Consider the following 461,373-nt stretch of genomic DNA (forward strand, 5'->3'; position numbering starts at 1 on the left):
CGCAATTCCTCCTTCGACTCTTTTCACTCCATCATATGCAGGTAGCGCCCATTGGGTGAACATATATTTTTAGAGAATGAAATGGATCATTTAAAACTTTTCGATGAGAGGTCTATTATAGCAGCTGAATGCTTCAATAGAAGAAGACGTAAAAAAAGCTCGAATGACAGCATTCGAGCTTTGATTTCTATAATCTGTTAAGAGCAGCTACCTGGTTGAGTATTTTCTACGTATGAACCCGTTTCACCACGAAGAACATCGCCACCAGTTGAGCGAATAATTTCATTTGTAACATTATTTGCGATCGTATTTGAAACAAGTTGCAATAAATCATTCACATCGCCTTGTGATTCTTTAAATTGTTGCACAACTGGGATGGCATTAATTTCTTCCTCGATTTTAGCAATTTTATCTTCAATCATTTTTAATGCTTTTTCTTTCCCTAGGTGTTGGAAATTAACCGCTTGTTTTTGTAAGCTTTTTAAGCTTGCAATACGTTCACGTACTTGTTGATTTTCGTTAATTTGCGCTTCTGCTTTTTTGAAAAATTCAACCTCTGGCGTATTTGCAATCATATGTGCAATTTCATGTGATTTTTTAATTAAATCTTCTTTTGTATATAAGACTTGTGTCATTTATGCTTCCACCTTTTCATTTTTTACGACTTCCACAAATTCACCAGTAAGTGAATAGGATGTAGTCTCTGTTATTTTTACTTTCACTAATTGACCAATTACTTCTGCTGGTGCTTTGAAGTTAACTAAACGATTTTTCCTCGTATAGCCCGCTAACACATCGTCGCGTCGTTTACTTGTGCCTTCAACTAATACTTCGACAACCTGACCATTTAAACGCTCTAATGCTTTGCGAGAGTATTCACTCACCACTTCATTTAAACGTTGAAGACGCTCTTTTTTCACCTCTTCAGGTACATTGTCAATCATTTTTGCAGCTGGTGTACCTTCACGCGGCGAATAAATATACGTAAAGGCTGCGTCAAAGCCAACTTCACGGTATAAGGACAATGTTTCCTCAAACTGTTCCTCTGTTTCATTCGGATAGCCAACGATAATATCTGTTGTTAAGGTTACTTCAGGTATTGCCGCTTTAATTCTATCCACTAAACCAAGGAAATGCTCGCGTGTGTATTTACGCGCCATAATTTTTAGCACGTCATTCGAGCCCGATTGTACTGGTAAATGGATATGCTCCACTAAGTTGCCACGTTTTGCAAGAACTTCGATTAAATGATCATCAAAGTCACGTGGATGACTCGTTGTAAATCGAATCCGCGGAATATCGATCTTTCTTAATTCATCCATTAAATCGCCAAGACGATAATCAATATCCTCAAAATCTTTACCGTAAGCGTTGACATTTTGTCCCAATAACATAATTTCTTTGTAGCCCGCTGCCGCTAGCTCACGAACTTCAGCAATGATTTCCTCTGGTCGGCGACTGCGCTCTTTACCACGTGTATATGGAACGATACAATACGTACAGAATTTATCGCAACCATACATAATATTAACCCAAGCCTTAATGGAGCCAAGACGTTTCTTCGGCAGATTTTCAATGACATCGCCTTCTTTAGACCAAACCTCTATGACCATTTCTTTTGACATGTAGGCTTCTTTTAAAATGTTTGGCAGACGGTGAATATTGTGTGTACCAAACACCATATCAACATGTGGGTAGCTTCTTAAAATTTTATTTACCACAGATTCCTCTTGCGACATACAGCCACAAACCCCTATTAGCATCTCAGGGTTTTTTCGTTTATATTTCAGCAGGAAACCAAGTTCTCCAAATACTTTGTTTTCTGCATTTTCACGAATAGCACATGTATTTAGCAAGACAACGTCAGCCTCTTCAATCACCTCTGTTGGTGTGTAGCCTAGCTGCATAAAAATCCCGGCCATTACTTCTGTGTCATGCTCATTCATTTGGCAGCCATAAGTCATGATATGATAACTTTTTCCCTCGCCTATTCCACGGAAACCGTTTTCTAAAGCATATTGAATATGTTCAGCTACTGTTTTACGTTTTTTTCCATCAATCATTGATGGCCCTTGAAAATATGTTGAATAATCTTTTTCTGATTCTTTATTTTTATTTTTCGGTAATGTTTTTAGTTGTTCTTGCTCTAATTCAAAAACACTCTTACCTGTTCTCATTTCTTCACTCACTAAACGGACGCTCCTTCCTCACAAATGAATTATACAATTATTTTTATGTTTTATCATTAATAAGCAAAAAGTAATTGTTACAAAACTAAAACGTCACATTTCCTGTCCATACAAATAATTTTTACTAATCCTTTATAATAGATGAAACTTCACCTTTCTCAATAGTTATAACAATAATTAGAATAGTTTATAAATAATTCCAAACCTTTGTTATTATTGATTTATATAAAACAAAGGAGTTTAGGCGTTATAGGCTTTACTGTTGTAGCTGACAAATCAGTGGAATTACAAACGATCTTGAAGGAAAACCCGACATAAGTAATTTTGAGTACAAACCAGGGTATTTTTGAGTAGATAATGATATTACTTCAATTTATGACTTACATTCAACTGCAAAAGATGAATTGTTAGTTGTAAATGGAGGCACAGCTTTGGACAGATTGCATTATTATCAAAGGTTACAAGTGAAGAATTTAAACCTCTTTTAGCTAAAGAAGGTGGCGGTTCAAAATATATAATGGCTTTAGCTCAAACTGTTATTGTTGATGGTAAAACTGTGTCGAACAATTTGTTTTCAGATTATTTGTTCTACAATCAAAACAGGCTATACTAATATTATTTTGGAAGCAACACCCTCAAAGTTATAAAACTAAAGCTAATGAATACGAAAATGTACGAACATTGAAAGATTGAGATATTATTGATCAATAATAAATAACAAAAGACACCAGAGTAATGAACTGCTCCCTGTCAAGTAGACAGTGGAAATAATAAAAAATGTATTAAGCGGCTTGAGCCCTGAATTCTAAAGGACTCAAGCCGTTTAATCGTTTCTGATAACGATAGTAATTATAAAAATGAATATAATCATCAATCGCTAGTTTTAACCCTTCATATGAATCGAACTTATGCAAATAATACTTCTCACACTTCAATGTGCCCCAAAATGATTCAATTGGTCCGTTATCAATACATCGACCAACACGGGACATACTTTGTGTCATATTGGCTGTTTCCACAATTCGTTTAAATCCCTTCGATGTATATTGAAAACCTCGATCACTATGTATTAATGGCTGCTCGCCTGATTGTAATGATTGAATAGCTGATTTTATTGTTTTGAAAACAAGGGAATTATTATTCGAATGACCTAACACATAACTCATAATTGAACCATCATATAAATCGATAATTGCACTTAAATAAGGTTTTTTCCCGTTTCTATACTTAAACTCTGTGACATCTGTACACCATTTTTCATTTGGCTTTTCCGAGGTAAATGCCCGATTAATACGTTCTCCGCCACTGATGCGCTGGAGATTTACGATAAGGCTTTCTCTTTCGCCTAATAACGGACTTCAATCCACTCACCTGCATTAAACGATAAATACGCTTCTCGTTAACCGTCGCTTGATTATTCTTTATTCGCTGACGATTGATTGTCAATGTCATACGACAATAGCCGTAAATGCCATCTACTTGGTGGTAAAGGAGATCAATATCCTTTGAAATGGCTTCATTTTCAACTTCTCTGTTAGATGGCTTACGACTTAGCCACTTATAGTAAGCGGCGCGCGAAACACCCACGATTTCACATAATAAAAGAATCGAAAGTTTCTCCTCTTGGTGTAATTCTTGAATTGCTAAATAGCGTTGTTGTAAGCGAATTTGGCTTAGCGACGCCTCCTTTCGATTTACCTCTAACTTTTTTAAAAATAGATTTTCAGCACGTAAGCACTCATTTTCACGCTCGATTCGTTTGATTTCTAACCTTAAGTTTTTCTTCGGCTGTTAATTCAACTTCATTTTTTGTTCGACCGCGATGATCACGTAATCCCTCTTCATCAGTCGCTTCAAATTTCTTCACCCAATGGTATACCTGTTGATACGAAACATCATAGGCTTGTGCTGCTAATTGATAATTTTTCTGGCTCTTTAAACAGTAGTTGACAATTTGAATATGTTCCTCAAACGTTCTCTTTCTTCCTTATATAGAACTATTTACTTATGCAATATTTGCACAGATTTAATAAATTATTTAAATTTAAAATGTACAGATTTAATATTTCATAAATCGAATATTTAAATAAAGCACTACGTTAAATAAAGATTATGAAAAGCTATATAATTTTATCTTTGGTTAAAACCCTATTAATAATTCCACAATTGGATAATCATCATCAAAATTGTTAATATTTGTTTATTTTTGTAAATTATTATATTATTATATAAATAATCTACTAGAAGGAGGTTACTAAATGGAAATAATATAGTTTACTAGATATTGGTTGTCACACAGTGTTGAGAATCATATTATTAAAAGGATGGGATAAAAAATGAAAAAAATTATTACAGGAATCGTTGCAATAATTTTTATGTTTTCAATAACAACGCAGTTTCCCGCAACCGCAGCACAAATAGAAAATGAAACAATAGATAATTTATCGACTATTCTTACAAGTGTATTAGAATTAGATAAAGAATTTGATAAAACAATAGGTTTCGATGGAGACTATATTGCTATAGATACTAATTTAGCAAAAAAACAAGGTGCAACAGATTCTGATATCAAGCTTGCAATATCAAAAGTAAATGAACATAATCAAATAATAAACGATACATTGGCTATACAGCCATTTGTAACATATGATGAAAATGGTTTTTATTTTGATGAAGAGTCAGCTAGAAAAGAAAATGTATCTGAAGACTTAATTGAGTCTACTACAAAAGACTTTGAATTAATGAATTCTGTCCAGCCGTTAGCTGCATGTAACGGTAAAAGTAAGTATGAAAAGACTTCAGTTGGATTCTATACTTACTTTGATAGTTGTCAAGCTTCCAAGATAATAACTTATATTCAAATTGGAGCAGGAATAGCTACACTTGGAGCTGCTATCGCTGCCTTTATTGCTCCTCCTCTTGGATTAGCTACTATTATTGCAATAGGATTAATTGATATTGGGGCAACTGCCTTAAACTTATCAAGCGTTAAGGACTGTGGATTATGGATTAAATGGACAGGTACAGTAAATCCAGATCCTTTCTGGATAGGTTCTCAATGTTAATTATTAAAAAAGGGGGATAGTTGTGTTATCTATAGTTCCTATTATTCTTTTTGGTATTTCACTCACCCTTTGTATTGTACTATTTCTTAGAATGAATCGAATCAAAGAACGTAAAGAGAAATTACCTCTAATAATTCTATTTAGTTTCACTCTACTTAGTTTTTTAGTGCTATTGTATTCTGCACTATTTCATTAAATAACATTGTTATTTTTTTGAAGTGGGAATGAGCAGAACCTCTGAATCAGACTACTATTCAGAACGATGAAAGCTGAAAAAACACTCATTTGTTTTAGAGTTAAAAACAAATGAGTGTTCTTTTTTATGCTATTCTAGGTCACGTGCGCACACGCCTTTTCTTATACTACACTATATTTACAATGTCATAAAATTACCATAAAATACACACTCATTTTCACTTATATATTTTGTCATTTAAACATAAATTGATATGATAATAGTGGGGATTAAAGAATAACTTAAAATAACAAATATACCTTTTTAAGAGGTGATAAGAGATTGAGCTATAAGTATGATTTGTCGATTCGGCAAATATAAATCGGTAAAATTTAAATATTCTCATCAAAATATGTTTGAATATTCCGAAACCGTTATTGCAATAAATAACCAAAAGAAAAAGCACAGTCTGTAAAGATAAGATTCTATCATTTCATTTTTAAAAATTATTTCTTTAAAAGACCAATAATTCTACTAATTTTATAGGAAACTAAATAATTCTCACATTTCTCTCTATCTCCACTTCCTTCTAAAAGCGAATATATTTGAAGTAATTCAAAATAACCTTAGTGCCCCACTATTTTTATTTGATATCTAAGTGACTTTTTTTAAAAGCCGCAGCAACTATATAATGTATTGTATCAGATACATAATTGTTATATCTGTAATCTGAATAGCTACTTTCTCTTAGATAATCAATTAAGCGAATTAAGTCTCCATCAAGAACTAGTAATTTTTCAATAAGTACTTTAGTATTATTTGCATTAAAAATAAAGGGAGCTTTACCTTAGTTATCGAAAAATCTTTGAGATGTTTTCGTTGATATCATTTCAATATTAATAAGATTATTGGTTAAATCTTTTCCTACTGTTGGTTTAGTTTTTCTTCTAAAGTCAACAAATCAATCTTTATATCTTTAAATTCATTAGATAAACTTTAAATAATTTGATTTCTGATTTATACAATTTATGAAAATACTCTATAGCTTTTAATTGTTCGATATTATCCACAGCGCTCTCAAAAGAGTCTTTCCTAACCCTATTGTCATACACATGTGAACTCGCTATTAAAAGATTTTATAAGCATAATCAATATTATATTCACTAATTATTTTTAACAAATTGAAATACCCATCATTTTCAATTTTATTTTTGCGCAATTCATCCGTTATTTCCAATAAAGTACTACAATATTTTTTTACTATATTTGAAGGTACCAATTTTTATTTATCAGCTATTCGAAGCTTTCTAAAACAATTTCATCTAAAAGATAATCCTTTCTTTGATTCATTCTTATTAAAGCATTTTCTATACCTAAATTTAATGTCTCATAACGCTTTTCAATATCTAAATCACTTAACAAAATGAAATAATAAATACGAATCTTAAAGCCCTATCCTTCATTTCACATATGCTAACCATTGCTTTTGTTAAAATACTTGCTGTATTTTATCTGTAAATATGAATGATACAATTTCAGCTTTATCCAACGCTTGATATTCATATCTTCTTTATATAGTAATGCATCCGTGTATTGCCCTTCTTTCATTAATTGCTTTGCTTCTATTTTTAATTTTCCATTCTTCATGTATTTAAATAGTGTTTTTGAAGGAAGTAGTGACCATACATGCTTCGTCTGGACATATGTTCGTTCATGATTAACCTGGTATAAATAATCATCCACCACATATTGCATTAAATTATACCCGCTTGCGGTCACATAGTAGCTTGAAGCCCCTGCTCGCAAATTCATTTCAAATAGCTTGTATTTCCCGTCCCTTGCATCATATTTCATATCAAAATTAGCAAAGCCCGTATAGCCGATGTCCTCTAAAAAATGCCGAATGGATTCCATTAGCTGTTCATCATAATCGGTCATAACAGCTAAAGAAATACCTTTGTTTTGTGGAGATGGATCTTCGAGTAGCTTGTTGCTAAGACACATTAATTTTACTTTTCGATCTCTTCCTACATATACATCTAGAACACGGATATAGGAATCGTCGCCTGGAATAAATTCTTGAACGATTAAGGTGTCTTGATAGCTAGAACGATAAATACAGCCAATGATGTGCTGCATCTCATCTGCATCGTGCACTAGATATATTTTTTTCTTTTCAGGAAAGGAACAGTTCGTATAGGCCACGGTATTGGAGGGTTTAATAATAATGGGATACTGGATTGGAATTTCTCTATTTGAATGATGTTCCTTTGTTATAATGATGGTTTTGGGGTATTTTAACTGATATTTATCACAAAGCCTGTAGAACTTCTCCTTTGTTTGCACCCTATTTAGTAAAGCCTGATCAATGTAAGGTAAAATAAAGTACTTTTCAAGCTGCTCTTTATTTTCAATGATAAGCTCTGCATAGTAGCAGTCACAAACTAATAAAATCAATTTCTTTTGTTGGCACTGCATGGCCAATCCCACTAGCGCTTGTACAAAACGGGTAGGATCATCTAAATGTTCAACGTATTGAAAATCCAGAATACCGCTATTCTGCGTGGCAATTCCCTGTGAGCCTTTCAAAAGGAGTGAGCGCATCGTCCTCCCTTTTTTTACTGGCTCAATGACAAGACTTTTCATGCGGTAGGCTGCATAAAATGAGCGTGCTACCCCGTATGCATGCTGACCCGATTGTATAATAATAGGTAAAAAGGGTTGTTCTTTAATAGATGTCAATCTGAATCGCCTCACATTATAAAAATGAATTTAATCATTTGTATGCGAGTAAAATTGTACTTATGTAATACGAATAAAAGGCACTACATTGAAGCTTTAGTGCCCTTTACTCAACCTATAACGTCATCATTTTTTTCACTCTCTGTTCAAAGGAGGCAATAGCTTGAACGCCATAACCCTTTAGCAGCTCTGTATTGGCAAATGTATATTTACCTAAATCATCTGGGAAATGTGCATCAGAGGATACAGTAAAAGCAACTCCATGCTCAAGTAAGGTTTGTAAAAAACGAGGACCCGGGCACATTTCCTGTACAGGGTAACGATAATACAGCCCGGCATTGATTTCAGTGGCGGTTTCAGTAGACGTTAGTGCCTTTGCAATACGTTTATACCAAACTTCAAGAAACGCACGATCCTCCACCTGATAATTAAATACTTTAAAATTATCTAAATGGGCAACAAAATCAAATATATTGGAAAGAATCATTTTCTCTACTACTTTAAAAAAACGCTCATAATTTTGTTGTAAAGAGGGTTGATCCATTTGCTCAAAAAGATACTTTGTTTGTGGATTATCAAAGCCCCACCCATCAACAAAATGAACAGAACCAATTACATAATCCCAAGGATAACCTGCTAGCAAAGCAGTTAATTCCTCCTCACCACCAACAAAATAATCTGCCTCTATACCAAGTCTCAGTGTAATGCCATGTTGACGCCATTTTTCCTTTGCCTGCTGAATGGTCGTCACAAAAGCATCCATATTTTCTGTCATCACACGATCCAGCCAATAGCGCTGAATTTGTCCAATTTTACTTTCATCCAGCCTCATAAATCGCTCAAAATAGGCACGCGTTTCTTGAAAACGATATAAGTGATCGACAATCCCCACCTCACGTAAGCCAAGCTGCTTTGCCTGTTCGAGATATAAATCCAACCATTCCTCACTATAACAGCCATTTTTCACACGCCTTGCTAGCCGCTGTAAATGACAAGTTATTTGTTGTTTGGAGCCTTTTTCCGTTTCATCATTCGAATGAAAAAACTCCAGTGCCTGCGATGTACGCTCTAGCCAGCGAAATGAATAAGGTCCCTCTTCTAAATGTACATGATAATCAATTGTCATCCACTCTTCCCTCCATTACATATCGTCCATTTTTCCTCATACGCCTGCCATTCTAATGGACAAGTGCTTTCGCAAAGAATTTCTGTACATTCATCAAGATGACAGATTTGAAAAAATGATTTGCCATTAATTTTAGATGCATCGGCTAATAAATAACTCACTTTGCTATGCTTGAGCATTTTCTTTGAAATAAGAGATTCATCCAAATCGTAATCATAAACAATGCCCTCACTCATGCCACCACACGATAAAAAGGCCTTATCAAAATTCATATTATCTAGCATTTCTAACGTCATAGCACCTGCAACAGAAGATTGTTTTGGATTCGCCGTACCTCCTAGTAATATGACCTTGCCTGTCATGCGTCGTTCTTCTATGGCTAAATTAAATTGAATAGCTGCCGCAATTGAATTCGTTACAACCGTTATATCTTCCACAGCTAGTAAAAAATCGGCTATATGTACTGTTGTAGTACCTGTATCTACTGCAATAGTATCGCCGTCGCAAATGCGTTTTGCAGCAATACGAGCAATTTGTCTCTTTGCGTCCTTGTGCATTTGTAGCTTGCGTAAAAATACCGGTTCATTACGTACATTCGTATATTTAATAGCCCCGCCATGAACTCTTGATAATAAATGCTGTTGTTCTAATTCATCAAAGTCTCGGCGAATTGTTTCTGGTGCTACCTGAAGGGCATCGGCAATATTGGCAACAATAATTTTCCCTTCAGAATCTAATTGTTTTAAAATAAATTCAAATCTTTCCAGTTTAGCGTAAGTCATGATAGCGCAATCACATCTTCTTGTGCGACATAACACTTATAGGATTTTCCCATTTCAATCGAATACCCTTGTTGATGCAGTTGTTCCATTGTAAACGCCATTTCTCCTTCAAACGTAGTACGAATAATATTGCCGCTCATTAATGATTGTTTGGCAACCCCAAAGAGACATAAGTCCCCATCTCGTTGATCGAGATGTAACGCCTCAGGTCGTATAGCAAATTTCGTGGCTTGCTCTATTAAAGATGCTCCAAGCATTTTTTCTAAAGTTTGGCGTGGAAAAACATTATAATGACCGATAAAATTAGCAATAAATTCATTATTTGGTTTCGTATAGATTTCCGTTGGCGTACCATTTTGGGCAATGCTGCCATTATTCATGACAAATATTCTATCCGAAACAGCCATTGCCTCTTCCTGATCATGTGTAACTAGAATCATTGTCATATTTAATTTTCGCTGAATTGCTCGTAAATCTACTTGAAGTTTTTTGCGAATTTGAGCATCGAGCGCACTAAGCGGCTCATCTAATAACAGTACTTTAGGTCGGACAATTAATGCACGGGCTAGAGCAACACGCTGCTGTTGACCTCCCGATAATTCTTTCGGGTACGCATTAGCTTTCTCACTTAGATGAACAAGCGCTAGCATTTCATGAACACGCTGCTCTATATTTGCCTTATTAACTTTTTGCATACGCAAACCAAAAGCAACATTTTCGAGCACAGTCATATTAGGAAAAAGTGCATAGGATTGAAAGACCATACCCACTTGACGATCCTTCGGTTGTACGCCACTCATATTTTTTCCTTCAATCAAAATCTTACCTGCCGATGCATCTGTTAAGCCTGCAACAATACGCAAAATCGTACTCTTTCCACAGCCACTAGGACCTAATAGTGTGATAAATTCTCCTTTTTGAATTTCCATATGAATATTGGTTAAGACAGATACTTGTCCATATTTTTTATGCAGCCCTTCAATAACAAGATAACTCATAGATTTGTAGCACCTTTCGATCGTTTCGTTACGATAGCAATGACGAATGTTAAAAGACCCATTAGCACGAGATAGATGAAAACAACAGCACTAGCAATATGTCCACTTGTGCTAAGCTTTTTCATTAAATAAATTTGAACGGTTTCAAAGCGAGAACCTACAACAAGATTAATTAAGACAAACTCACCAAATAAGACAGAGAAGGATAACAATGCCCCTGCAAATAAGCCTGGATAAACGGTAGGCAGTAAAATTTTTGTGAATGCCTGCCTTTTGGATGCGCCTAGTAATTGAGCGGCATCAAGTAGCTGCCTCGCATCTATATTTCTTAAACTATTTCGTGTACCTTGATAGATATAAGGAAGAATTCCCACAACATAGGCACCTAAAACAACAAATATCATCGGTATACCTATTTGGCTATAAACGCGTATAAGCCCTACAGCTAAAATGATTCCTGGAAAAGAATACACCATCACCACTGCCATCTGTATCCATTTTTCATATCTTGGAAAGTATAGGACGATGACGAAAATGGCTGGCACAATGACAAGGAGTGCTATGCTAACTGCCCCCCCTGCTAAAAATACTGAACGACCAAATGCCTGAATAAAATCGGTATCCTGAAACAATGTGGAAAGCCATTTTAGTGTGAGTCCTTCTGGCAATATCGTTTTATTCCATTTTGTTGCAAACGCATAGAGCATTGTTGCTAACACAGGTAATAGTAAATATCCCACGAGCAGAAGGAAAAAGAAATCAGCCAAACCACGCTTTTTCATTTTACTTTCCTCCTTGTTTTAGAGATGCTCCACTCACTGATCAGCATGGCCGTCACCATTGTCACTGCTAATATAACTGCAATGGCACTGGCTAGCTCTGGCTGAGCAAAAATATCACCTTTTATTAAGGAGCCGATACGAATCGCCACTAAATTATAATTACTACTTGTTAATGCATAAGCAGAAGCATACGCACCCATAGCATTGGCGAACAATACACTAAAGGTTCCCACAATTCCTGGGAGCATAACAGGGAGACCAATTTTCATCCAAAACTGCCAGCTAGATGCACCAAGAAGAGCTGCCGCCTCCTTCCACTGTTGCTGAATTCCATCATAAATGGGATATAGCAGCATTAGTGATAATGGCAGCTGAAAGTAAATGTAAATAAGTAACAAACCGCTCCAACTGTATAATGAAAAGGATGTCAACGCCTCAATATCCCATTTGTCAAATAACAATGTAAATAAGCCACTATTGCCAAGTAAAACGATAAAAGCAAATGCTAGCGGAATACCTGAAAAATTGGAGGTTAAGTTCGTAAGTATTAAAATCTTCTCCCGTACTGGCTCTGAAAACTGCATCATGGCATAAACTGCAAACAAGGTGATAAGTAACGCAATCATAGCTGAGATAACAGATAAAGTAATACTATTTTTAAAACCTTGAAGAATGTAGTCGTTCGTAAAAATTGATTCATACTGCTTCAGAGTAAAGCCCTCACTATTTTGAAAGCTTGTAATGAGCATATATAGGAGCGGTACTAAGAAAAACAGTAATAGTAATACAAGAAAAGGCGAAAGCCAAGCAATGGATTGCCGCTTCGATATCAACACACTCACTTCTTTCTATAAATGACTTGCGGCTCATGGGGATAATAGCCGCTCCTTATAATAAGAGCGACTACTATTATTTAAACCTCTTTTGCTGTAAACACACCTTCTAACAGGAGTGGTACCATATCTTCAGCAGGCTTGATATTTAATAAATGACAGCACAGTGGTGCAACTTGTAATTGAGAAATAATGCCTTCTTTTATGCCAGCCTTTACAGCATCTGAAATGACAAATAGCGGGACATGACGATCCTCATGTGTGGTACCGCCATGATTACCATCTCTTGTCATGCCATGATCAGCCGTAACGATAACCTCATAGCCCAGCGCCATACACTTTGGAATAAACAAGGATAGTAAAGCATCCATCGCTAAAACTCGATTGCGATATTGAGCAGAATCTGCCGTAAATTTGTGACCATCATCATCAACATTCATTGGATGAATATACAGGAAATCAGGCTGCTTTTGAGCCATTAACCATGCTGCATCGGCAAATACATGACTATCTGGATAATGATCCTCAAAATAGAACATACCATTGTCAATTGGTAAATGTGTATCGAGTTGTAGCCTGTCCTCCATATGATTAAATGGCGCTCTATTATAAAGCTCACTCACCCAATAATAGGCGGAGGCTGCTGTAGTTAAACCATGCTCCTTTGCGATATGAAAGATACTTTGCCCTTTCGATAAACGCACTGTCATATTGCTGGTAACGCCATGTACAATAGGGGGTGTACCTGTTAAAATCGTCTCATACAATGGTCTTGATAAAGAAGGCACCTCTGAGCAAACCTTATAGCGAGCAGCTACCTGACGCTCGACTAAATGGTGCAAGAACCCCATATGTGTGCAGGCTGTGTCAAAGCGCAAGGCATCGATAACAATGAGAACCACTTTGTTATTTTGCATGGATTAACACCTGCTCTTGATAGAGTTGAGGGATTTGCTTTGTTGTATCTTCCCATTTCTTTTGGTCTTTAACAGGTTGTGCATTCGTATACATATCAGCAGGTAATAGTAAATCTTTTACATCCTGTGGTAATTTCACTCCGTCCCGAATTGGACGCGCATAGCCTTTTGCTAAATTTTCTTGACCTGCATCAGATAAAATATATTCACGTGCTAGCATGGCAGCATGTGGGTTTTTGGCATATTTATTAATTACCGTTGCATAACCAGAAGTGACAGATCCCTCCCTAGGTATCACTACATCAAAGCGGTCCTCATCAATTTGATGACGATAACCTAATGCATTAAAGTCCCATAAGATCGCAACATCTATTTCACCTTTTTCTAGGTTTGCTACTGATGGATCTCCCTGTAGACGTCCTTGCTTCGCTAATTCAGCAAAGAAATCTATACCTGGCTGGATGTTGGACTCATCTCCACCAAATGCCATAGCCGCTGCTAAGATGGCAAACTGTGCTTGGTTAGCTGTTAATGCATCCCCAATACTTACTGTGTAATCTCCATTTTTCAGGTCTTCCCATGATGTTGGAGCATTCTTCACATTATTTTTATCTGTCAAAAAAGAAATGGTTCCTGTATAGCCAACAATCCAATGTCCTTCATCATCTTTAGCCCAATCAGGTATTTCATCCCAATAAGACGTTTTGTATGGTAATGTTAAGCCCTTGTCCTTAGCGATTGGTCCAAAAGCAATCCCGACATCTCCAATATCTGCCGTAGCATCATCCTTCTCTGCTTCAAACTTCGCTAACTCCTCTGCACTCGACATGTCCGTATCCTTGTGTTTGATGCTATATTCGGTCCCGAGTTCCTCCCAGGTTTCTACCCAGTTCGCCCATGTATCTGGCATACCGACAGAATTAACAGTGCCCTCTTCCTTTGCTTTTTCTGTAATGTCCTCAAGCGATAAATCCTTGTTTACCTCATTTGCACTAGATGAACTGTCAGAACAAGCTGCCAACATGGAAATAGCTAATGCACCAATTAGACCTTTTTTCCACAGTTTTTGAATTGCCATGTGTTGGACCCTCCATTTGTTTTGCTTTATTTTTATTTGCTTACAAACGTTATGTTATAAAACAAACATTAAGCAAGTATGGAGGTGTTTAGAATATTTAGTAAAAATTATTGAGGAATTATAAATATCTATGAATTTAATGAATAAATGAAGTAGGCTTGTAAAGCTAGCGGGGGAAGATAAGAAAAATCTAAGTATGTGTACGTTTGCTTTACAGACGTACACATACTTAGATTATTTGGAGAGACCTAAAAAATCAGCATATGTATGCGGCTCATTTTCCTTGAGAATTGTTAAAAATGTAAATGCCAATTGCACAACTGACCACCATCTCATATTGTAGGACATTTCAAAACGAGAGGGCTCTAATGAAAAGACATCTTGAAAAATATCTAACGGTTCTATTTGCTCATCCTTTAAAATGGATAGAAAGCCAAGAAATAACGTATGATCTTTAACCTCAATCAATTTGTCCTCTACAAGAGCATCAATATTTTCAGGGTGTTGAAAATTACATTGTGTAGCTACATAACGTTCTAAATCTTGAGCACGCTTTCGGTCTTCACGTTCCTTTTTTTTTGCAATAAAATCAATGACGTTATTCACGTACATCGCCTCTTTTTTTCTTTTATTGTAGCATTTTTTTAAAGAATATTGCCTGCACCGCCCCCTACAATTTTTACATGAAACCTTTAATTGTGCTTTTACTTGCGGTTGATCGCTAAATACTAGCGAATCCAATAAAAAAAAGACATCTTATAATTAAGACGTCGCAATGGTGATTATCACTTTTCCTCCTCCCGTTATGGAATCATTAGCCAACGTTAGTGTTCCACCATGTTTTTGAATGATGGACTCGACAATATAAAGACCCATGCCATGATGATTTGCTGTATTTCTACTTGGATCTCCCCGATAAAATTGCTTTGTGGCTTCCTTTACATCTTGCGGTGAAAAACCAGCACCGCTATCTATCACAGTAAAATGAATAACATCTGCCTCTCCCTGAACAGATAATGTGACTTTGCTATTATATGGCGTGTGCTCTATAGCATTGACAATCAAATTTAATAAAGCCCGATAAAAAAGCTCCTCCTCTATCATAAAGACATCAGGCAGTTTATCCTTTTCTACACTAACTTCAATATTTTTTTCTAAAGCAAGTGCCTTCATTTGCTGTTCTAGCTGTTGAATAAATGAAGCCATCTCTACAGTTGTTTTTACACCACCAACACTTTGCTCCATATTGGAAATATCTAATAATTGCTTTGTGAATTTTTCAATTTCTAGTGTATTTTTTAATATATAAGTGTTGTATTCTTTTTGTACTTCATCTTGAACAGTATCCAATAAAAGTTCCGCATTTCCTCGAATAATCGTAAGAGGTGTTTTCAAATCATGGGCAAGGGCAGAAATTTGTTCTCTGCGCGCGCGCTCTGCCTGCCATTGTTGTGTCAATGAAGTATTTAATGCTTCCTTCATCTGCTCAAAGGAAAGTGCAATATCATCAATTTCTCGAATCCCAGATGGTTTTAAATGAAAATCTAAATTTTGATGTTGGATTTTTTCAATGGCTTCTTGTAAGCCCATCATTTTTCGTTTAAGTCTTCTGCCGAAATGCACAGCAAGCACCGTTGCCTGTATGATAACGCCCATAATAAACAATAGTAAAACCGTTAATTGAGGATTAGGTAAATATTTTCTCATAACAGGTGTGCGATACTCAGGGACTAAACCATAGCGTAAAATGCACACTTCCTGTTCTCGCTCAACGAACGCATAAAATCGAGCATTACTTTTCGTCTCTCCCTTCTGCTTTAAACGCCATGCATGGGAAGCCTCTTTTTCTGTTAAAGTACCAGAAAGAAATTCACCCTTATTAGAAATCACTGCGTAGTCTACAAGATCAGGGATCATCTCGTCCGTTACCGAGCTGCTTGTAGCAATTCTGTCTTTTGCTAAAGTGATTTGTGTCTCTGCATAATTTGCAGGTAAAATAATATTAGCTGAAAAGGCAAACATAAATAGACCTATTAATAGTGCAACTAAAATAATGATGCCAATGCAAAGAAAAAATAAATATCTCAAGAAAAATGTATGCAGACGTGTTCCTTTCCTCGGTTTTACGGTTTCCACTTATAGCCAATCCCCCAAACCGTATCAATGACCTCTATATCAAATGCATGTAGCTTTGAACGAATATTTTTAATATGCTCTGTTATTGCTGTACTGTCACTTTTGCCATCAAATCCAAAAATTGTTTCGTATATCTGCTCTTTTGAGAAAACCTGCCCACGATGCCGTGCTAAAAATTCACATATTTCATACTCACTTTTAGTTAGCAGGACGCGCTCATTCTGAACAAACAGTTCTTTACCAGAAAGATTAAAGTGAACTTTATCGCTATAAAGGATGCTCCGCTTTTCTCTGCTTTCCCGTCGGATATGCGCATTCACCCTTGCTCGTAGCTCTCCAATGCCAAATGGTTTAATCAAATAATCATCTGCGCCTAGGCCTAAACCATACATCACATCTTCTTCTAAGGATTTAGCTGTAAGAAAAAGAATAGGGCAATCTACAGCGTGCCTAATTTGCCCACACAATGTAAAGCCATCCATAATAGGCATCATCACATCAAGCAAAATTAAATCAAAGGAACCTAAATCCATCTTGCCTACTTCTGTCGGTTTAGACACAATGGTTACCAAGTGATTATCTTTATAAAGTGCATTTTTTATCAGCATTAAAATATCCACTTCATCATCCACTACTAATATATTTGCCATAATTCACCCTCTAATTTTCAGATGCTCTACCTTCCCATCTCCAAAACCATAAACAAGACAGCGTAAAAGTCAATAGGATACCCCCTAAGCACGCCATTATGCCCGTCTGGATACTTGTTTCGAGCAATGTTAAATTTGTTCCTGTCGATGATAAAATCCATAAAGAAACAAAATGACCGCTCCATCCATAAGGTAAAAAGGGCCAAATACGATCCCCTAAGCCTGTAAGCAATAGGGCGACCAGCAGAGCTTCTACAATACCTAAACCAATCGAAGCGCCTTTACCAAAATGGAAGCTTACAAATAAATGTAACATATAGAAAATCACATGACTGCCGAATAGAATACAAGCAGCCATACTATAAAATGAATAGCCCAAATCTACTTCATGTAATAGTTCTCTAAAGCCAAAACTAAAAATAGCTATAGATAGAAAGATGGCTCCAAAGCTAAACAATAATAATAAGATAAGCTTGCTCATATATGTCTTTATTTTTATGTTTGTTGTAGCTAGCATACCTTGGAAACGACCAGCGTTTGCTTCCTGCTCAGATGCCATAGCACATACTAATCCTATTATAATTGGTAGTCCACAAGCCAGCCCCTGAAAATAGGCAGTTACTTTTCCTTGAAAATTCCATGGCGAATAGGAGTAGTAGGCTAAAAATAGCCCAGAAATAGCAAGGGGGACAAGTATATGTGTCAGCAAAAAAGGTGTCCGTTTTGTTTTAAGGCATTCCACTCTTAATAATCGTAACATGTCCATCCGCTATTTCGCCTCCCTTTTTGTGAACCACTTCGCCGTAAGAAAGCTAATCATCATAAACCAAGCTAATGCTATCAGTAAGCCTGGAAGTATAACGCCTTTATCCAATAAAGGACTACCTTGTGGTACTAATAGACCATTTGGTAATATGCCAAGTGTCGAACATAACAAACGAGGACCAATCGCAAATGGATAGTAATACCACATTTCCCCATCTGCAAAGGCAACAATCCCTACGATATTGGCTACTACATTGAGTAAGATGGTCAAATAGGTACCTAGTTTAGCTGCTAAGAAAAGACATAAAGGTATTTGCCACAAAAACGTCAGGAAAATAACAAAAGTACTTAGTAAACTGCTGGCTATTGGTAAACTATGACCAAATAGCAAGCCTCCAGCCGTAATTCCTCCAAAGAAAATAATCGTAATCAGAAAAAGCCATATGCTTGATGTTACTATTTTTCCTAGCCAAATCCTTTTAAGATCAAGTGGTAAGGCAAGAATACTATGGTATTTTATTTTTTTATCCTTTTCGATCACTAAGGCACAGCAAATCGTCAGTGCACCTGGCAGAAGCATCGTATACCACCAGTTATAAGCTCCTGTTTGAAAATATTCACCTCCCATAAGTACAGCGCTTATAAGTAAGGTTATAAGTGGCGTAAGCCAAAGTAATTTGGGAATAAAAGTTCGCTTCCATTTGAATTGTTCCGCTTTCATAATGGCTATCATGCTAGTAACCCACCTTTCTATTGGTGGCAACAACCTGCATGAATAGTGATTCTAATTCCTGACCTTGCGGTGCTGGTCCCTGATAGCCAAGCTTGCCATCAGCAATAATGCCAATGTCATCCACAACCTGTTCCACCTCTGACAAAATATGACTAGATAAAATCACAGTGATGCCTTGCTCTGGAAATGAGCGAATAAGCTGACGAAGCTCCTGTATACCAATAGGATCAAGTCCATTTGTAGGTTCATCTAAAATTAACAGCTTTGGCTTGTTTAGCAGCGCAATCGCTATACCTAATCGTTGCTTCATTCCTAAGGAAAACTGCCCCGCCCGTTTTTTTCCTGTATTCGTTAAATCTACAATTTTTAATACTTCTTCAATACGACTTTGCGGTAGACCTAATGCTATCGTGCGAACTTGTAAATTTTCCGTTGCTGTTAAATTATCATACAGGGGAGGTGTTTCAATTAACACGCCGATGTCCTGTAAATCATTTCGTGTCCATGTATGTCCATTAAAAATGATATTCCCAGCATCTGGTCGTAACATACCTGTCATCATCTTTAATGTTGTGGATTTCCCCGCTCCGTTTGGTCCAAGTAAACCGTAGACCGTATTACGTTGGACTTCTAACGCTACATTATCCACAATTTTTTGCCCTTTAAACGACTTATTAAGATTTTCTGTCTTTAATATCAAATCTTTCATCATTAGTCATCCTCCTTTCGATGACCTTAGTGTAAGAAACAATTATAAGGATTTTATAAGGATTCAATATCAAAATACTCGCGGTAGCTATGCGTTTACCCGCGATAGATCACTAAATACTCGCGATTCTTTCATCAAGCATAAAAAAAGCATTTGGAATGACTTCATTCCAAATGCTTCGATCCTATCAATTTTACATAAATTCTTTTACTAAATCATTAAAATCATTTTCGCTCATTTTGATATCGATATCTGTTAATGGTAACTCAGAGTAGCCAGGTACTTTTTCTTGATACGACGTTGTTTCAGTATCATGATAAATAATGCCTGTTACTAAGCCCTCGTGTTCCATCACTGTACGCATTGCCATACCACGATCTGAGTGATCATAACCTTCAACATCTGCTAATTTTGTTAAATTTTCTTTAAACCAATCATATGTGTTCACTTTGTTATACGTTACACAAGGTGAAAAGACATTGATAAATGAGAAACCTTTATGGTTAATACCAGCTTCAATTAGTGCTGTTAATTCTTTAATATCTGTAGAGAAGCCCTGCGCCACAAATGTTGCACCACTTGTTAACGCTACCTCTAATGGTTTCAATGATGGCTCAATCGCTCCACCTGGTGTAGATTTTGTAATAAATCCAGCAGCTGAACGTGGAGATGTTTGACCTTTTGTTAAACCATAAATTTGGTTATCCATTACAATATAAGTTATATCAATATTACGGCGGATGGCATGAATTGTATGCCCCATACCAATAGCAAATCCATCACCATCACCACCAGAAGCGATAACATGTAAATCACGATTAGCCATTTTTAATCCCTGTGCAATCGGAAGTGCACGGCCATGAATACCATGGAATCCATAAGAATTGATATATCCTGAAATTCGACCTGAACAACCAATTCCTGAAATGACAGCAAGTTCATTTGGTTCAATGCCGACATTTGCAGCAGCACGTTGGATAGCTGCTTGTACTGAGAAGTCTCCACAGCCTGGGCACCAGTTTGGTTTCACTGTATTACGAAAATCCTTAAATGTTGCCATTAGCGAGTCAACTCCTTCACACGATTTTCTAATTCACCTGGCAAGAATGGTGTACCGTTATATTTAGTGATTGTCACGATTTTATCGTGACCACCAACATTCATTTTCATAATATTAGCTAATTGACCTGTATAGTTATTTTCTACAACGATCACCTTTTTCGCTTGTGCAACAAGAGGTGCTATTTCTGCAGATGGGAATGGGTGAATTAATCGAATATGTGCATGATTCACTTTCATTCCTTGCGCATTCAGTCGCTCTTGCACTTCTTCAATAGCACCTCTTGTTGAGTTAAAGCCTACTAATAAAATATCGGCTTCCTCATGTGGTGCATTGACAAAGACTGGGTTATCAAATTTCAAACTCTCTAATTTACGGAAGCGTTTATCCATTTGAGTTTGGCGATTACCTGTTGCCTCAGATGGCTTCCCTGTTTCATCATGTTCAACACCTGTAACGTGATGAATACCATGCAATGTACCTGGTAAGACACGAGGTGAAATGCCATCTTCTGTATCTTCGTAACGCTTGAAGTAGGCTTTATCTGCCGCTTCCTCAAGATCATCCATCACAATTTTACCGCGACGAATTTCAATTTTATTATAATCAAATGGCTCAACAGATTGTTTACCTAGAGATAATTGTAGATCTGTCATTAAGATTACTGGTAATTGTAATTCCTCTGCAATGTTAAATGCTTGGATCGTATCAAAGAAAGCTTCCTCCATTGTAGAAGGTGCAATGACTACTTTAGGAATTTCTCCATGAGTACCGTAAAGCATAGCCATCAAGTCAGATTGTTCTTGCTTAGTTGGTAACCCAGTTGAAGGGCCTCCACGTTGTGTATCAACTACTACTAAAGGTTGCTCTGTCATACCTGAAAGACCAATTGCTTCCATCATTAATGAAAGACCAGGACCAGCAGAAGCGGTAAAGGAACGTACACCGCCAAAATTAGCGCCAATAGCCATTGTTGCTGCTGCAATCTCATCTTCCGTTTGGATGACCGTTCCACCGAATTTCGGCAATTTTTTAATCAAGTATTCCATAATTTCAGACGCTGGTGTAATTGGGTATGCTGCCATAAAGCGTGTCCCAGCAGCTAATGCACCAAGTGCTATCGCATCGTTCCCAATCATAAACATACGACGTTTACCATCTGCAGGTGCAAGCTCCCATTCGCCTATACGATCAACTAACAGCTCATTCATAATTTGACGACCACGTGTAATGGCTTCCATATTTTTTTGTACGACTTCTTCGCCCTTTTTACCAAAAATATCATCGACAACATTTTGGAATACTGCGTCTTCTAGGTTTAGCAATGATGCAGTTGCGCCGATAGCCACCATGTTTTTCATTAACGAAGTACCAAGCTCTGCTGCTACTTCTGTAAACGGTACTGCAAATAATGGTGCTTTTGAATCCTCTGGTTTAACAGGATCAAATTTTGCATCGGCTAAAATAATACCCTTTTCTGTAAGCTCTTTATAATTGACATCAATTGTTTCTTGATCGAATGCCACTAAAATATCTAAATCATCCGCAATTGAACGTACTTCTGTTGGACGAACTGTAATTTTATTATTCGTATGGCCACCTTTAATTCGAGAAGAGAAGTGACGATAACCGTATAGGAAATAACCTAGACGATTCATTGCCATTGAGAAAATCTCACCTGTACTCTCAATCCCTTCACCCTGTTGCCCACCGACTTTCCATGAAAGCTGATGTAACATGTCAACAACTCCTTAAATCCAATGTGTACTATTATTTTTCCTTCATAAGTTTAACACGAAGAAACCGTCTGGACTATTGTTTCTCCACGATTTAGGCGAAAATCAGACCTTTGACTGAAAATCCTGTTCATAAAGTTGTAATTTTCAAATCTAAGCAAAATCACGCCCCTATTTCAAGTGACATCTATCATATGTAAAACAGGAAAACGAAAAAATGCTCCGCCACCATATTATGTGACAGAGCATTTTACTTCATTACTTTTTTATCGAATACGTTTTTCCACTAGCAGCTTTAATGCTGTTCGTTCTTCTCCAGCAATCAAAATATCGGCAAACGCCGGCGCGCAAATTAAATCTGTGCCACTTGGCGCTACAAATCCGCGTGCAATGGCCACTGCTTTCACGGCTTGGTTAAGTGCACCTGCCCCAACTGCTTGCATTTCTGCCTGCCCTTTTTCTCTGATTACCGCGACTAATGCACCTGCAACTGAATTTGGATTAGAGCGTGATGATACTTTTAATGAATCCACAATTATTCCTCCCCGTTTCGCGAATAGTGTTTACGCTCAACAACTCATGTCCCCCTTTTTGGACCTCAAGTTATTGTCCGTAGCACATTTTATGCTCCGCAAAACGGAAATAGACTAGTTTGACAAAGAAACCTATATCCCCGTAAAAGAAACGTAAAAAAACATTCTTCGACTTATCTACCCTTGAAATGGATAGTCTTCATTTATATAAATGCGTTCACAGGCAATAGCTTTTCCTGTTCGATCATCCATCTCGACAAAGAAACCACTCAAAACCTCTCGCCCTTTTTTCGGAACTTCAAAACGAGATGGCATGTTTGTTTGGAATTTATAGATGACACTTTCCTTCGTCATACCTAAAATTTCATCGTACGGCCCTGTCATACCAACATCCGTGATATAAGCCGTACCTTGTGGGTAGATTCTTGCATCTGCTGTTTGCACATGTGTATGTGTCCCAACAACCGCTGAAGCCTTTCCATCTAAATGCCAACCAAGAGCGATTTTTTCACTAGTCGCTTCAGCATGAAAATCCACGAAGACAAGTGGAGATATTTGTCGAGCCTCTGCAATCAATTGATCTGCCATTGCAAACGGATCCTCATGTGGCGGTAAAAATACACGACCATGTAAATTAATGACAGATAATGTCACGCCATTTTTAGAAATCTGAACCATACCTTTACCAGGTGCTTCACTTGAAAAGTTTGCCGGACGGATTAAGTAATCCGCATCATCAATAAAATCAAAAATATCTTTATTGTCCCATGTATGATTCCCCATCGTAATAACATCTACACCCATTTGTAGCAAGCTATTATAAATATTACGAGTAATCCCTCGTCCTGCCGCAGCATTTTCCCCATTTGCAATCACAACATCTGGATTATACTTCTTTTTTAAGCGAGGTAAATATTTTTCCACCGCATCTCGACCAATTGAACCAACAATATCACCAATAAATAGAACTTTCATTATGCAAGACCACACTTTCTCTAAATAACATCTTTTAGTTTACCATCTTTGCTTTGGCAATCGCAAAGTAAAACGCAAGCCTTACCACATTTACACGTTTAAATACCCGTTTATTTAGGATTTCTGGATGGGAAATTGTGCATCTTTTTTATTAGAGGAGTCCCCATTGGTATTGAGTTGCCCTATAAAAAAAGCACCTAATTTCCATTTACTCATTATATATGTTATACAAATGGAGCAACTGAGACTGACAATAAATGAAATGGCAATGACAGAAAATACACTTAATGTTTCGATAAAATTCGTTAAAAAAATTTTAAGTAGGCTATTAACTAGGGGATGTAATAAATATATACCGAAGGAATAACGACTAATAAAAATGATAAATTTCGGCATTTTTCTTCTGTTACTCGCGATGAAAAATAACAGAAAAGCTACACTGAATGTATAAAGGATAACGTCTATTCTCTTTGAATGAACTTCCGTAATAATACCTGATAATTGAGTGATTAGCAAAAGACTTACTGTGATTAGTAATACTGCTAGTAACAAATAACGAAAACGCTGTAACCACGATAGAAATTTATCATAATTTTTTCCACAGTAATAAGCTACTGCAAAATAAGCAATCCACGCAGGAAATGGCATCTTATTAAAAAAATCCCATTGTAAACTAGTATACGCTAAATCAGGAAAATACTTAAATGGATCCAAAAAATTAAAAAAGGCTAAGTAACCAAAATTAATGATAAAAGCAGTCATTATTACTTTATAGGCAGGGTATCTTGAGGCAATAAATTTCACAAAAAATGGATGAATGATATAAAACTGAAAAATGATCACGATAAAATAACCATGGAAATCACCTTCCAAATAATTTAGTAGTAGTTTTTTGGCAAATTCAATAGAAGGCGATTCAATTGATTTAAGAACGGCATCAAGTAGTCCAATAAAAAGAAATGGCGTTAACATATATTTATAACGTTTTACATAAAACTTTTTCGGCAAACGATCTGAATAGGAATAGGCAATGACAAACTCTGAGATAAATATAAAAAGAGGTGTCCCGAACATAAAGATCAGCTGAATAGATGTCAGGATTACGAATAGTGGACCTTCTTCTATGTCATACATGTTCAATGCCAACGTAACACTATGCATTAACACAATCCCTAAGCAAGCAACGTATCGTAGTAAATATATTTCTTTGACTTCTCGCTTCATCACCCTCACCTGCCATTTCAAAGGAATCAATTTGCCTTTCAATTATGCTACTTACCTTACTCAATGCAGGGATAAAATTATTTACTATTGGTAGTTGTTCTCTTTAATTGCACCAAAATATCTCGCATTGTTTGAGGCTCAATAATAAAATTACCTACTAATAAAATAAACATCGTCCACAAGGAAATACATATAGCGGCTACAAGCCATGAACCTGCAGATGTAATATGGAGCTCGATAAAAAATATAAATGGTATTGCTGCAGTAAGTGCAAAAATACTATTTTGCACAATTTTTTTGACAGTATCTTTAGGTGAATTTTGTAAAATCTTTTTAGAAGAATAAATGATTAAATCATAAGTACGATAGCCGTATGAACAAATTCCTCCCAGTAATATTCCTTCTGCGCCAAAAAACTGTACAAAAACAAGAGAAACTACAAGGTTGATTAATGCTTCCATAATGGCACGATTTTTCGTCTCTCTAAAATGGCCTGCAGCATTCACTAACGTATTGGCAGGAATCCGAATTGTATTCGCTACTCCTACAATGACAAACAATATTGCTAACCAGGGCCTTATGTAATTGGCATCTTCAATCCCTGCTGTATAAATCTTTATAAATGGCAATATTAAAATAGCTGTACATGTGTAGCTAAAAGCAATGATGCCATAAAAAATATATTCAAAGTGATTAAAATATTTCCGAAGAACGTCCTTATCCTCTTTGACAAGAATGTCTCCAAAAGCTGCTAATATCGCCCCTGAAAAAGTGGATATAAACAAAGTGACTGCATTAAACACCATACTATAAACTGTAAACACACTGACTTCTGTTAAGCCCAGAAAAATCGTTATTAAAATAAACGGCGTGTTAAACACCACTAACGAGGCAATTTGATGAATTAAAGCATCCCATTTATCTTTAATTGCTAACGTATTCGCTTGTTTTTTACTATTGAAATATGGATATTTCTTTTTAACATACAATCTTAAAAAAAGAACATCCAGTAGCAATATGGCACTTGAACTAGCAACAACAATGACGATGGAAAAACCAAATGCTATCAAAGTAACTGACAATAGTGCACTCGCAAAAAGCAACATTGTTTGAATGCGAAAAATAACATAGCTTTTTTGATCTGCCGACAGTAGAACTAAATATTTCCCTATAAAAAAATACTCCCACATGCCACTAATCCCCAAAATAAGTACCATGTAAAGAGCCGTTCGCGGATTCACTTCATCTCCTACTAATAACGGATAACAAATAGCCAAAATGGCGACTAATCCAACAAAGACATAACCCGAACGTCTATAAAAACGATTAGTCGCTGAAAGAATTCCATTTATTTGGTCTTTATCACCCTTGGCTAGTGGCTTATAAAGTGCCACTATAGATGCATTACCAACCCCAGCCTCTACTATTTTTAAATAACTTAAAAATTGCTTAATCGACGAAACAAGCCCGTTTGTAGCAGAGCCGTATGTTGTCATAAATAGTCGAGGTAAAATGAAATTAATAACCGCTGCAACAACTTGTAGTAATACATTAGACATTAAATTTAAAACTAGTCTCTTAGTTCTCATGCTGGTAAGCACCTTTTCTTTTAGTAAAAGTAGGAATTAAACCTTTGCAATCACTGATCCGCCGTTTAAACCTATTCAACATGAAAAGTAAAAGAATTTGTTTTTTCTTTAATAACCAAGTATAGATCTTTGATTTGAGCGGCATATTTGTCATCCGAATCGCATGCAACGATCCATGAAACGCTTCATGAATCAACATTTTCTTAATAAAGGTACGCTTTTCATGTAAACGCTTATGGTTGAATCTATTCAATTCATTATTCACCGCTGCCATCACTAAATAAGTAAAATAATACTGAAGTTGTTCAGCAAAATTAGGAACCTGGTCTGCTTTCCTGTACTTTAAAACTTTCAATTGTTCATACAACACAAGTATTTTTTTAAAAAACATCTGATCATATCTAGCCGTCATGGAAGAAGAATGCTGACGGTAATGGTAGAGATACTGATTTTCTAATATATAAATACTTTCTGCATCAAGTAAGCTAGGATATGTACAAGCAACATCGTCCCCCATGCAAATTTGATCATCCACATCAAAGAGATTTTTCTCTAATAGGTCTCTTTTAAATATTTTGTTAGATAAAGATGGATATAAGCCAAAACGGTAATACTCGCCCGAATATAGCATAATTGGATATACTTCTTTTTCCATTCTATCCTTCCTGTACAAACCAGGCGAGACAAGCTGTGGTCTCTTCACTTCTTGGAGTGGATAATTTTCTACAATGTCACAAATAACAATATCTACATCAAAAACACGGGCAGTATTACATAATGATTTATACATATCAACTTCAATCCAATCATCACTATCTACATAACCAATATACTGTCCTTTGGCGACCCTTAGCCCTGCTTTACGGGCACTGACAGCACCACTATTTGCTTGATGAATGACGGTAATTCTTGTATCAGATTCGGCATATTCATCGCAGATTACCGAGCAGCTATCAGTCGAGCCATCATTTACTAATATCAACTCAAAATCTACGAATTCCTGTCTCAGAATACTATCAAGACACATTTTTAAGTAAGGTTCCGTATTATAGACGGGGACAATAATGCTTAAATATGGCACTCACCTCACCTCTCATTCATAGTAGTTCCCTTACTTTTACTCATAGTCAGTGCAAACATAATTAATAAAATATGATATGGAAAATAATCCATGACAAATGAATCAAGTCCTATATTCGCTATTAACATGATATAGAGAGGAATAGCGTTGATTGAAAGGATTTGAAAGCCTGGTCTATTCATAATTCCGACATTCTCTCTAAGTACTTTATAGAGGCTTGAAATGTATAGTACTGACAAGACTATTCCGATTAAACCTATATAATAGGGAGTTGATAAGTACATTGTATGTGCCATCTTTACCTTCGCAAAGCTTGTGCCAAAGCCTGCACCCAAAACAAATACTTTCGTGTTTTGAAGGATTTCATTTACAAATAGGCTCCAACTACTCACTCGACCAGTGGTAATGGCATCTGTCGATATTCCTGACCCAAAAAACCGAATCCAATAAATTTCGAATAACTTCTCGTAAAAAAAATAGAGGGCACCCCCACAAATAATCACGATAAAAGACGAAAATTTAATAGCAGTCTTCACATTATTTCTAATGAATACAACAAATGTCATCATAATGAAAACGATTAATGTAATAATAAACATTTTGGAATATGTCAGTATGCCAAAAAATGCTAATATCACGAGTAATACAATTGACTTTTTCTCCTTTTTTCCATCCAGATTAAAAAGCACTAATAAACAAGCCATAGCTATTAATACTTGCAAACTAAAGTAATTTGGATCTAAATCTAAACCCGTAAATCTTGTACTAATCGAGTTCATTGTCTTCACTGTATTCACAATGGTCATTGACTCTATGAAATGATCAATTTCTGGGATAGAATAACTAATCAATCGAACGATTGAAGCAGCTAGTAAACCCGATGCATAGATATACGTATACCTTCTGAAATATGCCTTATCATCGAGGGTCAATATTGCACAAAAGAGCACACTATAATTCAACACAAAGCCTAAAACTGCAATAAGATTACCACCACTAACTATCGTTACGGCCACCGTATAAAGTGCAAATAAAAAATAGGTTAATAGGAGTCGTTTTGAAATACCTTGCTTTTGTAAAAAGAGCGTCAAAATACTTAACAAAATATAGAAAGAACTAAGTACAACAAGCAGTGAGTATCCTGATATATCGAATTTAATGACATACACCCACGAAATAAAAAACAATAAATAGTCAATTCGATGCTGCTGCTTATCTAGCAGCATCGCCAAACTAGTTAAAAGGAAGAAGAGCCAGAGAAATAGATTACTACCTGTATATATTTTGAATACGACAAAGATACTTGAAATTATACAAATGAGCACACTAAAATTCTTAGATTCTATCATGTACATCAAACTCCAATACAAGTTGCTCTTGAGCTTTTTTGTTTGTGTAGTGATTTTCCTCTATGTAATTTTTCATATTGTGTAGTAATTCTGTATTTTTCATAACACTAGAAATGACTTGAAAGATGTCTTGAATGTTAAAGCCTGTTATCAATCCGTTATGACCATTACAAATTTGTTCACCTGCTGCGGCAAAGTCCGTTGTAATAACAGGCGTTTGTACAATTAATGCCTCCCCAATGACCATTGGATAGCCTTCGTAGGCAGATGTTAAAACGAATACATCACTACATTTTATAAATGGATACGGATTTTTCATTTCTCCTACAAATTCAACTACATCCTCTACACCTAGTTGCAAAGCTAATTGCTGATTTGAAAGTAGGTCTGGTCCATCCCCTAAAATGCGCCAGCGAAAATTATTTATAGAAGCTTCCTTTAACAACTTACACAGATGTGGAATAAAGTCGAACCTTTTTGTACTATTTTCAATTCGCCCGACAGATATTAAATCCAACTCGCTTTTATGAAACGGTGTATATTGACATGCCAGTTCTTTAATCTCTTTGATTGGAAAAAAATTATAAACCACTTGAATTTTATGTTGATATTCTGGAAGAAAATTTATTAAATTTTCCTTACATGCTACTGAAACACATAACAATCGATCAAAATTTTTATAGGTTTTGACACAAGCCTCATAATTAAAATTCGCTTTAATGGGATCTGTATGAATCCATGCGAGCTTACGATTTGCTATCACAAACTGATCTACAAATAAATTGGTCCCCTTATTGAAGTATTGATTGGGTACATCATTAAAATAAGATATGGCGATATCATAATGACAATTATTGCGATGTTTTTTTAAAAGCATCGAATAGAAGTTATGGGAACCTATTAATCGAACAACTATCATACACACAATGCGTAAAATAATATGCCATACGTTATTTCTTTTTTTCACTTCAGCAAAAGGTGTAGCAATTAGTTGTAACAGTAAGTTCCCTGTAGTTACCTTCACATTGGAGGGAATATCGTTCATTAATTCCCCTCCACTAAATGTGAAAACATCTATCTCATATTTCTCGTAGAGGCTGATTTCTTTTAGCATATTAATTAACGCCTTTTGGATACCACCCATTTGAAAATTTTGTGCAACAAATAATATTTTCATATTAGCCCCCCTAAAAATACTACTGTAAATTTTCATATTGCTCTTACGTTTGTGGATAAAAATTGGATCGATAGCCGCTACGAGCTACTCCCTTTGCTGCTCACACTCCGCATAGCTTTTATAAATTACTGTATAAATCTGTTATCCGTTTCTCCATTTTCGCCCAGCTGTAACCTTCTTCGTACAGTGCCTTCATTTCACGAGAAATTTCTGGCCATTCTTTTCTACGCTTTACCAAATTCTCAATTCCGTTTTGTAAACTCTCTCTATTGTAATCAATAAGTTCTCCAAAATTATTTGTTGCAACTACTTCTGACATTCCCGTATTTTTCACCATAATCAAAGGCTTACCAAGCATTAATGCTTCATAGAATTTATTAGGTGCAGCATAATAATGGTTAGAGATGGTAGGATCATAAATAGCCGTCATAATGTCACAACTATTTTCTAACTCTATTGTTTTTTCATAGGGTAACTTACCATAAAAGTGTATATTGTCATGCATTTTCGAAGCTTGCAGCAATGTATCAGCTAACTTACCAAATCCACCAATATGCAGCTCATAACTTGGCGTATTTTTTACTACTTCAACCAATTCACTAATCAAACGATTTTCAGTAAGTATACCTACATAGACTATTTTTACTTTTTTCAGATTCAACTCTAAGCAATCATTGGAATCTATATAACGTGGAGTATTATATATGACCTCTATTTTTTTAGGTGAAGCTTTAGCAATCTGTTCTTTGCGCTTTTCTGTACATATAATGACTGCATCCACACTATTCATAAGGCGTATATCTAGACTAGCAATGACCTTTCCAATAATCTCCGGTCCATAAAATGGTGATGTATACGAATCAAATACGTCGTAGATTACTTTTTTACGAAGTAATTTCCCACATATTGTACCTATTAACGCTGTATCAAAATCACAAGCGTGAATCATATCATACGTATTTTTATGGCGAAGTAACCATTGAAAAAGTTTAAGTTGAAATTTTATAAGTGGGACTAAGTTCTTTTTCAAACCTCCTCCAAATGTTGCCGGAATACCAAACCTTGTAATACGAATTGCCTGTTCACCTTCTAACAGTTGGTTCTTTATTTTATATTTTTTATCTCTATCCCAAGCTAAAATGTGAACCTTCCAATTATTTTTCGCAAGGCAATGTGCTTCCTTTTCAACCCTTGGATCTGGAGATACAGGGTTACTCCTCATAAAAACAACTCGCATCTCATATGCCCCCCCTTAAACACTGAATGTCTCTAGTGCTTCAGCTACTTTTTGCTTCCTTTTATGTCCTTACAACTTAAAGGTGCTTTCCCATTTTAAAAAAACTTCCACCATTTTTTTGTGAAAGTATCATCTGGCTCATATACAATTAATGGAAGATTATTAATGATTCGTTCGTTATTTTCAAGCAAAAATTCTACCATATCCAAATCTTTTTGTTTTTCTAAAAATCTAAGTCCCTTTTCAAATAAGAAAGGACGTGTATTTAAGTTATGCACATCTGAACCGTATGTATGGACAAGATTCGAGCGCACTAAATTTAGCGAAAGTTTTTGGACGGTTTTGCCAAACAATCCTGCTAAACTCCCTGATGTAATTTGTGCAAGTGCTCCCTCGCGTATAATTTGTTCCAAATGACTTGGATTTTCTGAAATGACTCTATTTCGCTCTGGGTGCGCAATAATTGGTGTTATGCCTGCTGTTAATAACGAGTAAATGATATCCTTTGTATATTTGGGAATATGATTAGAGGGAAGTTCCAACAGCAAATAATTGGAATTTGCTAATGTATGTAATTGTTTTTTTTCATACAATTCTAGAATGTTACCTGCCAAGCGTACCTCTTGTCCCGTGTAAAGTTTTAACGGCATATTACGTTGGTCAATTGCCATTTGTAACTGTACAATTTGCTTATTCACGACATCAAAGGGGACATTATACAATGGATGTAAAGCATGCGAAGTGGAAACAATCGTTGAAATTCCCTCCAAAACTGCCTGCTCAAATAAACAAAGTGTCTCTTCAATCGTTTTCGGACCATCATCGACATCAAATAATATATGACTGTGCATATCAATCACTGTACTTCACTTCCCTGTCTAGATACTTGAATTAACGATAATATTGCTCATAATATTGATGGAGTGGCATCTTATAGTTATTTAATACTACGCCTAAAATATTTGCTTTTGAGGCTTCAAGGCTTGCCTTTGCTTTTAACACACTTTCATTTTCTGCAACTCCACTGTTCACAATTAATAATGTACCATCACATTTATTGGCCAAAATTTGAGCATCTGTTACAGATAATAGGGGTGGCGCATCAAAAATAATGATGTCAAACTCTTTCTTTAGTTCCTCAATTACACTCCCCATTAAGGTAGAAGCTAGTAACTCTGCTGGATTGGGAGGAATAGGCCCACTTGTCAAGACATATAGATTAGCAATATCTGTATTATTGACGACTTCGGAAATTGTAAAATGTCTTGTTAGTAAATTTGATAGACCTCTAGCATTTTGCAATAGAAACGTATAATGCATTGTTGGTTTTCGTAAATCTGCATCTACGATGACGACCCGTTTTCCTTCTTGTGCGAAAACAACACCTATATTGGCTGCATTGGTTGACTTTCCTTCACCTGGTGTTGCAGATGTTACTAATATTGTTTTAATTTCTCTATCAGGCATTGAAAAAGTAATATTTGTTCGGATTGTTCGAAATTGTTCAGAAATAAAAGAATGGCCATTTGCAATCGTCACAAGTTTTCGTGCCATTTTCACTAACTTCTTCTTTTTCTTTTTTTTCCAAAACATTATGATCCTCTCCTCGTTTTACGAGATTTTATCCTAGTGCTTTTATTGTGAGCATCACTAATTTGACTAATCAAGCCAATAATCGGTAGTCCTACTAGCTCTTCAATATCTTGCTCCGTCTTGATTGTAGTATCTAAGCTCTCTATTATGATTATGAGAGCAGCACTTAAAACAAAACCAATAAACGAGGCTGCTACTATATAAAGGGTTTTATTTGGCGCAATCGGTACAGGTTCCTTATCTAATTGTGCAACTGACAAAATATTAACATTATCAACCGTCATTAAAACCTGGATCTCCTCTTGAAACACATCTGCTATTGTATTGGCAATTTCGACAGCCAACCCTGCTTGCTTGTCTACAACATTAATATTGACAACTTGTGAGTTATTGGCACTAGATACAGTAATTTGATCCATTAAAACTTCAGGTGTGACATCCAAATCTAGCTTATTTATAACTTTAGATAAAATAGCAGAACTTGTTATGATAATGTTATACGTATTAATAAGTCGGAGATCTGTTTCAACCTGTTGTACACCTAAATGTGGTTGCTCTATATTTTTTTGATTAACTAAAATTTGCGTTTCTGCCTCATAGGTAGGTTTTAACACAAAGATGCTAATAAAGGCTGTAACCAACGCTGCAAAAAGTGTAAAACTTATGATAAAAAGAAAGTTTTCTCGGACTATTTTCAATATATCTTGTAATGTGATTGTTTCTTTCAATGCTCTTCACTCCTTGTCAAAACATAAACCAGTTGTAAAAATGGAGTATAACTAGGCTGTTAATTTTTAAAAGGTATTCATGTTGAGGCTAGTTCACTATGCTTTATTCCATACTATATTGTTGGAATCATCCATTTATTCTTACTGGGTAGATCACATCGAATTTATTCACATACAAAAAGGCACCCCCTGACCTTGGTCAAGGGATGCCTATTATTTTAATATTTATTTCGCGTATTCCACAGCACGTGTTTCGCGAATAACTGTTACTTTAATATGACCTGGATAATCGAGTTCTTCCTCAATACGTTTGCGAATATCACGCGCAAGACGATGAGACGCTAAATCATCAATTTTTTCAGGTTGTACAATAATACGAATTTCACGTCCAGCTTGAATCGCATAAGATTTTTCTACGCCATCATAGCTTTCTGAAATTTCCTCTAACTTTTCAAGTCTGCGGATATAGTTTTCAAGTGTTTCACTACGTGCACCTGGACGAGCAGCTGATAATGCATCAGCTGCAGCGACTAATACCGCAATAACAGATGTTGCTTCAGTATCACCATGATGCGAAGCAATACTATTAATGACAACTGGGTGTTCCTTATACTTTGTTGCTAATTCCACACCAATTTCAACGTGGCTTCCTTCAACTTCATGATCGATTGCTTTTCCAATATCATGTAATAAGCCTGCACGACGAGCCAATGCTACATCTTCACCAAGTTCAGCAGCAAGTAATCCTGCTAAATGTGCGACTTCAATTGAATGTTTTAGAACATTTTGTCCATAGCTTGTACGATATTTCATGCGGCCTAAAATTTTCATTAAATCTGGATGTAAGTTATGAATACCAATTTCAAATGTAGTTTGCTCACCTGTTTCGCGGATTTGTTCATCCACTTCACGTCGAGCTTTTTCCACCATTTCCTCAATACGAGCTGGGTGAATACGACCATCCTGTACAAGTTTTTCAAGTGCAAGTCGAGCTGTTTCACGGCGAATTGGATCAAAGCCTGATAATATAACCGCTTCTGGCGTATCATCAATAATTAAATCAATTCCTGTTAACGTTTCCAATGTACGGATATTACGGCCTTCGCGACCAATAATACGTCCCTTCATTTCATCATTTGGCAAGTTCACAACAGATACAGTTGTTTCTGCTACGTGATCTGCAGCAAAGCGTTGTAGTGCTAATGATAAAATTTCACGTGCTTTTTTATCTGAGTCTTCTTTCGCACGTGTTTCAGCTTCTTTCGTCATCACAGCAATATCAGTTGATAACTCTTTTTCTACTTCATTGAGGATAATTGATTTAGCTTCATCCCTAGTTAAAGCAGAAATACGTTCTAACTCTGTTTTTTGTGATGCCATGAGCTCGTCCACTTTGCTCTCCATCTGTTCAATATGCTGTTGTCTTTCAGCTAGAGCTTGTTCTTTGCGCTCTAAGCCAGCTTCTCTCTTATTTAGAGCATCATCTTTGCGATCAAGATTCTCTTCTCTTTGCAATAAACGGTTCTCTTGTTTTTGAAGTTCTAAACGACGTTCACGAATGTCATTTTCAGCTTCAGTACGAAATTTGTGAGTTTCATCTTTGGCTTCAAGTAGTGCTTCTTTCTTCATTGCCTCCGCTTCTCGTTTTCCTTCTTCAACGATTGTTTCAGCGACATGTTTAGCACCAGTGATTTTTGAGTCATTCACTTTTTTCATGTAGATATAGCTAACAGCGGCACCAACGATGAGTCCAAGCAAAGCGGAGATGATAGTAATTCCATCCATATGAACACCTCCTCTTGCTATTTGGGTATTACAGTTTCAGTCGGCGCATACATCTATGTCGCCTTAGCTAAAATGCACCAGATTTTGTTATAATTTATGCAAAACCCGTTTCATTGGCCAAAGGCATTATCTTCATCCAGTAGGCGTTTAGACATCCATTTTAAAGGATATTTCACTATAAAACATTTGCTAAATGAGGATAAAATGTACTGCCTATTTAAAGTCATAATTCAGAAATTATACATATTTAATTGTATAGCTAGCCTCATGCTCTGTCAAGGATAGTCAGGCGTATGTTCGCCACCTTAGCCAAAAAAAGTAACTCCTATCCATTCAGTGAATTTTTTCCCTATTACTATTTCACTAGAAAATTTTTCATGTTAAATACAATTAATAAAAAAACAGTACATAAGAAATAAACACATAGCCTCTCTCTTATTATGTGTAAAAATTTAAGAATATAGACAAAAAAATGCATTGCCCCCTCAATAAAGTGGGAACAATGCAATCATTAATTATTCTTCTTCCAGAAGTAACATTAATTCTTCATCCATCTCTTCTTCATCATCATGGGCAGCAATTGTATAAGAAGAAGCTGCAATACCATAAGAAGCTCGGATTTTATTTGCTATGTCTTCTAGGACAGCAGTATTTTCTTTTAAATACTGTTTAGCATTTTCTCGTCCTTGACCTAAGCGCTCATCGCCATATGCATACCAAGAACCACTTTTTTGTACAATGTCTAATTCTACGCCTAAATCGACTGTTTCGCCTTCTTTAGAAATTCCTTCTCCATACATAATATCTACTTCAGCTGTACGGAAAGGTGGTGCTACTTTATTTTTTACAATTTTAATTTTAGTACGGTTACCAACAATATCATTACCTTGCTTAATAGCTTCTGCACGTCGCACTTCTAAACGGACAGAGCTGTAGAATTTAAGCGCTCGTCCACCTGGTGTTGTTTCTGGATTACCGAACATGACACCTATTTTTTCACGAATTTGGTTAATGAAAATAGCAATCGTTTTTGATTTATTAATCGCACCTGAAAGTTTACGTAAAGCTTGAGACATTAGACGTGCTTGTAAGCCGACATGAGAGTCACCCATATCCCCTTCAATTTCAGCTTTTGGCACTAAGGCAGCAACAGAGTCAATAACGATAATATCAATAGCTCCACTACGCACTAATGCTTCTGCAATTTCAAGTGCTTGCTCACCTGTGTCGGGCTGTGATAATAATAGCTCATCAATATTCACACCTAATTTTTGTGCATAGATTGGATCTAATGCATGCTCCGCGTCGATAAATGCTGCTTGTCCACCTGATGCCTGTACTTCAGCAATGGCATGTAGAGCAACAGTTGTTTTACCAGATGATTCTGGACCGTATACTTCAATAATACGTCCACGTGGATATCCACCCACTCCTAATGCAGCATCAAGTGCAAGTGAACCACTTGAAGATGTCGCAATTTCTAAATCGGTTTTTTCACCGAGTTTCATGATGGAACCTTTACCAAAATTCTTTTCAATTTGTTTTAGAGCCTGTTCTAAGGCTGCTTTACGATCACTCATTCATTTTCCTCCTTCGAAAACTGTTCACTGTTTTTATCTATCTCTACTATACTTGTTTTTGAGAAAACACGCAAGAAAAAAGCGAACATTTATTCGATTTTTCTTCAAAATAAAAATTTGGATAGTTTTCCTCTACCCAAATTCCTATGTTCTACTCTATTTTAATATCGTTTTGTGTAGCCACGTTCTTCTAAAAGTTGCATTAAATAATGGCATGTAAATTTCACCGCACGGAGTCGATTCGTATTCCGCATGCCTGATAAATGAAGTAAATATGTAAGCGGCTCCTCGTCATTTATGGCAATACCAATCCAAACCGTACCTACTGGCTGATGATCATGTGCAGTGGGACCTGCTTCTCCTGTAAGACCAATCCCAATATTTGTAGCAAATTTCTCACGAACAGCACTTGCCATTGCCGCTGCACACTCAGCACTCACAACACCATGTGTATCAATTAATTCTTGTGAAATGCCTAGCTGTTTTACTTTCGCATCTGCTGCATAGGTAACAACGCCTCCTATAAGTGCATTGCCTACCCCTGGAATTTCCGCAAGTTCAGATTGAAATAAACCAGCAGTTAAACTTTCTGCAGCCGCAATTGTTAACTCATTATCCAGTAGCATTTCTACCGTTTTTGAGGCAAGGGAATCATCATCTACACCATATTGATAATCACCAACAAGTGCTTGTATTTCTGCAACCTTTGCCTTAATAAGCTGGCCAGCTTGTTGCTCTGTTGCGGCTTTAGCTGTTACGCGTAACGTTACCTCACCATCAGAAGCAAGTGGAGCAACTGTTGGATTGGTTTGCGCATCTAAAATATTTTGAACTTGTACTTCAAGCTCGGCCTCACCAATTCCATAAAATCGCATAACATGTGATGCAATGATCCCTCCATCATTAAGCATCGCAGCAAGTTTAGGTTTAGCCTCAAATTGAAACATTGGTTCTAACTCTTTTGGAGGTCCTGGTAATAAAATATAAGTGCGATCATTTTTTGTGAAGATCATACCTGGAGCCATTCCATGGTGATTAGCTAATACTTCACTCCCAGCTAAAATTAATGCCTGTTTACGATTATTTTCCGTCATTGGACGTCCTCGTTTAGCAAAAAATTGCTCAATATACGTCAATGCTACTTCATCAAACTCAAGAGAAACACCAAGATGACGTGCAATCGTTTCCTTCGTTAAATCATCTTTTGTTGGACCAAGTCCTCCCGAAAAAATAATGAGATCTGCACGAGACTCTGCCACTTCGATAGCTTGTTCTAAACGCTTTGCATTATCGCCTACTACGGTATGATAAAAAACGTTGATGCCAAGCTCGGATAGCTGGCTTGAGATAAATCTCGCATTTGTATTCGTAATTTGACCTAATAATAGTTCTGAGCCAACCGCAAGAATTTCAGCATTCATGATCCCAAGACCTTTCTTATTTAGACTCAAGTAATACACGTCGATTTAGATAGAAATAATCCCATCCTGACCAAAGTGTAAAGAACAATGCAACATAGAGCATGATTGTATCAAATGGAATACCAACCAATGTAAAGATTGTATTGTGTAAAAGAGCAGCAGCAATCGCTACAATTTGTGCCCAAGTTTTAATTTTACCAAGCTGATTGGCAGCTACGACTTCTCCTCCACCTGCCAAAATCAAACGTAAACCCGTTACAGCAAATTCACGACTAATAATAATGATAATTACCCAAGCAGGTGCCATCTTAAGCTCGACCATTAAAATAAAGGCTGCTGAGACAAGTAACTTGTCAGCTAAGGGATCTAAAAATTTCCCAAATGTCGTTACAAGATTATACTTACGTGCGTAATAACCATCCACCCAATCGGTTGTTGAAGCAAAGATAAAAATAAGTGCGCCTATAAAATGATGGATTGGCATCTCTGCACCAAAAAGTGATAATGTTCCCCAGCCAAAATCAAACATCATAACAATGACAAAGAATGGAATAAGTAAGATTCGAGAGATGGTAATTTTATTTGGAATGTTCATTTTTCTAACACCTTTCATGATGAAAGAAAGTAGTCATCATGTGATGACTACTGTTCTTTATTGAAATTGATGACGATATTTTGCGTTACAATTTGTTGTGCATACGTTAGAAGTTCGTCATTAATATAGATTTTAGCTTGCGTTGAATTACCGAGACGAATACGAACATAGTTTTGTGTTGAGGCGTCAAATTCAACTACTTCCCCGGCATTATAGACACGCGTATCTGTTAAGATTTCTTGTTGCTGTTGATTGCGAATACCAACAAATGTAGGGCCTGATATTTCGATTTTCAGTTTCATTGTATCCGTCCCTGTTAACGTATAAGAAGTTGTCGCTCCATCTGCTTCAACAGTACCCGCGGAAATTGTTTGCTTCATCTCTTCAGTTTGATCAGTGTCATCTTCATCAGTTGGTGTTTCTTCTGTAGCTTTTGTATCTTCTTTATCATTTTTCTGTGCATCTTTATTTTCTTGTTCTTTTTTATCCTTCTCACTATCAATTGGCTTGACATTTGTGTCATATTCAATCTCAGGAGTTGGATTTACTTCTTCGCTTGTCCCTGGACTGTTTTTTGATTGCCATAGCACCCATATAGCCACAATAATGACTACAATAAATAAAGCAACAATGATTTTTGGCATAGCCTCCATCATTTTATTCGAAGGGCCTTTCGTTACTTTTCTTCTGCTGGGGCTATTCGTCATCGATTGACTTACTTGATCGTTTGGAGTGCTCGGTAGTTCATTTTTATATGTCTCTAAGATTTCTTCCGCATCCAACCCAACAGCTTCTGCATATTGTTTGATAAAAGCTCGTACATAAAACGAACCAGGCATAATGGAATAATTGCCCTCTTCAATCCCTACTAAATAACGTTTTTGGATTTTCGTTATTTCTTGTAAATCGTCTAAGCTGTAGCCTTTAGACAGTCTCGCCTCTTTCAGTCGAGTCCCTAATTCTGCCACTAATAACACCTACTTTAACATCAAATTAAAAATTAAATCCTCCAAAAGAATCGGATTCGGACATATGATTTTTTTCCATTATTTCATAAGTAATTTCTTCATCAGTGTGATGACGTAGTTCAATAATATAATCAAAATCCTCTATTTTATATTCTGAATGCTGAACAAACATATCTGGATGCTCTACAACTTTGATACAAGGCATATTCATCATTTCACGCACTAATTGCAAATGTTTCTCATCAGATGAACGTCGAGTCACAATACCATCTAAAATAAAAATATTGTTACGACTAAATTCATCTCCCACAAGCTTATTACGAACTGTTTGCTTAATCATTGTAGATGATAAAAAGATCCATTTTTTATTGGCACAGACACTGGCGGCTACTATGGATTCAGTTTTTCCAACACGTGGCATGCCCCGAATACCAATCAGCTTATGTCCCTCTTTTTTAAAGAGTTCTGCCATAAAGTCGACTAAAATACCTAATTCATCTCTTACGAAATGGAATGTGTTTTTTTCATCTGCATCTCGAGGAATATAACGACCATGCCTAATGGCTAAACGGTCGCGAAGTTTTGGTTGTCGAAATTTGGTTACGTTAATATGTTCCATTGTCGAAACAATTGTACGAAAACGCTCAATTGCCTCATCATTGTCTGTATGCACTAACATACCACGTCGATCCTCATCTACACCATTTATTGATATAATATTGACACGAAGCATCCCTAAAAGTGAAGCAATATCTCCTAATAATCCAGGGCGATTCACCTGAATTTCATATTCAAAGTACCAATCGCTCAACACACTCGTTCCCTTCCTATTAGTTAACGTAAAAAATCCTTTATAAGTTCCATCATAGCTGATTTTTTATGTAATGGAAAGTTAGAATACATGGAATTACAGTGTTATTTACTAATTTTTTTTGATGACTGTTAAATAGGCTTACATACGTTCCCGTTTTCACAGATAAAAAGTTTATTGTATAGCAAAAAGAGGAGATTGGCTCTCCTCTTTTATTTACTGCACATGCTTATTTTGTACAAGCTTAATGACACAATTCGCTAATGCATGTTTTTCATCTTCAGAGGCAACGCCCCATAAATCCGACAGCACTCGCTCTTGTTCGTTTTTAGGATCGACATTAGTCGCCAAATATTCCCCAATTTGGACAGCAGCCGTTTGAATCATTTTCTTCGGCATACCACTTGATTCAGCTTGCATAACGTTTTGTCCTAAAAACGATGTCCATTTTTGCCAGTTTTCTAAAATGGTCATATTCTTCCTCCTCCTTTACACAAGTAGTATGTGCAAAAGAGATTATTATATGTACCAGCCTCCATTTAATCGTACGATTTGTCCTGTCACATAATCAGCTTTACCAGACAAATAAAAACGTACCATTTCAGCCACATCTTTTGTTTGTCCAATGGAACCCAGTGGGATATCGTCCAAAATGTATTGAAGCTCTTCTTGATTTAGATGGCTGTTCATTGAGGTATTTATAAAACCAGGAGCAATAGCATTCACTCTAATCCGAGATAATGCCGCTTCTTTTGCATAGGATTTAACAAAAGCATGTTGCGCACCCTTAACAGTTGCATAAAGTGCCTCCCCCGCTGAGCCAGCTTCTCCCCAAATGGAACCTATAAATAGTACATAGCTCACTTCATGCTTGCGAAGTTTTCCAGAAAGTAAAGCTGTTAGTCTCATAGGATTTTGAACATGAACACGCCATAAAGCATCCATATCCTCAACTGTCGTATCTTCGAGCAATGAATAATGGGCTTGTCCATTAGCAAAAACAATAGCCTGCACATTGAAAATTTGCGCGGCTACTAATTCTGCTCCTTTAACAATTGAAAAATCCCCCTGTACAAGCATAAATTCTTGTGCAGGGAAATTTTCCGTAAGCATTTCACATAATCTCTGTGCCGCATTTTGATTGTTTGAATAATGTACATAGATGGACCAGCCGTCCTCAGCTAAGCTTTGACAAATGGCATGACCGATATCACCTGATGCACCTAAAACAAGGGCAAATTTTTTCACTGTGCATCCTGCTTACTTGGCAGAATTTTAAAGACCGTTTGCTGTGTTTCACCTTGGATAGAAGCAAATGCTTTTTGTAAATCATCCACAGTTAATGTCTCAAGTACTGGTACTACATCAAATAAATTCATGTCATTAAAGGAATATCGTGTGAATTGGTTTGCGATAAACTCGATCGAATTTAGTGCACGTAGGAAGAACCCAATTTTTTTGCGTTTTATACGATCCAAACCAGCACGATCAAACTGGCTATTTCCTTCATATTTTGCTAATTCGTCCATAATCGTTTTTGCCAATTTATCAGGCTCTGCTGAATCTGATCCGATCATGGCAAACCCAAAACCATTTTCTAAGGTAAAATCAAAAGCATATGTCTCATCAATTAAACCTTCCTCGTAAACACGTTCATAAAAATCAGAGGTACGTCCAAAAATAAGCTCAAGTGCAATTTGAACCGACAACTCATGCTTTAACATGTCCTGACCTGATAAATTAGTGTCTTTCGCTTTTAAACCTACATAAATTTTTGGTTTTTGAACATCCATATTTAATGTACGTTCTTTAATAGCTACCTCTGTTGGTTCTATATCAAAGAAGCGTTGAATAGGCGTTGGTTCTGGGAACTCTTTTTTACCTTGATTCTCACGAATAAACGTCATCATTTCTTCTGGTTCAACAGCACCAATCACAAATAACAACATATTGGAAGGATGATAAAACGTATTGTAGCACGTATATAAGTGCTCGGCTGTAATGCCATCAATCGATTCAATTGTACCAGCGATATCAATCTTTACAGGATGATGATGATACATATTTTCGATTGTGCCAAAGTATAGACGCCAGTCTGGTTGATCATCATACATTGTAATTTCTTGCCCGATAATTCCTTTTTCTTTATTGACAGTAGCTTCTGTAAAGTATGGTTCTTGGACAAAATTCAATAATGTTTCTGTACTTTTATAAATATTGTCAGTAGATGAAAATAAATAAGCTGTACGCGTAAACGATGTAAATGCATTCGCAGAAGCACCATATTCGCTAAATTTTTGGAAAACGTCTCCATCCTCTTTTTCGAACATTTTATGCTCTAAAAAGTGTGCAATACCATCTGGTACAGTAATACTTTCTGTTTCACCAATTGGCACGAATGTACGATCGACAGAGCCGTACTTTGTTGTAAATGTAACAAATGTTTTGGAAAAGCCTTTTTTCGGCAATATATAAACATCTAAGCCATTGTCTAGTTTTTCATAATAAAGTATTTCATCTAATTGTTTAAATTCTATTGTTTTCATTGTGCGGCTTGCTCCTTTCCACATAAGAAATAGACCGCTTCAAGCTGCACTTGCTTTGCCATTGCAACAACATCTTCTTTTGTCACAGCTTTCCACTTATTTGCCCAGGCTTGAACTGAGAATTCTTCAGGTAAATCCTTATATTGATCAAAAATTTCAATTTGACCTCGTGCCGAATCTAAGGATTCTTTTAGCTGATTCGTCAGCATAGCCTTTGTTTGCTCCAGCTCTAAATCTGTAATGTCCCCAGCCTGCATGACGGCAAGTTGTTCTTTAATTAAAGATAGCGCTTTTTCTTCATTTTTAGCTTCAATCCCAGATACAACAAATACAAGTCCATAATGCGAAGCATAGGAACTAGAAGCATAATAAGCAAGACTCTCTTTTTCACGAACATTCATAAACAACTTAGCATGTGGATATCCACCAAAAATCCCATTAAAAATTTGCATCTTAGAGAAATCTGCATCACCAAATCTAACAGGTGTGCTAAAGCCAATATGAAGTTTACCTTGTTTCATTTCATGCTGTTCTCTTACATAATCATTGTCTGGATGTTGTTGGGGGAGTACTGCTGGAACCTCCTCAGGAGTACGATCCTTAAATGGTAGCGCTTTTTTTAATTTCGCAACAATTTCCTCTTCATTAATGTCTCCAGCTACATAAATATCGATTTTGTCGTTAGCTAGCATCGATTGATAAGCCTCAAATAATGAGGCAGGGGTAATCTTTTGAATTTCTTCGACACTACCATTCGCTGAAATTGATGCTGGCTCATTTGGTCTCAGGATTTGTTGTAGACGGAATTGAGCAAAGCGAGATTTATCGTCAAAAATAGATTCAATACGTTGAATAACTGTCTTTTTCTCACGCTCAACAACGGATTCCTTAAAGACACCATTTTCTAGATTAGGCTCAAAAATAGCTGTATGCAATAAACCAAGGACTTCGTTTAAGACACTTGTATTTGCTAGATAATGATCATTAACAGTCTCTACATTCATAAGAACCGTATGCTCATTTCCACGCTTCGATGTATCAAAATACAAAACTGTACCATACAAGTCATCTAAAAAGCTTCGAAAAGCAGCAGTTGTCTTATATTTAGCATTACTGTGCTGCAGTACATTTGTTAATACTGTACGCTCTGATGCACTTTTAGCCGTTAATGCTCTTCTCCATTTAATTGAAAAATTTACGGTTTTAAATTGGGTCGTTTGTCGGATATGCAAATTGACACCTTTTGCAAAAGGTATTGTTTTAAACATATGAAACCCTCCTATCCTTCTTAATATAACGATGTACTACACATACTATACATGTCTATTGTCTATAATTGCAAAAGGAATCCAAAGTATGTATGGGAAAAATTAAAAATTACGCCAATTATAATAAAAAAAGGACCGAGCATAGTGCCCAGTCCTTAAAATGCTTTTCTTAGCGTTTACCTTTAATATAAGGTTGTCCACTCGCTTTTGGAGCGTTTGCTTTACCAATAAAGCCTGCTAAAGCAAGAATTGTTAACACATACGGTAAAATTTGTAGATATACTGCTGGAACATTCTCGATTAGCGGAATTTGATTCCCTGCAATACTTAATGTTTGTGCTAAACCGAAGAATAAGGCTGCACCTAGTGCTCCAATTGGATGCCACTTCCCGAAAATCATTGCGGCAATAGCCATGAAACCTTGACCAGCAATTGTTGCATGTGAGAAGTCGTGTGTAATTGTTTGTGCATACACTGCACCACCAAGACCACCTAATGCCCCTGAAATCATCACGGCAATATAGCGCATTTTATTTACATTTATACCCATTGTATCTGCTGCCATTGGATGTTCACCCACGGCACGCAAACGCAAGCCGAATGGCGTTTTATAAATGATAAACCATGCCCCGAATGCTACAGCGAACGCTAAAATAGATGTGCTGTAAACATCATGGAACAGTAAACGACCGAAGAACGGAATATCCTCTAAGTAAGGGACACCGAAACGACGAATCGGTTGGTCTATCATATCTGTTTGACCTTTATCATAAATCATTTTTACTAAGAATACGGTTGCAGCTAAACCTAGTAAGTTAATAGCTACCCCTGATACCGTTTGATCGGCACGGAAAGAAATAGAAGCTACAGCATGGAAAAGTGAGAACACAGCACCAATCACAACAGCTGCTAGCATTGCCACCCAAACTGTTGCTGCCCCTAATGATGAAGCGAATTCTAAATTGACAAAAATACCAACAAACGCACCGACAATCATTAAGCCTTCTAGCCCGATGTTGACAACACCAGAGCGTTCAGAGAATACCCCACCGATGGCCGTAAAAATCAAAGGTGTTGCATAAAGAATCGCTGAAGGGATGATGAAATATAACATTTCTAAAAAGCTCATGTTATTGTCCCTCCTTTTTCTTGCTCAGCTTTTGTAAGCCTACTCGAATAATATAGCCTGATGCAACGAAGAAGATAATCAATGCAATAATAATGGATACGATTTCTTCTGGAATACCCGCAGCATTTGGCATATTTAATGCACCATATTTTAAAGAACCAAAAAGGGATGCCCCAAACACTACTCCAAGTGGTGTATTGGCTCCAAGAAGCGCAACGGCTATACCGTCAAACCCAATTCCCGTAAAGCCAGGTTTAATGGATGCGTTTTGGAATGTCCCTAAAGCTTCCATCGCACCACCAAGACCTGCAAACATACCAGAAATTGTCATAGCTAAAATGATATTTTTATTGACACTCATACCTGCATAGTCAGCAGCATTTTTGTTAAAACCTACTGCTTTTAGCTCGTAGCCACGTGTTGTTTTTTCTAAAATGAACCACATCACAACTACCATTAAAAGTGCAACAATGATCCCATAGTGAAGACTTGAATTGTCTGTAAGCTCTCTTAAAAACGGAGAACGTAAAGAAGCTGACTCATGGATACGTTCTGTTTTAAAGCTGCCATCGGACAATTTTTTAATCACTGCATTTGCAATATAAAGTGCAGTGTAGTTCAGCATAATTGTCGCAATAACTTCGTGAACTTTAAATTTCGCTTTTAAGAAACCTGCAATAAAGGCCCAAAATGCACCTGCAGCTGCTGCTGCAAGCAATGCTAATGGTAAGTGAATGATTTTAGGAAGTTCAAACGCATAACCTACCCAAGCAGCGGCTAGCCAACCTAAAATTAGCTGACCTTCAACACCGATATTGAAGAGCCCTGTACGGAATGCAAATGCTACCGCAAGACCTGCTAAAATATATGGTGTAATTTGACGAATTGTGTTCCCGATTGAATATGAATCTCCAAAAATACCTGTCCAAAGAGCGATATAACCTTGCACTGGGTCATAGCCACTGACTACCATAACGATAGCCCCTACAATTAAACCGATAATGATAGAGATGATAGGAACGAGGATATTAATGACACGATTTGACATTAGTCGTTCCCCTCCTTCGCATCACGCTTTATATTTTTTTTACTTTGTCCTGCCATTAGTAAGCCTAGCTCTTGTTCAGTCGTTTCTTTCGGATTTAACTCATCAACAATTTGTCCATCATAGATAACAGCAATTCGATCCGAAACATTCATCACCTCATCTAATTCAAATGAGATTAACAAAACGGCTTTCCCTTTATCACGTTGCTCAATTAGACGAGAATGAATGAATTCAATAGCTCCTACGTCAAGTCCACGTGTTGGTAGAGCAGCAATTAGTAAATCAGGGTTACGGTCAATTTCACGACCAATAATTGCTTTTTGTTGGTTACCACCAGATAATGCACGAGCTGGTGTCATCTCTCCATTACCAGTACGCACATCATACTCTTTAATGATTTGGCGAGCTTTCTCTGACACCTTTTTATAGTCCATCACAAAGCCCTTCGCTATTGGAGATTGGTAATATGTTTGCAATGCAATATTATGACCAATTGGGAAATCTAAAACTAATCCATGCTTATGACGGTCTTGTGGAATATGTCCTACGCCTTCCTCTGTAATTTTACGAGGCTTCATGTTAGTAATATCTTTACCATTCAGCTTGACTTTACCACTTTTAATTTTGCGTAGACCTGTAATGGCTTCAATTAACTCGGATTGACCATTACCATCAATACCAGCAATACCTACGATTTCACCTTTACGAACATTTAAATTAAGACCTTTCACTTTATCAATATTTCGATAGTCTGTAACAACCAAGTTCTCAATCGCAAGCACTTCGTCAGTCGGTGTCGCATCCGTTTTTTCCGTTTTGAATTCAACCTGACGGCCAACCATCATTTCAGCAAGCTGATCAGGATTTGTGGCAGCGGTTACAACTGTGCCAATCCCTTCTCCCTTACGGATAATCGTCACACGGTCTGAAACTTCCATAATTTCTTTTAGCTTATGCGTAATTAAAATAATGGATTTACCCTCTGCGATAAGACGGCGCATTATTTGAATTAATTCGGTAATTTCTTGCGGTGTTAATGATGCAGTTGGTTCATCAAAAATTAAAATTTCGGCACCACGATACAATGTTTTTAATATTTCTACACGCTGTTGCATACCAACCGTGATATCCTCGATTTTGGCGTTCGGATCAACATCTAATCCATACTTTTCAGAAAGTGCTTGTACTTTCTTAGCCGCATCTTTTATATTCACAATTCCCATTTTAGTAGGCTCAGTGCCTAAAATGATATTTTCTGTTACCGTAAAGTTTTCTACCAACATAAAATGTTGATGCACCATGCCAATCCCTAAATCATTGGCAATATTCGGGTTTGTAATTTTTACAGCCTTCCCACGTACACGAATTTCGCCACCCTCTGGTTGATACAAACCAAAAAGGACGTTCATCAAAGTCGATTTACCTGCACCATTTTCACCTAGCAATGCATGAATCTCGCCTTGTTTCAGTTGGAGGGTGATATTATTATTCGCCACGAAATTACCGAATTCTTTACGGATTCCTAGCATTTCAATCACATAATCCAAATTTGTCACTCCCTTAATAGGCACTATTATTAAGTATTTTCATCTTAGCGTATAGTATCTGCTGCTACATGATGGATGGTACAGATAAGCCATACGTCCAGTAATAAATTTTCTACTAGAGGCTATATTTTATTACCGATTTAATATCCCACCTATAGAGGTAGATGTTTTGCTAAATTAATACAGGAAAGGTCATCGTTAGAAACCTTTCTTCTATTAACTTGTTACCATCATTATTCAAATCATAATTACTACCTCTATAAGGTTTCTATAAATCTAGTTAAATAGAGTATTGCGAATAATCTAAATATAACGATAGATTGAAAAATCATCATAAGGTCCTTCTAAGAGTCCCTTATGATGATCAAAAGATGAATTATTTTTCCACTTTTTCTGGAACTTTGATTTCACCCTTAGCAATTTTTTCTTTATATTCGTCGATTACTTTTTGTACATCTTCTGGAATCGCACCGCGAGAATCCGCAAGTTTAACGCCGTCTTCAGCTAAACCGTAAACAAGTGTTTCTCCACCTGGGAAATCACCATTTTTCGCTCTATTTGAAATATCTACTACTGCTGTATTAACACCTTTTAACATAGAAGTTAATGTAACGTTTGTTTTATCGTCTACTTTACCTTCTTCGTATTGGTCAGCATCTACACCGATAACCCATACATCAGCATTTGGATCTTTCGCTTTACGCTCTTTTGCTTCAGAGAATACACCGTTACCAGTTGCACCAGCAGCGTGGAAGATTACATCTACACCTGAAGAATACATGCTGTTCGCTGTAATTTTACCAAGATCTGCTTTATCAAACGCACCAGTATATTTTACTTGAATATCGATATCTGGGTTTACTGCTTTAGCCCCTTCAACGAAACCAGCGTGGAAGCGGTTAATAACTGGAATATCAACGCCACCTACGAAGCCGATTTTACCTGTTTTAGATGTTTTCGCTGCAGCAACACCTGCTAAGAAAGCACCTTCTTGCTCTTTGAACAGTACGTTTACTACGTTGTCTGCTTCTACTTCAGCATCGATTAATGCAAAGTGGTTATCTGGATTTTCAGAAGCAACTGCATCAATTGCATCAGCCATCATGAATCCGATACCAAATACTAAGTTAAAGTCACGACGAACTAAGTTGTTTAAGTTTGTTTCATAGTCAGCATCTGAAGCTGATTGTAGGTAGTCAAAACCACCATCACCTTTTGATAAATCATGCTCTTTACCGTAAGCTTGTACACCTTCCCATGCAGATTGGTTGAATGATTTGTCATCAACGCCACCTACGTCAGTAACCATCGCTACTGAGAAAGCTTCTTCTGTGCTTTCGCCACCTGAAGCATTGTCATTTTCTTTCGCTGGCTTTTCGTCGTCTTTCGTACCACAAGCACCTAAAATAGCACTTGCCGCTAATACTGATGTTAATACTAAACCAAATTTACGTTTTTTCATTTAATTAACCCCCCAAAGGTATTGTAATTAGCAGGAAAAAATTTAGAAATGTTCTACACCCGTTTACGAACTACATGGAAGCTGAATTTATCAGCTCGGAAATAATTTTTTGAATAGAGCACTACTTGATCATGATCATCATAATGCAATTGCTTTAACACTAAAAGAGCTGTCTCACGTCCACAATTTAAAATCGGTGAGGCTTGTTCATGATACCCAACTGGATCAATATAGGTTACAGCATAAGCTACATGAATTTTGCCAGATTGCTCAAGTGCAGAGAACAGTGAAACTTCTTTTTTTTCGACAAAGTCAGTAGGCAGGAAGCTTGCAGGTAGCCTGTCTATGCAGTATACTACTGGCTCACCATCCGCTGTTCTGACACGTTCAATCGTGAGTATTTTATCGTCGCCATCACTTTGGAAGCGTTTTAAATCTTCCTCAGAAGGCACATGCTCAGTCGCTTTTAAAAATCGCGAACCTGGCTCCATACCTGCTGCCTCGATCATAGAAGAAATACTAGATAAATGCTCGATGCCTGATGTAAACAACGGCTTCGGGTTGACAAAAGTCCCAACCCCATGTCGGCGCACAATCACATTTTCCTCTTCCAACAGTCGAAGTGCTTCTCTAAGTGTTGCTCGACTGACTCCTAGTGATTTCGATAATTCAAATTCTGAAGGCAGCTTTTCATTTTCTTTAAAAATGCCAGCCTCGATGTCAGATTTTAAACGATCGATTACTTGAAGATAGAGATGACGATGATCTGCTTTAATAGTCACATATATCACCACCAAAATCAGAGATCAGACATCTGATGTACAACATTCCTACTAATCGTTCATAAATATAACATTTTTGCAGAATGAAATAAACAGTTTTGAGTAAAATCTGTTATAGAATTCATTCTTTCTTTATTTTATCTGCAAATTTTTGGACAAAAATACAAATGCTCTCGCCATTTTCGTCTTCATTTTTTGCTTAGTTATCGTATTGGTGAACAAGTACTTGACGAGGTTTACTACCCTCTGGAGGCCCAACAATACCGCGTTGCTCCATCTGATCAACAATACGTGCAGCTCTTGAATAACCAATACGGAAGCGACGTTGAAGCATAGAGACAGATGCTGTTTGCATATTGACAACTAATTGGACTGCTTCATCATACAAATCATCTGTTTCCTCTAAAATGGTCTCTTCTTCAGTAGGAATCATCTCCTCCTGATACTGAGCTTTTTGCTGTTCTATAACAAAATGAACGACTGCCTCCACTTCTTGATCTGATAAAAAGGCACCCTGCACCCTTTTTGGTTTAGAAGCTCCAGCAGGTAAAAATAACATATCGCCTCGTCCTAATAATCGTTCAGCTCCACCCATGTCTAAAATTGTTCTTGAGTCAATCGCGGAAGAAACTGCAAAAGCAATTCTGGATGGAATATTTGCTTTAATGACACCTGTTAAAACATCTACACTTGGTCGTTGTGTGGCAATAATCAAATGAATGCCAGCTGCCCTTGCCATTTGCGCTAAACGTGTAATCGAATCCTCTACATCACTTGATGCGACCATCATCAAATCCGCTAACTCATCTACAATAACCACAATATAAGGTAGCTTTGGATGCTTTTCCTCTGTTTGATCATTAACCTTTTGGACATGTGCATTATAGCCCTCAATATTTCTTGTACCTGTATGAGAAAACAAATCATAGCGGCGTTCCATTTCAGATACCACTTTTTTCAGTGCTTGCGAAGCTTTACGTGCATCCGTTACGACAGGCGCTAATAAATGTGGAATCCCATTATAAACGTTTAATTCAACCATTTTTGGGTCTATCATCATGAGCTTCACTTCATGCGGTTTTGTACGCATTAGTATGGATACAACAATGCCATTTATGCAAACACTTTTCCCACTACCTGTAGAACCAGCTACAAGTAAATGTGGCATTTTATTGAGCTCTGCTAATACAGCTTGTCCTGTAATATCTCGACCAAATGCTACTTGTAATAATGCTTCAGGCTTAGCACCATCTTTCGATTCTAATACCTCACGAAGTGTTACAATGGCTACCTCACTATTAGGTACTTCTATACCAATCGCAGATTTCCCAGGAATTGGCGCTTCCATACGAATATCTTTAGCTGCCAATGCTAATGCAAGATCATCTTGCAAATTGACAATTTTGCTTACTTTTACACCAATATCTGGTAAAATCTCGTACTTCGTAACAGCAGGACCTAAATGCACCTGTGTCACCTTTGCCTTTACGCCAAAGCTTTGTAACGTCTGCTCAAGCTTTTTGGCATTTGCCTGAATCACTGAATATTCACCACTTTGATCATGTTGTGGAGGTAATTGTAATAAATTATATGATGGGAGCTGATAATCTGCATTTTCTACTGCATCTGTGCCCTGAATCTGGACATCATCCGATGCTTCTTCAAGGTCATTTTCCACCATGTGAGTTGTATCAATCACTTCTCTTTCCTGTGAAACATTCTGTGTAAAAGCAGAAATAATTGGTTCATGTGGTATTTCTTCTTCTTGTTCAGGCATATCTATAGATTGATTAACAGCTGCTACTTCATCCCCACTCTCTATTCTTGAACGACGATTATTTGGTTTTTTCGGTGTATTTTTTTTCTTATCACGATGCTTTTTTTTCCATTTACCAAATATATCTGGCGTTTTTTCTGCTAAATAAGGCACTAATGCTTTACCAGTGACAAGAATTAAACCAATAAAGAAAATAACCCAAGCAACAACTTTTGCCCCCGAGGCTTCAAACAGCACATGAAGCCCACTAAATAGTAGGGCACCAATCATGCCACCCCCTAAAGCATTACTACGATGAATGATACCATCTGTATTAATCAAAATTCGCCATGATTCACGTAGCACAGAATCAGATAGTAGACCACCTGATTTGGATAGTTGTTCAAATAATATGCCATGACTAAAAATCGTTAAGCTCATAACAATGAGGAACATGCCAAGTATTAATCGATCCTTTATCCCAACTTTTTTACGACCAATCATCATTAACAATGCAACAAATATAAGCATAAATGGAACAGCAAAATGTAAATTACCAAAAAGGAACATGGCGATTGTTTGTAGAATCCGCCCGATCATGCCGTATTCAAAAATCATAATGACTGCTAATGCAATTAAGAGCAACCCTAATATTTCGTACATAAGCGGATGCATTTCTTTTTTTTCTGTTGTCGCTTTACTTTTAGTAACTTTTTTTCTCTTACTAACTGCCATCAAATTCACCTTCTTCTGCAATCCATTCTATATATGTAGCGAATCATCACATGTAGAACTTGAATATTTCAAAAAAAGGATTTTCCACCGCAATTGGGAGAAAATCCTTTATCATTTATTTTTTCCTCAAAGCATATACGATGAGCTTGTTCAATTAATATTCCATAATAATAGGAATAATCATTGGGCGACGTTTTGTTTTTTGGAATAAATACGTATTTAGCGTATCTCTAATTTCTTGTTTTATGTTCGTCCATTCAAAGGTTTCTTTCCCAACGTACTTTTCAATCACATTCCTCGCAATGTCAGAAGCCTCAATCATTAATTCCTCTGATTCTCGTACATAGACAAAGCCTCGTGATAAAATTTCTGGCCCAGAGGCAATTTTCTTTTGTGCTCGATTTAATGTTACCACCACAATGAAAATACCATCCTGCGATAATAATTTACGGTCACGAAGGACAATATTACCTACATCGCCTACACCAATACCGTCAATTAAGACATTACCAGCTTGTACACGACCACTCATGCGCATTTTATTATTTTTATATTCTACGATATCCCCTTTATCAGCGATAAAAATTTGGGATTTTTGCATACCTAGCTGTTGTGCTAATTTAGAATGCGCAATTAGCATACGGTATTCTCCTTGTACGGGAATAAAGTACTTTGGTTGCATCAAGTTTAGCATCAGCTTTAAATCTTCTTGGCTACCATGTCCTGAAACATGGACATTTTTGCTAGAAGTCAAAATTTCAGCGCCTGCTTTTGACATAGAGTTCATTGTATTCGCCATTTGAACTTCCATGCCAGGAGAAGGTGTAAAGGTAATTAGTACCGTGTCACCTTGTTTAATTTTAATGTCACGATGGTGCTTACGGACAATTTTTTCTAAAGCATCGAGAGGTTCTCCTCTGTTGCCTGTTGCAATAATGATAATTTCATCATCTTGATATTTTTGCATTTCCGAGATCGGAATAATTGTATCTTCTTCGACTGTTAAATAACCAAGCTGTACGCCTAAATCAACTGCCTTTTCCAATGGTTTGCCCACAATTACAACCTTACGGAATGATTTCTGTGCTTGAGCAAATACTTGTTGAATTCGAATAAAATTCGATGCGTAAACAGCTACTAAAATACGACCTGGTGCTGAGTGGAATGTTTTTGATAATTGTTCTTCAATGACAATCTCTGATGTCGTATATCCTGGTCGCTCAGCTTCGCAAGACTCAGATAGTAAAATGAAAACGCCGTCTTCTCCTAGCTGTGCCATTTTTGCTAAATCAGGTTTAAATTTACCTGTCGCTGACTGATCGAATTTAAACTCTCCTGTATGAACAATCGCGCCTTCAGATGTATGGAACACTACCCCTAACGAATCGGGAATACTATGTGTTGTGTGGAAGAATGTTACATACGTTGAGTTAAAATTCATACGACTACGGTTTGTTACTTCAAAAAACTTCACTTGATGTGGTGCAGGTAATTCTTTTAAATGTTCCTTTGCTAATGCAATAGTTAATTTCGATCCGTACACAGGTGCCTTTATTTTTTGTAATACATAGGCAATAGAGCCAATTGCATCTTCATGACCATGTGTTAAGAAAATACCTTTCACACGTTCTTTATTTTCTTCTAAGTAAGTAATGTCAGGAATCACGATATCTATACCTAGCATTTCATCTTCTGGGAACATTAAGCCGCTATCCACCACAAATAGCTCTTCATCAATTTCTACTACGTACATGGCTTTCCCAATTTCGCCTACACCACCAAGAGGGATGATGCGGATTAATTCATTTTTCTTTTTTGTCAATTTATTTCCTCCTAAAAAATATCCCGAACAGCAACCACTTAACATTTATTATACGGTTTGCAAAGCTTTTGCACAAATTAAAAATACATGTTTCACGTAGGAAATAGATTTTCCTGCTATTTGCTTATTACTAGCAGATGGAAAACAAATATTGGCTATCCTGTATAAATAGAGCTAAATAAGTATTTGTAAGGACGAGGAGTTACAAATTTTGTACATACTTTTTATTTAAAAAATATAAAAAACGAGGCTGAAATGCTATCAGCCTCGCTCCTATTTATCTAAAACTTTTCGCTTTTTCTTGATACGTATCCCAAATTCGGTCAAAATTAGCTTTCTCTTCATCTGTCATTTCCATCATCGGCAAACGAACATTGAGTGTATCAAATCCTAATTTTGTCATCGCATATTTAATCGGTGAAGGGTTGGGCTGAGCGAACAGCGCACGTACTAAAGGTAATAAGGCTCGGTGAATTTGGGCTGCTAGCTTATGATTTCCTTCTTCAAACGCTTTAATCATTAATTGCATATCATTGCCTACCACATGGGCAGCTACAGAAATAACACCTGCTCCGCCAATGGCCATTAGTGGGAGTGTTAAACCATCGTCCCCACTATACACTAAGAAATCATCAGCTGGATCAACATTCTCAATAACATCACCCATCTGATCTAAGTTACCGCTCGCTTCCTTAATCCAAGCAATATTAGGAATCTTGCTTAATGCAACAGAAGTTTCATAGGCAACATTGACCCCAGTACGCCCTGGAACATTATAAAGCATAACAGGGAGACTAGTTTGTTTAGCAATGGTTTCAAAGTGAGCATAAATCCCACGTTGATTTGGCTTATTATAGTAAGGAGCTACAAGCATAATGCCGTCTGCTCCATTTTCTTCTGCCTTATGTGTCATCGCGATAGAGTAAGCTGTTTCATTATCCCCAGTACCTGCAATAACTGGTACGCGACCTGCTACTTTCTCTACTGTAAAGCGTACAACTTCAATTTTCTCTTCTGTAGACATAGTTGGGTTTTCAGAAGTCGTACCACAAGCAACAATACAATCAGTACCATTGTCTATTAAATGATTAATAATACGTTCTAGTTCTGGATAATTAATCGTGCCATCATTTTTGAACGGCGTAATCATTGCCGTTCCAATTCGACCTAAATTCATCCTTACACCCCTCTTATAGTAAGTTATCCTCAAGCATTGCTTCTGCAATTTGGATAGAGTTTAATGCGGCGCCTTTTAATAAATTGTCAGAAACGATCCATAGATGGAACCCTTTGCTGTTGTCTAAATCTTGACGGATACGTCCTACAAAAGTAGCGTCTTCCCCTTCTGCATAAATAGGCATTGGGTAAGTTTGTGTTGCAATATCATCTTGTAATACCACACCTGGTGCGTTGCGTAATACTTCGAAAATCTCTTGGATTGACGCGTCTTTCTCTACCTCAATATAAACAGATTCAGAGTGACCTGAAACGACTGGCACACGAACACAAGTAGCAGCTACTTTTAGCTCTGGTGCATGCATGATTTTTTTCGTCTCATTAATCATTTTCATTTCTTCGTATGTAAATCCATTATCTGTGAATTTATCGATTTGTGGAATGACATTACGAGCAATTGGGTAATGACGTTTATCACTACCAGACGGTAAAATATTTGCTTCTACATCTTTACCTGCATCCCAGTTTTCGCTTTGTGCCTTTAATTCTTGGATCGCAGAAATCCCTGCACCTGATACTGCCTGATAAGTTGAAACAATTACTTTTGTTAAACCAAATGCATGACGAATTGGTTCAAGCGCAGCTACCATTTGAATTGTCGAGCAGTTTGGATTCGCAATAATTCCCTTATGCTTCGCTAAGTCGCCTCGATTCACTTCAGGCACGACAAGCGGTACCTCTGGATCCATACGAAAATGGCTCGTATTATCAATAACTACTGCACCACGCTTAGCTGCTTCTGGTGCAAGCACAGCTGATACTGAACCACCAGCTGAGAATAAAGCGACATTGACGCCTTCGAAAGCCTCAGGTGTCGCTTCTTCAATTGTATATGTTTCCCCATTAAATTCGATTGATTTTCCTGCTGAACGAGCAGAAGCTAGAAATTTAATATGTCCAATCGGAAATTTACGTTTAATCAACTGCTCCATCATTTTCGATCCTACTGCACCTGTTGCCCCAACAACCGCAACTGTTAACTGCTTTGTCATCTGTCATCTCTCCTTGAATACATGTTCCATAATGTGTGCTATTGTATCACAAAAATACTGAAAATTGTGTGTAATCTCTTATTTATTTGAAATATTGTATCAACAGCGGTTGTAATTGCTTTTTCTGCGTAATTGCTGCATGAACAGTATCCACCATTTGCTCAAAATCAGCAATTAAAGAATTTGGTTTGGAGTGAGGGGCATCCTGACCAAAGGGAATAAAATATATATTTTTGGCATTTAACAGTTTCATAATATTTATGCCATTTAAGCCTAGTGCATCGTTTGTGGAAATACCTAAAACTACAGGCGAACCATTACGCAAAGTAGCCTTTGCTGCCATTAACACAGGACTATCTGTTGCCGCATTAGCAAATTTACTTATGCTATTGCCTGTCATGGGGGCTATGACCATTGCATCTAATGGATTGGATGGGCCAAATGGCTCCGCCTCTTTTATAGAAGAAATAACTTTTTCTCCTGTCAAAGCTTCTATTTTGGCAATCCACTCTTCACCTGTACCAAAGCGTGTAGCTGCATGTAAAACGGAATGGGTAATGATTGGAATAACTGTTGCTCCGACATCAATAAAATTTTGGATTTTAGGTACTACATCTTCATACGTACAATGAGAAGCAGTAATACCTAAGCCAATTCGTTTCCCCGTTAACAATTTTCTTCCTCCTCTATTGCCTTGCACAATATTGTAGCAGCATCATGTGCAAAGTATTTCCCAGGCAATGATGGCAATAGTACATACGTTTGTAATTGATCAGAATCTATATCTAAACATCCTGGCTCTGAAGCCAAGTCATATAAAACAGTTGGAACATGCTCTATAAAAGACTCTGTAATCCATTTAGCAGGAATTGTATTAATAAAAATGCCATCTGTAATAGACCATTGGCGATCATCTAAATTCGTGGCTTTATAACCATAAGCTTTTGCTTCACTCACTTGTACAACTGAACGTGCAACAATATGAACATTTGCACCCATCTTAACTAGTAAAGAGGCGAGCATTTTTGCGATGCGACCAAAACCTGCGATTGTGAAATTTTGTCCGTAAATACATTTTTGCTCGAGTCCGTAAAACGTGGCGATAAATCCCTCCGCTGTTAATCGAGCATTTTGCCAAATAAATGATTCTTGTTGTAAATAGCAAATAGATTCATTTTTCTCTAGTAATTGCTTCCAATGCATTGTTAATCGACCTGTATAAAATTTCACTTGTGATATACCATAGAGCTGCTCAACTTCTATTTTTAATGGAAGAATAGGTAATACGATTTTATTAGGCTGGAATTCTAAAACAAGTTTATTTAACTCTTCGTTCCATACAGTTGTTCTTTTATAAAATACTGTTCTCAATGGACTTCTTAGCATTGTAGCTAGTTCCTTTAATCGGGAGTCCTCACCGATAACAAGCCATTTTTCGTTTTCCAAAAGCTCACCTCACTGTAAATATTCTGACTGTACTGTAGATGTCTTATTAAATAAAATACGATCTTCACCAATTAAAATAATTTCGTGCCAAGGTATCATTTCACTAACTTTCATTTTCTTTTTTTGGAATGGTAGTTTATCTTTCACAATTTCAAAACCATGTATTTTCCCTGTTTGCACATCTAATAGGCATTCTGTATGTGCCAGGATGCCAAAATGTACGCCACCCTCAATTTGAATTAACTCCTTATCCACCATCTCAGATAGTAGCATGCCTCATCTCCCTCCTTGAGCCGTTACCTCAATATATGCGGACTTTTTGCAAATCGTGACCCCTACCTAAAGTACGAATATGTTGCATTTTTATCGCTTTCTGTATATAGTGTGTATATACAGTTATAAGAGGTGATGATTTGTGCATATCCATTTAAGTAATGCGAGTGAAAAACCTATTTATGAGCAAATCACCATACAGCTCAAAGAGGCTATTTTAGCTAATAAATTACAGGCTGGTGATGCACTACCGTCTATCCGCGCTTTAGCAAAGGATTTAAAAATAAGTGTGATGACCACTAAACGTGCCTATGCTGATTTAGAGCGAGATGGTTTCATTGAAACAGTCGCTGGTAAAGGGAGCTTTGTCACAGAACGAAATCAAGACTTTCTACGTGAGGAGCTATTACGGCAAGTAGAGGGGCATTTGCAAAAGGCAGCAAAAATAGCGAAAACCGCTGGACTTTCTGGTGAAGAATTACAAGAACTACTATCTTTAATGTTAGAGGAGGATAAGTAATATGAATGCCATTGAAATTCATGATCTACATAAGGGCTTTGAAGGCTTTTTTCTTAAAGATATAAGTTTTTCCGTCCCTCAAGGCACGGTAATGGGTTTTGTTGGAGAAAACGGGGCTGGCAAATCAACAACGATAAAATGCATGCTGAATTTAATAAAAAAAGAATATGGCGAAATTTTGCTATTTGGCAAAGATCATGTCGAACACGAACTATCGATAAAAAACGACATCGGCGTTGTATTTGACGATTTACATGTACCAGAAACGCTAAATGCGACGCAACTCGACAAAATCATGAGAAAAGTATTTCAAACATGGGATTCAGACTATTATTTTGAAAGATTAGCTCAATTTAAGGTGCCAAAGAGGAAGAAGATAAAGGAACTATCACGAGGAATGAGGATGAAGCTATCAATTGCCTTAGCATTGGCACATCATCCAAAATTATTGATTTTAGATGAGCCAACAAGTGGATTAGACCCTATTATTCGGGATGAAATTCTGGATTTATTTTTAGCATTTATGCAGGATGAAACGCACAGCATTTTATTTTCATCGCATATTACAAGCGATTTAGAAAAAATTGCTGACTATATTACGTTAATTCATAATGGTGAGATTTTATTGAGCGAGAGTAAAGATGCTCTATTATATGAATATGGTATTTTCAAAGGTAACAGTGAGGAAGTAAACGACTTGCCAGAGCATGCTATTCTAAGAACCCGTCCTGGTGCGTTTGGAATAGAAGCATTAGTTCTGAAAAATGAAGTAAATGAGGCTTTCAGACTTGAAAGGCCTTCTATAGAAGATATCATGCTATTTTTCGTGAAAGGTAGTGTTTAAATATGGTAGGACTTATCCTAAAAGATTTAATGACCATTCAACGACAAATGAAAGCACAAGCATTTGTTCTTATATTTCTTTTTGTGATGGCGATTTTTATGCAGCAAAGCGCAATGCTTCTAGCTGTTATTGTTTTTATTGTTACGATACAAGCGATAACTGCGCTTAGCTACGATGAACAAAGTAAGTGGGATAAATACGCTAATACTTTACCAATTTCTAAAGCGGATATCGTTTTTAGTAAATATATACTCAGTGTGATGTTAATGATTTTCGGACTTGTTATGGCATTACCTATCCTATTTTTTATCAATTTTTTTACCAATAACGACATCACTTCAGAATTTTTCCTAACGTTTAATTTGATCATAACATCGGCGCTCTGTTTATTAGCCGTATTACTACCTATCTATATTAAATTTGGCTCTATTAAAGGAAGAATAGTCCTCATTGCGTTTTGTTTTATCCCTGGCTTCTTAACGGGGATGTTTAAAGAATATATCCCTGATATGACTCAAACGTTTCTATATTTAAAGCAATATGTCTATTTAGCACCTTTGGGCGGGCTATTACTGCTCTACCTCTCCTCTCTAGTTTCTACTGCTATTTATAAAAGAAAAGAGTTTTAGGAGGGATCTCATGCGAGCACTGTTGTTACAAAGAATTGTCGTACAAAAATGGACTATTCTTTTTACAATGACGATATGTTTACTTCTTCATTTTGTACATTTACCTTTTGTAGATAGTCCTTCTATCGGATTATTTGTTGTCGTTATTTCAGCCAACATCGTAGATAATTTATATAGAGGCGACCGTCAAGTAAAGTGGACAATGTATGTCAATACGCTACCTCTATCAAAGAAAACACAATTGCAATCCGATTTTTTATTTTGCTATGGCCTTATTGCATTGCTCTTTATTATCCTTGCGCCTATGTATTTCTCACAACCTGATGCATCTGAAAATTTTATCGAGCATCTTGCTATGTACTTTGCTTATATAAGTAGCGCCTCTTTCCTCATCTGTAGTCAATTTTATATTCAGCATCTTGATGAAACAGAGAGAATGCGAACGGTTAGAATGCTTACAGCTATTGTGCTTATCATTCTGCTAAATTTTGTTATTCATTATTATTTATCACTAGTAGCTGCAAATTTAATTATCTTATTCATACCAACACTGGTTAGTATCCTCATCACTTTTCTTGTGTTTCACAAATGTCTTTATTTATATTTGGCAAAGGAAATTTGCTAAACATTCATCTAAAAATAGGCTGCCTTATTTGGCAGCCTATTTTTAATCGTGTTGAATAGCAAAACAGTCAATTAAAAGGAAATGGATTTCATTGCAGGCTACTTGCTTTCCTATGAGCATGTGCAGAGCGGCTTCCTTCGCTACCTCTCCATTTAGAGAGGGTGACATGTCTCGCTATCCCCTTGAATCAAGTACCTTCCCTCGCCAGTTCATAAAGTGTTACCTTCTGGGTAAAGGTTTTCACTACTCATTTTATGGAGGGCTGTTGTCACTTATCCACATTGAAAATAAATGCCAATCTCCTATCTAATAATAGCTTGAACAAATACTATCTTATTAAAATATCTTTATTCGCTAGGACCTATGATTGAGATAGCTGGCTCTGCTTTTAAAATTTTAGCAATCAGCCGATCCACTGACTCCATCGATACGGCATCTATCGATTTAAGAACCTCGTCTACTGTTCGATGCTTGCGATGGACAAGTTCACTTGTTCCATTTCGATTCATACGAGCTCCCGTCCCTTCTAATCCAAGGACAAAGCTTCCTTTAAGCTGCTCTTTCGCATTATCAAGCTCCTCCTCTGTCACACCACCCGCTACAATATCTAATAAAGTGGCATCAATCGTGTGCTGAAGCTGTGCTAATTGCTGTCGACTAGTACTACCATAAATCGTAAAAGCACCTACATCTGCATAACACGATTGATAGGAGAAAATAGAATAGGCTAGCCCACGTTCTTCTCGTACTTCCTGAAACAATCGAGAACTCATATTGCCTCCAATTATATTGTTAAGCGCAATAAAGCTATACATATCTGGATCTTTTACACCAATTGCTGGATAGGAAATCGCGACATGTGCCTGCTCTGTATCGCGTATTTTTGTAATTTCCCCTGGATAAAATGAAGGATTTGTCAGGACAGGCGCAATAGCATGCGGTGAAGGTTGATAGTGACCAAATAAATCTTCAATCGTTTGCATAAGCTGAGATGAAATATTACCTGCAATAGAAATAACAACGGACTCTGGCCCATAATGTTTATCCATATATTTTCGTATAGCATCTACTGTAAATGTCTTTAATGTAGCAGCCGTACCTAGTATTGGACGACCGAGTGCATCATTCGGATACATGACACCCCACAGCTTCTCATGAACGTCATCATCAGGAGCATCTTCGCTCATTAAAATTTCTTCTAATACTACTTGTCGCTCTTTTTCTAATTCTTCTTCCGCAAAGGTAGAATTGAAAAACATATCTGCTAGTATTGTGACCGCAAGCTCCGCATGATGATCTAAAACTTTAGCATAGTAACATGTATTTTCTTTCGATGTGAAGGCATTTAGCTCTCCTCCGATTCGATCAAATTCTTCAGCAATTTGACGAGCTGAACGAGTTGTTGTGCCTTTAAACAACATATGCTCAATAAAATGTGTGATACCATTCTCTTCAGGTAGCTCATAGCGAGAGCCAGCATTCACAAAGATACCTAATGCCACTGATCTTACATGATCAATTTGCTCTGATACAATTCGAACACCATTCTGACATGTATGTACTTGAACCAAACTATCTCCCCCAATTATAAAAATCCTCTACTTTTCTTCTTGCTACTATCGAAAAAGGCTGCGCAATTTACGCAGCCTTTTAATCAATATTATTTTTCTTGTTCAGCGCGCTCTTTTTCCTCTTGAATTACTACTTTGCGAGATAAATTCACACGACCTTGCTTGTCGATTTCAATCACTTTCACAAGTAATTGATCGCCAAGTTTTAAGACGTCCTCCACTTGCTTTGTTCGTTCCTCTTGAATTTCAGAAATGTGAAGCAAGCCATCTTTCCCTGGGAAGATTTCGCAAAAGGCGCCGAATTTTTCAATACGTTTCACTGTTGATAAGTAGTATTCCCCTACTTTTGCTTCACGTACGATATCTTCAATAATTTGTTTTGCACGTGCATTCATTGCTTCATCAGCAGAAGAAATATAGATTGTACCATCTTGCTCTGTATCAATCTTAACGCCCGTTTCTTCAATAATTTTATTAATTTGTTTACCACCTGGTCCAATTACATCACGAATTTTATCAGGATTAATTTTTACAATAACAATTTTTGGTGCAAACGCAGATAATTGTTTACGTGGCTCTGGCAGTGTAGCAAGCATTGATTCTAGAATATGCATACGTCCAACTTTTGCTTGTGTCAGTGCTTCTTCTAAAATATTGCGAGATAAACCATCAATTTTAATGTCCATTTGTAGAGCTGTTACACCTTTAGCTGTACCAGCCACTTTAAAGTCCATATCGCCTAAATGGTCTTCCATTCCTTGAATATCCGTTAAAATAGAATAATGTTCACCTTTTTTAATAAGGCCCATTGCAATACCTGCAACTGGTGCTTTTAATGGGACACCTGCATCCATCATGGCTAATGTAGACGCACAAATAGAAGCTTGAGAAGTTGATCCGTTTGATTCAAGTACTTCTGATACACAACGAATTGTATAAGGGAAGACCGACTCATCAGGAATGACTGCTTCAAGTGCACGCTCACCTAACGCACCATGACCAATTTCACGACGACCTGGCCCACGGATTGGACCCGTTTCCCCTACAGAAAATTGTGGGAAGTTATAATGGTGCATAAAGCGTTTTGACTCTTCCACACCCAAACCGTCAATAATTTGTACATCACCAAGCGCACCTAATGTACAAATAGAAAGTGCTTGTGTTTGTCCACGTGTAAACAGACCTGAACCATGTGTACGTTGTAATAAGCCTGTTTCAGAAGAAAGTGGTCGGATTTCGTCAAGCTTACGACCATCTGGACGAATCTTATCTTCCGTGATTTGACGGCGTACTTCTTCTTTTACCATCTTGTCAAGAATTGTGTACACTTGTTTCATTGTTTCGTCATCTGCTTCTTGCTCTTCATAGGAAGCGATAACTCGCTCTTTAACAGCTTGAATTGCCTCATCACGAGCATGTTTCTCTGCCGTTTGAATTGCGTCATGCATATCAGTCTCACAAGCTGCTTTTATATCGGCTTGAATTGCTTCGTCAATTTCAAATAGTGTCACTGGTAACTTTTCTTTACCAACCTCTGCCACAATTTGCTCTTGGAAAGCAATGATTTTTTTGATTTCTTCATGACCGAACATAATCGCTTCTAACATGATTTCCTCTGGTACTTCAAGTGCTCCCGCTTCAACCATATTGATAGCATCTTTGTTCCCTGCTACAGACAAATGAATTGTTGAGCGATTCGATTGCTCTACTGTAGGGTTTACAATGAATTCTCCATCAATATAACCAACTTGTACACCTGCTATTGGCCCATCAAATGGAATATCAGAGATCGCTAATGCTAATGATGAACCAACCATTGCTGCCATTTCAGATGTACAGTCAGGATCATTTGACATAACCATAGAAATAACTTGTACTTCATTACGGAAACCATCCGGGAACATCGGACGAATCGGACGGTCGATTAAACGGCTTGCTAAAATCGCCTTTTCAGATGGACGTCCTTCACGCTTAATAAAGCCGCCAGGAATTTTACCTGCAGCATATAGACGCTCTTCATAGTTTACTGTTAATGGGAAGAAATCAAGTGGTTTAGGTGATTTTGACATTGTTGCTGTAGCAAGTACAGAAGTATCGCCATAGCGTACTAATGCGGCTCCGTTTGCTTGTTTTGCTAACTGTCCTACTTCAATTACAAGTGGACGGCCAGCCCATTCATAGGAATAGACTTTCTTTTCGTTCATTCAATGAACCCCTCTCTATTATAAAAACACTTACTTCGTCTGTATGTACTAATAGTAAGTGTACCAAAAATGCTTGTTCTATGCTAAATAATATTTCATGAAATAATCATACATTTAAATTCAGTTATTGCCAATTTATTTAAGATTTATTTCATTATTTTATTGAAAAAGCATTTTTGGTATATGGTTTTTTCTATATTGATTCCTTCTTGACGAAAAGTAATGTATGTAAATGGAAATAACTGCTTCGCTAACATTAGTTTTTCAAATACAAGTTTAAACAATAGACTTATTATAACATGGAGCTTATCATACAACATCCTATAAGGTAAAAGAAAGTTGGATCATCTAGGAAAGTTAGTAAGTCAGGCAAATAATAGTCGGGATTTACATAGTGTTGAAAAGTAAAACCATCAATAGAATTTTTGTGAAAGTTGCGTAAGTGAGTAAAACTGGATCATCGGACGCCCAGTGAAACGGAAGTCACCCCCTCACCTTGCAAAAAGGGCTTTTCTGCTAGTGACATTTCTTTTTTCAACAACTTAAATACCCCACCCATATAATGGGCGGGGTATATTCAGACTAATGAGTAGTCTCCTAATATAAGATATGTAAAAAGTTTATTATGTAATTTTAACAGGTTGAACAACTTCTTTTTTCTTATTTCTCGCCATCTTTTCACCTATGATTGGCATAATGAAGCGGTCAAGCCCGAATTTCCCAGCATTATAACCAGCAACGGCTATAAAGATTGCAAGTAAAATATCCCAAGGATTGCTAGATATAGTACCTGCCATTAGGAAGGCAAAATTCATGACCATACCAAAAAATGCAGCATATGTCGTTAAGCATCCCAGAATTAATCCTAGCCCTACTAAAAATTCTCCCCAAGGCACAAGAATATTAATTAGCTCAGCATTTGGCAAAGCAAATGATTCAATAAACTTTACATACAGTGGGTATGCGAGCTCTTCTCCACTTGTCACTGGATTTGCAATAGCATTGGCTAAAAAGCCAGATGCATCAAAGCCATTAAACAATTTTCCCCAACCTGCTGTAAGCCAATGCCAGCCTAAATAAACACGAATAACTGTTAAAATACCTGCAACAATATTATTCTCTCTTAATAATTGGTTAAACATCCTACTCACCCTTCTAAATGATTTAGTTTACATTTCACCAACTATTAACATAGAAAGTTTTCTAACCCATAGCCATCGTTTACTAGTATTCAATGATAGCATTTAGATTGTATGATTGACGCTTATGTACCAATTTTGAGCCTCTATCCTATAATTTGCTGGATTGTATTTCATGAAATATAATAGCAATCTAGCCTTCAATTTATCTACTTCAATTACACTTGCAAATGATGATCACAATGACTATAAATGGGCTGTGAAATGTGATTAGAATATATCACCCTTTTATCAAGTATCAAATCATTTTTATCTATCGTTCATCGTAGTGTAAAAAAGTTATGGCTTATTGTTGAACAAAATTAACAAGATTATCTCAAAAAAAGACTGTAGACAAACATCAGTTTGTCTACAGTCTAATATAGGATTACTTTTGCTATTAATTAGCGACGTAAGCCTAAACGGTTGATTAATTCACGGTAACGTTGTACGTCTGTTTCACGAAGGTATTTTAATAAGTGACGACGACGACCTACCATTTTAAGAAGACCACGCTCAGAGTGGAAATCTTTTTTGTGAGTACGTAAGTGAGTATTTAGAGCATTGATTTCCTCTGTTAATACTGCAACTTGTACTTCTGGTGAACCAGTGTCACTTTCGTGAGTACGGTACTCAGCGATAATTTCGTTTTTACGTTCTTTTGTAATAGCCATTTGTATGGACCTCCTAAATTATAATTAATCCCCATTAGCACAGTAAACGTTGGAGTCATCGATATACCGAGCTAAGGTTAAGCATTTATGCACTTATGAATATTACCATAAATCACATAGTCAAGCAAGTAAAACGTCGACTTGGCTAATGTGACTACAGTAATGAAGTACTTCTTATAGCTGGTTAAAGTAACGGATTGCTTCTTGTTTATCCTTTTCAATTTGTGTTTTCAAGGCCTCAATACCATCGAATTTCCGTTCACTTCGTATACGTTTATACCATGCCACATGTACTTCTTCACCGTAGATATTTTTATCAAAGTTTAAAATATGGACTTCAATCGATAATTGCTTATCATTTGGATCTTTGAAAGTTGGCTTATAGCCCACGTTGCAAACACCATCATACCAGTTATTTTGTACAAGCAGACGAACAGCATAAACACCACTAGCTGGAATAAACGTTCCTTCTAATGCTTGGACATTTGCAGTAGGGAAACCAATAGTACGACCACGTTTATCACCATGGACAACAATCCCATTGATTTCAAACGGTCTCCCTAATAAAACTGTTGCTTCTTCCATATCGCCTTCTTGTAATAGCTTGCGTATACGGGTAGAGCTGATTTTCTCAACATCATCTGTTTTCTTCTCAACAATTGTAACGCCATAATCACCATTACTTAATAAACGCATATCTTCCATTGTTCCCTTACCAAATGCTCCAAACGAATAATCGAAGCCAGCTGTCACATGCTGAATATTTAATCCACGGATAAATGTATCAATAAATGCCGCTGGTGAAAGTTTGGCAAAATCTGAAGTGAAGTGGACAACGAATACCGTATCCACACCCTGTTCTTCAAACAGCTGTAATTTCTGTTGTAAGAGTGTAATATAAAAAACCTTTTCGTTACGTCCACCAAGGACTAATGAAGGATGTGGATCGAATGTCATCACTGCAGTTGGAATTTGTCGCTTGTCGCCCTCTTCCTTAGCTGCCTTGATAACTGCTTGATGCCCTCTATGTACACCATCGAAAAAGCCAAGAGCTAATGAATACGGCTGCATGCTTTCTCGTTGCTGTAATTGATGTGGGTATTTTAAATGAATGACCTCCATTGAAAAATCCTCCTACTCTATCGTCGGAAACATCTTATGTGGCTTCATCAAACCATCCTTTGTTGGGTGAGCTTGATAAACCGCAACTGCCTTTCCATTGATTCCATACACAATTTTATCATGACTATTTAATAATGCATCTGCTGGAAGCACTTGTCCATTGAAAATTTCTTTTTCATTGGCATTCGTAATCTCAATATATGGATAGTCTGCTAATGCATACTCGACAGGTAAAATGCAGGAAGCTACTTGCTCAGTCTCCATTAGCTCAGCAACCTGTGCTAACGTAAAACAATTATCCTGTGTAAAAGTACCAGAAGCAGTACGTACAAGCTCCTTCATATGTGCTGGATAGCCAAGAGCCTCACCAATTTGCACAGCTAGTGTTCGAATATATGTCCCTTTACTACAAGCGATACGTACTGGAAATGTGATTTCTTGTCCCTCATAATGTGCTAGCTCATCAAGTAGCTCTAAATTATAAATTGTTACTTGGCGAATTGGTCTTTCAACACTTTCACCTTTTCGCGCATATTCATAGAGGCGCTTCCCATTAACTTTTACTGCTGAAAACATGGGTGGTGTTTGTTCAATAACTCCAGTCAATGAAGCTAAAACCTCTAACAACTGCTCACGAGAAAATTTTTTTATCGTAAGATCTTCTTCAACGGTTTCACCTTCTGCATCCTCGGTTGTCGTGGTACGACCGATTGAAATGATTGCTTCATAGGTTTTCCCTGCGTCAGTTAAATATTCTGCTATTCGTGTTGCTTGGCCAATACAAATTGGTAGTACGCCCTCAACACCTGGATCCAGTGTACCTGTATGCCCAACTTTTTTTGTCCGCAAAATTTTACGTAATTTAAAGACACAATCATGGCTTGTCATGCCTCTTTCTTTCCAAAGCGGTAAAATACCGTTCATATAGCTCCTCCCAAACTGCTTACTCTATCATTTATTTATTCATTGGCAATATAACTTTTTCCATGAAGCTAAAAAGTCTGCCTGCATAAACATGCATGTGGCAGACTTTTTTAGCTTATTCTTTGTGTAAATCTCTTAACAATGAATCAATACGGTTCCCATATTCAATCGATGAATCAAATTCAAAGATTAATTCTGGTGTACGTCGTAAACGAATGCGTGATCCGATTTCAGAGCGAATGAAGCCCGAAGCTTTTACTAAAGCTTTAAGCGTTTCCTCTCGTTCACGTTCGTTGCCTAAAGATGTAATATAGATTGTCGCTTGCTGTAAATCACCCGTTACTTCAACACCTGTAACAGTCACAAAACCAACACGCGGATCTTTTATTTTACGGCCAAGAATATCACCAAGCTCCTTTTTCATTTGCTCGGCAACACGGTTTGAACGTAGAGACATAATTTGTCACCTCTATTTCGATGTACAGATAGTTGTGTGTTCCATGCTTTCGTAAGCTAGACAACTATCTACTACTACTTATAAATAATCTCGCCACACATTAAGCTGTTCCCATGACGGATTTGACTCTAAATAGTGGAGCGCGTGATTAATTTCTCGTTCAGCTGCTTCTTTGGACGAAGAAACAGCAACAAGTGCTAATTTCGTACGCTGCCATACATTTTGATGGTCAATTTCCGCAATAGAAACGTTAAATTTCTGCTTTGTGCGGGTAATCATACGCTGTAAGACAGCACGCTTTTCCTTTAACGAATGGGCAGTTTGAATGATAAATTCAACCTCTGCATACACGATCATTAGGCGCGTTTAACCTCTTCCATAATATAGGCTTCAATAATGTCGCCTTCTTTAATATCGTTGAAGTTTGTAATCGTAATACCACATTCGTATCCTTTTGCCACTTCTTTTACTTCATCTTTGAAGCGTTTAAGCGTATCTAGCTCACCTTCAAAAATAACGACGTTATCACGGATCACACGTACACCTGAATCACGTGTTACCTTTCCTTCTGTTACATATGAACCAGCAATTGTACCAACTTTTGATACTTTAATTGTTTGACGAACTTCTGCTTGACCAATAATTTTTTCTTCAAATTCAGGATCAAGCATACCTTTCATTGCTTGTTCAATTTCTTCAATTACTTTATAGATAATGCGGTGTAAGCGAATATCTACACCCTCTTCTTCTGCTGCACGTTTTGCGTTAACATCCGGACGTACATTAAATCCAATAACGATGGCATTAGAAGCTGCTGCAAGAGAAATATCAGATTCGGTAATAGCTCCAGCACCTGTATGAATAATTTTCACATTTACGCCTTCCACATCAATTTTCATTAGGGAGGCTGCCATAGCTTCAACAGTACCTTGAACGTCAGCTTTCACAATTAAGTTGAGCTCTTTCATTTCGCCTTGGCTCATTTGTTCAAATAAGTTATCAAGCGTTACACGTTGTTTTTCTGAACGTTGTGCTTGAATCGCTGACATTGCTCTTGTTTCTCCAACTTGACGTGCTGTTTTCTCGTCTTCAAAGACAACGAAACGGTCACCTGCTTGAGGTACATCATTTAAACCTGTAATTTCAACTGGAGTTGATGGGCCAGCTTCTTTTACTCGACGACCTTTGTCATTTACCATCGCACGTACACGACCATACGTATGACCTACAACGATTGGGTCACCTACTTTTAATGTTCCATCTTGTACTAAAAGTGTAGCAACAGAGCCACGACCTTTATCAAGCTGAGCTTCGATTACTGTTCCAAGTGCTAAACGTTCTGGATTTGCTTTAAGCTCGCCTACTTCAGCTACAAGTAAAATCATCTCTAACAATGTATCAATGCCTTCACCTTTTAACGCTGAAATTGGAACGAAAATTGTATCTCCACCCCATGCTTCAGGAACTAAGCCATGTTCTGTTAATTCTTGCATCACACGATCTGGATTTGCCGATGGTTTATCCATTTTATTCACAGCCACAATTATTGGTACTTCAGCAGCCTTGGCATGATTGATCGCTTCTACTGTTTGTGGCATAACACCATCATCAGCAGCTACAACTAAAATTGTTAAATCCGTTACTTTTGCACCACGCGCACGCATTGTTGTGAAAGCTGCATGTCCTGGTGTATCAAGGAATGTAATTTTCTTGTCGCCTTCTGTAACTTGGTATGCACCAATATGTTGTGTGATACCACCAGCTTCTCCTGCTGTTACTTTTGTATGGCGAATAGAGTCTAATAAAGTTGTTTTACCATGGTCAACGTGACCCATAATTGTTACAACTGGCGGACGTTCTGATAAATCTGCCTCGTTTACTTCTTCTGTTTGCTCGAAGTGTGTTTCTAAATCCGTAATATCTACACGAATTTCTTCTTCCACTTCTACACCGTAGTCTGCGCAAATTAATTCAATTGCATCCTTATCTAATTCTTGGTTAATTGTTGCCATTACGCCAAGCATGAATAATTTTTTAATGATTTCAGATGGCTCACGGTGTAATTTTTTTGCTAATTCTGCAACTGATAATGATTCAACAAAAGTAATTTTTTCTGGAAGTTCCTTTTGTTTCACTGGAATTGATGGTTGATGCGTTTTTGGATGGCGACGTTTGCCTCCATGAATCCCTGGTTTTGGACGTTGGTTGTAACCACCGCCACCTCTACGATTATTATTGTTATTATTATTATTTTGTGTCATATTTCTATTTTGATTACCTTTTGTATTCTTAGATTTTTCGTTAGACGAATTTGAGTTTTGCTGTGCATGTTGCTGATTGTTTACTTTTGGCTTAGAAGTAGCAGATTGCTGCCTTTGTCCTTCTTGCTTTTTCACCGAATGCTGTGGTTTTTGCTGGCCATTTGATTGAGGTTTTTGTGCCATGTTTTGAGTTGATTGTTTTGCTACATTTTTCTCAGGTGTTGCTTTAAATGTTTGATTTAACTTTGCCACAGCGTCTTTTTCCAACATAGACATATGGTTTGTTACACTCACATTTAATTTACTTAGTGCTTCAATAACCTCTTTACTCGTTTTATTCACTTGCTTCGCATATTCATGAACTCTGATTTTGGTCATCTGCTCACCCCCGATTAGTTTTCGTTGAGTAGACTAGACAATTTACTTGCAAAACCTTTATCGGTAATAGCTAAAGCCACGCGGGCCTCCTTACCTGTAGCATGTCCTAGATCATATCGATCTCCAATTACATGATACTCAACGTTGTAGTACGTGCACTTATCTTGAATTTTTTTACTAGAGTTTTTAGAAGCATCGTTTGCAAGCAGTACTAGTTTAGCATTGCCATTGCGGACTTCCTTTACTACTAACTCTTCTCCTGAAATCACCTTACGTGCTCTTGCTGCGATTCCAAGCAAATTAAATATTGCTTGATTTATCATAAAATTGACTCCCTACGAATCAGCAAAATAAGTTCCTCGTATATTTCTTCAGGAATTTTCACATCAAGTTGGTGCCCTAATACATTTTTCTTACGCGCGAGGTCAACTGCCTGCTCTGATTTAGAGACATAGGCACCACGCCCAGGCTTTTTCCCGGAGACATCTACACTTACTTCGCCCTCTTTCGAACGAACAACACGTATCATCTCTTTCTTTGGTAGCATTTCTCCAGTTGCTACACATTTACGAAGAGGTACTTTTTTGTTTACAGCCATAAGAATCACCATTCCTCTCTGAAGCTTGTCGTAAGAGGTGGACAAGTCATGCTCTACTTGACGCTCTGACAGTATTCAGTCGGCGTAGGGGGCCCACTGAATACTGTCAGCTAACTTGTCACACGGGCTTTCTTACTTATTCTTCGTCGTCTTGATATAAGTCAACTGCTACATCATCAAAATCACTTTCTTCATCATGAGCAGGGATGAAAGTGCTTGTAGCCGAAGGATAAATACCTAATTCACGAGCATCAGTCTCACTCTTAATATCAATTTTCCAGCCAGTAAGCTTCGCTGCTAGACGAGCATTTTGCCCACGTTTACCGATAGCTAGAGATAATTGATAGTCTGGTACAACGACTGTTGTCGACTTTTCTTCTTCATTCACTTGTACATCTAATACTTTTGATGGGCTTAATGCATTAGCTACAAATACAACTGGGTCTTCAGACCATTCTACGATATCAATTTTTTCACCATTTAGTTCATTGACAATTGTTTGTACACGAGCTCCCTTTGCCCCAACACATGAACCAACTGGATCCACTTCCTCATTATGAGCGAAAACAGAAATTTTAGAGCGATCTCCAGCTTCACGTGCAATTGATTTAATCTCTACAATACCCTCATAAATTTCAGGTACTTCCATCTCAAATAATCGACGTAATAAACCAGGATGTGTACGAGACACAATCACTTGAGGTCCACGAGTTGTACGTTCCACTTTTGTAATATACACTTTAATACGATCATGTGGATGATAAGATTCACCTTGGATTTGTTCATTAACAGGCAATGCCGCTTCTACTTTCCCTAAACCTACATAGATATTACGAGCATCTAAACGTTCAACAACGCCAGTTACGATATCATCTTCACGGTCTACGTACTGCTCATAAATTAAACCTCGTTCCGCTTCACGTACGCGTTGTGTAACTACTTGCTTTGCTGTTTGTGCAGCAATGCGTCCAAAGTTACGTGGTGTTACTTCCTGCTCCACGATATCCTCTAGCTGATAGGCTGGATTAATGACTTTTGCATCTTCTAAAGAAATTTGCAAACGATCATCTTCTACCTCTTCCACAACATCTTTACGTGAAAATACACGAATTGAGCCCTTATCTAAATTTAAGTCTACTCGAACATTTTGTGCTTGGTTAAAGTTGCGTTTGTAAGCTGTAACTAATGCCGCTTCAATGGCTTCGATTAACACATCTCTTGAAATTCCTTTTTGTTCTTCTAGCGCATTCAGCGCATCTAACAAATCACTACTCATTTTGTTTTCACTCCTAAATATGCTTTATGCAGAAAAATCGATGGCAAGTCGTGCCAATGCGATTTTTTCTTGTTCAATTGTTACTGTTATTTTACGTGTTTTAATACGCACTTCCATCACTAATGTATGTTCATCGTATGACGTTAAGTAGCCTTGGAATTCCTTCATGTCCTTGATGGGCTCATAGGTTTTTACATAAATAAACTTGCCAACTGCTTTGACAAAATCCGTATCTTTTTTTAATGGACGTTCCGCTCCAGGCGAAGAAACTTCTAAATAATAGTTTTGTGTAATTGGATCTTTTTCATCCAATAACAAGCTTAGTCGTTCACTCACTTGAGCACATTGATCTATGTCAATTCCACCCTCAGGTGTATCAACATAGACACGTAAAAACCAGTTTCGTCCTTCTTTTACGAACTCAATATCCACTAGCTCAAGATTTAACTCATCCACAATTGGTTTAGCGAGCTCTTCAATTAAAGATGGTACTTTGCTCATTATTTCCTCCTGTATTTATCAAATTCTAGCGTATGAATTGTTCATCACTATCAGGTTAACGCAGTAATGAACCATAATAAAACAGAAATTCCACCAGTTGCTTTGGTGAAATTTTACGGTCTTACCTGCTGTTAGTCAAAATTTGTTTTGCTACGGTTAAACAACAGAAAAGAGCGGGTATGCCCCACTCTTTTGCTGGAAAAATATCAACAAATTATTACCATTAGAATAGCACAGTTCTCGACACAATGCAAATTTCCTTCATTATAGATAACCATATTGTGTCAGGAATTTGAATTTACATTGTGACCTTTCCATGCAAAACAATTGTAATACTAGAATAGCGATAACTGATTAGCATCAGGCATGCCTTCTAAACAACCAAGCTGGTCCATGTATTCGATAAGCGTTTTGGAAACACGACCACGTTGCTGTAAATCTTCCTTGGATAAAAACTCTCCCTCTTCACGAGCAGCTACGATCGTTTTCGCCACGTTGGTTCCAAGACCCGGAATTGCATCGAACGGAGGGATTAGTGAATTGCCATCAATAACAAACTCACTAGCTTGGGAACGATATAGGTCAACCTTTTGGAAACTCATACCTCGCTCACACATTTCCAATGCAAGCTCCAGCACCGTTAATAAGTTTTTCTCTTTAGTGGATGCATCTAAGCCTTTCATATTGATTTCATCAATCCGTGCTCGAATCATTTGCGATCCTTGCACCATTGCAATTAAATCAAAATCATCTGCTCGAACTGTGAAATACGCTGCATAATAAAGGATTGGAAAATGTACCTTGAACCAGGCAATTCGTACTGCCATTAGCACGTATGCTGCGGCATGGGCTTTCGGGAACATGTATTTTATCTTTTTACAAGATTCAATATACCAACCTGGTACTTTATTGGCGAGCATCTCGGCTTCAAATTCTTCTGATAATCCCTTCCCTTTACGAACAGATTCCATAATTTTGAAGGCTAGTGACGGCTCTAGACCTTGATAAATTAAATACACCATAATGTCATCACGACAACCAATTACTTCTTTTAGCACACATGTACCGTTTTGAATTAATTCTTGTGCATTCCCTAGCCATACGTCTGTTCCATGGGAAAGTCCAGAAATTTGTACAAGCTCCGAGAATGTCGAAGGCTTCGTATCTTCTAGCATTTGACGTACAAAACGCGTACCGAATTCTGGTATACCTAGTGTCCCTGTCTTACAGCCAATTTGCTTTTCTGTAACACCTAAAGATTCAGGAGAACTAAAAATTTTCATGACGACAGGATCATCGGTCGGAATTGTTTTAGGATCGATTCCCGATAAATCCTGTAACATTCTGATCACCGTTGGATCATCGTGTCCAAGTATATCTAGCTTTAAAATATTGTCATGAATAGAGTGGAAATCAAAATGGGTTGTACGCCATTCTGCATCCTGCGCATCTGCAGGGAATTGCACTGGAGAAAAATCATAAATGTCCATATAATCTGGAACAACAATAATTCCTCCAGGGTGTTGCCCAGTTGTACGTTTTACTCCTGTACAGCCTTGAACTAAACGATCAACTTCTGCTCCACGAAAATGTAAATTATGGTCATTTGCATAGCCTTTCACATAGCCATATGCTGTTTTCTCCGCAACTGTACCGATTGTTCCAGCACGGAATACATAATCCTCACCAAATAGCACCTTTGTATAGTTGTGCGCTTGAGGCTGATATTCACCCGAAAAATTTAAATCGATATCTGGTACCTTATCACCTTTGAATCCAAGGAAGGTTTCAAATGGTATGTCTTGTCCATCTTTTTTATAAGGTGTTCCACATTCCGTACAGTCTTTATTTGGTAAATCGAAGCCTGAGCTGACAGATCCATCATCGAAAAACTCGGAATGTTTACAACTAGGACAAATATAGTGAGGCGGTAATGGGTTAACCTCTGTGATTTCCATAAAAGTGGCTACTAATGAGGAACCCACCGAACCACGTGACCCTACTAAATAGCCATCAGCTAATGATTTTTTCACTAGCTTGGCAGAAATTAAATAAATAACACCAAAACCGTGTCCCAAAATCGATTTTAACTCTTTTTCAATTCGAGCTTTCACAATTTCCGGTAACTCCTCACCATAAATACGATGGGCCATTTCATAAGTTAAATTGGTTACTTCATCATCAGAGCCCTCAATTTTTGGTGTATATAGGTCATCCTTAATCGGTTTAACGTCCCCAATACTTGCTGCTACTTTTTGAGCATTCGTCACAACCACTTCTTTTGCAAGATCCGGTCCTAAAAAATCAAATTCTTTCAGCATTTCATCAGTTGTTCTAAAATGGACTTCTGGTAGCTTAGAACGATTTAAAATATTTGCTCCACCTTGTGAACCAATAAGTATTTGCCTAAACATCCCATCTGTCGGATCTAAATAATGAACATTTCCAGTTGCAACAACAGGTTTATCTAGCTTCTTCCCGAGTTTAACAAGTTTACGGATAATATCTTCTAATGTCCATTCATCACGTACAACATTGCGTTCGATTAATGGTGCATATACAGCCTTCGGTTGCACCTCAATATAATCATAAAAACGAGCGACTTTCTCTGCTTCCTCTGGAGACTTATTCATCATTGTTTCGAATACTTCACCATTACTGCAACCTGATCCAACTAATAAACCCTCACGATATTGTTCAAGCACAGCACGTGTCACCCGAGGAACACGATAGAATGTTTTTGTATGAGAGTGGGAGACGATTTTAAATAAGTTTTTTAAGCCTGCATTATCAACTGCTAAAATTGTACAATGCATAGGTCTACCTTTTTTATAGGCATCCCCACCACCAATATGTTTATTGAAGTCATCATGGTATTTAATAGCTAGCTCATCAGCATCCTTTAATAGCTGCAGGAGTAGAAATCCTGTCGCCTCTGTATCATAAATTGCTCGGTGATGCTGTGTTAATTCAATATTGAATTTTTTACACAGTGTATTCAAGCGATGGTTTTTCATTGTAGGATAAAGCAATCTTGCTAGCTCTAATGTATCAATGACAGGATGGACTGTGTCTTCAAGACCAAATTTTTTATAGCCTGTATATAGGAAGCCAATATCAAATGATGCGTTATGAGCGACAACGATTGCATCTCCAATAAAGGCATGAAATTCTTTAATGACCTGCTCTACCTCTGGTGCATTTCGAACCATATCATCCGTAATACCTGTTAATTCAATGGTAGTAGCCGAAAGTGGATGATGTGGATTTGCAAAACTTTCATATTTATCAATAACTTGTCCATCTTTAATTTTAACTGCAGCCAATTCAATAATGGTATCATATGCAGTTGATAGCCCTGTCGTTTCTACGTCAAAAACAACATACGTTGTGTCTGCCAATAAACGATGCTCTGGAGCATAGGCAATTGGTACACCATCATCAACTAAATTTGCTTCCAGACCATAAATAATCTTAATGCCATGTTTTTTGCCCGCTGCATATGCTTCAGGGAAAGATTGCACCACCGCATGATCTGTAATAGCTATTGCTGGATGCCCCCACTTTGCAGCTTGAGCAACAAGCCGATCAACAGGTGTAACAGCGTCCATTTGGCTCATTGGTGTATGCAAATGTAACTCAACACGCTTTTCACCCTCTGGTGCTAAATCTTGTCGTGTTTCTTTTTTGATTTCATTAATATCATTCGCCATAACGATTAAATCACGAATAAACGTATCAGTTTGCACAGAGCCTCGAACTTTAACCCACATGCCCTTTTTCAGATGTTGCATTAATTCAGCATCATCATTGTCACGAGAAAACATTTTAACAATGATGGAATCTGTATAGTCGGTAATTTTGATTTGTAATAAGGAGCGTCCACTTTTTAATTCTTTTATTTCCGTATCAAAGACAAATCCTTCAATAATAACACGGCGTTCTTCTTCAACAATCCGTTTAATTTCCATGATTTCATCATCTTTAATATGCATCCCAAGTTGGAATGGACGGTCGCCAAGGTTGGCCAGTGCCGGATTGTCTTTCTTCTCTTGCTCACGTTTTTGGAAATCTTGCATCGCTTGCTGTGCCAGAGCCACTTCTTCCAGACGTTTCTGCTCCATAAATGCTTCCTGTGCCGCTATCATTTCTTCCGTTTCTTCTTGTAGCACAAAGTCAATTGCCATACGAGGGAAACCAAATTGACCATAGCTTTCTGCTAGTTTGTCCGCATACTTCGTTTTGAGCATCATAAATTCCATTTCCTGCATACAGGATAAAGTCATTTTTTGGCCGTTCCATGTTGGTATTTGAGTGATGAGACAATTTTTAAGCGTTGGAGCCATCTCATCAATTTGTTCCACAACATTTAGCCAGTACGCTTGCACCAGTTCCTCTGTGACATTTTTTTCTAATGTTTCAAATGTCGTATTAACTTGTGCTATCGCTGAAAATTTCTCTGTCAAATGCGTACGGAAAAGCTGATATAACGGAAACGGTAATATATCCTTTAACTTAATTGTGAAATGCCAAAGTCTATCCTTTTTATGAACTGTCAGGCGTGATAGTTCACCTTCCTCAAAAAATGACATATATACATCATCTATTAACTCTAGTTGTTGCAAGAGCATTCGAAGTCTCATTCTTGCCTCTTGTTGCTGTTCCAATCTAATGACACCTACTTTCAGAAAGAGGCAATTTCTTTAGCCTCATGTTCTAATTCGTCTCAAACGCATAATGAATTCAAGAAAAAAATTCGCTCCCACACTGCGGGCGCTCTTCAAGTTTAACAGATATATTACCATCTGTTGTTGCTTGCTTGGCTCACTGTCCCGCAGAAGTGTCGCGAATTATTTATATCTATCTTATCAAAATTATACGAAAGCCTCTATTAAAAGCATCAAATTCTAATTATCACCAATTTTTAGCTCGTCATTAATTTTTACGGAAAAATTCATTCAGACGATCAATTACTTCTTCTTTTTTCCATTCAAATGTTTCACCCGTTTGACGGAATTTCACTTCTACAATACCTTCTGTTGCTTTTTTACCAACAGTTACTCGAACAGGTAAGCCAATTAAATCAGCATCAGCGAATTTTACACCCGCTCGTTCAGGACGATCATCTAGTAACACATCATAACGGTATGATTTTAATAAGCCATAAAGCTCCTCCGCTAATGTCACTTGTGCCTCATCTTTTGTGTTTACTGGCACAACATGAATATCATATGGCGCTAATTGTGTTGGCCATGTAAAGCCATTGTCATCTTGGAAGTGCTCCGCTACAGCAGCTAGAATACGAGAAACACCAATACCATAGCACCCCATAATAAATGGTTGAGCCTTACCTTGCTCATCTAAGAAAGTACCATTCATTTTAGCAGAGTATGTAGTACCTAATTTGAAAATATGACCAACCTCGATACCTTCTGCAAACTTAATGTTACCTTGTCCATCAGGAGAAGGATCTCCCTCTTGAATAAAACGAATATCTAAATAGTCGTTAACTGCAAAATCACGCTCAGGGTTAACATTGACTAAATGGAATCCATCTTCGTTGGCACCTGCAATACCATTACGAATAGATTTAATAGCATGGTCTGCTACTACTTTTACGTCTACCGGTAATTTCACTGGACCAATTGAGCCAACGCCACAACCTAATAATTCTTGAATCGCTGCTTCACTTGCAAGTTCCACAGATCCTGCATCAAGTGCATTTTTCAATTTGATATCATTAATTTCATGATCCCCACGTGAAAGCACTACTACAAGCTCTCCATCTACATCAAAAACTAGAGATTTGATGACATTAGCAGGTTCTACTTTTAAGAATGCTGAAACATCTTCAATTGTTTTTTGCTCTGGAGTTGCTACTTTTTCTACATCTTTTAAAGCTTCATCAGATGGTTGATAGTCAACAATTACTTCAGCCATTTCGATATTTGCTGCATAATCAGAAGTATCTGAGTACGCAATTGTATCTTCCCCAATTTCAGAAAGGACCATAAATTCATGTGTTCCTTTACCGCCAATCGAACCTGCATCTGCAATAACAGCACGGTAGTTTAAGCCGAGACGGGAGAAAATATTAGAATAAGCACGATACATATCTTCATATGTTTCATCTAAACTTTCACGTGACGCATGGAAAGAATAAGCATCTTTCATGATAAATTCTCTTCCTCGTAGTAAGCCAAAGCGAGGACGTTTTTCATCACGGAATTTGGTTTGAATTTGATACAATGTTAGCGGTAATTTTTTATATGATTTAATTTCATCACGGACTAAAGTTGTAATGACTTCTTCATGTGTTGGCCCTAATGCAAAATCACGGTCATGTCGGTCTTTTAAGCGCATTAATTCAGGTCCGTATTTTTCCCAGCGACCTGATTCCTGCCATAGCTCAGCAGATTGTAGAGATGGCATTAGTAGCTCAATGGAGTTGATAGCTTCCATTTCTTCTCGGATAATTGTTTCAATTTTTGTTAGCACACGTTTTGCAAGCGGTAAATACGAGTATACCCCACTTGTATTTTGACGAATAAACCCTGCACGTAGTAATTGCTTATGTGACTTTACCTCAGCATCAGCAGGTACTTCACGTAACGTTGGGATAAATGTTTTACTTTGCTTCATTCAGTGTTCCACCTTTTTCAATAGATAAGTTTATACTCTCAATAGCATAAACAAATTTAGCTTTGAGCGCAATGTTTCATCGAAATTGCGCTCAAAGCTAGGAAATCAAATTTCATTTAACTGTAAATGAATTAAAAGAAAAATCTTTGTATATCGTTCCATGTAACAACCACCATTAGAATCATGAGTAGGACGATTCCTACAAAATGTACAATACCTTCTTTTTGACGGTCAATTGGTTTACCACGTAAAGCTTCAAAGCCAAAGAATAATAAACGGCCTCCGTCAAGTGCTGGTAATGGAAGTAGGTTCATAATTCCTAAGTTAATACTTAGCATTGCTGCCCAATTCATTAGGTTCATAATACCATACTGGGCAACTTGCTCTGTTGCTTTATAAATACCTACAGGACCTGAAAGTGCGTCTATTGTGAACTTACCAGTAATTAGCATACCTAATAGTTCAAATATTTTCACTGTCATATTATAGGTTTCTTGAGCTCCATAAACAACTGCCTTTAATGGGTTAAATTCTCTGGGACTCTCATAGCGTACACCTATTTGACCATATTTCTCGCCATCCTGCTGGATTTCTTTAACAGTCATATTTAAGTTCACTGATTGTCCATTTCGTTCAACTGTCACAGCAATATCTTCGTTTGGATGATCTTGAACGATTGCAGCTAAATCTTGCCATTTTTCAACTGCTTGTCCGTTAATAGCTGTTACTCTATCTCCTGCCAGCATCCCTGCCTGTGCAGCTGGATCATTCTCTACTACTTCTGTGATAATTGGCTCGTATGTTGGTACACCATGGATCAATCCAATCACTAAATAAATCACAAACGCGAGAATAAAGTTAAACAAAGGGCCTGCAAAGATAGTCATTGCTCGTTGACCAACTGTCTTTGCATTAAATTGACGATCGTGTGGCGCAATGACAAGTTCACGACCATTTTCCACAAGCACACAGTCTCTAGCTACTTGATAACGAACTAGACGTTCTTCTTCATCATAACCCTCTACAAATAACTCCTTCTCTAAATCGGCGCGTTCAACTTCTAAAAATAATAAATCTGGTAACTGCTTATTATTTTGATTGAAAATAATTTTTTTAACAACATTATCTTCATTCACAATAAGCCCTATTCGGTAGCCTGGCTGTAATTCCGTGCCATCCATATCCTCGCCGGCCATACGTACGTATCCCCCGATTGGTAATAATCGAATAGTATACATTGTTTCACCATGCGTTTTTCCATAAATTTTGGGACCCATTCCGATCGCAAATTCACGTACTAAGATACCTGCACGTTTGGCGAATAAGAAATGTCCAAGTTCATGGAAGAAGACGAGCATACCAAATATTAATATAAATGCAATGGCTGTTTGCATAATACCCCACCTTTAATAGCGATTAGTTAACGATACAGTGCTTTCGTTATTTTACCATGTCTAACACTATTTTTCTTGTCTCACTATCCACATGTAATATGGTTTGTAAATCTGGTACTGCAATGTTTTGGTGTGCCTGCATCACACGTTCAATCGTCTCATCAATTTCAAGGAATGTGATTTTCCCTTGTAAAAAGGCTGCAACTGCCGCTTCGTTTGCTGCATTCATTGCTGTCAGAATCGTACCACCCATACGACCAGCCTCATACGCTAAACGCAAAGCAGGGTATCGCTCAAAGTCCATCTCTTGAAAATGTAGTTGACCAATTTGCGCTAAATTTAGTCGCTGACCATTTTGTAATGGTATACGGTCTGGGTAGCTTAAAGCATATTGGATTGGCACACGCATATCGGGTGTACCTAGCTGAGCAATAACACTAGTATCATGATACTCAACTAGAGAGTGAATAATACTTTCTCTATGCAAAAGTACATCTATTTTATCATAAGGCATATCAAATAAAACATGTGCTTCAATGACCTCTAATCCCTTATTCATCATTGTAGCGGAATCTATCGTAATCTTTGCACCCATAGACCAGTTTGGATGATTCAGTGCATCTGCGACCGTCACGTGTTTTAATTGTTCTCGTGTTTTATCACGGAAGCTACCACCAGAAGCGGTAATAATCAAACGTTCGATATTTTTTGGATTCTCACCATTCATCGATTGGAAGATGGCAGAGTGCTCACTATCTACAGGCAAGATGGCTACTTTGTATTTTTTGGCCTCTGCCATCACTAAATGACCAGCAGTTACAAGCGTTTCTTTATTAGCAATAGCAATCGTTTTGCCCATACGAATGGCTGCTAATGTTGATTCAAGGCCTACACTTCCAAGCACAGCATTGACAAGTACAGTCGAATCAGGATGTGTTGCGACCTCTACAAGTCCTTTTGCTCCAAACGTGAATTGGATATTTGGAAACTCTTTAGCTAGTGTTAGTGCGTCTTCTTCTAATTGCACAGAAACTAATTCGGGCTTTAATGTTTCAATCATTTCTCGCGTTTTCTCTAGGTTCTTTCCTGATGAAAAAGCTACTAATTGAAAAGCATCACGTTGTTCTTTTAAGATATCGTAGGTTTGCCAACCAATTGAACCAGTTGCACCTAATAAACTAATTTTTTTCACAACAAATTGTCCCCTTTTTCTATCTAAGCAAATGATTTAGCAAAATGTCTTTTCCTATACAATTAATTACCAAATAAATGTAAAAAATGAAGTAGAGGCACAACAAATAATAGACTATCAAAGCGATCTAAAATTCCTCCATGCCCTGGTAAAATATTGCCTGAATCTTTTACATCAAAGTGACGTTTAATAGCAGATTCTACCAAATCGCCCATTTGACCAATAATTGAGGCAAAAATCGTTACAAAAACAAGTGATATATAACCATTTGCGAATGGGTAAATGAGTTGCATACCTACTGCAAAAATAACAGCAATGACTATTCCACCTATAAAGCCTTCGATCGTTTTCTTAGGTGAAATTTCTGGCCATAACTTATTTTTCCCTAATTTTCTACCTACAAAATATGCACCTGAATCCGTTGTCCAAACAACTAATAAGCAATAGACAACATACTCTAATCCAACATTTCTAGTTTCAATTAGATAATGGAATCCTAATCCCACATAAAATGCGCCTAATAGAATAAAGCCAACTTCGTCAAAAGTAATTTTATTTTTTACTAAAACCACGTAAATAAGAAGTAGCATCATTAGACCATAGACTACCATTAGATTAGACGAATAGCCTATTAATTCTACAACCCTTTCACTCCAGTCTTTAGGGATAACCAGTAAAATTAAAGTGATCAGTCCTAAGAAGCCAGGCACAGATAAGATGGAAATCCCTTTCATCTTAAGTATTTCATAAAAACCGACAATAGCCATTGCTAGCACAAGTAAGGCAAATGGTACTTTTCCATAAATAACGAATGGGATAAAAAGTGCTGCTGCAATTATTGCGGTAATAATTCTTTGTTTCAAGTTGTTTCTTCTCCCTTCAACCCACCGTAACGGCGATTACGTTTCTGATAGTTTTCCACCGCTTCGAGTAAGTTTTCCTCACTAAAATCTGGCCACAATGTATCTGTAAACCAAAATTCTGTATAGGCGAGCTGCCATAGCATAAAGTTACTTAATCGCACTTCACCACTCGTACGAATTAAAAGATCTGGTTCAGGTAAATGGGCCGTCATTAAATGAGATGTTAAGCAATCTTCTGTTATGTCTTGCATCGTTAATTGACCGTCCTGCACTTTTTGAAGCATCATTTTCATGGCATTGACCATTTCAGAACGACTACCATAATTCAGCGCAAAATTTAAAATAAGCCCTGTATTATGCTTCGTTTCTTCCATTGCCTCATACAACGCTTTTTGTGTATGGGCAGGTAATAAAGATGGGTCTCCAATCATTTCGACACGTACATTACGCTCCATCATTTCTGGTAAAAAGGAACCTAAAAACTCAACAGGTAGCCGCATAAGAAAATCTACCTCAGGTTTTGGTCTCTTCCAATTTTCAGTGGAAAATGCATAGACAGTTAAGACTTTAATACCTAAGTCTGATGCAAATCTCGTCACCTTACGCACCGTCTTCATTCCTTCATGATGACCAGCCACACGTGGCATAGCTCTTTTCTTCGCCCAACGTCCATTTCCGTCCATAATAATCGCTACATGGGCAGGAATCGGCTCGCTTTTAGCTAGGGCCACACGCTCCTCCAATGATAGTGTATCCATATTTATTTGTTTACCTAATAGCTTTTTAAACATGCTAACTCCCCCACTACAACTAATCGGACGTATACTAACCTATCATAACAAACAAAAGCGCCTTTTGTCTTTTTTTTCCCTCTAAATTGACTATGTATGTACTAGCTTATTTTAGAACTATACACATATTAAAGAATGAGTTTGTTAAATAATGATGATTGTATCATTAATGACCTTTTCACATTCATACATGCTCTCTATTTGAGTAAGCAATTTGGCTATGAATAATAAAGAGAAAAGACGTCCTGTTAAGTATAGGACGCCTTCATCTCATCAAAAAGTTCCATCATAGACGTGTAAAAGGTTTATTTACACCTCTAAAATTTCTTTTTCTTTATCTTTCGCTACTTGATCTACTTTCACAATGAATTCATCTGTTAACTTTTGAATATCTTCTCCATAGCCACGTAGATCGTCTTCTGTGATTTCGCCAGCTTTTTCAAGTTTTTTCAAATCATCATTTGCATCACGACGAACATTACGTACAGCAATTTTTGCATCTTCCGCTTCTTTTTTCACTTGTTTTACTAGATCCTTACGACGCTCTTCTGTTAAAGCAGGAATCATAAGACGAATGACAGAACCATCATTTGTTGGTGTGATACCAATATCTGATTTCATAATTGCTTTTTCAATATCACCTAAAATAGATTTATCGTAAGGTGTAATTACTAATAAACGAGCTTCAGGTATAGAAACACCCGCAAGTTGGTTAATTGGTGTTGCTGCTCCATAGTAATCAACCGAAATACGATCTAATAGAGATGCGTTCGCACGACCTGCACGAATAGATGCTAGTTCGCGTGAGAAAGCTACGATTGTTTTGTTCATTTTTTCTTTAGCTTGTTCTAAAACTTGTTTAGCCATTATACATTCCTCCTAACAACTGTTCCGATTTTTTCGCCTTGTACAGCACGTTTAATGTTACCCGGCTCCGTAATTGAGAAAACAATTAGCGGGATATCGTTATCCATACATAAAGTTGAAGCCGTTGAATCCATTACTTGTAAGCCTTGTTGGATAACGTCTAAGTATGTGAGTGTATCATATTTAATGGCTGTCTCATCCACTTTAGGATCCGCTGAATAAACGCCATCGACATTGTTTTTAGCCATTAAAATTGCATCAGCATCAATTTCTGCTGCTCGTAATGCGGCAGTCGTATCAGTAGAGAAGAACGGATTACCTGTCCCTGCTGCAAAGATAACGACACGCTTTTTCTCAAGATGTCTAACTGCTTTACGACGAATGTATGGCTCCGCTACTTGAGTCATCACAATAGAAGATTGAACACGTGTTTCAATGCCTAATTTTTCAAGTGCATCTTGTAAAGCTAGGGAGTTCATTACGGTTGCCAGCATGCCCATGTAGTCCGCAGCAGCACGATCCATTCCCATTTCACTACCTATTTTCCCACGCCATATATTACCGCCACCTACAACAACAGCAACTTCTACATCAAGATCTACTACTTCTTTTACTTCTTCTGCAACAGACTTGATTATTTTTGGTGATAAACCGAAGCCCGCTTCTCCAGCTAACGCTTCACCACTTAGTTTAATAACTACTCGTTTATATTGCGGTACACTCATTGTAAACCTCCGTAAGACTTTATTTAAAACATCCCTATTCCCTTTTCCATTATAGTATATCTAACAATAATTGCTAGTTGTGAATAAGGCAGAATAGAAAATTATCTTCATTTTTTCATTCACTTCGGAAAAATAGGGAACACGCTATGTTGTGTTCCCCATTTTTTTGTCTAGATAATCTAGATATTATTTGATTAGAATCAAATGCAAGCTAAATTAGTTACCTTTAACTTGGCTCATTACTTCTTCTGCAAAGTTATCTTCACGTTTTTCGATACCTTCACCAACAGCGTAACGTACAAAGCCGTTTACAGAACCACCAGTTGAAGCTACAAAATCACGTACTTTTTGATCTGAGTTTTTAACGAAAGTTTGGTCAAGTAAGCAAACATCTTCGAAGTATTTACCAAGACGGCCTTCAACCATTTTTGCAACGATGTTTTCTGGTTTACCTTCGTTAAGAGCTTGTTCAGTTAATACTTTACGCTCACGTTCAACTTCTTCAGCAGAAACTTCATCACGAGAAACATAAGTTGGGTTGATTGCTGCAATGTGCATAGCAACATCTTTAGCAGCTGCTGCATCAGTAGAGCCTTCTAAAGTTACTAATACACCGATACGGCCACCCATGTGTAAGTATGAACCGAATGCATCTGCATCAGATTTTGTTTTAATTTCGAAACGACGAAGTGTAATTTTTTCTCCAATTGTTGCAATAGCAGTTGAGATTTGATCTACAATTTTTACGCCTTCAGTATTTGCAAGCTCTAAAGCAGCTTCAACTGATGCAGGTTTAGCAGCAAGTAATTGCTCAGCTAAAGATGCAACTAATACTTGGAATTTGTCGTTTTTCGCAACAAAGTCAGTTTCAGCATTTACTTCAAGGATGATTGCTTCGTTACCTTGTTCTAAAATATAAGTTGTACCTTCTGCAGCGATGCGGTCAGCTTTTTTAGCAGCTGAAGAAAGACCTTTTTCACGTAGGAAGTCGATAGCTGCTTCTAAGTCGCCATCAGTTTGTACTAACGCTTTTTTACAATCCATCATACCAGCGCCAGTTTTTTCACGTAATTCTTTTACTAATTGTGCAGTAATGTTTGCCATTTAGTGTTTCCTCCTCAAATTGGTTGAACATAATTTAATGATAGGTTCTAAAAAAGGTGATAAGGGTTTTGAGCCACTTATCACCTTTTTGTAAACGTGAATTACTCAGCAGCAGCTTCTACAGCTGGAGCTTCTTCTTCACCTTGTTTTGACTCGATTAAAGCGTCAGCCATTTTAGCAGTTAAAAGTTTAACAGCGCGAATAGCATCATCATTAGCAGGGATTACGTAGTCGATTTCATCTGGATCACAGTTAGTATCAACAATACCTACTAGAGGGATGTTTAATTTACGAGCTTCTGCAACCGCAATACGTTCTTTACGTGGGTCAACCACGAACATTACGTCTGGAAGATCGTGCATATCACGGATACCGCCTAAGAATTTGATTAGACGTTCGTGTTCTTTTTTAAGTTGGATTACTTCTTTTTTAGGAAGAACTTCGAAAGTTCCTTCTTCTTCCATTTTTTCGATTTGTTTCATACGTGCAACACGTTTTTGAATTGTACCGAAGTTTGTAAGAGTACCACCTAACCAACGTTGGTTGATGTAGTAGTTGCCTGAACGTTCAGCTTCATCTTTGATCGCTTCTTGTGCTTGTTTTTTCGTACCAACGAAAAGAACTTTACCACCGTCTTGACCAACTTGACGCATGAAGTCATAAGCTTCCTCTAATTTTTTTACAGTTTTTTGTAAGTCGATGATGTAGATCCCGTTACGTTCAACGAAGATATATTTCTTCATTTTTGGGTTCCAACGACGAGTTTGGTGACCGAAATGTACACCAGCTTCAAGTAATTGTTTCATAGAAATTACTGACATGTGAATTTCCTCCTAATATGTTTGGTTTTTATCCTCCGCATTTATCATCTACAACAAGCTACCCTAATCTTAGAGCACCACTTACTGCATCAAAATGCGTGTGTAGTAATAACACCATTTGCAACTATATCATAGCTTTGAACGATTCGCAACAATTTAGTGATGGAATTTCAGTAAAAGCTCGATTTCTGTTTTACCCTTTTGCAGTTGTTTAGCTATTTCCTCTGGTGATTTTCCCTGTTTTGCTAATTCTAGAGCCTGTTGTTCCACTGTCAGCAATTTTTCAGCTTCTTTTTGCTCCTCCACTTTTAGAGGTGAAGCTGTTTTCACCATTTTCGAGCTTGTATGTTGCTGACGTGAATAAGCATTTGCGACAATATTTTTAGGTACATAGATACGTGCATCTTTCTCTAAAGATAGAGAACTATCACTTTTCACCTCGTGTACTACAGGCAAAGTTGGCTGCTCCTGAGGTGTCATATATTGTTCCGTTTGCTGCAAGCTACTAGCAGCTATTTCCGACTGTGAGACACTTTGTAGCTCTTTAATAAGACGGTCATTTTCATCTTTCATTTCAGCTAAATACACACTAATGGTGTCGTCCATTTCTCTCATTAAACGTTCTTGCTTCTTTTCCAAATCTTTAAACTTTGCTAACTTTGTATTTAAAATGATAAGAAAGTAAAATGAAATTAGCTGTAAAAAGAATAGCACCGCTATTAGAATGGTTGTCATTGTAAACTCCTATCCACTAAAATCCACGAAATTCCCTTTAAACGGATGTTGTGCCTGTTTTTCTTGTTGATCCTTTTTTTTCTTTTTATGAATCCCTGTTAAATACTCACCACCTGCATCTTCATCCTCACTAATTTCATCCATACCTTCTGATGTGTTGACAATTTTTTGTTTGCGCTCTACTTCTTTTTTTAATGCTTCATTTGCATGTGCTTGTTGAGCCAATACTTGCTGCTGTGCCTGATCAACCATTTTTCCTGCTTCAAATGTTTTTGGAATAGCAATCTGTAACTCGACACCTTTTAAACTCATTGGAATCTCTCCCTCAAGGATATTTACGCATTAATCATTTCACTAGATAATAGCTTTCGTAGCTTTAATAGCGCTTTTGAATGAATTTGTGAAATACGAGAGGTTGATAGTTCAAGCATTTCACCAATTTCTGTCAAGGTTAACTCCTCCGTGTAAAATAAACTAAGGACAAGCTGTTCTTTTTCATTGAGTTTCTGAATATTTTCCGCAAGATCATCTAACAATTCTGATTTAATGATAGCTTGCTCAGGTGTTTTTGTTGTATCGTCTCGTATGACAAATGACTTGCCATCTGTTTCTTCTTGGTCCTGTTGTTCATTAATAGAAAGAACATTTGAAAAAAAATGCTCTTGCACAGTTTGATAAACATCTTCAACAGATACTTCCATATGCTCCGCAAGTTCCTCAGGTGTTACATGACGCATATATTTTTGTTCTAGTTGTTCAATTTGTGCATCTAATTTTTTGGCTTTTTCACGCGCTGACCGTGGTAACCAGTCTTCTTTTCGTAAACCATCGATGATGGCTCCTCTTACTCTAAACGAAGCATATGTATCAAATTTTAAATCTCTGTTAATGTCAAATTTATTTAATGCATCAAAAAGTCCTACCATCCCTAAGCTCGTTAAATCGTCTCGTGATACGCTTTTGGGCAGACCTGCACCAATACGTTGGACATGATAAGATACTAAAGAAATGTATTTTTTTATAAGTAAATCACCAGCATCGGGATCACGCTCATGTATCCAGCGATTCCACAGTTTTTGCTCATCGTTCAGAATTGGTTGTGTCATGAAATCCACCTCTCTAAAAAACGCTTTTTCACGCCTGTTTACTAACGACTACTTGCGCTCTTAAAATTTATCATTCAACAGGATTTCTTAGTTGTTTTTTATAAAAATCCACATTTAAGCTAATCTAGACGTGAGCCTGAATCGTTAAAGCCCGATAAGCAGTTGCCATCTTTCCTATATTATAACAAGAATCGACTATAATTTCATTTGTTTCTCTTAGTCTCTAATATATTCCTTTGTTTTTGAAAGACATAGAAAAACTGTATCCTAATTGTGTAATGACACTTGGATACAGTTGGATATGATTAAGCTTTTACTAAGAAGCTACTGAATTCTTTTGATTTAGTTTTAGCACTACTGTAGAGCAAAGAACAAATTAAACAAAAGAGCAATAATACCCAATAAAAAAAAACACTCTTTATAATAAATTATGCTTTAAATCGAACTAGAGACAAAGTTTCCATTGAATATAGTTGCCTTACGTAGAGATCTTCGAGCAATTGCTTCAGCAGAGCAAGAAGCCTCCACAAACACCATATTTGCACTATCTCCCACTTTTGGCCATGTTTGCTCACCTGATTGATTGAGTGGGGTTTTTCCCCCTGTAATAAATTGAAGGGTTTGGGCTAATGAGCGTTCATCTCCCCAACCTGAGCGTTTTGCCAAACGACCAGCTCGTTCTAATAAATCTCCGTTACCAAATGGGGACCAAACATCAAAGATATTGTCGCACCCAATTGCAACGGGTACTCCTTTACTGTGTAATAAACCAACAGGTGGAAACTTTCTACGCAGGGGGACACTCGTCACAATCGTAATACCTGCATCACGTAAGATGTCCGCCATTTCTTCTGCCTCAGAGTGTGAAACATCTCCTAGCCCAAAGGCATGGCTAATGGCTACTTTGCCTTGTAAACCAGCTTCCTTTGTTAATTTGGCTAATCTCTTCATTGTAAAAGTACCCAATTGATCTGGGTCATGCAGATGCAAGTCAATCCCTGCGTTTCCTTCAACAGCGAGTTCCACCATTTGTTGTAAGGAAGCCTCAATATCTCCATCCACAGTAGCTGGATCGACACCTCCTACAAATCCTGCCCCAAAACGTAGAGCCTCCCTTATTAAATTGGTTGCCTTTGTTCGTAATAGACCATGTTGAGGAAAGGCAACGATTTCATAAGACAACTTTCCTTCAAAATTTTGTAAAGCTTTTTGAACCTCTTCTAAATTTTTCAACCCTACCTCAGGATATAAATCCACATGCGTACGTACATGTGTAACTCCAAACTGGACATAACGACTAAGTAGTTTCTCAGCGCGTTGTTGCGTAGTTGTATGTAAGGTTGGAAGTACCTCTTTTTCAATTTCACAACGTTCAAAAATATTATTCACTGGTGTAACTGCCCGCCATTTGTCGCTCAACAGAGTTTTATCCAAATGACAATGTTTTTCTATAAATGAAGGTAGTGCTAATAGCTGTTTCATATCTTTTTTTGGATAATCATCATCTAATAGGCTATCAGCAGAAACTATTTCTGCAATTTTCCCATCTTTAATGAATAGATGAGAACAAGCCGAGTTCGTTTTAGTAATCGTGTCGTTTTCAAAGTGATAATCTGTTTCAAGACGTACATTTGTTAACCAAAAAGTAGAATTCATTTCAGATTTATCCTTTCTTCTTCAAAAATTAAAGCTCACCCGCAACTATTTTCCCTGTAAAGAGCACCGCCACTCTTCTTGCTCTTCTTGCAACTGCTTCTGCTGAGCAAGTTGCATCTACAAACACGACATTCGCCATATCTCCAATTTTCGGCCATTGGGGCTGTCCATCCTTGTTTAAAGGTGTTATGCCGCCAGCAATATACTTTAGACTTTGACTAAGTGAACGTTCATCACTTAAGCCAAAGCGTTCAGCTAGCGTGCCTAGTTTTTCTAGGCTGTCACCTATACCAAACGGGGACCAGTGATCTGTAATACTATCTTCACCCAAAGAGATTTGAACACCTTTTTGATCTAATAACGGAATAGGAATGGTATGATCCAATGGAACAGACGAAGTAATGTCAATACCGTGATGAGCTAGTAACGCTGCCACTTCACTTGCTTCATTAGTTGAAACATCGGCTAAGGCCATGGCATGACTAATTGTCACTCGGCCATGCCAACCCGCTTCCTCCGTTAATGCAGCTAATCGTTTAAAGGTAAAAATACCAAGATGACCAGGATCATGGATATGCAAGTCAACATTTGAATCAGCTTCAACCGCTAATTCCATCACCGTTTGTAAGGATTTTTCTATATTTTCATCAATCGATGCAGGGTCTACACCGCCTACTAGAGACGCTCCACTTCGCAAAGCTTCTCTTACTAAAGAAATGGATTTACTACGTAAGAGGCCATGTTGTGGGAAAGCGACAACCTCTATATCAACTTTATCTTTGTAAGCCTCTTTAGCTCTTAAGACTGCTTCTAAATTTTTCAACCCAATAAATGGATCAATATTACAATGCGTACGAATATGTGTTGATCCTGCATGTATGAGCAAATCTAATAACTTTTTTGCTCGTTCCTCTGCAACAGGCAATAACCCTGGCAGTAGAATCTCTTCTTCTTTTAATCTTGTAATAAGACCTTCTGTGGGAATCGAAGGAGCCTTCCATGGTCCACCAAAATAGGTTTTATCTATATGAATATGCATATCTCTAAAAGAAGGGAGCATTAAGTAACCATGTGCATCTCGCTTAGGCAAATCAGTTTTTAAAGGCTGATCTACGCTAAGAATTTGGTTTATTTCACCACTTTCTACTTGTACATTAAAAAGTGCAGTTTTTGTTCCTATAACGACCCCATTATCGTAATGATATCCTGTTTCTAATCGTACATTTGTTAGCCAATACGCTGTTGGTATCATTGATTGAACCTCCCGAAATTTATTAAAGATTGATAGCTAGATGAACCATTTGAATGGCCCTCTCCTGATGGGGTAAAGAAAGTTCATGATAGATATAATCTTGACTAGGATTACTAGCATTAAAATAATAAACTGTAGAAATTTTAGAATAGTAAATGGCACTCAAACACATAGGACAAGGTTCTGTACTTGCATACATTTCACAACCTTCTAAATTGGTCGTTTTCAGTGCGTGACAAGCTTGACGGATTGCTTGAATCTCTGCATGATTCGTCAAATCATTGGTGATTGCAACCTCATTTACACCAGAGCCAATAATCTGTCCATTTTTAACTACAATTGCACCAAAAGGAGCACCATGTTTTGTTCTTTCATTTTCTTTAGCTAACTCAAGTGCTTGTTTCATAAAGTCATGAGATTTCATGTCGTTCCCCTCCTAGAAAAAGCGAAATTCTCTTTTCTTTTTATATATTGAAATGGACCATTTATTGGAAATATGCTACTGCCAATACATCCTCCTGTGAAAAACTAAGCACTGCCGTCTGAGGTGTTTCTCTTACAAGACCAGTAAATGGTGCCATAATCAATATCTTTTCAGTTGATAAATTCCCCGGACAAGCTACATTTTTATATTTTGGAGTTTTTAGATTTAAAGCTATTTCCTTTGTATAAATATGCTAACATGAGGACTATATATATGAATAATATAAAAATAATTAATTTCACTTAAGTTTTTCGTATACTACAAACTCCAAAGCCAAAATAAAAAAGAGTCGTTAGTCACGACTCTTACTTTTACGCATTTACTTGTTGATCTTCTTCTCGATTCATCATCGTTCTTACTACTTGTGCAATTTCCTCGGAATTTTCATCTTGAAATTCAACCGTGGAATTAGCTATTGGCACTTCTTGTTTTACGCCTTCTATTGATTCAAGTTCCTTTTCTTCTATATCGACTTCAACTGCTTCCTCATCTTCCTCTGGTGTAAACAAGATGTAAGCAATTAAAAAACGTACAATAAACATTACAAAAAATGCGATGATTGCTACAATAAAAGAGCCAATCAGGATTCGCAGAGGCGTAAATGGTTTTTGAAATGTACTAAAAAAATAAATAGAAAAGGCAATTAATGCTCCCCATAGATTGTAAAATATAGAACCAAACATTAGATTTCACTCACTCCCTGGTTAACTGTTCGGATATGTAATATCGACGTTGCAGGATTAAATTCAATCGTTCTACCACTATTTCCACCAGTATCCTCGGCCACTAAAGGGATGCCCTGCCTCTTTAATTCATTTTTGACAGCTTCTACATTGCGGGGACCAATACGCATTGTATCTTTGTCGGAAGTAAATTGGAACATCTGCGCACCCCCTGCAATTTTTGCCTTGAGTTTAAATTTTTGAACGCCTTCTAACTTTAGTAAATCAATCATTGCAGCAATCCCTGAATCTGCAAATTTCGCGACATTGATTGACTCAGCTCTTCCTAAACTTGAATCTGGTAACATCACATGGATTAAACCAGCAATTTTTTTTGACTCATCATACAAAATAACACCAACACATGAACCAAGACCAGAAGTTCGAATCGTGTTAGGTAGCTTTACTACATCCATTTGTGCAATTCCCACTTTAATCACTTGTCCACTACTATTGGTTAACATATCACGAAACCCCTAATGCTTTAAAAATGGCATCAAACGAGTCAGGATCTGGTAGTAGGAAGAAATGGCCCCTCACCGTTTCATGGTCTTCCACACCTTCTTCAAAAATGGATGTATTTATCACAATAACATTATCACTGACATGAGATAATTCTATTAAACCAATGCTTATTATAGCTCCAAACATATCAACACTTAGACCTGGCACAGTTGGATAAATTTTTAAATTAGTAAAATCCGATAAGGCAGATAAATAGGAGCCCGATAAAATATTACCCATTTCTTGCATAGCTGATAAACCTAACTCTGAAACAGGTCGTTTTTTAAAGTCAAAAGAGTCATCGAAAATAAGCCGACGTATAAAGCGGTTTGCTTGTTCGATAGGTAAAATAAAGAACATACTTCCCTCTGCATCACCTTCAATACGAAGGTAAATGCCAACAACTACGTTTTCTGATCCGCCAGCCAACTCCATCATATCGTTAAAGGACACCATCTCTACCTTTGGAACACGCATATCAATTTTTTTCCCAAGTAAATTGGAAAGTGCTGTCGCGGCATGCGCAGCACCGATGTTTCCAATCTCCTTTAATACATCTAAATGTAGTGATGTAATTTTTTGATTAAATGTCATTATCGATCCCTACTTTAGTGGATTTAATACTTTTTCTAAATGTAATAAGATTAATAATCGCTTCTCTACTTTAGCAACGCCTGAAATAAATTCTTCTTCAAGTGAGCCAACGACTTCTGGTTGCGGTTCAATAGCACTTGCAGGAATATCGATAACGTCGTTAGCGGAATCCACTACAAAGCCTACTTCCATATCTTCTAATGAAATAATAATAATGCGTGTTGTTTCTTCATGTTCAGAAATAGGTAATTCAAAACGTTCACGTAAATCCACAATTGGTGTGACAACACCTCGTAGATTGATTACACCTTTTACGTATTTCGCTGTTTTCGGTACACGAGTAATATGCATTAATTTCTCAATTCCTTGAACATGGGACACTGGAATTGCATATTCTTTATCTGCTAACTGAAAAACTATTACTTTAATACTTTCTTGCTCCACTGCATTTGTCATACTTTACACCTCTCTTATTCATTCACCTTATTTAATTAGTGCGTTGCAATCTACAATTAAGGCTACTTTACCATTGCCTAAGATTGTTGCTCCTGAAATGGCAAAGATATTTGTTAAGTAATTTCCTAAAGACTTCAAGACAATTTCTTGTTGGCCAATGAATGAATCCACCACTAAACCAGCAAGTTTTTCACCTTTACGGACGATCACTACTGAGTGGAATTCTTCATCTTGATGCTCTTGACGAGGTACCTCAAAGATTTCCTCTAAGAATACCAACGGAACAACTTTGCCACGGAAGTCGATTACTTTTTGATTATGCGCATTCATAATCTCTGATGAACGGATAATAGATGTTTCAATAATAGAAGATAGTGGAATTGCATAAATTTCCTTTTCAATCTCCACAAGCATAACTGAAATAATTGATAATGTCAGTGGTAATTGAATCGAGAAGATGGATCCAACATCCTGTGTTGATTCAATTGAAATATTGCCACCTAGTGATTCAATCGTTGTTTTTACAACATCTAAACCTACTCCACGACCAGATACATCTGAAATAACATCTGCAGTGGAGAAGCCTGAAGCTAGAATAAGCTCATTAATTTGTTTATCAGACATTGAATAGGATTGTTCTTGTGTAACAATACCTTTTGAAATAGCTTTCGCTAATACTTTTTCTCGATTTATGCCCGCGCCATCGTCTTCAATTTCAATAAAGACGTAATTTCCGCTATGATAGGCACGCAATACGACCGTTCCTTCTTCAGGCTTGCCTTTTGCACGACGAGCAGTTGGATTCTCAATGCCATGATCCACAGAATTACGAATCAAGTGAACAAGCGGATCTCCAATTTCATCAATTACTGTACGATCTAGTTCGGTTTCAGCACCAATAATTTCAAGGTTGATTTTCTTATTTAAATCACGTGATAGTTGACGAATCATTTTCGGGAAACGATTGAAAACTGTTTCTACAGGTACCATTCGCATTGTTAAAATAATAGTTTGCAAATCACCCATCACACGACTCATACGCTCTACTGTTTCATTTAGTTCTCCATGATTTACTTCAGTAGAGATAGATTGCAATCGACCACGATCAATGACAAGCTCTTCAAACAAGTTCATTAAAATATCTAGACGTTCAATATTTACACGAATTGTTTTATTACCTACAGGTGCATGATTTTTGTCAGCCTTGGAAGGTGTAGCTTCTTTAGCAGGTTTTGCAACAGGCTCGGCTTTAGCAGCAGGCGTATTTGTTGGTATTGCGGCTACCTCAGCCACTGCTGTTGCAGTTGCTGCTACTTCTTGGTGCGCTTCAAATACTTTTTCACTAAATTTCCTTTGGTCAATTGTAGTCACAATAACCTCATCAACTTCAGAAACTTTCATTAGCTTTTTCTGCATATCCTCAGCTGTTGTTTTTGTGACAAAGGCTACATAAAATTGTTGATCAAACTGCTCATCTTCTAGCTTTTCAACAGATGGACTTGATTTAATGACATCCCCATCTTTTTCTAAAATCTCAAACACCATAAATACACGTGCTGCCTTAAGAAGGCAATCCTCACGTAATGTTACTGAAATTTCAAAAGCATTAAAGCCTTGTTCAGCCGATTGTGTAATGACTGTTTGTTCAAACGAATCATATTCTAATACACTTTCAACAACCGGTGCAGCAACCGTTGCTACCACCTCTGGTATTACTTCCTCACCTAGTTCTATACGCTTTAGTTGTGCGACAGTTGAGGAAACATCACGCTTACCATCTCCACCGTTAGCAATATCCATTACCATTTCTTCTAAATGATCAACAGATTCAAATACGACATCTAAAATTTCAGGTGTAACATGAATCTTCTCGTTACGGATGGCATCTAAAACATTCTCCATTTTATGGGTTAAATCTGCTAAATCTTCGAAGCCCATTGTGGCAGACATACCTTTTAATGTGTGTGCAGAGCGGAATATTTCCCCAACAATTGCCAAATCGTCTGGATTTTTTTCTAATTCTAATAAATGTTCACTACACGCTTGTAAATGCTCTTTACTTTCTTCAATAAACATCTCTAAATATTGATTGACTTCCATAAGAGGACACCCCTTTTAAGGCAAATATTTCATTATTGTTTGTGCAATATCATCTACATCTGCAACTTCATCAACAAGTTGCGTTTCTACTGCTGCTTTTGGCATACCATATACAATGCAAGTTTCAGCTGATTCTGCAATAGCAATGACATTGCCAGTATTTTTTAATGCTTTTAGACCATTAGAGCCATCATGACCCATACCTGTCATAATCACTGCTACTTTATCAAAATCTTTATATTGACTAACATCTTCGAACATTACATCTACAGAAGGTCGATGGCCAGATCTTGGTGCTTCTTGATTATCAAGAACAATGCCAAAAGTTGTCCCTACTTTTCTAAGTTTTAAATGATATCCACCTGGTGCAATATAAGCTACTCCATTTTGCAAAATATCGCCCTGTTCAGCTTCTTTAACAGAAATTTCACTTAGCTGATCAAGTCGGTTAGCAAGCGATTTAGTAAATCCAGCAGGCATATGCTGTACAATTAATATGGGAGCTTGAATAGACTTAGGAATTTTAGTAACAACCTCCTGAAGTGCGCGAGGTCCTCCTGTTGATGTGCCAATTAACACAATCTTCTTTCCTATTTTACTCCATTCTACCATTGGTTTAGTTACGGCTACCTTAGTAGAAACAACATTAATAGACGTATTTGTTCGTCCATGATGTTGTGGTTCCTTTATTACGGTACTCACCCTTGTCACTTGTTCTTGTTGTCGTTTACTACCAGAAGGTTTTTTCAATTTGGAAATTGGCACCGTTGCAGCTTGTTCCACTTTGTGCACAAGTTCATTTTGAATTTTATGTAAATCAAGGGAGATGGTCCCGCTCGGCTTGGCAACAAAATCTACTGCCCCGCCCTCAATTGCAGCAATTGCATTTTCTGTCCCACGTTGAGTGGTACTTGAGAGCATTACTACAGGAACTGGACATTGTATCATAATTTCTTTTAAAGCATCGAGCCCATTCATTTCAGGCATCTCAATATCCATTGTCACAACGTTTGGCTTCAACGATTGTATCTTTTTGATCGCATCTTTTCCATTTCGAGCTGTTCCAACTACTTCCACCTTCGAGTTGCCAACAAAAAAGTCACTAATTAGCTTTCTCATAAAAGCAGAATCATCCACAACTAAAAGCTTGCTTTTATGCAAAAAGTCCAATTAATCACGCCCTTTCGAGAAAATACTTCTAAGTTTCGTTAAAAATTTTTTCGTTGTTTGATCATGTGCATGTATTTCCCCCGCACGTTGCTCCATAAAACGAACGACTATAAGTTGCAATGTCTTTGATATTAATGCGTCTGGATAAGCAAGTGAGAATGGCACTTGCTCGCGCACTGCCTTACGCACAACAGGGTCTTCAGGTAATGAACCAAGAATGATCGTTTCTTTGTCTAAAAAACGTTTCATTGTTAACTGTAAACGTTCATTCGTTTCTATTCCTTCTTCTTTACTGAAAGCGCGGTTACAGAGAATATAAAACTGCTTATCTGGATCTCGAACATGAATATATTTCATCATGGAGTACGCATCTGTAATAGAAGTAGGTTCCGCTGTTGAAATGACGATAATTTCATCAATAGATGTGAGTAAATCTAATGACCAATTAGTAGCACCAGCGCCCATATCAAATAAAATATAATCATAGTTTTTTTGAAGTTCTTCAAATGCTTGAATAAGTCGTTCAAACATACTATGAGACCAATCAAGCACACTCGTCATACCTGACCCACCTGAAATATACCTTAAATCGTAAGGCCCTTCAAATATTACCTCATCTAGTAGCTTATTTCCTTCTAAGTAATCTTTTAAACTATAAGAAGCATTTTTCCCAATTAAGATATGGATATTCCCCATCCCAATATCCATGTCTACAATGACAACTCTTTTTCCCTTTTGGGCTAAAGTCATGGCAAAGTTCATTGTGAAGTTACTTTTACCTACTCCACCTTTGCCACTTACAACTGCAATCGCTCTACCTAGTTCGCCTTGCTGTTTCATCATTTTTAAGCGTAATGCTTCAGCTTGGTCTCTCATTTTTCTTCACCTTGAAAAAACAAATTAAGTACTGCTTCTAAATCAGCTTCTTCAATATCTTCTGGTACTTCTTGACCATTCGTATAGTAAGCAAGTCCTTTATTATATTTAATCATTAAATTGATCATTGTGCCAATAGAATTTGTTTCATCAATTTTTGTAAAAATAAATTTTTGAATTGGTAATTGCTTAAATTGATCTACAATATTCTCCATATCCCTTTCTTTCGTTGTCATTGCAAGCACTAAATAAGATTCTGCATGATCATCGAATTTTATGAGGCGTTGGAGATCATCAACATACTTGACTTCTTTATAATTTCGACCAGCTGTATCAATAAAAACCAAATCTAAATGTGATAATCTCTGGATTGCTTGTTCAAAATCTGTTGCATTGTAAGCAATTTCTACAGGAGCTTGTAAAAGACCAGCATATGTTTTAAGCTGCTCTATTGCCGCAATCCGATAAGTATCTGTCGTAATAAAGCCAATCTTTTTCTTTTTTTCTAACACAGCTCTAGCAGCCATTTTAGCAATAGTTGTAGTCTTACCAACCCCTGTTGGCCCTAAAATGTTTATATATTTTCTTTCGTAGGATAATCCTCCGACTGGAAGTACTTCTAGCTTCTTACGTAATAAATTTTTTGCTATCAATTTACATTGTGAAAAATTTATTTCGGATGCTTCTCTAAAATGCATAAAAAGCTCATCACCTATCGTTGTGATGAGCTCTTCACTTAGCTCTTGCTGTCTTAAGTATTCAATGAAGGGTAAGAGTTCATCGGGATATTGAGCTTGGGTAGTCTTTTTATGCATCGATTGCATTAATGATTTTAAATCAGCAATTTCTTTTCTCAATTCTTCTGACATGCTAGCGTCCTCATGTACTGCTGCTACATCAAGGGGTGGTTCCTGATGCATTTTTGCTTGAATAGCATTTGTAATCTCTTGTAACCTTGCATTCTCTTTTTTTACTACAGGCAGTACAGCTGGTGTTGGAACTGAAGCCACTTGCTGGGGCTCCATTGCATCAATACCCGCAACCACTTCAAAACTTTTCTTTTTTATCATGCCAAAAAATTTCTTTGTGATGACGACTTTTGAATTTAAAATGACTGCGTCCTCACCTAATTCTGCTCGCACTTGCTTCATCGCCTCTGGTATGGATGATGCATAATACTTTTTCATTTTCATTGAACATTCACCACCCCAACACTTTGAATTTCAACCGAAGCATCCAATTCATTATAAGATAGAACCGGAATTTGTGGGAAATAACGCTCCGTTAGTTGTCGTAAATACATCCGAACGGCTGGCGAGCATAATATAATAGCTGATTGCTCCATAAACGAAACACGCTCTACTTCCGCTGCAATAGTTTCTAATACTGTTTGAGAGTCTTGTGGGTCCATAGCTAAATAATTACCGTGATCCGTTTGTTGGATACTATCAGCAATCATTTTTTCTACTTTACCTGAAACCGTAATCACCTTTAATACTGAACTATCCCCAACATATTGCGCTGTAATTTGACGAGCTAATGCTTGACGCACATATTCAGCTAAGATATCTGTATCACTCGTTAATTTTGCATAGTCTGCAAGTGTCTCAAAAATAATAGGTAAGTTACGCACTGATACATTCTCCCGAAGAAGCTTACCCAGTACCTTTTGAATTTCTCCAGTAGATAAAGGTGCAGGTGTTAATTCTTCTACTAAAATTGGATGGGATTCGCGTAAGTGATCGATTAACTGCTTTGTCTCTTGACGGCCTAATAACTCATGAGCATTTGCTCGAATTATTTCAGTTAAATGTGTTGACACCACACTTGGTGGGTCCACAACTGTGTAACCATACATTTCCGCATCCTCTTTTACTTGCTCTGTAATCCATTTAGCTGGTAATCCAAAAGATGGCTCGACAGTATCAATACCCTCAATAGAATCATCGTCTCCAGGGCTCATCGCTAAATAATGATCTAGTAAAAGTTCGCCTCGTGCCATTTCGTTCCCCTTTATTTTAATTCGATATTCATTTGGTTGAAGCTGAATATTGTCTCGAATACGGACTACTGGGATCACGATACCTAACTCCAAGGCAAGCTGTCGACGAATCATGATCACACGGTCTAATAAATCCCCACCTTGAGCGGCATCTACTAAGGGAATTAATCCATAACCAAATTCGAATTCAATTGGGTCCACATTTAATAAATTCACAACATTCTCAGGGCTCTTCATGCCGTCAGTAGCCACTTCTTCTTCAATCTCCTGTAATTCTTCTTCATCCTCTGGCTTCTTACGTTCCATCATATAAGCTCCCGCAATTAATGAAAGACCTATTGGCAGCGTTACCCAGTTTGGTATTGGCGTAAAGAGCCCTAGTAATACAATGGTACCTCCTGCTACATAAAGCAGCTTAGCTTGAGCAAATAATTGGCCTGTAATGTCTTGACCAAGACTACCTTTAGAAGAGGCTCGTGTTACGACAATCCCTGTAGCAGTCGAAATAAGCAAGGCAGGAATTTGGGATACAATACCGTCCCCAACTGTTAGTTTCGAAAAATGTGTTGCTGCTTCTGCAAATGGAAGCCCCATTTGTACAACGCCAATGATGATACCAAATAATAGATTGATAATAACCATTACCATTGAAGCGATGGCATCCCCTTTTACAAATTTCGTGGCACCATCCATTGCACCGTAAAAGTCCGCTTCCCCTGCAACTTTTTCACGTCGCTCGCGCGCTTCTTTTTCGGAAATAATCCCCGCATTTAAGTCAGCATCAATACTCATTTGTTTACCTGGCATCGCATCAAGTGTGAAACGTGCCGCTACTTCTGCTACTCGTTCTGCACCTTTTGTAATTACAATAAACTGAATTAACACTAAAATTAAGAAGACGACTAAACCAACAAGTATATTTCCTCCAACTACGAAATCACCAAAAGTTTCAACGACCGAACCTGCATCTCCATTTGCTAAGATGGCACGAGTAGTGGAAACACTTAGTCCTAATCGGAACAAGGTTAATAGTAAAATCACCGAAGGAAAAATGGAAAAATCCAATGCTTCTTTCATACTCATTGCTGTGAGCAGTACAATTAATCCTAATGTAATATTAATGACAATTAAAAAACTTAACATCCACGGAGGAAGAGGGATGATGAGCATCGCAACGATTAAAATAACCGCACCTAAAACCCCAATATCGCGAACTTTCATTTGTGTCCCTCCTACAAAAAGCCTTAAATTTTTCGCTTAATACGGTAAACATAAGCGAGTATCTCTGCTACTGCTTTGAAAAATTCTTCTGGTACCTGATCGCCTATTTCTACCTGGTCATACATAGCTCGTGCTAAAGGTCGATTTTCAACCATTATTACATCATGTTCTTTGGCGATCAGTTTAATTTTTTGAGCAATAAAGTCTGTCCCCTTTGCAATAACACGAGGAGCATCCATACTGTCCTCATTATATTTGAGGGCAATTGCATAGTGAGTAGGGTTGGTAATAACTACATCCGCACTAGGAACCTCTGACATCATACGTCTCATCGCCATCTCACGTTGGCGTTGTTTGATTTTTGATTTGATTAGAGGGTCACCCTCACTATTTTTATATTCATCTTTAATATCTTGCTTAGACATTTTAAGATTTTTTTCATACTCATGTTTTTGATACATCCAGTCTAAAACGGATACACAAAGTAATACTAAAGAAGCTGCTATACCCATAATACCAACAAGCTTCCCTACCGTAATGAGAGTCATCCATGGACTTTTAAACGATAACGCCAAAACTTCTGGTAAGTTTGACCAAATAATAATTGTTGTAACACTTCCGATAAAACCAATCTTTAAAACAGACTTTATTAACTCCACAATGGCTTTGACAGAAAATATCTTTTTTAACCCTTTAATAGGGTCCATCTTTTTCAAATCAAACTTCATTGGCTCTAACGTAAAAAGAAAACCAAATTGCAAAAAGTTACCTGCAAGTGCTCCGACAAATGCAATTGCCATAATGGGCACAATGATAAAAGCCATTTGAATCAAAGTTTCTGTAAATAGGTGCATCACACTATCAATAGTCAGTGATTCGATGCGTATGTTATGAATAAAGGTTTGCCTGAAAAAAGCTAATAGCTCGTCACGCAAAGAGCCTGCAAAGAAAAACAAAAAGATAAATACCATTAACATTACAATGGCACTAGAAATATCTTGACTCTTGACAACTTGTCCTTTTTTCCGAGCATCCTGTCGTTTCTTAGGGGTTGCCTTTTCTGTTTTTTCACCCGCAAAAAATTGTAGCTCTAAATTCAGTAGTAGTCTCATATTATCCACCACCTAAAATGGCCATTAAATCACGCATCCCATAAATCATAATCGTAATAAGCTTTTGAATAACTTGAATCATAACGGCCATCATTGTAAATAATACTAAAAAACTAACACCAATTTTAATAGGAAAACCGACAACAAATATGTTTAATTGCGGTACTGTTTTTGCAGTGATCCCTAAAGCTAAATCGACCAAGAATAAGGTCGCTACAACAGGAGCAGCCATCTGGAATGCTATGGCAAAAACTGCTGTGAAAGTTGTGATAATAAATTGAGGAAAGTTTTCATTCATAAAACTAGGGAATTGATCCATCGGGAAAAATTGATAGCTGTAGTAGATTCCATTAAGAATCATATGATGGCCATCAATCGCTAACAATAAAAGCAGTGCTAGCATATTAAAAAACTGACCGATTAATGGACTTTGAGCACCTGTTTGCGGGTCAATTATATTAGCAATGGCAAAACCCATTTGAAAATCGATAAAGCTTCCTGCAATTTGAATTGCGGACATGATGATATAGCCCATTAGACCGAGTAATAGTCCAACTAGTGCTTCTTTCACCACTAATAATATGTAATCATCATTGAATGCAAATGGCTCAACATCAATTGTATAGTACATCATCCAAGCTAAAACCAGTGCGAGAGTAATTTTGACTTGAGGTGGAATGGTTCTATAGGAAAAAAAAGGAACCGTAGCAAAAAAGGCTGAGACACGTACAAGTACTAATAAGAAAACCGTTAAATGCGGAATTAATTCATTCATGTACTCACCCTATATAACGCGTTAAATTCTCGAATATGTCTCTCGCATAGCTTGTAACTTGAGATAGCATCCAAGGGCCAAAGAATACGATGGCCACTAAGACAGCAATAATTTTTGGTACAAATGCTAACGTTTGCTCTTGTATCGAAGTTGTAGCTTGAAAGATACTTACCGCTAAACCCGAGATTAAAGCAACTAATAGTAGCGGACCGCTTGTTAGAAGGATAATCATTATAGCACGCTCTGCAATGGAAATAACCAACTCACCTGTCATACTGTATCATCCCCTAAAAACTTTGTAGTAACGATTTCATAACGAGATACCAGCCATCAACCAGTACAAATAATAATATTTTAAATGGCAATGAAATCATTACTGGCGGTAACATCATCATCCCCATCGACATTAATGTACTTGCAACAATCATATCGATCACTAGGAATGGAATAAAAATCATAAAACCAATTTGAAATGCTGTTTTAATTTCGCTTAAAGCAAAGGCAGGTACAAGCATAGTCAGTGGGATTTCCTCCACTGATGCTGGTTTTTCTGCTTGATTATATGTTAAAAATAAATCAAGATCTTTTTGCCTAGTATGCTTACTCATAAACTCTTTAAATGGCACACTAGCACGGTCATAGGCTTCTTCTATACCAATTTCTTCAGCAAACAATGGTTGTAATGCCTCTTTATTGACCTCTTGAAAGGTTGGTGCCATGATAAAAAATGTTAAAAATAGTGCCAGCCCAATGATCACTTGATTTGGTGGCATTTGCTGTGTTGCCAATGCTGTACGCACAAATGATAAGACTATGACTATACGAGCAAAGGATGTCATTAAAATTAAAATACTTGGTGCAAGTGATAAAACTGTTAGTAACAGTAAGAGCTTTACAGATGTAGAGACATTCGTTGGATCGCTGTTGGAAAAAATATTGATTAAATCATTCATTTACCATCCTTCTCCTTCTGCTTCCATCTCTCTATCTCATCACTACGCTCCTGTTTTATTTCTGATAGCTTTTTTTCGAATAGATTGCCAAATGAATCCTGCTTTTGCTGCTCATTTTGCACCTTCGCGCTATCTTTTCTCTTAAACTTAGAAAATACTTCTGCAATATACGGTGATGTTGCTGCAAATTCTTGTCTTTCGTTATATAGGGCTAAAAGAGCTTCAACTTCTTCAGGATCTGTAATTTCTCGTAAAAGCTGAACGTCTTCTCCGACCCCAACTAAATACAATGTTTTACCTACCTGTAAAAGCTGAACTGACTTTTGTGCACCTAACGATAAACCGCCTAAATTTTGTACCATTTGATTACGTTGGAAGTTTAAATTTCGTTTATTTAAAAACTTCATCAATCCATAAAATAAAGCTACAACAAAAATAAGCGCCAAAACCATTTTTATGTATTCCCATGCAGATATATCTCCAGCTGCTGTTACAGTTGTTTCTTGTTTAGCAGCTGGATCAGTCGTATCTCCATTACAAGCTTCTGGGTCTTTAATGCAATCCGTGACACTATTTGTATCAGCGTCTGCATAGACAGAAGTCGGTGTCGGGTACAAAAACAGGAAGGATACAAGAAATGCGAAAATCATCGTTAAACGAAATGATTTTAACATTTTCATGCAATCATCCTAGCGCTTTTTGAATCGCTTCAATTACACGATCTGCTTGGAAAGGTTTTACGATAAAGTCTTTCGCACCAGCTTGAATCGCATCGATTACCATTGCTTGTTGCCCCATTGCTGAACACATGATTACAGTTGCACTTGGATCTGTTCCCTTAATTGCTTTAAGAGCTGCAATACCGTCCATCTCTGGCATTGTGATATCCATTGTTACTAAATCTGGTTTTAGTTCATTGTACTTTTCGACAGCTTGTAAACCATCTGCTGCCTCTCCAACAACTTCAAATCCATTTTTTGATAAAATATCCTTGATCATCATGCGCATAAATGCAGCGTCGTCTACAATCAAAATTCTTTTAGACATGGTTAACTCCTCCAATTGAAACTATCTTAAATTATTTAAACGCTCTGCTTGACTTAAAACATCTGTAATACGGACACCAAAGTTTTCGTCAATAACAACGACTTCCCCTTTAGCAATTAAACGACTATTGACTAAAATATCAACCGGTTCTCCCGCTAATTTATCCAGTTCAATAATTGACCCACTTGATAGTTCTAAAATCTCTTTAACAGAACGTTTCGTACGTCCTAACTCTACAGTAACTTGCAATGGAATATCAAGTAGCATATTTAAATTTCTAGCTTCAGATTGAGAGATTACATTTGTATCGAAGCTAGCAAACTGCGCTTGTTGCACATTTACAGGTTGTGCTGGTCTTGCTGGTTGTGCAAATTGTTGTGGCTCCTGATAAATCGGTTGCTGCATCGGTGCTGACTGCTGTTGATAAACTGGTTGTTCAGATGGTGGTGCTACAGGTATTTGCTGTTGAACAGGCGGTGGTGTAACTGGTGGAGCCTCAGGTGCAATTGTTGCTGCCACAGGTTCCTCAAACACTCCTGTTTCACCTAATAATGATTTTACAATATTTTGACTAAATTTAAGCGGTAATAATTGCATTAAATTCGAATCAATTAAATTACCAATTCTTAATCTAAATGAAACTTTCACCAGCAAATCGTCTTCTGGGATATTTTCTCGACCTTCATCTTGCGAGATGTTCATTAAATCAATTGTCGGTGGAGAAATATCTACTTTTTTGTTGAAGACCGTCGACATAGATGTAGCAGCTGAGCCCATCATTTGATTCATAGCCTCTTGAACAGCACTTAGCTGAATTTCACCTAAGTCTGGCTTCGGATTTAAACCATCGCCACCTAACATTAAATCTGCGATAATTGCTGCATCAGATTGTTTAATAACAAGTAAATTCATACCTGTCAAACCAATTGTATATTCAACTTGTACAGCTACATATGGATGAGGAAATTCCTCTTCTAATTTATTACGATTAATCATCGAAATACTTGGAGTTGTAATATCTACTTTTTGACCCAATAACGCTGAAAGAGCTGTGGCAGAGCTTCCAAAGGATATATTGCCTACCTCTCCTAATGCATCTTGTGCAAACGAATCAAGGTAATCCTCCACTCGTATCTCATTTATTTCTTCATTTGTTGAAGCATCAGTGTCGTTGTTTTTATCTCCCAACGTCTCGCCCCTTAATAGCGCTTCAATTTCTTCTTGGGAGAGCATTTCATCACTCATCTTCGTCTCCTCCTTTCAAAGGGTCGATAATCTGGATTGCTAATTTTTTGCCCTTTTTACCTGGTTGAACAGTGAACTTCGGCAATGTACCTACTTTTAGTACTAATGGCGCTTCAATTTTTTGATCTAACTGTATGACATCCCCAACTTGCATTGTTAGGAAATCTTCAATAGTGATGTCCGTTAATCCTAATTCAACTGAGAGTGGTAATTGGGCTTGTTTCACACGTGTTTCAAGCATTTTTGTTTGCTCTGGTGACATCTCTTTCGTATTGGTTTGCATCCAATAGCGAACCGAAAGATTTGGAACAATTGGCTCCAATACAACATGCGGAATACAAATATTAATCATACCGCTTGTCTCACCAATTATCGTATTTAATGAAATTACGACAACCGTTTCATTAGGTGAAATCATTTGTAAAAATTGTGGATTTACTTCAAGTTCCACTAATATAGGATCAATTTCCGCAACATTTTCCCATGCTTCGCGTAAATTGTCGAATGAGCGTTCAAAAAGGTTTGTCATAATTTTTGTTTCTATTTCCGTTAGGTTATCTACATTACTATGACTTGCCCCACTACCGCCCATTAGGCGATCTAACATCGAATAGGCAATATTCGGATTAATTTCCATCAAAATATTACCATCTAATGGTGGCACTTCAAATACATTAATGAGTGTCATATTTGGAATGGAACGAACAAACTCTTCAAATGGTATTTGGTCTACTGATGCAACCGTAATTTGTACATAGCTTCTAAGCTGTGCAGAGAAAAAGGTTGTCAATAGTCGTGCGAAATTTTCATGTATTCGGGTCAAACTTCGGATTTGATCTTTTGAGAATCGAAGTGCTCGTTTAAAATCATAAACTTTAACCTTACGTCCCTCGTCCTCTTTTTTTATGTCATCCGCTGACATTTCCCCTGTCGATATAGCGGAAAGCAGCGCATCTATCTCGGATTGAGATAACACATCTCCTGCCATTTGCCCACCTCCAATTCAAGCAGTTTCTGTTTTATTGAGTAATGAAGGAGGTAAAATATACTTCCTGGACTTCTCCCTCTTGCATCAACTCATTTAATCTTGTTTTTAATGATTTTTGGAATATTTGTTTCCCTTGCTTACCTTCTAAGTCCTTTTGCTCCATTTCAGAAAGCTCTTGAATGGCGATATTTTGCACTTGGAAAACGCGCTTTGTTAATTCAGCAGCAGCATCTTTGCTTGTCGTTTGAATTTTCAATGACAAGCGAACAACTCTTTTATCTGCAAGATTTGTCGTGATCTCTGGTATCTCCACTGTTGCCTCTACAATCTCATCAATGGACGGCTCAACAGCTCCTGTGGGTTTATTAAATTGCGTAAGCAATACAAACAAAATAACCCCAATCAGAATGACTGCTACTAGTAAAATAATAATCATTGTTAGCATTTTATTATTCTTCATCTTCTTCACCTCGTAGATGCGGGTTGGATAGTATTTGTATATTGTTATAAAAGGCAGTTACCTTTTGTCGCACCTCATCTTCACTCTCTAAAACAATTAATTTTGTTCCAGTTGTTAATGTAATAGTCGTATCTGGAAATGATTCGACTGTTTCTATGTATAAAGCATTTAATGTAAATGCTTTGCCATTTAGACGTGTTAGTTCAATCATGAATTAGGGCCGGGTCTAGCATGAGAGCCGGCCCGACCCTCCCTCATATGAAAATATGTTTGTTAAAACGTCCGTTTTGAAAGGACTATATTATTATCGTTTTAAGTTTACTAGTTCTTGTAATATTTCATCAGATGTTGTGATGATACGCGTATTTGCTTGGAAACCACGTTGTGCCACAATCATCTCAGTAAACTCTTCAGACAGGTCTACGTTGGACATTTCAAGTGAACCTGCTATCGGTTTACCTAAACCTGCTTGACCACCTGCTTGTAAATAGGGTTCTCCAGAGTTTGCTGAAACTGTATAGTAATTACCGCCAACTTTCTCAAGACCACCTGCGTTGGAGAATTTGGCCATTACCAATTGACCACCCCATTTCAAGTCTCCATTTGCATCAACAAAAGTTACTTGACCATCTGGTGCAATACTCATCGATTTTGCATCAGTTGGAATACGGATACGTCCCCATTCACCAGTGTTTGCTGTGGCTGCTGTTGGTAAGCCCCAAGTGCCATCAACATTTAAATTCTCACTTGTTACTTCGTCCAATTCCGCTGGTGCCTCGAAGTCAGTAGACATTAAATCTAAATCTTCAGAGCTAGCAGCCGCAGACCCCATTAGATATTTACCATCTGCATTAACTAGGAAACCTTGTTCATCCATATAAAAATTCCCTGCACGTGTATAGAGAGTATTTGTAAATGGCGTTTCACCAGTTCCTTCACCAGTTCCTGACACTAAATCACCTACTATGAAGAAACCTTCTCCCTCTATAGCTAAATCTAATCCGCGTCCAGTATATTGTCGTGATCCTGGATTGTGAATAGTATCGATAGATGCAAGTTCTGCCCCTAACCCAACTTGTCTTGGGTTAATACCTCCTATAGTACCTGAAGGAGCTGAAGCACCCGCTGATGTTTGAGACATTAAATCTTTGAAAATTACTCGCCCTTTTTTAAAGCCATAAGTGTTCACGTTGGCAATATTATTACCAATCACATCTAGCTTTGTTTGGAAGTTTTTAAGACCTGAAATACCTGAATACATAGAACGTAACATATGTTTTCGTTCTCCCTTCGTTTTATATAGGTGAGCTTCTATCAATCAGCATCACCAAGGCTTCCTTACGTAAGAAGGTCCAGCCTTTAAAGCACAATCGTGCCATCAATATTTGTAAATAACTGCTGTTTTGCTTCCGTGCGATCCATTGCTGTAATGACAGTAGCATTTTTAGCACTGACAATTAAAGCTGCTTGATCCATCAAGACTAATGGTTGTTTGACACCTTTTGAGTGTGCTTCAAATACCTTATCCGATACAACCTGCCATTCTTGTTCTGTGATATTAATTTTACGCTCAATAATACGTTCATTCGCATGCTTGCTCACCTTTAGCTCTTGTTTAGAAGCTTCCTGTAAATGAGCCTTAAACGATTGTTGTGTATTAATTGGCTTAGGCTGTGTTGAGCGAATAGATGGATGCAAGGGTACACGATGAATTGAAAATTTATCCATCACTTTTCTCCACCTTTATTCGCTAATCACTGTAAAATCTTTATCTGTTAGTCTTTTATCATTATCTAGTACATAATTAATGACCCCATCTTTATTGGAAACAGAGACGATTCGTCCTTTTAGTTCTTGGTCACCGTCTTTATACGTTACATTTTTACCAATCAATTGGCTAGCTTTCACTAATGGAGATTCAGGTACATTATTATTGCCATTGGAACTAGAATCGCTAGCTCCACCTAAAATACCAGATATATTACCTGGAGCAATCTCTTTCCCATCAGCTAATTTGAACACAACATTTCCATCTACAAATTTAAGTGATTCAATGACGCCTGTTCCTTCATTAACCACAGGATTACCTTTTTCATCTTTCTCCTCTGTAATCTCATGCCATTTGACTTCTTTGCCAATAAAAGTTGTATAACTCATCATCTGTGTTTGTTGCTGAGATGCTAGTAAAGATTCCATTGCCTTTGTCATATTTTGCATTTGCTCTAAAGAAGAGAACTGCGCCATTTGAGAAATAAATTCTCGATCATCCATTGGATTTGTTGGGTCCTGATGCTGTAATTGTGTAATTAACAATTGTAGAAAGGCATCCTTACCAAGCTCACTATTGCCTGTTTGCTTCACTGGCTTCTGATAATTTGAGTAATAAAAATCATCAGTTATAGCCGGATTTGTCACCTTCGTAGTAGTATCTGCCATTGTTACACCTCCTCACTTATTAAATAGTCACTAAAGGACATTCCTTCATCTTCATCATCACTTTTTTGATCCTGTTCTTCGTCCTGCTGTTGTTTAAAGAAATTATTGAAGAAGCTTTGATCACGTTGTTGACGATCGGCATCTTGCAGAGATTGTGCAATATCAAGACGATCTACTTGTATATTTTGCTGAGCAAAAGCCTGTTTTAGCTGGTGTGCTTGGTTATCAAGCAATTCACGTCCATGGGCTGTAGAAGCCAGTATACGGGCTGTAAGAACTCCATCATTTTGTACAAGTTCAATACGAACTGTCCCTAGATTTTCTGGATACAATTTTATGGTTAAGCGTGTAATACCTTGAGCATTCGAAATCTGCGCTCGATTGATAATGGCTTGCATTTCTTTTAGTAAAGCTTCGGATTGAACAGGCTTAGCCGTAGGTAACGTTACATGGAATGTGTCAGGTTTCGTTTGTACAGTTTGTGGCGTAACCATGTCATTTGTATTTGTTTCACTTTGTTTCGTCATTTGGACTTGCTGAACAACTTGCTGGAAGCCTTGTAATGGCAATGTAACAGTTGTTTTAGTTGTTGTTACCTGCAAAGTTTCTACCTGCGTTTGTAAAGTCGTTAATAGGCTTCTCACCGTTGTTAACAGGTCTTCTTGGGGTGCTGTTAAGTCTGTCTTTTGTCCTACCAATTGCGCTAATTTCAACACTTGAAGAAGTTGTGATGCCTCTTTTGGTGTCACTTGACCTTCGCCTTGTAAAGCAGTGCTTATATTCGCCTGTAGTACCGGCGCTTGGGCATCTACTAAAGTTAAGAGCTCCCAAACATCCCTTGCTTCCTTTTCTTCTCCTAGTAGCTGTTGGACGATTTTTTGAAGCTGCTCTTCATCAATCCCTAATGCATTTAATATATTTTCTAAATGAAGCATTTCATCCAGTGCCACTGCCTTACCGTCTTCTCCAAATTGAAGCAATAATAAACCATCATCGTGAGAAATCCCCAGTAAATCTAGTACTTCCTCCATTGAGTCAGCTTTTAATAACGCTTGTAAATCCCCGAGTTCATTTGTTGAAGTCGTCTGTGATGACTGGGTTGTTTGAGTTGAAGAAGTTAATACTTGCCCAAAAACAGAACCAAAATTTGATAAATTTTCTTTCTTCGGTGTGCTGCCTATTTTTCCTTCAGCGTTTCCAACTGTTGTTGATTTTGTTGCTGCAGTTTTAGTAGGTACTGTTTTATTAATCATTTGCATCATTGCTACATCCACTATTTTTCACCTCCTTTCAATTATCCTACTGTTTAGCCATAAGCTCCGTATATTTTGCTGCATCTTTTGCATCCATTTTTTCTAAAATAGCTGCTAATTTATCTGGCTTTAAATTCGTTAAAATCCGCAGTGCTTCTGTATCACTCATATTGATTAACACAGGTGCCGCAGCTTTCGGCGACATCTTATCAAATGTTGATAAAATATCGTTAAAGTCACGCTTCACATCATCTTGTTCACGATTTAGTTTTTCAATTTCAAATTGAAGCTGTTCCTTTTCTGTCAGCAGCTTCTCTTTTTCAGTTATTGTTGAATCTAATTTTTTTTGAAGCTGGGTAATCTCTGCTTCTTTTTCTTGTACCTCTGCCTGTAAACTCACTATTTTAGAGTCGTTATTAACGACAGCATCCTTTGCTTGTTGTTCTTCTGAGGGAATAAAAGGTAAACTACCAATTGCCTTTTTTCCTAAATCAAAGACATTTGTATTCATTAAAGTTGCCACAACAAGCAAAACCGCTACTACAAACATAATCGGCAGTACAATCCAAGTAAAAAACTTAAGAAAGCTCCCAGATTTTTTCTTTGGTTGCTCTTCTACTAACTCTGTTGCTAATCGATTGTCTTTCTTTGCCATGAAATCACCTGATTTCTTTCTTGTTATACGTTTGTAATGAAATTTCATCTAAAAAAAGGCTTTCTATACGATCTTGCTCTTGTTGGAAATGCTTAAAATCCTTTTCTCTCATTTTTTCAAATTTACGTACTTCCAAGTTTTTTTCTAATAGTTTTTCTTCGTGCCAATTCATCTTTGCACGAGCTTGTATCACTTTCTGTTGTACATCTGCAATTGTTTTTTCGAGACTATCAATGAAACGACTATAATGATGGATTTCATCTATGGAAGAACCAACCATTAAACGCTCCTGCTGAAATGCAATTAAATCTTCTTTCTTTTTTAGCAAGTCATATAATTTCGTTGCTATTTCTTCAAAAGAACGGACAGATTCCTTATAAGCCATTTCGGTTTCGTTTTTTTCTTGTTCGCGAATGGTTAACACTTTTTCAAAACGATACACATAACTGACCATCTATTTCGCACCACCGTTCGATAATGTTATTAACTCATTGACACTTTGTTCTAGTGTCACTTTATCTAAGTAACCCTGTTTAAGATAAGCAGTAATGAGCGGTTCATAATGAATTGCTTCATCAATTTCTTTAGAGGTTCCTCTTTTATAAGCACCAATATTGATCAAATCCTCTGATTTGTCGTAAGTATAATAGAGTTCTCTTAATCGTTCAGCAGCTTTCTTATGAGTTGGCTCTGCAACATGATTCATCAAACGACTCACACTTTTCAAGACATTTATGGCTGGATATTGCCCCTTGTTGGCAAGATTTCGATCCAATACAATATGACCATCTAATATCCCTCGCACAGTATCCGCAATGGGTTCATTCATATCGTCACCATCTACTAAAACAGTATAGAAAGCTGTTATAGAACCCTTTTCATTGGTGCCTGTACGTTCTAGTAATTTAGGCAATATCGCAAAAACAGAAGGCGTATAACCTTTTTGTGCTGGTGGTTCTCCTGTGGCAAGTCCAATTTCACGTTGTGCCATAGCCACACGTGTTACGGAATCCATCATCAGCATGACATTTAAGCCTCGATTTCTAAAATATTCGGCGATTGCTGTAGCTGTAAATGCCCCTTTAATCCGCATTAATGCTGGTTGATCAGATGTGGCTGCAACAACAATCGATCGACTTAAGCCCTCAGCACCCAAATCACGTTCGATGAATTCCCGAACCTCACGACCACGCTCACCTATTAGCGCAATGACATTCAAATCTGCTTGTGTATTTCTTGCGATCATACCAAGTAAAGTACTTTTACCTACCCCAGAACCAGCGAAAATACCAACACGTTGTCCATTTCCAACTGTTAGCATACCATCAATAGCCTTGACTCCCACTTCAAGCCTTTCATTAATTGGTGGACGAGTTAGTGGGTTTGGTGGATCTTGTTCTGTAGGGACTGTCATGAGACCTTTAGGTAATAGAGTGCCATCAATTGGATTCCCCATAGAATCCAATACTTTGCCGATTAACTCAGGACCCACTTTTACTTCCAGTGGAGCTCCTGTTCCTTCAACAAGGCAGCCAATAGATATTTCACGTAAGGAGGTAAAAGGCATCAAGACGACTATTTCATCTTTAAAACCAACGACCTCTGCTAAAATAATCTGGTGACCATGATTTACAGTTTCCACATGAATTTTACAGACATCACCTATAGAACTATCTGGACCTTGCGACTCAATCATTAAGCCAACAACTCTAGTAACCCTACCGAACTTTTTAAAAGTTGGGATATGCGGAATTTGTTCAATTAATTGAGCCGCTTTCATCAAGATCATTCCTTACTCTCTAATATTTCATGTAACTTTAATCTGAGTGCATTTAATTGCTCATCGATGCTAACCATAATTCTTCCATGATTTGTTTCAATATAGCAATCTGTCTCATTATCCAAATCTTCATTAACAAAAATCATTAATGGTACGTCTATTGGGAACATTTCTGCTAATTCATCTCGGTTGGTCGTAATTAAAGCATAATAAGCTGGCGAAACATAAATTTTAATTTCCTTCATTTCTCTAGCTTCTTTCAGCCCTCTACGCACAATCGATACAAATAGTTCGTTATCCTGTTCTAACGAAGTACCAATAATTCTTTCTGCAGCAGTTAAACCTAACTCTAAAATTACCGCTTCTTGATCTTCAATATATTTTTGAGCATTTTCTTTCGCTAACATCATTATTTCATTCGCTGTTTGAAGTGACTGAGCCATTGCTTCAGTGGCCTTATTCACGCCATCTTCATAGCCTTGTCCAAATCCCTCATCATAAGCTTCTTGAACACGATTGGGTCTCTCTTCCTCCCAATTTAGCTTTAAATATTCAATCTCTTGATAGTGCCTATGCTTTTCCTGTTCAAACATCTCTCGTTCAGCTTGCAAAGCAGTTCTTGCTTCAGTAAGTAAACGATCTCGCTCTGCCACGACTTCATCCAACGTTAATTGATGCTGAGGAGGTCCTTCTTCTTGGTATTCTTCCATCGCTTCAAACATATCACGGATTTGTATTTCTTTGACATTATCGCTATCAGACTTAGTGTAAATAGAACGGATGATTCTAGACAATGACGTCATCTCCTCCACCACGAGCAATAATAATCTCTCCAGCATCCTCTAGACGACGAATAACAGCAACAATTCGAGATTGTGCCTCCTCTACGTCACGTAAACGTACAGGTCCCATAATTTCCATTTCTTCTTTAAATGTTTCAGCCATACGTTGTGACATATTGCGGAATATAATATCTTTTACCTCTTCACTTGATACCTTCATTGAAAGCAGTAAGTCTTCGTTTTCACAATCACGAATAACACGCTGAATGGAACGATTGTCGAGTGTAACAATATCCTCGAACACAAACATACGTTTTTTGATTTCCTCTGCAAGTTCTGGGTCTTGTATTTCCAGTGCATCGAGTATTGTTTTTTCTGTTTGTCGATCTACTCCATTTAAAACTTCAACGACTGCATCAATACCACCAGTTTCTGTATAATCCTGCGTAACGGTTGATGATAATTTACGTTCTAACACAGATTCAATTTCGCTAATCACTTCTGGTGAAGTCGATTCCATGACCGCTATACGTTTAGCAATGTCAGCTTGTACTTCCTGTGGTAAAGAAGATAAAATAACCCCCGCTTGCCCTGCTTCTAAATAAGAGAGGATTAGGGCAATTGTTTGAGGATGTTCATTTTGGATAAAGTTAAAAATTTGCGCTGGGTCAGCTCTTCTAGCAAAATCAAACGGGCGTACTTGTAATGAAGATGTTAGTCGATTGATGATTGTTTGTGCTTGTTCTACGCCAAGTGCTTTTTCTAATACTGTTTTTGCATAGCCAATACCACCTTGTGTGATATAGTCCTGCGCGAGTGCAATATTGTGAAATTCTTCAATAATCTCTTCTTTTACATTTGATTCTACTTTTTTAACACTTGAAATTTCTAATGTTAAACGTTCAATTTCTTCCTCTGTTAAGTGCTTATAGACAGAAGCTGAAACTTCAGGCCCTAATGAAATTAACAAGAGAGCGGCCTTTTGTTTTCCGGTTAATTCTTTATCTTTCTTGGACACAGCCGAACCTCCTAGTTAGTCTTCAGCAATCCAACTACGCAGTAACTTTGCAAAATCGTCTGGCTTTTCTTTGGCCATTTTTTCTAGCTGCTTACGACGCATTGTAGCTTCCGTTTCAATTTCTTCATTAATATCATCAACCATTAATTCTTCTTGTTCTTCTAGGATACTTAACTCTTCTTCTTCCTTCGCACGTTTACGTGAACGGATAATGAAGAATGCTAGTAATAAGATAACAGCTAACAAGATACCTCCGATAACCCAAACCCACCATGGAATGATTGGTTTTTCATCAGCTACCTCTGTTGCCTTACCATATAATGGTTGTACAGATACCGCCACTTTTTCATCGATCTGCTCTTGAGTAAGTTCTGCTGCTACGTCTTTGGAAATTGTTGTACGTACAATTGTACTTAAAATTTTCTCAATATCTTCTCGAACACCGTCTGGTAATGACGCTGCGTCAGTTGCTGTCGGTGGTTCAACAATTACTTGAATACCAATATCCTGAATTTTATAAGGAGCTTCTTGAATATCCTTACGTATACGGTTCACATCATTATTAATCGTTTCTTCCGTACGTTCGTAATCACCATTTCCTGCTGTACCTTCATTATAAGTTGTGAAGTTATCAGTAGTTGTTTCAGCTTCAGGTGTTCCAGCAGCGGCAGCTGCTCCTGTACCAGAATATTGCTCTGTAATTCGCTGAGCACTTATGGCAATACCTTCCATATTTTCTTCATCAACAGGTGTCACAAGATTTTCTTCACGATTTTCTTTCTTGAAATCAATATCCGTTGTGACAGAAACCATTACTTTATCTTGTCCCATCAACGTTCCAAGCATATTTTGTACTTGACGTTGTAAATCTCGTTCTACCAATTTCTTCATTTGTAATTGGCCTTCAGCTGTTGTTGTGGAAGTACCATCAGCTGTTGCTGCATTCAGATCAAAGTACTCTGAAAATTGGTTAGAGATCACTATATTTTCAGTCTTTAAATTCGGAATACTTTTTGACACTAAATTGTACATTGTAGTTATTTGCTGTTCCGTAAATTTATAGCCAGGATCAGTATTTAAAACGATAGATGCTGTTGCCTCTCCTTGAACATCCGTTACGAATACACCTTCCTCAGGAACAGTAATCATAACTTTTGCATCTTTTACACCTTCCAGATTTTTGAAAAGTTTAGCAATTTCAGTTTCAGTAGCTGCTTTTTTTAATAGGTTAAATTCATTATCAGTCATACCAAATCCTGAACTATTAGCAAATGAGTAATCGATTGATCCTGTTTGTGGATATCCCTCTGAAGCTAATTGCACTAATAAGGAGTCAACTTGCTCTTCTGGCACTAAAATAGATGTTCCACCTGGAGCAATTTGATAGGTCACACCTTGGGAATCTAGCGCTTCCTTTACCTGTCCAATTTCCCGTGTTGATAAATCTTTATAAAGTGGAACATATGTAGTTTTGGAAGCAAAAAATGTCACAATTGCTGCTAGTGCGATTACAACTACCACGGAGCCAATCATAACTATTTTTTGCTTTTTACTTCGACTTGTCCAAAATTGACTGGTGTCGTTTTTTATTTTTGTCAATCGTTCATTCATTATGAATCCTCCGGTTATAGTGAATAACCTAGCCATCAATAATTTGCGAACATAATGAGCCACTCTGATTTGTGGTTGTTAATTTATATTGAAAAGAGGTTTCTTATCTTTACAATAAAATTAAACACTCATGCGCATTATTTCTTGGTAAGCTTCAATCACCTTATTGCGAACTTCAATTGTTGCGTTTAGGGTAATGCTTGCCTTTTGCGAAGCAATCATCACTTCATGCAACTCCACATCTTCACCTTTAATTAGCTTCTGAGTAAATTTATCAGAAGTTATTTGTTGATCATTTACTTTTGCAATTGCTTCTTTTAACGAGTTCGCGAAGCTTTGTTGCGCTTCATAAGGTGTAGCATTCAGTTTATTCGTGTTATTTACAACCTGAGTAGGTGTCATTAGCGAAATGGACGAAATGGCCATGTATGTATCTTCCTTTCTACTTAAATTTATTTACCAATCTCTAAAGCCTTTGTAAGCATGGATTTATTCGCATTAAATACAGTTATATTCGCCTCATAAGAACGAGTAGCCGACATTAAATCAACCATTTCTTTTAATGGATCGACGTTAGGCATGTTTACATAACCATCTGCATTCGCATCTGGATGAGTTGGGTCATATACAAGTTTGAAAGGTGTTTCTTGATCTTCTGAGATTCGAGTAATTTTCACACCATTACCAACACCACTTTTTGCATTTTTACCTAGTGCTATATTCAAAAAATTAGAAAATTGTCCTTCTTGAGCTGACAGCGTCACGGACTTACGTCGATATGGTTCCCATTCCCCATTCACTTGACGAGCGCGAGTTGTATCCATGTTAGCCATATTAGAAGAAATAACGTCCATACGTAAACGTTGCGCTGTTAATGCGGAGGCAGTGGTATTCATCCCATGAAAAATAGACATCTATTACTTACCTCCTTTAATAACAGTATTCAATGTGTTTAATTTCCCATTAACACGATCGATTAGAGCATTATAATAAATTTGATTCTCTGCTAATTTCGCTTGCTCAGCATCCATATCTACAGCATTGCCATTGTTTCTATATCGCAAGTTCTCAACAATATTGACACCTGGTGTAGATTGTCGAAACGTGAAATCATAATGTCTATTATCAGTGCGGTATGCAGAAATAGCTATGCTCTTCTGCTCTTCCAACATATCCTTAAAACTAACATTTTTCGCCTTATAATTAGGTGTATCGACATTCGCGATATTATTTGCGATTGTTTTATGATTTAAAGTGGCATAGGAAAGTCCATTTTCCAGGCTACTAATAGTTCCTCCAAATAAATTCAAAACTGTTCACCTCATTTTATTTAAATCTATGTACTTGTTAATTTATCCAATAATACAATTGTAATTAAGATGATACCTAGTGTCTATTGTCTTTTGTCACTTTTTAATAGTCTATACGCCCTATTTTTTCTCCCTCTCAACCATGACAAAACTTCCCCATCCTTTGCGTCTCTAGGCTTCAGTAAAGATTGATAATCATCTAGTTATTTTACACCATTTCGACAGTGTTTACGATTTTATTGTGAAAAATGCCTTTTTATGAGGTTTATCGCCTTTTTTAATCCTTTTAAATAAAGGTCCCTTTTTACTAGTTTAATCACTATGGGAGTATTTTTTATACAGTGACTATAAGTTTATTCACCATTATTCAAAAGTAACATATCAGCATTTTTTATATGCTAATTGTAGTGACAAATTATCGAACATTTTTAGGATAAAAGCAACGAAATCCATGTTTTTATATTAATTCTCTAAAAAAACAAATGCCCTAAAATTTCGAAAATACACAAAAAAGCGTCTATATTTACCATAGACACCATCATTGTTTTGAAAAACAATACATTTTATGAAAGATGAAAACGGCTTTCATTCCACACTACCTGCTTGCCACTATACTTCTCTCTCACTCAGTTTAAAGTACAAAACTACCGCTCTGTTTAAGGTCTCCCCTTTCTCACATGGGAATCAATTAGCCTTCTACTCCACCGTTCTACATTAAAAGCAAAAATTACAATCACTAGTCTGAAAAGTCACTTTTCCTCATGTTCGACTAACGGATTCATTGTACGCTCCTCTGGATTGGACGATGACGAAACCTAAAGCACCCCTCACCTTTCTAAAAGGTCTTTTTCAATATTGTCTTTTTCAACAACATAAAAAGCGTCTATGCTTACCATAGACGCTTTCATTAGCTTATTAAAAGAAGTATTTATTTCATTTTAATTTCTGCTAAAGCATTTAAGAATTTATCGTTTAGTACTTTAATATAAGTACCTTTCATACCTAAAGAGCGAGATTCAATGACACCTGCTGATTCAAGTTTACGTAATGCGTTTACGATCACCGAGCGTGTAATACCCACTCGATCAGCAATTTTAGAAGCAACTAGTAAGCCTTCATTACCATCAAGTTCTTCGAAAATGTGTTCAATTGCCTCTAACTCACTGTACGAAAGTGAATTAATAGCCATTTGCACGACAGCTTTGCTACGGGCTTCTTCTTCAATTTCTTCCGACTTTTCACGTAAAATTTCCATACCAACCACTGTTGCACCATACTCAGCTAAAATTAGATCATCATCTTCAAATTGTGAAGATAAACGAGCAAGGATTAATGTTCCTAAACGCTCACCACCACCAACGATTGGTACAATTGTTGTTAAAGCATTTTGGAATAAATCTTTATTTTCTACCGGGAAAGCAGTATGTTCATTATTAATATCTAAATTTGATGATGTTTCAGAGATCGTAAATAAGCTATGTGTGTATTCTTCTGGGAACTGTCTCTCTTCGAACATTTTTTTCATACGTTCATTTTCAATTTGTTGGTGAATTGAAATACCTAATAATTTACCTTTACGACTTAAAATATAGACATTACTATCGATAATATCGCCTAATGTATCGGCCATTTCCTTAAAGTTTACTGGCTTACCAGCAGAAGCTTGAAGCATCGAGTTAATTTTACGTGTTTTTTCTAATAAATTCATTATATGTTCCTCCTATAAATAATCCGAAGAGTATTTACTAAATATTCTAAAGGTTTTTATTATTGAATGATACTAATCAGCTTTATCTTACAGTATAAACTGTGACAAATCTTTGTTTTTTACTATTCCCGCAAGTTTTTGATCCACATACGCCGCATTGATTGGGATACTGGCAGGCGCAATTTCAGATGCCTCAAACGATAGTTCTTCCAGTAAACGTTCTAATATCGTGTGTAAACGACGAGCTCCGATATTGTCTGTTTCCTGATTCACTTCAGTTGCTATCTCAGCAATTCGTTCAATAGCATCTGTCGTGAAATGAATTTCTACGCCTTCTGTCTCTAAAAGTGCTTTATATTGCAAAATTAATGATTGATCTGGTTCTTGTAAAATACGGACAAAATCCTGTTTTGTTAATTTTTCTAGCTCTACTCGAATTGGGAAACGGCCTTGTAACTCGGGAATTAGGTCTGATGGTTTTGACATATGAAATGCCCCAGCAGCAACAAACAGCATATAATCCGTTTTCACTGCACCATACTTCGTAGTAACCGTAGAACCTTCTACAATTGGTAAAATGTCACGTTGAACTCCTTCACGGGAGACATTCGCCGAAGTATTTCCTTCTTTACTAGCAATTTTATCGATTTCGTCAATAAAAATGATACCCGTTTGCTCAGCTCTATTAATGGCTTCCTGTGCTACTTCATCAGCATCTATCAGCTTATTTGCTTCTTCTATTGTTAAAATACGACGCGCGTCTTTTACTTGCACACGGCGTTTTTTCTGTTTTTTAGGCATTAAACTAGAGAGCATATCCTGCATACCACTATTCGCAGACATATCCATCCCAGTTCCTTGTAACGCATCAAAAATGGATGGATTTTGTTCTGTTACCTCTACAGTAACCCACTCATTTTCTAACTTACCATTGCGTAAATCAATGGCAATTTGAGCACGCTTCGAGCGAACTTCTCCATCATCTGCTGATGAATCATCATTTGTTGGTTGTTCTTTCCCACCAAATAGCATTTCAAACGGATTTTGCATCGCCTGTTTTTTACGTAAAGAAGGCACCAAAAGTTTCACGATTGCTTCATTTGCTAATTCTTCTGCTTGTTCCTTGACTGACTCCATCATTTCTTCTTTAACTAGACGGTGAGAAGCTTCTACCAAGTCACGGACCATTGATTCAACATCTCTACCCACATAGCCTACTTCGGTAAACTTTGTCGCTTCAACTTTTACAAAAGGTGCATTGGTAAGCTTTGCAATCCTTCTGGCTATTTCTGTTTTGCCGACACCAGTTGGCCCAATCATCAAAATATTTTTCGGAATAACTTCAGCCTTCATATCTTCATTTAACAACGAACGACGATAGCGGTTTCGTAACGCAATAGCTACTGCTCGCTTAGCTTCATTCTGCCCAACAATGTAACGATCTAAATGCTCAGTAATTTGTCTTGGCGTTAAATTTTTTTGTGTCATTAGTTCAGCGCCTCCACGATAATATTATGATTTGTAAATACACAGATTTCAGCAGCTGTTTCTAATGCCGCTTCAGCTATTTCACGAGCAGTCATTGTTTCACCTGCATATTTTTTTAATGCTCTACCTGCAGACAATGCATAATTGCCTCCAGAGCCAATGGCCAAAATGCCATCATCAGGTTCAATCACTTCTCCTGTACCCGAAACGAGTAATAAAGTCGTTTTATCCATTACTAGTAGCATTGCTTCTAGCTGGCGCAGCATTTTATCACCACGCCATTGCTTCGCTACCTCAACGGCTGCCCGTTGCAAATTACCGTTATACTCATTTAATTTGCCTTCAAACATTTCAAAAAGTGTAAAGGCATCAGCAACTGAACCTGCAAAACCAGCGAGGACCTGCCCATTAAACAGACGTCTGACCTTCCTTGCTGTACCCTTCATCACAACTGCATTTCCCAATGTTACTTGACCATCACCAGCCATAGCACAGCCTCCGTTATGATGAACCGCAAATATCGTTGTTGCATGAATTTGTCCCATCTGCCTTCCTCCTTAGCTCTATTATGCCCTTGGATGAGCATTCATATATGTTTGACGAAGATGCTCTTTTGTTACATGTGTGTAAACTTGTGTAGAAGATAAATGTGAGTGACCTAATAACTCCTGCACCGTCCGTAAATCTGCGCCATTATTCAATAAATGAGTAGCAAAAGTATGGCGAAGCATGTGTGGGTAAATTTTCGTATGGAGTGAGGCCTTATCAATCATTTCGTTTAAAATATGACGTACCCCTCTAGGAGTAAGTTCCCCACCACGCATATTGACAAACAACTGCAGATGATTCGTTTTTTTCATCAATCGTGGACGAGCTTGCTCTATGTAGTCCTGCATTGCTAAACTCGCAAATTGACCAAATGGAATGATTCGTTCTTTTCGACCTTTGCCCATTACTCGTATAATCGAATAATGAAAATCTACATCCTCTACTTGAATTGAAGTCAGTTCACTCACACGAATACCTGTTGCATATAACAGCTCTAATATAGCTATATTTCTTAATGATTTCAAATCATCACCAGTATTCGCATCAAATAACTGTTTCAATTCCTCTTCGTAGAAAAAATTAGGTAAACGTGATTCTTTTTTCGGATGATAAAGCGAACGAAAGGCTCCGTCATCTAATCCGTACTGTCTATTTAGAAAGCGAAAAAAGGAGCGTATTGAGGAAATTTTCCTTGAAATAGAAGCCCTTGCCCTTTTCTCATCGTACAACTTTGTTACATAAAGACGTGCATGTATATATTCAACACTTGCTAAATCATCGATTCCCTCCGTTTGTAAAAAGGTTAAAAAATCTAGCAGGTCTGATTCATATTCTCGCACTGTATGAACAGAGAAGTTCTTTTCAACTTGGATGTAAAGCATGAACTGTTCGAGTGCATCTTGGGACGAAACTAACACAGAAAGATTCACCACCAATAATTTATTAATAATTTTCTTAAATGACTGACACTTGTAATATAACGGATATACAATCCTTTGTCATCTCTTACAAGTTTGTATCGTTTTCCTTATCATTAATAAACATACATATTGACACTAAACCTATCTTCATAATATAGCAAGTGTAAATAGTTATATTTTGAGAAAAACTCCATACAAAATAATAAAATACGTCTAATTAAGCATTTTGTCTACAAAAAGAAAAAGCCTCTAAGAGTATAACAACTTTTAGAGGCTTTTGGCAATTAAATTGTTTGTGAATTCACAAAATTTCGAATTGTGCTTATTGCGCGTGTTGCATGCATTTCCGCACGCTCTGGCTTAGAACGACGACCAGGTGGTAAGTCAGGGAAGATGCCGAAGTTTACATTCATAGGCTGGAAGTTTTTCGACTGTGCTTCTGTTATATAACGCGCCATGCTTCCTAATGCCGTTTCGAATGGGAAAATAATCGGCTCTTGTCCTAAGGCTAAACGAGCTGCATTTATTCCTGCAATTAATCCACTACCTGCTGATTCAACATAGCCTTCTACACCAGTCATCTGACCTGCAAAGAAAATATTCTTTTGCTCACGAAGTTGATATGTTTTTTCTAAAACTTTCGGTGAATTAATGAAGGTGTTTCTGTGCATGACGCCATAGCGAACAATTTCTACATTCTCTAACCCAGGAATGAGCTGTAGCACTTCCTTTTGTGGCCCCCATTTTAAATGCGTTTGGAAGCCTACAATGTTGTAAAGCGTGCCTGCTGCATCGTCTTGACGAAGTTGAACAACTGCATATGGACGTTTTCCTGTTTTAGGATCCTCAAGACCTACTGGCTTCATCGGACCAAATAACATAGTTTTCTCTCCACGAGCTGCCATGACTTCAATTGGCATACAACCTTCAAAGTAAATTTCTTTTTCAAATTCCTTCAATGGTACAACTTCAGCTTCGATTAATGCTTGGCGGAAACGATCGAATTCTTCCTTTGTCATAGGACAGTTTAAATAAGCCGCTTCCCCTTTATCATAACGAGATTTTAAATAAACTTTATTCATATTAATACTATCTTTTTCGATAATAGGAGCTGCTGCATCGTAAAAGTATAAATAATCTAAACCCGTTAAACCTTGAATTTTTTCAGCTAAAGCTTTTGAAGTTAATGGTCCTGTTGCAATAACTGTAATACCTTCTGGAATTTCTGTGACTTCTTCATGAATAACCTCCACAAGTGGATGGTTTTTCACAGTTTCAGTTACATACCCTGCAAATTCGTGACGATCTACTGCTAAGGCACCTCCAGCAGGTACTGAACATTGGTCTGCTGCCTTTAAGATAACAGAATCTAACATACGCATTTCTTCTTTTATAACGCCTACAGCATTTGTTAACCCGTTTGCCCGCAATGAGTTAGAACAAACAAGCTCAGCAAATTTATCAGTATGGTGCGCTGGTGTCTGCTTTACTGGACGCATTTCATAGAGTTTAACTTTTATACCCCGCTTAGCAATTTGCCAAGCTGCCTCACTACCTGCCAGCCCTGCTCCAATTACATTTACTACTTGTTCAGTCATGTTTCTTACCATCTTCCTATCATTGAGTTGGTGCTTCTTCATAGTCACACTTCGTACATTGAATTTGCACACCTTTTTTTATCTTTTTCTCTACTAATAATGCACTACATTTTGGACATGGTCTATTAATCGGCTTGTCCCATGAGACAAATTCACATTCAGGATACTGATTGCAACCATAGAATAGACGCTTTGTTTTACTTTTTCGCTCCACAATTTCGCCCGTTTCACAGGAAGGACATTTCACACCAATAGGCTTCATAATCGCTTTTGTATTTCTACAATCCGGGAAATTAGAACAAGCCATAAATTTGCCATATCGTCCAAGCTTAAAGACCATTGGAGATCCACAAAGCTCACAGTCTTCTCCTGCAGGCTCATCTTTAATGACAACCTTTTCCATAGCTTCATCCGCATGTTTTACATGGACTTCAAAGTCTTTGTAAAATTCCTCCACAACTTTTTTCCATTGTCGATTGCCTTCTTCAATATCATCTAAATCTTGTTCCATTTGTGCTGTGAATTCGATGTTTATGATATCTGGGAAAAATTCTAGTACGAGTTGGTGTACGATCTCTCCTAGCTCTGTTGGCATAAAGCGTTTAGCATCTAATACAACATAGCCACGGCGCTGAATTGTATCGAGGGTCGGTGCATATGTGGACGGGCGCCCAATTCCTAGTTCTTCCATTGTTTTAACAAGTCGCGCCTCAGAATAACGTGGTGGTGGCTGTGTAAAATGTTGTTTAGGCTCGATTTCAAGCGATTTTACTTGATCACCAATTTCCATCTCAGGTAAAAGTTTTGTCGTCTCTTCAGTTTGATCATCAGTACCTTCAATATATAGTTTCATAAAGCCTGCGAATTTAACTTGTGAGCCATTTGCACGGAATAAAACATCACCATTTTGAAGATCTACAGCTACAGTATCAAGTACTGCCGGTGCCATTTGACTCGCAATAAAGCGCTCCCAAATTAAGCGATATAAGCGTAACTGATCACGGCTAAGTACCGCCTTTAATTCATCTGGTGTCCGCATTGTACTTGTTGGACGTATTGCTTCGTGCGCATCCTGTGCATTTGAAGCTTTCTTTGTTTGTTTTATTTCTGTTGCAATGTATTCTTTTCCATATTTACCCTCAATGTACGTAACCGCTTCTGCTTTTGCCGTATCAGAAATACGTGTGGAATCGGTACGCATATAAGTAATTAACCCGACTGTCCCCTCTTTTTTTCCAATATCTATACCTTCGTATAATTGCTGAGCTAGCATCATGGTCTTCTTAGCACGGAAATTTAATTTTCGTGCAGCTTCTTGCTGTAAAGATGATGTTGTAAAGGCTGGTGCAGCATTACGCTTACGTTCCTTTTTCGTTACATTGACAACATCAAAGTTTGTTCCTTTAACATCTTTTAAGATTGCCTTTACTTGTGCTTCATTTGTTAATTTTATTTTGTCTTTACCATTTCCATAGTAAAGGGCATCAAATGATTTTTTTCCCTTTTCAAACGTTCCTTCAATTGTCCAATATTCTTCAGGTTGGAAGTTTTTAATTTCATTTTCACGATCAATGATCATGCGTAGTGCTACAGATTGTACCCGACCCGCTGATAAACCTTTTTTTACCTTTTTCCATAGAATTGGGCTAATGTTATAGCCAACAAGTCGATCCAATATACGTCTTGTTTGCTGCGCATCTACTAAATCCATGTTAATTGGACGTGGGTTTTTAAAAGACTCTATAATTGCATCTTTAGTAATTTCATTAAATACAACACGACAATCTGAGTGAATATCAATATTTAATGCAGTCGCAAGGTGCCAAGCAATTGCTTCTCCCTCGCGGTCTGGATCGGCCGCTAGATAAACTTTCTTTACTTTTTTAGCAGCAGACTTTAATTCCTGTAACACAGGTCCTTTACCACGTATCGTAATATATTTAGGCTCGAAATTATTTTCCGCGCTAACGCCCATCTGACTACGTGGAAGATCCCGTACGTGTCCAACCGACGCTTTCACTTTATATTTCTTTCCTAAATACCGTTCAATTGTTTTTGCTTTTGCTGGTGATTCTACAATCACTAAATAATCCGCCATCTATGTCTCCCCCTTAGCGAGGTCTATTACTAATTTTTTAAGTTACCTGTTGCAAAATGTATAACAGATTTTAAGATAATGCAACTTTTTTTCAATTTTTGTTAGAAAAGAGGTCTAATGTTTCAATGATTTGATGACCATTCACTATGGGAATTGCTCCTTCAAAAAGCAATTGATTTGTCCCTTTTGATTGCGTTGCGTCTATAGGTCCTGGCACCACAAACACATCTTTTCCTTGCTCTAATGCAAGCTCTGTTGTAATAAGCGTGCCACTTTTTAATGCCGCTTCTGTCACAACTAATGCTTGAGATAAACCACTTATGATTCGGTTACGCATTGGGAAATGCCATTTTTCAGGCTTCATATAAGGAGGATATTCTGTCATTAATAACTGGTGCTCTGCCATTTGCGTAGCAAGAATGCGGTTTTCTGATGGATAGAGATAATTAAAACCATGTCCAAGCACAGCTATTGTATGACCGCCCATATCGATAGTCGCCCTATGTGCCATTGTATCTGCACCTCTTGCAAGCCCACTAACAACCGTATAATCACGTTGAATAAGCGGCGGGACAATTAAGTCTATCGCTCTTTTTGAATACGCTGTCGCCTTCCTAGAGCCTATAATAGCTATCTGTTTTTTGTTTGTTAACAGGGAATATTGACCTTTCACATACAATACAGTAGGTGGACTTGATATTTCAAATAATTGCGCCGGGAAATAGGGATGATAAAACGGGATGGGGAAAATATTAGCCCGTGCATAGGCCTCTTCAAGTGGTGTTGTCATAATTTGTCGAAAGCGCTGAGAAAGTTGATGTGCTTTTTGTGCCGATATTTGTAAAACGTTTGCGAGGTCGTCATAATGAATGTCTTCAAAAGAGCTTAAAATATTCACAGGGGACAACAATTGCTGAAGTTTCTGTAGTGGTAATGGGTACACATAATGTAAGGCTAGTAATCTCTGCGTATCTACTGCGAGAATCATTCAATAAACCTCCTTTTATAATAGAAGAAATTAAATGACCGCATGATAATTTTCAACACAACATTGCATTATTATTTATAACATCTGCCACAAAATTGTTGATTTCTTCATAAGTAAGTAGGTAATTGTTGAATGAAGTATGATAAACAGTGTATAAATAATGAAAAAGATGTAGCCGTAATGGCTACATCTTCCATTTTAATGGGTTTTACACTTTTCGTATAGCCCTTTTTCTTTAATTACTTTAATCAATGTTTCACCAATTACAGAAGGTGTTTCTGCAACTTCAATACCAGCTTCGTTCATTGCTTTAATTTTCTCCGCTGCTGTTCCTTTACCACCAGAAATGATAGCACCAGCGTGACCCATACGTTTGCCAGGAGGTGCAGTTTGTCCACCAATAAAGCCTACAACAGGTTTTGTCATATTTGCCTTAATCCATGCCGCTGCTTCTTCCTCAGCTGTACCACCGATTTCACCAATCATAACAACTGCGTATGTTTCTGGATCATTATTAAAAGCTTCAAGCACATCAATGAAGTTTGTACCGTTGACAGGGTCTCCACCAATACCTACTGCAGTTGTTTGACCAATTCCAGCTTGTGTTAATTGGTGTACTGCTTCATATGTTAATGTACCAGAACGAGAAACAACTCCTACATGGCCTTTTGTATGAATATAACCAGGCATGATACCAATTTTACATTCATCAGCTGTAATAACACCTGGACAGTTTGGACCTACTAGGCGAGTGTTTTTGCCTTCCATATAACGTTTAACCTTAACCATATCAAGGACAGGAATATGCTCTGTGATACAGATTGTTAATTCTAATTCAGCATCAACAGCTTCTAAAATTGCATCTGCCGCAAATGGTGCAGGTACATAGATAACTGAAGTTGTAGCACCTGTTGCAGCTACAGCTTCTGCTACTGTATTGAAAACAGGAACTCCCTCGATTTCAAGTCCACCTTTACCTGGTGTTACACCTGCTACGATTTTAGTACCATACTCAAGCATTTGCTTCGTATGGAAAAGAGCTGTTTCGCCCGTAATCCCTTGTACAATTACCTTCGTATCTTTGTTAATAAATACAGCCATTGTTCTCCCTGCCTTCCTTAGCCTACTAGTCCCACAATTTTTTGTGCACCGTCAGCCATTGAATCCGCTGCAACGATGTTTAAACCAGATGCATTTAAAATTTCTTTTCCAAGTTCAACATTTGTACCTTCTAAGCGTACAACTAATGGCACAGCTAAACCAATCTCTTTAGCAGCCGTTACAACACCCTCAGCAATAATGTTACACTTCATAATTCCACCAAAGATGTTTACGAAAATGCCTTTTACGTTTGGATCAGAAAGGATAATTTTGAAAGCCTCTGTTACTTTTTCAGCTGTTGCACCGCCCCCTACATCTAGGAAGTTAGCAGGGCTTCCGCCGTAATAACTAATTGTATCCATCGTTGCCATTGCAAGACCAGCACCGTTAACCATACAGCCAATATTTCCATCTAATGAAATATAGCTTAGGTCATATTTTGAAGCTTCGATTTCTTTTGCATCTTCTTCGTCAAAATCGCGTAATTCGACAATATCCTTATGTCGATATAATGCATTGGCATCAAAATTGAATTTAGCATCTAATGCTACTACTTCGCCTTGTCCAGTTACAACAAGTGGATTAATTTCTACAATTGATGCATCTTTGTCGATAAATGCTTGATATAAGCCTAACATTAATTTAACAGCTTTCCCTACAAGGTTTGCTGGAATATTCATATTAAACGCCATACGACGTGCTTGGAAGCTTGTTAATCCAACTACAGGATCTACAACTTCTTTGAAGATTTTTTCCGGATTTGTTTCTGCTACTTCTTCAATATCCATACCGCCTTCTTCAGATCCCATCACTGTTACACGAGATGTGGCACGGTCTAATACTAGACTTAAATAGTATTCTTTTTGGATATCAGAACCCTCTTCAATATACAAACGTTTTACTTCTTTTCCTTCTGGACCTGTTTGATGAGTCACTAAAATTTTTCCTAATAACTCTTTTGCGTATGTGCGCACCTCGTCAAGGTTTTTAGCGATTTTGACACCGCCTGCTTTACCGCGTCCACCTGCATGGATTTGCGCCTTGACTACTGTTACGTTTGAGCCAAGTTCCTTCGCTACTTTTACAGCTTCATCAGGGGAAAAAGCAACTTTTCCGTTTGGTACAGCTACACCATATTTTCTCAGAATCTCTTTCCCTTGATATTCATGGATATTCATAATACATCCTCCCATCAAACATTTGCATAGAATTGTTTTACTAACATAGACTATTCTAACGAAAGATTCTGATAAAGTCTACACTTTGTCTTTAGTTCGAATTTTCTCTCTTATTATGACGCTTTTTTCTATTTTGTGTACTAAAACAGCTTGTAAAAATAATCAGAATAATTCATTTTTTCTATATTTTTGCGCATGTTGCTGATCCAAACGATAAATAAATGCGAAAACTTCTGCTACTGCCTGATATAATTCTTCAGGAATAGACTCATTTAAATCTAATTGACCAAGTAACTGCACAAGGTTAGGATCCTCATAAATCGGCACATTATGCTCATTTGCTCTTGCCAAAATGTTCTCGGCAATTTTCCCTTTTCCCTTTGCTACAACAGTGGGACTATCAAATTGACCAAGCTTATACGTAAGCGCAATTGCCTCTTTTCGAGTAAGTTTTTCTTCGCTCATACGCGGATATCCACCCCACTCTGCTCCTCTCGCTGTTCTACTACAGGATCTACTTTTTCCGTTTGCCCTTTGTCAAATTGTTTAATAAACACACCTGAAAGTTGATAATTTTTTTCAGCCAGGCCAATTTTTAAAGCAGCCTTTAACGGCTCAGCAAGTGATTGAATTTCCGAATTTTCATTAAAGACCGTTACTGTGACAACTCTATTTTGAACCTGCATATCAATCACTGTTTCTTGCATAGATGCCATTTGTAAATAAAATAATACGCGTGCATAGTTAGCATCAATTTTGCCATTATCTTTCATGCGACCATTCCATTGTAAGGTTGCATCCATCTTCTTGCCAAAAAATTCAAGTGGAACTTGCATGATGAGCTGATGTTGATGACCATTTTCTCCTGAAGATAGCTGCATTCCATTCATACGCGTCATAAGCATCTCTGCCGCTTCCTTCATTTGAGGTGGTATATTAGTTTCCTGCAATAATGTATGGAGCTGTGGCTTTAGCTGATGCGCAATCATGTGTAAATCAGCCGACTTGCTTCCGAGTGTAGCCTCGTAGCTAATTCCTAAATTTTTCAACACCGTTTTAAGTGCATGTTCCATCGCTTTACTATCCATTGAATTTTGTACTAGTGCTTCTGCTTGTGTCACAACTTGCTGTATAAATGGTTGCGAAGAATCAATACTATTTTTCACCAGATTGCGCATGAGTGCCTCAGTCTGTGAAGGAGAATTGGCCTCTTGTTTAAATAAGGATAACAAATGATCTTTCATCGAAAGTGTGTGGGCATCCTGTGTAAATAAACGATCAGCTGTATTTTGAGTAAAAGCTTTTAATAACTGATCCTGCATTTGTTTAGCAAAAACATCTAGCGTTTGTTTTGATACTGGTAGCTGATTGAAACGATCCACCAGCTGATTGATTTGCTGTTTTTGCTCATTCGTTAATAAATTTTGACTTTCGGTCCATGATTTAAGCTGTTCCACCAGTTGTCTAGCATTTTCTGGCTTTGTAGCAAGAATGGTTTGAATAACTTGACCAGCTTGCTGTATTGGCTGAAAGGCTTTTGCTTCATTCATTTTTGACCAGTTTTGCAATGTAGCCTGCTGGGGGAGAATCCCCGACTCTTTTAGCATTGATAAAGCTTGCATTTTTTCATTCATTGTCGCAGAACTATTCGTTAAACTTTGTAAAAGCCTTGCAAGCACTGCACTACCTGTTTCTACTTCAAAGGGCTTGGCAATCGCTTGTACTTGTTGCATTAAATTTTGCCTCAATGACTCAGATAGGGTTGTATCCTTCGCTAAAAGCTGAGCAAAGTTATCCATGATAGCGGTCATACCAGATGTCTTTTGACCACTCATCAATGCTTGAAACACATCGTTTATCATAGGCATTTTAAGCTCTATCATTTTTTGAATGGTTTGTAGAGCATCTACTTTTGATATACCCTCTGGCAATGCCTTTAACCACATTTCAGCTTGCAGCATTTGTTCTTTAGAAATGGGTAGCTGCGCTTTCATAAAATGCCCTAATAATTGCTGCATCTCTGCAGATTTGGGCAAATTCATGGATTCTAATAACTGATTAATTTGCTGACTTGGTGTAGATGCCTGCGCCATCGGTCCAGTCACTATTTTCAATTCCGTTTGTGGATTTGTCCCTGTTACCTGAAAGAAATGGGCATCCCCAGCTTTTAACGGCACTTCTAATTTAGCTATAAATTTTTGATTACCTACTTGTATTTCTGCCATTTGATCTGGATATAATTGCTTAATTGTTCCATGAAATACTTGTCCTTGTTTTAAAGCAAGTGGTTGATTTGTCGAAGTCATTGCATTTTGCTGCATCTGAATTGGATTAAATGATGTGGCTGTCATATACATACTCCTTTCATCAATTACTCCTTCGTGTAATTGTCTACCGTTTTTTAGCTTTATGAAAACATAGATTTTATTGGTTCAAATGATTTACGATGGTGAATAGTCGGTCCAAATTCTTCTAACGCTTTTAAATGTTGCTTAGTCCCATACCCTGCATGTTGCGCAAAGCCATACATTGGAAATTCCTCGTCTAATTGCTCCATATACTCATCCCGTGCCGTTTTAGCTAAAATGGATGCAGCTGCTATCGCTAAGCTCTTAGCATCTCCTTTTATAATCGAATCTTGAGGAATTGTAATAGGTAATGTCATAGCATCTACTAAAACAACATTCGGCTTCGTTGACAATGATTCAACACTTACCTTCATAGATTGTTTTGTTGCCTCATATATATTCAGTTCATCAATTTGTTGGGCAGATTGAAAATGAATAAAATAGCTTATGGCATGCTCTTTAATTAATGTAGCAAAGCCGTTTCGTTTATCCTTCGATAATTGCTTTGAGTCATTCAGACCAACAAGTGCCTCACAATTTGTCGGTAAAATTACTGCTGCCGTTACGACTGGTCCTGCTAGTGGTCCTCTTCCTGCTTCATCTACACCCGCAATAAATGTATCTGTTCCCCCATAGCTTAAATCGAATGTAACTTTTTTTTGATGATCTTGCAGTAATTGATGTTTTTTATCTTGTCTCTTTTGCCAAGTTAGCCATGCCTTTTGTACACCTGCTCTTTCATCGGCTGCAACTTCTTTCATCCAATCTTGCCATTCCTCAGCAGCTTTCAATGCAGTTGTAATTTCCTTAATCGTTTTCATTGTGTACTCCTTCTTGCTTCTATTCATTCAAACTATATCATGTTCAGTTATTATGTAGTCTCTTTAACTTGAAAACTATTTTCCTCTCTATAGTCATTATCGGTTAAAAAATGTATTCCTAAAAGAAAAACTGTCACAAAAGAACGTGTGACAGTTTTAAATACTTATAATTGTTCAGTTTCCTTTTCTAATTGTTCATCCACAAAATCAAAGGTAAGTTTACCTAATTGTAATCCACGGATATCTCGAACAATTAGTTGAGCTACTTGATCATAATCTATTTCTCCACCAGGACCAAACACACGACGCAGCTTACCAATATGGTCAAAAGTATCCACTAACTCCTCATGGATAAACTCAAGACCGTAACGCTCTTCCATACGCTTTGGATAATGATTAGATAAGAAGCGTAATCCATAGACAGCTAGGTCTTCCATATTTGTAATAGTATCCTTAATAGCACCGGTTAAAGCTAATTTAAAGCCTACTTCTTGATCCTCAAACTTTGGCCATAAAATACCTGGTGTATCCAATAGTTCAAGCTCTTTACCAACTTTGATCCATTGCTGTGCCTTTGTCACACCTGGTGTATTGCCTGTTTTAGCGATATTTTTTTTCGCTAATCGATTTATCAATGTTGATTTTCCCACGTTTGGAATACCCACAATCATGGCACGAATAGCTCTAGGCTTCATTCCTCTTGCTTTCATGCGATCAAATTTTTCTTTTAAAATATCTTGTGCCGCTTTTGTGACTTGCTGTAAGCCCTTCCCCTCAAGTGAGTTAATGGCTACTGCTTTATGGCCACGCTTTGCAAAATACTCTACCCATTTCCGTGTTTCTTGTTCATCTGCCATATCCGCTTTATTTAAGATCAAAAGACGAGGTTTTTGGTTAATGACTTCGTCAATCATCGGATTACGTGAGGATAGCGGTAAACGTGCATCTATTAATTCAAAGATAATATCGACAAGCTTTAATTTTTCAGTTACTTCACGTCGGGCTTTAGCCATATGCCCTGGAAACCATTGTATCGTCACAGCTATACCTCCTAAACTAAAAGAAAAAGGGAGTGATTATGCTCTCCCTTTCTTACATTACTTTACAATTTTTATATCACTAAATGGCCAGAAAATCAGACTAGTATTACCGATAATTTCTTTTTGGTTAACAAGGCCAATATGTCGACTGTCTTTACTATATCGACGATTATCTCCCATAACAAAGATATACCCCTCAGGAATGGTATTGCTATCCAAGGAAACATCAATGTCATTTAAGGTGAAATCTTCTGTTAAAGTTCCCTCTGTGATTTGCGCTTTATAGGCATCTAAATAGGGTTCTTCAATTGGCTCACCATTTATATACAATTGATCATCCTTATACTCTAATGTATCTCCTGGCAATCCAATTACACGCTTTATGTAATTTTTTTGTTCAGGTGCATGAAATACAACGATATCAAAACGTTTAGGCTCACCTATTTTATAACCAATTTTATTCACAATCATTCGGTCGCCATCTTCAAGGGTTGGCATCATGGACTCTCCATCAACTGCAATGGGTGTAAATAAAAAATATCGAATAACTGCAGCAATCGCAAATGCAATTAATAGTGCTTTTGTCCATTCCCATAATTCATTTTTTTCTTTCACTTGTTTTTCCATTGAGAATTGCCCCCTTGTCTAACACCATTTTAGATGATAGTGAATAAAGATGACAAGCAAAAAGAAAAGAGGCTTGAACACAAGCCCCTCACTTTTAAGTCATAATTATCGAATTTCTTTAATACGAGCAGCTTTACCACGTAGGTTACGTAGGTAGTAAAGTTTAGCACGACGTACTTTACCACGACGTACAACTTCTAAGTTAGCGATTTTTGGTGTGTGTACAGGGAATGTACGCTCAACACCTACACCGTAAGAAATTTTACGAACTGTGAAAGTTTCGCTAATTCCGCCACCACGACGTTTAATTACTACACCTTCGAAAATTTGGATACGTTCACGAGTACCCTCTACTACTTTCACGTGTACCTTAACAGTATCACCAGGACGGAAAGTTGGTAGATCAGAGCGAAGCTGAGATTTTGTAATTTCTGCAATAATGTTTGACATTGTTTTCTCTCCTTAGACAGATGCTCTTGCACGCAATCTATGCCACAGCGGAACACCGTAATTCAGTACTCCACATAGAAGTACAGATTAGATGTTATCATAAATAGATTCGGCAATCAAGCATCTAGACAATTGTTTTTTAGTTTTTCTAGATACAATTTTTGCTTGTCTGTTAATGGGTATTGCTCCAGTAAGTCAGGACGGCGCTCAAAAGTTCTTTTCAGCGACTGTTCCTCTCGCCATTGCTCAATTTTAGCATGATTCCCCGATAATAAAACATCAGGTACCTTCATGCCACGGAACTCCGCAGGACGTGTATAATGTGGATGCTCAAGGAGACCTGTTGAAAAAGAATCCTGAATATGAGAATCCTCTTGTCCTAAGACACCAGGTAACAATCTAACTACGCTATCAATAACAGTCATAGCGCCTAATTCTCCACCTGTTAAGACAAAATCGCCAATGGAAATCTCGTCTGTCACAAGATGCTGACGTATACGCTCATCATAGCCTTCATAATGACCACATAAGAACACTAACTCTGTCTCCTGCGCTAGCTCCTCTGCTTTTTTCTGCGTAAATCGTTCGCCCTGAGGACACATTAATATGATACGCGGCTGTTTCCCTGCAGTTATAGCCTCTACTGCACTAAACATTGGTTCAGGCTTTAATACCATACCTGCACCACCACCATATGGATAGTCGTCAACCTGATTATGCTTGTTCCCTGAAAATGTACGAATATCCGTTACCTCTAAATTTACAGCTCCCTTTTCTTGTGCCTTCTTTAAAATAGATGCACCAAAAACACCTGAAAACATATCAGGAAACAGGCTCAATACATGAATATTCATCATAATAAGCCTTCCATAACATGAATGACTATTTTTTTGTCCCTAACATCAATATCTTTCACGATATCTTCTATATAAGGGATATAGTGTTCTTTCTTAGTCCCTTTCACTACCCATACATCGTTTGCCCCTGTTTGCAGGATATCTGCTACTATACCGATTGTCTCGCCCTCTTCAGAAATAACTGTGCAGCCTATTATTTCATGGAAAAAGAACTCATTTTCTTCAAGAAGATCATCAGTCATTTGATCTTTTGTCACTTTCAGCATGCCTTCTTTAAATGGCTCAACCAAGTTGATATTGTTCATGCCTTCAAAAGTTAATAAAATAAAGTTTTTATGACGACGCATAGAGTCAATCGTTACCCAGGTTGGCTTCTTATCATCTTTTTTAAAGGCAGCAAGCTTATTTCCTACTACAAAACGCTCTTCTTCAAAGTCTGTTGTCGATAATACACGTACCTCACCACGAATACCGTGCGTATTGACAATTCGACCTACATTAAACCATTCCATTCTATTTCACCTCGTAAAAAAAAATGCTTATCTTCACAATGCATCTGGCTCATCCAAAAAAGGTTCCGTTCTTGCAGATGTGCTTTGGAAGAATGTAGTTTTAGCTAAGACTCATTTGTCTTGTCAACAATAATATAAGCAATATCCTTTATCTATACTCCTTATTTAAGCTTTAATTTCCACTTAAATAGAAGTTATAGCGATATGCTGATGTTAAAAAAAGATAAAAAAAGGAAGGAACCTACAAGCTCCCTCCTTTTTCGTCCAGATTTTACGCTTTATACTAAAAGGCCACTTTGAACTCCTAAGCGACATGTAAACACACCTATCAGGACTCACTAGTACTTGTTGCAAGAGCGTGAAAATCTTTTCTATTAATCCAATATATCGACGTAGGTCTTCTTTTGATGGTGACTACCTGCCGCTGAATAAACAATTGTACGAATCGCTTTTGCTACTCGCCCTTGCTTGCCTATGACTTTCCCTCTATCCTCTGGATGAACAAAAAGTTTATAAACAATTCGATTTGCATTTTCATCCGTCTCAATACGAACTTCTTCTGGATAATCGACTAACGGTAAAACGATTGCTTCAATCAGCTGCTTCAAAGACGTCGCCCCCGATTATTTACTGAATTTTTGGTTATGGAATTTTTCCATGATACCTTGTTCTGAGAACAGGTTACGTACTGTATCTGATGGTTTTGCACCGTCAGCTAACCATTTAAGAGCTTTCTCTTCATCAATGTTTACAGTAGCTGGTTGAGTTAGTGGGTTGTAAGTACCAACTGTTTCGATTTGACGACCATCACGTGGTGAACGAGCGTCTGCAACTACGATACGATAGAAAGGAGATTTTTTAGCTCCCATACGTTTTAAGCGAATTTTAACTGCCATTTTAATAGCACCTCCGAATAAGTTTCACACAAGATAGTATATTATCAATGTTTAGGTTGTTTGTAAAGTGTTTTTTCTTAACACCTAAAAATTATTATTTAAACAATGAATCAAAGCCTGGTAATTTCATTTTTTTCTTCCCTTTACCACTTGCCATTCCAGTCATTTGTTTCATCATTTTTTTCATTTCATCGAATTGTTTAATGAGACGATTCACCTCTTGAATAGATGTCCCAGAGCCTTTCGCAATACGCTTTTTACGGCTACCATTAATGATTTCTGGGTTGGTCTTTTCAGCAGGCGTCATCGAGTAAATAATGGCCTCTACACGCCCCATTTGCTTATCATCAACTTTTACATTATCTAAGCCTTTGATTTTGTTAGCACCTGGTAGCATTTTTAAAATTTCATCAAGAGGGCCCATTTTCTTGACTTGCTGTAATTGCTCGACAAAATCATCAAAAGTAAATGTTTGAGATTTAAACTTTTCTTCTAATTCTTTTGCCTTGGCTTCATCTACATTTGCCTGAGCTTTCTCGATAAGGGACAGAACATCGCCCATACCTAATATACGAGACGCCATACGCTCTGGATGGAATGGTTCAAGCGCATCCATTTTTTCGCCCATCCCGACAAATTTAATTGGTTTTTGCGTCACAGAACGGATAGATAATGCAGCACCACCACGCGTATCACCATCAAGTTTTGTTAAAACAACCCCAGTAATACCGATTGCTTCATTAAAGCTTTCTGCTACATTGACTGCATCTTGACCCGTCATGGCATCAACAACTAGGAAAACCTCATCTGGCTCTTTTAATGCACGAATATCCTTTAACTCTTGCATTAGGTCTTCATCGATATGAAGTCGACCAGCTGTATCAATAATCACTACATCATGATGCTCTTCCTTTGCCAATTCAATTGCCTGACGTGCAATTTCTACAGGAGATACCTCAGTACCTAGCGCAAAAACAGGTAGTGATAACTGTTTTCCTAATGTTTGTAATTGTTGGACAGCTGCTGGACGATAAACGTCAGCGGCAACTAATAATGGTTTACGATTATATTTTTTTCGTAGAACATTTGCCAATTTACCTGTAGTGGTCGTTTTACCCGCACCTTGTAGACCAACCATCATAATGACAGTGGGTGGCTTCGTATTAAACTTAATGGGACTTTGTTCGCCCCCCATTAATTCTGTTAGTTCATCCTGTACAATTTTAATAACTTGCTGACCTGGTGTTAAACTTTGCATAACATCAACACCGACAGCACGTTCACTTACCTTTTTCACGAATTCTTTGACTACTTTTAAGTTAACATCCGCCTCGATTAAAGCAAATCGGACTTCTCGCATCATTTCTTTAACGTCTTGCTCTGACACTTTTCCTTTGCCTTTAATCTTTTGGATCGTTCCTTGGAGTCGTTCCGCTAATCCTTCAAAAGCCATTGCTTTCGCCTCCTAATCCCATTCTTTCAGCTGCTCAATAAGTGCTAGCTGCTCTTCAGCTGTCATACTTTTTTCTGTAATCCCCTGTGTTAGCTGTGACAGCATTTGGGTACGTTGTTGAAATTTCTCAAGTAAACATAATTTTTCTTCATATTCCTCAAGCATCGCTTCAGTTCGACGAATATTATCGTAAACAGCTTGGCGTGAAACACCATACGATTCAGCGATTTCTCCTAGAGAGTTATCATCCAAATAGTATAGCTCCATATAACTTCTTTGCTTATCTGTTAATAATGCTTGATAAAAGTCGAAGAGAAAGTTCATGCGTGTTGTTTTTTCAAGTAGCATCGAATGTTTCTCCTCCCGCTATTAGTCATTTGTATCATAACGAAAAGCGCCCGTCTGTGTCAAGGTAATCTCCTTGTCTAAAAGCCTAAATTACAGCTTTCAGGCATTTTTTGCCTTTGGCTAGTATTACTCTTTTAAACAAGTCAATTCACCTATACACAATCGAGCGTTTTTATCTATTATGTGTCAGTGTCACTTTATCCAATTTTGTTCAAAAGCTGAAGCAAACTAAGCATCCTGCTTTCTGAATAGAAAAGAGATATATGGCATTCAATATAAAACTATTCAGCCACTGTTAGCTGTTTTCATCATTATTTTGTAGTTCCTTATCCAAACCATCAGCAAATAGTCCATAGACATATCGTTCTGCATCAAATGGCTGTAAATCATCCATTTTCTCACCAAGACCCACAAATTTTACAGGAATGTGCAGCTTGTTACGAATAGCAAGAACAATACCCCCTTTAGCAGTACCGTCTAACTTTGTTAAAACAATCCCTGTCACATTCGTTGCCTCTTTAAATGTTTGTGCTTGAACAAGCGCATTTTGGCCAGTTGTTGCATCTAATGCTAATAATACTTCATGTGGAGCATTTGGAATTTCACGTGAAATAACACGATGAACTTTTTCAAGCTCATTCATTAGGTTCACTTTGTTCTGCAAGCGTCCCGCTGTATCACAAATCAACACATCCGCTTTTCTGTTTTTTGCTGCACGAATCGCATCATACATAACTGCTGCTGGGTCAGAGCCTTCTGATTGTTTAATAACCTCACAACCAACACGATCTCCCCATACTTGTAATTGATCAATAGCACCTGCACGGAACGTATCACCCGCAGCTAATACAACAGTTTTCCCTTGAGACTTTAAACGGTGTGCTAGCTTACCTATCGTTGTTGTTTTCCCAACACCATTTACACCAACAAATAGAATAACCGTTAGTTCACCATCTGGCTGCATAGTTAGTTCAATTAAATCTTCTTCACCTTGCTCGTAAATTTCTACAAGCTTCTCAGAAATCACAGCTTGAATGCCATTTGTATCTTTAATATTTTTACGTTGCACTTCATAACGCAGTTTATCCATGAGTTCCATGACTGTTTCAAATCCAACATCAGCCTGTAATAGTAAGTCCTCTAATTCTTCAAAGAAATCCTCATCCACTTTACGATAGCGTGCAACAAGGTCATTCACTTTTGATGTAAAAGAATTACGTGTTTTTTCAAGACCAGCCTTGAATTTTTGTGTTATTGACCAAGCAGAAGGCTTTTTCTCTTCCAGTGGTTCATCCTCTACTACTGCTAGCTCCTGAACATCTAGCTGTGCTTCTTCTATTTCAGGTGAGGGCTCGGCTTCCACGTCGACTTCTTTCACAATCGCCATTTCTGGTGACTCTTCATCTTGTTCAGACACTTTTAGATCAACGGTTTCAATGGCAGCAGGTTCGTTTGATTCTTTAAACTCTGGCTCCGAATGGTCAGATTCCTGTTCGTTGTCGGTTGCGTCTAGCTTCTCTTCCTCTGCTGGATTACCCATTAATTTATCTTTTAAACGTTTAAAAAAACTCATGCTTGTTCGCTCCTTTGCTCCGCAAGTACGGGTTCATCTTCTAGTTTTACTGATACAAGTTTCGACACACCTGATTCTTGCATTGTTATACCATACAAGACATCAGCTCCCTCCATTGTTCCTTTACGATGAGTAATCACAATGAATTGTGTGTCGAGACTAAACTTTTTCAAATATTGGCTATAACGCACAACATTCGCTTCATCTAAAGCCGCCTCTACTTCATCCAGAATACAAAATGGTACAGGTCGAATATTTAAGATGGAGAATAGTAAAGCAATGGCCGTAAGTGCACGCTCACCACCAGAAAGCAAACTTAAATTCTGTAATTTTTTTCCTGGAGGCTGTGCCACAATTTCAATACCTGTTTCCAATAAATTTTGAGGGTCAATTAAAACCAAATCAGCTTGCCCCCCGCCAAACAATTCACGGAAAACACGTTTAAATTGCTCTCTAATAGCGTAAAACGTTTCACTAAAGCGCAACGTCATTTCTTCATCCATTTCTTTGATTGCTTCATGTAATGTTTCCTGTGCAGCAAGCAAGTCCTCTCGTTGTTCAGTTAAGAAAGTATGACGTTCTAGTACTCTATCATATTCCTCAATCGCACTTAAATTAACAGGTCCTAGCTCTTCAATGGATCTTTTTAACAATTTAACACGTCTTCGCACAAACTCTTCATCTTCTATTGCCAGAGCTTCTTTCTCAGCCTCTTCGAATGTTAACTGATAATTTTCTTCGAGTTGTTCGATAAAATTATCCATTTCAAATTCTACACGATTACGTTTTAACTCATTGGCACGAATTGCTTCAAGGTATCCTTTATGAATACGCTGTAGTTCCTTGAGTTGTTCTTCTAATGTAGAGAGTTCTTGTTGTTGTCCTATTTTCTGCTCTTTCTTTTCAGAAATAGTCTCTTGTAAGGCATCTCTTCTTGCTTTCCATGTCACAACCTGTTCCTCGACCTCTTCATCACTTAAATGATTTGTCGATTCATCAGATTGAAGCCACATTATTTCCTGAGAAATATTTTTAACTTTTTGTTGTGCTTTGTTTAATTGTAGTGCCAGTTCAGCAGTTGTAATTTGAACTTGTGACATTTGTTCTTGCATAACCGCTAGCTGTGAACGTTTTTCGGCAAGCTGTTCTCGTAAGACATCTTTCTCTGTCTCCCCCTGTAACTTTACCTTACTTAATTGTTCGACAGTTTCATTGATTTCGACAAGCTCTACAGCAAGGGTATTTAAGCGCTCCTCTGCTGCTTGCTTTTGTGTTAACAATGCTTCCTCACGTGTTTTTACATCTTTTGTTTCAGTTGAAGCAAAGGTTACTCTAGCCGATAAGCTTTTTTCTACGACTTCTAGCTCACGAATACGACTTGACTGTTGCATCTCATCTTTTCGTAATTGCTCTCCTTCAAGCTTTAATTGCTCTACTTGATCTCGCAGTACTGCAAGCTTCTCTTTTTCGGCTGCAACAGCCTGTTCAGCACTATAAATGGAAGCCTGTAACGATTCTAGCTTAATGATTAAATCATCTAACTCTGCTTTTCTTGTAAAGAGTGAGGATTGCTGTTTCAGTGCACCACCTGTTAAGGAACCCCCTGCATTAACAATATCTCCTTCAAGTGTGACAACTCGGTATCGGAAACCACATAATCGGGCAATTTGACTTGCGCCTTCTAAATTTGATGCCACGATGACATTCCCTAATAGATTTTCAACAATTGTTCGATTGTCTTCATTAAAAGTGACGAGTGCATCTGCCATTTTAACAAAGGCAGGATGTTCAGTTGCTAGCTGAATAGTTCCTAGATTAATTTTGCGTGATTTCATGACTGTTTTCGGTAAAAAAGTAGCACGTCCAGCCCGTTTTTGTTTTAACCAGTGAATAGCCTGTTGCGCATGGCGCTCATTGGTTGTGACAATATGTTGAGAGGCAGCGCCTAAAGCTGTTTCAATCGCTTGTGAATACTTTCCTTCAACTTGGATTAACTCTGCTACAGCACCCTCAATACCTTGTAAATCACCTTTATCTCGAGCAAGCAAGACTTCTTTAACACCTTGGAAGAACCCAGAAAAATCAGCTTCGAGTTCAGCTAATGTATCTTTTCTAGCCTTTAGTTGTTGTTGGTGTTGATACGCTTTGTACAACATATCCTGTTTTTCGCTAAAAGAAATATTGACATTTTTCAACTGTATTTGTAAGGTTTCATATTGCTCTAATTGTTTCTGTAAATCATTGGTTGTCAAAGCATGTTCAACCACTAGCTTTTCTTTTTCAGCAATGATTTGCATAAGCTCTTGTCCAATTTCATCTGTTTGATCAGACATTTTTGCCGCCATTGCCTTTTGTTGAGCTAATTGCTGATCGATATTTTTTAATTCATTCTTGACTGTTGCTTCTTCATTTAATGAATCAATATATCGATTTTTATAGTCTTCTATTTCTTCCTCGATTTCTGTCACAGACCGATTTAATGATTGTTCTAACTGCTTGATGCTCTGCTTTAATACTGATACGGCTTGTTGCTTCTCGGAGAACACTTCTTTTTTCTCCTGTTCTTGAACCAGGAGTAATTCTACTTCCGCCTTAGCCTCTTGTAATGTTGTATTCAGTTGTAATAGTTGATTCGATGCATTTTGGCGTTTTTCAGCCATTAATGCCTTACGACCATCCCAACGCTCTACCTCCATAGTGGCATTGACAAGCTCAGCCTGCGAAACATCCAAATAATCATCTAGATCTTTTAATAGCTTACGTATATTGGCGGTCTGTTTATCAATCATTGAAATATTTTGAGCTTGTTCTAGCTCTGTTGCAGAAAGCTTCGTAAATTCCTCTTTAAGCGCATGCAAAGATTGTGCACAATTTTTAAAATCATGCACAAGAATTGCAATATCAAAATCCTTTAGCTCAGAAGACATTTGTACATAATCTCTTGCACTAGATGCCTGCATTTCAAGCGGCTCTAATCGGTTGTCTAATTCATGGAGAATGTCTAATACACGATACAAATTTTCATCTGTCTCAACAAGCTTATGCTCAGCTTTTTTCTTTCTTATTTTATACTTTAAAACGCCAGCTGCCTCTTCAAAAATAGAACGACGGTCATCAGGTCGACTATTTAAAATTTCATCAACACGACCTTGAGAGATAATTGAAAATGCCTCTTTCCCAAGTCCTGAATCCATAAACAAGTCCGTAATATCCTTCAGGCGACACTGTTGGTTATTTAATAAATATTCACTATCACCTGAACGGTATACGCGTCTTGTTACACTGACTTCTGTATAAGAAAAAGCAAGTTGCTCATCAGTATTATCTAAAATAAGTGTTACTTCTGCAAAGTTGAGTGGCTTACGAGAGTCACTCCCAGCGAAAATAACATCTTCCATCTTTGCTCCACGTAACGACTTTGCCGATTGCTCCCCAAGTACCCAACGAATCGCATCTGTGACATTACTTTTTCCACTGCCATTTGGTCCAACAACGGCTGTAACACCAGGTACAAAATCAATTCCAATGCGTTCCGCAAAAGATTTAAAGCCAATCACTTCTAGTCGTTTTAGGAACATCTATTAAGCCTCCTCTTTTGCAGCTTCTTCACGCATCATCCGCATTGCACATTGTGCAGCTTGCTGCTCGGCTTCTTTTTTTGATTTTCCACGACCAATACCAAGCTCTTGTCCATTTAATAATACGCTTGATACAAAGGTACGATTATGTGCTGGGCCTTTTTCATCGATAATCTCATAATGAAGAAGTCCATTATTCGTTTGCTGTACCATTTCTTGCAATTGACTTTTAAAATCCATCACATGCGAAAAAGCACCGACTTCTACTTTTGGGAACACGATTCGTTCTAAAAATGACACGACCGTTTGTAAATCTTGATCTAAATAGAGTGCACCTACAAATGATTCAAAGACATCTGCAAGCAGCGCTGGACGTTCCCGACCACCTGTTAATTCCTCACCTTTTCCAAGTAATACAAAGCGTCCAAAGCCTAGCTCGTTAGCAAATATCACTAGTGATGGCTCACATACAATGGAAGCTCTTAGCTTTGTTAACTCACCCTCGCTCATATTTGGGTATTTCTCAAAAAGATATTTAGAAACAGACAGTTCAAGTACTGCGTCTCCTAAAAATTCAAGACGCTCATTATCCGTAAATAATTTACGGCGATGCTCATTCACATAAGATGAATGCGTGAATGCTTGATACAATAAATTTTTATTAATAAATGTGATATTTAATTCATGCTGTAACAGCTCAAATTGGTTGCGTACTTTTTCAGGAAGTACGCCAGATTTCTGCATAGTTCCTTTTCTTTTCATAGCCATTGAACAAATCTGCCTTCCTAATAGTTTCTACCGTTTTAGTGTACCTTTTTCAGGGCGTTTATGCAAAAGTATTTCGGCTTAAACACAATGTTTTGGAAATTTTTCCGAAAATTCCTCTTAATACAGCATGCATCTCCCATTAGAGAGAATTTTGAAGCTGACTGGTCATTAGATTTTTAACATAAAAAAGGGACGTTAATAGATCGAAAACCGATCCATTTCGTCCCCTTTAAATACATCTTCATTCATTGAATCTGCTCCTTCAAACAAGGAATGCAGAAAAAGTAATTTCTACTTTATTCAAGCTACCATAAAACCATTGTATGATTACGATGACCATTACACCATTAGAGGTGATCTATTTTCACTAAATAAAGTTTTAACGAAATTAGTTTAATTTACTTTCGATGTATGAGATTGCAGTACCTACTGTTGAGATTTTTTCAGCATCTTCATCAGAAATTTCCATATCGAATTCGTCTTCAAGCTCCATTACAAGCTCAACTACGTCTAATGAGTCAGCACCTAAATCATCACGGAAAGAAGCTTCAAGCGTTACTTCGCTTTCTTCCACACCTAAACGGTCCACGATTACTTTTGTTACGCGTTCTAATACTGTAGACAAATGATTCACCTCCCCTCAAATGATTATACAAAAAATCAGCTTATATGCCTAATTGAAATTACATAACCATACCGCCATCAATATGAAGCGTTTGTCCAGTCATATAATTTGCGTCCTCCGATGCTAGGAAAGCTACTGCTTTTGCGATATCCTCTGGCTGACCAAGTTTCGCAAGAGGAATCTGTGTTAGCATACCTTGTTTGATATCCTCTGGCAATTGTTCTGTCATTTCTGTTTCGATAAAACCTGGTGCAATAGCATTAACTAAAATATTACGAGAAGCTAATTCCTTTGCCGTCGTTTTCGTTAGTCCAATAACACCTGCTTTAGCCGCAACATAGTTGGCTTGACCAGCATTACCCGCTACACCAACGATGGAAGAAATGTTAATAATGCGACCTGCACGTTGCTTCATCATTTGACGTGTGACCGCTTTTGTACAAAGGAAAACACCTTTAAGGTTCGTATTTAATACATCGTCCCATTCGTCTTCTTTCATACGCATGAGCAAGTTATCTCTTGTAATACCAGCATTATTCACTAAAATATCAAGAGAGCCGTATGTTTTCACAGCAGCATCCATTAATGCTGTCACTTCTTCTGTCTGAGAGACGCTAGCTTGTACAGCAATTGCTTCGCCACCGTTTTCTTGAATCATCGCTACTACTTCTTCTGCTTTTGCCTGAGAGCCACTATAGTTCACAACAACCTTAGCACCTTCTTCTGCAAGCTTTAAAGCAATAGCACGTCCAATACCTCTTGAAGCTCCTGTTACAACAGCTACTTTTCCTTCTAATTTACGCATTAATTGACCACTCCTTCGACGCTTCTAAAACTGCTTCTAACGAAGCTTCATCATAAACACAATAAGTTGCAACAGAGCGATCAATTTTTTTCAAGAGACCGCTTAATACTTTACCAGGTCCACATTCGATAAAGACGTCAACACCTTGCGCAAGCATTTCACGCATAGAAGCTTCCCATTGAACAGCACTGTATACCTGTTCAACTAGCTCTTGTTGTATTGCTGCTACATCTTTTAATTCCTTCGCCATCACATTGCCAATTACAGGAATTTTAGGTGCAGATAGAGAAATCTCTGCCAATGCTGCTTGCAGTTTCTCTGAAGATGGACGCATTAAATCAGAGTGGAAGGGACCACTTACAACTAAAGGTATTGCTCGTTTTGCACCAGCTTCTTTGGCAGCAACACTTGCTTTATCCACACCTTCTTTAGTGCCCGAAATAACAATTTGTCCTGGACAATTCACATTAGCCACCTGAACAGAGTCACCTGATGCTGATACCTGCTCTGTTACCTCGTTCAATGCCTCTAGTTCCATTCCTAAAATTGCCGCCATTGCGCCTTGACCTGCTGGCACAGCTTCATTCATATAAAGACCTCGTTTATGCACGATTGACACAGCATCATCAAATGACATAACACCTGCTAACACCAATGCACCATATTCTCCAAGTGAATGACCCGCTGCGTAGTGTGGTTGAATACCTGCTGCGCGTAACTTTTCAGCCACCATTACACCAGTAGTAAGTAGCGCTGGCTGTGCATGATATGTCAGTGTTAACTCTTCTGCTGGACCTTCTAACATTAATTTAGATAATTCAAATTGAAGAGCTTGATCTGCGCGATCATAAAATGCTTTACTTTCTGCAGCATTTTCAACAAACTCTTGACCCATTCCAACTACTTGTGAACCCTGTCCTGGAAAAATAAATGCTATTTTTGTCATTTGAATAATCCCCTTTGCTTAATCAATTTCTATGTGGCGTACTGTCTCCGTAATCGTCGAAATAACCGTATGCTCTACCATCGTATTGGCTTGTCGAATGGCACTGAAAATCGCTTTCGCATTTGATGATCCATGTGCCTTAATAACAGGTGCTTGTAAGCCAAACAATCCTGCGCCACCATACTCTGTATAGTCCATTTTATTTTTCAAGTCACGTAAATTATTTTTCATGAGCGCTGCTGAAATTTTCGTTTTCGTTGAAGACATAAAGGCCTCTTTTAACATAGAAAATAAAGCACCTGCTGTCCCTTCAATAGACTTCAACACCATATTTCCTGTAAAGCCATCTGTTACAACAACATCAGCTACTCCTTCAAGTAAATCACGTGCTTCTACATTTCCAATAAAATTCAAATCTGCTTCCTTCAATAATTCGAAGGCAGCTTTTGTTAATTCATTCCCTTTTTTATCCTCGGTACCGATATTTAATAAGCCAATTCGTGGTTTTTGCAAACCTCCAACCTTTTTAGCATAAATATCACCCATAATGGCATATTGCACTAAATGCTCTGGGCGAGCATCTGCATTTGCCCCTAAATCAAGCATCAAAAACCCTTTACCGTCTAATGTTGGTAGCGTTGTAGCTAATGCTGGTCTAGCTATTCCCTCAATGCGACCTACTTTAAATAGGCCACCCGCCATCAGGGCCCCTGTGTTCCCTGCAGAAAGGCAAGCATCTGCTTTACCCTCTTCTACTGCATCCATCATACGTGCCATGGAAGAATCCTTTTTTCTACGAACAGCACGGGCAGGATCATCAGTTCCTTCTACTGCTTCCTCACAATGTATAACCTTTAATCGATCATGTTGTTTTAAAAATGGTTCCAGCTTATCTTGATGACCATATAGTTGAATTTCTAAGTTTGGAATTTGCTCTAATGCTAAAAGTGCACCTTCAACAACTGACTTTGGTGCATTGTCTCCACCCATTCCATCAAGCGCTAATTTCATTGTTACTCACCTTTACCTTTCGTGCGGTACATATCAAACTCACCAACAAAAACGGTTTCACCATTAACGGTAGATGTTACCTCAACTTTTGTTCGATGTGTTTGTTCATCTCGTCCGATAACAATCGCTTTTGTAATAACACGATTTCCAGCTCGTACAGGTTTCACAAACGTAATATTGGAGTGTACGGTTAATGCCAGTTCGTCATCAATTACTGCAACCGCTAAAGAATTTGCTTGCGCAAACAAATGATGCCCACGTGCGATGCCATTACGCTGAAAAACATGCTCTTCTTGTACATCAAAAATCGAGAGTGCTCGATGATCTAATTCAATATCTACTATCTCCCCAATGACCTCATCAATCGGGAGAGATTTTACTTCATTTTCATAGTTTTTTGAAGCAACATCTTTAATTCGCTCGCGTAATTCTGGTATTGATAATTCCATACGGTCTAAACGAATTGTTTGGACACTTACCTGAAACTGTGTTGCTAGCTGTTCATCTGTGACGAATGGATTTTCAGCTATCGTTTCAGATAGTAGTCGCTGTCGCTCTTTTTTCGTTCGTCTCAACTTCATTCGCCACCTTTTGAGTTGTTATTAGCACTTGGTACTAATATCAGTATATAGAGTATAAAAAAAGAATGCAAGACTTGTTTTGAAATCAAGTACTTACATTCTTTCTGTGCTAACAAGCTTCTCAGATTAATCGAAGCGTTCTCCTTGTAAAACACCAGTATCTTCTAGTATTTTACGCAAGTATTGATAGTCGTCATCCTGCCAAAACTCTTTTGTTTCAAGCATCTCTGAGGCATCTTTTCTAGCGGTCTCCAATATACGATAATCATGTACTAAATCAGCTACTTTAAAATCAGGTAAACCACTTTGCTTTCTACCAAAAAAGTCTCCTGGTCCCCTTAATTCAAGATCTTTTTCAGCTAAACGGAAACCATCATTTGTTTCTGTCATCGATTGCATACGTTCTTTCCCCTCATCAGACTTAGGATCTGCAAGTAAAATACAGTATGATTGGTGCTCACCACGACCAACACGACCTCGAAGCTGATGCAACTGCGCTAGGCCAAAGCGTTCAGCATCATAGACAAGCATAAAGGTAGCATTTGGTACATTTACACCTACCTCTACAACAGTTGTAGAAACTAAAACTTGAATAGTCCCTTCACTAAAAGCACGCATAACCGCATCTTTTTCATCAGCTGATAAACGCCCATGCATTAAACCGACATGATAACGATCTTTAAAATAAGTCGCTAGCTGCTCATAAATTTCCACAGCATTCTGAACATCAAGCTTATCGGATTCCTCGATAAGCGGACAAATCGCATAGGCTTGTCTTCCAGCAGCTAACTCTAATTCTAGCTTAGATAAAACAGAGCCGAATTGTTCTTTCTTCATCCAATGCGTTTCAATCTGCTTACGCCCTGCTGGCATTTCATCAATCATCGATACGTCCATTTCCCCAAATGCTGTAATAGCTAGTGTTCGTGGTATCGGGGTAGCTGTCATAAAAAGCACATCGGGATTCTCCCCTTTATCACGCAAAATACGTCGTTGCTCCACACCAAAGCGGTGCTGTTCATCCGTGATGACAAAGCCAAGTTTATGAAAAATAACATCTGGCTGGATTAGAGCATGTGTACCAATAACAATATCAAGATCTCCATTTGCCAAATCAGCTAATATCACACGTCGCTCTTTTGTTTTAGTGGACCCGGATAAGAGTGCAACACGAACACCAAATGGTTGGAACCATTCTTTCAAATTCTCTAAGTGCTGTTCTGCTAATATTTCAGTTGGTGCCATTAAGGCTCCTTGAAAACCTGCTGTTACAGCTGCATATAGCCCTATTGCTGCTACAACGGTTTTACCCGAACCTACATCCCCTTGTAGCAAGCGATTCATTCGATGCGGCTCCTTCAAATCCTTACAAATTTCATTCACCACGCGTTTTTGAGCATTCGTTAATTCATAGGGTAAGGAAGCGATAAAATCTCGTAACTTATGCACATTAAATTGAATAACTGTACCGTGTTCACTATCCTTCCTTATTTTCCGTAAAGCTTGAATACGCAATTGGAAGTTTAATAGCTCCTCATAGGCAAAGCGTCTCCTTGCTTGTTTAGCATGCCCAGCATCCAGTGGAAAATGAATACCCTCCAAGCCCTCTCTTATTGAAACAAGCTTATACGACTCTTGTAAATAATATGGAATGGTCTCTGGCAGTACTTCTCCACAATCGTCTAACACTTGTCGCATATATTTTCGAAATCTTTTTTGGGGGATCAAGCCTTTCAGACTATAGACAGGCTCAAAGTCAACTTGATCTGTTTTAGGACCAAATGTAACTGAAGTGCCATTGATTACTTGTCTACCTCGATCCCATTTACCAGTCACCGTAATAATGGAACCAGGTACAAGCTTTTGCTTTAAATAGCCCTGATTGAAAAATACGACTTTCACTAAATGTCTTCCTGCTAAAACAGTTACTTGGAGTCTTGACTTATTACGACCTAAAAATAAAATCGTAGGCTCCCGCTCCACCTTACACTCAACTGTAACCCGTTCGTTATGTGGTGTTTGCGCTAAATCTTTTAAACGAAAATCTTCATGTCGATGTGGGAACGTCCATAATAAATCAGCTATTGTATTGATTCCTAGTGATTCAAGATGGGCTGCTGTTTCTTTCCCGACGCCTTTTAATTCATTGACGGGTCCATATAATTCAGTCATCTTATCCCACAACTCCCTTCATTGATTGTTTATGTAGTGTTATACTCTCTCTATCTAATGTACCATAAATTATTTCCCTAACCCTACACATAAGCAAAAACCCTACCAATGATTGATAGGGTTAAACTTTTGATTATTTAATTTCACAGGAGAAACATGTAATTTCTCTCACATATTGCTCATCAACTTCTATTCCTAATCCAGCTTTATCACTTAACTGCAGGATGTCTTTATAGTATGTAACATTTGCCACATCTTTTACAAACATTAATGGTCCGACCATCTCGTTTGTATGGATAATCGACTTACTGACGGCTAGGTGTGCCCCAGCCATTGTTCCGATTGCTGATTCAACCATAGAGCCAACTTGGCAAGGCATCTCTGCAGCCTCCGCAAGACTTGCAAGCGCTAAAGCTGGATAGATTCCACCTGATTTCATTAATTTTATATTTAGCATATCGGCAGCACGCATTTCTATGACATCGACTAAATCATAAATATTATGAACACCTTCGTCTACCATAATACTACAAGGTGAAAGGGCTCTGATTTCTTTTAACGCTCTTAAATCATGTGCTTTTACAGGTTGCTCGTACCAGTCTACATGACAAGCTGTAGTTTCTCTTATTACTTTTAGTGTCTCCATTCTATTCCAACCTTGATTGGCATCTACTCGCAGTTGCACCTCCTCACCTATTGCTTCTCTTACAGCACGAATACGAGCAATATCTAAATCAGCATTTGTACCAACCTTAATTTTAATATTACGGAAACCCGATTTTACAAATTCACTTGCATCTTTAGCCATTTCCTCGGGACTCTTAATGCTAATCACTCTTGGCACCTGTAATTCCTCATGTGCTTTTCCACCAATTAATTGATAAACTGGTTGACCAGTCATTTTCCCCATCAAATCGTAGAGTGCAATGTCCAATGCGGCTTTTGCTGAAGGGACTCCATCAATTTTTTCATTAAACCTTTTATGGATACGGTCTACTGCAAATGGATCTTCTTCAATCAGTAATGGTGCTAGTTCATGTTTAATAACGTGATACGTGCTCTCCCAAGTTTCACCCGTCACATTTTGATCAGGCACAGCTTCGCCCCAGCCAACTACACCCTCATCCGTCTCGATTCTGGTAAGAATAGTTGGCATATCATCTAAATGAACATAAGAAATAACGAAGGGTTCCTTTAATTGTAAACGTGCTGCAAACACTTCAATCTTTTTTATCACGATGTAAAACTCCTTTTCGTATTAATAGTCTGATTATTTATGTTGCAAGATAATATTTATAAATAGTTGAATCGCATCAGGGAAAACATCTTCATCTAGATCAAATCGTGGATGATGATGTGGATATTGGCTTTTTTCACCACCCATACCTACAAAAACAAATGCTCCAGGCTTATGTTGTAAATAATAAGAAAAATCTTCTCCACCCATGACTGGTTCGACTACCTTAAATGCGGTATCTCCGAATTGTTCCCGTACAATCGATTCAATAAATTGCGATTGTGTTGGATCATTGACGAGCGGAGGTGTTCCTAAAATAAAATTGATTTTTCCTTCTGCTCCAAATGCTCGGCAAATCCCTTCTGTTAAACTTACCATTTTCGTTTTAATGATTTTTACAGTGTTCGGTGTCAATGCTCTGATCGTTCCAGTTAATTTTGCCGTATCAGGAATAATATTATAAGTGGTTCCCGCTTGTATATTACCAACTGTAATGACACCCGCATCGATAGGATTGACATTTCTACTTATGATACTTTGAAAAGCTTGCATTAAATGGCTAGCTATATAAATAGGATCAATTGTTTCATGTGGCATCGAACCATGACCACCATACCCTTGAATTATAATTTCAAAATCATCAATAGAAGCCATCATCGGTCCATGTGTTAAACCTATCTTCCCTTTCTCTAAACCTTGCCATAAGTGAATGCCAAAAATAGCATCTATATCTTCCAACACACCTTTTTGAATTAATAAATCAGCGCCACTTGGCGTGATTTCCTCTGCTGATTGAAATATAAGCTTGATATTCGGCTCGATTTTCTCTCTATTTAAGCTTATCCATGTTGCAACTGCTAATAAAATCGCTGTATGACCATCATGGCCACACATATGAGCAACACCTTGCCTGTCTGAAATGTACGGTTTGTCTCCCTCTTCTTTTATAGGTAAGGCATCTATATCGGCACGTAATGCAATAGTTTTTGTTCCCTTTGTCCCTTTTATAAACGCCACTACACCTGGAGGTTCATAATCTAGAATTTCTATATCTAACTCCTCTAGTCTTTTGCGAATAAACTCACTTGTTTCGTATTCTTCACCAGAAAGCTCTGGGTATTGGTGCAGATGACGGCGATCCTCTATTGCCTTTTCTGCTAATTTTTTTATATTCATTATTTCCATTGTTAAACTCCTTTAGAAAGGTCCGTATTGTATGACTTGTGCAATAATGAGCGATATTATCGCAACTGTTACTTGAATAAGCATAAACGGAAAAATCCACTTTATCCATTTACCCCAAGGAATACCCGCAATTGATAATCCCGCCATTAAAAAACCTACTGTTGGGAATATAATATTCGACATACCATCGCCAAATTGATAGGCAAGTACGGCTGTTTGTCTTGTAACACCGATCATATCTGATAAAGGTGCCATAATTGGCATCGTTAAGGCAGCCTGTCCACTTCCTGATGGTACTAAAAAATTTAAAAATAACTGGAAGATAAACATCCCTACAGCATTTAGTGCAGGTGGAACTGAATCAAGCAATGCAGATGTGTAAAAGAGAATTGTATCAATTAATCCTGAGTTATTGAAAATCACTAAAATAGACTGAGCTAACCCAATGATAAGAGCGCCACCAACTAAATCACCTGCACCCTTCATAAATGAATTAGCAATATGCGAAGGTGATAATTTGCCAATAAGCCCCATTAAAATACCAAACAATAAAAATAAACCAGCTATTTCAGTAATGTACCAACCTAGTTTTACAACCCCGTACATCAATACGATAAAATTCAAAAGAAATGTAGCCATAACAAGCTTATGTCTTATTTCCATTTTCGAATTCCCCTGTACGAAATCACCCTCATCATTGCGAAAATTTCCATAAAAGCCGAGTTTAGGATTATTTTTCACTTTTCTTGCATAGCGATAAACATATATTGTTGCTACTGTGTATAAGACAACAAAAATGACAATTCGAAAAGCAATTCCTGAAAATAATGGCAAGCCCGCAATCTCTTGCGCTATTCCTACTGTAAACGGATTCATAACAGCTGCCGAAAATCCGACAGATGCACCAAGAATAACAATTGCAAAACCTGTAATTGCATCAAACCCTAGGGCAACAGCAAGCGGTGCAAGAATCCCTACATATACAATCGTTTCATCAGACATCCTCATTAATGACCCAGCACAGGCGAAAAACAACATTAATACTGGTATTATTAACATTTCGCGTTTTGCCATTTTTACAGATAGCATGGCGATAAAGGATTCTAATGCCCCTGTGGCTGATAGTATTCCAAAGGTACCTCCTACAATCAATACGAAGAAAATAATACTTGCTCCTTGCATCATGCCTGAATGTACACTGCTAAAAATATCCAGAAAGCCAATGGGGTTCATATCTGTAAAACTAAATGTCCCAGGTTGAATCACTTGACGTCCATTAACTTCTTCCCGTTGAAATGAACCAGCTGGAATAAAATACGTTAAAATGGATGATATAACAATAAGGCAAAAGATTAACACATAAACATTAATTCCTTTTTGTTGTTCTATTTCTTTATTAGCTATAAATTTACTCATCCGCCATCCTCCTTAGTTGAATCATTGAATAAAAACAAATTTTTATGTCCACTATCAATACGTAACATATCTCTCCAACATAAAAAGCCATCCCCTTTTTTTGAAATTTCCGTCTTATTCATTGTAATTGATAAAAAAATAAATAAAAAATTACTATTTTGAATAGTTACTATTGATAAATTTACATATAAATTCATCGGGATACATCAAAAAAATTACAAATAAAAAGAACGTTACATCCCTGCGATTTCACCAGGCAGCAACATTCTTTTCATTCTTTTCGATATACAAACTAATTAAATTGTTTTCCATGTGTCTTTAACTAAATCAATAAATGTACTTACATTACTAAATGTTTTAGCATTTTGAGGAAAAATTAAATAAGTGGGTAACTTTTTAGGGAATCGGTACAGAACTTGAAGACTCCCTTTTGTTACCTCTTTTTGAATAATAATATCACTCAACAAGGCTAGACCCACTTGTTCCATTACTGCTCTCTTAATTGCTTCCTCGCTTCCAAATTCCACTATTGTTTGTGGCTTACACTTAATTTCTTGCAGGCAACTGACAATACAGTCATCCATTCCATAGGTTATAAAGGGATAATCATCAAATATTTCCTGCACAGTACGATCCTTTATAATAAGCGGATTTCCAACCAATACTAAATCCTCTTCCTCCAATAAAATCCCCTCTACACCAGCGTAACTAGGGGATCCAGCTACAAAACCTATATCTGCTTGGTTTGAACTCACAAGTTTGGCTGTTTCTTTACTATTGGCACAAAGAAGTTTTAGGTTTACCAGAGGGTACTGTTTTAAAAACGAGCCGATAATATGTGATAAATAATAGCCGCAATAAAACTCTGGTGCAGCGATTGTCAAATGACCAAATGGCTTTTCGAAATTCTTCAGATCCTGTTCCATTTCTTCAATAATCCCAAATAATTGATCTGTATGTTCCTTTACTATTTTTCCTACTTGAGAAAGAAACATTTTCTTACCCATTCGATTAATTAAGATATGCCCCAACTCCTCCTCTAACGCTTTAATCTGTTGGCTAATTGTAGGCTGGCTATAATTAAGAATTTCAGCTGCTTTTGTAAAGTTGAGGTAAGTTGAAACAACATGAAATGTTTTCAAATTACGCAAATCCATCTCTATTCACGTCCCTGCTATATAATTAAGATACATACATTTCCTTATTAAAATTTAATTATACTTAAATCGACTATGTACGTAAGAGGTTTTTTCTTTCCAGTAAGTTATCAACCAACATAAAAACATGCTACCTATTTAGATAGCATGTTTCTTATATTTATTGAAGTGCTTTAATGCTTTGTAAGCCACCATTTTCAAGAATGGCTTTACTGATCGCCTTACCTGTTGGTGTTGCTGCTAGACCGCCTCGTGCCGTCTCTTTAAGATTAGGACTCATAGATTGTCCAATGCGATACATAGCACCAATTACTTCATCACATGGAATACGACTTGTTACACCAGCAAGTGCCATATCCGCCGCTACTAGGGAGTTAGATGCACCCATTGCATTACGTTTGACACAAGGCACTTCAACCAAGCCTGCCACTGGATCACAAACAAGACCTAGCATGTTTTTTAATGTAATGGCAAACGCTTCGGAACATTGCTGTGGTGTACCTCCAGCCATTTCGACAATAGCAGCAGCAGCCATACCTGCAGCTGAACCAACCTCTGCTTGACAACCACCAGCAGCCCCAGAAATGGAAGCGTTATTGGCTACCACAAATCCAAATGCTCCTGACGTAAATAAATAACGAATCATTTGCTCACGAGTTGGATTTAGTTTGTTTTTTACTGCAAACAGTGTTCCTGGCACTACACCTGCTGAACCTGCTGTTGGTGTTGCACAGATTGTTCCCATTGCAGCATTTACTTCATTAGTTGCAACCGCTTTACTTACTGCATCTAATAATAAATCACCTGAAAGTGACTTTCCTTGTGCAATATAATTTTGAAGTAATACAGCATCCCCACCAGTTAAACCTGTTACTGATTGCACACCTTGTAATCCACGTTCAATTGCTTCTTCCATTACTGTTAAATTTCGATCCATTTGCTGGATGATTTCTTCACGCGTTCTACCAGTTATCAATATTTCTTGTTCAATCATAATTTCTGATATTAATTTATCTTCTTTCTCTGCTCGTTCAACAAGTTCACGAACATTATGAAATAAAACGTCCATCACGGGACACCTCCTTAGTTATTAATTTTTGAGACCTTTGTAATATATGGAATTAAAGATATTTGCTGTAGCACCTTATCCTCAATGTTTTGATCAACTTCAATCACCATCAAAGCAGTTAAACCACGTTCGATACGTGATACCTCCATATGCCCAATGTTGACTTCATGCATCGCCAAGCAATTGGCTACATTGGCAATACAGCCAGCACGATCGTCATGAACAACAAGAATAGCTGGCATACCACCAGTTAAACGTAACTTAAAGCCATTGACTTCACTGACTTCAATTTTTCCGCCACCAATTGAAATACCGACTACTGACATTTCCCCTTCATCGTCTCCAATGACAAGTCGAGCCGTATTTGGATGCTCGGTATTAGCTGTTTCAGGAATGAATTCGTATTCTAATCCTGCTTGTTTGGCATCTTCAAATGCCGTTTTAATACGATCATCAAATGTATCGTAATTTAATAAGCCTCCTACAATCGCAACATCTGTACCATGCCCTCTATACGTTTCTGCAAATGATCCATATAAATGAATTTTTGCCCATTTAGGTTGTCTACCAAATAAATCCCTTGCAACACGCCCGATGCGAGCTGCTCCTGCCGTATGAGAGGAGGAAGGCCCAATCATGACTGGTCCAATAATATCAAATACTGAAGTAAACTTCATACAAACACCCCTCTATTCTATCCGTATAATAATATTTATTTTTATTTATATCATGCTTGATAGTTACTATAAAAGTAAAGCATTTAATTTATCAACTTTCAGAAAATTACCACTACTATAATTTATAGTAAATATTTATGCTTATTTATTGTCCGTACCATATATACACAACTACGAAAGCGGCGACATTCCAATATTTCCAAATTTTATATCCTGTGGGTACGTACATTGAATGATTCATATTTAGTACGTTTTTAATAAATTTAATCCAACATTCTCTTTGTAGCATAAACAAAAGCAGTACACGTTTTGTGCACTGCTTTCTTTACGGAATAGCAAAGTAGCATGTAATTATTCTACTGAAATAATATATGGATATAACCCTTGTTTACCATCAAATAATTCAACTTCTACATCCGGATAGTTCTCTTCTATGAAAGCTACCAACTCAGAGGCAGCTTGTTCAGTTGTATCTTCACCATAAATGACTGTAACAATCTCAGCATCTTCATTGACTAAATCCTTAATTACTTTTTCAGCTGCATCCTTTAGTGCTGGTGTAGAAAGGACAATTTTTCCTTCTGCCAATGCCATAAAATCATCTTTGTGAATTTCAACACCATCAATAGATGTATCACGCACTGCATAGGTAACTTGACCTGTCTTCACATTTGTAAATGCTTCTGACATTGTTTTTTTATTTACATCAACAGCTGCCTCTGGGTTAAACGCTAAAATCGCTGCCATTCCTTGAGGAATCGTCTTAGTAGGAACCACTGCTGCATCAATTTCTAATAGTTCAACCGCTTGCTCCGCTGCCATCACTATATTTTTATTATTCGGTAAGATTAATACTTTCTCTGCACCGATTTCTTGTACAGCCTTCACGATATCTTCAGTTGAAGGATTCATTGTTTGACCGCCTTCAATGACATAGGAAGCACCGATAGAGCGCAATAATTCTGCCACACCTTCACCCATAGCAATCGTTACAATGGCATATGGATGTTTTTCTACCTTTTTAGCAGGCGTAGGGGCTTTATGTTCCTCGCCAACGATTGCTGAATGCTGCTCACGCATATTATCAACTTTAATTTTTATAAGACTACCGTATTTTTGGCCAATTGATAGAACAGAACCTGGTTGCTCGGAATGGATATGAACCTTCGCAATTTCCTCATCTGAAATAACAAGTAAAGAATCACCTAAAGGATTTAATTCATTACGGAATTGTTCTTCATTAAAAGGTTCTTTTCCTTCTTCTAAGCGAACCATTATTTCTGTACAGTAACCAAATTCAATATCAGCAGTGTTCATGAAATCTTGGGCTCTATGATGTTCTGCATTGATTAAATCATCTAGCGTCGCATCATTTTTCTCCGGAAGAGCCTCCCCCTTTAAGGAAGCTAAAAATCCTTCATACACAAATAGTAAGCCTTGACCACCACTATCTACCACACCAACTTCTTTTAAAACAGGCAGTAGGTCAGGTGTACGATCCAACGATGCCTTTGCCTCTGCTGTAAAAGCTTCCATTACGGCAATGATATCGTTTTCAGTTTCTGCTACTTCTACACCTTTTTTCGCAGCTTCACGTGCCACCGTTAAAATTGTTCCTTCTACTGGCTTCATAACAGCTTTATATGCCGTATCAACACCCGCTTGGAATGCTCCAGCAAAGCCCTTTGCATCAATTGTTGACTCCTTCTCAATAAACTTCCCAAAACCACGGAATAACTGAGATAGAATAACGCCTGAATTCCCACGCGCTCCCATTAACAAGCCTTTTGATAATGCCTGTGCTGTTTTACCAATATGCTCTGAAGCAGCATGCTCTGTTTCCTTTGCACCAGATGTCATCGATAAGTTCATATTTGTACCTGTATCACCATCTGGAACGGGGAAAACATTTAATGAATCTACATAATTTGCATTTTGGTATAGGTGATGCGCCCCCATTTGTACCATTTCAGCAAACTTTATACCGTCTAAAGACTGCATTCGATTTAGTTCCTCCTCTTAATTCGCTACACGAACGCCCTGTACAAAGATATTGACAGATTTTACGCTCATACCTAATGTTTTATCTACTGTATATTTCACTTTCGATTGTACTTGATAAGCCACTTCCGAAATTTTTGTCCCGTAACTAACAATAATGTACATATCTATATGTAAATCGTCGTCCTGTTGTCGAATTACAACACCTTTTGCGAAGTTTTCTTTACGTAAAATATCAGTTAGACCATCACGAATTTGATGTTTAGATGCCATGCCAACAATACCGTAGCATTCTACAGCAGCTCCACCAGCAATTTGTGCAAGTACATCTGTTGAAATATCAATTTGGCCGAATTCATTGTTTAATTCAATTGACATAGAAATGCCCCCTTGGCTCTTTTTGACTAAACTATATTGTAACACTTTCGTTATAATTTAAGCAACCTAAGGGGGTATTGAAGGGCTTCGTAGCAACGTTTTCTGACTTCAAATAGACGCATTTGCTTCTTCATCAAAAATTGCCATTTTGCGGAAATAGTTATTTCGTCCGTTTTGCTTTGCCAAATATAGCGCTTGGTCAGCTAATTCACAACATGTTTGTAAATGCTCATATTTTGCGATTTTAGCTTGACACATTCCAATACTAACAGTAACTTGTTGGGCAATAGTAGATTGTAAATGCGGGATATTAAGTTGTCGAATTTCTTCTAAGATTTCTTCACATACAGGTTCAGCAACCTTATGAGTATGCTGGCTTATCATAACAAATTCCTCGCCACCCCAACGGGCAACAAATGCATTATACTTCCCTGCAATTTCCTCCAATAGAGATGCGACTTTGACAATTGCTGCATCTCCCTGCAAATGACCATAATAATCATTAAATTTTTTAAAGCAATCAATATCAATCATTATGACTGTTAAAGGCTGTGTTTGATAAAGTTGCTGTCCTATCTTATTCAATTTTTGGTTAAATGCACGTCGATTAGGTAGATTCGTTAAAGAATCTTTTAATGCTTGCTCTGCTAATTCATTATTTTTAATAGCCAACAATTCTGATAGTCGCTTCGTTTTGGTCATTTCCTCATTCAATAAAATATGCTGGGTATGGATTTGTTTACGAACCTTATAGGTCTGATATTGAATCATTACACCAATAGGTATTAATAGTGACATGGGTAATATAATTTTTATATTTTCACTCGATATTCCAGCACTCATATATGCACTCACAATAATGGCTGATGCAGAAAGCAAAATAATCCAGACAATTTTTCGTAAAGGTAACGCGAATACTGTACAAATAATGATTAAAATAACCTCATACAGTGCTGCATGACGGAAAAAGTAAACATCCAATACTGATATCGCAGTAATCAAAAGCATTATTGTGTAAATATAAACAACAACCAACCGTTCATACTTCTGTATATTAACAGGAGTAATATGAATTCGCTTTTCTCGGATAAACAATAATACTGCAACATCTATATAAAACATAGCGATATGAATGGCAATATAGACGGGAACCATGGCTCTTTCCGCCTTCACAAAAAATACCTCTCCATAATGTATTAACGAAATAATGACTGATACATACATGAGTGTCCAAGCAACTATTCTCATCCCTTTTAAATTCGACTGAACCATTTCTTCGCGAATAGAAAAAGCTAATTTTTCTTGATTTTCCATCATGCTCTCTCCTCATGCCCACTTTCAAATAATTATAATGTCCTATATGTATCGTCATGATAACGAAAAATACAAGTCAATCTAAATTTTTCTGATAAATAAAAAAGTTGATACCTTTATAGCATCAACTTTTTACATTGTATTCAATTAAATATCGAAAAATTTATTTGGCTAAAATAGACTTTTAATAAGCGTGTCAATCATAATAGGCATCTCTTTAAACGCACTATCCACATGCAATCGCTCTGTTTTTTGATGGGCATCCTTTCCAAATGGACCGACATTTAAGACAGGACCTTGTAATGCCGCCATCTCTTTGAATGGAATATGATACGTATCGCCCCATACAGGTGTGTTCCGTTCAAATGCTAGCCACTCATTGGATGCATCTGAATAATTGACATAGCTTAAATCACAGATTCCATTAAAGTAGTGGATCTGCTCCACCTCAATATCAAATGTTTGAGCTGTTTGCTTCATTAATTCAATCGACTGTTTCACTAATGGATGGTTGGATGAATTAATGGCTGGATAGTAAGGTGGTGCATATAACAGAACTGTGGCAGGTGCTAATTCCTGACAGCGAATCATGAGCTGATCCACAATACGAATGGATTTTTCACGATCATCCCATGCAGGATGCTGCTGAACCTGGTGCTTAATCGCTTGTACTTCCTCAGCTCCTAACTTATGGATCGCATGCTCCAATAATGCCTCGTAGCGTAAGACCTTTACCTTGCCCACACCCTGAACATTTTCGCGTGTACAAATGTCCTGATAGTGCGCATTGCAAGCAGCCATTGCCTGTAACGCAACTTCCTCAAAAATAGCCATCACCTCAGCCGCTGTACGTTTTAACAAAAAGACATTGTAAAGTGCCGCCGCACGGTATGGTGTTTGTGTAGAATACTCCATTTTTAAATCTTTTAATTGTAGAGAGACGGGTAGTGGTGTGCTTTCGCCTAAATCTGTTTCACGGAAAAGGGGATTCCACTCCATATGCTGTGTCATATAGGAAGCGATAAAGGGAGCCGTCATCCCTTTTAATGGCTCACCAACATGTGTCTCTTTTCCGTAGAACAAAGCAGCAGGCATAATTTTACCAATTGTACCTGAATAAATATATTCATTCGTATCCGAAGGCCCTTGTGAAAACGATGGCTCACTATTTAAAAATAATTTATAGGTTAAGCCATGCTGTTCCCGCAGTCTCACCAGTTCCACAACAGCCGCTCTCATACCAGCAGAGTTGACTTCCTCATCAGGGACCGTTGTTAAAATCAAATTAATCGGCCATTGCTCAAAGCTTGCCTTTTCGATCAACTGCATGTGTAAGGCAAGACCCATTTTCATATCCATTGTGCCGCGTCCAAATAAATAATTCCCAGACGCCAAATCAATGCGAGCTGCCTCTGGTAAATCTTTTAGGTATTTAGGTTCCATTAGCTTTTTCGTTAGTTCTTCTGGAGAAAAGGCTAACGGCTCTAGTTCACCATATTCCTCTGTATGCACGGTATCGAAGTGACTGATTAACACAACGGTTTCAGTTGCGGTTGGATGCTTATAGAAAGCTGTCACTGCATTTCTGCCAAGTCCTGCATCATGTAATTCAATCAAGTCTGGGTGCTTTTCAAAATATGGAAGCGTTAACAATTTATCTTTTAGTCGAAAGGCAAATTTATTTTCACCCTCCGTTAATGTTCGGCTTTCCCAGCTCACAAGTTCACATAATAGGGCACGTAGTTTTTCGGGTGTATCCCACATAAAAGTATTCATGATTTTTTCTCCTTTAACTCCCATTCGTTAGAGGTACGATTAACGAATTTCTAGTGTTTCTTCACTTTTGCTATCTGTAGCAGCAGTCGCCGCTTTCTTTAATTTCAATTGATAAAAAATCATACAGGCAATAAAGAAGCCAATCCCGTATAGTAAACCAATCCTTTGCGTTGGATCAAACGCTAAAAATACTAAAATTAAAACACAAAAGATTATACAAAATACTGGAATCAACGGGAATAGTGGTGTTTTAAATTTTAGATCAGCCACATTTCCTCCCGACTTCACATAGCGATAACGGAACATTAACTGAGAAGCACATATTCCCATCCATGAAATTGTGACAGATATACCTGCTACCGACATTAGTAATACAAATACAGCATCAGCTTCCATTACACTAGTTAATAAAGATAAGAGTGAGAATACCATCGTAAAAATAAGCGCATTTAAAGGTACTTTATTTTTCGTTAATCGACCAAATAACTTGGGCGCCATCCCCTCTTGTGACATGGAAAATAATAAACGTGTTGATGCATATAAACATGAATTACCTACTGATAAAATAGCTGTTAAAATAACAAAGTTCATGATACCAGCTGCATATGGTACACCAGCTAAATTCATTAACGTGACAAATGGACTTTCCATAAGCCCAAGCTCTGATGCTGGGAATATTGCCGATAATACAATAATGGAAGCAATATAGAAAACGATGATTCTAAATAGAATTGTACGAATCGCTCTAGGAATATTTTTTTCAGGGTTCTCGGTCTCCCCTGCTGCAATACCCACCAGCTCTGATCCCTGATAAGAAAAAATTACATTCATCATTGTGACAAAAATAATCGTAATACCTGCTGGGAATAAACCAGAAGGTGCTAAATTTGTGAGATGTGGAGTAGGACGGTCTGCTAATGGAATTAAACCAAAGATTGCTGCTCCACCAATAATGATAAATGCAATCACTGCAACAACTTTTATACTAGCAAACCAGAACTCTGCTTCAGCAAAGCCCTTCGTTGTTAAAGCATTTAAGACAAATAAAAGAACCATAAACACAGCACACCATATCCAAATTGGTACACTTGGAAACCAATGCTGCATTAAAATACCTGCAGCCGTAAATTCAACGCCTGCTGTGGCAGCAGATCCAACAAAATACATCCAACCTAATGAAAAACCGGCTGAAGGACTAATGAAACGTGTTGCATATGTTTGGAAAGAACCTGTAACAGGCATGTAAACAGCCAATTCCCCAAGACAATTCATGACCATAAACAAAATTAAGCCACCAAATAAGTAACCAATCAGTGCACCGCCGGGTCCTGCCTGGTTAATGGTATAGCCTACATTTAAAAATAAGCCTGTTCCAATAACACCCCCAAGTGAAAGCATTAACAAGTGACGACTTTTCATCGAACGCTTTAATTGATTATTGTGAAGCTGATCCCCTTTATTCAACATCCATCCCTACTTCCCATATAATGTAAAAATATTAAATATTCTGATATTTTAAGAATGAAAGTACCCAATCAATTTTCTCTTTTAAATTGATTGGGTATTGTTAGATTTACTTAAAAACGTAATGATAAACAGCTTAAACCACCATCGTGTTTTCTAAATTCAGACATATCAAGTTCAATTGTTTGATAGCCAAGGTCTAGTAATTTACGATTTGTTTCTGGATAGCCAGCTGGAATAATAATATAATTATTTACTTGAATACAGTTAGCTGAATATTCATCCTCTTTAGGAATCACGATTTTTTCGTAAGATTCAAATGCAGGATGATCGACAAATTCACCAGCTAGCACCATACGATTTTCCCCAACATAGGCAATTCCAGTTTTTAAATGGAAGAATTCTTTTAATGGAATAATAGTTGCTTCATAACCTTCTTGTTCAACAATCTCTTTAAATTGCTGAGCACCTTCTTCATTTGTGCGTTCTGAGATCCCTACGTAAAACTTTTTCTCTGCTTGTAGTACATCTCCACCATCAAGTGTTCCAGAACCTTTAATATAGTAAATTTTTTCATAGAATTGCTTTACAGCTGGTTCGATTTCTTCAATTTCGCGGTTACGAGCTGCTGCTCCAGGATTCGATATAATAGCAAATTCAGCCGTTAATACAGCTGTATCCTCTACAAATGTTGAATCTGGAAATGCTTCATTTGCTGGTAATTGTGTAACTTCTACACCGCATTTTTTTAAAGCCTCTACATAATGTTCATGTTGTTCAAATAATTTTTCTAAAATCGGCTTTCCTAAATCACTAGTTGTTAAACCGTTTACAAAACTATTACCTGGATTTTTAACAATAACATTTTTAAACATATTCATCTTCTCCTTTATCCTCTTACTACTGGGCAAGTTAGGCAAGTCGGCCCACCTGTTCCTTTAACAGTAATTTCATCGCCTTTATATTCGTACACCGTTGCTCCAGCATCAAGTAGCTGTTGCTTTGTTTCTTTGTTGCCTTGAGGAATCACACATACCCTTGGTGCAAGCGCTAAAACATTACAGCCTAACGAATCGTATTCATCTTTAGGTACTTCTACTAGCTGGATGCCACGCTCAATTAGCAGTTGTCTGAAAAATACTGGCATTAAACGCGAATGCACAACAGCTAAATCTCGGTCTACCATACTTATGAAAGACATTAAATGTAAACATTCAGCTTCACCAAGATCATGTGGTAGTTGTACAACTATAAATTCATCTACCATATCGGCTGTCATTTCCTTTAACTGACGAATGGCTTCATCGTTTGTTCGATAACCTCTACCCACAACGAGCGTTCGATCATCTAGCCAAACAATATCTCCACCGTCTGAAACTGCCTCTCCAGTAAGTTCACCAATTATTGGTATACCTTTTTGCCGTAAAAAGTCCTTGTATACTGCTGCTTCTGGTTGTCTTAATTTTTTGCCTGATTTCAGTATTATGGCACCATTTGGAGTGAATTTAACTGGATCATGTGCATAAAGAGAATCTAATCCTACTTCATCTGCTATAGGCAGATATTCAATAGTCTCAACATACTTTCCAAGAATCCCAATAAATTCAGCGTATTCGCTTAGAGCTTCTTCATAATCAGGCTCAGATAAGTAGTTAAATGTTTTCCATTCCTCACTAAGATGTGTCTGGCTTCGGAAAGCATCTTTTGGATCTTTTACAATAACATGTTTCAAAGGCGCATACATTGATGAACAATAATGCATTCCTTTCACCTCATTTCCGTGTAGTGGAAAACGTTTCCGTTAAAAGGAAAGTTTATATGAAGAATATATTCGTTTTATGCTATACTGTCAATATATTTAGAAAACTTTTATTTTTCTTTTAATCTAGATTGCGTTCACCCTTGGAAAAAATGCTATCGTTTATTAAAGAAGCCTCTTAAAGGATCCTTTTGTAGCTTTCGTGTATTAAAATAACCATTTGTTTAGACTTCTGATTTGTACGGGAATATTGGAACTAGACGTAGATGGAGAATAAAAATAAAATAGGATGAAGGGAGGTGGGACAAATGCAATTATTAGAGCGGGCGATGACAATTGCCAAAGTTTTAGCAGCTGATGCAAACGACAGTAGCTTGTCCATTTCAGAGCTTTCTACAAAATGCGGTTTACCGCTAAGTACTTTACATAGAATTTTAAAAGCCATGATTAAACAAGGGATGATTGAGCAAGATGAACAGACTAAATATTATCGGCTTGGAACCATATGGATGGAACTTGGCTTACAGGTGTATGATACGATGGATTATATTAGCAAAATCAGACCTGAGTTAGAACGATTAGCCAGGGAGGTTGAAGAAAGCGTTTATTTAAGTAAACCAGCTGGATTAGATACGATTATTATAGAACGGATAGACAGTGCAGCTAATCCGATTCGTATTTATGATCAGTTGGGTATTCGCATACCTATGCATATCGGAGCGGCCAATAAGGCCATACTCGCCTCAATGTCAGCGCTACAATCCAAAGAAATTCTAGAGCAACTAGTAACTAAAGATGAAATGGCCGAATTAGAGGAGCAGCTTCACCAAATTCGACAACAAGGCTATGCAATAAGTCATGGAGAACGAACTGCAGGTACTTCCTCTATTGCTGTCTCTGTTTTAGATGGTTTTGGTGAAGTGATAGGAGCAGTCAGTATTGGTTTTGTAAACTTTAATGTCTCTCAAGATCATATTAATACATTGATTGAGCGATTAGTTGATACTGGTAGACGTGTATCGCTGAAACTTGGTTATCGAGGAAAAGGATAGGAGAACTATTCCCCATTAAACTTCTCTACTTTTCATAAATGTTTTATGTCTGTAAAGGTTTTTTTCTTGAAAGGTTATGTGAAAACTGTTGCACTGAACGCCATCGTATGTTAAATTATTATGGTATGTGAAATACCGAACTGAAATAATAATCTTTCAGCATCAACAGTAAGGAGGGAATACAACATGCCAAAACAATGTGTAATCACTGGACGTAAAGCTCGTACTGGTAACAACCGTTCCCACGCTATGAACGCTAACAAACGTACTTGGGGTGCTAACCTTCAAAAAGTTCGTATCTTAGTTGACGGTAAACCAAAACGTGTATGGGTTTCTGCTCGTGCATTAAAATCAGGTAAAATCGAGCGCGTTTAATCGCTGCTTCTAAAAAATCGATTTCGCATTGAGCGCAATCGATTTTTTTCTTGATTAGTATTCTAGAAGAAAGTAAAAAATCCGACTAACACTAGTCGGATTTTTTTACTTTCTTATCTTTTTTAAATAGGTTAATACACGTACGCGTGATACTACTCACGAATTTCGGCAATTGGAACGTATATACTTTCAGGACTCTCTCCCCCTTACGCTAATCTATGCTTCTTATCATTAAACATATGCCTTGCGAGAAAGATATAGACCCTGAAGTTCCTATTATTTCATTACTTGTAAATCGAGATGTTCCTAAGGAAATTTCCTCATTCGTTGTTTCATATTTTACTTGTCGTAATGTTACACCTTGAATAGGCTCCTCGTGAGCAAAAAAAGACAAGTATCGGTATCGATCATCTGCATAAATTGTATGTGTACCTGGTAGTAAAAATTGCAACATATTAGTATGATTGATTATCTTTAACTCAATTTGAGGATGCTCTTTTTGTAACCGATAAATAGAACGAACAGCTGCCTCGTAATGATCTAAACGCCCACCCGTCACACCTGTCAAAATAATTTCTTGTGGTGCAAACGTATAGGCTTTAAGCAAAGCTAAATCCGTGTCTGTTTCATTTTTCTCTTCTTGAAAACGTTGTTGATCATTGGTTTGTGCCATTACTTGTCGATATTCTTCATCCGTTAAAGAATCAAAATCACCAACAATAGCATGGGGCGTAATTCCTTGCTCAATTAAATATAAAGCGCCACGATCAGCCCCGATAAACACAACATCCTGTTGTTGCTGAAACGATGAAAATGAACAAAGCTCATTTTTTGGACCACCTGCACAAACAACGACTGTCGTCATCCTTTAATCGCTGCCTCACCAGCTAGTAAAATCTCTTGAAGAGCAGCTGTTCGATCTTCTTTACTATAGATAGCTGACCCAGCTACAAAAATTGTCGCTCCAGCCTGTGCACATGGCACAATTGTTTCAGCAGTAATACCACCATCAATTTCAATGGCAATATCTAAGCCTCGCTCCTTAATTATTGTTGATAATGCTTCAATTTTAGGTACAACAGAATGAATAAATTTTTGTCCACCGAATCCAGGATTAACAGTCATTAATAATACCATATCAATATCTTCTAAAATGTGTTGAATTGATTCTATCGGTGTATGTGGATTTAATACGACACCCGCTTTTACACCAAAAGAACGGATTAATTGAATTGTTCGATGTAAATGACGACATGCTTCTACATGTACTGTAATATAATCTGCTCCAGCTTTTGCGAACTGTTCAATATACTGATCTGGATTTTCTATCATTAAATGCACATCTAATGGTAACTTCGTTAATGGACGGATAGCATCCAATACAATAGAACCAAATGAAATATTCGGTACAAAGTGACCATCCATTACATCAATATGAATAAGTTGTGCACCTGCTTGCTCTACTTCCTTTACTTCTTCACCTAACTTTGCAAAATTTGCTGCTAAAATTGATGGTGCTATTTGTATCATCATTAATACCTCGGCTTTCGATCCATAATTTCTTGCATAAATTGTTCATAATGCTTGTAGCGGTAGTCTCGAATTTCCCCTGCTTCTACTGCTGCCTTTACTGCACATTTTGGCTCTTTCAAGTGTAAGCAACCTCTAAATTTACAATCATCCGCTACTCTAGCCATTTCAGGAAAACATACACCTAATTCTTCTTTCTCAATTTCGTCAAAATCAAAGGAACTAAATCCAGGCGTATCTGCTAATAAACCATCACAGACCTCTATCAGTTCAACATGTCGAGTAGTATGTTTACCCCGTCCTAAGCTTTGGGATATAATACCCGTTTTTAAGTTCAACTCTGGAATGAGCGTATTAAGCAAAGTTGATTTCCCAACGCCCGATTGGCCAGCTAAAACGGTGGTTTTTCCCTTTAAAATAGGACGTAACCGTTCTACTAATTCTTCTTCATCTTTATATGTTTGCAAAACTGTATAGCCCATGCTTTCATAATCTGCTATATAATTTTGTAATTCATCACGTTCATCATTTTCTAGCAAATCCATTTTTGTTAAACAAATAATAGGATGTACACGGAAGGATTCTAACACAACTAAAAAACGATCCAGTAAAATGGTATTGAAATTCGGTTCCTTTACAGAAAACACCAAAATACCTTGATCAATATTCGCAATTGGCGGACGTACTAATTCATTTTGGCGCTCAAAAATCTTTTGTATTGTCCCATCAGAGCCTTCAGTTTCCATTGTATACTCTACAATATCGCCTACGAGTGGGGATTCGCCACGATTACGAAATACCCCACGTCCTCGGCATTGAATCAGTTGATGTCCATCAAATACATAATAATAACCACTTAATGCTTTTCTTATTTGGCCTTGCGCCATCCAATTCCTCCTTAATCGACATCATTATAATTAACTTTGCCTTCTAAAATTATTTCTGAGTCACGAATTATTCTATAACTCGCATCTTTGCCATCTTCAATTGTAAGCTGAATGTTGTATGGCGTATCACTTAAAATTTCAAATACTTCAACAGGTTCAGACAATGTATGATTTTTATCTTGAATTTCAATTCGAATATTTTGAGCTATTCCCTCTTCTGTAGGTTTATACTCAATGACTACAGGTATGACACGTAGTTTATCGGGCTGTTTTGCTGGCCCTTTACTTATTACAACCGATATCATAGAACCTTCTTCTACCATAGTACCCGCTTTTGTCAATTGCGAAATTACACTGCCAGCTGGGATGGTTTCATGATGTTCTTCACGAGATATACGCCAATTGAGACCTGCTCTTTTCACATAGTCATCCATATCAGCTTTCGTATAATTTACAACATTTTCAACCCTTACCATTCTAACTCCTTGGCTAACTTTAAACGTGATTGTTTCTTCTTTCGCTACTACCTCAGAATTTGGTGGTATGCTTTGTTCAATAATTCTTCCTTCTGGCTCATTAGAAGGGACATCCTCTTTTATTACGTCTTTATACTTTCCTTTTATTAAAGCTTCAACTTGACTATAATTTTGTCCAACATAATTATCAACAGTCGTCATCTCTACACCTAAACTAACGATTAAGTCTACCTCTGAACCTTTTTCACGTAATGAATTTTTTGATGGGTCCGTTTCTATAACTTTCCCCTTCTCTATTTCCTCATGATTTCGCTCCTGATGCTCTTCACCAACAACAAATCCATCTGCTTCTAATTTTTTTGTCGCTTCCTCTATTGTTAAATTTGCTACATCTGGTATAGCCACTTTTTTCGGGCTAAATAAATCTTTTGCAAAAATAAAGAATAAGAAAATGACAACCGCTGCAATGAATAGTCCTGCAACATATTTGGGCCAATTTTTCTTCTTTCCCTTTACAGGAACTGGCTTTTCTACAGGCTTTTTAGGTTGTGGTTGAGAAGGTGCTTTAGCTTCCATAATCGGTTCAATAACTCTTGTTTTAGTTAGATCTTCGTCTTTTTTATGCATCTGCTCTTTAATGATGGGAATAGCTTTCGTTACATCATTATCCACAGGTATGACAAATTTGGGATCGTTGATTCTAGATGGTGTTAGTACGGTTTCCAAATCTTCATACATTTCTTCCACTGTAGTATAACGATGGGATGAATCTTTGGCAGTAGCCTTTAATACTACATTTTCCAAGCTTTGGGGAATCGTTGCATCAAAAGCACGGACAGAAGGCGTTTCGGCTTGTAAATGCTTAAGTGCTATTGAAACAGCAGATTCACCAGAAAATGGAAGTTCACCTGTTAATAATTCATATAACACAATACCGAGTGCGTAAATATCTGATTTGTTTGTAGCTGTACCGCCGCGAGCTTGCTCTGGTGATAAATAATGGACTGTACCAAGCACAGAATTTGTTTGAGTAAATGATGTAGCACTTAACGTCATGGCAATACCAAAATCCGTAATTTTCACATTACCTTCCGCATCCATTAATATATTTTGCGGTTTAATATCACGGTGGATAATATGGTTTTCATGGGCATTAGCAATGGCAGACGTTAATTGCTTCATAATATGCACACTTCTAGCAGGAGAAATTGGTGCAAATTCTTGTATGTACTGCTTTAATGTTTTTCCTTGAACATATTCCATCACAATATAGTGTAGATCTCCATCGTCACCTACATCATAAACACTAACAATATTTGGATGTGTAAGACTTGTAGCAGACAGTGCCTCACGTTGAAAACGTCGATGTAATTCATCCTCATTGGAAAAATCATAGCGTAATATTTTAATGGCTACATCACGATTTAAGATCATATCGTGTGCTAAATAAACATTGGACATACCTCCGCCACCAATGAGTTCTAAAATTTTATAACGGTCACTAATTCTTTTACCTACAAGCATTCTTACACCTCCTCATCCTTTTTCGTTAATAGCACGAGGGAGATATTGTCTTCTCCCCCGCTGGCATTTGCTAATTCTACAAGTTTACGCCCCTTTTCCTTAATGGAGTCTGGATACGTAATTATCGATGCCATTTCATAAACAGATAGTTTATTGCTTAATCCATCTGAACAAATGAGTAAATACGATTCTGATGCTAAATCTACTTCATAAAAGTCTGGTTCGATTGTGTCCTCTGTCCCAACTGCTTTTAAGATGAAATTTTTCTTTGGATGTGTCAAAGCCTCTTCTTCGCTTATCTCACCATTTTCGACCAAGACGTTCACATATGAATGATCTCTTGTTATTTGTTGTGCACCATCTTCAAAGAAATAATACACACGACTGTCTCCCACATGTGCAATGAAGCAATGTTGTTCTTCGATTAACACTGCAATAAATGTCGTGCCCATTCCTTTACAGTCTTCATGTGATAAAGAATAGTCATATATTGTTTTATTCAATTGCTTAACTGTTTGTAATAACCATTCTTTTTTTGATGTTGTAGATACAAAATGATGTGTGTCTGCCTGTAAAAAAAAGGATTCCATTTGTTTAATTGCCATATCACTTGCTACATCACCAGCATTATGACCACCCATGCCATCCGCTACAAGTGCTAGTGCAAGCCCATCTGGACGTTTAAAGAATGCAGCACGGTCCTCATTAATGGATCGTTTTAAACCAATATCACTTTCGACTGTGTATTCCAATACTGGTCACCTCGTTTCTTCAGATCTCTCTTGTGCACGTAATTGACCACACGCAGCAGCGATATCTGAACCTTGCTCTCGGCGGATCGTTACGTTAATACCATTTTTCTTTAATGTTTTTTCAAAAGCAAAAATTTGACTACGAGATGTACGAACATAATCACGTTCTGGTACATAGTTTACAGGAATTAAGTTGACATGACATTTAATTCCTTTAATTAAAGCAGATAGTTCCTCTGCTATTTCTACTGAATCATTTTCACCAGACATCAGCCCATACTCGAAACTCACTCGTCGACCTGTTTTTTTTGTATAGTATCGCACAGCTTCCATTAATTCTTCCAATTTATAAGCACGGGCAATTGGCATTAGCTTTTGACGTGCTTCTTGGTTTGGCGCATGCAGAGAAACGGCAAAGTTAATTTGTAATTGTTCATCTGCAAACTGGTAAATTTTAGGTACAATACCCGATGTTGAAACTGTGATATGACGTGCTCCGATATTTAAACCTTTTTCATGATTGATCACTTTTAAGAAGTTCATCATTGCATCATAGTTATCGAAAGGTTCACCAATACCCATAATGACAATATGAGATACTCGCTCGCCCAATTCATCTAATGTTTGCTGCACTTTGACAACTTGCTCCACAATTTCCCCTGCTAATAAATGTCGCTTCAAACCACCTAAAGTGGATGCACAAAACGTACAGCCAATTCGGCAGCCTACTTGTGTTGTTACACAGACAGAATTTCCATATTCATGGCGCATTAAAACAGTTTCTATTGAATAGCCATCTTGTAATTGGAATAAAAATTTAATGGTACCATCTTTAGATTCTTGTTTAATAATGGTTGATAGTGTGGATAATGCAAAATTTGCAGTTAGTTTTTCGCGTAATCCCTTTGAAAGGTTTGACATTTCTTCAAATGTCTTTACACGTTTATTATACAGCCAGTCAAAAATTTGAGCAGCACGGAAAGGCTTTTCGCCATTTTCCTTTAGCCATTCTTCTAATTGATGAGGTTGTAACGAATAAATGGATTCTTTTAAATTTGGCTTTTCTTTTTTTACACGTCGAACGGGCTTTTCTTCTGCTTCTTCGACTAAATCGTTAATACGTTCATTAAATTTCTCTTGATCCACCATTAGTTGGATTCTCCTTTTTTACGAAAGGCGGCGACAAAGAAACCGTCACTGCCAAAGTCTTGTGGAAAGACTTGAAGCATGCCATTAGCTTGCTTTTCCGCTAATTTTGTTGGTAAAGATTCTAGTTGTATAGCTTCCATTTCTGGATGTGCTGTTAAAAAGGCTTTCACAGTGCCTTCGTTTTCTTGTATGTCTACTGTACACGTACTGTATACAAGCTTACCATCTGTTTTCAAAACTTTCGTTGCTGCATCCAGTAAAGCTAATTGGATTTTTTGAAGACTTTCTAAATCTTCTTCTCGCTTTGTATATTTAATATCTGGTTTACGTCGCATAACTCCTAGTCCACTACATGGTGCATCGACTAAGATAGCATCAAAAGACGCTGCTTGTAAAAATTCTGGTGCTTTCCGTCCGTCTATTGGGGCTGTTTCAACAATATCAAGCCCTAGACGCTCTGTATTATGGTCGATTAAATCTAATTTATGTGGATGAAGGTCTGTTGCTAAAATAGACCCTTCATTTTTCATTATTTCGGCAATATGTGTTGTTTTTCCACCAGGTGCCGCACACATATCCAAGACACGCATACCTGGAGTTGGATTTAGCACATTAGCAGGTATCATTGAACTTTCATCCTGAATAGTAATCATACCTTCTTTGAAGGCTTTTGTACGAGCTGGTTGACCGTTTGTAATGTATAAGCACTCTGGTATAACGTCGCTTTGATTAGCCGTTAATCCTTCTGCCTCTAACTTGGCAATTGCTTGCTGAACAGTTGCTTTTGTCGTATTAACACGCACAGTCTGCACAGGCGGTCTATTATTTTCATGCAACATTTCAGTCGCTACTTCAAGACCGTAGTTATCAACAAATCTTTGAACTAACCACATTGGATGACTTGTTTCTATTGAAAGGCGCTCAATTGGATCTGCTATGTCATCTGTTGAAGGGACTCCACTCCGTAACACGGATCTTAATATGCCATTGACCATAGAAGCGATTCCACGATGCCCTCGACGCTTGGCAATTTCTACTGCTTCGTTTACTGCAGCGTGTGGAGGGATACGTGTTAAATAATGGATTTGATACAACGAAATTCTTAATAACCAGCGAACCCAATGATCAATTGAACCACGAATAAATGGCTCTAAGTAATAATCAAGTGTCATTTTATGCTGTAAAGTTCCATACGTTATTTCAGTCAATAAAGCACGATCTTTTGCTTCAATTTTATGTCGTTTAATTGTTTCATTTAGCAATAAGTTGCTATAAGCCTGATTTTTATCAACTGCTAATAGAATTGACAATGCGGCATCTCGTACATTGCCATCCCAAATCACTACACTTTTTTTACTCATTTAAATTGGTCCCCAATCTGTAATTTAGAACCTGTCCCACGTAAATATTCCTCTGCGGTCATGCGCTTTTTACCAGCTGGTTGCACATCATATAATGCTAAAGTTGTCCCGTTGCCAGCTGCTACCTCAAAATGATCTTTATCAATGGCAACCACTGTACCTGGATTAGCCTCATGCTTACTTTTGCCAATCGTTGCCCACCAAATTTTAAAATTACCATCCTCAAAAGTAGTATAAGCAACAGGCCATGGATGAAGACCGCGCACTTGATTGTATAAAGTAATAGCATCGTTGGTCCAATCAATTCGTTCTTGTTCCCTTGAAATATTACTTGCAAAGGTAACTTGTGCTTCATCTTGAACTGTACGGTTATTTGTACCATTTATAATAGAAGGAAGTGTTTCCTTAAGTAATTCACAGCCAACCATACTTAGCTTATCAAAAAGTCCACCAGTATGATCATCTTCTTCAATAGGGATCGCTTTTTGAGAGATAATATCTCCCGCATCAAGCTTTTCTGCCATATACATGATTGTTACTCCTGTTTCTTTTTCACCATCCATGACGGCTTGGTGAATCGGAGCCCCTCCACGATATTTTGGTAATAGGGAGGCATGGACATTAATGCAGCCTAGAGCCGGTGCATCTAATAATTCTTTTGGTAGTATCTGTCCAAATGCTGCTGTTATTACTAGATCAGGCTGTAAAGCAAGAATCTGCTGTAACTCCTCGGAGCCACGCAATTTTTCAGGTTGAATAATTGGCAAGCCAAGTTCCAAAGCCGTTGCCTTTACTGGCGGCGGTGTTAATACTCGCTTACGCCCAACTGGACGATCTGGTTGTGTTACAACTGCTTTAATAGTATATCCTTCATCATGTAGCATACGCAAAATAGGTGCGGAGAAGTCAGGTGTCCCCATAAAAACGATAGATGTCATTTTATTCCTCCTCTTCAGCGTACATTTCTTCTAGTTCTTCTGCTGTGACAATACGCTTGATTTTTGAATCGAAAAGCACACCATCTAAATGATCAATTTCATGTAAAATCGCACGGGCATCAAAGCCACCTGCCTCTAATTCATAAACACGTCCTTCACGATCACATGCTTCAATTTTGACATAACTAGGACGTTCCACTTCTCCATATAACCCTGGAAAGCTCAAGCATCCTTCAATATCTACTTCTGCTCCGTCCGTTTCAACGACAGTTGGATTAATCATTTCTAAAATATCACGTTCTTCACCTAGTTCAACAATTGCTACCCGTAACCCTACGTCTATTTGTGGTGCCGCAATTCCAACGCCATCATATTCCACCATAGTGTCATATAAATCATCAAGTAATGTAATAATTTCATCATTAATTTCTGTCACTTCAGCACACGGTGTGGATAGTACTTTTGCAGGATTTTCAATTACTTTTTTTATAGCCATTATTATTTCCTCATTTCTGCTTTAAAGCTAGTGCACTAGCTAATTGATACTTTTATTAAAAATCGTGCTATTATTACACGCTAACTATATAGTAGACGGATCTAAATCTACCGTCATTAATATTCCTTGTTTAATCCACTCTGCTCTATACATAGCAAGTAAACGTTGTAAAACGGGAATTAGATTTGGTTCAATTTTATATTTTATCAAACATTGATAACGATATCTATTTTGGAGACGAGCAATACTCGCAGTTGTTGGTCCAATTATTGCTACTTGATTCGATAAGTTCCCTCGTAACCAATCAGCCACTCGACCAGCATATTCAGCAGCCATCATGACATCTTCATGGGATAATTGAATAAGAGCTACAAAATAATAAGGTGGATAGTTTGATCTGCGACGTAAAAACATCTCACGTTCATAAAATGGTTCATACTCTTGTGTTTTAGCTAATTCAATTGCGTAATGCTCAGGTGTATACGTTTGAATGATGACTTCCCCTAGCTTGTCATGTCTCCCAGCTCGGCCACTTACCTGTGTTAATAGCTGAAATGTTCGCTCTGCTGCGCGGTAATCAGGTAAATGTAAGGATGTATCAGCACTAAGTACACCGACTAGCGTAATATTTGGAAAATCCAGACCCTTTGCGATCATTTGAGTACCCAGCAAAATATCTGCATGCCCTGCCCCAAATGTCTCTAATATTTCTTCATGTGCCCCTTTATGCTTCGTAGTATCTACATCCATACGTAATACTCTTGCCTCAGGAAACAACTTATACAGCTCCTCTTCCACCTTTTGTGTACCTGTACCAAAATAACGAATATGATCACTTTGACATTGCGGACATATTTGTGGAACATGTTCCTCGTAACCACAATAATGACATTTCAATTTTTCAGTTGTTCGATGATAGGTTAATGAAATATCGCAATTTGGACATTGGACAACTGTTCCACAATCTCGGCAGAGTACAAATGATGAATAGCCACGACGGTTTAAAAACAGCACCATTTGTTCTTTTTTCTCAAGTCTTAAACGGATTGCTTCTATCAGTGATTGGGAAAACATCGAACGATTACCTTGTCTCAGCTCTTCACGCATATCTGCAATAAAAACAGTCGGCAAAGCCTGATGTAAAGCACGGTGTTTTAAGGAGAGTAGCTTATATACTCCCTTTTTAGCTCTTGCAAATGATTCTAATGCTGGTGTTGCACTCCCTAAAATAATAGGACAGTTATAAAATTCGCTACGCCAGATGGCTACATCTCTTGCATGATAACGCGGTGAATCTTCTTGCTTATAAGTTGATTCATGTTCCTCATCCAATATAATAAGCCCTATATTCGTAAAAGGAGCAAAAATAGCTGAACGAGCTCCAACTACGACCTTCACTTTGCCTTGTTGGATTTTACGCCATTCATCATATTTCTCCCCTACAGATAATCCACTATGCATCACAGCAACCATCTCACCAAAGCGACTGCGGAATCGTTCGGTCATTTGTGGAGTTAAAGAGATTTCAGGTACCAACATAATGGCTTCTTTTCCTTCTTCTAATACCTTTTGAATAGCCTGCAAATAAACCTCTGTTTTACCACTTCCTGTTACACCATGTAATAAAAAGGTTTGCGCTATTTGCTGGTCCATAGCTGTAGTAATAGCTTGGAGAGCAACCTGCTGCTCACTCGTTAATTGTAAGGCATGTGTACGTGAAACTTCCTTCGTAAATGGATCACGAAATACTTCCTCTTGAATAAATTGAGCAGCTCCTTTATCAATTACTGCCTCTAAAACTGAAATAGAGACCCTTGCTTCGTCACAAATTTGTTGGGGAGTAAAAATCTCTCCTAAGTGTTGGCACATCCATTGCAGTAATAGCCGTTGTTTAGCTGCTCTGGATGATTGCTCTAAAGCACGTTCAATAAGTTGTTGGTCTGCTGTTATTTGAACCATTCGAATTTCTTTCACATTTCCCTGTTGCTTCACAACATTTTCGATTGAAACAATGTTTTCTGCAACCAATTGCTTCAAAAGGGGTAGTAAACCTGCTCGCTCAAATTCTTTAAAATTTGCTCGTTGACGCTTCCCGAATATAGCCTGTACCTCTAGTGGCAATTGTTGACCTTGTTGTAGCTTAATCATTTTTTCATACTTGGCTCGAAGTGCAGATGGTAACATCACTTGCAAGGCATCTATTTCATAGCAAATCGTATCGTTCTTCAACCACTTCGCCATTCGCAACATCTCTTCTGTCAGGACTGGCTCCATATCTAAAATTTGATTGATTGCCTTTAGTTTATTTAACGGTACATCTGTTTCTTTCTTCAATCCAACAACAAAACCCAGGACATTCCTTGGACCAAATGGCACTTTAACACGACTTCCTAACTCGATAACACTAATCCATTCTACAGGTACTTGATAATCAAATGGACGGTCTACATGGTAAGTAGAGACATCTACAATGACCTCTGCTATCAAGAAGCTCATTGTTCCTCACCCTTTATAATATATGACCATAATGTCTGAGCAAAAAGTTGTGGGTTAATTGTAGCCAAAAACTGTCCGTTAAGCTGCGCTTTTTCACTAAAATCAATCCATCTCTCAGAAAGTATATTAAGCATTGGAGTTCCTTGCACTTTTTGTCCGAAAGTGATCGCTTTTATACCTTCTACCGAAATGATCGGCGTTTCCTTTATAGTCGGCACATTTGCTGCATGGATCAATATTGCTTGAGAGTATTGGATTTTATAAGCTTCCAGTTGCTGTATAGCATCAAACAAATTAGAATTTTCTATTTCAATTACATGTGCGCCTAGCATTCTTGCTTCATGTGCTAAAGCTCGTCCTATGGCTCCATTTGCCTGTGGACTAATTACATGCTGTTCATCCAATGGTACATGTAGGGCACCTGCAGTCACTATAACTGTTTTACCTGTTAGTGGTTTAGTTTTTCCCGAAAAAAAATCTTGAACAAGTGCAGTGATTTTTTCTGGCTCCTCTAGACGGCCCTTCCCGACATAGCCACATGCTAAAAAACCTTCGGAAGGCTCAATAAATTTGTAGCCATCAGCTGATAGCCTATCCAAATTACGTTTTACCGCTGGATGGTCGTACATGTGTACATTCATGGCTGGTGCAATCCATACAGGTGCGGTCGTAGCAAGCAGGGTTGTTGTGATCATATCATCTGCTATACCATTGGCCATTTTTCCTATTATATTTGCTGTAGCGGGCGCTACTAAAATTAAATCAGCCCAGTCTGCTAAGTCTATATGAGCAATCACACTTGAATCTTTTTCATCAAACGTGTCAAAATAAACATCATTTTTGGACATCACTTGAAAACTTAATGGATTTACAAACTGTCTAGCAGAGGCTGTCATGATGACTTTTACATTGGCTCCTGCTTGTGATAGCTTGCTTACGAGTGCCACAGCTTTATATACGGCAATCCCGCCTGAAACACAAAGTAAAATATTTTTATTCATGCTAGGTGTCGTCCTTTCAAATGATAAGCTCCCAAAGAAGGATTCCCTGGGAGCTTTCGGCATTCTGTATAATCAAAATCTACTGCTAACTAGACTAGCATGCATGTAAACATAGTAAAGCTCTTTACATGATGTTAGATTTCGTCCTCATACACAGTTGACTCATCCTGTGATACTTTCGTAAGTACACCTGCCGCTACTTCTTCAAGTGCTTTCCCAACATATTTATGGGAAACATACTTGTGTAAGCGTTCTGTGTCTTGCTCTTCTTGCATTTGGCGAGCACGTTTAGAAGCAAGGCTCACTAATGAATATTTTGAATCGATTTCCTTTTTTAAAGCGTCTACTGATGGGTATAGCATTGTTTTATTCTCCTCTCAACATTGACAAATATCTTTTTTCAACACGTTCTCTACGACAATGCTCGGCTTTAATAATCGCATTTATACGATCACAGGCATTCGTCACTTCATCATTTTCCACAACATAATCATACAAGCTCATCATTTCAAGCTCTTCACTTGCAGTAGCGATTCGTTTGGCAATGATATCCTCCGTTTCTGTCCCACGTCCAACTAAACGATCTTTTAATTCCGTTAAACTTGGAGGGGCTAAGAAAATAAATAAGGCATCTGGTGCTTTTTTACGAATTTGTGCTGCACCCTGCACTTCGATTTCTAAAAATACATCACGACCTGCATCAAGTGTTTCATTTACATAAGCTAATGGTGTTCCATAATAGTTACCGACAAATTCAGCGTGCTCTAATAAGCCACCTTGTTCAATTAACACTTCAAATTCATGACGTGTCTTGAAAAAATAGTCTACACCATCTACTTCACCTTCGCGAGGATTTCGTGTTGTCATCGAGATGGAATACTCATAATTCGTATTCGGCTGAGAAAATAATTCTTTTCGCACTGTCCCTTTACCTACACCAGAGGGGCCAGACAGAACAATTAATAATCCACGTTCTTTTATCATTTATTCTCTATATCTCCCTTAATTTATAACAGACACGTGCAAGTTATTCGATGTTTTGCACTTGCTCACGCATCTTTTCTAAAATTGTTTTCGCCTGAACAACAGCAACCGCTGCTTCTGTAGATTGATTTTTTGAACCAATCGTATTAATCTCGCGATGTATTTCCTGCATTAAAAAGTCCAATTTACGCCCAACCGAAATCTTTTCAAGTAATGTTTCCTCCAGCTGATTGAAGTGACTATCTAATCTGTCTAATTCTTCGGAGATGTCTACTCGTTCTGCAAAAATTGCTACTTCCGCTAGTAAACGATCTTCTAGCAATGTGCCATCTGCAACTTCATTAATTCGCTCTATTAATCGTGTACGATATTTTTCAACAGCAAGTGAAGAACACAAACGAATCTGATTGACTTGCTCCATTAACTGTTCTTTATATTGTACAACAACCTCTTGTAATTCTTGCCCTTCACGCTCACGCATTTGAACGAGCTGTGAAATCGCTTGTGAAATCGCTTGTTCAACAGCACTGAGCAAATCCTCTGGTGTAAGCTGAGGTTTTTGCTGCACAAGGGCCTGCTCTAACGATAAAAGCTCTTGCATCGTCCATTTTTCTTCAAGTGGTACTTTACTTGCTAATTGCTCTTTTGCCTTACGATACGCTTCAATTAATGACCAATTAATCTCAATAGATTGCTCTACGTTCTCTAAGTCCTTCACATATACCATCACATCAATTTTGCCGCGTGACAAAGCTTGAGAAATTAGTTTCTTTGCAAAAATTTCAGCTTCAAGCCATTCTTTCGGAAATTTTGCATTAATTTCTAAAAAACGATGGTTGACCGAGCGCATTTCCACGGTTAATTGAAAGTCTCTAGTTGTTGTGACACCTCTGCCAAAACCAGTCATACTACGCACCAAGGTTCGTCACACCTTTCTTTGCATACTGGGATTATTATAACATAAGCTTTGTCGATTATGACGACTCTCCAAAAAAATTTGGTTAAAGTAAAAGCTAATTCTACCACAATTGAAGCTATATTTTAATATTCACCTAAAAAATGCTATGATAAACATACCAAAAGAGTATTTGCGAGCTTAAAAATAGTGCATGCAGATACATAAAGAAAAAATACGAAAGTACCAAGATGCTTGATATCGTTGGAAAGAGGAATTCATATGGCATTTGATGGCTTATTTACTTATTCAATAACTGCCGACCTACAACAGCTAGTCACTGGTCGGATTACCAAAATACATCAACCCAATGCACAAGAAGTTATTTTACATGTGCGAGCGAACGGAAAGAATCATAAATTACTGTTTTCCATCCACTCTTCTTATGCACGTGTACACCTTACTGAACAGGTGATTGAAAATCCAGCAGAGCCGCCAATGTTTTGTATGCTTTTGCGTAAGCATATAGAGGGTGGTTTTATTGCTTCTATAAAACAGCGTGATTTTGATCGCATTATAATAGTAGAAATTGAAAGTAAAAATGAAATTGGAGATCCAATTGTAAGAGAAATACATGCTGAAATTATGGGTAGACATAGTAATCTACTGTTGATTGATCAAGAGCAAGGAAAAATTATTGACAGCCTAAAACATCTACCGCCTTCAGTCAATAGCTTCCGTACTGTACTACCAGGGCAACCGTATTTTGCACCACCCGCACAAAACAAATGGAATCCTTTAACAGTGACAGATGAAGAGCTAACAGCATTTTTTGCTGAAGGGAAAACCTCTAAAGAGCTAGTGCAACAATTAGCTGGTTTTTCACCTCTTCACGCGGAAGAATTATTGTATCGAATGAAGACGACTTCAAATACGCTAGTATGTTTCAAGGATTTTATGGCCTCCTTTGCGAACGGTGGAATGAAGCCTATGTACGTACTCTTCAATCAGAAAGTATACTTTTCCCCTATCGAATTAACGCATTTGCATGATGGGGATATAACAATCTATCCTAATGTCCATGAGCTTCTTGATCGTGTATTCTTTGCCCGTGCAGAGCGAGATCGTGTAAAACAACAAGCAGGCGATTTAGAGCGCTGGCTACAAAATGAGATTGACAAATTAGCTTTAAAAACAAAAAAGTTAACAAAGGATTATGAACGTGCCTCCAAGCTCGATCAATTCCAACTATATGGTGAGCTATTAATGGCTAATATCTATGCCTTTGAAAAAGGAGTTAAGGAAGTTACTGTCACAAATTACTATAGTGAAACTGGCGAAGAAATAACGATTCCAGTAAGCGAACGTAAAACACCTATTGAAAATGCCCAAAGTTATTACACAAAATATACAAAGGCAAAAAATGCCTTGGTCATGGTTCAAGAGCAGCTAGAAAAAACTACTGATGAAATTTCTTACTTCGAAATGCTTGCACAGCAAGTTCAGCAGGCTTCTCCTGGAGATATTGAGGAAATTCGTGAAGAGCTAGCAGAGCAAGGTTACTTAAAACTACGTCATGCGAAGAAAAAGAAAAAACAAGCGAAACCTGAACCAGAACGCTATGTTTCTTCTACAGGTGTAACAATCTCTGTTGGAAAAAACAATAAACAAAATGACATGCTGACATTTAAACTAGCAAAGCGGACTGATATTTGGTTACACACAAAAGATATTCCTGGATCTCATGTTGTCATTCATTCAAGTGAACCCGATGAAACGACATTGCGAGAAGCTGCCACACTAGCCGCCTATTTTTCTAAGGCCAGAGAATCCTCTTCTGTGCCTGTAGATTATACCGAAATACGACAGGTCAAAAAACCAAATGGTGCCAAGCCTGGTTTTGTCATCTATTTTGAACAAAAGACACTGTATATTGACCCGGATGAGGCAGTCATTTTACAGTTAAAGAAACAGTCATAAAGGAAGAAATCGATACAAATTGTATCGGTTTCTTCCTTTTTATAACGCGTACACGTAATCCGTACTATAAAACGATGAAAACAACCTTATCTTGATTGATTTTTACAGACAATCTTCCTTATTATAATAACAATATAAAAACACATGAATAATCTGCACTGTTTCCTTCAACGTATATTGACTTCTACTACTGAGAAACGCTAAATTAAAGTATAAAAATTTTTATAGAGCATTCAGGAAAGGGCGTATCTATATGTCTGTAGGTAAAAAATTAAGCTTTGGTTTCTTTGCAATTATTCTCACATTAATCATTTCTTTGTTCATTATGTTCCTGTTATTTTCAAACATTGAAAAAAAGATTGAAAATGCATTAGAAGGACATGTTGCCCTTGTAGAATTAGCAGATGATATTCAATACGAAATGGCTATGCAAGGTCTTTTCATTCGTGCCATCATCATCGAAGACAAACCTGCTAACAAAGAGAGTTTCTCAAAATATGCAAATATGCTCGACACACATGTAGAAGAAATCACTGAAAAATCGAATTCAGCTGAAATGGAAACATATGCACAGGAATTAAAAGTTCATAATGATTCTTTTAACAAGGCAGCAACTGAAGCAATAGCTTTATTTGAAGCTGGTAATCTAGAAGGTGCTTTGCAGAAGGTAAATGGTGAAGTACAACAAGCTAATAAAGGTATACAAGATGTATCCGATCAAATTGGAAACTATCAAAAGGAACAACTAGATATTGTGACAAAAGAATCTAAACAGGCCGTGTTTAATTCACAAATTATTTCCATTATCGCAATCATTATTGGTATCGCTCTAGGTATTTTCCTTATTTTCTATATACAACGGACAATCTCACGCCCTTTAAAATCTGTCGTTCTGGCTGCAAACCATGTAGCTAATGGAGAATTAATTCATCCAGATATTACCCATCAATCAAAAGATGAAATTGGTCAACTTTCAGCAGCTTTTAATGCCATGAAGGGGAATCTGAAAAATTTATTAACGCATATACAGGACAATGCAGAGCATTTAACAGCTTCAGTAGAGGAACTTTCTGCCTCAACTGAAGAAATTACTGCCACTGCTGATGAAATTACAATACGGATTAACGAAACAGCTGAGGCTGCAGTGACAGCTACAGTTGCAGCTAACGAAAGCGCACACGCTATGGATGAAACGGCTGTAGGTGTTCAACGAATAGCTGAGGCAACTCAACAACTACATCAGAATGCTATAACAACTTCAGAATTAGCAACAAATGGAAATGAGACGGTAGAAGAAGCTCAGCAACAAATGAATGTCATCCATGAATCAACACAAACGATTAATAATCTTGTTCAAAAATTGAGTAAGCAATCAGATGAGATTAGTCAGATCACAGCTGTTATTACAGCTATTACAGATCAAACAAATTTATTGGCACTCAATGCAGCAATTGAAGCGGCTAGAGCTGGAGAGCATGGTAAAGGATTTGCGGTAGTAGCAGATGAGGTTCGTAAGTTAGCTGAGGAATCCAAACAATCAGCCAACCAAATCGTTGCCTTAACGCTAGATATTCAACAGGATACACATAATGTAGAAAAAGCAGTCTTTGATGGACTTCATTCTGTCACAGAGGGCGTTAAAATCATCGGGCATGCAGGACAAGCCTTTGAAGGAATTGTGAAAGCAATTAATACGATGACAGATCAAATAGAAGATATATCAGCTACCTCTGAAGAAATTTCAGCTAGCGCTGAACAGGTTGCAGCGTCCGTTGCAGAAATCGCCCATGGTGCTTCAACTAGCGCGGATAATACAAAAATTGTAGCTTCAGCAACAAGAGAACAATCTATAACAGTACAACAAGTAAACCAAGTTGCCTCAGATCTAAGCGAAAAGTCCTTAGATTTACAGAATCAGATCAATCAATTTAAACTTTAAATAAAAAACAGTGCATTTTATAAATGGGATGCACTGTTTTTTATATTTTTTCATGGTATACCACTTAAAAAGTGGAAGAATATCCTTCTGAATAGCTATTGTTAACGTTTTCATTCGATGAATAAACAGATTTTTAGTAATTATTTGCATTATCAATCCTCTTCAGTAAGACAAATGACATCCTCAAAAAAACAATACGATTTAAACAGTTCTCTTTGGAAGAATACAAGGCGAAATGAAGCATTCCTTTTATTTTTTAACTGATGAATAAAACAGTAACCAACTGCATATATGCATGTATATACAACTAGCTCAAAAATTATTTCAAAAAAACTTAATCTCGTAAACTAGCTTGTCACTAAATCCAAATTTTTCTTAGTATGGGTACCTTTTTTCATACAAATGCTCATTTTTTTCTTTTTCCTCCCCACAAATGGATAATCCTAGAAAAATACAAAACAAGTTTCTTATATATCATTAATAGATAAAAATATTCATGTTTTGCGATAATAAATTACAAGAAATTACCTGTAAAAGAATCTAATTCACTGAGTTTTACATAGATTTTCTACAAATCTATACAAATTCCTCAAGGTATTACATCTATGACTTTTGATTCATTTTTCAAATATCGATAATATTATCAAAAAAATAGGAATTTTCCGTATAGTAAATCATTTTTTTATTTTTACTTTATTTTTGATATTCAGAATAAGTAAATATCAAATTTTTAATATATATACACTTCGCCTCTTTAGCGTGATAAATCGGAAAAATTTATTATTCTCCTAAATGTCAGATAATACTATATAAATTCGAATCTTTTTTATTTTGTACACAATGATTTTTTTGGTATATTAAATAGGAGCTTCACAAAAGGCTTAAAAATTGTATAAGGGGGATTCACATGAATAAAAACAAAAAGTTTTTATTACTAACAGTCCTTGCAGTATTTTCTTTAGTACTTGCTGCATGTGGCTTCGGTGGAGATTCGTCTGACAAATCTAAAGACGAAGGAAAAGATTCTGGCTCTTCAGAAACAACTTCATCAGGTGGCGAATTAAATGTAGTAGTAGCTTCTGAGCCGCCATCTCTTCATCCTGCATTAGCAACAGATACAACTTCTGGTGTTATTCTAACAAATACTTTTGAAGGATTAACAACACTTGATGCAGACGCTCGTCCAGTTGCAGCTGCTGCTGAAAGCTGGGAAGTTAGTGAAGATTTAAAAACATACACGTTCAAATTACGTGATGCTAAATGGTCAAACGGAGATCCAGTAGTAGCTGGTGACTTCGAATACGCTTGGAAATGGGCATTAAACCCAGACAATCTTTCTGAATATGCTTCAATCCTTTACCCAATTAAAGGTGCTGCAGCATACAACAATGGTGAAGGTTCTGCTGATGATGTAGGCGTTAAAGCACAAGACGAAAAAACATTAGTAGTAACTTTAGAAAACCCAACACCTTACTTCTTAGAATTAACAGCATTCAAAACATATGCACCATTAAACCAAAAAGTAGTTGAAGGTAATGATGAGTGGTATGCAGATGCTGGTGAAAACTATGTAACAAACGGTCCTTTCACATTAGCTGAATGGAGACACAATGATACAATCGTATTAAAGAAAAACCCAGAGTACTGGGATGCTGATAAAGTTTCTTTAGAAACTGTTAATATCGGTATGGTTGAGTCTGAAGCAACTGCTGCAACAAGCTTCAAAGCTGGAGAAATTGACTACTTAGGTGCACCATTCCAATCTGTGGCACTTGATTCAATCGACGCATTTAAAGCTGATGGTTCATTAAATATCAATGACCAAGCTTCTGTTTACTGGTACAAGCTAAATACAAAAGATAAAATCACTGGAAACGCTAACATCCGTAAAGCGTTAGCTTTAGCAGTTGATCGTCAAGGTTTAATTGACAACATTACTAAAGGTGAGCAAAAACCTGCATTAGGCATGGTTCCTATCGCAGTTCATGGCTTTGAAGAAGACCGTGGTTACTTCAAAGATAACGATATCGAAGGTGCTAAAGCAGCACTTGAAGCTGGTATGAAAGAACTTGGAATTACAAACCCAGCAGATATCAAAATTAACCTTTCTTACAACACTAGTGAAGCACACGCTGCTATCGCTCAATACGTTCAAGAGGGCTGGACTAAAAACCTAGGTATCACTGTAGGTCTAGATAACTCTGAATGGCAAGTATATTTAGAAAAACTTAACCAATTAGATTACCAAGTTGGCCGTATGGGCTGGGTTGGTGACTACAACGATGCTTATACATTCTTAGAAATGTATGACACTGCTGCAAACGGTAACAACGATACTGGTTGGGAAAGTGCAGAATACAAAAAATTGTTAGATCAATCTAACGTTGAAGCAGATCCTGCTAAACGTCTTGAGCTTTTAAAACAAGCTGAAAAAATTGCTGTGAATGATTTCCCAGTTATTCCAATCTACTACTACACGAACCTATCTGTAGTACAAGATTATGTGAAAAACATGAAGGCAGACATCCTTGGTAACATCTCTCTTAAAGAGGTTAAAGTAGAGAAATAATCAACTATAATTCGCTTATTTAGCTCTACAGCGAAGAGCTGCCTCGTAGCCACTTCGGCGCGAGTCAGCTCTTTTTAAAATACGAAGGCATATATTTGTCTGAAAATTGACAAATAGAAGGAGGAGTTTTATGTGATTAAATATATTTTGAAAAGGCTGATGTATATACTTCTCGCGCTTTTCGTCATCGTAACGGTTACGTTTTTCTTAATGCGTCTCGCTCCTGGTAGTCCTTTCGCGAGTGAACGTAATTTCCCACCTCAAATTGAGGAGAAGTTAAACGAAACGTATGGATTAAATAACCCTTGGTATATTCAATATAAAGATTATTTAATCGATACGGCCACATTCAATTTCGGTGAGTCAATGAAATATAAAGCGCGTTCTACAAATGATATGATTTCTGAAAGTTTCCCTGTTTCATTAACATTAGGGATTGAAGCTATGCTATTAGCAGTTGGATTCGGTGTATTAATTGGCGTAGTTTCCGCGCTATATCATAATAGGTTCCCGGATTATTTGGCAACGTCCTTTGCGGTGCTCGGTATATCAGTACCTTCATTTATATTAGCAGGTTTAATGCAGTATTTCTTAGCCTTTAAGCTAGGCTGGTTCCCTATTAGTGGGTGGAAGGGCTTTATTTATAGTATTTTACCAGCCCTTGCAATCGCTTTCTCTCATATGGGCTTTATCGCAAAATTAACACGTTCAAGTATGCTTGAACAAAACAATAGTGATTATGTAAAAATGGCTCGTGCAAAAGGTATTGGTAAATGGACAATCGTATTCCGTCATACATTACGAAATGCCCTTCTGCCAGTCGTAACATACCTTGGTCCATTAACAGCTGGTGTTGTAACAGGTAGTTTCATTGTTGAGCAAATTTTCGCTATTCCTGGACTTGGTAAGCACTTTGTTCAAAGTATTACAAACCGTGACTATACAGTAATTATGGGTACGACGGTGTTCTATTCCATCATCCTTTTATTTGCGGTATTAATCGTTGATATTCTATATAGTGTGATTGATCCGCGTATTAAACTGAAAGGAGCGAAAAAATAATGACACAGCAACAAATTGAAAAAGATAAGTTTAAAATTGTTGGTGGAAATCATGAAGCAACGGAAAAATTAGCTGATAAATCAGTCTCCTTTTGGAAAGAAGTATTTCTCCGTTTCTCTCATAACAAATTAGCCATCATTGGGATAATCATTTTAATCATTGTTATTTTAATGGCTACATTCGTACCAATGTTTTCTCAATATAAAGCAAGTGATCAGCTAGGTGTTTACAACGCACCACCATCTGCACAATTTTGGTTTGGAACGGATGACCTTGGTCGTGATATTTTCGTTCGTATTTGGGAAGGCGCTCGTATTTCCCTTTTTATCGGAATTGCTGCAGCGATTATTGACTTAATTATCGGTGTTTTATGGGGAAGTATTTCAGGCTTAGCAGGCGGTCGCGTTGATAACATCATGATGCGTATTGCTGACGTTTTAACAGCTGTACCTTACCTTCTAGTAGTAATCGTACTTTTAGTTGTTATGCAACCTGGTTTAATTCCTATGATTATTGCCCTGTCCATCACTGGATGGATTAATATGGCTCGTATCGTTCGTGGTGAAGTATTATCTATTAAAAATCAAGAATATGTTCTTGCTGCTCGTACATTAGGTGCTAGTACAGGCCATTTAATTATTAAACACTTAGTTCCGAATGCTCTTGGTGCAATCTTAGTAACGATGACGCTAACAATTCCATCTGCTATTTTCACCGAATCATTCCTAAGCTACCTTGGTCTTGGGGTGCCTGCTCCAACAGCTTCTTGGGGTACAATGGCCTCTGATGGTAATAAAGCTATTGCCAATGCTCCATGGCGCTTGATTTTCCCAGCAGTATTTATCTCACTGACAATCTTTGCGTTTAACGCAGTTGGTGACGGCTTACGTGACGCTCTAGATCCAAAACTACGTAAATAAGGAGGTGGCCGAAATGAGTAAAACAATTCTAGAAGTAAAAGATTTAAGAATTAACTTTAAAACTTATGCAGGGCTTGTCCATGCTGTACGTGGTGTTAACTTTGATTTAAAGGAGGGTGAAACACTCGCTATAGTAGGTGAATCAGGCTCTGGTAAAAGTGTTACGAGTAATGCATTAATGAAACTAATTCCCCAGCCACCTGGTATTTATGAGTCAGGACAAATTTTATTTAATGGCCGTGATTTAGTTCCATTAACTGATAAAGAAATGTCTAAAGTACGCGGAAATGAAATTGCAATGATTTTCCAAGATCCTATGACAAGTTTGAACCCAACAATGAAGGTCGGACGTCAAATAACTGAAGTAATTTTGCAACACAAAAAAGTTTCTAAAGACGAAGCGAAAAAACGTGCGATTGAGCTTTTAACTCAGGTAGGTATCCCCTTCCCTGAAAAACGCTATAACCAATACCCACATGAATTTTCAGGTGGTATGCGTCAACGTGTTGTTATTGCCATTGCCCTTGCAGCTGATCCTAAGCTATTAATTGCAGATGAGCCGACAACAGCTCTAGACGTAACCATTCAAGCGCAAATTTTAGAATTAATGAAAGAAATTCAGAAAAACTCGCAAACATCTATCATTTTCATTACACACGATTTAGGTGTAGTGGCGAATATCGCTGATCGTGTAGCAGTAATGTACGCTGGACAAATCGTTGAATATGGTACTGTAAATGATATTTTCTATAATCCAAAGCATCCTTACACATGGGGTCTACTTGGTTCAATGCCAGATTTAGATAATGATACTGATGAGCTATTACGTACGATTCCAGGCTCACCACCAGATCTGACAAATCCACCTAAGGGTGATGCATTTGCAGCTCGTAACGAGTATGCTATGGCCATTGATTATGAACAAGAGCCACCAATGTTCCAAGTAAGTGAAACACATTTTGCAAAGACTTGGTTGTTGCATCCTGATGCACCAAAGATTCCTCTTCCAGATGCGGTTGCTAAACGTATTGAAGGGTATTTAGCAAAGGAGGCACAAGAAAATGACTAAAACTGGTGCGAAAAAAATTCTTGAAATCAAAAATTTACAGCAGCATTTTGGTTCGCCAAGTAATCCTATCAAAGCTGTAGATGGTATCAGCTTCGATGTTTACGAAGGTGAAACACTTGGTCTTGTGGGTGAATCAGGTTGTGGTAAGTCAACAACTGGTCGTTCAATTATTCGTTTATATGATATTACAGGTGGCGAGATTGTTTTCGATGGTGAAAATGTCCATGGAAAAAAATCTAAAAATGAGTTAAAGAAATTTAACCGTCAAATGCAAATGATTTTCCAAGATCCTTATGCTTCTTTAAACCCTCGTATGACGGCTGGTGAGATCATTGGTGAAGCCTTTGATATTCATGGCCTTTACAAGGATAAAAAAGAACGTCGTGCAAAAATTCAAGAGCTACTTGAAGCTGTTGGTTTAAACAAAGAGCACGCGAATCGTTACGCACACGAATTCTCTGGTGGTCAACGTCAACGTATTGGGATTGCCCGTGCACTAAGTTTAGATCCTAAGTTTATCATTGCGGATGAGCCAATCTCTGCGCTAGACGTATCTATCCAAGCGCAAGTTGTTAACTTACTAAAACAACTACAAAAAGAACGTGGCTTAACATATCTTTTCATTGCCCATGACTTATCTATGGTAAAATACATCAGTGACCGTATTGCTGTAATGTACCGTGGTAAAATCATGGAAATCGGTAAAGCAGATGATATCTACAATCACCCTGTTCATCCGTATACAAAATCTTTACTATCAGCTATCCCACTTCCTGATCCGATGTCAGAGAAGCGCCGTCAACGTATTCAGTACAAGCATACAGAGGTTGACGAAAGTGCAACCTACCATGAAGTAGGTGACCAGCATTATGTTTATGGTACTGCTGATCTAGTAAAAACTTGGGTTGCTAATCGCTAAAAGCTATAACTCCTATCGACAGTATAAAAACTGTGATGGGAGTTTTTTTTAATTTACTTCTTTATTACCCAATATCGCCATCAGTGTAAACCTAAATAAACTTACTACCTTTTAGTAGACTATAATTCCCTTCACTCTTTTATTTTACACAAAATAAATAGTTAATAAATACCATTTTTGTAAAATTAGTTTAAATAATTTTTGGAATATATTATGATAGAGTTAACACGAATAAAGGGGTGTATTCCAATGAAAAAAAGTATAAAACTTCTTCTTGCTACATGTTGTTTTACAATCGTATTAATTAGTGTTGGTTCTACCACAGCATCTGCCTATCCAGGTCCATGCCACAGTCCAAAGCCTTGTGTGATTAGACCATAATAGTTGGTCTCTAATCATTATTTCCAGGTCACTATCTTCTCTGTAAGGACAATCAATATTACTATGTATTAAACTATTATCCTTTATAAAATTCGGCACCTTTAAATGTGATTACTTTTACATTTAAAGGTGCCCTATTTTCTTGTCACTTATTTAATATCCATTTTTTAATTACCTTCTGGATTTTGGATTTAATGCATCCTTTAAGCCTTCTCCGATAAAATTAATGGACAAAATTACTAGTGTAATAGCTGTTGCAGGAGGCACCCACATCCAAAGCTTCTCCTTTAATACCTCTGAGTTTCTAGCTTCGGACAGCATATTCCCCCAACTTGGTGTATCTGCTGGTACGCCTAACCCTAAAAAGCTTAAACCAGATTCAGCGACGATTGTTACAGCCATCAGCAATGTTGCTTGTACAATAATCGTCGAAGCAACATTAGGTAGTAAATGCTTCATAATAATCTTTGATGATTTACATCCTATTGATTGAGCTGCTAATATATACTCATTTTCCTTTTCAGCAAGCACCCTACTTCGTACAATCCTTGCAACTGATCCCCACATTAACAGTGAGATAACAAAAATCAAAGTCCATAGACCAGATACTTTACCAATTAGAATTTGATTTAAAACAATTACAAAAATCATAAATGGAAACATTAAGATAAAATCTGTAAATCTCATGAGTATTTGATCTATTTTTCCACCAAAGTACCCTGAAATGGCGCCGACAGTAGTTCCAATTAAAACAATAAAGAACATACAGCTTAATCCCACTGTTAAGGAGGATCTACCAGCATAGAGCATTCTTGTAAACACATCTCGTCCATTTGTATCTGTTCCTAACCAATTTTCACTAGATGGTGGTTTACTTATTTGGGTAAAATCAACCCGGACAATATCTTTAGTTGTAATATATGGTGCTAGAAACGATAAGATAATAACGATCAGTAGAAATATAAGGCTAATCAAGGCTAGTTTATTTTTAAAGAACTTTCGTCTCGCAATTACCCATGGCGAGGGGCTTTTCTTTGGCGATTTTGGCGTTAAAACTTCTTGATCCGTTACCAATGTCATATTTCCCCCTCCTTAATCCAATCTAATACGTGGATCTACTACACCATATAATAAATCCGCTATTAAATTTCCAAAAAGTGTTAAAAACGAAAGTAACATTGTGATCGACATCATGACTGCATAATCCCTTCTTCCAACAGATTCAAGGAAGAGAGCACCTATTCCAGGATACGTAAAGATTGTTTCTGTTATTACTGCACCGCTAATTAATGTTGCGATATCAAACCCAAGGAACGTAATAAGAGGAATAATAGAATTTCGTAAAATATGTTTGTTATAAATTTTCGATTCTTTTGTTCCTTTTGCTCTCGCAGTTCTTACAAAATCTTTTCTACTATTTTCAATAATGTCATTCCGCAAAAATTGTGTATAGGATGCTGTTCCCATCAATCCTAATATAAGCGCAGGTAGTAAAACATGGTGGAATCTACTTATATAGTAGTCCAAATTTCCAGGCTCTAGCCCGACGCCAACAGATCCGTTAAATGGGAACCAACCTAACTTGAACGAGAAAAAGTAAATGGCTACAATTCCCGCAACAAATGACGGAATGGCTAAAGCTAGATAATTATACGTTGCAATCAAATTATCCCCAAGTGTATAGGGTTTTCTACCAGCATACATGCCCATGATAAATGCAAATATGTAGGTAAAAATTAACGATGTTAGAGCTAAAAATATGGTATTAGGTATACGCTGCGCAATAATTTCTACTGCTGGTTTCTTATAAACAGTTGATTTACCAAAATCCCCTTGCATAAAATTAACAATCCATCTACCGTATTGCTGGATAATAGGATCGTTATAGCCTAATTTTTCTCTCATTTCTTCGATATATTGTGGATTCGTATTAGAAGGATCAATTTCACCAGCAAATGCATCTCCTGGCATCATTTTCGCTAAAAAGAATACCACCAACGAAATAAGGAGTAACAATGGGATCATGCCAAGTAGTCGTCGAAGTGTATATTGAAGCATGTAACGTCTCCTTATCTATAAATTTACTAACTAAGTCCTCTTTTCAAGGACTTAGTTAGCAAGAATTAAAGTACACAATAGCTTATTCTTTAATATGCCATTTATAAACATCCGTTTGGAAGCCAACAGCGTTGACATGAACACCTTGTAAACGGTTATTAATACCATATAAATCTAAGTTTTCCCATAAAGGAAGTGCAGGTAATTCTTCGTTGAAGTATTTTTGCCATTCAACATATGTTGCCATACGTTTTTCTTTGTCAAATGCTTCTTCACTTAAGCCTTTATCCAATAATTCTTGGTTTTTAGGATCTACCCAACGACCATAGTTCCACTCAGCGTCATTACCCCATAATCCTGATGGATCTGGATCAGCACCTGTACTCCACGCACCGAAGAATGCTTCTAAAGCTGCATCATCATTATCTTTCATATCATTATATAAGTTAAACTCAATTAAACTACCTGTCGCTAATTCTGTTTTTACACCAATATCATTCCAAGATTGAACAATTGCTTGTGCACGTCCTTCAAATGCTGCTGAACCTGCATAGTGACCAAATGAAATTTTAAATGGTTGTCCCTTTGGATCTTCTACGAAACCATCACCATCTTTATCTACATAACCTGCAGATGCTAATAGCTCTTTTGCTTTTTCTGGGTTGAATTCATATTGGTTTAGTTCTGACTCTGGTGCAGCAGTCCAGAAAGTAGTTGGAATCACAGTGTTGGCAACTGTTGCTTTTCCTTCTAAGAAAGCATCGATCATTGCTGGACGGTTAATTGCATATAATAATGCTTGACGTAATTCTTTTGCATTAAATTTATCAAAATCTGCCACATTTTTTAATGTAGCTTTATCACGATGACCAAAACGAAGTCCGATGTATGAATAGCCCACACCATTAGTTTCTTCAATACGTACATTGCCTAATGCTTCTAATTCTTTTACAGATTGTGGTCTAATATCCATAATGTCAATTTCTCCATTTTGGAATGCACCAGTTGCTAATGATGGGTCAATTACTTTTACAATAACACCATCAAGCTGTGGTTTGCCCTTCCAGTAATCATCAAAACGCTCTAATTCAGAATATTCTCCATCTACAACTTTTTTCACCTTAAATGGCCCTAAGCCAACAGGATTTTCACGAACTTGCTTTGACTCCTCTAAATCCTTAACAGCAATACCTTCATAATGTTTCTTCGGCATTGGATTTGACCATAGATTTTCTAAATTATTAATTTTCACTTGTTCAAAAGTGATTTTTACAGTGTATGGATCTACTACTTCAATACCTTCGATTTTGTCAGCCTTACCTTCTTTTTTAGCTTTGGCACCTTTAATTCCCTCAACATAATTGTAGCGAGGTCCAGCATAATCAGGATGCGCAAGAGTTTCTAAAGCAAAAACCCAGTCATCAGCTGTTAATTCCTCACCATTATGCCATTTTACACCCTTCTGGAATGTAAACGTATACGTTAATTTATCCTCACTAATTTCCCATGAAGCTAAGTTTGGAACATATTCTAAGTCATCATTTACATCATAAATACCTTCCATTGTGAAATTTTGAATATAGCTGTCTACAATACTACCTGAATAAGCAGGATCATATACGCCTTCAGGTGCAACATCTGTACCATATGTTACGATGCCACCCTCTGTAGAAGGTTCATCTGTTGTTGTCGTTGTATCCCCGCTTGTATCCTTTTCATTTTCCTTCTCTGTTTTTGATGAGTCATTATTACATGCAGCTAAAAATAATGCCATAACTAGCAATAGCATAAATGACCATAATGCTGATTTTTTCATTTTTTTCCCCCCGTAATTTTATTTTTGTCAATAACTATTTTCCGTTTTTAGTTTTTAATATAAATGACAAGCAACACTATGCCCCGACTTCACCTCCTTTAAAGCTGGCTTAGATAATGAACATTCTGCCATTGCCTTTGGACATCTTGGATGGAATGGACAGCCTGATGGTGGATTAGCAGGACTCGGTATATCTCCCTCTAAAACAATACGACTATTTTTCTTTCTCGGATCTGGCACAGGTATTGCAGAGATCAATGCTTGTGTATAAGGATGTAATGGCTCATCGTAAATATGTTCCTTATCAGCTATTTCTACAATATTTCCTAGATACATCACGCCAATTCGATCGCTCATATGCTTGACCACACTTAAATCATGTGCGATAAACAGGAATGTTAAATCAAACTCATCCTGAAGTTCTTTTAATAGATTAAGAACTTGTGATTGTACTGATACATCTAAGGCTGAAACAGGCTCGTCTGCAATAATAAGCTTTGGTCTAAGTGCAAGTGCCCGAGCAATACCAATACGCTGGCGCTGACCACCTGAGAACTCATGAGCATATTTATAATAGGCATCTTCAGGTAAGCCGACTTTTCTTAATAGCTCCATTACCTCGCCTTTTAATGATTTCAATGATTTGTTACTGAAATTCATAATTGGCTCTGCAACAATGCTTCCTACCATTTGCATAGGATTTAAAGATGCGTATGGATCCTGAAATACCATTTGAATATCTTTTCGTATATCTCTTAAAGATTTCCCTCTCAAGTTTGTAATATCTTTACCATCAAAGATAATTTTTCCACCCGTCGAGTCTAATAATCTTAAAATTGTCCGTCCAGTTGTCGATTTTCCGCAACCCGATTCTCCAACTAACCCTAATGTCTCGCCATTTTTAATAGTAAAAGAAATGTTATCTACTGCTTTTACATGACCGACAGTATGCCTTAAGAAGCCACCTTTGATTGGGTAATATGTCTTCAAATCAATAATTTCTAATAAGTTATCCTTTTCTTGTTTTACGATTGTTTCATTCATGCTATCAGCTCACACCCTTTCTAGTATCGCAACTTTCATAAAGTAAACAAGATACCTCATGTCCATCATCTATAAAGGAAAGTTGCGGCGTAACCTTGCTACAATCAGGCATAGCTGAAGGACATCTATCCACAAAACGGCAACCTATTTGGGGCATATTTTTCAACGAAGGTACAATCCCTTGAATGGTCGTTAACTTTTCAACTTCCTCATCGATTCTTGGTATAGAAGCCATTAATAGCTTTGTATAAGGATGCTGCGGATTGTGGAACAAATTATCTACATTTGTTTTTTCTACAATTTTCCCCGCGTACATGATAATTACTTCATCACACATTTCGGCTACGACGCCTAAATCATGTGTAATAAGTACGATGGACATATCATTTTTTGCTTGAATTGTCTTTAATAGCTCTAAGATTTGAGCTTGTACCGTCACATCAAGTGCCGTAGTAGGCTCATCTGCAATTAATAGTTTAGGTTGACATGCAATGGCAATGGCAATCATAACCCTTTGTCTCATACCACCAGATAATTGGTGAGGATACTCATCTACAATTTGATCCGCTCTGGGTATGCCGACTTGCTTTAATAAGTCTATTGCTTTACTTTTAGCCTCAGCCTTTGAGATTTTAGAGTGATTTAAGATAATCTCTTGTATTTGTGAACCAATTGTAAAAACGGGATTTAATGATGTCATGGGTTCTTGGAAAATCATACTGATATCTTTTCCTCTAATCTTATTCATGTCATCGCTAGAATAATTTTCGATGTTTTTTCCTTCAAACTTAATTTCTCCGCCTGTAATTTTGCCAATCCCTTTTGGAAGAAGCTGCATAACTGAAAGTGACATGACGCTTTTTCCACATCCAGATTCTCCAACTACCCCAATAATTTGACCTGATTTGACTGAAAAAGAAACATCATCAACAGCATGATAGATATCCCCATCTATATCGAAACCAGTTTTAAGGTTTTTCACTTCTAACATTAAGCTCATTTAATATCACACCTTTAATTTTTTTACTAAAAATCACTACATCCTTTATGTAAGCAACAGAAACATATGTCTAAAATGTATTCTTTAAGTAAAAGATGTAAAAAGAAATTAGCTTTTGACTTCCTTCATAAGATTCAATATTCCGAAAAATTAGATCATAAGATGTTAAACCTATTTCAAAATTATATTAGCTAAAAAAAACATCAAATTTTAAAGAGAACATCTTCATTATATAAAATTGATCCTATTTTCCAAATGTAATAGTAACTGGATCAGTATATAATATTCTGACAATTAGGCGTAATGCTATTTTATCTGGAAATAATACATTTAATCAAGTGAATTTTTACAATTCTCATAATATTACATACAAAATAATCCATACAACTATACCATTTCAAATTGGACACTTTACGTTTAAGCATACTGAATATTAGTTCATTTTCAACTTCATTTGCCTAAAGTATCATTTTTTTATTTTATTAAAATAATAATAACCTACTCAATTGATCCATACATACTACGTCAAAATTTACTTTTATTTGGAAAACATGATTATAAAAGGATTTTTATTGTTTATTTAATTCAGAGAATGATACTAAATTTTCCTAATTATTATTAATGAATAATTTTATTTACTAAAGCACTAAACAAATGAAGTGTTTTATATTACATTAAAAAAATAAATTATTTTTATAATTTCTTTAATCTATAGGCCATACTTCTCTTAAAAGTTAATAAAGTTTATTTTCCTTTGACTACGTCGAAAAACACAAAAAAACAACTATCAACAAAAGTATCGATAGTTGTTTCTATGCATTTGCCCTCTTTTATATTCCAGTAACTCTATGTTTTACTACTACTTTTACAAGATTTCTAATTATAGCTCTCCAGCTTTTAATTTTCCATGCCACTCTTTTAAGAATGGAATATCTTCTTCTTTAATAGCGCCGGATTCATTTGCTGCTTCAATCAGATAATCAAAATTTGTTAATGATACGTATTGGATGCCAGCCTCATCAAATGCTTGTTCAGCGCGTGGAAGATTATATGTGTATACACAAACAACTCCAAGCACCTCACAGCCTGCTGCACGCAATGCTTCTACTGCTGTAATGGAAGAACCACCTGTAGAAACGATATCCTCCACAACCACTACTTTTTGTCCAGCTACGTATTTTCCTTCAATTTGATTACCACGGCCATGCTCCTTCGCTTTAGAGCGTACATAAACCATTGGTAATTCTAAAATATCACTTACCCATGCCGCATGTGGGATACCTGCTGTAGCTGTTCCTGCTACAATTTCTGTCGCTCCGAAATTTTCTTTGATGACAGAGGCTAAACCATTTGCTAATTGTTTACGAATAATTGGATCGGAAATTGTTAAACGTGTATCACAGTAAATAGGTGATTTAATACCAGATGCCCATGTAAATAGCTCTGTAGGATTTAATTCTACTGCTCCAACTTTTAACATAGCGTGTGCAATTTCATTTTGTAATGTCATAATTTATGCCTCCCATAATTCACTTACGATTTTATATGCTGCTACTGGATCCTGTGCACCTGTTACAGCACGGCCAACAACGATGAGTGATGAACCATCACGCTTTGCCCCATCAGGTGTTGCTATACGTTTTTGATCGTGTGCAGCACCTCCAGCTAAACGAATTCCAGGTGTGACACGTAGAAATTCATCTCCACACACCTCAGCAATCGCCTTAGCCTCATGGACAGAGCAAACAACACCTTGTAAGCCTGCTTCCTTTGTCAGCCCTGCGTAGTGTAGGACAGACTCTTGCAATGAAAGAGCAATCTTTTGTTCTGCTTGCATTTGTTCTTCTGTTGTGGATGTTAATTGAGTAACAGCTATTAGTGCAGGACGTTCTTTGCCTGTTGGTGTTCCTGCTTCAAGTCCTTCTAGAGCTGCTTCCATCATAGCACGTCCGCCTGCAGCATGGACATTGACTAAATCTACCCCTAATTTTGCTAGCCCCTTCATCGCAGAGCCTACTGTATTTGGGATATCATGTAATTTTAAATCAAGGAAAATATCATGACCTAAATCCTTTACTTTGCGTACGATATCAGGTCCTTCTTGCATATATAATTCCATTCCAATTTTCACGAAAAGAGGCTCATCGAATTTTTTAAGAAAATCGAATACTTCTTTTTCTCCTGGAAAATCTAGAGCTAGTATAGGTTTCGTATTCATCAACGATGGCTCCTTCCAATAATCTCTGTTATATGTTCTACACCTAATGCATCCAGCTTTGCTGGTAATTCTTCAATAATGTTCGGGCAAACGAAATGGTCAACAAAGTTAGCTGTTCCTACTGCTACAGCTGAAGCACCTGCGGACATAAAATCAATGACATCCTGTGCTTCCGTTACACCGCCCATACCAATTATCGGAATATTGACAGCCTTGTACACCTCATAAACCATTCGTATTGCTACAGGTTTTACAGCAGGACCAGATAGTCCACCTGTGCCATTAGCTATGACTGGCTTACCTGTACGCTCATCTAAACGCATACCAACCAATGTATTAATCATGGTAATACCATCTGCTCCACCTGCTTCAACAGCTAGGGCAATATCAACGATGTTCGTCACGTTTGGTGATAACTTCACATAGACTGGCACTTCTGACACAGCCTTGACAGCCTTGACCAGCTCACGTGCAGTAGCAGGATCTGTTCCAAATTGAATACCACCACATTTCACATTAGGGCACGAAATATTCAGCTCCAACGCTTTAACATTTGAGGCTGTTGAAATACGGCGTGCTACTTCTACATAGTCTGATGTCTCTGTTCCAGCAACATTGGCGATGATGGGCACATTATAATCCTCTAAAAATTTTAATTCCTCATTCATCACTTTTTCAATGCCTGGATTTTGTAGACCAATGGCATTTAACATCCCCGCTGCTGTTTCGGCAACACGTGGCGTAGGGTTACCTGCACGCGTTTCGACCGTTGTTGCCTTAATCATGATAGCCCCCAGTTTAGATAAATCATAAAGCTGTGCATATTCACGACCAAAGCCAAAGCAACCTGAGGCTGGCATAATAGGGTTTTTTAAATCTAAGCCTGGTATTTGAATTGTTAAACGACTCATAGTGCCACCGTTCCTTTCGGGAAAACTGGACCATCAGAGCAAACTTTAACATAGTCTTTTTCAACCTGATCAGTTGTTTTGCATACACATGCAAAGCAAGCTCCAATACCACAGCCCATACGTTCTTCAAATGATAAATAGCCTTCTTTTTCAGGATAAAAGCCTTCTAATGCCTTTAACATTGGTAAGGGTCCACAGGAATAAAAAACATCAAATTCAGGAGCATGCGACTCTAAAACCGTTGTTACAAAGCCTTTTGTACCTTTCGAGCCATCCACCGTAACATAATGCGTTTCACCAAGTGCACTAAATTCATCCTCATAAAAGCAGACATCTTTTGTTTGGAAGCCTAAGACGTGGATTGTTTTCACACCACGAGCATTCAATTGCTTGGCTAGCTCATGTAATGGAGGGACACCAATGCCACCACCAACTAGTAGTGCAGTACCTCCCTTTTGCACCGCTTCTACTGGGAAACCATTCCCAATTGGTCCAAGTACGTTGACCAGCTGACCTTCTCGATTTGTTGCCAGAACTTTCGTACCACGCCCCTCAGCACGATAGATCATTGTAAACTCATTGTTGTCTTTATCAATATTTGCAATACTAATTGGTCGACGTAAAAGCGGCTCCAGTGAATCCGACACCTTTACATGGACAAACTGGCCAGGAGTCATCTCCTGAACCAGTTCACCATGAAGTGTCAGTTCGAAAATGTTTGTCGCAATTTGCTTTTGAGAGACGACCGTCATTTTCTCTTGACGTATCATATTAGTGTACTACCTCCGCTTTTGGCATTTGTTCTGCTGTAAATGTCATAGATTCGATAACACGTACCATTGCTTCTGCTGTATCTAAAGATGTTAGACAAGGAACACCATTTTCTACAGACTCACGACGAATTCGGAAGCCGTCACGAGCTGGTTGCTTGCCTTTTGTTAAAGTGTTGACAACAAGCTGAGCTTCCCCATTTTGGATAAGGTCAATCAATGTTTGTCCTTTCGCCCCAATCTTGCCTACTACATCTGTTCGTACGCCTGCTGCTTCAAATGCTTTTGCTGTACCTTCAGTTGCTACAATGCGATAGCCTACTGTTGAGAAGCGTTTTGCTAATGCAATCGCTTCTTCCTTATCTTTATCAGACACAGTGAATAATACTGTACCTTCTGTTCGTATTTCCATACCTGCTGCAACTAAGCCTTTATAAAGAGCTTTTTCTAATGTTGCATCTTTCCCCATTACTTCACCAGTAGATTTCATTTCAGGTCCTAATGTAATGTCTACACGTCGTAATTTAGCGAATGAGAACACTGGTACTTTTACAAATACGCCTTTTTGCTCAGCTGCTAGGCCTGTTGGATAGCCTTGCTCTACAATGGATTTGCCAAGGATTGCTTTTGTTGCAATATTAGCCATTGGGATATTTGTAATCTTACTTAGGAACGGTACTGTACGTGATGAACGTGGGTTCACCTCGATAACAAATACTTCGTTTTGTGAAATGACATATTGGATGTTCATTAAGCCGATGATGCCTAGCCCCTTCGCAAGACGAGTTGTATAGTCAACTAATGTATCTTTTTGTGCCTGTGTTAATTTTTGCGGTGGATAAACAGAGATTGAGTCACCAGAGTGAACTCCTGCACGCTCGATATGCTCCATAATTCCTGGTATTAACACATTCTCACCGTCACAGATAGCATCTACTTCAATTTCCTGTCCTGTTAAGTAACGGTCTACTAATACTGGATGATCTGGAGATGCCTCTACCGCGTTTTCCATATAGTGCTGTAATTCTTCTTGGTTATAAACAATTTCCATTGCACGTCCACCAAGTACATAAGAAGGGCGGACAAGCACTGGGAAGCCTAGACGCTCACCAATGGCAAGAGCTTCCTCTGTAGAAACCGCTGTTTCTCCTTGAGGTTGTGGAATATCTAATTCACGTAGCGCCTGCTCAAATTTATCGCGGTTTTCTGCACGGTCAATATCCTCAAGAGACGTACCTAAGATTTTCACACCATTAGCAGCTAATTTATCAGCAAGGTTAATAGCCGTTTGACCACCGAATTGAACAACAACACCAATTGGTTGTTCTAAGTCGATAATATGCATAACATCCTCAATTGTTAATGGTTCAAAATATAATTTATCGGAAATTGAGAAATCTGTTGACACTGTTTCTGGATTTGAGTTAATGATGATCGCTTCATAACCTGCTTCTTGAATCGCCCATACTGAGTGTACTGTGGCGTAGTCAAATTCTACCCCTTGGCCAATGCGGATTGGACCTGAACCGAGTACCACCACAGAAGGTTTTTCTGACTTAATCGATTCATTTTCGTCTTCATAAGTGCCATAGAAATATGGTGTTTCTGATTCAAATTCTGCTGCACATGTATCCACCATTTTATAGACTGGCATAATACCATGCTCTTTACGATAAGCATACAGTTCTTCTGGTGTTGTTTCCCAAAGCTCAGCAATTTTCTTATCTGCAAAGCCTAAACGTTTAGCTGTTCGTAGTACGTCTTTATCATTCTTATTGTCAGCAAGCGTTTGTTCCATATCCACAATATTTTTAAATTTATTTAAGAAGAATAGATCGATTGCTGACCATTCATGAATTTGTTCAATTGTTACACCTCGACGTAAAGCTTCACCGATGAAGAATAGACGCTCATCCCCAGCCTTGCGAATACGTTTTTCAATCCAAGAATCTGAATTTTCTTCAGCATGTTTTAACTCTAAGTGTACTTGACCTGTCTCAAGAGAACGAACCGCTTTTAGCATAGCTTCCTCAAAAGTACGACCTAACGCCATTACTTCACCAGTAGCTTTCATTTGCGTACCAAGATTACGTTTAGCAGATTCGAATTTATCGAATGGCCAGCGAGGAATTTTTGCTACGATATAGTCCAGTGCAGGCTCAAAACAAGCATATGTTGAGCCTGTTACAGGATTTTTAATTTCATCTAACGTTAAGCCTACTGCAATTTTAGCGGCTAGCTTAGCAATTGGATAACCTGTTGCTTTTGATGCTAATGCAGATGAACGAGAGACACGTGGATTTACTTCAATCACATAGTAATTAAAGCTATATGGATCAAGTGCAAGCTGTACGTTACAGCCACCTTCAATTTTTAATGCGCGAATAATATCGAGTGAAATATTACGTAGCATTTGGTTCTCGCGATCAGATAATGTTTGCGTTGGTGCAACAACGATTGAGTCACCTGTATGAATCCCTACTGGGTCAACGTTTTCCATGTTACATACAACGATGGCATTGTCAGCTGCATCACGCATTACTTCGTATTCAATTTCTTTATAGCCTGCGATTGATTTCTCTAATAGACATTGCGTTACAGGTGAATATTTTAAACCCGATGTCACAATTTCTTCTAAGTCTTGATCGTTGTAGCAAATACCGCCCCCTGTACCGCCAAGTGTAAAGGCAGGTCGAACAATGACAGGATAGCCAATTTTCGCAACAAATCTTTTCGCTTCATCTAAGTTATGAATAATATCAGATTCAGGAACTGGAGCTCCTAGCTCATACATTAAATTACGGAATAAATCACGGTCCTCTGCTTTATGGATGGCATCTAATTTAGTACCAAGAATTTCAATCCCAAGCTCATCTAGAATACCTGATTTGTCTAATTCGATCGCCATATTTAGGCCCGTTTGACCACCAAGTGTTGGTAAAATCGCGTCTGGACGTTCTTTACGTAATATACGCGATACAAAATCAAGAGAAATTGGCTCAATATAGACTTTGTCTGCAATTTCTGTATCTGTCATGATTGTAGCAGGGTTTGAATTGATTAAAATAACGCGGTAGCCCTCTTCTTTTAATGAAAGACATGCTTGTGTTCCTGCATAGTCAAATTCTGCTGCTTGTCCGATAACAATTGGGCCTGAGCCGATTACTAAAATAGTTTCAATATCTGTACGTTTAGGCATGTTGTTTCCCCTTCCCTGCTTCTACTTCCATCATTTCGATGAATTCATCAAATAAGTGGTTTGAATCTTCTGGACCTGGTGATGCTTCTGGGTGATATTGCACTGTGAAAATTGGATATTTTTTATGACGCACACCTTCACATGTTCCATCATTTAACGCGATATGTGTTAATTCTAAATCTGTATCTTTTAATGATTCGATATCGATGGCATAGCCATGGTTCTGAGATGTTAAATCTGTACGACCTGTACGTAAATCTTTTACTGGATGGTTACCACCACGGTGTCCAAACGGTAATTTAAAGGCTTTTGCACCACTTGCTAAAGAAAAGATTTGATGGCCTAAACAAATACCGAACATTGGCACTTTTCCAATTAAGTTACGTACTGTTTCAATGCCTTCTTGAACATCTTCAGGATTTCCTGGTCCATTTGACAGCATGATGCCATCTGGATGCCAAGCTAAAATTTCCTCAGCTGACGTATTATAAGGTACTACTAGCACATCACAATCACGTTTGTTTAATTCTCGTAAAATCCCATGCTTCATTCCATAATCAATTAGGACAACTCGTTTACCACGCCCTGGAGATGGATAGGCCGCTTTTGGTGATACTTCACGAACATGGTGCGTAATGGCTGGCGTTGCTTGTAATTGTGCTACTATTTCATCCACATTTACTTCTTCATCAGCAGCTGTCAAAATCGCTTTTACGGAACCTTTACTACGAATAATACGTGTTAATTTTCGTGTATCAATTCCTTCAATTCCTGGGATATCCTTTGATGTCAAATAATCATCTAAAGTTAAATCACAGCGGAAATTTGAAGGATTTTTAGCTAGTTCACGCACAACAAATCCACGAATGGCTGGCGTAATCGATTCAAAGTCATCACGGTTAATGCCGTAATTACCAACTAAAGGATAAGTTAAAGTGACAATTTGTCCATAGAATGAGGGATCTGAAATCGTTTCCTGATAACCCGTCATCCCTGTTGTGAATACAACCTCACCTTGTGAAGCGCGCTCGCTACCAAATGCTGTCCCTGTAAATACTGTGCCATCTTCTAAAACTAGTAAACGTTTTTTCATTACTCTGCCTCCTGATATACGATATTGCCTTCAAAAATAGTTAGTACTGGCCAACCCTTTGCCACCCAGCCGTTGAATGGTGTATTACGACCTTTTGATACAAAGCCTTCTGCATCAATCGTTTGTTCTTTTTGAGTATCAATTAAAATCAGATCCGCTGAAGCACCCACTTCTAATGTGCCATATGGCAGATCAAAAATCTCAGCTGCTTTCACTGTCATCCAATCAACTAATTGTTTTAACGTCCACTTTCCTGTTTCTACAAACTGTGTATAAAGTAGTGGGAAAGCTGTTTCGAAACCTACAATACCAAATGGTGCGCCAACCATACCGCAGCATTTTTCTTCTACTGTGTGTGGCGCATGATCTGTTGCAATGCAGTCGATTGTGCCATCAAGTAGTGCTGCATGTAGAGAATCTTTATCATCCGCTGCGCGTAATGGTGGATTCATTTTCCAATTAGCATCATCAGATGGAATATCCATCTCTTCTAGTAATAAATGATGTGGACAAACTTCTGCTGTGACACGGATTCCTGCAGCCTTTGCATCTCTTACCGCACGCACTGATTCCTTCGTCGATACGTGACAAACATGGTAACGAGCGCCTGCTGCTTCTGCAAGTAGTACATCTCGTGCAATTTGTACGGATTCACAAATGGAAGGTATTCCTGGGAGGCCTAGCTCTTTATTACGCTTTCCTTCATGCATCACACCATCATAGATTAATGAGTTGTCCTCACAATGTGCTACAACGACCATATCGTGCTGGGCCGCATCTTTCATTTGCTCATACATCGTTGAGGCTAGCTGGATACCAACACCGTCATCTGAGAATGCCACTGCTCCATGTGCTTTTAATTCTTCAATATTTGTTCGAACCTCACCCGATATATCTTTTGTTAGGGAACCGTATGGGAGTACTCGAATAACCGCACTGTCCTTAATGAGCCCATTGATAAGTTGCATGTTTTCAACCGAATCAGGTACTGGCTTTGTATTAGGCATTGCGCAAATTGTCGTAAAGCCGCCTTTTGCTGCTGATGCCGAACCTGTTGCAATGGTTTCCTTATGCTCAAATCCTGGCTCTCGTAAATGTGTATGAACATCGATAAAGCCTGGTGCTGCGATTAAACCATGTCCTTCAATCAGTTCTGCACCTGCTACAGTCACATCTTGACCAATAGCCGTAATCTTTCCATCTGCCATTGCAATATTGACTGTCTTCAATTCACCTTGTTCATCTAGCATTTGTACATTTTGAAGTACCTTTGTCATGTTATTCTCTCCCCTTTAAAATGGTTTCCATAATAGCCATCCGTGTGTAAACACCGTTCCGCACCTGTTCAAAAATTCGAGAGCGATCACACTCGACTAACTCAGAAGCAATTTCAACATCACGATTGACGGGTGCTGGATGCATAATAATGGCCGATTCTTTCATTTGCTTTTCTCGTTCAATTGTTAAACCAAACTCTTGATGGTAACCTTCCTTTGAGAAGCTTTTATTTACTTTATGACGTTCATGTTGCACACGTAGTAACATAATGACATCACTTATTTCGATCAGATTATCCCATGAATGGTGCGCTTCAAAACCGCCAGACCATTCTTCTGGGCAAAGGAAATGAACATTTGCCCCTAAATTTTGTAATGCTGTTGCATTTGATTTCGCTACTCGACTATGAGAGATATCTCCTGCAATTGTGACATTCAACCCTTCGAAATAGCCAAACTCTTTTTTGATGGTATAAAGATCCAATAAGGATTGTGAAGGGTGTTGCCCAGCACCATCTCCTGCATTAATAATCGCTACGTTGATACCATTCAGCAGCTCATTGTAATACTCATCTTCTGACGCTCGAATGATGACAGCATCTAAACCAATCATTTCCAATGTTTTGACAGTATCGTACATCGTTTCCCCTTTTGTAACACTCGAAAACCCTGCATCAAAAGGGATAACATGACAGCCAATTTTGTATTCTGCCATTTCAAAGCTTGTTTTTGTACGAGTACTTGGTTCAAAGAATAGGTTGGCCACTTTGTGTGTGCGAGATAACGATGATGTTTCACCATTTTCAAATGCTTGCGCAAGATCTAGGATTTGGTTAATCTCTTCTGTTGTTAAATGTTCCATCGATAATAAGTTCTTCATCATGTGACCTCCATTAGGTTGTGAATCGTGAACGTCTTTGTATGACATTCTCTGTATATAAAGTAAAAGCCCCGTTGATGTCATCAACGAGGCATGAGGAGGCGTGACAAACTACAGCAAGACATACATCCTACTTCAGCCTGTCCACAACTTCCCTTTTTTTGCCTCTCTGGACAATTCATTAAAAGGTACTACTATGAATCTTTATTTTGATTGTATTGTACGGGTATATCAGCTTCTTTTTTACCTGGTAGAATCGCATTCAATAGCACACCAATAATCGCTGCTAGGGCCATTCCTTCAACACTCAATGATTCTAAGATAACAAACTTGGCACCGCCAATACCAATGACTAAAATCACTGAAGCAATTACTAGGTTACGACTGTTACCAAAATCAATATGATTATCTACTAGCATACGTAAGCCACTTGCTGCGATAATTCCGAAGAGTAAGATGGAAACCCCACCAAGTACTGCGGTTGGAATCGTTGCAATTACGGCCATTGCTTTCCCGAAGAATGATAGTAAGATAGCAACCACTGCTGCACCTGCAATAACGTAGATACTGTATACTCGAGTAATGGCTAGTACACCAATATTCTCACCATACGTTGTTTTCGGAGGGCCTCCGATTAAAGCACTCACAAATGTGCCAAGTCCGTCACCTAGTAGCGAACGGTGTAGTCCTGGCTCTTTAATATAATCCCGATCTACTACTTTTCCTAATACCAGTTGATGACCAATATGTTCTGAAATTGTTACAATAACGATTGGTACCATGATAAGTAGAATTTTTGTTGTTATTTCAAACTCATAATGCACACCCGGTATTAAGAAATCAGGCATAGCGAAGAATTTTGCTTTGGCAATCGGTGTATAGTCTACTATATCAATTATCATGGAGTAAATGTAACCTACAATTAGGCCCATCAAAATTGGCATAGTGCTTAAAATTCCTTTAAAGAAAATCGTAAAGATGATAGCTGTAAAGACCGTAACTAAAGCAGCTGAGAAGTGTAAAAAGCTATACTCTCCATTAACGTTCATTGCCATATTCACAGCCGTACCAGAAAGTCCAAGCCCAATTACCATAATTACTGGACCTACCACAATCGGTGGCAAGATTTTCATAATCCACTTATAACCACTTTTCCAAATGATTAAGGATACAATTCCGTACGTAATGCCGACAGCCATAGCACCGATCATGGCATTGCCTGGGTTTACACTCGAACCGTCTTCATTTAAACCACCTGCAGCAAGTAGGATTGGTGCAATAAAGGCGAAGGATGAGCCTAAATAAGCTGGTACCTGGAATTTCGTAATTAATAGGAAGAATAATGTAGCAATTCCGCTTGTTAAAAGGGCAATCGCTGGACTAAGACCTACTAACTGCGGTACTAAAATCGTTGAACCAAACATCGCAAACATATGCTGGAAACTTAATGTCACTAGCTGGAGCGGGGTCGGTTTATCCTTAATATCTAAAACTGCATTTGACATACTGTTTCCTCACTTTATTGTTCGTCTTCTTTGTAAATAATGACGCAATCTTCTCCGTCTACTTCTTGTAAATTGACAACAATGCGCTCAGAGCCAGAAGTTGGAACGTTTTTTCCCACATAGTCTGCTCTAATTGGTAGCTCTCGATGTCCTCTATCTACTAGAACAGCTAGTTGAATTTGTGCAGGTCTTCCTAAATCCATTACAGCATCTAGAGCTGCACGTACTGTCCGACCTGTATAAAGTACATCATCTACTAAGATGATTTTTTGATTTTTCACTTGATACTCGATATCAACTTGTTCTACATGTGCTTGTTCGTTTTCATGTTTCGTTGTTAAATCATCTCGGTAAAGTGTAATATCAAGTTCCCCTGTACGAATCGGTTTACCTTCAATTTTTTCAATTCGCTGCGCCAAACGTCTGGCTAGAAAGGCACCTCGTGTTTTAATGCCAACTAAAATACATTCATCGATTCCTTTATTACGTTCAATTATTTCATGGGCAATACGTGTTAATGCTCGTGTCATTGATGGGCCATCTAATAATTCATTTTGTGCCATATTCGTATCCTCCTCTCTTCAATCTATTATCGGCCATGTGTCCATAAAAAAACCTCTCGAGGCGAATAGCCTGAGAGGGTTGTATACGTGTTGAAAAAGCATGTTGGAAAAATTTGCAGCACAAATTTCCACAACACTATCACATGTCCCTTCTCAGCCTCTCTGGACTGCCATTAAAGGTGAATATTTAGTTATGTTGTTCATTCACTGTCGTTAGTATAGACTTTCTTTTCGTATACGTCAATGCCTATTTCGTAAATCATTTAATAATTGTTCATAATCAGCTGGGAGTGGTGTTTCAAACTCCAAGTATTCTCCAGATGAAGGATGATCGAATCCTAAAGTCGCTGCATGTAAAACTTGTCCCCCAAAGTCGATTGTCTTTTTCGGACCATATTTTGGATCTCCAACAAGTGGGAAGCCAATATAATTCATATGCACACGAATTTGGTGTGTACGTCCCGTTTCTAAACGACATTCCACCAGCGTATAGTCACCAAAACGTTCAACAACTTGGAAGTGTGTGACAGCATGTTTACCATTATCGACAACTGCCTGTTTTTGGCGATCTTTTTGGTCACGACCAATCGGTGCATCAATTGTCCCCTTATCATGTGCAATATGCCCGTGGACAAGAGCAATATATTTACGAGTAACTGTTTTATTCACTAATTGATTGACTAATGATTCATGAGCCGTATCGTTTTTAGCAACCATCAATAAGCCCGATGTATCTTTGTCGATACGATGGACAATTCCTGGTCGTAGTACACCATTAATCCCTGATAAGTCTTTACAATGATACATTAAGCCATTTACCAGTGTACCTCCCATATGGCCAGGTGCTGGATGTACCACCATACCCTTTGGTTTATTCACAACAAGAACATCTGCATCCTCATAAACAATATCTAAATCTAAATTTTCTGCGACAACATCCAATTCTTCCACTTCTGGTACATCAATAGCGATGATGTCACCAGCTTTAACCTTATATTTTGCCTTTACAGCATCACCGTTTACTTTAATGACTCCCTCACTAATCCAGTTCCCAATTTGCGTGCGTGACCACTCAGATTGTAAGCTAGAAAGTGCTTTATCAATGCGCTCTCCTTGCTGCTGTTCTTCGATTGTATATGTTACTTGCGTCATTGTTTCACCTGTTTCTTCTCTTTTTTATCTTCCATAATTAAGCCAATCATCAGCACGACAACCGCTATTGTTAATGCAGCATCTGCCACATTAAAAATAGGAAAATCATAATTAATAATTGGAATTAAAACATCTACAAAATCGACCACTTCTCCTCTAAATAGACGGTCTATAAAGTTTCCTACTGCACCACCAAGCAAGAGCATTAAGCCGACTTGAAAAACAGGCTTTCCCTTTGCTTCTTTATGATAAAAATAGACAATCGCACAGATAACAGCAACTGTGACAATACTAAACAACCACATTTGCCCCTCTAGCATCCCCCATGCTGCCCCTCTATTTCGATGAGACAAAATACCAAACCATGGGTCCCATACAGCAATGCGTTCAGCATATTCCATATTTTTCACAATCAGCCATTTTGTCCATTGATCCAGTAAAACGACAAAAGCAGCTAATCCATAATATTTATACACAGACATTCCTCCGTTCACTCAACATCTTACCTATTCTACCATAACAGTACCATTCACAATAACTAATATCATATCTAAATATGGCTGATTCTAAATCTCTTCAAGAAATATAAAAAGGCTACCCCTATTACGTTTAAGCAATAGAAATAGCCATAACTTATTGGTTAGACAGTTTCAGACTCTTTTGAATGTACTCGCTTCATGAAGTCATTAACATCAGCAGGAACTTTGCGATCTATTAATGACACGATGATAACAGATAAGAAGCCCACAGGTACTGTCACAATACCTGGAATTTTAAACTGCAAGAAGCTTGGTAACGTTCCTGGTAAAAAGATCATCCACATAGACACGCCAAGTCCTATTAATAATCCTGCAATGGCTCCTTTTTCTGTCATGCCTCTCCACCAAATACCTAAAATGAATATTGGGGTAAATGTACTTGCAGCGACAGTAAAAGCGAGCGCCACTAAATGGCCAATAGATGCATCCTTTACAAGTAAACCCAATGCTCCATATAAAATACCTAATAATACAATAGCCACTTTCCCAGCAATAACTCGTTGTTTTTGTGTAATATCCTTTTTCATGATATTGGCATATAAATCATGAGCTAGTGCACCTGAGCTTGTAATAAACAATCCTGAAAGATTGGAGAAAATAGCTGCAAATGCTCCTGCTATAACTAATCCAAGTAGCCATTTGCCACCTAGTGCAAGGGCTGTAGTAGGAATGACCATATTATTCCCACCCAGCACTAAATCACGCATGACTTCCTCACTAGCTGTCCCAGAAATGAAAATAGATCGACCTACAACACCTAAATAAACAGCTAACAAGAAGAACGCGCTTGCAATTCCAATGGCCATGAGTGCAGATTTACGGGCTGCTTTAGCACTTGGGTTTGTATAAAAACGCAATAAAATATGAGGAAGACCAATTGTTCCTAGCGCTAATCCTATCGTCATACTAATTGTTTGCCAGAACGTGGGGAAATAAAAGCCCGTGCCTGTCCAAGCAGCACCATCAAAATTGATATCATTGCCATCTAAGGCATACGGTGAAGTGCCTGTAATTGGACCGCTAAATGAATGGATGGCTGCTAAAATTTTATCATAATGTAAACCGCCATAAACTGCTGCAATTAACATCACAATAAACGCACCAAGACGAATCCACAACTCTAATGCTTGGTTGATGGTTGTTCCTTTCATACCACCAATACCTACATAAAAAATCATAACAACACAAGTAAATATAATGCCGAATTCATAAGAAGTACCGAAAAACATACTTAAAATCTGTGCAGCACCTAATAATTGGGGAGCTGCATAAAAGCCTGAAATAGCTAACACCACTGCCACAGCTACAAGCCGTGCTCGTCTACTATGAAAACGATAGCCTAAAAAATCTGCAACGGTAAATGCACCAAAACGTCTTAAAGGACCTGCCACAAAAATCGCTAATAATGTTAACCCAATGGAGAAGCAAAAAGCATAATAAGCACCATCATATCCAAGTTGAAATGTTAACCCTGCGATACCCAGGAATGTTGCTGCACTTAAGTAATCCCCACCAATGGCAGACCCATTTGTAAACCATCCGAAGCTTCGGCCACCTACAAAGAAATCCGAAGCTGTTGCATTTCTTTTTGTTAAATACGTAATGTATACAATTGTTCCCATTAAAGCAATGGTCATTAACATCTTTGGTTCTAATAGAGCTTCCATCATTCAACATTTCCCCCTTTGTTCCAACTACTTATTTGCTATATCATATTGCTTTAGACGTTTCTCGTACATGGCTGTGTGAACATATGCAATAATAAATGCCATAGCCATCATTACAATCGTTGTCACAAACCATGTGACTGTCATACCACCCCAGATCTTCTTAAACGCAAATGCTGGCGCAAACCAATTCATAACAGGGATACTAAAAATCAAAATAAAGTAAAATATCGATAAACCTAAACCTGTTGTAAATTCATCTTTCATAATTTTGTTTGTTGTTGCATCTAAAGGTGGTAGATCTTTCACATCAATTGTTCCTGCTTCTACATAGTCATAATCATGACTGCCTACTTCCGCCATAAGCCAACTCCCCCTTTTCTGGTAAGTGAATAATTGTCTGAAATTTCAAATTATTATTCACTACAATTATTCTATTCTATTTCAACTTCAATATAGATATAAAATATTGCTGTATTAGTACAAAAAATTGCTATTTTAAGTTAAAATATTTTTATCTTTTTATTCGTAGGGGGCTGGTAGCATTTTAAAGGTGGTATGGTATATGGAAAGCTCATTTGACAAGCAGCAAATGAGTGAATGGTTAAAAGAGGTTTTACCAAACGCTTTAGAGGAATGTAAAGTGCCAAAGCCAGAAGATGAGGTCATTATTGTCTATGAAGTCAATCGGTTATTTGATTGGGTAAAGATTAATCGATTAAAAAGAAATTATCCTAATAGTATTATTGTCCCGTTTGTTACAGAACACCTTACCTACTCGACTGGTATAGCAATTGAATTAGCTTTACCTGCACTTCTCATAAAACCATTACAAAAATCAAAATTTTTACGAATCGTAAAAAAACTGTATACGTCCTATCAGGAAAAAAAGGCGAGTACACTTACAATGCTTGAGCTATCACAACAAGTATCTCAACAACATACCTCTCCATTTAGGGAAGCATTTTTAAAACGCCTGATCCGTGGAGAAATTGACAATGAACAAGAAATAATACAATCTGCTTCATTTTTATCGACAAGCTGTATCCCTAATATTGTATTTTTAATTCAAGGCTATATTGATGGGGCTAATAAGAGAGCTGTCTCACACGATGCAAGTAGTAGTATTACAACTGTTTTTCGTCAGCACTTTGCTGAGAAGGCCTCATTATCCTTTTTACATTTTGAACGCTATTTATTACTTCTCATGCGAATTCCTACTGACTACAACTCTTTCAAACATTGGACTGAGGGTGAAGCCTGTTTATTAGAGGTTATCGAGACCCTAAAAAGGGATTGTTCTATTCATCTTTTTATGGGGGTTGGAGGTGTATTTCAGGATGCTATGCAAGTGAAGGAATCCTATAGCCAGGCTAGAAAAGCACGTAGAAAACCACCTATCCATAATATACACATCCGATATTACGAAGATTTAACAAAGCATGAGCAGCTGCAAAAAGCTATTCAGTATATTGAAGAACATTACGACGAACAACTGACCATTCGTGATGTTGCAAAATATATTAACTTTAGCCCAACTCATTTTAGTAGACTATTTAAAAAAGAAACAGGTCGTAATTTTGTTGACTATGTTGCTTATACACGCATTATCAAAACCTTACCTTTTTTACGCAAGTACGACTACACCATAGAAAAAATCTCCTCCACCTGTGGCTTCAATACACCAAATTACTATAGTTTAACTTTTAAAAAATATGTAGGGATCTCTCCAACAGACTATCGCAATACGACAGAAATTTTATTTAAATAATGGAAAAGAATCTGCAAAACTTCCATGAAAAAAGCAAGCCTCCATCAAGGAGACTTGCACATCCTCTACATTAAATGCAGATTCTTGTTATTTATAGATTAAACGTAATACTTTTCTACAACTTCTGCACAGCGAGCACATACTGTAGGTTGTGCTTCATTTGAACCAACTGTTTCAGAAATTGACCAGCAACGCTCGCATTTCTCACCTGTAGCCTTCTCAACAACAATGGAAACATGCTCAAGTGTTAAAGCTTCAGCAGGTGCCTCTTCGATGGCAGCTACCTCAAAAGCTGAAACGATGGAAAGTTGTGCAAAGTCAATGTTGGCATCGTTCAATAATGCGACAACATCTTCTTTCGCGTAGACAGTGACTTTTGCTTCAAGTGATTTACCAATTGTTTTCGCATTACGTGCTTCCTCTAATGCTTTTAAAATATCATCGCGTACATCAATAATTTTTTCCCATTTTGTACGTAGGCTGTCAAAATTCGCTTGAACATCTACCTCTGGGAAATCTGTTAATTGAACAGAAACTTCTTCTACAATACCTTGAGCATGTAGATAAGACCACATTTCATCTGTTGTATGTGGGATAATTGGTGTCATGATTTTTACTAATGTCATCAATGTATCATAAATAACTGTTTGCATCGCACGACGATCCTTATTGTCATGACCCTCGATATAGACTACGTCTTTGGCAATATCAAGATAGAATGAAGATAACTCTACAGCAACGAAATTATTGACTACATGATAGACAGCAGCAAAATCATAACGATCATAGGCAGCACGCACAGTTTTTAAGACATCCTGTAAGCGCATATACACATATTGATCCATTTCACGAAGCTCAGCATAACTTACACGATCTTTCGTAGGATCGAAATCAGCAATATTGCCGTGTAAGAAACGGAAAGTATTACGAATTTTACGATACACTTCAGATACTTGCTTTAACATATCCATAGAGATGCGCACATCTGCTGTATAATCAACAGATGCAACCCATAAACGAAGTATGTCTGCTCCATACTGATCCATTACTTTTTGCGGAATAATCACATTCCCTAAAGATTTACTCATTTTACGTCCTTCACCATCAAGTACAAAACCATGTGTTAAAAGTCCTTTGTATGGTGCATAGCCGTTAATAGCTACAGATGTAATAAGAGAGGAATTAAACCAACCACGATGTTGGTCAGAGCCCTCTAAATAAAGATCAGCTGGATATTTCATACCACGTTCTACTAGTACACCTTGGTGTGATGAACCGGAATCAAACCATACATCCATAATATCATTTTCTTTTGTAAATTCGCCGTTCGGGCTACCTGGATGTGTAAAGCCTTCTGGTAATAACTCTTTTGCTGTTTTTTGGAACCAAATATTTGATCCATTCTCACGGAATAATGCTGAGACATGACTAATTGTTTCAGGTGTAATAATAGGTTCACCATTTTCAGCATAGAAAATCGGAATCGGCACACCCCACGCACGTTGACGTGAAATTACCCAGTCTCCACGATCACGAATCATATTATAAAGACGAGTTTCTCCCCAAGCTGGTGTAAATGCTGTTGCTTTTACAGCCTCTAATAACTCCCCACGGAATGCTTCAACAGATGCAAACCATTGTGGTGTCGCACGATAAATAACAGGCTTTTTCGTACGCCAGTCATGTGGATAGGAGTGCGTAAAGAAATCAAGCTTTTCTAACGCTCCTACTTCTTTTAGTTTTTCTGTGACGAGTTTATTCGCATCATTATAAAACACGCCTTCAAAGCCAGGTGCTTCATCTGTATAGCAGCCACTATTATCAAGAGGGCTAAGAATACCTAAACCATACTGTTTACCAATATGATAATCGTCTTCACCATGCCCTGGGGCTGTATGAACACAACCTGTACCCGCTTCAGCAGTTACGTGTTCACCTACCATAATAAGCGATTCACGATCGTAGAATGGATGTTGTGCTACAATACGATCTAATGCCTCTCCTTTTACCTCTTGAACAACCTCATAGTCTACCCATCCAAGCGTAGTTGCCACTGACTCTAATAACTCTTTGGCAATGATGAATTTTTTATTAGCCACTGCAACTACTACATAGATAAATTCAGGATTCAAAGAAATCCCTAAGTTTGCTGGTAATGTCCATGGTGTTGTTGTCCAAATGATAAATTTAGCATCTGCTGGAACAACACCCTTCGCATCCTTAATTGCAAAGCTTACATAAATGGATGGAGATTTGATGTCCTTATATTCAATTTCAGCTTCCGCCAAAGCAGATTCAGAAGAAGGAGACCAATAAACCGGCTTTAACCCTTTATAGATATAACCTTTTTCCGCCATTTTACCGAATACTTCAATTTGACGAGCTTCAAACTCAGGCTTTAATGTAATATATGGATTTTCCCAATCACCTCGAATGCCTAGACGGCGGAATTGGGCACGTTGATTGTCAATTTGCTCATAAGCATACTCTTCACAAAGTTGGCGGAATGCTGCTACTGACATTTCTTTACGTTTTACACCTTTGTTAGTCAATGCTTGCTCAATTGGTAAACCATGTGTATCCCAACCTGGAATATAATTGACATGGTAGCCAGTCATGGAACGATGACGTGTAATCATATCCTTCAATACTTTATTTAGAGCATGGCCTATATGGATATCACCATTTGCATAGGGAGGACCATCATGTAGAACAAATTCTGGTCGACCTTCCGTACGCTCCATCTGTAATTTGTTAATATCCATGCCACTCCATTTTTCTTGCATTTTTGGCTCATTTGCCGGTAAATTTCCACGCATTGGGAAATCTGTTTTTGGCATTAATAAAGTATCTTTGTATTCAACCATTAAAATTCCTCCTTTATTTTACACAAACAGGTAGACATTTTTCTCATAAGACAGTTATTGGCAAAATTATCTAAAACGATTCGGAAACAAACAAAAAAAGCCCTCAATCCCACTAAGGGACGAGAAGCTTCTACTCGCGGTACCACCCTAATTGTAGTACAAAAATTTGCACTACCTCTTAAAAGCACGTTTAACGTCGTGCATCACGAAATAACCTACTTTTTTCAGTTATTTAGCTCAGAAGTGATGTTCAATGCTAGTTGTATGTTTGGGCTCTCACTGTCCCCAAATCGCTTAACAACGCCTAACAAATACTGTCTTCGTCTCTGCTTTTATGCATATCTGTTCAAAATAATTACTATTACAAAGTATATGAAATTCAAACAATCACGTCAAGTTTCATTTGTCAATTACAGCAATTAAAAAGAAAAGTTAAATATCCTCAGAATCCTGTGCTTCTTCAACAGATGCTTGAATTTCTGTTAAATCGATATCATATTGCAGCAAATGATCCCAGTCATCTGCATTAAGTAAATCCAGCTGTGCTTCTACAAGCATCTTGAAACGATTACGAAATACCTTAGATTGCTTTTTAAGCTCATCAATTTCAATCGTCACCTTACGAGCCTTCGTCAAAGCTTCATTGACAATTCGATCAGCATTTTTTTCAGCTTCTTTTACAATGAGCTTTGCCTCTTTTTGAGAATTTCTTCTCACTTCATCAGCCGCTTCTTGTGCAACGACAATAGACTTCTGCAAAGTTTCTTCTAAGGTGTTGAAATGTCTCGCTTGTTCTAAAGCCATCTCTAATTGCTTATCAACCTCTTTTTTTCACGAAGCAGAATTTCATAGTCTTTAATAATCTGATCTAAAAATTCATTTACTTCATCTTCAGCATAACCTCTGAAGGCTTTTGTAAACTCCTTATTATGTATATCAATAGGTGATAATGGCATACAATCCTTCTCTCCTTTACATGTACATTCGTAATTCCTATTATACAATTGTTCCGACAACTTAGCAGTAAAAATTAATGAAATTTACTTCACTTTCAGCTTTTTTGGGCCAATCGACCGACTTGAAGACGGATTTTATCTTTTTTTGTTCGGCCTTCAGTCATAATAATTTTCACCCGCCCACTTCCACGTATCGATAAAATATCTCCCTCTTGTAATTCAAAAGCAACTGTATCTCTTTCTGTCCAATTTACACGAACTTTTTTCCCAGTAATTAAAGCTTGAGCTTTTTGGCGTGATACATTTAATACAGTCGCAATAATTACATCTAAGCGCATGGAAGATACTGTATGAGATTCCTCCAACCATTCTTCCTCATTTACAATAAGGGAATCCGCTTCTTTTAAAGACTCAATATGCACCTTAACTTTACCAATACCTGTTAAATGTAACCGAACATATTCTGCTACCTCTTGAGCTACAACGAATTGCACCTGCTGATCATTTACACGAATATCACCAAATTTGCCACGGTTTAAACCTAATGAAAGCAACGCACCTAAAACATCAGGATGTCGTAATTGGACAAATTTCACTGGATATTGAATCGTAAAGGCCACTAACTGAAAGTCTTCTTCTATTGCTTCATAGTAAGTAGGAAAAATAAGCATACGCTGCCTCTCCGCCTCTTCAAATAAACCTGTGCATGCAGTTTTTAGGGTATCATTTTGCCCGATAATCGATGTCACAATAAAACGTTGTCTTGGATCAAGAAAATCTGTCAGCTTAGGCGCATAACGATCTTCAACCTCACGCTGCCAGCTTATTACCTGTTCAATAAAGGGCTGTTCATCTTTTCGAAAATGCTGGATTAAGTGTTCCATCTTGTTGTCTCCTCTTTCACTAGTTCCATTTTGCTTTGTTAGTTGGAAACTTAGTATTCCCAATTAATGACGTTTGGACGTCATTGTTTTAAAATTTTTTATTAGTCGCTTTAGTAGCATAGAAAATTAAAATAAATAAAAAATCCCCACCAAAACGTGAGGATTTACTTCTAAGCGAACATAAAATATATTTTCTGAATGACTATATAAAGCCCTCTTTCTATAAAATTCAGCATAAAGATGGCCACAATTGGCGAAATATCAATCATACCAAGAGGCGGAATGAATTTCCTAAAAATCCCTAAATATGGCTCACAAACTTTTTCAAGCATGCGACCAATTGCTGAATTTTGAGCGGCAGGCACCCAAGACATTAAGATATATGCAATTAGCATGAATGAGTAAATCTTAAATGCTAATGATACATAACCAAGTATAATAAAAAAAGTCATATAAACTACAATCCTCGCTATTAATTATCGTCTAAAATAAAGTTTGTAATTTCACCAGTCACTTCTACATTATCTGGCGTACAAAGGAAGATATCTTTACCGATACGTTGAATATCTCCAGCAAGAGCATAGACTGTGCCACTTAAAAAATCAATAATGCGTTTACCTTGTTCTCTTTCGATACGTTGCAAATTGACAATTGTTGCACGTTTATTTTTTAAATGCTCTGCGATATCTTGTGCTTCTGCATAAACTCTCGGTTCTATTAAAACAACTTTTGCTCCCTTAGAACTCATAGCTGCCTGCAAACTGACAATGTTATTAGGAGTTGCTGTGCTTTGTGGCATGATTTCATGAATAGGTGCTTTGCGTTCTTTCATCATTTTTTTTGGCTTAACTGAATGAATCGGTTGCTGTTGTTGTATGGGTTGTTGTTGCTGAATAGGAGCTTGCGTGATTTCTTCTTCTAATTCTTCTTCAAGGTAAAAGAAGTTTTTAATCTTATTTTTCATGCTCATCCTGTTCCCCTCTTTCATTTCCAACAAGAGCCGTTCCGACTCGAACAAAAGTAGCCCCTTCCTCTACCGCAATTTCAAAGTCATTAGACATGCCCATTGATAACTCGGTACAAGGTGCGTGTGCGAATCCTTGCTCGGCTATTTGCTGTTGACATTGTTTTAATTGCTTGAAAACAGAGCGAATAATTGCTTCGTTTTCGGTGTTTGGTGCCATAGTCATTAAACCTACAACTTGAATCTTAGTAAAACCTTTTAATGCTTCTACAAAAGGCAAAACTTCTTCGATAGTTAAACCATGTTTTGATTCTTCACCAGAAATATTTACTTGTACAAAACATTTAACAGGTTCTTCGGCTCTTTTTTCAATTTCTTCTGCCAAACTCAAACGATCTAAGGAGTGTAAATAATCAATGCTGTTAATCACTTGTTTTACTTTACGTGTTTGAAGCGACCCAATGTAATGCCAATGAACATTAGCATGTATCTCAGTAATTTTACGATGTAAGCCCTCTGGTCTGTTTTCTCCTAAATGAGTGAGCCCTGCTTCAATTGCTTCTTGTGTTCTTTCAACAGAAACTTCCTTCGTCACGGCAATTATTTGGACTTTTTCGCCCTCACGATTCCCTTTTTTTTCTGCTGCTGTTATTAAATCATTTAGCTTGTTTAAATTTGTTAAGATTTTTGTCACTGTTTTTCCCAACTTTACAACAATAGTTTCTTTTATTGTAACAAGCAATGCTTGATTTATCAATGAATAGCCTGACCTATGTCAGCATACAATTCTCACAATTTTAATGTGCCTATGTCTTAGGAAAGGGCTTTGACTAAAATGACATCCTTACCAACAACAAGCACATCCTTCATATACACTTTTCTCACAGACTCTTCACCTTTAAAAAAACCAAGATATTTGCGAGGCTCTGCAATCAAAAATGCTGTCACATAGCCTGTTTCTTTTGATACTTCAGCATCTATAACAAAGCCTATAAATCGTCCATTTCCTGCTTCAATGACTTCTTTTTGTTGTAACATCGAAAAACGCAATGACATACCTCCTCTATTGTTTACTTTCGTATAAACATTTCTACTACCATCAAACTTTGCTGTTACTTTATATTTATGTATCATTTGTTCATTGAATGAAGATAAAATGCGCACCGAATTATACGATGCGCATTTTTTTATTTGTAATCTTTTTGCATTGTTTCAATTGCATTTTTTTCAAGACGTGAAATTTGTGCTTGAGAAATCCCAAGTTCTTTGGCAATCTCAGTTTGGGTCTCTCCATAATAAAATCGTTTGGCAACGATCATTTGCTGACGTTCATCTAGCTTTTGCAAGCTTTCCTTTACCGACACATAGGCAACCCATTGATCTTCTGATACATCATCATCACGTAATTGGTCCATCATATAAACAGCATCTCCGCCATCTGAATAAATGGGTTCCTGTAATGAAACTGGATCTTGAATGGCATCTAAAGCAAATAAAACGTCTTCCTTTTTCATGTCAATCATCTCGGCAATTTCTTCAATCGTTGGTTCTCGCAAATTATCGGTTATCCATTGCTCTTTTGCCTGCATTGCCTTATAAGCTATATCTCTTAGAGAGCGAGATACACGTAATGCATGATGATCACGCAGATGGCGACGAATTTCACCAATAATCATTGGTACAGCATATGTCGAAAATCGTACATTATGCTTTAAATCAAAATGATCAATGGCTTTCATGAGGCCAATACAGCCTACTTGAAATAAATCATCTGCCTGTTCACCTCTATAGGCAAATCTACCGACAATACTAAGCACTAACCTTAAATTGCACATCACAAGCTCTTCTCTAATCTCTGTTTCTCCAGCTTGTAATCGGATAAAGAGTTCCTTCATTTCCTCGTGCTTTAGAATTGGCAAAGTCGATGTATCTAAGCCGCAAAGATCTACTTTTGTTCGCATATTCGATTCCTCCGGATGTTATTCTCTGACTAAACCGTGACATCAGTTTGTCCGAGAGAAACAAGAATATGCACAAAAGCTGCGACCAATTTTAGGTAGGATAAATTTCCCTTTCTAAGAAATTGGTTGATTTAAATTTTCACGTAAATCTTGAATAATTTTCTTTTCTAAACGGGAAATATATGATTGCGATATGCCTAAATGATCTGCAACTTCTTTTTGTGTCATTTCAACTTTTCCATTGAGACCAAAGCGACATTCCATAATATAACGTTCACGCGCACCTAGTAAATTAATAGCGTGGAACATATGCTGACGTTCAATTTTTTTCTCCACATTATCTAAAATAATATGCTCTTCTGTTCCTAAAATATCTGACAGTAATAATTCATTTCCATCTGCATCAGAATTTAGTGGCTCATCTAAGGATACTTCACCCTTCATACGACTTGTTTTTCGTAAATGCATTAAAATTTCATTTTCAATACAGCGTGATGCGTATGTTGCAAGCTTAATATTTTTATCCGTATTGAACGTCTCAATTGCTTTTATTAAACCAATGGAGCCAATACTGATTAAGTCTTCGATTGGCGTTCCCGTATTATCAAAACGTCTAGCAATATAAACAACAAGACGTAAATTACGTTCAATTAGTGTGTCTCTAGCTCGTAAATCACCATTCATAAAGGATGCAATGACTGTAACTTCTTCTTCTCGACTTAATGGCACTGGCAATGAATCATTTCCCCCTATATAGTACGTTTCACGACTCCGAAACTTACTCCATAATTTTTTCAAGCTAGCAAGTAGCCTAAGAAGCAATAGTTCTCCCCCTCTATGAGTTATTTGAAAGCGCTGAAAAATGTAAAATTGCTGCTGTGCTATGTGGAAAATTTTTAGCTTTTTTGGTTAATACGATATATTCATTCATTTTCACTTGCGAAGGCTCCCCCTTTATATGCCACTCATCAAAGCGAAAACCAAGGACAACGGTTTGCTGCTGTACTGTATTGACATGAATAAATCGTATATAACGCTGATAATCTTCTGAAAACATAGATACATTGTACGGATCTGTTTCTTGCCATTCCATTAATGATTCCCGGAACGCTGAAGGTAAATGTGGTCTCAAAGCAGTATAGGAAACAAAATGAACCGGCTTTCCTGATAATGGCTCAATGGCTTGATTTCCTGTATCTACAAAGGCAGAAAGTGGTATCTTTGCCCCAAAGATTGTTAAAGTTGTATCAAATACAAATTGACCACTTAAGCGTTCTAATTTTACAAAACCCCATTGCTTATAAAATGCAATAAGATTTAAAACTGCAAGCAAAAAGCAAATCATAATGAAATGGGTGGAAGAAAGATTTTTTAAAAAAGGTTGTAGTGCTGTTAACAATCCGCCAATAACGATCGTTGCTGTTAACACAATAGGTCCTTGCTTCTGAAAGCTTCGAATCTTAAAGTGAAACGCTATACCAATTAACAATATAAAACTAAGAATTGTCGTCCACAGCATTTGACCGCCAATGACAGCTACAAAACTACTACAAATAGAACTCATTAATAATCTTGAATTTTTTACAAGGACTCCTGTTACTCTTGCCGTAAACGTGAGTATCGCTAGATTAAAAAGCGTATTAATGAGCACCAGCCATTCTCCATACATAACAGCCGCCTCCTACTTACAAAGTTAGCACGTTACTCCCACAAATATTGTCAAACAATCGCATCATTTCCTAAAAATGTTTTGACAAAAAACATGGTTTCCTTACACATTTGAACATCATGGCAGACAATATAAAAAGCTCGTATTTTACATATGTAAAATACGAGCTTTTTATAAGTTAATTAACCACGATTTTTGCGGTTACGTAAAAATGCCGGAACCTCAAGCATGTCATCCTGTGCATAATTTTGCTGATTTTGACGTGGCTGCTCATGTTGAACATGCATTTCTTGTCGTTGTTCACGAATAGGTGCTTGTTGCTGTGGAGCAGATTGTCTGTTCATATTAAGTGTCGGTTTTGCTGTAGGTCGTTGTTGCTGTAAAGCTTCCTCTGTGAAGCCTGTCGCAATAACTGTAACAATGATTTCATCTTTAAGATTTTCATTAATTACAGAACCGAAAATCATATTTACCTCTTCATCTGATGCAGAAGCTACGATATCTGCTGCTTCTTGTACTTCAAATAAGCTAAGATTTGAACCACCTGTAATGTTCATAAGGACACCTTTAGCACCATCAATGGATGATTCAAGCAATGGACTTGAAATAGCTTTCTTTGCAGCCTCAGAAGCTCTGTTTTCACCTGTTGCAATACCAATTCCCATTAAGGCTGAACCTTTGTTGGACATAATCGTTTTCACGTCTGCAAAGTCTAAGTTAATAAGACCAGGTGTAGCAATTAAATCTGAAATACCTTGTACACCTTGACGTAATACATTATCGGCTTCTCTAAAGGCTTCTAACATTGGTGTTGATTTATCAACTATTTGTAGTAGCTTGTCGTTTGGTATCACAATCAGTGTATCTACTGCTTCTTTCATACCGCCAATTCCACCGATTGCTTGTGTTTGACGTTTACGACCTTCAAAAGTAAATGGACGTGTGACAACACCTACTGTTAGGGCTCCCAATTCACGTGCAATTTGTGCAATCACTGGAGCTGCCCCAGTACCCGTTCCACCGCCCATACCAGCAGTCACGAATACCATATCGGCGCCTCTTAAAACCTCTTCTAGCTGTTCTCTGCTCTCTTCAGCAGCTTTTTTTCCTACTTCTGGATTTGCACCTGCACCTAATCCACGCGTTAATTTAGCCCCAATTTGTAGCCTTACTTCCGCTTTGGATAAATTTAATGCCTGAGCATCCGTGTTAACTGCGATAAAGTCAACACCTTGTACACCATGTTCTATCATTCGATTGACAGCGTTGTTACCGCCGCCACCAACACCTATGACCTTTATTACTGCAAGTTCATCAACACTTGTATCAAATTCTAACATCTCTTTTTCCTCCCACGGTAACTCGACTCTGTATCATTCATTACGCATTCTAGTTAATCAAAAAACTTATCAAATAATTTTTTTGCTCTCCCAATTACGCTTTCTTTTGGTTCTGAAGGTGCAGAATACTCTTGCTTTTTGCTTATAGCTGGTTGAGCCCCTACAACTGCATATTCAACAGGCTGCGTATTCGTACTTTTACCGTAAAAATCATCTTCTAAATAGGCGTAACGAATAAGTCCAACTGCCGTCGCAAATGAAGGCTCTCTAACACCGATATAATCGGGTGTATAGATTCTAACACGCGTTTGTAGAATTTGACGTGCTAATTGGGCAATCCCCTCAAGCTTTGCAACACCACCAGTTAAAACTACACCGCCTGGTAAATCTCTAACACCTAAACGTGCTAATTCATCTATAACTAACTCTAGTAATTCTTCTAATCTAGCACCGATAATCTCCGATATATAACGTTGGCTGTACTGATCAGTAGAATCTGTACCCACGACAGGCACTTCAAAGAGTTCGTCATCTGATGCGTCATCATAAAAGGCGTGTCCAAACTGGTGTTTAATTTGTTCTGCTTGTTCTGTTGGTGTTTTTAAAACGATTGAAATATCTTTCGTTATATGATCACCACCAACTGGTATGACACCCGTATGCGTTAATAATCCCTCTTCAAAAACTGCAATTGTTGTAGATCCGCCACCTAAGTCAATAAAGGCAGTTCCTTGGTTTTTTTCATCTTCTGTTAATGCAAAGTAGCCTGATGCTAATGGCTGCAAATATATTTCTCGTATACTTAAACCCGCTCGCTCAACACAGCGAAGAACATTGTGTAAAAGCGTTTTGGATGTCGTTATCATTGTTGCATCCATTTCAAGACGGATGCCAATCATACCACGAGGATCTTTAATTTCATCAAGGTTGTCCACAATAAACTGTCTTGGAATGATGTTAACTAATTCACGTTCAGGAGGTATTGACATGACTTGTGCAGATTCTACCACTCTGTCTAAATCATCATCTGTAATTTCTCTATTTTCACTATTTACAGCGACAACACCTTTAACTAGCTGTAACATCGTCTGGTTAGCTGGAACGCCTAAAACGACTTCATGGATTTGATAACCAGTCATTCGTTCGGCCTGTTCTATTGCTTTTCGAATAGATTGTACTGTTGCATCAATATCAACAATTGCACCTTTTCGAACTCCATTCGACTTTACATTTCCGACGCCAATTACATGTAATTGCCCGTCACTCATTTCACCTATTAATACCTTGACAGAGGAGGACCCAATATCAAGGGAAATGTATAAATCTTGCTGATTCAATTCGCTGCACCTCCTTGAAAAATGCTCTTGTTTTCATTCTATTGTAAATTTGGCATAATGTCTAAGCAAATCGAGTATTTTGGTCAATTTTTCTCTCATTCTATGGAAGTTTTTTTCCGCTTGTGACGTTTCTCATCTAACCGAGTTAGTAATATACGCCTAATAATTGCTATATTTTGGAATAAACGTACTCCAAAAGCGAAAATCGCTGCTAAATACAAATCTATCCCCAAATTCACTCCTATAAAAGCTAATCCTGCTGCTAGAACTATATTAAAAAAGAATCCTGATACAAAAACTTTATCATCGTAAACTTGCTGTAATTGAGCACGAATACCTCCAAATAATGTATCTAAAGCTGCTAAAACAGCTATTGACAGATAATTTTCATACATAGAGGGGATTTGTATATTTGTTAACAAGCCAAGGGCAAGTCCAAATACCAAACCTAAAAATGGTAGCCACATATATTAATCTCCTTTTTTTACCTCTGCTAAATAATCATTTGTCAACGGCTGATCAAATGCTGGAATTTGTAACTGTTCAATTGGTTCTTCAATTACTAAATTAAAATTGTCTAAATAAAATGAGTCTATAAATGTTGAGGCCTGCAAGGAATTATACATTTTTTGTGCTGCTTTATAATCGCTTGTCCCAACAAATATCTCAAATGAAGGCGAAGACAGTGGTATACTGTTTACTGTTGTCTTACCATTAATATCCCGTATGGCTGTTGTTTGTACTACCCGATTACCATCAATTGAGACATTAGTAGCATTGTTCTTAAAAAGGGTATTCAATAATTGAGTTAACAAATCGGGTGAAATCTCTTTAATTTCATAGCCCATTTCTATCAGTTCAGGTGCAGGTTCAACTCGAAGTACAACACCTGGCCCTATAACTTCTGTTAATCCTGCTTGTAGCTTTAAACGATTTAATGTTTCATTTAAAGCTGCTTGCTGATTTACTTTTTCAGATTGCTCATAGCGATCCACTACTTCATGAAGTGAGCGAATTTCTGCCAGTAGTGCGGAATGTCTTTGTTTTTCTTGTGCTAATTCCTCTCTTATTGCCCAAATATCTCGTGTATCTCGCTCAGCTGGTTTTTGTATGGTATTGTATTGTACCGCTATCATCAAACCGATAATAAATAGCACGATCGTTATTCGGGTGTACATATTTCTTTTCAAAATAGCCCCTCCTAGACGTATCGTATGCCCCTCAGAATACGACTTTGAATTGTATAATTTTCTACAATCGACTATATAACTGAAGGCTAAATTAAACATGAAGTTTAAAGTATAGAACTTGTCCTAACTTTCTATTTTTACTTTTGGCATGGTAAGCTTCTGATTTTCTTCAAGTGACACAACAATATTGTCATTTAATAATTGATCCACCACGCCCCCGTTTAAGTTTAAAGAAGCTATTAATGTATCTGAATCACCAACCGCTTCGATTACAAACGGAGCTGGATGTTGTGTACCATCAATTGTTATTACTGGGCCATTACAGCGAATATAAGAACTCGCTAATACACGTTGTCCATTAATAGCAATAGCTTGCGCGCCTGAAATTTTTAGTTCATTTAACAATTTAAATACATGACTTTCATGGACAATATAGTCATTTGGATTTAAGGATTTTGGATCATAGTCTCCATCTTGAAGGGTTATGCGTATGCCCTTCCCCTCACTCTTTAGTTCACCGAGTAAAAGCCGTAAATCTTCTGCTTGCTCAACAAGCTTCTTGTAGTCCTTTTCGTTTGAAGCAAAGGATTTTTCATACTTCCGAATTTGTTCTTGTAAATGATTTAGTTCTTCCGTAAGTTCTTTATTGCGCTCTTGTTGAGTGATTAGCTCCTCACGATAAGAATCTTCTTGCTCAAAAAGCTCAGAATTAATAGTGCCTGCTTCTCGATTATCTTTCGCCTGGTTGTATGAATAGCCGATGATAAATCCTGTTGTTACACAAACAATTAGTAATTCGAATTGTTTTCTAGTAAAAAAACTACCTTTGCTATTCGTCTTCTTGTTGTTCATCTTCTGTCACTTCCTGGTTAACCATTTCACCATCTGCATTTACTTCCATGTCAATACTAATCTTGTTGTATTCCTCGTTAAAAGGACGATAGTATGAACCGACCTCTAAATCAATCACACCTTTTTCTAAGTTAGCAATTTGTGCGACGATAGAGGGGTAGTAATTTAACTTTTCCGCTAGTGTCTGAATAACAGCACGTACTTCGTAGCCATCATTCATATAAAGCTTTACTGCATTTGGATTTGCTTCATTACTATTCGTGTTAACCTGAGAAATTAAAGCTAATACTTCGGGCTTTAATTGTGCTAGCTGTTCAACAAGCTTATTAATTGTCTTTTCACCAGTTATCCCGATAAAAACAGGTGCATCAATGGGTGTATCATTTCCCGTTTGTTCAAAGCGCTTGCCGTTTTCTAGCAAAGGATAATAAGTCCCATCCCCAGCTAAGTACGCAACTTTTTTCCATTCTTTAATATCAATTGTTACGCCTTGTAACCAGTTACGGTTAACCTGTACTTCTTTTACCCATTTATCCTTTAATAAAATCTGTTCAATATCTTCCACTTTGAAACTCCACATTGATTTTCCTGGCGCAAGAGTACTTGCCTCCAAATAATATTGGTCATTCGCTAGCTTCGCACCATTGACAGTGATTTTATTGATGTTACTGTATGGAGATTGAAAATAAAGGAGTACTGCTAACACAATAAAGAAAAGTAATATTAGCACTATAAATTTCCGGTTTGTACGCTTTTTTCGTCGCTTTTTTAGCGTAGGTATGCGTTCTTCTATATCAATTACTTTCTCCATAAAAGTACTCCTCCTTTATATTTATTTCGCTAATTGATAAATAATACCTATTATTAACCACATTGTTACTAAAGATGTTCCACCATAGCTAATAAAAGGTAATGTAACACCCGTTACTGGCACTAAACCTATTACTACGGCTATATTTAGAAAAGCCTGCACCATAAGCATTGTGACTAGCCCGATAATCGCATAATAGGACGTTCGGTTTTTAGCCTGTACAGCAAATCTATAGCCTGCATAGATCGTTAGTACAAAAAGCACTAAAATAACGAGGCCACCAATCAATCCGACTTCTTCTAAAATAATGGCGTAAATAAAATCATTTTGAGGCTCTGGTAAATACAGAAACTTTTGTCGGCTTTGTCCAAAGCCATGCCCAAAAATCCCTGCTGGACCGATAGCCATTAAAGATTGCACCGCTTGGAACCCACTAACCAAGGGATCAGCCCATGGATCAAGAAATGCTTCTATACGCTTTAGACGATATGGCGCTGTCGCTATGAGACCTACTAATCCAGCGACACCAGCTAGCATAATCATGGCGTATAATTTTAGAGGATAGCCAGCGACAAAAAACAATAAAAACACAGATACAACGAGAATAAATACTGAGCCAAAATCCGGCTGCAACATGATAAGAACAACAGGAAGTAACAGGATAAAACCATGTCGCCAGTTAACAACAGGAGTGCCCGTTTTATGTTGGGCTAATATATGGCTCAAGTACACAATGACGGTAATTTTCGTTAGCTCTGCCGGCTGTATTGTTAATGGACCTACACCAATCCAGCTTTGCGAACCATTTCGCACTAATCCTATACCAGGAATCAGGACGAGAACGAGTAAAATTAACGAAAATATATAGGCCATTTTCCAAAAGGACTGCTCTCTCAAAATATTTAATCGAATCGTGATTAAAAATACGACAATGGCTACCACAAAGTATACGCTTTGCTTCATATAAAACGGCATTTTTCCACTATAATGAACGGCACTCCAATAGGTACCTGCAGAATAGACGAAAATAATGCCGATTATTGATAGCATCAAAGTTGTGACGAGCAATAAGTAGCTTTCTTTACCTCTCAGTAATGCCATCCTTCCAAGTCAAGTATATTCTAAAATAGTTACAGGCTCATTACAGCTTCATTACAGCATCAATAAAAACATCTCCACGTATTTCAAAGCTGTCATATTGATCCCAACTTGCACATGCTGGAGATAGTAAAATAACATCTCCTTCTGCAGACATCGGTGCTGCATATTGAACAGCATCTTCTACATTTTGAGCAATGACGGTATGTTGGACACCACACGATTTTGCAAATTCTACAAATCGTAAGCCAGTTTCTCCAAACGCAACAACACCCTTTACATGACTCATACAAGGGCGAAGCTCTTCGAAAGAATGTCCACGATCTAAGCCACCTGCGAGTAAAATGACAGGAGCTTGGAAAGCATCTAAAGCACTCTTTGTCGCTAAGCAATTGGTTGCCTTAGAGTCGTTGTAAATCTTACGACCGTTCCATTCACGTACGAATTGTGTACGGTGTCTAACTCCACCAAATGTCGCTAAAACCTCTTCCATCTTCTCTTTGTCACAGCCAACTAAAATACAAGCTGCCACGGCTGCTAGGATATTTTCTAAATTATGCTTACCAGGCAAGGCAATGTTCGCGCGATCCATGTATGGTTCACCTTGCCAATAAATTGTTGTATCATCTGCACTAATTCCATTTGCAGTACGCCCCTTCGAACTGAATGGAATCTTCTGTGCATGAGATTGTGTTGCATATCCAACCACTATCGGTTGGTCGGCATTATAAATAAAATAATCACTGTCATCTTGATTACGAGTTACGCCAAACTTCGCTTCAGCATAGTTATTAAATGTTCCATGATAGTCTAGATGCGCATCATAAAGATTCGTCAAAATAGCAATTTTAGGCTTAAACGTTTTAATCCCCATCAATTGGAAAGAAGACAATTCTGTTACAATGATGTCATCTTGATTAGCTTCTTTTGCGACGCCACAAGCAACTGTCCCAATATTTCCAGCAATTAAAGGATTTTTACTTCCGTTACTTAACATGTCGAATATTAAAGTTGTCGTCGTTGTTTTGCCATTTGAGCCTGTTATACCAATAAATGGTGCATCACTAATTAAAAAAGCTAGCTCAATCTCTGTCCAGACTGGAATCTCTCGACTAAGGGCATCAGCCACAATTCGATTGCTATAAGGTATACCTGGATTTTTTACCACTAACTCAAAGCCTTCATCAAGTAAATCTTCAGGATGGCGACCACAGATAACTGTAATCCCCTTCTGTAAGAGCCCTTGTGCATCTGGACTTTCATCAAATGGTTTTGAATCATTTACTGTTACAAATGCACCAAGCTCATGTAAAATTTCAGCAGCGGCCACACCACTTTTTGCTAGACCTAACACAAGTACTTTTTTATGTTGTAAATCTGTATAGTTTTTCATTAGAACGCCTCCGATAAGACTGCAATTAATGCTACTGCTAAGGCAGTTGACCAGAAGACAAGCACTACTTTCCATTCTGACCAACCGGATAATTCAAAATGATGATGAATAGGGCTCATTTTAAAAATACGCTTTTTTCGAAGCTTAAAGCTACCTACCTGCAAAATAACGGAAAGTGTTTCGATCACAAACACTAAGCCAACTAGTAAAAGCAAGAATTCTTCTTTTACTAAGACAGATACCATAGCTAATGCTCCACCTAATGCTAATGACCCCGTATCCCCCATAAATACCTTTGCAGGATTTGCATTAAATAATAAAAAGCCTAATAAAGCACCTGTTACAGCAAACGAAAATAGTGCAATATCTGCCTGACTTTGGAATAGCGCAATAACACCAAATGCTGCAAAGGCAATGGAGGCAGTACCCGCCACTAGCCCGTCTAGTCCATCTGTCAAATTCACTGCATTGGAGAAGCCTACTAACCAAAAAATTAAAAAGGCTACATAGAATACATCTAGATCAATAGTCCACTCCGTAAATGGAATAGCTAACGTTGTATCAAACGATCCTACATGTAGAAGGAAATACGCAAGAATAGCAATAACAATTTGACCAATCAATTTTTGAAGAGAGGTTAAACCTAAATTTCTTTTAAATACAACCTTTAAACCATCATCTAATAAACCTATTAAGCCGAATCCTGCTAATACTAATAAAAGTACTACGGTCTGTGTCGTTAATAAATCTAAAAAGCTACCTACACCAACAGTTGTTACGAGGATGGATATTAAGAAAATGATTCCCCCCATTGTTGGTGTACCAGCTTTTTTCATATGTGATTTTGGTCCCTCTTCTCGAATACTTTGCCCAAACTTTAGACGACGAAGAAGTGGAATACTAATTGGTGCCAGGATAACTGTTACTATAAAAGCAAGAGCTAAAATGGTAAGTGTTGTTGCGAGTTTCATTGAAAAATCTCCTTTAAATCTTGTTTCACTTTCTTCTTTAAGAAAAAAGCATTAACTTTCATTTTATTATTACTACCCTTCATAATAATAGTGGTTCTTTCCCATTTTTTAAAGGTAAAGTTATTTTAGTTCTCCAAATATAAATGAATGGTACCATCTTGTTTGATAACACTATCCACTTCAGGCAATTGATTACCAATTTTAGTCCCTTCTCCATGCCATTCAATACGGAATGGATAAAATTGCTTGGCAATATCATCCTTTGTTTGACCAATAAAATTCGGTACCTTCACAGTAATTGGGTCACCATAACGATAATCCTTTTCCAGTTGTTCCTTCGATTTTTCAATACCTACAAAAGGCGCAACATCCTCAATAATTTGCCCCACTATAGGTGCTGCTACAACACCACCAAACTGGGTTGTCTTTTTCGGATTGTCAACAGCTACATAGACAATAATTTGCGGATTGTCTGCTGGTGCAAAGCCAATAAAGGATACGATGTACTCTCCACTTTTATAACGGCCATTTTCAACTTTTTGCGCTGTTCCAGTTTTACCACCAATTCGCAGTCCATCTCGAAAGGCTTGTCGACCTGAACCATTCGCTACTACTGATTCCAAAGCACCACGAACCTTAGCAGAGGTTTCTTCACGAATTACCTGATTTTTAACAACTGGTTGCGTTTCTTGTATGACTTCACCTGTATTTGGATTAAATACCTTTTTCACAACATATGGCGTATAAAGCTTGCCTCCATTTATGGCAGCAGCTACTGCTTGAACTTGTTGAATAGGTGTCACGGCTACCCCTTGCCCAAATGAAGTGGTGGCCTGCTCAACAGGACCAAAGGCATCCTTGGAAAATAAAATACCCGATGCTTCACCAGCTATATTAGACCCTGTCTTTTTTCCAAAACCAAAGTCTTTAATATATTGTAGTAATCGCTCATTGCCTAGACGCTGACCTAATTCTATAAAGCCTGGGTTACAGGAGTTCTCAACCACCTCTAAAAAGGTTTCATGCCCATGTCCTTCACGTTTCCAACAGCGAAGCTTTGCTCCCGCCACCATCGTATAACCTGGATCATAAAAGGTTTCATGCTCCAAATCCACTAAGTTTTCTTCCAACGCAGCACTAAGGGTAATAATTTTAAAAGTAGAACCGGGCTCATACGTCATCCATACAGGTAAATTTCGATTGTAGATGGCTGGCTCTACTAATTGATATTCCGCTGGGTGGAAAGTAGGATAAGAGGCTAATGCCAAAATTTCGCCAGTGTTTGGATTCATCGCAATCGCTAGTGCTTGGTCAGCTTCATAGCGCTTCATTGCTTGCGATATTTCGCGCTCTACGACTTGCTGTACATCAACGTCAATTGTTAGCTCAATCGTAGCACCATCTTCTCCTGCTTTCCAAGCACTTGAAACATTAGGCAAATTATTACCTTTTGCATCTGTAAAGAGACGGATAGCAGAAGAATTAGCCTGCAGAAATTTATCATATTCATATTCAATCCCAGCTAATCCTTGGGCATCATACCCCGTAAAACCTAAAAATCGAGATAATAGCGTGCCATAAGGATAATCCCTAGAATAATCAACACCACTATACAATCCTTCAATTTGCATGCCTTGTAATTCTACTGCTTTTTCATAAGGTATATTTTTGCCTTCAGGTGCTAGTTTCACTAAGTACGCTTTTTTTTGCATTTTCTCTAATAGCTTCGCTTTATCCACTTCTAGAACCTGGGCAATTTTTTCAGCAGCTCCTTCAATATCATCACTTTGTGAAGGCATGAAATATAAAGTAGGCGCTAGCTTATTAGTTACAATACTCTCTCCATCTCGATCTGTTATATGCCCTCGTTCATTCGCAAATGGAATTTCCCTGTCCCAGTTCTCCTCTGCCTTAGTAGTCAATTCTTTTTGATCTAACACTTGCAAAAAGAACAACCTAACAACAATTGCCACTGCTACACACATAAACAACACATATAAAATACGTAAACGCTTTTTAGAATGGATAGAAATCCACTTCATTCGACATCACACCTTGTTTTTTACAACGTATGAAATAAAGTGGACTTCTATTCAGTATTATTCATCCTCTACTTCTTCAACTTCACCCTCAGAGGCAGCTTCAACGTCTTGTACAAAGCTTTCAGCAGGTGTTTTGAGCTTAACAACAATCGGGGAACTATCAGTGATGACGGTTCCAGCTGAAACGCTTTGACTTGCTACAAAACCTTCGCCGAATATTTCCATCTCTAGTCCAGTCATAGATTTGAAGACTAGTAAATTACGTAATGACCAATTCGTAAAGTCAGGCAATGTTACCTCGCCATCTGTCTTTAAAAATACAAAACTACCTTTTACCAGCTTTTGAGTGTTCGTTGGATATTGTTCAATAATTTTACCACCACTACCAACAACAATTGGTTGTAAACCATCATTGGCTAATTCTACTTCAACCGCTTCAGCACTTTGACCTGTAAAGTCCTGAATACTGACTTTATTGACATGTTGAACATCGTCTGGGTTGATATTAAGGTGCTTTAAGCTATTTAACATAACTGGATTAAAGACTTTTGATACTGGTACAGATCCAAGCTCATTGTTCAGCTTAGGTTTTTTCACTGAGACATATACAATTAGCTGTGGATCATCTACAGGAGCCAAACCTAAAAATGAATAAAGGTATTGGTTTGAAAGATATCCACCACTAGCTTTCGGAATTTGGGCAGTCCCCGTTTTCCCTGCAACCTCATAATCCTCCAATATAAAATCCTTCGCTGTCCCATGTTTTGATGTTAATGTTGAAGCTAGGATTTCTCGTACTTGTTTCGCTGTATCAGTTTTAATCGGCTGTCCTTTTTCAACAGGCTCATGATTTTGAATAATTTTCCCTGTAGAAGAATCAACAATACGGTCGATAACATACGGTTGCATCATCTTGCCATCATTCGCAATAGCAGTCATCGCTTGGATTAACTGAATAGGTGTTACTGTTGAACCTTGGCCGTAAGTTGTTGTTACTCGTTGAATAGGGTACTTCGATAAAATAGTACCTGCTGCTTCATTCGGTAAATCAATTCCCGTTTTATGCCCAAAACCAAAGCGATCCAGATAATCAATAAATACGTCATCGCCAATCTTAGTTAATAAATGGGCCATACCAGTATTGGCAGAGCGTTGAAAACCTTCTAAATAAGTGATTGGACCCCAACCATATCTATTGTGATCTCGAATCGTACGGTCAAATACTGTATATGAACCTGACATAAACCAATCATTCGGTGTCCATTTTCCCGTATCGATAGCTGAAGCAAGCGTGAAAGTTTTCATCGTCGAGCCAGGCTCAATTGTCTCCTCAATCACCTCATTCAGCCACTTCATATTTTGACTTTCACGTGTTTCTGGGTTAAATGTAGGACGCTGTGACATTGCTAAAATCTTTCCAGTCTTCGGATCTGCTACTACCGCGGTCATGGACTCAGGATTATATTCCTGTTCAACCTTTGTCATTGCTTCCTCTAAGAAGCTTTGGATTGTTTTATCAAGTGTTAAATAAATGTCGTCCCCATTTTTTGCAGGTGTAATCATTTTCTCACTGTTTGGAAGCAAATAGCGGAAAGCATCTGTCTCATATTCCACCTTGCCATTAACGCCTGTTAATTCTTTATCATACGTATATTCTAGACCCATTTCTCCCTTGGTTGTAACCGTGCCATCTTCATTATCTTTTTTGAGAGCATAGCCAATTAAATGCGAGGCAAATACACCATTTGGATAATACCGTTTTAAGTCACTCACAAAGAGAATTCCTGGTAATTTTTCTTCCTTTATTTTACTCATGACCTCGTGACTAATGCCACGGCCTGCGCTACCAAACTCAACTTGATATAAAGGTTCACCATCACTTCTATATCGATTGTTCAATTTTTTAACAATCTCGTCTTCCTTTTCCTTCATCGCTGGAATATATTTCGCTAGTACTTTTGCCGTTTTCTCCGAATCCACTACATGACGAGGATTCTTTGGATCTGTTGTAGCCTTTTCGCTTACAATGGCAATCATGCGATAACTCAATGTATCCTCTGCAATTACTTGTCCATTTTGATCATAAATCTTCCCACGATTAGCTGTAATTACACTTTCCTTACCATACTTAGCTGCTGCTCTCGCTGCAAGCTCTTGTCCTTCCACTTCACCTGTAGCCTGTAATGTCACCATTCTTGTGAATAATAGAAAAAAGAGCCCTCCATAAAAAATTAATAATAGAAAGGCTCCCCATTGGAATCGAAATCTCTTTTTTTTCATTCTCCCGGCACTACCTTTACATTTTTCTCATTTTGAGTTAAACCGAGTTCTTTGGCTTTTTTCCATATGTTTTCGTATGTAGAAAGTTCACTTACACGAACCGTTAAGTCAACATTCTGTTTCGCAATCTCTTCTGCTTCTGATTCGATTTTTTGAATGTCTATACTTGTTGTTTGAATCGCTGCTTGTTTATTTAATACAAGAATTCCTAGTACAGCAATAATGCCAATTAAAACAATTAGCATTGTCTTTTCAAACTTCTGGTTCGTTTTTTTACGACGTATGATAGTGGGTTGTGGACTAGGTGGTGTTATCGGTTGTTGCACTTGTTGATGTTGGTGCTGTTGCCTTACACGAACTGCTGCCATTTACTCACGCCCTTTGTCGTTAATTTTCTCCACCACTCTAAGCTTCGCTGAACGCGCACGATTATTAACTGCCAATTCTTCATCAGAAGGAATAATAGGCTTTCGCGTAATAAGCTTTAAAGTTGGCTTCATGTCATCAGGAATTACAGGTAAATTTGGCGGTAATTCCGGTAATGATGACGCTTCCTTAAAGATTGTCTTGCATAGGCGGTCCTCCAATGAATGGAACGTAATGACACTAATGCGCCCCCCTACGTTAATCATATCAATCGCATCGACTAATGAATCCTCTGCTGCGCCTAGCTCATCATTAACAGCAATTCTTATTGCTTGGAAAATGCGCTTTGCCGGATGTCCACCTTTTCGGCGTGCCGCTGCTGGAATACCCTCTTTAATTAATTCTACAAGTTGACCAGTTGTTTCAATCGGTGCTGTTTTTCGAGCCTCTTCAATTTTACGGGCAACTTGTTTAGAAAACTTTTCTTCTCCATAACGGAAAAATATACGAACAAGATCTTCGTATGCCCATTGATTAACAACATCTGATGCTGTCAGAGTTGCAGTTTGATCCATACGCATATCAAGTGGTGCATCGTGGTGATAACTAAAGCCTCTCTCAGGTGTATCTAATTGTGGAGAAGATACGCCTAAGTCATATAAAATACCATCAACCTGCTTAATGCCATGAGCTAATAGTTCTTCTTTTAAGTAACGGAAATTCGAATGGATAAATGTAACACGCTCTAAATAAGGTGCTAATCGAATTTTCGCATTTTCAATAGCCGTCATATCTTGATCAAAACAAATTAAGCGGCCTTTATCTGATAATTGTTGTACTAGATATTCACTGTGTCCCGCACCACCTAGTGTACAGTCCACATATACACCATCAGGATCTATGTTCAACCCATCAACAGTTTCTTTTAATAACACGGTTGTATGATCGAACATACCACTCGCTCCTCTCAGGCCTTAACCTCATTCAACTATCACGTTGTAATGCCTATTACAAGTTAAAAATCAAAGCCAATCATATTTTCTGCAATTTCATTAAAAGATTGTTCAGATTCACTAAAGTAAGCTTCCCAAGCATCCTTAGCCCAAATCTCGATTCGATTTGAAACACCCAACACCACACATTCTTTTACTAGATGTGCATGCTGCATAAGGGTAGCTGGGATGTTGATACGCCCCTGCTTGTCTATCTCTACCTCTGTTGCTCCAGAAAAGAAAAACCTCGCAAATGCTCGTGTATCTTTTTTGGTCATTGGTAAACCTTTTAATTTCTCTTCGAGTTTTCGCCATTCATTCATAGGATAGCCAAATAGACAGTTATCGAGACCTCTTGTGACAACAAACGTTTCGCCTAAAGCTTCACGAAATTTTGCCGGTACGATTAATCGCCCTTTCGCATCAACGGAGTGTTGATATTCTCCCATGAACATACTACTCACCCCACTTTATTAAATAATGTACCACATCCCCCCACTTTCCTCCACTTTTTTTAAAAAAAACTTGACATTTTATCACTTAATATGCAATTAGACCTTTAGGAATTTTTTTGACATGTGCTAAATGATACAAAAAAAGAGCCACCCCTGGTAGGATAGCTCTTTAAATACTATTTATCTCGACATTATTCATCAAATTCACAGGATATCAAATTACTACTTAGGTAAAAAGTATCTGTTTATTAATTTTATAAATAAAGTAAATAGTGGTGTTTACCGATGCTATAATTTTGCTTCAGCATTTCAGTAATTAACATAGGTCCAAACTCATTGAAATATTGATACGGATTAAAGGATCTCTCTTGGAAACCATCATTAGGATATAATTCATTTTGCAATGTCATAAATTTACGAATCGTCGTTTCATGCTTACCTAATACAGTTTGTTCTATTTTTTGCTGTAGATAGTCAAATTGCTTCGCATGATTTTCTTGATTTTTCTCAAGAATCTTATCTAATTGCAGATGCTGTTTCTCTAAATAGGAGGCTAGCTCTTCATATTTTTCTACTAACAACTGCTGCATAGCTTGAATTTGGCGTTTGGCTTCACTGTCCTGTACATCTGCAATAAAACGTTCTTTCAGGTGTAATGCTTTCCCTTCCCATACGTCAGTAACAGTTAGTTGATGCTCGCGTAATAATTGCTCTACATGACGAGTGACAATAGTTATATGTAGGCGCGGAGCAAAAATCGGCATTTGTAAATCTAACACTGAAAATGCATTTTTCAGTGTCGCCCAATAAGCTAGCTCTCCTGGACCTCCAACAAACGCTAATACTGGCAATGTCATCTCCTGCATCAATGGGCGAGTTACTACGTTATTACTTAAACGTTCAGGATGATTATGCGCCACTTCTAATAGCTCTTCTTGTGTAAATTTAAGGTTTGCCGCTAAATTAACAAACAGATCATTTTTTCTTTCTAAAAGATGTCGCTCCCCATCTTCTACGTAAAATAAATTGGCTGCTTCATATGTTGCTAAAATAGGCTTACCATAGCCAGCACGTTCAAGCTCTTGCTCCTTTTCCGTTACTACTCTAGCAATTTCTTCATTGGATTGAATGATTTGAGCAAAATATTTATGTTCAAATTGACGGAATTGAAAGTTAGCGGCATCGATTAATAATAAGCCTTCCTCTTTGAATAATTGATTCATTAGACAGGCAAAGAAATCTGTAAATGTTTCACTATTGTTCAATGCGTCAACTAATTGCTTAATCAGCGTTTCTGTATACTCTGTTTCTCCAATATCACGAATAATTGTATTAATTAATTGCGTCATCGACTCTTTGTTGAGGGCTGTTGCAGAAGCCATCGTTTTACGTCTAGAGCGCTCCCCATAAGCTCTTTTTTTCAGCAATTCCCCATGTACCGTATAGGTGTGATTGATTTCTTCTAAGTCATGATCTTCTCCAGCTATCCAGAAAACAGGAATAACAGGCTGTTGAAGCTTCGTACTTTGCTCTTTCGCTAATGCAATAACTGAAATAGCTTTATGAACGGAGTAAAGAGGGCCTGTTAAGATACCTGCTTGTTGTCCACCAACTATTACCATAGCTCCTTGCTCTAGTTGTTCTAAATGTTCATTCGCTTTTTTGGATAACCCCAGCGGCTCCATAAATTGACGGATGATTGTTGTTAACTCTTTTTGATCACGGGAATTTCGCGCTAAATGCTCCGCTCTTTTCTCAAAAGCTTGATCATTGTATTCATACTCAAAAAATTGATGAATGGCAGTATTTGGCGACCAGTAATCTGCTAGTACATGATTTTTTATAGGTACTTGGATTGACTCCAGTTTCATTTAACATAAACTCCTCTACTCACTAAATCATTTCCTTACTCATAACAAGAAATTGAATTTCATTCATACTATGCACATGAGGCTTTCAATGTTGCCTTGACATTCAAATTGCTCAAAAAAAATCCGCGGCATCTATTAGCGGCTTTTAGGCAACAATGTTGCAGCAGACATTTCGATTTTAAAGCCATCATTCTCCCTCGAGAAGGATTTTCTATACCTAACTTTGCTTTCGGTACAAAAAAACATGCGCTGGTTCACTTCCTTATATCACTGAACTACGCTTCTAATTACGAAGGTTTATGAATGCAATCCATATTCTCATCCCCATAGAATGATTTTTATAACTATTTTAATGCTATTATTTTAACGCTTAAAGCTTCAACATGAAAAGAAAATGCTTAGACAACCTGTAAATATTCCATAATGGATTGGATAACACCCACGATACATATCAATAGGTAAGCCGTACTAAGTATTAAGAATAAAAAACGCCAAATTTTCTTTAATAACGGCTTTACTTCTATTTCCTTTTTAGTCCGCCAATCAATATATGTAAAAATCATGGCCATCATTATCGCGAGGATCACTAAAAGCGCTCCAACATTCACACGCCAAAGCACACCGATAGCTAACGGAACAGAAAAAAACAAGCACAATGTCGTAACATCAGAGGCTGCTCCAAAAGCATGTGTGCCTCGAATTTTAACTTTCCTGCCAACCAGATAAACAATTACGAAAAGAACAATTGGACAAAAAATAATGATACTAATAACTATATGTAAAAGGTCTTTCAACTTCTTTCACCGCTCTCCTCTATTGCAAGCACTTGATGATATAAAGTACGCAAAGTAGGTAAATTATGACCGTTTGCTAAAGCTTTATTTAGAATGACACCAACAATTGTTTCGATTTCACTTTTTCTCCCCTGCAGACGATCCGCTAGCATAGATGAAGTATTGTTGGCCGTTTTCCTACATAAGTCTATCACATCACTAAAAGATATGGTGTGTTCAATATCTTCAAAAGCTTCCGTAAGCTCTCGATAAATATTTTCTAGCAGTAAAAATGCTTGTTGATTAGTCACTAACTCTCCGTTCTTTACTTGCAATACAGCTGTCAATGGATTAATTAAGCTATTAAGTGCCGCTTTTGCAAAAAGCATTTGCTCTGCATTACTAGCCAATTCAATAGGAAATAAGGAACGTTGTAATTGTAGTAGCTGTTGAAAAGCCTGGTGTTCTCCTCGTTCTATTGCTATTTTAAATAGCCCTACTCCTCTATGTTGAACCGTTGAATGGTCCAACAATTGAGCTCCAAAGGTCACTGAACCAAAGGCGATATTTTTTTGTGGCAAGAGTAGTGCCTCCTCAAAATGCGCTAAGCCGTTTTGCATAAAAAGCAACGGCATTTCACTTGAGAATAAGGCTAATTGATTGTAGAGCTTTTGCAAATGTCCGTATTTAACAGCAATCACTAGTAAATCTTGTTTTGGTAGATTAGCCAAATCTGTAGTAGCAACAATCCTTTGCACAGTTTTAGTCCCATCAACGTTGATACGTGTTAACTTCTTGGCATTTAGTTCAATTACTTGTTCTTGCCTTCTGGCAACCAACGTTACTGGTACACCAGACTCCGCTAAAAAACTTGCTGTTAATTGACCAACTGCCCCTGCTCCAATTATCGCTACTTTCATTGTCTACACCCTTTCCATCTTTACTGATCAATTTTCCTCGATGTCATCACATCCAGATTGTTCCAAAAATACTCAAAACACTCTGTAATACTTTGAAGCAACACGATACTATTCACACCATCAAGCACTTTTTGGCGTGCCTCCTATAACAACAGACTTTAAACCCCCCATCTGATGCTCACCTCTGAATAGTATACTTTTCATAAAACTATAAGAATAAGGTGCCTTAGAATACATCTAAGGCACCTTCTACGCAGGTTCTTTTATTATACAGGATAGACTGATTATTGACGATATACAGAAAGGGTTTTATGTCCATAAAAGAAAAGCAATGTAATTCACGTTCCAAAAACCACGTAATCATAATTTTAATCTTTCATTAATGAATAACCTTGCTGAAGCCATTTCACTAGCTTCTCATGCTCATTTTGCAATTCCCGATGCTTCATTTCAAGCGTTTGATAAGCCTCCGTTAATTCGTCAAAACTTGTCAACGCTAATTTCAAATGACTTCGCATAGATTGTTGGGGCTGATTTCGCACAGCTAGTAGTGACTGACTATATTGACCACGCAATGTTTTATTCCATCGGAAGCCACACGCTTGTTTTGTACGACCTAGTTCTATGGCCGCCATTTCAAAGGCCTCTAGCTGTGTTTTGCCATTTTGCACATTATGCAATACGATTTCTGCTAGTCTTTCATCATCTTCCTTTGTCCATTGATCTTTTCTTTTTTTCAATTCCATAATCTATCACCCTCGCATTTTTTACTACTATATGCAAAAGCAAGCAAAATAGAATCATTGCATGAAAAAAGACAGTGATGATGTTTTTACTCTCAACACTGTCTTTATACATTACTTATTATTCTTCTTTGTCAAGAAATTATTAACCGCTTGATGGTGCGCTTCACTTTCCCACAACTTTGCACAGATACTAACTTCTTCCATCACACGCTCATACATATTTCGTTCACGCCACTTTCTAAGCTCAATCTCCTTATAAGCTTTATGAACAGAAGGATGAATTTTTCGCATATGTTCAATAAAATCGTTCAAGGCATCTTCTTTTGAGCCTTCAAAAACACGCATAGCCCATCCTATCTCATATAATAATTGCGCAGGGTAAGGCTTCGCATCCACGAGCATCTTCATCGCACGATCATGACGCAAACCTCGTTCAAATAAATATGTACCGCCACCCCAGCCACTTGTAATGGCTAGTGTTCCTTGGATAAATCCACATTTCGCATGGCTAGCTACTAAACGAAAATCACAAGCTGTTGCAATCTCACAGCCCCCTCCAACAGCGGTACCATTTATAAGTGCTATAGTTGGTACAGGAAGCGTAGCAAGGTCATATAATATTTTCCCCATCTTACTTAACATACCAAACGCCTCATCCTCTGTTTCCAAAGAATGAAACTCAGATAAATCCCCTCCTGAGCAAAACGATTTATCGCCAGCACCAGTCACTACTAAGAAACGCACATCTTCATGCCCACGAATATATGTAATGACTTCTTGAAGACCGTTCATCACATCATCATTGACAGCATTCCGTTTCTCTTCACGGTTAATGGTAAACGTCATAATGCCATCATGATTGTCAATCGTATAAGACATATTACTACCCCCTTTGTCGCAATGAATAAATTGTATCACACAATTATTTCACTATTGTAAAGAACTTCATAATCAACGAAATATTCCGTCTTTTTAAGCAAACAAAAAGGCTAGTAAAGAGCCATGGTCTCTCTACTAGCCTTTTAAGTGAGCAAACACTGTATTATTTGCTTACTACTTCTTTACCTTTGTATTGTCCGCAAGCTTTGCAAACACGGTGTGATAATTTAGCCTCACCACAGTTAGGGCAAGTTACCATACCAGGTACAGATAATTTGAAATGCGTACGACGCTTTCTTTTTGCAGTTTTAGAAGTTCTTCTAAATGGTACAGCCATTGATGGCACCTCCTTACAGATCGTCTATTCGTCTGTTTGATCAAAATACTTAGCTAAAGCAGCTAGTCTTGGATCCACTTTTTGTTCGTCAGCTTTTTTGTGTAGCTCTACGTCTTCATCTGTTGCATAAGACCAATTTTTACCTCCATGCACTTGTCCTTCAGAATCTTCCTTGAACACTTGCATTGGTACCTCAAGCAAAACTAATTCCTCAAGAACCGGTTTCATGTCGATGACTTCACCGTCAATATAGTGAATGTCTCCGTCATCGTCTCCTCGTTTATCTTCGTCAATCCAGCTAAAAATTTCAACTGTCTCAACTTCAATTGGAAACTCAACATCCTCCCATGTGCGAGCACATGGTAGTGTTAACGTTGCTGTCACAGTTAACTGACATGTCATTTGCGATGCACCAAAAGTACATAGCCCTTTTACATGAACGGGCGAAATTGCTCGAATATCCTGGTTTCGCTCCATCACTTCATCCAGCTGGACAAAGGCATCGATTGGCATCCCGTTTTGGCGGTATTTAGATAATTGATGAATTGACCATTTCATTCGTTTAATCACCTCGAGACAACACTGTTGATTATATAATGTGTAAAAATAGATGTCAAGATAATTTCTTGTCACCACTTTAAAACCCACCTATAATTATATACTATGAGAAGTGTATTTACTCCTAACAGTTTAAAATAAAGACACAAATTATAAGGGGGAGAAGCATGCAAGCAGTTGGAATTGTTGTTGAATATAATCCTTTTCACAACGGACATGCTTATCATTTAGAACAGGCTAAAAAAGCAGCACAGGCAGATCTCGTAATCGCTGTTATGAGCGGCACATTTTTACAACGTGGAGAACCTGCCATGGTAGATAAATGGACACGTACTAAAATGGCGCTTTCTGGCGGTGTAGATATTGTTATTGAACTGCCTTATGTCTATAGTACAGCACCTGCTACAGATTTCGCAAAAGGAGCCATTTCCTTATTAAGTGCTGTTGGTTGCAACTCTTTTGCTTTTGGAAGTGAAGACGGCTCTATACAGCCCTTTCTAAACACTTTCGAGCTGATTGACAGCCACCGTGCAGAATATGACCTGTTCATTAAAGACAGCCTTAAAACAGGTGCCAGCTACCCAAAAAGCCTACATTACGCCTATGAACAGCTTTCTCAGATGTACCCTGCTCCATACATCGATCTTGCACAACCAAATAATATATTGGGCTTTCATTATCTTGAAGCAGCGAGGGCACTTAACAGCAACATTAAACCATTAACAATTCCTCGCGTTGCAGCAGGATATCATGATGCATTAAAGGAAGATGCATCGATCGCCAGTGCCACTGGCATACGTAAAGCCCTTGCCTCTACAAATTCTTTACAAAGTGTACAAAATGTTGTTCCTACAGCTACTTTTGATTATTTAACAGACTGGCATACAAAGTATAACCAATTTGCAAGCTGGGAAACATTTTGGCCGTTATTACAGTTCACCATTATAAGACATACCCCTTCAAAACTTACTCGTTATGCAGAAGTAACAGAGGGCATAGAAAACGCAATTGTAAAAGCAGCCAAAAACAGCTCTACATTTTATAGCTTTATGGAAAAAATAAAATCTAAGCGTTATACTTGGACCCGCCTTCAACGGATGATAACACATATCTATACAGGGTTTACCAAAAAGCAGCTTCAAAGTTTTAACGCACCCTCTTTTATTCGGCTATTGGGTATGAGTTCGACAGGACAAGCTTATTTAGGTCAGCAAAAAAAGAATATAGAGTTACCCTTAATCAGTCGAGTTGCAGCTACAAATGATGCGATGTTAGCTATCGATATACATGCAGCAGAGCTTTATAATTTAAGTATCGAGCAAGGAACAAAGGATTTTACGTTGCCGAAGGATTATCAAACACCACCTATTCGTTGCTAAAGACATCAAAAGGGATGCTAAAGTCCTTTTAGCATCCCTTTATATTATTTTGGTTGAAGTTGCTTTAAATAATTGATAGCATCGTCAACGCTCTTCACTGGAACGATTTTCATTTTTGTTTTAATCTCTTTGGCCGTTTTGACAGCCGTTGCATAATTCGATTCTAGCTCTGGATACTTCGCTTTCATTTCTTGAGAGATTTCATCATCTGGTGCAAAAAAGATTTCCATACCGTCACGATCAGCGGCAATAACCTTATAGTCTATTCCACCAATTCTTCCAACAGATCCATCTATTAGCATTTCACCTGTTCCAGCAATTGCATAGCCTTTTGTTAAATCTTCATCAAGTAATTGGTCTAATATTTCAAGTGTAAACATCAGTCCAGCAGAAGGTCCCCCTATATCCTCTGTTTTCATCGTCACTTTCGGATTAGTTTCAATCGATTTGCTTTCAGTATAAGAAATACCTAAACCCGCTCTATGTTCTTGGGCGTTAGGAATTTCCTGTAGTGTAATAGTCTCCTGGTGTTGTTCTTCATTACGTATAAATTGAATGGTTACCTTATCGCCAAGCTGCTTAGGTTTTAATAGATCCACAAGCATTTGCTGGCTAGTTATTCTTTGTCCATCAACCTCGACAATTTCATCACCCGCTTTTAAAATACCGTCCGAAGCTCCTCCGTCTAAAACGTTTAATATGAATACACCATTAAAAAGAACCTTTGTCTCTAGCCCTGCTCTTTGGAAGGCTACATATTTGGCATTAAATTGTGAATCAGACATTAACTTTAACTGTCGAATATTATATTCCTCATCATCCTCTAAAGGATTTCGTACTTGTTCAATATCCATTAGCTTTTGATATTTTTGAACTTTCGCCCACAAATACGAAAATGGTGTGGCTTGCTGCATAGCAACTGTCATTAAACTTAAAGACCCCTCACTATCTGCCTCTTTACTATCCACAGTAACAAATTTACTGACATCATAGGCACTTCCAGGTTTCATAATATACGCGTCTAGTCGGTATAACATCATAAAACAAATCACGACTATCAACACTGCATAAATACTAATTTTTTTCTTCACTTGAAAACACCTCCTAGGACGCTTGCAAAACCATACGTTCATGTTTTTGCCTTTCTCACATATATTGATTTTAGCATTTGCCTATGTGAATGACAAAAAGTTGAAACGAGATGATAACATGTTTGCTACAATTCAAATAGTGCTCTGCGTAATTCTAATTCTCTTACTCTTGTTATTCCCACAAACCGCTCACAGTGGTACTGATTTAGGCTTAAATCTTTTCATGGAAGCACTTTTTCCGTACTTATTGCCGTATCTTGTGTTAACACAATGGCTTCTGCGTTTAACAGCCCCTATGCGTACCAAAACAAAAAGGGCTTCTTTATACGTACAAGCCTATATTATTAGTGCTCTTGGAGGCTATCCAACTGGCGCAACCACTATTGTTTATTTGAAAAATAGTGGTCAATTACACCCTAAAGAGGCAAATTTCTTGCTAGCTGTTTGTCATGCACCTAGTCCACTTTTTGTATTAGGTTTTGTAAGCCTTGATTTACTACACAGTAATACGTTTGGATGGTTGTTTTTATGTTTACTACATACGTTTAATATTTGTTGCCTAGTAACTGGCTACTTTTTCTTTCGCAAAACTGATTCACCTAATATCTCCGTACACAACACACCACTCTATAGTGCTCCATTTTCGGAAAGTATTAAAGAAACAGCCCCAACCATTCTACTAGTTGGTACAACCATCATCTTTTTCACAACGATTCAAACCATTGTACAACAAGGCTTAGATCAGCTGATACCAAAGCTTCCCTATACGATTGAGCTTTCCATAGCAGCTGTTCTGGAGGTAACGAACGGTCTTAAAATGACAGTTACAGCATTTCCAGATCTCCCCTATATCCATTTACTTGTTGTGATTTTGTTAACGATGCAAAGTATAAGTATTCACTTACAAATTTTTGTTATCGCCAAATCTGCAAAACTTTCTGTACGACCTTATATTAAATTCCGCCTCCTTAGCATAATCATTGTACCAACTATTTATGCTCTATTTTTTCTAAAATAACAATCGCTCTAAATATCAAAAAAGAGGATGTCATCGTTCTTTTGACATCCTCTGCATCCTTATTGTGTAAAACCATATTTTTCTTTTAAAGCCTTTACGACACATGTAGGGACTAGCTCGTTAACATCACTACCGTATTTCGCAACCTCTTTTACTATACTAGAACTTAGGAATGAATATTGATTTTTCGTCATGATGAAAAAAGTTTCGATTGTTTCATCAAGGAAACGGTTCATAGATGTAATTTGCATCTCATATTCAAAATCTGAAACTGCTCGTAAGCCACGAACAATTGCCTTCGCCTTTTTTTCCTTAGCATAATCAATCAATAAGCCTGAAGAACTCTCTATACGAACATTAGGTAAGGTTTTTGTCACTTCAGCCATCAAAGCCATACGTTCCTCTACAGAAAACAAAGGATTCTTTGCTGAATTGTTTAATACTGCTACATATACGATATCAAACACATCAGCCGCACGTTTAATTATATCTAAATGGCCGAATGTTACAGGGTCAAAACTTCCAGGAACTACAGCAATTTTTTCAGACAACTTATTCTCCCTCTTCCTCTGTACAGCGATAAACAGAAATAATTGTTCCGCCATAGGTTTCTTGTCTTGTTAAAACAAACTCCCCAAAATTTTGAGGTAATCCTATCTCTTTTGCATGTTCACATAAAATAATACCATCTTGTTGTATTTTACGGTTATCGACCAAAATCTGTACGAGGTCATAATATTCCTGCTGATGGTAAGGTGGATCTAAAAAAACGAGTTTAAATGTAATATCACGCTTTAATAGCGCTTTCACAGCGCGCTTTGCATCTATACGAAAAAGCTCTGTATATTCTTCATAACGGCATTTTTTTATATTTTCTTGTAGCACCTGGAATGCTTTAGGATCTTTCTCAATAAAAATAGCACGTTCTGCTCCTCTACTTAATGATTCAATCCCCAAGCCACCGCTTCCAGCAAACAGATCTAACGCTAAACCTCCATCAAAAAATGGCCCAATTATATTAAAAATGGACTCCTTTACTTTGTCAGTTGTAGGCCTTGTCGTATTTCCTGCTATTGCTTTAAGCGGCATTCCTTTGCGCTCTCCTGCTACAACTCTCATATCAGCATCTCACCGTACTTTCGTCTATATAAAGTATTTTGCAGCGAAAGGTTGGCCCTCCGCTGCAAAAGTTATTGTTGCTCTTGTTTTAATATTTGAATACGCTCATCCTTTTTTTGTAGTTCAACTAGGAATAATCGCTGTAACCAAGCTTCTTCTACATAATAATGATCAGCAATCTTAATGATTGGTTCAGAGATAGTCGAATACCTACGCTGGTTGAATACATAAAATCCAGGCTCTTTAGGGAAACGGAATGTACGATGCTCACTATTTACATAATAGCCATTCTTTCCTTCCGCAGCTGAGTAGCCGAGGTAAGGCAATAATGTATCTGCCGTATACAATACCTGTCCCTCATAGAGAATAACATGAACATCTTCCTTCAATGTATCATCCACATAGACATCACGTGCATCCTCAAATAAAAGTGGATAGGTTCCATTTTGCTGAGCTGCATTTAATGTAAAATAAGATGTCTTGGCATCTAATACCTGTGATAAGTACTTGTCCATTGTATCTGGTGAAATCGATTCATCTCCAAGCTTTTTCAATGTTTCCTGCCAAGCTTGTTGTTGAGCATCCGTCATGTAATCATTTAATGTCTTGATGATTTTCTTTGTTTTTTCTCCACCAATTGGATCGCTTATTAAATAGGATGCCACAACTTCAGGCAACCATTCTGGGGAATCTACAAAATTATATTGTGATTTGATTTGTGATAAAATTACTTCTTGCTCTACAGCTTGTGCAGTAAGTGTTGGTAAAAATAACAATCTTTCGTCATGAACTGCTACTGGACTTTTTTCTTGAATAATTGCAATATGCTCATCACTTAGAAGCTGTAAATTTTTTAATGACTTTAGAAAATCATTAGGGACTTCTTGCTGGGCATAAATTGATAACACCGGTGTCTGTTCTTGCGCTTTAAGCTCCCCGGCTTGCCAATATAAATCTTGAACAGTACCGTTTCCTCTAAACATGGTGTAATTGACAAGTACAAGTTGTTGTTGACCTACTAGGGGCAAACCCGTAACCCATTGTCCTTTCACCTTACTGTCTGTAGAAATTGAAACAATTGAATACGATGCTTCACCATTTATTAGTGTAGCAAAAACATTTTGAAGGAGCATCTTATTTTTTAAGCCACCCTCAATTGGAATTATGTATGACACAGATTGTGATTTTGTCTCCCCTTTTGCAAAGTAAGAAACTTCATCTGATAAACGATCACAGCTTTTTTCATTTTCAATAAAGCAACTAGCGTTTGTTGCTTTTTCTGGCCATTTAATTTTCACCTTTTGATTTGGTAGGTTTTTAAAATGTTGACGAATATCTAAGCTATTTTCGCGATAGACAATTTCTATTTCCTGAGAATAATGAAAATCCCCTATGCCTGTTTCTAAATCAGATGAATAAGCATGGTATTGGAAAAATACCGTTCCTGTAATGATTAGTGCTAAAATAGAAAAAAAGCTTAATGCAAATTTCATGTGCTTGACCTCCCGCAGCATGATACTATGAATATTGGAAAGGATGTGCAATTATTATGCCACAACAATTTATAGAATTAGGTGAAGGCTATGGTGATGTTTACGAACTACTCGAAATTATTAAAACCAACCAGGAACGTTTTCATCAAGCCTTTTTACTAACATCTACAAAAGAAGACAAGAAGGTGATTTCTTTAGCTGTCGCCCTTAAACCAGTCGGCGAAAGTAAGTTCATGCCTATTTATATTTGTCGAGAAGGCATCCCATACAATGAAGAACAGCCAACACAGCGACAAAAAATGTTTGAAGCACAAATAGAACAACTCGGTCGAAAAGCAGTAGTTGTAGAAATAAAGCACTCATCTATATTTTCGGAATCAAAACTATTTTATCAATACTTAATAGGTATATTAAGACTAAATAACTATATACCTGCATTAACATAAGTTTATAGACCTACTTTGTAGTCATATTCCTTTGCTTTATCTGGTTTTGCATTTTCATATTCAGTTTTTACAAAAGGACGATAAGACGCCACAACGTCTTTCACAAATGGAAGGCGTTGTAGTTTTGTTGTCATCATGTCAATATCCTCACGATCGCAGTAAAGCACTACGTATTTTTGCCTTCTAGAAATATAAAGAACATGACCATATTTCCGAAGTGACTTCGCATGTTTTAATTGATGGACGTAAACGATTAGCCCTTGTCGTTCGTTCATAGTGGATTCCCTCATTTCTTACATAAAAGAATACCATAGACCAGAAAATGATAGCAACAGAGTTTAGCTGACAGAACGCTCAATTTTCCGTTATAATGGAAAAGCATACGACGTTGAACATCGTGAAGATGAATCAGTTGTTTTAATTAAATTCAATTGTAGCATCATTACAGGAACAGAAGAATGCTGAAAGATGATCATGCCTCAAATGAACCCTTTACAAGACATTTGCACCTCCATAATGATTGTTTTTCAAATAGGATGGCAAAAATCGGCATAAAAAAATCATCATTCACTTATATAACTAATTTTAATAGTAGGCCCTGTACTTACTACTATTGATTAAACAATGAATTCACTATTACTTTTTATATGAGGATAATTGTTAAGGAGGACGAATATGGGTAAGAAAACAAAAATTGCGCTTGCAATTGCAGCAGCAAGTGCAGCAGCTTGGGCAGGCAGTAAAGCTATTTCAAAACCACAGCAACGCGAAGGTAAACAAGCATTACAATTCGAACGCCCCATAATTCTTGCACATCGTGGCGGAGCTCTTTTAGCACCAGAACATACAATGGTTGCATTTGAAAAAGCTGCACAGCTAGGTGTCGATGGCTTTGAAATCGACATTCGCCTAACGAAAGATGAGGAAATTATTGTTTTCCATGACGAGACAGTTGAACGTACAACGGATGGCTATGGGCTCATTGCAGATATGACGTTGGCAGAAATCAATGCCTTGAACCACGGCTACCAATTTGAAGATTTAGAAGGAAATTTCCCATATCGAGAGGATAAATTAAAAGTCGTAACTTTACGAGAGTTGCTTGAAGCCTATCCAAATATGTTAATCAACATTGATATCAAAGATGCTCCTGATACGTACGAAGGGAGTCTGATGCCTTCTAAACTTTGGCGCTTAATTGAAGAACTTCAAGCTGAACATCGTGTTGTTGTGACAAGCTTTTATGGTGAGCAAATAGATCGTTTTAATTTATATGCTCAAAATCAAGTAGCACTTGGTGCAGGTGAATCAGATGTCAGAAAAGCATTTGCTTCTTTCTCAAGTCAGTTTGGACATTTATATCACCCTAAAGTGGATGTTTTTCAAATTCCTCCAAAGTCAGGGGTTATTGCATTAGATTCTCCTAAATTTATTCAGTTTTTAAACAACCTTAATATTCCTGTCCACTATTGGACAATCAATGACCTAGATACGATGAAAAAATTACTCAATAATGGGGCAAAGGGCATTATTACAGATCGTCCGGATATTGCAGTTGAGTTATTACAAGCTCAAGAGTCTAAATAAGACCAGGAATGAAAGGGAAGCATACTGAACTGATGTGCTTCCCTTTCATGTAAATGTTAGATCCATTATTACTTCCCATTACAGTAATACTTAAGTTAAATAATCTATGATTGCATCAGTTACTTCTTGTAGTGTGGCAGCTCCACCCAAATCAGGCGTTTTTATACCCCGCGCTAATGTTTGCTCTATAGCATTCAATATCCTTGTTCCCACATCTTGATAACCAAGAAAATCGAGCATCATCTTACCTGTCCAAATTTGTCCAATAGGATTGGCAATTCCTTGACCAGCTATATCTGGTGCAGAACCATGGACAGGTTCAAACATTGATGGATATAGCCCTTCAATGTTTAAATTTGCTGCAGGTGCAATACCAATGCTTCCCATAATGGCACCGCCTAGATCTGTCAAAATATCCCCAAATAAATTCGATGCTACGATAACATCAAAATTTTCTGGCTTCATCACTAAAAATGCCGCTAGTGCATCAATATGATTAGATGCTTGACCTACCTCTTCATAGTCTTTTCCTACTTGAGTAAACACTTCATCCCAAAAAGGCATGCTATATGTAATCCCATTTGATTTTGTAGCACTTGTCACATGTCCATTACGTGTTTTGGCTAATTCAAATGCATAGCGCATCGCCCGTTCTGTACCCTTTCTTGTAAAAACAGCATTTTGGATTGCCACCTCTTCTTGACCACTATGTATTCTTCCTCCGCTTTCAGCATACTCCCCTTCAGAATTTTCCCTTACAACAATAAAATCAAAATCATTTGGTTGTCGTAAAGGTGATGGTAACCCTTGAAGTAGCTTTGCAGGTCGTACATTAATAGATTGCTGTAGCTCACGTCGAATTTTAATGAGAAGGCCCCATAATGATACATGATCCGGAACCAAGTTAGGCATACCAACTGCACCTAAAAATATTTGGTCATACTGTTTTAACAGCTCTATGCCATTATCAGGCATCATTTTTCCTGTCTCTAAATAGTATTCACAGCCCCATGGAAAAATTGTCCATTCAAATTGAAAGCGTCCATCTAACAAAGCTGCCTGATCAAGAACTTTTATTGCAGCTGGCACAACCTCTTTTCCTATTCCATCCCCAGGTATTACGGCAATTCGATAAGTTTTCATTAATGCTTCCTCCTTGAATTTAATTATAAAAAAGACTGTAAACTAACTCAGTTGCCTTCGAGTTGTCTACAGTCTAGAAGAGATATGTTATATACACATCCTATTTACGCTGAGCAAGAGCATGAACCGCCCGAGCCACATCCACCTCCGCAAGATGAACCAGATGCAAAGAATGGATTACTAACAGGAACTTTTACCGCTTCTGAGACCGTTTTTCCTATTAATAGGCTAATCTCATCCAGTAAATCCTGAAAATCGTTTTCAGCAATTTTCAAGGCTGAAACTTTCTCATTTAAGTCAAGTGCCCTTTTCTGTTGGCGAATCGACTTCATAATTGTATGGTAGTCCGGATGATATTTTCCGAAACGTTGTACATCTTCGTACTGCTCTTTCATGCGATTAAATGCATATATAGCCTCTACAATTTGTGCATCACTATATACAGCTTCATACGCTTGTTGTAGCGCCATCGCAGGTTCTGAGGAAAGAATCATCTCACAAAGCGCTTCCGCCTCATCCAAAATGATTACCCAGTCAGAGGTCATCATCATCTTTAATTCCCCCAATCTCTTTCCCATCATAACAGATTTTATGGTAATTTTACATTAATGATAATTTTAATGAAAGAGGTTTTCCAAATGATGACAACATCTAAGGAGCAGGTTGAACAGTTAGTGGCCGAGATTTTACAAGACAGTACCGAGGAAGATGAAGAAGTTTTATTACATCTTTTAAATGGCCTACGGGAGAAACAGCAAGGCATTCACCGTCGTTATATTAATGCTACTTTACATATGGTAGGTAAATTTGAGCCTGAGGTCAGTGAGGTCCGTATCCCTATTACACCGGTCATCCATAATACGATAAAGGTGCCACACGGAGGTATTGTTGCAACGATTGCCGATGCCGCTATGGGAGGGCTTGCTTCGCGCTCTGTGCCTGAGGGCTATAATGTAGTTACTACGAACATGAATATATCGTATATTGCTACCACTACAAATAAAGAATTGATTGCACGTGGTCGTTTTGTTCATAAGGGACGCCAAACGCTTGTCATGGAATGTGATATTGAAGATGAGACTGGTCGCAGGCTTGCCGTTGCTACAGGATCTTTCTTCGTTATTCAGCGTCGTCCGTAATTAAACTCGCAAAATAGTCTTTAATACATTGTTGATCGGAAAAAGGGAACTTTTGATTTTTAATTTGCTGTGTTTGTTCATGCCCTTTTCCGGCAACAAGGACAATGTCTCCCTTTTCTGCCTTTGCTAATGCTTGATGGATAGCAAGTTTGCGATCTAAATAAATTTCATAATATTGTTGCTCTGTAAAACCAGCAATAATACTTTCATTAATCACAATAGGATCTTCATCACGAGGATTATCTGTTGTTAAATAAATAACATCAGCATATTTACTTGCTACTGCCCCCATTGCAAAGCGTTTCGCCTTGTCTCGATTTCCTCCACAACTGAAGACAAGGTAAATTGTTTTAGAGCGATCAAAGGTTTGCAATACTGCTTGCAATGCTTCTGCTGTATGGGCATAATCTACATAAACATCAATTCCTAATGGATTTTCAATCTTCTCTAGCCTGCCCTCTGGTAGCCTTAACGACCACATATGTCCAACTATATCTTCCATAGGGACACCTAAGCGCCATACAGCCATTAAGGATGCAACAGCATTTTGCACATGGTATTTACCGACAAAAGGAATTTCTACAATATGCTCACTCGCGGAAGTCTGTAAACAAAGTACGGTTTTTCCAACTGATTCACTGACGATTTGAATATGTAAATCATTGTGATTATCAAAACCAAATGAGCAAGATTTTTTCTTATCATAAATACCAACAGAACGGCAAAAATTATCATCTCCATTTAATACTAGCTTTTTTGATAAATCCGCTAAACGTTTCTTGGCACGTTTATAAGCTTCTAAACCTCCATGATCTTCTAAATGATCTTCTGATAAATTTAAAAATACACCACAGTCAATGTCACAATGATCGAGCCTATGCTGCTGCAACCCCATTGAAGAAGCTTCTAATACAACATGGGTCACACCTTTTCGCACACATTGCTTAAGAATGGGGTGTAATTCTTTAGCTTGCAATGTTGTTAATTGCTCATAAGCCGTTTGTTGTTTCTCACCATTGATGAAAAAGCCAACCGTTCCAATAACTGCTGCATGTTTATGTAGTGCATTTAGAAGCTGACTAACAAAATGGCTCACTGTCGTCTTTCCATTTGTACCTGTAATGGCGATAACAGTTAAAGCTTCTGCTGGAAAAGCAGCAAGCTTCGCACTTGCATACGATAAAAATAATGCTGTATTTGGAACCCATACAAAAGGAATTTCTTTATCTATAATTGGCAAAGAGATACTTTCTTCTGAAACGATGGCAGCAGCTCCACGTGCCAATGCCTCTTTGACAAACCGACTTCCCGATGTTTTTTTACCTTTTCGCACAATAAATATATCACCAGGTTGTACCGCCTGTGCATAGTCCTCTACACCAGTAATTTCTGTCCGTATAGATCCTCCCGTCACGCTACATGGCCAGTCTTTTAATAACTCTGCTAATTGCAAACCTCATTCCCCCTTTCAGTTCTCTATCATATGACGGCGTTTGTAACGGTGTGACGAAAAATGTAGAAGCCTAAAAGAAGGAAAAACTCCACATAAAAAATGAAGACAAGCCCGTTTGTTGAAAGCTTGTCTTCATCTGAATATTCTTCTGTTATGGTAAGGTTTGATTTGATTTATCTGTAGATTCTTCGCTATCTTGTTTTTCATTTTTCGTCTCTTCATTATCTTGCTCTTCTCTACCCACTTCTTGTGTAGTAGGTTCAAGATATATTTGTGTATAATAATCTACAAAGGCGCCAGAACCAACGCGGGTATATCGATCATTCAAAAGAACTTTTCTATGTTCAGGAGAATTTGTCCAGCCATGCATGGCTTCAATCGCATCAAAATAAGCAGTTGCCAGGTTTTCGTTCGCTTCACTATACTCGATTTTTTGCGTCTGTAATCGTTTTTTTAGATCCCCATAGGTTGGAGATTCATGCGCTAAAAAATTTTGCACCTTCATGTCCTCACTATGCATTCTTGCTGCTTCCTCCAATGATTCATCCATTTCTAAAGGAAGTAAATCATGATGGACTCTTGTTACATTTAGCAAATCGTCTAATTGTTTAGCGCTAGCCACATCAATTTCTTGCTGTAAGAAAGAGGAAGGTGGAGCACGTCTAACAAGCTCCCCTTGATAGCTCATTTCATATGGCTGATGAAGGACAAGTGTTTCACTGTCTGTATATCGTATCCCTTGCAATTCACTTGTCTCCCTATCTATGTAAAGCTGTGCATAAAGACCATCAAATTTGATAAGCAGCCTTGTTTGCATATCTTCTTCACTCATTGAGAAAATGAAAATATTTTCGCCTACAGTGGCGGCTACCTCATAATCAATGATCGTCATTCTGTATATTTCATCACGTTTTTGGCCTACTTTAAAAGGAAATGCATCAATTTCTTGTCCTGCTATGTAAATTTGTGTCACAATATTATTATCAATACCAATCATAAAAAAAGTTGAAACGTCTTCATTGTAGACCCACCATTGATAACCGAATGAAGACGGCTCTTTTCTTGCAGGCTCCCCATATTGTTCTAAAACAGTTTGTGTGCCTTTTCCTATCAATGTGGATATACCCGTTTGTGGACGTGTCATTGCTCCTATTGCAGGTTCCTGCTTTAGCTGTGTTTGAGGTATGATATTCGAATTGGTATTTGGGCCTTCTAGTGGCTCATTTTCCTTAGGGGTATTAAAAAACATAAAACCAATTAATGCAACTGCACCACAAACCATTAAAATGCGGAATAAAGCTTTCATACAGGGCTCCTTTTCATCACCATTATTGTAAGTTATTATATCAATTGTAATTGGGTTGACACAATGTTGTCATTGCAACAATGTCGAATATGCTCTATTATAAAAATGAGCGTATACTTTGTACGAGAACCTAAAGGAGGACTATACATGTATTTTGAAAATACTAACCTTGAAAATTTAACAGCTGATCAAGAGCTACTTGTCAGCATTATGAAAAAACATGGTTTAGAATGTGATGGCGGCTGGGATTACGAGCGTATGACATTCGATAAACGATTCGATACTCGTGAAGGTCGTTATTACCTACGCGTATTCGCATATGCTATTTCTGGTGACGTAGGTGCACACGATGCTATCCTTACATTAATGAAACCAGTCCTTGGTAAATACTATTATCCGCATGGTGTTGAATATGGCGATGACGAGGTTTATCCAGCACACCTTGTAAAAAAATGTGAAGAAATCTTAAAAAAGGTTAAATTAGAGTTAGATCAATTCTCAATCGAGCCTACAAATAAAAATAACTTTGAACCTGTTAACGCACGCTAATCTTTCGTACATTGAAGTGACGGCAAGTAAGCGTAAATAGCTTCATGGTTGTAAAAAGACTGGTGGTCCAGTCTTTTTTTATTTTGAGTAAAAAAAAATTTTTTTCTCATACTACCTATATCTATTACAAGATGTAGGTGAGAAAAATGTTATCATTTTTTAATCGTCCTTTTTTTCGTCATCCCATTATTGTTATTGCAATGGGTATACTGATCCTTTGGTCAATCTCCATATCATTACCAATTTTACTTGCCTACTTAACCGCGTTATTGTTAGAACCAATCATCGTTCGAATGAGCAAACGGTTTAGAAAAAAACGGAAAATCGTTGTCTTCTTCTTTTTTTTGTTTTTTCTAAGTATATCTTTATTATTATGTACACTTATCCTTTATATAAGCTGGAAACAATTTTCTTCCTTTATTATTGATATACCTGATTATCTTAATCAATTGTCTGCCCTATGGATTCAAATGCAATCAAAGCTCAGCAATTACACCTATCATTTACCTGTAGAGCTAGTTTCACAAATTCAATTTATGATTGCAAAAGCTTTAGCATCCATCGAAAAATTTTCTTTATCCTTAACGAACGTCAATGTTTGGTCAACGTTACTAACATATATTCCCACACGTCTTTTTGATATATTTGTTTATTGGATTGTGTTGTATATGTTGCTTTTAGAATTACCAACAATTAATCGTAAATTATTATCGCCCGTTCCTTTTCATTACCATCAAAAAATTATCTTTATTGGCCAACGTGTTAAGCTAGCCTTATTTGGATTTCTGAAAGCTCAATTACTTGTAGGGATAGGGATCTTTGCTATATCATTCGCTGCATTTTATTTTTTAAAAACACCATTCCCTATATTGTTAGCACTTTTACTTGTTGTTTTAGACTTTATCCCTTTTCTTGATTCATTTATTTTATTAGTCCCATGGGCAATCTATCAGGTCTTTGCTGGCGATTATTTATATGCAGCTGTCTTAATTTTACTAACCATTGGACAATTTCTAGTCCGACGAATGATTGAGCCAAAAATTATTGGCGATAAAATTGGACTTTCTTCCTTGAATACCTTTATTGCCATGTTTATTGGTTTTAAAATCTTTGGATTTATTGGAATATTAATTGGTCCGTTACTGGTTGTCGTAGTGCTTTCACTATTCCAACCAACTATAAAAAATCTCCCTCCTACACAGAAATAAGGAGGGAGATTTTTTTAAAATCCTAAAATGGCTTTAATTACTGATGTTGTTTCACCAGGCTCAAATAAAATATACAATAATAAATAAACTAATACACCTGTTATAGCAACAAAGAACCAAATAATACTTGTAATTGGCCCAATTCGTCTGTGTAATTTAATGTTCATTTTCAAACCTGAAATAATACTAACGATACCAAACACAGCTCCAGATGTCGCTAAAATAATATGGAAAATCAAGAAGAAGGTATAATATGGTTTTAAATCTTCTCCACCGCCAAAAGCTGTATTTCCAATAAAGATTGTACGGGACGCATAGATGATAAAGAAAATAAGTGCTGCAACACCTGCAGCAAGCATCACTTTCTTATGTCCCTCTACATTTCTTTTTATAATTAAGCCCCACCCTATCGCTACTAGTACAGCACTAATAACGATAAACGATGTACTAATAGTAGGCAATATTTGCAATTCCATTGTCAAAACCCCTTACACAAAGTAAATTTCTATTCTTCAACTAATGTTGCTGTTGACTTTCCCACTTCTTTTGGTGGGCAGCTAAAGCGTCAGCAGTGATTTTATCCGGATCTTTTTGCTCAGATCGATACCATCTTGTGAAGATCGTACCAATTAGTACACCAAAAATAAGCTCTTGTAGGATTTTCATTAACACGCCACCTAATTGCTGATCTGCAACTGGTTTCATGTCTGTAAATAGCTCTGGTCCAGATAAAGATAATCCTGACAATGTAGAGGCTGGTACACAAAGCTCCATTGCCTTTAACCATGCATCACCGTTTGTATATGTCTCATACATTGCATTTGGCGCAAAGATGATTAATCCACAAGCAGGTGTAATTAAAACAGCATTAGCAATAATATACGCCAATTTATGCAAAGGCTTCATTTGATTACTATTTGGCATATTTTGAATTAAAGGCCAGTACATAAACACTGCAGATAGAAATAATACAAATGTATAGGTACCATGTAATGTTTCATTTAATTTAATGTAATCCAATATGGACGGTAAATGATAGAAAGAAAATAGACCGATAAATACAAAGACAGCAACAACTGGTAATGTTAGCACTTTAAACAAAGTTCTAACTACAGGTGCCTCAATAGCCACCTTCCAAACCCACCAGGGAATCCCTTTAATTAAGAAAATAGGGACCAGCAATAACAGAATAGCCATTTGCACCATGTGCATGGTAAACATAATATGAGCCATTAAATCAATCGGAGATCCTTTGATAATATAGATGGTAATCATAGCTAAAACAAAGTAAATAGCTTCACTTTTTTTCAAAGGTTCACTTACTTTAAAATCTTTACGCCACTTTGTTGTGACTAAAAAATAGATGATTGTTATAAAAACAAGAACCCCTATTAAATACGGGCTCCACAATGCTTGGAAACCAAATATACTAAGTGGCATATGGAACGCACTCCTTTAAACTTCAGTACTCCTATTATAAAACGCTTACAGCTATACTGCAATGAACGAAAGGTGAACAAATGTTAAGTTTCAACAGTGTTTGCCTCTTTGGATACCTAAATAACCTCAAAACATAAAAAAAGCACGTTCGTACAAAATAACGAACGTGCTTTTTTGGTGATTACCACCAAATGATTGTCAAAAATGCTAAGAAGAATGTAAATGCGATTAAAATTCCCATCCACATGAAGAAACCAATAACACCACCAAAGTGAGTTTTTTTATCTTCTAAGTGCATGAAAGAATAAAGTTGAAGTACAACTTGAACGCCAGCCAATAATAATACGAATGGCATAATTAAGTATTTAGAAAAATCAGCTGCAACTACTGCGAATGCGATAAAAGTGAAGAAAATCATAATCGCAAAGTTGATTACTTGTTTACGCATATGAACGGCATTATGATGACGATCATACTCATACTGTGCCTGTGACTTAGCAACTATAGGTGTATCGTGTGAAGACATTATCCGATCACTCCCATCAAGTATACTACTGTAAAGATAAATACCCAAACTACGTCGATAAAGTGCCAATATAAAGCAGCAACGAAGAATTTAGGTGCATTGTACAGGTTTAATCCACGTTTAGCGTTACGGATCATTAAAGTACCAATCCATACAAGACCTAAAGTTACGTGGAAACCGTGTGTACCAACTAACGAATAAAACGCTGTTGCGAATGCAGATTGATTAAATGTAAAACCAAGGTGCACATAGTGGTTGAACTCATAGATTTCAAGTGCTAAGAATCCAAGACCTAAAGCTAATGTAATCGCTAACCAAGTTTGCATACCTTTAAAGTTAAAGTTACGCATATGGTAAATTGCATAAACAGATGTTAGTGATGATGTTAATAATAACATCGTCATAGCAAATGCTAATGGTAATTCAAATAAACCTTGAGTTGTGAACTCCATGCCAGCTGGCCCTTTGTTCTTAAGCGCTAAATAAGTAGCGAATAAACTTGCGAAAAGTACAACTTCACAGGCAAGGAAAATCCAGAAACCAACGACTTTATTTTTACCTTCCATCGTAGCTTGTTCAGGATGATCTGGCCAAGTATGAGGAGTAAATTTAGTATTGAAATCCATTATTTATTTCCTCCTTTGCCGTAAAGATGTTCTTCAATTTCAAGAATTTCTTCTTTGTGTAAATGGAAACCATGATCGTCTTTAACAGAACGAGCAATCATCGCACCAAATGTAATTGCTAAACCAATGATTAATACATAAATAGACCATGGCTTATCTGCGTCTGGATTGTAAAGTGCACCAAATGCTGCAATAAACATACCTAATGAAATAACGAATGGAATCGCTGAGTTATTTGGCATATGGATATCACCTAGTGGCTCAGCAAATGTTACTTCTTTATTACCTTCTTGTTTTTCAATCCACCATGGATCTAAACCACGAACAAGTGGAGTTTGACGGAAATTATAGAATGGAATTGGTTGTGGAATTGACCATTCTAAAGTACGTCCATCGCCCCATGGGTCGCGTCCTGCTGGTTTGCCCTTAATAGACATTAAGCAGTTGATTACCATTAAGATAACCCCTACACCCATCATTAATGCACCGATTGTAGAGATATAGTTGAATTGATCCCAACCTTGACCTTCCATGTAAGTGAATACACGACGTGGCATACCCATCAAACCTAAGAAATGTTGAAGGAAGAATGTTAAATGGAATCCGATAAAGAATACCCAGAAAGTAATTTTACCAAGCGTTTCGTTTAACATACGGTTGAAGAAAATTGGCCAGTAGAAGTGCGCTGAACCGAATAATGCTGTAACGATACCACCAACGATTACGTAGTGGAAGTGAGCAACGATAAAGTAAGAATCATGTAACTGATAGTCAAGAGGTGCAGATGCTTGCATGACCCCTGTAACACCACCCGCAACGAATGACGGGATAAATCCAAGTGCATAAAGCATTGGTGTTGTAACTTTAATAGATCCACCCCAAATAGTTAGGATCCAGTTGAATACTTTCATACCTGTTGGAACCGCAATTGCCATTGTTGCAACAGCGAAGATTGCGTTTGCTGTTGGCCCAAGACCAACTGTAAACATATGGTGAGCCCAAACCATGAACCCTAAGAAACCAATTAAAATTGTAGCGAATACCATTGAAGAGTATCCGAATAGACGTTTACGAGAGAACGCTGGAATAATCTCAGAGAATAAACCGAATGCTGGTAATACTAAGATATAAACCTCTGGGTGTCCGAAGATCCAGAATAAGTGTTCCCAAATTACTGTGTTACCACCCATTGTATGGTCAAAGAAGTTACCACCGAACATACGGTCAAATAACATCATTAATAAACCAATTGTTAATGGAGGGAATGCGAATAAGATTAAGGCACTTGATACAAGAGCAGTCCAAGTGAATAATGGCATACGCATAAATGTCATACCTGGAGCACGCATTGTAATAATCGTAACGATAAAGTTAAGACCTGAAATTAATGTACCTGCCCCTGAAATTTGTAAACCAAGAACATAGAAATCAATACCATGTCCTGGAGAGTATAAAGATAATGATGCATAAGAAGTCCAGCCCGCATCAGGAGCGCCACCCATAAAGAATGACAGGTGAAGGAATACTGCACCTAGGAAGAATAACCAGAACCCTAATGAGTTAAGGAACGGGAATGCAACGTCACGCGCACCAATTTGTAATGGTACAAGCATGTTCATAAATGCGAATAGTAGTGGCGTAGCAGCTAGGAATAACATTGTTGTTCCATGCATTGTTAATAATTCATTGAAAAAACCAGCTGATACGAAATCATTATTTGGTTTCATTAATTGAATACGCATTAATAATGCTTCAAAACCAGCGATAGCGAAGAACAATGTACCGGCTAATAAATACATCACTGCTAACTTTTTATGGTCAACAGTAGTGATGTAATCCCAGACAGCTGCTCCAAAGCCCTTTTTCTGTGTGTATGAGCTCACAACTTTTACCTCCCTCAAAATTTGTTACATAGAACGAAAATTATTTTTCTACTGATAAGCCCATGATGTAAGTTGCAAGAGCTTCAATTTCTTCATCAGATAAATTACCGTAGATAGGCGCAGTGCCTTCAGCATTCATCATTAAGTTACCTGGTTTAAATTCCTCAGGGTTTTTAATCCAAGCTTTTAAGCTTTCTTCATTATGCTCTAAGAAACCAGCAACACGGTTACGGTCACCAAACGTAGTTAAGTTTGGACCTGGTGTACCGCCTGCTCCTGAACCAGAGATAGCATGACAGCCTAAGCAGCTATTTGCAAAAGTTGCTTCACCAAGATCTGTTGAAGCTTTGTCAGCAGTTTGTCCTTCAGTTGCTTTCATTGCATCAACCCATGCATCAAATGCGTCTGGGCTTAATGTTTTTACTTTAAAGTCCATTAATGCATGTGAAGGTCCACATAATTCAGCACATTTTCCATAAAATACGCCATCTTTAAGATCTTTTGATTCTTTATCGAATACTAAGTAGAATTTGTTTAAGTTTTCCACGTTTGTATCCATTTTACCGCCTACAGCAGGAATCCAGAATGAGTGCTTAACATCGGCAGCTTTTAAATTAAAGTAAACTTTTTCACCTGTTGGTACCACTAACTCTTGAGCCGTTACGATACCTTGGTTAGGATATTCGAATTCCCACCAGTATAATTTTGCCGTTACATTGATTGTTAGGGCTGTTTTGTTCCCTTCTTCATCTACCTCATCCATTGCAGCAACATCTGCAAATTTATAAGTAGTTGTAACAACTGGTACAGCGATAATTAATAATAAAATAATCGGAATAACTGTCCAAATCACTTCTAAAGTATGACTACCCTCTACTTGCTTAGGGATAACATTTTCACCTACGCGTGCACGACGGTATTTTAGGAATGCAAGTAAATAGATAACAGATACTATTACTACTACTAGCGTCATAATTACAGTAGTTAACAGTAATAAATTTAATTGTTGTTTACCTACTTCTCCAGATGGTTTTAGTGTAGAAAGATAATCTTCACCACAACCTGAAAGGAAAACCATCATCACTGCTAGAAGTGAAAAAAGACGCCATTTTTTAAGCCCTTTCATCATAGCTTAATTAAACCCCTCTTTCTTTGTTGTATTTTCATGTGTACCTAGGACATCAGTTCTGTCTATATGAATTCTTATAAAAAGAAAGAATCCCTAACTTTAGCTAAACACCGCAAATATTATGATGGCTACAAATAGTATGGTCATATGATTCAACGAATAAATAAACATTTTATTTGCCCATTTCATATCATCTTTTGTTGTAAAGCCTTTCAGAGCTAGTATTAACCAACCCAAGTTCAATGCAGTAGCAAGAGTTAAAAAGCCAATTCCAAGCTCTGTTAAAAGGAAAGGTAACGGTAATAATAAAAGAATCCAGAATAACATTGAGTACTTTGTACGTTTAAATCCCTTTACAACAGGTAGCATTGGTATTTTAGCTGCACGATATTCCTCAGTCCGTTTCATTGCAAGCGCATAGAAATGTGGTGGTTGCCATGCAAACATGATAAGGAATAAGGCTAGTGCTCCTGGACCTAAGGCAGGCTCAATCGCTGCGAATCCAATAACAGGAGGAATAGCCCCCGAAATACTACCTACAACCGTGTTACTAACATGCTTCCTCTTTGACCACATTGAATACAGAACGACATAAGCAAATATTCCTACTAGTCCCCACATGCCGGCTGCAAACGATGCCGCAAATAACAAAATTTCACCTACAATTAAAAATGAGAGGGCAATGGTCAACACAAAGTTTGGCTTAAATCTGCCTGTCACTGTCGGTCTTGCCTTAGTTCTTTTCATGATGGGATCTATATCCTGATCAATGAAGTTATTCATTGCACCTGAGCCACCAATGATTAATGCCGCACCCAGCATGGTGTAAAATATGACATCAAGCTCTTGCAAGAAATGTCTACTAGTAAACTGAAAAGCCAGCCACATCCCTGTAAACGTTGTGACAAGATTCGAGTTAACGATTCCAATTTTTATTAGTGCTAAGAAATCTTTTACAACAGATGTTGTTTCTGGACCAGGATTTCTAGTAGCCGCCAGTGTACGACCGTTTGACATAATACCTCTCCTTTCATTTTTGTAAGCATATTCCGCTAACAATAACTATAGCGAAATTTGCGATTGATTTCTAGACATTAAGTGAAATTTAGATGAAGTTGTAAAAATTAGTTTTGTCTAGAAATATAATTAAAAACAACATATCTATAGTAAAACATTTTCTAAAATGAATTGTGAAGGTTAAAGCACGAAATTATGAACAATTTGTGAAATGGAATCGACATCTAGTAGTCCCTTCTCTTTACAAGTTGTTTTTTATACGTATTTTCGATATTATCTAGTAGCAGAAACATTACGTTCTTGTAATGTTGATAGATAAAGTAGGTGACTCATTTTATGCAACACAACAGGTATTTGAAGTGGTTTGCTGTTGCCGCTACAGTAGGGATGCTCCTTATATTACTAGGTGGGGCTCTCGTTACCAAAACAGATAGTGGCCTAGGCTGTGGTCGAAACTGGCCTGATTGTAATGGATCTCTTATTCCAAAGGAGATTACACCAGAAGTCCTTATTGAATTCTCACATCGTCTCGTAACAGGAGTTGTATCTATTTCAATTCTTGTGTTAACCGTTTGGACATGGCGTAAGCTCGGACATATTCGCGAAGTAAAACTATTAGGTTTCCTAGCAATGTTTTTCTTAATCGCGCAAGCTCTTATTGGAGCAGCTCAAGTATTATGGGGGCAAGGTGATTTCATCTTAGCTCTACATTTTGGGATATCTCTGATTTCCTTTGCCGCTGTTCTTCTTCTCTCTATGATTGTATTTGAAGTCGATCGGAAATTTGATGCCGATAACGTATTTATCGGTAAAAAGTTACGTTGGCATACAATTGCTGTCACAATTTATTCTTATTTAGTCGTTTATACTGGGGCGCTAGTTCGACATACAGATTCGAGCTTAATTTGTCCCGATTGGCCATTTTGCTATAATGAAACACCTTTGGCACCCCCGAATAATATGTATGAATGGGTGCAAATGGGACATCGATTAGCTGTTCTTATTATTTTCATTTGGATAGCATACATAACTTGGCACGCTGTAAAGGAATATAAACATCAACGTGTTATCTACTATGGATGGATAATTGCCTTTACTATAGTAGTTTTACAAGTTATTGCAGGTATGTTAGTAGTTCTTACTAAACTGAATTTAACGGTAGCTTTACTGCATTCATTATTTATTTCCCTTTTATTCGGTTTATTATGCTATATGATCATGCTAGTTGCTCGAAGTAATTATAATGAGAAAAAGAAATAGCCCAGAAATAGCCCATTAAAAAAGATTCGCCACCAAAGATGTGTCGAATCTTTTTTCTATGACTATTTTTGTTTCTTCATAGCTTCAGTCCCTATAATTCCAACAATTAAAATAATCATGGATACCAGTGCATAATCTTTAAAAAATGTTGTAAAAGGAATGTCGAAATATCGACAAATTAGCGTTACGAGACGGCCTCCTAATAAAATTAAACCAATGACTAACATCCAGTTAAATAGCGCTCTAAGCATTTTTTGGCCCCTCTACTTTCATTGCTGTCCATATAATATTTGTTACTTCGAGACTGTAATCCTCTGCCGCAATCGCAAGCGGTCCCCCTATAAGCATATATTCACCAATCGCTCCTTGAATTACTTTTGCCATTACATTGACAGAGCGAACACTAAAAGTCCCCTGTTTTTTACCATCTTCCAAAATATTACATAATGCCGTCAATAGTGGGTCTTCCTCTTCATCTGGCAGTTTATAGTAAGGGATGTCATGTGCAGTCCGAGCGTTGAAGACAATTTCTAATAATGCTGCATTTTCTTTTGGGTGTGTCGCTTGATAAGCAATGCTTGCCTCTATGAAGTTTGCTAATTGTGTGACAGGGTCACTGGCAGTATATGTTTTTGTCAAAATGAAAGTTGTGGATTGCTCAATTAGTGCTTGCAGACTTTGGTTGATTAAATCTTGTCGATCTACAAAGTGATAAGAAATTAATGCTGTGCTAATAGAAGCACGTTTAGCGATTTGTGCTAAACTTGCCTTTACATAGCCTATATCATCAAGTGTCGCTATCGTAGCTTCAATAATTTGCTGCTTTCTTGCTTCCTGAATAAAGGTATTTTTATTGTTATCCATAGAATTCTCCTGATTGATTGAATAAACATTTTCCTGATTAAGTAATCAAATTTTATATGATTTATCGCTTAAACACAATAAAAAAGGTTATGTAGATACTAATAAAAGCATCTAATAACCTTTTTTTCATGACTATTTATTCAATTTCAATTAATAGATCCCCTGTTGAAATGGCATCTCCTGCACTTGCATATACCTCTTTTACAATGCCGTCTTTAGGTGCTTGGACAGTTGTTTCCATTTTCATGGCTTCTGTAATTAACAGGTGATCACCACGTTTAACAGGACTACCTTTAGAAACAACAACTTTCAACACAGTACCTGGCATTGTAGCACCGATTTGGTTTGGATTGCTTGGATCGGCTTTTAATGCTAAATTGCCATCAACCTCAACAGTCATATCTTGAATCACCAATTCACGCGATTGACCATTAAGCTCAAAGTAAAGGACACGTGTTCCATTGTGTTGTGGTTCCCCGATTGAAACGAGTTTAATAATCAATGTTTTCCCTTTTTCAATTTCAACCTCAATAATTTCACCAAGCTTTAAGCCATATAAGAATGTCGGTGTGTCAAGAACTGAAATATTGCCAAAGGATTCTGCTGTTTTCGCATATTCCTCAAAGACTTTTGGATAAAGTGCATAAGCCAGTACATCTTTTTTCGTAACTGGGCGATTTAACTTTTCCTCTAGCACAGCCTCTAATTGATCAAATTGAATAGGCTCTAATAATTCTCCTGGACGAACTGTAATTGCTTCTCGATCTTTTAACACTACTTGTTGTAATGCCTCTGGGAACCCGCCATGTGGCTGCCCAAGATAACCTTGGAAGAATTCAATCACAGAATCTGGGAAGTCAATCGTTTTCCCTCTTGTTAAGACTGTATTTTCGTCTAGATCATTTTGCACCATAAATAAAGCCATATCACCTACCACCTTGGAGGATGGTGTAACTTTAACAATATCACCAAATAGTAGATTTACACGGGAATACATGCGTTTCACTTCTTCCCATCGATCACCAAGCCCTACAGCTTTTGCTTGTTGCTGTAAGTTACTATACTGACCACCAGGCATCTCATGTACGTAAATCTCAGAATGCGGGCTGATCATGCCACTTTCAAAATCTTTATAGTATTTACGAACATCTTCCCAGTAGTACGATAATTTTTCTAATGCATCGATATCCGCTCGTACCTCACGTTTGCCGCCCTTCATTGCATAGTACAAGGAGTTTGCACTTGGTTGAGATGTTAGGCCTGCCATAGATCCAAGCGCTGTATCAATAATATCAACACCTGCTTCTATCGCTTTAGCATATAAGTAAATTCCATTGCCACTAGTATCATGTGTATGCAAGTGGATTGGCAGACTTGTCGTCTCTTTTAACTCGGAAATTAAACGGTACGCCGCTTCCGGTTTCAATAAACCAGCCATATCTTTAATCGCTAAAATATGGGCACCAGCTGCTTCAAGCTCTTTCGCCATATCCTTATAGTATTGCACTGAATATTTCGCACGACTGTCATCGAGGATATCCCCCGTATAACAGATGGCTGCTTCAGCAATTTTTCCTGATTGACGCACAGCATCTATCGCTACTTCCATGCCTTTAATCCAATTTAAGCTATCGAAAATACGGAATACATCAATTCCTGATGAAGCCGATTCAGCGATAAATTCTCGGATTAGATTGTCAGGATAGTTTGTATAACCAACAGCATTAGCTCCACGCAGTAACATCTGGAATAACACATTCGGCACTTGCTCACGCAGTTTCGCTAGCCGCTCCCATGGATCTTCTTTTAAGAAGCGATATGCTACATCGAATGTTGCACCGCCCCACATTTCCAGCGAGAATAACTGATGCATCATGCGAGCTGTTGCATCTGCAATTTGATACATATCCTGTGAACGAACACGTGTTGCAAGCAGGGATTGGTGAGCATCGCGGAATGTAGTATCTGTTAGTAGTACGTCTTCCTGTGCTAAAATCCACTGCACTAAGCCATCTGCTCCCTGTGTATCTAAAATCTGCTTTGTACCTGCTGGTGGTACAATTAAAGGATCAATTTTAGGTTGGTTTGGCTGGACAAAGATAGGTTTTGACTTCTTCTCTACACCAGGGAAGCCATTTAAGGTCACATTCCCAATATAGCTTAACAGCTTTGTTCCACGGTCTTTACGCACAGGGAACTCGAAAAGCTCTGGTGTTGTATCAATAAAGCTAGTATCAAAGGCCCCTGATAAAAACTTTTCATGAGTCACCACATTATTTAAAAACGGAATATTCGTTTTAACGCCACGAATACGGAATTCTTTTAAATTACGATCCATTTTCGCAGCAGCTTCTTTAAAGTTCATACCCGAAGTAGAAATTTTCACCAACAAAGAGTCATAGTATGGTGTAACGACAGCACCCTGGAAGCCATTCCCAGCATCTAATCGCACGCCAAAACCACCACTTGAACGGTAAACCATTAACTTTCCTGTATCTGGCATAAAGTCATTTGCAGGGTCTTCTGTTGTCACACGTGCTTGAATGGCATAGCCAATCATTGGCATATCTTCTTGCTTTGGCATATGAATTTCTTCACTGTGAAGTCCATAGCCTGCTGCTACCTTAATTTGGGCATGGACGATATCAACACCTGTAATCATTTCTGTAATTGTATGTTCTACTTGAATGCGAGGGTTTACCTCGATGAAATAAAAATCGTCTCCTGCGACTAAAAATTCCACTGTCCCTGCATTTATGTACGAGACATTCTTCATTAATTTCACAGCAGCATCGCAAATACGATTTCTTAACTCTTGTGAAATCGAATGAGATGGCGCAATTTCTACCACTTTTTGATGTCGACGCTGAATTGAGCAATCACGCTCATATAAATGCACAATATTGCCATGTTTATCGCCAATAATTTGTACTTCAATGTGTTTTGGTTTTATGATTGCTTTTTCTACATATACTTCATCGGAACCAAAAGCAGCCTTTGCCTCAGATTTTGCTCTTTCATAGGAGGAAGCAAGATCCTCTGGCGTATGGACTAGACGCATCCCTCGACCACCACCGCCAAGTGCTGCCTTAATCATAACTGGATAGCCATAATTGCTAGCAAACGTCTCTACCTCTGCTAGATCGGCTACTGGGCCATCTGTACCAGGAATAACAGGAATCTCAGCCGCAATGGCTTGAGAACGTGCTTTGACCTTATCTCCAAACATATCTAAATGCTGAGAAGTTGGTCCGATAAAGACAATGCCCTCTTCCTCACAGCGACGTGCAAATTCCACGTTTTCTGATAAAAAACCATACCCTGGATGAATCGCATCAACATCTGCATCTTTTGCGATGGCAATAATACCTTCAATATCTAAATAAGCATCGATTGGTTTCTTGCCAGCTCCCACTAAATAAGCTTCATCTGCTTTAAAGCGATGAAAAGCACCACTATCTTCTCTTGAATAGATGGCAACAGTTTGGATATTCAGCTCCGTACAAGCACGGAAAATACGAATTGCAATTTCTCCTCGATTGGCTACGAGAATTTTGTTGATTGATTCCATAGGTATCCCCCTTTATGATTGTGTTTTTTTCCTCTCTACCTTTTCAAACATAGAAACATTGATCAATATTCCCATCGCTAAAGATAGAATGATTATAGATGTACCGCCATAGCTTATAAAAGGTAACGTTACACCGGTTAACGGGATTAACCCGGTTACACCCCCAAGATTAATAAATGATTGCCAGCCTATCCAGCTCGCAATACCAGCCGCAATCATGCGTGCCAATGGATCTTTTGTCCGCAATGCAATAGAAAAACCTTTATATACAATAAATCCCAAGCCACATAAGACAATCAAAACGCCCCATATCCCTAACTCTTCCATTATGATTGCCATAATAAAATCTGTTTGTGGTTCAGGCAAGTATCCTAATTTTTGAATGGATTGACCAAGGCCCCGCCCTTCTAAGCCGCCTCCGCCAATGGCATAATAACTATTCACCACTTGGTGACCACTACCATCCTCATACTCAAATGGATTTAAGTAAGACAATATCCGTCCTTTTCGATTTCCTGTTAGTAGCTCTCCCTTAAATATCCATAGAATACCAAGAATAGCTGTACCAAACGCACCTAATACACCGAAAAATTTCCAAAATGTTCTAAATGGAATACCACTTGAAGCTACAACTGAAACAGCAATACCACATAGAATAATCACTGCTCCTAAGTCTGTTTCAAAGGCTACCCCAGCAACCACTAAAATCCATAGAAAAATTGGGTAAAAAATTTCAGTCGGTTGTAGCTTTTCAAACGTATATTTTTGCGCTTTTCGATAAAAAGCAGCTGCAAAATATAAAATTATAAATAGTTTCGCATACTCTGAAGGTTGAAAATTCCCTAAACCTGGGATAGCAATCCAACTTTGAGAGCCTACTTCTTCTGCCCCATTCCCTGCTACTTTTACCCATGTAAATAACACAACCAATACAACAGTTAGCAATAACATAATATTCTTATTCGCATAATGTTTATATGGGAAAAATGCTGTAATGATAAAGCCAAGAAATGCCACCATTAAATTGGTCACTTGCTTTTGATAAAAATAATCAGGTGCTTGACCTTTTTGAACAATAGCAACCATCATACTTGAACTGTAAATCATTATTAATCCAAATAAACTTAATAATAGGACCGTAAAAAATAAGGGATAATCAAAATTTTGTGCATAGCGTTTTAAGTATTGTCTCATTGGAAAACCTCGTTCTAGTAAAAAAACTCAAAGCGCAAAGAAGCGTTTGAGTTTTTCTTTTTATTTGTCTGTATACGCGTCGTGTAGTACAGAAAGTTCCTTCTCGAGTGAATCGAGAATTTCTTTGCCTTTTTCACGTTCAATCAATCCAAGCTTCACAGCAAAGTCAATTTCACGTGATAGACCGAACATTTGTGTATCTAATACTTCCTCATATAAAGGGCATTGTGGCATTGTTAAATGATCCATTTGTACTCGAATAAGGCGAGCAATCTTATCTGCATCAGCAACTAATAGCTCCAAAGCCTTCTCTTGAAAAGAAGTTTGTGATTTCGTATCCATGAGGACGCCCCCATTATCTGATATTTCTTCGATTCTATCTTAATAAAGTTTATCTTTTAGTCGATAAAAATGCAAGTGTCTTCATTGGAAAATAGAGAATTCGAATTATATTTCTTTATTATCTCTAGGCATTAGCGTTATACTATGTCATGGATATACAAGATTTGAGGAGGATTTCTATTATGGAAACAATAATTCCTATCACAGGTGCAGTCACATACCAACTAACATTAGATCCTACTGTGTGGATTTTCGATGATCGTAAATTAGATTTAAACACTTACTTCACTACTCAAAATGTTGAGGAAGATGCTGACGTCAAATATATGCGTGAAGTAGGAGCACACTGGTCACGTGAAATTATGGAAGGAGCAACTTTCCCACCTACATTAAAATCAGAAAGGAAATTTGACCGTAAAGGAATGGAGACAGGTACATTTGGTATCGAATTAAGTCATTTCTTAAAGAATGCTGAAATTAAACCAGAAGCGACAAAAATCGTCTTAACTTGCAAAGATGGCGAAGAATATCCTTTTACAATTGAAGAAGCTTATACACTTATTTTAAAATATAGCCAAGACGGTAAGCCTCTTTTAGAAGACGGTCCCATCCATGTATTACTAAGAGACGGTTCAAATATTGACAATCCTATTAAAAACGTATCAGCCATTCGCGCTGAATAGGAGGGAATGCAATGCGCGTTAAATGCGTTATTTGCGATACGATTCATAATTTAGATGATAATTTACCTTTAGCAAAAAAATTGCGTAATCGACCAATTCATACTTATATGTGCGATATTTGTCATGATCGCATTTCGGAAAATACTGTAGCACGAATGGAAACAGGCAATTTCCGTTTTTATCGTACTTCACCCCAGATGGATAAAGAATTTTAACTAAAGAACAGATTAAAAAGAGGTGCCTCTATTTTGAGACACCTCTTTTTTATACTATCCATTATTTTTAATAATCGTTTTTTCAACTAATTCTACAACTTGATACATAATGGTAGCAAAAAAGGCAATAATCAGAAGTGACATAAGGACAAGGTTAAAATTAAATACTTGGAAGCCATAGATAATTAAATAACCAAGTCCTTTTGAAGCTACTAAAAATTCCCCTACTATAACCCCTACCCATGATAAGCCAACATTCACTTTCAAGGTCGAAATGATTGTAGGAAATGAGGCTGGCAAAATGACCTCACGAAAGATTTGCCATCTTGTCGCTCCAAAGGTTTGTAAAACCTTACTATAATTCGGATCGACACCTTTAAATGCCGTATATACAACAATCGTTGTTATAATGATGGATATTAATGCACCCATAGCTATGATAGAAAAATAACCTGGGCCGAGTGCAACAATCAAAATCGGACCAAGTGCAACTTTTGGCATCGCGTTTAAAATTACTAGATAGGGATCGAGTACTTTTGATAGTAACGGGGACCACCACAAGACAACAGCTATTAATGTTCCTAATAAAGTCCCCGCTAAAAAGCCAATAACTGTCTCCATTAATGTAACACTCACATGCAATGTTAAAGAACCGTCAATGACTTTCTCAATAAATGTATGCCATACATGAGTTGGCGAGCTAAAAATTAACCGATCAATCCATTCTAATCTTGAAAGCAGCTCCCATCCACCAAAGAATAGCAGTAAAATAATAAGCTGATATATTCGAACATAGCGTTTTTCTTTTTTTAACAATTGCTGATATTGCTTAAATAATGTATTATCCAAGGCTCTCCAGCTCCTTCCAAATAGTTTGGAAAATATCTGCATAGGCTGGATGCTGTCTTACATCAAAAGGTGATAGTTCATTAAGGGCTTTAGGTATTTCAAACACTTTGTGAACTGCCCCTGGGTTTGCAGAAAATAGAACTACGCGCTCACTCATTGCGATTGCTTCACCAATATCATGTGTCACAAGAATAGCAGTCTTTTTATAAGTTTTTAATGTTTCCACCACTAAATCCTCAAGCTTTAATTTCGACTGATAATCTAAAGCTGAAAATGGTTCATCTAATAATAAAATTTTAGGATTTACAGCTAAGGTACGAGCAAGGGCCACACGTTGCCGCATACCTCCTGATAATTCTCGAGGGTAATTGTTCCCCACATGCGGTAATCCTACTTCCTGTAATAACGCATTGGCCGTTACTTTATGTGTTTTATGACTTTTCTCCATTATTTTCAAGCCGATTGTGACGTTTTCTTCAATGGTCTTCCAAGGAAATAAATAGTCCTGCTGAAGCATATAGCCAATGCTTGATTGATTACTTGCTGATAGCTTTTCACCATCTATATAAACATTGCCTTCAGTGGCAGGGAATAATCCTGCAATAATTGATAATAATGTGGTTTTACCGCAGCCACTCGGCCCAATAAACGAAACAAACTCTCCTTCATGAATGGCTAAACTGATATCACGTAATACTTCCTTTGCCTGTGTACTTGAAAAATAACTATGGTGAATATTCTCCAGCTGTAAAAATTCCATATTACTCAGCAGCCTTTTTGGCAAAAGTAGTGTTCACAAGTTTTTCATACTCCACTCGTTGAGGAAGTTCACCTGCTTCCTCCATAATTGTTTGCAAGTTATCCCACTCTCCTTCATCAAGGATTGGGTCAGTAGCATAAGAGCCTTGTGCTTTATATCGCTCAATTACCGTTTCAATTATCTCTATATCCACATTTTCAAAATACGGTTGAATAATTTTTGCTACTTCAGCAGCACTTTCATTTTGCACAAAATCCTGTGCTCGTTTCAATGCATTTGTAAAGGCTTGAACAGTTGAAGCTTCATCCTTTAAATAACTACTTTTGGCCATAAAGGACGTGTAAGGAAGATTACCAGACTCCGTTCCAAACGAAGCTACAATATAACCTTTTCCTTCTTTCTCAAAGACACTCGCAGTAGGTTCAAATAATTGAACATAGTCACCAGTACCTGATGCAAAAGCAGTAGCAATGTTGGCAAAATCAATATTTTGAATGAGCGTTAAATCATTTACAGGGTCGATGCCATGTTTTTTCAGCACGAATTCACCTGCCATTTGTGGCATTCCACCTTTACGTTGCCCCAAAAACGTTGAGCCCTTCAATTGATCCCACGAAAAATTATCTATCTTATCTCTTGCCACTAAAAAGGTACCATCAGTTTGTGTTAACTGTGCAAAATTTTGAATGGGATCATTTGCACCTTGTAAAGTGACATAAATAGACGTCTCCGACCCAACTAAAGCTATATCAATTCCATCTGACAGTAACGCCGTCATCGTTTTATCGCCACCTGCAATCGTTTGTAGCTCAACAGAAAGACCCTCCTCCTCGAAGAAACCTTTCTCAAGTGCTACATATTGAGGCGCATAGAAAATCGAACGAGTTACTTCTCCTACTTTGACTTTTTCTAGCTCTGCTTTATTACATGCCGTCAAAGAAAGGAGTAACAAAGCAATGACACCTAATAATAAACCTTTTGTAAGCCAACGCATTCCCTTTCCTCCTTGATGTGTTGAAAATAAGCCTATCGACATTAACTTATTCACATAAGAAGATTTCGGTGCCTATCATTTTTTAATTTGTGTAGAGTGCGGGTGTTTTCCTCAGCTTGACTACAGGGGGAAACATACAAAAAAACAGCCTTAGCATTAAAACCGCTAAGACTGTTTATAACAGATAAAAAGTTCTTATTATAAAGTACGTAATTGTTATTGATTGGTAGCTTGTTGCTCTTCTCTTTTTTCACGCCATAGCCTTGTTTTATAGACAATTAGAATTAAGGCCGCTACAATCAGACCTTCAATCATTGGTAAGAATAGGGCGAAGAATGTAAGCATGATACAACCTAAAAATAGGAACGCATAAATAATAATATTTTGAGATAACTTTAATTTCTTGGCAAAGCCTAGTTTATAGACAATGGCAGAAAGTACAAATACAAGAAGAAATACAACATAACCTGCTATTTCATAGCTTGGTAAATTTTCATATAAAAATCTAGTGATACCAGCCATTCTCCCATAAACTCGTGTTGTTTCATCTGTACCTGTCTGTGCAGCAACTTGAATAACATTTAGTTCACCCAATAAAGCGGACTTCAGATCCAAGACTCCTCTTCCTTTCGTGGAAGCAAAAAATTATTGTTCAGCGTTTTTTAGTTTTTTCGCTATTCTTTCACGTTCATTTTTATCTAGAATTTGTTTACGAAGGCGAATAGATTCTGGAGTGATTTCTAAATACTCATCATCATTTAAGAACTCTAATGCTTCTTCTAGTGTTAATAGACGCGGCTTTTTAATAACGTTTGTTGCATCTTTTGTCGCAGAACGAACATTCGTTTTTTGCTTCATTTTTGTTATGTTTACAGTGATATCATTATCACGTGTATTTTCACCAACAATCATACCTTCATAAATTTCAGTACCTGGCTCAACAAATAGTGTACCACGGTCCTCTACTTGCATCATACCATAAGTTGTCGATTTACCAGTTTCCATTGATACAAGAACACCTTGGTGACGTCCACCAATACGGCCTGGAATATATGGTTGGTAACAATCGAATGTATGGTTAATGATACCAAAACCTTTCGTCATAGACATGAATTCTGTTGTATATCCAATTAAACCACGGGCAGGAACAAGGAATGTTAAACGTACTTGACCATTGCCATTGTTCACCATATCCAACATTTCACCTTTACGCGTACCAATCGATTCAATAACCGAACCTACATTTTCTTCTGGAACATCAATTTGTACACGTTCAAATGGTTCACATTTTACACCATCAATTTCACGAATGATAACTTGAGGTTTTGATACTTGTAGTTCAAAGCCTTCACGGCGCATATTTTCAATAAGAATTGATAAATGTAGCTCACCACGTCCAGAAACCGTCCATGCATCTGGTGAATCTGTATCTTCTACACGTAGAGATACGTCCGTTTGAAGTTGTGAACGTAAACGCTCTTCTACTTTACGAGCAGTTACCCATTTCCCTTCACGACCTGCAAACGGTGAATTATTCACTAAGAAAGTCATTTGTAATGTTGGCTCGTCTATACGTAATGGTGTTAAAGCTTCTTGATGTTCCACCGGACATACTGTTTCCCCAACGTTGATGTCTTCCATACCTGAAACAGCAATTAAGTCACCAGCTTTTGCTGATTGGATTTCTTCACGTTTTAAACCAAAGAAACCAAATAGTTTCGTTACACGGAATTGTTTCACAGTCCCATCTAACTTCATTAAAGCAACTTGTTGCCCTACTTCAATTGTTCCGCGGAATACGCGTCCAATCCCAATACGACCAACATAATCATTGTAGTCAAGTAATGCCACTTGGAATTGTAATGGATCTGCTGAGTTGTCTACTGGTGCAGGAATTGCTTCAATTACCTTTTCAAATAGACATTGCATATTTTCTTCTTGTTTTGCGGGATCAGCATCAAGAGAAGCTGTACCGTTTACACCTGAAGCATACACAACAGGGAAATCTAATTGATCATCATCAGCGCCTAGCTCGATGAATAATTCTAATACTTCATCTACTACTTCTAAAGGACGAGCTGAATCTTTATCAACTTTGTTTACAACTACAATCGGTGTTAACTTTTGTTCCAACGCTTTTTTCAGTACAAAGCGTGTTTGCGGCATACAACCCTCATACGCATCGACAACTAGTAAAACGCCATCTACCATTTTTAAAATACGTTCTACCTCACCACCGAAGTCGGCGTGTCCAGGCGTATCAAGGATGTTAATACGAGTTCCGTTATAGTTTACTGCAGTATTTTTTGCTAAAATTGTAATACCACGTTCGCGTTCAATATCATTAGAGTCCATTGCACGTTCTTCAACATGTTCGTTTGAACGGAATGTACCTGATTGTTTTAATAATTGGTCGACTAAAGTAGTTTTACCATGGTCAACGTGGGCGATAATTGCGATATTGCGAAGATCTTGACGTAAGTTTGTCATTATTCCACTCCATATTCTTTTTTCGAATGTTTAACTGTGATATTATAGCACAAGAAGGATAGAAATGTCCTTATTAGAATTTCCATCATTCTAAAAAATATATTTGATCGACAAATTTTTTATATAGGAGGCTAGGCTATGAATCGTGCAAAAATCGTAATGGCCATCTATGCATTGGCAGCTGTATTAGCAATGTGTTCTATCGGCTACTCTGTTGCAGCTAGTAATGTATTTGGTGTAATAGCTGGTATTGTGGCTACTTGTGTCATTTTCATGACAGCCTTTAAAATGAAGCGTAAACTACGTGCGCAAGGATTACTTTAAAGAACATAAAAAGGAGCTGTCTAATAAATAGACGGCTCCTTTTTATTCATATGGCACTATATATTTTTCTAATAATTCTTTATGAATAGCGGGATTAGCAATAATAAATGTATCCTGATGAAGGAAATCAAAGCCTTCACCATGTAGATTTGTAGCAACTGCTCCAACTTCCTGAGCAATGATGGTCCCTCCTGCAATATCCCATGGTGCTAAACGCATAGAGACATAGGCATCTAATTTGCCACTTACAACAAATGCAATTTCCATTGCTGCGGAGCCATAGGACCGTGTACCGCGAACTTTACGAACCATATCTATCACCTTTTCATGGTGAATATGTCGATTAGGTGCGACCCAATGTGCATTTATGCCAATGACAGACTCCTCCATTGTAACAGACTGTAGTTTACGCAATGGTGAATCATTATACCATGCCCCTTGCCCCTCGATGGCACTAAATAAATCCTCCCGCATGACATCAAATATGTAACCTAACTTTCCTACGCCATTGACAAAAATACCGATTGAAATCATAAAATGGCGATGCTGTTTAACAAAATTCATCGTTCCATCAATTGGATCAATAATCCAAACTACACCATCTAGTGATTTAACCTGTTCGCCCATTCCTTCTTCCCCTAGAATTTTGTGGGTTGGATCAAAAGCTTTAATTTGCTCAATAAAGAATAACTCCGTCTCTCGATCAATATTGGTAACGAGGTCATTTGCACCTGATTTTGTCTCAATTACTAGATTATACGAAAAAGCCTCTCGAATACGTCGCCCAGCTTCAAAAATAATATCTTTTGCAAATTTATCAATTTGTTGTAAATCCACTCATAACCCACCCTTCGAATATAAGAAAAGGCCTTCTATATTAATCGCTCTCGTATGTTTATGATACCTTTTCCCACTACTTCACAACTTTTGTTATATAAAACCTAGTACTACCTTATGATATAATTTCTATTTTACCCTTTGTCACAATAAAAATCACCTGCTGTCGGAATATTCAGCAAGTGATTTTTTAAATGGGTATTAGATTTTGATTACGCATAGGCGTGCAAACTTTCAAGTTCCATCTGAATTTCTGCCAGACGTTTTTTACTTTTTTCAATTTCCATGTCATTTTTTTCATTCATTGCTGCAAAAAGTGAAGCTAATTCATAATCTAATTCTAATTGTAAAATGTGCTCATATTGCTTTTCAATGTCAACTTTACGTATAATTTTTACGAATGGTTTCATAAAAAACACTTCCTTTTTTTAATTTTTTTACAAAAACTTTACTCATTTGATAAAGTTCTTGTTATAAGATTTTTTCCCAAATTCAGCGTAAAATAAACCTTATAAAACGAAAGGAGTAAAATAAAATTGCCAAAAATAAAGTGGACAAACAAAGACTTTAAGGTTTTTACAATAGACGGTTTAGAACAAAGAATGGATGCTTTAAATTTACATGTACGTCCAAAATTCAATCAGCTAGGTGAAGATTTTTCTGCATTTTTCTCTAGCCAATTAGGTGAAGAATTCTTCCCGCATGTGGCTAAACATGCTCGAAGAACTGTTAACCCTCCAAAAGATAGTTGGGTTGCCTTCGCCCCTTATAAAAGAGGTTATAAATCATTGCCTCACTTTCAGATTGGTCTATGGCACACACATTTATTCATCGTCTTAGCTATTATTTATGAAGCGCCTCAAAAAAATGTTATGGCTGAGCGTTTACTAGCTCATAAATCTTTAATTGAGCAGCTTCCAGATGATTTTATCGTGTCAGGAGATCATATGTCCCCTGAGGCCGTTTCTCTCGAAGTGGCAAAAGAAGACAAGCTTGAAGAAATGCTTATTCGCCTACGAGATGTCAAAAAGGGTGAGTTTTTAATTGGCCGTCATATTCCAAAAGAACAAGCAACCAAACTAACAGCAAGCGAATTACATCAATTAACAGAAGACACATTTAACAGCTTACTTCCTCTTTACAACATTATTGTTGGAAAATAATCTAACCTTATAAAGTTTTTTATTGATGTAGTTTATGCAATATGTCGTTTTTTAACACAAAAAAATAAAGAGTGGATGTGAGTTGATCTCACATCCACTTTTTTTAATGGCCATTTCTTGGGGTAACTTTTATAATCATCCCATCTTCGGCTTCCTTTGTTTGTTTTACAACTGGATAGCTAATGTAGCCACTCGCCTCTTCAAATTCGCGAAAAATTGATTTTTCCTCTGCTTGGGAAGGAACAATCTCTTTAAAGCGTCGATATTTAGCTAGCATAACTTCACGCTTGATGCCTTTTTCATAAGCTTTCTCAATTCCCTCAAAGAATTGAACAACATCCACAATCTCCTCTGTGGACCAATCAGTTGAAAACGGATAAGAGTATTCCATTCGACAAAACCACCTTTACGTTATTGCCCCCATTTTAACCGTATACTTTCAGCTTCTGCAACCATTCTCTTAATAAGGTCATCAACGGTTGGGATATCGTGAATCATTCCAGTCACTTGTCCAGCCCAGCCAAAGCCCTGTTCCTTATCACCATCGTAAATAAAGCGTTTATTTGCTGAACCACTTATATATTCTTTCAACGCCTCATATGTTGGTGTTTTTTCCTCAATTTCCAAAATCTTTGTAGTAAAGTCATTGCGTAATGCACGAGCCGGCGCACCAATTGAGCGCTTAATAATGGTTGTATCTGCTTCAGTACTTGCAACTAGTGCCTCTTTATAAGCCTCAGAAGCATCAACACACTCTCGTGTTGCTATAAAACGAGTGCCCATTTCAATGCCTTCAGCTCCCAATGCTTGAGCAGCCATCCAGCCGCGTCCATCACCAATTCCACCTGAAGCAATGACAGGAATACTAACACTATCAACCACCTGGGGAACAAGAACCATTGTACCGACATCATCACGCCCAAGATGACCGCCACCCTCTTGACCCACAACCATTACAGCATCTGCTCCAAGCTGTTCAGCCTTTTGAGCTTGTCTACGAGCAGCTACAAGGACTAATTTTTTTATCGCTGTGCCTGCCAGCAAATTAAATATAGGCGCTGGATTTCCCCCTGTCATTGTAACAACTGGAACTTCTTCTTCGATTGCAACGCGCACCATATCCTCATAGCCTGTACCATGCATGCCAATCGCAAAATTTACGCCAAATGGTTTATCTGTTAATGTTCGTACCTTATGGATCTCTGCTCGTAATAATTCAGGATCACGTAAACTCATAGCCGTTATTTGCCCTAAACCACCAGCATTCGACACAGCTGCGGCTAAATCAGCATATGCTAAATAGGCTAATCCCCCTTGAATAATTGGATATTTAACCTGTAAAAGATCCGTCACACGTGTATTCCAATTCATAGTACCTCCCCTTTCGTTCAATACTATTTTCTCGGTATCCTGAAAAAAATCCTTTTATTTTTTAGGAAAAGCCTATTTTTTCGTGTCGTTAGGTGCTATAATTCATTTGTTTTCTTAGATATTATAAAGTGAGGTGGTACCTGCGTTGTCACAATTAGAGACTCCATTGTTCGACGTATTACTAAAACATCGGAACAGACATCCCATTCAGTTCCATATTCCAGGCCATAAGAAAGGGCAAGGAATGGATCCTGCTTTCCGAGAATTCGTCGGCGACAACGTTTTATCAATCGATTTAATTAATATTGCTCCACTAGACGATTTACATTCACCAAAGGGTGCTATAAAAGAAGCGCAAAACTTAGCAGCTGAAGCCTTTGGTGCTGATCATACATTCTTTTCCGTTCAAGGTACTAGTGGCGCCATCATGACGATGATTCTGACCGTCGTCGGTCCAGGTGATAAAATTCTAGTGCCACGGAATGTTCATAAATCTATTATGTCAGCGATTGTATTCGCTGGTGCCATTCCAATTTTTATTCATCCTGAAGTTGACAGCGAATATGGGATTTCTCATGGCATATCCCCTGAAGCTGTTGAAAAAGCATTAAATGCTTACCCAGATACAAAAGCAGTACTTGTTATTAATCCAACATATTTTGGCTTTACAGCTGATTTAAAGCGTATTGTGGAGATTGCACATGACCGTAATATTCCGGTAGTAGTAGATGAAGCGCATGGTGTACACATAAAATTCCATGATGACCTTCCATATTCAGCTATGGAAGCAGGTGCTGACATGGCAGCAACAAGCGTTCATAAGCTTGGTGGCTCCATGACACAAACGTCTATTTTAAATGTACGTGAGGGTCTTGTTTCTGCAAAACGTGTACAAGCTGTATTTTCTATGTTAACAACTACATCGACATCCTATCCATTACTTGCTTCACTTGACACAGCTCGACGTCAGTTAGCCATTCATGGATACGATTTAATTGACGATGCATTACGTTTAGCAAAGGATGCTCGTAAACGCATCAATCAAATCCCACATTTAAAGTGCGCAGGTAAGGAAAAGTTACATTCTTCTGCAACTTATGATATGGATCCATTAAAACTTCTGATTAGTGTGAAAGATTTAGGTATTTCTGGTCATCGAGCTGAGGAATGGTTGCGTTATAATGCCAATATTGAAGTCGAATTGTCTGACCTTTATAATATCTTATGTTTAGTGACTTTAGGAGATACAAAAAAGGAAATTAATCTTTTAATAAATGCGTTAACTCGTATGTCAAAAGCATTTGATTCTGAAGCGGCTATAACAGAGGCTTTGGTAAATGTGCCAGAAATTCCAGCTCTTGCTATGTCTCCACGTGATGCTTTTTATGCAGATACAGAAGTCGTTCCCCTTGCAGAAGCAGATAACTGTATTTGTGCAGAATTTATTATGGTGTATCCTCCCGGGATTCCTATTTTTATTCCCGGGGAAATAATTACTCAAGAAAATATTCATTATATTCAAATGAATATTGAAGCAGGTTTACCCGTTCAAGGACCAGAGGATACAACATTAAAAACAATTCGTGTTATCAAAGAACGTAAGCCAATTTTCTAAAAAATATAAGCTAGCTCTTCAATATGAAGGGTTAGCTTTTATATTTATAAATACAGATGTGAGTATATTCTTCTTGTTGAACACAACCAGAAAACATTCTCTTCATTACAAAATAGTTATAATAGAATATTATCTGAAGTTTTTTTCATTTCATTTTCACAATGAATAGTCGCTTCCAGAAATAACCATTCACTTAAAACAAAAGGGTTGTTTCCTATCTTTTTTGAGACAGCTCCTTTTTCTATAAAGCACCATTCTATTATAAAAATAAATACACAAATAAAGGGCAGAAGAAGGCTCCGATAATAGCCGTTAAACCCATTGATAAGGAACCAACTGATAATTCCTGTTCCCCATATTCTCTTAATTTCACAAGCCCTACCCCATGTGAGGCACTTCCTACTGCCACTCCCCTACTCACGGCAGAGTCAATTTTGCCATACTTAATGACTAACGGTCCGATAATGGCCCCTACAAACCCTGCAATCATGACGAAAACAGCCGTTAAAGGAGGAATGCCCCCAATCGTTTCGCTCACCTGCATTCCAACAGGCGTTGTTAACGATTTAGGTAAGGCTGTCAGCATCCAGCTAGGTTCTACACCAATCCATTTTAGTAACACAAAAATTGTCACTAAGCCTGTTATCATGCCGATTAGAAGTCCTGATAAAATAGAATACTTATATTTCATAATAATTGCTCGTTGATTATAAAGAGGATATGCAAGTGCCACAACAGCTGGCCCAAGCATTTTCTGAAGCCATTCCCCACCTTGCATATAAGTTGAATATGGAATATCAAATACAAGTAAAATCACTGCACTGACAATCGTAGTCGTGACCAAGGGAATCATGATAGGATGGGGAAATCGTTGATAGAGCTTTGTAAATAAAATAAACATGATGATGGTGCTAAGGACAACCGTTACTTCAATCAACAGTTAATTCCCCCTTTCCTTCTTCCACATTAGGCTTTGAGCTTTCTTTTTTGGCCAGTTCTCTTTTTTCAATGAGTTGTGTCAGCAATCCTGTTACATAAATTGAGATTAATGTACTAGCAATAACTGCTAAAATGATGAGCAGACCAGTGAATGTCATGAGCTCTGGATAATCAATAACACCTACAGTTGCTGGAATGAAAAACAACGTTAAGATGCCAATTAAAAAACCTGCTCCATCTTGTATATATTCGACCTTAATAATTTTAAAATTGAGTGAAAGTGCTAATAAAAGTAAGCCAATGACGCTTCCTGGAAGAGGTATGTGCAGATAAGAAACAATGCCAACCCCCATGTAATAGAAAATAGTAAGTATACCGATTTGCACAATAATCCGAACAGCTCGTAACAACAACGTAGCAAAATTTTCGTTCAACATTTCGCCACTTTTCACCCCCTATATCGTTCATTCTACATCTGTAGGAATTTTCTGTCTATTGTAATTTTAGAAAAATAATAATCAAATACCGAAATATCCAAGCAATTCTATGAAACAGTATTAAAAGTCCTATTCTACAAGAACTTCATGATTTTACTTTTTATCATTATGACTTATCAACTTTTTTATATTGTGCCTATCCACTTCAAATCACTTTTTTAATGATCATCTAGCAAATTTCGAAATTTTTTTATATAATCGAAAATTACAAAAGATTACTAGTATTATCAATGACTAAAATTTCTAGAATAAACACAAAAGTGGGATTCACTATTTTCTTTAAAACATTAACACTCCAAGCCCGCTTTGCCTATTACAGCAGTTTTTTAATTTTTATTATTGTTATTTTAGCAGGCATCCTCTTTTATATGACCATATCTGATGCATTGCAAACACAAATTGGAAACCGGGCACTATATTTGGCGGAAACAACGGCTAGCAGGGGTGATGTAATTGAAGCGTTTCATACAAATAACCCTTCCGAAAGTCTGCAAAAAATTAGCAAAGAGATTATGCTTGCTGCAAAAGCTACTTATGTTGTAATAGGAGATAAAAATGGTATACGCTACACACATCCTATCGCTGACCGTATTGGTAAATCGATGGTCGGAGATGATAATGACCGAGCATTAATCAACGGTGAGTCTTATATTTCCATTGCAAATGGTTCAATGGGACAATCCATTCGTGGGAAAGCACCTATCTTAGACTCAAATGGATCGATTATTGGTGTTGTTTCAATTGGTTACTTAACAAGTGAATTAGATCGCTTATATTTTTTATACCTTGATAATATTTTTTATACGATGGTTATTGCACTAGGCATTGGTATTATCGGCTCTATTTTTTTATCCCGAAACATTAAAAAGCAAATTTTTAATCTGGAGCCAAGTGAAATTGCCAGTCTATTAACAGAAAAAAATACTTTAATTGAATCAGTTCGTGAAGCTATTATTACGGTAAATCAGAAAGGTGAAATTACGACCCTAAACAATGCTGCCGCGAAAATCTTACATTTAACGGATTCAGCTTCTATCATGGGCGATAATATCGAACAGCATATACCAAACACACATCTGCTTAACGTATTAATGAAGGGTGAAAAACAACTTGATAAATTGATGATTGTTAATGGTCATGAAATTATTGTTAACCGTGTACCTATGAAGGTGAATGGTAAAGTTGTCGGCGCAGTTGCAAGTTTCCGATTACAATCAGAAATAGAACAAATGGCTATCGAATTATCACAAGTAAAGCAATATACGGAAGCTTTACGTGCTCAAACACATGAGTTTAATAATGTCCTTTACACAATATCAGGCCTTATTCAATTAAATGCATCTGATGAAGCACTATCTATTATTCATAAAGAGGTACAAGGACATTCTTCTCTAACCCAATTTATAACAAAGCGTGTAAAGGACCCATTTTTAAATGGTTTAATTATCGGATTTTTTAATCGTGCACGTGAATTAAAAATCAAGTTGATTTTTGATGAGGATAGTTATTTAGAAACATTCCCTGAAAGCATCGAAAAAAGCTTAATTATTTCTATTATTGGAAATTTATTAACCAATGCTTTTGAAGAGGTTGAAAAAAACAAAGAGCGACAACCAATTATTAGGCTTTTTATATTTGATAATGGAGAGGAAATCATCTTTGAGGTCGAGGACTCGGGACAAGGTTTTGCACAAGAAAAACTAGACGTGCTATTTTCAGAAAATATTTCTACGAAAGATAGTAAGCATCGAGGCTATGGATTAAGGAAAGTCATTTCCAGTATCCATGATTTAAACGGTACTCTTGCTCTTGAAGAAGGAGATTTAGGAGGTGCCCTATTTATCGTATCTATTAGCAAAAGGGGGACTAAGATCCATGAACAATATTGAAGTGCTAGTAATTGAAGATGATGTACGTGTAGCAGATGTACATTGTCGTTTTTTAGAAAAAATTGAAGGCTTTACAGTAATTGCACGGGCAAGTACGGGAGAAGAAGCTTTAGATTGGCTTCAATCATTTTCACCACACCTTATATTACTCGATGTCTTTTTGCCAGATATACTGGGAGTAGATTTAATTGATAAAATCCAAGAAGAGAGCCCAACAAGTAGTATTATTTTGATTACCGCAGCTACAGAGGCACATATAGTACAGAAAGCTTATCAGAAAAATGTTACTGATTACATTTTAAAGCCATTTACATTCGAACAGCTAAAAGAGAGTATAGAAAAATTCCGTTACAAGTATCTATTGCTGAAAAATAATGAGAAATTTACACATGAAAAAATTCAATACCTTTGGCCAAAAGCAGGTTCATCCCCCCTTCAAGAAACACCGTTATTATTACCAAAAGGGATAGATCCAACAACAATGAATCATGTTATCAACCATTTAAGTATAATGGAGAATGGTAGTACAGCTGAGCTGTTGGGAAAGAATATAGGTGTCAGCCGTTCCACCGCTCGTCGTTATTTAGAATTTTTAGTTACACAAAAGCAGGTCTATACCGAACTGACTTATGGTACAGTTGGGCGTCCTGAACGACGATACTTTATTTCCACATAAACTTTATGAACAAAATGATGTTAATCCACATTATTATCACAATATTTCCAAAATTGAGAAGTAAGTTATAGTATGGGTAGCGCTAAATTGATAGCGCTACCATTTTATTTTTAAGGGGGATTTTTATGTGGAGGAACATTTCTAAAATAATGGTAGCTGGCTTACTATTTACTAGTTTGGTTGGCTGTTCAGCATCAAATGGAGAAAAAACAGAGGGAAAGAATGCCAGTGATTATCCGAAAAGTAATATTACCATTGTTGCTCCATCAGGTGCTGGTGGTGGCTGGGATTTAACAGCTCGTGCAGTAGCAAAAACAATGAGTGATACTGGGTTGATTGATAAGGCGATTCAAATTGAGAATAAGCCAGGTGGTGGTGGTGCTGCCTTCATGGCAACATTTGCTACAAAGGAAGCCAATAATGATTATATATTAATGGTTAAATCACCACCGATCCTTATAAATCATGAAAAGGCTGAAGGAAATAGTAAATTTGGCTATAAGGATACTACACCTTTAGCACAATTAACACGTGACTATGGCGCAATCGTTGTTAAAAAGGATTCTCCTTTCCAAACGCTTGCAGATGTTTTAAATGCCATGAAAACTTCACCAAAAGATGTCACATTAGCAGGTGGGTCTGCACCAGGTTCGATGGATCATCTAGTAGGAATTATCCCGGCTTATAAAGCGGGGATTGACTTAAAAACAATTAAATATGTTTCTTATGACGGTGGCGGTGAGGCAGTTACAGCATTATTAGGTGGCAATGCGGATGTAATTGCAACAGATGCCTCCACAATTGCTACTTATGTTAAATCCGGAGATGTTCGTGTATTAGCTGTCAGTTCCTCTGAACGCTTAGAAGGTGAGCTAGCAGAGGTTCCTACTTTTAAAGAAGCCGGTATTGATGAGGAGTTTACAATTTGGCGTGGTATCTTTGGTCCAAAAAATATGAGTGAAGATGCGATTGCCTATTGGTCTGAAAAATTACAGGCAATGTCTGAATCAAAAGAATGGCAAGCTGAGGTGACCCGTAATGGCTGGCAAGCAGAATACCGTAATGCGGAAGAATTTACAGCTTATCTAGACAGTCAAAATAAAATAATCATTGAACTACTAACAGCTCTTGGTATGCAAAAATAACGAATCGTTTTTTTAAAAAAGGCACAAGTATTTCCATTAAATATAGAACTACTTGTGTAACTTTATCTATTTTCCATGGAGGTGTAAAACGGTTGAGCTATACATTTGATAAAACATTTAGCATTACCCTCTTAGCACTTAGTATTTTGTTTATTTTTCAAGCAACACAGATTTCTGATAGTGCTTATGGGTCTACAGTTGGTCCCAAAATTTTTCCATTAGGTTTAGGTATTATTTTAGGTTTATTAAGTCTTCAATTATTTTATGAATCATGGAAAAAAGCTGTGAGAGAGCGAGTCACAGGAGGACCAACTACTTCTTCTAAAATATCTTCAACAGAGCTCAAAAAGTTCTTAATTATTTTAGGTAGCGCTCTTGCGTATGTATTTTTCCTTGAAAAAATTGGCTATATGATAACAACATTTTTATTTTTGTGTATTAGTTTCCAAACAATGGAACGTACTCAACTTATTTATTCAATTATTATTGCAGCTGGATTTTCACTGGGCGTCTATTATTTATTTACAAGTTTACTAGGAGGGTCATTGCCTAGTTTCCCAATTTTTTAGTACAGGAGTGAACATATGTCGACATTGCAATTTTTAGCTGATGGATTTGCAGTTGCCCTTCAATGGCAAAACCTTTTATTCGCTCTTGTTGGTGTCATAATTGGTACAGCAGTTGGTGTACTTCCAGGTATAGGTCCCATGAGTGGAGTTGCATTATTAATCCCCGTTACAGCAACCATTACAGCTGGACTACCTACTGAGGCTGCCGCTACCAGCTCAATTATTTTACTTGCAGGGGTATACTATGGGGCCATGTATGGTGGATCAACAACTTCCATTCTATTAAACACGCCTGGTGAATCCTCATCAGTTGTGACAACATTGGATGGCTATCAAATGGCTAAACAAGGTCGTGCTGGAAGTGCTCTTTCTATCGCGGCCATTGGCTCATTTTGTGCAGGCGTTGTAGCACTACTAGGTCTGATATTATTAGCTAACCCATTGTCAAAATTAGCACTTAAATTTGGACCCGCAGAATACTTTTCTTTGATGTTATTAGGACTTGCAGCAGTAAGTGGCCTAGCAGGACGTTCTATTACCAAAGCTTTAATTATGACTGTTTTAGGGCTTATGCTCGGAACAGTTGGTATTGATGCCGTATCAGGTATCGAACGTTTTACATTTGGTCAGCCAATGCTGTTCTCTGGCATTGAATTTTTAACCATCGCTGTTGGTTTATTTGCATTAGGCGAAGTATTTAAAACCATTCTTGAAAAAGAAGAAGAGGATGGTCAATTAGCCAAAATTAATCGTGTATTACCAACAAAGCAAGATTTAAAGGATAGTGCTGTTCCTATTGCTCGCGGCTCCTTATTAGGCTTTTTCATCGGCGTATTACCCGGCGCAGGCGCAACACTTGCCTCATTCTTTTCTTATATTACCGAGAAAAAATTCAGTAAAACACCCGAACAATTTGGAAAAGGTCATATTGCAGGTGTAGCTGGACCTGAATCAGCGAACAATGCTGCATCAGGCGGTGCAATGATCCCATTACTAACTTTAGGAATTCCCGGCTCAGGTACTACTGCTATTTTAATGGGTGCACTTATTATGTATAATATTCAGCCAGGTCCATTATTATTTGATGAACATCCTCAAGTTGCTTGGGGATTAATTGCCAGTATGTTTATTGGAAATTTAATGTTATTAGCATTAAATATGCCTTTGGTCCGCATTTTTGCCAAAATCATCGAAACACCTAAAAAATATTTATTGCCTATTATTATTGCAATTTCAATTTTTGGAGTTTATGCCGTACAATTCGCCACGTTTGATTTATTTTTATTAGTAGTTTGTGGTGTACTTGGTTATCTATTTGCTAAAAATGATTACCCAGTAGCTCCATTAGTACTTGCATTAGTACTAGGGCCGATGATTGAAAATAATATGCGCCGTGCATTAACCATTTCGAATGGAGACTTTTCTATTTTTATAATAAAGCCTTTATCATTACTATTTTTAGTGGTTGCCATTTCTTGGTTACTTATACCACTGATTATGAAAATACGTGGTAAAAATGTTCTTATTAATGAAGAAGGATAAATATTCTTAAAAATCCACTATACTTCTATTAGTATAGTGGATTTTTACTATTCTATAATGCGTGACCAGAGCCACCATCAATATTAACAGCTGTACCTGTAACATAGCTCGCCGCATCAGATACTAAAAAAGTGATAACGTTTGCTGCTTCTTGCGTATCACCTACACGCCCCAGCGGAATTGCTTGCCCCACTTTACGAGAATATTCTTCCCACGATAAATTTGGTTCTTCCTTTTTCCATTTCTTTTCGATTTGATCACTACGAATAAGTCCTATACATACAGAATTTACTCGAATATTATCCTTCCCTAAATCCTTGCTCATCGCTTTTGTCAAGGCAAGCCCCGCAGCACGGCTTACAGTAGTTGGAAGTGAACTTGCAGGTGGAGTTTTAGCCATCACGGCAGTCACATTAACGATTGCACCGCCCCCAGCCTTTCGCATATATGGAGCAGCATATTTTGAACAATGAATAGCTCCAAATACCTTTAAATCTAAATCTGCCTGCCACAGCTCACTACTCACCGTTTCAAAGGAATTCGCTGAAGCTGTACCAGCATTATTAATAAGAATATCCACACGTCCAAAATGTTCTACAGTACGCTCAATGAGATACTTACAATCTTTTTCTTTTGTAATGTCAGTTGGAACAATTAATACATCTACGCCTGTTTCATTTTTTATGCATCCTGCAGCCACTTGCAGTTGTTTTTCACCACGAGCGCAAAGTACAACCTGTGCACCCTCTTTAACAAGCTGCATGGCTGTATAATAGCCAATTCCTTTACTCGATCCTGTTATAATTGCTACTTTCCCTGTTAAATTAAGCTCCATTATTAAATCCTCCCTTACTTTCTACAATGCTATCATTATAGCATTTATCGATTATTCAGAATAATCAAAGGAGCTTGTAAAAGGTAGAAATACGATTTAAAAGCTATAATAATTGAATATTTTCCATGAGGAGCTACTTATTACTTATCATTATCATTCAAGCCTGTTACGGGAAAAAGCTAATAGAAAAATTAATTGTTCATATAAAACATTGGCTAAAAAAAGAGTGTAGATAAGCGAATGTCTCGCTTTATCTACACTCCTTTATTCAAATTATTTTTTCGCTACAATGTGGATTGGGTTGCCAAGTAATACTTCAGCAGTTTCCATTGTAATTTCACCTAACGTTGGGTGAGCGTGAATTGTTAATGCGATATCCTCAGCAGTCATGCCGCCTTCAATTGCTAAGCCCATTTCAGCGATCATATCAGATGCACCAGCACCTACGATTTGAGCACCAATTAATAAGCCGTCCTCTTTACGAGCAACAAGTTTCACGAAACCTTCTGATTGGTTTAATGCAAGAGCACGACCATTTGCTGCGAATGGGAATTTCGCTGCAGTGTATTCAATGCCTTCAGCTTTTGCTTGTTCTTCGTTGTAACCAACTGTCGCCATTTCTGGATCTGTGAAACATACAGCTGGCACAGCAAGATAATCAACTACTGATTTTTCACCCGCAATTGCTTCAGCAGCAACTTTACCTTCGTAAGATGCTTTATGTGCAAGTTGTGGACCTGCTACGATATCACCGATTGCATAGATGTTTGGAATATTTGTACGACATTGTTTGTCAACATTGATTAGACCACGTTCACCGAATTCAACTCCGATTTCAGCAAGGCCCATTTCATCTGTATTTGGACGACGTCCTACAGTAACTAATACGTAATCAGCTTCAACTTTTTTCTCTTCTCCGCCTACTTCATAAGTTACTACTACGCCGTTTTCAGTTTCTTCTACGCCTTTTGCAGATGCGTTAACTTCAATTTCAACGCCTTTCTTTTTAAGGCCTTTTTTCACGATTTGCGTCATTTGTTTTTCGAAGCCAGCTAAAATATCTTTTCCGCCTTCAATAATTGTTACTTGAGAGCCAAGGTTCGCATAAGCTGATCCAAGCTCAGTACCAATATAACCGCCACCGATAACAACTAATTTACCAGGTACTTCTTGTAAAGAAAGTGCACCAGTAGAATTTAATACACGATCAGTGAATTTGAATGTTGGAATTTCAACTGGACGAGAACCTGTTGCAATAATGACATTGTTAAATGTGTAAGTTTGAGCAGATTCACCATTGATGATACGCACTGAATGAGCGTCGACGAAATAAGCTTCACCTTGTACAATTTCAACTTTGTTACCTTTAAGTAAGCCTTCAACACCGCCAGTTAATTTCTTAACAACGCTGTCTTTAAATGCTTGTGCTTTTGAGAAGTCTAATTTCACATCAGAAGCGATGATTCCCATGTCATCTGAATGTTTAGCTTGCTCAAAACGGTGACCTACTGAAATTAATGCTTTTGATGGGATACAACCTACGTTTAAGCACACTCCACCAAGTACATTTTTTTCAACGATTGTTACTTTTTGGCCAGTTTGAGCTGCACGAATTGCTGCTACATATCCTCCAGGACCTGAACCAATGACAAGAGTATCTGTTTCGATTGGGAAATCTCCTACTACCATTTTTGTTACGCCTCCATTAATAATAATTCTGGCTCACTTAACAAACGCTTTAAGTGATTTAAAGCATTTTGCGCAGTGGCTCCATCGATCATACGATGATCAAAGCTCAATGATAATGCTAACACAGGTGCGGCTACAATTTCACCATTTTTTATTACAGGTTTTTCTGAAATTCGACCAATACCTAGAATTGCTACTTCAGGATGGTTAATAACTGGTGTAAACCATTGTCCTCCTGCAGAGCCAATATTCGTAATGGACATGGAAGCACCTTTCATTTCATGAGGTGCTAGCTTACCTTCACGGGCTTTTGTCGCTAATTCATTAATTTCATTAGACACTGCAAATACAGATTTACGATCTGCATGCTTAATAACTGGTACTAGTAAGCCTCTTTCAGTATCTGCTGCAATACCAATGTTATAGTAATGCTTTTGGATAATTTCTTGTGTTGCATCATCTAAAGAGCGATTAAATTCTGGGAACTCGCGTAAAGTTGAAATAAGTGCTTTCACTACATATGGTAAGTATGTTAATTTAACACCTTTTTCGGCAGCGATATCTTTGAATTTTTTACGATGTGCTACAAGAGCTGTTACATCGACTTCATCCATTAGTGTAACATGAGGAGCCGTTTGTTTCGAGTGTACCATTGCTTTAGCAATCGCTTTTCGAATACCTGACATTTTTTCACGAGTCTCTGGGAAATCCCCCTCAAGAACTACTGGTGCTGCTGGTGTAGACGTTTCTTGTTGAACTGTATCTTCTGATGTTTCGATATTTGCAGTTTCAGCCTCTACAGTGCCGCCACCTTTTAAGAAGTTTTCAATATCTTCTTTAAGGATTCGACCGTTTTTGCCTGTACCCTTCACTTCACGAATATTTACATCGTTATCACGGGCAAATTTACGTACAGAAGGCATCGCGATCACACGTTTTGTTTCATCAACTACTGTCTCCACTTTTTCTGGAGCTTTTTCGGGAGCTTTTTCTGGTGCCTTTTCCTCTTTAGCAGGAGCTTTTTCTACGTTCTGACCAGATTCAGCAGTTGCTTGAACTTGTGCCTCTGTTTTTGCTTCGGCATGATCGTCACCTTTTAGCTTTAAGTCTTCATAGCCAGGTGCGTCTAATCGGATTAAAACATCGCCAACTACGGCAACTGTTCCTTCTCCTACTAAAACTTCCTCTACTGTTCCTTCAACTGGTGAAGGGATTTCTACTACTGCTTTATCATTTTGTACTTCACAAAGAATATCGTCTTCTTTTACTGTATCTCCAGCTTTAACGAACCATTTCACAATCTCGCCTTCGTGAATACCCTCGCCAATATCCGGTAATCTGAATTCAAATGCCATGTGTACCCATCCTTTCTATTTACTGTTGTTCAAGTTTAGAAGCTTTATTAGAATGTTAAAACTTTTTTCGCTGTTTCCATTACATCTTTGTAGTTTGGTAACCAAACACCTTCAGCTTGTGGGAATGGGTACACAGTATCTGGTGCAGCCACACGAAGAACAGGAGCCTCTAAGCTTAGAATTGCACGCTCTGTAATTTCTGCTACTACGTTCGCAGCGATACCTGCTTGTTTTTGAGCTTCTTGGACAACGATTGCACGACCTGTTTTTTCAACAGATGCGATAATTGTTTCCACATCGATTGGTTGAATTGTACGTAAGTCAATTACTTCTACAGAATGTCCTTCTTTTTCAAGTTCTTCTGCAGCCTTTAAGCTTTCATGAACCATTAAACCGTAAGCAACAATTGTTAAATCAGTACCTTCACGTTTTACATCCGCTTTTCCTAGTGGAATTTCGTATGCTTCCTCAGGCACTTCTTCACGGAATGAACGGTATAGCTTTAAATGCTCTAAGAAAATAACTGGGTTGTCATTACGAATAGAAGAAATAAGTAAACCTTTTGCATCATATGGTGTTGATGGAACAACAACTGTTAATCCTGGTTGTGCTGTCATTAAGCTTTCTAAGCTATCTGAGTGCATTTCAGGTGTGTGCACACCACCACCAAATGGTGAACGGATTGTTACTGGAGCATTGTAGACGCCACCACTACGGTAGCTCATACGTGCTAGCTGGCCACTAATTGAATCCATTACTTCATAAACGAAACCAAAGAATTGAATTTCAGGAACTGGACGGAATCCTTGAAGAGAAAGGCCAACTGCTAAGCCACCAATACCTGATTCTGCTAATGGTGTATCAAATACGCGGTCAACCCCAAATTCTTTTTGTAGGCCTTCTGTCGCGCGGAATACCCCACCGTTGACACCTACATCTTCCCCGAATACAAGAACGTTTTCATCATTCTTTAATTCTGTGCGAAGTGCATCTGTAATTGCTTGAATCATCGTCATTTGTGCCATAGGTTATTTCGACTCCTTCTCTTTATAGATTTCATACTGTTCTTTTAGATTAGATGGCATTTCGCCTTTATACATATTTTCCATTAATTCTGTTACTTTTTGTTTTGGAGCAGCATCTGCTTTTTTGATTGCTTCTTTAATTTCTTCTTTTGCTCGCTCAATAACTGCTTCTTCTTTTTTCTCATCCCATATACCTTTTGCTTCTAGGTATTTACGGAAGCGAACTAGAGGATCTTTTTGAGCCCATTCATTATCTGTATCAGAAGTACGGTAACGAGTTGGGTCATCCCCAGCCATTGTATGAGGTCCATAACGGTAACACATTGTTTCAATTAATGTTGGGCCTTCACCATTAACCGCGCGCTCACGAGCATCACGAGTTGCTACATAAACTGCAAGCGCATCCATTCCATCTACTAAAATACTTGGTAATCCTGCTGCTACCCCTTTTTGTGCAATTGTTTTAGCAGCTGTTTGCAATTCACGAGGTGTTGAGATTGCATATTGGTTATTTTGTACGATGAAGATTGCTGGAGATTTAAATGCACCTGCAAAGTTAATGCCTTCATAGAAGTCTCCCTGAGAAGAACCACCGTCACCAGTATAAGTTACTGCAACAGCTTTTTTCCCGCGTTTTTTAATACCAAGTGCTACCCCAGCAGCTTGAATATATTGTGCTCCAATAATAATTTGTGGAGCTAAAACGTTTACACCTTCAGGAACCTGATTCCCCATGAAGTGACCACGTGAGAATAAAAATGCTTTTTCAAGAGGTAAGCCATGCCATACAATTTGAGGTACATCACGGTAACCTGGTAAAATCCAATCTTCTTGTTCTAATGCAAAGTGAGAAGCAAGTTGTGAAGCTTCTTGACCAGCAGTCGGTGCATAGAAGCCTAAACGTCCTTGACGATTTAATGATATTGAACGTTGATCTAAAATACGTGTGTAAACCATACGTGTCATTAACTCAACTAGTTCCTCATCTGATAATTTCGGATCTGCCTCTTTATTTATAATTTCGCCTTCTTCATTCAAAATTTGAAACATTTCAAACTTATCTTCGATTTCAGTTAGCGTTTGTTTAGCATCAAAAATATTATTGTTTTTCTTGCTCATTTGTCACATCTCCCTTTCAGCTGTATTAAAATAAATCACCTTTTTAACTAGTACAACTTATTCTTGACACTCAGTATACTGAATAAAATACTGTCGGTCAATCATCTATTACTGCTATATACAAAGATTTTTTCTAGAATAACAATCAAATACCGCTGTCCTATACTGTATTACTAATATTCAAATTCTGTATTACAACACCTTACTCACACCATACAACTCTTACGTTTTCCAACAGGTTTTCCCCTAGTAGAATACCCCATTCTCGAAAATCTAATAGCATTAGAAAAATTTTTTGAGTATATTCAAATAAGGACTTTTTTCATGGGATTGTACGAAAACGTGATGTATACTTATTAGTAAGCACTACAAAGTTGAAAGGAAGATTACTATTATGATTTTAATGGATGATATTATCCGCGAAGGTCATCCGACTTTACGCACAAAAGCAGAGGAAGTTAAATTCCCTTTAACTGAAGAAACAAGAAAGCTCGCTGAGGATATGCTTCAATATTTAATCAACAGCCAAGATCCTGAAATGGCAGAAAAATATAATTTGCGTAGTGGCATTGGTTTGGCTGCCAATCAGGTAAATAGCTTACAGCGTATGTTTGCTCTTCATTTAAAAGATGAGGCTGGTGAACAATTAAGCTTTGTAGCCATAAATCCAAAGATCGTTAGCCATTCTGTTGAAAACACATACCTATCAGCAGGAGAAGGATGTCTTTCTGTTGACCGTAATATTCCTGGGTATGTACCTCGCCATGCACGCATCACAGTAAAATTTAAAACAATTGATGGTGAAGAGAAAAAAATGCGCCTTAAGGGCTTGCCAGCTATTGCCTTTCAGCATGAATTAGATCATCTAAATGGCATTATGTTTTATGACCGTATTAATGAAAAGAATCCATTCGCGGAAATACCAGATTCAATCCCATATGAGCGCGACTAAAAACAACCTCGGCAGTTTTTACTTCTGCCGAGGTTAATTATTATTTATATTCTAATTGTCTATCCATATTTAACCGAGCATTGATCGTTTCAATTAATGCTGGCAACTCCGCCATTGTTTCAATTGTATAATGAGCGCCAGATTCTTCAAAAACACATTTTGTTTTCTCTATGATTTGTTGCTGTTCTTCTGAAGATAGGGCATTGAATTCTTCTTCGGATAGTCCCATTTCTGAGCTTCCAATAATAACGCCAACAGCCCAAACACCTGCATTCAAGGCTTCCTTTATATCTGATGTTGTATCGCCAACCTTCACAACTTGCTTCGTCGCTTGCGAACCTAATGCCTCCATATTTTTAAAAATCATATATGGATATGGTCGCCCTTTATCACCAACCTGTGTTGGTGTTACAAGAAAATCAGGTTGATAGCCCTTGTCAGCAGCATGTTTTGTCACTACTTCCATCATTGCATCTGTATAGCCAGTTGTAGAGCCTATTCGAATACCTGCATCTCTTAATTGCTGTACTGTTGTTTTCAAGTGCTGGATAGGATCTGTATAGGTCGCCAAAGACTCCATTAATTTTGTTTCAAAATGATTATACAATACATGTACATCCTTTTCAGTAAAGGATTGTCCATGTACACGATGCCATTCTGCTTTAATTCTTGGCATTTCTAGCATGGTGCGGATATGATCAATTTTCAGCATCCCCATTGGTTTACGAGCCTCTTCCAGTGTAACTATTACACCAGCATCTTCAAAAATTGTTAAAAAAACATTAACAGGGGCAAAACAACCAAAGTCAACTGCTGTGCCTGCCCAGTCCAAAATAACCGTCTCAATTTTCATTGTTTTTCACCACCATATAATTTTCAATGATTTCACATAATGCAAGAATATCTTCCTCATGAATATCACCAATATTGCCAATACGGAATGTATCGACATCCGTCAGCTTACCTGGATAGATAACGAAACCTGCATTTTTTATTTCCTGATAAAAATGCTCAAAAGAAAACTCTTTATACGGGAATAAAAATGTTGTGATAATTGGTGATTGAAGCTCCTCCGAAATATACGCTTTAAATCCCAGCACCGACAAGCGAGAGCGAAGTAGTTGATTATTATACGCATAGCGTTTGTAGCGGGCATGAATTCCGCCTTCTTCATTCAACTCTTCAAGCGCCTTCGCAAAAGCTGCCACTACATGTGTAGGCGATGTGAAACGCCATTTCCCATCTTGCTTCATTACTTCCCACTGACTATGCAAATCTAATGCAACACTTCGAGCTTGTCCCTTACATTTTTCCAGTGCTCTTGTATTCGCGATAACAAAACCAAAGCCTGGGACACCCTGAATACATTTATTGGCACTACTAATACAAAAATCAATATGCAAGCTTGATAAATCCATTGGTACGCCTCCAAAGCTACTCATGGCATCCACAATAAACGTTTTGTTGAACGAATGAACAACTTCCCCAATTTCTTTAATAGGATTTATAATACCAGTAGTCGTCTCACAATGTACGAGAGCTACATGAGTAATACTCCTATCTCTTTCAAGGAAGGATTGAACTTCTAACAAGGAGGGCTGTTCATCATAAGGAGCACTATAAACAACATGCTGTAACTTTAAGGCTTTGGCCATTTCAACAATTCTTTCACCATAAGCACCATTTGTTAGTATCAGCACCTTATCATTTTCACCAATTGCTGTTGTTAGTACAGACTCTACTACAAAGCTTCCACTTCCTTGCATTAGTACCGTAGTGTAATCAGCTTCATCAACTTTTGCTAATTTTAAGAGTTGCTTACGAATCACTTGTGTCACATTTTTATAATCGTCATCCCATGTACAACGATCTTTTAACATTTCTCGTTTCACTGCTTCAGTTGTTGTCAATGGACCTGGCGTCAATAATTTATAGTTACTCATCTGCTATAACTCCTTATCGCTGTGCTTCTTTAAAGAAGGCTTGGTGTTTTTCTAATAAATCTACGGTTAAGGTAGTATCCCATTTTTTCAAATAGGTAGGAACGTGCTCGTCCTTTACTTGTTCACCTTCATATAGAGCTACAGGATATTGCTCTAGAAGACCATCACGAGCCTCTGTTGCAATTACCTTTGCAATTTCTTTTGCTAATGCTTCCTCACCTTCTTTATCTACAACAGCTACAGATTCCGTTAAAGTGAAATTTCCTTCTGTCGGGTCAATATAATCAATCGGTAACCCTTCGTTTTTGGCATCAATAGCTTGGATACGTAAACCAAAGCCGGCAGCAACTTCTCCTGTTTTCACCTTTTTAATAGGGCCAGAGCCTGAACTTTCAATATGTGGTCCTGCATTTTTAATTAACTCTGCTAGAACTTTTTTCCCTTCCTCTTCACCATATTCCTTTATAATAGCTTGTACTAGAAGCCACCCTGTTGAGGAGTCCATAATGTTTGGGAATGACACTAAATCCTTATAAGCAGGGTCTGTCAAATCTTTAATGGATTTCGGAATAGATAGCCCCTTTTGTTGTAATACCTCTGTATTAATAAAGATAGAGCCTACATTGCCTAAAATCGGTAATGCATACGTAACACTCCCATCAAGAGGCTTTAAGTCTGAGGAAATATCCACAAACATGGATTTTGAGGTTTGTGCACTTTCTATAAAATAAGAAGCCATTGTTACAACATCTGCTTCAATATCTGTCCCTTCCGCCATCATTTTGCCACCTAACTCAGAAGTACCAAACGACTGGATTAAATACTTACCTTTATAGCCTTTATCATCTAATGTAGTTTCCATCACTTCAATAGCTTCATCATCAGCATTTGAATAAATGATGACTTGCTCTTTGGAATCTGCTGCTACTCCTCCACATGCAGCTAAAACGACTGCTGCTGCACTTACTGTCCCTAACATCATGCCTGTTGACTTCTTCATTTTGTAATCTCCTCCGTTTTTTCTTTATGTGCTGCTATATAATCACAACCTAATTTCACAATGAGGTTTGTACATAAAATGAATATCGATAAAACAAAAATATCGGTGTACTTTGCGAAATGCTGTAGCTCTTTTATCCTTGTCGATACAAGCATTGTCTTTGTGCTGACAAGAAAAATAACACCGCTGACTGTAACCATCGCATTTAAAAAATAGTAGCTAAACATTTGATAAATCGTTGGCCTAATATTTGGTAAAATAATTCGTATCACGGTTTTTAACCACGAATCCTTTAACAGCTCAGCTGTCACTTCCCACGTAGGATCCATTTTTTGCAATGAATTTTTCGCCATTAAATAAGGTGTCGTAAAAAAATGCACGATATTACATGCGATAATGATAAGAAAAGTACCCTTTAAAGAACTTCCATTAAAGAAAAATAAGTAGGATAATCCAAGTACCATACCTGGAACTGTATTTGTCATCATAGAAGTTACATCTAAGCTTTTTCTTCCCTTTAATGGTGTCCTTGTATTAAGAAGCGCCGACATAAATGTTATGCCCACACCTAATATTGCTGTTAGAACCGCTACGATGAGAGAATTGATGTAAACCTTTGTTAAATCTTTCTCTGCGAGTACATTTTGAACATGCTCTAATGTAAAGCTGAAATCGTACGGATAGCCTTTGGTAAAAGGCACAATAAACATGGTTAAAAAAATAATACATACAGCTGTTACACAGAGAATTGAATAAATTGTAAATAGCGCGTCTCGTAAACGATGCTTTACAAGTTCACTTTGCCCAACATGTTTATATTGAAAATTGAAGCGCTCTAAAATCGTTAGCATGACAACACCTAATACAGCAGGTACTAGCATTAACACTGAAATGACTGCTCCACGTTCAAAATGCACAATGGAACCTAACATAGCTTGGTAGAGTTCAGTAGCTATTACCCTGTAATTGCCACCAACCGATGCAGGGATTCCAAAGTCTGTGAAGCTTAAAACAAATGTTAAAATAAATGCCCCGCCAATTGTCCCAACCATAGGACGGTATACGGTATGATAAAAACGACGCATTGGCTGATCATGCATTAATATTGAAACAAGTAAAAAACGTTTATCGATATATTGCATGGAGTTTTGCATTAATATAAAGGCAACTGGTAATGTGTATAAGACGTAACCGATCACCAAGCCGTTATACCCATAGATTGTAAAAAGAGGCTGCCCCACTAATTTTGTTAGAATTCCTTGATTCCCAAATGTATAAATCAATACAAAGCCATAGGTGATGGTTGGCAGTAGCATCGGCAAGGTAATGCCAATTTGAACTAGCTTTTTTGTATAGCGATGCATCGTAGTAAAATGAACAGCATAGGCCAACCAAAAGGCTAAAATGGTTGTAATCACTGATGCTACAAAAGAAACTTTAAAACTATTCGTAAAAGCTTCACGAATTTCGATATTCCGTAAAGCTTCTATATAATTTTGAATGGTAACGACATTGCCTATTTTGAATGACTGCCAAAACATATAAAGCAATGGCACAATTAAAAAGAATAGAAAAAATAGTAGAATCGGTAGAAAAATTAATTTCATTATTTTATTCGTTTTAAGCATATGTTTCTCCAAACAATTGATAGATGTTATGTCGCTTAATATGAAGCTGCCTTAAGATAAAATCTTCTACAAATTTATTTTTTGGCGCTGTAACAATTTCATGAGGTGTGCCAAATTGAGCAACTGTACCTTCATTAATAATGATGACTTTATCCGATAAGGTAAGGGCTTCTTCCGGATCATGTGTCACGATAATCGTCGTCAAATTAAATTCACGGGCGATGGATTTAATACGTTCCTTTATAGATTCCTTTATAACGCCATCTAGTGCACTTAGTGGTTCGTCTAATAATAGAATTTTAGGTTGCATCACGAGTGTTCTTGCAATGGAAACGCGTTGTTTTTGCCCACCAGACAATTCATGAATCTTCTTATGCAAATGAGGAGCTAGCTCTAAAAAATCAATGTATTCTTGTATCTCCTCTTTGGACATTTTCACGTTTTTATTTTTTAATCTATAAATGATATTGTCGTATGCATTTAAATGAGGAAATAACGCAAAATCCTGAAACACTATATTAAATCCTCTTTCTTGCATTGATTGCTTGGAAATATCTTGTCCATTGTAGACAAGCTGACCAGCAGTTGGATCTACAAGTCCTAAAATGATATTAAGCAAAGTAGTTTTACCGCAGCCACTCGGCCCTAGCAATGAAATAATCTCACCTGATTCGATGGTTACATTGATATCTACTAAAACTTTTTTATTTTTATAGCTTTTTGAGATATTTTTTAGCTCTAACAAATTGGGTCACCTCACTCAGTTCTTAGCTTCAGTATAGAGACTATTTGTAAAGGAAAATGCTTATTTGTGTAAATGTTGAGTAAATTCTGACCAACTGTTGACAAAGTTATGATTATTTTGAGTAAATATCTAGTAGAGGTGATGAAATGTATATGATAGAAAGGCAACACCAAATTTTGCAGTTTATACGTCAACATAAGGTAGTAAAATTAGTAACACTTACAAAAGAGTTTAACGTTTCAATGGAAACGATCCGTCGTGATGTCCAACAGTTGATGCAAGACAAAAAAATTGAAAAATTTTATGGGGGCGTTAAATATATTGAGCCAGTAGAAGGACTAATTGATCACCGACTTCACGAACAGTTAACAGAGAAAATCGCCATTGCCAGAGCATGTGCTTCGCTCGTTCAAGATGGGGAATGTATTTTCATTGATAGCGGAACAACTACCTATCAAATGACACCATTTTTATTGGACAAGGAAAAACTAACAGTGGTGACAAATTCACTACCTGTAGCATTTGATCTAATCGGCTCTAACATTGAGGTTATACTGCTTGGGGGTAAAGTACGCCATTCTGAAAAATCAGTGACATCAAATGAATTTTTATTTCGCTTCGAGCATCTTAATATCAATAAAGCTTTTATTTGCGCTAGTGGCGTTTCAATTGAAAAAGGCATATCTGATTTTAGCTTGGATGAAGCGATTACTAGAAAGCAAATTATTTCCATCTCTCAAAAAGTCTACGTAGCTACAGATTCCTCAAAATTTAATAAAGATGTAGCGATTCAAGTTTGTCCAGTGGATGACGTAGATGTCATTATCACAGATGACGGACTATCCAAAAAGACGATTCAACATTTTTCGGAAAAAGGTGTTCAAATAAAAACCGTCAATATGGCATAGACCATTAATCAATAAAAAACAACTAGTTGTGAAATTTACAACTAGTTGTTTTTCATTTTTATATAATGGAGAGCTTACGCATTATTTTTGAGAGACCATCCTCGTCTACATGGTCTGCAATATGATGAGCGACTGCCTTCACTCGCTCATGACCATTTCCCATAGCAATACTTGTCCCAACTGCCTGTAGCATCTCAATATCATTTATGCCATCGCCAAAAGCAAAGGCATCTTGTAAAGTGATGCCCATTTTTTCAAGCACCTTTTCAATACCAGCAGCCTTCGAACCTCCCTTTGGCAAAATATCACAAGAATAACGATGCCAACGTACAAATTGAACATTTGGGAATGTTTCATTATATAAAGGTTCATCTTTTTCTTCCATAAAAATAAGTGTTTGATATACATTGTTCTGCATATAATAAGATGAGTCTAATTCTGGATACGGATATTTAAGAGTATCTAAGCTTTCAGCTACCATACGATGATCGCCAACTGAGGCAATCATCCGTTTATCATCTAAAAACACTACCGGTTCGTTACGCGCCTCACCAAAGGCAATAATTTTAGCTAGTTCATCTTTCGCAATCCCATTTGTATAGACAACCTCACCTTTATAGACAACATATTGGCCATTGAAGGTAACATACGTATCGATCTCTAATTCTTCTAGCAATGACTCAATCATAAATGGTGCTCGACCAGTAGCAATCGCCAATTCATAACCATTACGTCGTGCTGTCAAAAGTGCCTCTTTTGCAGATGAAGGTAACTTTTTTTCACTGTTATAGAGAGTACCATCGACATCAAAAAATAAAATTTTGTTCATTCTATTAACCCTTTCCATAAATATTATCCTTTCAAGCTAAATGACTTTACATAGACAATAATTTTAATTATAATGATCCTAAGGAGTGATGTGCCATGCTGAAGAAACTCAAACGAAAATTATTGAAGCAACTTCGCGGCGTACTCGGAAAAAAATCAATTGCCTAACATTTGCCCTTCATTATTTGAAGGGCTTTTCTTTATTTTAGAGGAAGTGCGTGATAATATAAAGGAAATGCATTTATTTGGCTATACGCAACCACTGTCTCACTACTTCCTATACAATTTTATAACATAGTGCACATCTGAAGCATTGAGATACAAGTATTACAAACGTACATTTCTTCAATAAAAGAAATTCGTTGTTTTCTTGTAGCACGTGTGTGGTAGTAGTCAAAGGTGCAAGAAAATTGTACGCAATTAAAGGAGAGCAAACTATGATTTACAAAGTTTATTATCAAGAAAATGCAAATGAGATTCCAGTTCGCGAAAATACTAAAAGTCTATACCTAGAAGCTACTTCAGAACGTGAAGTACGTGAAAAGCTAAAAGACCGAAACTATAACATCGAGTTCATTCAACTGCTTGAGGGTAACTACTTAGAGTACGAACAAGCAAGCCCGAACTTCGTCTTGGAGGAAATTTAACAAACATGAAGTTTGTTAAAAATGACCAAGCAGCTGTTTTCGCGCTCGGCGGACTGGGCGAAATCGGCAAAAACACTTATGGCGTTCAATTTCAAGATGAAATTATCTTAATTGACGCCGGTATAAAATTTCCAGAAGACGACTTACTCGGCATTGACTATGTTATTCCTGATTACACGTACTTAGTACGTAATGTCGATAAAATCAAAGGACTGTTTATTACCCATGGGCATGAGGATCATATTGGGGGTATTCCATACCTTTTACGTCAAGTAAATATCCCTGTCTATGGCGGTAAGCTTGCACTTGGCTTATTACGTAATAAATTAGAAGAACATGGCTTGCTACGTACAACAAAACTCATTGAAATTAAAGAAGAGGATGTTATTAAATTCAGAAAAACATCTGTTAGCTTCTTTAGAACAACACATAGTATTCCTGATGCTTATGGAATTGTTGTTAAAACACCACCTGGTAATATCGTTCACACAGGTGACTTTAAATTTGACTTTACACCAGTGGGTGAACCAGCCAACCTAACAAAGATGGCTGAAATCGGACGTGATGGCGTGCTTTGCTTACTATCTGATAGTACTAACGCTGAAAAGCCTAATTTCACAATGTCAGAGCGCACAGTTGGAAAAAGTATCGACGAGATTTTCCGTAAGTTGGATAGCCGTATTATTTTTGCTACCTTTGCATCAAATATTCACCGTTTACAGCAAGCCACAGACGCAGCCGTAAAATACGGAAGAAAGATTGCTGTCTTTGGTCGCTCAATGGACAATGCTATTACGATTGGTCGTGAGCTAGGTTACATTACTGCTCCAAAGGATACATTTATTGATGCTCAAAGCATCAATCGACTTCCTGCAAACGAAGTGATGATTTTATGTACAGGCTCTCAAGGTGAACCAATGGCTGCCTTGTCACGTATTGCCAACGGGACACATCGTCAGATTCAAATACAGCCTGGCGATACAGTTATCTTTTCTTCTTCACCAGTACCAGGTAATACCGTGAGTGTTAATAAAATCATTAATTTATTGTTCCGTGCAGGTGCAGAAGTCATTCATGGTGCATTAAACAATATTCATACATCTGGTCACGGATCTCAAGAAGAACAAAAACTGATGCTTCGTTTAATGAAGCCTAAGTTCTTTATGCCTATCCATGGTGAATTCCGTATGTTAAAAATGCATACACACCTAGCTGAAGATTGCGATGTTCCACTAGACAATACATTTGTTATGGAAAATGGTGATGTTCTAGCACTAAGTGCCAATGAAGCACATGTAGCTGGCCGTATTCCTTCAGGAGATGTTTACATTGATGGCAATGGTATTGGCGATATCGGTAATATCGTGTTACGTGATCGCCGTATTCTTTCTGAAGAAGGTTTAGTGATTGTAGTTGTAAGTGTTGATATGGAAAACCAAAAAATTGTTTCTGGCCCTGACATCATCTCACGTGGATTTGTCTATATGCGTGAATCAGGTACGATGATCAATGAGGCACAAAAAATGCTAAACCGTCATCTGAATGAAACAATTCAAAGCAAGACTCCTCAATGGACAGAATTGAAGAATGAAATTACAGACGTTTTGGGACCTTATCTATTCGAAAAAACAAAACGCCGTCCAATGATCTTACCGATTATTATGGAGGTTTAACCTCGTAAAGAAACTATGTAAATTTTACATAGTTTCAGACTGTAGACAAAAGCCCTCGAGAAGTTCACTCTCGAGGGCTTTTATCATTTTTCTTCCTATGTCGGCTTGATATTTGGTAATAGATTACCAAATCCAACATACTCTTCGAGCATAGTTGCTCTCTTAAGCTACTTGCCACGTCCAAGTAGCCAGTTTCTTTAAATTCATGGCAGCAAAAGTAAGCATCGCCTGCATGGACAATTTTTTCAGACCTCTTAAGGTTGTCCATCGCATACCATGCTTTTCTTTTGCATCGGCAAAGACACGCTCAATCGTTTCTTTGCGCTTTGCATAGATTTGTTTGATGTCATAGGAATGGCGTAAATGTTCAGCTTCCTCCACATACGACTCCCAGATATGGCGTTGAATGAGTTTTTGATGATGCTTACTTTCTGTACACTGGGAAAGGCTTGGACACTTCGCACAAATCAAAGGATTCGATTTATATTGCCGATATCCTTCTTTCGTCGTTGTTGCATACTTCAATATCTGCCCTTGTGGGCAAAGATAACAATTATAGTGCTCGTCATATATATACTCATGCTTTCGGAAGAATCCATCTTTCGTTTTAGGACGTGTATACGGAAGAACAGGCAACATTTGATTCTCTAATAAAAAGTTCGTAATCGCTGGTGTTTTATAGGCTGCATCTGCCGCAACAGCGATTGGTTTTTGAACGTTTTGAATGACTCTTTCAACAAGTGGCTGCAATACATGGCTATCGTGCACATTTCCCGGAGTCACAATGGCACCTAAGACAAAGCCCTTTTCATCTGTCGCTGCATGAAAAGAATACGCAAACTGTTTCGTACGTTCATCCTTCACGTAATACCCACTTTCAGGATCTGTCGTGCTTTCCTTTATTTCTTTCCATTCTTCTTTTTCAAATTTCTCCGGGGAAAAGGGCTTTTTTCCGTGTTCCTCACGATCAATATTTAACTCTAATTGAAGTTTCTCTTCATAAGCCCGTGTTTCTTTTCGCACAACTTTTTTATCATACTTTCGTTTATTCGCACTCGCTTTCACATGCGTAGAATCGATAAATAAATGGTCTGCATGGAGGAGTCCTTGATGCATAATCTCTTTTAATATACGATAGAATATCTGCTCAAATATATCAGTGTCTTGAAAGCGACGGACATAATTTTTACCGAAGGTAGAGAAATGCGGGACTTCTGTCTGGAAGCCAAATCCTAAAAACCAACGATACGCCATATTCGTTTCAATTTCTTTGATGGTTTGACGCATGGACCGTATACCAAAAACGTACTGAATAAACGTCATTTTAAAGAGAACAACAGGATCAATACTAGGGCGTCCTTTGGCAGAGTAGAGGTTTTCTACTAAAGGATAGATAAATGAAAAATCAATAGCCGCCTCTAGTTTTCGTACTAAATGATCTTGGGGAACTAATTGATCAATCGTTAGCATTTCTAATTGTTCACGTTCATTGATTTGATTTTTCGTCATCATGGTTGATCACCTCGAAAGTGTACTTTTTATCAATAGATGAATAAGGAATTCTTTATGTAGAAGTTGATTGGAACGAAGGGTGGCGACTCCTGCGGGAAAAGCGGGAAAGTCGAGATCCTGGACTGAGCGAAGCGAGGGAAGCAGCTAGACCCCGCCCGCGGAAAGCGTCCGCCCGTAGTGGAAATCAACGGCTTTACTTTATTTTATTGTAAAAGAAAAAAGACTGTAGGCAAACTCAAAATTCATTGAGTTTGTCTACAGTCTGAAACTATGTAAATTTTACATAGTTTCTTTTTTATTTTTGAAACCTCCTTTTTATTTTTGCGTATATAGTAATAACAACATCAAAAAGGAGCGTTTTTATGCTAGATAAAATTCTTCATTCCTTACTTAATAGTAAATCCAAACGCCATCATTCTTCATCAAGTAGCCGTAGCAGATATTCAAAGCGACATAATTATTATGGTCACAAGCATTATAAGCGTAGCTCTCGTAAAAGCTCACGCAGTTTTTTCAGCTCTATGAGTTTCTTTAGTAGCTAATGTGGTGGAAACGAATTTCCGAAAAAAGTTTTGACCAGGCTGTAGAACTTTACATAGCCGAACATCCCGATTTTTCTTTTAAAAAATTCCTTGGCTATGGCTCATATGGTCGTACGTATTTAATTGAAGATTGCTCGTCAGCAAGTCTATTTGTTTTAAAATGCTTGCGACCCAAACATCGTCACCACCAGAAAACCATTCATAAATTTCAACAAGAAATTCACATACTCCAGCAACTTTCACTACCCTATGTTCCTACCATCCATTCAGCAGGAACAATTTCAGACAGCCCATTTTTTATCATGGACTATGTCAATGGGCAAACTTTTGAGGAGCTTATTTTTCAGAATGGTGCCAAATTTACAATCGCTCAATCCCTTGCTATTACAAAGCAATTATTAGAGCAAATTGTACAGTTACACAATTATGGTATTGTACATCGCGATTTACGGATTCCGAATATATTGTTAGTGGGTCAGCAATTGCATATTATTGACTTTGGTCTAGCTACCACTTATCAAAAGCTAATCGATATCTCTACGATTGAAAATCCAAAACGAGCCGAAAATCATATTAGTGATCTTTATTTTGTCGGCCATTTTTTATTATTTTTACTATACTCAGACTACAAGCCAAGCAAGAAAAAAGAGAAAGCTTGGCAGCAGGAATTAAAATTACCAATCGAAGTCCAAGATTTTCTTGAGCGCCTATTATGGATTCAAGAACCCTTTGCAAGTGCGTTAGAGGCCTTGCAATCTATGCCCCCATCCATAGATAAAAACCATTAAAAATAGAATTGTTCACCGCCAAACGTGAACAATTCTATCCTAGAGTTCAAATATTAAAGTATTTTGCAGTTACATATGCAATCCAATGATACGCTGGGTCTAAACGTAGATTTTCAATTAGCCCCTTAATGATTGCTTTACCATAAGTAGGATTTTCTATTTCTTGCTTTAACAACTCAATGGATTCTTTTTCTATAGAATCCTCAGTATGATTTATATTTTGCTCCAATAATTGTAGTAAAGCATCTTTTGACACGTCTTCCTCACACGGCTTTGCAATAAACGGCACAAGATCTGCTGTAATAAATGGAATGGTTGTATGATGGGCAATAATATCTGTCTTTTCTGCTAAAGATTTAGCTAATTGCTCTAAATCAAGTGGCATATCTGAAAAAATAAAAAGCTCAGCATAGCTCTTCATAAATCCTTTTATGCAGTACATTACATCATATTTCATTTCTTTTAATTGATCCTGATAAAGCTGCTCAAGCATATAGAGAATTGATTTCGACATTTCTGCTTCATACGCTGTTATTTTATGAAATAGCTCTTTTTTTGTTAAAAAGACCTTTTCATTAAAGAATACACGTGCAGATGCAGAATGGTCTTTGAATGCTTGAAAAATACTTTTATAAAATTCAACCAAAACAGTTTCTTTGCTATACGTTCCTCTGACTACTTGGTCAACATCTGTAATAAACTGCTGTAAATAGTAATCAACCATAGATATAACAAGCTCATCTTTGGTTTTGAAGGATAAATAAAATGCACCTTTAGAAATCCCGCAGCGTTCTGTAATTTGTTGTACTGACGTAGCTTCAAAACCCTGTTCAGAAAACAGTTCTAACGCTTTCTCCATAATTAATTGCTTTTTTAACATATTTTTAACTCTCTCCTAATGCATTTCGTTGACAAATGACCGATTAGTCATTAGTATAAATAATTGAATTTAGATAGTCAATAAAGGGTAGGTGTGAAGGTGAAAGGTTTAGTTAATTTCGTATTAAAGAACAAATTGGCAGTGTGGTTATTAACAATTATCATCACTGTCTCTGGTATTTATTCGGGTACAAGGATGAAAATGGAATCGATACCTGATATTTCGATCCCGTATTTAATTGTCATGGGCGTATATCCTGGCGCAACGCCTGAACAAGTCATGAATGAACTTTCCATTCCGTTCGAAAAATCCATAGAAAGTTTAGAAGATGTGAAGGCTGTTTACTCAACTTCCTCTTCCAACGTAGCACAAGTTCAAGTGGAATACGACTATGGAATTGATATGGATGAGAAAAAACGTCAATTAGAAGCAGCTTTAGATAATCTTAAACTACCTGAAGGTGCTCAAGAGCCTACTATTATGGCAATCAGCATGAACATGATGCCCGTAGTCGCTTTATCTGTAAGTAGCTCTAAGGAAGATATTGTTGATTTAACTTCAACAGTAGAAGAAGTTTTACTGCCTAAAATCGAAAAGATTGATGGTGTTGCATCTGCTACCATCACAGGTCAGCATATTGAACAAGTATCGTTTAAATACGATGAAGAAAAAATGGCAGCACTTGGTTTAACAGAGGAAACTGTTAAACAAATGATTCAGGCAAGTGATATGTCACTGTCACTTGGTTTATATCAATTTACTGTCGGGGAACAAGCCGTTTCAGTAGATGGTAAGGTAAAATCAGTGGATGAACTGAAAGACTTATTAATTCCAGTTACACCTTCAGCTACAAATCCTTCACCTTTCGTTCGTCTAGGTGATATTGCAAAAATTGAAGTAGAAGGTAAAGTGCAATCTGTTTCACGTACAAATGGTCAAGATGCCATTGCTATTCAAATCGTAAAAGGCCAAGATGCGAATACGGTAACAGTTGTTAATGCAGTAAAAGACCTTATGAAGGATGAGGAAAAACGATTAGACGGCTTAAACGTAGAGATCTCTCTTGACCAAGGTGCCCCAATTGAAGATTCTGTATTTACAATGATCGAAAAAGCAGTCTTTGGCGGCGCAATTGCCGTATTAATCATTTTACTATTCTTACGTGATTTCAAATCAACGATTATTTCAATTATTTCTATCCCAGTTTCTATCTTCATGGCATTACTCCTATTAAACTGGATGGATATTACTTTAAACATCATGACCCTCGGCGCGATTACCGTCGCAATCGGTCGTGTTATCGATGACTCAATCGTAGTTGTAGAAAATATTTACCGACGAATTCACTTAAAACAAGAAAAACTTACAGGTCGTGCCCTAATTCGCGAAGCAACAATTGAAATGTTCAAACCAATTCTTTCTTCAACATTGGTAACGGTCGCTGTATTCGCTCCTCTTATTTTCGTAGGTGGTATGGTAGGCGAATTATTCATGCCATTTGCCCTTACAATGACATTTGCATTAGGTGCATCGTTATTAGTTGCGATCACAATCGTACCTGCTTTATCTCACTTCTTATTCCGTAAAAAGTTATACTGTGAGAAGACTGAAAGCCAACATAAAGAAGTTGGTAAACTTGCTACCTGGTACAAAGGTGTCTTAGAAAAAGTATTAAATCACAAAATTATTACATCTGTCCTTGCGATTCTATTACTTGTTGGTTCTCTTGCATTAACACCACTTATTGGTTTTAGTTTTATGGGCTCACAAGAAGAAAAAGTTATGTACTTAACGTATACGCCTGCAACGGGAGAGCTGGCTGACGAAACGGCAGCAAATGTTGAAAAAGTAGAAAAAGAATTAATGAAACGTAAAGATGTTGATATTTTACAAGTTTCCATTACAGATGCGAAGAATGTCGATCCATCAGCAATGATGATGGGTGGAGGTGCTGGCGGTGCCTTAATGTACCTTATCTTTGATCCGGATATGGAAGACTTCCCTAAAGCTCGTGAAGAGGTTGAAGACTATGTATTTAACATCGGGCAATCAGGAGAATGGAAGTCTCAAAACTTCACTTCTATGTCGATGTCATCAAACGAAGTCAGCTATACACTGTATAGTGATGATTTAGATAAACTTCGAGATGCGGTGAAACAAGTAGAGGGTGCTCTAAAAGAAGTGGATGGCTTAGAAGATATTAAATCTGATAATGAAGATCCATACGTAGAGCATGTGCTAAAAGTTGAACAAAAAAATGTCCTTCAATACGGGTTAACGACAGCTCAAATCGTGATGGCATTAAATTCAAATACATCGCAAGAAGTATTAACTACCGTGAAAAACGATGGTAAAGATATCGATGTCATCGTTCAACGCGATGCTAAAGCAGCTGCGACTTCACTTGACGATGTCTTAGCCACTGAAATTAAAACAGCATTAGGTACAACAATGACTATCGGAGAATTAGTAGATGTTGAGGAAGGTACAACACTTAACTCATTATCTCGTTCAAAAGGTGAATATTTCGCAACAGTATCTGGTACGATTATCGGTGACGATATTTCAAAAGCCACTACTGCTGCTGATAAAAAAATTGATAAATTAGATTTACAAAAAGGTGTAACACTTGGTGTTGCTGGTGTTGCTGCAGATATGCAAGAAACATTCACTAAGCTTGGTATTGCGATGTTAGCAGCCATTGCCATTGTTTACTTCATTCTAGTGGTAACATTCGGAGAAGGTTTAGCTCCATTCGCTATTCTTTTCTCACTACCATTCGCAGTAATTGGTGCATTTATTGGTTTATTCGTTACAGGGCAGACTATTTCTGTATCTGTCATGATGGGTCTATTGATGTTGATTGGTATCGTCGTAACAAATGCCATCGTATTAGTTGACCGTATCATTCATATGGAACATGATGGTCTTGCCATGCGTGAAGCGATCCTTGAAGCAGGAGCAACACGTTTACGTCCTATCCTGATGACAGCCATCGCTACAATTGGTGCTATGATTCCAATGGCACTTGGTACTGGCGGTAGTGGGTTAATTTCCAAAGACTTAGCTATTACTGTAATTGGCGGTTTATTATCTTCTACCCTATTAACACTCGTTGTTGTACCAATTGTTTATGAGATGCTATCTAAAATGTTAAAGAAAAACCGTAAAGATATTGAAGAAAATTAATAAAAAAATAACCACTCATGCAATCTTTGCGTGAGTGGTTATTTTTTATCCTAAGCTTTTTATTGATTTTCTATTACTACAAAAACTTCCTTGCTTTCCACACCTGTATTTGATACAGCCTTAATGCCGTATGTATAGCTATGCTTAGCAAGAGCTGACTTGTCCACAAATTTAGTGAATCCATCCATATTATAAACAACATCCACTATATTTCGAGGGTCATCATAAGAGCCTTCTTTGTTTCCTGTAAAACGATAAATGACATACTTGCGTGGTTGTGTTTCATTTTCGTCTATAATCTCTATCTTACGACCTGCCGCTTCCTTTGTCACTTGCACAAAAGTCGGCACGTTCGGCACTGTGTCATCATCCCAAGTTGTTTCTGGTGTCAGTGCTGTGTAATTATATAATTGTTGACTAACAATCGTTGCATAGCCTAGTTTATTGTTTTGAAAGCTTCTTAAGGAGAAATGCATTTGCCCCTCAGCCGCTACCTTTTCCGAACGATTCGCTAGTATTTGACTAGGTAGCTCCATTTTATTTTTCCATGCTGCATCACTATCATTGCCAACTTTGTAATCAGCAAGCCCAATGTATAGATGCACAGGGTGTGTTGTTGCGTAGGTTTGCACTTCATGGCTCCACCAATCTAGCAGCGTTCCATATTTCGCAACAGATAATGTTCTTGACCAATAAATTTGTGGTGTAATGTAATCAATTGTGCCATTTTGAATCCATGTTCTGACGTCTGCATATAAATCATCGTAATTATTAACACCAGCCCTTGTATCGCTTCCTGTTTTATCTAGCGATTTATTGCGCCATACACCAAATGGTGAAATACCAAATTGGACATATGGCTTTGTGTCTTTAATGGCCGTGTAAAGATTTTCTACAAGACGGTTGACATTATCTCGTCGCCAATCCTCCACCTTTTTAAAGGAAGCACCATAGTTTTTAAAAGCTGCTTGATCTGGAAAAACTTCATTAGCAACTTTATATGGATAAAAATAATCATCCATATGCACTGCGTCAATATCATAATTAGCTACTAGCTCTCTTACTACTTCAACTAAATAGTCTTGTACTTCTGGTAAACCAGGATTTAAATAATATTGCTTACCGTATTTGATAACCCAATTTGGATGTGTTCTAGCCACATTATCAGCAGCAAGGTCTGTCAGTTTTTGTCCAGACATTGTTACACGATAAGGATTCATCCATGCATGCATCTCCATACCCCGTTTATGACTTTCCTCTATCATGATCGCAAGAGGATCGTAGCCTGGATTCGTGCCTTGCTTTTTGCCTGTTATGTAAGATGACCATGGCGCTAGATCAGAGGCATACATTGCATCATTTGTTGGTCTTACTTGATAAATAACAGTATTGAATCTATTGGCTTTTAGTTGATCCAAAGTTTGGCGTGTCCAAGCCGTGTACTGCTCCTTCGTCATACCTGCTTTCATATCAAGATTAAGAACGGTTGAAATCCAGACAGCCCTCATCTCCCTTTTTGGCTGTGTCGTGCTTGCCACGGCAGTCTTTGTAGGGATTGTCGATAGGCATAACACAAAAATCATCGCGACTAAAGTTAAGATCTTCCATTTACTATTTTTCTTTCTCATATTTCCTCCATTTGCTATTTTTCTATTTTAGTATATGACAAGTACTCGCTATATGCACGTCTCCGAAGCAACTTTATCGGAATCAATGCAAGCAGATAATAAGTTTCACCTCTAACAAACGTTCCCGATAGTTTCAAAATATGTATAAAAAACTACTGAAAAGACGATGAATAGTACTTTTCCTTTAAAGAAATCGATAAATATAGATGCATGGCGTTTCATTTTATGAGATTCATTTCACAATTTCCAAATTTTTAAATTCAACCTAGTTTTTGCTTAATTCATTCTTTACGCATCGATGAACTTTATGCTACAATCAACACAACTTATATAGAACGGAGGGTATTCCAAATGACAGCTTCAATTAGACTACGATTTCACCTTATTAATTAAATATGTGTACACTTTGCCTGCTGTGCAAGGGAAATGGAATTAGGTCTAGTCTGTTTTAGGAATACTGGAAAAGAGGGGACTTCTACTCCCCTCTTTTTTTGTGTTGTCTTTTACTTTCCACACAGGCACTACTGTTAGAAAGGGATGACGAAATTGGAACATTGGAAACGTAACACAATACTTTTTTTAAGTAGTCAAACGATTTCACTTTTTGGCTCTGCTCTTGTGCAATATGCCATTACATGGTATATCACACTTACAACACAATCAGGCAGCATGATGACCATCGCGATCATTTGTGGCTTTTTACCAACCTTCTTCTTAGCACCTATTGCTGGTGTCTGGGCAGATCGCTATAACCGTAAATGGCTTATTATTTTAGCAGATGGAATGATTGCCTTATCTACGCTAATGCTAGCTATTTTATTTTTAATCGGCTATGATGAGCTCTGGCTACTATTTGTTATATCAGCCGTACGCGCAGTTGGTGCAGGTATTCAAACACCAGCAGTGGGCGCAATTTTGCCACAATTTGTGCCTGAAGAGCATTTAATGAAGGTCAATGGTGCAAATAGTAGTATTCAAGCCTTCATCATGATTCTTGCACCTATGGCAAGTGGTGCATTATTAACGATGGCTTCTATTGAATCCATTTTCTTTATTGATGTGACAACAGCGGCTATTGCCATCGCTATCTTCTTATTATTTCTGCATATCCCTGCACATGCAAAAGCTAATCAGCCACAAACAACAGGCTATTTTAGTGATATGAAACAAGGCTTCATCTATATTAAAGAGCATGCTTTCTTGAAACAATTATTCTTGTTCTTTGCCTTTTTCATGCTGCTTGCTGCACCTGCTGCCTTTTTAACGCCTTTACAAGTTACACGAACTTTTGGCAATGATGTATGGCGTTTGACTGCCATCGAAATGGCCTTTGCCATTGGGATGTTAATCGGTGGTATCGCAATCGCAACATGGGGTGGCTTTAAAAATAAAGTGCATACGATGACATTATCTGCTTTGTTATTTGGTCTTTGTACAATGGCTCTCGGCGTCATTCCTATTTTTTGGTTGTACCTCGGAATCATGGCCATTACTGGCATAGCCATGCCAATCTTTAATACACCTGCAACGGTGTTATTACAAGAAAAAGTGGAAAGTGACTATATGGGAAGAGTATTTGGCATTCTTAGTATGATATCTACCTCTATGATGCCTTTAGGAATGCTAATTTTCGGGCCAATAGCTGATATTATTGCTATTGAGTGGCTACTCATCGGTACAGGATTATTACTCTTCATCCAAGGATTTTTCCTTCTGGGCAGTAAAGTCTTATTAAAAGCTGGTAAACCTACTGCTGAGCATGTTGACTCGCTAGAAAAAAAGTGAAGATTTTATTTCAAGAAAATTGTTAATAAAAAATAACATTTAAATTTAGCCTATACACAATCTCAAACGAATCTTGACGTTAAAAAAGCCTTGCTTTATGCAGGGCTTTTTCCATCTTTATTTATGTCTTGGGAATAATTTTTTGTGCTTTAGCATCTTGCTTCCCACAATATCTGAATTATAATTATTTAAAATTTAAATGGTCATGAAGATCTCTTCCAATACGCAACAACTTTGGTATCCAAAAAATTTAGATGTTGTCCTTAAAGGAATTTAAAGATATGTATTAGGAAATAGGACGCTTAGAATTTATCTGTACATTTTTCACCATAACTTATTAAAATACGGACTTTAATCTAATTGTACTAAAATAAATCTATTATCATTAAATATAATAACGATGAATAGGACGTCCTACGTTTCCATATTGTATATCTACTTTTAATAGTTTCTGCTTTTCTAAAAAGTCTAGATAGCGTCTAGCTGTAACACGTGCTGTACCTATATAAGCTGATACCTCCTCCGCTGATACTGCCTCGCCACTTTTTTTTATATATGCAAGTACCTTATCTAAGGTAGCTCGATTAAACCCTTTTGGGAGTTCTTCTATAAGAATAGCATCCATTCCTGTTGTTTCTACTACAATTTGTTCAGGAAGACGCTGTTGCATTAAATGATCGACATCATGCTGAGTTAAATCTTGCATGCCGCTTATTTTCCTTCTATAGCTTTGATAATTTTTTAAAGTCTGCTCAATCCGTTCAAACGTAAAGGGCTTCATAATATAATCATAGACACCTAAGTGTAATATTCGCTGCACAGTGGGCATATCATTCGCAGCTGTTACAGCAATAACATCAACATGAAGATGCTCTTCTCGTATTTTCCCTAACGTAATAATGCCATCCTGCTCTGGCATAAAAATGTCCATAAAGACAAGCTCTGGGGTTAATTGTTTAATTTTTTGAATTCCCTCAATTCCATTGCTAGCATAGCCAACTAATGAAAAACCTTTGATTTGTTCAATAAATTGTCTGTTCACTTCTCGTACCATTGGATCATCTTCAATCAATAAGACATTTATTACATCCATCTATACTTCTCCTAACTCAAATAAAATTAAGAAACTTGTTCCTTTCATAAATTCACTTGTTACTTCAATATCTCCATTGCCTTTTCTTACAATTTCATAGACTAAATGCAAGCCAATGCCTCGATTTTCACTAGCCTTTGACGAAAATCCATTTTCAAACATACGCTCCTGCACCTCTTTGGTCATGCCAATCCCGTTATCGGTAACTGCAATCGCTAAGACGCCATCATGCTCGTCTACAGAGATGGCTACATATTTATCTTCCTTAGAAAGTACATTTAATGCCTCAAAAGCATTTTCAATTAAATTGCCAAACAACACAACAAAATCATGATGATCTAATAGAGGTGGAAAGCGTTTAAAATGACTTTTCCGATCAATTTCAACCTCGATACCCAGTTCTTTTCCATAACTTACTTTACTTAATAACAAACCTGAAATATTTTCATTATGAAAGCGTTCATTTAAAAACTTCGTTAATGAGGCTTCATTTTCAGTAGTAACAGTAACATATTCAAGTGCTTGCTTTGTATGTCCCAATTGCAGTAGTCCCGCAATCGTATGAATCTTATTTTTATGCTCATGGGTTTGTACACGTAATGCTTGAACAAAGGCCTTTACACCTGTTACTTCCTCCGCAAGCTTTTTCACAGCTGTTAAATCTTTAAACATAGCAACTGCACCAACCAGCTCTCCATTCACAATAATAGGTACACGATTACTTAAGATACTATGATGATTAATGTAAAGCTCTTGATCATAAACAGGTGTTGCTGTTTCAACAATTTCAGGCAGACGGGTATCAGGCAAAACGTCATAAATCTTTTGTCCAATACAGTCCTCTATTTTCCTAGTAACACCTAAAATATCGGCCGCTTTTTCATTAAAAATGGTGATATTCATTTCCTTATCTACCGCTATTATTCCCTCATGCATAGCATTAAAGGTTTCTGTTCTTTCCACATACATTTTTGCAATTTCATGAGGTTCAAGCCCAAACATTTGTTTTTTTATATGTCGTCCTAGTGTATAGGCACCGAAAATACTGAAAATCAGTGATATAACAATAGTTATCATAATTTCTCGCTCATAACTTTGTAACATTTCCAGAAAATCTGGTAATGAATAGCCAACGACTACAATGCCCACTTGTTCCCTTTTATCATTAATAATTGGCACGAAAGCCCGTATCATAACACCCGATTCTCCACGTGCCTTTGATACATAATAATGTTCACTAAATGCGGCGTTTAAATCCGGCGACTCACTGCGTTTTCCTATTTCCTTACTTACTGGGTGTGATAGTTTAATACGCTCCATATTCATTACAACAATATACTCGGCCTTATGAATCACTCTAATGCCATCTACAATTTTATTAATATTTTTTGCAGATTCTTTTATATTGGCATTTTCCAGATGTACACTAAGCTCTGGTACATTTGATACAGTTCTTGCCACAAGCATTGCTCGCTGTCCAAAATCTTTTTCCTGTTCAGATAATAGATTACCGAGTAAAAAAATACCACCTAGTAAAAAGGAGAGTGCAATGATTAAAAATGTCACTAACAGTATTTTGCCGTTCACAGGCATTTTCATCATTAAAAAATTCCTTCCTTTCAAATTTGCATTCTCATAATCAGTGGCACACATATTTAGTTTTAAGATTATCTGCAAAAAAATCTTTTGACAACATATTTAGTCGATATAAGTAGCAGAAAATATTGAATTTAATGAACAATATTATAAACTGATAATTTAAAAAGAACTTAATTATTACTCTATGTTTTTGTATTATAACAATAATTAATTAACTATAGCGTACCATAACAGAGATAGTTATTGATATTACTATATTTATATGTAAATGTAAGTAAATGTACTTAATGAACGATATGTTTCTTATTTTCTAAATCTCTTTTTTAAAGAAATATTCGCTATGATACTTTTAGTGAAAGCGATATCAAAGAGAAAATTTAGAAAAGAGGTAGCAAAAAATGAAGTTACTGAAAAATTTGACTGTTCAGGTTATAGTGGCTATCATACTTGGGATTATTGTCGGAGCCATTTTCCCCGAGTTCGGTGCCAGCTTGAAAATCTTAGCAGATTTATTCATCAAATTAATTAAAATGTTAATTGCTCCTATTATTTTCCTAACAGTTGTTATTGGAATCGGCAGTATGGGAGATATGAAAAAGGTCGGGAAAATCGGAGGTAAGGCATTGCTTTACTTCGAAATAGTTTCCACAATTGCATTAGCAATCGGAATTGCTGTTGCTTTAATCGTAAGTCCTGGTACGGGCTTGGATACATCAGGTGCATCTGATGCTGATATTTCAAAATATACAACTGCTGCAGCTGAATCTGAGCAAGGCTTGGGTGCCTTCATTTCTAGTATTATTCCAGAAAATGTAGTTGGTGCATTGGCAACTGGTCAATTATTACCAGTCCTATTCTCTGCTGTTTTATTTGGCTTAGCAGCTGCCTCAATCGGTGCACCCGCAAAACCAGTCATCACATTCTTTGAGCAAGTAGCAGAGATATTCTTCAAGATTGTAAGTATGGTTATGAAAATATCACCAATCGGAGCTTTTGGTGCAATGGCCTATACAATTGGAAATTTTGGTTTAAAATCTTTAGGTAATCTAGGTTTATTAATGGCTGCCGTATATATAACAATGTTTTTATTTGTTGTCTTTATTTTAGGTGCCATTGCAAAGTTCTTTGGATTCAACATCTTTAAATTTATCGCTTATATCAAAGATGAGATTTTCTTAGTAATTGGGACTTCCTCTTCTGAATCAGCTCTGCCATCTATGATGCGGAAGCTTGAGAACTATGGTTGCTCGAAGCAGGTTGTAGGTTTAGTCGTTCCTACCGGGTACTCCTTCAATCTAGATGGGACTTCCATCTACCTGTCCATGGCTGCATTGTTTATCGCACAAGCATATGGAATGGAACTAACTTGGATTCAAATCATTACACTGCTCGGAATTTTAATGATTACTTCTAAAGGTGCAGCAGGTGTAACAGGCTCAGGATTTATTACATTAGCAGCAACTTTGGCTGCCTTCCCAATGATACCAGTGGAAGGAATAGCGCTGTTAATCGGTGTAGATCGCTTTATGTCTGAGGCTCGAGCTGTTACAAATTTAATTGGTAATGGCGTAGCTTGTGTTGTCGTGTCAAAATCTGAAAAAGAGTTTGACACAGCTATGGAAGAACGTGCACTTCAGGGAAAGACCACTATATCTTCCTAACAAAAATGGTAGAAATGATAGCCATCTCTGTTTCACTATACTCATTATCATTCGAGTAAAAGCTATGTCCTTATGGATTGACGCTGACAACAAACAATTAGCTTACACTATCACCCAAAATAAAATGTTTACACTCTAGTAAAAAAGTGAAAGTTAATAGTAAGAGGTGATAGTGAATGAATGATAAAAAACAGGCAAAAACACGTAATACGAATAACCCTGATGTATTGGATACAGATAAAGAAAGCATTTTTGATAAACACGAGGACATGAAAACAGTAGATCCAATACCTGTCGAAGAATTGAATGAAAAAGTGAAAGATGAACAACATAAAACCAAAACTAAGGATTCCTCTGCAACAGATAAGCGCTATCCTTAATGTGATCGCTGCAAAAATGAATAAATATAAAAAGTCGACCTAATTCATAATTATGGGTCGACTTTTTTATATACTATTTGTTAAAGGGGGTAAATCATGAGTAAAATACCAATTATGAAAACGGAAAGGTTACTATTAAGACCAATTACACATGGGGATTTAGAAGCAATGTATGACTACTCTTCCAGTGAAAATGTGGCGCGTTATGTGACATGGCAAGCACACACGAGCTTAGAGGATACAAAGGCTTTTATGGCATTAATTTTTAATGGCTATCAGCAAGGCAATTTGATGTTATGGGGTATTGAATATGCAGGCACAATTATTGGAACGATTGATTTTGTGACGATTAATGACACCCATAAATACGCGGAAATTGGCTATGTGCTTTCTGAGGATTTTTGGAATAAGGGGTACACAACAGAAGCAACAAAAAAACTCATTGACTTCGGTTTTAATGAATTAGATTTAGTACGTATCCAAGCACGATGCTTTGAAGAAAACATTGGCTCACAAAAGGTTATGGAGAAGTCAGGTATGCAGTTTGAAGGGTTATTACGGAAAAGTATGCTTGTTAAGGGACAATACCAAAATGTAAAAATGTACGCTATCACTGATGATGATTATAGGAACTTCTAGAAAATAAAGCCTTGCTACGATTTGCAAGGCTTTATCATTACAACCATCTTTCCAAACAGTATATCTTCTTAGCTGTGGCATCTATCCTTACTCGTTTGCCTATCGCAATTGGATGCATAGGATGTGTATGACAAATATCCACCTCTGCTAATATAGGAATCTTTATTCCATCCAACTGTTCAAGTAGAATATGATATGGCTGTCGACCCGTTCCTAAATCATCGTAGCATTCATGTTTCCCCAAAATAATCCCACTAACTTTGTTAAAGACACCATGCAATTTTAGCATTGCAAAATTCTTTTCAACAACAGCAGCATTTTTTAAGCAGTCCTCCACTAATAAAATATCACCTTCCACAATTTTAGGGAAATACGGCGTACCAATAAATCCATACATGGCATTGGCATTCCCGCCAATTAACCTTCCTTCAGCAACCCCATCCTGAATCGCTAACCATTCATTCTTCTTGAGTTTTTTATCCACTGTCTTCTCTAGCCAATTAACAGGTTCATCCGACCAATAAGAAGGCATTGGAATTTCGTATGGTAATGCTTGAGGCTTAAAGAAATAATGCTCAAAAAATTTGAAGGTATCATTTATCAATGGTTCAAACTCGCCAAAGGAAGGTACGAGGGCTGGACCATAAAAAGTTGAGATTCCCGTCTTTGCATAAAGTGCCAGTAGAACGGCCGTTGCATCTGAATAACCTACGACCAATTTGGGATGTTGACGAAAAGCCTCATAATCAATATAAGGTAGCATACTATTGGCATTGGTGCCCCCTATCGTAGACATAATCATATCCACATTTGGATTACGTAATAACTCATTCAATTCTTCTGCTCTTTCTTTTGGCGAACCTGAACGATAATAATCAGTTTTACCAGTTAGAGAACCTGTCACGATTTGAAAATTTTTATTCTCGAGAAATGCTTTAGCACGTTCATATCGTTCCAAAGCCGTCACCGTTGCTGGGGAGGACGGGGAATAAATGCCGATGTTCATTTTTGAAGTCATACGGTAGTTCCTTTCCCAATCAATAGTTTTGACATGTAGTATTCATTAATATATTGTCCATCTACATACAGCGAAGCCCGCTTCATTCCTTCGATATCAAAGCCCATTTTCTTATACAAAGCAACACCAGCCTCATTATTTTCCATGACGGTTAATTCTAGACGATGTACATCATTCACTATTGCCCAATTTTCTACGTGTTGAAATAAAGCTGTCCCAATTTTTCTTCCTCTATAGTCACTATGTATGCCTATGACAAGATAAGCACGGTGAGCAATTCTTGACGGCTCATTGCCTTGTACAATTAAGTACGCCACAACCTGCTCATCCATTTCAGCTATGAACAAAGCTGAGTGGTGACTATGATATAGCTTATCTATATACTCCCCAAATGGCTTAGGTGCTAAATTGCGCTCACCTGGTCCAAATAACATAAAATTTGATGCCTCTGCATTTGCCATAACAGCTATAATTCGTTCACTGTCATGTCGGGTTGCTTCTCGTATGATCATGTTGAACACGCTCTCCTTCTAAAATATAGTCACCTGAATCCTCAATTCTTTTGTATTTATATGGACCTTGCCACCAAAGTATCTCATCACCCAGTGTTAGTTTTGCTGGAATTCTCAGACTTTTCTTCGTCCCTTCTAGTAGGTTTGAATTTTAGCTACTAGCTTTTCATCCCTAAAATGGAGTGTCTCAGTATCTATGAGTGTGTATGCTTGTAATGTGGGATGATTTTCTATCCAGCGATCAAATGCCCTCCTTCTCTCTTGATCATTATAATGGGGACAATAGGTACCTGATAATAGTCCTAAGCCATTCCATTCCTCAAAATCATCATATGTATTTTCACTATAGCATTTTTCAAACCAACACATTGCCCCAGCACTGATGCCAGCTAATATAATCCCTTTTTGATAAGCTTCCTTTAACAATTTATCAAAACCATATTCTCGCCACTTTTCAAGAAGATAACCTGTATTCCCTCCACCCACATAGATAATATGCTGCGCTAGTACTTTTTCTCGAATGCTTCTATCATGCATATCTTTTTGCAAGATATGGGTTGCATCACAATGATGGAATGCTGTATAAAACTTCTCGATATACCCTTGTGCATCATTACTTGCTGTGGGAATAAAACAAATTTTAACTCGTTCATTTTTCTGAGTTTGTCGTAAAATATACTCATCGATAAATGAAGGGTTCTGCTGAGAAAACCCACCCCCTGATAGGGCAATGATTTGTCTTATCGGTTGATTATTTTTACTTAATTCATAGACAGCTTGTTCCTGCCCAAATCTTTCTAACATTTGTACATTCTTCATTCCTAATTTTTCGAGCAAGCGACATGATGCCTTGTTCGCTGTTTGTGTTTCTGCCACAATAGATTCTATATTCAGATAATTCAAACCATCCTGAATTACCTGCGTTAGCACTTCAAAAGCTAACCCCTTCCCCCAAAACTGAGGTAAAAATTGATAGGAAAGCTCATATAACTCCTTATCATGGTATTCATCGATTGAGACAAGACCTATAAATTCACCTGTCTCCTTTAAAGTAATATATAAATATGTATTAGGGAATGGCGCTTCTAGCATGCCTTTAAAAGATGCTTCTATATAGCTGTTTGATGGAACACCACCGAGATAAGTTCGAACTTGTTTATTAGAGTAGAGTTTTTGTATATCTGTAAAATGCTCTGGTTGTAATTGTTCGATTACACAATTAGTTGACATGATTTTCATTACATCTAGCCCCCTTCTTTATGTCAAAGTTTAATCTAACTCTCTCGATGAAATCAAATATTTTTTCCAATTTTTTCTTAAAAATAGAATAAAAAAGTAGTGACCAGCATGAATTGCTGTATCACTACCTGCATTATTGCCCGTATTGTTCAAGTAATCGTTGCGTGTTGGTCGATTGTTCGAGTACTTTTTTCTCTTTTGCCCAATAAACCAAATATTGTGCATCATCCACACGAAAAACCATTTGCTGTAACTCTTCATCAAGTTCAGAACTAATAGCCACTTTTAATATTTCTACCTCATAAAGAGGCTTATCCTGCATTTTATAAACGATATGATATACAGGCTTTTCTTCAAAAATAGTTCTTTCCTTTTTGGAAAGCTTCCTTACATGACTTAAAGGATATTTCTCAATAAAGTCTTGTGCTTCATCGCCTGTAGCATGAAATAGTGATTGATCTCCTTGGAATAATTCAATGTCGTCAATTTCTGTGGCATGATCTAGAACAAGAGAAATAGCTTCATCTTCACTTTTTTCTCTGTTTTGCATAATAAAAGCACCGACTAATAAAATACCAGCGAATATAACAAGTCTCCATCTGCGTTTCGTCATTTGCTCTTATCCATTCAAGGCCTTTTTAACAAAGCGATTTATATCAACATCAGCGCCTATAACAAGCATAATATCTCCTAATAAAATCTTGTCACTCGCCTGTGGAGATACGATAATATCAGCCCCACGCTTAATTCCTACAATATTGATGCCATATTTAGCGCGAATATCTAAATCCATAATGGAATAGCCAGCAATCGCATCATTAGCCTTTAATTCCATAATGGAGTGTTCATCTGATAGCTCTAAATAATCTAGAACAGTATTCGACAACATATTATTAGCAATACGAATACCCATATCTCGCTCAGGATGGACGACAAAATCTGCGCCAATTTTACGTAAAACCTTTTCATGGTAATCGTTTTGAGCTTTTACTGTAATTTGCTCAACACCAATTTCCTTTAAAATGATTGTTGTTAATATACTTGCTTGAATATCTTCCCCAATTGCTACAATCACGTGCTCAAAATTACGAATACCTAATGAATTCAACACCGATTCATCGGTTGAATCTGCAATAACAGCTTGTGTAGCAATGGAAGCAAACTCATCTACACGCTCTGAAGAATGATCAATTGCCATTACCTGTGCGCCCTGACTCATTAATTCACGAACAATACTGCCTCCAAAACGTCCAAGCCCTATGACTGCAAACTCTTTTTTCATCATAAAAATCCCTCCGAAAACTACTATACCACCATTGTAGCCTATTCTCTGCGATATGTATTGTCAAAACAAGAGCCAATTCGTCAATGGTGGACAACAAAAAAGACGAGGATCTTAATCCCCGTCTTCAACATATCGTTATTATTCAGCGTTACGCATCTCATCTAGCACGCGGTTTACACGCTTTTCTAGCATTTTCATACCACTACCACCAGCTTGCATATGACGCAGCTGACCATCTTTATCGAACACAAAATATGCTGGAACATATTGGTTTTCAAAAGCATCTGTTAGCTTCATTTCACTATCTACAAAGATTGGTTGCACAATATCATGCTCTGCTGCTACTGCTTTAATTGTGTCTAAATCAGTATCTGCCTCAGAACGTGGCATATGTACTGCTACAACGTTTAATTCATCTTTATATTGATCGCGGAAATTGTTCACATCTGGCATTGCTTCTTTACATAAATGACAGCTTACTGACCAGAAGTGGATTAATGTTGGTTTTTTGCCTACTAATTCTGCTTTAGTTACTTCACCATTTAACCAAGTCGTTGCGCCAACTAATTCAGGCATTTGTTCACGAAGTTTCATAAAAATCCTCCTCTAAAAGATCGTTTGTCTTCAAATATTTAGATAACGGTATAAAAACTCTTTCCCAAAACAAAAATTCAGTTAAAAGTCCCCACAAGCTTGTCGTGGGGACTTTTAATTTTTCGCATAATGATTCGACTCTATTTAGATTATAGAGTTGCTTGGCCTGGACGCCAGTTAGCTGGGCAAAGACCACCAGTTTGTAGTGCTTGAAGTACACGTAGTGTTTCATCAACATCACGGCCGATGTTGTTATCAAACACTGTTTGGTATTTTAATTCGCCTTCTGGGTTGATGATGAACAAACCACGTAATGCGATACCTTCTTCTTCAATTAATACACCATATTCTTTAGATACTTGATGGTTTGTATCAGCAGCTAATGGGTATTTTAATTCACCAAGACCATTTTGCGTACGGTCTGTGTTAATCCATGCTAAGTGTGTGTGGATTGTGTCAGTAGAAACACCGATTACTTCTGCATCTAAGTCTTCGAACTCGTCATAACGATCGCTCATTGCAGTGATTTCAGTTGGACATACAAATGTAAAGTCCATTGGATAGAAGAAAAGAACTGTCCATTTATCTTGTGCTTTAATATCTTCTAATGATACTTTACCAAACGATTTGTCTGAAAGTACTGCTTCCATTGTAAAGTCAGGTGCTTGTTTACCTACCATGCGTTCTGCCATAATAAATCCCTCCGAATAAATATGTAGTTTATATATTCCATTCGCACTAGCGAACTCGTCTTCTACGATAGCAGAGTAACCGCAGTTTTTCAAACAAGTAAACTCCGCCCGTTTGGATGATTAAAATGGATTGACAAAAATTCGTCAAATCCATAACTGGAATTATTGCTATTGTCTATCTACAAGCTATTTTTGACAATAATATTCTACTCTATTCAAAATTTTTCTCACTTTCATTTATACCCTATTTTTTAACTTTTTACAGCTATTTTTTTCACGAAAAACGATTGCAAATTTTTTATTATTATGTATAATTGTAATGGTTTTAGTAAACTAAAAGTTTCGTTAAAGTAAACTTCATATTTCGAAAGTTTATCATTGCTAAACTTCTCTTAGGAGGGAAAAGATGCAAATAGGAGCAAAAATTAAAGCGCTTCGTTTAAAAAAAGGTCTTACCCAAGAGGAACTTGGAGAACGTACAGATTTAAGCAAAGGTTATATTTCCCAATTAGAACGTGATCTAAACTCACCTTCAATTGAAACATTATTTTCAATCTTAGAAGTATTAGGGTCAAGACCCAAAGACTTTTTTGATGATGAATCACCTGAACAGAAGGTTGTTTATACAGAGGAAGACCAATCTACCTATACAGATGAAGAAAAAAAATATGAAATTCAATGGCTGATTCCTACTTCGAATGAAAAAGAGATGGAACCCATTTTCTTAACCTTTGCAGCAGATGGCGAGTTTAAACAGTTTGAGCCTTCGCTTTCTGAAACATTTATTTATGTTGTTAAAGGGCGTATTCGTCTCGTTTTAGGGAATGAACAGTATATCGCAAGTGAAGGTAACGCACTTTATTATGACGCGACAGACCATCATCAGATTTTTAATGCACATGATGATGAAACAAAAATTTTACTTGTCGCAACAGATTCTTATTTATAGCTTAAGGAGGCGCATCCATGACAACCAATTCAATTATCCGCTTTGAAAATGTTTCAAAGTCATATAGCGACGGTACCGTCGTTTTAAAAAATATCAATTTGGAGCTTGAAAAAGGGAAATTTTATACACTGCTTGGTCCATCAGGTTGTGGTAAAACAACCATTTTACGAATTATTGCAGGATTTACGGAACCTACAACAGGAAATATATTTTTCCATGATAAAAAGATTAATGCCGTTCCTGCCAATGAACGTCAAGTTAATACTGTTTTTCAGGATTATGCGCTGTTCCCTCATTTAAATGTATTTGAAAATGTCGCATTTGGCCTACGTATTAAAAAGCTTCCTGAAAAGGACATAAAAGAGCGTGTAGCTGAAGCCTTAAAATTTGTCAATTTGGCAGGCTATGGTAACCGCGAAATATCTGAAATGTCTGGTGGACAACGACAACGAGTCGCGATTGCACGTGCCATTGTCAATGACCCTGAAGTAATTTTACTGGATGAGCCACTTTCAGCTTTAGACTTAAAGCTACGTACAGAAATGCAATATGAGCTACGTGAATTACAGCAACGTCTTGGTAAAACATTTGTCTTTGTTACACATGATCAAGAAGAAGCACTTGCCATGAGTGATGAAATTTTTGTCTTAAGTGAAGGACAAATTCAGCAGTCAGGTACACCAGTGGATATTTATGATGAACCGATTAACCGCTTTGTTGCTGACTTTATTGGTGAATCCAATATTGTACCCGGCGTGATGATTGAGGATTTCAAGGTTGAATTTGCTGGCAAAGTTTTTAAATGTGTCGACCAAGGGATGAAGCCAAATGAAAAAATAGACATTGTCATTCGACCAGAAGATTTAGAAATGACAACGATCGATAAAGGCAAACTTGTGGTAAAAGTGGATACACAATTATTCCGAGGGGTACATTATGAATTATCCACATACGATAAAGATGGTAATGAGTGGCTAGTCCATTCATTGAAGAAAGCAGAAGTAGGGACTGAGATTGGCTTAGACTTTGATCCTGAGGCGATTCACGTAATGCGCTTAAACGAAACAGAGGAAGAGTTTGATAAACGATTAGAATCGTATGGAGACGATGAAGATGCAAACTAAAACATCAAAATCAGCGTTATTTCCATATGTGTTATGGATTGCCTTTTTCGTTATCGCGCCAATTGCACTCGTTGTCTATTATTCCCTGCTTGATTTACATGGCAACTTTACGCTCGATAACTATAAAGCGTTCTTTTCTTCTGTTTACTTAAAGATGACTTTGAGCTCGTTTTGGTATGCATTTTTAATTACATTCTTTACACTATTAATTTCATACCCAACTGCTTATTTTTTAACGAAGACAAAGCATAAACAACTTTGGCTTCTACTTATTATTATTCCTTCATGGATTAATCTTTTGTTAAAAACATATGCCTTTATCGGCATCTTTGGGTTATACGGGCCTATTAATGCATTTATCGAAGTATTTGGCTTCGATCCAAAGCAAATGCTCTTTACCGATATTAGCTTTGTCTTTGTGTCGGTCTATATTTTTATTCCATTTATGATTTTACCGATCTTCAATTCTTTAGATCGTTTAAACCCAACTCTCATTTATGCAGCACGGGATTTGGGTGCTTCGGCTTTTACAACCTTCCGTCGTGTTGTTTTACCATTGACAATGGATGGCGTTAAATCTGGTATTCAAGTTGTCTTTATCCCTGCCCTATCCCTGTTCATGATTACTCGCTTAATTGCAGGGAACCGTGTCATTACTCTAGGCACAGCGATTGAACAGCAATTCCTTGTGACGCAAAACTGGGGTATGGGCTCCACTATTGCTGTATTCTTAATTTTATTCATGGTTATTATCATGCTAATTACGGGACAAAAGGATAAAGGAGGTCGCGTACGATGAACAAACTATCTGCTTCAGCCAAAGTCTATTTAACAATTGTTTTTATCGTTCTCTATGCTCCAATTTTCTATTTAATCTTTTACTCGTTTAATAGTGGCGGCTCCATGAATAATTTTGAATCCTTTACTTTGGAGCATTATCAAGCTGTTTTTGAAGATTCGCGTCTTCTTGTTATATTAATAAATACGGTCATCGTGGCATTACTTTCTGCTCTCATTTCTACTATTATTGGTACGCTAGGAGCAATTGGAATTGTGACGGTTAAGGATTCTAAAATGCGTAATACTTTATTATCTTTAAACAATGTCTTAATCGTCAGCCCAGACGTAATTATCGGGGCTAGCTTCTTAATTTTATTTACAATGGTAGGCATTAAACTGGGCTTTGCATCTGTTTTATTAGCCCATGTTGCATTTAGTGTACCGATTGTTGTATTAATGGTTTTACCAAAACTACTAGAAATGAATAACTCATTAATCGATGCAGCATTAGATTTAGGGGCAACGAAAAAGGACGTTATGATGCGTGTCATTCTTCCTTATATTCAGCCAGGTATTTTTGCAGGCTTCTTCCTTGCCCTTACGTATTCATTAGATGATTTTGCCGTGACATTCTTTGTAACAGGTAATGGCTTTAGTACTTTATCCGTAGAAATTTATTCAATGGCCCGCGCAGGAATTTCTCTAACGGTGAATGCAATTTCTGGATTAGTATTCTTTGTTACGGTTTTAGTTGTTGTTGGTTATTATTTCATGACAAGTCGTACGAGTAAAAGAATGGAGGGGCATCGATGAAGTCACTAATTCAAGCTACCATCGCCATCCTTGTCGTTTCAGCCCTTTTATTCTATGCGGCTGATGCCTTAAGTGCGGGAGGCGGTAAAAGTGGAAAAGACACGTTAACCATCTTTAACTGGGGAGAATATATTGATCCTGATTTGTTAAAAGAATTTGAAAAAGAAACAGGCATTCATGTCATCTATGAAACATTCGATTCCAATGAAGCTATGATGACAAAGATTCAGCAAGGCGGAACAGCTTACGATATTGCTGTCCCTTCTGAATATATGATTGAGAAGATGAAGGAAGAAAAATTATTAATTCCTTTAGATAAAACGAAAATCCCTAATTTAAAAAATATTGATCCTTACTTTTTAGATTTACCATTCGATGCTAACAATAAATATTCTGTCCCTTATTTTTGGGGAACAGTAGGTATTGTCTACAATCCGAGCCTTGTTGGAGACTTAGACTTCTCCTCTTGGGACGATTTATGGGACCCTTCTTTAAAGCGAAAAGTCTTTTTAGTAGATGGTGCGCGTGAAGTCATTGGGATGGGCTTAAACAGTCTTGGCTATTCTCTGAATTCACTAGATGATCAGGAACTTCGTGAAGCTACTGACAAATTAATTACACTTGCACCAAACGTTAAAGCGATCATTGGAGATGAAATCACACCGTTAATGATCAATAATGAGGCAACTGTTGCCCTTACATGGTCTGGCCAAGCAGCTGATATGATGTATGAAAATGAAGAGTTAGACTTTGCTGTACCTGAGGAAGGCTCAAACTTATGGTTTGATAATATGGTCATCCCAAAAACATCAAAAAATATTGATGGTGCCCACGCCTTTATTAACTTCATGCTAAGTGCTGAATCAGGTGCTCAAAATGCTGATTTTGTAGGCTATTCTACTCCTAATATTGCCGCTATGGACTTAATGGACGAAGAAGTTGTTTCTGACGAACGCTACTATCCTTCTGAAGAACAACGCGATACATTAGAGGTCTACAAAAATTTAGGACCTGATTATTTAGGGAAATACAACGAATTATTTTTAGAATTTAAAATGAGTATCAGATAAGTTAAACTAGCTAATTGGTTTTCACACCAATTCGCTAGTTTTTTTCTCTGCTTATCTAACTGTTATTAAACTAAGAACATTTTCAATCGACTATTTGCATTATTATATTTATAAAATATTTTATCTAAATTTTAATAGATTCTCACATTAGTGTATTTTTGATAGTCCATAACTTCTAACGCTCAACATCGCTACAATTTATAGCCATGCTTTATACCATTACAGACAGACTCTCCAAATTTTTAATTCTCCCTTTATAAGAGAAGTCCCTCAATTGTTGTTGCTTTACTAATTTATCCTCCCATAGCTTCTTTTCCCTCAACTTTTATGACTAAAATGTATTATTTCATCATGCATAGGTGCGTGGATAAAAACTTTTGTGGAAAACCATTCTAAATATAGAACCAGTACTATAATCTTAACTATTAGCCAAGCAATAATTCTTTATGATAGACTGTACTATATTTGATTACAAAAAGGGGGTTCATTCGATGACCCAGCAGAAGTCCAATAAGGCGGCTTTGTATATTTTAATGTTTAATATGTTTATCGCAATGGGGAGTATTGGCATTATTATTCCTGTCATGCCAGAGTATTTAAAAATATTTGGTGCAGCAGGACAAGTTCTAGGTATGCTAATCGCAACGTTCGCCTTAGCTCAATTCGTATTTTCTCCTATTGCTGGGAATCTTTCAGATCAGTACGGACGAAAAAATTTAATTATTTTCGGTCTTATCGTAACAGGTCTTGCACAAATCGGATTTGGCCTTGCTACAGATGTATGGATGCTCTTTTTAGCACGATTTTTAGGTGGTCTAGGTTCCGCATTTGTTGCACCTCCTATTATGGCTTTTGTCGCTGACGTCACAACCTATGAAGAACGTGGGAAAGGTATGGGGATGTTGGGTGCCGCTATGTCTCTTGGCTTTATGATTGGACCTGGTATTGGTGGCTTTTTAGCAAAGGTAAGCTTACATTTCCCATTTTTCACAGCTGGAGCTGCAGCCATTGTAGCATCTATTTTATCTTACTTTTTATTACCTTCTACCAAACCAAACACTGCTCAACAGAAACAAAAGCAAGACAATCTGGCGAAGCAAATGGCTCGTTCCATACATATGCCTTATTTTGTTATGCTCATAATTATGCTGGTGTTCTCGTTTGGAATTGCAAATTTCCAAACGACATTGTCATTATTTGTGACAGAAAAGTTTAATTACACACCTGTAGATATAGCGATTATATTAGTTGTTGGTGGTGCTTTTGGAGTAGTAGTACAAATGTTTATTATTACACCACTGTTCAATCGTTATGGTGAAATGAAAGTAGTACTAGTAAATTTATTTATTGCATCCGTTGCTATTTTCTTAATATTATTTGTTTCTGGCTTTGCCCTTATTTTAGTTGTAGCAACAATTTTCTCTACAGCAACGACATTAATTCGTCCAGCTGTTAATACACTCATCTCAAAGCTTGCAGAGAAAGAGCAGGGATTTGCTGCGGGCTTGAATAATGCCTATATGAGCCTCGGAAATATGATTGGACCCGCTTTGGCAGGTTTATTATTTGACTGGAATATGAATAGCCCATATATTTTCGGTTCTATCATATTATTAGCCTGTTTCTTCCTTGCGCTCATCTGGACAGTGAAAAAAGCACCTCATTTAATGCATCCCGATACAAAATAGTCTGAAAAATCATTGACTATTTTTAGCAGTATGTTACATTATTGTTGATTCACAAAATTGAATGATTTTAACCACTAGGGGAGTCTTTAAAAGGCTGAGACGTATATGGTAATATACGGACCCTTTGAACCTGATCTAGTTCACACTAGCGGAGGGAAGTGGCGCTACTTGCTGTTGTCACTATATACACGTAAGGCCGCTTCCTATTGTTTAAAGGGGGTGGCCTTTTTATTTTTCCTCACGAACTTTACCAAAAGGAGTGAACTTTATGTCAATTCGTAAATTAACAGTCATGGCTTTATTAGTAGCCGTTGCTGTTGCAGGCTCTACTTTCGTATCCATCCCAACAGGAATCGCACGTGCTTACCCAGTTCAGCATGCTATTAATGTGATAGGAGCCATTATACTTGGACCCGTACCAACAGTTATAGTTGCCTTTGTCACTGCCATCATTCGTATCCTTACTGGAACAGGCTCTCTACTAGCTATCCCTGGTAGTATCATCGGTGCGTTCTGTGCTGCCCTTGCCTATAAATATAGCAATAAAATGTGGTTAGCTGGTATCGGAGAAGTTATCGGAACGGGCATTCTGGCTTCACTTATTGCAGTCCCTTTTGCAAAATTATTCATGGGAACATCTGTAGCAGCATTCTTCTTCCTACCAGCCTTTTTAACATCAAGTACGATCGGTGCTATTTTAGGTGTAATGGTTGCGAGTAGCTTGCGTAAAACAGAGCTAGTAAAGAGGTTTAATTCTTCTCTTTATTGAGAGAGATTGAATTATGAGCATTCATTGAGCTGGGGTAGTCCAATTTGGATCGCTTTTTTTCTCTTTATGAGCAAAGAGCCTACTTTTTAGATAATTCTTACCCTCTTTACAAAGGGGATAACTCTCTATTTCAAGGAATATAAAAAGCAGTGCAAAACTATTCGAGTTTGCACTGCTTCCTCTATATTTAAGATCGTTTTTTCATGCCTTTTAACAACTGTGCTACATTCGTGTCTTCTGGTATAGTTTTTTCCTCAACCAGCGGCTCTTTTTTCTTCGCATTCGTTAGGAAATTCCAACCAAAACGTCTTATGGTAATATCAATAAAGAAAAGAAGCATACTTGCTAAGAGTAGCCATGTGGCAATATTTTGCCGATCTGCTCCTTTTGTCGTAAAGTCACGGAAGACATCTTGTGGTTCCTTTAAAACAGTGCCTCCTGTTCGTTGAGTTAACTCTTCTATCAGTTGGTTATTTACAGGGAGTAGTTCGTATTCAGCACTATAAGGAACACTTAGCCCTGCCTGATAAATGGCCTGCTTTTCATCTGCTATACGGAAGAAAATTAATCCAGGTTCAGCTTGTACTACAGCTCGAACTTGAGATGCGGAAATGGTTTCAAGTTGTGTTTCTAGCTCCTCCCCTGCTTCATTTACCGCTACAATATCTAAAAATGCGGCTTCATTTGTAGGGTCTGTAATCATAAAGGAACCATCTGCTTCCAATCTTACATCATAGGCTACATCATTGTAGCTTGGTAGCATTTGAGAAATAAGTGTTTGCCAAAATGCTCCCCAATTCTGCCATCTTGCCCAATCTCCTGTCCATTTACCCGTTGAATCAGATGTAAAGGCAAATGTTTTACCAAGACCATATTGCCACTGCGCTAACACAGGATCTTCTTTCTCACTTTTTGCTACAACAGTAGCCCCCTGTTTTGCCGTTGTCACAATATATGCATTCATTTGTGGGACACCATTAGCAAACAGTGAGTTCCATCCTGCTGCATTATAAATTGCCGGATAGAATGGATTGTCCTCAATATAGGTGCGGGAAATCATAGCTGTTTCTCGAGATAAAATAGAAGGAATGGTTTGCTCATCTATCACATCATAGAAACGTCCACTGCCCATGTCACTAAGCGCTTCTAATAAGTTCGCATCGGCATCTTGTCCAATCGCTACTGTCGATAAGGTTATACCCTCTTCTTTCCCTTCACCAATTAAATCCTCATAGTTCCCTGCCTGTGACTGCCCATCTGTTAAGAGGATAATATGCTTACGTTGGAGCTTTAAATCAGCAAGGTTCTCGTAGGCTTTAGCTAATGAACTATAGATTTCTGTTCCCCCACCAGGTGTTACTGATAAAATAGTATCCACAGCCTCTTCTTTACTGTTAAGAGGCCCTGTCTCTATAATCTCCCAAGGACGATCATCAAAGGCGATGAATCCTAATGTATCCTCGTCTCGCAACATCTCAACAGAACGTGCCGCTGCTTCCTTAGCAAGCTCAAGCTTCGAGCCTTGCATACTGCCAGAACGGTCAAGTACAATCACTAATCCTAAGGAAGGTAATTGCTCTTTGCCCTTAATTTCCATTTCCACTGGCAATAAGGTTTCAATCGGTGTTTTAAAATAGCCGCCTAGACCAAAACTATTTTCTCCACCCACCATTGTAAAACCAACTCCAAAGTTTTTGACTGCTTGCTCAATAACACTCATTTTTGCTTCACCCACTAAATGACCTGGTACATTGTCGAAAATGATAGCATTATATTGCAAATAGCTGGATAGTTCATTTGGTAAACTTTTAGGTGCTACAACATCATAAGCAATGGATTGACTACCAAGTGCTGCTGCGATGGGTGAAGCTGTTTCATAACCATTAACGATTAATAAATGTGGTTCACTTTGAACCATTGTGACACTAGTTAACTTATTGTTTTCAAAAATGGCATCCTGACCAACTTGAACAACGGCTTCATATTTTACAAGTCCTTCAGCTGTTGCTGCATGTTTATAGGTAAACACATTCGTGCCTTCTGTCAGCTCAACTGCCTCTCGATGAATAAGCTCATCATTTTCATATAATAACAGCTCACCTTGGCCTGCTGATGTTGCATGTATGTCTGTCACTAATTGTTGTTGCTCTCCAACATAAGCCACTTGAGGGGATACAAAGCTTTTTAGTGATACATCATTGACAACTGGTTGACTAAAAGGCTTAATATCCACACTAATATTAGAGCCTTTCAACTTCGTAGCAAATTCTAAAGCATCGCCCTTTGTCTCATTACCATCTGTTAATAGCACAAGACGAGTTGCTTTTTTAGGATCTATAATCCCTGAAGCAAGCTGTAGACTTTGTTCTATATTTGTTTGATCGGTAGCTTTAATTTCAGTTAGTTTCGGTACTTCCTTTAATGTTTTAGATAAAATGGCTTCTGTTTGTAAAGTAGAGGAAAATGAATAAATGCCCGCAAGCTGCGGTTCTTTTTTTGATTGGAGGCTCTCCTGTATAAACTGAACCATCTCATCTTCCGTACCATTCATAGAAGCAGAACGGTCTACTAAATAAATAATTTGTTCTTCTTTGATTGGTAATAATAGATATGGACCTGCGAGTGCAAAAACTAAACAGCCTGCTGCCACTATGCGAATAGTAAGTACAACAATATGACTTCTTTTAAGTCGCTGTCGCTCATGAAAGTATGTCCATCCAAAATACAAGAATAATGGAAGGAGTAACAACAATACTAACGGCATATCAATTCGTAAATCCACGACGTCGTTGCACCTCCCACTCTGAAACAAGCAATAGTAAAATAATTACAATTAGCCAAGGCACGAAAGAGGTCATCGACACTTCTTCCTTTCCATTGTCTGAAATATCACCTAATGTAAAACTTGTTCCTTGTTCAATGACACGTTCTTGTGCTTGCAATTGTACAATCAATTGTTTTTCCTCATTATTTGAGCGTACCATATAAATGCCTGGCTGTTTGGGCGCAGTTAGCATCCCCTTCGTAACAGACGAAAGAAACTCGTCTTCTTGCGAATAAACATTCCAGTCTCCTTGCGCTAAAGCAACTGCACGTTGTTCATTGGGTGAAAAAATCCCAAGTGACCCAACTGATTCTGTTAGCTGCTGCTCTGTACTCCATAGAAATAGTGGGAATGATGGATGTAAAGGCCAATCTGTATCAGCAATATCGGCTAAAACAACGATATCTCCTTTTGGGGAGCGTTGGATGAACGGCTCTTCTCCAACAGAAGCAATCGTTTCATAGTCCGCAAAACCAGGATAAACAGCACTAACATAAACATCCTTTAGTTCACTAAAGGCAAATAATGCATCACTGCTAGTGCTTACCGTCCCATTCGCATCTACTTTTTCTGCATCATCACGACCAAATAATACGAGGGGATTGTCCATCTTTTCCAATAACGCTGATTGGTTTGTGATTATGGTAGCATCTTGATTGTCAGCGACTTGCAAGGAAGGGACGATTTTTACGCCACTACTAACTGTTTGAAAACCTTTTTGTATCAGTTGATGCAAGCCTTGATCAACAATAATTTTTGACGTAGTCGTTTGTAGTAAAACTGTTTGTTGATTGTCTATGTCATAATCATCTTTTGCATCAATAATAGCTGTCATGGATTTTGCTAAAGGCAAATCTTTAAATGTTTTCGTAATGGCTTCATTTGGAGGCACAACGACACTTTCTGCTACCAGCTCCTCACCCTCTGCATTATTCAATGCGAGCGTTACCTTTTGCTCGGTATTTGTATCATTATGGAGTTGTACAAGTGCCAGCGTAGCTTGCCCATCTGTCGTAGCAGCAAAGCGGGTGATAGCGATATTTGTTAAGTCTTTTGTAGCACCTCTTACTAGCCATTTCACAGAATCCTTGTCCATCGGTAATTGCTTTTTATCAAGTGTATCTGTAAAAACATAGATAGAAGTCGGTGTGTCGCCCACAAATGCCTGTGCTACATCCAGCGCCTTATTCATTTCAGCAGTTTCATAGGTTACTTGTAAATCTTGAATAGCTTTTTTTATTTCACTTGTGTTTGTTTCTTGCTGTAAAACAGCTTTTGGTGCAGCACCAGTTGTAATTAATGTGACAGGTCGACCATTCAATTCATTCATCAAGTTCAGCATTTCCTGTTTATGAGCGTCAAAGGTTGATTGCTCTTTACCTGCCAGCATTGTGGCTGAAGTATCTACAATAAATATGGTTTGTGCACCAACAATGGTTGATTTTTTTATATAAGGATTCATCAATGCCAAAACAAGTAGCAGTAAAGCAAGAAGCTGTAAATATAGTAGGGCATTTTTTTGTAAATGCTTTAAATAAGGCGATACTCGCGTTTCCTGCATAATCTCCGACCAAAAAAGCGTCGAAGAAACTGTTTGATCTGTATATTTTTTTCGAAAGAAATAATAAAGTAGGACAATGACCGGGATGATGGCCGTCCAGCTAAATATAATTTGACTAAAGCCCAATACGGCTCACCTCACCTAATCCAATGTGCTTTTAATAATTGCTGGAAAATCGCATGTTGCAATCCATCTTCCACTTTCAATTGTAATTTTCGAACACCAAAGCGACGGCAAATGGCTTCAAATTCTTCTTCATGTAGTATGCGTCTTGCATGGTAGGACTCTAATACTTTAGAGGACATCGTCACATTCACATCATTACCTGTTTCACGATCAAGGAGACGTACATCACCCGAATAATTTGGTGACAGTTCTTCTTGCGTTACAATTTGCAAAATGCGAACATCTCCAGCATAGCGTGGTAGCCTTTTTAATAGCTGTTCCCATTCCTCAATTGGCTCTAATCCATCTGTAACAATGAATAATACGGTACTATCTTTAGGTAAAGCTTTAAGTGCATCCTTGGCAAAACGATTAGAGTAATTAGCTTCCTCTATATCTGTTACTAGCTGTAAAAAAGCTCGGCGATACATGGTACCCTTCCGTCGAAATGGTGGCTTCACTTCATCTTGGACAAAAGAAAAGGATAGACGATCATCTCGACCTAATACCATCAGACCGAGGGAGGCCACAATTTGACGAGCAAATAACCACTTAGCATGTTGCCCCATTGATTTGGTAGCATCTAGTAGAATATGTACACGCATCTCTTGCTCATCTAAAAACCTTTTAATAAAGTATTTATCTGTACGAGCAAAGACGTTCCAATCCACTTGGCGTACATCATCTCCTAAATGGTATTCTCGAAAATCCGAGAAATCAAGGGATGCCCCGAAGCGTTGAGAACGGTGCGAGCCCTTATGTTGCCCGCGTAGTTTGGAGGCCGTCGCTACTTGAAAGCGACTGATTTTCGCTAACCAGTCTTCGGGCAATAAGTATTTTGCTGTCACTTGCTAATACCTTGCTGAACTTTTTCTAAAATAACATCAATCACATCGTCTGCTGTTTTTCCTGAAGCCTCCCCTTCATAATTCAACAGCATGCGATGACGTAAAACAGGCTTAGCAACAGATTTAATATCCGCTACAGAAACATGAAAACGACCATTCATTAAAGCTCTTGCCTTTGCCAATTTGATTAAGCTCTGCAAACCACGTGGACCACTGCCATACATTGCATATTGTTTAACCTCATCAAGCGCATCTGTTCTCTCAGGATGCGTAGCCACTACTAGATCAGTTGCATACTCTAGCATTTCATCAGCAACCATCACTTCCTTTACCATTTGCTGAGCTTGAATGAGAGCATCCGTATCCATCTGTTTCTGTAAACCAATTTCCTGGGCACCTGTCGTTCGCTTCATAATTTCCATAAGTTCGCTTTTTTCTGGATAGGGTACAAGAATTTTACAAAGGAAACGGTCCATCTGTGCTTCTGGTAATGGGTATGTTCCTTCCATTTCAATAGGGTTTTGAGTTGCCAGCACGAAAAATGGTCTCGCCATTTTTTTTGTATCCCCTAATATGGTTACCGTTTTTTCTCCCATTGCTTCCAACAAGGCACTTTGGGTTTTGGGTGTTGCGCGATTTATCTCATCAGCCAATACCATTTGACTAAAGATTGGCCCAGGTTGAAAGGTAAATTGCTGCTTCCCATCGGGTGTACGTTCAATCATGCTCGTACCTGTTATATCTGCTGGCATAAGATCTGGTGTAAATTGAATACGTGAAAACGACAGATCCAGTACCTCTGAAATGGTACGAATTAACATCGTTTTTCCTAAACCAGGTAAACCTTCTAACAATGCATGACCATCCGCTAATACTGCATACAGGGTATAATCAATTGCTTCTTCCTGTCCAACAATGAAGCGATGGATTTCTTCTTTAACTTGTTGTAATTTCGTACTCATATCTACATACTGTTGCTCTGTAAAGGCCATTTCTTTTCCTCCTACTGCGACTCAATTGACGTGAAATAAGATTGCACGACATTTTGTAAATCCTTCGGTAATTGTAAGCGCTCTGAACTCTCTAAATAGCTGTCTTTATAAGAGCCAATTACTTCTTCATAAGGTCGAATAGAACCTTTTGTTATCGGACCATTTCCTTGTTGCTCAGATACATGGGAACCATCTCCTAATGCGCCACCATCTACTGATGTCTCACTTGCCCCACCTATTCGATTCGGTGTCGTTAGCAAATTCCGACCGCCTTGGCCACTTCCTGTTCCTTGACCACCTTGTCCCTGACCTTGACCTTGACCTTGGCCCTGTCCTTGGCCTTGGCCTTGGCCTTGTCCCTGGCCTTGGCCTTGGCCTTGGCCCTGGCCTTGACCATTGCTCTGGCTACTACCATTTTGCTGTTGAGAACCACTTTGAGCATTATTTTGACTAGACTGGCTTTGTTGATTACTAGGTTGGGAATTACCAGATGACTGTTGACTGTTTTGATTGTGGCTGCTGGCATTATTGGCACTCGCAATTGCATTTTGTAAGGAGTTACTCGCTGGTTTACCAAGTTTACTCATAGCAGTTTGTGTGGCATTTGCATTTTCTGTGAGCCCTTGCTGCATTTGGGCAAGCTCTTTTAGCTGCTCAACCTCTTCCTTCGATAATCCTTGGCCTTCTGTTGTGCCATCTTGACTAGCCGTTTGTTTATCCTTTAATTGCTGCTCCTTTAATGCTAGCTCCTTTTGCTTTTTGACAACTTCTCGTAAAGCTTCTTCTGCTGTTTCAGCCTCTTTTAAAGTATTTTGAAGTTCTTGCAATTGCTCCTTTACTTCTTTTGTTTCCGCCTTCTTCTCTAATTCAGCAACTTCCTTCTTCATATCTTCGATAACTGCTTGCTCCTTTTCAACCTCTATTGCTTCAATTTGCGTAGCTGCTGGGAACATATAAAGAATGGCTAGTACAACTGTTGTAATAAATAAACCGATAAACGCCTTTGGACGAAATAGATTTTTCTTTCGAGCCTTAAAGTCTGCGAAAGCTTTTTCAGCATTTTGGATAGCTTTCGATAATAATGATTGAACAAGAGGATCCTGATCATCTTTAAATGATAAAGCTGTCACTAATTCATTATGTGAGAAATAATGATCCAGTTTATGCAATGCCTCTTTCTCTTTGACCCGTTTCCACCAAATATAAGCAATGGTTGAAATAATAACGGTAATAAAGGCTCCTAACGCTATTTGGCGATAATATGGCCAGACAAATAGTCGGGAAATAAGTACGAGAGAAGCACTCGAAAGCAATGCCAAAAACAAACCGTATTGTGCAATGGGAATGCTTCTTTCAAGAGTTAATCTCGATTTTGCACGCTGAATATATTTTCGTAATTGCTTACGACGCTCCATACCAATTCCTCCTCATCGGTTACTTTTCATGTTGGCACGCAATTTTTTAATCGCAATCGTTAAACAAAGCACAATGATGAATACATAAGTAATTAAATAAGTAATCCATACAGGTAGTTCTACACCCGACAGCTCTGCTAATGCATCCCCCATCTCTGGAGAAATAAGTGTCAGCATCAAGGCACCTGGATTAATAGATGCCCAGAAATAGGTCATAAAGGAGGCACCTGTTCCAATGGCATTGCCCATTTGATGAAAGGCCATTGTTAAAAAGAAGAAGAATGCTGTAATACCTCCTAAGAAAATGATTGAGCCGTATGTGGCAATCATGGCAACAATAGTTCTCTTAGTAATCGTAGAAAACATCACGCCTATACTACCTATTGCTACTACAGTGACTAAATAAAATAAAAATATAGAAATAAGCTGTGAAGGCGACACACCACCGAATAGAAACACTAGACTGTATAGTGGTAATCCCGCTACCAGCATCAATACTAGAAATGCTACGGAGGATAGTAATTTTCCAATAACAATTTGTGTAGAACTTTGTGTCGTTGTTAATAAAATATTTAATGTTTGCTTTTCGCGCTCACTACTGATAGCACCAGCAGTCAAACTTGGTGTAATGAAAAGAACTAATGCCATTTGCAAGATGGTTAGCACAGCAAACATCATAAAGCTTGTCTCTGGTTTAAAGAAGCCTCTGCCAGTAAATTCAGTTGTAAGCAATAAAAACCCTGCAATGAAAATACACAGTACCGCTAAATAAAACATTAAACCTGAAAAGCTTTTAAAAGAACGGAAGCGTAACTTCAATTCTTTAACAAGTACTGGATTATAAAATCTTTCCATCATTGATTGTCCGCTCCCTTCGTAATCGCCATAAAGACATCCTCTAAATCCTTCTCTTCTTCACTTAATGCATAGATTGGTAAATCTGTAAGCATAGCTTTTTTTAGCAATGCCACCTGTTCAGCATTTGTTCCTCGATAGTTAAAGGCTATTTCTAAACGATTTTCAATGACATCAATTGATGAAATATGAGGATCTTCCTCTAAAAACGCTCGTACTGCATCCAATTGATCTGTCACTTTCAACACAATACGCTTTTCTCCTTGTAGCTGGGCCTGAATCGCGGCTACATTTCCATGTGCAATTAATTTACCATTATCAATAACACCGATTTCATCACACATCTCAGCAAGTTCAGGTAAAATATGCGACGAAATTAAAATTGTTTTTCCCATAGACTTTAAATTCCGTAAAATATCTCGCATTTCCACACGAGCACGCGGATCTAGTCCTGATGCAGGTTCATCTAGAATCAGTACCTTTGGATCATGGATGAGTGCACGAGCTAAACATAAGCGTTGCTTCATACCACGTGATAATAAATCAACATATTCATAGCGTTTACTTGTTAAATTCACTAGTTCTAATAGTTGTGGAATTAACACTTGACGCTCTGCTAATTGGATACCGTAGCTCGCTCCATAAAAATCTAAATATTCATCTACTTTTAACTGATCATAAACACCAAAGAAATCGGGCATATAACCAATTTGCTTTCGAACTTCTTTTGGTTCCTTCACAACACTTTTGCCATTTATCAGAGCATCTCCTGAAGTCGGTGACAATAGTGTAGCTAAAATAGAGAATGTCGTTGATTTCCCTGCTCCATTTGCGCCAACAAATCCAAATACAACGCCTTCTTCTAAAGATAAGTTTAAATGATCTAATGCTGTAAAGGAGCCGTATCGTTTCGTTAAATCACGAATTTCAATCATTATTTTGCCACTCCTTTCAGCTCTATGTCTGGTAACTTCGTTTGTTCTCCTGATGGATCGGGACCATATTTGATTTCAATTCGAAGCTCTCCATCTTGATTAAAGTATGTGGAAATCTTGTCTGTAAACACTTGCTTTGTATCGACTAAAGGCTCATATATATTCGTTTCATTATTCCAAATGGATAGCTGCATACGTGAGACATCCTTATTAGAAATTGTCAGCTCATTAAGTGATTCAACGGCATCCATGAATTGATCTGGCATGGTCATCGTTACTTCGTACAAACCTTCAGATAGGTACCATTTATTCAATTCTTCCTCGATCTTTTCATAATAGCCATTTGCTGATAGTGGCTCTACTGAATACGAGAAGTTATTACGCTTCATTGTAAATGGCCCTGTTAGCTCAACTTTTCCTTTAAATGGTTGAACAAGCATCGTAATCGGTGACATATTGGCACTTGTTTCTAATTCAACACCTACCACAGCTTGATCTGTCCAAGCTGTAAGTATTGGCTGGTTATCCTTTTCGACAAGCGGCAATGCTAAAGTTTTCATTCGTTCAATCCGCATTGGGTTTACCTCATCCTTTTTCGATGGGTAACTATAATAATAATTATTGAAAATAGATGGTTTTTGAAGAACCGTTGTTTTCAGTTCCTTATTTACCTGTAATGTTCCATTTGCTTCAATATCACCTAGTTTTACTTCTTTCACACCAGAGATTAATGTGACATCTTTTAATGCAAACGGGAAATTATTTTTAACTGTTCCTGTTAGTTTTTCATTTTTCAGTGTTATATCTATATCCATCTTCCCGATATTTTGTGCTGATGTTTTTCCACCAAAGGATTGCACAGACCAGTAGCTTAAATCACGTAATGTTAGTGTTGAACCGCTAGCATTTTCTTTTATATAAGAAGATTCATGTAATGGTCCCATCGTGCCTGTGAAGTTATTATAATTTCTTAATGCAACAGCAGTTGTATTTTGGTCAGCATTGACCACAAAGTCCCCACTGCGATTCGTTAGAATGGACTCTACATAATAGCCATTTACACTATTGTCTTCATTTACTTTATAGAATGCAGATTGTTGAACTTGTGGCTGAACAATACGATCCTTCGCTCCGACAATAAAGAGAACAATGGAAAGAACAACAGAGATAGACGGTATTATCCACCATGCATGCTCACGCTTGTCCGCTTTTTTCAAGACAAAATAAAGAATTGGCCCGATTATTAAAATATAAAGAATAATGACAATTAGCATATAGCTCACTGATACTTCGAATGATGGAAATAGTTCATTAATGTTACGAAGTTCATAAGATATTTGATCGAGAGGAGATTGTCCCTGTCTCATCATTCCTTGCTGTGAAATACTTTGAATATTTATCACTTTGGCTAAAAGTGCTCCGTAGCCGTCCATAGAAGCAAGTGGTTGATCACCTAAAGAGAAGGTTGTTTGAATCACTTCCCCGCTACCCACTTTTTTCTTTGCTGCTAACACTTCATTATTTTCTGTTAATACAGGTAAACTTCCTTCACTACTAGTAGCTGAGTAAACTGAAATCGGCTGTGTAAAAATGCCGCCTCCTGACAATTTAGTTAAAGCTTCTGCAGAAATCGCAGTCATTTCTTGTGATAATGACAAAGGTAAATACTCTTTAAAAACCCCTGCTGTAGCATTAATTTGGTCAGCAGCACCTAGAAGTAAGGTACCACCATCCTGTACCCATTTTAGTAATGCTTCTTGTTGTTTCGGTGTTAAATCAGCAATAGCCACTTCATCTACAACAATGACATTGGCCATCGCAAGTCCCTGCGAATCTTCTGGAAGTGTATAATCTTTTAATTGATTGATATTAAATACTTCCACATTACTTTGAGCTACAAATGTTGATAAACGTAATAGTGCTGAAAGTCGATCACTTTTATCTGTTAATGTATAAATGAATGTTGATGAGGGGTCTAAAAAATTTGATTGCAGACGTTTAGTTCCCTTATAGGCAATCTTTTTTCCTTTTTCAATGCTTCCCTCATAAAAAGCAAATAAATCGGTGTCCGAATAACTATAGTCAGCTAAACCATCAAGATAGAAAGTAAATGTCTTTTCCTCTCCTGCTGCTATATCAATTGGAACGACAAGTGCTGAAGCTGCCTCATAAGAATTTGATGAATTAATCGCCATATCTCCTGAGAAGTCAGCTCCATTATTTTTCACTGTAACTTGGAGTGGTACTACTGATTGATATTTCGCTTTACCAGAAACACCCGCTGTTGCTTTCACCTCTAGCGTAGCAGCAGCACTTGCCTGAGTTGTAGGCAAGATAAAGCTCATTACCAGCATGACTAGTAAGGTCAGTGCCGTCCATTTTGTCTTTTTCAAAAGCTCAACCCCTTTTTATGTAAATAGATGGTTACATAATTATACGATTTATATTGCATTTTGTTCCATTTCTTATGTTATCTTCATTAATATTCATAAACTCTTAAGAATTCTACAATGCAAAAAGGCAACTCCAAAACAACCTGGAGCTGCCTGATTTTCTATTTAGTATAATCAAACAAACACCGTGCATGATCCTGCACTACTTCCACAAACGCCTCTACTTGTCTTAATTCAAAAGAGGATTCATAACCAATTAGCCAAGTATCGCGTGTAAGACCAAACTCTTTTTCATCATTTGATAGAGGGATTTTGTGAATGGCATCGTGGTCATTTAACGTAATAGAAGGCAAGATTGCATAACCGATACCATTTAATGCCATTTGCTTGCAAATTTCAATTTGATCCACTAAAATTTGTTTTCTTGGATTCGAGGTAAAATGCTGCTGCCACCATTGCTGAATTTCTTGATAATAGTTGGAATCACTCTTATATTGAATAAATGGACGGTCTGTTTTTAACACATCTTCAATTGTTTTAACCTCTTTGTCCACTAAATAAAGAGTATCTCTGAAAAGGTGGATCTTTTCTCCTTTCCAGTCAACTTGGCCTCGTACAATGCCTACATGGGCCTCGCCCTCGTAAAGAGCCTTCACAATTTCAGAACTCCAGCCCGTCATCAGTGATATTTTAGCCTCTGGATATTTTGACACAAACTCCTTCAAGATTTTTGGTAGCCAGTTCTGACCAACAATGGAAGCACAAGCAATTTTCAATGTCCCGTTTACCTTTGTCGTTAAGGATTGAATCGTTTCAAATATTTCTTCCTTTTTGGCTAGCATTTCCTTTGCATAAGCAATAACTTGTTCACCAGCAGGTGTTGCTGTTAAACCTTTTTGTGAACGAATAAATAATTGTGCACCCCAGTCTTTCTCAATCGTTTGCAATCGTTGTGAAAGGGCTGGTTGGGATAAAAATAGACGTTCTGCTGCTTTCCGCATATTGCGTTCTTCAGCTAAGATTTTTAAAATTTCTGCCTCTGTTGCCATCAATCTGTAAACCTCCAATACAAGCAAAGAGGGCCTCATGATTTTCATCTGAGTTCCCTCTTAAGCTACTACTCTTTTTGATAAATATATTTTTTCAATTGCTTTAAAATAACACGTCTTGTTAATATCCCTGCGAATGTACCATCTTCGTCCACTACACATAAAAAGGCGTGGTTAATAACTAAATCCAAAGCACGCTGGAAAGTATCCGTCAGCTTCAATACAGCGATCTCTTTTTCCATAATAGAGTCAACCTTAATATCAGGTAGCTTTTCATATTCAATATGCTCAAGTCCAAGAATCGATTCGGTAATCATTTTCATGCTAAGTAAACCTTGAAGTCGATATTTCAAATCTAATACAGGTATGGACGAGTACCCTGTACGTGTTAGTACAAGGAGTGCATGTTCCGCACTATTTCCACTTTGTACATGCGCAACTTTTTCAGAGGAAATGATAAAATCACTAATTGGCATTGCTAATAAGTCTTTGCTGTTAGTTGAAATCATGAACTTCTTCTCCTTTTCTGTCCTCACTGTGTAGAACAGTCCTTCCCTTTCATCATATCACAACTTTTCTATGTATGACCATGACCAGGCCGAGAAGAGTTTTTCATGAACAATGAATTATTTTAGCCTTTACAGCAAAAACTTAGAATATCTTCATCCAGTCAAGTTTTTCGTGACCGAATGAAGATGGTTCTTAACTAATAGCCCGCCTTACTCCAGTAGTAAAAAATCATGATCCCTAAAAAAAGCAAAAAAATTGCATAGACCCAAACAATTGGGTTCAACATCGTTGCATATTCTTCAACTGTTTCTGAAATAGGGGTATCATTTTCAGATTTCCGTTCAGAAGTCATTTTAGCTATTTTTAACGTATAAACAAACGAAATAGCAGAAATGATCACAATGGCAATAATTGCTGGTATTAACCACATACCCATCGGCAAAACTCCTTTCTTTACCCTTAGTATGCGTCAACCCAGCTATTCGTTATGCAAAGATTTTTAGAATGGATATTGATTGAGCCACTGCCCACCATCCAAAGTTACACATTCTCCATTCATATAACTTGCTTTGTTAGACATCATAAATGTAGCTAAATCAGCAATTTCTTCTGGTGTTCCTATACGGCCTAGTGGAACAGAATCTAGTGTACGAGCTGCCGCTGCTTCTGATTCCCAAAGCTTATCGGCTCCACCAGTACGCTCGATCGGACCTGGTGCAATAGCATTAACCCGAATCCCATACTGTTTCCCCCACTCAACAGCTAGCGTTCTCGTCAATGATAGTACCCCTGCTTTTGCTGCAGCTGAATGGATCACACCTGCTCCTGCATTCCAAGCATACGTCGCTACCATATTTAATATAGACCCTTTGATCTTATTCTCAATCCAATACTTGCCTACTGCTGAAGAGCAATAGAATGTACCATTTAATACAATATCTACGACAGCCTTCCAGCCATTCGGTGATAAATCCTCTGCACGTACAATAAAGTTACCCGCTGCATTATTCACAAGCCCATCCACTTGACCAAATTTTTCAGTAGCAAATTCGAGCATAGCCTCAGCATGCTCAGGTACACGTACATCCATTTGGAATGTCTCAATAGAGGGACCAGCCTCCGCTATAAATTTCTTTGCCTCTGCTAATCGTTCTTCGTTACGACCTGTTATGACAACATTAGCTCCCTCAGTTACGAACTGCTTTGCCATATACAGCCCCATACCACTTGATCCACCCGTAATAATAATCGTCTTCCCTTGCAACATTCCATTTCCCCCTTTGTTAAAAATGAATGGTGATTCACTAAAAGTTTACTATATATTCTCGAATATGTCATATTAATTCTATAGAATGCGAGTTTATTTTCTGAAAAAATATAAAAGAGCCATTCATTCAATGAATAGCTCTCCAATATCATTAAAACTCATACGTATAGGCAATTTTATATAGCTCCATTAACTCTTCTAAAGTTGGTATCTTCGGATTGTTACCAGGACTCCCACTTGCAAGTGCATCCTCAGCCATTTTAGGAATGGCCTGATAATAAGCATGCTCCTCGATTCCCCACTGCTTTAAATTGCCAATTTTCATATACTTACACATATCTTTAATGGACATAATAGCAAGCTGAGCAAGCTCCTCTTGCGATAGACGTTCTTTTGTTTTATTAAAAAATTGTCCTAAATCTGCCAATCGATCTATACAAGCGTCTTTTGAATAATCTAGTACAGCTGGTAAAAGCATCGCATTGGAGATGCCATGCGGTACGTGGAAAAGTGCCCCAATCGGACGGGACATTCCATGTACAAGGGCAACAGAAGCATTAGAAAATGACAGCCCTGCCTGCATCGAACCCAATGACATCGCTTCCCTAGCATCAACATCATCTCCATATTCATAAACCCTTATGATGTTATTCACAATTAATTCCATAGCAGATAAGGCGAGCACATTCGAATAAGGATGAGCTAAACGTGATAAATAGCTCTCAATGGCATGGCTCAATGCATCTATTCCAGTTGCTGCGGTAATTGCTGGAGGTGAGGTAATGGTTAAAATAGGATCAACAATCGCTATAGTGGGCATAAAAGCTGGTTGCTTAATCATCATTTTCACATCACTTTTTGTATTGGTAATAACAGTGGCATCTGTTGCTTCAGAGCCTGTACCTGCTGTTGTTGGTATCGCAATGTGTGGAATAGGTGCTTCAGCTGCAACCTTTGCCATTTTCATATAATCTCCTATGTAGCCGCCATTTGTAGCCACTACTGCAATCGCCTTCGCCGTATCAATACAGCTACCACCACCAACAGAAATAATGATATCACAGTTTTCTTTCTGCAAAAGCTGCAATCCCTCTGTTACATACGTATCATCTGGCTCGGTTGTCACCCCTATATATGAAACGACGTCTATCCCTTGGGTCTTTAACAGTGTATGGCATTTCTTGATAAAGCCTAAACTGTCCATAATTGGATCACTAATAATTAATGCCTTTGAACCTAGTTTTTTCGCATACTCTCCCACTTCTTCAAATGAATCTCGACCATATACAATCGTTCCTGGTGAATGGACAGTAAAGATGGTTTTTGTTTGAATCATATTTTCCCTCCTAAGCTATTGAGCTGTATAGCCACCATCTAATAGAATGGCCTGGCCGGTTAACCCCTTTGCTACATCACTTGCTAAATATAAAGCAAGTCCTGTAATTTCAGAGACATCAAGTAAACGTTTTTGCGGTACAAGTGGGTATAACACTTGTTCAAGAACTTCTTCCACTTGAATACCCCGTGTCTGTGCTAAATCCATAAACTGATTACGTACTAATTCCGTGTCAACATACCCTGGACAAATAGCATTTACCGTAATTCCCTCTGTCGCCACCTCTAGTGCCGTTACCTTAGTAAGCCCAATCACACCATGCTTTGCTGCATTATATCCCGCCTTCCCAGCAAACCCAATGACGCCATTGATGGAGGCCATATTGATAATACGACCAAATTGATTTTTCTTCATATGTGGTAACGCATACTTCATCGCCACAAAGGGAGCAACGACCATCACTTTTTGCATTGACTCAAAAATTTCTGTCTTAAAATCCTCTATAAGCGACACATGTTGAAATCCTGCATTATTGATTAAAATATCTAATGTTGAGAATTTATTAATCGTAAAATCAATGGCTTCTCTTATGGCTTGTTCTTCTGTCACATCACATATATAGGAAGTTAAAGAGGGGTATTGTGCGACGGCTTCCTCAAGAAGCTGTTCATTTTTATCTGATATCACAACATTAGCCCCTTGCTCAGCAAATGCTTGTGCCATAGCAAGACCAATACCACGAGCTGCCCCTGTAATAAAAACCGTTTTTCCTCGCATACTTCATCCCTCCTACATCCCTAATGAGAATAATATGATTGCAAGTATTGTACCTATGATAGGGATAATAACCGTCAAAGCTCCAAATGGCATATATGCATCCTTATGCTTTTCATTACATACTGAATTGATGGTTGTCACAACATATCCTCCGTGCGGCAATGAATCTAGGGAACCAGATGCTATAGCAATTGTCCGATGCAACGCCTCTGTATCTACACCCATCTCGATATAATGCGGTGCTAGTAAGGGCATAGCAATTGTTTGTCCCCCTGATGCTGAACCTGTTAAACCAGCAATAACCGCAATTGCTAAGGCTCCTCCAATCAGCGGACTGCCAGGGATATTGGTCATTACATCAACAGTTGCAACAAAGGATGGTGTTGCTTTTACTACTCCGCCAAAGCCGACAACAGCCGCCGTATTTGCAATGGCAATAATAGCACCCATTGCACCTGCTGCTAATGTTGCGCCAACTGACTTTGCATATTTGTAACTCACTAAATAAGCAACGATACAGCCACTAGTTAAGGCTACAATTAAAGCAGAGGTTCCAAGTGAATCATGGAAAATATAAGAAATGACTAAAACAACTAATAATGGTATGAGACTCAAAAGGGGACTCGGAAGCTTTCTTGTTTCATCAGCTACTGGATCGGTGGAGCGCTCAATGAAAATTTCCCCATTGTTAACAGCGCGTTTAATCATCCAATTCAGCCAAAGCGAGCCACCAACAGCCATAAAAATAGCCACGACAATACTAACTTGCCAACCTGCATATGGAGTTGTACCAAGATATGGAATTGGTATCCAATTTTGAATCTCAGGTGAGCCTGCTGATGTCATCGTAAATGTGACAGAACCTAGGCCCAGTGCAGCAGGAATAAAACGTCGTGGAAAGTTTGCTTGTTTAAATAAACTAATAGCCATTGGATAAACTGAAAAGGCTACGATAAAAACTGAAACACCACCATATGTGAGTACTGCTGCAGCTAAAACTACAGCATATGTGGCATATTTCACCCCTATTTTTTCTACAATCCATTTAGAGACACTATCTGCAGCGCCTGTGTCCTCCATGACTTTGCCGAAAATGGCGCCCGCCATGAACATTAAATACCATGAACCAACAAATCCGGTGAATCCATCCATATAGCTCGTTAGAAAGTTGGCCTGATCTTTATCAGCTGTTTGAGGAAAAAATGCAAGACCGTTTGTTAAGGCTGCTAACAGCGCAGTTAACGGTGCTGAAATAAGTAGATTTACACCCTTCATTGTTAAATAAACTAATAATGCTAAACTACCAAAAAGACCAATATACTCTAACATTTACACCCCACCCATCCCCTTTTTTAGAAAAAGAGCTGTATAACTCTACAGCTCTAGGTTTTATTAGTCGTTATTGCTTGGGAATGAAAACGTGGATGCTGAGGAGGCATTGCCAGCCATCCAACGCTCTGAAATTGTCTTAGTTTTTGTAAAGAATCGTGCTTGATCTGGGCCAAACATATGCCCCTCACCAAAACGAGATCCTTTAAAGCCTGCAAAGTTATGGTAGCCAACAGGAATTGGAATTGGTACATTGACACCAACCATGCCAACATCAATTTCTGTTGTAAATTTTCGAGCTGCTAATCCATCATTCGTAAAGATTGTGACACCATTACCTAGCTCATGCTTATTGATAAGTGTAATAGCTTCCTCTAAGGAATCTACACGAACAACATTGCGAGCTGGACCAAATATTTCTTGCTCGTAAACTTCCATGCCTGGCTTTACATGATCTAATAATGTAGGCCCTACATAAAACCCTTTAGACTCTTTGACAATATCAAGTTCTCGTCCGTCACAAATTACTGAAGCTCCTTCGGCTTCCCCTCGATTAATTGCAGTAAGAATTGCTTCTTTTGATTGCTGAGAAATAACAGGGCCAAAATCTGAATCAGGGTTTGTATATGGGCCTACTTTCAGATTAGAAATTTTTTCCTTAAGAATATCCACTAGGCGATCAGCAGTATCCTTTCCTACAGGCATGATAGTAGATATTGCCATGCAACGTTGGGATGCTGCTCCATAAGCTGCACCAATAAAGGCATTAGCAACCTGTTCAAGATCCGCATCTGGCATCACGACCATATTGTTTTTACCACCACCAAGAGCCGTGACACGTTTACCGTACTTTGATCCTGTTTCATAAATATATTTAGCTACTGGTGTTGATCCAACAAATGAAATCGCTTGCACAGCTGGGTTTTCTAAAAGTTCATTGACCGCATCTTTATCACCATTGATTACTGTCCAAATACCATCAGGCAATCCCGCCTTCTTCCAAAGCTCACTAACATATAATGAAGTCATTGGCACACGCTCAGATGCCTTTAAAATAACCGCATTTCCTACAGCAATGGCCATACTCGTTTGTGCTAGAGGCACCATGATGGGGAAATTAAATGGAGAAATTGCTGCCACAACCCCTAATGGATATTTTGCAGAATAAGCATTTATTTGGCCTCCAACATTTACGGAGTATTCTCCTTTCATTAAATGTGGCGCACCAATGGCTAAGTCAACAGATTCAAGTCCTCGTGTAATCTCACCTTTGGCATCTTCAATCGTTTTACCGCTTTCAGTACAAATGATTTGTAATAGCTCTTCCATATTTTCAGTGATAAGGTTACGGAACTTTAATACAATTTCTGCCCGCTTAGCCACTGATGTATCACGCCAAGCCGGAAATGCTGCTTGAGCTTGCTCGATTGCATCTTGTGTTTCCTCTACTGTTGCAAGGGGTACCTTAGCAATGACTTCACCTGTTGTTGGGTTAAATACCGAACCGAATCGGCCACTTTTTCCTTCAACCAATTTGCCACCAATAAAATGTGTTAATGTTTTAACCTCTTGTGTCGTTGTCATATCCATTTCCTCCTCTTAAAATTGTTCTAGTTTACATTTTTCTTTTAAACTTAAATAAGCTGCAGACATATCTTTTTCTCCATAGCCCTGCTGAGCAATTTCACTATAAAGATCCACTAACTTTTCGCCGATTCGCAGCGATACGCCTGCTTCATCCGCCATTTCCTTAGCTAACTTCAAATCTTTTAATAGTAGATTTGTCGAAAAGCCCGGCTCATAATTATCATTTTTCATATATTCCAAATAATTACGTTCATAAATACGGCTTTGCCCATAACTATTATTTAATACTTCATAGAGCGTGTCTGCCTGAATACCCATTTTTTCGCCAAGTACAATCGTTTCAGCGACTGCCTCTGTGTAAAAGCCAATCATTAAGTTATTGAGTAATTTAATTCGCGTTCCTATACTTGAAGATGTGCCCAAATGATAAATATTTTTACCGACTATTCTGAATATTTCACTAGCACTTATATAATCATCTGTGCCACCACCAACCATAATAGTTAATGTCGCATTGATAGCCCCTATGACACCCCCACTGACAGGCGCTCCCAAATAACGTAATCCCAAAGCTATAGCTTCTGTATGTAACGTATCATTCAATTCGGGATTAACAGTACTAAAATCAATCAGCAGGCACCCTTTCTTTGCATGTTGTAAAATTCCTTGCTCTGATCGATAAACCAATTCTACAACCTGAGGGGTAGGCAAACTTGTCATAATAACATCACATTGTTTCGCAATATCCATAGCTGTCTCAAGGCCGAAACCACCTGCTGCTGCGAATTGTTCCATTGCTTCCGCATTCGTATCGAAACCATATACCTGATAATCTGCTCTTAATAAGTTAATAGCCATCGGTAAACCCATATTCCCTAAGCCAATAAAACCCAATTTTTTCTTCATTGTGACCTCCCCATTCCTTGAAAATACAACAGAAAACTTGATGAGATACTAGCCAACTTTCATTTTTTAAAGTAACATTAGTAACGAGATAACATCATTGACCGCAGTCATTGACTTCGGTCATTTAAATCATAATCAATAGAAATCCATCTCGTCAATTAAAAAATTAATATTTTCAGAATATTTTTTACAAAAGATATTTTACAATATTTTATATAGGAGGTATTAGCTACCAATGGAAACACTCACAAGCAGACAGAAAAAGGCATTAGAAACACGTGAAAAATTATTGAAAACTTCTTTAGATTTATTTAACAAGCATGGTTATGAACATGTTTCTGTTGAACAAATTACAAAGGCATGTAATGTTTCAAAGGGTACATTTTATACACATTTCCCATCTAAATATGATGTTATTTTAGAAAAATTTAAGGAGCTTGATAATTTTTATCGTACAGTTGAAAAAAATATTGATCCCACATTACCAGCAAGTGAAAAAATACTCTTAGTGTATCAAGAGCAAATGAGATATTTAACCAATATTGTGGGAAAGGATTTATTACGTACAGTATATACGGCAGCTATGACAAACCAAGTAGAACAGGATCATTATTTAATCAATCCACAACGTAAGATTTTTCAGATAATGAATACATATATCGAGGAAGGAATTCAACATGGGGAATTTAGACAAGATGTTTCTGCTGCTACCATACAAACACTTATTCAGCGCTGTATGCGTGCCAATGTCTATGATTGGTTGATACATAGTGAAGACTTTGACCTAGCCTCTGAGATGGCGCAATTCACAGCAATTGTCTTAAACGGTCTTAAAAACGGCAAATAAAAAAGTAGCACTTCATCTATTTTGTGATGAAAGTGCTACCCGTTTTCTAGCTTACAAAATATTGTTGTACAATCGTTTCAACTGGTAATGGTTTATTATACAAATAGCCTTGCCCTTTTTGACAACGATGGCGTTTGAGAAAATCAACTTGTATTGGTTCTTCAATTCCCTCAGCAATGACCTCTAATCCTAAATTATGAGACATCGAAATAATGGCTTTTATGATGGCTTCATTTTTGTCATCCTTCGCTATATCTGCAATAAATGACTGATCAATTTTAATAATATCAATCGGATAACGCTTGAGATAACTTAATGAGGAATAGCCTGTCCCAAAGTCATCCACAGACACATAAACACCTAATTGCTTCAGTTCTGTAAGAATCGAAAATGTTTCATGTACATTTGTCATGGAACTTTCGGTAATTTCTACTTCTAATAATTCAGGCGGTACACCATATTTCTTTAAAGCTGTTTTAATTTTTCGGGCAAAATTTTCTTTTCTAAACTGTTTTGGGGATATATTGACTGCAATCCGCACAGGACGATATCCTTTTGATTGCCATTCTTTTTGGTAACGACATACCTCATCAATAATCCAATCACCGATTTCAATAATCAACCCTGAGGCTTCCGCAATAGGAATAAATTGTGCTGGTGATACAAAACCAAATTTACGGTTATTCCATCGTAATAATGCTTCAAAGCTATTGATGCTATTATTTGCTAAATCCATTTGCGGTTGTAGATGGAGACTTAGCTCATTAAATTCAATTGCTCGACGTAAATGTGCCTCCATTAATGCTTCGTTTGGAAAAATGGCCGTCATATCTTCACGGTAGTAGCGATAATGTGAACGACCATGTTCTTTAACAGAAAATAAAGCTTTATCTGCTTTCCGTACAAGTGTCTCGATATCTTTACCATCTGCTGGGCTAAGTGAAATCCCAATCGATACGCTAATAAAATATTCCTGTCCATCTATCATAAATGGCTGTTTTAATACGTCCATAATCAAGTTTGCAGTTCGTTCAATTTTTTGGATGGTTGCATCTTTTAGCACAAAAATAAACTCATCACTATTATATCGATATAGCGAACACTTTGAATAGCAAAGCTCCCGTAACCTATGACTAAACATACGCATTAAATCATCTCCCTTGCTCTCGCCAAGGGATTCATTAAACTTTTTAAAACGGTCAATGTCAACTAAAATAAGAGCGGCTTGCTTATGCTCTTGCTTTTTATCATTTAAATGCTGTAGCCAATGCTCCTTAAAAGCTTTTCGATTCCAAATACCTGTTAATTCATCCATTAGTGCTAGGTAATAGAATGCTTCATGATCATTCATAAATGAATTAGCATCTTTAACAAATAGGTGGACACCCACAACTTCACCATTATAATAGGTTGGATGCGTTCTTAAATAAAAGGGCTCTTTGCTTAGTAAATCACCTTTCAATAAGCATTTAGGCATGCCAAACGCTGAACCTTCGATTGTTTTGGTAAATAATAGTTTAAACTCATTGAGATATTTACTTTCGAGTAATGAAAAAATATCTAGTCCAATTAGACTGTGCTGCTCTCTCGATAGTGTAGCAGTAGCAGCAATATTTTGATGAATTATTCGACCTTGTAAATCTGTCGTTAACACTGGACTTATATGTTGTTCAATGAACTGTAAATAGGGATTTTCTTCAAATGATGTTGCTCGAAGAATAATGGCAACTATTGATTCAGAAAAGTGCTGAACATGAAGCATAAATGTTTTCTCTTGAAGACCGTTACCTAATTTTAGAGTATGCTGTTTATTGATTTCTTCAATTAGAAATCCCGACAATTGCAGCCAGCATTGCTTAGTAAAAAAGTTCTCAGCGTTTTTGGCTGTTATTTCCTGCAGCTCAATCATTGACGATAGCTTTTCATTAAATTCAACGACCTCAAACACTGTCTTATCAACTTGTCTCAAACAAATGATTGCATCAAATGGATTCAGTTGCATGAGCTGTTGATATTCTGCAAATGGCGCTACATTTTCTCTACATTTTTTCATTCTATCCCTCACTAAGTAGCGTGTTTGCTCTATTCTTCGTCAAGCGTAGGCTTTAATGCATCCTTCAAGAAAATTTCCTGGCTATTTAATGGATCTTCGCTACGATCAAACTCTTTATAATGATACTTACCATTAGAGTCTTGAATACGGGCTTTGGCAGTATCCATTAATTGTGCATTCATTATGTCAATAATACGAGTTTTTGCTTCACTTGCATATACAGGGAATAAAATTTCTACACGTTTAATCATATTGCGTGTCATCATATCTGCAGAGGATAAATATACTTTATTTTCCCCATTATGATGGAACCAATAAATACGAGAATGTTCAAGGAAACGACCAACAATACTTGTTACAGTAATGTTCTCACTAATACCTGGGATTCCTGGTCTAATACAGCATATACCACGAATAATAAGCTCGACCTTTACACCCGCAATCGATGCCTCATAAAGCTTCATCATTAAATCTTTGTCTGTCAATGAATTCATTTTTGCACGAATAAAACCATTTCCATATTTTTTATGACAGGCAATTTCCTCATCCATTAACCGAATAAACTCATCGCGTATATCAAATGGTGCAACGACTAAATGATTAAAGGTAGGCTTTTCTGTATAGCCACTTAAGTAGTTAAAGAAATTTGTCGCATCAATGCCAAACTCTTTATCTGTCGTTATTATGCCCATATCCGTATAAATTTTTGCAGTAGCATCATTATAATTTCCTGTACCCAAATGGACAAAACGTTCAATTTTGCCGTTACGACGACTAACGACTAGCGTGATTTTTGAGTGCGTTTTTAAATTATTCATCCCATAGATCACAAGACAACCTGCTTGTTCTAATTGTTTTGCCCAGTGCACATTGTTTTCTTCATCGAATCGAGCCTTTAGCTCCACTAATACCGTTACTTGTTTACCGTTTTCAGCGGCAAGCTTTAACGCTTGAATAATCGGTGAATTTCCGCTTACTCGATATAATGTCTGTTTTATAGCCAACACATTCGGGTTGATAGCGGCCTCAGAAATAAAATCAACAATAGGGGCAAAAGATTCATATGGATGATGGAAAAATATATCCTGTTGAAGTGCTTTTTCAAAAATATTTTCGTCAGACTGTAAATCTAAAGGTGGCTGTGGGATAAAGCTTTCATATTCTAAATGCTCACGACCTACTGAAATACCTTTCACAAAAGAGAACATAAACGTTAAATCCAAAGGACCATCAATATGGAAAACATCCGATTCTTCTATTTCGAATTCATCTAGTAAGTATTGCAGCACTTCCTCGTTCATTTCTCCAACTCGAACTTCTAAACGGCTTCCTACTCCCCATTTTCGCTTTTTCAGCTCTTTTTCGATCTCCACGAGAAGATCTCGAGCCCCTTCTTCATGGATAGTTAAATCTGCATTTCTTGTTAAGCGGAAGGCTTGTGCTGATTTTACGCTATAGCCATAAAACAGCTTTTCAATATGCGCTACTATCACATCCTCCAATAAAACTACAACTGTCTTACCTTCTTCGGACGGTACTTTTATATAGCGATCTAACACAGATGGAACCTGGACAATCGCCACTTTTTCACGACTTTCAAGATCTGACTCATCCTGCTCTAACAGCACTAATAAATTCAAAGTTTTACCAAGCAAGGTTGGGAAAGGACGATATGCATCCACTGCAACAGGGGTTAAAACAGGGAAGATAGTTTCTGCAAACATTTCATTGATAAATGATTTTTGCTTGCTATTTAAATCTTTCATGTCCGCAATATGTACATTATGTTGAGGTAGTAAATCATAGATTAAATGTCTATACACCTCAGTTTGTCGACGCACTAATGCTTGTGTGCGTTCTGCTATTTTGGCCAACTGTTCCTTTGGCGTTAAGCCAGATTTGTTTTCGGGCTTATGAAAACCAGCACGTACCTGGTCCTGTAAGCCTGCAACACGAACCATAAAAAATTCATCTAGATTGGAACTAAATATAGCTAAAAATTTTAAACGCTCGAGCAGAGGATTATTAATATCCTCTGCTTCCTCTAGCACGCGTTCATTAAAGGCAAGCCAGCTTAATTCACGATTATTATAATATTGAGGCTTTGCAATTTCCTCTAACAATAGATTGTAGTTTTCGGAGAACTCTTCCCCATGTAGCTCGTTTTTCGTTACTTCAGTTGTCATCCATTGTTCCACCCTTCTTCAATAAAATTGATCTTCATTGGGATTTTTAATGCACGTTCTAAATGCTTTCTATGTCGATTGGCTTGATACTTTTCAGCCGCAGCATTCTTTTTTACATAAATATTAAGCTGAACATGATCTTCTTCGGTGTGCATTTCAATAGCATGTACTATATTGCGTTTTGAAACATTTAATGCATAGACAAATTTTAATAACGCTCCGAAATCTCTTATTTTACGATGTTCCTCCCGACTCATCCATGTAGCAAATGGAGCAGCAAATCGTTCGAAATAATCTTTATTTTTATAGGAGGCAAGAAGTGCTAGTTTTACTCGTTCTAAATGATTTAAACCATCAATGGATTGATTCGCAATTAAATAAAAAGTATGTTGGCTTGAAGAGCTTAATTCGATATACTCTCCTATATTAAAAACCTTCGCCGCTTTTGCTAATAAATGCAAATCTTCTGGATGATATTGCAAGTAGCCTAAATGACAACATTCACGATACAATTGGTCTGCTAAATGCATTAAATAATCTACTTCCACTTCACTCCGACCATACTGACGTGCTAATCTTCTAGCATTTCCTTCAAATACATTATATTTATCAAACGCCTTTGTATCTGTTTGCAAAATCCGTTGAATAATGAGTCCCTCACGTAAACCTCGCTTTGTCAGTTGGAAGGTCTCACTACCAACTACCTCCATCAACACTCTAAATACCTCTAATGCAGGAACAATGATATCTGCACGGTCAGATGAGAGACCATCCAATTGTTTCAATTCCTGAAAGCTTAATTGCCCTAAAAATAAGCTTAAATCATCCAAATTTTCCTTTGTCATTTCATAACCATGTACGCTGGCAATAGGATAATCATGCTTTTGTTGATGTATTTGAGCAATATTACGCGCACTACCACCAATTGCGATAATAGGTAGAGCAACATTTTTTATCCAAGGGAGTGTTTGGAACTGCTCTTTGACAAAGGCAAGAAGCTCTTTTTTCTCACTACTATTGATAATGTCACCTTTAACAAAACGTTGCTTTAAAGAAACTGTCCCAAAAGGGAAACTATGTGATTGCTGAATTTCTTTATTTTCAAACAGCGTAATTTCGGTACTACCACCACCGATATCGATTGTTACGGCCGATTTCGTACCCATGGAATAAGCAACAGCAACGTAGCCAAAATAGGCCTCTTCCTCTTCTGATAAAAGCTCTATTTGGATACCAGTCCGTTCTTTCATTTCCTCTATAATTTTGTCTCGATTAGTGGCTTGTCGAATAGCCGCAGTCGCAGCAGCTTTTACATCTGTTACTTCAAAATCCTCAAGCATGGCTTTAAATGTTAATAAAGTTTCTGATAACACTTGAATACCTTCATCAGACATCTCTCCTGAGGGCTGTAAATATGTACGCAAACGTGCTACCGTCTTAATATTTCCAAGCTCACGAAGTCCCTCTTCATTATCATATTGATATAATACTAATCGTATAGTATTGGAGCCGATATCAATAATAGCTGTTTTTAATTCATTCAAATAATCACATCCTTCAAGCATCTACCATTTATTTTGTTCATAATATTTGGACATATACAAAAAAATCGGACCCTCTTAATTAAGGCATCCGACTTTACTTTCATTTATTTATACTTGCAGGATACCCATTATTAAAATTGAGAAGTATCATGTAAGCCATGGTGATTACAGAATAAGTTGGTCAACACGTAAAATGAGCTCTGCAATTTCTGGCTTACTTATTTGATCCTCAGCCCCTACTTGATCACCTTTATGACGAAGGTCATCTGTAATTAGACTTGAAAAAATGATAACAGGAAGCTTTTGAAGATCGGGATGCTCTTTGATTTTTCGTGTTAAATGATGGCCATCCATTTGTGGCATTTCAATATCCGTTACCACCAATTGAATATGCTCTGCTATGTCACTACCACTCTTTGCAATTCCCTCTAAGTATTCATAAGCATCGCGGCCATTTTCAAAGAATTCAACATTGTCATAACCAGCTTCACTCATAGTATCAAACAGTAATTTACGTAATAACGGTGAATCTTCTGCAATTAAAATTCGCTTTCCAGATCGCTCACGTTTACCGAGCTTTTTAACAGATTCCACACTAATTCCTGATGCAGGATTGATATCCACCATAATTCTTTCGAAATCTAGTAATAGAATCATTTGCTCATTCTGTTTAATCACACCAATTACTTGTGATGTACCCCCTTGATACATATCTGAAGGCTTTTCGATTTGATTCCAAGAAATACGATGAATTTGTGTTACATTATCTACATGGAAAACGACACGTTGTTTATTAAATTCTGCGACAATATATTTTTGTTGTGGATTACGCTCAGCACCTTGAATTCCTAATACTCGTAGCATATCTACAACAGGTAATACCTCACCTCTTAATTGAATGATTCCTTCTACATGCGGGTGCGCGTGTGGGATAAACGTTACTGGGATCGGTTGAATAATTTCTTTTACTTTAATAACATTGATGCCAAACTTATTGTTTGCTACTTCAAATTCAACAATCTCTAGCTCATTTGTGCCACTTTCTAATAATATTCCTTTATGTTCCAATGCAACCCCGCTCCTTTCTCTACATCTGTTTATAATTCAATTGTATCATAGGCAATACATTTCTCCTACTTGCTATTTCCATTTTTATCATTAACTTTTAGATGTACCAATAGACCAACGACAGTCATAACGATCAACGTTGATAATGCTACACGACTAGCAATAGTACCATAATCCTTCATCCATAATGTAACAGTTCCATATATAGCTGGACCAATAATGGAGGATACTTTACCTGAAAAAGCAAACAACCCAAAAAATTGTCCACGTTTTTCGTTCGGTGATAATTCAATAATATATGTCCGAGATGTCACCCACATTGAGCCAAGTGATATACCAAATAGACTACCAGCAAGCCAGAACATCCATTGTGCTGAAGCAAAAACAGCGAATACCAGAGCAACAATCATAATAAGTGCAACAATTGTAATGGCACGTTTAGCGCCTATTGATTTCGTAATATACCCAAAGGCAAGTGACCCAATGATTGTTGAGACAGTAGAGACCAAATAAAGTACGATAAATTGTCCAGAACTAAAGCCAACAATCGTTGTCGCATAAACAGCCATCATAGCAATCGTTGTAGCAATGGCATCATTTAGAAAGAAATAAGCAATCATAAAGGTAAAGATTGCTTTATATTGCTTCATATCTTTAAATGTTTGAATGATTTCTTTATAACCATCTAAAAACTTTAAGGACTTTCGTTGGGACTTTGGGATCGGTGTATCTTTATTAATTAAGAATAATGGCAATGAAAAGAGTAGATACAGAATGGCTGTTGGGATAAATGCTCGATGAAAACCGCTGTTACCAACATACAAGTAAACAAGTAATCCAAAAAGTGTACCAAGATACCCGATTGCAACACCATACCCTGAAATGAGTGGCATCTCTTCTTTTGTCCCTAGATCACCCATCATAGAATCGTAAAATACTAAACTTGAATTAAAGAAAAATTTTGCTATGACAAAACTTGCAACTACCAAAAATAAACTAAGAGGCACACCAGAGTAATTGACAGTGGTTTGTACATTAGCAAAAATTCCCATCATAAATGTAAATAGAATAGATATGGATGCAAACCATACAATAAATCTCTTTTTATAACCTGTGTTATCAATCCACACACCGAAAAGGGGTGAAAAGATAACGAGCAACAAGCTTGCAATGGCATTTGCATAAGATATAAAGGTGCTCGCAACTTGTTGCATGACTTCATTTGTTCCTAAAACCTCATCCATGTAAAAGGGAAAAAATATTGTATTTATATTTGAAGAAAAAATTGTATTCGCAAAATCATAAAATGCCCATGAAAGTATCGGTAATGATAAATAAATGGCTAATTGACTTCGATGTTGTACGTCTATAGCTGTACTCTTCTTCATAAAACCCTCCTCTCCATTCTCTATAATAAACAATTAATTTCTCTCTGAAATAAAAAATACCTTTTTTTAAAGAAAATTAATATTATTTACAATATAACAGTAAATTCACTGAAAAATAACTGCCAAATGGTCGATAATTGAACGCTTATTTTCTGTGTAAAACCAAAAAAGGTATTCAAGCCCCTCGCTTGAATACCTTTTTATCATTCTATATCTATGGTTACCCATTCAGAGGACCATTGCTCAATCGCTTTTAGCACAGGTGCAATAGCATAACCCTTTTCCGTTAGTTCATACTCAATGACAACTGGTGTTGATGGAATTACTGTACGTAGCACTATTTGCTCAGTCTCTAACTCCTTTAAACGTTCTGTTAATACACGACTACTAATATTCAACTGATTTTTAATGGTCGAATACCTTTGCGGACCATCTAATAGCTGATAAATAAGTAGTGTATTCCAACGATGATTTAATATCATGAGTGCTTTTTCAAATCGCGGACAAATATTTTTTTGATCCAAATGACTTCCCCCCTTTGTATATTAGTTCCTATTTAAGAGTATATCACTTTTTAAAAAAACTTGTTCTAAAAATACATTAAGTTACTTGACAAAAGTTGTTTTTAAAAATAAACTAAGTTACGAATTGTAAGCAAAAAAAAGATAAGGAGTTACTTTATTATGCAAAATATTGGTTCAACAATTTTACGTATCGTTCTAGGCGTTATTTTTGCAGTGCATGGTTTTCAAAAATTTCAAGGTGGCATTAGCTATACAGCTGAATTCTTTGATAGCCTAGGTATACCAGGATTTATGGCGTATATCGTGGCAATTATTGAATTAGTTGGTGGAATTGCAATTATTTTAGGTTTAGCAACAAGAATATTTGGTGCTTTATTAACCATTACAATGATTGTGGCGATCTTTACAGCAAAACTTAGCATCGGCTTTATCGGGGCAGATGGATTGGCTGGTTATGAATTAGATTTAGCTTTAGGTGCAATAGCTCTTTACTTTACTCTCGCAGGCGCATCCAGCTTCTCACTGGATTCTCAACTTTTCGGGAAAGAGTAAAACAAAAAAACCTGAAGGTCTCCCATTTAAGGAGCCTTCAGGTTTCCTATTCAGAATCCCATCGCGAATTATTTATAATACTTTAAGAGTGCTTGTGTACCATTATCACCATAGCCTGCTGCGATTAATTTCTCATACATTTCATAGGCTAATGCAAGTCCTGGTAATGTTATGCCCATTTTGTTTGACTCGTCTAAAGCTATTTTCATATCCTTTACAAAATGTTTAATATAAAAGCCTGGTGCAAAATCTTCTTTTATCATACGTGGGGCTAAATTGCTTAAAGACCATGAACCTGCTGCACCTGAAGAGATCGATTGTAAAACGGTAGGTAAATCTAATCCTGCCTTTAGTCCATAAGCTAGTGATTCACACACGCCAATCATACCAGAGGCAATAACAATTTGATTGCACATCTTTGCATGCTGCCCAGCTCCTGCTTCACCCTGATAAATTATATTTTCTCCAAATTGCTTCATAATTGGCAATACCTTGTCGTATGTGACCTGATCGCCACCAATCATGATAGACAAAGTGCCATTTTGAGCACCAATATCCCCACCTGAAACAGGGGCGTCTAAAGCCTCTACACCGATGGATTGAGCATACATATAAATTTTCTTTGCTAAAGATGGCTCTGAAGTCGTCATATCAATGACAATATTGCCTTGTTCTGCTGTTTGGAAGAGGCCATTTTCCCCAAAATATACTTCCTCTACATCTGAAGGATAGCCAACCATTGTAAAGGCAATTTCATGATTTTTAAATGCTTCAGCAGGTGAGCTTGCCCATGACGCCCCTAAGGCAACAAGAGGCTCTGCTTTTTCTTGCGTACGAGTATAGACGGTTACTTCATGACCATTTTTTAGTAAATGCTTAATAATACTAGCACCCATTACTCCAGTTCCAATAAATGCAATACGTTTCTTTGTCATATGTACATGCTCCTTTGTTCTAGAATGTCTGTACTCTCCGTGAGAGTCCAACTCTATATCTTTTCAGTTTAGGTGAAGGAATGAAATAATTCAAACTCTTCCCACAACTTGTACTAAAATTTATATGTAGGGCATATATACCGAATAAGCAAAAAAAAGAGAGCAAGTGATTGGGGGATCACTGCTCTAAAGGGGGAAATGAGAATGTTGCTGTGTTCATAGTAAGTTATTCCCCATTGAAATGCATTTTAAACATATATGTTAAAATGTTTTTTACTCTGAATACTGGAACAATCTTTTTTAGTCTTCTTGATCTTTTTCTTCTTCAAATGCCATCTGTCTATAATAAGTATTCATTAACTGATCTAATCTGCGACTCAGTTGAATGGTTTTTGCATTTTGTAACCCGTTTTCTACACCTGAGCGAATCATCATCTCACGAGTTTGTTCCATTTGTTTCAAGAGTAGATTGACCATTCATACAACCCTCCACACACAAATAATCATACCATTATTATACATTTATATTTTATTTCTTACAGCATTAACTTACGACAATGTTCGACAAATTAACTTCTAGGTGTTTCAGTATAAGTATAGATAATTCGCCCATTTTGCTTGGCCTCACCTCTATAATGTTTAAATAATGGGTGTTTTACAAGAATTTCACGAAATTCGTAAAATTCTTCCTTTTGAATTTCAATACTTTCTCTTTCCCCATTTTGTAATTGTTTAAGCATATTTTCGTATTTTTCCATGAACTTTATTCCTCTCTTTGCCTCATTTGTGTAATAAATTATGAATTATTTAAAAAAAGCTTTACGTTTACCAATTTTTCATGCAAACTGTATATTATTAGTCGATGAAGGAGCTGACTGTCTGTGAAAATAGCTGAAGTTGGAAATATTATCGAGTTTAAAAATGGTCTCCAAGGTATTGTAGAAAAGGTAAATGAAAATTCGGTGATCGTTAACTTAACATATATGGAGAATTTTGATTCCCTTGAAATTGAAGAAAAAACGGTCGTCAATCATAAACGATATAAAATTTTATATACTAATGAAGCTTAATAGTCTGAATAGTCCCTATTTGTCTTAATAGATGATAAGGGACTATTTTTTTGATAAGATTAAGGTATGGAGGTCGAATATGCTAACAAATTCGAAACAAACAATACTATTTCTCCTTTCTTTATTATTCGTTTATGGTATGCTTGCTTTTACCTTTGCTAACCAAGCTGTATTTTGGTACATGTATGCATTCACTCTACTAGTATGTATTGCCATTGCCATCTTAGCTGGCTCCATTGAAGATCAATTACCTACATGGCAATTTTTACTCTTTGGTATTGGATACGGTACCATCACATATGGTATTATTCGCTTTGGTTACTGGCTCGCTCCATATATTAATAATAACTTAGTACAATCCGTTCAAAAATTTTTAGCAAGCTACGGACCACAAAATATTTGGCACTATGTTTTACTCGTATTTATCGTTGCCATAGGTGAAGAATTATTTTGGCGTGGTTATATCCAACAGCAGTTAAAACGTTTTATGCGCCCACCGCTGGCTGTCATAGTTACCGCAGTATTATGTGCTGTATCAATTGCCCTTAGCGGATTTATGCTTGGTGTCATTGCTGCATTGGTAACAAGCATTATTTGGGGCTTCTTATATGAATGGCGTAAAAGTATGCCACTTGTTATTGTAGCTCATGTCGTTTTTGTACTATTATTATTTTTAGTGTTGCCGTTAACATCATAACATTAATATTTGGAAACATTTTATCTTTACTAACGTTTAATTTAGAAAAGGAGGGTTTTTTATGCAAAAAAAATTAGTTTCTATTCTTGCATTATTACTAACAGCCGTATTAGTTGTAGGGTGTAATACATCTGATAAAACAGGGGATTCAGATGCTCAACAAAATGAGCCATCAAATACTGCTGCCGATCAAAAACCATCTGGAGATGATACAGCAGGTGAATCAAATGAGGAAGAAGAAGATACACCTGCATCAAATGATACAAATACAGAGGATGCTTCTAAACAGCCTCAACAAGATGTAAAATACGTCCAAAAAGGTGTAGATAAAACTGAAAAGGCAACTGAATCAGCAAGTGTTGATCAAAGCTATAAACTACAACAGCTTCCTGGTTTTACACTGACACAAGAAGAGCCTGGTAAAGACATGTTAGTGTCCAATGATGATGACGAAGTGTTTATGCGTATTGAAACAATTGAAGCTTCACAATCGAGCTTTGAAGAAGTAAAAACAACTATGCAAGATTATATGAACGCAGTGGGTGAAACAGTAGCTCTAACTGCTGAGGAATTAACAGCATTTAAAGATGTTCAAAATATCGAGGGTTATGTTGTGGACTTCGACACTGAGAAAGTAATTGGGGTTGTCCTTGAGAAAGATGGTCTCATTACAAAATTAACTATTCATGATAATGATGAACAAGATTTAACAGATGCTATGCTTAATATGGCAGCAACTATATCTAAAAAATAATAAAATGCTAAGGACGATAGACATAGTCTATCGTCCTTCTATTTGATCACAAAAAAGTTGTCTCAAATCAATGAGACAACTTTTTTAATAAGATAGGTCTTTGATAGAAAGGCCAATTTTCTTCAATAACGTAATAGCTTGCTCTTTTTCTTCTGGGGATAGTACACTCATTAATTCATGCAAATGCTGTTCGTGTTTTGGGAACAGCTCTCCCATAAAAGCTTCACCTTCAGGGGTGATTTCTGCATACGTAACACGACGATCAGCAGGACAAGATACTCGTAATAAGTAACCTCTCTTCTCTAGCTTATCAATGACATACGTAATAGACCCACTGGCTAACAAAATTTTATTGCCAATTTGCTGTAATGGCTGTCTTCCTTTATGATAGAGAAGTTCTAGAACAGCAAATTCAGTTGGGTTTAAACCATTATCCTGAAATAATTGATGTGTTGTTTCATTAATTGCTTTTAGTGCACGTGATAATACAATATATAATTTTAAAGATTGTTTTAGATCTTCTGACGGCATATTCTTTTCCTCTCACTTCGCTCTTTATACATGACATTATAGCGACATTAGAAAAGCATTGTCAAAAGCAATATATGATTTAGAAGGTTTTGTTGTTCATTATGCAACCATTTTTACTTTCTTTATGTTACTAAATAAGCAGAATCTTTTGTGGATACTTCCATTGTATCCATCTGATTGAATGTGTAAATTGGAAACTGCAGATGGAAGCATGTCCCCTTCTGTAGTTCACTACTAACGCCAATTACTCCTTCATGTTCTTCAATCACCTTTTTCACGAAAGCAAGGCCCAGTCCTGTCCCTGTTGATTTTGTCGTGTAAAAAGGCTGGAATAGGTTTTGAAGTGTCGTGCTGTCCATGCCAACACCTTCATCTTTTATCATAAGTTCGACAATCGCACAGTCATTTGTTGCCATTTCGACGGTAATCGTACCACCATTATTCATGGATTCCATTGCATTTTTAATTAAATTCATCAGCACTTGCTTTAGTCGATTCTCGTTGCCGCCAATATAGACTTGATTAGAGGTTGAAATATACTGAATCATAATATTTTTCATGAGTGCATCTGGTAGCATAAACTCAATGACTTGCTTTACAATATGATCCAGTTCTAATAATTCCACTTTCATCGTTGTTGGCTTAGACAATACTAATAATTCGGATAAGATCTGTTCCATCCGTTGAAGCTCACTGTCAATAACAGAGAGATACATGCGTGATTCATCATCAGCATTTAATTTTAGTAATTCAGTAAAACCCTTTAAAGAAGTTAATGGGTTACGAATTTCATGTGCAATACTCGCTGCCATCTGTCCCACAACGTTTAATGCTTGCTGATGCTCAACTTTATGTTGAAGTTGCTTCTTCTCTGTTTCATCATTAATCACAGTGACAATAATATTATTGTATTCATCAAAAATACTTGAAATTTCATAATAGCAAGTTCTGCTTACTTGTGTTTCATCGACTACATGAATGCTTGCATGTTTTTCACCCATTAACTTAGAAAGGTAGGTTGTAATTTGCCCCTTTTTCAATGTAAATGAATCAAATATATGCTGATGCGCTTTATGAAGAAGCTGCGAATTTTCAACTTTCAGAAACATTTCCGCATATTTATTTAGCCCAAGAATAATACCACTAGCGTCACTAACAATAACAGCATAAGGTAAGTAATCGTAGGCATTAAAAGATTGCGCTCTCTCATGTGCTTGGCTAACATATAATTTATGGGCAACATCATCATTTAATGTTGAAATTTGCGCAACAATTTCCTCTGTTTTAGGATCGTAAAAGCATTTGAAAGATAACATTTCGTAGTCATTTCCAACTGTGCGAATATTGAAAATTTCCTCTGAACGTAAATCATTTTGTAACTGTTTGACGAACTTAGTCCATTTAAAATTAGATGGCTCGTCCATAGCTAAATAGCCAATATAGGTTAAATTAAGATTGAAAAGATTGATAGCAGCCTCATTGACGTTTAAAATTTTCCCTGCTTTATTGAGTATAAGTGTTGGTGACGAAGTACTTTTCATAAGATTTCCAAAACATTGATTAATATCATTTTGCTTCAACTTTCTCACCGAACCTTTCAAAAGAGTAAAAACCTCTAAAATCGAATTTTGAGCCTTTACTATACTTTATGACAGCACGATTCTATTATTACAAAATTTAGTAAATTTAAGTATTTTAAATTATTTCACGAACCGTTCACAAAATAAATAGGTAAAAAGAATTATATTGTATGTCAGATACTTGACTGATACAATAGGATGTTGAAAGGAAGATTATTGCATGAATACTATTTTAACTACTTTGAATGCAAAGTATATTCACACAAATTTAGCATTGCGCTATTTAAAAGGCGCAGCTTTACCGGAGTTTAATCCAATTATAGCAGAGTATACTATTAAAGACCCTGCTTTTAATATTGTATCAGATTTATTCCAAAAAAAACCTGATATCGTTGGATTTAGTTGCTATATCTGGAACATCGAAGAAACAATTCACGTTATCAAGATGTTAAAAACTGTCTGTCCAAATGTTAAAATTCTGCTCGGGGGACCTGAGGTTTCTTATGATTGTCACCATTGGTTACGTCGAATACCTGAGGTAGACTTCATTGTGATGGGTGAAGGAGAAACTTCATTTAAACAATTACTGCGCTATTTCCACGGTGAAATATTGTTAGAAGATGTTCCTGGTATTTGTTATTTAGAGGACGAGAAAGTCAAGATTCACGCTATGCCACCTAAAATTGATTTGCGCGAATTACCAAGTCCTTTCGTTTTGAGGAGGATCTTCCCTATCTAGGTAAGCGAATTCAATATATCGAAACAAGCCGAGGCTGCCCATTTAGCTGCCAATTTTTTTATCTTCTATTGAAGTTGGCGTCCGATACTTTAACCGTGAAAAAATAAAAGAGGATATTCGTTTCTTACTGGATAACGGAGCTCGAACAATTAAATTTGTGGATCGCACCTTCAATATCAGTCGTAGCTACGCAATGGAAATGTTCCAATTTTTATTGATGAACACAAACCTGGTGTTGTATTCCAGTTTGAAATCACGGCTGATATAATGCGCCTGAAGTCATTCAATTCTTAAATGATAATGCACCAAAAGGTTTGTTCAGATTCGAAATAGGTGTTCAATCTACGAACGATTAACAAATACTCTTGTAAAACGTCGTCAAAACTTTGAAAAACTAAAGCGAACAGTTACTATGGTGAAAGATGGCGGAAAAAGATCAACATTTAGATTTAATTGCTGGTTTACCAGAGGAGATTACGCTAGTTTTCGTCAAACATTTAATGATGTCTTTGCAATGCGGCCAGAGGTTACAGCTTGGATTTTTGAAACTTTTACGCGGCACAGGACTTCGATTAGAAGCCGAGAAGTTTGGCTATACCTATGTGGATCTATCTCCTTACGAAATCTTTTCAAATAATGTTCTAACATTTGATGATATCGTCCGTATTAAGCATGCAGAGGATGTTCTTGAAAAGTATTGGAATGATCACCGTATGGATCATACGATTGAATACTTGGTTACAGAGGTCTTTGATACACCATTTGATTTCTTCCAAAACTTCGGAACATATTGGGAAACAAAAGGTTGGTCTCGTATTGGCCATCAGCTAGAGGATTTATTCCGTCGTTTATTAATGTTTTTAGAAACGATTGATGATGTGAATTTAAACATTGTCCAGAGTTTAATGCAGCTTGATTACTTAATGGCTCAGCAGTTCCAACCACGGAAGCTATGGTGGAATGAGCGTCCTACAGAAGAGCAACAAAAAGCCCTTTATCACGCTTTACGAGAAGATCCAGCTATCGCAGGCGAGGAATTTGCTAACTTTAAGTTAACTGAAAAAGAGTTGTTTAAGCATACCTTGATTATCCCTCATGCTCTTGATTACCAAGAGTTTGCAAATGGCAAAATTGTACAAAAAAATGGCTATCTGTTAACCTATTTCCGACATGGTCAAGCACCTTACTTTGCAACAATCTACTCTAACTAATAAGAAACGCTAGTCCTGTCATAACTATCAGGACTAGCTTTTTTTATTACTTAAACGATTCTTAAATCCTCATAGTAACAATAAAGACTGCTAAATTTATTCCTTCTGCCCTTCATTGTTCGGTTAGTTAAGTACTCATAGCCAGCCTTACCAATATAGGTCAAATTCCTTAAACAAAGATTGATAAAACTTTGTAAAAAATGCCCAAAAAACAATCTATCTAATCAGGAAATAAAAGTTTAAATTTTTTGAATATTTTATGACAAGATAATAATTTTTACTTTTATATGAGGTTACGATGGAATTTCTCCTTACTTAATGCCTCACATACTTTAAAAATTTAACCAATAATTACGCGTTCCTTCGGATAGTGGAAGCCTGATTTCTTTCCTCTTCCGCCACCCCCAAGAGTATAAAGGAATGATATTAATCCAACTCGACCAATAAACATTAAAATAATGATAATGATTTTACCAACCACTGATAAATCAGATGTTATGCCTAACGACATACCACATGTACCGAACGCTGAAGTAATTTCAAAAATAATTTGAATAAGAGATGCTTGTGGCTCTGTTATAAGCAAGATAAGGGTTGCAACTAATACCATGAAAAATGCTAATAAAATTACAACAAATGATCGGAAGACATCAATCAATGAATTTCTCGTCCAAATACTTGGATATCCTCTCTTCCTCTAGCAAAGGTAATTAAGAATAAAATGGCCAAGGCAAAAGTTGTGGTGCGAATACCTCCACCAACTGAGCTTGGGGAAGAGCCAATGAACATCAGGAAGCTCATGAATATATCTGTAGCTTCACTAAAAGTCGTGACATCGTAAGTAGTCAATCCAGCTGATCTCGTTGATACAGAATGGAACATTGCTGAAAATAATGCCTCATGCCAAGACATTTCCTTAAAAGAATGGAATGATTCAAGGAGTAAAATGACAAGCGCACCAACTATAAATAAAATAGCGTATGTTGAAGTAGTAATTTTAGTAAATAAACTAAAACGGAAATTCTCGCGTCGATTAAGCAAAAAAGTCTTCAATTCAATTAATACCGGAAATCCGATAGCACCTAATACAATCAGTACCATGGTAACCATCTGTACAAAATAATCATCATGGAATGGGAGTAAGCTCATTCCCGTTATATCGAATCCTCCATTTGTCGTAGCAGAAATAGAGGCAAAAATTCCATGTAAAAAGGCTTCTTCTAACGTATCAAAATAATTGGTAAAATGTAGCGTTAAAATAATGGTACCCGTTAATTCAATGCCAAATAAAATTTTTAAAATTTCGCGGATTAATTTAACAACACCAGAGACACTGTACTGGTTATGATCAATCATGATTAACTGACGCTCACGCATGCCTATTTTTTTCCCAACAAGCAGCCATACAAAGGTACCAAGTGACATAATACCAATGGCGCCTAACTGTAAAATAACAAGAATCATTACAAGCCCGAAGGTAGTATAGGTTTCCGAAATATTAATGGTTGTTAACCCAGTAACACTTACTGCACTTACTGCTGTAAACAAGCTATCTAAAAAAGAGACTTTTACACCTTCTTGATGAACGCCTGGAAGCCGTAATAACAGGAAGGAAATCGCTATCGCTATAAAATAATAAGAAACAAGTACCTGAAATGGTGTGACTAGTTTATTTGATGATTTTTTCCAAGGCACTTTAACAACTCCTCCCACATATGATGCCCAACTAGATAGATTATAGTATAGAAAAAATACATAAAAAAGAAAGAGGAATAGTGATAACTATTCCTCCAACGTTCATCTACTTATTTTTTCTTTCTTACACCGACTAAATAGCCGACAAAAGCAATACCTACTAGGACAATCCAGAATGTTAACTCCCATGCCGTGGAATGTGGAAATTCTTTAGGCAATATTCCCACCTTCTCATGTGCCAATGTTAAGACAACTAACTTCACACCTACCCAGCCAACGATTAGAAATGCCGCTGTTTCAAGTGAAGGGTAATCATTTAATATTTTTACAAACCATTGGGCAGCAAACCGCATCATAATGACACCAATAAATCCACCAAGGAGCATCACAATGAACTGACCGCCATTGATGCCACCAATATCAAATTCACCTAAGTGTGGCAAAGTTACAGCAATTGCAACGGCTGCTAACATCGAATCAATAGCAAATGCTATATCGGCAGCCTCTACTTTTAGTACTGTTAACCAGAAACCAGAACCCTTTTTTCCACCATTTTCGGTTGCTGCTTCTTCTTCATCTTTATGTTTTCGTAAATCATATATATTTTTCGCAGACATAAATAATAGATAAGCTGCACCGACCGCTTGTATTTGCCAATAATTCACTAAAACTGTAATAACAAATAATGCGGAGAATCGGAATATCAATGCTCCAAATAGTCCATAAAATAATGCCTTTTTTTGCTGCTCTTGTGGTAAATGCTTCACCATAACAGCCATTACTACCGCGTTATCAGCTGCTAGTAATCCCTCTAATACAACAAGGACAATTAACACCCAGCCATATTGTAATAAAATCGCTTCCATTCTAGTGCCTCCTCTAAGCTCTCTATACCCTCAATGACCCTGTCATTCAAGTATAAAAGAAAAAAACCCCTGCCCTAATTCAGGCAAAGGTCTCGCTAAGTAAATTCGTACCCTTTCTATTTATGGTACTTCAATCTACACGTCATACGTATAGAGCCATTCACTATCACACCCGATGGTTGTACCATGTCTTGACGAATGTGAAACCAGGGAAAGTTAATTACCTGTTAGCTACTCCCCTTTGACAAATTGTCGAAGGTATCTTCTTTCAAATATTATAGCACTATCATTTACAACTGACAAAAATATCTATATGTTTTTTTCGTTACTTAATCTGAATTTGATAGCTCTTCTCTTCCTTATGTGCTAAATAAAACTCAATCATTTTTGGCATCGTCTGTATAAAATCAGGACATGTAATACCACCTTTTTGTAAGATATGATGTGCTTCAGTCGTATCAAATGAAGCATTCCATGTTAAATAATCTAATGTTTCTTGTTCGACACCTAATTTTTTTCGAATAAATGGAATCTGCAATGAAAGCTTAGCCAATGTAAATGGTAAACGTCCTTTTGGATAAGAATTTGTAACTAGTTTCACCATTGTACGGTATACCTCCTGTACAGGGTGAGGATTAGGATCAGTTAAATGAAGTGTCTTCCCTTCTGCACTCTGTTCACTAACCAGAAAAGTAGAAGCATTTATAATATAATCAACTGGCACTACATTAATTGTCGATGAAGTTTGACCAATGTACGGAATAAAAGGTAAACCCTTTAAACGTTCAACTAAGTTTAAGAAGAAATAAGGACCATCAAATTTAATGGTTTCACCAGTTTGGGAATGACCACGAACAATTCCAGGTCTAATTATTGTCAATGGTATTTCCGATTTTAAATCTTCTACTCGGTGCTCAGCCTCATATTTTGTTTCCTCATAGTGGTTTTTAAATGCTCTTGGTCGGATTAATTCATTTTCACGCAGTATGCCCTCACGTGTACCAGCCACATAGGCAGTGCTGAAATACATATAGCGCTGTATATTTGGTAAGGTGCGAACAAAATCATTAACCATTGTTGTACCATGAACATTTACCTTCCAGGCAATATCACGTGGTACAGCTAAATCATAGATAGCAGCTAAATGCCAAAGCACTTCAATTTGCGGTACAATTTCTTTGATGATTTGATTTTCTAATCCAAGGTTTGGTAGTGTAATATCGCCTTCCACAATTCGAATCGAACAGTCAGGAAAATCCTCTAATATTTTGTTTTTTTCTTTATGTGCCTTTATGGTTTCACCAGCCAATACGATGGTAATTACTTGTTGTGCTTGTTTCTTTTGAAATAATGCTCGAATTAGCTGACTCGAAATGAAACCAGGAAAACCTGTAAAAAAATGAACCTTCATCTCCCATTCCCCCTTGACCCTAGTGCATCTTTCTTGTATCTTTATCCATTAAACTGTAAATGATCGGTACAATATACAGCGTCAATAAAGTTGAGGTCACAAGCCCTCCGATAACAGCAATCCCCATTGGCTGATTCATCTCGGTCCCTTCTCCAATGCCCAGTGCGAGTGGTAAAAGCCCTAAAATAGTTGTTAAGGCTGTCATTAAAATTGGACGAAGCCGATCTTGGGTAGCAAGTAAAATTGCCTCATAAGCTGGCATGCCCATTGCCTTTTGCTGATTAATATAATCTACCAGCACAATACCGTTATTTACGACTATTCCTACTAGCACTAGGATACCGATAACTGAGGTTACACCAATTAAAGTATTTGTTAGGAACATAGCTATCGCCACACCAATGATCATTAATGGGACAGTAAACATGATAACAAACGGATATTTAAATGACTCAAATTGAGCTGCCATCACAATATATACAAGCACGATGGCTAGCATCACAGCTAGTAACATATCATCAATTGCACTATCATAGAGCTCTCTGTCCCCACTGAACACAATTTGAGTAGTAGATGGTAAATTAACTTGTTCTAATGCTTTATCTACTTTTGCAGAGATTCCTCCCAACGATTCCTTTGTTTCATAATCTACAAAAAAGGCCACTGCTGCTGCTTGATCAGAACGACGAATGGATACCGGCCCCTCTTGTATAGAAACAGTAGCCACTTCCTCTAATTTTACAAATAATCCTGCTGGCGAACGCAGCTGCATGGCTTTTAAAGCATCTATACTCGTATTAAATGACTGCCCAAAACCTGTATAAACGGGTAATACTGCGCCGTCATCAGTAATCAATTGGGACGTTAATTGACCTTTTGTCATTTGATTTACAGTTTGAGCGATTTGTGCTGGAGCAAAACCATAGTCTTTTGCTTTTTCACGATTAACCTCAATTTGAATCTCTTGAACAGTATTATCTAAATCCGTAGAGACATTTGTCACTTGCTGAATCGCTAGTAGTTCCTGCTGCACTTTCTTAACAGTTTGCTGTAGCCTCTGTTCATCGGAATCTGTTAAACGGAATGTTAAGGTGTGTGGTGACGATCCTGTAGCTGTCGATACATTAAATGTAATTTCAGCTTGCTCTTCAAGCTCTCCCTGTATATCTTGTTCTAGCTCTTCTACAAATTTAAAAATGGAACGTTGCCTTTCTGCTAATGGGACAAGCTTTACATATATCTCAGCTTGGTTGGCGCTAGTTTGTCCACGTGCTTGGGATTGTTGTGTACCGCCAATTAAACTAACATACACATCTACATCCTTTTCCTGCTTTAAACGTTCCTCAATTTGCTTAACAATCTTTTCTGTTTCTGATACAGCGACACCTTTTTCAAGATTGACACTTATAGAGGTGAACCCCTCATCTGTAGGCGGTAAAAATTCAGTACCTATTCTAGTCAGTCCAAACAAAGAAAGACTAAAGCAAACCACTGTAAAAAGCAGTATAAGCATTCGATGCTTTAGTACCCATACAATTGACGCCTTGTAATGCCTATAAAAACGTGATTTACTGCGTTGTACATAAAAATTATTGTTTTTCATTTTTAAAAGTCGACTTGCTAGCATCGGAACGACTGTAAGCGCAACTACTAAAGATGCAATTAAGCTGAATGAGATTGTTAAGGCAAACTCTGTAAATATTTGACCAATCAATCCTTCGATGAACATAACAGGAATGAATACTGCTATTGTGGTTAAAGTGGAAGCTGTAATGGCAAGGGCTACTTCCTTTGTTCCTTCCTTTGCTGCAGTTATCGGGTCTTTTTCTAGTCCTAGATGTCTTTCTATATTCTCAATAACGACTATGGCATTATCCACAAGCATACCAATTCCAAGTGCCAGAGCACCTAATGTCATAATATTGAGAGAAAAATCCGCAAAAAACATCAAAACAAATGTGACAATAACGGAGTAAGGAATCGCAATACCAATAATGATCGGACTCTTTACACTACGTAAAAAAACAAATAGGATGAACATCGCAAATAATCCACCTAAAAGTAAGGAAGAGCCAATATTACTAATCGCTAAATCCACATAATTACCTTGATCAATTAAAATATCTGCTGTGATACCTTTATACTGATCTTTCTTTAGTAATGTCTCTAAGGCCTTCTGGAAATCCTTAGAAACCTCTGCCGTATTTGCACCAGATTCCTGTAATACAGACATAAGAACAGCTGGATGCTCATTTGCTCGTGTTGTGGTAATAGATTGTTGTTCTGTCCTCTCAACGGTTGCAAGATCACCAATGGTTAATGATTTGCCCGTTAAAGGGTCCACCGAAACAATTAAATTGGCAATGCTTTCCGGAGAAGATAATGTGCTAACTATACGTGTTGTTAGCATTTTGCCATCATCTGTTGAAACAGGCTCACCAGGAAGAGACACATTATTCGCTTGAACTATTTGCATCACGTCTGTCTGAGTCAAGCCTTTTTCAACTAGCTTTGCTTCATCCAATTCTATTTGGATTTCATCAATCAATTTGCCAGAAACATTCACACTGGCAACACCCTCTGTCCGTAGCAGTTCCTTCTCTAAGTGCTCTGCTAATACACGTACATCTACTTGATTATTTTCCGCACGTAAAGACAGCTGAATAATAGGAAATTGAGACGGATCAAATTTTAGGAAACTAGGCTTGCCAGCATCATTAGGCAATGGGGTCATATCAATTCGCTGTAAAATATCAAGTTGGGCAACATCAATATTTGTGGACCAGTTGAACTCAAGCACAATTAAATTGGAGCCTTCCTGGGAGGTTGACTGGATTTTTTTGATACCAGGTAAGGTGGCAAGTGTAGCCTCTAATGGCTTCGTTATCTTTTCATTTACCTCCGTCGGGCTTGCCCCAGGATAAGAGGTGACAACCACTCCAATAGGAGGATTTAACTCTGGAATTAACGTAATCGGTATTTTTAATAAAGATACACCGCCTAGTATGATGACAAAAAGCATAGTAACAATCGTAAAGACAGGTCTTTTAATAGAAAAATGACTAATATTCATATAAACAAACTCCTTTTCTACCTCTTCCTTTCTATGATAGCCGAAAAGGAGATTATTTTATAAATAAGCTCCCGTTATTGAGATACTATCTCTAAGGAAACTTATATTTCCTAATAATGTATATATTCTACAAACAGTGTCATTTTTCCTTGCAAAAAAACACGAATCGCAAAATTGTCGATTCGTGTTTTATAATTATAAAAGGCTATAAAGTTTAATGTTTTCGTTTTTATCTGCAAACCAACGCATAGCGAACTCATTTTCAAATAGGAAAACAAGATTGTCAAAACGGTCTTTTACAAGCATTGATCGACCTGATGACATTGATTCTTTGACATCCTCTTCATTTTCAATCCAGCGTGCGATTTTCGAACCAATTGGCTCCATTTTTACTTCCACATTGTATTCATTTTTCATACGATGTTCAAATACTTCAAATTGTAATTGACCAACTGCTCCAAGTATAACTTCCTCTGTATGCAGCGTTTTATAGTATTGAATAGCACCCTCTTGCACTAATTGTAAAATCCCTTTATGGAATTGCTTTGATTTCATAACGTTCTTCGCCGTGACACGGACGAATAATTCTGGTGTAAACTGTGGTAATTTTTCAAATTGGAATGTTTTCTTGCCACCTACAACAGTGTCTCCAATTTGGTATGTTCCTGTATCATATAAACCAATAATATCGCCAGCAACTGCTTCATCTACTGTCTCACGATCATCTGCAAGGAACTGTGTAGATTGTGTGACTTTAAATGACTTCCCTGTACGAGATAACGTCATATTCATTCCACGTTCAAATTTACCAGAAACAATACGTACAAAGGCAATACGATCACGGTGTGCTGGATTCATATTGGCCTGAATCTTAAAAATAAAACCTGAAAACTCATCATGCTCCACAGGATCAATAAACTGCTCATCTTCAGTAATTCTTGGCTGCGGCGTCGGTGCGAATTGTAAATAGGTTTCCAGGAAAGTTTGAACACCAAAGTTCGTTAATGCTGAACCAAAGAATACAGGTGTTAATTCCCCACGACGAATTTTTTCCTCAGAATATGCATTTCCCGCTTCATCTAAAAGTAAAATATCGTCCATTGCTTGTGAGTAATAAGAAGTCACCTTCATTGGATGCTCCACAGCAAGCTCCCCATTGTCGTCAATTGGTAAGAAACGTTCCGCTTCATCTGTACGGAATTGCTCAATGCGTTTATTGTAACGATCATAAATACCAAGGAACTCTTTACCCATACCGATTGGCCAGTTCATAGGATATGCATTGATACCTAATACCTCTTCAAGCTCTTCGATCAATTCAAGCGGCTCTTTCCCTTGACGGTCTAACTTATTAATAAATGTAAAAATAGGAATACCACGCATTTTACAAACTTTAAATAGCTTTAAAGTCTGTGCCTCGATCCCTTTGGCAGCATCCACTACCATGACGGCACTATCTACAGCCATCAATGTACGATATGTGTCTTCCGAGAAATCTTGGTGACCAGGGGTATCCAAAATATTCACACGAGAGCCATTATAATCGAATTGCATGACAGATGAAGTAACCGAAATCCCACGTTGTTTTTCGATCTCCATCCAGTCCGATGTTGCAAATTTACCTGTTTTTTTACCTTTTACTGTACCTGCATCACGAATGGCACCACCAAAAAGTAAAAGCTTTTCTGTAATCGTCGTTTTCCCAGCATCAGGGTGACTGATAATGGCAAAAGTACGACGCGATAGTATATCTTGTTCTAAATTTGAATTCATCTCGTCATTCTCCTTTTTTCATACTTAATAATAATAAAAGAAGACTTGCCTTTCGTACAACCTTTTTACATGAAATCTCAAAAAAGAAAACCCTTTAGTTACAACTAAAAGGGTTTCCTAAGAATTTAGCTTTCATCACACGAATTTTAATCGGCCTGCTTCTATCGCAATTTCTGCATCACTATGTGGAAATTTGGTATTTTCGATAATTTGATAATCCTCATGGCCTTTACCAGCAAAAATAATCATGTCACCTGGTTCAGCAATTTCAATCGCATGGCGCACTGCCTCTGCACGATCTCCAATACAAGCATAATTATCATGAAGCATACCTTTAGCAAGGTCGTCTGTAATACTATCGTAGTCTTCATAGCGTGGATCATCTGTCGTTAAAATAACATATTCCGCAGCAGACGCTTTTTCAGCCATGGCAGGACGCTTCGATTTATCACGATTGCCACCTGTTCCAACTAAGAAAATCAACTTGCCCTTTTTATAAGGTTGCGCTGCTTGAATTGCCTTTTCAATTGCATCTGGAGTATGGGCATAATCAATAAAAATTTGCACAGGTAGATCTGAACATACTTTCTCCATACGACCCTTGACTGGCGGTAGTTGCTCGATTTGTTCAATAATGGACTCCATTGAATAGCCCCTACCATAAAACGCAATCATGGCTGCCAATACATTATAAATATTAAATTCCCCAAGCAAATTCATTTTTACACGATAAATTCCTTCAGGCATTTCCACGTCAAATGATGTCATATAGTCGTGATATTCACAGTTAATGGCGCGGAAATCAGCATTTTCATTTTTTAAACCATATGTCCACACTGGAAATGGTGTCATTGCAGCATATCTCTCTGACCAAGCATCGTCTGCATTCAACACAACAAATTTATTTTTTTCTAAATCTTGTCCAAGTTGGGAAAATAATAAGCCTTTTGCATGGCCATATTCCTCCATCGTACCATGGAAATCAAGATGATCGTGCGTTAGATTCGTAAAAATAGCGATATCATAATCAACACCTGCTAAACGTCCAAGTGCTAACCCGTGTGATGAAACTTCCATTGTCATTAATCGACAGCCTTCCATTTTTGCACGGAAAATCATTTGTTGTGTCGATAACGCATCACTCGTTGTATTAGCTGATTCATATAAAATTCCATTTAAATTAAAGCCAATTGTGCCGGATAAAGCCGATTTCTCGCCCATACCATGCATTATATTTTGAATAATTCCTGTTACGGATGTTTTACCATTCGTTCCCGTTACACCAATCATCGTTATGTCCTTTGAAGGATAATCAAAGAACTTTGCAGCTAGTAAACCTACTGCACGATCTGTATCTTTCACAATCACTTGTGCGATTGTCTCTCCTAGCGGTAATTCTCGCTCCGTCACAACAATTGTTGCGCCACCATCTACAGCCTTTTGCGCATAATCATGCCCATCTACTGTATACCCTTTGATACAAACAAACATGCTATTTGGTTGCACACTTCTTGAATCTACTACGATATCGCTAACCTGATCTGGCAGCACGCCAATTATTTTTTTCAAAGGTAATGCGCTTAACAATTCCTCTGCATACATTTCATAATCCTCCAATCAATCTCTACACTCATGTCATCATTCTTAATAATCGACAAAAAACGACAATATGAAATCCCCCACGTTCTATTGAACTTATTTTACTACTTATTTCATGATAAATAAAATGCCTCTCTAGTGTTTTTTCAACGAAACCGCTTTCATTTGAGGAAAAAATCATGTTTTCTTCAAATTTTCATTTATAATCACCAATCGGCATTTTTCGACATAACGAGAAAAGGTTATTTAGAGAACACTTGTCTATGCATGGTAAGCTTATAGTTACAATGGAGGCATCAAGAAGATACCTCCATTGTTAAACTATTTCATAATTGAGCGCACAATTTTCACTTTCTGTTTATATGGCGGGAACAACACATTTGTCTCCAGCTTGGAAGATTTCTTCAAGATAGATTTCGGGTGAGTAAAGTTTTCAAAGCTCGCTTTGCCATGGTATGCTTTCACACCTGATGGACCTACACCACCAAATGGTAAATGTAAATTTCCAACATGTGTGATGGTGTCGTTAATACATCCCCCACCAAATGGTAATTCTTCTAAAAAGTATTGCATGGCTTTTTCATGTTCTGAGAAGAAGTATGCCGCTAAAGGCTTTGGTAATTGCCGGATTTGATGAATGGCAAGTGGCAAATCATTATACATCATAACAGGTAAGATAGGACCAAATAGTTCTTCCTGCATGGATGGACTTGTCCATTTTACATATTCAACTATTGTAGGTTCAATATATAAATCATCCCGATCTATTCGTCCACCATATGTAATGGCATCACGTTCGTCCACAATTATTTGCTGTAAACGATCAAATTGTTTTAAATTAACGATACGTCCATAATCAGGGCTTTTTAAAGGATTTTTGCCATAAAACGAACGGATTGTTTCTTTTAATATTTTCATAAAACGGTCATAAACGTCTTTGTGTACAAGCAGATAATCAGGGGCCACACATGTCTGTCCAGTATTAGTAAATTTACCCCACACAATCCGCTTTGCTGCTACCTCTAGATTTGCTGTTTGATCGACAATTGCTGGACTTTTGCCACCAAGCTCTAACGCAACTGGTGTCAAACGTTCTGCAGCAGCTTTTGCTACTACTTTACCAACGGCTACACTACCTGTAAAAAAGATATAATCGAAGGAAGCATGAATAAGAGCCGTAACCTCTTCCTTTTCGCCTTCCACGACACGTACATATGAAGACGGGAATGTTTCCTCAATGATTTTTTTCACAATGACTGCTGTGTGTACAGAGGTTTCTGATGGTTTGACGATTGCTGTGTTTCCTCCAACTATGGCGCCAATCAGTGGCTCCATTACAAGTTGGAATGGATAATTAAATGGCCCAATAATTAACGTTACGCCATAGGGCTCACGAACAATAAAGCTCTTGCCCATTTGATATTGTATTGGTGTTTTGACTGCTTCTGGTTCCATCCATTCTTCTACATGTTTTACCATATATGAAATACTATCTAATACAATGCCAATTTCTGTTGCATACGCTTCAAATTCACTTTTACGAAGGTCTAAGTAAAGCGCATTTAATATTTCCTTCTCATATTTCAAAATTGAAGTTTTTAATTTCTTTAATTGCTCTTTTCTAAATTTCACACTTTTTGTAGCACGTGAAAAATAAAATTGACGTTGCTCTGTAATCATATTTTCCACATCTTTTGACGTAAAATTCATCAATAAAGCACCCCTTTTTTTAAAATGGCATACATAGTTTTTTCATTTTGAAACAAACTATCTTTGTCTATACGATACAACATCGAGAGGCAAAAATCCTCTTTCTACATCGAGGGGGTGAAATAGCAATATGTGAAATGAAATGTTTTAGTTTTTTCATCTCGGGAAATATACAACTACATATTAAAACCGAAACGGGGGCGTAGATGAATGACAACAACAACAGGAACATGGTGGGAGTCCATTTTTTCTGGACCATTATCGCATGGAATTTGTGAAGAAAAAATATTGCTATTGCAAGATGAGGCTTTCTTATATCTCTCTACAATACCTGTGGAGAATGAAGAAAATCCAGAAGGAAATTAAAAAATAACGCATTATAGGATGCCCCTATAATGCGTTTTTATTTATTCTAATTAACAATGAATGCTTGCTGCAACTGATTTAATTGTGCTTCAAGTCTACTGATAGCCTCTTCTTCTATCGCAAAGCCGCCCTCTTCCAAACGTATAATTTGTTTATCTACAATGTAAACAGAATTGGTAATGGAAGTGGCTCCTAGTACAGCTAATACTGGCTTTAATGCATATTCCAATGCCAACAAATGACTAATCGAACCTCCTACAGCAATGGGGAGTATAGCCTTATCGAGCAAGGCTTTTTGCGGTAGTAGATCCAAGTAAGTCTTCAAAATACCTGTATAGGATGCTTTATAAATTGGTGTAAGGATGACAATAAAATCTGCTTCCTTAACATGCTCATTTTCAGACTGTATTTGCTTACTAGAAAAATTCGCTGTTAATAAATCTGTAGCTGGGAGCTCATGTATATAATTTGAGTGAACCTCTACTCCTTGTGCAATAAAATGATTCTCCACCTTTTCATGAATGGCGGTAACTCTAGAATTTTTCGAATTACTTCCATTAATAATGACTGCTTTTGTCATCTTGCCCACTCCTTTTAGCAATGTTATAAAAAAGGCCCCTATTCTACAAATCGATGAAACACCGTTTTGTAAAATAGAAGCCTCTAGATGTCTAGTTAACTTAAATTCCTAGTATTCTTATAAAATTAATTTAACATAAATTTCTAGAATGTCAACAGCTTTTTATTGGTGTATTGCTTTCCCAAACACAGCTTTAGCCACATCTCCAATATGCTCCGATACAGTAGGATGTGGAAAAATCATATGTGCAAGTGTTCGAGCTGTACCCCCAGCATTTTTTGTTGCTAATAGTGCATTAAGTATTTCTGTTGCACCATCAGCTACTACACAAGCCCCTAAAATTTGCCCATTATCCTTAGATGAAATTAGCTTGACAAAGCCTTCAGTATTCCCCTCCATTAATGCCTTTGGGTTTGTTTGTAGTGGCATTTTCGTTACAATGTACGGTGCCTTGACTTGCTCTTCTAGTAAACCAAATGTAGCAATTTCAGGGTTTGTATAAACACAACGTGGAATGCTTGTTTGATCAATTGGTATTGGTTGATTTCCTACAATATAATCGACAACGTAAATTCCTTCAGCACTGGCAGAATGTGCAAGTTGATAACCACCCACTAAGTCACCTATCGCATAAATATTCGGCAGGCTTGTTTCAAAATGCTCATTAACAGCGATTAATCGACCATCAAAAGCTAATCCTAGTTGCTCAGCAATTTCTATATTGGGACGACGTCCAGTAGCAAATAAAAGGTTTTCATATGTATAAGATCCTTTAGATGTATGAATGATATTACCTTCAAATTTTTCAAAATGAAAATCTGTCACAAGTTCAATACCAAATTTCTTCATCTTTTCTCGAATCAGCGGTCTTGCTTCCGCCTCTTCCGTTTGTAAAATATCCTCGCTATGATTAAGCACTGTTACCTTTGTACCAAGTGGTGCTAAACTAAACGCCATTTCAATGGCAATTACGCCCCCGCCAATGATTGTTAGCTGTGCTGGAAGCTTGTCTATCTCAAAAAATGTGTCCGTCGTATGGTAGGTGGATGTCTCTAACCCTTCGAATCGTGGAACAAAGGGTTTACTACCTGTCGCTAAAATTATATCTGATGCCATTATCGTCTCATTCCCGATAGTTATCGTTAAGTCCTTTACGACTGAAGCTTCACCACGATATAAAGTTATATGATTATTGATAATATATTGCTCAAGGTTTGTTAGTAGTTCATGAATAATTGTATCTTTCCGTTGCATTAGTCGAGGAAAATTAATTTCCACTTTAGGCACTTCTATTCCCCAGCTATTCCCTCTTTTTATTTCCTGCACAAGTTTACTATGCTCCAATAAAATCTTTGATGGAATGCAGCCAACATTATAGCAGGCTCCTCCCAATTTATCTCGTTCGATGAGTGCTACTTTTTTGCCATTCTTGGCTGCATGTATGGCAGCCACATAGCCACCTGGTCCCGCTCCAATAATAGCAATATCAAAATTTTCCATAATTTTCACCTCATGTACCACCATATCATTTGCAAATTTTGAATGCAATGACAGACATAGTAAAAGCCTTTCATTACAATGAAAGGCCTTTTGACTTATTTATATACGTTTATGAGCATTCGTTTCTCTTTCGCAGGTATAAGGCTTTCTCTCCCCGGGTATTTGCTTCTCTTTCATGAGTATTCGACGCTCATTGATCTTTTTAATAAATATTTCGTTGCCAAAATCGTTGCTGGGCAATGGCAGCTACAAACTTTTTCGGAAAATCTTTATTACCTGTAGCTAAAACGATTCCTGGCCCTACATTGGCATTCGACATATTGAAGAAGGTTGTGCCAGTTGCAGCAAATCCTATAGGCTTAAAGTGGCGATATGCTTCATTTATATAATTGACGATATAAGTATTGAATTTCGCCTGATTACTTGCCTTTACTCCAACAACATATAATGAGTCAAATAATACAGCATCGGTTGTAATAAATGTGTCAGTAGCCGTTAATTGCACACCATTATTCCCTATTACCACACCTAGTCGATCAGAGATTATGCTATAGCGAACACCTTGTCTTGTTAAATATTTCAATACTTCCCCGACTTCATTTGCATCAAAGCCATCACCAATTAAGACGCCTACTTTCAACGTATAGGGTAATTTAACGGTATTGGCTTGACTTAGTGCAGGTGAAGAGGCCGTTACTTTAGACTGCTCGCCATTAGGTCGATTAACACCAACGTTGTCTGCCACTGTGGTAGCCATTACTTTATCCACATGAACAAACATATCCACTACTTGCTGTCGAACAGATTTACTTTTCACTTTTCCTACTTCAAAGCTAAAGGCATCGATAATGTGTTGTTTTTCAGGTGGAGACATGCTGTTCCAAAATAGCCTTGCTTGTGAAAAGTGATCGTCAAAGGATTTACTACGCGCTCTCGTTATTCTTCCTTCAACCTTTTCTTCATAATGAACATATCCGCCTTCTCTTGCAGTAGAGGTAGCTGGTGTATTATTTGCTAACGAATTTTTATGATAGCTTACCCTGCCTAAATTAATGGTCTGTCGACTAAAGCCATTACGTTGATTGTTATGCACTGGGCAAATCGGGCGATTAATAGGGATTTCTGCAAAATTTGGTCCACCTAATCGAATCAATTGTGTATCTAAATAGGAAAACAATCGACCTTGTAGTAGAGGATCATTCGTAAAATCTATGCCAGGTACAACATTACCTGGATGAAAGGCAACTTGCTCTGTTTCAGCAAAGACATTATCCACATTGCGATTTAAGGTCATCTTTCCAATTTTCTTCACAGGTACTAATTCCTCTGGCCAAAGCTTTGTCGCATCTAAAATATCAAAATCAAATTTAAATTCATCCTCAGGTTCTAGTATCTGTATGCCTAACTCAAACTCTGGATAATCTCCAATTTCGATGGCTTCCCATAAATCTCTCCGTTGAAAATCTGGATCCTTCCCTGCAATTATTTGTGCTTCATCCCAAACAAGAGAATGCACTCCTAGCACAGGCTTCCAGTGGAATTTCACAAATCTTGATCTTCCCTTGTCATTGACGAAACGGAATGTATGCACACCGAAACCTTCCATCATACGAAAGCTTCGTGGAATGGCACGGTCAGACATTACCCACATTACCATATGTGCAATTTCCTGATTACTGGCTACAAAATCCCAAAAAGTATCGTGTGCAGAGGCTGCTTGTGGCATTTCATTATGAGGCTCAGGCTTTACGGCATGAATTAAATCGGGAAACTTAATGGCATCCTGAATAAAAAATACAGGGATGTTATTACCAACTAAATCATAATTCCCCTCATCCGTATAAAATTTTGTTGCAAACCCACGTACATCACGAGCTGTGTCCATTGAACCTAAGCTCCCTACCACTGTCGAAAATCTGACAAACACAGGTGTCTTCTTTTTCGGATCCTGCAAAAATTTTGCCTTCGTATATTCCGACATGGATTCATATAATTCAAACTCGCCATGTGCTGCAAAACCTCTGGCATGTACAACACGCTCTGGAATGCGTTCATGATCAAAATGGGTAATTTTTTCTCTAAGATGAAAATCCTCCATAATTGTCGGACCACGAACACCTGCCTTTAACGAATCCTCATCATTGGACACCCTTAGTCCCTGATTCGTTGTCATTTTCGTACCCTCATTTTCGACACGAAACGGCTCTAATTGATGATCCTTTGGGTTTCCTTCTCCATTTTTGGATTGATTCGACTTTGAGTTATCCACACAATCCCCTTTCATACATGTACTAATTTCGCTCCATATACACTATATGTTTCGGAAAAAGAAACATGCCTTCATTCCGATAAAGCATTATGTAAGATAAAAAACAGGCTTCTATTTGTTAATAGAAAACCTGCTCAATCTTAAAATATGTATCGTATCATTTCATGTATGTTACAGTATGGGTTGTCACGGCTCTCTGTCTCTCGAAGTGCCATCATATCTGTGCAATTTTTAATCGCTAACTCATGTCGTAATGCAATGGGGGCTATGAGGGATTCATCAGCCTTATGCCGGAAATAACGACTCACACCAAGGTGCTGTTCCATTTTGTCATTAAGGACAGCACGAGGGTACTTTTCTGTACTATCAACTTCCTCAAAATGCAAGAGTAACCACAATTCAAATGCTTCATTTGTATAGGCAATATGAATATTTTTTTCCTCACAAAATTGATTTACTTCCTCTAGTTGCTTTTCGGTTAGATCATCCTTATCAAAAACAATCCAAACTTCATCAAAGTATTGGTAGCTGGAATCTCGATAAGCATGTTGGGCAAGCTTAATCGCTGAACGTTTAACGTTTTTTATTTTGACGCTAACCATCTTAGAGCGCTTTAAAATACGCATTTGTTCAAAATAGATGCGTTCTGTTTCACCTTCACAATAAATTAAAATAGTTTTACGCAGTGTTCGGCTCCCTTGTTGACGTACTCTCACTGCTCAGATACCTCCGCTTCTTCTAAGTATTGTTCAGATAAATACTCATTAATGACAGGCGTTGCACCAAATTCCCCTTTCATATAGCGTTTCGCATAAGAAAGATCTCCACGTTTCCTTTGTAAATCTGCAAAATCAAATAAGGAGTATAGTTCCGATTCATTTTTAAAGCTTTTATTAACAAACCAAATTTGATCGGCGCGTAGTGGCTGATCAAGTAATTCTATTTCATGACTTGTCACGACAAATTGATTACTGCTATTGCGTTTGCTATTCATAATAGCCATTAAAAACTCACAAATCGATACATGGAAGGCTGTGTCGAATTCGTCTATAAAAATGGTTTTTCCTTTATTATAAGCATCCACCATCACACAGGCTAAATGTAGCATTCGCACTGTGCCCTTAGAATCCATTGTCCAATTAATTGTTTTTGTCCCTATCGGTGCACCTGCTTCATCAAATGATAAATAATGTAGATCAATATCTACTTCTTGAATCACCTCAGGCGAATCAAACTCATAGCCAATTGTATTTTTCTCTCTGCGTTCCACACGTCTAGCCGTGACATCTTGAATGGAGAGGTCTGCAATTTTTAGCAGTTTGATCACTTCCTTTTTAAAGGGCTCCTCTTCAAGTTTACGAATAAGAGGATGACTTGATAACCGATTTGCTTCATCTAGGAAAAGAATTTTATGTAAAAACCAATCGAATATCTTTAAAGCGTCTGGATCATTAAAAACATGTAATACGGATAGAAAGGCTGTATTATTACGTGTATATTTTGTCAATTCCTGTGAAGCTGTTTGAAATGTCTCATAAGAATATTCTGTACCATCCCATTGTCTGACAAATAATTCTTCCTTCAGTGACTTGTTCGTTTTCACAAGACGTTCATAGAGAACTTGAGAAGCATTATACTGAATTTCATAATCATATAAAGCTCCGTCCAAAAAAAGCGATATCATAAACTCTGTTGGTTTGTCTTGCTGACTTCCTAACTTAAACGGTTGATAGGGTAGACGTAATTGCTTTACATTATTTAAGTTTTCAAAATTAAAAAGCAAGGAACGTAATACTTTAATAGCCGTAAACAGATTAGATTTTCCGCTTCCATTTGGACCAAAAATAAATGCGCTTTTTACAAGACGAAGTGTATCAAACTGAATTGTATGGGTATCCTTCCATTTTCGTAGGCGACTTCCAGCTACCATTGAAAACAACGTATCATCTTTATAACTTAAACAATTCTTTACTCTAAAATCTACAAGCATATGTAAGCCTCCGTCCACAACCATTTCTTTAATAAATTATTATACTATAGACATAGAAAAAGACATATTACTCAATGTAATATGTCTTTTTACTTTATCCACTTTTTTGTTGAATTTCTGCTAATGATTCATTTTGTAGCGCATGCAATGTACGTTCAATGCCTTCTGCAAAAGAAATTTTAGGCTTCCAACCAATTGCATTGGCTAATTTATCATTATTTAAAAATGAATGCTCAATATCTCCTTCTCGTGCTGGGGCATATTGAATTTCAAGTGGATGGTTTAAGTGTTGGAGCAGTAAGATGACCTGGTGAATTGACCAAGCCTCATTAGTAGATACATTATACGTGCCTTGTAAACGTGCAGATACACCTGCGTAAATAGCATCAGCAATATCGTCTACATAAATAAAATCACGTGTTTGTTCACCATCACCATAAATTGTAAATGGTTTACCTGCCATACTGCTTTTTAACATACTTGGAATCACAGCTGCTTCACCTTGCATTTGCTGTCTTGGCCCGAAAACATTGGCAAATCTATAGATAAGAACGGGCAAACGATAATCTTTTTGCCATTTCTCACAGTAGGTTTCGCCAATGCTCTTGTTTAATCCGTACATAGATATTGGTTCACAGACATCTGATTCCTCTAATGGAGGATAGTGACTATCCCCGTAAACAGCTGCTGAGGAGGCAAAGACAAAGTGCTGTACCTTATACTTGGATGATAAAAAAAGCATTTGGCTAAGCCCAACTATATTTGTCAAAATATCCTTTACTGGCTCCTGGATAGATTGCTGCACGCTCGTTTGCGCTGCACAATGGACGACCACATCAAAGTTTATTTCCTTAAAGAGATGCTCGCAAACCTCATCCTCAACATTTAAAAGATAGGATTTATGCTCAAAGTCAACATTCCGTAAATGCCCCGTACTTAAATTATCAATAATATAAACCGTTGCACCTTCTTCAAAAAAGCGCCTACCTACTGCACTGCCAATAAAACCATAGCCACCTGTCACTAATACATTCATCCTATCGCCCCCAAAAACAATATGATGATTTATATGCAGTAATTACTAAAAATATGCAAGAAACTTATTTACTGGAAATTTTTCTCAAATTCTTTTTACTAGATTTCTTCATTCACAAGTATCTATTTTGAGCTATATAAAAAGCATGTTTGAAGATTACTTCAAACATGCCCTAGCTATCTATTTTTAAGCTGGATTAATTTCTAATTCAACCGTTACTTTAATATCTTTCCCAACAAGGACCCCACCAGTTTCTAATGCCGCATTCCAAGTTAGACCAAAGTCTTCACGATTAATTGTTGTTTCAGCTTCAAAGCCGTATACTTCTTGACCCCATGGATTTGTGCCTTTTCCATTAAATTCTGTATCAAATGTTACTGATTTTGTAACGTCTTTGATTGTTAAATCACCAGTTACTGCATATTCATCGCCTGCTTTTTTAGCAATATTTGTAGATTTAAACGTAATCGTTGGATATTTTTCGGCATCAAAGAAATCTGCTGCTTTTAAATGATTATCGCGATCTTCGCTACGTGTATTAATACTTGCTGGATCGATTGTAAAACTAATGTTAGCAGTTGTTAAATCTGCAAGATCTGCTGCCTCAATATCAGCTGAGTAACTGTCAAATACACCCTTAACTTTTGATACCATCATGTGTTTTACTTGAAAGTTAATTGCTGAGTGTCCTAAATCAATGTTCCATTTTGCCATTATAAATTCCTCCAATTGGTTGATTTTATCTCGATTTCGAGATATATTTTAAAATATGAAGCAACTACATCTTTTATGTTACCCAAAATTGGATAGGATAAACATTTGTAGTTACTTATGTGTTTACATCTTAGCTTATGAAAAGTTTTTAATTACTTTCTGTAACCTACTATATATTAATAATTTAGTTACGTCAAGTAATTAAAAATAAATTTTTAAAACATAAAAAAAGTCGAGTCATCGGTACATCCCTCTCTATGTAATAAAAAGAATATCACCAATATTTGGTGATATTTAGCCGCAGCAATATATTATTTTGCAAAAACCTCAAAAATACCAATCATGATAAGTAGCCATCCTGAGATTGCTGTAGAATGCTTGCCAATAAACGTTTTTGCTAGTAAAGAGCCACATCTACTTCCTACTCCAACTGTGATAAAGGAAAATACGCCGATGGAAATGACTGTCCAAAGGGCTGAGATGCCATTTGCGCCTATTGCAATCCCCCCTGCTAAACAGTTTGCTGACAAGACAAAGCCAAGTGCCATTGCTTCTCTTGTTGAGATTACTAGATTTTTATCTTCATCAAATAATTCGGGATTTCCTGCTATCCGCTGATTAGAAAAATTATTGGACATCAAAGTCCATATACCAATCACACACAGTAGTAAACTCCCTAGTAAATTGGCAGTATGCGGTGAAATATACTCAACAACTGTGCTACCAGCTGTTACTGCGACATATGTGACAATCATCGACATAACAGCAATCACAGCATTTGATAAAATTGGAATTTTAACTTGTTTAACTCCATAGGCTAGACCAATCCCCAAGTTATCTAAATTCGCAGCGATTCCTATTAGAATAATTGTAATCCAATGCATACTAAGCCTCCTCAAATCTCCGTCTCCATTTTCACCTATCGTATGACAACAATAAAAAAATTAATGGGCTCAAATAAGTTAGTTGATTATGTTTCATCTTTTTAGCACGGTGTGACTAAACCATCAATTTGACAAAAGTAACAACTTGTTTATAAAATTAAGTTGTTACTTGTTAATATTTTTATTTTTATGTAAGAAATAATAGAAAGGAGATGTAATATGAAACTCATCAAGTTATTGAAAATAGGAATAGCATTTATATGCCTTATTGTGTTAACTGCATGTGGTTCAGAAAATGGAGACACAAAGAATACTGATAAAGGTGAAATCAATTTAGCATATGTTGAATGGGATACTGAGGTTGCATCTACACATGTAGTAGGACAAGTACTAGAAGATTTAGGATATAAGGTAACACTGACACCTTTAGACAATGGAATCATGTGGGAAGCACTTGCAAACGGAGAGGTCGATGGTATGGTATCTGCTTGGTTGCCACAAACACATGCTCCACAAGTAGAAAAATACAACAATAAGATAGAGAACTTAGGAGAAAACCTAACTGGTGCTAAGATTGGTTTGGTTGTACCAAGTTATATGGATGTCGATTCTATTGAAGATTTAACAAACCAAGCTAATCAAACCATTACAGGCATTGAACCAGGAGCTAATATGATGGCTACGACAGAAAATGCCTATAAGGAATATAAGAATCTGGAAGGTTGGAATGTATTGACCTCGTCTGCTGGTGCAATGACCGCAGCCCTCAGTCAAGCTATCTCTAATAATGAAGAAATCATCATCACAGGCTGGTCACCACACTGGATCTTTAATGCCTATGATTTAAAGTACTTAGATGACCCCAAAGGTTTATATGGAGACGAAGAATATATTGGCACTTTTGCGCGGAATGGTTTAAAAGAGGATGCCCCTGAAGCCTATAGCGTCCTTGACCGTTTCAACTGGATTGCTGAAGATATAGAAAGTGTAATGTTTGATATAATGGAAGGCATGAGTGCCACAGATGCTGCGAAAAAATGGATTGCCAATAATCAAGATAAAGTAGCCGAATGGACGAAAGATGTACAAGCATAAAAAGAGAACCCATTTACTTCTCATTAGTAAATAGATTAGTAGACGGCTCATTCTATTATAGAATGAGCCGTCTACAATTTTTAACGTTCCTAAAAATGAGGGGGGTTTCAGGAGCGTAATCATGAACTAGCAAACTTCTGGAGAAAAGTAGCTAAAGTTCATCCTCTCTACACTGTATTGTAGAACAAGGAATATTCTTTATATGATAATGATAATCATTATCATATAAATTGTCAACATTAATAAAAATGATTTTTTCATTTATCAGTAGCCGTCTTCCACTGTTAAGTAAACAAAACGTTGCTGGTATCTTGCTTTCCTTTGTGCAATCGCTTTCCGCTACCGTGTGCTGAACCTCTACAGTAGATTTTTACGACCAATATCATGAGTGCATTATATACAGAGAGACGACCCTAGAAAAGGGAATCACCCTCTCATGCCAAAAGCTTTTGCAAAGGGAATTTAAAATAGGAAGCTGCTACCAGTAAGATACTGGAAGCAGCTTCCTAGCTAAAATTAAACTTAAAAGCGTATAGTAATGGATTTATAGATTATTGAACTACTTCAGGGTGAAAACCATCTTTTTGGAAGTAATCCTCATGTGACCAAATATTTAATTTTGCATCCTGAGCTTTTTGTTGAATAGCTCTAAATGCATCTTCAAATGTATTGTTTGGTTTATGAATATAACGTACAACTGCAAGCCCTTCGTTTAATAAAGATTCCTGCAATAAGACATTATCTACAAACACGTAGGCTAGAAGGCGATCATAATTGTCTGTTTCTGGTCCAACATCATAGACCGCTTCAATTTTCTTAGCCTTTTCCAATAAATTGATCGTATACTCTTTTGCTTCTTCCGCATATGGCTGAGCGCCACCTTTATTGTAATTCATTTCAGGAGTATCCACCATTAATAGACGAATTTTTCGTTTCTCACCATTAATTGTCGCCTGAATCGTATCCCCATCATATGCTTTAATATAGTCTATCTCAAAGCGTTTATTACCTGTTTTTCCTTCCACTTGTTCAATGGTAATAGTACCTTGCTGATCTGTAACTGATTTAGTACTTTGATCTTCCGCAGGTGATCTGCCAAATATCATGTACAATGCTACAGCCAAAATAATCGTACCACTTGTTATTAATGTTTTTATATCTTGCATTTTCATGTAGTAGGCCCCTCACAACTAATCATCATTGCTTATACTTACGATTCGTATAAGTTGTGCACCTCATCATCAGAAAGACAACAAGTTTCACGATGTTTCTATTGTAAAATATCAAGCTACTACATTCAAGCTATCATATTGTCACTGCTACCCAGTGATTTGGTAAAACCTCTACTAACTGACTATTTTCTACCTCATAACGTATTTTCACGTCTTCTGCATGATCAGCATCAGTATATTTCTGCTTCTCAATTGCAGGATCTGGAATAGGAATAGAACGTAGTAATGCACGTGTATATGGATGTTGTGGGTTAGCGTATAGCTCTTCACTTTCTGCCAGTTCTACAATCTTTCCACCATACATGACAGCTACACGATCACTGATGTGCTTCACCATGGATAAATCATGGGCAATAAATAAATACGTCAGCCCAAGCTTTTGTTGTAATTCTTTTAATAAATCAACAATCTGCCTTTGAATGGAAACATCAAGTGCCGATAAGGGTTCATCACAAACAATAAAGTTTGGCTCAACCGCTAATGCTCTCGCAATACCAATTCGTTGACGCTGACCTCCCGAAAATTCATGAGGATAACGCATGGCATGCTCTTTTTTCAAACCAACAAGTTCAAGCAATTCCTCTACCCGTTGTCGCCTCTCCACATGTGTCTTCACCAGACCATGAATATCAAGAGCCTCGCCAATAATATCTAAGATTTTTCTGCGAGGATTTAACGATGAATAGGGGTCTTGGAAAATAATTTGCATATGGCGACGCATTGCCTTTAGCTGTTTTTTCGATAGCCTCGTTACAGGTATTCCTTGATATAGAACCTCTCCATTTGTAGGCTGATGAAGTTGAAGAATCGTCCTACCTGTAGTCGATTTACCTGAACCAGATTCACCAACCAAGCCCAATGTTTCACCAGGATATATATAGAACGATAAATCATTCACTGCTTTCAACGTTTGACCACGACCTAATGGAAATTCTTTGGATAGATGGGTCACTTCGATTAACGGTTTATGTCGATCGATACCTGGCTGAATAGTAGCAATCTCTTTTGGCTGCTTTTTCTCATGCAGTTTTGGTAAGGCATTCAATAATTTCTGGGTATACGGATGCTGGGCATTTGCAAAAATTTCTTCTGTTGTGCCCTGTTCAACTATTTCTCCTTCTTTCATCACTATGATGCGATCACACATACCTGCAACAACGCCTAAATCGTGTGTAATTAAAATAATAGACGTTCCCATTTTCTTTTGCATATCGCGCATCAATTTTAGGATTTGAGCTTGAATAGTAACGTCCAGTGCTGTCGTTGGCTCATCTGCAATAAGCAGTGAGGGATTACAAGCAAGCGCCATAGCAATCATTACCCGTTGACGCATACCACCTGAAAATTCATGAGGGTATTGTCGATACCGTTCTTCTGCGTCTCTAATACCAACCAGTTTTAATAATTCTATTGTTTGTTGATAGGCTTCGTTTTTTGACATTGACTGATGCTTGATTAAACTTTCAGCCACTTGATCACCTATTCGAATAGTAGGGTTTGTGGATGTCATCGGATCTTGGAAAATCATACTAATATCTTGTCCACGTATCCCTTCCATTTGTTTTTCACTAAATTCAGTGAGTTCTTGCCCTTTAAACACAATTGAGCCAGATTTCAAAAATGAAGGTGGCGATGGTAATAAACGCATAATGGAGCGAGCCGTTACACTTTTCCCGCTCCCAGACTCTCCCACAATTCCTAGTGTTTCACCTTTATTTAGATGGAAGTTAACGTCCTTAACGGCTTCAAATTCTGTCTCCCCTGTGATAAAGGATACGCGAAGATTATTGATTTCTAAAAGCTTTTCACTCATTCGACCCATCCTTTTTAAAATTTGTGATTGACTTACTTTCAAGTATAATCCATACTTTACAATACTGATAGGAATTATACAATATAATACTGAATATTTTATTTACGTTTGGAGGAAATGCATGGTTACTTCAAAAAATCATTTAAAACCAGAGAAATTTATTTTCTTTTCTACGGTTTATCAAAAACTAATGCATCAAAAGCCTTATCATCTACTTCTTTTTCTTTTTAGTATTTTAGTTCACCCTTTTACATACTTTATCTATCGGAAAAGGAAACTTTCAAACACTTATGATCAGGCTTTTGCATTGCGTAGTCAGTACTATATAGAGCATGGATTGGTTGCCCAGTGGCAAAAGGAATTTGAGCAACAAGAAATAGCAAAAGCTACATTTTTTAAAGAGGCTGTATTGGAGTCACAAATTCAGTTCACAGCCAAGCACTTAGCTCAAAGGAAGCTTCAACAGCAAGTGGATCAGGATTTACAAAAAGAGGACATACAACAACTATCCTATGCCCAATTTTTTAATCAGCAACTAACTAACAAACGTTTTGTGGCTCTTACCTTTCTACCAGCTGTTTTATTTTATGTAGTACTTATCTTATTTGCGAATCCATTTCTGCAATTTATCATTGAACGTATTTTACAAAGCTTCATTGTGATTGTTGGAGTGGCTACATTAGTGTTTACCATTTTATATTTATCACCTTTTGATCCAGCAAGAAACCTACTCGGAGTTGAAGCAACACCTGTGCAAATAGAAAACTTTAATCGCATTCATGGTTTGGATCAACCTTATTTATCACAGCTATGGAACGCATTATCTGGTCTATTTACATTTGATTTAGGTACATCCTTTGCAGGTAAAGAAGATATCACACATAGCATTGCTACAAAATTTCCTGTCACTCTTGAAATTGCCGTATTGTCGTTGCTAATGGCTATTGCTATTGCCATACCAGTTGGAATTATTTCAGCTGTTCGTCCAAATTCATATTTGGATTATACATTTATGTTCATTGCTTTAATTGGTCTATCCATCCCAAGCTTTTGGCAAGGTTTAATTTTTATTTTGACATTTGCTCTAAAGCTACAATGGTTTCCAGCTACCTATAACCCTCATAATTGGCTCTCGCTTATCATGCCAATTGTCGTCTTAGGAACATCCATTACGGCTTCTATTGCTAGGATGACAAGGTCAAGTATGCTTGAGGTGATTCATGAGGATTACATTATTACAGCAAAAGCTAAGGGCTTAAATGAATTCAAAGTGATTTCAAAACATGCCATTCGCAATGCTATGATTCCGATTATTACGGTGATTGGACTTCTTTTTGGAGGTATGTTGGGAGGCGCATCTGTAACAGAAAAGGTATTCAACATTAGTGGTATAGGTAGCTATATCGTCGATAAACAATTTATCCCTGATATTCCGGCAATTCTTGGGGGCGTTGTTTATATTGCCATCACCATTTCGATTGTCAATTTATTCATTGATATCATGTATGCCTTTTTTGATCCACGCATACGCTCGAAAATGAAGAAGTCTTAAAGGAGGATCACCTGTGAAAAACATCTTACATGTCAAACTACTCTTGAAGATTACACAGGAATATGTCAATTCTCATTTTACTTTTGTCTTTTCCTTACTGTTTTCTTTACTATTTCTAGCCTATAGCTATAATTTTTCCAGCAATAGCTGGCGACCAGTGGTTCTGCTTCTTTTTGTTATTTATGTCATCACTACGGCATATGTTGCCTTCGTCAATTTACGAATTAAAAAGGATTTAGCAACGTATGGTGACATTCAAAAAAATACTCGAATGTTTGGCTATCCTCTTTTAATAACGATACTGTCAGGCAATATTTTTTCGACATCCTTTGCATTTATGCTTGTGTCAAAAAGAAAGACTGCTGAATATACTTTTGCTGCCTATGCCTTTATAACACAGCTATTCATCTTAGGTATTGCAGCATTGAATTTATTTAAGCCATATGTCACAGATACCTTTGTACTGGCAATGGGCGTTTTCTTAGTACTCTCGCTTCTCTATATCGTGATGGCCATTTTATGTACGAAATATGTCACAGCAACTGAGGCACCTAAATGGATGCTCATTCCAGGTATTGTCCTATTATTAGCGACTTTCACTGGTAATCTATTTGCGACTTTACTAGGATATAGCCTTATCCAAAAGGCTCGAAGGGCAAATCCATCTTCTATTGAGAAATGGCAAAAAATATGGGAGAAGATTTTACGCAATACAATGGCTGTATTCGGCTTATTCTTCATTATTTTCATGTTCTCGTTATCCGTTACAAGTTCTTGGACTTTCGACTATGATTTCGCTACTGAAAATAATTATGGAGCATTGCTACAAACACCGACATTAGAATATCCACTAGGTACAGATAACTATGGTCGAGATTTATTTTCTCGTATTGTGTTTGGGGCACAAATATCATTAATCGTCGGATTTTTCTCCACGATTATCCCCGCAGTTATTGGTGGCGCATTAGGAGCATTTTCAGGCTATTATGGTAAATCCACCGATAATATCATCATGCGAAGTCTCGATATTTTATATGCCATTCCTGGGATATTGTTAGCCATTGCTATTATCGCCGCATTTGGTGCTAATACTGTGAATCTTATTATTGCACTTAGTGTTGGAGCAATTCCAACCTATGCCCGTACAATGCGGGCAAATGTTATGCAGCTTGCTAATTATGAGTTTGTAGAATCGGCTAGAGCTTTAGGTGCATCTGATGCAGCTATTATTTTCAAGCACATTGTCCCCAATTCTTTAGCACCAATGATTGTGAAAGCAACATTAACGATTGGCGGAGCTGTTATTTCCACAAGTAGCTTAAGTTTTTTAGGGCTAGGTATTGAGCCACACATTCCTGAATGGGGCAATATTTTAAAAGTTGGTAGTACGTACCTGGAAACACATTCATATGTCGCGATTTTCCCAGGTCTTTGTATTATGCTTCTTGTCCTCTCCTTTAACTTCTTAGGAGATGGTTTACGAGATGCTTTAGATCCAAAAACAAATTAATCGGAGGTAACTATGAAGAAATTACTTGTATTTTTATTCGTTGCAGTACTAGCTTTGGCTGGCTGTGTACAAACAAAAACTGACGTAGAAGGCAGTAAAGATTCAAAAGATAGTGACAAGAGCAATGGCAAGGTTGCCATTGAAGTATTAGGGATGGCAGCTTCTGAAGAAGATATGAATATTGTGCGTGACCAATTAGTAAAAAATGGTTTTGATGTTAAGCTAAATATTCAACCAGATTACGGTTCTTTCTCTGCTCAAAAAGAAGCAGGTAACTACGATCTTGCTCTTTCAAGCTGGACGACAGTTACAGGGAACCCCGACTATGCTGTTCGTGGTTTATTTAAAACTGGGGGTGACTACAGTGTGGTGGCAGATTCAAAACTAGATGCGTTGATTGATGAAGCGAGTACATTGACTGGTGAAGAAGCAGCAGCTAAATATAAAGATTTAGAACAATTATTAGTATTCGATCAAGCTTATATTGCGCCTTTATATATTTCCAATAAGTATCAAGGTATCTACTCTGAACTTGTAAACCCTAAAACAGTACTTTTACCAAAATCTCGTGCACAAGTTTGGGAAAAAATAGAATTTAATGATACATCTAAAAATGCAACAGAACCTTTAATTTTACACCAAACAATCAATTCTCTTACTTCACTAGACCCAATCAAAGGGAATGATGGTTCAATCAACACATTAAACACGAATATGTATGTTCGTCTTGTTAACTTAACAGACACAGATGAAGTTGTGTCAGATGGTTCATTATCTTACAACCATGTAATGGCTGAAGGGAATCAAGAATATTACTTCATTTTACGAGATGATATCAATTTTGCAGCAGTGAAAGATGGTGCAGCTGTTGATACAGGTGAATTAGTGTCAGCTGAAGATGTAGTCTTCTCATTAAACCGTGCGAAAGACGCTAATTCAGTACCAGATCATCGTACTTACAGCATTCATGAAAACATTGAAACAGTCGAAATCGTTTCAGATTTAACTGAATTACAAAATAAAAAAGTAGCAGGCTCTGAGCAATCCGTTTTAGAAGCATTATCACAAAACCTACCTGCTTCTGTAGCGCAATTAGCAAAAGATAAAGGTGCTGTTAATAATGCAGCAGGTGCATACCAAGTTGTTAAAATTACAACACCTACACCTTTCCCACAAGTATTAAACTATTTAGCACACCAATCTGGTGGTATCGTATCTGAAAAACAAGTAACAAGTATTAATACGTATGATGTGGCTAACTACAACCCTGACAAGGACATTGCCTATGGTGATCAAGCTACTGTAACGGAAGGTTCAGCTACATTCAATAACCAGTTATATGCAAGTGGTCCTTACATTTTAGTGAAGAAAAATGATTATGAAGTACAGTTTGTGAAAAATCCTGCTTATCGAGCTGGTAGCGAATATGAGCCAAAAATTGCTAAAATCAATGTCCGTTTTATCTCTGATGTTGATAGTGCCCTATCTGCATTACGTAATGGTGAAATTCATGTTCTGCAAACAGTACCAGAAACGAAACTGGATATTGTCAAATCAGATGCTAAATTAACATTAAATACGGCAGATAGTAATGCTGTGTCTTACCTACAAATGAATACATCTGGCCGTGCGGTTTCTGATTCAGCAGATTTACGTAAAGCAATTCTATACTCTATTAACCAAGATGAATTCATTAGCTATTATCAAGGCAATAAAAAACCAGCTGTATCCACAGTCTCTCCATTAATTGATACTGGTTTAAAACTTGAAGCAGATAGCGAAAAAGTAAAAGAATTGGTAAAAGCATATAACGATAAAAAGTAATACAAATTAGAGCCTTCTCAAAATTTGAGAAGGCTCACTTTTATATAGAAGAAACTCATTTTAAATTTCATTATGTGATTTTGGTTTTGGTCCTAGCTCTTCAGGTTCGATATCAGCGAATGTTTCGCCTTCTTCTTCTAGGTCACGCATACGATGTGCAATACGGGAAGCTGCTGACGCTGCTATACTACCAACCAAATCATCTAAGAACGTGTTGACATGATGTCCGGGTTCTGTATCCAGTTTTTTAATAATCCCTATTTTCTGCTTGTCTAAATGACCAAAAGTAGTAACGGCAATGCTGCCATATGTAAATACAGATCCTAGTGCGATTGTTTCGTCTACACCAAATAGACCTTCATCTGATTCGATAATTTGTTGTAGTGGTGAAGATAATAATTTTTTCTCTGCTAATTCATCTAATTCAATCCCTACTAATAAAGCATGTTGCACTTCTCGCTTACGTAATACACGTTCAACAGAATGAACACAATGCTCTAGTGTTAAACCTTCATTATAGGTTTTTTGCATTTCGTAAACAATTTGTGCGATATCCTCTATCGCTACACCTCTACGAATTAACGCGGCTTGAGCTGCCTTTGCTACTTCGTCAGAGTGCACACGAATACTTTTATTATGCATATTAACCCTCATTTCGATTTTTATTGCTAGTATAATGCTAGCCCAACCTATTATACCTTTACTTACGTAATATGGTACAATTTTGTTACAAACACAAGAAGGAGTGTCATCATTGGATAAGGGAACAGTACAGGATTTAACATTTTACAGTGAGTCATTACAGGAAGAATTACAGCTCTATATTTATGTTCCTGCAAATTATTCTCCACTATATAAATACAACATTTTAATCGCATCAGACGGTAAAGATTATTTCCAACTTGGTGGTATTACAAAGCTAGCTGATGAACTGATTGATGACTATGAAATCGAAAATTTAATTATTGCATTTGTTCCTTACAAAGACATAAAAGATCGACGTCATAAATATATCCCGAGCGGTGAGCAACATGAAGCCTATCTTCGCTTTTTAGCACATGAGCTAGTGCCTTATTTAGATCAGGAGTATGCCACTTACCAAATGGGTATGAGTCGTGGAGTGATTGGTGACTCTATGGCTGCCACTGCTTCCTTAATGGCTGCTTTAAAGTATCCAAGCATCTTTGGCAAAGTCATCCTACAATCACCTTATGTAGATGCTGATGTATTAAAGGCTGTGGAAAATTTTAAAGATCCAGGATCTATTTCTATCTACCATATCGTCGGCAAAGGCGAAGATCAGGTTGTGACAATGGATAAAACCATCAAAGATTTTTTAACACCTAATCGTCAATTGCATGATCTCATGATAAATAAAGGGTTTACTACATTTTATGACGAGTTTGATGGCAATCATACATGGAAATATTGGAAACCAGACCTTCGACGTGCATTAATTGAAAATTTCAATTAATATGAAGCGATTCAAATTACGAAAACTGAAATTTCTGTTATACTTAATTAGAAAAATTGTTTATTTTCGGGAGGTAATGGACTATGAAGTACGGTATTGTGGCATTTCCATCAAAAAAATTGCAAGATTTAGCGAATACTTATCGCAAACGATACGATCCTCATTATGCAAAGATTACACCGCATATGACATTAAAGGACAGCTTCGATGCGTCTGAAGAAGAGATTCAAACCATCGTCAAGCAATTAGATGAACTTGCTGCTAAATATGCACCTTTAAACATTCATGCATCTCGCATTAGTTCGTTTTTCCCTACAACAAATGCGATTTACTTCCGCATTGAACCAACAGAACAATTAGCAGCATTCCAACATGAACTTCAAGAAAAAATCCCTTATGGGGAAATGAAGCATGTATTTGTACCACACATTACAATCGCTCAAAAAATGTCAGATTCAGAGCATGATGACATTTTTGGTCAATTACGCATGACGGGCGTTGATGAAAAAGATACAATTGATCGCATTCATCTTTTATATCAATTAGAAGATGGTTCATGGACAACATACGAAACATTCCGTTTGTCTGGAGCTGAGTGATTGTTGTATACCGTTAAAATTGTTGAAACAAAGCAAGAGCACGATGATGCCTTTGCCATTCGCAAAAAAGTATTTGTTGAAGAGCAAGGTGTTCCGCTTCATCTAGAATGTGATGCTGAGGATGCAACTGCAACACATTTCATTATGTATAATAACGATGAGCCTGTAGGAGCAGCACGTTTACGCAGTATTGACAACAATACAGCTAAAATTGAGCGTGTTTGTATTTTACAATCCCAACGCGGCAAAAAATTAGGCGCTTTAATTATGAAGGAAATGGAGAAGCATGCCATTTCTATTAATAAAAAAGCCTTAAAACTTCATGCACAAAGCTATGCAATTCCCTTTTACGAAAAGCTAGGCTTTACAGTTACCTCACCTGAGTTTATGGATGCAGGTATTCCACACCGTGCTATGGAGAAGAATATTTAATGAAAGGGTGTTACGATATTTATAATGTCGTAACACCCCTTTTTATGAGACGAATTCGCTTGCCACCATTTATCTACTCTATCGTAACAAGCTGCATTGCCAAGTAGATATGCCATGCGCTACTTCATCATTCTAGTGATTTTATCGAAATCTAGTGATGCGCCATCTTGAATAATAGATTGTACTAATTTATCTTCTAACTCTTGCGTAATTGATCTGTTAGATATTTTAGCAACACGTCGTACAATTTTTCTTACTTGTTTTTCACTGGTAAAATCCGCATGTTGAATGGCATTGGCTAATGCGAAGATTTCATCCATCGATACACCTGTTTTTTGCTCAATCGAATTAAAAAACGAGCGATGCATGTTTTCCCTCCTATCATTAAAACTCAATATGACCTTGCTTCTTGCACGAAACATTTCGCAAATGGTGGAGGCCTTAACTTTATTTAGAATTTCCTAAATAAAAGCTAAAGCCTTTATTATGTTCATCAAATTAGATGTAAGTAGCGCCAACAATAATTAATAGAATGAATAGTACAACAATTAGAACAAATGTAGAACCATAACCATAGTTGTTGCCTCCAGAGTATCCTCCGCAGTAGCTATTGTTCCACCCACCAACGTTATTTCCGTACGGTTGTGAGCCCCAGCCTTGGTATCCCATAAAAGCACCCCTCCCTTCTACAACCTATAATATGTTTCGGTCGTAAAAATGGGAGGGGTATTCGTCTAGTCAATATTTCCTTTTGGTCTAAATATTAAGGCACCAATAAAGCCGAACACAATAGCAGCACTGATTCCTGAGCTTGTTACTTCGAACATGCCTGTTAATACGCCAACAAGTCCATGTTTTTCTGCCTCCGCCAGGGCACCATGTGTTAATGAATTCCCGAAGGATGTAATGGGCACTGTCGCCCCTGCTCCAGCAAAATTAATTAATGGCTCATATAAGCCCATACCATCCAAAATCGCACCTACAACCACTAACGTACTTAATGTATGTGCTGGTGTTAAATTGCCAACGTCCATTAATAATTGGCCTATGACGCAAATAATGCCTCCAACAATAAATGCAAATACAAAAGTCATAACCATGTTTTTTGCCTCATTTCATCGTAATTTCTATCGCATGTGCCGTACATGGAATCGTCTCGCCTTGCTGATAGGATAGCGGAGATAATAACGCACCCGTTGCTACTAGTAATACTCGCTTATAGCTCCCTGCACGCATTTGTTGAATAACATAACTAAAAAAAACAGCTGCCGAACAGCCTGCACCACTTGCACCAGATTGGAATGCTTCATCCTGTCCATAAAATTCAGCACCTGCATCACGTAATAACGTGAGCTCTTCATTTTTTACGCCATTTTCCACAAGCATTCCTTTCAATAGCTTTAAGCCAAGCTGGCCCAAATCGCCTGTTAAAATTAAATCGTAATGATAAATTTTTTGATTTCTCTGTTGTAAATGAGATTGAATCGTCTGAAAAGCAGCAGGTGCCATTGCAGCACCCATATGGAAAGGATCATCCATACCATAGTCAACGGACTTGCCAATTGTTGCTGCTTCTATAGATGGATACTCCTCGCGATGTTTGCCAATTAGCGCATAACCAGCAGCAGTTACAGTCCATTGAGCTGTTTGTGGTTTTTGTGCTCCATAATTGATCGGGTAACGAAACTGGCGTTCAATTGCATTATGTTGACTAGAGGCACCTGCTAATGAAAAATTAGCAGCACCTAACTCAGTTAACAGACATGCAATAATGACTGAAGATACGGAAGTGGCACATGCCGAGAATAGTCCAATAAAAGGGATTTCTAAATCCCTAGCGGCAAAATTAGTTGGTGTCATTTGATTGACTAAATCTCCGCCCATTAAATAATTGATATCACCTTTTTGTACGCCCATTTTTTTCATAGCATATTCACAGGCCTCTTCAATCATTTTGCGATGACCCTGTTCATTTGTTTTCATTTGCCAACGTTCATCATCATAAACGGAGTCAAAATACTGACTAAAAACACTCCGATTTTCTAAAGGACCCGCTACCACTCCACCAGCTAAAAGAGAGGGCTTCGATTGAAATACAATTACCATGAAACCACTCCTATCGTTACGAGGATATATTTAATGAGCGCTACAAAAAATGCTGACACTACACCAAATAAAACAACTGATCCTGCTAATTTAAATAAATTTCCTCCGACTCCCAATACTAGCCCTTCAGAACGATGCTCGATTGCTGCCGAAATAACAGCATTACCAAAGCCTGTTACTGGAACTGCTGATCCAGCCCCAGCAAATTGACCAATTCTTTTATAAAGGCCAAGACCTGTTAATATCATTGCGAAAAATACCATCGTTGCAACCGTAGGATTTCCTGCTGTTGCCTCTGTAAAATTGAAGAAAATAATATAAAAAAGAGACAGCTTGACCGATTGCACAAATAAAACCGCCAACGAAAAAGGCTTTTGCTACATTCTTTAAATAAGGGGGCTTTGGTGTAACATTTTGCTCTAACTGTTGATACTGCTCTTTTTCCATTTATGTCTCCTCCTTTGCAAGCTCTTTTAGTTCTGTAATTTTATCGCTTAATTTATTATCTTCCATCTGATCCTTTTTTATTTTATTGGCTTCATAAAAAATTTTGTAATCAGCGGAGACAAACACTTCTTTGTTTGGATATTTCTCTTCAAATTTCTTTTGCAATTTTTTCTCTAACTTAGTTTTTTTCCACTTTTCCCATGGTTTAATTTGTACTGCGATAAGCATACTATCGTCATATTGAATAACCGTTGAGCGATCAACATAGTCTTCTTCTTTAATAAGGGTTTCGACTTCACTTTCATTTTGTGGAGACCCATATACGATAAATTTTTCCTTTTCAGCACAACCATTTAACAGCGATAAAACAACTAAGAGAGGTAACGTCATTCCTAGTAGCCTCAAGTTTTACCCTCCTTTTCTTTACAGTTTCTCCACACATAAAAAAACTATTCATTCAAAGAAATACACAAAAGCCCGAGTCCAGTTTTCAAAAGTACATATTGTAGAAGTAGTAACAAGGAAAGGGGGTGACAATATGGGTTGTGGTAAGCCAACAAATCCTATTGGACCAATCCATTCAGCAGGCTGCGTTTGTGACGTAGTTCGCGCTATTTTAGATATTCAAAATCAAGCGGTGCGAGATGAGTGTTCTCCATGTACAGCAAACTGTTTCTTAGAGCCACTAGGCGGGATTGTTAGTCCTGCACGCTCACAAGCAGATACACGTGTTTTCATGTTAATTACAAAAGATGGTACTCCTTTCAAAGCATTCTTTAACTCTCCAACAGCAGATCCTTGTATTTGTACATCCGTATTCTTCCGCGTAGAAGATATGTTTGATGAATGCTGTGCTACTTTACGTGTTTTAGAGCCATTATGTACATTTGACTCTAGTGAAAGTACAGTAGACTTACTAAGCAAAGATGGTTGTTGTATCAACATGAAGAAAATCTGTAAAGTAGATGACTGGAGCTCAACAGATAGCTGTATTACTGTGGATTTATCTTGCTTCTGCGCTGTACAATGTATCGCTGATGTTGACTTAGGGATTTGTGACTAATTCTTTCACCTTTGACACACACACATAAAAAAAGTGTACAGCATCCTCTGCTGTACACTTTTTTTATAAAGTTGGCAATTTTCTTCCTCGCCAAAGTATTTGCTGTATATCTTCAAAATGAATGATTTCCTGTATTTTTAATTCTAATGATGTGAGCATTAAAGAATCATTCTGTACATCTGAAGCTGTCCCAGTTAATTTTCTACCATCCTTTAAACAAACTAATAATGGCTGATAGGCTCTCTGACGAAATGGTTTTTCTAAAAACTGGAGCTGTTTCAGTAAATAAGGATCTATTTGTACTTCATCCACTGTCTCATTTTTTTCTTCAACTATTTGCTCATCGAACATAGTGTCCTTTACATAGACAGATGTACTTTCATCCAAATCAAGTTCATGTAACACCTTAGAAATATTTAAAAAATATGATGGTGATTTTATAAACAAGCGTGGTTCTTGATCCACTTTACTCACTTCCCTTTTTTCCATACAATATGCGAAAGTAAGCAAATTGGTTCTTAGCCTATTTGGCTTAAGAAAACTGTCGCTAAGCCCAAATAAATTAAAATACTTGTAATATCATTTAATGTAGTAATAAAGGGTCCTGATGCAACAGCAGGGTCAATTTTTAGTCGATGCATTAACAATGGAATAAATGAACCAGCTAATGTTGCCACTAAAATAGAACCACAAAGCGCTGCCCCTACTAACATACCTAGGACAAGTTCATGTTTCCAAAAATAAACGATCCCAATAACAATTAATCCACAAACAATGCCTGACATTAAGCCAGTACCTGCTTCACGTAATAGTAACTTCAATTTACTATGTTCTTCTACATCACCTGTTGCAATCCCTCGAATGGCCACGGCCAATGCCTGTGTTCCACTATTACCTGAAGTTCCTGAAATTAATGGAATAAAGACCGCTAGTAAGGCAACCTTATCTAAAGTATCCTCAAATTGCCCCATTAGGTTAGCTGTTAACATACCTAGAAACAGTAGAACTACTAGCCATGGCAAACGTTTTTTAGCTGCTTGGAATGGTGTTACATCAAATTTATCCATATCCGAAATACCAGCTAATTTAGAGTAATCCTCAGAAGCCTCTTCATCAATAACATCAATAATATCGTCAACCGTGATAATACCAAGTAATTCTCCTTTATCATCAATAACAGGTGTCGCTAAAAAATTATAATCCTTCATAATTTGCGCGACTTCTTCTTGGTCATCGCCTACATGTACCATTACGACACGTTCATTCATAATTGACCGAATAAGTGTATCCTCGTCAGCAATGATTAAATCACGTAACGAAATAACACCCGTTAGACGATGTTCTTCATCCACAACAAAAATATAATAAACGGTCTCTGCATCTGGTGCCTCTTTACGCAAAATAGCCATAGCTGAACGAACTGTTGAATTTTCTGGTATAGCGACATATTCAGTGGTCATGATAGAGCCAGCAGTATATTCATCGTAGCTTAGTAGCTCATTAATATCTTCTGCCGCTTCTTCATCCATCATTTCTAAATAGCTTTCGCGCTGTGCTGTATCCAGTTCATTTAAGACATCTGCCGCATCATCCGCATACATATGAGATAGCATTTCTGCACCGTATGATGGATCCATTTCAGCAAGATATGCTTTATACTCATCATCTTCAATATCGATTGCCTCAAAAATATCAGCCATTTCTGTCGGAGACAAGAACGAATAGATGATTTTCCTTATATCAGGTTCCACCTTTTCATAAAACGTTGCCTGATCATATGGATGAAGTTCTAAAAACTCATCACGGAATGCGTCAATATTATGTGCTTCCAGCATTTCTCGTAGATGTGCCTCATCAAATTGCACATCATCCTTTTCATTTCTTTCCTCTATCATGCTTGTCCCCTCCTTCCGAGCTTTCAATCATTTTACGGGCAATGCTGCCGTAAATCTACCTTCTATATAATAGAGTGTAATGTACCTTTTCTGCAAACTCTTTTTTAAGTTATATTTATGAGCAATTGGGCAGATTTTTATAAAATTCAATATTACGCCTAAAATCATGACGATTCTATTTTACTATACCTTACCTTTGTCACTTTGTTATGAATAAGGTGTAAAAAATAATCTACTTCTCTAGCCAAACTCCAAGATAGTTGTTGTTGACGCGCAGATAAACAATATATCCAATTTTCACCTACCATACAACCTGTGATATTAAGAATCTCCCTCGTGAAGAAATACGCAGTTTAACCTAATTCAAAAAACGATAAGGAGATGCTCGTTTGCGCGAACACCTCCTTTTATCAAAAATTTATGCTGAAGATTCCTTCAGTAATCTTTGCATGTCTTCATTTAGCATACTTGTAAAGTGTAATGGCACACTTGTTAAAGGATGCTCCATACTTAAAGATACACAATGTAATGCTTGTCGATCAATCTGAAGACGACTACCACCATAAAGGTCATCCCCCACAAGTGGGTGTCCAAGATGTGACATGTGCACGCGAATTTGATGTGTACGCCCTGTATGCAATTGAAGTCGTACATGTGTCATTGGTTCAGCACCCAGTGAAAAACGCTTCAGAACCTTTACATCCGTATGTGCATATTGTCCATCTTCTCGTACTTCTCTTTCAATAATACTAGCTTCTTTACGACCAATCGGAGCTATAATCGATTGAAAGTTTTGTTCGACATGCCCATGTACAATGGCTTCATATTGTCTTGAAATCTCTCTCTTACGCTGAGCAAGCCCTGTTAAATGATGAATATGAGCATGCTTAGCTATGCATAGTAAACCTGATGTATCTCGGTCTAGCCTTGTAACAATATGAGCCGTAGAGGCCAATCCTTGTTGCTGAAAATAGCCACAAACTAAATTTGCAATGCTGTTTGTTGGATGCTCTCGTGAGGGTATCGTACTTTGATGAGCTGGTTTGTTGAGCACTAAGATGGCATCATCTTCGTATACAATGGACAAATCTCCATGCTCGATAGCAAGCCCTTCACTTTTTTCTTCAGGAGGAAACGTTACTTTCACACAATCTCCAACTTGCAGGATATGTCTCACATTACGTTCGACATCATTCACAGTCAACATGCCACCATCAAACTTAATAGCTGTTAGAGCTCGCTTAGAAATACGCCACTCTTGAAGAGCCTCTCGTAATAATTGGCCATTTTTCTTTGCCTCAAATTGTAATGTAAATCTTGTATCCACGTTATTCATTTGCAACAAATGATTCATGCACTCGCTCCCAAAATGGGAATGGTCGGAAACGGGCAAAACGTACTCTTTCATTTGCTACATTAAACGCTATGGCTTTGACATCACCTTGAGTAATTTGCAAGTGATCAACAGTCATATTAAAATTTTGTTCATTTACAGGACGCAATACACAATGATGGTGTGCTGGTAAGATTAATGGCGATCCTACTGTCCTGAAAACGCGGTTATTAATTGAGGCAATTTCAGTGACTTGGAGTGCCGCTAGTGTAGGATGTATGATGGCTCCACCTAGAGCTTTATTATAAGCCGTACTACCCGAGGGAGTGGATACACAAAGACCATCACCACGGAAACGCTCAAATTGATTGCCATTTAACTCTACATCCATCACAAGTGTAACATCTGGCGATTTGACAGTTGCTTCGTTTAAAGCAAGATACGTATTTGATTCGGCATTATGATGCTCTACCCTTACTTCCAGCAGTGGATATTCCACAACATTAAAATCCTTCTTAGCAATGGACAAAACTAATTTTTCTAATTCAGATGGTTTCCAATCCGCATAAAATCCTAAATGCCCTGTATGGATACCAACGAAGGCTACCTGATCTAATAAATGGGAGTATCGATGAAAGGCATGCAATAGTGTGCCATCTCCTCCAATCGAAACAACAATTTCTGGCGTCTCTTCATCATAGGTCAAGCCAAAATCCTGTAAATAGGTTTTAGCAAGTTCCATCAGCTCGTTGGATTGTGCATCTCTACGTGATTGAATCGAAAATTTCATTGTGCGTCACGCTCCTTCTCCGTTAGTAAATTAGGATTCGATGCTTCTTTATATTCGCTAAAGTAGGCCTGTGCCTCTTGAATTTCACTACGAATGGATGACATTTCCTCATCCAACCGAAATGCTGCCTCGGCAGCACTTTGCAAGCGATTCTTAATCTCTTCTGGGAACATGCCCTTATATTTATAATTTAAAGAATGCTCTATTGAAGCCCAGAAATTCATGGCTAGTGTACGGATTTGTATTTCCGCTAATACTACTTTTTTTCCTTGAATTGTTTCAACAGGATACTCCACTATCATATGGTAGGAGCGATAGCCACTAGGCTTATTATGTGTAATATAATCGCGTTCTTCCACTACACGCATATCTTTTCGCTGACGAATTAGCTCAGTTACCGTTGAAATATCATCAACAAATTGACACATAATCCGAAGGCCAGCAATATCACCAAGTTCATCACCAAGTTGTTTAGAAGGCTCAAAAGCTAGTCCTTTTTCTAACGTTTTGTCATATATACTTGCTAAAGGCTTGACACGTCCTGTAACAAATTCAATTGGCGAATTGGCATTAACAATACCAAATTGCGAACGCATGCCCTTTAATTTTACTTTTAATTCGTCTACTGCTTGTTTATAAGGACTTAAAAAAATTTCCCATTGTCCCATTGTAAAAACCTCCCGACAATCGGTATCGAACACCACCGTCTGTTCGTTTTGTCTTTCTATTCAGCAAGAATAGCCTTGAAGTGTTGTTCCACTGCCTGGACAAATTCTGCCCCATAATTGTAATTTCCTTCAATATTATACACGAGCATTTCCAATTCCTCGTAGAAATTTGTCAGCTCAATCACTTCTTCACCTATTCGTAGCAATGGATTTTTCCCTTTTTGTAAAATATGTACAAGATTCTCCCAACTACTCGGTGGAAAACGCAAGTAATGATAGTCTTCACCTGCATCAAGTAAATAAATGAATGCAAAATCATCTGAATCTGCAATGAGTTGTCCAGCAGGTTTTAACTGTAAATTTACTTCATTGTCGTTTAAACTAAAATGAAGTTGATCTTGTTCAAAATTCGATGTATCTATTGTATAAATTTTACGCACATGCGGTTCCCCTTTTCGTTGTACTCTTCCTCTTATTTTAGCACACAGGGTAAATAGTTGCAGTGTGTAAATATTAATTCGAGCGAAACAACGGATGAAAAATAAAAAATAAATAGGTGACTATAAATGACACAAGAAATTGAAATTGAATTTAAAAATCTATTAACAAAACAACAATACGAGCAATTATTACAAGAGTTCCACATTAGCCAAAATGCTATTCATCGTCAAACAAATCATTATTTTGACACACCTAATCAAGCAATTCGCAACCTACAAAGTGGTCTTCGTATTAGACAAATTGGTGATTATTTCGAATGTACGCTCAAAGAAAAAAACGCCGAGCATGCTCACCTTGAAACGACGGATGAAATAACAGCAATAGAGGCGCAACAAATGTTAGATGGCAAAGGATTTTATGCTCAAGAGGTAGCTAAAAGATTAGCTCTTCATCACATTCCTTTAGAACAATTGCATGTATTTGGTTCTCTCACTACAGATCGTGTCGAAATTCCCTACAAAGAGGGACTTCTCGTTTTTGATCATTCTTTCTATTTGCAGCGTGACGATTATGAGGTAGAATATGAAGCAAAAGATGCAATAAAAGGAAATATAATTTTCGACGAATTTTTACAACAATATGGTATTGATAAGCAACCAACTGATAAAAAAATTGCTCGTTTTATGAAGGCACTAAAAGCACAAAATTTATAAAAGTAGAAAAAAGGAAGGTGTCTGACTCCTTGGATATTCAATCATTCAAATCTTTACTAGAAATTCGGGCTTTGCAAACACTTGGATCAAGCGAAAGTTCACCCACAGACAATGAGTCTATTTTTTCTGATATGATTAACGAATTATTAGGAGAAACTTCGACAGCAAGTAATGCTAAATTATCAAGCTTGCTTGCTACAGGAACAGCAAATAATTCAAATTTCGTCAAAGAATTAGCTACTTTGGAGCAAAGTCCATTAGAATCATTACTTTACAAAGGGTCTAATGCTGTGTTTATACCTGAATCAGTCAAACAAGCTTTAGCAAACACATATGCTAATAACAAACTTGATTCCTATGTTTCAGACGATGTAATAGGCTCTACAGCATATGCTAATTCACTAGCAGGATCAAATGAGTATACTGCCATTATTGAAAAAGCAGCCGCTACTTATCAGATACCCGCGAAGCTTATTGCAGCGGTTATTAAACAAGAATCTAATTTTAATCCAACTGTAGTAAGCCATGCGGGTGCGCAAGGTTTAATGCAACTCATGCCCAAAACAGCACAATATTTGGGTGTGACTAACGCTTTTGATCCAGAGCAGAATATTATGGCTGGTGCAAAATATTTGCGTCAAATGCTAGATAAGTTTAATAATGACCCTTCACTAGCATTAGCAGCTTATAATGCTGGCGCATCTCGTGTTACGAAATATGGAGGAATCCCTCCTTTCAAAGAAACACAGAATTATGTCAAAAAAGTGATGAATTACTTTACAGTGTAATCGCATCTTACCTGTTATCTATGTCATTTCCAACAAATTTCACCCATAGTGGTGAAATTTGTGCTTTTGTAGCGAACAGCAATTCGAAAGAGCTCTTTGTTTGTGTTAACGAAAAGACGTTGATAGAATGAAGGTAGTCACAAGAATTTCACAATTTGATGAGGATGAAGTATACAATATGGTACTTTACGATATAAAGAATTAAAGGAGCATATAACTTATGAGTCGAAAATACACTGTTCCTTATGAGGAGCTGGGAGCTGAAAAACTGTCAGAACTCATTCATGCGTTCTATAAAAGAGTTGCTCAGCATCCTGATCTTATTCCAATCTTTCCAAAGGATTTAACAGAAACAGCCCGTAAACAAATTCAATTTCAAACACAGTATTTAGGAGGGCCAAATCTTTTTACTGAGGAGCATGGTCATCCGATGATGCGTGCACGTCACATGAATTTTCCTATTACACCTGACCGCGCTCAAGCTTGGCTAGAGTGTATGTCAGAAGCAATGGATGAGGTAGGTTTGGAAGGGAAGTTCCGTGAAACTTATTATCAACGTTTAGTATTAACAGCTCATCACATGGTTAATACGCCAAATGACGATGAGGGGGAATTGTTACGTGAATAATATTCAAATGTTGCAAGAGCCAACGCCAACGATTTCTACTGCAAACAAGCCAATTGAATTGTATATTTTCGTAGATCCACTTTGCCCTGAAGCTTTCAGTATGCAAGCAACTCTTCGTAAATTACAGCTTGAATACAACCATTACTTCACATGGCGCTTTGTTTTAAGTACAGAACTTACTTCTTTAAATTGCTTAAGTAAACGTGTCAAAGGCTGTATTTCAGGAATCGAACTTGATATTAATCACCCTGTTTTACCTTCTATCGCTATTAAAGCAGCTGAATTACAGGGGAAACGTGCAGGTGCGCGTTATTTGTCGAAACTACAAGAATACGTATTATTAAGTCATCAAGATGTAAACTCCTATGCAACGCTTTTAAAAATAGCTGAGGATGTTCAACTCGATATGAATGAGTTTACTGTTGACTTTGGTTCAAAAGAGGCAGCACGTGCTTTCCAATGCGATTTATATATTAAACGCGAAATGGAAGTAGATGAAGTACCAAGTATCGTATTTTTCAATGAATGTATTGAAGATGAGGGACTAAAAGTTAGTGGTAGCTATTCCTATGAAGTTTATGAACATATTTTACAAGAAATGCTGAACGAACAGCTTGTCCGTCAGCCTTTACCATCAATAGAGGACTTATTTTCTAAATTCCATACTCTTTCTACAAATGAAATAGCTTTTATCTATTCATTAACAGAGCAAGCAGCAGAGCGTGAACTAAAGAAACGCATGCTGCAACAAAAGATCGAACGAATCCAGACTACTCACGCTACGTTATGGCGTCTTAAATAATAAAATAAACAATAGGGACTCCAATCATCATGATGGAGTCCCTTTTTCAAGATAACGCAAAATACAAAGAAGCGCCTCTATCCTCGACCGATAGAGACGCTTCTTTTTCACAAAGGGGATGGGAGAAATGTTCACGTTCAAACAAAGGGGTGTATGTTTGTTTTGTGATTTATTTCACAAGAATTACTCTATCATGGAATAATATATTTAGCAATGAAACCAATACTAGATTCACAAATTTGTCAAATAGAAAGCGATTACAAACAGTATTTTTCCAAGATGCACACTTTTAAACTATTTAGAAATCAAAAAAAAACATTATTCTTTCCTTTTAATTTATGCTGTTAATAAAAATAATTGGGCTATAGGAACATTCCTATAGCCCAATTAATTAGTTATTTAACAATAATTTTTCTAATTCATTTAAACGTTCTTCAAATACTTTACATGCATCTTCAATTGGCTTAGCTACGTTCATATCAACGCCTGCTGCCTTTAATACCTCAATAGGGAAATCAGAGCATCCCGCTTTTAAGAAGTTATTAATATAACGTTCTACAGCTGGTGCACCCTCCTCTAAAATTTGTTTACTCAATGCTGTAGCGGCTGATTTACCAGTCGCATACTGATAAACATAGTAATTATAGTAGAAGTGTGGAATACGAGCCCATTCTAAGCCTATTTCCTCATCAACCGCCATATCATCACCGAAGTACTTTTTGTTTAATTCATAGTAAACTTCTGTTAAACGATCTGCTGTCAAGGATTCACCGTTCTTATCCATCTGATGAATAAGGTGTTCGAACTCTGCAAACATTGTTTGTCTGAATACCGTACTTCTGAAGCCATCTAGCCAATGGTTTAATAAGTATATTTTTTGTTGTGGATCATCAATTGTTTTCAGTAAATAGTCATTTAATAACTCTTCATTGCAAGTAGAAGCGACCTCTGCCACAAAAATAGAGTAGTCTCCATAAACAAAAGGCTGGTTGTTACGTGAATAATAACTATGAACACTATGGCCAAATTCATGTGCTAATGTAAATAGATTGTTCACATTATCCTGCCAATTCATTAAAATATACGGATTCGTACCATAGGCGCCTGAAGAATAGGCTCCACTACGCTTCCCTTTATTCTCTAAAACATCGACCCAGCGGTTATCCAGTCCATTTTGAACGATGCTTTGATATTCCTCCCCTAATGGAGCTAAAGCCTTTACTAAAATATCTTTCGCTTCATCATAAGAGACCTTCATTTCCACCTCTTTAACTAGTGGCGCAAATAAATCCCACATATGCAATTCGTCTACACCCAATAATTTCTTACGCAACGAAATATAACGTTGCATAGCTGGTAAATGCTTATGAATTGTTTCCACCAGCTGATCATAGACATTTTCAGGAATGAAGTTATTAGACATGGCAGCGTGGCGTGCAGATTCATAATGACGAATTCGAGCACTTACATTATGCTTCTTTACATTACCAGTTAGCGTAGCCGAGAACGTATTTTTAAACTTGCCGTATGTTTCGTACATAGCCTTAAATGCGCCTTCACGTACAGAGCGATCCTTGCTCTCTAAAAACTTGATATAATTACCATGCGTAAGTTGTACTTCTTCTCCCTCTTCATTTTTCACATGAGGGAATACCATATCGGCATTGTTTAACATGCTGAATGTATTCGAAGCTGTACCTGTCACCTCAGACATTTGCGCTAGCAATGCCTCCTGTTCGGCTGGTAATACATGTGGACGTGCCATTGTAATTTCTTTTAAAGATTGCTTATATAGTTCTAGGTCTTGATTTTCTGTTAAGTAGCGTTCAATCGTTTCTTCACTTAATGACAGAATTTCTGGCGTTAAATAGGAAAGGCCAGCTGAGATACTCGTTGCCAATGTTTGAATACGGCTGTTCATATCTTGATAAAAGCTATTTGTAGTATCTTGATCATAGCGCATATGAGCATATGTGTAGAGCTTCATTGCACGTTCATATATATGATCATGATACTGTAAAGCTGCTAATAATACCTCTGCCCCATTATTTAAAGTACCTGCATAGCTAGGTGCTTGTTTAGCAAGCTCTGCAACCTCCTTCAATTCCTCTTCCCAAGCTGCATCTGTTGCAAAGATGTCTTCTAAGCGCCATGTTAATTCTTCTGGTACTTCTTTTCGAACCAAAACCTGATTACTGTTACTAGCCATATATGCCAGCCCCCTTTATATGTGCTTTTTTCCTTTTACTCTCATATTTTCTCAGTATATTGTGGCAATTGCAAATAAATGTACATAGACTTGCTCACAATTATCTAGTAAACCATCCTCATGATGCATACGCTTAAGAAGATACCCATAATTTTGAATAGCCCTGAGTGCTTGTTCGGTTACTTCCAGCTGATGCTTACATAAAAAGTTTTCCATCTGCCCCTTTGTTAATTCAAATGGAAGACGTCCTAATTGTTTACTAAAATAAAACAGCATTATTTGCCACTCGCTCGTAAACAAAGGGATAGCTGCTCCTTCTTTCACTGGAATACCAATGTATGGTGGCAGAGCAGTAAGAGAAAGATTTAATTCATAGCAATTACGTAAAAATGGATCTTGTGCCCCCTTCTTGCTATGTAAAAGACGACTATGCGCAAATTGCCTACAAGTCTGTTTATAGAGCTGCCAATAGCGTCGAAATTCTTCTGGGGTAATACGTTGAGGTCTATAAAAAGGGAAATGTTGTAGATCGACCGAAATTTTCTGTACTTTACCTATGAAAGTATGCCCATGAACATGAAGAAGATTCGTCCAATAAACAAACTGGGCTGTCACCGGGTTGTACGTCAATAAATATGGTAAATCCGTTGTCGTTATAAACGCCTTTTGTAAGAGTGGAGAGATTCTAATTTTTCTGATGCCGTTGACAGCTTCTTTGCCTTGTGGAGTTTGAAAAAGCCAAATTGCTTGTATATCGTTTCTTTCATAGCCCATTGTTCGTTGATGCCATTTTTCATGAGAGATAGTACTACATTGAAATTCAACTGCAAACTGCTCCTTATCGAGTGTAACAAGCAAATCTGGGCGCTGAGAAACCTCCTTTAAATATGGTTCTAGTTTCACCTGATGTCCATGCTTTTGGAGCCACTCATATAATTGCACTTTACCTTGTAAATGTATTTTAGATTCATTTTCTGCGAACAGCTGTGAACATTGATTTTTTGTGAAGTGAGCAAAGTGGGGAATATTATAGTTACCTATTTTCAATTGAACTTGTTCTAAACATTGAGGGCAATAAAATTTCATTTGCCGCCTATATCGCTGTAAAGCTTTCCTCGTATATTGATATGGGAGAAATAGTTGCTGTTGATTGTTATAGGCAATCAGCATAGTATCAGCTCCTTTTTAGCCAACTATAATAGAATGGATTTTCACTAACAAAAATAAAGCACCTTTTTCTTGAAATTTTAAAAATGCGCTCTTATTCAAGCTCTTTGATGCTGAAAACATAAAAAAGGACTGTAGCGAAACTCGATTCATTTACGAGTTTCACTACAGTCTAAAATAATTAGTGTTTCATTGCCTATGCAAAGTATTTTCGAACTGTTTCAAAGCAATTGAATTCCATAATCTTTTCACCGTACTCCTCTAGACGATGAATTGTAAAATTGGATGGTGTTAAAAATTCCTTGATAACTGCATTTCTATCATGACGATTTAAATCCTCATCTGCGTTTCCGAAATCAACAACTAGATAGTACCAATTTTCATATTTGAATAATGAGGAATCCACTAATTCGTCTGTCATTCGTTTTGCGACAGGGATTAACTCATCAATATCTTTAAATTTATAAACATAAATGTCTGTATCCATAAATAATTCTGACTCATCCATGTCACCAAATTGAGTTAGTTGGCTAAGAAGATCCTCTCCAACTTCATCGAATGGTGCAAACATATCTTTGTGTTCATCAAAATTCGAATGACCATCTAATGTTTCACCGTCTTTTAAAATATGTGCACGTGTGACAATGATTTCTAAGCCTACTTCAGATGCATTGATATGAATCCAAATCGGACCCTCTACATCAAAATAATCCTCCGTGTTTACTTCATCAATCATATCCCAAAAAAGTTGTTCACCCTTTGCTCGATTGTACCAAATTTCTTCACGACTATAGCCGCGATCCTCTATATCATTGTACGTAATAAAGAGCTTGAGTGTATTTTCATTTACACGTTCGATGTCCACTAGACCTCATCTCCCTTCACTGTCATATGTCGAAAAACAGTTTGTTTCATTAGTATGCTTTTATTCTTTGTTTTTAACCTTCATACTGCATTTGTTTTTCAACCTTTGACCACACTACAGTAAAACCATCGAGTAACCGTAAACATGAATTTTTGTGTTCACAGTTGTCTCTAACTCTATTGTATGCTGTTCTGTCATAAAATGAAAAGGATATACACCGTTTCACAGAAGATATTTGAATTATTGAAATTGTAGTAAACTATTTAACTTAAATCAAGTTTAACATACTTTTACGGAAATATATGACTTTTCCCTATTAATTATTATACTTCATATAGAAGGTTTTACAGAAGTAAAACATAAAAAAAAGATGTCACAACATGTATTCCACATCTGTAACATCTATTACATATATTATTCAGAATAGAAAGGTTTAATTCACCATTCGTTGCGCTTCTTGTAATTGATATGCTCGAACTTTTCGAGGTAGGAAACGACGAATTTCATCTTCATTGTAGCCAACCTGCAGACGTTTTTCATCTAAAATAATTGGTCTACGTAGTAAGCCAGGATATTCCTGAATTAATTCATATAAACGTTGTAATGGTAAGCTTTCAACGTCCACATTTAATTTTTGGAATATTTTAGAACGAGTGGAAATGATTTCATCAGTTCCATCTTCTGTCATTCGTAAAATTTTTTTTATTTCACTTATGCTAAGCGGTTCAGAAAATATATTACGTTCTGTATATGGAATTTCGTGCTCCTCTAACCAAGCTTTTGCTTTACGACAAGAGGTACAACTTGGTGATGTAAATAGGGTTACGATCATTCTGACACATCCTTTCATTTAAAAATCATTATCTATAAACCAGAACCAATGTGTTAAATTAGAATTAATGTAATGTAAAATACACAGTACCATTATACAGTACTCAGCTGTATTTGAATATAGTTCCAATAAAAAAAATCTGAACCTATCCATAAATATTCTGTCTATTCATACAGCTTTCAAATATGATGTATTTTCTTCAAACTTATGTGCTACTACTACCATTCCCATTTTTAAAGCATTTTAAACATCTAAACAGATATCTCAGTTGTTCTCATTTAAGAAAAATAATCGAGAAAATTGTCAATCCCACGTGTACATCTAAACAATTTTTTAATAAAAAATTATAAATTTATAACAAAATTACATAACAAAAAAAGCATATAATTTTTTCTAGAAAAAAAACACCGTCAAAAGTCTGACTTTACACAAAGGAATCTTTATAATATAATTCTTTGCAATCAAATCAATTTGAACAATTTAAATTGATAAAAACGCTGACGAAGAGTAGTACATATGCTAATTCACGTATAGAGAGTCTGTGGTTGCTGTAAACAGATCGTGGATGCATGTGGAATGGACTTCCGAGTTAGCTTTGTGAACGCTACTTGAAGCTATTAGCAAAGCTCGTCCCTTCACGTTACGAAGCTGAGTGGCCTTTTTAGGCAAGCTGGGTGGTACCGCGGATTCAAACATCATTCGTCCCTTCATTAGAAAAAATCTAATGAGGACGCATGATGTTTTTTTGTCTTCATCACCAAGTTGAAAGGTGAAGACAACGCTGTGACACAAGTTACAGCAATTGAATTCGAGGAGGAATTTTTTATGACAACTATTTTTTCTGGCGTACAGCCTACAGGTATCGTAACATTAGGGAACTATTTAGGAGCATTCAAGCAGTTCCCGGCACTACAAGATGAAGGAAACGCTATTTATTGTATCGTTGATCAACATGCCATCACTGTTGCACAAGATCCTAAAGAATTACGAGAAAGTATTCGTAAGCTTGCTGCTACCTACATTGCTACTGGCATTGACCCTAAAAAATCGACATTATTTATTCAATCAGAGGTGCCAGCGCATGCTCAGGCAGGATGGATGTTACAATGTGTTGCGTCTATCGGTGAGCTAGAACGTATGACACAATTCAAAGATAAATCACATGGTAAGGAAAGCGTATCTGCTGCTCTTTTAACATATCCACCACTAATGGCTGCAGACATTCTACTTTATAACACAAATATTGTCCCTGTCGGCGATGATCAGAAACAGCATATTGAGCTAACTCGTGACCTTGCAGAACGCTTTAACAAACGCTTTGGCGATGTTTTAACAATTCCAGAAATTCAATTACCTAAAGCTGGCGCACGCATTAAATCCTTACAAGAGCCAACAAAGAAAATGAGTAAATCAGATCCAAATACGAAAGCGACAATTCGCTTATTAGATACTGCGAAAGACATTGAGAAAAAAATTAAATCAGCTGTAACTGACTCTGACGGCATCGTTGCATTTGATGTGGAAAATAAACCAGGTGTTTCAAATTTATTGACAATCGAATCAGCTATTTCAGGGGTAGCCGTTGAAGATTTAGTCAAAAAATATGAGGGAATTGGTTATGGTGGATTCAAGCAGGGTGTAGCAACAGCAGTAATTGAACACCTAACACCTATTCAAGAGAAATTCTATCATCTAGTAGAATCATCAGAATTAGATGTCATTCTAGATGAAGGTGCTGAAAAGGCTAATGCGATTGCTAGTGCTACATTAAAACGTATGGAAGATGCTATGGGTCTTGGTCGCGCACGTCGCTAAACTTACGGCTTGTCTGAGGATCGATCAAAGCCCAAATCAAGCACAACTGCGCAGATGATGATACAGGCTCCTACCGCCATATAAAATTCTGTTGTTTGAAAAATAAATTTGAAAACAACCTTCCATGAATAACCTAGTGTGCGGTAATTTAAATACAATATGAGATTCCCTACAGAGAGGATCATTAAGCCATAACTTACTAAAAATAAAAAGAGACGAAACATAGTAAGGGCATCCTTTCTATTTCTTCTTACTTATCATTTATTCACAAAACTATAAAAAAAGACGTCAGCCATTTAAATTTGGCTGACGTTTTTTTATGTTTATCTATTATGCTTCATATTTTTTGAATAGGAGACTTGCATTATGACCACCAAAACCAAGAGAATTACTCATTGCATATTGAATATTTGCTTCTCTTGCTTCGTTTGGAACATAATCTAAATCACATTCAGGATCAGGATCTTTTAAATTGATTGTAGGTGGTAAAATCCCTTCTTTAAGGGCTAATGCTGTGAAAATAGCTTCCACACCACCTGCTGCTCCTAATAAGTGACCCGTCATAGATTTTGTTGAGCTCATTGCAAGGTTATACGCATGATCACCAAAAGCAGTTTTCACAGCTTGTGTTTCGAATAAATCGTTATATGGCGTACTTGTACCATGGGCATTAATATAATCAACTTGTGATGGCTCTACGCCACCATCTGTTAATGCTTGCGTCATCGCACGTGCTGCACCTTCACCCTCTGGAGCTGGAGCCGTAATGTGATGCGCATCCCCAGTTGCACCATAACCTAAAACTTCAGCATAGATTTTGGCACCACGAGCTTTTGCATGTTCATATTCTTCTAAAATGACAATACCCGCTCCTTCTCCGATAATAAAGCCATCTCGGTTTTTATCGAATGGGCGACATGCTGCTTGTGGATCTTGATTTAATGATAGTGCTGTATTGGCACAAAAACCTGCAACCGCCATTGTTACGATTGGTGATTCAGCACCACCAGAAATCATAACATCAGCATCTCCACGCTCAATTACTTTAAAGGCATCACCAATAGAGTTTGTGCCTGAAGCACATGCCGTTACAGAACAAGAATTAATCCCCTTTGCACCAAAGTGAATAGAGACTTGGCCCGATGCCATATCAGGAATCATCATTGGGATAAAGAAAGGACTAACACGTCTTGCGCCACGCTCTTGGAATGTTAAAAATTGTTGTTCATATGTTTCCATTCCACCGATACCAGAACCAATCCATACACCTGCACGTGGAGCTAGCTCTTCATCAATTGTTAGCTGTGCATCTTCCATTGCCATAATAGAAGCCGCTAATGCGTATTGTGTGAAGCGATCCATTTTACGTGCTTCCTTACGATCAATGTATTTTTCAATATCAAAATCCTTCACTTCTGCGGCGATTTTTGCGGCAAAAAGATCTTTATTTAAACGTGTCAGCTCACCAATGCCAGATTTACCAGCTTTAATGTTTGCCCATGTTTCTTCGATGCTATTTCCTAGTGGTGTAACTGCGCCAATTCCTGTAATTACTACTCGTCTTTTACTCATTGTCTTACTCCCCTCAAGCATTTTTCCTACTTATTTTCCCCATCTCATGGCTACGGCACCCCATGTTAAGCCGCCACCAAAACCTACAAGGACTAATAAATCATCCTCTTTAATCTTACCTGCTTCGAGCTCATCTACCAAGGAAATACCAATAGATGCTGCTGAAGTATTTCCATATTTATGAATCGTTTTTGACATTTTTTCTGGTGGTAGCTCTAAACGCTCACGTGCAGATTCCATAATACGTATATTTGCCTGATGTGGCACTAGGAAATCAACGTCTTCTTTTGTTAATCCCGCTTTCTCTAATACATTAACAGCCGATTCACCCATTTGTCGAACAGCAAATTTAAACACTTCACGACCATTCATCGCAATTGTATCTTGCTTCGTTAAATAAAGATTCTTTCCGCCTGTACCGTCTGCACCAAGTTCGAAGGATAGAATACCTCTACCTTCAGAGACTTGCCCAATGATAGCTGCACTGGCACCATCGCCAAATAATACAGCTGTATTGCGATCTTCCCAATCAACGACTTTCGACAGCTTTTCAACACCTACTACTAAGACATATTTATAAGCATTTGCCTCAACAAAGTGCTTTGCTGTCACTAAACTATATATAAATCCTGCACATGCTGCTGCTTGATCCATTGCTGCAGCATTTACTGCTCCGATTTGTTCCTGAATCATACAAGCTACACTTGGAAAAGTTTGATCCTGTGTGACAGTTGCTACAAGAATTAAACCAATTTCCTCAGGCGTAATACCCGCATTTGCAATAGCTTCTTTTGCAGCAGCTACTGCCAAATCTGAAGTTTCCTGATCATCTGCCGCAAAATGACGTTCTTCAATGCCTGTTCGAGTACGAATCCATTCATCAGAAGTATCCATGATTTTTTCCAAATCAAAATTTGTAACGACCTTCTCAGGAACATATTTGCCTATTCCTATAATACCAGCGTTCATATAGCAACCCCTCAGCTTTCTTACTATCAATTATTAGTAACTGGTCATAATTATAACGCATATAAAAGGAATGACGCAAGATGATTTAAAATTTATGCGGCTGAGGGTAGTGTTCTTTGAATATAGAAGTGAAGAATTTTATGGAATGAGGTTATTCTGTTTAGAGCTTTATCTATCGTACTTTGTTGAGCTTGTTCATTATTTTTCAAAGCACCTTGCATCATGTATGAGCGGTGTTCTTCCCTTTTGGAGCACTTTTCACCCGCTTAGGAGCGCATTCCCCTATTTCAGAGCTGTTCCTAAATACTTTACATTACTAAACATAAAATACTAAATCTCATATTTGTTGTGACAAAATCGCCATGTTTCACATAAATGGTTCATTTTTTTTTGATTTATGTTATGATATGATAATGAATATGAGTAAAACCTTATGATGAAAAAAGTTCGGTTGAGGTGAAATTAATGCAATATATCGTAACGTTCATATGGTCATTCCTACTAGTTTCTATGTTAAACTACGTAGTCAGCTCTGTACTTGGTGTACCATTTGATTTCAAAACTGGGGCAATCGTTTCTGTTGTATTCTCCATCCTTATCTTTATTATTGGAGCAATCATTCCAAACGACCCTACACCAGAAGCTGCAGACCATCATTAATTCAGCTAGAAAAAGCCTGTTCAGCTTCATGCCGAACAGGTTTTTTCTGTTATTTTTCCACAACACATTGACCCTCATGCATTTTCACATGCAACGTCTCCCCTGGTAAAACTTCTCCGCGTAATAGTTCTTTAGCAACGGCTGTTTCGATATGTCGCTGTACAAAGCGTTTTAGTGGTCTTGCTCCAAATTGGGCATCTGCACCTTGCTCTACTACCCAATCAATGACTTCTTGCTCGACAGATAAAGTAATTTCTTGCTCTGCGACACGTTTAATCAATTGCTCCACATACTTCCAGGCAATCGCAGTAAAATGTTTAGTAGATAATGCATGGAAGAAGATGATATCATCCATTCTGTTTAATAGCTCAGGTTTAAAATGTTGTCGTAGGGCTGACATGACTAAGTCCTCCACAGCCGCATCATTTTCCTTTGCCTCCATTAAATAACTTGATCCGATATTCGAAGTTAAAATGACTACTGTATTTGTAAAATTCACCATTCGTCCCTGACTATCTGTAATGCGCCCATCATCTAAAATTTGCAATAAAATGTTCGCCACATCAGGATGAGCTTTTTCAATCTCGTCTAGTAGCACCACAGAATAAGGATTTCGGCGAACTGCTTCCGTTAGCTGTCCACCTTCCTCATAGCCCACATAGCCTGGAGGAGCCCCAACAAGTCGAGACACACTATGTTTCTCCATGTATTCACTCATATCAATCCGAATAAAGTGATCTTCTGAATCAAATAACTGTGCAGCAAGTGCCTTGGCAAGTTCTGTTTTACCTACACCAGTTGGACCTAAAAATAAAAAGCTACCAATAGGTCGGTGTGGATCTTTGATACCTGCACGTGCACGCCATACCGCTTCTGTCACTAATTGAACTGCTGTATCTTGTCCAACCACACGTTCATGTAATGTATCCTTTAAACGTAATAGTTTTTCACGCTCACCCTCTACTAATTTTGTTACAGGGATTCCTGTCCAACGTGAAACAATTGCAGCGATTTCATCTGCTGTTACCTCTTCACGTAAAATACGAGATTCTGCACCGTTCTCTAATTCCTTTTCAAGTACCTGAATGTCTTTTTCAAGTGTTGGAATTTTACCATGACGTAATTCAGCAGCTTTATTTAGATCATATTTACTTTCTGCCTCATCTAGATCACGACGATATTTATCCAATGTTTCACGTTTTTTCTGAATATCGTGTAGTTTTTCTTTTTCTGCTTCCCATTGTTGTCGCATGCCCTTAGATGATTCTTTTAACTTAGTTAATTCTTCGCGTAATTGCTCCAGACGTTTTTTACTTGCCTCGTCCTTTTCCTTACGCAATGCCTGTTCCTCAATTTCAAGCTGCATAATACGACGTGTGACTGCGTCTAATTCCTGTGGCATTGAATCAATTTCTGTACGAATCATTGCACAAGCCTCATCAATTAAATCAATGGCCTTATCAGGTAAAAATCGTTCTGTAATATAGCGATTGGATAGTTCTGCTGCCGCAACAATTGCTCTGTCATGAATACGTACTGCGTGATGTAATTCAAAGCGTTCCTTTAAACCACGTAAAATGGATACCGTATCCTCTATAGATGGCTCACGTACTAGTACTTGCTGGAATCGACGTTCTAAGGCAGGATCCTTTTCAATGTACATACGATATTCGTCTATGGTAGTAGCACCAATACAGTGTAATTCACCACGTGCTAGCATAGGTTTTAGCATATTTCCTGCATCCATAGCGCCATCTGTTTTTCCTGCACCTACGATCGTATGAATTTCATCAATAAATAGAATGATTTGTCCTTCTGATTCTTTTACTTCTTTTAGCACACCTTTTAAGCGTTCTTCAAATTGTCCACGATAACTTGCACCAGCGATTAACGCACTCATATCTAATTCATATAATACACATTCTTTCAAGCCTTCTGGTACATCACCTTTAACAATACGCTGTGCTAAACCTTCCACAATTGCCGTTTTACCAACTCCTGGTTCACCGATTAATACAGGATTATTTTTTGTTTTACGTGTTAGAATACGAATTACATTTCGAATTTCTTCATCACGCCCGATAACAGGATCCATCTTGCCGTTTTTTACTTCTTCAATTAAATTGCGTCCAAATTGTTCTAATGGTTTTTTATTGTCTGTTTGTTGAAATTGCATAGCTAGCACTCCTTTTTTTCATATTTCTCATTATTTATATACCCATTCTTATTCATTAGAAAAAAGTTTGACCTTTTTTGACTAACTTTATTTTACATCACTCGACAATGCTTAGCAAAGAAATCGCCCTAAAATTTTTTCACTTATTATGGAAGTTTACGTTATAATAATGGTATGTTTCTATGTTTTAGTATCGAAATCCACTATCCTTTTGTAATAATCGCCATTTATTACAAAAAGAAAGCGATGTGTTGGAGATATGGTTTTAATGGATAATATGTTTGAAAAAATTAAAGATCTTTTTCAAAACCACGGTGTTTTTATCAAAGTGAATAAAGGAAATAAAATTTTTCTAGAGGGTGAACGGGCAAAAGAAATTTATTACATCCAATCAGGTGTTATTTCGATTAGCCAAGAATCCGAGACGGGTAAGGAATTAACCATTCGTATTTGTGGCCCTGACAGCATAATAGGAGAAGGTTCGTTATTTTGTAATCTCGTCTATAATTCGATGACTGCCAAAGTTTTAGAACCCTCTACGTTGTATGTTTTGAGTCGTAAATCTTTGGAGCATTTACTAGAAGAGCAGCCGACAGTTATGGTGGAATACATGAAGTGGCTACAAACAGAAAACTTAAAGCATCAGAGTCGTTTGCGCGATTTAGTGTTAAACGGGAAAAAAGGTGCTCTATTTTCAACGCTCATTCGGCTGTCCAATACGTATGGTAAACCTGTAGAAAATGACTCGATTTTTATTGATTTTCAGCTAACAAATACAGAAATTGCAAATTTGTGTGCGACAAGTCGGGAAATGATTAATCGTATGCTGAATGATTTAAAAAAACATGAGATTATCACTTTTGATAAAGGATTTATTACCATTCATGATTTACAATTTTTAAAAAATGAAATTGCCTGTGAAAATTGTCCATTACAAATATGCCGTATCGATTAGTTTCGTTACAAGCAAAAACCCTGCTTATTTTTCAATAAGCAGGGTTTTAAATAAGCCATTTTAACGTACGCCCAATGCCATTTTGGCATAGCGTGACATTTTATCTTTCGACCAAGGTGGATTCCATACAATATTAACATTTGTACTTTTCACTTCTGGAAGTTCACCTAACGCCGTATTCACTTGATCCACAATGACTGGACCAAGTGGGCAGCCCATAGATGTTAGCGTCATCGTAACAGTTGCAACACCTTCATCATCTAATTCCACATCATATACTAAACCTAAGTTGACAATATCAATGCCAAGCTCAGGATCAATTACGTTTTCTAAAGCACCTAACATGCTATCTTTCATATCCTGATCCATTCGTATTTCTCCTTCCATCATAGTGTTAACCTTATCATAGCAGATGCACCCTATTATGCCAAATGCTGTGCAAGCCATGCTGTGGCTGCTAGCATACCGTCACGTGGTACAGCATGTCCAGCCCTTTTGTTAACCATGAACTTTAAATATTCAGGGTTTGCTTTATAGTATCCCCGTAATGTTTCATAAAATTTATACGTTTCGTGAAAAGGAACTGTTTTATCTAATTCTCCATGCCAAAAGAATACAGGGCGACCCGCGAATTTTTCTGGTGTTAAACTGACATCATATTTAGCAAGGGCTTCATTAATTTTTTCAACGTCTTCCTCTGACATCGGCCAGTTAACTCCGCTTGTTGCAAATTGTTGCAATTGGTATTCACCCAATTTTATAAAACCAGGTGCACCCATGCATATTGCAGCTGTTTGTATCCAATCATAAAGTTTCAGACAGCCTGATGTCACGATGCCACCCATTGAAGTGCCTCCTATGCCAATTTTATGACTAGCTAATAAATTTTTATTCTTTAATTCATCATATAATTGTTGTACTTCATGAATAGAATTTAAAACAATGTCCCAAAAATTTAAATTCATTTGCATTTCTGTTAGGCCTTCGCTACGCTCACCATGAAATTTTGCATCTGGCAATAGGACACGCACCCCTTTATGCACCAATTGGTATGCATAGTGTAAGTTATGTTCTTTTGCACTCATAAAGCCATGCAAAAAAATGACTACCGGGGTTTCTTCATTCATATTGTCTGTATGTATATGTAATAAAGGAATATTTCCCCACACTTCTTTTTCTACAAACATTATTGTCACTCCCAACTATTCTCTCATCTTTATGTTAGCAAACTTTTTTCACTGTGACAAAATTTTGACGAATGTAAGACAAAGAGATACTATTCAAACTATAGGAAAGGGGCAACGAGCTATGAAACCGCATTTAATCGTATTAGACTTAGATGGAACTTTATTAACAGATCAACAGCAAATTTCTGCAAAAACGAAAAAAACATTATTGCAGGCTAAGGAACAAGGGCATCAAGTGATGATTGCGACAGGACGTCCATACCGTGCAAGCGATCTTTATTATCATGAACTTGGGCTCACTACACCCATTGTTAATTTTAATGGCGCATATGTGCATCATCCTAAAAATGTCTCTTGGCAACATATGCACACACCAATTGATTTAAGTGTCGTACATGATGTTGTTGATTCTATTAACAGTTATGAATACGAAAATATTATCGCTGAGGTAAAAGATGATATTTATGTCCACACAGAAGACGATCGTATTTTAAATATTTTTAATATGGGTAATCCAAAAATTACACTTGGGGATTTATACACACACCTCCTGGATAATCCCACAAGTTTATTAATTCAGGCAAATGAAGCGAATTCAGTTATTATACGTGATCATTTGCAGGCTGTGCACGCAGAAGTCATTGAACATCGTCGATGGGGCGCGCCACTTCATATTATTGAAATTGTGCGTCGCGGCTTAAATAAAGCTGTGGGTATTGCACATGTGGCAAAATATTTAGGTATTCCTCGTGAGCGCATCATCGCTTTTGGTGATGAAGACAATGATTTAGAAATGATCGAATATGCTGGACTTGGTGTAGCGATGGGGAACGGTATTTCAAGTCTTAAAAACATTGCCAATGAAATTACAACAACGAATAATGACGATGGAATTGCAAAAATACTCATTGAACGCTTGAAATTATCATAGTTAAGTAGTAAGTTCAAGTTAACATTCCATTTTTACCAGTTTAACTTTATTCAGTGGTACCCCTTCCATTTATCTAAAGTGAGTATCTACTGAATAAAGTTAAAAAGCTTTAAAAGTAAGTTGAAATTAGGGGGACAAGAGAATGAAGATTTTTACGGATAGTGGATGTGATCTACCAAAATCTTACTATGAAGAAAATGATGTCGTGCTACTCCCTTTACGAGTGCAATTGAACAACAAAGAATATGAAGATGTGATTTCAATTGATTCCAAAGAGATCTATGATGCAATACGCCAAGGTGCTCAGCCAAAAACATCACAAGTGTCACCTGAGCTCTTTTTGAAGCATTTTGAGGAGCTAGCCAAAAATGATGAAGAAGGTATTTATATCGCTTTTTCATCAGAATTATCAGGCACATATAGTACTGCTCAAATGATTCGCAATCAGGTACTTGAGCAGTATCCTTCCTTAAAACTAGTCATTATCGACTCTAAATGCGCATCACTAGGCCATGGCCTTGTCGTGGAAGAAGCTGTACGACTGCGAAATATAGGAGTATCCTTAGAAGACATGGCCTCTAAAATAAACACCCTTGCACCTCAGGTCGAGCATTTATTTACTGTAGAAGACTTAGATTACCTTGCAAAAGGTGGTCGTGTATCAAAAGCTAGTGCATTTTTAGGTGGCCTTCTTAGTATTAAGCCTATTTTAAATGTAGAAGATGGCAAACTTGTACCGATTGAAAAGTCACGCGGTCGAAAAAAAGCACTTAATCGTATGTTAGATTTAATGCAGGAGCGTGGTGGCAGCTTTACAAATAAAATCGTAGGTATTAGCCATAGTGACGACGCTGCCTTTGCGAATGAAGCAAAAGCCTCTATCCAGGAGCGTTTTTCACCTCAAGCTGTGCAAATTACCATGATAGGTTCTGCGATCGGCTCACATGTCGGACCTGGGACTATTGCAATTTTCTTCACAAATAAAAGCTTTGAAGGCTAATAAAAAGCATGCTAGGATGGCTCCTGGCATGCTTTTTTGTCGTGTTATTATTATTGGACGTCTTGCTCCTGACGACGAACTTTCCCTCGTTTAATGATGATGACAACAAAGCCAATAAAGATCACCCATACTAAGCCAAGAGCCACCATATAAGGAGTGTTTAAGCCTTCATCATTGCGAACTTGATAAATTTCAACCATTTCTCGGTCTAAAATAACAGGATAGACTTCTTTTTCATTTATGCGAACTTTTTCCTCATGTAAAATACCGTTCAGCATTTTCCCTTCACCAAGTTGTTCAGGTGTTAAGTCGACGCGTTGTGTTTTACCAGTATTATTAACCATGATTACCCACTTTTCTTCGTCAGAAGAACGTGTAAAGACAAGAAGGCCATTTTCATTTGTAATGACTTCAAAATCACCATTACGTAAAGTAGCTGATTGATTACGTAAAGATTGAACATTTTTAATATAATCTATCAGTTCCTCGTCTGTTTTAAAGTTATAAAGCTGGTGTGTATCTGGTTTTGCTTCCCCATTCATAGCAATTTCTGTCCCGTATTGTACGACAGGAATTCCTGGTAGCATAAATAAAGCACCCATCGCCATTTTTAAGCGGGTAGGTGGGAACATATTTTCATTAGCAGAGTCAAATGTAAAACGATGAGTTTCAAGTGAATCCACCATAATTTGTGTCGGTTTTTCTCCTGCGAAGGGTTCCATTAATTTAGAAGAATCCATATCCACGTTTTTAAATATATTACGATAGATATCTGCCGTTACAGGTGAGAAAGTTGCATCAAAGTCAGCATCGCTTTCTTCATTTGCTATCACATAAAGTGATGTTTTTGTCTCTTTTAATGCAGCTATTACTGCATTGATAAACGCTGTATCAGCCCCTGCGATATTTGTTAAACGAATACCACCGATGTCATATGTAGAAACAAATTCAGTTACTGCTTGAATAAGTGCTTCTTGCACATCCTTATTCGATAAATCCCACTGTACTTGTCCATTATTGGTAGATGCAATCCAATCCGCTTTCGATGCATCCTTTGCCCACTCATGATTTGGACTCACATTTGTAAGTGGAAAATCCACCATAATGGACATATTTTTAGCTTTGTAGGCCTCTACAGTACTTTGGAATTCTTCCGTTGTTCCAAAATGACGTTCTATTGTAGTATAGCTTGTGGACATTGATCCATCATACTTCTCTGTAGAAAAAATAGGCCCAATGGAAACAATTGTATAGCCCATCTCACCGATAAATTTCAGTTTATCCTGTAAACCTGTAAAATCGCCCCCCGCAAATTTCGAAGGGTCCTGCGTATTTGTATCAAAATCGTTTGTGCCCGAGCCATTAAAGAAACGGTCAACGAGTAAATCATAGATGCTTTCTTCTGCTATTGTTCTAGTCGCTGATTCATCCGCATGTGCTACTGGTATAGTACTTACTAATGAAGTTGCTAATAAAAGTGATGCAGCCGTCGCACTTATCCACTTCTTAAATTTCACTGTTATTCCCTCTCTTTCAAACCAATCAACGTCATTTTACCAAATAACTCTGTCACGTCGCTATCTTTTCCAAAGATTTTGCGTAAAAGCGAAATGAATTACGACAAAAAGGTGTCAATTCCGTCTTCCGTTTTCGTTTACAAAATAAAAGCCGTGAAGCAACTACTTCACGACTTTTAAATCATTATGCTAAGAAATCTTGACCCATTGGCAGTTTAAATCCTAGGAACAAAGTGATTAATAGGAATACTGCAAATAAAATCCAAAACATAGCTGTTGGTTTATTTTTCTTTTGACGTACTAAGACCATTTCCATCATGCCAATTACAAGTATGCCACCTAAGAACTTAAATCCGTAAAGCATACCTTTACCATAGTCCATTGCCTCGATAAATAATGCCCCACCTGTGATGATTATTAGTACATAAAACAGACGTAATGTCATATGTAAGCCTTTTGATTGCTTGCCCATTAGTGCCGCAATTAAAAAGATGACAATACCTACTACCCACGTAGTAATATGCAAATGCGTTTGGCTAGTTAAAAAACTCATGTTTGTCCCCCTCATTCTTTTTCTATCAAACTCTATCCTACCATGCGATGGAAAGGGTTTCAAATATTACAATAGTGTTCACACAATTTACATCATTTAAAACTTGGAATCCTTGCATCTCATAGTTTTTACTTCTGTTACTATGCCTTAAAGCAGTAAAAAAACCCGCGGAGTATAGACTCTCGCGGATTGATATCATCATTATTCAAAATGGTTGACTAAAGTACCAATTCCTTGAATAGATACTTTTACTGTATCTCCAGCTTTTAAGAATTGCGGCGGGTTCATCCCTTTGCCAACACCAGCTGGCGTACCTGTTAAAATCACATCTCCTGGCTCTAATGTTACATGCTGAGATAGGATGGATACTAACGTTTCAACAGAGAACATCATATCTTTCGTAGAGCCATTTTGACGTACTTCATCATTGACCTTTGTCACTACTGTTAAGTCTTGTGGATTTGGGATCTCATCCTTTGTCACAAGGTATGGTCCAAGAGGGCAAGTACCATCCAAGCTTTTACCCAAGAAGAATTGTTTATGTTTCTCTTGTAAATCACGAGCTGTTACATCATTGGCAATTGTATAACCAAATACGTAATCAAACGCTAAGTTTTTAGGAATGTTTTTGCCACGTTTACCAATAACGATAGCTAGCTCACCTTCATAATCCATTTTTGAAGAAAGATCTGCATGAATGGAAATTGTTTGTCCATCTGCAGCAATTGCAGTTGGTGATTTTGTGAATACCATTAAATCCGTTGGTGCTGCCTCTGCGCCCATTTCCTTTGCATGTTCATCATAGTTTTTACCAATACACATAATATTTTTAGGGGTACGTGGAATTGGTGAAAGCCATTCGATCTCTGTAAATTCACGTTTAAAACTATTAGCATTATCTGATTTTTCTGCTGCTTCTACTAATTTACGAATCTGTTCCACAAAATCAAAGCCTAAAGCAATGCCATCCACGATTGAACTTGAAAAAGAAGGGAGAACTTGAAGTTCACTTTGAATAGCGAGTACATCCCATACAGCTTCTTCTTTTTTTACTTTTGGTCCAAAGCTTACATGTCCACCTAATTTGAATGATAAAATTTTCATGATTGAAAGAGCTCCTTCTTTTTTCTACATAATACAACAATATGATAGAAATTACCTCATTTTTGCGACAACATTTTTATAAGTTGTTATATCTTCATAAAATATGCATGTAAAGAGGAATATATTAACGCACTTCTATTTTTTGCTTATATGTTAATTTACGCCATATTGTCTCTAACGGCCCTTGTTTCCACTTAGATAACCAAATTTCTGCTATGATCATTTGCACAACAATAATGCCGACAGCAATTAATACCCCTGTTTCTACACTTACTTTACCATACCAACCAAAGCCAAATTGGTAGAATAAACAAGTACCTATAATAGATTGAAGAATATACATCGTTAATGACATGCGTCCAATTTTAGCAAAAGGACTAAGTAGTTTTGGCATTATTGGCACTAAGCAAAGTAACACAATAACCCCAATATAGCCCACCGATAGAACTGGTCCCCCTATGTATACTTTTAAATAATCTAGTAAATATGTTCTTGTAAACATTATAGATAAGCTTTTTATACCAATACCGATGACCAATCCAGCAATTGCAAACGTCAGCCAGAGCCACTTCAATTCTTTAGCCCGTTCTACTAAACGCCATTTAGAGGCAGCAGCACCTATTAACATATACGGTAAAATCGTGAACAGTGCAACAAACCACATCTCGATGCCTGCCTGCGTCGATAAATCTGTTAAGCGTTGCATAAAGGCATCTACCCAGTTCCCTGTCCCATAAGCCGTGATGGCCTTCTCTACTGATACGATATCTAAGTAATCATCTACTTTTGTATTAAAATTTACAATCCCTACTACAAAGAGCATAAAAGCTTGCATCAAGCCATTAATAATCAAAGCACTCGCTAATAGCCAGATAGGACTCAAACGTAGTAAAAGCACTAAGAAAACGCCACAAAATGCATACATCATTAATATATCGCCCCACCAAATTAGCACAGCATGGATAAAGCCAAAGGCAAACAGGATGGACAGTCTACGAAGCCCCAGCGTATAAAAGTTTTGGTCACGACTTTGTGCCTTTTGCCACTGCATGGCTAGCCCATAACCAAATAGCATGGCAAAAAGCGGGTAAAAGCTACCTTGCACATAAATATCAATATTTTTCTGCCAAACAATATCCGATGGGGTTGTAAACCATGATGCCAAATCAATATGCGGCATTGGCAAATAAAAGGTATACATATTTACAAGTAAGATACCTACTAAACTAATACCTCGTAAAATATCTAATGTTGCTATTCGTTCCTGCAACATTGTTGGTTTTAACTCCACAAAATAGCCTCCTCTTAACTAGCAGCTATGGTGAAAGCAGGGCAAGAAAAAACTTTGCCCTACTTTGCCCGTAACAAGTTCTTTATGCATGTATTGTCTGTTCATTATCGAATAAAAATAATACTTTATCGCTCACCTTGATGTGTAAAATAGATTCAATGGCTTCGCTATAAACACGAAGCTGTACGGCATAACGACCTAGTATTTCCTTTGACAGGGCTGGCTCCTGCGCAAAATGAGATTGTATATGATCCGTTTTATAATCCAACAAGACCCAATTACCGTATTCATCCTCAAATAGGCAGTCAATGATCCCTTGCACAATTTGAGCATCACCATCTTCATCGATTCTACTAATTGTAAACGGCATTTCTCTACGTATCTGCCTTGCGCGTTGAAAGCGTTGCCCTATTTCTGTCTCAAAAAAACGATAAATTTTCGCTTGCGGAACTACTTTGCCCTCCGCCTCTGTTAAAAGCTGTCTTGCCACTAAATCCTCCACAAAGTCCCTTACAGCATCGATATGACTAAAGCCATATTGAGGAACATGCTGCATCACTGTGTGCACAGCTGTACCAATTTCAGCACCAGTTAGCTGTTGCTCCTGTAAAAAAGCGGGTCGAGGTGCAATGGACGAAGCCTTTTGCTTGATAGGAGAGGCAAAATAAAATTCAGGTTCCTCCTGGCGCTGTAAATTTTCTAATCGCTTTATTTCACTAACAGATGTTTTGGAGCGCTTTCTTGTAGATTTTTGATAGACATACTGCGCTTGAAAGCGGGTAGTGATTTCAGCCAGCAAGTCCTCATCCTCTTGCATCGCAAGCACTTGCTGTACTTCATCGCCCATCGCCTCTATCTCATATGAATAATGCTTTGTATCGATGGCTTGAACCCACCAATGTGATTGATCCTCCACTTCTTTATAAGATGTGCTTGCTACTGCTGCAAAATCTCCATGTCTTGCTACTGCTGGGCCAACCCAGTCCAAATAGCTATTAGCTCTTGCACGTAAATATTCTTGAAGCGGTGCATCCATTGGTAAACTTTGGGCGTCCTGCCAGTTGTCGCGTGTTTTCTCCCAGTTCTTCACTGAGCCTACTAAAATCAAACGCTCCTTCGCACGAGTCATCGCAACATATAAGACACGCATTTCTTCTGCACGCATCTCCAGTTCTTTTTTCTCCTTCAATGCTAAAAACGGTAACGATGTATAGGTGATACGATTTTCGGGATCAATGGCCTTAACAGCTAGTCCAAAATCTTGATCAAACAAATAGGGCTGATGAAAATCCATTTTATTAAACGGACGTCCCATTCCTGCAACAAAGACGACTGGATATTCTAAACCCTTGGAAGAGTGGATTGTCACCAGACGTACTACATCGTCCTTTTCGCCAATTGATTTGGCAGTACCTAAATCATCGCCACGCGTACGCATACGATCAATAAAGCGTAAAAAACGGAATAGTCCACGAAATGCCGTTTTTTCATACATTAACGCACGATCATGTAATACGCGTAGATTTGCTTGACGCTGTTTGCCATTCGGCATTGCCCCAACCATTTCATAATAATGTGTATCTAAATAAATTTTCCAAATTAAATCTGATAATGATCCACGACGTGCTAAATCACGCCAATTTTCAAAGGCCAGCATAAAGCGTTGCAACTTCTCAAATGTAGTGGTTTGCACACCATGTCCTTCACTACGAATAAATTGTCGTAAAGCATCATAAAAAGGTACCTTTTGATCGGCTAAACGGATTTTCGCCAGCTCATTTTCCGTTAAACCAACAAACGGTGCGCGCAGTACAGAGGCTAAGGGGATATCCTGATAGGGATTATCGACTACCTTCAGGACATTTAACATAATCATTACTTCAAGTGCGTCAAAATAGCCTTTAGAGGATTCTGCATAGAGTGGGATCCCTGCCAGCTTAAATTCCTCCACTAAGTCTGTTGACCATGTCATCGAACGCATTAAAATCACAATATCACTATACTTTAATGGGCGCTCTGTTTTTGTTTTCGTATCGTATACGGTTGTTCCATCTTCCATCATCTGACGTATACGATCGATAATAAATCGTGCCTCGTATTGTGATTTTTTTAATTCCTCTAGCTCCGTTTCCTCATTACCTTGTTCTTCCAGTTCTTCTGGTGTTTCCTCTTCCTGTGGTGGATGCAATATGACCAGCTCAACAGGTATTTCTTTATCATCATAGGGCGCAGCAGGCTTTAGTGACGCATTGTCATCATACGAAATCTCACCAACACGCTCACCCATAATTTGTGCAAAAACGTAGTTTGTAGCATTTAATACTTCTTTTCGACTACGGAAATTAGCGTTTAAATCTATACGCATCCCCGTTACACTAGGTGACTCCAAGTATTCACTATATTTTCTCATAAAAAGCTTTGGCTCAGCTAATCGGAAACGGTAAATACTTTGTTTAACATCCCCAACCATAAAAAGGTTGCCATCTTGTTCTTCACCCGTTTTGACAAGCTGTAAGATGGTTTCCTGTAGCATATTGGTATCCTGATATTCATCCACAAGTACTTCTTTAAAACGCTTTTTCATATCTAGCGCAACCGGTGATGGATGAAGTGCACCATCTATCTCTACCGTTAAAATTTGAAGTGCATAATGCTCTAAATCTGAAAAGTCAATGATTCCCCGTTCTAACTTGGCTAGTCGAAATTGTTCACTAAATGTAGTGGTCAATCCAACTAGCGTAGTAATGGTCGGTGCCATTAACCTTATTTCCTCAAGTAGCCGTGCAGGCGTACGAACAAAATATGTCTCCTTGATTTTATTCATCATTTTTTTGGCTGCTTCTCGTTTTTTCTTCGCGAGCTCCTGTAGCTCTACATTAACTAGTGCATCCTTCGATACCCGCTTTAAGGTAGACCATTTTACCGTAGCAAAATAATCATATAGCGCCTGCCATGTCCCACTTTGACTAATGCGAATACCTTCCTGAATCATAGCAAAATCTACCTCTGCCGTTTCTGCATAGGGTGCAGGTCCATCTGGCTGTAATGTAATTGCGCGCATTTCAGAAATTAACATAAACGCCTCTTCCAGGCTATGACGTACGGTTAATTTGACATATTGAGATAGCTCTAAATCATCGATTGTCACTTCCTCAGCTAATTCATATGCTTTCGGCAGGCTCCAAAGCCATTTTTGAGGCTCTGCATGGACACGAGACGTATCATAAAGTTTACTAATCAGCGTTTCGATGGCTTGATCATCACGATCTGAGGTAAAGCTATCGACAAGACGATAGATGGCTTGTACGTGAGCCTCATCCTCAGCATCGTAGGCATCTTCTAAAACTTCTGCTAAAACATCATCTCGCAATAATGCTATTTCTGCTTCATTGGCAATACGGAAGCCTGGGTCTATATCAAGTAAGTACGCATATTGCTTCACAATTGCTAAACAGAAGGAATGTAGCGTAGAAATTTGTGCTTTATTCACAAGACTTAGCTGCCGTCTTAAATGATTAGATGTTGGATTTTCTGCTATCGCCTTTTCTAATGCCTCAGACATACGATGGCGCATTTCAGCGGCTGAGGCATTTGTAAAGGTCACTACCAATAGTTCATCTACATTGATCGGGTTTTCAGTAGCAATGACTTTTTCAATCATACGATTGATCAGAACCGCTGTTTTCCCCGACCCTGCTGCAGCCGAAACGAGTGTATCTTGACCGCTAGCATAAATAGCCTTCCACTGATCGTCTGTCCATGTGACATCTACTGGCTTAACAGGAATTGTTTGTACCATGCTATTCTATCTCCTTCCGAATTTTATCGACAATATCATTCGGCTTTGCTTGCATTAATTGACGATAGTTTTGTTTACCATCTGATGGATCAAACTGGCAAACCGCAGCAAATTGACAATAATCACATGCCGTTTTGGCTTTTAATTTATAGGGGCTAATGGCCGTATCACCAGATAAGATACCATTCCCTGCCTCCTGATGTTTACGACGAACAAAATGCTGCAACTTTTTCATATCATTGACAGGAACTATACGCGATTGTGACTCAGACGGTGTCCCATCTTTTTTCATATAGACAGGAATGATTTTTGAATGTCCGCTACTTTCTTCCAATTGCTCGTCCATCGATAAAATCGCTTCAGCATTTTCAGATAGCAAACCTTTCATTTTATACTGCTTTAAACGATCCTCTTCTACTTCACTGTCCGTCAAATCTTTATCCAGCTTCAGCATCGGATTATGGACATGGACATACAGTACCCCTGCTGGTTCTGCTTCACCTGATAGCCAGTATGAACTATTTTCCATTGCCACATCTAAATACGTTAGGACCTGTAAGGATAATCCGTAATAAACCTCATTTAAATCAAGGTCACGAGCTGAGGATTTATAGTCGACAATCCGCAAATAAGAGCGGTCATCTATCGTTGCACTATCCACTCTATCAATACGTCCACGCATAAACATTTTCTTGCCACCAGTCAAATCAATCTCTAGTGGTGGTAGCTGTTCATGTTGTCCAGGACCAAACGACGCCTCAATTGCAATTGGTTTGAAGTGTGATACATTTGCATGCTGTGTCAGTGCTGTCATTGTACGCTCAACAATTCGAATTAGCTTACGCTGAATATAGCGATAGCGGGCACTGGATAATAGGATTTGATGGGAAAAGACTGGAACAATTTGTTCTACTGCTTGACGTGCTAATTGTTTAATTTGCTTTGTTGTTAAACGAATCCAAGATAATTGCTGACGATGTGTTTCCTCTGTAATCCACTTTAATGCCTCATGGAATAAGTCACCCATTGCAAACGTTTCTAGACGATACTCAGCTCGCTCTTCTAGACGTAGGCCATACGTAGTGAAATGAGAAAAAGGACATCTGAAGTATTTCTCAATTCGCGACACACTGGATGTTAGCTTCTGACCATATAATTCCTGTGTAATATAGGTTTCAAGTGGCTCAGCCTCATTTTTATGGGTAATTGGATAAAGTACGCGGTCGAAAATGAGTGCCCAATAAGGATCTTGTTTATAAAATCTTTGTAAAGCTAGCCATTCTGGAGCTAGTTCACGGCTATGTTCAGCTTGACGTAGCTGTACCATTAGATGTGCCAATGCAGTCCTTGGATGGCGTAAATATGGTAAAACATCTCCATCTAGTAATTCAATCGGGTCGATTACCACTCGTTCTATTGATACACCACTTAATAACCCAGCCTTTTTGTCATTTCCTATTATTTTCTTCATATAAAGTGAGGCTAGGAGTGCCTTGCCTTCCTCATCCGCCGTGGGATAGGTCATATACAATTTGTTAGATGGCGTTGTAATAGCACGATAGAACAAGAAATTTTCCTGTAATAAACGATTAGTAGAGGTAGGGGCAAGTTCATAGCCAATTTGACTAAACCATTCACGTTCGATATCTGACAACAAGCCCTCATACTCCATCCGAGTTGGATAAACACCATCATTCATTCCTATTACAAAAGCGACTTTGATATTGGATAAACGAGCTAAATCAACAGTAGCCACCATTACTTCATCAAGGGTTGGCGGAATTCTTGAAAATTCTAATGTATCAAAGCCTTCATCAAGAATTTTGGCTGCTTGCTCTACAGACATCTCCTGCTCACCAAACATATAAACGAATTGGTCCAGAACAGCAATCCATTCATTCCAAGCTTGTTCATGTTCACTTGCAGCTAATGCGTCACCTCGCTCTAGCTCACGGTCTTTCATGGCTTGTAGTTTATCATATACCTGTAATGACTCTATAAGTTCAAATAAAGCAGTCGCAATATCCCTGCCATTCTTGGCGCTATCAAGTTTGTCTTGTAAAAGTTTTAGAGGTTGGCGAATTTCATCTCGAATGGCCTCGATTTCTGCCTGCATTGCACGCTCTTCATCTGTTTGTACACGCGAATGGAATTCTAGACCTCGATATTTTTTATAAAACCAACGTGCCTCCTCAAACCATCGTTCACCATAGATGCCTTGTGCCAAGCAATAATTTTCTAATCGATCTGCTCGCTCACGCCAAATTGTTAGCTCCGCTTGTAATGGGAAAAACAAATCGGTTTTAACACTACGGAAAACTGGCTCATATTTCCAATTCGAGGTCATAACCTCCAAGGCTGAACGACTTAGCTCTATTAATGGATGATGTAGCATTGTCTTTTTTGTATTTGTAAAAATAGGAATTTCATATTGTTGGAAAATACTTGTAATAAGTGGATCATAGAGATCTGCTTGTCTATACAAAAGTACGATATCCTGATAGCGAAAACCGTCTTCTCTTGTCAGTTTTGTTATTTCCCGGGCAATCGCATGTATCTCTGCTCGACGATTGGATGCTTCAAGCACGGTTACATCTCCTGAAGTTTTTTTCGTTTGGGGCTCCAAATCAGCAAATTTTGCCTCCACATGCTGTAAATCTTTAGAATGAAATCTTTGAGTGTTATAAAAATGTAATGGTAATTCAACATCAATGCCCTCTTCTTTTGCCATATCATGAAGACGTTGATTCGTTAAGGCTGCTTCATGGAATAAAGCTTGTTCATCAAAGGCTTCATCCATATGATCAAAGGGAAGGACGACCGTTACTTGCTTCGTTACCTTCAACAATTCACGAACCAGTTCTAACTCTCGCACAGTGAAAGCGGTGAAACCATCAATATAAATGGTCGCTTGCTTCATCGTTTCTGCATATTTCAGGTGCTCCGTTAAAATCGGATAATAGCCCTCGCTGTCAACATACGTCGTACCAAGTCGTTCCTCTAGTGCCTGCAAAACAACATGTAAATCATTCGCTTTCGCCTGCAATGTATTTGGTGCATCTATAGCCTTTAACGATTCCGTTACCTCTGCCAAGACTGAGCTATTGACGCTATAGCGACTAAATTCTCTTAAAAGGGTTTCAATTTCCTCCGTAAAGCCACGTTTTCCTGCTGCTTGTCGAAATAAGGAAAACTCGCTTTTTTGTTCCTCCAAAAGCTTACGAATAAGCATTCGATAGCCATAGCCATTTACTTCTTTACGAGCAATACCTCCTGTTTCCTGTAAAACCAACCATGCTAAACGTTTAAACGTCATCACCTGTGCTCGAATCAAGCCTTGTAAACCATGCTTATTTGTCAGCTCATATTCCGTAGAATAAGACATTTGGTCAGGCACTATCATGAAAATCGGATGCCCCAATGGATCCGTCTTTAATTGCTCAACAATTTCCTGATGAATAAATGCCGATTTCCCTGTTCCCGAACGTCCTGAAACAATACGCAATGTCATTTGCTTTCCCCCTCCTCATTAACTTGCTGTTGCGAGTGTCTCTTTTAATGAAATAAAGATTTATACTTTTATTTGAGCGATTCTTTCACTGAATTGATTACTTCTCATCTATTTTGGAGCGGCTTCTCCAGACTATTGATCGCTTCTCATCTATGGTGAAGCAGTTTTCCCAGCCTACTAAAAACAACATAAATCATCTATCTTAAATTCTATCGAAAAAAACTAGTAAATACTATCTATCAACCTTCACCTACCTATAAAAAGGTTAATTTATTACACAAAAAAGCAGCCTCTTCAGATAATGAAAGAGGCTACAAATTTTTACTAACTGGCATGGTGATCCTGCTTTTTCGTCAAATTTCGCGCTTGCTTTAAATCTCTTTCTACACGGGCATTCAAACGCTTCTCTATCAACTTCCCAACCCACCATAAAATAACAATGGCCACAGCTGCAATTATCAATCTCACTGGGCTTGTCAAAAGCGATTTTAAATCATAGCCCAATACACTCATACCTAAAATCATGACAAACTTTCCTGCAAGCAAAACGATTAAGTAAAATTTTTTATGGATATGTGACAATCCCGCTACAATATTGACAATCACAGATGGTGTAAAAGGGAAGCAGAGGAGGACAAAAAGAGGGCTGATGCCATTCATATCCACCCATTTAATAAGCTTCTGTACTTTTTTACTACCTGTTAAAAATTGTAATCTTGGATGTTTGCCAAAATGACGCACAAGTAAGAAAACCGCATAGGAGCCAGCTACAGAGCCCAGCCAAGATAATAGAAATCCTAGCCATAAGCCGAATGCACTGGCATTCGCCACAACGAATACGACTAATGGTAGGAATGGTAAAAACGCCTCTAAAAACGGGAGCAGTAAACCAATGATTGGGCCGAACGTTCGATACTGTGCCGCAACCTGTTCAATATTTTCTACAGTAAACCATTCATTCAATATCGACACCTCTATTTATACTGTAAAATTAAATGAAAAATTGTTAACCCTTCTGAAGTATTGCGATATTCATGGGGTTGATGCCCTGAGAATACTAGTGTATCCCCTTCATCTAGTAATTCATGCATGTCTCCAGCAGAAATAACTGCTTGTCCTTTAATAACCATTACAGTTTCCTCTACCCCTTCTGTATGGGCTTCACTCCTACTAACTGCCCCTGGCTCCATTTCAACCTTATAAAACTCCCAGCCTCGCTCTGGATTGTACGGAATTATGGAGTAGACACGATAGCGTCCCTCATCCTCATCGACATGTGGTACATCTTTACTGCTATAACGCATGTAATGGGCAGTTGGCGGCTGTAATAATGAAGAGAATGACATACGCATACCCGCTGCAATTTTCCAAATTGTTGAAACAGTCGGATTGGCCTCTCCTTTTTCGATTTGTGCAAGCTGTGCTTTACTGACACCTGTCGCTTTGGCCACATCATCGAGACTTAAATGACGTTGCTGTCTAATTTTCTTTAATTGAAATGCTAAATTTCGACTCATTTGTTCCATCTTTACTCACCAATTTCTATTGTTTATTTTATCAGACATATGTATACTTTAATAAACATCAAGAACTATCAAACAATTCCATCAATAGTATACATGGAAATTATCAAGAAAGGATGACCTATTTATGACAAGTACAACAGAGCTTCAACATGATGACACAACAAGCTCTTCCAATGACAGTTTTTTACAAGGCGTGAAAGATTGCGTGCCTACATTACTCGGTTATATTAGTATAGGACTTGCATTTGGGGTTGTAGGTTCCGCTTCAGGGTTATCTGTCCTTGAAATTGCGCTATTAACAATACTGATTTACGCAGGTTCTGCACAATTTATTTTTTGTGCACTTCTTTTAACAAGTAGCCCTGCCTCTGCTATCATTGTAACCATTTTCGTAGTGAATCTACGTCATTTATTAATGAGTTTAACATTAGCACCTCACTTTACGCGCTACTCCATGCTTAGAAATGTTGGCTTTGGTACATTATTAACGGATGAAACCTTTGGTGTAGCAGTCACAAAGCAAATGCAAACAGGTAAATTATATGGTAAATGGATGGATGGGTTAAATATAACAGCCTATATCTTCTGGATTCTTTCCTGTGTTACGGGTGCCTTTTTAGGACAGTGGGTAGCAAATCCTGAAAAATGGGGTTTAGATTTTGCCTTGGTTGCCATGTTTGTTGCACTTTTAGTTTTGCAATTGAGCAGTGTTGGTAAAAGTAAAATCATGCATTATATCAAGTTAATTGGCTATATGGCGGTTATTATGTACGGTCTTTCTTATGTAGTCCCTTCACATGTGGCTGTGCTACTGGCAACCGTGATTGTCGCAACAATTGGGGTGGTGACAGATAAATGACAACAACTTCTTATATGGTCTGGCTTATTATCGGCTGCGCACTTGTAACATGGCTACCGCGTGTCATTCCATTTATTTTTGTGCGTAGTGTAACACTACCTGATGTTGTGCTAAAATGGCTTAGTTTTATTCCTGTTTGTATATTAAGTGCTCTTGTCATTGAAAATTTAATAGATACTGAAAGCGGCAAAGTAGTGACACTTGATTGGCCAGTCTTTATTACATTTGTTCCTACTCTTATTATTGCCCTTGTCACAAAAAGCTTATCGATTACAGTAGTTGCAGGAGTAATCATTATGGCAACAGTGCGATTTTTCATGTAAAAAGGTCAGTCCTATTGCCTGGACTGACCTTTCCTTATTTATTCATTTTACTTGCTAGCCAAAAGCCTACTGTTAATGAAAATGCATCGATAACGAAAATAATAGGTGGGGATGTATAGCCTGCATATACAGAGGCAGCAATAAGTGCAATGGCTAATAATAATGCAACATAGCGGTTATAGGTAATTCTAGTGAATAGTAATACCAATAAAGCTGGTATGAATAATGCTAGCATCATTTTCCCAAAAACGTCCATTATACTTCCCTCGGCTCAGCTAATAATAATCCAATACGGTAATGATCATTGCTATAAATCACATGTTGTGTTAAACGTAATTCATTGTTTCGGTCTAAAACCTCTAGACGACAATGAGCTGCATTTAATTGCAGTGCTTCATATAACTCATTTTCTGTAAAAATTGACACACCATTTACTTTGCGGATACATTCTCCTGCAAGTAAGCCCATCTTCTCAGCAGGTGAATCAGGAAGAACAGCTGCAATAATAGCACCCTTCGTACTTGGCGCAACTGCATAATGATCTGTTTTTTCCTGTTGTGCAAAGTAGATAGCAATTATAATGCGGATAATTACACCAACAGCAAGTGTAATGAAGCCAATCACTGGCTCAAAATACGCAGCCAATCCTCCTATTAAAATAAGCTGTCCTAGTAAAAAGACAGGTCGGCCAATTTTTGGATACATGTAAGCTGGTAATTCCTTTCTTGTCAGTTTAGTAAAGCCAATGACAAGTGGAAATAACACAATTGCAAAGCTATTATGACCTATCGTAAACTGTGGCCAATATGGGAATATAGCCGAGATCGCATCACCAGGAATAACAAAGAAAATAGGTAATACCCATACATTTTTTGACCGATAGACAATTGCCTGCATACCCCGCTTCGTTTTCTCAATACAAGGTGTTGTAACCTTCATCGCCATACGTCGAATTAATAGCCCTTCTGCAATAACACAAAGGCCCGCAAGAATGGTAATTGTCACAATTGCGCCACTCTCTAAATGGACATCCTCTACTGAAATTTTCCACCAGGAAAATGACCAATTGTAATAGGACATACCCCATATGGCAAGTGTGGCAATCCCCATTGTCAAAATAGGCGACATTGCATTCATGACAAATAAGATAAGTGCTACTATAGAAACTGCCGTTAAAATGATTAAAAATTCCTTTGGGACAGTTAGACCTGCTCCAATACTAATGATAGAAATAATTAGTGCATAGAGCCACCCATCTTTCCATTGTCCGATTAGCTCCGTCCAGCCCCAAATAATACGTCTATTAAAATATTTACGCTCCTGTTTTACTCGACGATAACCTAAAATAATAGCAAATATTATGACTATATATAGTAATGGGTTGAGTAAAAAGCGGCCAATCGCTGTTACAATTTCTATTAATATCTCACTAACCATACGAACACCCGCCATTTCTATCTTGAATACTATGAATTTATTGTATCAAAGGACTACACGCTTGCGTAGTACAAACTCATAGAAAGCTTTGTATTATGGTATTTTTGTTCTGTCTGCGAGTTTTATTGGTCAATCGTATGCAGTAAAAAACTAGTGGCCATTTGGAATTGTTGGTCATTTTGACGATCGGCTTTAAAATCCTTTAACGTTTCGTTTAAACTATTAAAGAAAGTCGTGTCCATATAAAATTCATCTTCTGCTAGCTTTAATTTTTTCTGTTTACGATAAAGATTAACGGCCTCTGCGGTCGTTTCATCCATATAGCCATCTAAACGATCGATTTGATAGCCTAGTTTCTGCAAGGCGTTTTGTGAATAGGAAATCTCTTCACTCATATCACCCACTTTAAACTTACCTGTTAGTGGATGAAGTTGAAAAGCAAATAATTCATTTTGCTCAATCATTAAACTAGCTTCAATGCCCTGCCCATGAATCCATTCACGTTTTGGTGTTAGCCATTTGTTGGTTGATAATTTAAGCTCGCCGCCATTGGAAAGCTCCCAAGATTCTTGTACAGTCCCTTTTCCAAAGCTCTTAACCCCAACAAGTGAAGCGCGTCCCCAGCCTTTTAAAGCACCGCTCAATACTTCACTAGCAGATGCACTACCTTGATTTTGCAAAACAACAATTGGAATTTTATTCATCGTTTCTATATATTTTTCATCAAAGCCTTTTGTTTGCGTTTTTAATGGTTCCATAGCACCTTCCGCATTTTGCATATATGCAAATACTTTGCCATTGTCCAATACTGTGCTCAGTAGCGCTGCGACGCTATGTAAATAACCACCTGGATTATCCCGTACATCGATCACAATTCCTTCCACATCTTTACGAAGTAATTTACTCGTTTCTGCCACCCATTCATTGGCGGTTTTTTCACCGAATAATGAGATCACTACATAGCCAATAGCTGTATCTTCTACCTTCACTACCTCACTAGTTACCGTTTTATTGGAAATTGCTGCACGCTCCATCGTCATCTTAATATGCTTATCTTCACTTGGACGATAGACAACAATGGTTACTTTCGTTCCCTTTTCACCTTGAATTAAATGCATTAATTCACTCATCGTTTTCCCATCAATCCGTACCCCATCAACTTGTACAATTTCATCGAGTGAACGCATGCCTGCTTTCTCTGCTGGTGATGAGCGAACAGGTGACACAACGATAAACTTCCCTTTATTTTCGGTTAGTTCAATACCGATGCCTACTCGTTCTTCAGCTAGCATTTGCCGATGTTGCTCAGCCTCTTCCTTGGAGTAATACGTACTATAAGGATCTTTAATGGCATCAGCCATCCCACGAAGAGCCCCTTCCACTAATTCATCCTTTTTTGTACTGTATACTGATTTTTCTTCAATGATTGTCATAGCCTCACCAATAGTATCAACCTCCGTAACAGGCTCCTTTTTATCGCCAATATTAAACCAATCAAAGTAAATACCACTGCCCACCACCAAACTACTAAGTAGGACTCCGACACCGGCTGTTAATTTGCGCAAATCTTCCCTCCTCCGTCTCTTTTACTGTATGACTCTATTTTTTCAAACATACAAAATTACCTTTCAAATTTGTTAAGAGAGAATATTTCACTTTACACATGGATGTTGGCTGTTGATTCGCACGGATATACCTTGGTTCCCGCGAGTATTCACCTTGATTTATGAAAAATAAAAAAATCTGCTTGTTTCCACTATAGAAAACGAGCAGATTTTTTATGAATCAATCTAGTGCATCTACATAATCATTTAACATATCCACGTCCATTGGTCCTCTGATGGCGCGTTGAATGAGGCCCTTGGAATCAATAAAATAAGTGGTTGGAATCGTGATGACTTGATAATTCAAGCCAGCTTCATTGTCAGGGTCCAATAAAATAGGGAACGTTAGCTCAAAGCTATCTCTAAATGTCATCACTGTGTCCACTTTGGCATCAGCGGTCACATCACGTTCGGCTTCTGTTAAATTGACCGCTATAATTTCAACGTTTTTCTCTTTTGCATACTCATCATAGAAGCTTTGCATATGAGGCATTTCCGCCTTACAAGGTGGGCACCATGTCGCCCAGAAATTTAAAACGACTTTTTTTCCACGAAGATCGCTTAACGTGATATCTTCCCCGTCTAAGCTTGTTAAGGTGAAATCAGGCGGTATATCGCCTTTGCTTAAGCCGGTTTCTAGCTCCTCCATATCCTTACCTAGGGCCGATTTATCAATAGCACGTTCTTCGTCAATTTGTTGTTTTACATATGTACCAATCATCGCAACCACTAATAGCACAACGATCAGCAGTCCAATATTTTTTTTCATTTCTTACCTCCCACATTGATTCGTTCATGCTGAATAGTTAAGCCCAAACAAAGTAGTATTACACTGACAGCCACAGCTGTTTGCCCTATACCAAGCGGCTGGAAGATAGCCACTATCAAATAGCTAATTGTATAGAGTATGAGAGCTTGTTTCACCGCTACTAATCTCCATAATATGACGAGCGTGACTACACTTAGCACAGCTAATGTTATAACTTCACTTGATGTGTTGTTGTCATTAAATAGCACAGCAAGCATTTGATAAATGGATTGCGTGAGAATAATAGCCCAGCTACCAGCTATCATCTCTTGTTCCTCAAGCTGTAGACTCTGTCGCTTTCTCCATATTTGCAAAGATGCTACAATGACACCGAGAAGAACACCCATTGTTCCGCCATTAAAATAAAGCAATGTAATTGGATTGTTTACTACCGTTTTGAAATCTGTTACAAGCAAACTTAACTTCCAAACAATAATAAAGGTGAAAATGGCATCACTATATAGCTCAGACCACTTTTTAGAAAATTGTAAGCGCAAGATAAGCCACACAATAAAAAAAGTAATAAGTAAAGCGACTGCAGTAGCTGGTAAAGTTAATGTTCGGATTGAGTACCACTCTGTATTTATCAATTCAACGAATCCTCCTCCGAAAGCATAGCATAGAACCTTTTTAAAAAAAGACTATTTCACACTGTTTTAAGAAAATCTTCAGAAATAACAAAATAAAAATACCCCACTAAGTATATATTCATCATAACATTATTTAGAATCTTATAATAGCGATGAAACTTTCAATGGAATATTTCGTAAAATGAGAAAAGGGGAGGAGTTATGCTTTCAAAGCGACTTATACTATGGATTGCTGCTATTTGTCTTAGTATTAGTGTTCTGATGCTG

At 37.5% G+C, this 461,373-nt stretch carries 431 protein-coding genes, 5 pseudogenes, 1 riboswitch and 2 other annotated features (2 of these 439 cut by a window edge); of the genes and pseudogenes, 77 read left to right on the plus strand and 359 right to left on the minus strand.

What is annotated here, in order from left to right:
- The 4 genes and pseudogenes from cotE to HXV90_RS09930 form a co-directional block, all read right to left on the minus strand.
- Positions 1–63 carry the 5' end (the start) of an outer spore coat protein CotE gene (cotE, locus tag HXV90_RS09915; RefSeq protein ID WP_269898902.1) on the minus strand. The gene continues 594 nt to the left of window position 1, outside the view, so 63 of the gene's 657 nt are visible here — the first part of the coding sequence; its start codon is at positions 61–63; its stop codon lies off the left edge, out of view.
- Positions 64–197: 134 nt separating this feature from the next.
- Entirely contained in the window at positions 198–635 is a 438-nt protein-coding gene (locus HXV90_RS09920; protein ID WP_004225842.1) for a YlbF/YmcA family competence regulator, read from the minus strand.
- Positions 636–2,189, minus strand: coding sequence for a tRNA (N6-isopentenyl adenosine(37)-C2)-methylthiotransferase MiaB (miaB, locus tag HXV90_RS09925; RefSeq protein ID WP_406601356.1), 1,554 nt, complete (start codon positions 2,187–2,189; stop codon positions 636–638).
- 782 nt (positions 2,190–2,971) lie between these two features.
- Positions 2,972–4,176: pseudogene (locus HXV90_RS09930) on the minus strand (IS3 family transposase); the annotation flags it as partial.
- Positions 4,177–4,525: 349 nt separating this feature from the next.
- Here HXV90_RS09930 and HXV90_RS09935 point away from each other — a divergent pair.
- Positions 4,526–5,254 carry a hypothetical protein gene (locus HXV90_RS09935; protein WP_233732487.1) on the plus strand — a complete coding sequence of 243 codons (729 nt, stop codon included), beginning with the start codon at positions 4,526–4,528 and terminating at the stop codon, positions 5,252–5,254.
- A 1,648-nt stretch (positions 5,255–6,902) separates the two neighbouring features.
- Here HXV90_RS09935 and HXV90_RS09940 read toward each other — a convergent pair.
- The 49 genes from HXV90_RS09940 to HXV90_RS10180 form a co-directional block, all read right to left on the minus strand.
- Positions 6,903–8,171, minus strand: a complete 1,269-nt coding sequence (locus HXV90_RS09940) for a carboxylate--amine ligase (protein ID WP_269898903.1) — start codon at positions 8,169–8,171, stop codon at positions 6,903–6,905.
- A gap of 115 nt (positions 8,172–8,286) precedes the next feature.
- Positions 8,287–9,297: a histidinol phosphate phosphatase domain-containing protein gene (locus HXV90_RS09945; protein WP_269898904.1), complete on the minus strand. Its 1,011-nt coding sequence runs from the start codon at positions 9,295–9,297 to the stop codon at positions 8,287–8,289.
- Positions 9,294–10,079, minus strand: coding sequence for a DeoR/GlpR family DNA-binding transcription regulator (locus tag HXV90_RS09950; RefSeq protein ID WP_048391482.1), 786 nt, complete (start codon positions 10,077–10,079; stop codon positions 9,294–9,296). Before HXV90_RS09950 ends, HXV90_RS09945 begins: the two co-directional genes overlap by 4 nt.
- Complete coding sequence (locus HXV90_RS09955) at positions 10,076–11,077, minus strand: ABC transporter ATP-binding protein (protein ID WP_054550557.1); 1,002 nt, start codon at positions 11,075–11,077, stop codon at positions 10,076–10,078. Before HXV90_RS09955 ends, HXV90_RS09950 begins: the two co-directional genes overlap by 4 nt.
- Complete coding sequence (locus HXV90_RS09960; protein ID WP_048391486.1) at positions 11,074–11,859, minus strand: ABC transporter permease; 786 nt, start codon at positions 11,857–11,859, stop codon at positions 11,074–11,076. Before HXV90_RS09960 ends, HXV90_RS09955 begins: the two co-directional genes overlap by 4 nt.
- Positions 11,856–12,701, minus strand: coding sequence for an ABC transporter permease (locus HXV90_RS09965; RefSeq protein WP_196333061.1), 846 nt, complete (start codon positions 12,699–12,701; stop codon positions 11,856–11,858). The genes HXV90_RS09960 and HXV90_RS09965 overlap by 4 nt, the downstream gene beginning before the upstream one ends.
- Positions 12,702–12,772: 71 nt before the next feature.
- A complete protein-coding gene (locus HXV90_RS09970) occupies positions 12,773–13,609 on the minus strand; it encodes an alkaline phosphatase family protein (protein WP_066036562.1) in 837 nt (278 codons plus the stop codon).
- On the minus strand, positions 13,599–14,687 hold the full coding sequence (locus HXV90_RS09975; protein WP_269898905.1) for an ABC transporter substrate-binding protein: 1,089 nt from the start codon (positions 14,685–14,687) through the stop codon (positions 13,599–13,601). Before HXV90_RS09975 ends, HXV90_RS09970 begins: the two co-directional genes overlap by 11 nt.
- 234 nt (positions 14,688–14,921) lie before the next feature.
- The gene (locus tag HXV90_RS09980; RefSeq protein ID WP_227744978.1) at positions 14,922–15,299 is read right to left on the minus strand and encodes an ELKS/Rab6-interacting/CAST family protein; all 378 of its coding nucleotides are present in this window, start codon (positions 15,297–15,299) and stop codon (positions 14,922–14,924) included.
- A gap of 150 nt (positions 15,300–15,449) precedes the next feature.
- A complete protein-coding gene (locus tag HXV90_RS09985) occupies positions 15,450–16,823 on the minus strand; it encodes a sensor histidine kinase (protein WP_269898906.1) in 1,374 nt (457 codons plus the stop codon).
- Positions 16,811–17,473 (minus strand): response regulator transcription factor, encoded by a 663-nt coding sequence (locus HXV90_RS09990; RefSeq protein ID WP_115673168.1) that lies wholly within the window; start codon positions 17,471–17,473, stop codon positions 16,811–16,813. Before HXV90_RS09990 ends, HXV90_RS09985 begins: the two co-directional genes overlap by 13 nt.
- Before the next feature lie 10 nt (positions 17,474–17,483).
- Positions 17,484–18,239 carry a lantibiotic immunity ABC transporter MutG family permease subunit gene (locus tag HXV90_RS09995; protein WP_269898907.1) on the minus strand — a complete coding sequence of 252 codons (756 nt, stop codon included), beginning with the start codon at positions 18,237–18,239 and terminating at the stop codon, positions 17,484–17,486.
- A gap of 3 nt (positions 18,240–18,242) precedes the next feature.
- Entirely contained in the window at positions 18,243–18,971 is a 729-nt protein-coding gene (locus HXV90_RS10000; RefSeq protein ID WP_269898908.1) for a lantibiotic immunity ABC transporter MutE/EpiE family permease subunit, read from the minus strand.
- A 1-nt stretch (position 18,972) separates the two neighbouring features.
- Positions 18,973–19,680, minus strand: coding sequence for a lantibiotic protection ABC transporter ATP-binding protein (locus HXV90_RS10005; protein WP_048391684.1), 708 nt, complete (start codon positions 19,678–19,680; stop codon positions 18,973–18,975).
- A 193-nt stretch (positions 19,681–19,873) separates the two neighbouring features.
- A complete protein-coding gene (locus tag HXV90_RS10010) occupies positions 19,874–20,740 on the minus strand; it encodes a 2-oxoacid:ferredoxin oxidoreductase subunit beta (RefSeq protein WP_004224896.1) in 867 nt (288 codons plus the stop codon).
- A complete protein-coding gene (locus HXV90_RS10015) occupies positions 20,740–22,479 on the minus strand; it encodes a 2-oxoacid:acceptor oxidoreductase subunit alpha (RefSeq protein WP_269898909.1) in 1,740 nt (579 codons plus the stop codon). Before HXV90_RS10015 ends, HXV90_RS10010 begins: the two co-directional genes overlap by 1 nt.
- A 263-nt stretch (positions 22,480–22,742) precedes the next feature.
- Positions 22,743–23,009 (minus strand): stage V sporulation protein S, encoded by a 267-nt coding sequence (locus HXV90_RS10020; protein WP_004224903.1) that lies wholly within the window; start codon positions 23,007–23,009, stop codon positions 22,743–22,745.
- Between the two features lie 177 nt (positions 23,010–23,186).
- Positions 23,187–23,984, minus strand: a complete 798-nt coding sequence (locus HXV90_RS10025; protein WP_048391507.1) for a TIGR00282 family metallophosphoesterase — start codon at positions 23,982–23,984, stop codon at positions 23,187–23,189.
- A 114-nt stretch (positions 23,985–24,098) separates the two neighbouring features.
- A complete protein-coding gene (locus HXV90_RS10030; protein WP_269898910.1) occupies positions 24,099–25,208 on the minus strand; it encodes an acyltransferase family protein in 1,110 nt (369 codons plus the stop codon).
- Positions 25,209–25,285: 77 nt separating this feature from the next.
- Entirely contained in the window at positions 25,286–26,797 is a 1,512-nt protein-coding gene (locus HXV90_RS10035; protein ID WP_269898911.1) for a lipopolysaccharide biosynthesis protein, read from the minus strand.
- Positions 26,787–27,878 (minus strand): glycosyltransferase, encoded by a 1,092-nt coding sequence (locus HXV90_RS10040; RefSeq protein ID WP_054550542.1) that lies wholly within the window; start codon positions 27,876–27,878, stop codon positions 26,787–26,789. The genes HXV90_RS10035 and HXV90_RS10040 overlap by 11 nt, the downstream gene beginning before the upstream one ends.
- Before the next feature lie 5 nt (positions 27,879–27,883).
- Complete coding sequence (locus HXV90_RS10045) at positions 27,884–29,227, minus strand: hypothetical protein (protein ID WP_269898912.1); 1,344 nt, start codon at positions 29,225–29,227, stop codon at positions 27,884–27,886.
- A complete protein-coding gene (locus HXV90_RS10050; protein ID WP_269898913.1) occupies positions 29,214–30,404 on the minus strand; it encodes a glycosyltransferase in 1,191 nt (396 codons plus the stop codon). Before HXV90_RS10050 ends, HXV90_RS10045 begins: the two co-directional genes overlap by 14 nt.
- Positions 30,405–30,522: 118 nt before the next feature.
- Entirely contained in the window at positions 30,523–31,641 is a 1,119-nt protein-coding gene (locus HXV90_RS10055) for a glycosyltransferase family 4 protein (RefSeq protein ID WP_269898914.1), read from the minus strand.
- 95 nt (positions 31,642–31,736) lie between these two features.
- A complete protein-coding gene (locus HXV90_RS10060; protein ID WP_313872284.1) occupies positions 31,737–32,492 on the minus strand; it encodes a tyrosine-protein phosphatase in 756 nt (251 codons plus the stop codon).
- A gap of 40 nt (positions 32,493–32,532) precedes the next feature.
- Complete coding sequence (locus HXV90_RS10065; protein ID WP_112117508.1) at positions 32,533–33,234, minus strand: CpsD/CapB family tyrosine-protein kinase; 702 nt, start codon at positions 33,232–33,234, stop codon at positions 32,533–32,535.
- Positions 33,234–33,962 (minus strand): YveK family protein, encoded by a 729-nt coding sequence (locus HXV90_RS10070; protein ID WP_112117507.1) that lies wholly within the window; start codon positions 33,960–33,962, stop codon positions 33,234–33,236. Before HXV90_RS10070 ends, HXV90_RS10065 begins: the two co-directional genes overlap by 1 nt.
- A gap of 225 nt (positions 33,963–34,187) precedes the next feature.
- Positions 34,188–35,747 carry a ribonuclease Y gene (gene rny, locus HXV90_RS10075; protein WP_004224930.1) on the minus strand — a complete coding sequence of 520 codons (1,560 nt, stop codon included), beginning with the start codon at positions 35,745–35,747 and terminating at the stop codon, positions 34,188–34,190.
- Between the two features lie 515 nt (positions 35,748–36,262).
- Positions 36,263–37,327, minus strand: a complete 1,065-nt coding sequence (gene recA, locus HXV90_RS10080; protein WP_004224934.1) for a recombinase RecA — start codon at positions 37,325–37,327, stop codon at positions 36,263–36,265.
- Positions 37,328–37,488: 161 nt separating this feature from the next.
- A complete protein-coding gene (locus HXV90_RS10085) occupies positions 37,489–38,748 on the minus strand; it encodes a competence/damage-inducible protein A (protein ID WP_054550950.1) in 1,260 nt (419 codons plus the stop codon).
- A 16-nt stretch (positions 38,749–38,764) separates the two neighbouring features.
- A complete protein-coding gene (gene pgsA / locus HXV90_RS10090; RefSeq protein ID WP_004224936.1) occupies positions 38,765–39,343 on the minus strand; it encodes a CDP-diacylglycerol--glycerol-3-phosphate 3-phosphatidyltransferase in 579 nt (192 codons plus the stop codon).
- 47 nt (positions 39,344–39,390) lie between these two features.
- Positions 39,391–40,320, minus strand: coding sequence for a helix-turn-helix domain-containing protein (locus tag HXV90_RS10095; RefSeq protein WP_175400707.1), 930 nt, complete (start codon positions 40,318–40,320; stop codon positions 39,391–39,393).
- Positions 40,321–40,336: 16 nt separating this feature from the next.
- Complete coding sequence (locus HXV90_RS10100; protein WP_026023397.1) at positions 40,337–41,122, minus strand: DUF3388 domain-containing protein; 786 nt, start codon at positions 41,120–41,122, stop codon at positions 40,337–40,339.
- 216 nt (positions 41,123–41,338) lie between these two features.
- The gene (locus HXV90_RS10105; protein WP_004224939.1) at positions 41,339–41,596 is read right to left on the minus strand and encodes a DUF3243 domain-containing protein; all 258 of its coding nucleotides are present in this window, start codon (positions 41,594–41,596) and stop codon (positions 41,339–41,341) included.
- Between the two features lie 45 nt (positions 41,597–41,641).
- Positions 41,642–42,370 (minus strand): elongation factor P 5-aminopentanone reductase, encoded by a 729-nt coding sequence (gene ymfI / locus HXV90_RS10110; RefSeq protein ID WP_016992831.1) that lies wholly within the window; start codon positions 42,368–42,370, stop codon positions 41,642–41,644.
- On the minus strand, positions 42,367–43,668 hold the full coding sequence (yfmH, locus tag HXV90_RS10115; RefSeq protein WP_259950896.1) for an EF-P 5-aminopentanol modification-associated protein YfmH: 1,302 nt from the start codon (positions 43,666–43,668) through the stop codon (positions 42,367–42,369). Before yfmH ends, ymfI begins: the two co-directional genes overlap by 4 nt.
- Positions 43,665–44,936 carry an EF-P 5-aminopentanol modification-associated protein YfmF gene (gene yfmF, locus HXV90_RS10120; protein ID WP_054550536.1) on the minus strand — a complete coding sequence of 424 codons (1,272 nt, stop codon included), beginning with the start codon at positions 44,934–44,936 and terminating at the stop codon, positions 43,665–43,667. The genes yfmH and yfmF overlap by 4 nt, the downstream gene beginning before the upstream one ends.
- 169 nt (positions 44,937–45,105) lie before the next feature.
- The gene (locus HXV90_RS10125) at positions 45,106–46,065 is read right to left on the minus strand and encodes an ABC transporter permease (RefSeq protein WP_048391533.1); all 960 of its coding nucleotides are present in this window, start codon (positions 46,063–46,065) and stop codon (positions 45,106–45,108) included.
- 1 nt (position 46,066) lies between these two features.
- The gene (locus HXV90_RS10130; RefSeq protein WP_004224945.1) at positions 46,067–47,113 is read right to left on the minus strand and encodes an ABC transporter permease; all 1,047 of its coding nucleotides are present in this window, start codon (positions 47,111–47,113) and stop codon (positions 46,067–46,069) included.
- Positions 47,113–48,660 carry an ABC transporter ATP-binding protein gene (locus tag HXV90_RS10135; protein ID WP_054550535.1) on the minus strand — a complete coding sequence of 516 codons (1,548 nt, stop codon included), beginning with the start codon at positions 48,658–48,660 and terminating at the stop codon, positions 47,113–47,115. Before HXV90_RS10135 ends, HXV90_RS10130 begins: the two co-directional genes overlap by 1 nt.
- 376 nt (positions 48,661–49,036) lie before the next feature.
- Entirely contained in the window at positions 49,037–50,122 is a 1,086-nt protein-coding gene (locus HXV90_RS10140; protein WP_048391537.1) for a BMP family lipoprotein, read from the minus strand.
- Between the two features lie 53 nt (positions 50,123–50,175).
- A complete protein-coding gene (locus HXV90_RS10145; RefSeq protein ID WP_036080379.1) occupies positions 50,176–50,904 on the minus strand; it encodes a GntR family transcriptional regulator in 729 nt (242 codons plus the stop codon).
- Positions 50,905–51,103: 199 nt separating this feature from the next.
- Complete coding sequence (locus HXV90_RS10150; RefSeq protein ID WP_269898915.1) at positions 51,104–53,395, minus strand: FtsK/SpoIIIE family DNA translocase; 2,292 nt, start codon at positions 53,393–53,395, stop codon at positions 51,104–51,106.
- A gap of 154 nt (positions 53,396–53,549) precedes the next feature.
- Positions 53,550–55,217 carry a ribonuclease J gene (locus HXV90_RS10155; protein WP_048391543.1) on the minus strand — a complete coding sequence of 556 codons (1,668 nt, stop codon included), beginning with the start codon at positions 55,215–55,217 and terminating at the stop codon, positions 53,550–53,552.
- A 277-nt stretch (positions 55,218–55,494) separates the two neighbouring features.
- Complete coding sequence (dapA, locus tag HXV90_RS10160) at positions 55,495–56,394, minus strand: 4-hydroxy-tetrahydrodipicolinate synthase (protein WP_048391545.1); 900 nt, start codon at positions 56,392–56,394, stop codon at positions 55,495–55,497.
- Between the two features lie 13 nt (positions 56,395–56,407).
- Positions 56,408–57,445 carry an aspartate-semialdehyde dehydrogenase gene (locus HXV90_RS10165; protein ID WP_048391546.1) on the minus strand — a complete coding sequence of 346 codons (1,038 nt, stop codon included), beginning with the start codon at positions 57,443–57,445 and terminating at the stop codon, positions 56,408–56,410.
- Positions 57,446–57,527: 82 nt separating this feature from the next.
- Positions 57,528–58,118, minus strand: a complete 591-nt coding sequence (locus HXV90_RS10170; protein WP_004224962.1) for a dipicolinate synthase subunit B — start codon at positions 58,116–58,118, stop codon at positions 57,528–57,530.
- The gene (locus HXV90_RS10175) at positions 58,112–58,891 is read right to left on the minus strand and encodes an NAD(P)-dependent oxidoreductase (protein WP_269898916.1); all 780 of its coding nucleotides are present in this window, start codon (positions 58,889–58,891) and stop codon (positions 58,112–58,114) included. The genes HXV90_RS10170 and HXV90_RS10175 overlap by 7 nt, the downstream gene beginning before the upstream one ends.
- 9 nt (positions 58,892–58,900) lie before the next feature.
- Positions 58,901–59,164 carry a YlmC/YmxH family sporulation protein gene (locus HXV90_RS10180; protein ID WP_004224966.1) on the minus strand — a complete coding sequence of 88 codons (264 nt, stop codon included), beginning with the start codon at positions 59,162–59,164 and terminating at the stop codon, positions 58,901–58,903.
- A gap of 142 nt (positions 59,165–59,306) precedes the next feature.
- Here HXV90_RS10180 and HXV90_RS10185 point away from each other — a divergent pair, with 142 nt between their 5' ends.
- Genes HXV90_RS10185 through HXV90_RS10200 form a run of 4 tightly spaced genes read left to right on the plus strand, consistent with a single transcriptional unit; the run spans position 59,307 to position 61,782 of the window.
- On the plus strand, positions 59,307–59,684 hold the full coding sequence (locus tag HXV90_RS10185) for a GntR family transcriptional regulator (RefSeq protein ID WP_048391548.1): 378 nt from the start codon (positions 59,307–59,309) through the stop codon (positions 59,682–59,684).
- Position 59,685: 1 nt separating this feature from the next.
- Entirely contained in the window at positions 59,686–60,528 is an 843-nt protein-coding gene (locus HXV90_RS10190; RefSeq protein ID WP_004224974.1) for an ABC transporter ATP-binding protein, read from the plus strand.
- 2 nt (positions 60,529–60,530) lie between these two features.
- Positions 60,531–61,157: an ABC-2 transporter permease gene (locus HXV90_RS10195; protein WP_269898917.1), complete on the plus strand. Its 627-nt coding sequence runs from the start codon at positions 60,531–60,533 to the stop codon at positions 61,155–61,157.
- Positions 61,158–61,167: 10 nt separating this feature from the next.
- A complete protein-coding gene (locus HXV90_RS10200; RefSeq protein WP_115673180.1) occupies positions 61,168–61,782 on the plus strand; it encodes an ABC-2 transporter permease in 615 nt (204 codons plus the stop codon).
- 42 nt (positions 61,783–61,824) lie between these two features.
- Here HXV90_RS10200 and HXV90_RS10205 read toward each other — a convergent pair whose 3' ends face one another.
- The 105 genes from HXV90_RS10205 to HXV90_RS10725 all read right to left on the minus strand — a co-directional run bounded on the left by HXV90_RS10205 (position 61,825) and on the right by HXV90_RS10725 (position 170,103).
- Entirely contained in the window at positions 61,825–61,950 is a 126-nt protein-coding gene (locus tag HXV90_RS10205; RefSeq protein ID WP_269898918.1) for a hypothetical protein, read from the minus strand.
- Positions 61,951–62,129: 179 nt separating this feature from the next.
- Entirely contained in the window at positions 62,130–63,353 is a 1,224-nt protein-coding gene (locus HXV90_RS10210) for a M16 family metallopeptidase (protein ID WP_269898919.1), read from the minus strand.
- 89 nt (positions 63,354–63,442) lie between these two features.
- The gene (gene pnp / locus HXV90_RS10215; RefSeq protein ID WP_048391556.1) at positions 63,443–65,557 is read right to left on the minus strand and encodes a polyribonucleotide nucleotidyltransferase; all 2,115 of its coding nucleotides are present in this window, start codon (positions 65,555–65,557) and stop codon (positions 63,443–63,445) included.
- Positions 65,558–66,180: 623 nt separating this feature from the next.
- A complete protein-coding gene (locus tag HXV90_RS10220; protein ID WP_048391558.1) occupies positions 66,181–66,699 on the minus strand; it encodes a DoxX family protein in 519 nt (172 codons plus the stop codon).
- Positions 66,700–67,139: 440 nt separating this feature from the next.
- Positions 67,140–67,409, minus strand: a complete 270-nt coding sequence (gene rpsO / locus HXV90_RS10225; protein ID WP_004224992.1) for a 30S ribosomal protein S15 — start codon at positions 67,407–67,409, stop codon at positions 67,140–67,142.
- 174 nt (positions 67,410–67,583) lie between these two features.
- Positions 67,584–68,531, minus strand: a complete 948-nt coding sequence (gene ribF / locus HXV90_RS10230; protein WP_103117593.1) for a riboflavin biosynthesis protein RibF — start codon at positions 68,529–68,531, stop codon at positions 67,584–67,586.
- Positions 68,532–68,543: 12 nt separating this feature from the next.
- Positions 68,544–69,455: a tRNA pseudouridine(55) synthase TruB gene (gene truB, locus HXV90_RS10235; protein ID WP_269898920.1), complete on the minus strand. Its 912-nt coding sequence runs from the start codon at positions 69,453–69,455 to the stop codon at positions 68,544–68,546.
- Positions 69,456–69,570: 115 nt separating this feature from the next.
- Positions 69,571–69,912 carry a 30S ribosome-binding factor RbfA gene (gene rbfA / locus HXV90_RS10240; protein WP_004225003.1) on the minus strand — a complete coding sequence of 114 codons (342 nt, stop codon included), beginning with the start codon at positions 69,910–69,912 and terminating at the stop codon, positions 69,571–69,573.
- A 78-nt stretch (positions 69,913–69,990) separates the two neighbouring features.
- Positions 69,991–70,269 (minus strand): DUF503 domain-containing protein, encoded by a 279-nt coding sequence (locus HXV90_RS10245; RefSeq protein WP_008178987.1) that lies wholly within the window; start codon positions 70,267–70,269, stop codon positions 69,991–69,993.
- Positions 70,269–72,551 (minus strand): translation initiation factor IF-2, encoded by a 2,283-nt coding sequence (infB, locus tag HXV90_RS10250; protein WP_048391561.1) that lies wholly within the window; start codon positions 72,549–72,551, stop codon positions 70,269–70,271. Before infB ends, HXV90_RS10245 begins: the two co-directional genes overlap by 1 nt.
- 14 nt (positions 72,552–72,565) lie before the next feature.
- Complete coding sequence (locus tag HXV90_RS10255) at positions 72,566–72,874, minus strand: YlxQ family RNA-binding protein (protein ID WP_004225011.1); 309 nt, start codon at positions 72,872–72,874, stop codon at positions 72,566–72,568.
- Entirely contained in the window at positions 72,871–73,149 is a 279-nt protein-coding gene (rnpM, locus tag HXV90_RS10260; RefSeq protein ID WP_004269250.1) for an RNase P modulator RnpM, read from the minus strand. The genes HXV90_RS10255 and rnpM overlap by 4 nt, the downstream gene beginning before the upstream one ends.
- Positions 73,150–73,285: 136 nt before the next feature.
- Positions 73,286–74,425 (minus strand): transcription termination factor NusA, encoded by a 1,140-nt coding sequence (gene nusA / locus HXV90_RS10265; RefSeq protein ID WP_048391564.1) that lies wholly within the window; start codon positions 74,423–74,425, stop codon positions 73,286–73,288.
- Between the two features lie 24 nt (positions 74,426–74,449).
- A complete protein-coding gene (rimP, locus tag HXV90_RS10270; RefSeq protein ID WP_004269252.1) occupies positions 74,450–74,926 on the minus strand; it encodes a ribosome maturation factor RimP in 477 nt (158 codons plus the stop codon).
- Positions 74,927–75,261: 335 nt separating this feature from the next.
- Positions 75,262–79,593, minus strand: coding sequence for a PolC-type DNA polymerase III (locus HXV90_RS10275; protein ID WP_269898921.1), 4,332 nt, complete (start codon positions 79,591–79,593; stop codon positions 75,262–75,264).
- Positions 79,594–79,861: 268 nt separating this feature from the next.
- Complete coding sequence (locus tag HXV90_RS10280) at positions 79,862–81,568, minus strand: proline--tRNA ligase (protein ID WP_048391566.1); 1,707 nt, start codon at positions 81,566–81,568, stop codon at positions 79,862–79,864.
- Positions 81,569–81,699: 131 nt separating this feature from the next.
- Positions 81,700–82,962 (minus strand): RIP metalloprotease RseP, encoded by a 1,263-nt coding sequence (rseP, locus tag HXV90_RS10285; RefSeq protein WP_054550529.1) that lies wholly within the window; start codon positions 82,960–82,962, stop codon positions 81,700–81,702.
- A 46-nt stretch (positions 82,963–83,008) separates the two neighbouring features.
- The gene (dxr, locus tag HXV90_RS10290) at positions 83,009–84,154 is read right to left on the minus strand and encodes a 1-deoxy-D-xylulose-5-phosphate reductoisomerase (protein WP_004269256.1); all 1,146 of its coding nucleotides are present in this window, start codon (positions 84,152–84,154) and stop codon (positions 83,009–83,011) included.
- Between the two features lie 62 nt (positions 84,155–84,216).
- Positions 84,217–85,017 carry a phosphatidate cytidylyltransferase gene (locus HXV90_RS10295; RefSeq protein ID WP_048391571.1) on the minus strand — a complete coding sequence of 267 codons (801 nt, stop codon included), beginning with the start codon at positions 85,015–85,017 and terminating at the stop codon, positions 84,217–84,219.
- Positions 85,014–85,808, minus strand: a complete 795-nt coding sequence (locus HXV90_RS10300; RefSeq protein ID WP_004269258.1) for an undecaprenyl pyrophosphate synthase — start codon at positions 85,806–85,808, stop codon at positions 85,014–85,016. Before HXV90_RS10300 ends, HXV90_RS10295 begins: the two co-directional genes overlap by 4 nt.
- Positions 85,809–86,117: 309 nt before the next feature.
- Positions 86,118–86,675: a ribosome recycling factor gene (gene frr / locus HXV90_RS10305; RefSeq protein ID WP_269898922.1), complete on the minus strand. Its 558-nt coding sequence runs from the start codon at positions 86,673–86,675 to the stop codon at positions 86,118–86,120.
- Positions 86,675–87,400, minus strand: coding sequence for a UMP kinase (gene pyrH / locus HXV90_RS10310; RefSeq protein WP_004269260.1), 726 nt, complete (start codon positions 87,398–87,400; stop codon positions 86,675–86,677). Before pyrH ends, frr begins: the two co-directional genes overlap by 1 nt.
- Positions 87,401–87,616: 216 nt before the next feature.
- A complete protein-coding gene (gene tsf, locus HXV90_RS10315; RefSeq protein ID WP_257961805.1) occupies positions 87,617–88,504 on the minus strand; it encodes a translation elongation factor Ts in 888 nt (295 codons plus the stop codon).
- Between the two features lie 101 nt (positions 88,505–88,605).
- Positions 88,606–89,325 (minus strand): 30S ribosomal protein S2, encoded by a 720-nt coding sequence (gene rpsB, locus HXV90_RS10320; RefSeq protein WP_004269262.1) that lies wholly within the window; start codon positions 89,323–89,325, stop codon positions 88,606–88,608.
- Positions 89,326–89,481: 156 nt separating this feature from the next.
- Positions 89,482–90,060 carry a hypothetical protein gene (locus HXV90_RS10325; protein ID WP_269898923.1) on the minus strand — a complete coding sequence of 193 codons (579 nt, stop codon included), beginning with the start codon at positions 90,058–90,060 and terminating at the stop codon, positions 89,482–89,484.
- Between the two features lie 9 nt (positions 90,061–90,069).
- Positions 90,070–90,372 carry a hypothetical protein gene (locus HXV90_RS10330; RefSeq protein ID WP_048391575.1) on the minus strand — a complete coding sequence of 101 codons (303 nt, stop codon included), beginning with the start codon at positions 90,370–90,372 and terminating at the stop codon, positions 90,070–90,072.
- A gap of 23 nt (positions 90,373–90,395) precedes the next feature.
- Entirely contained in the window at positions 90,396–91,166 is a 771-nt protein-coding gene (locus HXV90_RS10335) for a FliA/WhiG family RNA polymerase sigma factor (protein WP_036080567.1), read from the minus strand.
- 435 nt (positions 91,167–91,601) lie between these two features.
- A complete protein-coding gene (locus HXV90_RS10340) occupies positions 91,602–92,822 on the minus strand; it encodes an amidohydrolase (protein ID WP_269898924.1) in 1,221 nt (406 codons plus the stop codon).
- Between the two features lie 28 nt (positions 92,823–92,850).
- Positions 92,851–94,074 carry an amidohydrolase gene (locus HXV90_RS10345; RefSeq protein ID WP_269898925.1) on the minus strand — a complete coding sequence of 408 codons (1,224 nt, stop codon included), beginning with the start codon at positions 94,072–94,074 and terminating at the stop codon, positions 92,851–92,853.
- Positions 94,075–94,096: 22 nt separating this feature from the next.
- The gene (locus tag HXV90_RS10350; RefSeq protein ID WP_048391582.1) at positions 94,097–94,498 is read right to left on the minus strand and encodes a nucleoside deaminase; all 402 of its coding nucleotides are present in this window, start codon (positions 94,496–94,498) and stop codon (positions 94,097–94,099) included.
- A gap of 371 nt (positions 94,499–94,869) precedes the next feature.
- Positions 94,870–95,241: a hypothetical protein gene (locus HXV90_RS10355; RefSeq protein WP_054550522.1), complete on the minus strand. Its 372-nt coding sequence runs from the start codon at positions 95,239–95,241 to the stop codon at positions 94,870–94,872.
- Complete coding sequence (locus tag HXV90_RS10360) at positions 95,241–95,744, minus strand: chemotaxis protein CheD (protein ID WP_004269269.1); 504 nt, start codon at positions 95,742–95,744, stop codon at positions 95,241–95,243. Before HXV90_RS10360 ends, HXV90_RS10355 begins: the two co-directional genes overlap by 1 nt.
- A 1-nt stretch (position 95,745) precedes the next feature.
- Positions 95,746–96,378: a chemotaxis protein CheC gene (locus tag HXV90_RS10365; protein WP_004269270.1), complete on the minus strand. Its 633-nt coding sequence runs from the start codon at positions 96,376–96,378 to the stop codon at positions 95,746–95,748.
- A 9-nt stretch (positions 96,379–96,387) separates the two neighbouring features.
- Complete coding sequence (locus HXV90_RS10370) at positions 96,388–96,834, minus strand: chemotaxis protein CheW (protein ID WP_004269272.1); 447 nt, start codon at positions 96,832–96,834, stop codon at positions 96,388–96,390.
- A gap of 27 nt (positions 96,835–96,861) precedes the next feature.
- The gene (locus tag HXV90_RS10375) at positions 96,862–98,934 is read right to left on the minus strand and encodes a chemotaxis protein CheA (RefSeq protein ID WP_048391586.1); all 2,073 of its coding nucleotides are present in this window, start codon (positions 98,932–98,934) and stop codon (positions 96,862–96,864) included.
- 15 nt (positions 98,935–98,949) lie between these two features.
- Positions 98,950–100,104 carry a protein-glutamate methylesterase/protein-glutamine glutaminase gene (locus HXV90_RS10380; protein WP_269898926.1) on the minus strand — a complete coding sequence of 385 codons (1,155 nt, stop codon included), beginning with the start codon at positions 100,102–100,104 and terminating at the stop codon, positions 98,950–98,952.
- Entirely contained in the window at positions 100,105–100,980 is an 876-nt protein-coding gene (locus HXV90_RS10385) for a MinD/ParA family protein (RefSeq protein ID WP_066037807.1), read from the minus strand.
- The gene (gene flhF / locus HXV90_RS10390; protein ID WP_048391590.1) at positions 100,977–102,173 is read right to left on the minus strand and encodes a flagellar biosynthesis GTPase FlhF; all 1,197 of its coding nucleotides are present in this window, start codon (positions 102,171–102,173) and stop codon (positions 100,977–100,979) included. The genes HXV90_RS10385 and flhF overlap by 4 nt, the downstream gene beginning before the upstream one ends.
- On the minus strand, positions 102,170–104,203 hold the full coding sequence (gene flhA / locus HXV90_RS10395) for a flagellar biosynthesis protein FlhA (RefSeq protein WP_036080453.1): 2,034 nt from the start codon (positions 104,201–104,203) through the stop codon (positions 102,170–102,172). The genes flhF and flhA overlap by 4 nt, the downstream gene beginning before the upstream one ends.
- A gap of 23 nt (positions 104,204–104,226) precedes the next feature.
- Positions 104,227–105,315, minus strand: coding sequence for a flagellar biosynthesis protein FlhB (gene flhB, locus HXV90_RS10400; RefSeq protein WP_048391594.1), 1,089 nt, complete (start codon positions 105,313–105,315; stop codon positions 104,227–104,229).
- A gap of 1 nt (position 105,316) precedes the next feature.
- Positions 105,317–106,090 (minus strand): flagellar biosynthetic protein FliR, encoded by a 774-nt coding sequence (gene fliR / locus HXV90_RS10405; protein WP_048391595.1) that lies wholly within the window; start codon positions 106,088–106,090, stop codon positions 105,317–105,319.
- A gap of 4 nt (positions 106,091–106,094) precedes the next feature.
- A complete protein-coding gene (gene fliQ, locus HXV90_RS10410) occupies positions 106,095–106,364 on the minus strand; it encodes a flagellar biosynthesis protein FliQ (RefSeq protein ID WP_004269285.1) in 270 nt (89 codons plus the stop codon).
- A 13-nt stretch (positions 106,365–106,377) separates the two neighbouring features.
- On the minus strand, positions 106,378–107,043 hold the full coding sequence (fliP, locus tag HXV90_RS10415; protein WP_048391597.1) for a flagellar type III secretion system pore protein FliP: 666 nt from the start codon (positions 107,041–107,043) through the stop codon (positions 106,378–106,380).
- Positions 107,040–107,723, minus strand: a complete 684-nt coding sequence (locus HXV90_RS10420) for a flagellar biosynthetic protein FliO (protein WP_009371154.1) — start codon at positions 107,721–107,723, stop codon at positions 107,040–107,042. The genes fliP and HXV90_RS10420 overlap by 4 nt, the downstream gene beginning before the upstream one ends.
- Before the next feature lie 4 nt (positions 107,724–107,727).
- On the minus strand, positions 107,728–108,090 hold the full coding sequence (locus tag HXV90_RS10425) for a response regulator (protein WP_004269288.1): 363 nt from the start codon (positions 108,088–108,090) through the stop codon (positions 107,728–107,730).
- Positions 108,091–108,111: 21 nt separating this feature from the next.
- Entirely contained in the window at positions 108,112–109,335 is a 1,224-nt protein-coding gene (gene fliY, locus HXV90_RS10430) for a flagellar motor switch phosphatase FliY (protein ID WP_048391599.1), read from the minus strand.
- Positions 109,328–110,323, minus strand: a complete 996-nt coding sequence (gene fliM / locus HXV90_RS10435) for a flagellar motor switch protein FliM (RefSeq protein ID WP_269898927.1) — start codon at positions 110,321–110,323, stop codon at positions 109,328–109,330. Before fliM ends, fliY begins: the two co-directional genes overlap by 8 nt.
- Before the next feature lie 31 nt (positions 110,324–110,354).
- Positions 110,355–110,783, minus strand: a complete 429-nt coding sequence (gene fliL, locus HXV90_RS10440; RefSeq protein WP_004269291.1) for a flagellar basal body-associated protein FliL — start codon at positions 110,781–110,783, stop codon at positions 110,355–110,357.
- Positions 110,773–110,994 (minus strand): flagellar FlbD family protein, encoded by a 222-nt coding sequence (locus HXV90_RS10445; RefSeq protein WP_048391601.1) that lies wholly within the window; start codon positions 110,992–110,994, stop codon positions 110,773–110,775. Before HXV90_RS10445 ends, fliL begins: the two co-directional genes overlap by 11 nt.
- 93 nt (positions 110,995–111,087) lie before the next feature.
- Positions 111,088–112,056, minus strand: coding sequence for a flagellar basal body rod protein FlgG (gene flgG, locus HXV90_RS10450; protein ID WP_257961812.1), 969 nt, complete (start codon positions 112,054–112,056; stop codon positions 111,088–111,090).
- Positions 112,057–112,142: 86 nt separating this feature from the next.
- Positions 112,143–112,511 (minus strand): TIGR02530 family flagellar biosynthesis protein, encoded by a 369-nt coding sequence (locus tag HXV90_RS10455; RefSeq protein WP_221682761.1) that lies wholly within the window; start codon positions 112,509–112,511, stop codon positions 112,143–112,145.
- A 15-nt stretch (positions 112,512–112,526) separates the two neighbouring features.
- Positions 112,527–113,219, minus strand: a complete 693-nt coding sequence (gene flgD / locus HXV90_RS10460; protein WP_257961813.1) for a flagellar hook assembly protein FlgD — start codon at positions 113,217–113,219, stop codon at positions 112,527–112,529.
- Positions 113,220–113,221: 2 nt separating this feature from the next.
- Positions 113,222–114,493, minus strand: a complete 1,272-nt coding sequence (locus tag HXV90_RS10465; protein WP_269898928.1) for a flagellar hook-length control protein FliK — start codon at positions 114,491–114,493, stop codon at positions 113,222–113,224.
- Positions 114,494–114,518: 25 nt separating this feature from the next.
- Positions 114,519–115,127, minus strand: coding sequence for a MotE family protein (locus HXV90_RS10470; RefSeq protein ID WP_048391611.1), 609 nt, complete (start codon positions 115,125–115,127; stop codon positions 114,519–114,521).
- A 4-nt stretch (positions 115,128–115,131) separates the two neighbouring features.
- On the minus strand, positions 115,132–115,581 hold the full coding sequence (fliJ, locus tag HXV90_RS10475; RefSeq protein ID WP_048391613.1) for a flagellar export protein FliJ: 450 nt from the start codon (positions 115,579–115,581) through the stop codon (positions 115,132–115,134).
- Positions 115,582–116,907: a flagellar protein export ATPase FliI gene (gene fliI, locus HXV90_RS10480; protein ID WP_054550948.1), complete on the minus strand. Its 1,326-nt coding sequence runs from the start codon at positions 116,905–116,907 to the stop codon at positions 115,582–115,584.
- A 5-nt stretch (positions 116,908–116,912) separates the two neighbouring features.
- Complete coding sequence (gene fliH / locus HXV90_RS10485) at positions 116,913–117,701, minus strand: flagellar assembly protein FliH (protein WP_269898929.1); 789 nt, start codon at positions 117,699–117,701, stop codon at positions 116,913–116,915.
- Positions 117,694–118,707 (minus strand): flagellar motor switch protein FliG, encoded by a 1,014-nt coding sequence (gene fliG / locus HXV90_RS10490; protein ID WP_008180783.1) that lies wholly within the window; start codon positions 118,705–118,707, stop codon positions 117,694–117,696. The genes fliH and fliG overlap by 8 nt, the downstream gene beginning before the upstream one ends.
- A gap of 15 nt (positions 118,708–118,722) precedes the next feature.
- Positions 118,723–120,318 carry a flagellar basal-body MS-ring/collar protein FliF gene (gene fliF, locus HXV90_RS10495; RefSeq protein WP_016994578.1) on the minus strand — a complete coding sequence of 532 codons (1,596 nt, stop codon included), beginning with the start codon at positions 120,316–120,318 and terminating at the stop codon, positions 118,723–118,725.
- A gap of 120 nt (positions 120,319–120,438) precedes the next feature.
- Positions 120,439–120,744, minus strand: a complete 306-nt coding sequence (gene fliE / locus HXV90_RS10500; RefSeq protein WP_004269303.1) for a flagellar hook-basal body complex protein FliE — start codon at positions 120,742–120,744, stop codon at positions 120,439–120,441.
- Positions 120,745–120,770: 26 nt separating this feature from the next.
- Entirely contained in the window at positions 120,771–121,232 is a 462-nt protein-coding gene (gene flgC, locus HXV90_RS10505) for a flagellar basal body rod protein FlgC (protein ID WP_054550512.1), read from the minus strand.
- Positions 121,233–121,235: 3 nt separating this feature from the next.
- Positions 121,236–121,628 carry a flagellar basal body rod protein FlgB gene (flgB, locus tag HXV90_RS10510; protein WP_048391621.1) on the minus strand — a complete coding sequence of 131 codons (393 nt, stop codon included), beginning with the start codon at positions 121,626–121,628 and terminating at the stop codon, positions 121,236–121,238.
- 928 nt (positions 121,629–122,556) lie between these two features.
- The gene (codY, locus tag HXV90_RS10515; RefSeq protein WP_004229266.1) at positions 122,557–123,336 is read right to left on the minus strand and encodes a GTP-sensing pleiotropic transcriptional regulator CodY; all 780 of its coding nucleotides are present in this window, start codon (positions 123,334–123,336) and stop codon (positions 122,557–122,559) included.
- An 87-nt stretch (positions 123,337–123,423) separates the two neighbouring features.
- A complete protein-coding gene (hslU, locus tag HXV90_RS10520) occupies positions 123,424–124,824 on the minus strand; it encodes an ATP-dependent protease ATPase subunit HslU (RefSeq protein ID WP_004229268.1) in 1,401 nt (466 codons plus the stop codon).
- Positions 124,824–125,369 carry an ATP-dependent protease subunit HslV gene (hslV, locus tag HXV90_RS10525; RefSeq protein ID WP_004229270.1) on the minus strand — a complete coding sequence of 182 codons (546 nt, stop codon included), beginning with the start codon at positions 125,367–125,369 and terminating at the stop codon, positions 124,824–124,826. Before hslV ends, hslU begins: the two co-directional genes overlap by 1 nt.
- A 21-nt stretch (positions 125,370–125,390) precedes the next feature.
- Entirely contained in the window at positions 125,391–126,290 is a 900-nt protein-coding gene (gene xerC / locus HXV90_RS10530; RefSeq protein WP_004229272.1) for a tyrosine recombinase XerC, read from the minus strand.
- A gap of 287 nt (positions 126,291–126,577) precedes the next feature.
- Positions 126,578–127,891, minus strand: a complete 1,314-nt coding sequence (gene trmFO, locus HXV90_RS10535; RefSeq protein WP_269898930.1) for an FADH(2)-oxidizing methylenetetrahydrofolate--tRNA-(uracil(54)-C(5))-methyltransferase TrmFO — start codon at positions 127,889–127,891, stop codon at positions 126,578–126,580.
- Between the two features lie 19 nt (positions 127,892–127,910).
- A complete protein-coding gene (gene topA, locus HXV90_RS10540) occupies positions 127,911–129,989 on the minus strand; it encodes a type I DNA topoisomerase (RefSeq protein ID WP_016994084.1) in 2,079 nt (692 codons plus the stop codon).
- Between the two features lie 91 nt (positions 129,990–130,080).
- On the minus strand, positions 130,081–130,977 hold the full coding sequence (dprA, locus tag HXV90_RS10545; protein ID WP_269898931.1) for a DNA-processing protein DprA: 897 nt from the start codon (positions 130,975–130,977) through the stop codon (positions 130,081–130,083).
- A 198-nt stretch (positions 130,978–131,175) separates the two neighbouring features.
- On the minus strand, positions 131,176–132,078 hold the full coding sequence (gene sucD, locus HXV90_RS10550) for a succinate--CoA ligase subunit alpha (protein WP_004229280.1): 903 nt from the start codon (positions 132,076–132,078) through the stop codon (positions 131,176–131,178).
- Between the two features lie 17 nt (positions 132,079–132,095).
- Positions 132,096–133,256 (minus strand): ADP-forming succinate--CoA ligase subunit beta, encoded by a 1,161-nt coding sequence (gene sucC / locus HXV90_RS10555; protein WP_036080495.1) that lies wholly within the window; start codon positions 133,254–133,256, stop codon positions 132,096–132,098.
- Positions 133,257–133,418: 162 nt separating this feature from the next.
- Entirely contained in the window at positions 133,419–133,721 is a 303-nt protein-coding gene (locus tag HXV90_RS10560; protein ID WP_048391628.1) for an EscU/YscU/HrcU family type III secretion system export apparatus switch protein, read from the minus strand.
- Positions 133,718–135,607, minus strand: a complete 1,890-nt coding sequence (locus HXV90_RS10565) for a hypothetical protein (protein ID WP_112117485.1) — start codon at positions 135,605–135,607, stop codon at positions 133,718–133,720. The genes HXV90_RS10560 and HXV90_RS10565 overlap by 4 nt, the downstream gene beginning before the upstream one ends.
- Positions 135,608–135,663: 56 nt before the next feature.
- The gene (locus HXV90_RS10570; RefSeq protein ID WP_048391633.1) at positions 135,664–136,425 is read right to left on the minus strand and encodes a ribonuclease HII; all 762 of its coding nucleotides are present in this window, start codon (positions 136,423–136,425) and stop codon (positions 135,664–135,666) included.
- Positions 136,426–136,589: 164 nt separating this feature from the next.
- Positions 136,590–137,465, minus strand: coding sequence for a ribosome biogenesis GTPase YlqF (ylqF, locus tag HXV90_RS10575; protein ID WP_048391635.1), 876 nt, complete (start codon positions 137,463–137,465; stop codon positions 136,590–136,592).
- Positions 137,466–137,522: 57 nt separating this feature from the next.
- Complete coding sequence (lepB, locus tag HXV90_RS10580) at positions 137,523–138,092, minus strand: signal peptidase I (RefSeq protein WP_048391637.1); 570 nt, start codon at positions 138,090–138,092, stop codon at positions 137,523–137,525.
- Positions 138,093–138,197: 105 nt separating this feature from the next.
- Positions 138,198–138,542, minus strand: coding sequence for a 50S ribosomal protein L19 (rplS, locus tag HXV90_RS10585; protein WP_004269407.1), 345 nt, complete (start codon positions 138,540–138,542; stop codon positions 138,198–138,200).
- A gap of 116 nt (positions 138,543–138,658) precedes the next feature.
- A complete protein-coding gene (trmD, locus tag HXV90_RS10590) occupies positions 138,659–139,396 on the minus strand; it encodes a tRNA (guanosine(37)-N1)-methyltransferase TrmD (RefSeq protein ID WP_048391697.1) in 738 nt (245 codons plus the stop codon).
- Positions 139,396–139,911 carry a ribosome maturation factor RimM gene (gene rimM, locus HXV90_RS10595; protein ID WP_048391639.1) on the minus strand — a complete coding sequence of 172 codons (516 nt, stop codon included), beginning with the start codon at positions 139,909–139,911 and terminating at the stop codon, positions 139,396–139,398. Before rimM ends, trmD begins: the two co-directional genes overlap by 1 nt.
- A 374-nt stretch (positions 139,912–140,285) precedes the next feature.
- Positions 140,286–140,519, minus strand: coding sequence for a KH domain-containing protein (locus HXV90_RS10600; RefSeq protein ID WP_004269410.1), 234 nt, complete (start codon positions 140,517–140,519; stop codon positions 140,286–140,288).
- Between the two features lie 15 nt (positions 140,520–140,534).
- Positions 140,535–140,807, minus strand: coding sequence for a 30S ribosomal protein S16 (gene rpsP / locus HXV90_RS10605; protein ID WP_004269411.1), 273 nt, complete (start codon positions 140,805–140,807; stop codon positions 140,535–140,537).
- Positions 140,808–140,901: 94 nt separating this feature from the next.
- Positions 140,902–142,260 carry a signal recognition particle protein gene (gene ffh / locus HXV90_RS10610; RefSeq protein ID WP_048391641.1) on the minus strand — a complete coding sequence of 453 codons (1,359 nt, stop codon included), beginning with the start codon at positions 142,258–142,260 and terminating at the stop codon, positions 140,902–140,904.
- Positions 142,261–142,272: 12 nt separating this feature from the next.
- Positions 142,273–142,608: a putative DNA-binding protein gene (locus HXV90_RS10615; RefSeq protein ID WP_048391643.1), complete on the minus strand. Its 336-nt coding sequence runs from the start codon at positions 142,606–142,608 to the stop codon at positions 142,273–142,275.
- Positions 142,609–142,903: 295 nt separating this feature from the next.
- Entirely contained in the window at positions 142,904–144,181 is a 1,278-nt protein-coding gene (gene ftsY / locus HXV90_RS10620) for a signal recognition particle-docking protein FtsY (protein ID WP_048391646.1), read from the minus strand.
- Entirely contained in the window at positions 144,178–147,759 is a 3,582-nt protein-coding gene (gene smc, locus HXV90_RS10625; RefSeq protein WP_048391648.1) for a chromosome segregation protein SMC, read from the minus strand. Before smc ends, ftsY begins: the two co-directional genes overlap by 4 nt.
- 3 nt (positions 147,760–147,762) lie before the next feature.
- Positions 147,763–148,527, minus strand: a complete 765-nt coding sequence (rnc, locus tag HXV90_RS10630; protein ID WP_012293239.1) for a ribonuclease III — start codon at positions 148,525–148,527, stop codon at positions 147,763–147,765.
- A gap of 388 nt (positions 148,528–148,915) precedes the next feature.
- Entirely contained in the window at positions 148,916–149,152 is a 237-nt protein-coding gene (gene acpP, locus HXV90_RS10635; RefSeq protein WP_009371143.1) for an acyl carrier protein, read from the minus strand.
- Positions 149,153–149,210: 58 nt separating this feature from the next.
- A complete protein-coding gene (gene fabG / locus HXV90_RS10640) occupies positions 149,211–149,957 on the minus strand; it encodes a 3-oxoacyl-[acyl-carrier-protein] reductase (RefSeq protein WP_054550504.1) in 747 nt (248 codons plus the stop codon).
- On the minus strand, positions 149,950–150,903 hold the full coding sequence (gene fabD, locus HXV90_RS10645) for an ACP S-malonyltransferase (RefSeq protein ID WP_269898932.1): 954 nt from the start codon (positions 150,901–150,903) through the stop codon (positions 149,950–149,952). Before fabD ends, fabG begins: the two co-directional genes overlap by 8 nt.
- A gap of 18 nt (positions 150,904–150,921) precedes the next feature.
- Entirely contained in the window at positions 150,922–151,914 is a 993-nt protein-coding gene (gene plsX, locus HXV90_RS10650; RefSeq protein ID WP_048391651.1) for a phosphate acyltransferase PlsX, read from the minus strand.
- A 2-nt stretch (positions 151,915–151,916) separates the two neighbouring features.
- A complete protein-coding gene (fapR, locus tag HXV90_RS10655; RefSeq protein WP_004269421.1) occupies positions 151,917–152,489 on the minus strand; it encodes a transcription factor FapR in 573 nt (190 codons plus the stop codon).
- Between the two features lie 132 nt (positions 152,490–152,621).
- A complete protein-coding gene (gene recG / locus HXV90_RS10660; RefSeq protein ID WP_269898933.1) occupies positions 152,622–154,667 on the minus strand; it encodes an ATP-dependent DNA helicase RecG in 2,046 nt (681 codons plus the stop codon).
- Between the two features lie 133 nt (positions 154,668–154,800).
- Positions 154,801–155,904 carry a mandelate racemase/muconate lactonizing enzyme family protein gene (locus HXV90_RS10665; RefSeq protein WP_269898934.1) on the minus strand — a complete coding sequence of 368 codons (1,104 nt, stop codon included), beginning with the start codon at positions 155,902–155,904 and terminating at the stop codon, positions 154,801–154,803.
- A 33-nt stretch (positions 155,905–155,937) separates the two neighbouring features.
- Complete coding sequence (locus HXV90_RS10670) at positions 155,938–157,089, minus strand: M20 metallopeptidase family protein (protein ID WP_269898935.1); 1,152 nt, start codon at positions 157,087–157,089, stop codon at positions 155,938–155,940.
- 12 nt (positions 157,090–157,101) lie between these two features.
- Complete coding sequence (locus HXV90_RS10675) at positions 157,102–158,505, minus strand: YfcC family protein (protein ID WP_269898936.1); 1,404 nt, start codon at positions 158,503–158,505, stop codon at positions 157,102–157,104.
- A gap of 296 nt (positions 158,506–158,801) precedes the next feature.
- On the minus strand, positions 158,802–159,662 hold the full coding sequence (locus tag HXV90_RS10680) for a LysR family transcriptional regulator (protein ID WP_269898937.1): 861 nt from the start codon (positions 159,660–159,662) through the stop codon (positions 158,802–158,804).
- A gap of 160 nt (positions 159,663–159,822) precedes the next feature.
- A complete protein-coding gene (sdaAA, locus tag HXV90_RS10685; protein ID WP_004269428.1) occupies positions 159,823–160,731 on the minus strand; it encodes an L-serine ammonia-lyase, iron-sulfur-dependent, subunit alpha in 909 nt (302 codons plus the stop codon).
- A gap of 14 nt (positions 160,732–160,745) precedes the next feature.
- Positions 160,746–161,408, minus strand: coding sequence for an L-serine ammonia-lyase, iron-sulfur-dependent subunit beta (gene sdaAB / locus HXV90_RS10690; protein WP_048391657.1), 663 nt, complete (start codon positions 161,406–161,408; stop codon positions 160,746–160,748).
- Between the two features lie 351 nt (positions 161,409–161,759).
- Complete coding sequence (locus tag HXV90_RS10695; RefSeq protein ID WP_048391660.1) at positions 161,760–163,409, minus strand: DAK2 domain-containing protein; 1,650 nt, start codon at positions 163,407–163,409, stop codon at positions 161,760–161,762.
- Between the two features lie 18 nt (positions 163,410–163,427).
- Entirely contained in the window at positions 163,428–163,787 is a 360-nt protein-coding gene (locus tag HXV90_RS10700) for an Asp23/Gls24 family envelope stress response protein (RefSeq protein WP_004269431.1), read from the minus strand.
- A 108-nt stretch (positions 163,788–163,895) separates the two neighbouring features.
- The gene (locus tag HXV90_RS10705; RefSeq protein WP_269898938.1) at positions 163,896–165,104 is read right to left on the minus strand and encodes a GGDEF domain-containing protein; all 1,209 of its coding nucleotides are present in this window, start codon (positions 165,102–165,104) and stop codon (positions 163,896–163,898) included.
- A 168-nt stretch (positions 165,105–165,272) separates the two neighbouring features.
- Positions 165,273–166,877, minus strand: a complete 1,605-nt coding sequence (locus tag HXV90_RS10710; protein WP_066038398.1) for a M20/M25/M40 family metallo-hydrolase — start codon at positions 166,875–166,877, stop codon at positions 165,273–165,275.
- 39 nt (positions 166,878–166,916) lie between these two features.
- Positions 166,917–168,344: an amino acid permease gene (locus HXV90_RS10715; protein WP_066037828.1), complete on the minus strand. Its 1,428-nt coding sequence runs from the start codon at positions 168,342–168,344 to the stop codon at positions 166,917–166,919.
- Positions 168,345–168,454: 110 nt separating this feature from the next.
- Positions 168,455–169,216, minus strand: a complete 762-nt coding sequence (locus HXV90_RS10720) for a dimethylarginine dimethylaminohydrolase family protein (RefSeq protein ID WP_257961592.1) — start codon at positions 169,214–169,216, stop codon at positions 168,455–168,457.
- Between the two features lie 14 nt (positions 169,217–169,230).
- Positions 169,231–170,103 (minus strand): dimethylarginine dimethylaminohydrolase family protein, encoded by an 873-nt coding sequence (locus HXV90_RS10725; protein WP_048395355.1) that lies wholly within the window; start codon positions 170,101–170,103, stop codon positions 169,231–169,233.
- Between the two features lie 305 nt (positions 170,104–170,408).
- On the opposite strand from HXV90_RS10725, the gene HXV90_RS10730 reads away from it, so the two are divergent.
- Both HXV90_RS10730 and rpmB read left to right on the plus strand, forming a co-directional pair.
- On the plus strand, positions 170,409–171,152 hold the full coding sequence (locus tag HXV90_RS10730) for an IclR family transcriptional regulator (RefSeq protein ID WP_269898939.1): 744 nt from the start codon (positions 170,409–170,411) through the stop codon (positions 171,150–171,152).
- A 186-nt stretch (positions 171,153–171,338) separates the two neighbouring features.
- Positions 171,339–171,527, plus strand: coding sequence for a 50S ribosomal protein L28 (rpmB, locus tag HXV90_RS10735; protein WP_004227417.1), 189 nt, complete (start codon positions 171,339–171,341; stop codon positions 171,525–171,527).
- Positions 171,528–171,618: 91 nt separating this feature from the next.
- Here rpmB and HXV90_RS23515 read toward each other — a convergent pair whose 3' ends face one another.
- From HXV90_RS23515 to HXV90_RS10805, 15 genes are all read right to left on the minus strand, one after another.
- A complete protein-coding gene (locus HXV90_RS23515) occupies positions 171,619–171,687 on the minus strand; it encodes a hypothetical protein (protein ID WP_230874924.1) in 69 nt (22 codons plus the stop codon).
- 51 nt (positions 171,688–171,738) lie between these two features.
- Complete coding sequence (locus HXV90_RS10740) at positions 171,739–172,392, minus strand: thiamine diphosphokinase (protein ID WP_048395359.1); 654 nt, start codon at positions 172,390–172,392, stop codon at positions 171,739–171,741.
- A complete protein-coding gene (gene rpe, locus HXV90_RS10745) occupies positions 172,389–173,057 on the minus strand; it encodes a ribulose-phosphate 3-epimerase (RefSeq protein ID WP_048395360.1) in 669 nt (222 codons plus the stop codon). Before rpe ends, HXV90_RS10740 begins: the two co-directional genes overlap by 4 nt.
- A 2-nt stretch (positions 173,058–173,059) precedes the next feature.
- On the minus strand, positions 173,060–173,944 hold the full coding sequence (gene rsgA, locus HXV90_RS10750; protein WP_269898940.1) for a ribosome small subunit-dependent GTPase A: 885 nt from the start codon (positions 173,942–173,944) through the stop codon (positions 173,060–173,062).
- Between the two features lie 11 nt (positions 173,945–173,955).
- On the minus strand, positions 173,956–175,944 hold the full coding sequence (gene pknB / locus HXV90_RS10755) for a Stk1 family PASTA domain-containing Ser/Thr kinase (RefSeq protein WP_048395364.1): 1,989 nt from the start codon (positions 175,942–175,944) through the stop codon (positions 173,956–173,958).
- Positions 175,945–175,946: 2 nt separating this feature from the next.
- Positions 175,947–176,696: a Stp1/IreP family PP2C-type Ser/Thr phosphatase gene (locus HXV90_RS10760; protein ID WP_048395366.1), complete on the minus strand. Its 750-nt coding sequence runs from the start codon at positions 176,694–176,696 to the stop codon at positions 175,947–175,949.
- Between the two features lie 6 nt (positions 176,697–176,702).
- Positions 176,703–177,845: a dual-specificity RNA methyltransferase RlmN gene (gene rlmN, locus HXV90_RS10765; protein WP_048395368.1), complete on the minus strand. Its 1,143-nt coding sequence runs from the start codon at positions 177,843–177,845 to the stop codon at positions 176,703–176,705.
- Positions 177,845–179,206: a 16S rRNA (cytosine(967)-C(5))-methyltransferase RsmB gene (gene rsmB / locus HXV90_RS10770; RefSeq protein ID WP_048395370.1), complete on the minus strand. Its 1,362-nt coding sequence runs from the start codon at positions 179,204–179,206 to the stop codon at positions 177,845–177,847. Before rsmB ends, rlmN begins: the two co-directional genes overlap by 1 nt.
- Positions 179,203–180,144 (minus strand): methionyl-tRNA formyltransferase, encoded by a 942-nt coding sequence (gene fmt, locus HXV90_RS10775; RefSeq protein WP_103117565.1) that lies wholly within the window; start codon positions 180,142–180,144, stop codon positions 179,203–179,205. Before fmt ends, rsmB begins: the two co-directional genes overlap by 4 nt.
- Before the next feature lies 1 nt (position 180,145).
- On the minus strand, positions 180,146–180,640 hold the full coding sequence (def, locus tag HXV90_RS10780) for a peptide deformylase (RefSeq protein ID WP_004227388.1): 495 nt from the start codon (positions 180,638–180,640) through the stop codon (positions 180,146–180,148).
- Between the two features lie 84 nt (positions 180,641–180,724).
- The gene (gene priA, locus HXV90_RS10785; protein ID WP_081010998.1) at positions 180,725–183,136 is read right to left on the minus strand and encodes a primosomal protein N'; all 2,412 of its coding nucleotides are present in this window, start codon (positions 183,134–183,136) and stop codon (positions 180,725–180,727) included.
- On the minus strand, positions 183,133–184,137 hold the full coding sequence (coaBC, locus tag HXV90_RS10790) for a bifunctional phosphopantothenoylcysteine decarboxylase/phosphopantothenate--cysteine ligase CoaBC (RefSeq protein WP_112117468.1): 1,005 nt from the start codon (positions 184,135–184,137) through the stop codon (positions 183,133–183,135). Before coaBC ends, priA begins: the two co-directional genes overlap by 4 nt.
- 134 nt (positions 184,138–184,271) lie before the next feature.
- Entirely contained in the window at positions 184,272–184,499 is a 228-nt protein-coding gene (gene rpoZ / locus HXV90_RS10795; protein ID WP_004227380.1) for a DNA-directed RNA polymerase subunit omega, read from the minus strand.
- A gap of 4 nt (positions 184,500–184,503) precedes the next feature.
- Complete coding sequence (gene gmk, locus HXV90_RS10800; RefSeq protein WP_004227379.1) at positions 184,504–185,121, minus strand: guanylate kinase; 618 nt, start codon at positions 185,119–185,121, stop codon at positions 184,504–184,506.
- A 43-nt stretch (positions 185,122–185,164) separates the two neighbouring features.
- Positions 185,165–186,040, minus strand: coding sequence for a YicC/YloC family endoribonuclease (locus HXV90_RS10805; RefSeq protein ID WP_048395376.1), 876 nt, complete (start codon positions 186,038–186,040; stop codon positions 185,165–185,167).
- Between the two features lie 258 nt (positions 186,041–186,298).
- On the opposite strand from HXV90_RS10805, the gene HXV90_RS10810 reads away from it, so the two are divergent.
- The 7 genes from HXV90_RS10810 (at position 186,299) to HXV90_RS10840 (ending at position 196,474) form a co-directional block, all read left to right on the plus strand.
- On the plus strand, positions 186,299–187,996 hold the full coding sequence (locus HXV90_RS10810) for an Rqc2 family fibronectin-binding protein (RefSeq protein ID WP_269898941.1): 1,698 nt from the start codon (positions 186,299–186,301) through the stop codon (positions 187,994–187,996).
- Positions 187,997–188,249: 253 nt separating this feature from the next.
- Positions 188,250–189,935 carry a methyl-accepting chemotaxis protein gene (locus HXV90_RS10815; RefSeq protein ID WP_048395380.1) on the plus strand — a complete coding sequence of 562 codons (1,686 nt, stop codon included), beginning with the start codon at positions 188,250–188,252 and terminating at the stop codon, positions 189,933–189,935.
- Positions 189,936–190,842: 907 nt separating this feature from the next.
- A complete protein-coding gene (locus tag HXV90_RS10820; protein WP_048395383.1) occupies positions 190,843–192,504 on the plus strand; it encodes a peptide ABC transporter substrate-binding protein in 1,662 nt (553 codons plus the stop codon).
- A gap of 132 nt (positions 192,505–192,636) precedes the next feature.
- A complete protein-coding gene (locus tag HXV90_RS10825; protein WP_004227372.1) occupies positions 192,637–193,566 on the plus strand; it encodes an ABC transporter permease in 930 nt (309 codons plus the stop codon).
- Complete coding sequence (locus HXV90_RS10830) at positions 193,566–194,486, plus strand: ABC transporter permease (RefSeq protein ID WP_048395384.1); 921 nt, start codon at positions 193,566–193,568, stop codon at positions 194,484–194,486. Before HXV90_RS10825 ends, HXV90_RS10830 begins: the two co-directional genes overlap by 1 nt.
- Before the next feature lie 13 nt (positions 194,487–194,499).
- A complete protein-coding gene (locus HXV90_RS10835) occupies positions 194,500–195,555 on the plus strand; it encodes an ABC transporter ATP-binding protein (RefSeq protein ID WP_048395385.1) in 1,056 nt (351 codons plus the stop codon).
- A complete protein-coding gene (locus tag HXV90_RS10840; RefSeq protein WP_054549873.1) occupies positions 195,548–196,474 on the plus strand; it encodes an ABC transporter ATP-binding protein in 927 nt (308 codons plus the stop codon). Before HXV90_RS10835 ends, HXV90_RS10840 begins: the two co-directional genes overlap by 8 nt.
- 552 nt (positions 196,475–197,026) lie before the next feature.
- On the opposite strand, the gene opp4C is transcribed toward HXV90_RS10840, so the two are convergent.
- The 19 genes from opp4C to HXV90_RS10935 all read right to left on the minus strand — a co-directional run bounded on the left by opp4C (position 197,027) and on the right by HXV90_RS10935 (position 218,910).
- Positions 197,027–197,935, minus strand: a complete 909-nt coding sequence (gene opp4C / locus HXV90_RS10845) for an oligopeptide ABC transporter permease (RefSeq protein WP_048395389.1) — start codon at positions 197,933–197,935, stop codon at positions 197,027–197,029.
- Between the two features lie 12 nt (positions 197,936–197,947).
- On the minus strand, positions 197,948–198,913 hold the full coding sequence (gene opp4B, locus HXV90_RS10850) for an oligopeptide ABC transporter permease (RefSeq protein ID WP_016994271.1): 966 nt from the start codon (positions 198,911–198,913) through the stop codon (positions 197,948–197,950).
- Positions 198,914–198,995: 82 nt separating this feature from the next.
- Positions 198,996–200,729: an oligopeptide ABC transporter substrate-binding protein gene (opp4A, locus tag HXV90_RS10855; RefSeq protein ID WP_048395392.1), complete on the minus strand. Its 1,734-nt coding sequence runs from the start codon at positions 200,727–200,729 to the stop codon at positions 198,996–198,998.
- Positions 200,730–200,783: 54 nt separating this feature from the next.
- Entirely contained in the window at positions 200,784–201,773 is a 990-nt protein-coding gene (locus HXV90_RS10860; protein ID WP_269898942.1) for an ABC transporter ATP-binding protein, read from the minus strand.
- A 4-nt stretch (positions 201,774–201,777) separates the two neighbouring features.
- Entirely contained in the window at positions 201,778–202,773 is a 996-nt protein-coding gene (locus HXV90_RS10865) for an ABC transporter ATP-binding protein (RefSeq protein WP_048395394.1), read from the minus strand.
- Between the two features lie 880 nt (positions 202,774–203,653).
- Complete coding sequence (gene pyrE, locus HXV90_RS10870) at positions 203,654–204,283, minus strand: orotate phosphoribosyltransferase (protein WP_103117554.1); 630 nt, start codon at positions 204,281–204,283, stop codon at positions 203,654–203,656.
- Positions 204,284–204,286: 3 nt separating this feature from the next.
- Complete coding sequence (gene pyrF, locus HXV90_RS10875; protein ID WP_054549870.1) at positions 204,287–204,991, minus strand: orotidine-5'-phosphate decarboxylase; 705 nt, start codon at positions 204,989–204,991, stop codon at positions 204,287–204,289.
- On the minus strand, positions 204,991–205,902 hold the full coding sequence (locus HXV90_RS10880) for a dihydroorotate dehydrogenase (protein WP_048394627.1): 912 nt from the start codon (positions 205,900–205,902) through the stop codon (positions 204,991–204,993). Before HXV90_RS10880 ends, pyrF begins: the two co-directional genes overlap by 1 nt.
- Positions 205,899–206,672, minus strand: a complete 774-nt coding sequence (locus tag HXV90_RS10885; RefSeq protein ID WP_269898943.1) for a dihydroorotate dehydrogenase electron transfer subunit — start codon at positions 206,670–206,672, stop codon at positions 205,899–205,901. Before HXV90_RS10885 ends, HXV90_RS10880 begins: the two co-directional genes overlap by 4 nt.
- Before the next feature lies 1 nt (position 206,673).
- A complete protein-coding gene (gene carB / locus HXV90_RS10890; RefSeq protein ID WP_112117463.1) occupies positions 206,674–209,871 on the minus strand; it encodes a carbamoyl-phosphate synthase large subunit in 3,198 nt (1,065 codons plus the stop codon).
- Positions 209,864–210,964 (minus strand): glutamine-hydrolyzing carbamoyl-phosphate synthase small subunit, encoded by a 1,101-nt coding sequence (carA, locus tag HXV90_RS10895; RefSeq protein ID WP_016994256.1) that lies wholly within the window; start codon positions 210,962–210,964, stop codon positions 209,864–209,866. The genes carB and carA overlap by 8 nt, the downstream gene beginning before the upstream one ends.
- Positions 210,964–212,241: a dihydroorotase gene (locus HXV90_RS10900; protein ID WP_269898944.1), complete on the minus strand. Its 1,278-nt coding sequence runs from the start codon at positions 212,239–212,241 to the stop codon at positions 210,964–210,966. The genes carA and HXV90_RS10900 overlap by 1 nt, the downstream gene beginning before the upstream one ends.
- A gap of 1 nt (position 212,242) precedes the next feature.
- Positions 212,243–213,121 carry an aspartate carbamoyltransferase catalytic subunit gene (locus tag HXV90_RS10905; protein ID WP_048394636.1) on the minus strand — a complete coding sequence of 293 codons (879 nt, stop codon included), beginning with the start codon at positions 213,119–213,121 and terminating at the stop codon, positions 212,243–212,245.
- A 194-nt stretch (positions 213,122–213,315) separates the two neighbouring features.
- Complete coding sequence (locus HXV90_RS10910; protein ID WP_269898945.1) at positions 213,316–214,626, minus strand: uracil-xanthine permease family protein; 1,311 nt, start codon at positions 214,624–214,626, stop codon at positions 213,316–213,318.
- Between the two features lie 14 nt (positions 214,627–214,640).
- Entirely contained in the window at positions 214,641–215,189 is a 549-nt protein-coding gene (pyrR, locus tag HXV90_RS10915; protein ID WP_004227349.1) for a bifunctional pyr operon transcriptional regulator/uracil phosphoribosyltransferase PyrR, read from the minus strand.
- Positions 215,190–215,429: 240 nt separating this feature from the next.
- Entirely contained in the window at positions 215,430–216,341 is a 912-nt protein-coding gene (locus tag HXV90_RS10920; RefSeq protein ID WP_054549866.1) for an RluA family pseudouridine synthase, read from the minus strand.
- Entirely contained in the window at positions 216,338–216,817 is a 480-nt protein-coding gene (gene lspA, locus HXV90_RS10925) for a signal peptidase II (RefSeq protein WP_004227346.1), read from the minus strand. Before lspA ends, HXV90_RS10920 begins: the two co-directional genes overlap by 4 nt.
- Before the next feature lie 164 nt (positions 216,818–216,981).
- A complete protein-coding gene (locus HXV90_RS10930) occupies positions 216,982–218,550 on the minus strand; it encodes a sodium/solute symporter (protein ID WP_004227344.1) in 1,569 nt (522 codons plus the stop codon).
- Positions 218,551–218,574: 24 nt separating this feature from the next.
- Positions 218,575–218,910, minus strand: coding sequence for a DUF485 domain-containing protein (locus HXV90_RS10935; protein WP_048394642.1), 336 nt, complete (start codon positions 218,908–218,910; stop codon positions 218,575–218,577).
- Positions 218,911–219,112: 202 nt separating this feature from the next.
- Here HXV90_RS10935 and HXV90_RS10940 point away from each other — a divergent pair, with 202 nt between their 5' ends.
- Positions 219,113–220,318 carry an AraC family transcriptional regulator gene (locus HXV90_RS10940; protein WP_269898946.1) on the plus strand — a complete coding sequence of 402 codons (1,206 nt, stop codon included), beginning with the start codon at positions 219,113–219,115 and terminating at the stop codon, positions 220,316–220,318.
- Positions 220,319–220,416: 98 nt separating this feature from the next.
- Here the strand turns inward: HXV90_RS10940 and ileS are convergent, their stop codons facing one another.
- From ileS to HXV90_RS11095, 31 genes and pseudogenes are all read right to left on the minus strand, one after another.
- Positions 220,417–223,185 (minus strand): isoleucine--tRNA ligase, encoded by a 2,769-nt coding sequence (gene ileS / locus HXV90_RS10945; protein ID WP_269898947.1) that lies wholly within the window; start codon positions 223,183–223,185, stop codon positions 220,417–220,419.
- Positions 223,186–223,297: 112 nt separating this feature from the next.
- Positions 223,298–223,521, minus strand: a binding site (T-box leader).
- A gap of 96 nt (positions 223,522–223,617) precedes the next feature.
- Positions 223,618–224,141, minus strand: a pseudogene (locus HXV90_RS10950) (DivIVA domain-containing protein).
- Between the two features lie 95 nt (positions 224,142–224,236).
- A complete protein-coding gene (locus tag HXV90_RS10955; protein WP_004227327.1) occupies positions 224,237–225,025 on the minus strand; it encodes a YlmH family RNA-binding protein in 789 nt (262 codons plus the stop codon).
- Positions 225,026–225,195: 170 nt separating this feature from the next.
- A complete protein-coding gene (locus HXV90_RS10960; RefSeq protein WP_004227322.1) occupies positions 225,196–225,477 on the minus strand; it encodes a YggT family protein in 282 nt (93 codons plus the stop codon).
- A 20-nt stretch (positions 225,478–225,497) separates the two neighbouring features.
- Positions 225,498–225,995 carry a cell division protein SepF gene (locus tag HXV90_RS10965; protein WP_004227319.1) on the minus strand — a complete coding sequence of 166 codons (498 nt, stop codon included), beginning with the start codon at positions 225,993–225,995 and terminating at the stop codon, positions 225,498–225,500.
- A complete protein-coding gene (locus HXV90_RS10970; RefSeq protein WP_333474123.1) occupies positions 225,979–226,683 on the minus strand; it encodes a YggS family pyridoxal phosphate-dependent enzyme in 705 nt (234 codons plus the stop codon). Before HXV90_RS10970 ends, HXV90_RS10965 begins: the two co-directional genes overlap by 17 nt.
- Positions 226,684–226,802: 119 nt before the next feature.
- Positions 226,803–227,045, minus strand: a complete 243-nt coding sequence (locus tag HXV90_RS10975) for a PRC-barrel domain-containing protein (protein WP_225340754.1) — start codon at positions 227,043–227,045, stop codon at positions 226,803–226,805.
- A gap of 131 nt (positions 227,046–227,176) precedes the next feature.
- Positions 227,177–227,950 carry an RNA polymerase sporulation sigma factor SigG gene (sigG, locus tag HXV90_RS10980; protein ID WP_004227313.1) on the minus strand — a complete coding sequence of 258 codons (774 nt, stop codon included), beginning with the start codon at positions 227,948–227,950 and terminating at the stop codon, positions 227,177–227,179.
- 114 nt (positions 227,951–228,064) lie between these two features.
- Positions 228,065–228,772 carry an RNA polymerase sporulation sigma factor SigE gene (gene sigE, locus HXV90_RS10985; RefSeq protein WP_009373518.1) on the minus strand — a complete coding sequence of 236 codons (708 nt, stop codon included), beginning with the start codon at positions 228,770–228,772 and terminating at the stop codon, positions 228,065–228,067.
- Positions 228,773–228,785: 13 nt separating this feature from the next.
- Complete coding sequence (locus tag HXV90_RS10990) at positions 228,786–229,619, minus strand: sigma-E processing peptidase SpoIIGA (protein WP_054549862.1); 834 nt, start codon at positions 229,617–229,619, stop codon at positions 228,786–228,788.
- Between the two features lie 182 nt (positions 229,620–229,801).
- Complete coding sequence (gene ftsZ, locus HXV90_RS10995) at positions 229,802–230,959, minus strand: cell division protein FtsZ (protein ID WP_004224858.1); 1,158 nt, start codon at positions 230,957–230,959, stop codon at positions 229,802–229,804.
- 53 nt (positions 230,960–231,012) lie between these two features.
- Positions 231,013–232,296, minus strand: a complete 1,284-nt coding sequence (gene ftsA / locus HXV90_RS11000; RefSeq protein ID WP_004224856.1) for a cell division protein FtsA — start codon at positions 232,294–232,296, stop codon at positions 231,013–231,015.
- A 95-nt stretch (positions 232,297–232,391) separates the two neighbouring features.
- Complete coding sequence (locus HXV90_RS11005; RefSeq protein ID WP_048394651.1) at positions 232,392–232,763, minus strand: small basic family protein; 372 nt, start codon at positions 232,761–232,763, stop codon at positions 232,392–232,394.
- Positions 232,764–232,766: 3 nt separating this feature from the next.
- Positions 232,767–233,486, minus strand: a complete 720-nt coding sequence (locus tag HXV90_RS11010) for a DUF881 domain-containing protein (RefSeq protein WP_036077135.1) — start codon at positions 233,484–233,486, stop codon at positions 232,767–232,769.
- Positions 233,487–233,609: 123 nt separating this feature from the next.
- On the minus strand, positions 233,610–234,338 hold the full coding sequence (locus tag HXV90_RS11015; protein WP_048394654.1) for a DUF881 domain-containing protein: 729 nt from the start codon (positions 234,336–234,338) through the stop codon (positions 233,610–233,612).
- Positions 234,316–235,149, minus strand: a complete 834-nt coding sequence (locus tag HXV90_RS11020; RefSeq protein ID WP_048394656.1) for a cell division protein FtsQ/DivIB — start codon at positions 235,147–235,149, stop codon at positions 234,316–234,318. The genes HXV90_RS11015 and HXV90_RS11020 overlap by 23 nt, the downstream gene beginning before the upstream one ends.
- A 21-nt stretch (positions 235,150–235,170) precedes the next feature.
- Complete coding sequence (gene ftsW / locus HXV90_RS11025) at positions 235,171–236,250, minus strand: putative lipid II flippase FtsW (RefSeq protein WP_048394659.1); 1,080 nt, start codon at positions 236,248–236,250, stop codon at positions 235,171–235,173.
- Positions 236,251–236,290: 40 nt separating this feature from the next.
- Complete coding sequence (murD, locus tag HXV90_RS11030; protein ID WP_269898949.1) at positions 236,291–237,640, minus strand: UDP-N-acetylmuramoyl-L-alanine--D-glutamate ligase; 1,350 nt, start codon at positions 237,638–237,640, stop codon at positions 236,291–236,293.
- Entirely contained in the window at positions 237,640–238,611 is a 972-nt protein-coding gene (mraY, locus tag HXV90_RS11035) for a phospho-N-acetylmuramoyl-pentapeptide-transferase (protein WP_048394663.1), read from the minus strand. The genes murD and mraY overlap by 1 nt, the downstream gene beginning before the upstream one ends.
- A 125-nt stretch (positions 238,612–238,736) precedes the next feature.
- Positions 238,737–240,653, minus strand: a complete 1,917-nt coding sequence (locus tag HXV90_RS11040) for a stage V sporulation protein D (RefSeq protein WP_269898950.1) — start codon at positions 240,651–240,653, stop codon at positions 238,737–238,739.
- A gap of 57 nt (positions 240,654–240,710) precedes the next feature.
- A complete protein-coding gene (locus HXV90_RS11045; protein ID WP_269898951.1) occupies positions 240,711–242,933 on the minus strand; it encodes a penicillin-binding protein in 2,223 nt (740 codons plus the stop codon).
- Positions 242,930–243,301 carry a cell division protein FtsL gene (gene ftsL, locus HXV90_RS11050; protein WP_004224836.1) on the minus strand — a complete coding sequence of 124 codons (372 nt, stop codon included), beginning with the start codon at positions 243,299–243,301 and terminating at the stop codon, positions 242,930–242,932. The genes HXV90_RS11045 and ftsL overlap by 4 nt, the downstream gene beginning before the upstream one ends.
- Positions 243,302–244,252: a 16S rRNA (cytosine(1402)-N(4))-methyltransferase RsmH gene (gene rsmH / locus HXV90_RS11055; RefSeq protein ID WP_112117457.1), complete on the minus strand. Its 951-nt coding sequence runs from the start codon at positions 244,250–244,252 to the stop codon at positions 243,302–243,304. It lies immediately after the preceding gene.
- 62 nt (positions 244,253–244,314) lie between these two features.
- Positions 244,315–244,746, minus strand: coding sequence for a division/cell wall cluster transcriptional repressor MraZ (mraZ, locus tag HXV90_RS11060; RefSeq protein WP_004224832.1), 432 nt, complete (start codon positions 244,744–244,746; stop codon positions 244,315–244,317).
- 254 nt (positions 244,747–245,000) lie between these two features.
- A complete protein-coding gene (bshC, locus tag HXV90_RS11065; protein ID WP_112117456.1) occupies positions 245,001–246,617 on the minus strand; it encodes a bacillithiol biosynthesis cysteine-adding enzyme BshC in 1,617 nt (538 codons plus the stop codon).
- A gap of 398 nt (positions 246,618–247,015) precedes the next feature.
- A complete protein-coding gene (locus HXV90_RS11070) occupies positions 247,016–247,411 on the minus strand; it encodes a DUF3397 domain-containing protein (RefSeq protein ID WP_066037194.1) in 396 nt (131 codons plus the stop codon).
- Positions 247,408–248,310, minus strand: a complete 903-nt coding sequence (locus HXV90_RS11075) for a ketopantoate reductase family protein (RefSeq protein WP_269898952.1) — start codon at positions 248,308–248,310, stop codon at positions 247,408–247,410. Before HXV90_RS11075 ends, HXV90_RS11070 begins: the two co-directional genes overlap by 4 nt.
- Positions 248,311–248,678: 368 nt before the next feature.
- Positions 248,679–249,056: a transcriptional regulator gene (locus HXV90_RS11080; protein WP_004224822.1), complete on the minus strand. Its 378-nt coding sequence runs from the start codon at positions 249,054–249,056 to the stop codon at positions 248,679–248,681.
- Positions 249,057–249,167: 111 nt separating this feature from the next.
- Positions 249,168–249,935 (minus strand): enoyl-CoA hydratase/isomerase family protein, encoded by a 768-nt coding sequence (locus HXV90_RS11085; RefSeq protein WP_269898953.1) that lies wholly within the window; start codon positions 249,933–249,935, stop codon positions 249,168–249,170.
- A 163-nt stretch (positions 249,936–250,098) separates the two neighbouring features.
- On the minus strand, positions 250,099–250,272 hold the full coding sequence (rpmF, locus tag HXV90_RS11090; protein WP_004224819.1) for a 50S ribosomal protein L32: 174 nt from the start codon (positions 250,270–250,272) through the stop codon (positions 250,099–250,101).
- Between the two features lie 24 nt (positions 250,273–250,296).
- Positions 250,297–250,830 (minus strand): YceD family protein, encoded by a 534-nt coding sequence (locus tag HXV90_RS11095; RefSeq protein WP_004224818.1) that lies wholly within the window; start codon positions 250,828–250,830, stop codon positions 250,297–250,299.
- A gap of 167 nt (positions 250,831–250,997) precedes the next feature.
- On the opposite strand from HXV90_RS11095, the gene HXV90_RS11100 reads away from it, so the two are divergent.
- The gene (locus tag HXV90_RS11100; RefSeq protein ID WP_269898954.1) at positions 250,998–252,209 is read left to right on the plus strand and encodes a nucleotidyltransferase; all 1,212 of its coding nucleotides are present in this window, start codon (positions 250,998–251,000) and stop codon (positions 252,207–252,209) included.
- A 44-nt stretch (positions 252,210–252,253) separates the two neighbouring features.
- Here HXV90_RS11100 and HXV90_RS11105 read toward each other — a convergent pair whose 3' ends face one another.
- A complete protein-coding gene (locus HXV90_RS11105; protein ID WP_048394679.1) occupies positions 252,254–253,300 on the minus strand; it encodes a SepM family pheromone-processing serine protease in 1,047 nt (348 codons plus the stop codon).
- A gap of 118 nt (positions 253,301–253,418) precedes the next feature.
- Here HXV90_RS11105 and HXV90_RS11110 point away from each other — a divergent pair, with 118 nt between their 5' ends.
- Positions 253,419–254,318 (plus strand): hypothetical protein, encoded by a 900-nt coding sequence (locus HXV90_RS11110; RefSeq protein WP_231595723.1) that lies wholly within the window; start codon positions 253,419–253,421, stop codon positions 254,316–254,318.
- 59 nt (positions 254,319–254,377) lie between these two features.
- Here HXV90_RS11110 and coaD read toward each other — a convergent pair whose 3' ends face one another.
- From coaD to HXV90_RS11125, 3 genes are all read right to left on the minus strand, one after another.
- A complete protein-coding gene (gene coaD, locus HXV90_RS11115; RefSeq protein ID WP_004224812.1) occupies positions 254,378–254,869 on the minus strand; it encodes a pantetheine-phosphate adenylyltransferase in 492 nt (163 codons plus the stop codon).
- 1 nt (position 254,870) lies between these two features.
- Complete coding sequence (rsmD, locus tag HXV90_RS11120; RefSeq protein WP_048394681.1) at positions 254,871–255,437, minus strand: 16S rRNA (guanine(966)-N(2))-methyltransferase RsmD; 567 nt, start codon at positions 255,435–255,437, stop codon at positions 254,871–254,873.
- Positions 255,438–255,508: 71 nt separating this feature from the next.
- Positions 255,509–256,930 carry an RNA polymerase II gene (locus HXV90_RS11125; RefSeq protein ID WP_269898955.1) on the minus strand — a complete coding sequence of 474 codons (1,422 nt, stop codon included), beginning with the start codon at positions 256,928–256,930 and terminating at the stop codon, positions 255,509–255,511.
- A 56-nt stretch (positions 256,931–256,986) separates the two neighbouring features.
- Between HXV90_RS11125 and HXV90_RS11130 the strand changes: the two genes are divergently transcribed.
- A complete protein-coding gene (locus HXV90_RS11130; RefSeq protein WP_036077099.1) occupies positions 256,987–257,376 on the plus strand; it encodes a DUF7147 family protein in 390 nt (129 codons plus the stop codon).
- Positions 257,377–257,378: 2 nt separating this feature from the next.
- Here HXV90_RS11130 and HXV90_RS11135 read toward each other — a convergent pair whose 3' ends face one another.
- Positions 257,379–257,651 (minus strand): YlbG family protein, encoded by a 273-nt coding sequence (locus HXV90_RS11135; protein ID WP_004224806.1) that lies wholly within the window; start codon positions 257,649–257,651, stop codon positions 257,379–257,381.
- A 400-nt stretch (positions 257,652–258,051) separates the two neighbouring features.
- Here HXV90_RS11135 and HXV90_RS11140 point away from each other — a divergent pair, with 400 nt between their 5' ends.
- Complete coding sequence (locus tag HXV90_RS11140) at positions 258,052–258,963, plus strand: glycerophosphodiester phosphodiesterase family protein (protein WP_112117452.1); 912 nt, start codon at positions 258,052–258,054, stop codon at positions 258,961–258,963.
- Positions 258,964–259,053: 90 nt separating this feature from the next.
- On the opposite strand, the gene HXV90_RS11145 is transcribed toward HXV90_RS11140, so the two are convergent.
- Both HXV90_RS11145 and HXV90_RS11150 read right to left on the minus strand, forming a co-directional pair.
- Positions 259,054–260,106: a tartrate dehydrogenase gene (locus HXV90_RS11145; protein ID WP_269898956.1), complete on the minus strand. Its 1,053-nt coding sequence runs from the start codon at positions 260,104–260,106 to the stop codon at positions 259,054–259,056.
- Positions 260,107–260,210: 104 nt separating this feature from the next.
- Positions 260,211–260,657: a YlbF/YmcA family competence regulator gene (locus tag HXV90_RS11150; protein WP_004224800.1), complete on the minus strand. Its 447-nt coding sequence runs from the start codon at positions 260,655–260,657 to the stop codon at positions 260,211–260,213.
- Between the two features lie 87 nt (positions 260,658–260,744).
- Between HXV90_RS11150 and HXV90_RS11155 the strand changes: the two genes are divergently transcribed.
- Entirely contained in the window at positions 260,745–261,245 is a 501-nt protein-coding gene (locus tag HXV90_RS11155) for a PaaI family thioesterase (protein WP_112117450.1), read from the plus strand.
- On the opposite strand, the gene HXV90_RS11160 is transcribed toward HXV90_RS11155, so the two are convergent.
- On the minus strand, positions 261,226–262,698 hold the full coding sequence (locus tag HXV90_RS11160; protein ID WP_048394690.1) for a UDP-N-acetylmuramoyl-L-alanyl-D-glutamate--2,6-diaminopimelate ligase: 1,473 nt from the start codon (positions 262,696–262,698) through the stop codon (positions 261,226–261,228). The genes HXV90_RS11155 and HXV90_RS11160 overlap by 20 nt on opposite strands.
- A 151-nt stretch (positions 262,699–262,849) precedes the next feature.
- Positions 262,850–264,004 (minus strand): CAP domain-containing protein, encoded by a 1,155-nt coding sequence (locus HXV90_RS11165; RefSeq protein WP_048394693.1) that lies wholly within the window; start codon positions 264,002–264,004, stop codon positions 262,850–262,852.
- A 147-nt stretch (positions 264,005–264,151) separates the two neighbouring features.
- Here HXV90_RS11165 and HXV90_RS11170 point away from each other — a divergent pair, with 147 nt between their 5' ends.
- Together HXV90_RS11170 and ytvI are read left to right on the plus strand one after the other, a co-directional pair.
- Positions 264,152–264,553: a YugN family protein gene (locus HXV90_RS11170; RefSeq protein WP_004224795.1), complete on the plus strand. Its 402-nt coding sequence runs from the start codon at positions 264,152–264,154 to the stop codon at positions 264,551–264,553.
- A gap of 146 nt (positions 264,554–264,699) precedes the next feature.
- Positions 264,700–265,761 carry a sporulation integral membrane protein YtvI gene (gene ytvI / locus HXV90_RS11175; RefSeq protein WP_082148174.1) on the plus strand — a complete coding sequence of 354 codons (1,062 nt, stop codon included), beginning with the start codon at positions 264,700–264,702 and terminating at the stop codon, positions 265,759–265,761.
- A 14-nt stretch (positions 265,762–265,775) separates the two neighbouring features.
- Here ytvI and HXV90_RS11180 read toward each other — a convergent pair whose 3' ends face one another.
- The 7 genes from HXV90_RS11180 to cyoE form a co-directional block, all read right to left on the minus strand.
- On the minus strand, positions 265,776–266,237 hold the full coding sequence (locus HXV90_RS11180; RefSeq protein WP_016992774.1) for a DUF420 domain-containing protein: 462 nt from the start codon (positions 266,235–266,237) through the stop codon (positions 265,776–265,778).
- A gap of 40 nt (positions 266,238–266,277) precedes the next feature.
- Complete coding sequence (gene ctaG, locus HXV90_RS11185) at positions 266,278–267,201, minus strand: cytochrome c oxidase assembly factor CtaG (protein WP_004224790.1); 924 nt, start codon at positions 267,199–267,201, stop codon at positions 266,278–266,280.
- A 181-nt stretch (positions 267,202–267,382) separates the two neighbouring features.
- Complete coding sequence (locus HXV90_RS11190; protein WP_004224789.1) at positions 267,383–267,727, minus strand: cytochrome C oxidase subunit IV family protein; 345 nt, start codon at positions 267,725–267,727, stop codon at positions 267,383–267,385.
- Positions 267,727–268,353: a cytochrome c oxidase subunit 3 gene (locus tag HXV90_RS11195; RefSeq protein WP_004224788.1), complete on the minus strand. Its 627-nt coding sequence runs from the start codon at positions 268,351–268,353 to the stop codon at positions 267,727–267,729. The genes HXV90_RS11190 and HXV90_RS11195 overlap by 1 nt, the downstream gene beginning before the upstream one ends.
- Complete coding sequence (ctaD, locus tag HXV90_RS11200; RefSeq protein WP_004224787.1) at positions 268,353–270,236, minus strand: cytochrome c oxidase subunit I; 1,884 nt, start codon at positions 270,234–270,236, stop codon at positions 268,353–268,355. Before ctaD ends, HXV90_RS11195 begins: the two co-directional genes overlap by 1 nt.
- A 40-nt stretch (positions 270,237–270,276) precedes the next feature.
- Positions 270,277–271,365, minus strand: a complete 1,089-nt coding sequence (coxB, locus tag HXV90_RS11205; RefSeq protein WP_016992772.1) for a cytochrome c oxidase subunit II — start codon at positions 271,363–271,365, stop codon at positions 270,277–270,279.
- Between the two features lie 99 nt (positions 271,366–271,464).
- The gene (gene cyoE / locus HXV90_RS11210) at positions 271,465–272,382 is read right to left on the minus strand and encodes a heme o synthase (protein ID WP_048394698.1); all 918 of its coding nucleotides are present in this window, start codon (positions 272,380–272,382) and stop codon (positions 271,465–271,467) included.
- A gap of 336 nt (positions 272,383–272,718) precedes the next feature.
- Here cyoE and HXV90_RS11215 point away from each other — a divergent pair, with 336 nt between their 5' ends.
- Positions 272,719–273,642 (plus strand): COX15/CtaA family protein, encoded by a 924-nt coding sequence (locus HXV90_RS11215; RefSeq protein ID WP_048394700.1) that lies wholly within the window; start codon positions 272,719–272,721, stop codon positions 273,640–273,642.
- 62 nt (positions 273,643–273,704) lie between these two features.
- On the opposite strand, the gene HXV90_RS11220 is transcribed toward HXV90_RS11215, so the two are convergent.
- The 5 genes from HXV90_RS11220 to HXV90_RS11240 form a co-directional block, all read right to left on the minus strand.
- Complete coding sequence (locus HXV90_RS11220; RefSeq protein ID WP_004224783.1) at positions 273,705–273,893, minus strand: hypothetical protein; 189 nt, start codon at positions 273,891–273,893, stop codon at positions 273,705–273,707.
- Positions 273,886–274,506, minus strand: a complete 621-nt coding sequence (locus HXV90_RS11225; protein ID WP_115673800.1) for a TetR/AcrR family transcriptional regulator — start codon at positions 274,504–274,506, stop codon at positions 273,886–273,888. The genes HXV90_RS11220 and HXV90_RS11225 overlap by 8 nt, the downstream gene beginning before the upstream one ends.
- Positions 274,507–274,642: 136 nt before the next feature.
- Positions 274,643–278,077, minus strand: a complete 3,435-nt coding sequence (gene pyc, locus HXV90_RS11230) for a pyruvate carboxylase (RefSeq protein WP_048394705.1) — start codon at positions 278,075–278,077, stop codon at positions 274,643–274,645.
- Between the two features lie 12 nt (positions 278,078–278,089).
- Positions 278,090–279,271, minus strand: coding sequence for an FtsW/RodA/SpoVE family cell cycle protein (locus tag HXV90_RS11235; RefSeq protein ID WP_048394707.1), 1,182 nt, complete (start codon positions 279,269–279,271; stop codon positions 278,090–278,092).
- Positions 279,272–279,331: 60 nt separating this feature from the next.
- Positions 279,332–279,613, minus strand: a complete 282-nt coding sequence (locus HXV90_RS11240; protein WP_004224778.1) for an Fpa/YlaN family protein — start codon at positions 279,611–279,613, stop codon at positions 279,332–279,334.
- A 182-nt stretch (positions 279,614–279,795) separates the two neighbouring features.
- On the opposite strand from HXV90_RS11240, the gene HXV90_RS11245 reads away from it, so the two are divergent.
- Positions 279,796–280,296, plus strand: a complete 501-nt coding sequence (locus HXV90_RS11245; RefSeq protein ID WP_048394710.1) for a molybdopterin-binding protein — start codon at positions 279,796–279,798, stop codon at positions 280,294–280,296.
- A gap of 11 nt (positions 280,297–280,307) precedes the next feature.
- Positions 280,308–280,511: a YlaI family protein gene (locus tag HXV90_RS11250; RefSeq protein WP_048394712.1), complete on the plus strand. Its 204-nt coding sequence runs from the start codon at positions 280,308–280,310 to the stop codon at positions 280,509–280,511.
- 54 nt (positions 280,512–280,565) lie between these two features.
- Here the strand turns inward: HXV90_RS11250 and HXV90_RS11255 are convergent, their stop codons facing one another.
- The 5 genes from HXV90_RS11255 to typA form a co-directional block, all read right to left on the minus strand.
- Complete coding sequence (locus HXV90_RS11255) at positions 280,566–281,360, minus strand: ABC transporter permease (protein ID WP_081010995.1); 795 nt, start codon at positions 281,358–281,360, stop codon at positions 280,566–280,568.
- Positions 281,353–282,120, minus strand: a complete 768-nt coding sequence (locus HXV90_RS11260; RefSeq protein WP_048394715.1) for an ABC transporter ATP-binding protein — start codon at positions 282,118–282,120, stop codon at positions 281,353–281,355. The genes HXV90_RS11255 and HXV90_RS11260 overlap by 8 nt, the downstream gene beginning before the upstream one ends.
- A 1-nt stretch (position 282,121) precedes the next feature.
- Positions 282,122–283,114 (minus strand): ABC transporter substrate-binding protein, encoded by a 993-nt coding sequence (locus tag HXV90_RS11265; protein ID WP_004224773.1) that lies wholly within the window; start codon positions 283,112–283,114, stop codon positions 282,122–282,124.
- Between the two features lie 216 nt (positions 283,115–283,330).
- The gene (locus tag HXV90_RS11270; protein ID WP_004224772.1) at positions 283,331–283,729 is read right to left on the minus strand and encodes a YlaH-like family protein; all 399 of its coding nucleotides are present in this window, start codon (positions 283,727–283,729) and stop codon (positions 283,331–283,333) included.
- Positions 283,730–283,759: 30 nt separating this feature from the next.
- Entirely contained in the window at positions 283,760–285,604 is a 1,845-nt protein-coding gene (gene typA, locus HXV90_RS11275; RefSeq protein WP_054549845.1) for a translational GTPase TypA, read from the minus strand.
- Positions 285,605–285,742: 138 nt separating this feature from the next.
- Between typA and HXV90_RS11280 the strand changes: the two genes are divergently transcribed.
- Entirely contained in the window at positions 285,743–285,928 is a 186-nt protein-coding gene (locus HXV90_RS11280) for a DUF5325 family protein (RefSeq protein WP_004224770.1), read from the plus strand.
- Positions 285,929–285,970: 42 nt separating this feature from the next.
- Here HXV90_RS11280 and HXV90_RS11285 read toward each other — a convergent pair whose 3' ends face one another.
- Positions 285,971–286,765 (minus strand): inositol monophosphatase family protein, encoded by a 795-nt coding sequence (locus tag HXV90_RS11285; RefSeq protein WP_004224769.1) that lies wholly within the window; start codon positions 286,763–286,765, stop codon positions 285,971–285,973.
- Positions 286,766–286,977: 212 nt separating this feature from the next.
- A complete protein-coding gene (locus HXV90_RS11290) occupies positions 286,978–287,175 on the minus strand; it encodes a hypothetical protein (protein ID WP_004224768.1) in 198 nt (65 codons plus the stop codon).
- 126 nt (positions 287,176–287,301) lie between these two features.
- Between HXV90_RS11290 and HXV90_RS11295 the strand changes: the two genes are divergently transcribed.
- Positions 287,302–287,928: a YktB family protein gene (locus HXV90_RS11295; protein WP_048394721.1), complete on the plus strand. Its 627-nt coding sequence runs from the start codon at positions 287,302–287,304 to the stop codon at positions 287,926–287,928.
- Positions 287,929–288,031: 103 nt separating this feature from the next.
- On the opposite strand, the gene HXV90_RS11300 is transcribed toward HXV90_RS11295, so the two are convergent.
- Together HXV90_RS11300 and HXV90_RS11305 are read right to left on the minus strand one after the other, a co-directional pair.
- Positions 288,032–288,319 carry a UPF0223 family protein gene (locus HXV90_RS11300; protein WP_054549842.1) on the minus strand — a complete coding sequence of 96 codons (288 nt, stop codon included), beginning with the start codon at positions 288,317–288,319 and terminating at the stop codon, positions 288,032–288,034.
- A gap of 20 nt (positions 288,320–288,339) precedes the next feature.
- The gene (locus tag HXV90_RS11305; RefSeq protein WP_048394725.1) at positions 288,340–289,299 is read right to left on the minus strand and encodes an NAD(P)H-dependent flavin oxidoreductase; all 960 of its coding nucleotides are present in this window, start codon (positions 289,297–289,299) and stop codon (positions 288,340–288,342) included.
- Between the two features lie 145 nt (positions 289,300–289,444).
- On the opposite strand from HXV90_RS11305, the gene HXV90_RS11310 reads away from it, so the two are divergent.
- Complete coding sequence (locus HXV90_RS11310) at positions 289,445–290,914, plus strand: aminotransferase class I/II-fold pyridoxal phosphate-dependent enzyme (protein ID WP_004224764.1); 1,470 nt, start codon at positions 289,445–289,447, stop codon at positions 290,912–290,914.
- A 259-nt stretch (positions 290,915–291,173) separates the two neighbouring features.
- On the opposite strand, the gene HXV90_RS11315 is transcribed toward HXV90_RS11310, so the two are convergent.
- Positions 291,174–291,851, minus strand: coding sequence for an LrgB family protein (locus HXV90_RS11315; RefSeq protein ID WP_054549840.1), 678 nt, complete (start codon positions 291,849–291,851; stop codon positions 291,174–291,176).
- A complete protein-coding gene (locus HXV90_RS11320; protein ID WP_048391938.1) occupies positions 291,844–292,290 on the minus strand; it encodes a CidA/LrgA family protein in 447 nt (148 codons plus the stop codon). Before HXV90_RS11320 ends, HXV90_RS11315 begins: the two co-directional genes overlap by 8 nt.
- A gap of 290 nt (positions 292,291–292,580) precedes the next feature.
- On the opposite strand from HXV90_RS11320, the gene HXV90_RS11325 reads away from it, so the two are divergent.
- The 5 genes from HXV90_RS11325 (at position 292,581) to HXV90_RS11345 (ending at position 298,171) form a co-directional block, all read left to right on the plus strand.
- Positions 292,581–294,239, plus strand: a complete 1,659-nt coding sequence (locus tag HXV90_RS11325; RefSeq protein ID WP_269898957.1) for an ATP-binding protein — start codon at positions 292,581–292,583, stop codon at positions 294,237–294,239.
- Positions 294,226–294,915 carry a response regulator gene (locus tag HXV90_RS11330; RefSeq protein WP_269898958.1) on the plus strand — a complete coding sequence of 230 codons (690 nt, stop codon included), beginning with the start codon at positions 294,226–294,228 and terminating at the stop codon, positions 294,913–294,915. The genes HXV90_RS11325 and HXV90_RS11330 overlap by 14 nt, the downstream gene beginning before the upstream one ends.
- 125 nt (positions 294,916–295,040) lie before the next feature.
- Positions 295,041–296,060 (plus strand): Bug family tripartite tricarboxylate transporter substrate binding protein, encoded by a 1,020-nt coding sequence (locus HXV90_RS11335; protein ID WP_269898959.1) that lies wholly within the window; start codon positions 295,041–295,043, stop codon positions 296,058–296,060.
- A gap of 92 nt (positions 296,061–296,152) precedes the next feature.
- Positions 296,153–296,629, plus strand: coding sequence for a tripartite tricarboxylate transporter TctB family protein (locus HXV90_RS11340; RefSeq protein ID WP_269898960.1), 477 nt, complete (start codon positions 296,153–296,155; stop codon positions 296,627–296,629).
- A 15-nt stretch (positions 296,630–296,644) separates the two neighbouring features.
- On the plus strand, positions 296,645–298,171 hold the full coding sequence (locus tag HXV90_RS11345; protein ID WP_269898961.1) for a tripartite tricarboxylate transporter permease: 1,527 nt from the start codon (positions 296,645–296,647) through the stop codon (positions 298,169–298,171).
- Positions 298,172–298,223: 52 nt separating this feature from the next.
- Here HXV90_RS11345 and HXV90_RS11350 read toward each other — a convergent pair whose 3' ends face one another.
- The 5 genes from HXV90_RS11350 to pdhA all read right to left on the minus strand — a co-directional run bounded on the left by HXV90_RS11350 (position 298,224) and on the right by pdhA (position 304,194).
- Positions 298,224–299,006 carry an SDR family NAD(P)-dependent oxidoreductase gene (locus HXV90_RS11350; protein ID WP_048391943.1) on the minus strand — a complete coding sequence of 261 codons (783 nt, stop codon included), beginning with the start codon at positions 299,004–299,006 and terminating at the stop codon, positions 298,224–298,226.
- Between the two features lie 273 nt (positions 299,007–299,279).
- Complete coding sequence (gene lpdA / locus HXV90_RS11355; protein ID WP_004224738.1) at positions 299,280–300,695, minus strand: dihydrolipoyl dehydrogenase; 1,416 nt, start codon at positions 300,693–300,695, stop codon at positions 299,280–299,282.
- A gap of 5 nt (positions 300,696–300,700) precedes the next feature.
- Positions 300,701–302,050 (minus strand): dihydrolipoamide acetyltransferase family protein, encoded by a 1,350-nt coding sequence (locus tag HXV90_RS11360; protein ID WP_269898962.1) that lies wholly within the window; start codon positions 302,048–302,050, stop codon positions 300,701–300,703.
- Positions 302,051–302,097: 47 nt separating this feature from the next.
- On the minus strand, positions 302,098–303,075 hold the full coding sequence (locus tag HXV90_RS11365; RefSeq protein ID WP_004224734.1) for an alpha-ketoacid dehydrogenase subunit beta: 978 nt from the start codon (positions 303,073–303,075) through the stop codon (positions 302,098–302,100).
- Positions 303,076–303,078: 3 nt separating this feature from the next.
- Entirely contained in the window at positions 303,079–304,194 is a 1,116-nt protein-coding gene (pdhA, locus tag HXV90_RS11370) for a pyruvate dehydrogenase (acetyl-transferring) E1 component subunit alpha (RefSeq protein ID WP_004224731.1), read from the minus strand.
- Positions 304,195–304,588: 394 nt separating this feature from the next.
- On the opposite strand from pdhA, the gene def (HXV90_RS11375) reads away from it, so the two are divergent.
- The gene (gene def, locus HXV90_RS11375; protein ID WP_048391947.1) at positions 304,589–305,146 is read left to right on the plus strand and encodes a peptide deformylase; all 558 of its coding nucleotides are present in this window, start codon (positions 304,589–304,591) and stop codon (positions 305,144–305,146) included.
- 40 nt (positions 305,147–305,186) lie between these two features.
- Here def (HXV90_RS11375) and phnX read toward each other — a convergent pair whose 3' ends face one another.
- The 5 genes from phnX to HXV90_RS11400 are packed head-to-tail and all read right to left on the minus strand — an operon-like array spanning position 305,187 to position 310,462.
- The gene (gene phnX, locus HXV90_RS11380) at positions 305,187–305,999 is read right to left on the minus strand and encodes a phosphonoacetaldehyde hydrolase (RefSeq protein ID WP_269898963.1); all 813 of its coding nucleotides are present in this window, start codon (positions 305,997–305,999) and stop codon (positions 305,187–305,189) included.
- Positions 305,989–307,089, minus strand: a complete 1,101-nt coding sequence (gene phnW / locus HXV90_RS11385) for a 2-aminoethylphosphonate--pyruvate transaminase (protein ID WP_269898964.1) — start codon at positions 307,087–307,089, stop codon at positions 305,989–305,991. The genes phnX and phnW overlap by 11 nt, the downstream gene beginning before the upstream one ends.
- Before the next feature lie 13 nt (positions 307,090–307,102).
- Positions 307,103–308,089 (minus strand): extracellular solute-binding protein, encoded by a 987-nt coding sequence (locus HXV90_RS11390; protein ID WP_131521663.1) that lies wholly within the window; start codon positions 308,087–308,089, stop codon positions 307,103–307,105.
- Positions 308,086–309,717, minus strand: coding sequence for an ABC transporter permease subunit (locus tag HXV90_RS11395; protein ID WP_269898965.1), 1,632 nt, complete (start codon positions 309,715–309,717; stop codon positions 308,086–308,088). Before HXV90_RS11395 ends, HXV90_RS11390 begins: the two co-directional genes overlap by 4 nt.
- Complete coding sequence (locus tag HXV90_RS11400) at positions 309,710–310,462, minus strand: ABC transporter ATP-binding protein (RefSeq protein ID WP_269898966.1); 753 nt, start codon at positions 310,460–310,462, stop codon at positions 309,710–309,712. Before HXV90_RS11400 ends, HXV90_RS11395 begins: the two co-directional genes overlap by 8 nt.
- Before the next feature lie 152 nt (positions 310,463–310,614).
- Between HXV90_RS11400 and HXV90_RS11405 the strand changes: the two genes are divergently transcribed.
- Entirely contained in the window at positions 310,615–311,370 is a 756-nt protein-coding gene (locus HXV90_RS11405; protein WP_257961563.1) for a DeoR/GlpR family DNA-binding transcription regulator, read from the plus strand.
- 58 nt (positions 311,371–311,428) lie between these two features.
- On the opposite strand, the gene HXV90_RS11410 is transcribed toward HXV90_RS11405, so the two are convergent.
- Complete coding sequence (locus HXV90_RS11410; RefSeq protein ID WP_257961562.1) at positions 311,429–312,199, minus strand: Cof-type HAD-IIB family hydrolase; 771 nt, start codon at positions 312,197–312,199, stop codon at positions 311,429–311,431.
- A gap of 436 nt (positions 312,200–312,635) precedes the next feature.
- Here HXV90_RS11410 and HXV90_RS11415 point away from each other — a divergent pair, with 436 nt between their 5' ends.
- Both HXV90_RS11415 and rnjA read left to right on the plus strand, forming a co-directional pair.
- Positions 312,636–312,845, plus strand: a complete 210-nt coding sequence (locus HXV90_RS11415) for a DNA-dependent RNA polymerase subunit epsilon (protein ID WP_004224712.1) — start codon at positions 312,636–312,638, stop codon at positions 312,843–312,845.
- Between the two features lie 5 nt (positions 312,846–312,850).
- On the plus strand, positions 312,851–314,518 hold the full coding sequence (gene rnjA, locus HXV90_RS11420) for a ribonuclease J1 (protein ID WP_257961561.1): 1,668 nt from the start codon (positions 312,851–312,853) through the stop codon (positions 314,516–314,518).
- 162 nt (positions 314,519–314,680) lie between these two features.
- On the opposite strand, the gene HXV90_RS11425 is transcribed toward rnjA, so the two are convergent.
- A complete protein-coding gene (locus HXV90_RS11425) occupies positions 314,681–316,030 on the minus strand; it encodes an IS1182 family transposase (RefSeq protein ID WP_269898968.1) in 1,350 nt (449 codons plus the stop codon).
- 541 nt (positions 316,031–316,571) lie between these two features.
- Here HXV90_RS11425 and HXV90_RS11430 point away from each other — a divergent pair.
- Positions 316,572–317,360, plus strand: coding sequence for a protein kinase domain-containing protein (locus HXV90_RS11430; protein ID WP_054549830.1), 789 nt, complete (start codon positions 316,572–316,574; stop codon positions 317,358–317,360).
- A gap of 46 nt (positions 317,361–317,406) precedes the next feature.
- Here the strand turns inward: HXV90_RS11430 and HXV90_RS11435 are convergent, their stop codons facing one another.
- A complete protein-coding gene (locus HXV90_RS11435) occupies positions 317,407–318,240 on the minus strand; it encodes a TetR/AcrR family transcriptional regulator (RefSeq protein WP_269898969.1) in 834 nt (277 codons plus the stop codon).
- Between the two features lie 99 nt (positions 318,241–318,339).
- On the opposite strand from HXV90_RS11435, the gene HXV90_RS11440 reads away from it, so the two are divergent.
- Positions 318,340–321,429 (plus strand): efflux RND transporter permease subunit, encoded by a 3,090-nt coding sequence (locus tag HXV90_RS11440; protein WP_269898970.1) that lies wholly within the window; start codon positions 318,340–318,342, stop codon positions 321,427–321,429.
- Between the two features lie 59 nt (positions 321,430–321,488).
- Here the strand turns inward: HXV90_RS11440 and HXV90_RS11445 are convergent, their stop codons facing one another.
- Entirely contained in the window at positions 321,489–323,057 is a 1,569-nt protein-coding gene (locus tag HXV90_RS11445) for a glycoside hydrolase family 10-like protein (RefSeq protein ID WP_269898971.1), read from the minus strand.
- Positions 323,058–323,594: 537 nt separating this feature from the next.
- On the opposite strand from HXV90_RS11445, the gene HXV90_RS11450 reads away from it, so the two are divergent.
- Positions 323,595–324,842 (plus strand): MFS transporter, encoded by a 1,248-nt coding sequence (locus HXV90_RS11450; RefSeq protein ID WP_269898972.1) that lies wholly within the window; start codon positions 323,595–323,597, stop codon positions 324,840–324,842.
- 385 nt (positions 324,843–325,227) lie between these two features.
- On the opposite strand, the gene HXV90_RS11455 is transcribed toward HXV90_RS11450, so the two are convergent.
- Both HXV90_RS11455 and HXV90_RS11460 read right to left on the minus strand, forming a co-directional pair.
- On the minus strand, positions 325,228–325,935 hold the full coding sequence (locus HXV90_RS11455) for a response regulator (protein WP_048391959.1): 708 nt from the start codon (positions 325,933–325,935) through the stop codon (positions 325,228–325,230).
- A complete protein-coding gene (locus tag HXV90_RS11460) occupies positions 325,936–327,537 on the minus strand; it encodes an ATP-binding protein (RefSeq protein WP_269898973.1) in 1,602 nt (533 codons plus the stop codon).
- Positions 327,538–327,932: 395 nt separating this feature from the next.
- On the opposite strand from HXV90_RS11460, the gene HXV90_RS11465 reads away from it, so the two are divergent.
- The 3 genes from HXV90_RS11465 (at position 327,933) to HXV90_RS11475 (ending at position 330,214) form a co-directional block, all read left to right on the plus strand.
- On the plus strand, positions 327,933–329,195 hold the full coding sequence (locus HXV90_RS11465) for a dicarboxylate/amino acid:cation symporter (RefSeq protein ID WP_048391960.1): 1,263 nt from the start codon (positions 327,933–327,935) through the stop codon (positions 329,193–329,195).
- A 176-nt stretch (positions 329,196–329,371) separates the two neighbouring features.
- Positions 329,372–329,575: a hypothetical protein gene (locus HXV90_RS11470; protein ID WP_004224696.1), complete on the plus strand. Its 204-nt coding sequence runs from the start codon at positions 329,372–329,374 to the stop codon at positions 329,573–329,575.
- Positions 329,576–329,671: 96 nt separating this feature from the next.
- Positions 329,672–330,214, plus strand: a complete 543-nt coding sequence (locus HXV90_RS11475) for a GNAT family N-acetyltransferase (RefSeq protein WP_269898974.1) — start codon at positions 329,672–329,674, stop codon at positions 330,212–330,214.
- A gap of 37 nt (positions 330,215–330,251) precedes the next feature.
- On the opposite strand, the gene HXV90_RS11480 is transcribed toward HXV90_RS11475, so the two are convergent.
- The 7 genes from HXV90_RS11480 to HXV90_RS11510 form a co-directional block, all read right to left on the minus strand.
- On the minus strand, positions 330,252–331,232 hold the full coding sequence (locus tag HXV90_RS11480) for a S66 family peptidase (protein WP_269898975.1): 981 nt from the start codon (positions 331,230–331,232) through the stop codon (positions 330,252–330,254).
- Positions 331,229–331,744, minus strand: a complete 516-nt coding sequence (locus tag HXV90_RS11485; RefSeq protein WP_269898976.1) for a GNAT family N-acetyltransferase — start codon at positions 331,742–331,744, stop codon at positions 331,229–331,231. Before HXV90_RS11485 ends, HXV90_RS11480 begins: the two co-directional genes overlap by 4 nt.
- 135 nt (positions 331,745–331,879) lie before the next feature.
- A complete protein-coding gene (locus HXV90_RS11490; protein WP_269898977.1) occupies positions 331,880–332,983 on the minus strand; it encodes a GNAT family N-acetyltransferase in 1,104 nt (367 codons plus the stop codon).
- A 133-nt stretch (positions 332,984–333,116) separates the two neighbouring features.
- Positions 333,117–333,596 carry a hypothetical protein gene (locus tag HXV90_RS11495; RefSeq protein ID WP_131521679.1) on the minus strand — a complete coding sequence of 160 codons (480 nt, stop codon included), beginning with the start codon at positions 333,594–333,596 and terminating at the stop codon, positions 333,117–333,119.
- Positions 333,597–333,602: 6 nt separating this feature from the next.
- Positions 333,603–334,265 carry a potassium channel family protein gene (locus HXV90_RS11500; RefSeq protein ID WP_004224679.1) on the minus strand — a complete coding sequence of 221 codons (663 nt, stop codon included), beginning with the start codon at positions 334,263–334,265 and terminating at the stop codon, positions 333,603–333,605.
- A gap of 141 nt (positions 334,266–334,406) precedes the next feature.
- Positions 334,407–334,862 carry a TlpA family protein disulfide reductase gene (locus HXV90_RS11505; protein WP_004224678.1) on the minus strand — a complete coding sequence of 152 codons (456 nt, stop codon included), beginning with the start codon at positions 334,860–334,862 and terminating at the stop codon, positions 334,407–334,409.
- Between the two features lie 149 nt (positions 334,863–335,011).
- On the minus strand, positions 335,012–335,554 hold the full coding sequence (locus tag HXV90_RS11510) for a peroxiredoxin (protein ID WP_004224676.1): 543 nt from the start codon (positions 335,552–335,554) through the stop codon (positions 335,012–335,014).
- Between the two features lie 406 nt (positions 335,555–335,960).
- On the opposite strand from HXV90_RS11510, the gene HXV90_RS11515 reads away from it, so the two are divergent.
- From HXV90_RS11515 to thiW, 7 genes are all read left to right on the plus strand, one after another.
- Complete coding sequence (locus HXV90_RS11515) at positions 335,961–336,503, plus strand: helix-turn-helix domain-containing protein (protein ID WP_004224674.1); 543 nt, start codon at positions 335,961–335,963, stop codon at positions 336,501–336,503.
- Between the two features lie 17 nt (positions 336,504–336,520).
- On the plus strand, positions 336,521–337,627 hold the full coding sequence (locus HXV90_RS11520; protein WP_269898978.1) for an ABC transporter ATP-binding protein: 1,107 nt from the start codon (positions 336,521–336,523) through the stop codon (positions 337,625–337,627).
- The gene (locus tag HXV90_RS11525) at positions 337,617–338,426 is read left to right on the plus strand and encodes an ABC transporter permease (RefSeq protein ID WP_048391965.1); all 810 of its coding nucleotides are present in this window, start codon (positions 337,617–337,619) and stop codon (positions 338,424–338,426) included. The genes HXV90_RS11520 and HXV90_RS11525 overlap by 11 nt, the downstream gene beginning before the upstream one ends.
- Entirely contained in the window at positions 338,423–339,220 is a 798-nt protein-coding gene (locus tag HXV90_RS11530) for an ABC transporter permease (RefSeq protein ID WP_048391966.1), read from the plus strand. The genes HXV90_RS11525 and HXV90_RS11530 overlap by 4 nt, the downstream gene beginning before the upstream one ends.
- The gene (locus tag HXV90_RS11535) at positions 339,217–340,290 is read left to right on the plus strand and encodes an ABC transporter substrate-binding protein (protein WP_054549818.1); all 1,074 of its coding nucleotides are present in this window, start codon (positions 339,217–339,219) and stop codon (positions 340,288–340,290) included. The genes HXV90_RS11530 and HXV90_RS11535 overlap by 4 nt, the downstream gene beginning before the upstream one ends.
- A gap of 491 nt (positions 340,291–340,781) precedes the next feature.
- Positions 340,782–341,978: an MFS transporter gene (locus HXV90_RS11540; protein ID WP_048391968.1), complete on the plus strand. Its 1,197-nt coding sequence runs from the start codon at positions 340,782–340,784 to the stop codon at positions 341,976–341,978.
- 66 nt (positions 341,979–342,044) lie between these two features.
- Positions 342,045–342,152: riboswitch (TPP riboswitch) on the plus strand.
- Positions 342,153–342,246: 94 nt separating this feature from the next.
- Complete coding sequence (gene thiW / locus HXV90_RS11545; RefSeq protein WP_269898979.1) at positions 342,247–342,747, plus strand: energy coupling factor transporter S component ThiW; 501 nt, start codon at positions 342,247–342,249, stop codon at positions 342,745–342,747.
- 187 nt (positions 342,748–342,934) lie between these two features.
- Here the strand turns inward: thiW and HXV90_RS11550 are convergent, their stop codons facing one another.
- From HXV90_RS11550 to HXV90_RS11630, 17 genes are all read right to left on the minus strand, one after another.
- The gene (locus HXV90_RS11550) at positions 342,935–345,529 is read right to left on the minus strand and encodes a VWA domain-containing protein (RefSeq protein WP_269898980.1); all 2,595 of its coding nucleotides are present in this window, start codon (positions 345,527–345,529) and stop codon (positions 342,935–342,937) included.
- Positions 345,513–347,258 carry a vWA domain-containing protein gene (locus HXV90_RS11555; RefSeq protein ID WP_048391971.1) on the minus strand — a complete coding sequence of 582 codons (1,746 nt, stop codon included), beginning with the start codon at positions 347,256–347,258 and terminating at the stop codon, positions 345,513–345,515. Before HXV90_RS11555 ends, HXV90_RS11550 begins: the two co-directional genes overlap by 17 nt.
- Before the next feature lie 11 nt (positions 347,259–347,269).
- On the minus strand, positions 347,270–348,145 hold the full coding sequence (locus HXV90_RS11560) for a DUF58 domain-containing protein (RefSeq protein ID WP_066037221.1): 876 nt from the start codon (positions 348,143–348,145) through the stop codon (positions 347,270–347,272).
- Positions 348,142–349,137 (minus strand): AAA family ATPase, encoded by a 996-nt coding sequence (locus tag HXV90_RS11565; protein ID WP_048391973.1) that lies wholly within the window; start codon positions 349,135–349,137, stop codon positions 348,142–348,144. Before HXV90_RS11565 ends, HXV90_RS11560 begins: the two co-directional genes overlap by 4 nt.
- Before the next feature lie 11 nt (positions 349,138–349,148).
- Entirely contained in the window at positions 349,149–350,552 is a 1,404-nt protein-coding gene (locus HXV90_RS11570; protein ID WP_269898981.1) for a hypothetical protein, read from the minus strand.
- Positions 350,553–350,564: 12 nt separating this feature from the next.
- Complete coding sequence (locus HXV90_RS11575; protein ID WP_054549813.1) at positions 350,565–351,410, minus strand: ABC transporter permease; 846 nt, start codon at positions 351,408–351,410, stop codon at positions 350,565–350,567.
- Positions 351,407–352,342, minus strand: coding sequence for an ABC transporter ATP-binding protein (locus HXV90_RS11580; protein WP_048391976.1), 936 nt, complete (start codon positions 352,340–352,342; stop codon positions 351,407–351,409). The genes HXV90_RS11575 and HXV90_RS11580 overlap by 4 nt, the downstream gene beginning before the upstream one ends.
- Positions 352,342–354,735, minus strand: coding sequence for a DUF7408 domain-containing protein (locus HXV90_RS11585; protein WP_269898982.1), 2,394 nt, complete (start codon positions 354,733–354,735; stop codon positions 352,342–352,344). The genes HXV90_RS11580 and HXV90_RS11585 overlap by 1 nt, the downstream gene beginning before the upstream one ends.
- A gap of 161 nt (positions 354,736–354,896) precedes the next feature.
- Positions 354,897–355,784, minus strand: a complete 888-nt coding sequence (locus HXV90_RS11590) for a transcriptional regulator CcpC (protein WP_269899038.1) — start codon at positions 355,782–355,784, stop codon at positions 354,897–354,899.
- A gap of 68 nt (positions 355,785–355,852) precedes the next feature.
- The gene (cbpB, locus tag HXV90_RS11595) at positions 355,853–356,293 is read right to left on the minus strand and encodes a cyclic-di-AMP-binding protein CbpB (protein ID WP_004224640.1); all 441 of its coding nucleotides are present in this window, start codon (positions 356,291–356,293) and stop codon (positions 355,853–355,855) included.
- A 197-nt stretch (positions 356,294–356,490) separates the two neighbouring features.
- Positions 356,491–356,730 (minus strand): hypothetical protein, encoded by a 240-nt coding sequence (locus HXV90_RS11600; protein WP_048391979.1) that lies wholly within the window; start codon positions 356,728–356,730, stop codon positions 356,491–356,493.
- A 63-nt stretch (positions 356,731–356,793) separates the two neighbouring features.
- A complete protein-coding gene (gene fadH, locus HXV90_RS11605) occupies positions 356,794–357,561 on the minus strand; it encodes a 2,4-dienoyl-CoA reductase (protein WP_269898983.1) in 768 nt (255 codons plus the stop codon).
- Positions 357,562–357,712: 151 nt separating this feature from the next.
- Positions 357,713–358,897, minus strand: a complete 1,185-nt coding sequence (locus tag HXV90_RS11610) for an iron-containing alcohol dehydrogenase (protein WP_269898984.1) — start codon at positions 358,895–358,897, stop codon at positions 357,713–357,715.
- Positions 358,898–358,912: 15 nt separating this feature from the next.
- Positions 358,913–359,674 (minus strand): 3-hydroxybutyrate dehydrogenase, encoded by a 762-nt coding sequence (locus HXV90_RS11615; RefSeq protein WP_103117514.1) that lies wholly within the window; start codon positions 359,672–359,674, stop codon positions 358,913–358,915.
- Positions 359,675–359,686: 12 nt separating this feature from the next.
- Entirely contained in the window at positions 359,687–361,003 is a 1,317-nt protein-coding gene (locus HXV90_RS11620; protein ID WP_054549811.1) for a GntP family permease, read from the minus strand.
- A 63-nt stretch (positions 361,004–361,066) separates the two neighbouring features.
- Positions 361,067–362,587 carry a CoA-acylating methylmalonate-semialdehyde dehydrogenase gene (locus tag HXV90_RS11625; protein ID WP_048391984.1) on the minus strand — a complete coding sequence of 507 codons (1,521 nt, stop codon included), beginning with the start codon at positions 362,585–362,587 and terminating at the stop codon, positions 361,067–361,069.
- A gap of 15 nt (positions 362,588–362,602) precedes the next feature.
- Entirely contained in the window at positions 362,603–363,496 is an 894-nt protein-coding gene (locus tag HXV90_RS11630; protein WP_112117429.1) for an NAD(P)-dependent oxidoreductase, read from the minus strand.
- Between the two features lie 235 nt (positions 363,497–363,731).
- Between HXV90_RS11630 and HXV90_RS11635 the strand changes: the two genes are divergently transcribed.
- Positions 363,732–364,343 (plus strand): TetR/AcrR family transcriptional regulator, encoded by a 612-nt coding sequence (locus HXV90_RS11635; protein ID WP_048391986.1) that lies wholly within the window; start codon positions 363,732–363,734, stop codon positions 364,341–364,343.
- Positions 364,344–364,389: 46 nt separating this feature from the next.
- Here the strand turns inward: HXV90_RS11635 and HXV90_RS11640 are convergent, their stop codons facing one another.
- The 6 genes from HXV90_RS11640 to HXV90_RS11665 form a co-directional block, all read right to left on the minus strand.
- Positions 364,390–366,396, minus strand: a complete 2,007-nt coding sequence (locus tag HXV90_RS11640) for a GGDEF and EAL domain-containing protein (protein WP_269898985.1) — start codon at positions 366,394–366,396, stop codon at positions 364,390–364,392.
- A 29-nt stretch (positions 366,397–366,425) separates the two neighbouring features.
- The gene (locus tag HXV90_RS11645; RefSeq protein ID WP_115673826.1) at positions 366,426–368,582 is read right to left on the minus strand and encodes an RNA degradosome polyphosphate kinase; all 2,157 of its coding nucleotides are present in this window, start codon (positions 368,580–368,582) and stop codon (positions 366,426–366,428) included.
- Positions 368,579–370,126 carry a Ppx/GppA family phosphatase gene (locus HXV90_RS11650; protein ID WP_048391989.1) on the minus strand — a complete coding sequence of 516 codons (1,548 nt, stop codon included), beginning with the start codon at positions 370,124–370,126 and terminating at the stop codon, positions 368,579–368,581. Before HXV90_RS11650 ends, HXV90_RS11645 begins: the two co-directional genes overlap by 4 nt.
- Positions 370,127–370,291: 165 nt before the next feature.
- On the minus strand, positions 370,292–371,194 hold the full coding sequence (locus HXV90_RS11655; RefSeq protein ID WP_048391990.1) for a chemotaxis protein: 903 nt from the start codon (positions 371,192–371,194) through the stop codon (positions 370,292–370,294).
- Between the two features lie 65 nt (positions 371,195–371,259).
- Complete coding sequence (locus tag HXV90_RS11660) at positions 371,260–372,582, minus strand: MFS transporter (RefSeq protein WP_269898986.1); 1,323 nt, start codon at positions 372,580–372,582, stop codon at positions 371,260–371,262.
- Between the two features lie 203 nt (positions 372,583–372,785).
- Complete coding sequence (locus tag HXV90_RS11665; protein WP_016992449.1) at positions 372,786–373,106, minus strand: winged helix-turn-helix transcriptional regulator; 321 nt, start codon at positions 373,104–373,106, stop codon at positions 372,786–372,788.
- A 159-nt stretch (positions 373,107–373,265) separates the two neighbouring features.
- Here HXV90_RS11665 and HXV90_RS11670 point away from each other — a divergent pair, with 159 nt between their 5' ends.
- Positions 373,266–373,658: a DoxX family protein gene (locus tag HXV90_RS11670; protein WP_259951165.1), complete on the plus strand. Its 393-nt coding sequence runs from the start codon at positions 373,266–373,268 to the stop codon at positions 373,656–373,658.
- Positions 373,659–373,726: 68 nt separating this feature from the next.
- On the opposite strand, the gene HXV90_RS11675 is transcribed toward HXV90_RS11670, so the two are convergent.
- The 3 genes from HXV90_RS11675 to HXV90_RS11685 all read right to left on the minus strand — a co-directional run bounded on the left by HXV90_RS11675 (position 373,727) and on the right by HXV90_RS11685 (position 375,351).
- On the minus strand, positions 373,727–374,593 hold the full coding sequence (locus tag HXV90_RS11675) for an NAD(P)-dependent oxidoreductase (protein WP_048391994.1): 867 nt from the start codon (positions 374,591–374,593) through the stop codon (positions 373,727–373,729).
- Between the two features lie 300 nt (positions 374,594–374,893).
- A complete protein-coding gene (locus HXV90_RS11680; RefSeq protein ID WP_004224595.1) occupies positions 374,894–375,070 on the minus strand; it encodes an aspartyl-phosphate phosphatase Spo0E family protein in 177 nt (58 codons plus the stop codon).
- Between the two features lie 92 nt (positions 375,071–375,162).
- Positions 375,163–375,351 (minus strand): hypothetical protein, encoded by a 189-nt coding sequence (locus HXV90_RS11685; protein WP_048391995.1) that lies wholly within the window; start codon positions 375,349–375,351, stop codon positions 375,163–375,165.
- Positions 375,352–375,474: 123 nt separating this feature from the next.
- Between HXV90_RS11685 and HXV90_RS11690 the strand changes: the two genes are divergently transcribed.
- The 3 genes from HXV90_RS11690 to HXV90_RS11700 all read left to right on the plus strand — a co-directional run bounded on the left by HXV90_RS11690 (position 375,475) and on the right by HXV90_RS11700 (position 377,114).
- Positions 375,475–375,663: a YkvS family protein gene (locus HXV90_RS11690; RefSeq protein WP_004224583.1), complete on the plus strand. Its 189-nt coding sequence runs from the start codon at positions 375,475–375,477 to the stop codon at positions 375,661–375,663.
- Positions 375,664–375,742: 79 nt separating this feature from the next.
- Positions 375,743–376,360 carry a CPBP family intramembrane glutamic endopeptidase gene (locus HXV90_RS11695; protein WP_004224581.1) on the plus strand — a complete coding sequence of 206 codons (618 nt, stop codon included), beginning with the start codon at positions 375,743–375,745 and terminating at the stop codon, positions 376,358–376,360.
- Between the two features lie 61 nt (positions 376,361–376,421).
- On the plus strand, positions 376,422–377,114 hold the full coding sequence (locus HXV90_RS11700) for a hypothetical protein (protein WP_257961544.1): 693 nt from the start codon (positions 376,422–376,424) through the stop codon (positions 377,112–377,114).
- Positions 377,115–377,198: 84 nt separating this feature from the next.
- Here the strand turns inward: HXV90_RS11700 and HXV90_RS11705 are convergent, their stop codons facing one another.
- Together HXV90_RS11705 and HXV90_RS11710 are read right to left on the minus strand one after the other, a co-directional pair.
- A complete protein-coding gene (locus tag HXV90_RS11705) occupies positions 377,199–377,645 on the minus strand; it encodes a MarR family winged helix-turn-helix transcriptional regulator (protein ID WP_004224579.1) in 447 nt (148 codons plus the stop codon).
- Positions 377,646–377,767: 122 nt separating this feature from the next.
- On the minus strand, positions 377,768–379,186 hold the full coding sequence (locus tag HXV90_RS11710; RefSeq protein ID WP_269898987.1) for a PAS domain-containing sensor histidine kinase: 1,419 nt from the start codon (positions 379,184–379,186) through the stop codon (positions 377,768–377,770).
- Between the two features lie 259 nt (positions 379,187–379,445).
- Between HXV90_RS11710 and HXV90_RS11715 the strand changes: the two are divergent.
- Positions 379,446–381,175 (plus strand): annotated as a pseudogene (locus tag HXV90_RS11715) (B12-binding domain-containing radical SAM protein).
- A 340-nt stretch (positions 381,176–381,515) separates the two neighbouring features.
- Here the strand turns inward: HXV90_RS11715 and HXV90_RS11720 are convergent.
- The 7 genes and pseudogenes from HXV90_RS11720 to HXV90_RS11750 form a co-directional block, all read right to left on the minus strand.
- Positions 381,516–382,870: pseudogene (locus tag HXV90_RS11720) on the minus strand (TrkH family potassium uptake protein).
- Between the two features lie 110 nt (positions 382,871–382,980).
- Positions 382,981–383,736 carry a TerC family protein gene (locus HXV90_RS11725; RefSeq protein ID WP_054549805.1) on the minus strand — a complete coding sequence of 252 codons (756 nt, stop codon included), beginning with the start codon at positions 383,734–383,736 and terminating at the stop codon, positions 382,981–382,983.
- A 325-nt stretch (positions 383,737–384,061) separates the two neighbouring features.
- Positions 384,062–385,147, minus strand: a complete 1,086-nt coding sequence (locus HXV90_RS11730) for an SDR family oxidoreductase (protein ID WP_269898988.1) — start codon at positions 385,145–385,147, stop codon at positions 384,062–384,064.
- A 19-nt stretch (positions 385,148–385,166) separates the two neighbouring features.
- Positions 385,167–388,220 carry an efflux RND transporter permease subunit gene (locus tag HXV90_RS11735; protein WP_269898989.1) on the minus strand — a complete coding sequence of 1,018 codons (3,054 nt, stop codon included), beginning with the start codon at positions 388,218–388,220 and terminating at the stop codon, positions 385,167–385,169.
- Positions 388,221–388,415: 195 nt separating this feature from the next.
- Positions 388,416–389,993 carry a peptide chain release factor 3 gene (locus HXV90_RS11740; RefSeq protein ID WP_048392002.1) on the minus strand — a complete coding sequence of 526 codons (1,578 nt, stop codon included), beginning with the start codon at positions 389,991–389,993 and terminating at the stop codon, positions 388,416–388,418.
- Between the two features lie 135 nt (positions 389,994–390,128).
- On the minus strand, positions 390,129–391,595 hold the full coding sequence (locus HXV90_RS11745; protein ID WP_269898990.1) for a UDP-N-acetylmuramoyl-L-alanyl-D-glutamate--2,6-diaminopimelate ligase: 1,467 nt from the start codon (positions 391,593–391,595) through the stop codon (positions 390,129–390,131).
- A 318-nt stretch (positions 391,596–391,913) separates the two neighbouring features.
- On the minus strand, positions 391,914–393,302 hold the full coding sequence (locus HXV90_RS11750) for an aldehyde dehydrogenase (RefSeq protein ID WP_103117506.1): 1,389 nt from the start codon (positions 393,300–393,302) through the stop codon (positions 391,914–391,916).
- A 210-nt stretch (positions 393,303–393,512) separates the two neighbouring features.
- On the opposite strand from HXV90_RS11750, the gene HXV90_RS11755 reads away from it, so the two are divergent.
- Positions 393,513–393,668: a hypothetical protein gene (locus tag HXV90_RS11755; protein ID WP_004224556.1), complete on the plus strand. Its 156-nt coding sequence runs from the start codon at positions 393,513–393,515 to the stop codon at positions 393,666–393,668.
- A 46-nt stretch (positions 393,669–393,714) separates the two neighbouring features.
- Here HXV90_RS11755 and ssuE read toward each other — a convergent pair whose 3' ends face one another.
- The 8 genes from ssuE to HXV90_RS11795 form a co-directional block, all read right to left on the minus strand.
- Positions 393,715–394,248: an NADPH-dependent FMN reductase gene (ssuE, locus tag HXV90_RS11760; protein ID WP_048392005.1), complete on the minus strand. Its 534-nt coding sequence runs from the start codon at positions 394,246–394,248 to the stop codon at positions 393,715–393,717.
- A gap of 162 nt (positions 394,249–394,410) precedes the next feature.
- Entirely contained in the window at positions 394,411–395,748 is a 1,338-nt protein-coding gene (gene lpdA, locus HXV90_RS11765; protein ID WP_269898991.1) for a dihydrolipoyl dehydrogenase, read from the minus strand.
- Between the two features lie 202 nt (positions 395,749–395,950).
- The gene (locus tag HXV90_RS11770; RefSeq protein WP_048392007.1) at positions 395,951–398,032 is read right to left on the minus strand and encodes a catalase; all 2,082 of its coding nucleotides are present in this window, start codon (positions 398,030–398,032) and stop codon (positions 395,951–395,953) included.
- Positions 398,033–398,157: 125 nt separating this feature from the next.
- Positions 398,158–398,733 carry an RloB family protein gene (locus HXV90_RS11775; protein WP_048392008.1) on the minus strand — a complete coding sequence of 192 codons (576 nt, stop codon included), beginning with the start codon at positions 398,731–398,733 and terminating at the stop codon, positions 398,158–398,160.
- Positions 398,730–400,007 (minus strand): AAA family ATPase, encoded by a 1,278-nt coding sequence (locus HXV90_RS11780; protein ID WP_066036265.1) that lies wholly within the window; start codon positions 400,005–400,007, stop codon positions 398,730–398,732. The genes HXV90_RS11775 and HXV90_RS11780 overlap by 4 nt, the downstream gene beginning before the upstream one ends.
- A gap of 94 nt (positions 400,008–400,101) precedes the next feature.
- Entirely contained in the window at positions 400,102–401,043 is a 942-nt protein-coding gene (locus tag HXV90_RS11785; RefSeq protein ID WP_048392010.1) for an NAD-dependent epimerase/dehydratase family protein, read from the minus strand.
- A 186-nt stretch (positions 401,044–401,229) separates the two neighbouring features.
- Positions 401,230–401,757 (minus strand): YceI family protein, encoded by a 528-nt coding sequence (locus HXV90_RS11790; RefSeq protein WP_004224534.1) that lies wholly within the window; start codon positions 401,755–401,757, stop codon positions 401,230–401,232.
- A 311-nt stretch (positions 401,758–402,068) separates the two neighbouring features.
- The gene (locus tag HXV90_RS11795) at positions 402,069–402,641 is read right to left on the minus strand and encodes a manganese efflux pump (RefSeq protein ID WP_048392011.1); all 573 of its coding nucleotides are present in this window, start codon (positions 402,639–402,641) and stop codon (positions 402,069–402,071) included.
- A gap of 219 nt (positions 402,642–402,860) precedes the next feature.
- On the opposite strand from HXV90_RS11795, the gene HXV90_RS11800 reads away from it, so the two are divergent.
- Positions 402,861–403,736, plus strand: a complete 876-nt coding sequence (locus HXV90_RS11800) for a glycine betaine ABC transporter substrate-binding protein (RefSeq protein WP_269898992.1) — start codon at positions 402,861–402,863, stop codon at positions 403,734–403,736.
- 551 nt (positions 403,737–404,287) lie between these two features.
- Here the strand turns inward: HXV90_RS11800 and HXV90_RS11805 are convergent.
- Complete coding sequence (locus tag HXV90_RS11805) at positions 404,288–404,908, minus strand: thermonuclease family protein (protein WP_066036266.1); 621 nt, start codon at positions 404,906–404,908, stop codon at positions 404,288–404,290.
- Between the two features lie 133 nt (positions 404,909–405,041).
- On the minus strand, positions 405,042–406,781 hold the full coding sequence (locus tag HXV90_RS11810) for an ABC transporter ATP-binding protein (RefSeq protein ID WP_054549794.1): 1,740 nt from the start codon (positions 406,779–406,781) through the stop codon (positions 405,042–405,044).
- Positions 406,782–406,902: 121 nt separating this feature from the next.
- On the opposite strand from HXV90_RS11810, the gene HXV90_RS11815 reads away from it, so the two are divergent.
- The 3 genes from HXV90_RS11815 to HXV90_RS11825 are packed head-to-tail and all read left to right on the plus strand — an operon-like array spanning position 406,903 to position 411,667.
- Complete coding sequence (locus HXV90_RS11815; protein ID WP_054549793.1) at positions 406,903–408,333, plus strand: ABC transporter permease; 1,431 nt, start codon at positions 406,903–406,905, stop codon at positions 408,331–408,333.
- Between the two features lie 13 nt (positions 408,334–408,346).
- The gene (locus HXV90_RS11820) at positions 408,347–409,843 is read left to right on the plus strand and encodes an ABC transporter permease (RefSeq protein WP_048392016.1); all 1,497 of its coding nucleotides are present in this window, start codon (positions 408,347–408,349) and stop codon (positions 409,841–409,843) included.
- A gap of 12 nt (positions 409,844–409,855) precedes the next feature.
- On the plus strand, positions 409,856–411,667 hold the full coding sequence (locus HXV90_RS11825; protein WP_269898993.1) for an ABC transporter substrate-binding protein: 1,812 nt from the start codon (positions 409,856–409,858) through the stop codon (positions 411,665–411,667).
- A 60-nt stretch (positions 411,668–411,727) separates the two neighbouring features.
- On the opposite strand, the gene HXV90_RS11830 is transcribed toward HXV90_RS11825, so the two are convergent.
- Positions 411,728–412,309 carry a phosphatidylglycerophosphatase A family protein gene (locus HXV90_RS11830; protein ID WP_054549790.1) on the minus strand — a complete coding sequence of 194 codons (582 nt, stop codon included), beginning with the start codon at positions 412,307–412,309 and terminating at the stop codon, positions 411,728–411,730.
- A 112-nt stretch (positions 412,310–412,421) separates the two neighbouring features.
- Between HXV90_RS11830 and HXV90_RS11835 the strand changes: the two genes are divergently transcribed.
- From HXV90_RS11835 to HXV90_RS11845, 3 genes are all read left to right on the plus strand, one after another.
- Positions 412,422–413,141 carry an alpha/beta hydrolase gene (locus HXV90_RS11835; RefSeq protein WP_054549789.1) on the plus strand — a complete coding sequence of 240 codons (720 nt, stop codon included), beginning with the start codon at positions 412,422–412,424 and terminating at the stop codon, positions 413,139–413,141.
- 83 nt (positions 413,142–413,224) lie between these two features.
- Positions 413,225–413,740 (plus strand): YjcG family protein, encoded by a 516-nt coding sequence (locus HXV90_RS11840; protein WP_054549788.1) that lies wholly within the window; start codon positions 413,225–413,227, stop codon positions 413,738–413,740.
- Positions 413,741–413,743: 3 nt separating this feature from the next.
- Positions 413,744–414,172 (plus strand): GNAT family N-acetyltransferase, encoded by a 429-nt coding sequence (locus HXV90_RS11845; RefSeq protein WP_269899039.1) that lies wholly within the window; start codon positions 413,744–413,746, stop codon positions 414,170–414,172.
- A 119-nt stretch (positions 414,173–414,291) separates the two neighbouring features.
- Here the strand turns inward: HXV90_RS11845 and HXV90_RS11850 are convergent, their stop codons facing one another.
- The 6 genes and pseudogenes from HXV90_RS11850 to HXV90_RS11875 form a co-directional block, all read right to left on the minus strand.
- Positions 414,292–414,540, minus strand: a complete 249-nt coding sequence (locus tag HXV90_RS11850) for a stage VI sporulation protein F (protein ID WP_004230969.1) — start codon at positions 414,538–414,540, stop codon at positions 414,292–414,294.
- Positions 414,541–414,670: 130 nt separating this feature from the next.
- A complete protein-coding gene (locus HXV90_RS11855; RefSeq protein WP_009374137.1) occupies positions 414,671–414,841 on the minus strand; it encodes a YjcZ family sporulation protein in 171 nt (56 codons plus the stop codon).
- 65 nt (positions 414,842–414,906) lie between these two features.
- A complete protein-coding gene (gene spoVAE / locus HXV90_RS11860; RefSeq protein WP_412759119.1) occupies positions 414,907–415,266 on the minus strand; it encodes a stage V sporulation protein AE in 360 nt (119 codons plus the stop codon).
- 16 nt (positions 415,267–415,282) lie between these two features.
- Positions 415,283–416,278, minus strand: coding sequence for a stage V sporulation protein AD (locus tag HXV90_RS11865; protein ID WP_269898995.1), 996 nt, complete (start codon positions 416,276–416,278; stop codon positions 415,283–415,285).
- Positions 416,272–416,725: pseudogene (gene spoVAC / locus HXV90_RS11870) on the minus strand (stage V sporulation protein AC). Before spoVAC ends, HXV90_RS11865 begins: the two are co-directional and overlap by 7 nt.
- Positions 416,726–417,130, minus strand: coding sequence for a YhcN/YlaJ family sporulation lipoprotein (locus HXV90_RS11875; RefSeq protein ID WP_225340734.1), 405 nt, complete (start codon positions 417,128–417,130; stop codon positions 416,726–416,728).
- A gap of 133 nt (positions 417,131–417,263) precedes the next feature.
- On the opposite strand from HXV90_RS11875, the gene HXV90_RS11880 reads away from it, so the two are divergent.
- The gene (locus tag HXV90_RS11880; RefSeq protein ID WP_004230953.1) at positions 417,264–417,788 is read left to right on the plus strand and encodes a CotY/CotZ family spore coat protein; all 525 of its coding nucleotides are present in this window, start codon (positions 417,264–417,266) and stop codon (positions 417,786–417,788) included.
- Positions 417,789–417,851: 63 nt separating this feature from the next.
- Here HXV90_RS11880 and HXV90_RS11885 read toward each other — a convergent pair whose 3' ends face one another.
- From HXV90_RS11885 to HXV90_RS11910, 6 genes are all read right to left on the minus strand, one after another.
- Positions 417,852–418,253: a hypothetical protein gene (locus HXV90_RS11885; RefSeq protein WP_231595610.1), complete on the minus strand. Its 402-nt coding sequence runs from the start codon at positions 418,251–418,253 to the stop codon at positions 417,852–417,854.
- Positions 418,254–418,306: 53 nt separating this feature from the next.
- A complete protein-coding gene (gene mgtE / locus HXV90_RS11890) occupies positions 418,307–419,683 on the minus strand; it encodes a magnesium transporter (protein ID WP_048392024.1) in 1,377 nt (458 codons plus the stop codon).
- Between the two features lie 418 nt (positions 419,684–420,101).
- Positions 420,102–421,037 carry an RluA family pseudouridine synthase gene (locus HXV90_RS11895; RefSeq protein ID WP_066036268.1) on the minus strand — a complete coding sequence of 312 codons (936 nt, stop codon included), beginning with the start codon at positions 421,035–421,037 and terminating at the stop codon, positions 420,102–420,104.
- Entirely contained in the window at positions 421,012–421,806 is a 795-nt protein-coding gene (locus tag HXV90_RS11900; protein ID WP_004227435.1) for an NAD kinase, read from the minus strand. Before HXV90_RS11900 ends, HXV90_RS11895 begins: the two co-directional genes overlap by 26 nt.
- Positions 421,803–422,474, minus strand: a complete 672-nt coding sequence (locus HXV90_RS11905; protein ID WP_004227437.1) for a GTP diphosphokinase — start codon at positions 422,472–422,474, stop codon at positions 421,803–421,805. The genes HXV90_RS11900 and HXV90_RS11905 overlap by 4 nt, the downstream gene beginning before the upstream one ends.
- A 56-nt stretch (positions 422,475–422,530) precedes the next feature.
- Positions 422,531–422,914 carry a UPF0738 family protein gene (locus HXV90_RS11910; RefSeq protein ID WP_004227440.1) on the minus strand — a complete coding sequence of 128 codons (384 nt, stop codon included), beginning with the start codon at positions 422,912–422,914 and terminating at the stop codon, positions 422,531–422,533.
- 126 nt (positions 422,915–423,040) lie between these two features.
- On the opposite strand from HXV90_RS11910, the gene HXV90_RS11915 reads away from it, so the two are divergent.
- The 4 genes from HXV90_RS11915 to HXV90_RS11930 all read left to right on the plus strand — a co-directional run bounded on the left by HXV90_RS11915 (position 423,041) and on the right by HXV90_RS11930 (position 425,846).
- Positions 423,041–423,628 (plus strand): CYTH domain-containing protein, encoded by a 588-nt coding sequence (locus HXV90_RS11915; RefSeq protein WP_066036269.1) that lies wholly within the window; start codon positions 423,041–423,043, stop codon positions 423,626–423,628.
- 29 nt (positions 423,629–423,657) lie between these two features.
- Positions 423,658–424,416 carry a lytic transglycosylase domain-containing protein gene (locus HXV90_RS11920; RefSeq protein WP_048392027.1) on the plus strand — a complete coding sequence of 253 codons (759 nt, stop codon included), beginning with the start codon at positions 423,658–423,660 and terminating at the stop codon, positions 424,414–424,416.
- A 220-nt stretch (positions 424,417–424,636) separates the two neighbouring features.
- Positions 424,637–425,044: a globin domain-containing protein gene (locus tag HXV90_RS11925; protein ID WP_004227447.1), complete on the plus strand. Its 408-nt coding sequence runs from the start codon at positions 424,637–424,639 to the stop codon at positions 425,042–425,044.
- A complete protein-coding gene (locus HXV90_RS11930) occupies positions 425,037–425,846 on the plus strand; it encodes a DsbA family protein (RefSeq protein WP_004227450.1) in 810 nt (269 codons plus the stop codon). Before HXV90_RS11925 ends, HXV90_RS11930 begins: the two co-directional genes overlap by 8 nt.
- Positions 425,847–426,237: 391 nt before the next feature.
- Here HXV90_RS11930 and pepF read toward each other — a convergent pair whose 3' ends face one another.
- The 4 genes from pepF to spxA all read right to left on the minus strand — a co-directional run bounded on the left by pepF (position 426,238) and on the right by spxA (position 430,916).
- A complete protein-coding gene (gene pepF / locus HXV90_RS11935) occupies positions 426,238–428,055 on the minus strand; it encodes an oligoendopeptidase F (protein ID WP_269898996.1) in 1,818 nt (605 codons plus the stop codon).
- A gap of 51 nt (positions 428,056–428,106) precedes the next feature.
- Positions 428,107–429,225 (minus strand): competence protein CoiA, encoded by a 1,119-nt coding sequence (locus HXV90_RS11940; RefSeq protein ID WP_269898997.1) that lies wholly within the window; start codon positions 429,223–429,225, stop codon positions 428,107–428,109.
- Positions 429,226–429,418: 193 nt separating this feature from the next.
- The gene (mecA, locus tag HXV90_RS11945; RefSeq protein WP_004227456.1) at positions 429,419–430,087 is read right to left on the minus strand and encodes an adaptor protein MecA; all 669 of its coding nucleotides are present in this window, start codon (positions 430,085–430,087) and stop codon (positions 429,419–429,421) included.
- Between the two features lie 433 nt (positions 430,088–430,520).
- Complete coding sequence (spxA, locus tag HXV90_RS11950; protein WP_025116803.1) at positions 430,521–430,916, minus strand: transcriptional regulator SpxA; 396 nt, start codon at positions 430,914–430,916, stop codon at positions 430,521–430,523.
- 491 nt (positions 430,917–431,407) lie between these two features.
- Positions 431,408–431,629 (plus strand) — a binding site (T-box leader).
- Between the two features lie 115 nt (positions 431,630–431,744).
- Between spxA and trpS the strand changes: the two genes are divergently transcribed.
- Positions 431,745–432,734, plus strand: a complete 990-nt coding sequence (gene trpS / locus HXV90_RS11955; protein ID WP_048392030.1) for a tryptophan--tRNA ligase — start codon at positions 431,745–431,747, stop codon at positions 432,732–432,734.
- A 2-nt stretch (positions 432,735–432,736) separates the two neighbouring features.
- On the opposite strand, the gene HXV90_RS11960 is transcribed toward trpS, so the two are convergent.
- The 3 genes from HXV90_RS11960 to HXV90_RS11970 all read right to left on the minus strand — a co-directional run bounded on the left by HXV90_RS11960 (position 432,737) and on the right by HXV90_RS11970 (position 435,275).
- Positions 432,737–432,958, minus strand: a complete 222-nt coding sequence (locus HXV90_RS11960; RefSeq protein ID WP_016994330.1) for a YuzI family membrane protein — start codon at positions 432,956–432,958, stop codon at positions 432,737–432,739.
- Between the two features lie 106 nt (positions 432,959–433,064).
- On the minus strand, positions 433,065–434,306 hold the full coding sequence (fabF, locus tag HXV90_RS11965) for a beta-ketoacyl-ACP synthase II (protein WP_048392031.1): 1,242 nt from the start codon (positions 434,304–434,306) through the stop codon (positions 433,065–433,067).
- A 30-nt stretch (positions 434,307–434,336) separates the two neighbouring features.
- Positions 434,337–435,275, minus strand: a complete 939-nt coding sequence (locus HXV90_RS11970; RefSeq protein WP_048392032.1) for a beta-ketoacyl-ACP synthase III — start codon at positions 435,273–435,275, stop codon at positions 434,337–434,339.
- A 465-nt stretch (positions 435,276–435,740) separates the two neighbouring features.
- Between HXV90_RS11970 and HXV90_RS11975 the strand changes: the two genes are divergently transcribed.
- Positions 435,741–435,935, plus strand: coding sequence for a YjzD family protein (locus HXV90_RS11975; protein ID WP_004227469.1), 195 nt, complete (start codon positions 435,741–435,743; stop codon positions 435,933–435,935).
- A gap of 49 nt (positions 435,936–435,984) precedes the next feature.
- On the opposite strand, the gene HXV90_RS11980 is transcribed toward HXV90_RS11975, so the two are convergent.
- Positions 435,985–438,111 carry an ATP-dependent Clp protease ATP-binding subunit gene (locus HXV90_RS11980; protein WP_269898998.1) on the minus strand — a complete coding sequence of 709 codons (2,127 nt, stop codon included), beginning with the start codon at positions 438,109–438,111 and terminating at the stop codon, positions 435,985–435,987.
- A gap of 268 nt (positions 438,112–438,379) precedes the next feature.
- On the opposite strand from HXV90_RS11980, the gene HXV90_RS11985 reads away from it, so the two are divergent.
- On the plus strand, positions 438,380–439,066 hold the full coding sequence (locus tag HXV90_RS11985; protein ID WP_103117492.1) for a Crp/Fnr family transcriptional regulator: 687 nt from the start codon (positions 438,380–438,382) through the stop codon (positions 439,064–439,066).
- A 60-nt stretch (positions 439,067–439,126) separates the two neighbouring features.
- On the opposite strand, the gene HXV90_RS11990 is transcribed toward HXV90_RS11985, so the two are convergent.
- Together HXV90_RS11990 and HXV90_RS11995 are read right to left on the minus strand one after the other, a co-directional pair.
- On the minus strand, positions 439,127–439,435 hold the full coding sequence (locus HXV90_RS11990; RefSeq protein ID WP_004227477.1) for a metal-sulfur cluster assembly factor: 309 nt from the start codon (positions 439,433–439,435) through the stop codon (positions 439,127–439,129).
- A 53-nt stretch (positions 439,436–439,488) separates the two neighbouring features.
- The gene (locus HXV90_RS11995) at positions 439,489–440,253 is read right to left on the minus strand and encodes a prolyl oligopeptidase family serine peptidase (RefSeq protein WP_269898999.1); all 765 of its coding nucleotides are present in this window, start codon (positions 440,251–440,253) and stop codon (positions 439,489–439,491) included.
- 121 nt (positions 440,254–440,374) lie between these two features.
- Between HXV90_RS11995 and HXV90_RS12000 the strand changes: the two genes are divergently transcribed.
- Both HXV90_RS12000 and HXV90_RS12005 read left to right on the plus strand, forming a co-directional pair.
- Positions 440,375–441,184: a Cof-type HAD-IIB family hydrolase gene (locus HXV90_RS12000; protein WP_269899000.1), complete on the plus strand. Its 810-nt coding sequence runs from the start codon at positions 440,375–440,377 to the stop codon at positions 441,182–441,184.
- Positions 441,185–441,326: 142 nt separating this feature from the next.
- Positions 441,327–442,184, plus strand: coding sequence for a DegV family protein (locus HXV90_RS12005; protein WP_036076685.1), 858 nt, complete (start codon positions 441,327–441,329; stop codon positions 442,182–442,184).
- A gap of 50 nt (positions 442,185–442,234) precedes the next feature.
- Here HXV90_RS12005 and HXV90_RS12010 read toward each other — a convergent pair whose 3' ends face one another.
- The 8 genes from HXV90_RS12010 to HXV90_RS12045 form a co-directional block, all read right to left on the minus strand.
- Positions 442,235–443,701 (minus strand): alpha-amylase family glycosyl hydrolase, encoded by a 1,467-nt coding sequence (locus HXV90_RS12010; RefSeq protein ID WP_269899001.1) that lies wholly within the window; start codon positions 443,699–443,701, stop codon positions 442,235–442,237.
- Between the two features lie 184 nt (positions 443,702–443,885).
- A complete protein-coding gene (locus HXV90_RS12015; RefSeq protein ID WP_004227486.1) occupies positions 443,886–444,254 on the minus strand; it encodes a YisL family protein in 369 nt (122 codons plus the stop codon).
- A 201-nt stretch (positions 444,255–444,455) separates the two neighbouring features.
- Entirely contained in the window at positions 444,456–445,358 is a 903-nt protein-coding gene (locus HXV90_RS12020; protein ID WP_048392038.1) for a fumarylacetoacetate hydrolase family protein, read from the minus strand.
- Between the two features lie 124 nt (positions 445,359–445,482).
- The gene (locus tag HXV90_RS12025) at positions 445,483–446,649 is read right to left on the minus strand and encodes a DUF418 domain-containing protein (protein ID WP_237899370.1); all 1,167 of its coding nucleotides are present in this window, start codon (positions 446,647–446,649) and stop codon (positions 445,483–445,485) included.
- An 82-nt stretch (positions 446,650–446,731) separates the two neighbouring features.
- Positions 446,732–450,448: a helicase-exonuclease AddAB subunit AddA gene (addA, locus tag HXV90_RS12030; protein WP_237899368.1), complete on the minus strand. Its 3,717-nt coding sequence runs from the start codon at positions 450,446–450,448 to the stop codon at positions 446,732–446,734.
- Position 450,449: 1 nt separating this feature from the next.
- On the minus strand, positions 450,450–453,959 hold the full coding sequence (addB, locus tag HXV90_RS12035) for a helicase-exonuclease AddAB subunit AddB (protein ID WP_237899366.1): 3,510 nt from the start codon (positions 453,957–453,959) through the stop codon (positions 450,450–450,452).
- A gap of 324 nt (positions 453,960–454,283) precedes the next feature.
- The gene (locus HXV90_RS12040) at positions 454,284–454,922 is read right to left on the minus strand and encodes a TVP38/TMEM64 family protein (protein ID WP_004227497.1); all 639 of its coding nucleotides are present in this window, start codon (positions 454,920–454,922) and stop codon (positions 454,284–454,286) included.
- Between the two features lie 11 nt (positions 454,923–454,933).
- Positions 454,934–455,485 carry a helix-turn-helix domain-containing protein gene (locus HXV90_RS12045; RefSeq protein WP_048392043.1) on the minus strand — a complete coding sequence of 184 codons (552 nt, stop codon included), beginning with the start codon at positions 455,483–455,485 and terminating at the stop codon, positions 454,934–454,936.
- 124 nt (positions 455,486–455,609) lie between these two features.
- Here HXV90_RS12045 and HXV90_RS12050 point away from each other — a divergent pair, with 124 nt between their 5' ends.
- Both HXV90_RS12050 and HXV90_RS12055 read left to right on the plus strand, forming a co-directional pair.
- Positions 455,610–456,344 carry an AzlC family ABC transporter permease gene (locus HXV90_RS12050; protein WP_048392044.1) on the plus strand — a complete coding sequence of 245 codons (735 nt, stop codon included), beginning with the start codon at positions 455,610–455,612 and terminating at the stop codon, positions 456,342–456,344.
- Positions 456,341–456,667: an AzlD domain-containing protein gene (locus HXV90_RS12055; protein ID WP_269899002.1), complete on the plus strand. Its 327-nt coding sequence runs from the start codon at positions 456,341–456,343 to the stop codon at positions 456,665–456,667. The genes HXV90_RS12050 and HXV90_RS12055 overlap by 4 nt, the downstream gene beginning before the upstream one ends.
- Before the next feature lie 34 nt (positions 456,668–456,701).
- On the opposite strand, the gene HXV90_RS12060 is transcribed toward HXV90_RS12055, so the two are convergent.
- The 5 genes from HXV90_RS12060 to HXV90_RS12080 form a co-directional block, all read right to left on the minus strand.
- Complete coding sequence (locus tag HXV90_RS12060) at positions 456,702–456,923, minus strand: DUF2198 family protein (RefSeq protein WP_004227503.1); 222 nt, start codon at positions 456,921–456,923, stop codon at positions 456,702–456,704.
- Positions 456,923–458,104, minus strand: a complete 1,182-nt coding sequence (locus HXV90_RS12065) for a PDZ domain-containing protein (protein ID WP_269899003.1) — start codon at positions 458,102–458,104, stop codon at positions 456,923–456,925. Before HXV90_RS12065 ends, HXV90_RS12060 begins: the two co-directional genes overlap by 1 nt.
- Before the next feature lie 122 nt (positions 458,105–458,226).
- Positions 458,227–459,669, minus strand: coding sequence for a S41 family peptidase (locus HXV90_RS12070; protein WP_048392047.1), 1,443 nt, complete (start codon positions 459,667–459,669; stop codon positions 458,227–458,229).
- A 220-nt stretch (positions 459,670–459,889) separates the two neighbouring features.
- Entirely contained in the window at positions 459,890–460,477 is a 588-nt protein-coding gene (locus HXV90_RS12075; RefSeq protein ID WP_048392048.1) for a redoxin domain-containing protein, read from the minus strand.
- Positions 460,474–461,106, minus strand: a complete 633-nt coding sequence (locus HXV90_RS12080) for a hypothetical protein (protein WP_048392049.1) — start codon at positions 461,104–461,106, stop codon at positions 460,474–460,476. The genes HXV90_RS12075 and HXV90_RS12080 overlap by 4 nt, the downstream gene beginning before the upstream one ends.
- A gap of 201 nt (positions 461,107–461,307) precedes the next feature.
- Here HXV90_RS12080 and HXV90_RS12085 point away from each other — a divergent pair, with 201 nt between their 5' ends.
- Positions 461,308–461,373 carry the 5' end (the start) of a hypothetical protein gene (locus tag HXV90_RS12085; protein WP_269897319.1) on the plus strand. Its footprint extends 360 nt past the window's final position, so only the first 66 of its 426 coding nucleotides appear in the window; the start codon lies at positions 461,308–461,310; the stop codon falls past the right edge of the window.

It is taken from the genome of Lysinibacillus sp. JK80, from assembly GCF_027557635.1.
Taxonomy (GTDB): Bacteria; Bacillota; Bacilli; order Bacillales_A; family Planococcaceae; genus Lysinibacillus; species Lysinibacillus capsici.

Coding starts and splice junctions, on each gene's coding strand:
- rlmN (WP_048395368.1), bottom strand. CDS start 177,845: ATGGTGGATCAAGAGAAATTTAATGAACGTATTAACGATTTAGTCGAA.
- HXV90_RS11475 (WP_269898974.1), top strand. CDS start 329,672: ATGAGTAAAATACCAATTATGAAAACGGAAAGGTTACTATTAAGACCA.
- HXV90_RS11280 (WP_004224770.1), top strand. CDS start 285,743: ATGAATCGTGCAAAAATCGTAATGGCCATCTATGCATTGGCAGCTGTA.
- lpdA (WP_004224738.1), bottom strand. CDS start 300,695: ATGGTAGTAGGAGATTTCCCAATCGAAACAGATACTCTTGTCATTGGT.
- yfmF (WP_054550536.1), bottom strand. CDS start 44,936: ATGTTTAAAACAATACCTTTTGCAAAAGGTGTCAATTTGCATATCCGA.
- HXV90_RS12075 (WP_048392048.1), bottom strand. CDS start 460,477: ATGAAAAAAAATATTGGACTGCTGATCGTTGTGCTATTAGTGGTTGCG.
- HXV90_RS11435 (WP_269898969.1), bottom strand. CDS start 318,240: ATGTTAAAAAAGCAATTAATTATGGAGAAAGCGTTAGAACTGTTTTCT.
- HXV90_RS11825 (WP_269898993.1), top strand. CDS start 409,856: ATGAAGAAATTACTTGTATTTTTATTCGTTGCAGTACTAGCTTTGGCT.
- HXV90_RS11195 (WP_004224788.1), bottom strand. CDS start 268,353: ATGGATTTCAATACTAAATTTACTCCTCATACTTGGCCAGATCATCCT.
- rpe (WP_048395360.1), bottom strand. CDS start 173,057: ATGATACAAATAGCACCATCAATTTTAGCAGCAAATTTTGCAAAGTTA.
- HXV90_RS11730 (WP_269898988.1), bottom strand. CDS start 385,147: ATGAAGGTTCATTTTTTTACAGGTTTTCCTGGTTTCATTTCGAGTCAG.
- HXV90_RS10840 (WP_054549873.1), top strand. CDS start 195,548: ATGACTAAAACTGGTGCGAAAAAAATTCTTGAAATCAAAAATTTACAG.
- HXV90_RS10325 (WP_269898923.1), bottom strand. CDS start 90,060: ATGACAACCATTCTAATAGCGGTGCTATTCTTTTTACAGCTAATTTCA.
- HXV90_RS11995 (WP_269898999.1), bottom strand. CDS start 440,253: ATGTTTGTAGAAAAAGAAGTGTGGGGAAATATTCCTTTATTACATATA.
- HXV90_RS10350 (WP_048391582.1), bottom strand. CDS start 94,498: ATGAAATCTCATGACTTTATGAAACAAGCACTTGAGTTAGCTAAAGAA.
- HXV90_RS11220 (WP_004224783.1), bottom strand. CDS start 273,893: ATGCTTAGAGCGCTATTTAACTGGATGTTAGTCATTGGTTTAATTTTA.
- fliR (WP_048391595.1), bottom strand. CDS start 106,090: ATGAATGAATTAATTCCGCATTTAACGGTTTTCTTATTAGTACTTGTA.
- hslV (WP_004229270.1), bottom strand. CDS start 125,369: ATGGGACAAATTCATGCAACAACGATATTTGCGGTTCATCATAACGGA.
- HXV90_RS10065 (WP_112117508.1), bottom strand. CDS start 33,234: ATGTTTTGGAAAAAAAAGAAAAAGAAGAAGTTAGTGAAAATGGCACGA.
- HXV90_RS11250 (WP_048394712.1), top strand. CDS start 280,308: ATGCGCGTTAAATGCGTTATTTGCGATACGATTCATAATTTAGATGAT.
- HXV90_RS09945 (WP_269898904.1), bottom strand. CDS start 9,297: ATGACAATTGATTATCATGTACATTTAGAAGAGGGACCTTATTCATTT.
- coaBC (WP_112117468.1), bottom strand. CDS start 184,137: ATGAATAAAAATATTTTACTTTGTGTTTCAGGCGGGATTGCCGTATAT.
- HXV90_RS11580 (WP_048391976.1), bottom strand. CDS start 352,342: ATGATTGAAATTCGTGATTTAACGAAACGATACGGCTCCTTTACAGCA.
- HXV90_RS10695 (WP_048391660.1), bottom strand. CDS start 163,409: ATGCAGTCTTTAGACGGTATAAAGTTTGCTGAAATGGTACAAATGGGG.
- HXV90_RS10940 (WP_269898946.1), top strand. CDS start 219,113: ATGGAAAGCTCATTTGACAAGCAGCAAATGAGTGAATGGTTAAAAGAG.
- HXV90_RS11620 (WP_054549811.1), bottom strand. CDS start 361,003: ATGTTAGAGTATATTGGTCTTTTTGGTAGTTTAGCATTATTAGTTTAT.
- HXV90_RS11915 (WP_066036269.1), top strand. CDS start 423,041: ATGACACAAGAAATTGAAATTGAATTTAAAAATCTATTAACAAAACAA.
- HXV90_RS10105 (WP_004224939.1), bottom strand. CDS start 41,596: ATGACCATTTTAGAAAACTGGCAAAAATGGACATCGTTTTTAGGACAA.
- HXV90_RS09920 (WP_004225842.1), bottom strand. CDS start 635: ATGACACAAGTCTTATATACAAAAGAAGATTTAATTAAAAAATCACAT.
- HXV90_RS10935 (WP_048394642.1), bottom strand. CDS start 218,910: ATGGCGGAAGTAGGCAGTCATGATTATGACTATGTAGAAGCAGGAACA.
- ffh (WP_048391641.1), bottom strand. CDS start 142,260: ATGGCTTTTGAAGGATTAGCGGAACGACTCCAAGGAACGATCCAAAAG.
- HXV90_RS10300 (WP_004269258.1), bottom strand. CDS start 85,808: ATGTTTAAAAAGCTATTAGGTAAACAAATAAATATGGATACACTATCA.
- addB (WP_237899366.1), bottom strand. CDS start 453,959: ATGACATTGCGTATTGTTTCAGGACGTTCGGGAACAGGGAAATCGGCA.
- plsX (WP_048391651.1), bottom strand. CDS start 151,914: ATGAAATTAGCGCTTGATGGAATGGGTGGAGACAATGCACCAAAGTCA.
- HXV90_RS11695 (WP_004224581.1), top strand. CDS start 375,743: ATGCTAACAAATTCGAAACAAACAATACTATTTCTCCTTTCTTTATTA.
- HXV90_RS10715 (WP_066037828.1), bottom strand. CDS start 168,344: ATGTTGAATAAAGGGGATCAGCTTCACAATAATCAATTAAAGCGTTCG.
- HXV90_RS11245 (WP_048394710.1), top strand. CDS start 279,796: ATGGAAACAATAATTCCTATCACAGGTGCAGTCACATACCAACTAACA.
- HXV90_RS10375 (WP_048391586.1), bottom strand. CDS start 98,934: ATGGAAGTCAATCAATATTTAGAGATGTTTATTGAAGAAAGTAAAGAG.
- HXV90_RS11680 (WP_004224595.1), bottom strand. CDS start 375,070: ATGGTCAATCTACTCTTGAAACAAATGGAACAAACTCGTGAGATGATG.
- pgsA (WP_004224936.1), bottom strand. CDS start 39,343: ATGAACATTCCAAATAAAATTACCATCTCTCGAATCTTACTTATTCCA.
- HXV90_RS10910 (WP_269898945.1), bottom strand. CDS start 214,626: ATGTCAAATGCAGTTTTAGATATTAAGGATAAACCGACCCCGCTCCAG.
- HXV90_RS11980 (WP_269898998.1), bottom strand. CDS start 438,111: ATGCAATTTCAACAAACAGACAATAAAAAACCATTAGAACAATTTGGA.
- HXV90_RS11155 (WP_112117450.1), top strand. CDS start 260,745: ATGATGACAACATCTAAGGAGCAGGTTGAACAGTTAGTGGCCGAGATT.
- rny (WP_004224930.1), bottom strand. CDS start 35,747: ATGGATGGAATTACTATCATCTCCGCTTTGCTTGGACTCATCGTTGGT.
- sigG (WP_004227313.1), bottom strand. CDS start 227,950: ATGCGAACAAAAGTAGATCTTTGCGGCTTAGATACATCGACTTTGCCA.
- HXV90_RS11800 (WP_269898992.1), top strand. CDS start 402,861: ATGAAACTCATCAAGTTATTGAAAATAGGAATAGCATTTATATGCCTT.
- HXV90_RS10740 (WP_048395359.1), bottom strand. CDS start 172,392: ATGACGACAGTCGTTGTTTGTGCAGGTGGTCCAAAAAATGAGCTTTGT.
- HXV90_RS10920 (WP_054549866.1), bottom strand. CDS start 216,341: ATGACGCAAGTAACATATACAATCGAAGAACAGCAGCAAGGAGAGCGC.
- HXV90_RS11305 (WP_048394725.1), bottom strand. CDS start 289,299: ATGAATTGGAATACACGTGTGACGGATCTTTTACAGGTTAAATATCCA.
- HXV90_RS11290 (WP_004224768.1), bottom strand. CDS start 287,175: ATGAAACCATTCGTAAAAATTATACGTAAAGTTGACATTGAAAAGCAA.
- fliY (WP_048391599.1), bottom strand. CDS start 109,335: ATGAGTGATGAAATGCTCTCCCAAGAAGAAATTGAAGCGCTATTAAGG.
- HXV90_RS11975 (WP_004227469.1), top strand. CDS start 435,741: ATGCAATATATCGTAACGTTCATATGGTCATTCCTACTAGTTTCTATG.
- HXV90_RS11815 (WP_054549793.1), top strand. CDS start 406,903: ATGGTTACTTCAAAAAATCATTTAAAACCAGAGAAATTTATTTTCTTT.
- rimM (WP_048391639.1), bottom strand. CDS start 139,911: ATGGAATGGTTTAATGTAGGTCGAATTGTCAATACGCACGGTATTCGT.
- HXV90_RS11740 (WP_048392002.1), bottom strand. CDS start 389,993: ATGAATTCAAATTTAGAACAAGATATACTATCGCGTCGTACTTTTGCC.
- HXV90_RS10725 (WP_048395355.1), bottom strand. CDS start 170,103: ATGCATTATTGTTCATCAATGTATGCGCCTTTGAAACATGTTATTGTA.
- HXV90_RS12005 (WP_036076685.1), top strand. CDS start 441,327: ATGAAGATTTTTACGGATAGTGGATGTGATCTACCAAAATCTTACTAT.
- HXV90_RS11615 (WP_103117514.1), bottom strand. CDS start 359,674: ATGCGAGGAAAAACGGTTTTTATTACAGGGGCAGCTCGTGGTATTGGT.
- phnX (WP_269898963.1), bottom strand. CDS start 305,999: ATGAAAATTGAGACGGTTATTTTGGACTGGGCAGGCACAGCAGTTGAC.
- mraY (WP_048394663.1), bottom strand. CDS start 238,611: ATGAAACTCGCAACAACACTTACCATTTTAGCTCTTGCTTTTATAGTA.
- rpoZ (WP_004227380.1), bottom strand. CDS start 184,499: ATGCTATACCCATCAGTAGACGCTTTAAAAAAGGAAATCGATTCAAAA.
- sucC (WP_036080495.1), bottom strand. CDS start 133,256: ATGAATATCCATGAATATCAAGGGAAAGAGATTCTGAGAAAATATGGT.
- HXV90_RS10055 (WP_269898914.1), bottom strand. CDS start 31,641: ATGCGAGTTGTTTTTATGAGGAGTAACCCTGTATCTCCAGATCCAAGG.
- HXV90_RS10280 (WP_048391566.1), bottom strand. CDS start 81,568: ATGAAGCAAAGTAAAACATTTATCCCAACGTTACGTGAAGTACCTGCT.
- murD (WP_269898949.1), bottom strand. CDS start 237,640: ATGAAAAACTATACAGATTTACAACATAAAAAAGTACTTGTGTTAGGT.
- HXV90_RS11510 (WP_004224676.1), bottom strand. CDS start 335,554: ATGGCAGAACGCATGGTAGGTAAACAAGCACCTGACTTTACAATGGAA.
- phnW (WP_269898964.1), bottom strand. CDS start 307,089: ATGAGTAACTATAAATTATTGACGCCAGGTCCATTGACAACAACTGAA.
- flgC (WP_054550512.1), bottom strand. CDS start 121,232: ATGTCTATTTTTCATGGGATGAATACCACTGCCTCCGCATTAACAGCG.
- HXV90_RS11630 (WP_112117429.1), bottom strand. CDS start 363,496: ATGAAGAAAAAATTGGGTTTTATTGGCTTAGGGAATATGGGTTTACCG.
- lpdA (WP_269898991.1), bottom strand. CDS start 395,748: ATGGAAAATTTTGATATTGCTATTATTGGAGCGGGACCAGGTGGCTAT.
- HXV90_RS11225 (WP_115673800.1), bottom strand. CDS start 274,506: ATGGATAACAATAAAAATACCTTTATTCAGGAAGCAAGAAAGCAGCAA.
- HXV90_RS11365 (WP_004224734.1), bottom strand. CDS start 303,075: ATGGCACAAATGACGATGATTCAAGCAATTACAGATGCACTTCGCACA.
- HXV90_RS09970 (WP_066036562.1), bottom strand. CDS start 13,609: ATGCAAAATAACAAAGTGGTTCTCATTGTTATCGATGCCTTGCGCTTT.
- HXV90_RS11470 (WP_004224696.1), top strand. CDS start 329,372: ATGAATGATAAAAAACAGGCAAAAACACGTAATACGAATAACCCTGAT.
- ftsW (WP_048394659.1), bottom strand. CDS start 236,250: ATGGCATTACTGAGAGGTAAAGAAAGCTACTTATTGCTCGTCACAACT.
- fliM (WP_269898927.1), bottom strand. CDS start 110,323: ATGGCAGGAGATGTGTTATCTCAATCCGAGATAGATGCGCTGCTTTCC.
- ssuE (WP_048392005.1), bottom strand. CDS start 394,248: ATGACAAAAGCAGTCATTATTAATGGAAGTAATTCGAAAAATTCTAGA.
- HXV90_RS11005 (WP_048394651.1), bottom strand. CDS start 232,763: ATGTGGCTACCATTTTTAGGTTTGGTATTTGGACTTGCCCTTGGCTTG.
- HXV90_RS11415 (WP_004224712.1), top strand. CDS start 312,636: ATGATTTACAAAGTTTATTATCAAGAAAATGCAAATGAGATTCCAGTT.
- HXV90_RS09975 (WP_269898905.1), bottom strand. CDS start 14,687: ATGGCAATTCAAAAACTGTGGAAAAAAGGTCTAATTGGTGCATTAGCT.
- gmk (WP_004227379.1), bottom strand. CDS start 185,121: ATGATAAAAGAACGTGGATTATTAATTGTTCTGTCTGGCCCCTCTGGT.
- rpsP (WP_004269411.1), bottom strand. CDS start 140,807: ATGGCAGTTAAAATTCGCTTAAAACGTATGGGAGCTAAAAAATCTCCT.
- HXV90_RS11190 (WP_004224789.1), bottom strand. CDS start 267,727: ATGTCTTCACACGATACACCTATAGTTGCTAAGTCACAGGCACAGTAT.
- flhA (WP_036080453.1), bottom strand. CDS start 104,203: ATGAAAGTTCGCGATATTGGGGTTTTAGGTGCGGTTATTTTAATCGTT.
- priA (WP_081010998.1), bottom strand. CDS start 183,136: ATGAGCTTCTTGATAGCAGAGGTCATTGTAGATGTCTCTACTTACCAT.
- rnpM (WP_004269250.1), bottom strand. CDS start 73,149: ATGGCTGTAAACAAAAAAGTACCTCTTCGTAAATGTGTAGCAACTGGA.
- HXV90_RS09935 (WP_233732487.1), top strand. CDS start 4,526: ATGAAAAAAATTATTACAGGAATCGTTGCAATAATTTTTATGTTTTCA.
- typA (WP_054549845.1), bottom strand. CDS start 285,604: ATGACAAACTTACGTCAAGATCTTCGCAATATCGCAATTATCGCCCAC.
- HXV90_RS10675 (WP_269898936.1), bottom strand. CDS start 158,505: ATGAGTAAATTTATAGCTAATAAAGAAATAGAACAACAAAAAGGAATT.
- HXV90_RS10720 (WP_257961592.1), bottom strand. CDS start 169,216: ATGTTTAAAAATGTTATTGTTAAAAATCCAGGTAATAGTTTTGTAAAC.
- HXV90_RS10885 (WP_269898943.1), bottom strand. CDS start 206,672: ATGATACGTCAAGAGAAAATGACGGTCGTCTCTCAAAAGCAAATTGCG.
- HXV90_RS10570 (WP_048391633.1), bottom strand. CDS start 136,425: ATGAAAACGATTAAGGAAATTACAACTGCATTGAAAGCTGCTGAGGAA.
- pdhA (WP_004224731.1), bottom strand. CDS start 304,194: ATGAGCAAGAAAAACAATAATATTTTTGATGCTAAACAAACGCTAACT.
- nusA (WP_048391564.1), bottom strand. CDS start 74,425: ATGAGTAGTGATTTGTTAGATGCGCTGAATGCGCTAGAAGAACAAAAA.
- HXV90_RS12020 (WP_048392038.1), bottom strand. CDS start 445,358: ATGAAAATTTTATCATTCAAATTAGGTGGACATGTAAGCTTTGGACCA.
- spoVAE (WP_412759119.1), bottom strand. CDS start 415,266: ATGACTTTTGTATTTGCATTTATTGTTGGAGGCATTATTTGCGTCATA.
- HXV90_RS10050 (WP_269898913.1), bottom strand. CDS start 30,404: ATGAAAATATTATTTGTTGCACAAAATTTTCAAATGGGTGGTATCCAA.
- HXV90_RS10930 (WP_004227344.1), bottom strand. CDS start 218,550: ATGATGGAAGCTCTATTAGAACCAAAGATGTTAATGACCATTGCTTTA.
- HXV90_RS10220 (WP_048391558.1), bottom strand. CDS start 66,699: ATGTTTAACCAATTATTAAGAGAGAATAATATTGTTGCAGGTATTTTA.
- sdaAB (WP_048391657.1), bottom strand. CDS start 161,408: ATGAAGTTTACTTCAGTATTTGATATTATTGGACCAGTCATGATTGGG.
- HXV90_RS11425 (WP_269898968.1), bottom strand. CDS start 316,030: ATGATGACGAAAAATCAAATCAATGAACGTGAACAATTAGAAATGCTA.
- HXV90_RS11170 (WP_004224795.1), top strand. CDS start 264,152: ATGTATTTTGAAAATACTAACCTTGAAAATTTAACAGCTGATCAAGAG.
- HXV90_RS10960 (WP_004227322.1), bottom strand. CDS start 225,477: ATGACTTTTTTTATTATACTTGGTTATGTATCATTAGCATTTAAGATT.
- HXV90_RS10705 (WP_269898938.1), bottom strand. CDS start 165,104: ATGATGGAAAATCAAGAAAAATTAGCTTTTTCTATTCGCGAAGAAATG.
- HXV90_RS11750 (WP_103117506.1), bottom strand. CDS start 393,302: ATGAATTTTACGTCAAAAGATGTGGAAAATATGATTACAGAGCAACGT.
- HXV90_RS10835 (WP_048395385.1), top strand. CDS start 194,500: ATGAGTAAAACAATTCTAGAAGTAAAAGATTTAAGAATTAACTTTAAA.
- HXV90_RS11705 (WP_004224579.1), bottom strand. CDS start 377,645: ATGCCGTCAGAAGATCTAAAACAATCTTTAAAATTATATATTGTATTA.
- HXV90_RS11830 (WP_054549790.1), bottom strand. CDS start 412,309: ATGCATAATAAAAGTATTCGTGTGCACTCTGACGAAGTAGCAAAGGCA.
- HXV90_RS11990 (WP_004227477.1), bottom strand. CDS start 439,435: ATGGATCAGGATATGAAAGATAGCATGTTAGGTGCTTTAGAAAACGTA.
- HXV90_RS11515 (WP_004224674.1), top strand. CDS start 335,961: ATGCAAATAGGAGCAAAAATTAAAGCGCTTCGTTTAAAAAAAGGTCTT.
- HXV90_RS11015 (WP_048394654.1), bottom strand. CDS start 234,338: ATGAACAACAAGAAGACGAATAGCAAAGGTAGTTTTTTTACTAGAAAA.
- recG (WP_269898933.1), bottom strand. CDS start 154,667: ATGACTGAATTATATGGACCCGTCAATGAATTAAAAGGCGTCGGGAAA.
- HXV90_RS12060 (WP_004227503.1), bottom strand. CDS start 456,923: ATGGACGTTTTTGGGAAAATGATGCTAGCATTATTCATACCAGCTTTA.
- HXV90_RS11430 (WP_054549830.1), top strand. CDS start 316,572: ATGTGGTGGAAACGAATTTCCGAAAAAAGTTTTGACCAGGCTGTAGAA.
- HXV90_RS10975 (WP_225340754.1), bottom strand. CDS start 227,045: ATGTCATTGCGTTTTTCGATGTTACAACAAAAAGAAGTCATTGAAGCA.
- HXV90_RS10615 (WP_048391643.1), bottom strand. CDS start 142,608: ATGCTACTTGAAAAAACAACACGCATGAACTTTCTCTTCGACTTTTAT.
- fliF (WP_016994578.1), bottom strand. CDS start 120,318: ATGAATGAACGATTGACAAAAATAAAAAACGACACCAGTCAATTTTGG.
- HXV90_RS10990 (WP_054549862.1), bottom strand. CDS start 229,619: ATGTATGGAGAATGGCTGGTGCTCATTAATACGCTTTTTAATCTAGCG.
- fadH (WP_269898983.1), bottom strand. CDS start 357,561: ATGTTGCAAGGGAAGACGATTATTATTACGGGTGGATCAAGTGGTATG.
- HXV90_RS11525 (WP_048391965.1), top strand. CDS start 337,617: ATGCAAACTAAAACATCAAAATCAGCGTTATTTCCATATGTGTTATGG.
- HXV90_RS10150 (WP_269898915.1), bottom strand. CDS start 53,395: ATGGCAGTTAGTAAGAGAAAAAAAGTTACTAAAAGTAAAGCGACAACA.
- mgtE (WP_048392024.1), bottom strand. CDS start 419,683: ATGATAGAGGAAAGAAATGAAAAGGATGATGTGCAATTTGATGAGGCA.
- fliQ (WP_004269285.1), bottom strand. CDS start 106,364: ATGACAGGTGAGTTGGTTATTTCCATTGCAGAGCGTGCTATAATGATT.
- HXV90_RS11335 (WP_269898959.1), top strand. CDS start 295,041: ATGTGGAGGAACATTTCTAAAATAATGGTAGCTGGCTTACTATTTACT.
- fliL (WP_004269291.1), bottom strand. CDS start 110,783: ATGAAGAATAATAAAATGCTAACAATGATTATTATTTTACTAGTAGCA.
- HXV90_RS10955 (WP_004227327.1), bottom strand. CDS start 225,025: ATGGAACACTTAATCCAGCATTTTCGAAAAGATGAACAGCCCTTTATT.
- mraZ (WP_004224832.1), bottom strand. CDS start 244,746: ATGTTCATGGGAGAATATCAACACTCCGTTGATGCGAAAGGGCGATTA.
- rimP (WP_004269252.1), bottom strand. CDS start 74,926: ATGAGCAAAGTACCATCTTTAATTGAAGAGCTCGCTAAACCAATTGTG.
- HXV90_RS11320 (WP_048391938.1), bottom strand. CDS start 292,290: ATGTTGAACGAAAATTTTGCTACGTTGTTGTTACGAGCTGTTCGGATT.
- HXV90_RS11235 (WP_048394707.1), bottom strand. CDS start 279,271: ATGAGACAATACTTAAAACGCTATGCACAAAATTTTGATTATCCCTTA.
- HXV90_RS11685 (WP_048391995.1), bottom strand. CDS start 375,351: ATGGAAAAATACGAAAATATGCTTAAACAATTACAAAATGGGGAAAGA.
- smc (WP_048391648.1), bottom strand. CDS start 147,759: ATGTTCCTAAAACGACTAGAAGTGATTGGCTTTAAATCTTTTGCGGAA.
- HXV90_RS09980 (WP_227744978.1), bottom strand. CDS start 15,299: ATGTACGTGAATAACGTCATTGATTTTATTGCAAAAAAAAAGGAACGT.
- HXV90_RS11480 (WP_269898975.1), bottom strand. CDS start 331,232: ATGACTTCAAAAATGAACATCGGCATTTATTCCCCGTCCTCCCCAGCA.
- HXV90_RS11445 (WP_269898971.1), bottom strand. CDS start 323,057: ATGAGAAAGAAAAATAGTAAATGGAAGATCTTAACTTTAGTCGCGATG.
- sucD (WP_004229280.1), bottom strand. CDS start 132,078: ATGGCTGTATTTATTAACAAAGATACGAAGGTAATTGTACAAGGGATT.
- HXV90_RS11850 (WP_004230969.1), bottom strand. CDS start 414,540: ATGCATCGCTCGTTTTTTAATTCGATTGAGCAAAAAACAGGTGTATCG.
- HXV90_RS10355 (WP_054550522.1), bottom strand. CDS start 95,241: ATGTTTGGTTCTATATTTTACAATCTATGGGGAGCATTAATTGCCTTT.
- HXV90_RS11100 (WP_269898954.1), top strand. CDS start 250,998: ATGCAAGCAGTTGGAATTGTTGTTGAATATAATCCTTTTCACAACGGA.
- HXV90_RS10130 (WP_004224945.1), bottom strand. CDS start 47,113: ATGTCAAATCGTGTCATTAATATCCTCGTTCCTATCATCTCTATCATT.
- trpS (WP_048392030.1), top strand. CDS start 431,745: ATGACAACTATTTTTTCTGGCGTACAGCCTACAGGTATCGTAACATTA.
- HXV90_RS11795 (WP_048392011.1), bottom strand. CDS start 402,641: ATGCATTGGATTACAATTATTCTAATAGGAATCGCTGCGAATTTAGAT.
- HXV90_RS11260 (WP_048394715.1), bottom strand. CDS start 282,120: ATGGAATTTTTACAGCTGGAGAATATTCACCATAGTTATTTTTCAAGT.
- HXV90_RS10060 (WP_313872284.1), bottom strand. CDS start 32,492: ATGCACAGTCATATATTATTTGATGTCGATGATGGTCCGAAAACGATT.
- HXV90_RS10425 (WP_004269288.1), bottom strand. CDS start 108,090: ATGTCTAAAAGAATTTTGATTGTAGACGACGCTGCATTTATGCGCATG.
- HXV90_RS11520 (WP_269898978.1), top strand. CDS start 336,521: ATGACAACCAATTCAATTATCCGCTTTGAAAATGTTTCAAAGTCATAT.
- bshC (WP_112117456.1), bottom strand. CDS start 246,617: ATGAAACTGGAGTCAATCCAAGTACCTATAAAAAATCATGTACTAGCA.
- HXV90_RS10905 (WP_048394636.1), bottom strand. CDS start 213,121: ATGAAGAACTTATTATCGATGGAACATTTAACAACAGAAGAGATTAAC.
- ftsY (WP_048391646.1), bottom strand. CDS start 144,181: ATGAGTTTTTTTAAACGTTTAAAAGATAAATTAATGGGTAATCCAGCA.
- HXV90_RS11395 (WP_269898965.1), bottom strand. CDS start 309,717: ATGCTTAAAACGAATAAAATAATGAAATTAATTTTTCTACCGATTCTA.
- HXV90_RS10385 (WP_066037807.1), bottom strand. CDS start 100,980: ATGAGAGACCAAGCTGAAGCATTACGCTTAAAAATGATGAAACAGCAA.
- HXV90_RS11900 (WP_004227435.1), bottom strand. CDS start 421,806: ATGAAATTTTCGATTCAATCACGTAGAGATGCACAATCCAACGAGCTG.
- tsf (WP_257961805.1), bottom strand. CDS start 88,504: ATGGCAAACATTACTGCACAATTAGTAAAAGAATTACGTGAAAAAACT.
- HXV90_RS11790 (WP_004224534.1), bottom strand. CDS start 401,757: ATGGCAAAATGGAACATTGATTTAGGACACTCAGCAATTAACTTTCAA.
- HXV90_RS11745 (WP_269898990.1), bottom strand. CDS start 391,595: ATGTATGCAGAGGAATTGTTAAGCGCATTACCTTTGAAAAAAATAATT.
- HXV90_RS11905 (WP_004227437.1), bottom strand. CDS start 422,474: ATGGGACAATGGGAAATTTTTTTAAGTCCTTATAAACAAGCAGTAGAC.
- HXV90_RS10045 (WP_269898912.1), bottom strand. CDS start 29,227: ATGATAGAATCTAAGAATTTTAGTGTGCTCATTTGTATAATTTCAAGT.
- HXV90_RS10015 (WP_269898909.1), bottom strand. CDS start 22,479: ATGTTACATCAGCTTTCATGGAAAGTCGGTGGGCAACAGGGTGAAGGG.
- HXV90_RS11970 (WP_048392032.1), bottom strand. CDS start 435,275: ATGAACGCTGGTATTATAGGAATAGGCAAATATGTTCCTGAGAAGGTC.
- yfmH (WP_259950896.1), bottom strand. CDS start 43,668: ATGAAAACAATAGAATTTAAACAATTAGATGAAATACTTTATTATGAA.
- sdaAA (WP_004269428.1), bottom strand. CDS start 160,731: ATGGACGTTTTATTTCATAATGTTCGTGAACTTGTTGAACGAGCAGAG.
- HXV90_RS10330 (WP_048391575.1), bottom strand. CDS start 90,372: ATGAGTTTAAAAGGTGTCGAGTTACAGATTGCTATTCCAAAAACATTT.
- HXV90_RS11330 (WP_269898958.1), top strand. CDS start 294,226: ATGAACAATATTGAAGTGCTAGTAATTGAAGATGATGTACGTGTAGCA.
- HXV90_RS10360 (WP_004269269.1), bottom strand. CDS start 95,744: ATGTTAACCAATAGTAGTGGACAAGTGATTAAAGTGGGAATTGCACAA.
- rseP (WP_054550529.1), bottom strand. CDS start 82,962: ATGCAAACAGCCATTGCATTTATATTAATATTTGGTATGCTCGTCTTC.
- HXV90_RS10470 (WP_048391611.1), bottom strand. CDS start 115,127: ATGGCAAAGAAAGACAATCGATTAGCAACAGAGTTAGTAGAAGAGCAA.
- HXV90_RS09955 (WP_054550557.1), bottom strand. CDS start 11,077: ATGAGTTATCTTGTTATTGAAGGGCTGCATAAAAAATATGGACAAGTA.
- opp4C (WP_048395389.1), bottom strand. CDS start 197,935: ATGACATTGGTAACGGATCAAGAAGTTTTAACGCCAAAATCGCCAAAG.
- HXV90_RS10000 (WP_269898908.1), bottom strand. CDS start 18,971: ATGATAGCCATTATGAAAGCGGAACAATTCAAATGGAAGCGAACTTTT.
- HXV90_RS11095 (WP_004224818.1), bottom strand. CDS start 250,830: ATGAAATGGTCAATTCATCAATTATCTAAATACCGCCAAAACGGGATG.
- carB (WP_112117463.1), bottom strand. CDS start 209,871: ATGCCTAAACGTACAGATATTGAAACTATTTTAGTAATCGGCTCAGGC.
- HXV90_RS11540 (WP_048391968.1), top strand. CDS start 340,782: ATGACCCAGCAGAAGTCCAATAAGGCGGCTTTGTATATTTTAATGTTT.
- HXV90_RS11625 (WP_048391984.1), bottom strand. CDS start 362,587: ATGACAACGACACAAGAGGTTAAAACATTAACACATTTTATTGGTGGC.
- codY (WP_004229266.1), bottom strand. CDS start 123,336: ATGAATTTATTAGAAAAAACACGTAAAATTAACTCGATGCTTCAAGCT.
- HXV90_RS10565 (WP_112117485.1), bottom strand. CDS start 135,607: ATGACAGCCACATCATTTAATCCAATTCAGATGCAGCAAAATGCAATG.
- pyrF (WP_054549870.1), bottom strand. CDS start 204,991: ATGAATACGAAACCTATACTAGCTCTAGATTTTCCAGGAGAAAAAGAA.
- frr (WP_269898922.1), bottom strand. CDS start 86,675: ATGGCTAAACAAGTTTTAGAACAAGCTAAAGAAAAAATGAACAAAACA.
- HXV90_RS11535 (WP_054549818.1), top strand. CDS start 339,217: ATGAAGTCACTAATTCAAGCTACCATCGCCATCCTTGTCGTTTCAGCC.
- HXV90_RS11130 (WP_036077099.1), top strand. CDS start 256,987: ATGCCACAACAATTTATAGAATTAGGTGAAGGCTATGGTGATGTTTAC.
- HXV90_RS10030 (WP_269898910.1), bottom strand. CDS start 25,208: ATGAAGCGAGAAGTCAAAGAAATATATTTACTACGATACGTTGCTTGC.
- HXV90_RS11925 (WP_004227447.1), top strand. CDS start 424,637: ATGAGTCGAAAATACACTGTTCCTTATGAGGAGCTGGGAGCTGAAAAA.
- lepB (WP_048391637.1), bottom strand. CDS start 138,092: ATGGAAAAACAAGTGAAAGAAAAAAATGAATTATGGGAATGGACAAAA.
- HXV90_RS11500 (WP_004224679.1), bottom strand. CDS start 334,265: ATGAAAAAAGAGTTTGCAGTCATAGGGCTTGGACGTTTTGGAGGCAGT.
- ctaG (WP_004224790.1), bottom strand. CDS start 267,201: ATGCCACTTAGTATATTTGGTTTCCAAGCATTGTGGAGCCCGTATTTA.
- HXV90_RS11735 (WP_269898989.1), bottom strand. CDS start 388,220: ATGAATATTAGTCATTTTTCTATTAAAAGACCTGTCTTTACGATTGTT.
- HXV90_RS10180 (WP_004224966.1), bottom strand. CDS start 59,164: ATGCTACTATCTGAGATGGTGGATAAGGAGTTAATTCAAATTGAGGGT.
- HXV90_RS11075 (WP_269898952.1), bottom strand. CDS start 248,310: ATGAAAGTAGCGATAATTGGAGCAGGGGCAGTTGGTCAATTAACAGCA.
- HXV90_RS12065 (WP_269899003.1), bottom strand. CDS start 458,104: ATGGTTAGTGAGATATTAATAGAAATTGTAACAGCGATTGGCCGCTTT.
- HXV90_RS10700 (WP_004269431.1), bottom strand. CDS start 163,787: ATGTCAATTGAATTAAACAATGAATTCGGCCAAATTGATATTTCAACA.
- HXV90_RS11810 (WP_054549794.1), bottom strand. CDS start 406,781: ATGAGTGAAAAGCTTTTAGAAATCAATAATCTTCGCGTATCCTTTATC.
- hslU (WP_004229268.1), bottom strand. CDS start 124,824: ATGACACAAAAAAATTTAACGCCAAGACAAATTACTGAGCATTTAGAT.
- HXV90_RS12050 (WP_048392044.1), top strand. CDS start 455,610: ATGACAAGTACAACAGAGCTTCAACATGATGACACAACAAGCTCTTCC.
- pnp (WP_048391556.1), bottom strand. CDS start 65,557: ATGAACGAAAAGAAAGTCTATTCCTATGAATGGGCTGGCCGTCCACTT.
- HXV90_RS11645 (WP_115673826.1), bottom strand. CDS start 368,582: ATGACAACTGAAGTAACGAAAAACGAGCTACATGGGGAAGAGTTCTCC.
- rnjA (WP_257961561.1), top strand. CDS start 312,851: ATGAAGTTTGTTAAAAATGACCAAGCAGCTGTTTTCGCGCTCGGCGGA.
- HXV90_RS11265 (WP_004224773.1), bottom strand. CDS start 283,114: ATGCGTTGGCTTACAAAAGGTTTATTATTAGGTGTCATTGCTTTGTTA.
- rpsO (WP_004224992.1), bottom strand. CDS start 67,409: ATGGCTATTACAAAAGAACGTAAAAACGAAATTATCGCTGAGTACCGT.
- flgG (WP_257961812.1), bottom strand. CDS start 112,056: ATGTTACGTTCTATGTATTCAGGTATTTCAGGTCTTAAAAACTTCCAA.
- HXV90_RS11325 (WP_269898957.1), top strand. CDS start 292,581: ATGACTAAAATTTCTAGAATAAACACAAAAGTGGGATTCACTATTTTC.
- ftsZ (WP_004224858.1), bottom strand. CDS start 230,959: ATGTTAGAATTTGATACAAGTGTTGATGAACTTGCAGTAATAAAGGTC.
- HXV90_RS10255 (WP_004225011.1), bottom strand. CDS start 72,874: ATGATAAATCAAGCAATATTTAATTTGCTTGGAATCGCAGCAAGAGCA.
- HXV90_RS10025 (WP_048391507.1), bottom strand. CDS start 23,984: ATGAAAGTTCTATTTATTGGTGATATTGTTGGTTCAATTGGTCGAGAT.
- HXV90_RS10455 (WP_221682761.1), bottom strand. CDS start 112,511: ATGGATAAATTTTCAATTCATCGTGTACCCTTGCATCCATCTATTCGC.
- ytvI (WP_082148174.1), top strand. CDS start 264,700: ATGTTATCATTTTTTAATCGTCCTTTTTTTCGTCATCCCATTATTGTT.
- ileS (WP_269898947.1), bottom strand. CDS start 223,185: ATGGTTGAATACAAAGATACTTTATTAATGCCAAAAACAGATTTCCCA.
- HXV90_RS10815 (WP_048395380.1), top strand. CDS start 188,250: ATGTCTGTAGGTAAAAAATTAAGCTTTGGTTTCTTTGCAATTATTCTC.
- pepF (WP_269898996.1), bottom strand. CDS start 428,055: ATGGCTAGTAACAGTAATCAGGTTTTGGTTCGAAAAGAAGTACCAGAA.
- HXV90_RS11570 (WP_269898981.1), bottom strand. CDS start 350,552: ATGGAGCGTCGTAAGCAATTACGAAAATATATTCAGCGTGCAAAATCG.
- HXV90_RS11565 (WP_048391973.1), bottom strand. CDS start 349,137: ATGGCCTTTACAGAGCAACAGTATGTAGATATGAGTACGAAATTACAA.
- HXV90_RS11840 (WP_054549788.1), top strand. CDS start 413,225: ATGAAGTACGGTATTGTGGCATTTCCATCAAAAAAATTGCAAGATTTA.
- HXV90_RS10730 (WP_269898939.1), top strand. CDS start 170,409: ATGCAATTATTAGAGCGGGCGATGACAATTGCCAAAGTTTTAGCAGCT.
- HXV90_RS11985 (WP_103117492.1), top strand. CDS start 438,380: ATGGATAATATGTTTGAAAAAATTAAAGATCTTTTTCAAAACCACGGT.
- rbfA (WP_004225003.1), bottom strand. CDS start 69,912: ATGTCTCTACGTTCAAACCGTGTTGCCGAGCAAATGAAAAAGGAGCTT.
- HXV90_RS10420 (WP_009371154.1), bottom strand. CDS start 107,723: ATGAAAATGTTAAAATCATTTCGTTTAACGATGATTTTCGCATTTCTT.
- HXV90_RS11165 (WP_048394693.1), bottom strand. CDS start 264,004: ATGAAAGCTTTATTCCGCATTTTAATGGTTTGTGGTGCAGTTGCATTA.
- infB (WP_048391561.1), bottom strand. CDS start 72,551: ATGACCAAAATCAGAGTTCATGAATATGCGAAGCAAGTGAATAAAACG.
- HXV90_RS11610 (WP_269898984.1), bottom strand. CDS start 358,897: ATGATTCAAACAAAAACCATCTTTACTGTCCATTCACCAGGAACGATT.
- HXV90_RS10900 (WP_269898944.1), bottom strand. CDS start 212,241: ATGACAAAGGTACTTCAAAATGTACAAATGCTAGATGAACAAGGTGAA.
- HXV90_RS10820 (WP_048395383.1), top strand. CDS start 190,843: ATGAATAAAAACAAAAAGTTTTTATTACTAACAGTCCTTGCAGTATTT.
- HXV90_RS11410 (WP_257961562.1), bottom strand. CDS start 312,199: ATGAACAAAATTTTATTTTTTGATGTCGATGGTACTCTCTATAACAGT.
- HXV90_RS11660 (WP_269898986.1), bottom strand. CDS start 372,582: ATGAAGAAGAGTACAGCTATAGACGTACAACATCGAAGTCAATTAGCC.
- cbpB (WP_004224640.1), bottom strand. CDS start 356,293: ATGATTTCAACTAACAGCAAAGACTTATTAGCAATGCCAATTAGTGAT.
- topA (WP_016994084.1), bottom strand. CDS start 129,989: ATGGCGGATTATTTAGTGATTGTAGAATCACCAGCAAAAGCAAAAACA.
- pknB (WP_048395364.1), bottom strand. CDS start 175,944: ATGCTTGTAGGTAAAAGAATTAGTGACCGTTATAAAATTTTAGAACTC.
- trmFO (WP_269898930.1), bottom strand. CDS start 127,891: ATGACTGAACAAGTAGTAAATGTAATTGGAGCAGGGCTGGCAGGTAGT.
- HXV90_RS11085 (WP_269898953.1), bottom strand. CDS start 249,935: ATGTCTTATACGATTGACAATCATGATGGCATTATGACGTTTACCATT.
- HXV90_RS11450 (WP_269898972.1), top strand. CDS start 323,595: ATGACGAAATTGGAACATTGGAAACGTAACACAATACTTTTTTTAAGT.
- HXV90_RS11455 (WP_048391959.1), bottom strand. CDS start 325,935: ATGGATGTAATAAATGTCTTATTGATTGAAGATGATCCAATGGTACGA.
- rpmB (WP_004227417.1), top strand. CDS start 171,339: ATGCCAAAACAATGTGTAATCACTGGACGTAAAGCTCGTACTGGTAAC.
- HXV90_RS10370 (WP_004269272.1), bottom strand. CDS start 96,834: ATGACAAATGCAGTGGAGCAAGAAAGTATTAAAGTAATAGTTTTTCAG.
- HXV90_RS11215 (WP_048394700.1), top strand. CDS start 272,719: ATGCAACACAACAGGTATTTGAAGTGGTTTGCTGTTGCCGCTACAGTA.
- HXV90_RS11895 (WP_066036268.1), bottom strand. CDS start 421,037: ATGAATCATTTGTTGCAAATGAATAACGTGGATACAAGATTTACATTA.
- HXV90_RS11785 (WP_048392010.1), bottom strand. CDS start 401,043: ATGAATGTATTAGTGACAGGTGGCTATGGTTTTATTGGCAGTGCAGTA.
- HXV90_RS11600 (WP_048391979.1), bottom strand. CDS start 356,730: ATGGGTATGTGGTTAATACCAGCAATTATTGCCATTGTGATCATTTCT.
- opp4A (WP_048395392.1), bottom strand. CDS start 200,729: ATGAAAAAATCAGCATTATGGTCATTTATGCTATTGCTAGTTATGGCA.
- HXV90_RS10190 (WP_004224974.1), top strand. CDS start 59,686: ATGAATGCCATTGAAATTCATGATCTACATAAGGGCTTTGAAGGCTTT.
- HXV90_RS10860 (WP_269898942.1), bottom strand. CDS start 201,773: ATGAATGAAACAATCGTAAAACAAGAAAAGGATAACTTATTAGAAATT.
- fliP (WP_048391597.1), bottom strand. CDS start 107,043: ATGAATGATTTAATCAATATTTTTTCCAACAGCGATCCAACGAATGTC.
- HXV90_RS12055 (WP_269899002.1), top strand. CDS start 456,341: ATGACAACAACTTCTTATATGGTCTGGCTTATTATCGGCTGCGCACTT.
- HXV90_RS10035 (WP_269898911.1), bottom strand. CDS start 26,797: ATGAGAACTAAGAGACTAGTTTTAAATTTAATGTCTAATGTATTACTA.
- HXV90_RS11675 (WP_048391994.1), bottom strand. CDS start 374,593: ATGACAAAGAAACGTATTGCATTTATTGGAACTGGAGTAATGGGTGCT.
- HXV90_RS11135 (WP_004224806.1), bottom strand. CDS start 257,651: ATGAACGAACGACAAGGGCTAATCGTTTACGTCCATCAATTAAAACAT.
- coxB (WP_016992772.1), bottom strand. CDS start 271,365: ATGATGAAAGGGCTTAAAAAATGGCGTCTTTTTTCACTTCTAGCAGTG.
- pyrH (WP_004269260.1), bottom strand. CDS start 87,400: ATGAGTGTACCGCAATATAAACGAGTAGTTATTAAACTAAGTGGTGAA.
- fliE (WP_004269303.1), bottom strand. CDS start 120,744: ATGGCCATTTCGTCCATTTCGCTAATGACACCTACTCAGGTTGTAAAT.
- HXV90_RS11240 (WP_004224778.1), bottom strand. CDS start 279,613: ATGGATACGAAATCACAAACTTCTTTTCAAGAGAAGGCTTTGGAGCTA.
- HXV90_RS11145 (WP_269898956.1), bottom strand. CDS start 260,106: ATGAAAACTTATCGAATTGCCGTAATACCTGGGGATGGAATAGGAAAA.
- HXV90_RS10880 (WP_048394627.1), bottom strand. CDS start 205,902: ATGAGTCGTTTAACAATTCAAATACCAGGCTTAGATTTAAAAAACCCT.
- recA (WP_004224934.1), bottom strand. CDS start 37,327: ATGAGTGATCGTAAAGCAGCCTTAGAACAGGCTCTAAAACAAATTGAA.
- HXV90_RS11140 (WP_112117452.1), top strand. CDS start 258,052: ATGGGTAAGAAAACAAAAATTGCGCTTGCAATTGCAGCAGCAAGTGCA.
- rplS (WP_004269407.1), bottom strand. CDS start 138,542: ATGTCAAACATTATTGCAGAAATTACAAAATCTCAGCTTCGCTCTGAT.
- rsmB (WP_048395370.1), bottom strand. CDS start 179,206: ATGAGTAAAAAAAGTGTAGTGATTTGGGATGGCAATGTACGAGATGCC.
- HXV90_RS11045 (WP_269898951.1), bottom strand. CDS start 242,933: ATGAAAAAAAAGAGATTTCGATTCCAATGGGGAGCCTTTCTATTATTA.
- HXV90_RS10005 (WP_048391684.1), bottom strand. CDS start 19,680: ATGAAAGATTTGATATTAAAGACAGAAAATCTTAATAAGTCGTTTAAA.
- HXV90_RS09995 (WP_269898907.1), bottom strand. CDS start 18,239: ATGGACATGTTACGATTATTAAGAGTGGAATGCCTTAAAACAAAACGG.
- HXV90_RS10445 (WP_048391601.1), bottom strand. CDS start 110,994: ATGATTGAACTAACACGTCTAAATGGCAAAGCATTTACATTAAATGCT.
- HXV90_RS11725 (WP_054549805.1), bottom strand. CDS start 383,736: ATGGAAGCGATTTTATTACAATATGGCTGGGTGTTAATTGTCCTTGTT.
- HXV90_RS11300 (WP_054549842.1), bottom strand. CDS start 288,319: ATGGAATACTCTTATCCGTTTTCAACTGATTGGTCCACAGAGGAGATT.
- HXV90_RS10125 (WP_048391533.1), bottom strand. CDS start 46,065: ATGAGCTTTTTAGAAATGTTATATTTCATCATCCCTTCAGCGATTCTT.
- HXV90_RS11855 (WP_009374137.1), bottom strand. CDS start 414,841: ATGGGATACCAAGGCTGGGGCTCACAACCGTACGGAAATAACGTTGGT.
- HXV90_RS10670 (WP_269898935.1), bottom strand. CDS start 157,089: ATGGAAATAATGAATATAAAAAAATTAGCAGAAAAGGCAATAGAGGAT.
- rpmF (WP_004224819.1), bottom strand. CDS start 250,272: ATGGCTGTACCATTTAGAAGAACTTCTAAAACTGCAAAAAGAAAGCGT.
- HXV90_RS09990 (WP_115673168.1), bottom strand. CDS start 17,473: ATGGCAAATATATTAGTAGTGGATGATGAAGTGGATATTTTAATGCTG.
- HXV90_RS11770 (WP_048392007.1), bottom strand. CDS start 398,032: ATGAAAGGGGATTGTGTGGATAACTCAAAGTCGAATCAATCCAAAAAT.
- HXV90_RS12000 (WP_269899000.1), top strand. CDS start 440,375: ATGAAACCGCATTTAATCGTATTAGACTTAGATGGAACTTTATTAACA.
- dapA (WP_048391545.1), bottom strand. CDS start 56,394: ATGAATTTAGGTCGAATTGGAACGGCAATGATTACGCCGTTCAAAAAT.
- HXV90_RS11960 (WP_016994330.1), bottom strand. CDS start 432,958: ATGTTTCGTCTCTTTTTATTTTTAGTAAGTTATGGCTTAATGATCCTC.
- flgD (WP_257961813.1), bottom strand. CDS start 113,219: ATGGCAGATACTACTACGAAGGTGACAAATCCGGCTATAACTGATGAT.
- HXV90_RS10140 (WP_048391537.1), bottom strand. CDS start 50,122: ATGAAAAAACGTAAATTTGGTTTAGTATTAACATCAGTATTAGCGGCA.
- rsmD (WP_048394681.1), bottom strand. CDS start 255,437: ATGAGAGTTGTAGCAGGAGAGCGCAAAGGAATGCCGCTTAAAGCAATA.
- addA (WP_237899368.1), bottom strand. CDS start 450,448: ATGGTACAAACAATTCCTGTTAAGCCAGTAGATGTCACATGGACAGAC.
- HXV90_RS10205 (WP_269898918.1), bottom strand. CDS start 61,950: ATGTCACCCTCTCTAAATGGAGAGGTAGCGAAGGAAGCCGCTCTGCAC.
- HXV90_RS11710 (WP_269898987.1), bottom strand. CDS start 379,186: ATGAAAAGTACTTCGTCACCAACACTTATACTCAATAAAGCAGGGAAA.
- HXV90_RS11460 (WP_269898973.1), bottom strand. CDS start 327,537: ATGATGAAAATGCCTGTGAACGGCAAAATACTGTTAGTGACATTTTTA.
- ftsL (WP_004224836.1), bottom strand. CDS start 243,301: ATGGCAGCAGTTCGTGTAAGGCAACAGCACCAACATCAACAAGTGCAA.
- HXV90_RS11755 (WP_004224556.1), top strand. CDS start 393,513: ATGACAACAACAACAGGAACATGGTGGGAGTCCATTTTTTCTGGACCA.
- HXV90_RS10830 (WP_048395384.1), top strand. CDS start 193,566: ATGACACAGCAACAAATTGAAAAAGATAAGTTTAAAATTGTTGGTGGA.
- HXV90_RS11150 (WP_004224800.1), bottom strand. CDS start 260,657: ATGATGATGACCTCTGACTGGGTAATCATTTTGGATGAGGCGGAAGCG.
- HXV90_RS11780 (WP_066036265.1), bottom strand. CDS start 400,007: ATGCTTGTAGATTTTAGAGTAAAGAATTGTTTAAGTTATAAAGATGAT.
- HXV90_RS11805 (WP_066036266.1), bottom strand. CDS start 404,908: ATGAAAATGCAAGATATAAAAACATTAATAACAAGTGGTACGATTATT.
- HXV90_RS10560 (WP_048391628.1), bottom strand. CDS start 133,721: ATGAGCGAAGAAAAACTTACTCGAAAAGAGGCAATTGCGCTTACGTAT.
- HXV90_RS11590 (WP_269899038.1), bottom strand. CDS start 355,784: ATGGCAACAGAGGCAGAAATTTTAAAAATCTTAGCTGAAGAACGCAAT.
- ribF (WP_103117593.1), bottom strand. CDS start 68,531: ATGGAGGTCATTCATTTAAAATACCCACATCAATTACAGCAACGAGAA.
- HXV90_RS11405 (WP_257961563.1), top strand. CDS start 310,615: ATGATAGAAAGGCAACACCAAATTTTGCAGTTTATACGTCAACATAAG.
- HXV90_RS11465 (WP_048391960.1), top strand. CDS start 327,933: ATGAAGTTACTGAAAAATTTGACTGTTCAGGTTATAGTGGCTATCATA.
- HXV90_RS11575 (WP_054549813.1), bottom strand. CDS start 351,410: ATGATGGAAAGATTTTATAATCCAGTACTTGTTAAAGAATTGAAGTTA.
- HXV90_RS10200 (WP_115673180.1), top strand. CDS start 61,168: ATGCGAGCACTGTTGTTACAAAGAATTGTCGTACAAAAATGGACTATT.
- HXV90_RS11865 (WP_269898995.1), bottom strand. CDS start 416,278: ATGGTAATTGTATTTCAATCGAAGCCCTCTCTTTTAGCTGGTGGAGTG.
- def (WP_048391947.1), top strand. CDS start 304,589: ATGATTTTAATGGATGATATTATCCGCGAAGGTCATCCGACTTTACGC.
- HXV90_RS10810 (WP_269898941.1), top strand. CDS start 186,299: ATGGCATTTGATGGCTTATTTACTTATTCAATAACTGCCGACCTACAA.
- HXV90_RS10345 (WP_269898925.1), bottom strand. CDS start 94,074: ATGATACCAACAGCGTATTGGCTAACAAATGTACGATTAGAAACAGGA.
- HXV90_RS11635 (WP_048391986.1), top strand. CDS start 363,732: ATGGAAACACTCACAAGCAGACAGAAAAAGGCATTAGAAACACGTGAA.
- HXV90_RS11490 (WP_269898977.1), bottom strand. CDS start 332,983: ATGAAAATCATGTCAACTAATTGTGTAATCGAACAATTACAACCAGAG.
- HXV90_RS10340 (WP_269898924.1), bottom strand. CDS start 92,822: ATGAATTCTACTTTTTGGTTAACAAATGTACGTCTTGAAACAGATTAT.
- trmD (WP_048391697.1), bottom strand. CDS start 139,396: ATGAATATTCATGTATTGAGCCTGTTTCCTGATATGTTTTCAGGTGTT.
- HXV90_RS11390 (WP_131521663.1), bottom strand. CDS start 308,089: ATGAAGAAGTCAACAGGCATGATGTTAGGGACAGTAAGTGCAGCAGCA.
- HXV90_RS11495 (WP_131521679.1), bottom strand. CDS start 333,596: ATGACGAAACGCAGATGGAGACTTGTTATATTCGCTGGTATTTTATTA.
- HXV90_RS11350 (WP_048391943.1), bottom strand. CDS start 299,006: ATGGAGCTTAATTTAACAGGGAAAGTAGCAATTATAACAGGATCGAGT.
- HXV90_RS11360 (WP_269898962.1), bottom strand. CDS start 302,050: ATGGCATTTGAATTCAGATTACCGGATATTGGCGAGGGTATTCACGAA.
- HXV90_RS10010 (WP_004224896.1), bottom strand. CDS start 20,740: ATGGCAACATTTAAGGATTTTCGTAATACAGTGAAACCAAACTGGTGC.
- HXV90_RS10865 (WP_048395394.1), bottom strand. CDS start 202,773: ATGAGCTTAATGTTAGAAGTGAAAAACCTTAAAACTGGTTTCGATATA.
- HXV90_RS09950 (WP_048391482.1), bottom strand. CDS start 10,079: ATGACTTACGCTAAACTGGAAAGATTTGAATTTATTTTAAAACAATTA.
- fliJ (WP_048391613.1), bottom strand. CDS start 115,581: ATGGTCAGTTATGTGTATCGTTTTGAAAAAGTGTTAACCATTCGCGAA.
- HXV90_RS11940 (WP_269898997.1), bottom strand. CDS start 429,225: ATGCTGATTGCCTATAACAATCAACAGCAACTATTTCTCCCATATCAA.
- fabD (WP_269898932.1), bottom strand. CDS start 150,903: ATGACAAAAATAGCATTTATTTTTCCAGGACAGGGTTCACAAGTAGTT.
- HXV90_RS11640 (WP_269898985.1), bottom strand. CDS start 366,396: ATGAAAAAATGTAGAGAAAATGTAGCGCCATTTGCAGAATATCAACAG.
- def (WP_004227388.1), bottom strand. CDS start 180,640: ATGGCTATAAAAAAAGTAATTGAAAATCCTGCAAAAGTACTATCCACA.
- fmt (WP_103117565.1), bottom strand. CDS start 180,144: ATGACATCTATCGTTTTTATGGGGACACCTGACTTCTCCGCACCTATT.
- HXV90_RS10680 (WP_269898937.1), bottom strand. CDS start 159,662: ATGGATTTGCGTAATTTGAAAACATTTCATGTTGTTTCAACTTACCTC.
- pyc (WP_048394705.1), bottom strand. CDS start 278,077: ATGGAATCAATCAACAAAATTCTCGTAGCCAATCGAGGAGAAATTGCA.
- HXV90_RS10245 (WP_008178987.1), bottom strand. CDS start 70,269: ATGATCGTGTATGCAGAGGTTGAATTTATCATTCAAACTGCCCATTCG.
- cyoE (WP_048394698.1), bottom strand. CDS start 272,382: ATGTCAAACGGTCGTACACTGGCGGCTACTAGAAATCCTGGTCCAGAA.
- rsmH (WP_112117457.1), bottom strand. CDS start 244,252: ATGTTCGATCATACAACCGTGTTATTAAAAGAAACTGTTGATGGGTTG.
- truB (WP_269898920.1), bottom strand. CDS start 69,455: ATGAACGGTATTTTACCGCTTTGGAAAGAAAGAGGCATGACAAGCCAT.
- HXV90_RS11345 (WP_269898961.1), top strand. CDS start 296,645: ATGTCGACATTGCAATTTTTAGCTGATGGATTTGCAGTTGCCCTTCAA.
- HXV90_RS10365 (WP_004269270.1), bottom strand. CDS start 96,378: ATGACATTTAATCAAAAAATTACATCACTACATTTAGATGTATTAAAG.
- HXV90_RS10335 (WP_036080567.1), bottom strand. CDS start 91,166: ATGACACAACCAATTCTGAACGATGAGCAAAAACTGTGGAATCGCTGG.
- HXV90_RS09960 (WP_048391486.1), bottom strand. CDS start 11,859: ATGAAAAAGCGTGGTTTGGCTGATTTCTTTTTCCTTCTGCTCGTGGGA.
- fabF (WP_048392031.1), bottom strand. CDS start 434,306: ATGAGTAAAAGACGAGTAGTAATTACAGGAATTGGCGCAGTTACACCA.
- HXV90_RS11180 (WP_016992774.1), bottom strand. CDS start 266,237: ATGGAATTGCAAATATTGCCTACTATTAGTACATCGTTTATCGTTATT.
- HXV90_RS10965 (WP_004227319.1), bottom strand. CDS start 225,995: ATGAGCATGAAAAATAAGATTAAAAACTTCTTTTACCTTGAAGAAGAA.
- pyrR (WP_004227349.1), bottom strand. CDS start 215,189: ATGGCACAAAATGAATTATTAGATGGCCCATCAATGACACGAGCATTA.
- HXV90_RS11485 (WP_269898976.1), bottom strand. CDS start 331,744: ATGATCATACGAGAAGCAACCCGACATGACAGTGAACGAATTATAGCT.
- HXV90_RS10710 (WP_066038398.1), bottom strand. CDS start 166,877: ATGAATACTTTTATGTGGGATACACCCGAAAAACTACGTGCCCTATTA.
- HXV90_RS11040 (WP_269898950.1), bottom strand. CDS start 240,653: ATGAAGTGGATTTCTATCCATTCTAAAAAGCGTTTACGTATTTTATAT.
- pyrE (WP_103117554.1), bottom strand. CDS start 204,283: ATGACATTACAAAATGAAATTGCACACGCTATGTTAAAAGTTGGAGCA.
- HXV90_RS10085 (WP_054550950.1), bottom strand. CDS start 38,748: ATGAATGCTGAAATTCTTGCGGTTGGCTCAGAACTATTATTAGGTCAA.
- HXV90_RS11670 (WP_259951165.1), top strand. CDS start 373,266: ATGCAAAATATTGGTTCAACAATTTTACGTATCGTTCTAGGCGTTATT.
- rnc (WP_012293239.1), bottom strand. CDS start 148,527: ATGGCTATGAAAAGAAAAGGAACTATGCAGAAATCTGGCGTACTTCCT.
- carA (WP_016994256.1), bottom strand. CDS start 210,964: ATGAAAAAACGTTTACTAGTTTTAGAAGATGGCACAGTATTTACAGGG.
- flhB (WP_048391594.1), bottom strand. CDS start 105,315: ATGAGACTACTACTGAATTTAGAGCTACAATTTTTTGCGGGTGAAAAA.
- HXV90_RS11880 (WP_004230953.1), top strand. CDS start 417,264: ATGGGTTGTGGTAAGCCAACAAATCCTATTGGACCAATCCATTCAGCA.
- thiW (WP_269898979.1), top strand. CDS start 342,247: ATGTCAATTCGTAAATTAACAGTCATGGCTTTATTAGTAGCCGTTGCT.
- dprA (WP_269898931.1), bottom strand. CDS start 130,977: ATGATTCTCGCAGTAGATACGCAGAGATTACTAGCCTTACATTATGTG.
- opp4B (WP_016994271.1), bottom strand. CDS start 198,913: ATGCTTCAATATACACTTCGACGACTACTTGGCATGATCCCATTGTTA.
- rsgA (WP_269898940.1), bottom strand. CDS start 173,944: ATGGCGCAAGGCCAAATAAGAAAAGCATTAAGTGGTTATTATTATGTA.
- HXV90_RS11080 (WP_004224822.1), bottom strand. CDS start 249,056: ATGGAATTGAAAAAAAGAAAAGATCAATGGACAAAGGAAGATGATGAA.
- HXV90_RS11505 (WP_004224678.1), bottom strand. CDS start 334,862: ATGAAACTTCGTGAACAAATGCCTGAATTAGTTGGCGCAACGACTTGG.
- fliI (WP_054550948.1), bottom strand. CDS start 116,907: ATGAAAGCGGCTCAATTAATTGAACAAATTCCGCATATCCCAACTTTT.
- HXV90_RS12045 (WP_048392043.1), bottom strand. CDS start 455,485: ATGGAACAAATGAGTCGAAATTTAGCATTTCAATTAAAGAAAATTAGA.
- HXV90_RS11530 (WP_048391966.1), top strand. CDS start 338,423: ATGAACAAACTATCTGCTTCAGCCAAAGTCTATTTAACAATTGTTTTT.
- HXV90_RS10165 (WP_048391546.1), bottom strand. CDS start 57,445: ATGACAAAGCAGTTAACAGTTGCGGTTGTTGGGGCAACAGGTGCAGTA.
- rpsB (WP_004269262.1), bottom strand. CDS start 89,325: ATGTCAGTAATTTCTATGAAACAATTACTTGAAGCTGGTGTACATTTC.
- HXV90_RS11125 (WP_269898955.1), bottom strand. CDS start 256,930: ATGAAATTTGCATTAAGCTTTTTTTCTATTTTAGCACTAATCATTACA.
- HXV90_RS11020 (WP_048394656.1), bottom strand. CDS start 235,149: ATGGAGAAAGTAATTGATATAGAAGAACGCATACCTACGCTAAAAAAG.
- HXV90_RS12015 (WP_004227486.1), bottom strand. CDS start 444,254: ATGAGTTTTTTAACTAGCCAAACGCATTTGCATATTACTACGTGGGTA.
- HXV90_RS11110 (WP_231595723.1), top strand. CDS start 253,419: ATGTTTGCTACAATTCAAATAGTGCTCTGCGTAATTCTAATTCTCTTA.
- HXV90_RS11700 (WP_257961544.1), top strand. CDS start 376,422: ATGCAAAAAAAATTAGTTTCTATTCTTGCATTATTACTAACAGCCGTA.
- HXV90_RS10195 (WP_269898917.1), top strand. CDS start 60,531: ATGGTAGGACTTATCCTAAAAGATTTAATGACCATTCAACGACAAATG.
- fabG (WP_054550504.1), bottom strand. CDS start 149,957: ATGCGTAAATTAGAAGGAAAAGTAGCTGTTGTAACAGGAGCTTCAAGA.
- flhF (WP_048391590.1), bottom strand. CDS start 102,173: ATGAAAATGAAAAAGTATTATGCATCATCCATACCAGAGGCGATGAAG.